The organism is Liquorilactobacillus nagelii DSM 13675 (genome assembly GCF_019444005.1).
Classification (GTDB): domain Bacteria; phylum Bacillota; class Bacilli; order Lactobacillales; family Lactobacillaceae; genus Liquorilactobacillus; species Liquorilactobacillus nagelii.
Window position 1 is genome coordinate 1,211,102 of record NZ_CP049304.1, and the last position, 461,373, is coordinate 1,672,474.

A 461,373-nucleotide genomic window follows, 5' to 3' on the forward strand; every position below is an offset into this window, starting at 1 on the left:
CGATGTTCTCACGTGCTTGGTCAATATTTGTCTTGGGATCGCTGATATCTTTCCCATCAATAATAATTTTCCCAGAAGTTGGATCTTCTAGGCGATTCAAACAACGTAATAAAGTACTTTTTCCTGAACCCGATGGCCCAATCAAAACTACTACTTCGTTATTCGCCACTTCAAAATCAATTCCTTTTAAAACATGGTTATCACCGTAGTTTTTTACTAAATCTTTTACATCTACTTTTAATTCAGTCATTAGTTATTGATCCTCCGTTCTACCCATTTTGATAACAAGGTCAAGATTGTAATCAACAGTAAATAAATCACTGCAACAATCGTCCAAACTTTAAATCCCTGTAAATTTCTGGCAATAATAATTTTACCAGTTTGTGTCAGTTCCAAAATTCCGATAATTGATAAAATTGAAGTATCCTTTAACGTGATAATAAACTGATTAATGAATGAAGGAATCATAATTTTGATTCCTTGTGGCAAAACGATTTTTTGCATCGCCTTGCTAAATGGTAACCCTAAACTGCGGGCTGCTTCCATTTGACCAGCATCAACCGCTTCAATTCCTCCTTTAACAAATGCCGCTGTATAGGCACCTTCGTTCAAGGTCAAGGTAATAATTCCGGCAACAAATGCTGGAATTTTAGAACCGGTTAAGCTTGGAACTCCATTATAAATGAAAAGTGCCAAAACCAGCAATGGCAGTCCACGGAAAATGTAAATGATCGTTGTCGACAAGCCCCGCGAAAATTTATTTGGAATAACGCCTAATAAACCAATCAGAATTCCAAAAATGGTTGCAAAAATAATTGATAAAATCGTTAATTTGAGTGTTTCTAAAATACCAGTCCAAATAGCTTGACGATTCTGTTTAATCAGACCAATAAAAGTATTACTTTCAGCATCCTTTTGTTCGTTAGCCTTCTTGGTTGAAGAAGTAGCTGCTGCACCAGTATACTTCTTGATAATTTGATCATATTTGCCATTTTTCTTTAATTTCGCTAAACCTTGATTAAACATCTTCAATAATTCTTGATTTTGGCCTTTCTTAACAGCAAAGCCATATTGACCAATATCAGCTGGTTTAGTTACTATCTTCAGACCTAAGCCCGTTTTAACACCATAATTTAAAACCGCACTATCATCAAAACAAGCTGCCGAATTACCAGTTTTAACATCATTATAAACATTATCAGAATCGTCAAAGGTCACAACCTTAAAGCCATATTTATCTTTAAGTGAATTGGCATAAGTTGCACCTTGCGTCCCTGTTTTAACAGCAACTCTTTTTCCTTTCAAATCTTGCAAACCTTTGATACCGCTTTTGGGAGCAACAGCCATCACAATGCCAGATTGATAATATGCATTTGAAAAATCAAAAGTCTGCTTGCGTTCATCGGTAATCGTCATTCCAGCAATTACACCATCAATTTGACCAGAACTGACAGATTGAACAGCTGCGTTGAATCCCAAGGGCTTAATTTTAATTTTAAAGCCCTCTTCTTTAGCAATTGAGCGAATCAGTTCCATGTCGATTCCAACATACTTATTATTGGAATTTGCATAAACAAATGGTGGAAATGTTACGTCAGTCCCAATTGTATATGTTTTTTCAGCATGAACTGGTGCCTGACCACTAAAGAAGAATGCCACTGCGGCAATCAATGTCAGACAAAAAAATACAAATCTTTTTTTCATGATATCTTCTCCCATTTCTTAATATAATATTAAAAGTATATCATAAAAATGCCATCAAGATGTCAAATGGCATTTTGATAGCGCTTTATCAAACTTAATTAGTTTTTTTTCAAAGATTTAAAGTTGTTTGACTTTCTTTTCCAAAACAAAAATCTTATTTGCTGACAAATAATTAAATTATAAAGTTGACAAAATAATTGACTTTTTACCATTTTATTCGTATGTTTTGAGAGAAAAGAAAAAAGGAGCAATTAGATATGTCAGAAATTAAATTTAATAATCGTAAAGAAGTCCCCAGCTTAACTTCTAAATTGCGTGGTGATATTGTTTCAGCTCCAGCTGTTATTCGAAATGCCTCAGGAATAAATCTCTATGGTAAACGAATTAAAAGTATTATCTATACAATGGATGTTGCTGTAATTGCCAATTGCAATGCCGATGCTGTTTTAGCAGTCTATCCTTGGACACCTAATACCAAAATACTTGAGGCCATTTCGACGGTTTCTAATGTCCCAATTTTAGCCGGAATTGGTGGGGGGTTAACCAAAGGGCTGCGTTCAGCAACAATTGGCTTTTTTGCTGAAGAAAGTGGGGCTCAAGCGGTTGTTTTAAACGCTCCAACCACAATTGATACAATCATTGGAGTTGGAAAAGTAGTCGACATTCCTATCATCTATACTATTGTCAATCAAAGTGTTGATTTGCATGAACGAATCAACGCTGGAGTCAAGGCATTCAATATTGCGGGTGGTAAAGAAACAGCTAACTTGGTTAAGTGGGTCCGCAACGAAATTCAAGATTATGCACCAAATTTTCCAATCATTGCTTCTGGTGGTAAAACTGCTGAACAAATTCAACAAACAATTGATGCTGGTGCTAATGCAATTACCTTCACTGCTTATGGCGTGACAGAGGCAACTTTCCAGAAGAAGATGGAACTCTATCGCCAACAAAACAGTCACGAAAAATAAATTCAAAAAAAAATCGGTGGTTCAACTAGCTATCAAGCCAGCTTACCAACCGATTTTTTATTAGACACCTTGGAAATAACGATGACCACCCAGTAACAAAAATAACACCAACCAAAGCCACCATAAACCAAAGAATAATTTTAAACCAATTACGATCAAGATTAGCGGAATTATAAAACTAAAAATTCCCTTAAAAATCTTCCAACAAAGCCAGATCATTAAAATGATCATCAAAGTTATCATTTAAAAATTCTCCCAACCATTCAAATTAAATTTTATTCACCGTAATTTGGATAATAAAATTTTAACACGGCTGCTTATTTGAAATCGGACGCAAACTTTTAATCTGACTTGCAGCAACTAGATGCCCATCAACCATCACCGAACCATTAGTGATCATCAACCGATTTATTTGTCGGAAGATTTCCGTAAAACCGGTATTAAATTTCTGGTGCAATCTTTTACCATCAACCAATTCAAATTCAACTACTGTCATGAAACATCCCTCCTGCCTATAACTTAAAACTTTATGATAACTAAATTATATCATCATTTCTGAGCAATTAATTCAAATTAAACCGAACGTAAGAAAAAAATTTATTTTTTTTAATTCTCTTAATATTTCAAAGCAAATCTTAAAGTTGGCTTTCGAGTATTTAGTTGCATCTTCTAACTAGCTTTTCATCTTTTTGGCAAGTTCTCGCAGTTTTGAACGACTAATTTTATGACTCGCTGTTCTTGGCAGATGATCCACCCAGATAAACTGCTGAGGAACTTTATAGTGAGCTAAATGTTGGCGGCCAAAGCTTAACAACAGCTGGTAATTAATTGGCTTCTGAGTGGAGTAAAAAGCCCACGGCACCTGACCCCACTTTTCATCATTAACTCCAATAACCGCTATTTCTTGAATTGACGAGAACTGTTGATAAACGGCTTCAATTTCTTGAGGAAAAATATTCTCTCCACCAGAAATTAGCATCTCATCCTTGCGACCACAAATATACAAAAAACCAGTTTGATCAAAACGACCAATATCGCCGGTTTTAAACCAACCATCTGCTGTCATTTTTTGAGAAAACCCGTTCGAATCATCCAAATAACCAGCAGCTAAATTCGGTCCCTTTAATTGAATCTCACCAATCGGTTTGGCTGCTAATCTTACTTGGATTGGAAACAGCGGTTTGCCAACTGAACCCAAATGTCGTTCAGCCTCCGTAAAATTCAAAGCAACAACTTGCGAACACGTTTCCGTCATTCCATAAGATTGGACAACTGGCAAGTTTTTTTGCTGGCAAGTTTTTAATGTAGCTGCATCAATCGGACCACCACCTAATAAAAAGCCCCGAAAATGCTGTTGATAACCTTTTGCAGGATAAACTTTTAAGAGACGCTGCAGCATTTGTGGCACAACTGACATCAAAGTTACTGGATAATCTTGCAACTGCTGGGTTACTTCCACTGCAGAAAAATGCTGAACTAGAAGAATACCCATTCCATAAATTAAGCTACGCATCATAATTGATAGCCCGCTAATGTGAAAAATTGGCAATGCACACAGCCACAGTTCATTAGTATCTAAACCCAGGTTAAAAGCCGAACCTACCGCCGAATAAAAATGATTTTGAAAAGTTTGCTTGACTCCATGCGGTTGACCGGTTGTTCCGGAGGTAAACATAATTGAGGCTAATTGATCAGGTAAAAATTCTGCCACCGGGACTATCGTTTGAGCCTTTGAGGTGGTCATTTGTTTCAAACTAATCAATTTTACTTTTACATCCACCTTTAACTGAGTTGCTAAATTATCATCAACAATTAAAGCTCTTGGCTGTCCTATTTTAAGCTGACGTTGTAATTCTATCCTACTCAAGCGCCAATTTAATAACAGAGGTACCAAACCTAACTGCTGTAAGGCTAGTATTACCAAGTAACCAGTTGAATCATTTTTTACTAATACAGCAATGCGGGTTTGCCTAGGTAGTTCTCCTAGCAGAGTAGTTATCTGTCCAGCAGTTTGTAAAACCTTTTCAGTTAGTTGAGCAAACGTCCATTGTTCAGCAGCAGTAATTAAGGCTATTTTGTCTGGGTTTATTTGCGATTGTTTTATCAACCAATTTTGCAATTTTTACACCTCATTGCTTTTAACAACTGCCAGATCAAGGAAATTTAGGAAATTGATCAAAATCTGGTTGGCGTTTTTGATTAAACGCATCGCGTCCTTCTTTAGCTTCGTCGCTAGTGTAATATAACATCGTTGCATCGCCGGCAAATTGCTGTAACCCTGCTAAGCCATCAGTATCAGCATTCATCGCCGCTTTGATAAAACGTAAAGCTGTCGGTGACTTTGTCAATATTTCATCGCACCATTTCAAAGTTTCCGTTTCAACATCAGCTAACGGCACCACTTTATTAATCCAATTCATCCGATAAGCTTCATCAGCCGTGTACCAATGATTTAAAAACCAAACTTCTTTAGCTCTTTTATGACCAATAACTCGCGCTAAATATCCAGAACCGTATCCGGCATCAAAACTACCAACTTTAGGACCGGTTTGACCGAATTTGGCATTGTCTGCTGCAATTGTTAAGTCACAGACCAGCTGTAAGACGTTACCCCCACCAACTGACCAGCCCTTAACCATCGCAATTACCGGTTTAGGAATAATTCGAATCAAGTGTTGCAAATCTAATACGTTCAACCGGGGAATTTGATCTTTGCCAACATAACCGCCATTCCCCCGGATACCCTGATCACCACCCGAACTAAAGGCTAAATCGCCCGCACCTGTCAAAATAATCACACCAATTGAGCTATCATCTCGGCACTGATTAAAAGCATCAATCAATTCCATAATCGTCAAAGGAGTAAAGGCATTTCTTTTTTCTGGCCGATTGATTGTGAGCTTAGCGATTTTTCCGGTCCTTTCAAATAATATTTCTTGGTAATCTTTAACTTTTTGCCATTTACGACTCATGTTATCGATCCTTTCTGCTAAAATAGATTTTAAAGTAAACTCGGGAGGCGATATTTATGAATTTGCTGGAAAATCTCGGCATCAAAATTGAACAAAACACAGTTGCAGAAACGGTTATTTCAGTTGAAATCACCCCGAAACTGCTACAGCCTTATGGCCTGGTCCATGGTGGAATTAATGCTGTTTTAGCCGAAACAGCTGCCAGCTTAGCAGCTAATCAATTTGCCCCAACTGGACAAGTAGCAGTAGGTGTTGACTTGACCACACATCATTTGCGTGCGCTTTCAAGTGGAAAAATCATTGCTCACGCTTACCCGCTACATCTGGGTCAGCGATTACAAACTTGGGAAGTTAAAACCTTTGCCGCTAAAACTGAAAAACTTTCAAGTATCAGTACCGTTACTACTTGCTTACAGCCACATCCTATTAAACAGTAAGAAACTTTCAGTTCAAAAATATCGTCCACTATTTAATTTTAACACGTTGTTTTAATAAGCCAAATAATTTAGCCAAATTTTAAAAAATCAACCTCCCTGCCTGAACGATCGTAGTTGGCTGAGAGGTTGATTTTAGGAGTTTTCATCTAGCTAATTAATTGCCGCTTTGAGTTCACGGACATAGTGATCTAACTTGTCTGATACGGTTTCATCTTTTGCTGCAATTAACTGTACAATTGCTGAGCCGACAATTACTCCATCAGCAATAGCTGCTACATCTGCAGCTTGTTTGGCAGTGTGAATTCCAAAACCCACAGCAATTGGCAAATCGGTTGCTTGCCGAATTTGAGCAAGCATTTTAGTCAAATTAGTTTTAATTTCCTCTCTGGTTCCAGTAACACCCATCGAAGAAACTGCATAAACAAATCCGCTCGTTCCAGCAACTACTTGTGGAATTCGTTTGCCCGATGTTGGTGCCACTAATGGAATTAGTGCACAACCATATTTCTGGGCAAAAGGTAAAACTTCGGCTCGTTCTTCAGCCGGTAAGTCAGGAATAATTAAACCGCCAATTTGTAACTCAGCACAGCGTTTAAAAAATCGTTCATAGCCATACTTAAAAACATTATTCAAATAAACTAACAATGCAAGGGGAACCTGACTCTTCTGCCGCACAGCCGTTACCAACTCAAAAACTCTTTCAGTTGTCATTCCAGCAGCAAACGCTCGTAAATCTGCCGCTTGAATCACAGGTCCATCAGCTACTGGATCGCTAAACGGAATTCCAATTTCAATAATATCCGTCCCGGCTTGAGCAAGTGTCAGTATTTCAGCTACCGATTGTTCAAAGCTGGGATCTCCAGCAGTTACAAAACCGATTAAAGCTTTTCGATTTTTTGGAAAAGCGTTGGTTAATGTTGTTTCTGGTTTTAATTTAGTCATAGATTTTCTTCCCCCGATAACGTGCAATTGCTGCCACATCTTTGTCGCCACGCCCAGATAAATTGCAGACAATGATTTGGTCTGGCCGCATGGTTGGTGCTAATTTACGAACATAAGCTACCGCATGACAACTTTCAATTGCTGCGATAATTCCTTCTTCACGGGCAACATATTCAAAAGCCGCTACCGCTTCATCATCAGTGATTCCAACATATTCTGCTCGCTTTGCAGCTGCCAATGCTGCATGTTGTGGGCCAATTCCCGGATAGTCAAGGCCGGCTGAGATTGAATACACCTCATCAATTTGTCCATCATTATTTTGCAGAAAAATAGATTTCATGCCGTGAAAAATTCCGGTGCTGCCGCGTTCAATTGTGGCTGCATGTTGATCAGTATCGACGCCTTTTCCAGCGGCTTCACAGCCGATTAGTCTAACTGTTGGATCAGCAATAAAATGATAAAAAGCTCCCATTGCATTACTCCCTCCACCAACACAAGCAACTACCGCATCAGGTAATTTACCTGTCTCTGCCAGTAATTGTTTTTTAATTTCTTGACTGATTATCGCTTGGAAATCAGCCACCATTGCTGGAAAAGGTGCAGGTCCCATAACCGATCCGATTACATAATGTGTATCAGTTGTTCTCCGACTCCATTCTTGCATTGCCGCAGCAGCTCCAGCGATTTCATCAATTGTTTCACCTTTAGCTGTTAGGGCCGTTAAAAACGCAGCAATCTGAATGTCTGATACTTGCCCCGTCATAATTTCATTAATTGCTGCAGCTGTCTTTTGATAACTTAGGTCTTTTCCGGCTACCACTTGTTGAATTGCATCTTTAATCATTTTATTTACCCTCCTAAATTTTTACCCGTCTTTTACTTTTAAAATATCCGTTACTATTGCCAAAACTTTTCTTGAAACCTGCCATCGAAATGTTGCCATTTTTTATCCTCCCTACAAAAAAAATCCGCCCATAACAGAAACTGTTAAGGACGGATTCTTCCGCGGTACCACCTTATTTTGGAATTCAAAGAAGCTTAAATAAGCTATTTTCAAATACCACACTTTCCAGGATGCCAACACACCCCTGATAACTGACGCGTATCTTGCGTTGCGGTGTACTAACTCATTTGCTTTGGCCGCACCCTCCGTGGTCCATTTAATAATCTGTTTTCAACCAGGCTCGCAGCATCCCCGGCTCTCTTGATGAGCATAATTATCTTGATCTCCACTTCAACGGTTTGTATGGACGAATATTAAGTTAAAAATAGATTAAACTACGATTAAAAGATTGTCAAGCTTTTTTAAGCAAAAGCCGCTGCTAATGCTTGATCCAAATCCGCAATTAGATCGGAAACATCTTCTAAACCAATCGAGAGTCGAATCAATTGCGGATTTAAGCCTGTGCGTTGACGAATTTTTGCTGGAACTTCACGATGAGTTGTTCGCGCTGGATTAACAATCAATGATTTAGCATCACCAATATTAGGCAAGTAGCTGAAAATTTGTGTTTGCTTAATTAGTTTGGCAATGTTTTCCTCATTGCCTTTCAACTCAAATGATAGAATTGAGCCAACACCATTGGGCAAGTATTTTTTGACCAGTTTATTTTCAGGATTTAAACCACTATAAAAGACTCGTTTAACATATGGACTATCCACCAAAAAATGAGCAATCTTTTCTGCACTCGCAACTTGTTTATCAAGTCGTTCAGCAATTGTTTCTAAACCCAGTAAAACAAAATAGGCATCAATTGGCCCAAGAACTGAACCTAGCAAACGAACATATTTCATCCGAATTCGTTTAATAAAAGCTTTTTGACCGAACTTGCTGCTAAAACTGGCAGTCTGCTTTTTCTCCTCATCGCCCAAGATAAATTCTTCAGTAGTAAACTGTGGAAACTTGCCATTTTCCCAATTAAATTTGCCGTGATCAACGACTAAACCGGAGAGGGTATTTCCATGCCCATTAATTCCTTTCGTCGAAGAATAGATGACAATGTCTGCTCCATGTTCAAACGGTCTTAGTAAATAAGGTGTTGGAAAAGTATTATCAACAATCAGCGGGATGCCCGCCTTGTGAGCAATTTGTGCTAAAGCTGCCAGATCAGCAATTTCAGTACTAGGATTTGCCACACTTTCAACATAAATGGCTTTTGTATCTGGTTTAATTAATTGTTCGACTTGCTTTAAATCATTGATATCATCAACTAAATCAAAATTAATACCATAGGTCGGAAAAAAATTACGGAATTCATCCAACGTTGAACCATAAATGTTGATTGGTGCAATAATCCGGCCACCACCATCTGCTACGTTCAAAATTGTAAATGAAATTGCTGACATTCCGGAAGCAACAGCTACTGCTCCCACACCGCCTTCAAGCTCGGCAATCCTTTCTTCCAATACCTGAATTGTCGGGTTTCCATCACGAGAATAATCAAAACGTCCTGGTAGTTGTCCAGTTACGATTTGATTCGCTACATCTGTATTAGTCAGCCCAAAAGCCGCCGTTTGATATATCGGTACAGAAGAAGCATACTGATGCTCTTCAGGGCGATATCCCGCATGAATTCTTTTCGTATTAAATTTACAATCAACCAATTTTTCCACACTCCTATTTTTATTTAATTGATGTTTGCGGCTGCTGACTAACAACCATTAATGCTTGTTGCAAGTCAGCCTTCAAGTCTGTTACATCTTCAATTCCAACAGCTAGCCTGATTAGCTGTGGTGAAATACCAGCTGCCAATCGCTCTTCTGGCGGTAACTCGGCATGGCTCATTTCATATGGCAATTCAGCTAAACTCTCAACTGCACCTAAGCTAACAGCTAATTTGAAAAGCTTTAAGTGATCAACAAATTGACAAGCATCAACTCCTGGAACGAGTTCAAAAGAAAAGACGCCCCCGCAGCCACGACATTCGTCCTGAGCAATATCATAATCGGCTGACCCCGGTAACCCAGGATAATGAATTCCAGCTACTTGCGGACAATGCTGCAAAAATTTAATTAATTGAGCAACATTGTCCTGCTGACGCTCGAGTCTCAAGGCTAGTGTCTGAATCCCACGTCGAACTAAATTAGCATCTTGTGGCGATAAAACACCACCCAAAGCATTTTGGATAAAATAAATTTTTTCCGCCAATTCTGCATTTTTTGCCACTACCAAGCCAGCAATCACATCCGAATGTCCACTTAGATATTTAGTTGCTGAATGGACTACCAAATCAGCACCTAAAGTCAACGGTTGCTGTAAGTAAGGTGTCAAAAAAGTATTATCAACAATTGTTAAAAACCGATACTTGTGCGCTAATTCAGAAATTTTTTTAACACTGGTTACTTGTAATAGAGGATTAGTAAATGGCTCAAAATAAATTGCCTTTGTATTTGGCTGAATTGCTGCCGCTACCGCATTTAGATCTCGTGAATCAACTGCGGTAAAGGTGATTTCCCGCTCTTTAAAATATTGATTCAATAATCGATAAGTTCCACCGTAAATTTGATTACCAACAATCAGATGATCCCCTGGTTTAAAAATAGCTAGCACTGCATGAATTGCTGCCATTCCAGAAGCAAATGCAAAGCCCCGAACTCCATGTTCTAACTGTGCAATTTGTTTTTCTAAAAATTCTCGGGTTGGATTACCAGATCGAGCATAATCCCAATGGGCCGGTTGTTCGATTGAACGATATTGATAAGTTGATGAATTATAGACTGGGGGATTAACCGCACCTGTTTGATTATCACCAATTGTTTCTCCATGAACTAGTTGTGTATTAAAAGCTGTCATTTTCAATTCCCCCTAAATAAAAAAGCAGCCTCTCATCCTCGCTTTCCAGCTAAGGACGAAAAACTGCATTTCGCGTTACCACCTTATTATTTAAATAGTTCTCACAAACTATTCCTCTAAAGGTACATTCAAAACTAGAAGATACCTCGACTCTTTAACGGGAGTACCCGCAATTGTCTAACCATCATAAGTCAGCTCAACAATTGAACTACTCAACAAGACCATCTTCACCAGTTAATTGCTATCGTTTTTCATCAACCAACGACTCGCTTAGAACAATTTCCCAGTTACTCTTCTTGCTGTTTTTTAATTATTTACTAATAGATTATGAAATAATCTTTATTAAAAGTCAACCATTTTTTAATTTAATTTGCCACTATTCTTCTTTTTTTAAAAAGTTCAAGGCTTGTTTTAATTCTGCTCGCTTTCCTTCAGGCATTGCTGGGTAATGCAGTGGTAACTCTTTCATTCGATCAACAATAATATCTGAGACACACATTCTAGAATACCACTTATCATCTGATGGAATTAGATACCACGGATTCTTTTTAGTCGCTGTTTTGCTAATTGCTATTTGATACGCTTGCTGATAATCATCCCAATACTGCCGTTCTTTGATATCAGCCTCTGAAAATTTCCAATTATGACTAGGAAGCTCAATTCGCCGCAAAAAACGCAACCGCTGCTCTTCTTTTGACATATGCAAGAAAAATTTCAAAATTAAAATTCCATTACGTGCTAAATAATTTTCAAAATAGGTAATATCCTCAAATCGTTTATCAAAAAATTGACCATCCACTTGATCTAATTGTGTTATTCCAGCTAAATGCGAATTCAAAATCAACTCAGGATGAACGCGACTGACCAAGACATCCTCGTAGTAAGAACGATTAAAAATCCCAATATTGCCCTTAGCGGGAACATGCTGATGAATTCGCCAGAGATAGTCGTGATCCAATTCAAGTGAACTTGGTTGCTTAAAACTCGTTACTTCACAACCTTGAGGATTGATTCCACTCATAACATGTCGGATCATGCTATCCTTGCCCGCTGCATCTAGAGCTTGAAAAACTAATAAAACACCATAACGATTTTGCGCATAAAGTTTACCTTGTAATTCAGCTAATTTTTTTATATTTTCAACTAATTGCTGTTTAATTACCTCTTTAGCAGGAGTATCCTCTACAGCCGTCAAGTTCTGATTGAGATCTAAAGCTTTCTTACCATCGTAAAAAAATTTCTTTGCAAAAGTCATTTTTATTCCTCCTAGTGTTTTCATAAGCAATAAAAGCAGAATTCTTGTTTTAATTTTGTATGATAGTTATATTAATGATACCACTTAGATAATCGGAGGATAATAATTTGACTGAGAAACCTGAGCTAAAACAAAAAATTGGTTCTCTAGCTTATGAAGTTACTCAACATGCTGCAACTGAAAAACCTTTTACTGGTAAATATGATCAATTTGACCAACCAGGTATTTACGTTGATATTATTAGTGGTGAACCACTATTTTCATCTTTAGATAAATACGACGCCGGTTGCGGCTGGCCAGCTTTTACTCAACCAATAACTAAATTACAAGAAAACCGCGACTATTCTTTGGGAATGCAGCGCATTGAAGTCCGCAGTCAACAAGCAAATTCACACTTGGGTCATGTTTTCAATGATGGACCCGTTGACCAAGGCGGATTGCGGTATTGTATCAACTCAGCTGCTTTAAAATTTATTCCACTGGATCAATTAAAGACCTCTGGATATGGTGCTTACGTCAAACTATTCAAATAAAGAATCTCGCAAATGGCCTAAAAAGCAGTGTGGCCTTGCGAGATTTTTTATTTATTTTCAGTTTTAAAATAGTTTTGAACTATTTCTTGATAAATATTTGTCATTGCCAAAAAACTGCTGATTGTTGTATATTCATCAATTTGATGAGCATTTTTCCAAGCAGCTGGTCCGAGAACAATTGTCTTAATTTGTGGGTTACGTTCAACAAAGACACTTGCATCGGTTGCACCATTAATTGTTGTTAATTTGATTGGCTGACAGGGAAAATGACTGGCTGAAATAGCAGCCGACTGTTGAACAAAGTCAGTTTGCGGATCAGTTTTAACTGGATAAAAATTATGCAGTAAAGAAAATTCTAATTTAAATTTAGTTTGCTGATTAATAATTGCCAGCTGGTCTTTAATAACCGCGATTACTTTTTCATTAGAAAATGCTGGCGTGGGACGAATATTTCCGAAAAGTTCAGCTTGGTCAGGGATAATGTTAATTTGTGAACCACCCTTAACGATTGTAATACTGTGTTTAACCTTTCCTAAATCAGAATCACCGGGATCATCAGCAAACAATTTTGGCTCAGCATTAATATAAGCAACCAACCCGCTAATTGCATTAATTCCAGCTTCTGGTGCTGAACTGTGAACAGCTTTCCCGTAACTTTTAATTTGATAATTAATTGTTCCTGCATGGGCATAGACTATTTGCCCATCTGTTGGTTCACCGACAATCATTGCTTGAACATCATCTATTAATCCTTGTTTTGCCAATCGATAAGCACCTGGTGTTCCAAACTCTTCACCCGCAGTTGCAACCAACCTTAAAACTCCGGGAATTGTCTTTTTTTGTTCAGCTAGTTCAGCTAACACAATCGCTTCGGCAGCAAGTCCACTTTTCATATCAGCACTGCCCCGGCCATACAACCGGTCTCCAGTAATTTTCGCTTGAAACGGATTCGAATGCCATTGACTTTTGTCTGCCACGGCTACGGTATCTTGATGACCTGTTAAACAAAAAACTTGCTGAGTTTTATGCTCACCAAATTCGGCTACCAGATTGGCACGGTTGTCACCAAAACAGTCTACTTTGGCTAAGATACCATATTTAGCCAAAAAAGTTGCTAAATATTTTGCCACAGCCACCTCATTGCCATTAACTGAATTAATGGCAATTAAGTCAGTTAACACTTTAATTTTTTCCTGCTTATCCAAATTATCATCTTCCTTAAACCGCTAACTGTCGTTAAGAATTTTTATGATTGAAAATTTTGGCTAATACGTCACCAATTAATTGAACCAACAAGACAAGAACTAATACCAAAAGCGTGGCTACAAAGGTCGTATCATTAGCAAAACGATTATAACCGTAGGCAATGGCCATATTTCCTAAGCCACCTGCTCCAATTGCTCCAGCCATCGCTGTCAAGCCAATCAAGCTGATTAAAGTTACGGTAGTTACACGTACTAGTTCAGCACGTGCTTCTCTCAAATAAACATCAAAAACCAAATCACTAAAGGTTGCTCCGACTGATTGCGCCGCTTCAATAATTCCTTGGTCAACACTCTTTAAAGCAACTTGAACTTGACGCGCATAAAATGGGAAAACACCTAATGATAGAGGAACCAAAGCCGCTGTTGTTCCAATTTGTGTTCCAACAATTAAATTAGTCACTGGAGCAATAAAGGCTAATAAAATAATAAATGGAATTGCTCGAAATAGTGAAACTACTTTATCAAAAAAGCCAAACAGATTGCGATTAGGTGTAATCCCATCTTCATCTGTCAATACTAAGCCAATTCCAAAAATCAAGCCTAAAATCCCACCAAAAAGTGCCGACCAAAAAGTCATATATAACGTCTGACCAATAGCTGGTAGCCAGCCTCCATCGCCAGTCCAGCCCTGATAAACGACATTTGGAAAATATTTTGCAAAAAGTTCTGTCATTTTACAGTACCCCCTTCAGCTAGACTTTGCTCAGCAATCTGGGTAATAATTACTCCTTGATTTTGCAAATAATCAAGTGCTTTTTGTTGACCTGCAGTTGTTCCTTTGATAATTACAAATAAAGTTCCAACAGGTGTTCCACGCAAAACCTCGATATTACTGTAAATAATGTTTGCTTCAACATCAAAATCTCGATATAACTTAACCAGTAAAGGTTCACTAACGGCGTTGCCAACGTAAGTCAATTGAACAATGCGCTCGTCTGCTTTTAGCTTAGCTAATTTAAAATCACGTAAGGTGGCAATTGCTTTGGCCGATCCACCAATTAATTCTCTCGTCAATCGTTCTTTTGCACCAGTGAAGATTTGTAGCAAGTCTCCTCGCTCAATAATTTCACCATTATCCATCACGGCAACTTTATTAGCAATGCGTTTAACAGCATCCATTTCATGCGTAATTAAAACAACAGTTAGGCCAAACTTTTTATTCAAGTCTTGCAATAAATCTAAAATTTGAGCAGTATTTTTGGGATCAAGTGCTGATGTTCCTTCATCTGAAATTAAAATTTCTGGATCATTAGCCAAAGCTCGAGCAATTGCTACACGTTGTTGTTGCCCACCTGATAACTGAGTAGGAAAGGCATTCTTGCGTTCACCTAAACCCACTAAATCTAATAATCGCTGCGCTTTTTCAGTAATTTCTTTTTCTTTGAGTCCACTATGTTTAAGCGCAAAAGCAATATTTTGAATTATTGTTTGTTCATTGAGCAGATTAAAATGCTGAAAAATCATCCCGATTTTTCGTCGTTTTTCTCTTAATTTTTTAGCAGCAATAATTTGGTGCTGTTTGTCATATAAAACATCGCCACTAACTTCAACTCGTCCTGAACTGGGCTGCTGCAATAAATTGATCACTCGTACTAAAGTGGATTTACCTGCACCTGAATAACCAACCACCCCATAAATATCGCCTTGATTTACATGCAATGTCACATCTTTAACGGCTTTAATTTGTTTTTTCTTTTGCTCAAAAGTCACACTGATGTTATCAAGCTTAATGATTTCTTTTGTCATAGCGCACCTCGTATTTTTAGCCAATTACTGCTTATTTCAATTTAATATTCCAAGCTGGAATTTCAGCCGTACCATATTCCTTTTGAATTGCTTGCTTAGTTTTTGCAGTTTGATATGCTTTGACAACATCTTTATATTCTTGCTTATTCTTATCTTTCTTATTGGCTACAATAATGTTAATCCATTGTTCTGAATCTTTATTAACTGGTTCAACATAAATTGCTGATTTATAATTAATTTTAGCTGCTTGGGCATAGTTGGTGTTAATCACTGCCGCAGTTACATCGGACAATGAACGAGCAGTCTGACTAGCATCTAATTCCTTAATTTGCAAATGCTTAGGATTTTTAGCGATTGATTTAACAGTTGCTAAATCTGTATCTTTTTTCAAAGTAATCAAACCAGCATTTTTCAATAAATAAAGAGCTCGGGATTCGTTAGTCGCATCATTAGGAACAGCAATTACTGAACCGTCAGCAATGTCTTTTACATTCTTAACTTTATTCGAATAAAGGCGAATCGGAGTAATGAAAGTCCGGCCAATCGGAACTAATTTAGTCTTGTTGGCTTTGTTCCATGCCTTTAAGAAAGCATAATGTTGGAAGGAATTCAAATCAACATCTCCCTCAGCCAAGGCTTTATTTGGCTGTGAGTAATCCGTAAACTTCTTAAATTTTAATGTAATATTGTATTTATCTTTAGCGGTTGTTGCAACACTCTTCCAGATAGCATCCTCTTGTTTTTCACCTGACATAATCCCAACAGTTACGGTTTTATTTTGAGCTGATTTATGTCCGCCAAAACTGAAATAGCCTGCCACCAAAATTACTACAATTACAATTGCCCAAATAATCAAATTCTTTTTTTTCATTTATCTCACTCCTAATTTTTAACTAATATTCAAAACCAATCCGCTTTAAAGTTCTAATTGCTGTTGATAATACCATTCAAATAACTACACATTCGTTTTTTTCTCATTGAAACCAACCCCCAAATTAAAATTCACTTTTGATTGGAAATACAAAAAAGCCCGTCCTTATGAAAAGGACGGGCTTACCCGTGGTACCACCTTAATTTGCAGCTACTGACTGCCTCGGTGAACTACTCAAAATAAAAATTATTAAGAATAATTCTGCGATCGTAACGTCCGCAACCACGTCAATAGCTAAAAGTTCACCATTGCCACTCCGAGTCCATCTTCCAAAATTGCTTTTCACTTTCTTGCACCAACCGAAAGCTCTCTAAGAAAATAAATTTTGTACTCTACTCTTCAACATGTTTTCTTCGATCAAAAGTTCTATGTGATTCATTCTAATGTTTTTTTTATTTTTGTCAAGAGAAATCTTACTTTTCTTAATTCATTTGACTCGATATTAATTATTCTAAGTGCTGCAATTTCAAATGCCGCTTGTTCAAGTATAGTTTGGCTAGTTTAATAACTTCAGTCACTGCTAAAACCATCAATCCAGCAATCACTGGTACACCCCAACCCCAAAGTAAGCCAGGATTAGTTGTATAGAAAACATCCTGCATAAAAGGCAGATAAATAATCAGCAACTGTAACAACAATAGTACGCCAATAATCACGAAAGCCATCTTATTTTGAAAGAAATATTTAGAGAAGACTGGTTGACGCGTCCGCAAATTAAACAAGTAGAAGATTTTGCCGAAGATAATAATATTTAACGTCATAGTACTGCCAACAAGTGCCGGAATTCCAAGAGCAACCAATAAATCGTATGCTCCAATTCCTAAACCAGCAATCAGTAATGAAACATAGACAATTTCAGCAATGTCGGCTTTCGTTAGAATTCCTTGACCAATTTGACGCGGTCCCCGAGCCATGATTCCTTTTTCAATCGGCTCAAAAATAAACGCAAACTGAATTGTCAAAGCGGAAACCATATTAATCCACAGCAACTGCGTCGGATACAAAGGTAATTGCTGATCAAGTAAAATACTCAAAACCACAATCAATCCTTCGGCAAAACTGGTTGGCAATAAAAAGCGGATTGATTTGCGAATATTATCAAAAACATGCCGTCCTTCACGCACTGCTGTTTGAATTGTGGCAAAGTTATCATCAGCAAGAACCATATCAGCCGCCTCTTTTGCTACGTCAGTTCCTTTAATCCCCATTGCAACCCCGATATCAGCTTGTTTCAAGGCAGGAGCATCATTAACTCCATCACCAGTCATTGCAACAATATGTCCTTGTTTTTGCTGAGCTTGGACAATTCGATTTTTATCTTGCGGTGTTGTCCGGGCAAAAACCGTATAACGGTCTACTTGCTGGGCTAATTGTTCATCCGACAATTTAGCCATTTCTGGTCCAGTGATCACCTCTAATTGATCTGCTAAACCTAATTTTTTAGCAATTGTAGCTGCCGTATTCGGATCATCACCCGTAATCATTTTAACTTTAACTCCAGCATAATGCAGTTGTTTAACGGCCGCCGCGGCCTCTGTCCTTGGTGGATCAATAATCCCCACCAATCCCTGCAACTTCATCTGCTGGCCAATAACTGTTTGATCGATCATTGCTACTGGCGGAGCTATCGCTTGACTAGCCAAACCAACAACACGTTTGCCTTGTTTAGCTAAGCGAACAACTTCTTTTTCCCATTTTTGACTGTCGAACTTTGGATTGAATTTTTTTATTAACTTGAAGAGTGTCTGCGGTGCACCTTTAACCAACAACATCTGCCCCTGATCAAGCTTAGCCAAACGAGCCGAGTAACGAATTGCTGAATCAAATGGCAGTGAGTCAATCTCTTCAAGTTGTGGTTGCTGACCGGTGAAACTATGATAAAGAGCTGCCAGTGCTCCATCGGTTGGTTCTCCGGTCAATTCCCACCGTCCATTTTTTAAGTTAAAAGCTGCGTCACTGGTTAAACCTGCAATCTGCAAAAGTGGTTTAATAGTTAACTCATCCTGCCAGGCAATTTGTTTTTCTGCTTTAAAAAGTTGGGCCGTTTGAGCATAATTACTCTTTTCAACTGTAAAAGCTCCGGCAGCCGTCACAATATCTGTCACTGCCATCTCATTTTTGGTCAGCGTCCCTGTCTTATCAGTATTGACAATATCAACTGCTCCTAAAGTTTCAACTGCAGGTAAACTTTTAACAATCGCTTTTTTGTGTGCCAATTGCCGAGTTCCCATCGCTAAAACAACTGAAACACTTGCTGGCATTCCTTCAGGCATCGAGCCAACGACCATAGTTACGACTGCAATCAGTAAAACAGGCAGAGAATATATCTCTAGAACTGCTCCAATGATAAACATCACAACTGCTAGTGCGACAATAGCTAAGGACAGTTGCCAACCCAAGCGATTCAAGTTCTGCATCAAAGGAGTCAGCTTAGTTTTAGTTTCTGCAACTGCCTGTTGGATTTTACCTAGTTCCGTTTTTTGGCCGGTTGCAACAACCACTCCTGTTCCAGAACCAGTCGAAATTGCTGTTCCAGCAAAAGCCATATTGGTTCGGTCTGCTAAAGCTGTTGCAACTGGAAGAGTATCTTCTGTCTTGACAACAGCAGCTGCTTCACCAGTCAAAACAGCCTCTTGAATTGTCAAATTATCAGCTGCCAGTAACCGTAAATCCGCTGGAATGCGATCGCCTGCTTCAAGCTGAACTAAATCACCTACAACCACAAATCGCGGGCAGCAATTGTCATCTTTTTCCCTGCTCTAATTACAGAAGTATGTGAAACTAACAAGGCTTTTAATTTATCAAGCGCCCCATCAGCGGACATCTCCTGAAAAAAACCAATTAAAGCATTCGCAATAATCACTGTTCCAATTACAATTGCATCAGGATAATGACGAAGGAAAAGTGAAATCAAGGCTGTTGCCAGTAAAACGTAGCTAATAGTGTTATTAAATTGGCTAAGCAGTCTCTTAACCCAGCTTTCTTTCACAGTCTTTAATTCATTTGGTCCATTTTCTTGCAATCGTTGTCGCGCTACTGGAGAACTTAGACCCAGTGTTTGATTTGTTTCAAAATGTTGTTCTAATTGATGCACATCCATCTGCCATAACGGCCGACTGGGGGCGCCATCATCACCATTATCGTCACTTTCAACGGTCGTTTGTTCTACCTCTTCAAAATCTCTCATGTAATTTCCTCCAAATAAGTAAGTTTATCTTTATTTTACCCTATTTTATTGATGATGAGAAATATTTTAGGCTCAATTAAAAAATTTCTAATTTTATATAGTAAAACTTACTTTTGGGCTGTTTACCTAAAAGTTTCTTAATTTTTGTAGTATATGTTGAAATTTTTTTCCAAATAATATAGTATCGATAAGGGATTAGAAAAGGGGAGAATACTATGTGTGGTTTTGTAGGGTACTTGACTGATGCCAGTCAAAAAGACCTGCGGAATAAAGATTGGATTGCCAGTCAAATGAATCGAATGATCGTTCATCGAGGTCCTGACGATGAAGGTTACTTCAAAGACGACCATATTGCCATGGGGTTTCGTCGATTAAGTATCATTGACTTAGACAGCGGACACCAACCGTTATCATATGCAAATGAACGCTTTTGGCTAACTTTCAACGGGGAAATTTATAATTACCTGGAATTAAGGAAAGATTTAAAAGCTGAAGGCTATGAATTTAAAACCCAATCTGATTCTGAAGTAATTTTAGCGGCCTACGCTAAATATGGTGTAAAGTGTGTCAATTACTTACGTGGAATGTTCAGTTTCGTAATCTGGGATAGTCAAGAAAAGACTTTGTTTGCTGCTCGTGATCCATTTGGCATCAAACCATTTTACTATGCAAGTTTTGATCGCAACTTCTACTACGCTTCTGAAAGTAAAGCTATTTATAAGGTCATTAAAGACCATGACTTTGATCACGATGCTTTACAAGATTATTTTACTTATCAATATGTGCCAGAACCAGAAACACTAACCAAAGAAATTCACGTTTTAGAGGCTGGCCATTACTTGTTTAAGCAACTTGATCATGAACCAGAAATTAAACAATATTATCAAAGAACTTTTGCTCCCGTTCAGCGCTCAACAGCTGATTATATTAAAAGAATTCAAGCCGTTCTGGAAGATTCAGTTGCCAAACATATGCGGGCTGATGTTCCAGTTGGGTCATTTCTGTCGGGAGGAATTGATTCTTCAATTATTGTCGCTCTTGCTAAAAAATTTAATCCACATATCAAGACAATCTCAGTTGGTTTCCAACGCGAGGGATATAGTGAATTGGATGTTGCTCAGGAAACTGCAGAAAAACTAGCGGTTGAAAATTACAGTTCTGTAATTACCCCTGAAGAATTCATGGATGCTTTTCCGCATTTTGTATGGGCAATGGATGATCCTTTAGCTGATCCAGCAGCTGTGCCGCAGTATTTTTTAGCTAAAGAAGCGCGCAAACATGTTAAAGTTGCTTTAACCGGTGAAGGTGCTGATGAGTTATTTGGCGGTTATCGCAAGTATCATGAACCAATTTCCTTGCGTCCATTTGAGCATACCAAGTTAATTAATCCATTATTGCATAAATTAGCTTTGATTTTGCCAGAAGGAATTAAAGGTCGTAGTTATTTACTGCGGGGAACAACTCCTTTGGAAAAACGCTATGTGGGAAATGCTTTTATTTTTAATGAAACTGAAAAACAACGGTTAATTAAAAATTATGATTTAGATCACCCACTATCTGCTTTAACACATGATCTCTATCAATCTGCTAATAACTATGACCCGATTAGTTTGATGCAATTTATAGATATTCATACCTGGCTTTGTGGTGATTTACTGCATAATGCCGATCGAACAACGATGGCCCATAGTTTAGAACTTCGAACTCCATTTTTGGATAAAGAGGTCTTCGCGGTAGCTCGTGAAATTCCGGCAGATTTACGCATTTGTCATAAAACAACCAAATACATTTTGCGTGAAGCCGCTAAGGGTATTGTTCCAGATCACGTTTTGTATCGACAAAAACTGGGTTTTCCAGTTCCAATTAGATTTTGGCTGCGTGAAGAAATGTATGACTGGGCTAAAAACATTATCAATGAATCCGCTACTGATCAGTATTTGAATAAAGATTACTGTCTAAAACTTTTAGAAGATCACCAGACACGAAAATTTGATAATTCACGAAAGCTCTGGACCATTTTGAACTTTATGATGTGGCATAAAATTTATGTTGAACAAACTGAGTTACCGGATTCTGCTGCTAGTTGGCAGTTAACTAAATAGCTGTTAATTCTTGAAAAACTAGTTTCGTAACAACAAAAAAAAGAAGATAGACTAATCTATAGTCCATCTTCTTTTTTGTTGAGCGATTTATTACCCAGTCTTGTCACTTTTTTGTTGATATTTCTTTTGGGGTTAAAATTCGTTGCAATAATCCTAAAACAAAATCAGCAATAATTGCCATGAAAGCTGTCGGCAAAGCCCCCGCTAAAATAATCGCTCCTCCGTTGGTTGCATTGGTTCCCCGAATAATGATGTCACCTAAGCCACCAGCGCCAACAAATGAGCCGATTGCTGTAATTCCAATAGCAATCACTAAAGCATTCCGAATGCCCCCCATGATCACTGATAAAGACAACGGCAATTCAATTAAATACAAAATTTGAAAACGAGTCATTCCCATTCCTTTCCCAGAATCAAGAATTGTCGTATCAATCCCCTGCATACCGGCATAAGTGTTTTTAATGATCGGCAATAAAGAATACAAAAAGACGGTTGCAATGACGGTATTTACTCCTAGACCTAAAACCAACATAATCATTGATAGCAAAGCTAATGATGGAATTGTCTGAATCACATTTGCCAAACTAATTACTAGCCCACTTAATTTTCGATAACGAGCAATCATAATTCCTAATGGAATTCCGATAACTGCCGCAAATAAGACTCCATAAATTGAAATCAAAAAATGGCGACTAAATTGGGCCAAAATATAGCTGCTGTTTTCGCCTAAGTAGTACCAAAACTGCTGCCAAAGATTCATACTTGCCATTAATCATTACCTCCTCGGAAATAATTATGTTTAACTAAAAAATTGTGTGCCACAACGGCTGGTTCCTGCAAATTATTGTCAGCTTGATAATTCAAACTTTGCATCGTTTTCAAATTGATCTTGCCATCTAATCGATGTAAAACAGGAGCAAGTTTGGGATATTTCTTCAATAATGAATCATTGACCACCATTGAACAATTATATGGTGGGAAAAATCGTTTATTATCTTTTAAAAGCTGCAAATTATAACTTTTAATTCGCCCATCAGTTGAATATCCCAGCACAACTTGCATTTTTCCAGCTTCAACTGCATCATAGACTAAACCAATTTGCATTGGGGAAACTCGTTTAAATCTAAAACCGTAGTCCTTGGCAAAATCATCATAGCCATCACCTTTACGGTTCATCCAGGATGAATCAACTCCAGCGTTTAGCTGTCCAGCTACAGTTTGCAAATCAGAAATTGTTTTTAAATGATATTTAGCAGCGAATTTTTTAGTGGTCATGAAAGCATAAGTATCAGCGAATCCATAAGAAGGAAACCAGGTTTGATTAAATCTTTTTTTGAACTGTTTCGTAACAATCGCCGTTGCTTTTTTGGGATCTTTAACATTATCCATCTGCAAGGTCCCTGTCAAATCAGTTCCTGTATATCGTGTAGCTGAAATATCTGCATCACCACGCAAAAGAGCCTGATGAGCAACGGTTGATGAGCCTAGATTGTTAACTAAAGTTGTCTGGTAACCAAGTTCATGTTGAATTAACTCAGCAATAATATTTGCCATAATTTGTGACTCGGTAGTGCTTTGTGAGGCAATACGAATTGTCTGTGAATTAGATGTTCCACTCACTCCCGGCAAACCACAACCACCCAACATTACGAGTCCGAGCAATAAACTTAGATAGACAATTCGGCGTTTTAATAAAATTTTCAGTTTCATTTGCCCGCCTCCTCATTTTGCTGAACTGGTGTTAACCTTTTTTCAAGCAGGCCTAACAAATAATCTGCTAAAACCGCCAAAATTGTAACTGGAATTGTCCCGCCAATAATTAGATCTGGTTGGAACAAATTCAAGCCATTAAATATAAAATCACCTAAGCCGCCACCGCCAATAAAAGCAGCTAAGGTCGCCCATGAAATAACATAAACAGCCGATAAACGAATTCCAGCCATAATTACCGGAATTGCCAAAGGAATTTCGACTTGAACAATTGATTGAAAATTAGTCATTCCCATTCCTTTAACACTGTCTTTAAGTAACGGATCAACACTTTCCATTCCAAGATAAGTGTTCCGCAAAATTGGTAATAGTGAGTAAATAAATAACGCGACAATTGAGGGAATCTTTCCAATTCCTAAAATTGGAATCATCAAAGCTAATAATGCTAATGATGGAATTGTTTGTAACATACTAGCTATGCCAATCACAATTTTTGCTGTTCGTGGTGTCCGCGTTAACACAATGCCTAAGGGGACAGCGACTGCCATCCCTAAAAATAAAGAAAAGGCTGAAATATATAGCTGTTCCCAGGTTTTTTGCAGCAGTTGAATCCCATATTGATTTAGAAAAGCCATCATTTAGACTCACCACCTTCTGCACTGACTGCCAAAGAATCAGCTTCAGTATCGTTTCCTCCCCAAATAATGTCGTAAACCATATCAACCAATGAAGATCTAGTTACAATACCACGGAGCTTGCCTTGGTGATCAATGACAGGTACATAGCGCAACCCTTGCTTCAAAATTCGTTCAGCACTATTGCGAATCAACGTATCGGTGTAAATCTTAAATAACTTAGTAATCATCAAATCAGAAACACTTGTTACCCGATTATATTTATCCAAATCCGCTAAATCCAAGTAGCCTTTCAAATAACCATCATCGTCAGTCACTAACAAGGTATCAACTCGTCGTTGGCGCATTAATCGAACTGCATTTTTTAACGGTTGCCCCAAAGTGATTGAAACAGGATCTTTAAGCATAATCTGCTGAGCAGTTGTAATGTCGGCTCGAGCTTGAATCAAACGTTCCTCACCAATTAATTTTTTGACAAATTCATTAGCTGGATGGCTGAGCAGTTCTCGTGGCGATGACTGCTGGATTATTTGACCATGATCCATTACCACAACTTTAGTGGCCAGTTTCAAAGCTTCATCCATATCGTGTGTCACAAAAACAACTGTTTTTCCTAATTCTTCTTGCAGATCCTTCACCAAATCCTGCAGGCTTTCGCGGGTAATCGGATCAAGTGCACCAAATGGTTCGTCCATCAAAATAATGTCTTGTTCTGCTGCCAGTGCCCGGATTACTCCGATTCGCTGCTGCTGTCCACCTGATAGTTCTCCTGGATAGCGATCAAGATAGTCTAATGGCAGTTCTACCAACTCAAGTAGTTTTTTTGCTTGTTGACGTTTCTTATCTTCTGACCATTTTAATAATTTTGGAACCAAGGTAATATTTTCATAAATTGTCATATGTGGGATCAATCCAATATTTTGAATTACATATCCGATTTTGCGACGAAGTTTAACCGGATCAAACTCTTTAATATTTTTACCGTTTAAAAAAATTTCACCGGATGTCGGTTCGAGCATCCGGTTGATCATCCTCATGGTCGTTGTCTTTCCAGAACCTGAAGTTCCTATCAAACAAACAAAATCACCATGATTAACTTTTAAATTGATTTTTTCGACAGCAATATTACCATGATAAATTTTAGCAATATCCTTAAATTCAACCATTGGCGTCGCAGTTTCCATTATGCATCCTCCTCCATAGATTTTATGTATTGGTTTAATAACAAAAAACCTATAATTAAATTTAACATAAATTTTAATTTTCTGCGAATGATTTGCTCATTTTCAGTTATTGTTATTTTATTGCACTAAAAAAAGGCTTGCAATAAAGAAAACTTATCACAAACCTTAAAAATTGAAATATCAGATTATTGTAAATTGATTTAATTACTAAATCTATTTGTTACTTTTATTGACGAACTGGCCAGTCAATTTTTCAACTGGAACAAACAGGCCTTTGAAAATCTGCTGAATTAAAGTTTCTGTGCGATTGTGCTGATAGAATGCTGCCAAAGCTGCTAAAATTACTGGCAAATAGAAACATGCCCCTACGATACCTACTATTGGTCCACCGTAGATCATAACTGGTTCCCAGAAATAAAAACCATAATAGGTAACAATCCCCCAAACAATAGCCCAAATAATTGCTGGAATTGCTAAGATGATAAACAACTCCCAGATTTCAGCTCGTTTGTGCGCAATGAAACGTCGACTAGCAGTTAGAGCATGTCGTTGTGATTGTCCCAAAAAGGCTGGCTGTTCCTCACGATATAAGAAGAGCGCTTGAGAATACTCTAAATTTTTCCAAATCATTACCAACAGCCAAATAATTAAAATTGCATCTAAAATAATCTGGTTACTACCTAACAGATACTCTAAAATTAATAATGGTAACTGCCAGAAAAAGAGGAAAAGTCCATTATATAAAAACAGCCGCAAAACTTGATTCTTGTTTAAAAACCGAAACTGCTGCCAAATATTTGAAAACCGGATTGAAGTTTGTTTTCCAGTAACTACATCTTGCAATTGAAATTGAATTACTGCCATAAAGAAATACGCTAATACTTCTAAGACAAAAGTTAAACCCAATCCAACCAAGATTTCCAGCAACCCAACCCATAATGTTGCGCTAACCGAACCGTAAATCAATAATGTCAATGCTGAAGCAACCGTTGTTAATCCACTTCTAAACAACATTCCCATTAAAACTGATAAAACCATAAAGACAATTACGAGTCCCGTCACAAATCCACCAGCAGCTAACAGCTGATTTCGATGTTTTTTTACTAAAGTAAGAAGTTCTTTGATTCCTAAAGATTTTTTTTGTTCCAAAATTAGACCTCATTTCTAAATTTTTAGCATGCATTAATCATAACACGAAAAAAACCATTATTTTTTTCTTCACTGAATATTCACAAAAAAATAAAGTTCATCAGCTATGCTATTATTAGCTGCTAAAGTAGCTTTCAAAAGTAATTAGTTAAGTCGAAGCAACAAAAAAGAGTCGTAATCAAAATTCACGACTCTTTAATAAAAACTAACTATTTCAGATTGCTAGATGTAAATGACAGATTGCTCCAGAACTCATTGTTAGCTGGGCTGACATCAAAACCTTTAACCCGTTTATTAACTGGTTCCCAGTTATAACTGAAGTTATCAGGTGCATAAGCAGCTTGTTTATTCATATATTGCTGCCATTGCTTGAAAATCTTAACCCGGTAAGCTGAATTCCAAGACTTGCTGCTGTTCATTTCATTCATCAACTTAGTATTTTCTTTAGAAACGAAGTGACCCATGTTATAAGTTGCTGTTTCTCCATAAATAGCTGTCGGTGTTGGCTCGGATGATAAGCCCCAAGCAGCATCATAAACATCGATCTTGTTTTGTTTAGTCTTTTGCAAAGTATCATAGAAACTATTCATTTCCATTGGCTTACCCGTTGCAAAGACAACATGCAGGCCGATTTTATGCCATTGCTGCAAATAATCCTGGTACTCAGCTTCTTGAGTTGAAGTCCCCTGCATTGCTCCAAAGTAAATCGTTAACTTCTTGCCGTTGGGCTGAACACGCCACTTACCTTTCTTCTTATAACCAGCTTCATCCAATAATTGGTTAGCTTTCTTGATATTCAGCTGATAACCTTTAGCTGATTTGTCGTAATATTTGGAGAAGATTGGTGGAATCAATGTATTCGCCCGCCAAGTAACACCATTGCCGAACTTCTTGTTCAACTGATCAAGATTCAAAGCATACATCATTGCTTGACGTAATTTGACATTGGCCATCTTACTATTCTTATCCATAACATTCTTTTGTGTCTTGGTATCATAATAACCGACATTGAAGCCAAAATACCCATACGACAAAGCTGGTTGGCCAACAATTTGATAGCCCTTGGTATTCTTTAACTCTTTATAATCGGTTCCATGCAATACGCCGCCAGGAATAACAAAGTCATATTTTTTAGATTGGATAGCTTTGTCAATATTACTTTCAGAGACGACGCTGATCACAATGTGTTTGATTTGTGGTTTTTTGCCCCAGTAATATTTATTTGGCGACCAAGAAGTTGACTCGCCTTCAACAACTTTATCAAGTTTGTAAGGACCAGTAAAGATTGGATTCTTACGTACTTGGTCTGAAGAAGCTAACTTCGAAATTGGCACATTTTTGATGTATTCATATGGTTCAACTGTTCCCCAAATAAATGAGTTGCCTGAATACTGCATACTTGGAGCCATTCGACTAAAATGGATTACCGCAACGCGACCGGTTTGTCCATCAGGATAAGAAAAGCCGGAGATTGTTTTAGCCTTGCCATTGTGGTAGGCTGCCAAGCCTTTAATCGCGTTGAAGTCCGATGAGTATTGTTGTGAAGTAGTGTTTGGATTGGCAATCACTTCATAAGCATACTCGACATCTTTAGCCGTTACTGGCATGCCATTGGACCATTTAGCATTTTTGCGGATAGTAATCGTTGCCGTCTTAGCTTTGCGGTCTAATTTTAAGTTAGCCAATCCACCATTGATAATTTTATAATCTTTGTTGGTATTGAATAACCCATCTTGATTGCCTGGTTGGCCCCCACTTGGTGAAAAGACATCTGCATCTTCTTGGTTAGTAGACAAAACAGGATCAGAAATTCCTTCAAATGGCGAGTCATTTGGTTCAGCAACTTTCAAAGTTCCATTTGTAGTTGCACTGCTATCGGTCTTGCCAGTATTATTGTAGGCCGTCTTCAAACTGACCTGCGTTGTCTTGGTACTTGAGCTTGATGAACTTGATGAACAAGCAGCCAAGGTAACAGCTGCTAATACAGCTGCGGCGGTTACCGCAACTTTCCTTACTTTACTACCCTGCATGCAAAATTCCCCCTCGATTTAAGAAAATAATTAGTGCTGCATTCTACTCGCAAAAATTGGGCATCATCTCCTTAACGGTTAAGAATTCTACTTGCCAACAGCCTGGCGCTGCGAAGCATCTGCTGACCGACGAATAACTTGACCAATATAACTAATTGCCAAACATAAAACAATAATTTCTAAAGCTGCTGGCAGCCAAGTCCACCAATATTGAGTAATATTATTTGGATCGTTGGCATTAGCAATCAATGTCCCTAAGGATGGCGTCTTTGGTGGCAAACCAAAACCTAAATATGACAATCCAGTTTCAACCCCGATATTTTCCGCAAAAGACAATGTCGTATCGACAACAATTAGTGAAGAAATATTGGGCATAATCTCGCGAAAAATAATCTTCCACGAATTAGTTCCTGAAGTAATTGAAGCTGCAACATAATCTTTTTTAGCTTCAGCTAGTGTTCGCGAACGAATCAAACGTGATGTTCCTAACCAATAAAAGCAAGAAAAAATCAAGGTTAATGTAATCGCGTTGTAATTATGAATAATCGTAACTAACACAATAATCATCATCGTCATTGGTAGCATCATCATAAAATCGTAAACTCGCTGCATCCACCAATCAACAAAGCCGCCAAAGTAACCAGAAATCAAGCCCCAGGCAATTCCCCAAGTCGATGAGATTAAGGTCAACCCAATTGCAATTCCAATTGAATTTCGCGAACCGACAATTAACTGTTTCATAATTGAGCGACCACCAGTATCCGCACCTAGAAGATAACCATCTTGCAAGGGATGATTGAGATAGGCCATGATATTAGTATTCATCATATTAGAAACATTGATAAAAAATGAGGCAATTGTTACAAAAATAATAAAGCCAACGACAATAATTAAAGCAATTAAAGCTGGGCGATCGGCTTTAAATTCATTCCACAAAATACGGCTAGCTGAAGGTGTGGCTTGACTCTCAGCTTCTTGCGTTAGTCGTTTCAACTCACTAGGTTCAATTGTTTGCTCAGCTAATTTTTTCATCATGCCACCTCCTTATTTAATTCGAATTCTTGGATCAACAATTCCAAGAATGATATCTGACAGTAATGTTCCTAACAAGTTCAAAATGCCAAATAATAGAACCAAGGCTGTGATAACTGTGTAATCCCGATAACTGATTGAATTAACAAATAATAACCCCATTCCAGGATATGAAAAGATACTCTCAGTGAAAATTGAACCATTTAACAATCCAGTTATTGAGTAACCACCAAAGGCGGCAATTGGCAACAATGAATTGCGAAAAATATGGTGCCGATAAATTGCCTTTTGTGGTACACCCTTAGCACGTGCTGTTTTGACATAATCGGAGCGTTTAGCATCAATTACTTCCGAACGCAGATATTGAACAATATTAACGGTACTAAAAAGTGCTCCTAGTAAGCCTGGCAACAACATATGGTAAAAGCGCGATAAAACAGTACCACCAAAGCCGCTCGCCGTTGCAGAAACTGAACCAGTTGTCGGGAACCAATTCAAAACATAACCGAAAATCCATAAACCGACGACTAAGATAACAAAGAACGGAATGCAATAAGTTACATAAGTATAGATCCGAATAACAGTGTCTGGCAGTTGACCTTCATGACGGCCGGCATACATGCCCATTGGTAAGGCAATCAGATAGGTTAAGACCATCGTGAAAAGTGATAACCACAGTGTGTTTTCTGCCCGCTGTCCAATTAAACTAGCAACCGGTTCATGATATTGATAACTTTCACCTAAATTTCCGTGGAATAAATGCACAACCCAATTCCAATATTGCTGATACCAAGGATCATAAAGACCGTTAATTTTCATTAAATGGTGAATTTCAGCTGCACTCGCCCGCGGATTAATCGAGCCAGTAAATGGATCGCCAGGCATCATCTTAGCTAATAAAAAAACCAAAATACTTAAAATAATAATTTCGGGAATCATAATCAAAACTCGGCGTAAAATAATTTTCCACATTTAGTCCACCCCCTGAGTCGTTAGTTTTTTCTGTTGAGCCATTTCAGGAGGCAAAGCAACTGAATGCGTTGGTGAAATCTGCACCAACGGATACGCCATCCCATTTACGTCATAATAATTAGCTTTTTGTGATTGATAGATTTTTTCAATCCGAATTCGTTCAGCTTGATGCTCCTGGCGATGGCGGACATCAACTTGTGGAATAGCTGCTAATAAACGCTTCGTATAGATATGCTGTGGATGATTATAAATATCGGCTCGTGAACCGACCTCTACCAGGTGACCACGATTCATGATTGCTAAGCGATCACACATATGACGAACAACGCCTAAATCATGAGAAATAAATAGAAAAGAAATTCCGAATTCTCGTTGAATCTTCTTCAAAAAATTTAACACCTGAGCTTGAACTGATAAATCCAATGCTGAAACCGGTTCATCGGCAATAATTAATTTAGGGTTAGTCGCGACTGCACGAGCAATTCCGATTCGCTGCCGTTGCCCCCCAGAAAATTGATGAGGATACTTATACAATGCATCTGGTCCCAGACCAACGATATCTAATAATTGCAAAACGCGAATTTTTTCCTTTTCACTATCAAGTTGTTCGAAGTTGCGCAGTGGTTCAGCAATAATGCTTTCAATTCTTTTCCGTGGATTTAAACTTGATAAGGAATCCTGAAAAATCATTTGGACATCTTGATTGTATGTCAAGCGTTCTTTCGCATGATTCAAAGCAATATTTTTGCCTTGGTATAAAATCTGTCCGCCAGTTGAAGGCTCTAAACCAACTACAGCTCGACCAGTAGTGGTCTTGCCTGAGCCAGATTCCCCCACGAGGCCAAATGTTTCTCCCGCCTCAATTTCAAAGGACACACCATCAACTGCTTTGACGTAATCAGTAATTCGATTCCAAAAGCCGCTGCGAATTGGAAAATGGACTTGCAAATTCTTAACTTCGAGTAAACTCATTGCCTGACCTCCTCTTGCTCAGCTGGAAAATAAAAATTTTGATAGCAAGTACACCGAACCTGATGACCATCAGCTAACTGATGCATCGTCGGTTGTTCTTCATGGTCACTAGCGGGAATCCATGGAATTCTAGGAGCAAAGCGATCACCCGACTGCGGCATTTGCTGCAATGAAGGAACATTTCCTTTAATAACGTACAATTCATCCTCTTGGCTATCAGCTTGTGGCATTGATTGTAACAAAGAACGAGTATATGGGTGCAGCGGATTTTCCAAAATTTGCGTAACTGTTCCCTGCTCAACAATTTGTCCCGCATACATTACTGCAACTTCATCAGCCGTTTCAGCCACCACCCCCAAATCATGAGTAATTAAGATTACGCCACTATGATTTTCTCGCTGAATCTTGCGAATTAAGTCCAAAATTTGCGCTTGAATAGTAACGTCCAATGCTGTTGTTGGTTCATCAGCAATCAATAAATCCGGCTTGCAAGCAATTGCAATCGCGATAATTACTCGTTGGCGCATTCCACCTGATAATTCATGTGGAAATTGATTAGCCGTCAGTTCTGGATTATTAATTCCCACTTGATCTAATAATTCCAGCGTCCGTTGGATTTTTTGTTCTTTAGTCAGGTTAGTATGGTAATCCATTACCTCAATAATCTGATCTTTGATTTTTTTTAAAGGATTAAGAGCTGACAACGGATCTTGAAAAATCATGCCAATTTTTGCTCCACGAATCTCGTTATATTGCTCATCAGTGAGTTTCAGTAAATCTTGTCCTTCAAAAAAAGCTTGCCCGTCAATTTTGGTAATTGCTGGATCATGCAGACCCATTATGGTAGTAGCTAAAGTACTTTTGCCACAACCTGATTCACCAACGATCGCTAAAATTTGATCGCGTTTGACTTGCAAGTTAATTTCAGAAATAGCTTGGTAAAATTTACCATCTATTTTAAATGCAGTATTCAATTTTTTTAGATTTAACAATGGTTGATTCGACATCTTTCATTCATCTCCGGACAAAACTCATAATTAAAATTAATTGAGTTTTATTATACTTCTCAAAGACAAAATTGCAAATCAATGATTAACTAATTAGTTTAGTTTAATAAAGTTATCTGCTGTTTTATATCAATATTCACCGGCCTTGCTTTGATTAACAAAGTTATTTCAACTAAAATAAAAATAAAGCAAAGCAAAAACGTTTTTTAAGATTTTTCTAAGAAAAATGGAATATGCAAAATATCGACCTCTTTTTGAATAAACTTAATTGCTAATAAATAACTGCTGATTAAATAATCCCTTTTTGAACTACTTAACCTTCATTTAATAAACTTAATAAAAAATAAAGTATTTGATAACTAACAGCTGATAAACTGTTGATCATCAAATACTTTATTTTAGATGTTGTTTCTTAAGCTTCTTGTTGTTGGCAATCAGCCTGCATTTTGACTGCTCTTTCATAAGCATAGCGATACAGGTTAATCTTCACGTCCAAAGAGGTATCCTTAGTATCTGACATCACAACTGCCAAAGCAAATTTTTCTGGATCAATTTTCATCGGCTCACATCCTTCCGCCACATATTATAAACTATTTTTAATATGTTTAAAATTAAATTTAGGTATTCCAAAAAATATCTTGTTTTTAACAGATTTCCTCTAAAAAAAACTTAAAAAAAGTGCTTGACAAAAACTGCCAAACACTTACAAATCAATCTTTATTTAAAATAATCCAAGAACAGTCTTGATGCTAGCATATGCCATAAAGATAACTACAAACCAACCAGTATAAGTCAGCCATTTAGGATGATGATAATCTCCCATTAATTTAGGCAAGCGACTAGCTAACAATAAAATTGCTAACGAAATCGGTAAAACAAATCCATTGGCAGCTCCAACAAAAACCAATACTTTTGCCGGTGAACCAACAACATAAAAAACAATAGTTGAGATAACAATAAAACCAATAACTAGTAATTTGTGATAATTTTGATAGAAACTTTTATTTTTACCAACTGCGTAATCAAGGAATGAAGTTGATGTAAAAGTCGAGCCTAAGATTGATGTCATCCCGGCAGCAAACAACAATAAGCCAAAGAACTTATAACCAAAGTTTCCAGCAGCATATTTGAAAATTGAAGCCGCTGGGTTAGTTGGATCAAGTTTGGCTCCAGTGACGACAACGGCTAAACCAGCTAAAAACAGCATCACCCTGATCACTGAAGCAATCCCAATTCCCGTTAAAGCCCCAGCATTGATATATTTAATATTCTTTTTGCCAGTCAATCCGCCCTCTAACAAACGGTGACCACCGGAAAATGAAATATACCCGCCAACTGTCCCACCGACAATCGTCACAATTGAATAAAAATCAACTTTTGTCGGTAAAAAAGTATGTTGAACAGCTTGATGATATGGAACCGTCATGACACAAATAATATAGATCAAGATAGCAACTTTAACGACAGCTAAAACTTGAACTGTTCGATCCATCACGGTCAAAGCGTTCTTAACTACAAAAACAATAATTGCTAGCGCCCCGGCAATCACTGCCCCATTTTCTGGCGAAATACCAAATAACACATTTAAACCAAGACCAGCTCCGCCAACATTACCAATGTTAAAAAACAATCCGCCAACGGCCACTAGAAAAGATAAAACATAACCCAGACCAGGGAAAATATCATTAGCCAGCACTTGCGCTTTCTTACCGCTGACAACAATTACTCGCCAAACGTTCATTTGGACAATTACATCGAAAATAATACAAATTAAAATTGCAAAGCCAAAGTTAGCCCCCATTTGGCCAGTAAAAGTAGCTGTTTGCGTTAAGAAACCTGGTCCAACCGCTGCCATCGCCATTAAGAAGGCAGCACCCATGGCAATATTCCATGGAGAACGACTCGTTTGATCAATCTTTGGTAAATCATTTTTTTTCGGTTTATCAGTCATTTGCAAATTCCTCTCTATCTGTCATAATTCTAAGTCATTCTCCCAGTCGCCTTAAAACGGCTGCAAATCAATTCCCGCTTGCGTCAACGTTTGACGTAACTGTTTAACAATTGCCAGTGCCTGCTGATTATCTCCATGAACACAAACCGTGTCAGGATCAATCTTAATTTCTGAACCGTCAATAGTTGTTATTGTCCTTTTTTTAACCATTTGCACTACTCGCTGAGCAATCAGCTTCGGATCTGTAATTACTGCATCAGACTGGCTGCGAGGAACCAAGCGCCCATCAGGCAAATAATTTCGATCTCCAAAAACTTCTTGAGCCACCGGTAAATCAACTTCTGCTGCAGCTTTGATTAACTCACTACCAGCCAAACCATATAATGGTAGTTGTGGATCAACTTGCTGAATTCCACGACAAATTGCTACAGCTAATTGATGATTACTTGCTGCCAAATTATATAGCGCACCATGTGGTTTAACGTGGTGCAACCGGTGCTTGCTGGTAAAAGCTTGCAAAGCTCCAACTTGATAAGTTACCAAATGCTGAACTTCAAGCGGCGACAACTGCATTTTTCGTCGACCAAAGCCTTGCAAGTCTGGAAAGCCCGGGTGTGCCCCGATTCCCACTCCAGCTTTTTGTGCTGTTGCAACAGTTTGTGCCATTACATCTGGATCACCAGCATGAAATCCACAAGCAACATTAACTGAAGTTACCAGTTGAATCACCTGAGAATCATTGCCTAATTGATAGCGGCCAAAACTTTCTCCTAAATCACTATTTAAATCAATTTTCATCAAAAGTCCTCCACCTCACTTATTCATACTTTAAGCTTGTATTTTTGACATCAGTTACCAGCATATGTCCCGGTGCATGAGTAATCACAAAGGCTGGTTTAACTTGCATAATGACATTTTGCGGCGTTACTCCACAAGGCCAAAAAACTGGAACTTCACCAGGTTTGATTGGCACCGGATCACCATAATCTGGATGAGCCAAGTCATGAATTCCAATTTCACTGGGATGACCGATTTGAATTGGTGCCCCGTGAACCCTAGGCATGGCCGCTGTAACCTTAACTGCTGTCACAACTTGTGCTTCCGGGATTGGCCGCATACTAACCACCATCTGCCCGTGAAATTTACCAGCGGGCTGTAATTCAATATTAGTGTTATACATTGGCACATTTACACCTAAAGAAATTTGGCGAACTTCAATTCCAGCTGCCAGCAGTTCAGCTTCAAAAGAAAAACTGCAACCAATAATAAAGCTAACAAAATCATTGCGCCAATATTTTTCAACGCTGGTAACCTCTGCCGTTAATTTTCCGTCACGATAAATGCGATACTTAGGAAAATCATTAGCTAAATCAATATCCTGAGCAAAATGCTGCAATTTTCGACTACCCGAATCGCTAACTTCAAGAATTGGGCAGGGTTTAGGGTTACGCTGAGCAAACAATAAAAAATCATAAGCCAAACTACGGGGTAAAATCACTAAGTTAGCTTGCGTAAAACCAGCAGCTAAGCCACTTGTTTGCCCACTAAAACCGCCATTGCGGATTAAATGCCGCAATTCAACTGGCGATAATTTGCTTAACGATGACTTCTCCATCCATTCAACCTCCTCGGGTTAATTTGTCTGAGTCAACTGATCTAGCCAATTAATGTCGGCTTTTAATTGTAAATAATCCGGTTCTGTTAAAAGTTGCAGCAAAAAATCTAGATTTGTGTTGATTCCACTAATCACAGTTTCATCAAGTGCCATTTTCATGCGTTGAATGACTGTTTGCCGATCAGAACCATAAGCAATAATTTTAGCAATCATTGCATCATAATTTGGTGGAATTAGATAACCTTGATAGATTGCTGTGTCAACTCGAATTCCCCAACCTCCTGGTAAATGCAACCCTGTTATTTGACCAGCAGTCTGGGCATTGATTCGACATTCTAAAGCAAATCCAGCTAATGGATGTGGGAGAGCTGGTGGCAGTTTTTCACCCGCGGCAATTTTTAGTTGCCACTTGACCAAATCAATTCCACTAGTCAGCTCAGTAATTGGATGCTCAACTTGAATCCGCGTATTCATCTCCATGAAATAAAAATGTGTCGGATCTGCTAATAAAAATTCCATTGTTCCGGCTCCCGTATAATGCAGCTTTTTAGCTGCTATCCGCGCCGTATCCAATAGTTTTTCACGAGTTGAAGCAGTTAAACACTCAGCTGGCGCTTCTTCAATTACTTTTTGATGATGCTGCTGAATTGTACAATCACGTTCACCAACAGCCCAGACAGTTCCAGCTTGATCAGCTAAGATTTGGACTTCAATGTGCCGTGGCTTTGCTAAATATTTTTCTAAATACATTTGTTTACTACCGAAAGCTTTGACTGCCTCATTTTGTGCCAAAGAAAATTCATGTTCGAACTGACTAGCTTGGTTGATAACCCGCATCCCCTTGCCACCACCACCTGCACTGGCTTTGAGCATCACTGGGAAACCAATCTTTTGAGCGGCAGCTAAACCAGCTGTGGCAGTGGTAAACTCGCTCGGGCTACCCGGTGTAACTGGCATTCCAGCTGCCGTCATGGTTTGACGAGCAGCGGCTTTTTCACCCATTAGCTCAATAACTGCCGGATCAGGTCCAATGAAATTCAAACCAGCGTCTTGGCATTGACGTGCAAACTCAGCATTTTCAGATAAAAAACCGTATCCTGGATGAATTGCATCTGCTCCAGTCAACTTAGCTGCTGTAATCAATGCTGATTGGTTCAAATAACTTTCTGTTGCCGCAGCTGGGCCAATACAGATTGATTGATCAGCCAATTGAACATGTAACGCAGCTCGATCGGCTGTCGAGTATACCGCGACTGTTGGAAGATTTAGTTCGCGGCAGGCCCGAATTATCCGAACCGCGATTTCACCGCGATTAGCTATCAAAACTTTTTTCATCCAACTCGCCTCACTTTTGAATTAAAAACAATGGTTGATCATATTCAACTGCTGTTCCATTAGCGGCCTGCAATTCAACTATGCGACCAGCTGCTGGGGCTTTAATTTCATTCATCATCTTCATTGCTTCAATAATTCCTAACTGTTGTCCTTTTTTTACTTGATCACCAACTTGAACAAATGGTTGAGCTTGCGGTTGTGGTGCGGCGTAGAAAGTCCCAATAAAAGGAGCCTTAACCACCAGCTGATTTTCGCTGACAGCTTTGCTTGCTGGTTGGACTGCCTTGGTTGATTCAGCAGCCGGTGGCAATTGCTTGGCGATGGTTATTTGCTTTTCCAAAGTAATTTCTTCGGCTTGATTTTTAATTGCCAGTTTGCTTAAACCAGCTTCATTAAATATTTGAATTAGTTCTTTTAACTCACTTGTTTTCATTTTGCAGGCACTCCTTAATGCTTAAATAATTGAGAAATTCTTTGTCCAGCAGCTTGCTGAGGTCCAAGCGGCAATTGATAACGCTGCTGATAAAAGCGCTGTTGTAACTGGTGTAAGAATGCATGTTGCTGGCGCAAAAGCTCAGTTGCTTGACTAATTGAAATTTCAGTAAAACCAAAAGTTTGTTGCGAAGAAAGTTGAACCAACCGTGGTAGATCAACAGCACAAATTGTTGCAATAACCGGGTAGCCGCCTGCTGTTTGTCGATCAGCCAGCAAAACAATCGGCTGACCACTCCGGGTAACCTGAACACTTCCAGTGACAGTCCCTTCTGACAACATACTTTGCGTTGGTACTGGTAACTTTACTCCGGTCAAACGATAACCCATTCGATCGGCTTGATTTGAAACTTGAAAATGCTGTTGACAGAATAATTTTTGAGCTGAAACAGAAAAGCTATCCCACTGCGGTCCTCTGATAAAACGTAAATTTGTTTTAGCCGGCAATGGTGGTAATTGGCAATACCGCTGCTTAAGACTATTTAGCCTGTAAACTGGGGATAAAGGTAGAAAATCACCAGCTGTTAAAGTTGCGCCATTTAGGCCACCTAGTCTGATGCGACTTGTCGTTGACCGACTAGCCAAAACTGCAGTTGTTTTAATTCCACCAGCAAAAGCCACATAACCAAAACGACCATTCTTCATTGGATCAAAGCTTAAAATATCTCCAGGGAAAACCTGATAAGCTCGATTGCTGGCAATCTCTTGTTGATTTAAATAGGCTTGACAATTCCCGCCTGTTAGGGCAATAAAAGTCGGGCAATTAAATTTGAGTTTCGGTCCGAGCAAGATAAATTCAATTGCTGCTTGATCAGACTTGTTTCCAACGAGCACATTAGCTAAGTGCAAGGCAAATTGATCAATTGCTCCCGAAACTGAAACCCCATACCTTTGGTAGCCCCACCGTCCGCTATCTTGAATCGTAGCCGCTAAACCGGGATTTAAAATTTCAACTGCTGCATCCAAATCATTTTGCCCCCCTTGTTGCTGCCGTCGTCATCAAAAAATGCGTCTTAATGCTATATTTCCCGCTATCAGCCGCTTGTTGAATTTGATAGAACTCATCACTCGAAACTGAATTAAATTGCAACCAATCACCTGCATGGTATGGCGGTAGTGGATTTTTAGGGTCATATAATTGCAACGGCGTTTGACCAATGATTCTCCACCCGCCAGGCGAAGCTACCGGGTACATTCCAGTTTGTTTACCCGCAATTCCGACACTGCCAGCCGCCAGTTGCAAACGTGGCTGCTGCAATCTAGGCATTGCAATTTTATCAGGTACAAAACCAGCATAGGCAAATCCAGGTAAAAATCCCAAAAAGTAGACATAATAAGGTTGGGATGTATGCATTTTAACGACCTCTGCTGGTGACATTTGGGCAAACTCTGCGACTGCCATCAAATCAGGACCAAATTTGTCACCATAGCAAACTGGAATCTCAACTACCCGCTGTTTCTGAGATGAATTTTCGTTGAAATTAAGCGAATTAATAAAAGCTTTTAAATCCTGACTAATTTTTTCAAAATCCGTTTTTTCAACATTATAATTAATTGTTAATGTATGGTAGGCCGGAATCAAATCGATAATTGTTGGCCAGTCGGCCGTTTTTAATTGCTCAGCAATCTGATGAATTAAGCGATTTTCCTGCACATCAATTTTTTCTGGGAAAACTAGATTTAGTGCTTGTTCCCCTACCGGAATAATTTGAAAATTCATTTCCAGCTACCATCCCTTCTCGTTTATTATAAAAATGATATTCTTTTCTAATTAAAAGCTTATTTTTAATAATAACTTATTTCTTAGTTTTGTATACTGACTTAGCTCGATTGATTGACAACAAACAAAAAAAGCTGTTTTTACTTACAAAAAACAACTTTTTCTGAGTTTAACTTAATTTTAAAAAGCTATGTGACAAAGCCAACAAATTAATCTTGCCAAACTTGTTGAGCAATTTTTTTCACTAGTTCAATTTTTGACCATTGCTGTTCATCGGTCAGTAAATTACCTTCTTCGGTTGATGCAAAGCCACATTGAGTTGAAAGTGCTAAATTTTCTAACGGAACAAATTGACTTGCTTCAAGCAAACGCTGACGAATCTCTGCTGGATCTTCCAGTTCACCCTCCTTAGAAGTAAGCAAACCCAAAACAATCCGTTTTTCAGTTCGATTGTTGAAAATTGTTTTTAGCGGAGCAAAGTCTCCCGAACGTTCACTATCATATTCTAAGAAGAAGCCATCGTAATTTAACTGTGCTAAGTATGGTGCTACCGCCTGATAACCACCGGCAAACAAGAACGTCGAGCGAAAATTACCACGACAAATATGTGTCGTAACGGTTAAGTCAGCCGGCAAACCTGTTAACATTTCATTAATTACCGCCACTGATTCTTGAGCCAACGTTACATATTTTTGCTGTTCGACGGGTTGATCTTTAGTTTCATTTAACTTACTAATCAGAAAAGCCCAAGTTGTATCATCTATTTGAAGATAACGCGCACCCAAATCGTAGAAATGTTGAATTGTTAAATGATAAGCCTTAGCTAAATCATGCAGATAATCTGTCCGCTGCTGATAATACTTGGGCCAGTTATCTGAGCGATTATCGCGAAATAGCATCGTTGGTGATGGAATCGTCTGTTTAGGTACAATTCCAGCCGGTGTGATTGATTTTAGGTAAGAAAATGCAGCGAAAAAGGGATGTTCTGGATTATAAGCAACTTGACCATCCAGCTCGGCATTATCCGTCCGTGTTTTGGCTCCTTTGAATTTGTAGCTTTTTTGATAATCATAATGAGCAACGCCACCTAAGCCCCATAAAAAGTCTAAGTGCCACCAACTGCGACTAAATTCTCCGTCAGTAACATCTGCTAAACCATGCTTAACCTCAGCAGCTACCAATTTTTTTATTTCCGCGTGCTGGATCTTTAAAAATTCTGTTGCTGATAATTCTCCATTGCGTTTTTGGGCGAGGGCATCTTTTAAACCTGTTGTCCGTAAAAAGCTCCCTACGATATCATAACGAAATGGTCCGACCTTGGTTGAATTTTGTGTTGTCATTTCAATTTCTCCCTTCATTTTGCGCAAAATAAAAGCCCCTGCTCCCATGATTTCCATGAGGACAAGGGCGATATTACTCGCTTTACCACCTATAATTTTGCAATAACTCACATTACTGCACTCTAAAAGTATGATTAATACTCAGCATGATAATGGATGCTGCCATAAGCACTTAATTATTCGGCACTTATCAGCGCTGAAACCATCTTCGAAATAATTGTTGGTTACTTTTCAGCCAACCGTAACTCTCTTAACAACAATTCAAATCTACTCAATTCAGCTTTGCTGATGATATTTCTGTTCATTATAGGGCGGCAACTGAAAGCTGTCAACTAAGAAATTATTTTATCTGCTTTAAAGGTAGTACTTGTTGCAATGTACTTAAACTTGGATGTTGACGAAAAAGATTACGTAAATGATCTAAATCAACAGCTGCATTCCAAGATAAAATTCCTTGGAGCTGCTGATGGTCATCAAAGTAATAAATTAGCTGACCCTTAGTTAATTTTTCTTGATACATTTGTAAACGAGTATCAAGCATTCCCAATGCTTCCCAAGAAATATCAAAAATCCAGCTATAAAAATATGGTGTATAAGTGTAATCTGTTACCTTTCCAGCCATATTTTGACCTGCAACATAACCAGATTGAATTGCATGTTTAACGTGCTCTGATTTAGTTTGACCTAAAATCACGTCAGGATACGAGATAATATCTCCTGCTGCCCAGACATCAGTTGCTGAAGTTTGCAGCTGCTGATTAACGACGACTCCGTTTTGATCCATCAATAACCCTGCTTGTTGAGCTAATTGATAGTTAACTTCGGCGCCCAAACCAAGGACTAAACCATCACCTAATAACTTGGTACCGTCATCAAGCAGTAACTCAACTTGATTAGCTTCTACTTGATACCCAGCGGCTTTTTTTTGGTAATAAAACTTTACTCCGGCAGCACGGTACTTCTGCTCTAATTCTTGACACAAAGCAGTTGGCAACTTTCGTTCAAATAATTGTTGACCAGCAACCACGTAAATTACCTGAGTGTTCGACTGAGCTAAACCGGCAGCAATCTCACTACCAATAAAACCGTCACCAACCACAATTACCGTTTGTTGTTGACCACTGAAGGCCCGAATTTTTAAGTAGTCTGCTTTTGATCGCAGTGCAATCACTCGTTCACTAGTTGCTCCTGTTAATTGACGAGCTTGCGCACCCGTAGCCAGTAAAAGTTTCTCGTAACTAAAAGCTTGTCCATTAGCGGTTTTAACCTGATGAGCTAATGGATCAATTCCAGTAACTATTGTTTTTAAGAACAATTGTGCTTGCTGCTTTTTGGCTGTTTGCAAATCAATATCTTCATCATGAAAATCATCATCAACCCAGAGCTTTTTGCTTAATGCCGGTCGTGCATAGGGAGCATCAACATCCGCTGACAAAATTCCAATTGAGCCTTTAGCGTCTACCGAACGAATTCCAGCCGCTGCTTGGTCAGCTGCCATTCCTCCGCCGATCAATAAATAATTAAAATGCTGAATTGCTGTCATTCACTTTACCTGCCTTTTCTTAACTAGAGTTATTTACTTTAATTATAGATTAGGTAGTGGTAAATTTAAAAAAGTTTGCTTGATTTTAGTCAACAACAATCTGATTACGGATCCAAATTCCACCTAATAACAGTAAAAGCAAGCCACCTAAACTGCCAAAAGCTGCAGCAAAACTCATCTTTTCAATTAACCAGCCGAGCAACGGAAAAATAACAACCATACTGAGCGAAAAGAAAACACTCGCAACACTGAGTAAAGTTGCCCGTTGTTTTGAAGGGATTGTTTCATTGTAATAGCTGCTAAAAATTGGCTCACTGATTGAACTTAAGGCTTGTACCAGTAAAAAGATGCCTAATAAAATCGGCAATTGATTGAACCAACAAGTCACCAAAATTAATAAACTAGCGGCCAACCAAATCATTAAGGTCGAAACGGCAAATTTTGCTTTAATATGCGGTGCAAACTGCATTGCAAAAATATTAATTACCGCTGCTAGCACCAATACTGCTGAAATCAGCCAACCAGTAAAATTCTTATTTTCCATTAATGTTTGAAAATAGAAATAATAACTGGTACAAATTGCATCAAACAAGGCTTGAAAAATCATCAGATTACGTAACTGCGGTTGTTGCTGCAGAACTTTCCAACTGGCTAGCAGAATTTGACTGGTTGAAACGGCTGCTGGCTGTTTTTTAGGCAACTTTGAAAGCAACGTTGGTTCTCTAACAAGTAATACTGAAAAGAGAGCTAAACAGCTAATCAAAATTTCGATAACATAAGTTAAACCAAAATGCCAATGCACTAATAATCCCGTCAAAACTACTCCACTAGTATCAGCAAATTCAAAAATCATGTTCAAATGGGCCGCAATCTGCGGATAAAATTCGTTTTGCTGCCGTTCTAAAAGCGAATCATAAATCAATGCTTCCAGGGTGCCTGACTGCAGATTGTAAGAAAAAGCACTTAGAACAAAGCCACCGGCATACACCCAAAAACTGCCGCCAATTAACATAATAGCAGCTGAAGTAATCGCCATAATCCGCCCAGCTATCAAAACTGATTTATAGGAAAAGCGATCCGCTAAAACACCACTAGGCAACTCAAACAAAAAACTAGCTAGATGAAAAATACTTTCACAAAGTCCAATTTCAACTAACGACAAACCTTGCTGCTGTAAATAAATTACCCAAAGACTCGTAATGCCAAAAAAGGACCAAAAACTATAAGAATAGCTGCAAATAACGTTTTTTTGATATTCAATTTTCATGTCTACACTCCAGTAAAGCCGAGTATTTCAAAATGACCCGGCAAATTTTTGGTATTTTACTGAAGTGCTAAAATTGTGATAATGCTGTGCTGCAGCGTAATCCAAGCCTGCATGCTCCTCACTCCAATCCTTAAAAATTAAAGTTACTCTAAAATTAACATGTTTTTTATCTGTTAACAATCTTTTTTTGTTGCCTGCAATTTGATGAATGGTAAAATTATCACTTGAAAGGAGATTGAATGATGATTACTTTAGGATTGACAACTTGGAGTGAACACCCGGCGCTAATTAATCAGCAACGCCAATCAGTAACTCTCGCTGAATATGCCGAACATTTTCCCACAGTTGAAGTCGACACTTTTTTTTATGGGATTCCACGACCTCAAATAATCACTGGTTGGCAGCAACAAGTTCCCGCCAAATTTCAATTCATAGTTAAAGCTAATCAAGCATTAACTGGACATCCCGGTGAAATTTTAACCGGAAATCAACTAAAAGAACGTTTCAAACTTTTTGCAGCCATATTAGCTCCTTTGCAGCAAGCTGGACAGTTAAAAACCATCTTGTGCCAATTTCCACCATTTTTCGAGGCAACAACCCGAAACGTTGCCTACTTAAAATTTTTCCGCCAAATGCTGCCAGATTTGCCGTTAACTTTAGAATTACGTCATCGCAGCTGGTATCAAGGCCAAAATACCACCTCTTTAATCAAGTTTTGCCGCGAACAGCGGTATACACTAGCAGTTGTCGATGAACCAACTGGATTACCAACTTCGATTCCTCTCTACCCGGCAGTGACCACACCCGAATTGATGTTTTGGCGGCTTCATGGCCGTAATCAATTAGGGTGGCAAGCTAGAGGCAAGGACTGGCGTAAACAAAGAACACTTTATCGTTATAGTGCAATGGAATTAACTGATTTAAAACAGCAAGTCGAACAATTCACCCATCAAGTTCAAGAAATCTGCATTATTTTTAACAATAATTCGGCGCGAGATGCCGCCCCTAATGCTTTACAACTGCAAAAAATGCTTGGGCTGCATTTTAGCGGTTTAAATCCCAAATCTCCTGAACAACTGGGCCTATTTTAAAATACGCAAAAAATGGTTTAAAGTACTAAAAACTTTTGTGCCGCGGTAACATTTGGTGCTAAATAATTTGCTCCTGCTGCTTGCAGTTCTACTTGCGAACCAAAGCCATACAAAACTCCTAAAGAATCAATCCCTAACTGATGAGCAGCAACCATATCATACTGGCGATCACCCACCATAATTACTTGTCGCAACAAGGCGATTTTTTGTTGCTCTAATGCATAACTGATAACAGCTGCTTTATTCGGTCGCTCCCCTTGAAGCCCACTGCCGGCGACAAAATCGAAATACTGGCGCAATTCAAAATGATCTAAAATTTTTTCAGCAAAAACAGTTGGTTTAGAAGTTGCAACCAAGAGATGCTTACCTTGTTGTTTTAAATTAGTTAATAATTCTGGAATTCCGGGATAAACTCGATTTTCAAAAATTCCTGTCTGACTGAACCGCTCACGGTATTTGGAAACTGCTTTTTGAGCCTGTTCTTGATTCATCCCGTAAAATTGCTGAAACGAATCAATTAAAGGCGGTCCAATAAATTTGTCCAGTTCATGTAAATCGGCAACTTTTATACCACAAGACTGCAGTGCATAAGCAACTGATTTAGTAATACCCTCGCTCGAATCTGTCAAGGTGCCATCTAAATCGAATAGAATATATTGATAAGTCATTAATTTCTCCATAATAATTTTCTGATTTATTTATAGTACATTCTATACATATTTAGGCAAGATTGCCAACTTCTGCAAAAATCACTCTTTTTCCAAACAAAAACATCGGTTTAATGACTTGTTTAACCGCCGTTTTTAGACTTTAATTTAACTTTTTTCTGCGACAATTCTTGTTGCAGCCAGCCAATTATTTGTTTTATTGGATAACAATAAAATTCAGGCTGGCCAATTTTCTTTAAATAAATCATCGTTAGTTGCTGCTGTTTAATTTTCTTATCATGTTTTAAAGCTCGATAAAAATCCGTCGTGCCTAATTCATCATCACTTAGCGGCAACCCAACTGCCTGCAACCGCGTTGAAATTTGTTCTGTTACACCAACAGCAGTTAATTTTTTTTGTTCAAATAGTCGACTTAATTGATAAAGGCCGATGGCAACCGCTTCACCATGAAATAGCCTTCCACCCGCAGCTTGTTCCACTGCATGGCCGAGTGTGTGCCCTAGATTAAGCAGCTGTCGCCGCCGCGTTTCAGTTTCATCTGCAGCAACAATTTGGGCTTTAAAACGAACACTAGCTTCAATTAAAGCATTTGCATTACGCATAATTGCTTGAGGACTCTTGATCTGACCAGTTAACTGCCAGAAGTCTCCACCTACTAAGGCTGCACATTTAACAATTTCACCATACCCTTCTACTAAGCAGCGCGATTTGAGGGTTAATAAAACGGTCGGATCAATTAAAACTAAATCTGGTTGATAAAAAGTACCAACTAAATTTTTACCAGCAGCTAAGTCAATTGCTGTTTTGCCACCGACTGAACTGTCAACTTGAGCAAGTAAAGAAGTTGGTAACTGAATTAAAGCAATTCCACGCAAATAAATTGAAGCTGCTAGTCCAGCTAGATCACCAACGACCCCGCCACCCAAAGCCAAAATACCATCCTGCCGACTGAAATGTTTTTCTGCCAACTGCTGGATGATTTTTTCTAAATTCATCCAAGATTTACTGGACTCACCAGCTGGAATCGTTAGTACTTCAACAACAAAACCTCCAGCATTTAATTGTTGCTGAACTTGATCAGCATATAAGGGGCCAACATTTTCATCAGTAATCACAGCAACCTTCCGTGGTGACCAAACTGTTTGCACTTTTTCCCGTAATTTTTTCAGGCCATGATCAATGATCTCGATATTATAAGTTTTTGATTTTGCATTAACAATAATCGTCTTTTCCATTTTTAAAAGCCTGCTTTCATTCAGCCATTAATTGATGAATTGCTTGAGCTTGTCGAGTCATTGCTAAGTAGGTAGCTGGTTTAAGTGCCTGTGGCCCATCAGAAAATGCATGTTCTGGGTCATCATGAATTTCCACAATCAATCCAATTCCAGCGGCTGCCATCGGTGTTACCAAGTCCCAGCGTCCAACTGCATGACTTGGATCAGCAATTATTGGGTAAGGTGTCAATTGCTGTAAGACAGGAATGGCTGCCACATCAAAAGTGTTGCGCGTATATTTGCTATCAAAGGTTCGAATTCCTCGTTCAATCAACATGATTTGCTGATTGCCACCCGCTGCAATGTACTCAGCAGCATTTAACAAATCATCAATCGTTGCTGACATGCCACGTTTCAAAGCTACAGGTATCTTTGTTTTACCAACTTCTTTTAATAATGAAAAATTCTGCATGTTACGCGCCCCAATTTGAAAAATGTCAGTGTATTCAGCCACCAATGGAACATGTTCATCATCCATGACTTCAGTAATCACATCCATTCCATTTTGATCAGCCGCTGCCCGCAAATATTTCAACCCCTCTTCACCTAATCCTTGAAAAGAATATGGTGAAGTACGAGGCTTAAAAGCACCACCACGTAAAACTGTTGCTCCACCTTTTTTAGCGACAGCAGCCATTTTGAAAATATGATCACGATTTTCAACTGAACAAGGACCCGCCATAATTGTTAAACTATCAGAACTGATGTGAGCATGAGGTGTCTTAATTACAATATCTTCTGGATGGAATAAACGACTTGACTGAATGGCTGCTGGTGTTTTTTCAATAATTTGCTCGGCAGCAACTTGAATCTCCCGTGGGAGCTCAGTAGCAGTTGCACCAACAACTGCTACCCGATTTTGATGAACCAGAACTTGCTTTTTATTGGCAAATATTTTTTTAATCCGAGCAATATTTTCAGAAATTTCCTTTTTTAAAATAATAATCATTTTGTTCTCCTCCTAATTTCGGTTGCTAAACTTTTTCTAACCAAATCTATTGGCATTGACTGACCTGTCCAAAACTTAAACGCCAGTGCCCCTTGCCACAATAACATCCCAGTTCCATTGCAAAATTGGCAGCCAACTCGCTGAGCATATAGCAAAAAAGGTGTCATCAATGGTTGATAAATTAAATCATAGACAAATTGTTGGGGGCGTAAATGTTGTAATACCACTAACGGCAATGGCAATTGCTGGTCATCCATTCCTTGATTTGTAGCATTGATTACAATTGAACTAGCTCTTAACGCTGCTGTTAAAGAGGTCATATCCGAATAACTGACCAAACAATATTCTGTCGGACTTAGTGCAGATAATTGCTTAAGCCAAGTAGCTAAATCGGCATAAGTTTGGTTTGGACGTTTGGCGACAAAAACCCGTTTTATATGATAGTCTGCTGCTGCAATAATCGCCCGACCTGCACCACCAGCTCCTAAAATCATAATTGTTTGACCTGCTAGGAGTTGATGCTTTTCTTGTAAATCGGCAAATAATCCTGCACCATCAGTACTATCTCCAACCAAGTGTCCCTGATCATTTCTGAGCGTATTAACCGCCTGAATTCGTTGCGCTCGTGGTGTTAATTCATCAAGATATTTGAGCACAGTCTGTTTGAAAGGCAATGAGAAATTAGCACCTGCAAAATCTATTGCTCTTAAACCGATGATTGCCTGCGAAAAATCAGTCGGCAAAACATCAAATGCTAAATAGCAAGCATTTAACTGCTGCGCTCGAAAGCTCAAATTATACATTAAAGGCGAAAGACTATGATGCGCTGGGTGGGCTAAAAACGCGTAAAGCTGTGTATTTCCATCCAAATTCAATTCCTCCGTTCAGCCAATTACCGACAACGATTCTTCATTTTCAGGCCGTATCTGCTGATAGATTTGAACAATTCGATCAACGCTAAAACCAGCTGCTGGTAATAAGTCCTCCATTGCTCCGCTGACACCAAAATTCGTCACGCCGACAATTTTTCCGTCTAAGCCGACATATTTTTCCCAGCCCTGCGGCGTTCCTAATTCAATTGCTACCCGCCGCCGAATCTGTGGTGGTAAAACTTTTGCTTGATACTTAACTGATTGACGAGAAAACCGTTCCATTGATGGCAGGGAAACTACACTAACATCTTGTCCTAATTCCAATAATCGTTTTTGAACCTGCAATGCTAAAGCAACTTCTGAACCGGTTGCTAAAAGAATTCCAGTTGGCTCTACTCCCTTTTGTGATGCAATTACATAGCCACCATGATCAACTCCACGTTCAGCAGTCAAATTAGTGTTTGGTAAAACGGCTAGTTGTTGCCGACTTAAAATTAGAATCGTTGGATGATCAACTACACTGACAGCTTGATTCCAAGCAGCCATAACTTCATTAGGATCAGCTGGTCGGAATACTTCAACTCCCGGAATTTGGCGCAGGCTCATCAATTGTTCAATTGGTTGATGAGTTGGTCCATCTTCTCCAACTGCCAAAGAATCGTGCGTAAAAATGAAAGTCACCGGCAGTCTCTGTAAGGCTGCCAATCGAATAACTGGACGCAAGTAATCTGAAAAAACTAAGAATGTTGCACCGAAAACTTGCACTCCCCCATGTAGCGCCATGCCGTTTAAAATTGTTCCTTCACCAAATTCACGAACTCCAAAAGCTAAATTGCGTCCAGTTGGTTTTTCCGGTGTCATCAACGAACTATTCTCAATCGTTGTTCGATTAGAAGTGGCCAAATCAGCTGACCCACCCACTAAGTTAGGATTTTGTTGGGCAAGAGCTTGAATTACTTGATGGCTAGTATCACGGCCTGATTCGGCACCACTCTCGTAACGTGGTAAGGTAACTTTGATTTCAGTTTGTCCTGTCAGCAATTGTTTGAAGTCCGCTAATGCCGCTGAATCAACTAGAGCTAATTCGGCAACTTGTTGATGCCACTGTTTGGCTGCATTCTGCCCCCGATTACGTACTAATTGCTGAGCGATTTGGGCAACTTCGGGCAAAACAGTAAAGGCTGGAGCATTCCAAGCTAAATTTTCCCGCAAAACTGCTAACCCGGTTTTTCCCAATGGCTGGCCATGAACTTGATTAGTTCCAGCATTTGGAGCGCCATAGCCAATAGTCGTTCGTACTTCAATCAAAGAAGGAGCTGCTGTTTGTTTTGCTGCCGTCAAAGCCTGATCAATTGCAGCTAAATCATTTCCATCCGCTACCATTTGTGTATTCCAACCATAACTAGCAAAGCGTTGGCAAACATCAGTTTTAAATGAACGAGAAGTTGGACCATCAAGCGATACATCGTTCGAATCATACAAAACAATCAATTTTTGCAACTGCTGCCGGCCAGCAAAGCTTGCAACTTCATGTGAAACACCTTCCATCAAATCACCATCACCCACTAAAGCATAGGTGTAATGATCAATCAGCTTTTTCCCAGATTGGTTGTACTTAGCTGCTAAAAAGCGTTCAGTCAAAGCCATTCCAACGGCCATTCCTAGCCCTTGACCAAGTGGACCAGTTGTCGCTTCAACTCCTGGAACTTCGCCATACTCAGGATGTCCCGGTGTTCGACTACCGAATTGGCGAAAATGTTTCAAATCATCAATGGTTAAATCAAAACCGGCTAAATGCAGCATACTGTACAGCAAAGCCGAACCATGACCCGCGGATAAAACAAAGCGATCGCGGTTAAACCATTGCGGATCGTGACTATTAATTCGTAAATGACGACTCCAAAGACACCACATCATCGGTGCAGCGCCTAATGGTAATCCCGGATGACCAGAACCTGCCTGTTCAATCATCTCAACACTCAGCATTCGTAAATTATTTACAGCTAATTGATCTGCTTTTGTTACCTTCATCAATACCCCTCCATTCTTTGGTTCTTAACAACAAAAAAGACTTTTGCAGTCAACACTGCAAAAGTCTTTTAGCATTTAGACGTACCCTAAAAAAGGGTAACCCCTCCAAATGAGAAAAGCCGCACAGTGCTGTTTGCATCGTGCGACTCCATAATTTCATACAAAAATTACTGGTCACATCCGATGCGGGAATGTAATGCCCGCATCAAATGTGACGCGGACATTACTTGATAAACCAGTAATAATAAAATCGTGCATTATCAGTAATTAATTTTTGTAAGTTCATTATGGCATTCTCCTTAGATTAATAACAATATAATGAGTTAAAGCTGATATTTAATAATGTGATTCTAACTTCAAAATTATCAAATGTCAACTGTTTTTTTAGAAATTTAAGTTTTGTTAATTTAATTATAACTGCAACTGTAATTCTGCTAAAATTGTCCGCAATCGCGCTACCGAAATTTGTCCTGGAGCTGAACTTGTACCTACAGAACCAAAAGTCAGTACCGAACCAAACAATTCACCACTTAATCGAGTGATCTTTCCTAAGCTTCCCATTGCCATAGTAATCACAGGTAATGGCAGTTGATCAGCAGCTTTACGCGTAGCTGTTAAAAGTTCCAAAACATCATACGCTGTATGTGGCATAACTGCAATTTTTGCCAGATCAGCCTGCATTTCATTCATTAATTTCAAATGATTTAGTATTTGGGCTGTCGTTGGCGTCTGTTGGAAATCATGATAACTTAAAATAACTGGCAATTTATGCTGGTGGGCTACTTGAACAAGCGTTTCCACTTGCTGATGATTACGAGCAGCCTCAATATCCAATGCATCAGCCAGCTGTTGATCGATTATTTTCCGTAGCAAACCAAAATACTGTTTTTCACCCAAAGCCTGTACCCCACCCTCTTCTTGTGTCCGAAAAGTTAATAGTAAAGGTACTTTTAAAATCAAACGTAATTTGCCAGCTAATTGCTTAATGCTACTTAAGTCTTGAAGATAATCTAAGCGCCACTCGACAAGATCCGGTTGAGTCTTCATAACAGCTTGAGCTTGCTGTAGTAATTCGGTCGCAGATTTCCCAGTCAATGACACTGCTATTTTTGGACAACCATTACCTAAAGTCAGCTTACCTATTCTAACTGTTTTCATAAATTACCTGCCTATTATCATTGAATTTTGTTATTCATATGATAATCCTTGCTTTCAAAATATGCTACCTTTGAATTTTAGGGAAGGTAATTCCTTTAATCATTGAATTTTTAAAAAATGATTATTTTAATATTCCTTTATTAACAGTTAAACAGCAAAAACAATGCATTCAGCTTTAACTTGCTCTATAATTGAAGTGGTTGTGACAGCCGACTTTTGCTTAAGATAACTACTGTGAATAAATTCGATTGAGTAACTACTTAGGTTTATTAATTACTCTTTCGAACACCACACTAGTTATTTCTACCGTTGCAAAACGGTTTTTTATTTTAAACAAAAATCAGCCCAATCGACATAAGGGAGGAATTTATAAAATATGAAGAGTGAAAGAGCTAATGATCATTTTAATTTTCTAAATTATTGTGTCTATATTATTTCCTTGGGTGGTTTTTTATTTGGTTATGATACGGGAGTTATAAATGGTGCTTTGGCTTTTATGAGTAAAGCTGATCAACTTGATTTAACACCGGCTTCGCAAGGAATTGTTTCAAGTTCTTTAGTTATCGGTGCTTGTTTGGGTGCTTTAGGTTGTGGTCGTGTAGCCGATAAAATCGGCCGTCGGAAAACATTGCGAATTATCGCAATTGTCTTTACTGTAGCGACATTCTTGTGTACTTTTGCAATGGATTTTTGGAGCATGTCGATTTTTCGTTTTATTTTAGGAATTGCTGTCGGGGCTGCTTCAAGCTTGTCTCCAATGTACTTAGCTGAAATTTCGCCAGAAAATTTACGAGCCGCCAATATTAACAAAAATGCTATTTTTATCGTTTTGGGTCAATTATGTGCTTTTATTGTTAACGCCATTTTGGGCAATCTCTGGGGAACTTGGGGGCCAATTTGGCGAGTAATGATTGTGTCAGCAGCCATTCCATCAATTGTTTTATGGATTAATTCATTTCATATCGGTGGCAGTCCTCAATGGTTATTGTTGCAAAAACGCTTCAAAGGTGCCAAAAAGTTATTTCAAGAATTAGGCTTTAAAAATGCTGAAGATCTAGTCTTCAATCAAGATGACCATAAAAGTCAGCAACATGCCACCTTCAATTGGCGCAAAGTTCTGCAAAACCAACACCTAACATATTTATTGGCAACAGGAATTATAGTGGCTTTAATTCAACAAATTTCAGGAATTAATACCGTTATGTATTATGGGACAATTCTGTTAGAAAGAGTTGGTATGGGTCAAGGCGGCTCCTTATACGCAAATATTTTGATTGGTTTTGTCTCAGTTATTGCGAGTATCTTTGGAACTCGAATGATTGAAAATACTGATCATCATCGTATTTTAGTTATCGGTTTGATTGGAAATGCGGTTTTTTTAACTTTGTTGGGACTAACCATGAGAGTTGACGTTTTTTCACAGAGTGTTACTAACATTTTAGTTTTAATTAATCTGACCTTATTTTTGGCTAATCATCAAGGAATTGTCAGCCCGGTTACTTGGTTAATATTAGCAGAAATGTTTCCAACAAAAGTTAAAGCGCAATTTATGTCTGTGGCAACAGCTACAACTTGGATTACTAACTTTATTATCAGTCTGATTTACCCACAATTAATTGCTAGCTTGGGAGTGACCTTAGTTTTCTTTGTTTTCGCTGCAACCAACTGTTTAAGTATTGTTCTAGCAATCATTTTCGTTAAAGGTTCAAAGATAAAATCCGCCTACCAAAAAATAGACGGATCTACGATCAAATAAAGATGCTTTGTCATGTAAAGCAGGAAATCAAGCGCTTGTGATTTCCTGCTTTTTTGTTCAAAATAGTATCATATTATCTACACAATATGCACTTTACTCTGCAACACAACGCAATTATTGTAAAATAAGTTGATAATTGTCATGAATGGATCTGGAGGAGAATCAATGAATACCCACAAACTTAAACTTCAATGTAGTATTTTAACTGGACTAGCATTTTTAATGGGCCTTAGTCAATTTATTATTATTGGAATTATTAATAATTTAGCTAGCAGTGTACAAACATCCATTAGTCAGGTAGGTCTTTTGGTTACTTTATTTGCCATTGTCTATGCCGTTGCAACACCAATTATTAACTTATTAGTTGGACATGTTTATTTGCATAAGGTTTTAATCAGTTTTTTTGGGATTTTTGCCTTTAGTAACTTATTGACAGCCGTAACAATTGATTATAATACCTTGTTAGTTAGCCGGGTGCTGACGGCACTGTCTTCGGGACCCTCAATCTCGGTAGCGATCACCTTTGCCGCTGCCATTGCTCCAAGCGAAAAACGCGCTTGGATCGTTTCCTGGGTTTTTTCTGGTTTTAGTATTGCGTCAGTTTTTGGTGTACCTTTGGGAACTTGGATTAGTGACAATTTTAATTGGCGCCTGACCTTTTGGGGAATTTTTATTCTAGCAGTAATTTTAACGATATTAGCCTATTTTCTTTTACCGCACAGCCTGCGACAAACAGGGAATGCGAGTTTAGATAGTCAATTAAAGGTTCTAACTGATAAGCGAATTTTATGGGGAATTTTATTGCCAATTCTGAACTTTGGGGCAATTTACATGATTTATACTTATTTGAAACCATTATTGATCTATAAATTAGGCTTTTCGCATTCTTGGATGACAATAATTTTGTTTCTTTATGGTTTATGTGGTCTGATTAGCAATCAAATAAGTGGGCGCATTGCTAACCATGATTGGCTGAAAACTTTAGGTAAGTTCATTTTGCTCCAAGCTGTCAGCTTAATCCTACTTTCAGTGCTAATTAAGATCAATTGGCTGGCGCTAACAGCAATCCTATTAATGGCTTTAACCATGGCAATTCAAAACTCACCAGTGCAATTATATTATATGAATATTGCTAAAGAAGATTATCCGCAGTCATTAATCATCGCCTCATCCTTTAATTCAATTTTTTCAAATGTCGGAGTGGCTATAGGATCATTTGCCGGCGGTCTAGTTACTGATAGCTTGGGGTTAGGCTTTTTAGGGATGTTTGCTAGTTTGTTTAGTCTTGCTTCACTGGGCGTTATCCGTGTTATTACCAGAAATAATAATTAGTTTTGCAAAAAAGCTTCCGCTGACTTTTGTTGTCGAAAGCTTTTTGAAGTTATATAGCAGGTCTTATTTAAGTTCTATTAGGCGACGTCAACAAACTGGTTTTTCCTGCAAGTGGTTGGAAAGTAAAAATTATTTTATTGAAAGATATTGTTGGACTAAAAATCACATAAAAACAATTGAAAAAATCCTTTTTTAATTGTTTTTATGACTTAGCTGCTTTTATTTAAAACTAACTAATTTAAGTGAATGTCTTAAATGTTGGATTGAATATGTACTCTATAAAAACAATAATCTCGGCTTCCTAATCGTCTTTCTTGCCATTTCACCCAAAATCGTAAGTTGACTATCATTTATCTCATCAGGTAATAAATATAAGGTAATTGCTCCACTATCAGGAAGTTCACTTTGTAGTATTGGACTTAGGATGAAAGTGTGGACACGATTTGATAGAATTTCTACTAGAGAGGATCGCGTCTTATGAGCAAAAGAAAGAGATATTCTGTCGAATTCAAGAAAATGATCGTTCAGCTGTATGAAAGCGGGACATCAGTCACTGATCTTACCAGCGAATATGGGATTGCCAGTGCCACCATTTATAAATGGAATGATTTGTACAAGAAAGATAATGATACCGGGGTCTCCAAGGCCGACTTGTTAGAAATGCAGGCAAGAATTACCAAGCTGGAAAGTGAAAACGATATCCTAAAAAAAGCATTAACCATATTCGCAAAAAAGTAAGTATCAAAGATTGGCAGTCAGCTATTAAAGTAACGGCATCAGCGCATAGCGTTAAAGAAGTCTGTCAGACGTTGCACTTATGTCGATCAACCTACTATCAGTACCAGCACCAGACTAAGCCTGAACAGTTTAAGCGGCGCCAAGTTTTATACCAGCAAATCCGACGCATCTACTTTGATCATCGGCGGGTTTATGGCGCTCCTAAAGTTCACGAGGAACTTTTACGTGAGGGCTATCATGCCAGTTTGAAACTGGTTCAAAAGCTGATGCGACACCTAGGCCTCCGGTCAATTGTCGTCAAAAAGTGGCGCTATGAGCACAACAACTATATTGACCAAATGACCTACCCTAATTTGTTAAAACAAGACTTTAAAGCTGTCAAACCTAATCAAAAATGGGCTGCTGATATTACCTATATTCCGACCAAAACTGATGGGTGGTGCTATCTGGCAACCATCATGGACTTGTATTCTCGCAAAATTATCGCTCATAAATTAAGCCGACACATGACAACCGAGTTGGTTGTCAACGTACTTAATCAAGCTTGTGAAACTAGAACTGTCAAGGCTGGTTTGATTCTGCATACTGATTTGGGCAGCCAGTATCGAAGTACTGCCCTTGAAACAGCATTGAAGCAACACGCTATCCGGCACTCTTACAGTAAACGTGGCTATCCGTATGACAATTCTGTGGTGGAGTCATTTCATGCCAGCTTCAAGAAGGAGGAGGTTTACCAACGGACTTACAAAGACTATCATGAAGCCAATTTGGCTCAGTTTAGTTACATTGAAGGATTTTATAATTCTCGGCGGATCATTAGTGCCGATGGCTATTTAACTCCAGATGAAAAGGAACAATTAGTCAGTTAGAAATTCTACGTAATCGTGTCTAAAAACTTGACTCAGATCCAAACAGTAGTCATTGTTTTTTAAAAGCATACCCGTATAATGAGTGATATTAAGGCAAAAAAGTTATCATTTTATAGTTTTAAATTCAACAAAAAATCAGTAGTTTTTTCAAAATTCATTATCTTTCATTAAGACAAATTGGATAAACCCAATAAGATAAAAAAATTTGGAAAATATTTTGCTGCTTCAATATTTTCCAAAAAAATAGACTTTACTTTTTAAATTCAGTATTATTGAAGAAAAGAGTTTATCATAGGAGATGTGAAGCATGTCAAAGAAAAAAATGTTGGGAAAATTAACTAAAACTGCCCTAAATGCAGTAGCGCCTGATTTTGTGGACTCAACAGCGAATATAGTAAGTAATGAACTTGAAAAGAGAAAAGATTATATTAAAATACCCGATGTAGTCTCATTACCAGTTGATGAAGCATCATCAATTTTAGAAAGTTATGGTTTCAAATTCAGTAAAGCCCTGATAGACCCAGATAGCAAATACGCTGAAAGAAGGCCTCTAACAGTTTTAAAAATTTCTCCAAATGTCGGTTGGGCTGTTGATCCAAAAACATTTGTTAAAGTGTTTTACGCTGATGAAGCAGTTATTACGAAAAGTAAAGAACTAAAAAATGCTATTGCGTTAAAGAAAGAACAGCAGAAAAAAGAACAACAAGAAAAATTACACAATCTAACTGATAGTACTGTTAACCAGACCAAAAAAATGATTAGTAAATTCGACTTTCACAAACATAAAGAATAATATTTATTTGAATTTCTATATTCAAAACAGTTCATCCTCATGACTAGTTAGTTTTATCAGTTCAAAACCAAAATTATTTTTGAAGAGATGCTTTTTATAGTTCAAAATAAATAAAAATTGGTTCAAATTCGTCAATCATGAGTTAAGTCCAAATTTATTACTATCACTACTTACAAGTGTTTATTCAAAAAATAATTTTTTATCCTAAAACCCGAAGGTATCTCAATAATAAAAGATACCTTCGGGTTTTTGTGTTTAAACTTTTTAGTAATGAAAAAGAAAGTCTAATTTGATATAGTTAATTTGCCACAAACAATTCACTTTAAAAGTGAAATTTTAATTTTTTGATAAGATCAATAACACGTCCTCAATTTTTAAAATTTTCAATCAATAAATCATCTTCATCCGCGTGGAACATCATCATTCATTTAAAAATAACAGGAGAATTACATCATGCATAACAATCAAAATACTAAACACGAACTTTTCCACGAATACTATGCTCGCTGGATTAAGATCTACAAAGAAGGTGCCATACGCCAAGTTACTATGCAAAAATATTTGATGACTCAGCAATGGCTTTCAAGACTTATTCCAGCCCTTGAAGTCTGTCAACTTAACCGCACCGCATATCAACAATTGTTAAACGAATATGCACAATTTCACGAACGCCAAACTACAATGGACTTCCATCATCAACTAAAAGCTGCCATTATTGATGCTGTTGATGAAGGCTGAATTGATCGTGACCCCACCCGTAAAGCCATCATCAAAGGTCGAACTCCACGTACAAAAAAACAGAAGTTCTTAAATCAGTTTGAAGTTCATAAACTTCTAGCTGATTTAAACCTTGGCCCAAAAGTAGACTGGGACTGGATGATTCTTTTAATTGCTAAAACTGGGATGCGTTTTTCAGAAGCACTTGCGTTGACACCGGCAGATTTTGACTTTATGCATCAGTCGCTAAATGTTAATAAAACCTGGGATTATAAAAATAACCAGGGTTTTATGCCCACTAAGAATTTCACATCAAATCGCAAGATTCAACTTGACTGGCAAACCGTTATCCAGTTTACAGAGTTGCTTAAAGGTCTACCGGAAAATGAACCATTCTTTGTCCATGGAAAAGTTTGGAACTCCACTCCTAATAAACGATTAGAGCGACATTGCAAAAATGTCGACATTCCCATTATTACCATTCACGGTTTGCGCCATACGCATGCATCACTTCTACTATTTGCTGGAGTGTCAATTGCAAGTGTAGCACGACGTTTAGGACATGCAAGTATGACCACGACACAAAAAACGTATCTACACATCATTGCTGAGTTAGAAAACAAAGACATTGACTTAGTCATGCGCTCTCTTTCTGGTTTAAGTAGTTAACCATCAGCATTACTCTATAAGAATGACCTACGCTGATGAAGGGTGATGAGGTTGTCGAGTTGCTGGAAGAAAGTGCCGATTTTTTGTTGTTCTTTGTAACTTTTTGGAATTAAGATAGGAGTTTTTTTACCGCTCATAATGGTGAAAGTTCCTACTGTGCCTGACCCTGATGTCTTCTTTATATAGTTTTGAATACTATTTCCTATAAATGAATAGTATAAAAAGCTGCCATCTAAATATCCGTTGTTCTTAAACCAAATAATATTCCCATCTTTGAAATATAAGGGATTAGTTGATTTAACTAGGTAAGGAATACCTATGCTTCCAACACCAGTTACCAGTAAATCATCAACACGAACTTTTCCTGATGATTTAGAATATTCATTATATTTCTGCTCAGATATAAAAAGTGGGTCTTGAATTTTTTCTCTTTTTGATAGAGCAACTATATCTCTAGCTCTAAAAAAGCGAACTCCTTTATTTGTCCAATCAGATTGATGAATTCTTTTTACAGATGTAACATCCATAATCCCCCCCAACTTACGCTGTTCCCAAGCGTCGTTAAAAAGCCGAGGAAAATCGTCTTCCTCGGCTAATTATTTTCAATTTTCGTTAAAATTACTATCTATATCTAATTTTTAGTCTATACACCTAAAATTTTTAACTGTTCTGCAATTTCTGCTTCTAATTTTGCAATTTCTTGATTGTCTTGCGCAAGCATTTTTTTCACTTCTTGAAGATCAACTGGTTCTTCTTCTTCAAAAGTGTCAACATAGCGTGGGATATTTAAATTAAAATCATTTTCTTTGATTTCTGCTAGACTAGCCACATGTGCATATTTATCAACATCTTGGCGGTCTTTGAATGTAGCGATAATTTTGTCTATGTTAGCGTCAGTTAAGGTGTTTTGATTTTTACCTTTTTCATAGTCATTTGATGCATCAATGAACAGAATGTCTTTATTTGTGCGATTCTTTTTGAACACAAGAATTGTTGTCGGAATGCTTGTGCCATAAAATAAATTAGCTGGCAGTCCAATCACTGTATCCAAATAATTTTTTTCAATCAACGTTTGCCGAATTTTACCTTCTGCAGCTCCACGGAATAAGACTCCATGCGGTAAAACAATGGCCATTGTTCCTGAATTATTTAAATGATATAAACTATGTAAAACAAAAGCATAGTCTGCTTTGGAAGCAGGAGCAAGTTTCCCATAATCACTGAACCGTGGATCTTTTAACTTTGACTTTGTATTATCCCACTTGGCAGAATATGGCGGATTGGCTACAACGGCATCAAATGAACGTGGATGATCAATTCCTTTTTCATCTGGACCATCCGGCCAGTCGTTTTCCAAAGTATCTGCGTTGTTTAAATTCATATTATTGAATGTAACATCATGCATCATTAGATTCATCCGTGCTAAGTTATAGGTTGTTGTATTCAACTCTTGACCATAATACTTGATGGCCCCCGTCTTTTTGCCATGAGGTGATTCATTACCAACCGTTAACAGGAGAGAACCTGATCCCATGGTTGGATCATAAACAGTAAATGACTTATTATTTTCTTTAACATCATTGGTTACAATCTTAGCAAGAACTTTACTTACTTGATGCGGAGTATAAAACTCGCCCCCTTTTTTCCCAGCCGATGCAGCAAATTGACCAATTAGATATTCGTATATTTCACCCAGGATATCTTTACCATTTTCAGCTTTATATTCAATATCATCAACTAACTTCACGATGTTGTTAAGTGATTTAGCCCGCGCTGTTGTAGATGCACCCAATCGTGAATCACCAAGATTAATATCATTGAAGACACCGCTAAAGTCTTGCACTGCTTCTTTATTCAACTCAGCATTTTTGTTGAAATTATCGAAAATTGTTTGATAGTCACTTGGAATCACTTGTGCGTTGTCAATTCTTTCGTTCAATGAAACCCATGTATCCTTTGGCGCAATCGCATAACCAAGCATAGATGATATATCATCGAGGTAATCGGCTAAATCATCACCAGCTGCCTCAGCCATATAAACCTCATTTGGCGTTTTCCCTTTTGGTATATCAATTACATTATTAGTTACCAAATATTCTTCTTGATGTTCTGAAAGATAGCGGTAAAACATAAACGCTAAAATGTAGTTTTTAAATTCTCCTGCATCCATATTTCCGCGAAGCTCGTTTGCCATCGCCCATAGTTTACTAGTAATGCTTTGTATATTGTTATCTGCCATTGTGATTAATCTCCTTTTTTCGTTGTATTAAACAAACATTTGTTGTAAAAGGCCTTTTTTCTGTAATTGAAGATGTTCAATCTTACGCTGATGAAGGGTGATGAGGTTGTCGAGGCGTTGGAAAAAAGTGCCGATTTTTTGTTGTTCTTCGACATTTTTCGGTACTAAATAATTAAATTTATTTAGCTCATCTCTATTAATTTTTGGCATACCTGTTCTCATAGATACGGATACAGAATATTTATAAAATTCAGATGTCTGTAATTCTACGTACAGAAAATCTTGAGTAATTCCATTTTTAGAATTTAAAACATAGGTATCTGCACTAGCTAATCCCTCAAAATTTACATGAGTATACTTTGCTAGTTGAGGATTTATTTTCCCATAAATAATATCATTAGAATTAAAATGAAATTTGCCACTGATTAAATTATCATCCTTCACAGTGTTTACATTATCCAATATCCTACCAGTAAATGGCTCAATATTTCCTGGACCTATATGCAATAATTTATCGTACTTTCCAGTCTTAGGATCCACCATATTCGTAGACATATCTACAGTGTCTATCCACTTACGCCGTTTCCAAGTGCCAGTAAATTCAGGAAAGCGAACTTCCGGAACATCTTCACCATTTTTGGGAAACATTTTTTGAAGTAGACCTTTTTTCTGAGTCTTCAAATCATCTAACTTACGCTGATGAAGGGTGATGAGGTTGTCGAGCTGTTGGAAAAAGGTGCCGATTCTCATCTGTTCTTCTATCTTTGGAAGCATGATTGGCATCTTTGACATTTGTTTTCCAGAGACTTCGACAAAAGTTGAACCTGCTCCATTAGTTTCACCGTAACGCTTTAATTCATCGGTCCTTGAGAAAATAAAATAGGAATCTAGCTTATTTTCATGAGGCAAAATCGACTGAAAACCTTGGTTGGTTGTTCCTTTTTTTGCCAAAATAGCAGTTTTTCCGATACCTGCACGAGAGGTAAAAAGAACCGTTCCAATTGGCAAAACTTTCGCTGAACTCTTTTGTAAACCTAACTCGGTAATTTTATTTTTACTACCTGAAACATAAATTTGATTGTTAATTTCAACTGGCGAATACCAATCAATATCACCATTCCAATACTCGTCATTGTTTGTGCTAGGGGTACCGCCACCAACAATGTCAGCCAGTTCCCCCAACTTACGCTGTTCCCAAGGTTCCGTATAACCAGGGAACCTTAACTTAGGTATACCACTTTTATTATTTGTCATTTTTATCCTTCTAACTATATTAATATCATTTAGCAAAATATACGCGCAACTTTTACTATTTTATAAAAAATACACTTCATTTTTTTATAACTACAATGCCAATACATATCAAGTCTAAGCTGTAAATAATACCTAACTTTTACTTAAACAACTTCTGCCATTTCATCAGCCAAATCATAAATTGCACCACGTAAACTATTCCGATATTTGATTTTATGCAGGTTTTGAATTTTTTCATCAATCGCCAGTTCTTGATATCCGACACTTGCTTTAGCAATAATAGTGCGAATTTGACCGGTATCATCTAAGTCTTGTTGACCGTAGCGATGGCGACTAAACATCTCACGCATCTGCGCACTTGTGATAATGTCCGTAATGCCCCGTTTGTTGCGAAAGTCTAGTAAGACGCGATCAAGACTAATATTATTTGCTTGTTGGATGATCGACTCACTATCTTTCAAATTAGCTGGGTAGGTAAAATCAGATCCAACTGGCGGAAAATGCCCTTTGATGATGGCAACGGCCGCATTATTAATCTTCGTGGCATAGTTACGGTCATCAAGTCCGTTAGCAAACTGCTTGATTTTCTCATGCGTGGTCTTAGCCTCTTCGTGTTTGCCTTCGTGTACTTGATTCAACAATTTTTCAACTAACTCAGTCAAGTAGTCATAGTCAATTTTAACATCTTTAACATGCGTCATTCGCAATTCAATTTGGTATACCGGAATTTTCTTTTTTTTGGAAATACGTGTTTTTAACTCGTTAGTCAAAACTGTTGTTAACATTGTTTCTTGTTCAGAAGTCATCCCCAGTTTTTCAACTAATTCATCTGGATTATCGTAGTTAAAACCAAATTTTTCTCCATCAACTTCCTTGGGATCATACTGCTTCAACTTCGCCATCCCAGTATTATACTCATGCAGTAAATCCAACATATGATCTTGTTGCTTTTCTGAAGGTGGTAATTGGACAAAATTCTGTGTCATATTAGAAAGATTAGCTATGGTTTCTTTAACTTTTCTAAACACATCTTCAAATTTCGGAGCAGTAATGCCATCCTTAACATTTTGTTTACTGCGTTCTTCATCAGATAGATTAGCAGAATCTTTATTAGCATAGACGGCTAGTGCTTGATTCATTAGTTTCTCATTTTGAGCTGGCCAGCGATAATTGATAATCCGCCCCCATGATTTCTCTTGCATATCTGCAATTCGGTTAGTGCGTGAATATGCTTGAATAAGCCCAGCACCTTTTAGTGTACGATCAACATAAAGTGTATTTAATTCAGGCGCATCAAACCCTGTCAAAAGTTGGTCGACCACAATCACAATGTCCAAAAAATTACCATCAGTTGCCGACTTATTAAGTCGTGCTGTCACATCTTGCGTATAGCCTGCAACATCATCCATCCCAAATGCCGTTCCAAATTCGCTATTATAGGCCGTAATAGCATCATACAATCCTTGGTTTGTCGCTAACATACTATCATTATTTGATGTGTTCTGACTGAATGTAACAGCAACCTTTAGCGTTTGTCCGCCATTTTTGCGATTAATTGCATTCACTCGCTGAAATTCTTTAAAGTACATCATGGCCATTGGTGTACTTGCTTTGCCACCACCTACATGAGTTGTGAACAAAGCATTGTATTTACCCTCAATTGACCGATTGCGCCAATTTTTAAAAATATCCGCAACCACCAGTTGGACATGTTGGGGATTCTCATCATAAAAACTTGGTTCAACCGCATCATCCATATCATTTTGCGAAAGATTGTCAATCTTATTTTTAATTTGCTCATCATCCCATTGTGGATATCGTTTTCGATAAAAGTTCGGCAAATATTCTGCTTTCATTTGTTGTTCATCAATCGTTGTTTCAAAATCGACTTTAAATCCTAATACATTTCGATCTGCAATTGCTTCTCGAATAGTATACGCGTGCAATAATGGGCCAAAAATATCTGCAGTACGCAAACCTTTAGTCGTTTCATCAAACATTGGTGTTCCAGTATAACCGACCCACGCAGATTTCTTAAATGCTTTTTGGATACCGCTAAATGAATCACCACCAGTCGAACGGTGTGCTTCATCAACAATAAACACAATGTTTTTATCTGGTGACTTGAAATTCTTACGCTTAACCAGTGTGTCCAGCTTTTGAACAGAAGTTATAATAATGTTATTATCTTTACTTTTCAAGCGCCGGCTAAGCTCGGTTGTTTTTTTTGTATCTTGCACACTTCCTAATGAATCATCACTTCCATCTGGATCATAAGCCGCGTAATTTTCATACGTTTGCTTAGTCAAGGCAATCCGGTCTACCACAAAAACTACCTTATCAATTTTAGGCATCCGACTGGCAAGCCAAGCTGTCTTAAAACTTGTGATTGTTTTACCCGAACCAGTTGTATGCCAAATATAACCAACTTTATTGGTTCCAAATTCAAAGTCAACTTTTTTCAAACTCTCAATAACATTTTGGGTTGCATAAACTTGATAGGGACGCATAACTTTAAGCATTTGTTTGTTCTTGGTACCATCTAAAATCATATAGTTAGTTGCCATTTGATGAGCCATTGGAATCGACAGCATTGAGTCGGCGAATTCTCGCCAGTTACGAACTATCGAATTATCACTTTTACGTTGCCAGTTAAAGGCAAAATCCTTATTGAATTTATCTGACGTTGTATTTGCCATATACTTCACGTTATTTGGTGTGATCGCCACTAAAATTTGCAGTGTTGAAAAAATATCACGATATTGATTTTCATCTATATATTGATGCATTTGGTTTAATGCGTCATTTATATCATGCGTATCACGTTTTTCTTCTATTTGAATGATTGGCAAACCATTTATTAATAGTGTGGTGTCAAAACGCCGCTCTTGTTTACCCGTAATAACGGCCGGCCGCTTAATCTGATTGACCACTTGATAAACTGTATCTCCCGCACCAATCTGCTTTTGGTCAAAAACCGTTAAGAATACATGGCGCCCATCATCCAAATCAATTTCAATTTGCGAAACGCCATTCAAACCATAAAGAAATTGGCCAGCCTGGTATGGTGTTTGAATATCAGAAATTAGCTTTTTTACTTGATTAAACTCAACAACCGATAGCGGATGATCAAGTGTACTTTGATTATGCTGTTCCAAAATTGCTTTAAAATTCTCCCAAAGCTGGTCAGTTGTTTTGATTTGTGGTTCATATTTCCATAATTTAGTTTTTATCACATAATCAGTAGCACTCTCTTGGACAGTAAAATCTCCAATCCCCGCCAAATGCTCTGGCTTAGTAATCGTTCCACTAGTAATATATTGAATTAATTCCGTTTCGAACTGATTCTCATTCATGCTGCCTTACCTCCTGTAATTTTGCTAATCTTAATATCGTCTCATTTTTTGCCACACGTTCTTGCAACGCTTGCAAGTGCAACTGCTTTAGGTAGATATTTCCAATTATTTGTTGCTTCTCAATCGTAGGCAATGGAGGAAGTTTTAATTCACGAATCTGTTTCACGGTATATTTAAGCACCATCGATCCCTGTAAGCCCATTCGAAATTGACGAGCAATTATTTTATCTTCATTTAGCAAGTAAACCAAGAAATCACTAACAAGTTCATTAGTTGTTTCAAGTACTACATAGTTCTGTGTAAACAAATATCCTTCGTGCTCACTGGTTACAATTCCCGCATAACCAGATACCAAACTAAAAATTATATTTCCTTCTTTGAGGGTAGCTACATCATCCAAAGTTCTGATTTGTTTATTTTCTGTTTCTTTTGTTACTATGCCCTTTAGATCATCTTCCAAATCCGTTTGACTATAAAATTTATAGATCGGTGCAGCTTGAGACGTGGATTCCTCTATCCGAAATTGTGGTGAACCAACATTTAGTTTTACAAAATTAGTCAATCGCACATTCGTCACCGTGCCTTTTTAAAATTACATAATTTATGATAAACATACTATATCAAATTATAATTCAAAAATCAATGGTCTTCATTGTGTTTTTTTAAAATTACAAATTTACTGTTTTTCGGAGCTTTGAAAATTCACAACAATAAAAGATTCTGAGTTGGTTTTTTTGTCAATGTAAGTAATAATATTAATGCTCATGCTAGATATTTCTTAGATGCGCAAAAAAAGAGTGGATTTCTCCACTCCATAAAAAGCCTTATTTTTTGGGGTCCCATCACTTTCCGAATAGAAAGTGACCCGTTTTTCGTTAAAATTAAACTCGTTTCAAGTAAGGGCTCAACATACTTAACAAACCGATTGTTTGACTTGGAAAAGCAAAAACAGCCTGATTCAATTTGCTCAAGGTTAGCTTTTGGCTGATAATCATTGTCAAAAAGTTAATTAATTCTGGCGCTTCATCCCCGTAAACACTTGCTCCTACCAAATAATGCTCTTGATCAAAAATCAAAGTTGCTTCTGCAGCAGGTTCATTTTTAGTTTGAAAACGCAGTCGCGCTCCATAAGGAATTGTCACTACTTGGTAATCTTCTGCGGCTGCCTGAGCTGAAGTAACTCCAACTTGAGCAATTCGCGGCAAGGTAAAAATTACACTGGCAACCACTGGATACTGAATTGGCGCAGTTGTTTGACCAGCCAGCAAAGCTGCCAAATAATTTGATTCAAAAGTAGCTGTTGGTGTCAATTTAGGAATTCTTTTAGCAATAACATCACCACTGGCATAAATATGTTCAACGTTTGTTTGTAAATGATCATCAACTAAGATCCCGGTTTTATCAAATTTAACACCAACTTTATCTAAAGCCAATTCTTCAACATTGGGGATTCGGCCAGTTCCAGCAACTACATAATCCGTTGTAACTTTCAAACCATTAGCAGTCGTAACTACTAAACGTGAGCCTTGCTTGACAACACTTTGAACAGCTTCATTAAAATGCAGTTCAATTCCGAGATCACGCATTCGCTGCAAAATCTGCTCAACGTATTTTTCTTCAACACCGCGTAAAGCCGTGTCTGCAAATTCAATCACTGTCACCTGCGCTCCGGCAGCTCGCACTAGCATCGCAAATTCTAACGAAACAATTCCAGCACCAATAAAAGTTAAATGTTTAGGCAATTCCGGCAAATCTAAAAAGTCACGACTATCATGCATTAATTCTTTGCCCGGAATTGGTAAAATGCTTGGGCGCTGACCAGTTCCAATAATAATATCTTGGGCACTAATATTTTTTCCAGCCGCCGTAACTGTATGCTGATCAACAAATTCAGCTGTTCCATTGACAATTTCAATTCCAGCAGCTTTGAATTGCTGTTCCAGCAACAAATGAAGTGGATTAATAGTCTTTTGTTTATAAGCCATTAAAGCTGACCAATCAATTTTCAACTCACCAGTAATTCCTTTCCCCTGATAGGCAGCTGCTTGATGCAAAACATCAGCCGCTCCGTCCAATAAGATTTTGGCATTGCAGCCATAATTGGTGCAAGTTCCGGCAATCAAATCTTTTTCAATCAAAACAACTCTTTTGCCAGCTTTTCTTAAGGCTAGTGCAGCATGCCAATTTGCATGGCCACTTCCGATAAACATTACATCATAAGCATACTTAGTCATTATTTTCTCCTTTAATTTTCACTTTTTCCATCAAGCTCGCCCTGTTGCAAGACTTCTTCCAACCGCTGATTCAAAGCATGCGATTGCCTTAAAATATGTTCAAATTCGCTGGTAGAATTACCGATCAAACGAGTTTGTAATTTTTCAACTTGCCCGCGTAACTTACCAAATCTTTCAACAGCCATTGGCGTTAACTTTAAGATCCAGCGACGCCGATCTGCAGTTGAACGTTCTTTAATCAACCACTCTTTTTGAAGCAACTTTTGGGTAACCGGCGTCAGTGTGTTATTGTCCAGCCCTAATGTTTGACAAATATCAGCTAATGAACAATTAGGTTGTCGCTCAACGTTTAGTAAAACCATATATTGTAAATAAGTTAAACCATCAGCTTGCAATATCCAAGCATATAACTGATGAAAATATCGATTAGTTGTATAAACACTCAAACAAAGTTCATCATAAAAGTCGGCTGATTTTTTGATTAATACCCCTCCTTTAATTTTATAGGTCGTATACGATGTTTTAAATTTAGCATGCTTATTAAATAAAAGCAAGTTTTTTATTGTTTCAGCTGATTGCAACTGTATAGTTGCCAAATTAGCAATTTTAGAAACCGTTTACAGATTGACTATATTGTGATACATTGAGCTTGTAGTCAGTACTTATCTTTCGAAAAAGCTGGAGGTGGCTTAATTGAAAAAATATCGGGTAATTGTTTGGGGATTAGGCAATGTTGGACGAGCTGCAATTCGTATGATTCTGAATAGTCAACAATTGGAACTAGTTGGCGCCGTTGATGTTGATCCACAAAAGATTGGCAAAGACGCTGGGGAAATTTTTGGTTTTAAGAAATCCGGCATTACTGTTTCAGACCAGCTTGATGAAACCATTAAAGCCGTTCAAGCTGATGTTGTATTAGATTACACACCCCTGGTACGAGATGAAAAGGGCGGTTTTACTCCGAGTGCTCAAGATATTCTTCACGTTTTGCAACTTAAGCAAAATGTGATAACTACTTTACCAATTTACTTTTCACAAGCTACCGATCCACAAATGTTCCGTCAGATCGATGAAACTGCAAAAAAAAATAACGTCTCTTATTTACCTTCTGGTTTACTTCCAGGAGCATACGCTTCTTATCTTCCAGTAATCTTAGCTGGCATTATGGGTGAAGTCCAACAAATCACCGTTCAATCAGGTGAAGATGATCAAGAAAACACTTCAAGTTGGGTTAAAGTGTTTGGCTACGGAATGGACCCAGAAAAATTTCCGCATGAGCGCTTAACTCAAGGCATCGTTTCTTATTATGTATCTGGTGTCTATGAAATTGGACAACGTTTAGGTTACAAATTTGATGAAGTTAAGACTAAGCATGATTATTTTACTGCGCCAAAAGATTTACACCCAAAATTTGGAATTGTCAAAAAAGGAACTATCTACGGACACCGCTTTACAATGACCGGTCTGGTCGATGGGCAAGCAAAAGTTTCTTTAATCTATGTTCATAAAATTTGCGACAATGTGCTTAAGGAACCTCAGATTGATAACAAAATTCAAATCGACGGTATTCCAACAAAACTTGACATTACCATCAATGGTATGATGCCATTGGATGAAAGTTATGCAACCAGTGCTGCCCCAACCGTCAATGCTATCCCTCAAGTTGTTACTGGGCCAGCTGGTTATTTACAGGCTTTAGATTTACCGGCTATTACTCCAGTTATCTAACTTAATTGAAACAAAATTCACCGCTGAAACCTCAGTTGTTTTTGAATTATTCAAAAACAAACCTAGGTTTCTTTTTATTTTTCATTTTTTTAAATCTTCCACTAGTTTGTTTTACATACTAGCAGGAATATGTTATTCTACTAATATGTTAAGCAAACTAGTGCTGATATCCGTAAATAAAGAAGATGATTAATCATGGCTCAAGATATTTCCAGTCAAATTTTAAAAGGTATTTTACAAGGAGTAATGCTTTTGATTTTGGAACAACAACCTGAATACGGCTATGGGCTTAGCACTAAGCTCAATCACTATGGACTGGACAAAATTCCCAAAGGCACAATTTATCCTTTACTGACAACCATGGAAAAACGTGGATTGATTATAGGAAAAATTCAACCTTCGCCTGCTGGACCTGATCGAAAATATTATTTTATAACACCTGCCGGAACAGCTGCAAAAAATGAATTTGCTAATGAATGGCGACAACTTGAAAATGTTGTTAATCAACTACTAGATGAGGAGCTGAAACAATGAAAACATCCCAGTTAATCGAACAGAACAATCAATTACGCCAACAGCTAACACCCGAAAACGAAAAATTTTACAGTGATCTGCTAATTTATGTTCGCTTTAAAGGAATAACTCGTGATGAACACGCCATCGAATCTGCCTTACTAAATATTTTAAATGATGTAATCGATGCTCAAACAGATGGAATTGCAGCTGCAGATTACTTTGGCAAAAACACCCCAGAATTAGCAAATGATTTAATTAAGTCGATCCCCTTTAAACCATTTGAATTAGTTAAACTGCTATTAATCGTTATTGGAACATACTTTTTTGCCGTCTTTTTACCAGCCTTGGCTAGTCCAAAAAATCCGCTTGATTTGGGGAGTATTCTATTAGCAGGTGTCTATTTAACTTTAGCAATCTGCGGTATTTTTAAATATCTTAGCCGGACGATATATTCTTCAACCAATTTTTCAAAGAACAAAATTGTGAGATTTCTAGTTTTGTGGCTTTTATGTGTCTTGTTGATTGCCCCAATTTTTTTGATTAACATTTTTGTTCAAACCCCACTGCATTTTTATTTATCAGGTTGGATTGGTATCAGTGTGATTGTCAATTTTACAATTCTAGGCTTGATTTTGTTTGCCAAACAAACCAAAAAACAACTTAGTTGGCCATTTGTGATTTTCTTACTGGCAATAGCCTTCTTAGGAATTGCTATGCGATTACCGCTAATTGGCGAATATTTAACCACTACTCAATTAGGTCATTATCTGAGTGCCGGATTTTTAATAATCTTTTTGCTACTTTTTTGGTTAATGAGTTTCATGGCTGCCCGCAAATTAAAATAGCCTGAAAAAAAGCTGCTATCAGTCGAGTTATTTACTGATAAGCAGCTTTTGATTATTCGTTTTTCCATTCACTGGCAAATTTAGCATACACAACTAGATCACTAAACTGCTGTTTCTGATAAAGGTGTTCTTTAAGAACAGCCTCTTGTTTAAAACCCAAACGCTTGGCAACTGCTTGACTTGCTTGATTTTCACTGTCCGCTTGAATAATAACTTTATTCAGATTCCAACCGTTAAAAGCTGTTCGTAATAAACTTTTTACCGTTGCCGTCATAATTCCTTTGCCCTGATATTTACTAAAAAGCCAGTATCCGACTTCGGCTCGCCGATTTTCCCAATCAATATTATGTAAATCGGCCATACCAACGGCCACACCATTAACAACAATCGTCAATTCTAACAACTTATCCTGGGACATTTGTTCACGTGCATAATTAATAAACTTTTTTTCATTTTCAACTGTGGTAGTCGTTTTAGTCCAGGGCATCCAACGAGATAATTCCTGCCGATCGTGCTCAATAGCTTGAAAAAGCTCATCAGCCTGTTTTTGATCTGGCAAAGTCAACTTAACTTGATTATTTTCTAAAGCAAACTCCGTATAAGTAAACAATTTAATTTTCTCCTTTCTTAATTCAATGAAATAATTTAATTATATCAGAATTTGTTTCACTTATTTGTTGGGTTTTTGATAAGGCTTAAGTGAAACTACTGTACCAATTGAACTATATTTAATCCAACTTGCTGTCTTAAGCTCTGCCAAGTTTTTAGTTTGACCACTAATAATAATTCCGGAAAATTTTGCTTGTTTTAAAGTTTTATATTTTTTAGCATACCATTTAGCATACTTCAACATTGAAAAATGCTGAATTTCAAAATTACTGATCGAATTAGCGTGATGGTTAATGTCTTGGCGCAATTGTTGGAAATCGCTATTTGTTAGTTGCTCGTCATGTGCCTGCAACCCTAGATAGTTATTTGAAAAATCAGTTGCATCTCCTTGATTACTTGGCCCAATCCAATACCAATTAGTTTCAACATTTTGTGGAATCATTTTTTTAATTTGTTGATAAGTTAATGGATGATTAAATGTAATTGCAACTTCGGCCACTGAATTTTTGACTTGACCAATTTGTCTGATTTGATAAAATCCTTTAGTACTTTGATAATGGTGCTTAACATTAAAAAATACCGGAATCTTTTGCTGTGTTTTCCGATCATAGACTTGAGCTTGTCCAAAAATCTGTTTGGTTGTCGAATCAGTATCAGTTCCCGATGAATTAAGCGCATCTTCTTGATAATTATTCCAGTTGTAAGTTCCAGAAAGTGTTGACCAAGGCACCCGATAGCCATCAATTTCTTTATAACGATGACTAGTCACTGTTCCACCCCAAAAGGAGGTTGAACTTAAATAATTATCACTATTTTGAATATTAGGTGCCAATATCTCGGATCTTACTTCAAAAGCTTCCATCAGTTTCCAACTTTGTTTTCCTGCTAATGTTTGCGTAGTTTTATACAGCAGTGCCAGTATTAAAGGAACACAAATTATAATTAGGCCGATTGTCACCAGTACTCGTTTTATCTTAAGTTTGCGAATAACTCGCTTCATTTTATCCGTTTGATCATTCACTTTTCCAACCCCTTTTCATTAAGCGGCGCAATTTTCTTTTTACCCGATATAATCGCATTTTAACCGCTGCTTGACTCAAACTATTCTTTTCAGCAATTTTTTGGATACTATCTCGTTGCTGATAACGTTCTAAAATTAATTTTTGCTCGACCAAAGTCAATTTTTCTAAAGCGCCAAATAATCTTTGCTTATTTTTTATTGTTTCCGCGCAAAACACCGAATCATCAACTTCTTTTAACAAGGTTGGTCCAAAACGGTCAATAATTATTTTGGCTCGCTGCTGATGCCGGCGAAGGTCAATATAGTGTGACTTAGCCGCTTTTTTCAAATAAGCCTTCAATTGTAGCGGTGACAGTTCCAAGTCCATTTGCCAAGCTTTAATAAAAATATCTTGTGAAAGATCTTCCGCTTCAGTCTTTGTTGCTCCAAGCTTTTGCAAAAAAATAATTAATTCTGGAACAATATCCAATAAAACCTGTTCATACCTATTGACCTTCAAAACTTCTCCCCCCCTTCCAATTAGTAAACGCTCGACATCAACAAAAGTAACTTTTTTCTGTTATTTTTCTCTCAAGTTTAATTTAACATTTCAAGACAAAAAAAGTCCGGAACTTTTTGTCCCAGACTGGTTATATTTTCTAAAATGTTCGCTAACAGGTAGCTAGTTTAAAATGTTAATCCTTGTTAGCTAACCGTTGTTTTTCACATTTTCAAATAAGTTCTCTAAAAAATTATTTTTTATCTAATTGCATCGGGAGCATACAGTGGGTGAGCATCAGTTAAATCCTTAACTTGCTGAGCTACTTCCTGCAAAACGGCTTGGTCTTCTGCTGCACTCAAAACTTTAACAATCAATTCAGCTACTTGTCGTGCTTCGTTTTCCTTAAATCCTCGACTGGTAATCGCTGGGGTTCCTAAGCGGATGCCACTAGCTTTAAATGGACTAAGAGTTTCAAATGGAATTGTGTTTTTATTGACGGTAATGTGAACCGAATCTAAAACATTTTGTGCTTGTTTGCCATTTAAGCCAAAGCCACGAATATCAACCAACATCAAATGATTATCGGTCCCACCAGAAATAATGCGAGCTTTAGGATTGTCAGCAAAGACTTGTGCCATTGCTTGTGCATTTTTAATGATTTGCTGACTATAGGCTTTAAAGTCTGGTTGCAAAGCTTCATGAAAAGCTGCTGCTTTGCCCGCAATTACATGTTCCAATGGGCCACCTTGCAGGCCAGGGAAAATTGCACTATTAATTTTTTTGGCTAGTTGAGGATCATTAGTCAACAACATCCCGCCCCGTGGTCCACGTAAAGTTTTATGCGTAGTCGTCGTCGTGATATCTGCATATGGCACCGGGCTAGGATGCAGGCCTGCTGCTACTAAGCCAGCAATATGGGCCATATCGACCATTAACTTAGCCCCAACTGTATCAGCAATTTCACGAAACTTAGCAAAATCAATAATTCTTGAATAAGCACTCGCACCAGCTACAATCAATTTTGGTTGATATTTTTTAGCTAGTTCAGCAATTGCTGGATAATCAAGTTTTTCAGTTTGTTGATCAACACCATAAGCTACAAAATGATAAGTTCTCCCACTAAAATTAACTGGGGATCCATGAGTTAAATGACCACCAGCCGTCAAGTCCATCCCCATAACTGTGTCACCAGGTTCAATTAACGCCTGATAGGCTGCAGCATTAGCCTGTGAACCGGAATGAGGTTGAACATTAGCAAATTTAGCACCAAACAACTCCTTAGCCCGTTCAATTGCTAAACTTTCGACAACGTCTATGTACTCACAACCACCATAATAACGTTTGCCGGGATATCCTTCAGCATATTTATTGGTTAAAACACTTCCCTGAGCCGCCAGTACTGCTTTTGAAACAATGTTTTCAGAAGCAATCAGCTCCACATTAGCTTGCTGTCGTTCTTCTTCATGCTTAATTGCATCCCATAACGCTGGATCATCTTTTTTAAAATCCATGATATCTCACCCTCCTGCATTAAACTTACTAGCATTGTAACACAAGAAAGACATTAAAAACGTTGCTTTTAAACTGGATAAATATTTTTTTACTAACTAAACAACTTCTAACACATATTAATAGTCACTTTACGATAAATCAGTTATACTGCGATTGAGGTGATGAAAGTGGAACAAAAATTTATGTTTGATGATCAACTAATTGTTAATCGTTTAGGCTACGGAACTATGCAATTGCCAGGCAAAGGGGTTTGGGGACCAGCTGATGATCCGCAAAATGCGGTTAAAGTTATCGAAACCGTCATTGACCAGGGAGTTGACTTTATTGACACCGCTGATGCTTATGGCCCATTATTTGCCAATCTTTATTTACGGCAAGCTTTAAAAAATCGACCGGATAATCAGGTGATGGTTGCCACTAAAGTTGGCTTTACTCGTCAAGGACCCGGAAAGTGGATTGCTAATGGTCGCCCAGAATATTTACGCCAACAGGTTGAAATGAATTTATTTTCACTTGGACTAGACCATATCGACTTACTCCAATTGCATCGAATTGATCCCACAGTTCCCTTAGCAGAACAACTGGGTGTCTTAGCTGAAATGCAGCAAGAAGGCAAAATTAAACATATCGGGTTAAGTCAGGTTTCGGTTAAAGAATTAGAAAAAGCACAAAAATTCGTTCCAATTGTTTCAGTTCAAAATCGCTATAATTTAATTGATCGTCGCGATGAAGATGTTTTGAACTATGCTGAAAAACATCATCTAGCTTTTATTCCTTGGTTCCCACTGGCAACCGGAAAATTAACCAAGGGTGATTTACTAAGTTCAATCGCTGAAAAATACCAAGCCAGTCCAGCACAAATTGCCTTAGCTTGGTTATTAAAACGCAGTAACGTTATCTTACCGATCCCCGGTACTAAGTCCAGCGAACACGCTCTGCAAAACATCGCCGCAGCCAAAATCAAATTATCACTTGAGGATTTTAAAGCTTTATCAGCATTAAAGTAATCCACCAAAATTAAATATTCGAAATTAATATTTCTAAAAAGGCAAGCCATCTATTTTTAACAGAAGGCTTGCTTTTTATTAACGAAAATTAGACATTTTTTTAATTAAGCGAGCTACATTTTCTGCTGTCAATGAAATATCATGCTTCGCCTCACTCAAAGCCCGGGGCAAACTTTTAGCACCAACTGGCGTTGTAAAAATTGCATCAATACCCGTTTCTTGATAAATTTGCTCAATGCCTGGACCGATATTTCCAACCAAAGCGATTACGGGAGCTTGTGGAACAAGCTTTTTGGCTGCTTGGGCGACACCAAAAGGAGTTTTACCAAATTTCGTTTGCAAATCAATTTTACCTTCTCCGGTTAGCACAACATCAGCTTGTTGCAATTGATGTTTTAAACCCGTATACTCGATTACTAACTCTATTCCATGACACATTTTGGCCGCAGTAAATGCTAACAGCCCCGCTCCCAACCCGCCAGCGGCTCCAGCTCCGGGTAAGTTAGCAACCTCAACTCCTAAATCTTGCTTGATAATGGCTGCATAATGCTTCAACGCCAGATCTAGTTGCTCAGCAATTTCTATTGTCGCTCCTTTTTGCGGGCCAAATATATACGAGGCCCCTTGTGGCCCAACTAACGGGTTTGTCACATCCGAAGCAATCTTGATTTTCACCTGGTTTAAACGCGAATTGAGTGAACTAGCGTCAATTCTAGCTAACTGCTTCAATGCGGCACCGCCGTGAATCAGTTCTTGACCACGTTGATCTAATAAATGGCCGCCTAAAGCTTGAAACATCCCCGCACCGCCATCATTAGTTGCACTACCACCCAGTCCGATAATAATTTCCTTAACATCTTGCTTTAAAGCAGCCAAAATTAGTTCACCAGTGCCAAAAGTTGAGGTTAGTCTGGGGTCTCGCGTTTGATAATTGACATACTGTAAACCACTGGCCGCTGACATTTCAATCACTGCCGTCTGCCGGTTGCCTAAAATACCAAAATGGGCCATGATTGGATGACCCAATGGATCATGAACTTTAGCAGCCAACAGCTGCCCGTTGGTCGCATCTACTAACGATTGAACAGTTCCTTCCCCCCCATCAGCTTGTGGTACAACTTTAATTTCAGGTGTTTGGTTTAAAAAAACTCGCTTAATTCCAATAGCCATCGCATCGCCGGCTTGTTTAGCCGTCAACGATCCCTTGAACGAATCGGGTGCAATTACAAATTTCATATTTTCAATTCTCTCTCTTTTTCTCAATTTTGCTGATTTAGTCAATAATAGCTAGTTATTTGCCCCACAAAAAATTAATCAAATAGCGATTTACTTGTTGATTATTATGCAGCGCACTATGTTGGGCCTTTTTACCTTTAAGCTCAACTTCACGATAAGATTTACCGCGCTTTTTAACCAGATAAGCCAGTGAACGAGCTGAAGCAATCGTTACCCGGCCATCAGAATTGCTACCATCTTCAAGATTACCATACAAATTTAAAATTTCAGCTTGCTGGGGGTAATTTTGCCGTTGGTTAACTAAATAGCGATAATTCTCTGTTAAATATCGCGGTCGTCCATTGGCTGAAAGTGAATTTCGATTAGCTTGATCATCCAAACCGATAACCCCATTAAATGAACCTGCTAAAGCAACCTGCTTTGCTAACTGTGGCATCCCAGTTTGTAATTTACGATTTAAAATAAAATTCATAAAAGTTGTGTTGCCCATCGAATGAGCGACAAAATTATATTTTTTAAAATGATGAATCTTCATTTCTGCTAGAATAACTCGCCGAACCCAACTAGCAGTTGTTTGATAATTCCGATTGCGATTGCCGGCAAAGTTAATTTCAACAATTGGATTACGAGTTTTAGAATTCCAACCGCTACCGGTCAAAGTTACTTTCCCAGCGGTTGAAACATTGGCCCGCACAACAGTCGTCGCTGCCCCAGCCTTAACTGCGCTATCAGTCATTTGCTGTTCTGCTCGGTAACTACTGCCATAACCATGCAAAAAAAATGTTGGTGTTGCAGTTTGACGGTACTTTTCTTCTGCTTTTGAACGATAGCTTTGTAAGATTCCCATCACTACAACAACTAATAGCAGCACACCACCTAGCAACAACAGCCACTTCAGCTTTTTCTTCATTAACTCCACCCCGTCTACTCCATGATTTTCAGCTTGTTTTACCATTATCTTAGAACTTTAACTGACAAATTTCCATTCATCTTAACTTAAGAAAAAGATAAACCGCCAACTTTTTTTAAAGTTGACGGCTTAAGAAATTTTTCCAGCTTAATTTTTTAATTTTCGAGCAATTTCACTACCAGCTATCCGTCCGGAATTAATCGCAAAACCCATTGAATTTCCTGGAAGCGTAAAGTTATAACTATCAGCATAAATCGTATTAGCATCAGTTCCTGCACTGTACAAACCGGCAATTGGCTGCTGCTGATCATTTAGGACCTCACAATTAGAATTAATTCGAACACCACCAACTGTTCCATAAGCTCCTTGGTAATACTTTCCAACCAGAAAACCACCTTTGCCTGTCAACGGATGCAAAAACTTAGCCGATTTATAAAACAAAGTATCCTTACCATGAGCACACATCTGATTATATTCAGTCAAAGTTTGTTGTAACTTTTCTACTGGTATTTTCAGTTTATCTGCTAATTCTGAAACACTGTCAGCCGTAATAATTGCATCATAGTGATTTTCTGCGGCTTTGGTAATTTCTTTTTCTAATACTTGAAAACCATCTGCTGGATGAACAATATCAACAATATCTGGGCCTTGTTGCTGGTATTGCTGCAGAATTTCACGATCCATAATGCAATAGGCATACTTCCCTGGCTGCAAAGCAATTGCATTTCCCGTAAAAGTAGTGTTTCCCATCATTCCTTCATTCATAAACCGATCACCATTTTGATTCAAAAGCAAGTTTGGCTGACGCAATACCCCATCAGCAATCATATAGTTAAAATTATGTGGTAAAACATAAATTGCCTCAATGCTAATTCCAAATTTTTGGGCACCGGCTTTCCACATCATTTTCAGCCCATCGCCTTCAATTCCCGGAACATTGAACGTAAAAAAGTTTTGATTTAGCTTCAAATTAAGTTCAGCTTGCAACATTTGGGGATTTGAACCAAAACCACCGGTACAAACAACCACAGCTGAAGACCGGGCAGTGATTTTTTGCCGTTGTTTAGTTGTTGCCTGAATGCCGACAACCCTTCCTTGTTCAACCACTAAATTATCGACTGCCGTCTGCAAATAAAACTCTACTCCTAATTTTTTAGCTCGTTGGGTCATTTTTTTCATCATAGTTGCTGCTGCGCTTGGACCAATCTTACCATGTTCCGGTTGAACAATATGCCAGGTGGCTGCCGATTCTTTGAAGTAACGGAATGCTCCCGCAAATTTGACTCCCATTTCTTCTAACCAATCAATCGTCTGGCTTGATAAGCTAAAGTATCGCTGCACCAAAGCCTCATCAACCTGATAGTGGGTATACTCCATTTGATTTTTTAAAGCTTCCGCAACCGTAATCTCATTAAATACGCGCCGCTGAATTTTCGTATCAATTCCTAATGGTCCCATTCCCATATTGGCTGTTCCGCCAGTAATTGCTTCTTTTTCAAAAACCGCAACTCGCAACCCTTTTTCAGCAGCTGTTATTGCCGCCGCCAAGCCAGCTGGACCAGCAGCTACAACTATCACATCAGTTGAGAATTCCAGTGGTTCTTGAGAAATAAATTCCGGTTGACCGCCAGCTTGATATAAGGCGTTGTTAACTGCTTCCATAATTGCCTGAGAAGAAACAGTTGCTCCACTGACAACATCCACTTTCGTTGATTGACTAGCTAAAATTTTTGTTGGAATTTCTTTCACCGCCAAATCAGGAAACTGTTCAGTTCCATGTTGATCTAAAACTTCAACTTTAACTATTTTCCCGCGAATAATTTCAACTTCGACTCGATAAACTCCATGCATCCCCTGACCAGTTCCAACATAACGTCCATCTGTTAATTTTTTCATTTAAAACGCCTCCTTGTTAATTATTTCACTTACCCTAAAAAGTATTATACGCGCTTTTTCATCCAGACATAAGCAAAAAATCATTACAAATTAACTAGTTGATTGTTCAGTCTTAAACTTAATCTCTAGTCTAAGCTATATCTGAAAAAAATGTTAAAATAAAGTTAATTAAGCTTAAAAGAGGTGAAATCAAGTGTCAACAGCTGAAAATCCAGGCAAAGAAGTTAATCATAAAAATCAACGGATGCGTTTATTAGAGATTGTCCGAGTAATTCGAGCACACGATTTTATTCGTAACTTTTTAAAACAACAACATCCCGAAGAAATTCGCGCTGCTTTTGAAGAACTGGGGCCCACTTTTATCAAAGCCGGTCAGTTGTTGTCAACTCGACCCGATTTAGTTTCACCAACATTTATTAAAGAATTCAGCAAATTACAAGATAATGTTCCAGTAGACGATTTTGCTAGCGTTGAAAAAACTTTTGAGACTCAGACCGGTCAAAAGATCCGCGACGTCTTTGCCAGTTTCACTAAAAAGCCTTTTGCTTCAGCATCCATTGGGCAAACTCATCAAGCTACTTTAAAAGACGGTACAGCAGTTGTTGTTAAAGTTCAGCATCCACAAGTTGAAGAATTGGTGACCACTGACCTGTCTTTGTTCAATCAAGCTTTACGATTGGTAAAATTTGTCCCTGACATTAGTGTAATCAATCCAACTGAAGTTTTTGATGAGGTCCGCCGTTCACTACTTAGTGAAATTAATACTGAAAATGAAATCAAAAATGGTCAAGAGTTTTATTGGCTGAATAATCACCAAGGAATTTTTCTAGTTCCTAAAATCTATCCAAAATACTCAACCCAAAAAATACTAGTATGTTCCGCAATGCCAGGTAACAGTATCAAAGAATTCGCCGATCATCCACTTAGTAAAGATGCTGCTAAATCAGTCGAACAAAAAAAGCAACGCACCTACCTGGCACGTGCTTTAGTTGAAAATTTTATCAAACAAGTTTTTGTTGATCATTTTTTCCATGCCGACCCTCATCCGGGAAATATTTTGTTTTGGAAAATTCCAGAATTTTCAGCACATATTCCGGAATTTCCTTATCAATTTCCCACTAATTTACCAAATTATCGTTTAATTTATTTGGACTTTGGGATGATGGGCCGCTTGTCTCCAAATCTAGCTGATGGGATCGCTAATGTTGTCTTAGCTTTGAATACCAAGGAGCCTCGTTCAATTGGTCAAGCTTTACTGGCAATCTGTAACCGAACCGGTGAAGTCGACCAAGAAGAATTTTATGATCAATTGTCAATTTTTCTCGCTCCCTACCTTAACAGCGGACTCGGTGAAATTGACTTTTCGACCTTAATTTACAGTGTGATTAAACTTTGCCGCCAAAATAACCTGCAAGCCAAGCCGGAAGTAACTTTATTAGTAAAAGCTTTTGGCCTGCTAGAAGGTTTAGTCGCTCAATTGGATCCCAACTTATCACTAATGGATGTTGCTCGACCTTTTGGTAAAAAATACCTTCGCCAAAAATTTAATTTTAAGCATGAAGCTGAAGATACGCTAGTAAATCTTTTTCAAGCAGCTCAGTCAGCTCCCAAGTTACCAATAAAAGCCGAAAAGGTCTTGGACTTGTTGCTGCAAGGTCAAGGGCGAATGAATATTCGCTATAAAGGTCAAGATTCTTTATTAAATCGGGTTGAGCAGCTTATCAATCGTTTAATGATCACAATTATCTTAGCTGCCATCATCCTCAGTTCTTCCTTATTGGTTCAAGGCAGTGCTGGTCATCCAGCAATCTATAACATTGGTGTCACCGGTTATTTAATTTCATTTGTGATTATTATTCTGTTAATTTTAGACGAATTGCGGCGTCATTTTAAACACAAAAAATAAGTTCCTATTGCTTGCAGTTTTTTTAAAATGATTTAATAAAAAAAGAGCTTTATAGTTAATTATCAAGTTTAATTAACTATAAAGTTCTTTTTATTAATTAGATTAGTCTACAAAATTAGTTGTAATTCGCTTAATTGTTGGCTGGCGAGCAGTTAAAGGTTCCGCAGTTTGTCCAACTGCTAACGAAAAACAAGGCTTGAATCCAGTTGGAATTCCTATTTTTTGACTTAACTTCTGATCTTTAGCCAATCCCAGCGTAATTGCACCTAAGATGTCACAACTTGCCAAACCAAGTTCAGTTGCTATCAGAGCCATATTTTCAACGATTCCACCAACACTCAATAATTCCATTGCTCCCGGATCTTTGGCTGAAACAATAATAACCGTTGGCGCACCATAATATGGCTGTTGCTGGCTAAAAGATTCAAGCTGCTTTATTATGGCCGGCGACTGAACTACCGTCAAATGAAAATTCTCATATTGTCCCATTCCGACTGGAGCAGCATTAGCAGCCTGCAAAAGTTGCTGTACTTGTGCTGAAGTTAATTGAGTGCTAGGATACTGCCGAACTGCCTGTCGTGTTAAAAGTGTTTTCATTGTTTCCATCTTAAAAATCCTCCTTTACAATTAAACGTTTTCAGCTGCATTATACCATAGTTATTTCAACTATTTGCCAAGTATTAAAAATTCTTTAATGGTAAAGAATGGTTGACCAAATATTCAATTAATGGTTGATTTGCTGGTGGCCAATCAAATTCAACTAGTTCTGCTGGTACCAGCCATTTAAATTGGCTGGCGGCGGTTAACTTAATGTCTGCGCTAAGCATTTTTACATAATAAAATTGCAATTTAACCTGGCCATATGAATAATCGTAATTTATTGGTGACATTACCAGCGGACCAATCTTTGTCTTAATCCCCAACTCTTCATCTAATTCCCGGGTTAAAGCAGCTTTAGCTGTTTCACCACGCTTTATTTTACCGCCGGGAAATTCCCAATAATTACCCCAAACACGATTTGGCTTGCGTTTAGTTGCTAAAATTTCACCTTCTTGATTAATTATTATTCCAGCAACAACATTGATTATCTTTATTTTTGCCATTTGACATCCTCAAACCTTCATATTTGCAACTAATTTTTCATACGGTTTAATTAACTTTTGGAGCTGTAGTTTGGGCAAATATTTCCATTGCCATTATAATCATAAGCACAGTTACTTATTTTTTGAACAATTTGCCCGCAAAATTTCTAAACCCAAAAAAGACTAGGTAAATTGAGTTATGTTGCTCAATTTAAAACCTAATCCTTTTTTGTTGCTTATACTTACCTTTAATAATTTTACTGTTTGACAATTATTTTAGTAAAAATTCGCGATCGCCAACCGGATCTTGTGAGGTCAAAATTTTGGGGCCATCCTCGGTAATTGCCAAAGTATGTTCATACTGCGCTGATAAACTGTGATCAGCAGATATATAATATTCCCAACCCGTTTCCGGAACAACCTTAGTCTCTAATCCCCAATCACCGCCAGCATTCACCATGGGTTCAATAGTAATCACCATCCCCGGCCGCAATCGTAATCCATGATGAGCAATTCCATAATGATAAATTTCTGGGTCTTCATGGACTGACGGCCCAATCCCATGACCAATCAATTCACGGACATCACCCATGTGATTTTGATTTTCGACATAATCTTGAATAGCTGCTCCAATATCACCAACCCGATTGCCCGGTTGTGCTTGTTTGATCCCAAGATATAAAGCTGTATGCGTAACCTCCATCAAATGATCAATTTCTGGAGTTGATTCACCAACAACATAAGTCCAAGCCGAATCACTTTGGTAACCATGCCAATTAACACAGAAATCAACTTTAACAACATCATGATTTTTTAATTTTAAACCCTTGCGTGGTGTTGCATGAGCTACTTCTTCATTAATACTGATACATGTCGCATATTTGTAACCGTCAACTCCCTTTTCAGAAGCTGTTGCTCCGTGAGCTTGAATGTAGTTATCAATCAACTGTTCAATTTCCCAAGTATCCATACCTACATGCAACTTAGGTTTCAGCATCTGATGGGCTGCTGCCAGAATAGATCCGGAATGTGCCATACCTTCAATTTCGCGTTTTGATTTTAAAGTAAGCAAAAAAAGTCTCCCTTGTCTAAATTTTAGCTTCAATTCTATTATACTCTTTTAACCAGAAGCTGGTTGAGTGGTTTCACACCAACCAGCTGTCACTAAATTCCAAGCTTTTTTGGATTGCTGTGAAACATATGGATTTCCGGTAACGAAAAAGCGCAGCGGCTTTTCAGTCCACGAGCCCCGATGGCTAACACCTATTCGTGGCCCGCAAGTAATTTTTTGCGGCGAGCGTTCGTCTACTAACGTCAAATGCAAAGCGCCTGTATTTAACATTGTCTGATTTAAGCGACGATCAGTAATCCCTAACGCCTGCGTTAACTTTCCTGGACCATTAGTCAAAGAAACACCGGTTTGATGTCGATGGTATTCCATCAACCGTTGTCCAGCAGCTGGTTCAATTCCCCGCAATAAAATGCCTTGGGGGATTCCAACTGGCTGAGTAATAAAGTTCAGCATCATCCAACCACGCAAGGAAAAAATGTAAATCATTCCTGGTGGTCCATACAAAGCTTCATTAGCAGGACTGCGATGTCCTTGATACGCATGAGCTGTCGAATCTAATTGGCCTAAATAAGCTTCAGTTTCAACAATCCAGCCACTCAAATCACCCTGTGGTGTCTGATAAATTAATTTTTTACCCAAAAGTTGCTGGGCAATTGTTGCCGTTGTTTTACCACTGAAAAATTCACGTAGTTTCATTAACTCACCTAATAAAGCGGATTATTCAGCTGACAAAGCATCAATTGGATTCAGTCGCGAAGCTTTACGAGCCGGCAGCAAGGCAGCTATAAAGGCAATGATCATCGCTGCTGCAAAAGCAAAGATTACATTACTTAGATTCATCTGCACAATGTTATATTTAATTAAGCCATAAAGCGCGTGATTCAGCAATGCCCCCACACTCCAAGCAATTACTAAACCTAAGATTGCCGCAAAGAATCCTAACAACAACGATTCTGATGTAAACAAACGGCGAATATCTTTCCGACGTTCACCTAAAGCCCGCAAAATTCCAATTTCTTTGGTTCTTTCAGCTACCGACATATACATAGTTACGATTATCATCAAAGCTGAAACAAGTAAAGATATTCCTGCAATTGCCGCTAGTACAGTTGATGCCAAGCTAACATAACGATTAACCGTCTTTAATAAACTACCAATCGTAATTACTGCAAAATCGTACTTACCAGCTGTTTTCAAATGACGCATCTTTTTAGCTGCTGCCTCTACCTGATCCAATTGACCGACTTTAACACTCAAAAAATTAGGGCTGGTCATGGCATTAGCTTTTTGCAAGCTAGCTTTAATCGATTGATAATTGGCCAGCATCATTGTTCCAGCTTTCTTGCCATCAATAATGCCAGAAATTTTGAAACTTCCGCTAGCTTGGACTGGCTGCCCATTGCTAGTTAACCAATTATAATTCACTTTCACCGTTTTGCCGATCATTTTCTTAGCGGACAAATTACCAAAAAGCTGTTCACCTAATGAACGATCGAGTACTAGTTCACCTTGTTGCGGCCAACTACCATTTTTCAAAACATTATTTGTATAAGCTGCTGTATAGGTTTGCAGGGTACTGCCTGTCGCTTTTTTATTGGCCGCGCTCAGCGTATAACTACTCAACTGGTACCCCGATTGAACCTTAACTACATGCTTAATTTTTTTCAATTTATTAATTTGTTTTTGTGAAATTGCATATTGTGTTGGATCACTGCCAGCTTGTTGCATACTTGTCTGAGCTTTTTGCTCTGATAAATATTTACCATTAGGGTTACCAGCAATAGTAATCACTTGCGGATTAGCCAGCGAATTTATTTGGTCTTGAATATATGAGTTAACCCCATTACCCAAACCAGAGAATAGTAAAACCGCAAAAATGCCAATCGCCGTTCCTAAGACAATCAATGAATTTTGCTGAAAATGATACAATAGATGTTTAAACGCATTTTGATAACTAGCCATCGCCGTCAATGCGCGCGAAGTGAACTTCGGCTGTTTTTGTGGGACCGAGTAAGCTGCTTTTAAGCGACGATCACTGTCGATTACTCCATCCTCGAGGTGCACAATTCGTGTTCCATGGCTAGCAACCTCTTGCGAATGAGTAACAGCAATCACTAGGCGACCATCAGCCGCAATTTGTTTCAATAATTCTAAAACCTCTTGAGTATTTTGTGAGTCCAACGCTCCAGTCGGTTCATCCGCTAAAATAATCTGCGGATCACTGGCCAATGCTCGGGCAATTGCCACCCGCTGCTTTTGACCACCGGATAATTGGTTAGGATGTTTTTTCAATTGATCAGCTAATCCAACTTGAGTTAATAATTCTTTTGCCCTTTGTATCCGTTGTTGACGGTTTAACGATGTCATTTCCAGCGAAATCAAAACATTTTCCAAAACCGTCAGATGGCTGATTAAATTGTATGATTGATAAATATAGCCAATACGAGCCCGACGATAGTCATCAACCTGTTTTTCTTGCGTATGATCGAGTTTTTGACCATCAATCAGCAAATCACCAGAAAACTCACGATCTAATCCACCAATAATGTTCATTAACGTTGATTTACCACCACCGGACTCGCCAAGAATTGAAACAAACTCGCCCTTTTCAAATCCCAGACTGATACCCTTAAGTACCGGCAACTCTTCTTTACCTAAAAAATAGGATTTATGAATATCGATCAGCTCTAAAAATGCCATTAACTTCTCCTTTTTGTGTGGCTAACTACTCGTTTATGTCTAATAAAGTTAGGCTTATTATATCACAACTCTAATTCACAAATGAAAACAGCGTACTTCGTTAAACGTAAAAAATATTCAAATAATTATTAATTTTTCTCTTCTGAACAAAGATAACGGTTTTCAGTTTGAGTGGTGTATAATGTAAGTATTGACTTTAATTTCTTAAAGGACTGGTGAACAGCGATGCTGCATTTTGGATTTGCTTTACCTCTGCCCCCGCCGTCAGAATTATTTTGATTGAAATTACTTGACAAATAAAGGAGCGTATAAATAATGATTGAAGCAATAAACTTAAAATCCGGAATGATTTTTAAAAAAGACGACAAATTAATTCGTGTCTTAGAAACTAATCATCATAAACCCGGTAAGGGCAATACCGTCATGCAGATGAAATTAAATGATGTTCGTTCGGGTTCAATCGTCCAAACAACGATGCGGCCAACTGAAAAAGTTGAGTTAGCTGTTGTTGACAAGAAAAAAGCCCAGTATCTTTATCGGCAAGATGATATCGTCTTCTTTATGGATCTAGAAACCTATGATCAGTATGAATTAGCAGCTGCTGCGATCACTGAAGAAAGTAAGTACCTGTTGCCTAACATGGATGTTCAATTAAATTTTTGCGACAATGAATTAATTGGTGTCGACTTGCCAACAACTGTTGATTTGAAAGTTGCTGAGACCGAGCCGAATATCAAAGGTGCTACCGCTGCTAATGGTGGTAAACCAGCTACAATGGAAACCGGCTTAGTGGTAACTGTGCCCGATTTTATTGAAAAAGGCGAAGTGCTAACAATCAATACAGCTAATGGTGCATACAAACAAAGAGCTAATTAATCATTTACAAGCCGTAAAATGGACATCAATTAGCTAATATGTTAATGTTATAGATAGCTTAGGCGTTATTTAATTTATAGATGTAGATTTAGATTTGCCGATCTTTCATAACCGTGGCACAGTCTTGGAGCTGTAACAGTGCCTTAGAGGTAGGGATGGCATTTGTGAGAGTTAGAATTTAATGTTGAGTTCTGTAATATAATTCCAAAACGATTTAAGATAATTAGCTTAGTTAGAAAGCACTGTAATTTACAGTGCTTTTGTCAATTTAAGGAGATTAGATAACCTATGAAGAAAATCATTCAACCACTACAATTAACTGTTAATCAAGCTGCTGTCGATGCTGTTTATATCGGAACAACTAATGAAACCAATCCAGAAGTTGAAGCTGAAACAACTGAAGTTGGCCATGGACACTTGATTGTCATTGCTAACTCACCAGAATTTCAGTTGGAATCGCTGCATCATCGCAATGGTAAATCATTCAGTGGTAAAGTATCAAAAATTGACGTTACTAATTCATATCGTGTTGATGGTATTCTTTTTAGTGATATTCAGGCAGACATCAATGAACCGGATAAAAAAATGACGGAATAATTGCTATTTCTTACTAAACTTAATAATTAGCTACAAAAAAAGTCTATGCTTTCTGATATTGGTGGAACATAAAAACCCAATATCAGTTTTTTATTTTATACATTAAAGGACATGGCATCACTTTACGACATCATCGGTAGTGTATTGCCCATCGCTAATATAACCTGTGAACATGACTTTCATATATCTAATAGAAACCGTGGCTTGGTACTACGACGCGCTACCAGCACATGTTTATCGCTGGGTGGGATTCGCGACCAGACCGCGTATCAATGCCTATCATTGACGCTACTAGAAACCCATCCTTGATAATCAAGTTATTCCGGTAAAGCAAACGAGAAATACGATCCACAATCTCATCTAATACCACCTCTTGCATCAAGACTTGGGAATCAATTGTTTTGCGAGGAGTTACGTACTTTGGCCTTGAACTGCTATCCGTTTGAAAAGCCGAGTCTCATAGCAACACCCCCATGTAGTTGTTGATTTTTTCTCTGACTTTGAATAGGTCAGCATAGCGTACCAGACGCCCAGTATCTTTTTGCTTTAACTAAGAATAGCTGATCATCGCTTGACGGATAGTTTCTGAACCTGATGAATCGCGCATTCGCAATTTATCACAGCGGGTTCGTTCTATGTTGTAGACCAACTTGTGTTGTCCTGGCGATAATACCTCCTCAATTCCTAGTTCGTGCCACTCTACTTTTTTGATGATAGACCCGCACAGGAAACTCACCGATTGAACTTGGATAGTAGTCAAGGGAAAAATTTATTTGATAGCAATTCGGCGTTCGGTCGATTATGTGATGCAAAAACAGTGCAGTCTCTTTGTAATAAATTCCTTTGCTAAGGCAATATTGCAGAATGTACATGTCGTCTTCAAATATCGCTGGGCCAATGTATAGCACCACTCGCTCCAACTTTCCACGGTTTGCAAGATCAATAAGTAGATGCGGGTTAATACCAAGTTTTCTTGCGTCCACAGTCGTTACTTGCCCATTATTTTGCTTCTATTAAATTGAGCATCATTTCCACCTCACATTTCAAACGTCATTATGCCACAATATAACATTTGAAACGTGATTGTAAAATTCAAATTGAGACCCAAGAATAATTTCAACAATCGAAGTCAATCCAAAGAAGGCTACGCCAACACAATCACCACTGGGACAAAGAAGAAAGCTTTTGTATTATCTCTTAATTATTAATATAATTTGGTAGTTTTTCTAACTGTTAAAGAAGCACAATTGCTTGAAAGACCAGCAATTGTGCTTCTTATTTTTGGGGACAGTTCAGCCAAATTCACCCGATTTAAGATTGTTTTATCCCGACTAAAACACCACAAAAATCCCTTATTTTAACACATTTTATTGTTCATACTTATATCGGCGGAAATAAACAGCGCTGAAACATTTTTTAGTTAACTGCATTTAATTATTTAGCACTAATGTAGCCTTGAGCTTTCAACAATTCAGCACATAAAATGGCACCACCAGCAGCACCACGAGCAGTATTATGTGATAAGCCAATAAACTTCCAATCAAATATCTTATCTGGACGCAAACGACCGATCGAGATGCCCATGCCGTGTTCAAAGTTAACATCATAACGTACTTGGGGGCGGTCATCTTCAGTTAAATATTGAATGAATTGCTTAGGCGCACTCGGCAAATTTAATTTTTGTGGAACCCCACTATATGCTTCCAATGCAGCAATTAATTCTTCCTTACTTGGCTTTTGTTTAAAATTGACGAACGCTGCCGCGGTATGTCCGTACAATACCGCAACCCGCAAGCATTGGCTAGTAATAACTGGTGCAGTGGCTGGCACTATTTCTTTTTTTTGTGGATCAACGTAACCCCAAATCTTCATTGGTTCTTTTTCTGATTTTTCTTCTTCACCACTAATGAAAGGAATTACGTTATTTAAAATTTCTGGAGCGTCTTTAAAAGTTTTACCAGCACCTGAAATTGCTTGATAGGTAGTCGCGACAACTTGAGTTGGTTCAAACTTCCGCCAAGCAGTCAATGCTGGAGCATAGCTTTGAATCGAGCAGTTCGGCTTAACCGCGATAAAACCACGCTTAGTACCTAGACGTTCGCGCTGATACTTAATCACCTCGCTGTGTTCTGGATTGATTTCCGGAACGATCATTGGAACATCTGGTGTCCAACGATGAGCACTATTATTGGAAACAACCGGTATTTCAGCTTTAGCATATTCTTCCTCAATTTGACGAATTTCAGCTTTTGACATGCTGACAGCTGAAAAAACAAAATCAACTTGAGCGGCGATCTCTGTTACTTGATTAACATCTAACACTTTTAAATCTTTAACTTTAGCTGGAATATCTTCTTCCATTTTCCAACGTCCGGCAACTGCTTGTCCATAAGTCTTACCAGCGCTGCGGGGACTAGCCGCTACTAAAACAACATCGAACCAAGGATGGTCGGCTAACAAGGTAATGTAACGCTGACCTACCATTCCAGTGGCACCTAAAATACCTACTTTTAATTTTTCACTCATTTTGATAACCTCGCTTTATTTTTACATCAACTATCATATAATTAAGTCGCATTAAAAATCAATTAAAAAATGACAATATTTAGTTTTTCTTTGGCGATATAAAAAACCGTGATACTAGCTTAGCTTGCTAATCACGGTTGCTGCTTTGAATTTAACTGATAACTACTTTAGTGCCATAACGAATATTTTCATAAAACCATTTTGAATCAGCTACGGATAAATGAATACACCCGTGTGAAGATGGTTTAACACCTAAATTCTTTGCAACATCCGGTAAATAGTTTCCCTGGGCATCTGTTGGAGATATAACCCATGATAAAGCCACGAAATATAATAATTTGCCCCTTCACCGACGGATGCACTATAAAAATGTTCGCCACGTTCAGATTGAATATAATAGGTTCCTCGCGGTGTCCGATTATTAATTCCCCCAATTAATTTTAGAATATAGTTTTAAAATTAAAATTGCAAACATTTTAAAAAAGGATAAACAAAAAACGCTACAAAATTGTAGCGTTTTTTAGTTGCCCCTTACTTTATTAAAATATGATCACACTTCATATCTAACGTGCCGTAACAGAGACAACTTTTTCGCCAGGTTTTACTGTCTTAACGTCTATTCGATCAACACTGGCATAGTCTGCCGTATTGGTAACTACTATCATTACAGTTGGATCATACCCAGCTTGTTTAATTCCGGCCAAATCAAAACTGCCAATTTTTTGTCCCTCGTTTACCCGTTGTCCTTGGGTCACACTTGTTTCAAAGTATTTACCCTTTAATTCAACTGTGTCAATCCCGATGTGCAGCAAAACTTCTGCCCCATCATCTGATTTAAATCCATATGCATGTTTACTATCATCATAAGTCACAGTAACTTCACCATTTACCGGTGCAAAAAGATCACCACTTTCAGGAACAATAGCTGTTCCATCACCCATTAATTTGGCTGAGAAAACTTTGTCATTAACTTCGCTCAAAGATTTAGTTTGACCGGCTACGGGTGCAGCAATTACTTCATCATGTAGACTTAATTGTTTTTTTGCAACTGCAACAGCTTTTTTTTCAACTTTAGTTTGTTCAGTTGCGCCAACGACTGGCACAGGATCAATTAAATGCGCATTCTTTTTACCATATAAGAAAGTCAATGTGAAAGCCACAGCAAAACTAATCAATTCGCATAAGATGTAGATTGGAATAGATTTTGCATCAATTGATAAGAAGCCAAGAAATGCAGCTGAACCTAATGAAACTGCAATAACATGCATAAATCCAGCAATTGCCGACGCTACGCCTGAACCAATTAACGCACAGAAGAATGGAAAACGATACTTCAAGTTAACCCCAAACAATGCCGGCTCAGTAATTCCTAAGCAAGCTGAAACAGTTGCAGAAGAAGCGAGTCCTTTCATTTTCTTGTTTTTTGTTAACATAAAAATTGCAAAACAAGCAGCACCTTGTGCAATGTTAGCCATTGAAGCTACCACAAAAATAAAATCACCATATCCCGTATGGTTTTGCGTAAATGCCGCAATCAATTGCGTCTCTATCGCTGGAAAAGCCTGATGCAAACCAGTCAGAACAATCGGCGAATAAACTAAACCAAAAATACCAGTTCCCACAAAGCCTAACGTGTCATACAACCAAACAATTCCGGCAGTAATTGCGTCTGACAAACTGCGCATCACTGGTCCGACAATAATAAAGGTTAAAAAGCCGGTTACCATTAATGAAATCAACGGCGTAAAGGTAAAGTCAACCGCAGCCGGCAATTTTTTATGCAACCATTTTTCTAAAACAGACAAAATATAAACTGCTGCTAAAACAGGGATAACTTGATATTGATAATTATTTTGTGAAACATGCATCCCTAAAATATTCCAATACTTGCCTTCAATTAAGCCGGGCGTTGTCATAATCATCCCAACAGCAGCACCTAGGAAACGATTTGCTCCAAAACGGCTGGCAGCTGAAATACCAACTAAAATCGGCATAAAGATAAATGGTGCTGCCGACATAACTTGGATCATATCTGAAATACCCTTAATTGCCGGATAAGTTACCACTAGTGCTTTGGGTCCAAACAAACCTTGTGAAGTCAAAAAGTTGTTCAAAGCCATCAACAAACCACCGGCAACCAAGGCTGGAATAATTGGAACAAAAATATCAGATAATAATTTAATAAATGCCATTACCGGATTAAAGCGTTTACCTTTCGCGGCGACTTGCTTCAAATCCTCGGTGGATGCTTCGCTTAAACCTGTTTGCTTGATCATCTCATCATAAACCTTGTTAACATCACCTGGTCCAATAATAATTTGGTACTGACCATTAGTTTTGAAAGTACCCTTAACTCCAGGATTATCATCCAAGGCTGCTTGATCAATCTTAGCGTCGTCTTTTAAAACTAGCCGCAATCGAGTGGCACAATGAGCTGCAGCAACGATATTATCTTGATGCAATGCCTTAATCACATCAGTCGCTACTTGCTTGTGATCCATAATTAACAACTCCTTTTGAAAACGTTTTATATTACATTCTCAATAATACCTGATTTTTTTCGTATGTCAATCGTTTATCAGAAAAATGTTTTATTTTTTTGAAAAATCTTTGTTTTAATAGAGTTATAGTTGACTTTCGATTGACAGAAAGCCAATATTCCGCTAAAATATGACTATTAAAAAGATAACGGTTTCAAGGAGATTATATAGATGGAATGGACACGCAAGCAACGCTACTTACCTTACAACCAGTGGCCCGCAGATTATTTAGAAAAAATTCGGCAGCAAACTGCTACCTCAGCTTATCGGCCGCGTTATCACACTGCTCCGACTTCGGGATTGTTAAATGATCCGAACGGTTTCAGTTTTTTCAATGGCCAATGGCATTTATTTTATCAATCTTTCCCTTATGGTCCGGTTCATGGATTAAAATCTTGGGTTCATTTAGTTTCAGATGATTTAGTTACTTGGAAAGATCTAGGACCTGCACTCTTGCCGGATACTCCTTACGACGCTCAAGGAGTCTATTCAGGATCAGCTCATGTGATCGGTGACCGCCTATTTTTGATGTACACTGGCAATGTCCGTGACCAGAGCTGGACACGCCACCCCTATCAAAACGGTGCCTGGATGGATCAAGACAATCACATTACTAAGTTAAAGCAACCGCTTTTTGGTCAGCCCAATCATACAACTGATCATTTTCGCGATCCCCAATTATTAGAAAAAGCTGGTCATTACTATGCTCTGCTCGGAGCTCAGAATGCAACGGATCAGCAAGGAAAAATTGCTTTATTTACCTCAGACAATCTAACAGATTGGCAAGATTGTGGATATCTAAATTTCAGTAAGCAAAATTTGGGTTATATGATTGAGTGCCCAAATTTAATTTGGATCAACCAACAGCCAGTATTGATTTTTTGTCCTCAAGGTTTGGACAAAAAATTGCTTGATTACCAAAATATTTATCCAAATACCTATTTGATCGGTCAACAATGCGACTTAAGTCAAGCCGAGTTTAAATCTAACCAATCATTGGCCCTATTAGACCATGGCTTTGATGTTTATGCCAGCCAAGCTTTTAATGCTCCTGATGGTAAAGCTTATTTGGTCAGCTGGTTAGGCTTGCCTGACATTGAGTATCCAACTGACCAAGAAAACTGGGCTCATTGTCTAAGCTTAATTAAACAATTAACTCTGAAAAATGGACGAGTTTACCAACAACCAGTTCCAGCAATCAAGAAATTGCGTCAAAAGCAGTCCTTACTAAGGGATAAAGTAGCGCCAGCTCAAGAAAAAACTCTTGTAGAAAAACCTGGTCAACAATATGAATTGCAGTTGAATCTTCCAGCTGACATCCAAGGCTCACTGCAACTATTCCGCGATCAGTCCCAAAAACAAGGATTTAAAATTAATTTCAACACTAACCAAGCCGCACACTTAGAAGTTGATCGCTCTCAAGCTGGTCAACAATTTGCACTCGACTATGGCACCAAACGCCAAGTTGAACTGACAGCTCATCATCCTTTATTCTTGGATATTTTTGTAGACAATTCAATTTGCGAAATTTTCGTTAATCATGGTGAATTTGTTTTTAGTCAGCGAATTTTCCCACAATTACAAGCAGCTAAACAAATTACCCTAGAAGCCGACCAAGAAATAATTTATAATGGTTGTTGGTGGCAGTTAGCAGAATAAACCCATTAAAGGAGACTTTTAAGTGCGTCCGAAATTGACCGATGTTGCAGCAAGATCCGGAGTTTCTGTCACAACCGTTTCACGCGTAATTAATAATTACGGCTATCTAAGCCAGCAAACCAAAGATAAAGTTTTTCAAGCGATGCGAGATTTGAATTATCAGCCAAATTCTTTAGCTCGGTCCTTGCATGGTAAGAAAACTTTATTGATCGGTGTAATTTTTCCTTCGATTACCAACCCATTTTTTGCAGAACTGGTTGAACGAATTGAGAACAGGCTCTTTAACCAAAACTACAAAATTATTTTGTGTAATAGTGCAGACAATAAGGAAAAAGAGCGCGATTACTTACGGATGTTGATTGCTAATCAGGTTGACGGGATTATAGCGGGAACTCATAATTTAGGAATTGATGAGTATAACAAAGTTGGTTTGCCAATCGTCTCATTTGACCGACGTCTATCTGATAAAATTCCAATTGTCAGCAGTGATAATTTGCGTGGGACAGCACTGGCAACACAAGAACTCTATCAAGCTGGCGCTCGGCATATTTATTTTTTAGGGAATCCACATCAGATTGGTAATCCGACTGATTTACGATTACAAGGCTATCAACAGACAATTACCAAATTAAAGTTAACCCCGCATATTCACGCCGTTGCTTTTGATGAATCACCAACCTTGAAATCTTTATCGATCAAAAAAATGCTGACACAACATCATGCGGATGGCATCGTCTGTACCGATGATTTGACAGCAATCTTAGTTTTGCAAGCTGCACAAAAATTAGGAATTGCGGTTCCGCAATCCTTAAAAGTCGTCGGTTTTGATGGAACCGCCTTTATCCAAGAATATCATCCAGAGCTATCGACAATTGTCCAGCCAATTGATGATCTTGCTTCATTATTGGTAAACTTGCTGGTTGAACGTATTGACCATGCTGATCAACCGTTAGAACAAATGCAATATGTCCTGCCAGTTAAATTACTGCGCAGTCAATCAACATTTAATTTAGATGAATAATCAGGAGGAAATAACATGCTTTTAGGCAGTATCGAAGCTGGTGGCACCAAATTTGTTTGTGCCGTCGGTGACCAAAACTATCAAGTTAAACAATCAGTAACCTTTCCAACTACAGATCCAGCAACAACTATTAAAAATTCAATTGAATTTTTTCAACAGTTTGCCGATCTTAGTGCCATTGGGATCGCTTCTTTTGGCCCGATTGAAATTAGACGAAGTGCCCCCAATTATGGCTTTGTAACCTCAACACCAAAGCCAGGCTGGAAAGACACTGATTTTGTTGGACCAATTCAGAAAGCTTTAAACGTCCCTGTCTATTGGACAACTGATGTTAATGGGTCAGCTTATGGCGAATGGGTTGCTTATCAGCAAGCAAATGAACCGCTCGACTCTTTAGTTTATTATACTGTTGGAACCGGTATTGGTGCCGGAATTGTCAATGATGGACACTTTATTGGTAGTCAAGGTCATCCGGAACTTGGTCACGTTTATGTCAAACGTCATCCAGCCGATTTAGATTTTGACGGAACTTGTCCATTTCATGGTGATTGCTTAGAAGGACTAGCTTCTGGTCCAACATTTAAAGCTCGTTTGGGCATTGCAGGGCAAAATGTTCCTTTGACGGATCCAACCTGGGATATCATTGCCTATTATGTTGCACAGGCTGCTATTCAAACTACCTTGGCTTTCCGCCCTGCTAAAATTATTATTGGCGGCGGTGTATCCAGCGAAACTTTTCTGCAAAAGGTTCGGCAGCAATTTAAAGAACTTATGAATGACTACATTGAAGTTGGAAAATTAGAAGACTACATTGTAATGCCTAAAGTAGCTGACAATGGTTCGGCTACGCTGGGAGATTTTGCTTTAGCAGCTAAAGAGCTCGAAAATAATTATTAAACTTAAGATCAGCAAGAGACAAGTCATCGTCAACCTGTATTAGTGCTGACCAGAGATCCTCTAATTGATGATGAATGAAAAAAATCATTCTTTGAATTTTACAATAAATAACCCTTCAATATCTTGATTATCGATGTTGAAGGGTTATTTATTGTCTTTTCTCTTAGCCAAGGTTCATTAAATTAAAAGCTATTTTTTTTATTGAACATATATACCGAATAAAAAGCAATTTAGTCAAATAGTGCTTTTTATTCTCGATAATTGAGCTAAATAATGACAGCTTGTTAAGTCAAGATACTTTAATTTAACCTTGCGGGCACTCTGACCAGCTTTAATTTCCAGGCTAAAATGCCCAATACCAGTTGAATATAACCAGTAACCTGTATGAATTGAATAGAAGTCTGCTGAATTTTATTTGTCGGTGTAATCAAAGTAACAATGTTGGCAGCTTGCACCGTCCGATAAGTTAAAAGCTTGGAATTAATTTTCCCAGCTTGCTGGTATCCTGCTGCCCACCAAAGATACCCTAAAACTAAAGCTGTCAGTCCGACAGCGCCAATTGCCAAATATATATTAATCCAGGCGCCAATAATTATTAAAGCGCCACAAAAAAGTCCTGGAAAACGTAAAAAATATAATCGATTGGCTGGTTTTAAATCAATTAATCGCGGTGAAACAAGTTTCCATTCTGGCATTAATTGCTGTAGAAGCGGAAACACTCGCTGGTCAGCGATGATTGGCAGTAAATAAAAGGTGTCGTCGTTAATTCCTTCGTCTTCACCTGTATTCTTACCAGCTGCTAAAATCAGTTCAACGCTGGTTAAATGTAGTAATCTTCGCAAAAGGGTTTGCCGAAATTGCAAAGCTTGAATACGATGTAATGGCACGGTCAATGTATCTCGGTTAAAAAATCCACGCCTAACGATCAGATTTTCACCTTCTCGCCAAACTTCAAAATGGTAATAACGTAATAAGTTCTTAAGAAGTGTAACTGTCATTAACAACACCATAAAAATTCCTAACAAACATAAAATTGCAGTTATTCCGTAATTAAGAACATTCTTCCACTCATGATCAAGCAACCCGTTCGGTAGATAGGTCTTTACTTGATCGATTAACGTTAACGCCGCAAATAACATTGCAAAAATACCACCATCAGTGAAGGTGAATTTCCAGATAGCTGCTGCCGTAATTTGATATTGCGGCTCAACTTCAGTAACTAATTTTGCTTTAGCGCCAACTTGCTTAGCTTGCCGATGTTGTTGCAATTGCAGATAAACTCGCTCTTTAACTGCTAACAAGGTTTCATTGCCACCGCCTGCACCTGCTGTTTCAATTATCAAACTAGAAATCTTAAATGGTTTTAGAAAAAACAGTGTTTGACGATGAATCGTTTGGATTCTTTGATAAGGAACTTCAATTTGTTTTTTTGCTAACCAGCCTTTGGTAATAATCAAGCGATCCGTTGCAATCAAATATTTGAAGAAAAACCACTCATAGCCCGCCAACAACCCGCAGACTACGTATAAAACCACTACCCCAGCAGTAATCTAGTCCAATTGTTCCAAAATGTGCCTAGTAAGATAAAAAGGACAAATGAAAAAGACCGCATTAACTGAAAAGATCGCTGGATAATCATCATCGGGTGCAATCTTTCAAAATCAGACATCTTCTTTCACCGCCTGAACTAATTCGATGATTTGTTCGCGAAAACGACTGGCATCATTTAAAGTTAAACCATGTATTTCATGAGTGGTTGCCGCCGTATGAATAATTAAAGAAGCTAAGTGCTGTGTCCTCATTAGTGGTCCTTGATGCATTTCGACGTGTTGAATACGAATAATCGGGACAAAAGTTGTTTTGCGAAAGAAGAACCCTTCTTGTAAAGCTAATTCACTCGAATTAATTTGAAAACGGTCAAATGCATAGCGGTAAGGAATTAAGATTATTTCGCTAACCAGCATTAATAAAAAAATTACCGCTAAAATCATACCGGCTAATGGCACCCAAGACCAGGAAAAAAACTTTTCTGCCACCCAATAAAGTACCAGTAAAATTAAGACGCTTAAAAGAAAGCTAATAATTGCTTGAGCTAACCACACTTTTTTAATTTTCTGTGGCAATTGGCAAGTCAGCAGCGGATAGTCACTAATGTTCAAATAAACAACCTACTTTCCTATTTTAGTTAATTGTATCAATTATTTTCAATAAACTCAAAAAAATTTCTAGTTTTTGAGTCTAAAAAAGCATCTTCACCGTTAATTTCGGAAAAGATGCTTAAATTATTTAAAACTAATCAACTGCTTATTTTACCCCATTAGCTAAGTTGTTTGATTTAAGGTAACTATTCATAGCTTTCTCAGCTTCTTGTAAAGATGTCTTAATGTTGGAACCATTATAAATCTGATCCATTGCTGTCTGAGTTAAAGTTCTCTCTTGAATTAATCCTTGCAAAAAGACTCCCGAATTAGTTTTGTTCGGTTCTGTTTTCCTAAGCTGTTCTCCCGGTACTTTAGCCGCTGGTACCTTTTGATATAGCTTCTGTAAAGTTTTTTCTTGTTGTGAATCTTTGTTTAGAGCTAAATATCCAGTTGCTACCTGCCATTGTGCTTGATTTTTAGCCTTCATCAAAAACTTGATAAATTCCCACGAACCATGCTGAACTGTTGAAGACTTATCGTTAGAAATCCACAACGATGCCCCGCCAATTGCTACCCCGTTGGCTTTTTGACCATCGGGATGAGGATAATAAGTAACTCCCAATTTATCTTTGTCTCCAACTGTTAATTGACTAAGAGAAGCTGAGGACTGGAGAAACATTCCTAGCTTTCCAGATAAAAATGCTGCCATCTCATTGGCCGAAGCACTTGAACCAGAGCCAAAATTCATTAATGCTCCCGACTTTATATTTTCTTGAATCCACTTCATCGTTTTAATAGCTCCCGAAGAGGTAAAATTAACTTTGGTTGGTGTGCCATCATGACCATCAGCTTGATTAGCCATTGATTCGCCAGCATTAGCTAAGAACTGTTCGAAAAACCAGCCATAAATTTCAATGCTCAGCCCTTTAACTTGTTTATGTGAACGCTGATAAAGCTGAGTAGCAACGCGCGTAATATCACTATAACTGGGATCCGTTGGCGGTGGAGTGATGTGATATTTTTTTAACAGCGTCGCATTGTAATACAGTACAGGCTGTGAAGTGTTAAATGGCATTGATAACAGTTTACCATTTTGTGAATAAAAGGCACGTGCTACCGAAGAAATTTTGCTAATATCATAGTGATCCTGGTCAATAAACTTTTGAACTGGAGTCGTATAGCCACTATGATAAATTTGACTAGTCGAAACATCCATTGATTGAAAAACTGCTGGTGAAGCGTCTGTTCCATGGGTGTTCAATATTTTTTGTACAGCTTCATTATAACTTCCTTCAAATTGAGAAACTACTTGATATTTCGTTTGCGATTGATTAAATTCTTTGACAAATTTATTCAACTGTATTTGAGCCGGCCCCGTCATTTCATTCCAAAAAACAACCTTTGTCCTTCCAGTAGTTGTTGCTTTGACTTGAGTTGCTGAAAAACTCCCAATTGTTAAAATTGCAGCAGCAACCCCAAAAGTTTTCAGCAAAACTTGGCGTATTTTCATTATTTGACCGCTCCTTCATTCAAGCCAGATTTAAAATAATGCTGTCCAATAAATAAAACCAATAATGTTGGGATAACTACAATTGCAGCGCTTGCTTGAATCATCCCCCAATTATTAAATGTTTCTTGTGACTGCAACTGCCGCAAACCATCTTGAACTGGTCGAAAATTATCACTAAATGTTGTCAGCATCGGCCAGAGATACTGATTCCAGCTAGCCAAGAAACTATAGGCTGCTAAGGTCAATAAACTAATCCGACTATATGGCAAGACTACTTTGCCATAGAACTGCCAATGGGATAATCCTTCGACATCGGCTGCTTCTTTCACTTCCGCTGGTATCTGCAAAAATGCTTGCCGCAACATAAAAATTCCAAAAGCTGAAGTCAAGAATGGCACAACCATCACCGCATAATGATTTAACAGATTCAAACTCCGAACTGTCGCAAAATTTGGAATAACTTCCGCCTCAAACGGCAACATCATCGTCGCTAAAACCAAGTAAAACAAGCCATCGCGTCCTTTGAACTTTAAAAAGACAAAGGCATAGGCACTCATTGAACAAAAGAGCAGTTGAGCCAGCATTGTTAATAATGAAATAACTAAACTGTTAAATAAATAACGAATAATCGGTGTCTGAGTAATTGCCGCAACATAATTATCAAATGATAAATGGCTGCTCCACAGCGCACCTTTCGAAATATCAGCCGTCGGTAAGAAACTTGTCCAAAAACCTAGCGCAAATGGTATCAAGATAAAGACGGTCAACAACAGTAAAACGGTATATTCTAAAACCTTTTGACGTTTTGAATGTGCTTCAATCATTGATAAGTCACCCGCTTTTCTAAAATTTTGAACTGCAAAAAGGTAAACAGAGCAATAATAATTGCGAGAATGACCGATTCAGTGCTAGCTAAGCCATAATTTCCATTTAAAAATGCGTCCTGATAAATGCGATAAACCAATAAATTAGTTGCATTGTTTGGTCCTCCAGCAGTCATCAAATCAATCAAGCCAAAGCTTTTAAACGACTCAATCAACGTAATAATTGATACGAAGAAGACAGTTGGTGAAATCATTGGTAAGGTAATATGGAAAAATTGATAGGTTTTGCTGACTCCCTCAATTTGAGCAGCTTCATACAAATTAACTGGGACTGTTTGTAAAGCACCAAAAAGAATTAAAAAAGTAAAGCCTAGGTTCATCCAAACAGTACTAATAACAATTGCGGTCATTGCCCAGCCTGGTTGAGTCAACCAATTAATAACTGGTAAGTTAAGTGCACTGGCAATCTGATCCAACAGACCAATTGATGGGTTAAACATGAACAACCAAAAAATTGCGGCAACCGAAACCGAAACTCCCATGGTTCCAGAAAAAACGGTGCGAAAAAAACTGCTGCCTTTAACTTTAAAAGAAGCTGCCTGTGCTAGCAGCAACCCCAAAATTAAGGTTAAAACTGAAACAGCAATCACATAAATAAAGGTTGCTTGTAAGCTAGCTAGATATGAACTTGACGTTAAGAGACTCAAGTAGTTTTGTAAGCCAACGAAAACGGTTGGCTTGCCTAAATTATTTGTTAAAAACAAACTTAAGTATAATGTCCGCAACATTGGATAAAAAACAAAAATTGCGAGGACAAGTAATGAAGGTCCTAAAAACCAAATTGCATGAAATCTATCACGGGCATTAATATCATAACTGGCTGTCTTTAGGCTGCTTAAATCATGTGGTAATTGTTTAAGCTTGTTGGAATTGTTGTTGGTTGCTTGCTCCAAACTGTTCCCCTCCTTCCGCAAATAAAACGGCTTGTTGTTTGTCATTGAAAATAATAAAATTTTGTCTGGCGGTTACTAGCAGCCTTTGATTAAGACCCACATCTAATTTTCCGTCCACCGTAATTCGTACCAATTGATCATTATCTAATTGAGCATGAATTACTGATTGAGTTCCTAGATATTCTAAATTGCGTAAGGCAGCATTGGTCGTTGGACTAGTAAAATCAGCTTGCAAATCATTCGGCCGAATTCCTAAATAATAATTTCCAGCGGGTAAATTATCTTTCAAAGCTACTTTCAAATATTCATCAACTATTAGATCAGCTGCAACCGCATGTTGGACTGATAATAAATTAATCCGCGGAGTACCAAAGAAACCAGCTACAAAAGTATTTTGCGGTCGTTGATAAATTTCAGTTGGTGTCCCAATTTGTTGAACTTGCTGATCATTCAAAACCATAATTCGATCCGCCATCGTCATTGCTTCAATCTGATCATGAGTGACGTAAATTAAAGTTAACCCCAAACGCTGCTGCAATTCACGAATTTCTGAGCGCATCTTGCCTCTTAATTGAGCGTCTAAATTTGATAACGGTTCATCCATTAAACAAATCTTGGCATCACTGGCAATTGCCCGGGCCAAAGCTACTCGCTGCCGTTGCCCACCGGACAGTTCTCGGGGTTTACGTTCAGCAAATTCGCTTAAGTTTACCAACTTCAAAGCCTCAGAAACTCGTCTTTCGATTTTAATTGGGTTTAATTTTCTAGCCTTCAAACCAAAAGCAACATTATCACGAACATTTAAAAAAGGAAAAAGCGCATAATTTTGGAAAACCATTGTTAATTTTCGCTGCTGCGGTGGCAGTTGATTAGCAACTTGTTGATCAATTTTCAAAACCCCTGCTGAGATTGGAATTAAGCCGGCAATCATCCGCAATAACGTACTTTTACCACAACCAGAAGGACCTACAATTGCGAAAAATTCACCAGTTTGAATTTGCACCGAAACATCTCGCAAAATCAAATTATCGGCATAACTCTTAGTAATTTCTTGTAATTCAATCGACATTTGACCACTCCTTTTTTTAAGACAGTTCTAGTATAGAAAAGTAATGTAAGAAACTAATCTTAATTAAGTAAGGTTTGTGTAACGATTCAATATTCTTTAAATTAGCTAAACGAACAATTTTAGGGCACAAAAAAACAGAGATTCCCATCTCTGTCTGAACGTAATTTTATTTAATTATTTTTTTGTAGTTTCTTGCTGTTGAATTTTTTCAAGCTGCTGATATTGACTCATCATCCATTGCTTGTAATTTTTACCTTTTGGCATAGTTTCTGTTACTTGCAAAACCGGAACATTATTTTGCTTCGCTAATTTCACTAAATTACCAACCGTCTTGTCAGTTGCTTGGGTATTTTGCACAAAGAAGGCGATTTTATGCTGTTTAATATCATTTTGCATATTTTTGACATCTTTTGGAGCTGGATCAGTACCATCTTCAACTGATTTTGCAAAGCCAGTATTATTTTCTTTATAACCTAATTCTTGTAAAGAGTAATCAAAAACCGGTTCGCTGACATCAACTAGTTTATTATCACTATTCTTACTCAACTGTTTAACTTTAGCTGAAAGTGGTGCTAAAGTTTTATTGAATTTTTCGGCATTCTTTTTAAAATAAGCACTGTTTTTTGGCTGTAATTTGCTAAATTTGGCAGCAAGATAATTAGCTACAGCTGGCATTGTCTGTGTTCGATACCACAAATGCGGATTGTCACCAGTCTTTTTATGTAACACATCTTCACCAACTCTGATAACCGTAGCTGAACTATTGTTTTTAGCTAATTTTGTCATCCAACTATCATAACCAATTCCATTATACAAAATGACATTTGCTGCACTAACATCCTTGGCTACTTTATTAGTTGGCTGATATTCATGTGGATCGATACTTGGTTCATTAATTACCGAAGTTACAGTTCCTTTGTTACCCAAGACTGCTTTTGCAGCTTCACCATAAAAATCAACCGAAGCCACAACTTTAATTTTTTTACTGCTGCTGCTCTTTTGACTGCTATTGGAACAACCGGCTAACCCCCCAGCAACAAATAGCAATGATAACATTGACAACAATAAAATCCACTTTTTCCTAAACATTTGATCTCTCCTCTACAACAAATAGTAATAATTACTGTTTTCAGTATAACAAACTAAATTGGCTTGTAAAGAGTAATAATTACGTTTTAACAAATTTTAATTTTTTCTTGCTAAATAGTTAGGAATGAAACTTCTTTGTTCGATCAAGTGCTTGAAAAAAAGCAGGTGCCAAAACTAGCATAATCCCCGCAATTTCAGCTGCATTTAACGTAACTCCTAAAAAAGCAACCGCCAAAATCGTCGCAGTCAGTGGTTCAAATGAACTTAGCATCCCTGTAATAGCTGGTTGAAGATATTTCAGGCTATGTAAATAAAACAGATAAGCTAATAAGGTTCCTCCAACTATAACATAGGCAATTGCCGGATAAGCAGTTATACTTAACTTAATTTTTGTCCGCAACAACAATGGTATAAAAGGCAAACTTCCTAACAACATTGCCCACCCAACAATCAAACCAGTATCATTTCTTTGTAGTAATTTTCGTGGCAACAAAGTATAAGCTGCTTGACCAGCGGCAGCTCCAAATCCCCAAAAAATTCCGGCCGGACTTAACGTTAAGCTAGTTAAACTTCCACGAGTAACTAATAAGAAAACTCCAGCAAAAGCTACCATGATACAAAACAAATCACTACGTCGCGGCCAAGTCAGTTGACTAATTGCCAAATAAATAACAATCAGCAATGGACCAATAAATTGAATCACGGTTGCCGTAGCAGCGTTGCCATAATGAATCGCTTCAAAATAGGCGAGCTGTGACGGAACTACTCCAAAAAAGGCAAAGTAAAATAGCTGTTGGCGATTTGTTTTACTTTGCCAAACATGACTAACTTTTTGCCGCCGAAAAAGTTTCAGAAAAAGCAATAATAATCCTCCAGAAAATAAGAGTCGTATACCGGTTAGCCAAACCGGTGTAATTTCGGTTGCACTAAACAAAAATTGTGCCACCGTTCCCGATGCTCCCCACAAAATTCCACTACTAATTGCATAAAACAGACCTTTTTTCTGATAACTTTCCATTTTACTCCCCCTATTCAAAAAAGAGCTGCTGCAAAACTAAATTTTTGCGCAGTTCTTAACATTGACTATTAGTCAGCCGATCAAGTGACAGCAATTACTCAAATTCCAGTTAGTCTCCCGAAACTCCCCACTTTAAAGTTTCAAATTTCTTGCCGTCAAAGGTTTGCACGATTGTTACACTAGCAGTCGGCACAAGTCCATCTTGCCGAAAATCATCCAACGCAACATTTTGCAAAGACTTAATTAGAGCTGTTAATAACAATCCATGACTAACTATCAATAAATTTGTTGTTCGTAGCTGACGTTGATTAGCAAAAAGAATTTTTTTTAGCCCTAATTGTCCGCGACGAACCAACGCAACATAACTTTCAGCCCCAATTTTTTCAGCTGGAAAACGTGCCGGGTGTTGAAAGTAATCATTAAAAGCGGCCTCATGCTGATGCTGACTAATTGGCGTGCCATCCCACTCTCCCAAATTCATTTCTCGCAGTTGCGGCACAATAATCGGAGTTGTTGCAGGAGTAACTTTATTCTGCGACATGACTAACTCAGCAGTCGTTAATGCTCGTTTTTGTGGTGAGCTGTAGCAGTTTGCAAACTTCACTTGTTGCAATTGTTTTCCTAAACTCAGAGCAGCCTTTTTCCCATCCGTTGTCAACGGTGAATCTGATTGTCCACCATTAAAACAGGCTGTTTGATTAATCTTTGTCAAACCATGCCGCACAAAATACAATTTCATTTTTTCAGCCTCTTACTATAACTTTCATAATTTAACTCTAGGGTCGTTTATATTTTATACCTTTTTGTTTTTTGAGGAAAACTTTTTATAACCAGCTGAACTTTGTCTCAAGCGGGTTAATACTAGGTTAACCAACAGTGCCAAAGCCGCAAAGAAAGCTCCTCCAGGACCAATTCCAACTAAACCTGTATGCAAATAAAGCAAACTTCCAACAGCTGAGCCAATGGCAATTCCCAAATTAGCAAAAATCGAGTTAAACGACGATGCTAACACCATAGATTGTGGGAAATTTTTTTCAGCTACTTCTAAGAAAAATAATTGCGTTGGTGAATTAACCAGGTACATCGTTAAACCCAAAAACATAATAACTGGCACGGCGCTCCAACGACTTCCAAGCACCACCGGTAAAGTTACCAATAAAATAGTTTGGAGTAAAAAAACAACGGTTAATTTACTAAGACCATTCTCATCAGCCATTCGGCCGCTATATAAATTACCCAATAAAGACATAAATCCATAGCCAAATAATAAAACTGCAATTGTATTGCTGTGAAATTTCAAAGCTTGCGCAAACAGCGGTTGTAAATATGTGTAGAACACATAAATCCCAGCTAAATTGAACATTGGTAACAGTACGCCCAATCGGATGCGCCGATCACCAAAAATTGCCAACTGACTGAAAAAGTTGCGAGTTTGTTGCTGTCTTAATCCAGCAGGTAAACATTTCATCGCTAAAATTAACGTCACAACTCCTAACAAACTAATCAGCCAAAAAACATTTCGCCAACTAGTATAACTGCTAATCCAAGTACCTACTGGAACACCAAAAACGGCCGCAATACTAAAGCCCGAAAAAATCCAAGCAATCAAACCAGCTCTTTTCTCCATCGGTGCCAAAAATGATCCAAAAGTAATCGCTAAGGACACAATTGCTCCGGAAACCACTGCTGTCAGCATTCGTGAAATAGCTAAAACAATATAATTACCAGCAAGAGCGGTTAATAAATTACCAGCAATAAAAATCGTCACTAACAGTACCAGACTCCAATATAAACGATGCTTGCCAATCAACAAGCTAATTAGTGGTGTGGCAATCGCATAAACTGCAGCAAAAAGAGTCACTAATAGTCCGACCGCGGCAACCGAAACCGAAAATTGTTGTGCAACATCATTAATAATTCCGACAATAATAAATTCACTGAAGCCTAAAATAAATGATAACGAAACTAAAACAAAGCTTTGAAATCTAAGTGTTTTCAACTTAATACCCCTAATTTTCTAAAAATTAACAACATTTTTTATCGTACACAAATTACTTACAAATTACCAGTGGTTTATTCTTGCTGAGCCTTTGAGGTTAAAATTTTAATTAATTTTTGTTGAATTTCGCCTAGATGATAATTTTTACGATAAGCCAGCGAGATTAAGAAATGCGGCTGTTGCGGATCAACCAAGGCCAATGAAACTAATTCTTCATTAGCTGGAACTGCAATTTCAGTTAAAAAAGCGATCCCAATATTTTCTTTAACCATGGCTTTTAAAACATGGACATCACTAGTTTGATAAACCACATTTGGTTGAAAGTCATGTTGGCGACAAAGACGTTTAAACGCCGTGTTATGAATAAAGCCCTCATTTAAAACAATAAATGATTCCTTTTTTAAATCCTTAAAAGCAATTTTTGGCTGTTGGGCTAAATGATGTTTAGGACTGACAATAATTTTAAAATCATAACTTTTAAACACTTGCGCCATAATTTGGTGTTGTTCAATAGGTTGCATCGAAGCTATTAGAGCTAAATCTAAAGAACCTTTTATTAGCAACTGCAACATATCTTTTGACCCGGTTTCAAAGGTTTCAAGGTTTTTCATCAATCCTTGACGTAATAAAGCAGGAGTTACCGCTGGAAAATAATAGGTGCCAATAATTGGTGGTAAACCAAACAAAATCTTCGTGCTATTAATTCTTTGCAATTCTTTTTGAGCAGTCGCCATTTCATTTAACACCTGCTGAATATGTTCATCCAGTTGATAGCCACTAGCAGTTACCTGTAATTCATGATGGGATTGATCGCGGATAAAAAGTCGGCTGCCAAACTTTTTTTCAATTCGTTTAATCGCCAATGTAATTGTTGGTTGGCTAACTGAAAAATGTGCTGCAACTTTTGAAAAATTTTTATCTTTTATAAGCTGATGAAAATATTTTAAGTCTTTAATATTCATGAGTACCTCCGTTATAAGGAATCATTCTATCATATAAATTTTATTAATGGCAAAGTTAATTTTTGACTATAGATTTTTTTCTATGATATACCTACCCCATAGCCAAAAACAACTCTTTGAAAAGTTATAAACCTTAGGAGGAATTTCATGAATAATGCACAAGCAATTTTAAAAAACCCTTTTATTAATAAAGGCACTGCTTTTAGTCTGGCAGAAAGAAAGCAATTAAACCTAACCGGTGCTTTGCCCGCAGTTGTCCAAACTATTGAAGAACAAGCCCAGCAAGCTTACGGTCAATTTCAAAGTAAAGAAAAGCCGCTGGAAAAAAGAATTTTTCTGATGAATCTTTTTAACACCAACCGGACACTTTTCTATTACCTAATGGGACAACATATTGTCGAATTTATGCCCATTGTCTATGATCCAGTCGTCGCAGAGTCAATTGAACAATATAATGAATTGTTCATTCAGCCACAAGAAGCTGCTTTCGTTTCAATTGATGAACCAAACAATGTTGAAGCTGCTTTGAGAAATGCTGCCAGTGGTCATGATATTCGCTTAGTTGTAGTAACCGATGCTGAAGGAATCCTTGGAATGGGCGATTGGGGAGTCAATGGAGTTGACATTGCGATTGGCAAATTGATGGTTTACACCGCGGCTGCTGGAGTTGATCCATCACAGGTTCTACCGGTATCAATCGATGCTGGAACTAATAATCAAGCCTTATTAACTGATCCATTGTATTTGGGAAATCGTCATGAACGAATCTATGGTGAACGTTACTATCAACTAATCGATAAATTTGTCACTGCCGTTGAAAAACTCTTTCCGGAAAGTTTATTGCACTTCGAAGACTTTGGTCGGTCAAATGCCGCTAATATTTTAGAAAAATATCAAGACAAAATTTTGACTTTCAATGATGATATTCAAGGCACTGGGATTGTTGTTTTAGCTGGTGTGTTAGGTGCAATGAATATCTCGAAAGAAAGAATTACCGACCAGCGCTTTTTAACATTTGGTGCGGGAACGGCCGGCGTTGGAATTGCTCAACAGTTAATGGATGAATTAATTCGTCAAGGTTTGAGCGCTAGTGAAGCTCGCAAACATTTTTACTTAGTTGACCAACAAGGTTTGCTTTTTGAAGATACTCCTGATTTGACACCTGGGCAAAAACTTTTTGTCCGTTCACGAAATGAATTTGCTAACAGTGAACAATTAACGAATTTAGCGAATGTCGTTAAAGCTGTGCATCCAACCGTGATGATTGGAACTTCAACCCAGCCAGGGGCATTTACCGAAGAAATTATTAAAGAAATGGCTGCTCATACTGAACGTCCGGTCATTTTCCCACTTTCAAATCCAACTCGTTTAGCTGAAGCTACAGCTGAAGAATTAATCAAATGGACAAAAGGAAAAGCTTTAGTCGCTACCGGAATTCCAGCTGCTGATGTCGAATATAATGGTGTTACTTATCAAATTGGTCAAGCAAACAATGCTTTGATGTATCCCGGAGTTGGTTTTGGTGCAATTGCGGCAACTGGAAAAGTAATCAATGGCGAAACTTTATCAGCTGCTAGTCACGCTTTAGGTGGAATTGTTGATGCTACATTGCCAGGAGCTGCTGTTTTGCCGCCAGTAGCTAAATTACAAGCATTTTCACAAACAATTGCTGAAGTTGTAGCTCAAAGTATTATTGATCAAGGTTTAAGCAAAGAAAAGCTGACTGATGCTAAAACAGCGATTGCTCAAACAAAATGGGAAGCAAAATATTAAAAAATGTTATCTAAGGGAGAAAAAAATGAGAGTCTTTTTAACTTCAGTTTCAAGTGTCACAGTTATTGTTTTAATTATGGCACTCGGTTATGTTTTACGAAAAAAGCAATGGTTCTCTGATGATTTTGGTAAAAATATATCCTCACTGATTACTAAGATTGCTTTACCAGCTTCAATCTTTATGGCTGTCATGAAAAATCTGACACGTGATAAATTACTAAGCTTGTCGACAGGGCTATTATTTCCGGCATTAGCTGTGGTTATCGGTTATCTAATTGCTTGGATAGCTGTTAAAGTTTTAAAAATTCAACCCGGTCGCCGGGGAATTTTTATGAATGCCGTTGTCAATGCTAATACGATATTTATTGGCATGCCCTTAAACAATGCGCTATTTGGTGATAAAGCGACCACTTATTTTTTAATTTATTATATAGTTAATACCGTTTCGACTTGGGCCTTCGGAGTTTTCTTGATTTCAAATGATGATCCAACGATTGATAAGAATACCCAAAAGAAACATGAAATTAATTGGAAAAAGATTTTGCCAATGCCATTAGTCGGGTTTATCGTCGCCATTTTTTGGATGCTCTTGAAACTACCAGTACCTAACTTTGCTGGCGAGACCTTAACTTATGTTGGTTCACTAGTCACGCCGCTTTCACTAATCTATATCGGTATTGTGTTGGCAGATGCTGGTTTAAATAACATGAGGCTCGATCGTGATTCCGTCTTAGCCTTACTGGGTCGGTTTGTCCTTTCACCTGTCATTTTAATTTTCTTGATTAAATTCGGTGCTGGTTTCGGTTTAAATCTTCCGGCCTTAATGCGACAAACCTTAGTTGTTCAATCGGCAACTCCCATGTTAGCTGTTTTACCAATTTTGGCTAATGAAGCTCATGGTGATGTCAAATATGCCACTAACATTGTCACTATCAGTACTGTTGCCTTTATCTTAGTCGTACCAATTTTAATGGGGATTTTACAATTTATTTAAAGTTGCGGAGGGTAACTGCGCCGACCTCTTATTCCTCCATACCAGGCGCATTAACAAAGAAGAAAGTCTGCGACAAAAGTCGCAGACTTTCTTCTTTGTTGTAACATTCAACTTATTTCAAAGCTTGTTTCAAAGCCACACCAGTTCGTGAATTTGGCTCATTCAAAGCCAATTCAGGAGGACCAGCATAGCAAAGCTTCCCACCATATTTACCAGCATCAGGTCCTAAATCAATTAAATAATCAGCTTGACTAATTACCCGCAAATTATGCTCAATCAAAACCAGCGTGTTGCCTTGATCAACCAACTGATTAAATAATTCAATTAATTTCTCAGTATCTTTTAAATGCAATCCGGTAGTTGGTTCATCTAAAAAATAAAACTCACCTCGATGATTTAATTCCAGCGCTAACCGAAGTCGCTGAATTTCTCCCCCTGAAAGAGTAGTCATCGATTGACTCAAAGATAGATAGCTTAACCCCACTTTTTGCAAGAGATGTAATTTTTGTTGAATTTCTGGTTGATCCGTAAAAAATTTGACTGCATCAGCAATCGGCAAGCTCAAAACCTGATGGATATTTTTGCCGTGATACAGGTAGTGTAAAACTTCTGGACTATAACGTTGACCATGACATAACTCACAGGTTTGAACAACTGGATCCATAAAAGCCATATTGGTGATGGTTACCCCCTTACCCTTGCAACGTGGGCAAGCTCCTTTACCATTGTAACTGAATAACTGCAGTGAGACTTGATTAGCTGTCGCAAATAATTTTCTGATTGGATCCATAATTTTTAAATAAGTCGCTGGCGTCGAACGGATGTTGACGCCTGTACTTGTTTGCTTAAGGTCAATATAATTGTCAGTAATCTGCTGTTTAATCGCATCAACTAAAGTACTTTTCCCGGAACCAGCTGGCCCGGAAACAACCGTCAGTACCCCCTGTGGCAGTTTAAGGTTAATTTTTTTCAAGTTATGCTGCTGCATTATTGGCAGTGACAGCCATTTAACAGCCGTCCGTGGTACTTTAAACTTTAATGGTTGGCGCAACATCTGTCCGGTTATTGTTTTTGAGGTTAACAACTGGCGATATGTGCCACTAAAAGTAATCTGACCTCCTTGGGCGCCTGCTTTTGGCCCCATTTCGACTACCCAATCAGCTAATGAAATAATGGCTGGATTGTGGTCAACCAAAATCACAGTATTCCCTTGATTTTTTAATCGCAGTAAAGCACGTTTGATCAACTGAATGTCGTGTGGATGCAAACCAACACTGGGTTCGTCTAGAACATAAACTAAATCTGAAAGTGAACTGGTTAAGTATTTTGCCAGTTTGATCCGTTGAGTTTCACCACCTGAAAGCGTATCAGTGCTGCGATCTAATGATAGATATCCCAAGCCGATTTCAATCAAAGCTTGGATTTTAGTTAAAAGTTCGCGAATAACATCTGTAGCAAGCGGAGCTTTAATCTTTTTCAAAAAAGCTACTGTTTGAAGTAAATCTAATTGCCCAACCTCAGCAATATTTAAACCATTTATTTTGCAAGTCAATGACCTTTCTTGCAATTTTAAGCCATGGCAAAGTGGACAAACTTGGCGCGAAACAACTTGACTAATTGCTGCTTGATGATGCTTACCTTCAGCACTATGGACAATTGAACGCATTATTCGCGGAACTAGGCCCTCATATAATTGCGTTTTTCCCCACCAAGCTGGTGGATCTTTCAATTTTTGCTGCGGTGCATGCAATAAAAGTTCCAACTCTTCTGCTGAAAAGTCTTTGATTTTTTTGTCTGGATCAAACAGACCGGTTTTAGCATACCGCTTCCAGCGCCAAGTTCCAGGGCCAAAACTAACAAAGGTGATGGCTCCTTCGTTTAATGATTTATCCAGATCAATAATCTTTTTTTCGTCTAATTGATCAACATACCCTAAGCCCTGGCATTTTGGGCACATGCCTTGTGGCAGGTTAAATGAAAAATGCTCCGAATACCCTACCCATGGTTGACCGACTCGCGAAAACAATAAACGTAATAATGAGTAAATTCCCGTATAAGTCGCTAAAGTTGACCGAGCATTCTTGCCAACTGGTTTTTGTTCAACCACAATTGCAACTGGTAAATGTTCAATTTTTTCAACTTGCGGTTGACCAAACTTCGGCAAATACTGCTGTGTAAAACTGGGAAAAGTTTCATTCAGTTCACGTCTGGAAGTTGCAGCTAAAGTATCAAAAACCAACGAGGATTTACCAGAACCAGATAAACCAGTAAAAACCGTCAACTGATATTTAGGTATTTTTAAACTTACTTGCTGAAGATTATTTTCAGTAGCATGTTTGATTTCAATAAATCCATGTTCAAAAATTTTATTCACTTGATTTCCTTCTTTGTTTCTAATTCAATCAGTCGGTGACGCAAAGCTGGATCAACTGCATAGATTCCTAGGCCATAGCGACCGCGTTTCAACAAAATATTAACCACATTTTTGATCAATTGACTTCTTGCGGCGGTTAAGTCGGTCAAATCAGCTTGATGACGTTTTTGCAAAGCTGTTTGATCTTCAAACTTATTCGGATCAACCACAATTTGATTAATTGATTCGTCATAACTAATGCTCGGCCCCAAAATTACCCCAGCATAATTCAAGTCAAAACCCTGAATAGTGTAAATTGAGCCAACCTCATGCAACGTTTGTGGTTGACTAGCCCACGGACGATCTTGGTAATTAAATCGATCCCAAGGTAATTTTAGTGTTCCCGCCTCAACATACCAAGGCTCTTTGCTGAATACCCGAAAAGGAAAATCCGTTGTCGCTAATAAACGTGATAGCCCGAATTGCTGATCCTTTTGTTTGATCCAATTAAATAATGGTTGACCATCGGGAAAAATTTTCAATTCATAATCATGAACTGTCGGTAACGGAAGCAACTTTCCCATGATTAGTTGATCAAGCCAAGCTGCCACAGCTGGAGATTTAAGCCGCAACTGCTGTTTTAAGTGAACAAATTTGACGTGATAGCCCGCCAAATGGTGCCGTAACATTTGTTCGGACCAGTAACTTTTTAATTTAACGACCTGCTTAAAATCCAGTACTAGAACTAAGACTTTGCTCCATTTTAATAGTTCATCAAGTTGATTATCAGCTAGAAAGTGATTAAAACGATCCGCTTGACTTAATAACAACTGAGCTTCATCAACAAAAACGATATCTGCTGCTTGCTGTAACTTTTCACAACGATTAATAAATGGTGTTGGCTTTTGAAAATCTTTTTTATGTAAAAAAGATTGCTGCTGTGCAATTTCCCAGTAGATTTTCAACATTTCATTGTGATTGACTAACAAATAATTTTTAGTTCCAGCTAGTGGTGCGTCAGATTGATGTGCTTGCTGTTGCAGTTCGCTGAAAACTGCACTTAAAACTGCGCTCTTACCCGAACCAGCATCCCCACTAAGCACGAAGACTGCAGGTTGTTGATCATGCAAGTGCTGTTTGGCAAATCTTAGAATTTGCTGTTGAATTTTTTGCTGTTGTTCAGTCAATTCAGCTTGGGCTGGTAAAATAAAGGTAGATGCTACTAAAGACAAAATTATTCCTCATTTCTGCAAATTAAATTAGGTTGCTGCTTAATTTTTTTCAAATAAATAGGTTTCAAACTAACTCCTAATCCCAGCTGTGTTGGAACTTTAATTTGCCCATTTTCTAAAATAAAATCTTCATTGATTAAATCTGCTTGATAGTAGCGGTCACTAGCTGAAAGATCACTAGGATAGTTGAAAACTGGTAAACTTGCTAAGGCTAAACTAGCCGCACGTCCAATTCCGCCTTCCAGCATTCCGCCACACCAAATCTTTAATTGCTGTTGCAGACAATAATTAACAATCCGCAATGCTGTTGTAAATCCCCCAACTCTTGATGCTTTTAAATTAATGGCTCGACAACTTCCAAGAGCTACTGCTGTTTTAACATCCGCTAAGCTAAAAATATTTTCATCTAAACAAAGATCAAGCTTTAAGTGCTGTTGCAATTGCGCGTGACTAACTAGATCAGTTGGTTCAAAAGGCTGTTCCAATAGCAACAAATTCGGCAATTCAGCTAAATTTTGCAACTGAGTCAACTGCTGAAAAGATAGACAAGAATTAGCATCCAACATAAAATTGGCTTGTGGAAATTGCCGAATTAATCCTGCAGCTTGACTTAACTCCTGGGAATTGCGTAATTTTAGTTTAATTCGCTGATAACCCTTGGCTAGTGCTCGGGTAATTATTTGCTGTTGAACTTTTAGATCTGCCTGAGCTCCTAGACTAATTCCAACTGCAATTTTATTTTGCGGTTTAAGTGACATAAATTGTCCTAGATATTGGGCTAAACTCATTTGCTGATGTTGCGCAAATAAATCCCAAATTGCCATTTCAACTGCTGCTTTAGCAGTCTGATTACCTTGAAGATCAGCCATCAGCTCAACAAAATCTTGTGGGCATTTTAAATCTGCAGTTTGCAATCGTGGAACTATTTGTGATTGGATGACCCACCGCGCCGTGATTTGCGACTCTGGCAGATATGTTGGTTCGTCAAAAGCTTCAAGTTCACCATATCCTCGATAGCCAGTCTGATCTACGACTTCGATGATCGTCACCCAGCGAGTTGTCGTTGCACCATGGCTAGTAGCAAATGGATGTTTTAATATTAATTTAACTGGCAAAAAAGCTAATCTGACAACTTTCATATTAATCTCTCCTGTTTAAAAATTTGAAACAGACTTGTCCAATTTTCTAAATGGATATTATGACCAGCCGCTGGAACTACGAAACGCTGTGAATGAGGTAAACGCGTTGCCATTTTAGCTGTTATGCGCTGAAATTTCAAATCCTGTTCGCCGGCTAAAAGTAATACGGGTATTTGCAGTTTAGCTAAAGCTGGCCAATAATTCGGCATTTGTCCAGTTCCCATTGCTGCTAAACTTCGGGCTAACCCCTGTTTTTTTTGGTTTAATCGCTGTTGGCGAATAAAATTTCGCTGAAAAGACGGTAATTTTTGTTGCGTTGCAAACAAAGGCAGTTGTTCCCAACGATCAACAAAGGTCGTTAACCCCTGATCTCGCAGTTGACCTGCTAATTGGATGTCATGCTGCTGTCGTGCTTTTCGCTGCTTATCATTAGCAATTCCGGCAGTACTGCTTTCTAAAATTAGATATTTAACTAATTGGGGATGTCTTAATGACAAAGCCAAGGCCACTCGACCGCCCATTGAATATCCCCAAACAATTAATGGCGGCTTTAGATACTGGCAGATCAACAAAGCTAACTGATCTGCCTGTTGCTCAATTGAAAAATCAGGATCTGAACAAGCGCTGATCGTTTGTCCATGTCCCAGTAAATCCGGAGCGGTCACTGTCGCGGGTAGATCAGACATGATTTTTGAAAAATCCGCATGACTTCCCATAAAACCATGCAGGAGCAACCATCCCGGATTAGTACCCGGCTTTTGTTCAAGATAATATTCGGTTTCTTTAATTTTCACTTTCATTAAATCAATTCTTCCTGAATAACTGTTTGAATTTGCCGATTCAACTGCCGATGTTCAAGTAAATTAGCCGTGCGATCTGAACGTATTTCGATCAATTCTAATTTGCGTATTGGCTGACTAATTAATTCTTGAAAGTTAGTCGGCGTATCGGCCAAATGATAATCTGCCTGATAAGCAGCAGCTAAATGCTGCAAATCAAGATTCTGTGGTGTACCAAAGACTTGATTAAATCCAGGTTTGCCCGACTGTGGTAAAAACGAAAAGATTCCACCACCATTATTATTGTTAATAATAACTCGTAATTTTAATTTATAATTCTTAGCCATCTGCAAACCAGTTAAATCATGAAAAAAGGCTAAATCGCCAGTCAACAAAACATTTTGCTGCTTTGAATATTCAGCTGCCATCCCTAAGGCCGTTGAATTGATACCATCAATTCCGTTTGCCCCACGATTGCAAAAAATTTTGGCTTGCGGTTGCAACCAGAAGTTCTCTACATCGCGAATCGGCATCGAATTGCTAATAAAAGCATTGCCTGGCTGAAGACCTTTTCCTAACCAATAAACAGCGGCGATTTCACTTAATTTGGTTTGCTGTAAAAAATAATCATCCAGCTGAGCTGTAACTAATTGTTCTACTTGTTGCCAACGCTGCAACCAATCTAATGGTGCTGGCTGGATTGTTAAATCTTTCAAAAAATCAGTGGCAGACAACGGAAAATAATACTTAGCCTGGAGAGTAGCCTCAACTCCGCTATGATGTTGATCTAAAAAATAAGTTGGAACTGAAATCTGTTTCAGCCAATTACTAATTGCAGCCGAAACTAAGGTTGAGCCAGTTTGAATAATGACCTCTGGTTGGTACTTAGCTATATTAATAGTTGGTAAACGACACAAAAAATCAGCGGTACTAATTAAATTTGAGTTAGCTGCTGACCTTAGATTACTTAAAGGATCAGCAATAATCGGCCAATTATTGGCTTGAGCCCACTCTAATATTTTTTGACTACTAATCAAATCACGTTTAGATTGTGGACCAGCGATTATTAAACCACGTTTACCAGATAATTGTCGACTAAGCTGCTGTTTTTGAGTTGCATCTAATTGAGCAGAAACAGCTTTAAAATTCAGTGGCTGTAGGTTGTCCGGCAACTTAAAAGGTAATTGCGGTACAAGTGGTTTGCGCAGCGGCAAGTTTAATTGAACGGGTCCAGCAGGTTCTTGTTTAGCCACGGCAACACTTCTTTGAACTGTCTGCCACAAATATTGACGTTCCTTAGTTGAGCTGCTCGGCAAAGGCAGCTGCCAGAAATGCTTAACATGATTGCCATATAATTTTTGTTGATCAATCGTTTGTGGAGCTTGAATATCTTGTAATTCGGGTGGGCGGTCAGTTGTCAGAACCAGTAAAGGCAAATGTGAAAGCTGAGCTTCACAAACGGCAGGAAAATAATTTGCGGCGGCCGTCCCAGAAGTGCAAATTATTAAAGCAGGCTCAGCACTTGCTTTAATCAAGCCAAGGGCAAAAAAAGCTGCCGACCGCTCATCTACATCAACATACAGTTCAATCAATTTTTCTTGTGCTAATTGAGCTGCAGCTAAAGCCAGCGGCGTTGAACGCGATCCTGGTGACAAAACAACGCGTTTAATTTTTTGTGCCAGCAAACCTTCCCACAAACAACTAATATATTTTTGCAACATTTCATTTTCGTTCATTTTTCTTTCGGCCTTTCAGTAACTTTAGCATTGGCTGCATTTTATTATGTGTTTCAATTGTTTCCTGTTGATAATCTGAGTCAGCTACAATTCCTGCTCCAGCAAATAAATGTGCCTGCAACCCAGTTAATAAAGCTGAACGAATTGCAACCGTAAATTTGCCTTTGGCTGTAAAATCAAGCCAACCAGTTGGTCCGCCAAATAAGCCACGATCCCAACCTTCAAAATCGCGGATGAATTTTAAAGCTGCTTGCTGTGGTTGACCACCTAACGCGGGAGTTGGATGAAGTTGGGCAAGTACCCGCCAAGGATCAACTTCTCCGTAAGCTGTAATCGGTGTATACAAATGCTGCACACTGCCAGTAGCCAGCAACTGTGGTTCGGTCGGATGTTCAATCTTTAATGCGAGCTCTTGCAGTCGGTGGGTAATTTCTGCAACCACAATTTGATGTTCGATTCGATTTTTTGTACTCTGCAGTAATCGTTCACCTAATTCTTGTTGTTGATTGAGTGTATCTCCTCGAGCGGTAGTTCCTGCTAAAGCATCAACACGTAGTTGATGCGGTTGAAACTCAGCTAATTTTTCGGGTGTCAAACTAATAAATATTTGATCCTGATATTTTAATAAAAACTGGTAATTCTGCTGCTTAATCAATGCTAATCTTTGCCAAAGCTCACCGGCTGTTAAGGACTGATTTAAAGTTACCATAGCTTGACGAGCTAAAACTACCTTGGCTAACCGTTGGGCTTGAATTGCCGCCACCGCTTGTTGAACAGTCTGCTGCCAAGAAGCAACTTGTACTTCAGATACTTGTTGAATTTGAGCCCTGCCAGTTGTTTTCTTAGCAGCAGCTAAACAAGCCTGCAAACGTGATAACTGGCGACTACCATTTTTTACAGTGGACGCACAACTAATTGCAATTGTCTGCGTTGAATTTTGCGAAATCATTAATCGTGGTAAAAAGAAATACCCAGCTGCTAAGCCTGCCCAAGCAGTGGTTTTTTTCAATGGATCAAATAAAAAACTACCAGCAATTAGTGGTGCCGCAGTAGTAATGGTTGTATTCCAGTCAGTTTTTAAGGTTTGATACCAGTTTTTAACCGTTAAAAACTGGTTTTGCTTGGTTTCTTTAGCTGGAAAACACTCAGCAGCGACACCCAGACATAATTTTAAGGTTTGATTTTCCCAATCAAAAAAAACAAAGGCTGTTTCAAACTGGTCAAGTAAATAGCTAATTTGAGCTGTGCTTAACCGTGATAATTTTTTTTCTTGATAATGCAAATTTTTCTTCAAAATATCACCTTACAATTTAAACTTAGTCAATTATGCTGATCACTATCACTTATTTTTTTGCAGCCGATTGTATTTTTCACCCCAAACTGCCATTGCCAAAATAACCGGTTTCAAGGTTTGTCCTTGGAGAGTTAAACGATACTCAGTTTTAAATGGTTGATCTTGATAAGTTATTTTTTCAATAATTTGATCTTGTTCTAATTCCTTCAACTGCAATGCCAACATTCGTCGAGAACAGTTTACTAGCTGACGCTGCAGACTGCCAAAGTGACAAACTTTTTCTTGCAACAGATGGTATAAGATAACACTCTTCCATTTGCCGGAAATAATCTGCAAAGTACTTTCAACCGGACAACCAGGCTGACAATCAAAAACTTGACGCTTCATTAATTTTCACCTCATCCAAACGGAAAATTTTGTTACTAGTTACATTAATTTCACGATTGTATTCACTAGAAATAATTTTATCATTGAAACAGTAGAGAAACAAAAAGGAGCGATTTTCTTGAAAAAAATGCAAGCAATTGGATTTCAAAAATCTTTACCAATTAATGCCACAAATAGTCTATTTTCTTTTGAAAGTTCCATCCCAGTTCCTGCAAAACACGATTTACTGGTTGAAGTTTCCGCAGTTTCGGTCAATCCCGTTGATGTTGGAGTTCGTAAAAGCCATAGTCAAGCTTTAAAAAAGCCAAAAATTCTCGGCTGGGATGCAGTTGGTATTGTTAAAAGCATTGGTTCTGCTGTTAGTTTGTTTCAAACTGGTGACCGGGTTTTTTATGCCGGTTCTTTTAAACGACCGGGATCCAATAGCCAGTATCAACTAGTCGATGAACGAATTGCTGCTCATGCCCCTAAAAAGTTAACTGATGCTCAAGCAGCCGCAATGCCGCTGACTGCTTTAACTGACTGGGAAGCCCTTTTTGAACAGTTAGAAATTCAGCCGCAAAAATCAACCAATCAAGCAGCTGTAATTTTAATTATCAATGGTGCCGGTGGTGTCGGGTCGATCGCTACTCAATTAGCTCATCAAAGTGGATTAACTGTAATTGCGAGTGCTTCAAGGTCAGAAAGTATTGACTGGACATTGCGTCACGGAGCTGATTTAACCGTCAATCACCGTAATAATTTGGTTAAAGAAGTCCAAAAATTAGGATTTGCGACAGTTGACTATATTTTAGAACTCAACGACCTTGATGGCCATTGGAATGAAATGGCTGATTTAATCAAACCCGGTGGAAAAATTGTTTCAATTACTGAGAACCGTCAGCCAGTTGATTTAAAAAAAATAACGCGTAAACGAGTAAAATTTGCGTGGGAATGGATGTTCAGCAAATCCTACTACCAAACAGCTGATTTAATCAGTCAACATCAAATTTTAGAAAAAATAGCAAACTTGCTAGATCAAAAGAAACTGCAAAGCACACTAACCACAGAACTTTCGCCCATTAATGTAACCAATCTTAAAAAAGCTCATCAATTAGTTGAAAGCAATCAAATGATTGGTAAAGTAGTTGTCAGTAATCATCACAGCTAAACTTTTTTAAACGATTAAATAGCAAATCTTATCCTTGAAGGCCTGATAATCCGAGGTTAATATTTTGTCTAGCTTATGGTTATCTTTGACCGTATATTTTAGTATTGGGAGCTAAAAAGAGTACGAGGATTTCACCTCGTACTCTTTTTATTGTTAATATTTTTACCAAATGCCTAAAATTTTGGTCCAAATAGTTCCGATAGATAACCAAAGGACAATATAAACTAAACCTAAAATAAAGTTCATCCGCCACCAATCTGTTTGTTTAACATAACCAGATCCGAAATAAATCGGTGCTGGTCCAGATGAATAATGCGTAGTCGAGGCAAAAAGATTGCCAAAAAATCCTAGCATTAATGCCGCCAAAGTTCCTGGAACACCAGCCGCTAAGGCAACTCCCAGCATTGCTGCATACATTGCACTAACATGCGCAGTTGAACTAGCAAACAAATAATGACTGTAAAAATAAGTGATAATCAAAATTACTAATACGACAAACCAACTAAAGCCTTTCAGCTCACCTGCAATTGTCTTGCTCAGCCATGGAATAAAGCCCAATTTATTTAGCTCGGTTGCCATCATTACCAAAACAGAAAACCAAGTCAGTGTATTCCATGCACCGGTTTCATGTAAAACATCCTGCCACTCCAAGACACCGGTTAATAACAGTAAACCTAAAGCGATAAAAGCGGTTAATGTCGCATCAATTCCAGTAACTGTTCCAGTAACCCATAACAATAAAGCAATCAAAAAAATCAAACTCATAATTTTTTCAGCCGTCGAAACTCTTCCCATTTGTTGTAATTCTTGATCAGCCCACTTTTTTGCATTGGGTGTTTCCTTGATTTCAGGTGGGTACATTTTATAGATTATCAAAGGAATTAAAATCAAAGAAATAATTCCAGGCACCAAAGCAGCTAAAAACCACGTCATCCAACTAAGATCAATCTGTTTAGCCGCCGCAAAAGTTTGCGCTAAAGGGTTAGCTGCCATCGCTGTTAAAAACATTGCTGAAGTAATTGCATCTCCATGAAACTCTGAAAACACTAGAAAAGAACCGATTTTACGTTCAGTTCCTTTTTTAGGATCTGAATCAAAAGTCTGCGCCAATGACTGAATAATCGGATAAATTACTCCACCAGCTCGTGCAGTATTACTAGGAGTTGCTGGAGCCAAAACCAAATCAACCCCAATGATTGAATATGCCAAGGTTAAAGTTCGTTTTCCAAAAAGTTGTACAAACTTCAAGGCTATTCGTCGACCAAGTCCCGTTTTGATAAAGCCACGTGAAATAAAGAAAGCCATCGCGATTAACCAAATACTACTATTTCCAAAACCAGCTACTGCAGTATTGATATCGACTATCCCCGTCAAGGTAGCAGCTACAAAACCAATAATTGCAACGGCTCCAATCGGTAATGGTTGCCACAAAAATTGCAAACATCCGCCAAGCTGCAATTGAAAGTGCAGCTGGTCGCAATGGAGCTAAAAACCAAAGAACCAAACCAATAACAACCGGCCATAAGAATTTCCGATAATTAATTTTTTTAAGCATTTTTTGCTCCCCTCCAAGCTATTCAGTACGCTTGTCAACCACTTCCGACTGAAGTCAAAAATTTGTGTAAATTCAACTGAAAGTGCAGCGACCACAATTTGCTTAAATTGCAGCGTCTGCTCCCAAACATATCTTATGTGCTAATTAACAAACCCTTAGAGTCTGTTGTTTCCAGACGGACTGAATAGTTATACCAAAGCTATACTGCTTTACTTCTCAATTCATCAACTGTACCCAAATCGTAGTTTTTGATCAGGATTGTCGAAAAGAAGTGTAAAAAGTCCTTATCATTTAACTACCTAATTCAAATCAAGAGATTTCTGACTTAATTTTCGTTAAATACTTGCAAGCTTGCAAACCTGCCTGGCGACCAAAAATAACTGTTTCAGCAATTGAGTTACCACCAATTCGATTATTTCCATGCAGTCCACCTGCTACTTCACCACCAGCAAATAACCCTTTCAATGGCGTACCATTTTCTTTTAAAACTTGAGCTTTTGCATTAATTCTTACTCCCCCCATGGTATAGTGAACCGCTGGGGCGATATGAATTGCCAGAAATGGTCCGACCGAAATATCACGATCCATTCCTGTTGAACGCTCAAAGTCGTCATCATGTTGTTGAGCAACTTGTTGATTCCAAGTCGCGATTGTCGCTGCTAATTTTTCAGCCGGGACTTCAATTTCCGATGCTAATTCAGCTAATGTTTCACCATGCTTTACCAAACCAATCTGATCATAAAAATCTACCGCTTTAACATGCTCACGAATTCTTGAATCTAAAATTAAATACGCACTTTTGGTCGGTAATTGATTAATTGCTTCTGTCACATTTTTTCGAGTATCCAATTCATTAACAAACCGCTGCCCGTTAGCTGTAACTAAAATAGCTCCCTCACCACGAACTGCTTCGCCAATTAAGTAAGCATGATCTGTATCCTGCTGAACGGTAGGATGGACTTGAACTTGATCCATATCAACCAGCCCACTTCCCGCTGCTTGTGCTAATAAAATACCATCACCAGTTGCTCCAGGTTGATTAGTTGTTTGATAGTCAGCCAAATCTGGTCGAAATTTTTGCAATAATTTATGACTAGCGCCAAAACCACCAGTTGCTAAAATTACCGCTGAAGCAGTCAACTTCTTTTTGGAACCATCTGGTAACGTAACCAGTGCTCCCTTGACTGTTGTATCAGCTGCTTGTAGTAACTGATCAACATGGACATTAGTGAATAATGGAATCTGCTGTTCAGCAACTTTCTTCAATAAGCCAGTGACCAAGAAACCACCAATTGGTGCCATACTGCTTGGACGATGAGTTCGTTTCAATTTCATTCCACCGGTAATTGTTAAATCATCCAGTACGATCCCTTCTGTTGCCAACCAATTAATTGATAAAGCGGCATGCGAAGTAAAATACTGTAATAATTCCGGATTGCTTAATCTACCACCACCACGGTAAGTATCTTGATAAAATTCCTGATAACTGTCAATAATTCCATGCTGTAATTGTGCATTAGTTTCAGCTGCATTCATTCCTGAAGAAGCTCGAGTTGTGTTGCCGCCGATTTTAGCCATTTTTTCTAAAATTGCAACTTTTGCTCCAAGTTCTTTAGCTTGCAAAGCTGCGGTTAGACCTGTTCCACCAGAACCAATTACTAATAGATCATATTGATCTGCTAATTCTTTCAATGAAGTCGGCTGAAAAATAAATTTTTTAGTCATCGCGTAATTCTCCTTACTATTGAAGTCCATTTAGTCAATATTAGTCATTTTTAAAGGATCAACCCATTCATCGAACTGGTCAGCAGTAACTTTCCCTGATTTGATTGCTGCTTCTTTTAAAGTAGTTCCAGCCTGATCAGCTGACTGAGCAATTTTGGCGCTATCATGATAACCAATATGCGGTGACAAAGCTGTAACTGTCATTAAGGAATTATCAACCAGTTCCTCCATGCGTGTAGCATTGACAGTTAAACCATGAATCATTTTATCTGCAAAACCTGTCATCGTTCCAGCTAACAAATCAGCTGATTCCAAGAAAGCATCAATTAGAACTGGTTTGTAAACATTCATTTCAAAATTTCCTTGGGAAGAGGCCAAGTCAACAACAACATCATTTCCCATTACCCGAACTGCTGCCATAGTAATTGCTTCGGCTTGGGTCGGATTGACTTTTCCGGGCATAATTGATGAGCCTGGTTCATTGGCTGGAATATTTAATTCATCATAACCCGCTCGTGGACCACTCGCTAAGAAACGAACGTCATTGGCAATTTTCATCAAATCAGCTGCTAAGGTTTTAAACGCACCATGAACAACATTCAAACCTGAATGAGCTGCTAAACCAGCAAATTTATTTGTCTTAGCTGTAAATTGCATTCCATAAACCTGACTCATCTTCTCTGCAATATCATCAGCAAAATGCGGGGCAGCATTTAATCCAGTGCCAACCGCAGTGCCACCCATGGCCAATTCGAACAAAGTTCCTTCCAACTGCTCTAAATATTGTAAATCATGTTCCAACATGCTGACCCAACCGCTAACTTCTTGACCAAATGTTAATGGTGTAGCATCCTGCAAATGTGTCCGACCAATTTTGACAGTCCGCCAATACTTATTCTGCTTAACTTTTAATTCTGCAATCAAATGTTCTGCTGCTTTTTTCACAGCAGCTACAGCTTCACTGGCCGTGATATTCATCGCTGTTGGAAAAATGTCATTTGAACTTTGTCCACGATTAACATCATCATTTGGCAAAATTTCAATTTGATTGTTAATTTGAGCAGCCTTGTTAGCAACTACTTCATTAACATTCATATTCGTTTGTGTACCCGAACCAGTTTGATAAACTTTTAACGGAAAGTCTTGCCTTAATTCGTTGTCTGATAAAGCCAATAACTGATCAATTGCTTTAGTAATTAATTCACTTTTAACTTGATCAAAATTGCCTTCAGCCAAGTTCGCCTGGGCAGCAGCTTTTTTTAATTGCAATAAAGCCTTAATTAATGGCAAAGGCATATAATTTCCAGTAGGAAAATTATTGCGGCTACGCTCTGTTTGTGGTCCCCATAAAGCAGTTGCTGGAATCTTAACTTCTCCCAAGGTATCTGATTCAATGCGAAAATCTTTTGCTGTCATTTCATGCCCTCCTAAGTTATCCTTATCCAATAAACTATTGTTAAAAAAATCACAATCAATTACAATCAAATAATATGCTGAAAAGCAGATTATAGTCAAATTCCACCATGATTATTAATTTATTTTATAATATCATTGAAAAAAGCTTTAAATCAATGATTATCGTGCTTGTATCTTTAGAAAACAAGTCTAAAAATTTAGCAGCAGAATAAAATTTATTTTATTTTTTTTCGTTGCATGCTAAAATAAGTTATAAAATTCACATATAATTGAGGTTAAGTACATGCTTAAATTACACGATCTCGCCTACTTTTGCAGTTTATATCGCTTGAAAACTTTTACTGCAGTCGCTAAAGCATTTAACGTTGAACAACCCACGGTTACTTTAGCCATAAAACGTTTAGAGACCAGTTTACAAGCCACTTTAGTTTTCCGAAATCGTTCTAAAGGAATCATTCAGATTACTCCTGCTGGCGAAATTCTCTACCGCCATGCTAATCGAATGCTGCAAGATGCTAACCTAGCACAAATTGAAATTAAACAATATGCTAATCATAAAATTCGTTTTGGTTTGCCACCAATTATTGGCAGTTTATATTTCCCCCAAATTGTCAATGAGGTTATTCAAACTGGCTTGTTGAAAAATCTAGAAATTGATGAAACTGGCTCACAACAGTTATTAAACGATTTACTAGGTGGTAAAATTGATATTGCTTTATTAGCAACTCTGCTACCTGTTAAAAATGACAGAATCAAGATTGATTTTCTTGGTAGCCGAAATTTCTACATTATCTCGGCAGTTGACCATTGGTTAGCAACTAAATCAACTGTTGATTTTCAGCAACTTAAAAATGAATCTTTTATTTCGCTTAATGGTAAATTTATCCACGAAGAATTATTGCGACTCTATTCTCACCAAGCACATTTCAAACCTAAGGTCGTTTTTGAAACTCAAAGCATCTCGACTTTGAAGAAACTAGTTGCTAGAAATGCCGGAATTGGACTGTTAGTAGGTGATGCCGTCAACCAACACGACCAACTTTCATTAACGAAAATTGTCCCGGCTTTACCAGAAAAATTCAACATTTCCGTTGTTACGCGAAAAAATTATTTACCCGATGAATCCGAAAAAAAATTCATCGAAAAATTATTACTCCTCAAACAAAAAATGGCGTAATCTTTAAAAGATTACGTCATTTTTCAACTTGTTAACGTGTTTGCTGTGTTGAACCAGCTAGAAAATAACTTTTAACCCCAACTAAACATAATCCTATTCCAAGCCCAACTAATGCTGGAACCAACCAATCAAGTCCCACATTAGCCAGTGGTAAGTACTGATGTTGTAGATTGGTAATTGCTAAACCAAAATGACTTTGACTGACCACAGCTGGAAAAGCGGCTATCATATCAAAGAAAGCTGGCACAATCGCGAAAATTACCGTCCAAAAATAAACTTTAGGATCTCGTTTAAAAATGGTGAGTAATTGATAAAACAATTAATACCATAGCTAAAGGATAAAGGAACATCAACAAGGGCACCGACCAAGCAATGATTTGATCTAAACCAAAATTAGCCGTTAAAAATGAAGCTCCACAGCTAAGTCCCAACCAGGCATGGTAACTGACTTTTGGAAAATGCTTGTGAAAGTCTTGGGCAAAAGCAGCAACTAATCCAACTGCTGTCGTTAAACAGGTTAAAGTTAGTAAAAAAGCTAGAAAAGCTTGCCCAAAACGACCGGCGTAGAAATTTACAATTTGTGTGAAAACCACTCCACCATCTGCTGATAATTTAAACTTTCCTAGCGACATTGAACCAACTAAAATCAGTAAGACATAAATTAGCCCAATCGCTGTCATTGAAAAAAAACCTGCTCGAGCAGTTGCTAAAGCAATAGAACTAGACTTTTTCTTGCCCATCTCACGAACAGCCGATACGACTGTCACCCCAAACGCCAATCCAGCCAAAGCATCCATCCGTATTGTAGCCCTCCAAAAAGCCGTTCGTAAATGGACTGGTCAGGTACACTTTAGTTACTGGTGCAGTCGCAACTTGTCCTAATGGATTGCTAAAAGCAACTAAAAAAACTAAAAAGAGCAGTCCCCAAAAAAGCGGATTTAAAACCTTGCCAACATTTCTAAGCAAATTATTTTCTTGATAAGAAAGACAAAACGCCAGAGCAAAAAAAACAAATGAAAAAATCAATAAACCAAGATGTTCTGACGACTTGGAGAGAAAAGGTGCCATTCCAACTGTAAACAAAACTGTTGCTGTCCGCGGAGTGCCAAACAATGGTCCAATTGTAGCATGAATTAGAATCATAAATACCAAAGCAAAGACTGCTCCCAACGGCCGACCAATATCATAAACGCCTTCTGATTTTGTGATTGAAATTGCTAAAACCGAGAAAAGTGGCAACAAAACACCGGTGATTAGAAAGCCAAGTGCTGCTGGCAACCAATGTGCACCAGCCAGTTGTCCTAAATGCAACGGAAATATTAAATTTCCAGCTCCAAAAATAATCCGAATAATAGTGAGCTAATAACAAAATAACCTTTTGCGGTTAATCTTTTTTCTCCTAAATTCTGCATATTCTGACTCCTGAAATTATTTTTTAATCAAATATAATTAACCTTTTCAATATTACCCGGGAAATATCATCAAAGTCTTTGCAAAAAGAAAAGCACCCCTATAAGAACTAAAAGTTCCTACAAGGTGCTTAACAGCACTGTACCACCTTGGAATTTACAATCACATCGCTGCAACTGTCTTTCACGTGCAACCTTACTATTGTAAAATTATACGCTAACACTATAATGGGTGTTCCCAGTGTGTCTACCAAGCCTCTTCGACACAGCACTCGAAAGTGATTTTCATTTTTAACTTAGACTGCCTTCTTTCACCGAACAAGGCTCGTTGCTGAATGTTAAAACTACTTTTCTTTCTCATTGCGTTCTTTTATATTTAATCGATAAATTTAGATTAATACACATTACTTTAAATGTCGATCAGTAAATTCAAAAAATATTAGTCAAAAAAGCTAAGAAAATTGTAATAATCAATAAATCAGCTGTTCCTCCCAAGCTCAAATTATTTTGCTTGAAGTATTCTTGAGTTTGCCTATAAGCAGCTCGCCCTTTCCCCGTTTTTTGCGCTCCCAAACTAAAATAATTGCTAATTTGTTGTCGAGTGGTCTCAATAATTTTTTGATTATGATGAGCACGTTTAATTAAATTACTGTCAGCCGTATGCATAGCTAGCTGTAACAATGTATTTAGTAACCGTTGATTTAGTTCCTCAGCAGCCGAATTTGTTCTTTTTAAATACGGCAACCCCCAGTTGATAATTGTTGGAAAACCAGCTTGAACCTCGCCACGGATTCCGGTTAAACCATATTTCAGATATTGCTTTTGTCCGGCGGTTAAATTTTCCGCCGTTTTTTGAGTGAGTTTAGCAAAATCCTTTTCAACCAACTGTGAACACATTGCCTTAACAATTGTCAAGACCTCATCAACAGTAGGAAAATACCGCTGCTGGCTTGCATTAGCTGTTGCAGTCACAATAATCCCTAGAGAAAAAATTGCTCCTTTATGCGTATTAACTCCGCTCGTTGCAGCAAACATCTTTTTCTCTGCTGCCATGCCCAGGGGACGAATTTTAGTCAAAAGTTGTTGATAAGCGTTTGATTCAAAACTCCAACCGGCATCAAAACAAGCATCAAAATAGTTTTTCAAACTCAGTGAGCTATCAATAAACATAAAGGCATTCATATCCGGATGTGAATCGTGATTACTCGGATCAACCAACCCAGGTTTAGGTGTGACGGTTACTTCGTATAATAAACTTTTCACTGCAAAATTGACTATTTTTTCTCGATAATCATGTAAATCTGCTTTAGTTTCTTGAAAATCAAGCCACTTTTTCTCAATTATTTTCTGTAGTTCCGCCACAGAATGATGGCGTGAACGGGCACATTCTTTAGCTGGGCGATTGCAAAGGAGACACTGGCGGACAGGCAAATCGATGTCTTTTCTTGATATTGAACCTTTTTGAGTCAAAACATCCACATCAAATAATCTTCCCAACGAATAATTTTCTTCAAAGTCAACTGCTATTTGTTTCAAATCATATCCTGAATTTTCAATCACTAAAAAAGCTGTTACTCCAACTGGTCGACGCCAAATATACTCATCATAAACAGTGCTATTTATTTTGGATAAGTTCGATCTAAATGCCTTATAGCCAACCGTAAACAACTTATTAATTTCCGAATTATATTTAATTTCTCCAGGAATATTCAATTTAATTACAACTAAAGAAAACTTAGGATACAACTGCAGAAGTTGACGCTGGAAGGCTACTCGTTGGTCTTTATCCCGTAATACATCGTTAATCGTTTGCGACTGTCCACTAGAAAATAACATTTTGCGCCCTCCTGAATTTTATATGTTATATGTATCTAAAAAAATTGGTTATTTCGTTTTAATTCCCAATTTTTTTAGTAAAATGAACCTATCTTACGCTAGCCGCTTAGTTAATCTTTAATTTGTTTAACTTGATCAATAATACTGCCATCACGATATTCAATCAAAGCGACTACTTTATCTTGATATTCAAGTGGTTTAGGCGTTCCAACTTGTTTTTGAGCCAATTGTTGCAATTCTTCAATCGTATAAATTGGCAGCCCGGGAACTTGACTTAAAATTTTAATTAAATCGGTCCGTTTAGGATTAATTGCAATGCCGACTTCTGTGACTAAAACGTCAACTGATTCACCTGGTGTCACAATAGTCGTAACATCTGGTGTGACAGTTGCAATCCTTCCTCTAACTAGAGGAGCACAGATAATTGTTAATTTGGCCGTTGCTGCATCTTGATGCCCACCAACAGCACCGCGAATCACACCATCTGAACCAGTCATGACATTGACGTTGAATTTAGTATCAATTTCCAAAGCACTTAGAATCACAACGTCTAATTGATCAACCATTGCTCCTTTATTGTCAGCATCTGCGTACCATGATGCATCGATTTCTTGCTGATTTGGATTAGAGTGCATCGAATCTGCCGCACCTTTATCAAAATCTTGTACATCCATTACTCGCCGAACTAAACCTTCCTTCAACAAATCAGTGGTTGGTTTTGTAATTCCACCTAAGGCAAAAGAAGCTTTAATTCCATTGTCAATCATTGATTGTCGTAAATAACGAGTTACTGCCAGAGCCGCACCGCCAGAACCTGTTTGAAATGAAAAATCATTTTTAAAATAAGGTGAATTAACAATCACTCGATTCACCATTTCAGCAATTCTTAATTCTTTCGGGTCCTTAGTAAAACGAGTAGCTCCCGAGCCAATCTTATCGGGATCACCAACTTTATCAACTTTAACCACATAATCGACTTGTGTTTGTTTGATTGAAGCTGGTGTATTTGGATAAGGAACGATATTATCGGTAATTAAAACTACCTGGTCAGCATACTGAGCATCCATCAAAGCATAGCCTAATGATCCAAAGACTGCATCACCAAACCGACCATTGGCATTACCTAAACGATCCGCATTGGGCACTCCTAAAAAAGCCACATCAATCTTAATCTCTCCATTTTCAATTGCCCGAGCACGACCACCATGAGACCGGAAAATTACTGGATTTTCTAAATTACCGTGAGAAATGAAGTCCCCTAAGGATCCGCGCATCCCTGAGCTGGTAATATTTGTAATTGCTCCTTTTTTGATTCCTTCAATAACTAACTCATTCATCACTCCGGTTAAAGAAGACGGGGCTAATGTTAGATTTTTTATTCCTAAATCAATAATTATTCGCATTACTTTATTGAAAACAAAATCTCCATTACGAAAATGATGATGAAATGAGATAGTCATCCCGTCTTTAACCGTTTTTTTAACTACATCTTCAAGTGAATCCACTAACTTATCTTCACCAGTTGAAACCCTGACTTTTGGTGCAACCCGTTGTTTCACCGGATGACCGATAGCTGCTCCTTGAAAAGGCTGGTAATTTAACTGATCCATTAATTTTTCATCTAATTGACGATTTACCTTATTTTTCAATGTAGTTTCCCTCCTCATCAAGCAAATGTGAAGCTTCGGCTAGCTTAATAACTCGTTGAGCTCGTAAAGCTACTGGGCGATCAACCATTTGACCATTAAGCGAGATAACACCTGAGCCTTTGACTTTAGCTTCTTTAATTGCATTAATTACTTCTAAAGCTTGTTTAATTTCTTTTTCTGTTGGTTGGTAAACCTGATTAACCATCGCAATTTGTCGTGGATTAACCAAGGATTTCCCATCAAAGCCCAATTGATGAATATGCTTAGTTTCACGGTAAAAGCCCTCAGTGTCATTCATATCAGTGAAGACAGTGTCAAAGGCTGCAATTCCAGCTGCCCGAGCTGCATGCAAAACCATATTTCGAGCAAATTCAAGTTCGGCTCCATCTGGATAACGATGAGTTTTCATGTCGGTCGTATAATCTTCAGCCGATAGGGCAATTCCAATCATCCGTTTAGAAGCAGCCGCAATCTCAGGGGCATTTAACACACCCTTAGCACTTTCAATCGCTGCCATTAAATGAATCGTTCCTACTGGAATTCCAAATTCATTTTCTGCAGCCGTGACTAAACTTTCTAGTTTCTTCATCATTTCAGCTGATTCAACTTTTGGCAAACGAATTACATCAACTTTAGCTTTAACCATTGCTTTAATATCTGCTTGATAAAATGGTGTATCAAGACCATTAATCCGAACTACTTTTTCCGCTTCACCGTAATCAACATGCGTTAAAGCCTCATAAACTAAAATTCTGGCAGCATCTTTTTCTGTTAAAGAAACAGCGTCTTCAAGATCAAACATGATTGAATCTGCACCATAAATTCCAGCATCCTTCAACATTGCTGGATTATTTCCGGGAACAAACATCATTGTTCGCCGTAATCGTTCATTGTCAGTCGTCTGTATCACTTAAATCACCTTCCAATCTAACTCTTGAGAATTGTCAATTGCCCTTTGAGCCGCAGCAATCGTCCGCGCTTTAATTACACAATCCAATGCACCTTTATCGACTGCTTTAATCTTTGCCTGTGAAATTCCAAAATCTGCTAAGGTTTTACTAATAACTTGACATATTTGATCACCAAATTGTTTCTTAACATCAGATTCAAGTTCAATTTCAATCCCCTTAGTCCCCTTAGTAATCAAAATTTGAATATCTGAAGATTCTAATGTCCCAGCTAAAGCTGTTTTTTTAATTTCCACGAATTTTCATTCCTTTCTGAATTCGATTTTTTAAATCAGCTAAATTATCCCTAATGAAGCTGAGCGTGGTTTCTGGTACTAATTCGCTTAAGTTACTTAAATCATTTTCAGCAATCATTTTTCTAACTTTTGAAGCTGAAATAACTTCACCGTTTGATAACTGACGCCGAGAAACAATATTTACCTTAATTTCAGGCACCAATATTTTTTCAAGTGTTTCATTATAAATGTTAGTCGTTCGCGATAAAGGTTCGCTGCCTAAATAACGAGTAGTAATCTTTAAATATGGAGCAATCCATTTTTTAAAAATTAAAGCATCCAAGGTGGTCTGATATTCAATCAAATCATTAGATGAATCTAAAAAGTATGCTGGAAAAGTTGCATAACTCACCATATATGAACCGCCACTAACAACTTTAACATTTTTCAAATGCTGTGTTCCTTGTTTTACCAGTTTTAATCTTTCGGCTGCATTAAATAAACCAGCATTTGTGGCAACTACGAAAACATACACTAAATCATTTTTCTGAGCCGCCTGTTCAACTAAAAATTTATGTCCTAAGGTAAACGGATTGGCATTCATTACAATAGCTGCAGTTTTTTTTACTGGTTTTTCAGGTTGCTTAATATCAGCTAAATAGGTAGCGATGTCTGGAAACCCACGTTCTAAAACTGCCCCATATGCAGAAATAGCTAGTGATTTAAAACCTAAATGCTGAAAACTAGCAACATATTTTGGCTTGGTAAAAACAAAAACATGGAAAATTCCTTGCAGTGCCAAACGACCAATTAATTCAGAAACAATTGAATTAAACTCTGATCCAGTTCCAATTGAGTCTGCCGAAACAGCAATATACTTCAAAACATTACCTGCTAAGGAACCAGTTGCCAGCAACTTTTGATTTTCAAAAATACCAATTGTCAGATCGACCTGGTCAACTTCTGCCGTACTAAAATTTTTTATTCCCGCCTGTTGCAGAAAATTCTTCCATAAATTAAAATCTTCTGGATTAGTTAAGTTAAGTTCTTTAGTTTTTTTTGCCATTCCGTCAACCTCAATCTAAATACTCTGAATTACCATAATAACAGGAACAACTACAATGAACAAAACTGAAGTTGCTACTACCACATTAGTTGCAAATTTAACATCCCCATGATAGTTACTGGCTAAAATTGGCAAAACTGCTAATGATGGTGTAGCTGCTTGAATTATCAAGGTTTTTTGGAATATTCCATTCATTTGCACTCCAAATTTTAAACCTGCAAAAACAATCACGGCCATAATTATCGGTGAAATAATAAATCTTCCAATTAATGTTAAAATCAAGTGGAAATCAAACTTTATACTTGAAATTCCAAATTTTTTCAACATTATCCCAATATATATTAGTGAAAGTGGTGTTACTAAACCACCAACATCAGTTAAAGTCATCGACACAAAATTTACTAATAAATGTGTTTTCAGCCATGGAATATATACAAAAGGCAATGCCACAATAAATCCCCATAAAGGTGCCGGAATAAGGTGGTTTAAATCAAAATTAACCTTTTTTCCATCTTTTTGATTAACTGTTGGATCATCTGCGGCAATAATCCAAATCCCTAATGTCCAGATGATAACCGTATTAACAATATAATATACTAACAAATAAGGGACCGAAATTTCTCCAAACAAAGCAACATTCAATGGCATCCCAATAAAAACTGTATTAGCACCGTTAATTGCAGTCATCATTAGTCCACGGCGACCGCGAGGAACTTTAAATGCTTTTATTTCTAACCATGAAACTAAATAACCAACTAAAATTGAAATAATTGTATAAATTAACCCAGTTGACAATTTAGCTAATTGATCCGGCTTAAAAAACTGCATCATCGCCATGAAAATTGAAGCTGGTAAAGCAACTTTCATGATTAATTTTGAAATTGACCCTGAAAAGTTATCATCAAACCAGTTAAGTCCTTGAGTAAAATAACCAACTGCTATCATAATTAGGATAGCCAGCACACTTTGAATCGAAGTAACAAAAACACCCATTCTCGATACCTCCTAGAGGCACAAGATAAAAATTTATTGTTTTTTTAGAGACAACTATTTTGTCTTAAGCCACTAAACTCTCTTATAATTTGCAACTGCATCTGATACTTTTTTAGCTACATCTAAATCAAAAACACCTGGAATAATATCATCATTAGTTGGCTTAGGTACTAAATCAGCTAAGGTCTGCGCAACCAATTTTTCTAATGCAAAATCAACATTATTTAAATGGCTCTCTAATAAGCCGCGGAACAAACCTGGAAAAACTAAAATATTGTTGATTTGATTAGGATATTGACTTGAGCCAGTTGCGACAATTTTTGCTCCCGCGTTTAAAGCAGTTTCCGGTAAAATTTCTGGGACTGGATTTGCCAAAGCAAAAATAATTGGATCAGCGGCCATTTTTTTTACATCTTCAGCTGTTAAAACATTAGCATCTGATAAGCCAATAAAGACATCTTGATCGGTAATTGCTTCACTCAATTTTAAGCTGCCTTTTTGTTGAACCTTTGCTGCCAAATCACGTTGATAAGTGTTATAGCGAACATCCATTGGATCAATTGAGCCATATTTATCAACCAAAGTTAACTTTTTAACACCACAATCCAGCAATAACTTAGCCGTTGCTACACCAGCAGCCCCAACTCCATTAATCAAAATCTTTAAATCTTTTAACGACTTATTAACAACTTTTGCTGCATTAAACAAACCCGCCAAAACAACGATCGCTGTTCCTTCTTGATCATCGTGATATACAGGAATATTTAATTGTTTTTTTAATTGTTCTTCAATTTCAAAACAGCGCGGAGCCGCGATATCTTCCAAATGAATACCAGAAAAAGACTTGGAAATGTTTTTAATTGTCGTCACCATTTCTGAAGATTTTACCTGATTAAGACAAAGTGGTAGCGCGGTCACTCCAGCCAATTGTTTATAAAGAAGTGCCTTGCCTTCAACGACTGGTAACCCAGCTTCTGGGCCAACATTTCCTAATCCTAACACCGCTGTTCCATCGGTTATGACTGCAACCAATTTACCGCTAACCGTATACTTAACTTTTAAACTAGGATTTTTAGCAATTAACTTAGACAATTTGGCTACGCCAGGAGTATAAGCTTCGCCTAATTCTTCTCGATTATCAACCGGAAGTACTCCTTCTACTTCTAAGACACCAGTATGTTTTTCATGGAGCAATTCGATATTTTCTGCCATTTGCTGACAACCTCTCTTTAAGGAACAATTTGCTGTTAGTCTTGTCAAACGCGTTTTAACTTTCTTAACACATCCACTATATACCTATTTTTAAATTTTGTAAATTATCCGTATTAATTTTATAAAATTAAAAAACGATTTTAATAATTTTTAATTTTATAAATTATATCCACAAATATTGCACATTACAAAAAACTAATAATTCTTCAGATATGCTATACTTTATTCAGTATGAAAGGGGCTTGATTATGCAAAATGACAATTATAAATACCAAGAACAGCTTGCAGCAATTGCTCAAGATTTTTACTTATCTCGTTTAACGATTTCTGAACTCTCAACAAAGTATTCTTTAAGTCGCTATCTAATCAAAAAATCACTTGATGAGGCAATTTCCTCTGGATTGGTAACTGTCAGCATCAACTCTCCCCTGTCAAGAAACTTTGCTCTTGAAATGCAATTTCAAAAAAAATTTGGCCTTAAAAATATTTATATCATTAAAGATTCCAGCAATCCTGAAGAAGATCAGAAAAAAATTATTGAATATGCCGCTGAACAGTTACAGCTTTTGATTAAGAAAAGTAAAGTTGTTGGCCTCGCATGGGGTGGAACTGTTTATAACGTAATCGATCATTTTAAAAATCAAATTCAAGCTGATTTAATTTTTACTCAATTTATGGGAGAAAATATGAAATATCATTCGCAAGCTGGCTCAATGCGAATGGTTGAAAAAGCCGCCAATAAATTCAGTACTGGGTTCACCACCCTTGCTGCGCCATTGTATATTATCAATAAAAGATTAAAAAACGAGCTTCGCCAAGAACCGGCTTTTAAGCAAACTTTCATCTACGCTTCTCGAATGGATTTAATTTTTACCGGCCTTGGGACATTAGCTTCAATTGACTCAATAGCCTGTTGGAAACAAAATAAAAAAGCTATTTTCCCTGGTGTTGATCAGGAAAAAATAGCTGGTATTTTATATGGTCGTCCTTATGACATCCAAGGAAACTTTTTAGTTTCAAATGAAACAGATACTGTTTTCGGAGCTGACATTGATACGATTCTAGCCGTTCCACATCGACTAGCAATTGTTAAAAGTAAGTTTAAAGCTAAGGCTGCCCTAGGTGCCCTGCGAGGACACTTAATTACTGATTTAGTAATCGACGAAGCAATCGCTAACCGAATCTTATTAGAAGCTAGTATTAGTTAAATTAGCTGATTACCGTTGATCACTGATCCAAGTTAATCCTTTTAGCAATGCTTGATTAAAAACTGCCGATTGTTCAGCCATGACGAGGTGTCCTGCGTTTAAGATATTAATATAGTCAGTCATTGGAGCAATCGCAGTAATTGCTGGAGCAAAATTACAATCAAAGTAAGGTGAGTAAGCACCGGTAATAAAATAAATAGGACATTTTGATTCGACAATAACATCTCGCCAATCTTGAAAGGCATTATCAATCAATAATGCTTGATTGGCTGATGAATTAGTCGAATTATTTTTTTTAACTTCTGTTATCTTTTCTTTGATATCTGCTTCAATTCCGTGCCAGGTTGGCGATGGTAAAGGCAATTTTAATAGTTCGGGAAAGCTTTCCCATGTCAAATTCTTTAACCCATAGTGCCAAGTCTGGTCATTAATCATCTTAGGTGATTGATCGACATCAATTATACCTAATAGATTAACCGAACCATATAGTGCCAGATAAGCAAATGAAACTGCCGCTCCCATTGAGTGTCCCACTAAAAATATCTTAGTGATTTTTAAATAATCCAGTAATTCCTGCAAATCAGCCGCCAACTGAAAAACTCTCTGTCCACGATAAGTTCGTTGCGATTCTCCTTGATTACGAAAATCAAGAGTTAAAACTCTGAAGTGGTGTTGTTTCAAAAAAATCAGTTGTTTAAACCAAATTTGGCGATTTTCATTTATTCCTGGTAACAAAACAACTACCAAACCGGTTCCTGAAAAATCATAAGATAATCTAATATGATCCCGCGTTTTAAAAAACATGTAAATCTCCACCTGACTAATAGTATTATTACTTGGTAGAATTCTTAATTTCCTTCAAATAAACTTTTTTTAGTTTGCGCCGCTTCAAAAATAATGGCACCTGTTCAGTCCGAACATCACTAAATTGTAAACCAAACCACTGAATTGGTGTTGTACTATGATTTTGCAAAAAAATTCGTGCTGAAATCAACCAGTGTTTCCAAGCTGGTAAAGCAGTGTCAACTGACAATAGTTCACGAATCATAATAAAACAAAAATCACCAATTTGTCGACCCGCTAAAGTCGTATATTTTTGCGGCTGTTTATCAATTGCTCCTTTATTAATTAAATCGTTAACGACTTGACGCAAATAGCCGCTGATCTGATGACTTGTTTTAAAACCTAAATAAAGTTGTAGATTAACTACATTTCGAGTTCCCATCATATCAACCGTATAATAACTAGTATCTGGTTCGTCTGTCGTATTAACTGTCACAAACCAATAAACTTTCGCTCTTTTTGGCTGTTTATCCAAAATCGAGTACAAAACTTCTCGCTTAACACTATAATCAGGTTTAACCTTTGCCAGCATAACTACATTACTCATAAAAAGCGGAATGCTAGTATCTTGGGATAGCTCAATCAATTGTTTGCGGTATTTAAATAGTGAAACCTTTTCCGATTCATCCATTAAATTATCACGCATATGATTGCCAAAATACCAGATAATCATCACGGTCAAAATCAATAGCGTTAATAACAAAGTAATATAACCACCACGCATAATCTTAGTTAAACTTGCCAACAGAAAAAGAATTTCAATTAATCCAAAAATAACTAAAAATACACTTGACCCAAAAGATTTTATTTTTTGCTGTAAATAATTGTGAAGTAATAACGTTGTCATCAACATTGTTAATGTAATTGCTAAACCGTAGGCAGCCTCCATGCGATCTGAGGATTGAAAATACAACACAATTAATAACGTACAAGCACATAATAACCAATTAATTTTGTTAATATAGACTTGACCACGCTCTAAACTTGGATAAGTAATTTTTAAATGGGGTAATAATTTTAACCCCATTGCTTCTTCAACTAAAGTGAACGAACCAGTTATTAAAGCTTGGGATGCAATAATTGCGGCTAAAGTCGCCAAAATAATTCCTGGTAAGCGAAACTCATTTGGTAGCATTTGATAAAAAGGATTAGTCATTAATTGCTGATTAGCAGCGTGCTTTAAAATCCATGCTCCTTGACCGAAATAATTCAAAATTAAAGCAAGATACACTAATGGCCAAGTTGCATAAATGTTTATCCGACCAACATGTCCCATATCTGAATAAAGTGCTTCCGCTCCCGTAGTAGCCAGAAAAATACTGCCTAAAATAAAAATACCCATTGGATTAGCCGATGAAAACAATAGTTGAATCCCATAAACTGGTGATAAAGCCCGCAACACACCCCAATTCGAGCTCAGATTGACTATTCCAAAAAATGCTAAAAATCCAAACCACAAAACCATAATTGGTCCAAAAGCTTTGCCAATTGATGCTGTACCAAAATTCTGAACAATAAATAAAACAGCTAAAATAATAATTGTACCAATAACAACATCAGTTTGATCATTTACAAAAACCTGTCCATGGATGGCCAATCCTTTCAGTCCTTCCAGTGCACTAGTAACAGTTACAGCTGGAGTTAAGGTTCCGTCTGCTAATAAGGCTGCACCGCCGATCAACGCTGGCAACAAAAGCCATTTGGCATTTTTTCGAACTAAAGCGTAAAGTGCAAAAATTCCTCCTTCACCTTTGTTGGACGCACTCATCGCAATTAAGACATACTTAATCGTGGTAATCAGCATTAATGTCCAAAAAATTAATGACAGACAACCTAAAATATATTCTGTTGTTAAATGCTGCTTTCCTAGATCATTTAATAACGCACTCATTACATATAACGGTGAGGTTCCAATATCACCGTAGACTACCCCTAAAGTTATTAAGCACCCAATTAATGACAGACGCCCTTTTTTCCCCATTTTCATCACTCTCTATTCTCTCGTACTTAAAATTATTCAAAATAACGTAATACAAAACCAATTATCACTAAAAGCAGACAAAGCAACAACCATTCTGGTCCAGAAATGATTGCTTTATACTCCAAAAAAGTTAAAAGCACCAGCACCAGTAAGTATACATAATAACGATTTTTCATGTCTAATCACTTCACTTTGCTGTAATTAATTTTGAATAAAACTATATCCAACACCAATGTGAGTTTTAATAAATTTAAGCGATTCGCGTTCTGGTTCAAGTTCTTTTCGCAAAGCAGCAATTGCCACGCGAAGAGAAGTGGTATCATTCAGCGGTTTATCAGGCCACAGAGTTCGCATTAAAAAACCATGTGTTAATACTTTGGCTGTGTTATCGGCCAGCAGACACAGTAAATTATACGTCGTTTCAGTTAAATTAAGCGGTTGTTGGTCTAAGTAAGCCGTTTGACTGAAAAAGTCAATTTTTAAGGGACCATTTTGATAAATACGCTGCTCATCATGCGTATTTTCCAAATAGGCCTTCCGTCTTAAAGCAACTCTAATCCGTGCCAACATTTCATTAATTGAAAATGGTTTGATCAGATAATCATCTGCTCCCTTATCTAAAGCAGTGATTTTATCTGTTTCATCACTGCGAGCCGAAATTACAATAATTGGTGTTAATTGATTTTGACGAATTTTTTCAATTACTAATACCCCATCTATGTCTGGCAGACCCAGATCGAGTAAAATCACAGCTGGTTGAAACAAGCGTTGACTCGCCAATGCTGTTTGTCCATCCCTAGCCCACTCAAATTGATATTGATTTGCTTTCAATGTCATCGTTATCAAGCGACCAACCTCTTGGTCATCTTCGACTAATAAAATTCGTGTTTTACTCATTTCTTTCCCTCCATAATGGTAACGTAAACCAGAATTTAACCCCTTGCGGCTGAACATTTTCCGCTCCAATTTCACCACCACAGATTGTTATAATTGCTTGACAAAGTGCTAGCCCAATTCCAAGCCCTTTGCGACCAGAATAAGCATTGGACTGACTGTAAAATAACGTAAAAATTTGTTTTAATTGTCGATTTTCAAGATGTGGTCCATTATTATAAACTGTGATTTTTGCAAATTGCTGATTAAGCTGAATTGCATTTAAATAGATTTTAGCTGTTGGGGGAGTGTATTTCATCGCATTATTTAACAAATTAACTAAAACTTGAACGATTAGCTGCCCATCCGTTGCCACTAACAAACTAGGGTCTACCAAATTTGTCTGGATTTTTCGTTCTTCTGTTTTTGAAACACTGTGGCTGAGAGCCGCTTCAAAAATATCAGCTAACAATTCCGGACTCTTTTTAGCTTGAAGTTCGCCACTGTCAACTTTAGTCATCGCTAATAAGTTCTCAACTAAATCAATCAACCAAGCCGCATCATGATTGATTGAACGATAAAGTTCCTGCCGTTGGTCACTTGTCAGAGAATACTCTGCCTGCAGCAAAACATCAGCATTCCCATAAATTGCAGTTAATGGTGTCCGCAAGTCGTGGGAAATCCCCCGCAAAAGATCTGATCGCAATTTTTCTTGCTTAACTTGAGCTTCAATCTTTGTTTGTCTTTGCAAATTCAAGTTGCGTTGAATCGCTTGTTCGGACTCTTCACAAATCGAAACTGCCAGGTTAAAGGCTAGCATATCATTAAAGCTACGTCTTTTTACAGCAATTGCAATCACGGCAATCGTCTGCCGTTGATTTTTTAACGGTAAATAAATGAAATCACTGTGCGCTTCAATCTTAGTTCCCCAACCTGCACGCGCATGATTCTCAAATGCCCATTTTAAAGCTTTTTGTTCCTTTAATTGTTGAATTTGTAAAAAGTCAGCTGCAATATTTCCGCCAAACTTTAATGGTGCTGTTTCTGTTGCCGAGCGAAAAATAAATAGATTACAGTTCAGTAATTGGTTTAACTGTCGACCCGTTACTTGCAATATCTCCATTACCTCTTCGCATTGTTGGAGTAGGCGATTAGTTTGTAACAAGATTTCCGTTCGGTGTGCCCGTCGCGCATCTAACTCTGCTTGAGTTTGAATTTTCGTCGTCCAAGAACTGCTAAGAACAGCGACAATTAACAAGATTAGGAAAGTAAAAATATTGTTTGGGTTGCTGCGAAATGAACCCAAGGGAACCGTAAAGAAAAAATCATAAACAAACGGAATCAATAATGAATATAATAAGGCGTAACTACGCTGATGCGTCACCATTGCAGTAAACATCACGCCTAAAATATAAATCAAAACTACATCTAATGCATCAAAGCCCAAGAATTTTAGGAATAGTCCTAATCCAGTCGTCACAATTAAAATTCCTACTGTTTGTAGTAACTGTTTCCAATTAAAGTTTTGTTTGACAATCTCAGCAATTTTTAAACGGTGCTGCTTATTTGATGAAATCGTTGACTGATTACGATTGAAAACAACTATTTGATCAGCTTCTGGAACTAACTGATTGAGTTGTTTGAGCAAATCGTTTTTGCCAAGTCTAAACCAGATTGACTGATGATTACTGCCTAAAATGATTTTAGTTATTCCTTTTTCCTTAGCATACTCTGCAATCAATCGCGCCCTCGCAGTTCCATAAAGCGTTGTAACTTTTATGCCTAAGCTGGCAGCTAAATTAAAATTTTGAGTTAATTGCTGATCATCTAGTTCTGTCAAAGTTTGACTAATATAAATTCCTACCAAATCTGTTGCTTGGTTTTCGGCTAGTTTGGCGGCTGTTTGAATAACCTTCTGATTGCTTTTTGATCCTGAAATACAAACCAAAAATTGTTTTGTACGCTCAGTTGCTTTCTCAAATTGTTTTGTCACTTTTCCCGCCCTCTTCCACTAGTTCGCAATTGACTATAACAAAATCTTTGTTAAGATGGTGTTAATTTATTTTTTTTAAGCAGAAATTAATAAAAACAGTTGAGACAAAATAAGAATCTTGTTTCAACTGTCTAGAATTTTTTAAGCCACTAAAATTATTTTTTTGAAAAATAGCCACCGTTTACTTTTAAAAATTTAATTTTGCTAACTCTAATTTAATTTTTTCATCTTGATAATTTCCTTGAGCACTTATTCTCCCATGTTGAAGAACAATAATTTGATCCGCTTTTTGAAATGCTTCTAAATTAAAACTATGTGTAATCAACAAAAAGCCCATTTTCATTGAAAAAAGATCATGCAATAAAGATGCCGCAATCCGCGGGTCTAAACCGGTAGTCAATTCATCAAAAATATAAAATTGATAATTACGCAAAAAAAGTCGGGCCAAAGCCAGCCGTTGACGTTCCCCTCCTGACAATAATGAACTCTGATCACTAACCATTGTTTCCAAAGAATGCTGCTGCAACCATTCGGCTAATCCAGCGTGCCCCATAGCTTGCTCAAGCTCGCTATTCGAAAACCGATCTTCAAACAGATTTAAATTTTCGCGAACTGTCCCTGAAAAGACATGTCCACGTTGCAGCAACAAACCAATTTGTTGATAAATATCTTTTCGAGCTAATTTATTTACCGGTTGTCGATTCAAATCTACAGAACCAGAACAAGGAGCAATTTCGCCAAGTAATAATTTTGTCAGTGTTGTTTTGCCACTTCCGCTTGCCCCAACTAACAAATATTTCTTGTTTAATTTCAATTCCAAATTTATCTTTTTTAAAATTGATTGTTGTTTTACTTCATAGCTTGCTGATTGCAACTTAAATACCTTATTTGGTAAAAATTGATCTGTCAGCAGCAATGGTACCGTTCCAATTGAAGCATCGGCTTGAAGAAATTCAACAAGTTTAACGGCCGCTTGATGTCCACTAATAATTAAGGGAATAATTCGTGTAATTTCAAGCAACGGATAACTTAAATAACCACTAAGTGTGCTGAAAACCACCATTTGTCCTAAGTTCATTCTTCCTTGTTGCACCATGATTGCTCCTAAAATCCAAGTTGAAATATAGGTTAGATCACTCAACAGCATTGAAACTCCAAGACTAAAGCTTGACCAGCGAGCATTAACTTGCTGTTTTGCCAATAATTTTTGATTACTAAGCTGGTGTTGTTTAATCGCTGCTCGACCAGCTAAAGCAAATTTTAAAATCGGTAAGCCACTCAATAAATCAGTTACTCGTGAAGTATAACGATCAATTTGTTTAACAACAGCGGAAGAAGAGGTAGTTAACTTTTTCTTTAAAAGAAATGGGAAAACTAGTGCTGGCAAACTCAAAAGAACTATAACTAAAGTAATCACTGGGTTAAGTGATATAGTAGCAATCATCGCTAAACTAATTTGAAAGCTGTAACTCACCAGTAATAATAGTTGTCCATAATAGTTTTCAACCACATTATCGGTTTGTTTAGTGACTTTGGCAACTAGTTCTCCCACCGAAAGCGAATAACTTTTGGACGTTAAATGATATGCTTGTTCCATCAAGGCTGCTCGTAATCTTTGCGCTGTATGCAATTTAAGCATTAACCCAAAATAGTTATCTAAACCGCCAATGTTATCCATTATTATCATAAAAACTAGAATTCCACTGCCTAGCAAAAATAAATCAAAATGTTGTTTGCCCTGAGCAACATTAATAATCAACTGAAAAACAAATGCCCAGCAAACATACATCGTCTGTGTAACTAGCCTCACTAATAGCATTCTGAAAAATTCTTTTTTATCAGATATTAAAAACCGTAACATAACCTGCCTCCTGTTACGGTCCTAAATATTTAACTGTTTAACTTTTTTCTACACAAAAAGACCGGCAGAATCCAGTCTCGTCTTTAGGCGGGAAGAAACAGTGAAAAAATTTAGGACCGCACAAAATAATCCCGTTTTTAACGGGTACTATCTAGTTGCAATTTCCTAAATTCTTATTTTCACTGCTAACTCCCCCTCATTTAAATTAACGTCAGTATACAGCGCTTAATCAACTTTAGCAAGTTTTTCTAAGTAAATTGTTTCGAATGTTTTTATCGAAAGTTACTCCGACTGTTTTTTTTACTTTCTTAATCTTAAAAATAAATTACAATTAGCTTGACTTTTGACCTTTTATCGTGTGATACTATCAATGGTGCCAAACCACGGTAAGGGTAAGCGATCGGCGCATTTGCGTTCCGAAGGTTGCCGCACCTTACCACTAACATCCTTATGCTTTGCGTAGGGATGTTTTTTTATCGGAACATAGCCTTCCAAACCAACAAAGTAAGAATTCATAATTCTTTGTTAAATCTGTTCAACAAATTGACTTGGTTTTAATCAATGGTTTAAAATTAAGTCTTAGTTAATCCAGAAGGGATGGGTCATTTTAATGCAAAAAATCAAGACGTGGCTAAGTACACGTTGGGGCTTTTTCGGATTGCTAGTTTTTCTTTTCTGGTTAAAGACGATTGCAGTTTATTTAATCGATTTCCGCTTAGGTGTTAGCGGTGTCATTGAATATGCAATTTTATTTTTTAATCCGTTAGCCACTACCCTTTTACTGCTAGGTGCTGCGCTTTATATTAAACGTACAGTTCCAGCATATCTAACCATTATGATTATTTACATAGCCAATACAGCATTATTGTTATTTAACGTTATTTATTATCGCGAATTTACCGATTTTATGACCTTTAATGTTATTTTTGGCTATTCCAGTGTTTCTGAGGGACTAAGTACTAGCTCAGTAGCTTTGCTCAAACCCCAAGACTTTGTAATTTTTGTTGATTTCTTAGTAATTTTGCTGGGCTTTTTGACAAAAATCATTAAATTAGATCGTCGACCAATACCATCACGTCAAGCGGTTGCGCTGACATCTTTTGCTATTTTTTTGATTTTTTTCAATATCACTTTAGGCGAAGCCGAACGGCCACAGCTACTAACTCGAACTTTCGATCGCAGTTATTTGGTTAAATACCTAGGCTTAGATGCTTTTACTTTTTACGATGGGATCAAAACTGCTAAAAATAACCAAGTTCGTAGCGAAGCTACTAGCAGTGACTTAAATAAAGTTTTAAACTTCACAAAAAAGCATTACGCTTCACCTAATTCAAGCACTTATGGACTTGCTAAGGGAAAAAATGTGATTGTCATTCATTTGGAAAGCTTCCAACAATTTCTAATTAACTACAAACTGAATGGTCAGGAAGTTACGCCTTTTTTAAATAGTCTATATAATGGCAAATCAACCTACAGTTTTAGTAACTTTTTCAACCAAGTCGGACAAGGAAAAACTTCCGATGCAGAAAACATGTTAGAAACTAGCATCTATGGGTTACCACAAGGATCACTTTTTTCTGCTTTAGGAACCGATAATACTTTTGAAGGAGCGCCAGCTATCTTGAATCAACGTGCTGGCTATTCTAGTGCGGTTTTCCATGGGAATAAGGGTTCTTTTTGGAATCGCGACAATGTATATAAAAACTTGGGTTATCAGTATTTCTTTGACGCCAGCTATTATAATACAAATGCTAACAATTTAACCGAATATGGCCTAAAAGATAAATTACTGTTTCATGACTCTATTAAGTATTTGGAAAGAATGCAGCAACCCTTTTACGTTAAATATATTACTGTTACCAACCATTTTCCTTATTCATTAGACAAGAAAAACACTAGTTTCCCTGCGGCTAATACTGATGATGAATCGGTCAATAATTACTTTGTTACCGCCCATTACTTAGATCAATCTGTTAAGGAATTTTTCGATTATCTGAAAAAATCTGGTTTATATGATAAGTCAATTGTGGTAATTTATGGTGATCATTATGGAATTTCTGACTCACGAAATTTAAAATTAGCCTCATTACTCGGCAAGTCAGCTGATACTTGGAATGATTTCGACAATATGCAACTTCAACGAGTTCCTTTTATGATTCATATTCCGGGCTTAAAAACTGGTGGTGTGCAAACAACTTATGGAGGAGAAATTGATGTTTTGCCAACCTTACTACATTTATTAGGTATTTCTTCCAAACGCTATATTCAATTTGGAACTGATCTTTTTTCAAAAAAACATGATCAGACAGTGGCATTTCGCAATGGTAACTTTATTACTCCAGAGTATTCCTATGTCGATGGTGCAATATACGAGAATCAAACTGGCGAAGAAATCACTCATCCTTCAAGTAAATTAGCCGCGAAGGTAAAACAAGCTGACCAACAGGTTAATACTGAATTATCCCTTTCCGATTCGTTAAATAATAAAAATTTGTTGCGTTACTACGTGCCAAAGGGATTCACACCAGTCAACCCTAAAAATTATAATTATAAAAATGACTTTGGACAACTTTTGCAATTACAAAAGTTGCTTAATAACAAGTCTACTAGCTTATGGGCCGAAAATGGCAATCATACGACTGTTTCCGATTACACTTCTGATGCACCAGAACTAAAAACAACTGATAAAAACAGTGAAAATGTTGCTCAAGCTTATTCAACAGCTAGTGAACAAAACAACAGCAGCTCTAGTAGTGCAAGCTCAAATAGTAAATAAATAATCTACTCCAAAACTAAGTTAAAAAAAGTGCTGCTATTAATCGATGAAAATCAGTTAATAGCAGAACTTTTTTTGTTCTTGCCTAATATTTGAATTAATAACAAGTGTTGATTTTGTCGTTTTTATGCTTAACTTCACTCTTAAAAAGCAAACAAAATTCCAGTAGGAAAAAGGAATAAGCCAATTCTTACTGGAATTAATTTTATTTATTATGCAATTTGGGAATTTAAACTTGGTGTGATAAATAAATGAAAACATAGATCGTTTTTATTTCTTATCTGGAAAGATTAAAGTAAAGGTTGATCCTTGATCAGGGTGACTAATTACTTCGACCTTGCCATGATGCAATTCCATTAGTTGCTGAACTATTGCCAATCCCAAGCCAGACTCACCATATTTAGTATTTTTCCGAGAAACATCAGCTTTATAATATCTTTCCCAGATGTTTTTTAATTGTTCTTCAGACATACCAATACCTGTATCACTGATTCGGAAAATGCTACTTTGAAATCCACGTTCAACTGAGATACGAATGCTGCCATTTTTGGTAAACTGAATTGCATTTTGGGTAATATTGAAAATAACCTGCACAAAACGATCATAATCTGCATAAACTTCAAGTTCTTGAGGGCCTTCAATTTCGAGTTGGTCACCAGCAGCAGCGGCTTTCTTGTTCAATTGTGTTTTAATATTTTTTAAAACATGCATTGCTTCGAAATTGCGACGATTCAAAATGATTTGACCACTGCGAATTTTTTCATAATCAAGATTCTCATTCACTAAGCGAATCAAACGCTTAGTTTCATTGCGCATTAATTCGATACTTTTATCTTTACTATCCTCAGGAATAGCATTATATGCGAGTCCTTCCAGTAAACCATTAATTGTAGTTAAAGGTGTCCGCATCTCATGCGCAGCATCCGCCATAAATTGTCTTCTGCGATCTTCTTGCCGCTTGATTTCAGCTTCTGATTTACTTAATGAAGCAGCCATCTGATTGAAGTCGTTGGCTAAGTCGTCAATTTCATCACGATGATTGTTGGTTAATTGAACATCAAAGTTACCTGCAGCGACTTGTCGGGTCGCTTTTTGCAAGTGGCTAATTCGCTTAGTTATATAATGAGCCAAAAAGTAACTAAAAATTGCTCCAACTACGGCAGCAATTAGCAACATAATAACCAAACTTCGCTGAATTCTGGAAAAGCTGACTTGTAAACTAGAAACTTTGGCACCAACTGAGATTACCGCTACCAAATTTCCTTTACTATCAAAACACGGTGCCATAATATCCGTCATTTTCTGTTGCTGACGACCATTATTTTTCAAGTTTCCTGATTTACGCAACCAGCTAAGATCATTTTTACGACGTAAAATATCACCTTTTTTTAATTTAGCCCATTCCTTTTTGGAAATAGATGATTGAAAACCCAAAGTTTCAGGATAAAGGACCTGCTTACGGCTGGTATAAATTGTAAAATGGACTGCTTGGTTTTGTAATAACATTTCATAATTCTGCAATTTCTGCGTGTCTAAGGCAAAAACAGTTTTGCCATTAGCCATCTGTTCAATACTCATTGCTTCTGTTTTCAAACTATAAGCATAGCCTTCGAGTTGATTCCACGTATTTTGATAAACCAATTCCTTAGTAAGATGAAAGGAAAAAGTTCCAATTAAAATCAGTAATAACAGAATAATTGAAAAAAAAGCCAGCATCTGCTGATAAACTAACTTCATAACTAGGCTCCTATTTCAGAATCATCAAACTTATAGCCAACTCCCCAGACAGTCTGAATTACTTGTGGACCCACTTTTTCAATTTTTTGTCGCAACTTTTTAATATGTGCATCCACTGTCCGTTCGTCACCATAAAATTCATAATGCCATACTAATTGCAACAATTGATCACGCGAAAAAACTTGACGTGGTTTTTGAGCTAATGTCTTTAACAAATCAAATTCCTTGGGTGTCAAATCAGGAATCATTTTAGCTTGCAAATAGGCCTCACGTGTTTTGGTGTTCATTTTAAAATGTTCGGTTACTACATCAAATTGTTGATCTTCATCATCAACAGTTAGTGTTTCAGTTGGTGTCCCAAGAGCTGCTCGACGATGCAATGCTTTAATTCTAGCAATTAAAGTAATTGGACTAAATGGTTTAACTACATAGTCATCTGCACCCATTTCTAATCCTAGAACCTGGTCACTTTCTGAATCTCGGGCTGTTAATATGATAATTGGAACTGTTGATGAAATTGCCCTAATTTCGGCATTCACTTCCATCCCGTCCTTACCTGGTAAATTCAAATCAAGAGTAATCATATCCCAACTTGCAGGATCTTCTTTGAATTTTTCCATTGCTTCAATCCCATCGTATGCATAAACAACATCCCATTTTTCCTTTTGGAAAAACATCGACATCATTTCGGCAACTGATTTATTATCTTCAACCATTAATAACTTCATCTTTCCACATCCCTCGAACTTTCTACGTTTGAATCCCTAATTTATTTCATCATAACCCCAAAATCAGACTTTTTTTTGAAATTTCTGTAAAATAGCTTTAATCATATTGAGATTATTGTACCGCATTTACTTTTAACTTGTAAAAAAGAGTTCTGTAAAATCAGTGATTTCACAGAACTCTTAATTCAGTAATGGAGATGGCGGGGCTCGAACCCGCGTCCAAGCATATTGCCATTCGAATCTCTACGTCCATAGTCATGCCATTTAAAATTCACTACTGACTACGCCGCACAACCAGGCTAGCATCAGCAGCTAACCTACTATCCTCTTTCAGTTACCTCAGGTGGCAATAACTGACGCAAGTCCATTAATTTAAGACCCGGCTCTAATACATGGACAATACTAGACGGATCTACGCTACTGCGCTTAGGCAGCTAAAGCGTAAGAATTGTTATTATTTTTTGCAGTTATATTTAACTGAGCGTCTTTTCGTCACGCAACTACGAGACGCAATTCGAACTCAACCTATACCTGTCGAATCCAAAACATCCCCATAGCTGTATTTTACCATGAATTGTTAAAGATTGTAAATCAAAAGGCTAATAGACAATTACCGGTTCACCTTGTGATAAATTATTATAAATATTTTCCATTTTATCACTGGGTGTGTTAGCGCAGCCGCCAGAGCCATCATTCAAATAAGCTGTGCTTGACCAATTTGTCCGCCAACTGGCATCATGAAAACCACAACCACTATTAGTGAATTGAGCCCAATACTTGACCTTTACAGAATAATTAGAGTTACCAGCTTCACTTCCGCTTAAAACAGAAGGAGATTGCTTATACATGATATACCAAACTCCCTTTGGTGTATCCTCACCAGTACTGTGCTTGCCAGTGACAATGTTGCTGGTAGCAACCTGCTGTCCATTTTTGTAAAGCCAAACTCGCTGCGCTGAAATTGAAACTTCGGCATACGTACTACCGATTCCATCGTTAGTTAAATTGTTATAACCCAATCCGTAAGTTAAATAACCCTTACCATAAATATCAGGCTTAGCCTCCAAGGTGCTTTTGTTCTCCAACCAAGCATTTTCAAGATGTTTGGTCGCACTGCTAGTATCTAACGCCCAACCATAGGTACCACCTGAAACCTGAACAGTGTTGCCGCTATTAGTCTTGAAATTAATTTGTTTGCCTAAAGTTGCTTGTTTTTGATTTATCTCGCTGATTTTATTTGCCAAATCAGTTTCCTGAAAATAATACTTACCGTCTTGGTAAGTAGCTTTTTTTAACAAATCCTTGGTAGCAAGATTATATTTAGTTTCTTGAACCTGATAGCTAACGGTTCGATCTTTTAATGCCAACAATTTTTGCTTTTCAGTTTGCACCTTTGAACTCGAAGCTTTTAAGGGTTGCAAATATTTAACAGTTAACTTAACTTTCGGTAAATATTGCTGCTTTTCATATTGTTTTAACAATCGATCGATATTATATTGATTGCCAGCCTTAGGTGCCGTAATCGTGACTTTACCATAACTAAAAACTGCTTGAGCATCGACTGGAGCCGTCCGCTTACGATTAAGTTGTTGCAATTTGCTTTTTAATTCAGCCTGAACTGATTTGGTTTGTTGGTCACCAGTTGTCTTGGGTTCAACCAAAAACTGTTTTTTCTTTGCAGATGGCAGAAAAGTCCATTGTTTTTTTACTAAAGATTTGATTTTGGCCAAATCTTGGTTAGAAAAACCTGAGCTAGAGCGCTGATGATGTTCAAGAACTTCACCCTTTAAGTAGATAGTCTGCGTAACTTGATAGTTTTTCAATTTACTCAATGCTTGTTTTGCTGTCAAGCCACCAACATTCAAACCATTAATTGATACTTGTTGATTAAAATGTGTTAGCCGAAAATAACTGTAACCACCCAAAAAAGCTGCTACAGCAACTGCTACCACACTAACAATAATTTTCCGTTTAATAAATCTCACCTCATTAAAAAGTCCTGAAACGAATTAGTTTCAGGATAACACACTTTATAAAAAAGTTTAACTGTAATGTTTCAATTTGCTAACAAATATTACTTTTTTATGAATTTCTTTACTCAATAATTGCTAAGACTACAAAATTTAAAATAAATAAACAGGTACAGACTACCAACATTGGATGAATCTCAGTAAATTTCTTTCTGGCAACTTTAACAACAATAAAGAAAATAAAGCCAGCCGCAATTCCATAAGAAATTGAATAACAAAGAGCCATAAAGACCGATGCAAAAAAGGCTGGAATTGCTTCTTCTAAGTCACTCCAATTAATGTTTTTAAAAGCACCCATCATCATAATACCAACAATAATTAATGCTGGCGCTGTTGCTGCGTCAGGAATTACAGCAATTATGGGGGCTAAAAAGCTACTCAGCAAAAACATCACTGCCGCAACAAGACTAGTTAAGCCAGTGCGGCCACCGACTCCGATCCCCGAAGCACTTTCAACAAAGGTCGTAACATTTGAAGTCCCACAAATCGCCGCAATTACTGAACCAATTGCATCAGAAAAAAGTGAACGATCCATTTTTGACTTAAAGCCATGGCCGTTAAAGAATTCCTGCTCATCCTGCTTAGAAAAAATACCAGTTCTTTTCCCAGTTCCAATAAAAGTCCCAATAGTATCAAAAATATCCGTTAAACTAAAAGCAAAAATGGTCATAATAGCTAATAAGAAGCGACTTGGATCATTAAATAGTGAAACCCATCCCTTTACTACCAAAAGCAGCTCCAAAAGTTGCTCCTAGTTGGCTAAAAGCCGTGGCTAGTGAATTACCCGTAGCTGCATCGAGTTTGGTCACTCCTAGTGGAATGCCAAGAATTGTTGTAATAATAATTCCTAATAAAATAGCTCCTTTAAATCCACGAATTACTAAATAGGTCGTAATTGCAAGCCCAGCTAAAGCTAAAATTGGAGCTATCTGATTAAAATTGATCAAAGAAGGTGTCACACTACCATTTGAAACGATTGAACTTATCCCATTTTTAAAATGAGTCATTGACTTTTGGTAGGTTACCCCATTAATTGAACTTATTCCAGATTGATCTGTAATAAATTTTAAAAAGCCAGCATTTTTGATTCCAATGTAGGCCACAAAAATTCCAATTCCACCACCAATTGCATGTTGTAAAACCTCTGGAATCGAACGAATAATTAATCGTCGAATTTTGGTAACTGTAATTGTCACATTGATTAAACCGCATAAAAAAACCAAGGCCAAGGCTTGTTGCCAACTGAACCCCAACTGCAAAACAACTGTGTAAGAAAAAAAAGTTGCTAAACCAAGACCAGGTGCCTGAACATAAGGCACATTAGCAAAAAGTGCCATAATCAGTGTACTGACCGCGGAAGCAATAATTGTCGCCAAAAAAATGGCTTGGGTTGGCATCCCTGTTGTTCCTAAAATACTTGGAGCAACAAAAAGAATGTAGGCCATAGCAAAGAAAGTTGTTAAGCCAGCCAAAACTTCAGTACTAATATTCGTATTATTCTCCTCAAGCTTGAAAAACTTTTTCATAATTGCGAAACTCTCCTTAAAAAAAGAATAAATTCATTATAGCGCAATCAAAATGTTCAACAAACTTAATAAGATAATTCTAATTAAGACCGAATTACCATCACTGAACAAGGAGCATTTTGGGCTAAATAACTGGCCTGCGAACCAATAAAAATTTTTTTAGCATTGCTGACCGGCTTTGTCTTTGAACCGCACAATAGAACATCTGGCTTAAATTCTGGAATAATTTCGCTGATAATGGTCGCCGCTGGTTTGCCTTCTTGAACAAAAGAGCGTACGTCATAAATTCCATTTTCCTGGGCTTTTTTAACATATCGTTCTAAATCAACGGTTAAGTTTTCACGCAATTGATTTCTTTTTTCCGGACTAAACGTTTCAAAAACATTTAAATCCTCTAGCTCTAAAACCGAAACAATTCCTAAAGCAGCTAAATTTGGCTTAGCTAAAGCTAAAGCATATTGAAAAGCAGCTAAGGAAGATTTTGAATCATCTTCATCAACTGCCACTAAAATACGATCAAAAGGTTTGAAATTCGTTTTAAAATCTAAATCAAGCTTTTTTTTCTGCAAAATCATTTCACTCCTATCTATATTAACTTACCAATTAGCCGGTTGCCATAACCTACCGTCAATTTCGCCTTCTGCTTGCTCTAAGCGTTGCTGCTGTTGATCAGCCAAGTCCGCTAAAGCAATATAAAAGGCCCGATCTTGATATCTCACAGAACTTTTTTGTAAAGCTGTTAGTTGATCAAACAACCATTTTTCAGTTTCCATGAATTTGATCATCCTTTCTAATCGGACGTAGAACCGCTTGTAAATCTGCTAATTTCGTCGTTTTCTCCTGCAGTTGTTGCATTATCAATTCTAACTGCTGGCGCTGTCTTCCACTAGCCAAATCAACTTTTGCTTTTAATTTATCCAAGAACCAAGCTTCTTGTGCAGCAAAGGTCACTGGTTGAGGCAATTCTAAAAATTGCTGATAAGCAATCAATAATTGCTGCTGCTGTTTTAAATTTTGATATTCAAAGCGGTCAATTACAAACAATGGCAGCAGCTTCATTTGAAAGTGTTTTGCCCACGCAGCTAATGGGCTCAGCAAACCTGATAGCGAGAACCCAACTGTCCCACCTAAGCGAAATTCTTGCACTGCTTTACCAACATTTACTACAATTCCCAACTCTTTACCAGCTAAACTAACCTGATTAATATCCGTAAAAACTTGATCCTGCCACCTTTTTAAAAGATCAGGCACATTATACCAATATAAAGGAAATTGCAAAACCACTCTGGAAGATTTTTGCAAAAGCTGTCGTTCTTCATTCGCAACAAAATTTCCCTTAACACTTGCCAACTCATGCCATTTTACCCCTGATAAATCTTGAACAGCTGCTTTTAAAAACTGCTGCGTTGCCGAAGAGTCTGGTGTTGGATGCCCAACGATAATCAATGTTTTCAAAGGTTTGCTGCCTCCATTTTATCCATCGTCTGGTTTAACAAGTTATCCACAAAAACATTTCCTTGATCAGTCGCGTGTCCTTTAGTCCATTGCAAATTAAATTTAGAAAATTTGGGTAAAATCTCCGCAACTTGCTGCCATAATTCTTGATTGGCTACCGGTTGATTATTAGCCGTTTTCCAATTACGTTTTTGCCAATTTTTTAACCACCCCAACTGGATTGCATTTAAAACGTACCGTGAATCAAGCACCGCTTGAATTTGCTGCTGATTTAAATTCCGCTGCACTAAATATTGCAAAGCCTGCAAAAAAGCCATGATTTCCATTCGATTATTAGTTGCTCCAAACTCCCCAGCCGATGCTGCATGTTGTTTGCCAGCATATTTAATCAAGAAAGCCCAAGCTGCTGGATCATTTTTTTTAACATGTTGACCAAGTCGATTACCATGATTTCGAGATCCACCATCCGTCCAGATCCAAATTGACTGACTAGTAGCTGAATAAATTGGCTGTACAGCCGTTTTCTTAGTTGCTGGTTTAAATGAATTAACTGGATTATTTAACCAATCTTGAGCAGCAGCGATATCATTAAACCCTTTATAACGAGCTTTGGGATAGCCTTTAACTTGTTGAAGACAATCGTTCCAACTATGATAGATTCCCGTTTTTCTACCGTGAGCAACAACATAATACTGATAAGCGATTGTAAGCTCCCCCTTTTATAAAAATTCAAATTTTAATGTATCTCAATTCTAACCAATTTAATTGCTTTCAGCAAATTAAAGATAAAAGTAAACCGAAAAAAACATAAGAATTGTTCCAGCTAAAACAATCAAATGCCAGTAAACATGAGAATATTTCAAATTACGAAAACTGTAAATCACTGCTCCAAAAGTAAAACATAGTCCCCCTCCCAGTAAAAGCAAAAAGCCATTCATTCCTAAAGAATTCCATAATTGTTTAAAGCCTAGTAGACAAAGCCAGCCTAAAATGACATAGATAGTCGTTTCAATCCATTGCAGACGTGAAGGCAAGAACTGGTGCAAAATAATCCCCAGCAAACACAAACTCCAAATTGCCAGCAAAAGTTTAAACCCAAAGTTTTGACCCATCCCCAATAAGCAAAACGGTGTATATGTCCCAGCAATCAAAATAAAGATATTAGTATGATCAATCAACTGCAGAATCCGGCGCGCTTTTGTAAAATAGAGTGAATGAAAAAGGGTTGAGGCCAAATAAAGTGTTACCAATGAAATGCCATAAATAATCATTGAGATTAATTCAACCTCGTCGTGTGAACGAATTCCTTTAATAATCAGTAACACGAGCGCGGCAACACTCAACATAGTTCCTAAACCATGAGTAATGCTGCTCCAAATCTCGTTTAAAATCTGCTGCCGTTTATTCATCAATTATAACTACCTCTTTTCATATTTATTATTAAATACACTATAACATAGTTTTCAAGTCTAGATGATGCATTTATCAATTTCATAACAAGTTTATTTATTTTTAAAATTCGCTTTTATGCTATACTTCCATATAGAAGCTCTTTTATTTTATCAAGGTGAGGTCTTGCATTTGGAAAATACGAATCTCGAATCACAATTACGCCAACTTAGTAAAAATCGCTTGCCACTATGGCATGAATTCCCAGATTTCGAACTTTATATGGATCAGCTTGTTAGTCTTGGCAATCGTTATTTGAAAAATTTACAAGGAACAGAAATTACTGCCTCAATGGTTAACAGCTATGTAAAAAAGGGCTTGATGCACCGACCAAACAAAAAGAAATATGATACTGCCAATGTTGCTGAATTAGTGGTTATCAGTCTGCTTAAAGCAATTTATTCACTAGAGACAATTAAAAAGGGGCTCCAGTCCGTAGCAAAGAATACACAAACCGACGAATCCTATAACTATTTTGCGCAGCTTTTCAATAAAACCTTAGCTGAGATTGGTGATAATTCATTCTCTTTTAAATTTGATTACCAAGATGATCTAATTCTTTTAACTGAAAAATTCGCTGTTCACGCTGTTATTTATAAAATTATCGGTGAAAAAATGGTCAGTCTCCAAAATTAAAGTTTCCAAATAAAATAAACCCCCAAAGTTAATGATCCAACTTTGGGGGTTCTTTATCGATTCAAATCACGATTGATGTAAATTATTTAAATACTTCTTATTCTTTTCAAAATCAAATTCTTTTTCAGATTTTCCAATAATAACTGCTGCAAGCGAATTGCCAGCGACATTAACTACCGTTCGACCCATGTCAACTAATCGATCAATTCCTGCAATAAAGGTCAGCCCTTGCAATGGAACACCAATTGTCGATATAGTTGCTAACAAAACGACGAACGATGCTCCCGGAACCCCTGCAATACCTTTTGAAGTAATCATCAAAACAATTACTAATGTAATTTGTTTAGTCAACGAAAGATGAATTCCATAAGCTTGTGCAAGAAAAAGTGCTGCTAGCGACTGATAAATAGCTGAACCATCTAAATTGAAAGTATAACCCGTCGGAACAACAAAAGAAACAATTCCCTCACTAACACCAAATTTGCTCATTTTATCAATAATCCGAGGTAATACTGCCTCTGAACTTGCAGTTGAAAAAGCCAACACCATTTCTTCTTTAATTGTCTTCAAAATTTCCCAGTTATTTAATTTAAAAATTCTCGCAGCTCCACCCATAACAGCTAAAATAAAAATTGCCATTGTTGCATAGGCTAAAACAATAAAATAACCCAGTGGCGCAAGTGCCTTAAGCCCCATTTGAGCAACAGTTGAACCAATTAAAGCACAAACTCCAATTGGCGCTGTCCGCATAACCCAATCGGTAACTTTAAACATTACCTGCGAAACAGCTTGCAAAAAATCAACAATGATTCTTCCCTGCTCACCAATGGCTGCTGTCCCTAATCCAAAAAAGACACTGAAAAAAATTATTGGCAACATATTACCATTGCTTAACGAACTAAAAACATTGGTCGGAATAATTCCCATTAATGTTGACCAAATTCCTGCATGTTCAGCTTTATGAGCCGTCTGAACATATTGACTGATATCTTGGCTATGTAGTTGATGGATATCAATAAAAGTTCCCGGATGAAAAATGTTTCCAACAATCAATCCCAAAATAATCGCAATTGTTGTCATTACTTCAAAATAAATTAAGGTTTTTAACCCAACTCTGCCGAGCTTTTTGATATCACCCATATTAGCGATTCCTACCGTTAAGCAGGAAATGACAATTGGCAAGACAATCATCTGAATCAGATCGATAAACATTGTCCCGATATTTTGCATCACTGTTGTTGCTGCTTGATTATTGTAAAAAATTGCCCCAATAATAATTCCACTAATTAATCCGATTAAAATCTGCCAACCTAAATTTAGCCGCCATACCCGATATTTCTTCATGCCCTAACGCTCCAACTCTAATTTAATTTGAAATTAACTTTCAACTACTAAATATTTACTCTTTTGTTAATAATAATAACAAAAATACGGCTTTTGTAAACAAATTAACAAGTTTTATTAACTAATTTTTGTGTTTTCAATAGTTTGAGCCTCATAAATTAAAATTTTATTAAGATAAATAATAATGAGAGAGGTTTTAAACGGCTTTTTCAAAGCATTAAAATATTACTCTGATTATAGTCAATAACTTCACATCTGATTGTCCTCAGCTATTTAGTAACCTACATACTTAGTCCTAAAAATATAGTTCTTCTTCCACTCACAATAAATTTTTTCTAGCTGTATTTTAAATAGTTTAAGCGAAGTTTTGAAAAAATAATTTTCAGGCTAAAATCAATTTTTTTATTGACAAGTGTAGCTGTTTTTAGTATTATTTAATAGTCGGTTGTTTGATTAAAGTAATTCAAACATTGGGCATTCGCCAAATTGGTAAGGCAGCGGACTCTGAATCCGCAATGTACTGGTTCGAGCCCAGTATGCCCAATTATAGGTTCATAAATGCTGTTGTAGGACGTTAAAAACGTTGTTACAACAGTCTTTTTTTATCTTCATTCCATTTAATTCCGTTTTAGGGCTCAATAGGATTGAGACCCAGTATTGAGACCCAGTAAAATAAAATTAAGTTCCCCAATCATACAAATGTTACTGATTCACTTCAAGCTATTAATAATTCCTTCAGCTGATGTCTTTATTGCCGTAGATATATCTGAATCTGATGTAATAGTTTGTTCATTTACTACTAGTTTAGAAATCATATCCGTTTTAACTGAAAAGCTTTCCACATATTTTTCATTGTCCATCCCTTGATATTTAATCGTCCCATTAATTAATCCATTAAAATCATGTTTAAGAAATGTTTCTACTTTTTGTCCTGGGCAAATAGTCCCACCGATGATGAACCCAAGCTTAAACTGATCATTCCCCTTATCTAAATGAGTTTCAAAGGATAATGACAATATTTTAGCAGGTGTTTTACCAAAATTCTTAATAGCCAAATATTTATTTTTGTATGGTAAAGTTGTGTAGTCTAAATAAACCGAAATATAAGGACGATTAGCATTCTTTATTGTTTTATAGTTTTGCCATATAGCAAAAGATGAAATAACTGATGGTATAATTACTCCGATAACCTCAATAATATTAGATAATGACACAAGAACTTACCTCTCTATTCTATTAATTTTTTATATGCAATATTGAATTTTCGTTGTTCAATCTATAGTTTGATAAATTTCTTTTCCATAAGTATTCCCAATTGGATCCATATATACAAGACAAAGCCTATCTTCCTTTTTAAAATTACACTCAATATAGCTCATTGATATTGTTTCCGTTTTAGATACACATTTAGGTTCTATTTTCTCAAACGGCTTTTCCGATTCCATAGCTATTGTCGGAAAATACTTGTTCGTATATCGGCGAAAGCACCTGTACCACAGCTTATTGAATCATACGATCAACAACTGTAGGCACTCCCAGTTTTCTGGTTGAGCCATCGGGTTTTGGTATCTCTACCCGTCTGACTGGTTGTGGCCGATATGTTCCATTACGTAAACTCTCTAGAAGTTCTTCCCAGTTCTTGTAAATATATTCGGCCAGTTGGTCAACGGTCATGCCGTCAATTCCAGCTGCGCCCTTATTCCTCCGAACACGCTTAAACGCTAGGTTCAGATTACTACTTGCAGGGACCCGGTCTACAAATTGAATGCCATCCTGCGCCGTACTTTCACCGTTAGTAGTACTATGCGCCCCAAGATACTCTTTGTCTTCCAGACTATCCATCCCTTGGCGGTCAGCTTGTTCTGTTTTCTGCAATCTTCGCACTACCAACACCTCCAGTATCGGTGAGAATTATTATTGTTCAGTCCTTCATCTGCTATACGGCAGATTACTATGACCTCGGCTGACTCCTGCCGGATTCAGCTAGCCATCACTGACTAGTTTACTCCTGTACACCCATATCGGCGTCCTTGTTGTGAGCTTATCCGACAGGCCTCCCCGGGTAAGAATGCTAGCTTTCATACCATGCAACCGTTGGCTTTACTGACTTCGACTTCGAGTAGTGTAGGACTTCAGTTTGTGAGGCAACTTCAGACTCCGTCTCACGGCGGACGCCCTTGCCCTCAACTCGTGGTTCCGACTACTACGGCCCACAGCGGACTTACACCGCCTGCCGGGCGCACCCCGAAAATAAGCCTACCTCAAACGAGATAGGCTTTTAATATACAAAAAGTCCTGCGATCGGGCGAATCCTTTAAGCAGAGAGATTGATTTAATTTTATTAAAGCATAAAAACTAACCAGCTCAGATTTGAGTTGGTTAGTTTAAATTAATTTTAAATTGAAAGATTCTCAGCAAAAATATATGAGATTTTCTGAGCCGTGTCATTTTTTTTCCAAGCATCTTCCTTGTGCGATTTATTAGATAATTCACTTGCCGTATAATTACCACAAATTTCTACTATCTTACTCATTGTATTAAGCTCTTTTTCATTAAAAAGTTCTTTATTGAAATCCTCCTCAGTAACATAAACACTTCTTTCATGTCCATTAGCATTAATTTGCTTTTCTCTAATGAGTTTAGAATTCTCGATAGACCCATATAAAAGATTATAATTATCTGGAACTGGACCATATTGTAAACGGGCATAAGGTACTCCGCTAATTGATATTACGTTTTCCTTAAAGTATTTAAAATCCGTATAGAACATCATTTTGTTTAGTTTTGTTTTAGTAATTTCTGGAACTTTTTTAACAAAATAGATAACCATATTAGTAAATTTTTTTAAATCAAATGTGTTGAAACCAGAGAACTCCGTATAATTTGTTGAAGTGAATGACTCATTAATCCCTTTTTCAATCAATGATTGAGCTCCATCTTCAATCTCTAAATTAACACATTTTTCAAAAGATTTTCTTCCTCGTTCCGTCATCATATTTTTCCTTGAATTATACAATGATTGAGCTAAAACTTTATCCTTCTCTAATGCCACCAAGATGGTGTTATTTGCATTAGAAGCTAGTGCGCCGGTTTCATACGTTGCAATCGTTGTAGCACTCCATCCAAGAAGTGCAGCAAAATCTCTTTGAGTTAAATTGAACTTATTACGCAATTTTTTTATTCGGGTAGGTGTAATAATATTATGTCTATCACGATATTCATCAAAAGCTTTTCCTATGGCAAGTTCGTCTAATTCCTCATCAAAAATCTTTTGATCAGTTTCAGTGTTAAACTTAGCATTTGACACTATGTTTATTTTTTCTCCTCGAATTTCGTACTCTTCATTTACTGGTTTTATAGCTGTTTTCATTGAAATCACCCCTTCATTAATCATATATTGTTTCATGGAATGAAATTACCTTTGCGTGATCTTCGATTAGTTTTAACTTTATATACAAGTCATTTTCTAAAACACCATCTTTATGAAATTTCCATAAAAATTCTCCTACCCTATCTCTATCATTTTCGGGGCCACTCACATAATCATCAGGGGTTAGTTCCATTAAAATAATTTTTGCTGCTGAAGGGGTCATGCTTAACCTTGCATATTCTTCTCTTCTTTGAACTATTTCCCAATTTCCATTTGCTAAAGATTTCTTAAAGTCTATTAGAAATCTTTTGATGGTACTTTGACTAGCGCAGCTCATTACATAACACCCCTTCACCACATCTCTGCAAAGATAATATATCATTGCTACAAATTTGTAGCAAGGCTTTAGAGTATTTTTTGAATTATTATTATAATATGATTAGAAAAACAATTTTAAGCCTATTAAAAACCTACTCTTAATTAAGAATCTAAGCTCAATATTCTCAACTTAGTTTTTATATTCTCCTACAAACTCTTCAAGTGCTTCATTCTTCATATAGTTAAACTTACTCTTTGAACATTGCCACAACTGGCAATATTTCAAGCATACTTTTTGGTACAAGGTTATAGGCACTTCGAGGTACGGTTGTTTTGCTGGTAAAAATCCAAGTGTAACTTCGGTTACGGTTGTCCAAAGTTGGACAACTACAAGCATAATCACAGTTATAAGTTAGACTTACTCTTTGAGTCTTCTATAAATCTAGAAAACATTAAGCAGAAATAACAGGGGGTGGTGATTCGCCATACCTATAAAAACAAGATTAATAAGAAACGTGTTTACACTTTTAAGTGTAAACACATCTGCAGGTTTTTCCAAATTTTGGGATAAACCTGTAAAATTAGCCTTTTCAAGAACCAGTTTGAAGATTTCAAAGTATCTTGTAGACATAGCAAGAATGTTAAAAGTTTCACGCCCTAACGAACCAAAATTGGACTCGTTAAAAGTTTTAATTCAACCTAGGCTAATCAGAAACTAAAACCAATGTTGTAACATTCAATATCATACCGCAGTAGTCAAACAACATTCATCACCTTAATTGATACTATACATATTATAAGGGTGCGCAAAATGTCGCAGATTCTCTATTTTTGCACACTTTCACGCTCGCGTTTAAAAAACAAAGATATTTTTGCTATTAAATAAAACTAATTGATTATTTTTATACTCATTGTGATATTATTAAGATGCTTAAGAAAACATTAAGACAAAGTCCAATAACTGATGACGCTAAAAGCTGATTACATATTTTGGGGGGAATTTTCATGAGAAAAAATAAATTTTTCATGTTATTTATTGTTGCACTGTTTTCATTTTTAGTACCAATCATGTCTTCTTCTAATACTGCTAAAGCAGTTTCTATGGAGAAAATAAACGCTTTAGTTTCTGCAAAAGAGTACGCTCATGATCAGTATATGAGTAAACAAGCAGTTTATGACCAATTAACTTCATCTGCTGGTGAAGGATTTAAAACAAGCGCTGCTAATTATGCTATGAAACACTTAAAAGCTAATTGGAATAAGAACGCTTTGAAATCTGCTAAATCCTACGTAAAGCAACAGAACCTTAGTCAACAAGGAGTTTACGATCAACTGATTTCAAGCTCTGGAGATCAATTTACTGCATCACAGGCACAATATGCCGTAAACCATTTAAAAGTTAATTGGGATAAAGTAGCTTTAAAATCTGCAAAAGAGTATCAAACCCAGCAAAACATGTCCGCACAAGACATCAAAGAGCAACTTGTTTCAAGCTCCGGAGAGCAGTTTACCGAAGAACAAGCAGACTACGCAATTCAACATTTAAATCAATAGATTTTACTTTTAAAGCCCAGATGTGGGCTTTTTATTGTATGCAAAAAATGGAGGAAATTAATTATGAACAAAGCTTATATCATTGGTACAGTTAGTCTTTCTATATTACTAGCCGGATGTGGCAATCAAACTTCTTCAAAATCTAGCAATTCTTCATCTAAAGCTAGGTCTGAGAGCGTATCTAAAAAGAACTCTATCAAAAAAGCTTCTAGCATTGCTTTAGCTAAACAAAAATCATCCGAGAGTAAAGCTAAAAAGAATAGTGAGTCTAAAGATCAATCAACGAGTATAGCTTCATCCGAATCTGCATCATCAGCGCTAGCCTACTCACAGTCAGTTTCATCTGCTAATGCAGCCTACTCTTCTTCTATCTCGGCCAAAAATACCCAAGGTTCAAGTACAAGTCAAGCTAGTTCTGCTTCAAGTTCTAGTTCAGCTGTTCAGTCAAACTCCAGTTCAATCTCATATGACACAAATACATTAACTGGGTTTCTTAATACTTATGGTGAAACTCCTGCTGCCTATAAAATGCAACACGGAATGTCTGAAAAAGAAGCCCTAGAAACAACACCTGATACAATGAAGACTTCAGGTGAAATTCAATATGGTTATATGACTTATGGAATTAAATAACAGGTTCTTCAAATGAACCTGCTTTTTGCATAATTATGGTAAAAATAAGCCTATCCGAAATTAATCGGGCAGGTTTTTAATTTCGAACGTTGTTTAATTTTAAGGATCCTTAATCTTCGCTTCACCGTTGAGTATTGACTCATACACCTTTTTTGAAAAAAGTAAACACCGTTATTATAGAGCCATCTTACTTTTATCAAGTATTGATAAAAGTAGAACATTAAAAAAGTCCCACTTAAAACAAAAGGTATGTCCTTCGATTGAATAACCGAGAACATACCTTAGTGTTTCTTCATCGTCGTCTTTCCTATGCCTGAGCGTACGATTTCAGATGGCTTTTCAAGTATTGCAATAATTCTGTCTCATTGCGAAACTCATGCGGACTTTTTTGCCCGTGAAGTCTTAAAGAAATCTTATTGATTTTGATTCTTCCCGTCCAAGTATAGGTATGCTCAACAATAAAACGATTATTAAGCTGACCTTTGCCAAACTTCAGCACGTAGACCTTTTCAGGAACGATTAATGGATTGACGTGCTCTTTTTCATAATCAATTTTGTGGGCTTGTAAAAAATTCTTTGTTTTCCGCAGCATGTCAGATCCCTCCTTAATCTTCATCAAACTATCTTTATAAAATCAATATCCATTAATAATATTATAGACATTCAATTACAATCTCGCAATTTTTTTTAAATAAAAAAGCCCATCAGCACGATGGACAATTCATAGTTATCATCACCCGTACGGGAATCGAACCCGTAACTCCGCCTTGAGAGGGCGACGTCTTAACCAATTTGACCAACGGGCAAAATACTCTTATTATTATACAACAAAACAAATTAATGTCAATTACCTTTTTAAAATTTTCAATTGTAACCAACAGCAAAGGCTAAATAAGAATAAGCAGTATCCACAACAACCAACAATTACCAATCGAAATCCAGTCCACTCAATCATTGGGGCTGAAAGAATAAAAATTACGGTTAGTACCACCCACCTCAACAACTTAAAATATAATCGTTCTAGTTCTTTTTTTAAACTATTTAGTTGCATCATTTTATTTTTCACGGAATTTTTTAAAATGCCCTCTTAATTCTGTAACCGGTTGAAAATTTCGCTTATAGTACTGTATTCCAATTGCTTGGGGGTTAACAGTAACAATTGCATAAGTTCCTCCCAAATTGGCATAGTTACCACGTGGAAGACTAATACTGCCCGGATTTAAAAATAAACAGTTATTGTGCATTTCAAAGCCCAGTTGATGAGTATGTCCAAAAAAGCAAAAATCTACCCGTTGTTGGCGCGCAGCTAACGCCAAACGTTCCAAACCAAAGTTAACCTGGTAATGATGTCCATGAGTTATCCAAATTCGTTCATTTTCATACAATATTAATTGATCACTTTTGAAAGCCGAATCATAGTCACAATTTCCTGCAACAACTTGATATGTTTCAAACAATTTATCAGTTTCTGGCAACTCCGAGTCTCCACAATGAATAAATAAATCAATTTTCTTCTGATAATGATTTAATAAATTCTCTAAAATTTTTCGATCTCCATGGCTATCACTAACTACTAACATCTTAAATTCATTCTTTGTCATTTTGCCACCACCCATCAAATTCTTGACTTAATTGTTGAATTGCTTTTCCTCGATGACTAACTTGATTTTTCTCAACCGATGTTAATTCAGCAAAAGTTTTTCCTAATTTGGGTAAATAAAACAAAGGATCGTACCCAAAACCATCAGTGCCACGTGCTTTAGTTAAAATTTCACCCGTAACTTCTCCTACAACTGTTAAAGGCGTTTGCTGCGGCCGAGTAACCACTAATGAGGTATGAAAAACTGCTTGGCGTTCATTTTTTGCAACACCAGAAAGTTCTCGCAGCAGTTTAGCATTGTTAGCTGCATCATCATGGTCACCCGCATACCTAGCCGAATAAATACCTGGTCGCCCGGCTAAAGCAGTTACCATTAATCCAGAATCATCAGCTAATGTAACCGTTCCTAATAACTTTGTCAGTGTCTGTGCCTTAATCATTGCATTTTCGGTAAATGTCGTTCCATTTTCAATAATCTGCGGAATTTGCTCCAAATCATTCAGCGTTAAAACTTTGAAACCTCGTGGATTAAAGAATGCACAAAATTCACGAGCTTTTCCCTGATTTTTAGTGGCAATCAAAATTTTTTTCAATTTTTTCTCCTTGGAAATGACTTTTAATTAAATTATACGCAATCTAAGAATAAAATTTCAAGTAATTAAAAACTTTACCGATTCTTTTAACCGTCAATGGCAACTTCAAGGTATAATATCTTTATAGACCAAATAGAGGAGAGTCGTCATGGACGAAAACAGATATCAAGAACTGGTAGGAAATAAGGGATTAGCTACTTTATTAGGCTACGAAACCTTGCGTGATATGCTGCTGCCAGATTTATTAGGAACCAACTCAAACATTTTATATTGGGCCGGTAAACGTCTGGCCCGCAAATTCAATCTAGCTAAAGATGAAGACCTACCGCTCTTTTTTGCAGCTAGCAATTGGGGTAACCTAGAGCGAATTAAAGCTAAACGGCAACAGCAACTATTTAAACTATCCGGTCCAATTGTTGCTTTACGTTTAAAACAAAAGAATCCTGAATTTCAGTTAGAAACTGGGTTTTTAGCTGAAACTATTCAAAATCAAGCAGGCTTTCTTACCGAAGCAATTATTCAAAATCAAGATCCACGTCACGGCTGGATTAATATCTTAGCTCAACTGGATCTAACTGATCCAATTGATCCAGCACTAATGCCTACAGTTGAACCACTACAATTAAATTCTCAGTCGAACTCTAAAGAGTAAGTTCCTGTATAAAAAGGTAGTGAGCATCATAGATAAGATGCTCACTACCTTTTTGGCAATTTAAAGATATTGTTCTAATTTTGTTTTAATTTGCTCTTTTGGATGATAGCCTACTAATGTATCAACTACTTGACCATCCTTTTTAATTAACAAGGTTGGTATACTCATAATTCCAAATTCACTTGCCACCTGAGTGTTTTGGTCAACATCTACTTTAGCAAAAGATACCTGATCACCCATCTCATCATCCAATTCCTCAACAACTGGACTCTGCATTCTGCACGGTCCACACCAAGTTGCCCAGAAATCAGTTAAAGTTACTCCAGTTTTTGTAGCTTCTTCAAAAGTTGCATCAGTTAATTCTTTTACCATATTTAACATGCCTCCTGCTTATTCTTTGTAAGTAAATCATATCAGATATTTGTTAAAACTCAATTATTCTGCCCGAACTTATTTTAACTCAACAATCGTTGCTCCACTACCCCCTGCGTTTGCAGGTGCCGCTTTAAAACTTTTAACCCGACGATTTTGCTGTAAATACTTAGTAATTCCTGAACGCAGTGCCCCAGTTCCTTTTCCATGTACAATCGTCACTGAACCGTACCCCGCCAATAATGCTGCGTCTAAGTAACGATCAACTCTAGTCAGTGCTGCTTCATATCGTTCACCACGCAAATCCAGCGTCGTGGAGACATGAGCTTGACTAGTTGATTTAAAGGAAGATCGAATTTTACTAGCTTGCGGAGTTACCTTAATTTTCTCTAAATTATCTTCAGCAACACGCATTTTTAAACTTCCTAATTGAACTTCCCATTGGTGATTTCCAGTCTTCTCTAATAATACCCCTGCTTGATCATACGGTTTGACCATAACATCATCCCCAGAGCGTAATTGCTGGTCTCGTTTAACTCTTCGCAAAACACGATTTTGTGGCAGAGCAACCGGTTGATGTAATTGATCTAACTTGGTTTTAGCTGATATCAATTGATCTTCTTTAACTCCCTGACCCGCAGATAAACGTAGTTGACGCAATTGATCAATAATTTGAGCGGCTTTTTGAGTAGCTTCATCAACTAAAAGATTGGCTTTAGTTTTAGCTTGCTGTAATAACTGTTCACGCTGTTGATTAAATTTATCAAAATTCTGACTTAGTTCTTGATGTAAAACAGTAGCCTCATCTAAATGCTCCTGCAATTGTCTTTTTTCTTCCTCAGCTTGTTGACGTTTTTGAACCAAATCCTGAATCATTTGATTCAAATCTTGATCTTGTTGTGAGGTCAAATTTCGAGCCGCTGTTACAATGTCCGCTGGCAAACCAAGTCGCTGGGAAATTTCAAAAGCATTACTTTGTCCTGGAACACCCACTAATAAGCGATAAGTTGGCTGTAATGTTTGGCTATTGAATTCCATGCTAGCATTAATTGTCCCTGGCCTTTCATACGCATAAGCCTTTAGTTCTGGATAATGAGTTGTTGCCACAATTTCTGCTCCAGAAGCTGCCAAGGCATCTAAAATAGCAATTGCCAAGGCTGCTCCTTCTTGTGGATCAGTTCCTGCCCCGAGTTCATCCAATAAAACCAAAGAATGTTGATTACTTTTTTTAAGAAGATTAACAATATTCGTCATATGAGACGAAAAGGTACTTAAGCTCTGTTCAATTGACTGTTCATCACCAATATCTGCAAAAACTTCGTTGAAAATACCTAATCGACTGCCTTCGTAAGCTGGAATAAATAATCCTGACTGGCCCATTAACTGAATCAGCCCTAAAGTTTTCAAGGTAATTGTTTTTCCACCAGTATTCGGCCCGGTAATAACAATTGTCTGATAATCTTTTCCCAATAACAAATCATTGCGCACTGCCTGATGTTGATCCAATAAAGGATGCCAAGCTTGCCGTAAATACAGTTGATTATCAGCAGAAATTTTCGGCTCTGTTGCTTTTATTTGCATCGCATAACGAGCCTTAGCACTTGCAAAATCAAATTCTCCCAATATACGATAATTTTCAGCCAGTTCAGTGATGTACGGTGCCAAAGCTGCTGAAAGTTCTCGTAAAATTCGGCGAGTTTCTTCACGTTCATTAGCTTGATGTTCTTTTAAGCGATTATTTAGCTCAACTGCAACTGCCGGTTCGATAAATAATGTTTGTCCTGAAGCACTTTGATCATGTACCACTCCACCAAAATGCGTGCGATATTCTTGTTTAACCGGGATAACATAACGATCATCTCGAATAGTAATCACCGGCTCACTCAAATACTTAGCATTTTTACCACGAATCAATGAATTTAATTGACTGCGTAAATGTAATTCTGTTTGACGAATTGACCGTCGTACTGCCGCTAATTTAGTTGACGCATCATCTGTTAAGTGCCCATCACTTTCAAGCGATCGCAAAAGAGTTTTCGTCAGTGCTGGCAAAGTTTCTAACTGTTGTGCCAATTGATCCAGCGATTGTAAAGTTATCTCATCTTTGGCTAATTGCTCGAAAAAGCGCTGTATGCGGCCTGCTGCCCGTAAAACCTTGGTAATAGCTGCTAATTCCTTGCCATTTAAAACTGCTCCAATTTTCAGTCGTTTTAATTGTGAACCAATGTCACTCAATTTAGGCAACGGCAAATCAGTTTTCAAACGCCAAACATCAAGAGCATCTTTAGTTCGCGCCAATCCGGTTTGAATGACAGCCATATCTGCCGACGGAGTTAATTGTGCAAGTATTTGCTGGCCACGTGGTGTTACTAAATATCTAGCTATTTGCTGCTTGATCTTGTCATATTCTAATGTTTGCAGCACTTTTTGATTCACTGATCTTTCCTCCTGAACTAATTAAATCCTTACTAATTAAAAAAAATATTGGTTACATTGGGTACCCATTGTAATATTAATTGTGCAATGGGTGAATTACTAATTGCTTGATGCAGCTCAACATTTGACCAAGACTTCAAAAATCTAAGACTAATATAAATTAATAAACAACTAAAAATAATGGCTAATATTCCACCAATAACTGTGTTTAATCCATGAACGACCGGCAATTTAGTTATCCAAGTAAAAATTGAAAACATTCTAAAAAACCAGTTAACAACTGCTCCACCGAGTAAAAAAATCAATAGATATCCTAACCAATATCCTAATTGGTTAGTTAGAACTAGACTACTTTGACTAAAAAGTTTTGTTATTAAAGGCTGCAGTATTTTTCCTGCGATTGGTGCAGCCCAACTGGCTATACCAATCAAAACAAGCCCGGCCACTAAATCCAATAACATTTGAATAAATCCACGTTTTGCCCCTCTTAAATAAGAAATTAACAAAATACCTAGAATTATTATTGAAATCAGCATTTTTTCTCCTACTCTGTCCGGTTAGAATGTTCGTTTATCTGTTCAATTCTTTTTAGTTCTGCCGCTTTATATATTTGATCTGAAACGGCATTAACTGCTAATAAAATTGCTGCTTTTTCATCACTAATCGTCGGCAGCATTTCTTTAATTTCAGCTAGTTGTTGATTAACTACGTCAACAACTGCTTTCATATGCTCTGGAGTACTGTCACCGACAATCACATAATTTTTACCGTTGATGTGGGCCTTAAAGCGTTTTTTCCCTTCCGCCATTAAGATCTCTCTCCTTTCATATTAGTCAATTTTAGCATACCCCGCTACTAATTGATTAGTGGTCTTGTCAGTCTTAATAAAAAAGCCGGGAATTATCCCAGCTTTTACTTAAAACTTCCACTTTACTGTAACTTTTCGTCATTTAAGAAAGTATCAAGCACACCTTCAACCATGTCCCACTCATCATCGTTCTCAATATCATGCAATTGTGCTTCGTTAGCTGTTCCCTCATCTGGATCATAGGAAAAGGCTAGAACATCGACCTGTTCTTCTGGTTGAGAATCCGCTGGGATCAGCAAAATATATGATTTTCCATAATCATCTGATTCAAAGGTAAACAAAATCTCGTAAAGTGTTTCATTTCCCTGATCATCGACCAGCGTTATCAAATCATCTGTTTCTTTCATAAATAATCCTCACTTTTTATTGCAGCAATTTTCCATGACCATCTAAATAACTTTGTAAAATTAGCCCTGCTGCTACTTTATCAATAACTTTTTTGCGCTTTTTGCGTGAAGTATCTGCTTGTTCAACTAACATTCGTTCTGCTTCAACCGTTGTCAGCCGTTCATCTTGATAATCAATTGGCAATTTGAAATGCTGCTCTAATAGTACACCATAGTTTTTAGCAGCTGCTACCCTTGGTCCTGAAGTATTATTCATGTTCTTAGGTAAACCTAAAACAAATCCGCCAATTTGATATTTTTCAACCAATTCAGCAACCCGTTCAATCCCGAATTGACCAGCTTCTTCATCAATCGGAATAATCTCGATTCCTTGGGCTGTCCATCCCAGTAAATCACTTACCGCGATTCCGACTGTCTTAGAACCAACATCTAAGCCCATTAAACGGTTCACTTAGCTTCCTCCTTATGCAGATAATAACGTACTAGTTCTTCAACAATTTCATCACGTTCATGTTTTCGAATCAAATTCCGTGCATCATTTAACCGCGGAATATACGCCGGGTCACCAGAAAGTAAATAACCGACAATCTGATTAATTGGATTATATCCCTTTTCTTCTAATGCACGATAAACTGTCTCCAAAGTATCGCGAATATCTTTTCTGTCACCATCTTCAAAAGAAAAATACATTGTCTTATCTAACGAACTCATCGCAAGCACCTCCGCTTTGCATCACAACTCCTATGGTTATTCTACTAAAGAAAAAAGAACGTCACAATCAAAAAACATGCTTGTAATCTATCCGTAACAGAATTGTTAAAACAATTTCACCAAAATTCTGTTTTTTTACCCTCTAAGATCAAAATACGCACTTTCACTTTTTTCTTACTAACATTATTCGGTTGTTTTGACCCTTAATTTAACAAACGGAAACTAATAAAATACGGATCTATTTAAAAACTATGATCCGTATTTTATAAAAAGTTCTTTTATTCTTAACGTTCCGTTAACCATTTCTTAGCTGCTGCTAATGCTGCTTGAATCCCTGCTGGTTTTTTACCGCCTGCTTGGGCTAAATCTGGACGGCCACCACCACCGCCGCCAACTAACGGAGCAATTTGTTTGATTAAATCACCAGCTTTAATACCAGCTTTAACGCCGGTCGGTGACACTGCAACAATTAAATTAACCTTATTTTCTGCTGGACTAGTTGCCAGTACGAGAATGTCTGAAGAATTCTTAGCTTTCCATTGATCCGCCAGCGCCCGTAGTTGTTGCATTCCAGCAACTTCAACTTGAGCCGCCACTAAAGTTTTCCCATTAACATTTTCTGGATGTTGGAAAATATCGGCCGTTTGTTGTCGAGCCAATTTGCCTTCAAGTGTCGCAACTTGTTGTTTCAAATCACGAATTTCATTGTTCATTTGCTCCAAACGATGAGGTAACTCTTTTAACTGCGTCAATTTTAATTGCTGAACTGTCTGCTGCAAAAGCTGATCATGGTGGTCCAAATATTCGAAAGCTGCTTTTGAAGTTACCGCCTCAATTCGACGAACACCAGCTCCAACACCTGACTCGGAAGTAATTTTGAATAATCCCAATTCACTGGTATTGTCGACGTGATTTCCGCCACAAAATTCAGTTGAATAGTTGCCAACTTTAACTACACGAACTACTTTACCGTATTTTTCAGTAAAGAGAGCAATGGCTCCCATTTTTTTGGCAGCTTCAATATCGGTAACAACCGTTTTAACCGGAAGTGCTTGCCAAATTTTTTCATTGACAACTTCTTCTACTTTTTTAAGATCATTTACCGTAACTGAACCTAGATTTGTAAAATCAAATCGCAGATAATCTGGTTCAACCAACGAACCAGCTTGATGTGTATGGCTACCTAAGACATCTCGTAGTGCTTGATCTAACAAATGGGTAGCCGTATGATTTTTACGAACTTTGTTGTGGAAGATTTGATCAACTTCTAATTGGTAACTATCATCAACTTTTAATGTCGCCAAAACTTTAACCGTATGCAAATTTTGCCCATTTGGAGCATGTTGTACATCTGTCACTTCGGCCACAATCGTTCCTTGATCGTCCTTAATCACACCACGATCAGCTACCTGACCACCCATTTCAGCATAAAATGGTGTTTGATCAAAAATCAATTCTGCATTACCAGTTGTTATTTCTTCAATTTGCTTTTCATCAGCAATAATATTTTTCAAAACTGCCGAAGTAGTTAACTTCTCATAACCAACATATTTACTTGGTGTTTTAATATCCAATAACAGGCTTCGTTGTACCCCCATTGATTTGGCATCACTGCGGGCTAAACGAGCACGTTGCTTTTGCTGTTTCATTTCTGAATCAAAGCCATCCTGATCAACTGTCAAACCTTGATCAGCTGCAATTTCTTTGGTTAGTTCTAGCGGAAAACCATATGTGTCATATAGTTTAAAAACTGATTTACCGGTTAACTGTTTCACACCAGCTTTTTTGGCTTTCTCAATGTTTTCATTTAGTAGCTGTAAACCATCTTTCAGGGTTTCATTAAACCGATCTTCTTCCATCCGGACAACCTTAGCAATGTAATCTGCTTGTTCTAAAACCTCAGGATAATAAGATTGCATAATCTGTCCGACAACTGGAACTAATTGATATAAGAAAGCATGATCAATTCCAAGTTGCTGTCCGTGCATAACAGCCCGGCGAATCAAACGACGAATAACATAACCGCGTCCTTCATTAGATGGCAGCGCCCCGTCGCCAATCGCAAAAGTAACTGCTCGAATATGATCTGCAATCACCTTAAAGCTAACATCTGTATCTTTTGAATCACCATAATGATATCGTCCACTCTCGTCTTCCGTTGCTTTAATCAATGGCAAAAACAAATCTGTTTCAAAGTTTGTTTTGGCATGTTGAAAAACAGAAACAACCCTTTCTAGTCCCATCCCAGTATCAATATTTTTATGGGGTAACGGTTCATAAGTATCATCCGGTTTATGATTGAATTCAGAAAAAACAATATTCCAGATTTCCAAATAACGTTCATTTTCACCACCAGGATAATTTTCCGGATCATCATCAGCTAAATTGTTAAATTCTTGTCCACGATCATAAAAAATTTCTGAATCTGGTCCACTTGGTCCTTGACCAATATCCCAGAAATTATCTTCAACTTCAATAATATGATCTAATGGCAAACCTGCTTCTTCGTGCCAGATTCTTTTTGCATCAGTATCTTTAGGATAAACGGTAACATATAGCAAAGCTGGATCCATTCCAAACCAATCTGGACTAGTTAATAATTCCCAAGCCCAAGTAATTGCTTCTTTTTTAAAATAGTCACCAACTGAGAAATTACCCAACATTTCAAACAGCGTATGATGTCGCGCTGTATGCCCAACATTTTCAATATCATTAGTCCGAATGCTTTTTTGCGAGCTAGTGATTCGTGGATTTTTTGGAACCACGCTACCATCAAAAAATTTTTTCATTGTTGCCACACCAGAGTTAATCCACAATAAAGTTGGATCATCGTGTGGGATTAATGAAGCGCTTGGCATAACCTCATGCCCTTTGCTCTTAAAGAAATCAAGATACATTTGACGAATTTGACTACTGGTAAGTTCCTTCATTACCTTTATCTCTCCTTTTTAAACATAAAAACACCGCTGCCAGCAAGGACGCAATTTGCGCGGTACCACCTTGTTTGCAACGATGTTTATTTCGTTAACCTCTTTAAATTACCCGATAACGCTGGGGAGCGTTCAATCAATTGATTAGGGAGCACTACCTAAACGAATTGAGCCCTTTTCAGCCAACGGGCCTCTCTAAAACAATTCTTCAAATTGACAGTATATCCTAATCACTAAAACCATTATCAATCAACAATTAGTATACCACACTATACTTTTGAGAGCCATTTATCTTTTCGCTTTGAATTAATGACGATTCCTGCGCTCTAATTTTCTTTTTCGCTGTTCCTCTTGCGAAATTGCCCGCCGGATTTTTTTCCGATAACCTGGTTTACGTTTTTTCTGTTCTTTCTTGACCAACCCACGTAATTTGGGATCTAAACTTTCTTGCTGTTTGTGGCGATGAATTCGTCGATCACGCTGATAAGTATCTACTAATTCCCCATCACGAAACACTTTTGGTTGAAAAGCAATTCCGAGTTTTTCCAATTCAGTAATTTGAGCATCATCTGCTGGAGAATACAACGTAATTGCTGTCCCATCTAATCCATTCCGACCGGTTCTGCCAACTCGATGAACGAAAAATTCAAGTTCTCGTGGAATTTCGTCATTTATTACTAAGGAAATTCCTTTAATGTCAATTCCTCGAGCAGCAAGATCAGTAGCAACAACGAATTGATAATCCAAATTTTGAATGGCTCGCATTGTCTGCTTACGCTCTCTTGGGGTTAAGTCACCATGTAATTTAGCGACTCGCAGTCCTTGACTGCGTAAAAAATCAGTCAGTTCATCAACCCGTGTTTTAGTATTGGCAAAAACTAATGCTAAATACGGTTCACCCATGGTTAATAATTTATAAATTAACTCGTTACGGCTTTTGCCTTTAGTTGAAAGTAACCAATTTTTTATTGTTGGACTAATTACGGTTTTATTAGAAATTTTGACGATTTCAGGTGTACTCAGGTATTTACGTAAAAAAGGCTGTAGCTTAGGTGGAATCGTAGCCGAAAAGACCATTATCTGCAATTGTTCAGGCATTACTGAAGCAATTGCATCAACGTCTTTTAGAAAGCCCATATCCAACGTCATGTCAGCTTCATCAACAACAAAGTAATGAACCCGATGTAAATCAAGTGCGTGTTCCTTGATCAAATCATGAACTCGCCCCGGTGTTCCGATCACTAATTGTGGCTGTAAATGACCCAATTTTTCAATTTGCCTTTTTTTATCAGTTCCACCAACATAATTGTGAACTATTAATTTTGCTTGTGATTCCAGTAATTGTTTAGCTGCTTCATAAATTTGGTAGGCCAATTCACGGCTAGGTGTTGTGATTACTGCTTGAACACCTTGAACCTTAGGATCAATTGTATTTACAATTGGTAATAGGAAGGCATGTGTTTTACCACTACCCGTTTCAGCTTGTCCAACAACGTTTTTCCCTTTACTAATCAAAGGAATTAATCGTTGCTGGACTGGTGTCGGTTGTTTAAAACCAATTTTTTTTAAAGCTGTTTGAATAAACGGTTGGAAATTGTATTGTGCAAAACTTTCAGTCATTCTCTTCTCCTGTATAACTTGCTGCAATTGCATCAAGCTTCTTAATATAAGCGGGGATTCCACTTTCATCAGCCATAACTGCTCCGCTAGCTAATGGATGCCCGCCGCCATGGTATTCTTTGGCTAATTCATTAATAATCGGGCCCTTTGAACGAATTCTTAATCGAAAACTATGATCTTTTTGCTGCACAATGATCGTCCAGCACTTAACTCCGATTATTTTACCGGGCAATGGAACAATTGGAGCCGTTCCCTCATCCTTTAAGGCAAACTTTTCCATAATTTCTCGAGTCAAAACAATATAGGCTGCCTGATGTTCAGTAATTTGCATATTTTGATAGACATAAGCAGCTAAGCGTGCCACTGGTAATGAAATATCATCTAATTTGCGATTAACTGCTGATTGATCAAAATCATATTCCATCAGCTGAGCTGCTACCCGCATTGTATGCGGTGTTGTTGCATCATACATAAAACGTCCAGTATCACCAATAATTCCCGCATAAAGCATTTTTGCAGCCGCTGCTGTTAATTGAAGCTTTTCAACGGCATTTACAAAATCCACTATCATCTCCGAACAACTTGAAGCATCCGCTTTGACCCAACATAAATCACCATAGGGATCCTCGTTAGGATGATGGTCAATTTTAATTAAAAACTTTCCTTGTTTATACAGCTGACCATCTACTCGAGGTTGATTAGCTGTATCGGTAACGATCACCAAAGCATTTTGATAAATTTGTGGGTCAATTTCCACGGGTTGATTAATCCATTTGAGTCCATGAATATTTTCACCAACTGCATAAATCTTTTTTTCTGGAAAAGCTGTTTGCAAAACTTCTGCTAATCCGCCTTGAGAACCATAGGCATCAGGATCTGGACGCTGATGTCGATGAATAATAATAGTGGAAAATTCTACAATTTTCTTAAAAATCTCCTGTTCAATAGCCACTTTAATTGCTCCTTAAAATTTAAAAGTTTCGCCAATCTGGACATTTAGTCCAGTATCAGCAGGTAACTGTTGTAAAAAAGCCTGAACATCTTGTTGAATTGGTGGAAAAGTATTGAAATGTGTCGGTAATACCTGTTTCGCCTTAACAAATTCAGCTGCAAGTAAGGCATCTTGGGGGCCCATTGTAAAATGATCCCCAATTGGCAAACATGCTAAATCAACACCATGACCATGATTGATTAATTTCATATCTGAAAATAAGCAGGTATCACCAGCAACATAAATTACGCGGTGATCCAGATGCAATTCAAAGCCAGCAGCTGCACCTAATGGTAAAGAGTTACCATTAGGTTGTGGCAATGCCGATGTATGCCAGGCTGGTACCATTTTAAAACTACCAAATTCAGTTACAACACTACCACCATAATTGATACCAATTGTTTCCAAACCTTGCTGTTGCAAATAATTGGCCAGTTCAGCAATTGCAATTACGACCGCATGACTTTGCTGAGCAATTTTAATCGTATCACCAACATGATCTGCATGAGCGTGAGTTAATAAAATATAATTTGGCTGACAATCCGCTACTTTTAAATCGGTTTGGGGATTACCTGTAATGAACGGATCAATTAAGATTTTCTGTTTGCTTGCAGTAATAAATTCTAAAACTGCATGACCATGCCAAATTCCCTTCATTTTGTTCCACCTGCCCTTTTGTTTACTCATATAGTCTAGTATACTGATATTTTTAATTAATTACAAAAAGAAGTGTATTGATAAAAAAGTAGGCCACAACAAACCAAATGTTCGTTGCAACCTACTTGCAGTAATATGCTAAACAAAACTAGCATAAAAATCAATTTTTAATAACTAATTCATTAATAAATCCAGTGGCGATGATCGATGGCCAACAGTTCATCAGCTTGTTTGGGACCCATCGAACCACAAGGATATTCCACCAATGGTTGTTGACTATTATCCCAAGCTTGACGAATCGCATCGACAAACTTCCATGAATATGCTACTTCTTCCCAGTGAGTGAAATTGGTTGCGTCTCCAGCTAAAGCATCCAACAGCAACTTTTCATAAGCTTCTGCAATCTGCTGACCGTTACGATTTTCCGGTGACAAATCAAGTTGTTGCTCTTGGAGCTGATAGCCTTGACCAATTTTTTTGACATTAACCTGCAAGCTGACTTTACCTTCTGGTTCCACTTTAATCGTCAAAATGTTGTCCGCTAAATTTTGATCCGCAAAAATATTGCCTGGGACAGGTTTAAAAATAACATCAATTCGTGTCGCTTTTTGTCGCAGACGCTTGCCAGTCCGAATATAAATTGGTACTCCAGCAAAGTTCTCACTGGCAACTTTCAACTTTCCAGCCACAAAAGTTTCTGTTTGTGAATCCGATGCAATCTGATCTTCTTGCCGATAGCCCTTCAAGCCATTAGCTGCTTGATATTGAGCCCGCACAAAATTTTCTGCCACTTCCTGTGGTTGATAGACTTTAAGTGCTTTCAGAGCACAGATCTTTTCGCGCCGAATATCAGCTTCACTGTAAGTCGTTGGCATTTTCATTGTCAATAAAGAAACAATTTGCAAAATGTGGTTTTGCACCATATCTCGTAAAGCACCAGCAGTTTCATAGTACCCAGCTCGTTCCTCAACCCCAAGCGATTCACTAAGCGTAATTTGTAAATTATCAATATAACGATTATTCCACAGAGAATTGAATATATTATTGCCAAATCTAATTGCTAAAATATTTTGGACCATTTCTTTGCCCAAATAATGATCAATTCGGAAAACATCGTCTTCGCTGAAGTACTTACTAATTGATTGATTCAGTTCAGCGGCACTTTGATAATCATGTCCAAATGGTTTTTCAATAATTACTCGATTGTATCCATCTGCTGTCACTATCTCCTGTGACTTCAAATGTTGAGCAATTGTACCAAAAAAGCGCGGAGACATCGCTAAATAAAACAAGCGATTGCCACCAATTTGATATTTTTTATCTAATTTTTGAGCCAATTTTTTTAAAGTCACATAATGCTCAGTGTCATTCACATTGTGTGATTGATAATAAAAATGCGCCGCAAATTTTTTGGCCGCTGTCGTATCTTGTTCTGGCAAAGACTCACAAACAACTGCTTGAAAATGCTGATCTGTCCACGGTCGCCGCGCAGTGCCGATTACGGCGAAATGTTCATTAATAATACCTTTTTGATAGAGGGCAAATAAAGCCGGATAAAGCTTGCGCTTAGCCAAATCCCCAGTTCCTCCAAAGATAATAAAGAGTGCTTGTTGTTTTGTACTCATCTTTAGCTGCACCACTTTCATTTATTCTCTTGATTTTCTTGTTGATACTAACTCTAAGTTTACTTGTCTAGACAGTAATTAACAAGTATCACGAATAAAATTATTAGTTAGTCGCTATTAAATTAAATTAAATGAACTCCTTTATCAACATAAATTGTGTCACCAACCACTCCAGTTGCTAAATCACTGACTAAAAATGCTGCTGTGTTGCCAATTTCTTCAGTTGTCACTGATTTTCCATCAACTGTTCTTTCTTCTGACATTTTTAACAATTCCCCGTGATCTTTAACTCCAGTAACTGCCAAAGTTTTGACTGCTCCAGCTGAAATTGCATTTACTCGAACCCCGTATTTAGCCATATCACGAGCTAAATAACGAACATTGGCTTCCAAAGCAGCTTTAGCTACTCCCATTACATTATAATTTGGAATTGCTCTTTCTGAACCAAAGTAAGTTAAAGTAACGATGCTACCAGGATTTTTCAACAGTGGTTGAGCATGCTTGGCTACAGCTAACAAAGAATAAGCCGAAATATCCTGCGCTAAAGCATATCCCTGACGTGAAGTATTCATAATATCACCAGCTAATTCGTCTTTGTTGGCAAATGCAATTGCATGAACTAAACCATCAATCTTGCCAAATTTTTCTTTGATTTCATTAAAAGCTGTCTTTAAACTGTCATCACTAGCAACATCACATTCAACTAAGTGTGATTCATCAGTGACTAATTTTTTAATACTTTTTTTCATTCTCTGGTTCTGATAAGTATAGATCACTTCAGCACCATTAGCGGTCATCGCTTGGGCACACCCCCAAGCAATACTGCGTTTATTGGCAACCCCCATGATTAAAATTTTTTTATTTTTAAGTAAATCGCTCATTTATTGTCAATCCTCCATCAAAAATCAAAACTTACGAAAACGCAAGCGTCGTTGTTCAAGTAATTGCGTCGTTTTCAATTGTTGCAACTGCATCATTTCTGTTGTAATTGTTTTTTTAATCGCACGACAAAGGCGACGTTGTGAGTGGCTTTCTGGAATAATTCCTTCAATTATTTTCTGCTGTAGCAATTTTTCAGGCGTCAATTGCAAAACTTCTGCTGCTTCGTCAGCCCTTGAGCTATCCTTCCATAAAATAGCCGCAAAGCCTTCAGGCGAAAGAACCGAATAAGTGCTATTTTCCAGCATCCAAACACGATCACCACAAGCTAATGCTAATGCTCCACCGCTACCACCTTCACCATAGATAACAGAAATAATTGGTGTCGGTAATGTGCTGAACTCCAATAAGTTGCGAGCGATTGCTTCTCCCTGACCATTTTCTTCAGCAGATTTGCCTGGATAAGCTCCTGCTGTATTAACTAAAAAAATTACTGGCCGCTGAAACTTAGCTGCTTGTTGAGCTAATCTTAAAGCTTTACGATAACCTGCTGGTTCAGGACAACCAAAATGCGTTTGCAGTTTTTCTTCTGGTGTTTGACCCTTATTGGTCGCAATTACTGTTACTGGTTGTTCGTTTAAATAGGCTAAACCGCCAATAATTGCAGGATCATCTGCAAAGCCACGATCGCCATGAAATTCAGTAAATTCTGTAAAAATTCCTTTTAACAATACTTGAGCAGAAATCTTTTCATCGCTACGAGCCAGAGCTACAACTTGGGCTGCGGTTTTTTTTCGATCTAATAAACTAGCCATGAGCATCCTCCCTGACTTGATGAAACTTAAGCAACCATGTCAATTGGTCTTTCAAATTTTCGCGAGCAACAATTTGATCAACGAAGCCATGCGCTTGAACCGATTCTGCATCCTGCAAATCATCAGGAATCCGTTGACAAGTTGTTTGTTCGATTACTCGTTTTCCCGCAAAACCGATTAAAGCACGTGGCTCCGCAAGTGTAATATCAGCCTGCATCGCAAAACTAGCGGTTACCCCACCAGTTGTTGGATCGGTTAAAACGGCTATATACAATAAGCCAGCTGCTGAGTGGCGCTTAACCGCAGCAGAAACTTTTGCCATCTGCATTAGTGAAAAGATTCCTTCTTGCATTCGCGCACCACCAGAAGCTGTACATAGAATAACCGGTAATTTTTCTTGCAACGCTTTTTCAAATAAGCGGGTTAGTTTTTCTCCCGCAATAGTGCCTAATGAACCCATAATAAAATCAGGATCCATAATACCTAACATGACTAGCTGACTATTAATCACTGCTTTGCCGGTTAACACCGAATCATTTAATTTTGTCAGTTGACGAGCTTTCTCAAGCTTTTTACTGTAATTTGGGAAATTTAACGGATCTGTTGTCGCTAAATCACTATCAAATTCTTCGAAATGATCCGTTAGCCAGCCAAGACGCTCGCGAGCTGTAACACGAAAACCATAGTGGCAATTGGGACAAGTTTTATATTGTCCCAAATCTTTATAGTAAAAAGATTGGTGGCATTTGGGACAGGCTTGCCATAGTCCGGATGGAACCTTTTGGCTGGCTTGCTTATCAGCTTTAATATGCTTTTGTCCCAAAGTCTTCAGTTCATCAAATAACTGCACTTTAGTCAGCCTCCCTTTTCCATCGCGGCAAAAATTCTTTTTCGAGATAATCTGTTGTAAAATTACCATCAATAAAAGTTTGATCATTTAATAACGCTAAATGAAAATCCTGATTTGTTTGAATTCCATTGATAATCATTTCATTTAACAGTCGTTTAAGTTTTTGAATTGCAGCTGTCCGATTTTCGCCTAAAGCAATTACTTTGGCAATCATCGAATCATAGAATGGCGAAATTTTCGAGCCTGCATACAGAGCTGAATCTATTCGCATTCCTAAATTACCAACTGGAAAATATAAATAATTGACGGTACCAACAGCTGGTCGGAAATCATGAATTGGATCTTCAGCATTAATTCGACACTCAATTGCATGCCCCTGACAGACAACATCTTTTTGTTGATATTTCAATGACTCACCTGCAGCAATTTTGACTTGCTGCTTGACTATATCGATTCCAGTCACCATTTCTGAAACAGTATGTTCAACCTGAATTCGCGTATTCATTTCCATAAAATAAAACTGATGTTGCTGATCCATTAAGAACTCCAAGGTACCAGTATTAATATAGTCAATCGCATTTGCTGCTTTGACCGCTGCTTCACCCAAAAACTTCCGCTGCTGATCAGTAATCATCTCACAAGGACTCTCTTCGATAACCTTTTGTTTTCCACGTTGCAAAGAACAATCACGTTCTGGAAAATAAATCGTATTTCCCTGATGATCACGTAAAATTTGAACCTCAATATGTTTGACGTTTCCCATTACCTTTTCAACATACATTCGGCCATCACCAAAAGCATTCTGTGCTTCACGTTGCGCTTCTCCAAAAGCTTTTTCCAATTGATCCGCTTGGTCAACTCGACGAATTCCCTTACCACCACCACCAGCTGCCGCTTTCAGTAAAATTGGAAAACCAATTTTTTCAGCAATCTGTTTGGCGATTGTCACATCAGCCACAAAACCATTGCTTCCTGGAATAACGGGTACTCCACTAGCTCGCATTTGCGAACGAGCATGAGCCTTATTCCCCATTAAATCGATAGTTTCCGAGCGTGGTCCAATAAAGGTTATCCCGCAATCCTCACACATTTCCACAAACCGGCTGTTTTCTGATAAAAAGCCAAATCCCGGGTGTATCGCTTGAGCACCGGTACCAACTGCAGCACTCAAAATATTGCGCATATTTAAATACGAATCTTGCGGTTTAGCCGGTCCAACACAAACAGCCTCATCAGCCAACTGAACATGAAGACTTTCTCGATCCTCTTGTGAATAAATAGCTACTGTTTTGATCCCCAGTTCTTTTAAAGAACGGATAATCCGAACCGCAATTTCACCTCGATTAGCTACGAGGACTTTGTTAAACAATTAAACCACCTTACCTTAATCGATCATAAAAGTTAGCTCTGCGCTACAAGCTTTTTTACCGTCAACAGTTGCAACGGCTTTCCCTAATCCAACATGATTCCGGATTTTTTCAAGTTCTACTGTTAATACTAATGTATCACCTGGTCGAACAACTTTGCGGAATTTTGCATTCTTAATTCCACCGAAATATGCTGTTTTCCCCTTAAACTCTGGTAACGATAATAATGCTACTGCACCAGTTTGAGCTAGTGCTTCAACAATTAAAACACCGGGCAAAACTGGATTCCCCGGAAAATGTCCATTAAAAACTTCTTCATGCGCTGTTACATTTCTTAAACCAACAGCACGTTTTCCTGGTTCAAGTTCAGTAATTCGGTCAATTAAGAGCATCGGATAACGATGTGGGATAATTTTTTGAATTTGAGTAATATCCAATTCCATGATTAATCCTCCAATTCAAACAAGGGCTGACCGTATTCAATCAGTTCTTCATTCTTAACTAAGACACGACTAATTACAGCCGACCGCTCGCTTTTGATTTCAGTCATTACTTTCATCGCTTCAATAACACAAACAACATCTCCAACTGCTACGCGGCTACCTACTTTAACATAAGGTTCTTTACCTGGAGCTGGCTGTAAAAAAACACTACCAACCATAGGCGCTTTGATAACATCTTTTTTTGCCGTTTGTTCAGAATTTACATTTTGATTTTCAGCACTCGCATTTGACGGATTATCTGTTGTTGAGACTTGTTTAGTCGTTTGAATCGGTTGCTGCAGCTGCTGCAGCAATTTACCTGATAATTCGTTTTTGCTTAAATGCAACTGAAAATCAGCCATTTTGATTTCAAGTTCACGACTTGGCGATTCGTTAAAATCAGCAATCAGTTTCTCAATATCTTTTAAATCCAAATTATTCACTCCATTTTTTAAATGCCAGCACAGCATTATGTCCACCAAAGCCTAGTGAATTGCTAAGGGCATATTCAACTTCGGCAGATTCACCATGATCAGCGCGAACTAATTGTACTTGACAATCCGGGTCTTGTTGCGTTAAGCCGACATTTGGCGGCAATTCTTGTTTTTGTAAAGCTGCAACGGTAATTACTGCCTCAATTGCTCCAGCGGCCCCCAACAAATGACCAGTCATACTTTTCGTGCTGCTGACCTTGACTGGACTTTCACTGCCAAAAACTAAGTTAATTGCTTTGGATTCACCAACATCATTGGCATGTGTGGCTGTTCCATGAGCATTGATATAGTCAACCTGAGCTGGTTTAATTTCAGCTTCAGCAATCGCCTGTTCCATTGCTCTCGCAGCTCCCTCACCACTTGGATCAGGAGCCGTAATATGGTATGCATCACAAGTACTGCCATATCCAACAATTTCGCCGAGGATTTCAGCTCCACGACTTTGGGCATGTTCAAAACTTTCTAACACTAAAGTAGCAGCACCTTCACCCATGACAAATCCAGAACGATCTTCATCAAACGGTAATGAAGCTCGTTTAGGGTCGCTTTCTTTCGAAAGAGCAGTTAAAGCTGCAAAGCCAGCAATTCCGATTTCATTAACAGAAGCTTCTGCTCCACCAGTCAGCATAACCTTAGCTCGGCCTTCTTTAATTTGCCGATAAGCTTCACCAATCGCATTGGTGCCCGATGAACAAGCGGTCACAATTGCAGTACAAATATTTTTTGCTTGAAAACGCATTGCAATGTTACCAGCTGCCATATTAACAATCGACGTTGGAACAAACATTGGCGAAACCCGTTCAGGCCCTTTAGTATGCATTTTAATTACTTGATTTTGAATGGTAGTTAACCCACCAATCCCTGATCCATAAATCACTCCTAAATCATAAGCATCAGTATTCTTTTCATTAATGCCAGCTTGTTCAACCGCTGCTACTGCTGAATCAACCGCATACTGCGAAAAAAGATCCATTCGTCGAGCGGCTTTTTTACCCACTCTTTTTTGAGCATCAAAGTCTTTAACTTCAGCTGCAACAGTAATACCTGTTTCAGTTGCATCAAATTTTGTAATTGGAGCAATCCCAATTTTGCCAGCAAAAATATTATTCAAAAAACTTTCTGTATCATTGCCAACCGGAGTAACTGCACCCATTCCGGTAATTACTACTCTACTCATGAAAAGCCTCCTAAATCGTCATTCCACCATCAATTGTCAAAACTTCGCCAGTAATGTAATCATTTTGGGCTAAGAAAACGGCTGCTTGAGCAACTTCTTCAGGCAAACCAAAACGTCCTAAGGGAATTTGTTGTTTTATCTGTTCTTTAACCTTATCGCTCAAAACATCAGTCATTGAGCTTTTAATCATCCCTGGAGCAATAGCATTGCAACGCACATGCCGCATAGCTCCTTCTTGGGCAATTGTTTTGGTCAAACCAATCACACCAGCCTTACTGGCAGCATAATTAGCTTGACCAATATTCCCATGAACACCAACTATACTGGCTAAATTAATAACTACTCCCGCTCGTTGGCGATACATTCGCTTTAAAATTCCGCGAGTTAAACTAAAAGTACCAATTAAATTAGTATCAATTACCTGACGAAAATCTTCATCTTTCATGCCAATCATTAGTTTATCTTTGGTAATCCCAGCATTGTTAATTAAAACATCAATGTTGGTTGCTTTTTCTTTAAGCTCGCTCAACATCTTTTTAATTGCCGCACTGTCTGAAATATCACCTAGAATAACTTGACATTCTACTTGATAAGATTTGATCTGCTCAATTAGTTCTGCTGGAATTTCATGACGGGCATTTAAAATCAGATTACTACCTGCCTTAGCAAAGGCCAAGGCAGTTTGGGCCCCAATTCCGCGCGAACTACCAGTCACAAAAACTGTCTTGCCTGTTAAATCCATAATTACTTCCTCATTTCATTTGTGCAATAAGCTGTTGGTATTGCTGCCAATTTTCAACAGAAACTGCTGGAATTTCTGTCACCGTTTGTTTTGCAAAGCGTGTCAAAGTCTTACCTGGGCCTAATTCAACCAGCAAATCTGGTTGATAGTTAGCGCAAAAATAATTTAAACCTTCCGCAAAATGAGTTGGTTTAATAACTTGCTGCGCCAATGTGTTCTTTAAGTCAACCCTTGTAAATGGTTTTCCCGTCGTATTGCTGATCACCGGTATTGTCCACGCTAAAACAGCGGTGTTGTGTAGATTCCCTGTCAATTTGCGGCTAGTTTCTTTAAACAATGGCGTATGGAAAGCTCCATTAACCTTTAAAGGAATTACTCGCTTAATTCCTGCCGCCTTCAAAAGTTCTACGGCACGGCCGACAGCTGCTTTTTCTCCACCAATCACTAATTGCTTAGGTGAGTTATAGTTAGCAATCCCCACAAATTGTTCTTTAGTTGTAGCTTGTCGACAAATTTCGGCTACCTTTTGTGGATCAGCCTTCATAACTGCAGCCATTGCTCCTAGAACTCGATCGGCATCTTCTTGCATATAGTCAGCTCGTGCTTGCAAAAGCTGCATTCCAGTTCCTGTCTCAAACGCTCCCGCTGCTAATAGAGCTGAATACTCCCCCAAGCTCAAACCGATCATCCCAGCAACTTCAAGTTGTTGAATATCTTGCTGTAATAAGCGAAACAACGCTAGACTCATTGCAACAATTGCGGGTTGAACATTTCTTGTCTGCTCTAATTCATGATGTTGATTTTGAAAAAGTTCTGGCAAATTACGCTCCGAGTATGAGTTAAATTTTTCAATTTGAGAACGGAAGAACTCGCTTTCTTTGTAAAAATCCATTCCCATGCCAGTGAATTGAGCACCTTGTCCACTAAATAAAATTCCGATTTTCATCTTATTTTACCTGCACAATTCTTATTTAGCATCTAATTCCTTTTTAACGTAGTTAACGACATCTTCAATTGTCTGAACATTTTCGTCAGCTTCTAATTTAATATCTAAGTCATCTTCTAGTTCATTCATAATTTCAAAAACATCTAAACTATCAGCTTCTAAATCGTCTTTAATATTAGCTTTCATTGTTACTTTTTCTTGGTCAACATCCAACTGTTCTGCTACGATTTCTTGTACTTTTGTTAAAATTTCTTCTTTTGTCATAATAATTTTTCTCCTAAATTGTAATTTTATTTTTAATATTTTATAATTTGTGTTCCAACTGTCAAGCCACCACCGAATCCGCTTAAGACAATAATTTGGCCAGTTTTAATTTTTCCGGCTTCGATCATCTCGTCGAATAACAATGGAACGCTAGCTCCCGAGGTGTTACCATATTCCGCAATATTCATGGGAAATTTTTCAAGCGGTTGTTTCATTCTTTTAGCAATTTGAGTAATAATTCTTGAATTTGCTTGATGTAAAATAAACCAGTCAACTTGTTCAAGTTTTAAACCACTTTCTGTTACTGCTGTTTCAATCGATAACGGTACTTTGTGGGTTGCAAATGTGTAAACATCCCGACCATTCATTTTGAAAGCCGCAAAATGATGTGAAGAGTTAGCTGGAAATTTTGATAAGGGTTCTGTCAACCCAGCTTGCAAACGATCAGCCAAATTACCATAAGTTTTAAGATCTTCGCTTAAAAAACTGCTATCAGATGTTGTTGTTTCCAGTAATACTCCAGCAGCTCCATCCCCAAACAATACTGCTGTTGTTCGATCTGTCCAATCAAGTACCTTAGAAAGAACTTCTCCCCCAATTACCAATACATGTTGATAATGTGGCAACTTCATCATTGCTTTTGCAGTTGTTAAGGCATAAATAAATCCGGAACAAGCAGCACTAACATCGAATGCAGCTGCATTTACTGCCTGTATTTTTCCCTGAACGATTGCAGCAGTAGCTGGTGTATAACAATCTGGTGACATAGTAGCAACAATAATTAAATCAATTTTTTCTGCCGTTGTACCACTTTTTTGTAGCAGCTTTTTGGCAACCTTAGCACATAAATCAGCTGTGTTCTCTCCACAACTAACATGTCGTTGCTGAATCCCTGTTCGACTAGAAATCCATTCGTCAGAAGTATCCATTAATTGACTTAAATCATCATTAGTAACTTTTTTAGACGGCACATAATGAGCACTTGCTGCAATTTTTATAGCTGCCAAAACAATTCCCCTTCAATCACGAATGTTCACGCAAAAAGCTTTCCAAGTTTTGTAATGCTTTTTCGATTGTTTTAATTTCCGCTGGATCTAAATCCCTCAAAAAACTGCGAACCATCATCCGGTGAAATGCATCATGTGCGCGATACATTAACCGTCCTTTTTGGGTCAATCCCAACCGGATTACCCGTCGATCATGATTACTCCGAATGCGTTTAACGTAGTTCTTTTTGACCAAACGATCAATCGTGGCAGTTAAAGTTCCCGGTGTTAAATGTAATTCTTTAGCAACCTGTGAAGCCGTCTTTTGATCATACATGGTAATTACATTAATTGCATGCATTTCTTTGATTGATACATCACTGAATTGACTTTTGCGTAATTCATTTTCTTCGATCCATAAAATATCGGTATAAATTCTAACTAACGAATCATTAATTGTTTTTACTTGGTTTTCCATTGCGTAACGTCCATCCTTTTTTTCCTTATAATCCAATTATCAAAGTATTTACGCAAAAAAACAAACTTTTCTTAGATTTTTTCTTTACGTTCCGCAACAACAAACATTAATTCAGCTGCACAAGCAACCTTGCCTGCAACCATCGCTTTAGTTGCAACAATCCCCATATTTTCTCTTTTCTTGATCAATTTGATATTCAGCTTAAGAACATCGCCTGGACGGACAACGCGACGAAACTTAGCTTGATGAATTGCCCCTAAGTAAGCTGTTTTTCCCAAAAACTCAGGTGATTTCAAAATCAATATTGAAGCAGCCTGAGCTAAAGTCTCAATAATCAATACTCCAGGCATAACCGGATTTCCCGGAAAATGCCCGCGAAAAAATGATTCATTGATTGTGACATTTTTAGTTGCTGTAATTTCTTCACCGGCAATTAATTCATCAACATAATCAATATAGCAAATCGGATATCGATTAGGTATCAAATCCATAATCTCCTGTGCATCCATAACTGCCACTTTTGTCACCTCACTTAAATTTATTTCGAACATCAAAATATTCGATGATTGAATAATATTACAATCAAACTAAATTGTCAAATATTGCCCGTAAAAGATAATAAAATTCACATTTGATCTGATTTTTATTTTTTATTTTTTATCTTATTTTTAATCAGCACTCTTTTAATATCTCGATAAATAAACAAAAAATCAGAGCCATTAAGAATTAACTTAACAACTCTGATTTAATAATTAGCTTGTACTTTTTTATTCTTTATGTTCTTCTTCAGCCTCAGCTGATTTTTCTGGTGATTTAACAACTGTACTTTCATCACTGACGGCAGTGGTCGTTTTCGAACTTTGGCTAACAACTTGGGCTATTGCAGATTGTTCAAAAGTTAAAAAAATTCCATCACAATCTAAAGTAATTGTGTGAGCCTGCGTATTAATTGTGTCGATTACACCATGCAAACGGCCTAATGTAATAACTTCGTCACCCTTTTTTAAATTACCAAGCATTTCTTGACGTTTCTGCTGTTGTTTTTTTTGCGGTCTGATCATCATAAAATACATTAAACCAATTAAAACAGCAAACATTAAAATTGTTGAAATAGTACTACTGTTCATTTTATTCACTCCTATTTTATATTCTGTTAATTATAACTCTATCAAAGATTTATCACTAGTACCAGTTTTTAACTGAATTAATTAAAAGTTTCGGGGATTTTTTTGATTCAAGCCATAATTTTCAAAGAATTCAGCCCGAAAATCTAATAAATTATCATTTTCGATTGCTTGGCGAATTTGCTTCATTAAATTTAATAAAAAGTATAGATTGTGATAGCTAGCCAAACGCGGTCCCAAAATTTCATCTGCTTTAAACAAATGTCGCAAATAAGCCCGAGTGTAATTCTGACAAACATAACAATTACAATTTTCATCCAATGGCGTAAAATCGTGCGCATATTTAGCATTTTTAACTACTAAACGTCCATGTGAAGTCATACAGGTTCCATTACGTGCGATTCTAGTTGGTAAAACACAGTCAAACATATCAACACCGCGAATTACTCCGTCAATTAAGGCATCCGGTGAACCGACCCCCATTAAATAGCGGGGTTTATTTTCAGGCAATAATGGTGTCGTATTTTCTAAGACATGATTCATCTCCACCTTACTTTCCCCGACAGATAAACCACCAATTGAGTATCCAGGAAAGTCCAAGGAGACTAAATCACGAGCACTTTGGCGCCGCAAATCAAGATGTCCCCCACCTTGAACAATCCCAAAAAGCCCTTGTTTTTCGGGATTCTGATGGGCCCTCAATCCACGTTCAGCCCAGCGAGTAGTCCTTTCAATTGAGCTTTTGATATAATCATAACTTTCAAAAAATGGCGGACATTCATCAAAACTCATCATAATATCCGAACCTAAGGCATTTTGAATTTGAATTGCTTTTTCTGGTGACAAAAATAATTTTTCACCACTCAAATGGCTGCGAAAATGAACGCCCTCTTCAGTAATGTCCCTAATCTTAGCCAAAGAGAAGACTTGAAACCCACCCGAATCAGTTAAAATTCCCTTGGGCCAGTTCATAAAATGATGCAATCCACCGGCTTCTTCAACAATCTTTTCTCCAGGTCGCAACCATAGATGATAAGTATTTGATAGAATCACTCCAGCACCCATTGATTCAAGTTCTTCCGGTGTCAGAGTTTTCACCGTTGCTTGTGTTCCAACAGGCATAAACATCGGCGTTGGGAATGTTCCATGCGGTGTTTGCAATTTACCCAAACGAGCTGCCGTATGAGATTCTTTTTTGAGCAAATGGTATTTGATTGCTGGTTCAGTCATCCAAATTCTCCTATCTAATTATTTAATAAACATGGCATCGCCAAAGCTGAAGAAACGGTAGTGTTCTTTAACCGCATGACGATATGCATTCAAAATGTTATCACGACCAGTAAACGATGCAACTAGCATTACCAAAGTTGATTTGGGTAAATGGAAATTAGTAATGAATGCTTGAACCACTTTCCACTCGTAACCAGGATAAATAAAAATATCTGTCCAACCACTATCAGCCCGGATTTCACCATTGAATTTTGTCCCAATTGTTTCCAGTGTTCGAATTGAGGTTGTCCCAGTTGCCACAATTTTGCCACCGTTTTTACGGACATCATTCAAAGTCTGAGCAGCATCTTCGCTTAAGCGGTAGAACTCGCTGTGCATATGATGCTCTTTAATATTTGAAACACTAACTGGTCGAAAAGTTCCTAAACCAACATGTAATGTCAAATAGACTAAATGAACGCCCTTAGCAGCGATTTTTTGGAGTAATTCTTTGGTAAAATGCAAACCAGCAGTCGGAGCGGCAGCTGAACCAATTTCTCGAGAATAAACTGTCTGATACATTTCAGGATCGTCAAGTTTTTGCTTAATGTATGGTGGTAATGGCATTTCACCTAATTGGTCTAAAATTTCCATAAAAATACCTTGATATTCAAATCGAATCATTCGCCCACCATGTTCAAGTTCTTCAGTAACAACCGCACTTAATTTGCCATCACCAAAAATAATTCTAGTTCCTACCTTAGCACGACGAGCCGGCTTAATTAGAGTTTCCCAATTATCACCTTCAGTATTATTCAACAATAACACTTCCAAATGACCGCCAGTATCAGGCTTAACACCGTAAAGACGTGCTGGCATAACTCGTGAATCATTCATTACCAGTGCATCCCCGGGATTAAGTTGATCAATCACATGATAAAAAACATCATCTTGGTATTCACCAGTCTTACTATTCAAAATCAACATTCGTGAATGATCACGTTCCTTTAATGGTGTTTGAGCAATTAGTTCTTGTGGTAAATCATAATCAAAATCCTCAGTCGTTAAATGTTCTTCACTCAAAATCTTCAACCTCTTTATTTATTTATTTTCTCTATCAAGATATGGTAAGCCTAAATGTTGATAAGCTGCTGGTGTTGCCACTCGTCCACGTGGTGTTCGTTTCACTAATCCTAGCTGCAGTAAAAAGGGTTCAACCATATCAGTTAATGTCTCAACTTCTTCACCGATATTAGCAGCTAAAGTGTTCACACCGACTGGCCCACCATTATAATACTTAATCATTGTTTTCAACAAGTTCCGGTCGGTTTCATCCAAACCAGCATCATCAATTTGTAACATTTTAAGTGATTGGATTGCTAAATTATCATCAATTTCTGTTTGCTGACCAACCTCAGCAAAGTCGCGAACCCGCTTTAGCAAACGATTAGCAATCCTTGGCGTTCCTCGTGAGCGGCGAGCAATTTCAAAAGCACCTTGATCAGTAATCTTAGTCTGCAGTAGATCAGCAGTCCGTTTAACAATAGTTTCTAATTCAGCAACTGTGTAAAATCGCATATGAGCCACAATTCCAAAACGATCCCGCAAAGGACCCGATAGAAGTCCTGCTCTCGTAGTAGCACCAATCAACGTAAAAGGTGGTAACGTAAAGTGAACTGGATGAGCTGTTGGTCCCTGACCGATCACAATATCAACGAAAAAGTCCTCCATTGCTGAATACAAAACTTCTTCAACAACTTTCGGCAGGCGGTGAATTTCATCAATAAACAAAACATCTCCTGCTTCAAGTTCATTTAATAAAGCAACAAGATCACCAGGGCGTTCAATTGCTGGGCCACTAGTTGTTCTAATGTTAACTTGTAACTCATTAGCAATCACTAAGGCTAAAGTTGTTTTTCCCAAGCCGGGGGGGCCATATAGTAGAACATGATCAAGCGCCTCTTGACGCTGTTGAGCAGCTTGAATGTAAACCGACAATTCCTGTTTAATTGCTGTTTGTCCGATATATTGTTCGAGGTTTTGGGGGCGTAAAGAAAAGTCCACCCCATTTTTTTCATCATCCATTGGATCGCTGGAAACAATCCGTTCTTTTTCTGACATTAATTCACCTCCTACATAAAAATTAATTCTTCATCAAAAGCTTCAAACCTAATCTTAAATACTCATCAGTGGTGTTAGCAGTTGCTTTTTCAAGCTGCGGTTTAATTTTTTTAATCTCATTTCTAGTATAACCTAAGGCACTCAAGGCAGCTAAGGCTTCTTCTAAAAGTCCGTTTTCAGTTGAATTGGTATTGTTTGAAATTGTTTCGGTTACCAACAAATTATCGGTTCCAACTTGGGCTAACTTATCTTTTAAATCAAGCACAATCTGTTGAGCTGTCTTTTTCCCCACCCCAGGGAACTTGGTTAAATAAGTAATGCTGTTATTTTGGATTGCCTTAACCAACCCCTGAAGATCATTAGTTGCTAGAATTGCTAAAGCACTCTTAGGTCCAATACCAGAAACATTTAATAATTTGACAAATAGATTTTTTTCTGTCTGGGTTGTGAAACCATATAAAGAAATATCATTATCACGAACCGCTTGATAAACAAAAACTTTTGCCTGCTGGCCATTACTAAATCGAAAAGGATTAGCTGCATAGACTAAATAACCAACACCGCCAACATCCACTACGATATATGACGGGGTCACAGCAGCAATCATCCCTGTTAAATACTCATACATTTTTTGCTCCTCCACCTCAATTATTACTGATCTTTTAAACTCTGATGTGAATCTTGAATTCGCTTGAACATTTTTTCCAAGTCTTTATTAGAAAAATGCACCAAAGTTGGTCTTCCATGTGGACAGTTAAAGGGATTCTCACATTTAGCCAGTTGTTCTAATAAGGCCTTTGCTTGCTGATCATCCAAGTGATGATTAGCTTTAATTGACAATTTACAACTCATCATGATCGCGGTTTGTTCTCGAAAAGCTGTGATTGAAATTTTACCGTCACGTAAAAGTGCATCAATTAATTCTCGAATAATCGATTCCTCTTTGCCGGCTTCAAACCAAGTAGGATGCCGGTGAACAATAAAACTATTCTGGCCGAAATCCTCTAGGTGAATATCTACCGCAGCTAATTTATCCAAATTTGCCCTAATTAAAAGCGCGTCACTTGTTGGATAATCCAAAACTAATGGTACCAATAACTCTTGCTGAGCAGCTGCCACATTACCAATTGTCACACGAAATTTTTCATATTTACATCGTTCCTGTGCGGCATGCTGATCAATTAAATAAAAACCGTTATCGGCTTCAGCCAATAAGTAAGTGCCATGAAGTTGGCCCAAATAATTCAATGTCGGAAAACGCATCTGGGGAGCCGATAATTTTTCTGAAATATTACTTAAACTTTCATTTTTGGATAGTGATTCAGATTTCGGTTTGGTAATTCTAACATATTTTTGATCCCAAGTATTAAGTTTTTGTGCTAGCTCATTACGTTGTTTAATAATATAAACTTCTGGCTGAACATTACTTGCTACTTTTTTTTCGTCAGGTTCAGGAACTGCTTGGGCAAAATTTTCCGTTTTCTTAACCGTTGCTTCAGTATTGGGCAAAACATGCTGATAAGGTTGAGAACTTTCATTCAAACGATTATTCAACTGCTTAAAGTCCAAAGACTGACGCTTATTGCTACTGAGGTTGTCAAGTGCCTCAGGAATTAAATTTTCTTGATAAATTCTGTCATAAATTGTTTGAGTTATCAACTGAGATAACTGATCTTCTTTGCTAATTCGAACCTCTTGTTTGGTTGGATGAACATTCACATCAACTAAGACTGGATCCAACTCAAGGTCAATGACTGCAATCGGGTAACGTCCAACCATTAATTTAGAACCATAACCTTTAATCACCGCGTTAGTTAATTGATAATTGCGAATATAGCGTCCATTTAACAAAAGACTAATATAATTTTTTGTTGCTCGAGTTAATTTGGGAAGAGAAACAAAACCGCTAACTTTAAAATCCAAACTCTCATTTTTAATTTCTAGCATTTGGCGGGCATTTTTTATTCCATAAATTGCACTAATTGTTTGTCGTAAATTTCGATTTCCGGCTGTTTCTAACAAAACTCGTTCATTATTTTTGAAAGTAAAAGCAATCTCTGGATGGCTTAGTGACAAACGATTAACAATATCACTAATAACTGCTAATTCAGTTTGTGGACTTTTTAAATACTTTAGCCGAGCCGGGGTATTGAAAAAAAGTGCTTTAACTTGAACTTGGGTTCCTTGTGGACGGGCAATCATCTTTTGCTCTAAGACTTTCCCACCACGAATGCTAACTTGAGTTCCTTGACCATCAACTGCCGCTGTAGCTAAAACTACTTCGGCAACAGAAGCAATACTTGGCAAAGCTTCACCACGAAAACCAAGTGTTTTAATTCGAAAAAGATCATGTCGATCAGTTAACTTGCTTGTCGAGTGCCTTCTAAAAGCCAATTTAACCTCATCGGCTACAATTCCTTGACCATTATCGGTTACTTGGATTAAGGCAAGTCCCGCCTCTTTAACGGTGATTGAGATTTGGGTGCTACCTGCATCAATTGCATTTTCAACTAATTCTTTAACTACCGAAGCCGGCCGTTCAACTACCTCGCCAGCTGCAATCTGATCGGCCAAAATTGCTGGCAATTCTTTAATTTTAGTCATCCAAGTTTAACCTCCAAGTCTATTTTTTTCGTAATTCTTGTTGCCATTTTGACAATAAATTTAAAGCCGCTAAAGGTGTTAATGAAATTAATTCTGTCTGACTTAACTCTTCAACTACTCGTTGCTGCTGACTGCTCGGGGTAACCGTTTCTGGAACAAACAAGGATAATTGCTGGTCTATTTTAGTTGAAGATTTCTCTTTTATTTGAGGTGAACTCTTTTTAATTTTTTCAGTCTTTTTAGCTGTTAATTCGAGCTTTTTCAACAATACATCAGCACGTTGCAAAAGGCTTTCAGGCATGCCAGCTAAACGAGCCACATGGATCCCATAAGATTTATCTGCTGGCCCTGATTCAACACGATGTAAAAAGGTTAACTTACCATTTTTTTCAACTGCGCCTACATGGACATTAGCTAATTCTGGTAACTCTTGTTCCAAAGAGGTTAGTTCATGATAATGGGTCGAAAATAAAGTTTTGGCATGCAGTTCATTATGCACATATTCAATAATAGCTTGAGCTAAAGCCATGCCATCATAAGTAGCCGTCCCACGGCCAATTTCATCAAACAAAATCAAACTATTGCGAGTAGCATGCATCAGTGCCTCATTAGCTTCTTTCATTTCGACCATAAAAGTTGATTGGCCAGCAATCAAATCATCCGCCGCACCAATTCGTGTAAAGATCTGGTCAAAAACTGGTAAAGTTGCCTTTTTGGCTGGCACAAAGCAGCCAATCTGAGCTAAAACAACAGTCTGAGCTAATTGACGCATATAGGTACTCTTCCCCGACATATTAGGACCAGTAATTAAAAAAATATTTAATTTTTCTGGCATTTTAATATCATTAGGAATATAGCTTTGTTCACCCATAACCTCTTGGACAACCGGATGCCAACCAGCAGTGAGATCAATCTGGTGTTTCTTAGTCAGTTTAGGCAAAACAAAATGTTGCTGTTCACTAACAGCAGCAAAACTTTGTAAGACATCCAGAGCCGAAACAGCTGCAGCCAGCTCCTGCAAACGTTTGATGTAATCTTTAATCTGATCACGTAAATTAACAAATAATTGGTATTCCAACGCAACAGCTTTAGTCTCGGCACCCAAAATCAAAGTTTCTTTTTCTTTTAGTTCTGGCGTAATAAAGCGTTCAGCATTGGTTAGAGTTTGCTTACGTTGATAGCGTTTAACTGGAAGCTTAGCTAAATTTGCCTTAGAAACTTCAATATAATAACCAAATACTCGATTAAATCCAATTTTTAGATTATTGATTCCGGTTGCTTGGCGTTCATCAGCCTCCAACTTAGCTAACCAATGTTTACCATTCTTCATTGCATCCTTATATCCATCAAGTTCTTGGTCAAAGCCCAGTTTAATCAAATTTCCATCCGTAATCGAGATAGGGGGATCGTCAACAATCGCCTGCTCAATCAAATCAACAACTTCCGCCACTGGGTCAAGCTGTTGAAGCAAATCTTTAAAACTACCATCATCAATTTGCTGCAACAAATAACGAATTTTAGGAACTTGTTGTAGAGATTGTTTTAACTGCAATAAGTCACGACCGTTGACCGTCCCTAAGGCTACTCTCCCCGCTAAGCGTTCTAAATCATAAACACTAGTCAACTCATCAGCTAGTTCACTGCGCTCAAAAAAATGATCTAATAAAAGTTTTACTTGTTGCTGTCTTAATTCAATCTTTTTAATTGAAAGTAATGGACGTTCTAACCACTGCTTTAACAGTCTACCACCCATAGCAGTTTTGGTTTGATCCAAGAGCCATAATAAAGTACCACTTTTTTTACCAGTTCGACTATTTTGCAACAATTCTAAATTTCTTTTTGAATAATGATCAATTTTCAAATAATCTGATGGCTCATAATGAACTGCTTTTTGTAAATGACCTAAACTTCTTTTTTGCGTTCGAAGTAAATAAGCTAATAAGTGTTTTAAAACTGCCTGCTCTAAAGATGAGGTAACATCTTGTAGAGCATAGCTAACTTCAGCACTAGCTGCCGTTTCAATTTGTTTTGAAAACATAATTTTTAAAGGAGCTAAATAATCCAATATTTTTTGCGAAAGCGAATCATCAATTACAATTTCTTTCGTTCGCAAACTCAATAACTCATTCAAGAGAATCTCCGGGCCCTCCAAAATTGCTGTTTTAAGCTCACCGGTTGATAAATCAACATACGCAAAACCAAAATGATCATCTGCTTGATGAATCGCTGTTAAATAATTGTTATCCTTAGCTTCTTTAGCCCCATTATCAGTCATCGTACCAGGGGTAACCACTTGAATTACTTCACGCTTAACCATTCCCTTGGCTAGTTTTGGATCTTCCATTTGTTCACAAATGGCAACTTTATATCCTTGATCAACTAATGTATCAATATAATTTTGCGCTGCATGATGTGGTACACCACACATTGGAATTTTCTCAGCAGCATTTTTATTGCGATTAGTTAATGTTAGCTCTAAAATTTGTGCACCCTTAATGGCATCATCAAAAAACATTTCATAAAAATCACCTAACCGGTAAAATAAAAAGGCATCTGGGTATTGGGCTTTTATTTTTAAATATTGATCCATCATGGGTGTTTTTTTAGTTTTTTGCGGCATAAAAATTCTCCTTTAAGAAATAAACGGATGATCTGGATTAATTTGAACTGCTTGAATTTTTGTTGCCTTACCTGTAGTATCATTTAACTCAATAACACACGCACCCAATGTCTTACGTCCATCTTCTGCAACTTCAAAACGAGTTGGCATCTGATTTATAAAACGTTTAATAACATTTTCACGTTGCATTCCTAAAATACCATCATATGGGCCAGTCATTCCAACATCACTCAAAAAAGCAGTCCCGTCAGGCAAAATACGAGCGTCATTTGTTTGAACATGGGTATGAGTCCCGAGTACCGCCGATACCTGACCATCAAAACACCATGCAAAAGCTTCTTTTTCACTAGTAGTTTCCGCATGAAAATCGACAATTATTACTTTAGTCCTTTTCTTTATCCTCGTTAGCAAATCCTCAGCAACTGCAAACGGATCATCTGATGGATTCATAAAAACTCTTCCTTGAAGATTAATTACAGCTACTTCAATGGTATTGACCTTCACCAAGGTAAAACCTTGCCCCGGAACTTGTCCAGCAGAAAAATTAGCTGGACGAATCAGACGAGGAGCATCCTGAATAAAATTTTCGATTGCCGGATTATCCCAGGTATGGTTCCCCATTGAAACAACGTCAGCACCCTGCTGTAACAAATGTTTGTAAACCATCTGGTCAATTCCGCGCCCTCGTGTAGCATTTTCTCCATTGACAATCGTTACTTGTGGATGATACTTTTGCTTGAGCTGTGGAAGGTACGTTGCAATCATTTCTTGACCAGCATTTCCAACAACGTCCCCAACAAACAAAATTCGCATATTTTTCTCCTTTTCTAACTACCTAAACTTTATTCTAGCATTTTTATTTAATCGATGCGAAATTTCCCTGACATCAATTAATCCATTTGCAAAACTTGTTTTATTGATGATTTTAATAAAATTAACAACATAATTAAAAGACTGACGGCAAACATTTTGCCACCAGTCCTTCAACTTAAAAAATATAAAAACTGCTAATTGTTAAATTTATTACTTAGCATACTCAATTGCACGCGTTTCTCGAATAACTGTCACTTTAATATGCCCAGGGTACTCAAGTTCATCTTCAATTTTATTTTTAATATCACGAGCCAAAACAACTGATTCTAAATCATTAACTTCATTTGGTTTAACAATCACGCGAATTTCACGTCCAGCTTGAATCGCATAGCTCTTTTTAACACCATCAAATCCATTAGTAATTTTTTCCAATTTTTCCAAACGATGAATATAATTTTCCAGCGACTCACTGCGGGCACCTGGTCTAGCAGCTGAAATTGCATCTGAAGCTGCAACCAAAACAGCAATCGTATATTTAGCTTCAACGTCACCATGATGAGAAGCAATTGTATTAATTACGACATCACTTTCATGATATTTCTTTGTTAATTCAACACCAATTTGGACATGTGACCCATCAACTTCATGATCGATTGCTTTGCCGATATCATGCAATAAACCTGCCCGTTTTGCCAAATTAGAATCTTCACCTAATTCACTGGCCAAAACACCAGCAATTTTAGCAACTTCAATTGAATGATCTAAGACATTTTGACCATAACTTGTTCGATACTTAAGTCGACCAATCGTTTTAATCAAATCGGGATGCATTGAATGCAATCCTAATTCAAAAATAGCTTCTTCACCAGTTTGTCGAATTTTAGCATCCATCGCCTTAGTTGATTTTTCAACCATTTCTTCAATTCTGGCTGGGTGAATTCGACCATCTTGAATTAATTTTTCCAAAGCTGATTTAGCAATTTCTCGCCTAATTGGATCAAACCCACTTAAAACAACAGCTTCTGGAGTATCATCAATAATCAAATCAATTCCTGTTAAAGTCTCCAGAGTACGAATATTGCGTCCTTCACGACCAATTATTCGACCTTTCATTTCATCATTAGGCAATGAAACAACCGAAACTGTTGTTTCTGAAACCGTATCAGCTGCACTACGTTCAATCGCTTGAGCGATTAAACTTTTAGCAACTTGATCCGCTTGTTCCTTCGCTGTTTCTTCTTTTTCTTTGATCATCAGAGCCATTTCATGATTAACAGCTTCTTTGGCTTCTGACATGATTCTTTCTTGTGCTTGTTCCTTCGTCAAGGCTGCAATTCGTTCCAATTCAGTTTGTTGCTGATTGACTAACGAATCAACTTCAAGTTGGTGCTTCTCAAGCTCTTTTTGAACGTGCTCAATTTGGTTTTCTTTTTTAACAAGTCCTTGTTCACGTTGCTCGAGTGAAGTATCCTTCCGATCCAGATTTTCCTCACGCTGCAATAAACGATTTTCTTGTCTTTGAATTTCTGCGCGTCTTTCTTTCAGCTCGCTTTCGATTTCGCTGCGATAACGATGACTTTCATCCTTAGCTTCTAAAATAGCTTCTCTTTTTTGCGCTGCAGCATCCTTTTTAGCACCAGCTAAAATTCCTGCCGCTGTCTGCGTTGCCGCATCGAGTGTTTTTTCGTAGTTTTTTTTACGAAAAACTATACCAAAAGCAAATCCAATCCCCAAAGTTACTAGAGCGATGACGAGGTCAAGCAATATTGTTGAACTCAAATTCTCACCTCCACACCGTCAATAAATGATTAAAGCAAACATAATCATTACTTATGATGTTTAATTATGCATACAATGTTATTTTACGTTTTTTATCGCTAAGATGTCAATATAAACAAATTTAACCTGGTCAACTAAAAATCTTTTAACTTTGCTCAAAAAAAGGAACAATTTAAAAAATTGTTCCTTTTTATCAACTACTCCCAGTTAACGTCGGAAACTTGTAAGATCTGCAGTTAACATGAACTTAATTGTCATCTTCTATTCACTTTTATTTTCTAAATCAAGATCTACTTGTTCATTATCGACAGCCTCAGTATCTGACTCTGTTGGATCAATGCCATACGCCTGACGAACTTTCTTAGTCAATTCAACCATTGCATCTGGATGGCTCTTTAAATACTCTTTAGCATTTTCACGTCCCTGACCAATTCGTTCATCACCATACGAATACCATGAACCACTTTTATTGACCAAGTCCTTTTCAACTGCCATGTCTAGTAATTCACCAGTTTTAGAAATACCCTCACCGTACATAATATCGACTTCCGCGCGTTTAAAGGGTGGAGCAACTTTATTTTTAACAACTTTGATCCGTACTCGATTGCCAATGATATCTGTGCCATTTTTTATCTGTTCTGCTCGTCTAACTTCTAATCGAATAGTCGCATAAAATTTTAGCGCTCGCCCACCAGGTGTTGTTTCTGGATTACCAAACATTACTCCAACTTTTTCACGAATTTGGTTAATAAAAATTGCAATTGTTTTGGTTTTATTAATTGTACCTGATAGTTTCCGTAGAGCTTGTGACATTAAACGAGCTTGTAACCCAACATGAGCATCACCCATTTCTCCTTCGATTTCAGCTCGCGGCACTAAAGCTGCAACTGAGTCAACTACCACAATATCGATTGCTCCCGAAGAAACTAACGCATCGGCAATTTCCAATCCTTGTTCACCAGTATCCGGCTGAGATAATAAAAGCTCATCAATATTTACTCCAAGCTTGGTGGCATAAGCTGGATCTAAAGCATTTTCAGCATCAATATAGGCTGCTACACCACCCATTTTTTGAATTTCCGCTACTGCATGCAAAGCAACTGTTGTTTTTCCAGAACTTTCAGGTCCATAAACTTCAACAATTCGGCCACGCGGATAACCTCCCACTCCCAGCGCTTCATCAAGTGCTAATGAACCACTTGAAACAGTTGAAATTTTAGTGTCTGCTTTATCACCCATGCGCATGATTGAACCTTTACCAAAATTTTTCTCGATTTTTTTTAAAGCTGCATCCAGCGCTGCTTTTCTTTCATCTGCCAAATTAATTCCTCCTCAGCTAAATTAATAGCTCCTTTTGTTTCTAAAACTTCTTCTAATTAATTCAAAATAAAACGAACTTTTGTTCGCTTTATTTTAACAGTTCACGACGAATCCAGTCAAGTCCGGATAAAACCGTCCTTTCTCTAATATACGGCCTAGTCTTTGAAAAATGAAATAATTTAGTCTGTGTTGGACGATCTTTTAGGGCTAGCCCAATCCAAACAGTTCCAGCTGGTTGACCTTCAAGTTCGTCGGGCCCCGCAACGCCAGTAAATGAAATTCCGATATCTGTATTCAAAATCTGTTGGGCTTGTTTTGCCATTGCAGCAGCTGTCAGACTGCTAACTGCACCAGCTTTTTGAATCTTTTCAGCAGGAATTTTTAATAATTGACTTTTTGCATGATTAGAGTAAGTAACAAATCCGCCTGGAAAAACTTCAGAAACGCCTGGAACATCAGCTAAAGTTGCTTGAAATTTACCAGCCGTCAAACTTTCAGCAGCTGTTACAGTTAAATTCTTTTCTTTGAGCAAATTAACCACTACTTGCGGTAAACTATTGTCATCTCCATACCCATAACAAAATTCACCTACTCGTTGTTGGATAATTTTTTCTAATTGGTCAAGTTTTGCTTGAGCCGCTGACTCGGAGGCTGCATTAGCCGTTAATCGTAAGGTTACCTCATTTTCTTTCGCATATGTTGCCAAGGTTGGATTTGTTTGCTGTTCAATCAGATCAGTTAGCTTAGCGGCCAACAACGACTCACCAATTCCAAAAAAGCGCATAACTCTTGAGGCAAGCTTTTGTTGTGAAAAATATGTTTGTTCTAATAAGGGTTGTGCTTGGTGGACAAACATTGGTTTTAATTCACTCGGTGGTCCTGGCAATAATAAAAAGTCACTTCCATTCGAATTTCGATAAAAATCTCCAACCGCAAACCCGGTTTCATTTGGTAAAGCTACTGATCCCGCAATGTATAATGCCTGCAAACGATTATTCTCGGTCATCTTTCGTTGTGTTTCGGCAAAGGACTGTTCAATTTTGGTCAATGCAGCTTGATCAATAATTAATTTTTCATTCAAAAACTTTGCAGCTGTTTGTTTTGTCAAGTCATCAACTGTTGGTCCTAACCCACCTAATAAGATTACTAAATCACTGCGTTCAGCTGCTTCTTTAATTGCAATTGTTAGTCGTTGGGGATTATCACCAACGACTGATTGATGATACAGATTAATTCCCATATTTGCTAGTCTTTTAGCAACAAATTGCGCATTTGTATTAACAATTTGTCCCAGAAGAATTTCGCTACCTACTGCTATAATTTCTGCATTCATTTTTTTCCTCCAAATTTAAATACGTTTTAATTCTTAAAAGCATTTTTTCAACTAAGAATAATTCAAAAAATTATTTTCAGCTCATTTTCTCAGTTCATAAAAAAAAACTGTACAAAATTTCTCTTTGTAACAGTCCTTTTAAAAGTACTAATTCTATTTTTCAAATGAGTCTGCAAAAACAGAGCGACTATTAACAAAATAATCAATTCCTGAGTAGACCGTAAAAAACAAACAAATGTATAATAATATCTCACCAATCGGAATATTGACTGCTGCAAAGAAAACGTCATTCAAAAAAAGAAAAATAATTGATAGCATTTGTGTCATCGTTTTAATTTTACCGGGCATAGCCGCCGCGATTACTTCACCATCATTTTCAACAACAATTAGTCTCAAGCCTGTAACTGCAAGCTCACGACAAACAATAATTGCTGCTACCCAAGCTGGAACCTTACCTAAAGATACTAAAATAATAAACGCGGTCATTACTAACATTTTATCTGCCAAAGGATCTGCAAACTTGCCAAAATTAGTAACCAAATGCTGACGTCGTGCAATTTGACCATCAGCAAAATCAGTAATTGAAGCAACAGCAAAAATAATTGCTCCGACAATCTGTGTCCATGGTACAACTGTTCCCCCCGTTGTGATACTACCCCAATTTAAAGGTGCTAATAACACTACCATGAAAACGGGAATCAGAAAAATCCGCAACACAGTTAACTTATTGGGTAAATTCATGAAAATCTCCTTTCGAACTATTCAGCTGAAGTAATCGTGATTGTTCGAACCGTCAAGCTATCATTATCCTTCAGAAAATCAAATTTTTTACCATTAATAGTCAGGGATGTAGCTTTTGAATTACCCAGTTGAATTACTAACTGTGAGGTGCCACTAGGCAAGGTCACGGTATGCCCTTCACCAGTACTCAATGTTCCTTGCCATTGTTGCGTTCCACCGGCAGATATCTCACTCCAGGCTTTCGAACCATCAATACTTAACTTGACTTGTTTAAACTCACTAACACCTTTCATTTGATAGACAAAAGATGAACCAGAATTGCTAGTTAAATTGAATTTAGTTTTTGTTGATTTACTTTTAGCAGTACTTTTCTTAGAACTGCTTTTCGCTTTAGCTGAACTCGACTTAGTTGTTGAGCTAGTTTTACTGCTAGTGGTTTTTGAGGCTGCTTTTTTGGTTGAACTAGAAGAAACTGAAACCTTCGAACTGCTTTGAATTTGTTGTGTACTTGAATTTTTACGATGATTATTCCAAGCAACAGCATATATCGACCCTAATATAATCACTACAACTGCAACAATGATAATTGTTGGCAATAAATTGAAAAAGCGATTAAAACGATCAGTTTTTTGAATACTTTGGCGAGTAGCTTCAACTCTTGAATGTGGTTCTTCACTACTTGCAGTTTCCGGGTCTGACGACGGTGTACTTGTAACCGAGAATAACTGAGCTGTTAATGAAGAAGAATCTAAACCAACCGTTTCAGCATACTGTTTAATAAAAGCTTTAACGTAAAATTCTCCTGGCAAATCCGCAAATTTTTCTTCTTCAATTGCAATTAAGTATCTCTTTTGAATTTTAGTAATCTGCTGCAAATCATCTAAGGTATAACCTTTTTCAATTCGTGCAGCTTTTAATGTTTTTCCTATTTCACTCATTTTAAAATAACTCTCCAATAATTTATCAAGATATTTACTAGCTATCAAATCTAATTTAAGTATAGCATAGGCACACATAAATATTAATTAAGAATTACTTATTTCAACCAACCACCTGTAACATAGATTGTTTGCCCGGTTAAATATCCGGCAGCTTGGGCCAACAACGCTTTAATCCAATAAGCAATTTCCGTACTTTGAGCAAACCTACCTAACGGGATATCTGCTGCAACTGCCGCCTTTTCCTCAGTTGAAAAAAACTGATTCATTCTAGTAGCAACTGCACCGGGCGCAATCACATTGACCGTAACTCCTAGTGAGGCGACCTCTTTACTGTAAGCTGCTGAAAAAGCGGTCAAGGCACCCTTAACGGTACTATACCCCACTTCCATTGCGCTACCGCTGCCACCATAAACTGAACCAACAAACACTATTCTACCAAAATGATTCGCAGCTAACTTTGTTTCCAACAACTGTAACAAACGAGTCGGGACAATAACTTGCATCTGTAGCATTTTTTTTAGAGCGTCTGGATCTTGTTGTTGAAACAAACCATAACTGGTTGTTCCTTGAGCAAAAATTACTGCATCAACTGCAAACAAATTAGCACTTAATTGCTCTGCTGCACGTTCGTTCGTGAAATCTGCTTGTAGTGTTAAAAAGTCTTGCTTAGGATACAGTTCAGTCAAGCGATTTCTTGTGTTCGAAATTTTTTTTTGTGAATTAAAGTAGTGTAGATAAAGCGACCAGCCAGCAGAAGCCAGTTGTTCAGCCACTGCTTGACCAATATCCCCTGATGCTCCAACAATCAGTGCCCATTTCATTTATATGTCCCCCTTAGGAAGAATTTGAAATCTGCTCATCTGGCAATTCTGCCAAAAAGTTTGGAAGGTTTGCCAAACATCAGCTAATGATAGTTGTTCAAGTAAATCAATTTGATCTAAAACGGTTGCTTGCTGAAATAATCTACCTTGATCTTCAGAAATAATATTTTCTAAAGAGTCTAATGATTGAATTTGTGAACCTAACAAATCACGTTTAGCAATCGCGAATTCTTTAACAGCGTCTTCTAAGTTTTGGCTGCCATGCTGTAAAATATTTGAAATTTCCGTGAAAAAGGCCGCTGGATCATCACATTCACTGCTTAAAACAACAAAATGAAAGCCACGATCAACTTGAATTTCAAAATTAAAACTATCATCAATTATTTCTTTTTCATATAATTGTTGGTAATTATCCGATATTTCTCCAAATAAAATAAAAAATGCAAGTTCAAGTGCCAAGGAATATTTTAAACCGCTCCGTTCATTAACTAAAACTTGATCTAAACCTTTCAAACCTAATGCCGCCTTAGTCCGTTGAGTTGGCATCGAGGTCTGATTAAATTGCTTAGCGGGAATTCCTTCCGCGGCTGAAAAATCTTGACTAATCCCGACTGGACCAGGCAAACAATTAATTGAATGTTGATCAGTCTCTAATAAATTAATAATTTCAACCGGATCAATTGCTCCAGTTAGCAGAAGTGACATTTTCTCTGGGCGATAAAAAGCTTGATAACAGTTCAACAAATTTGTTGCTGTAATTTTTTGAATTGAGGCTAAACTACCAGCGATATCGTCACTCAAAGGATGACCAGGATACATACCAGCTAAAACCCCCGCATACAATTGCCAATTAACATCATCTTGGTACATTTTAATTTCTTGACCAATGATTTTTTTTTCATTTTCAACAGCTGTTGGTTGAAAATATGGCTGCTGAACGAAATGTAATAGTGCTAACAAATTTTCTTTGATTTGAGACGTGCTTGAAAAAAGATAATTAGTATTCGTATACGTTGTAAATGCATTAGCATCAGCGCCTAAATGGCTAAACTGTTCAAAAGCATCACCAGTTGGCTGATCAAACATTTTATGTTCTAAAAAATGAGCAATTCCCGCTGGAAATTTTTTTGGCTTTTTATCAGAAAGCCAAAAATTATTATCTAATGAACCATATTCCACACGTAAATTACTGTATACCTTATGATACGCTGGCCGAGGTAAGATTTTGACCAGCATGCCATTTTTTAACTGATGAAGATATAATTTTTCATTAACTAATGGATACTCAACTACTTTCATTTATCAGCCATCCCCTGTAAATATGCACTTGCTTGCAATTTAGCTTGTTGAGCAATCTCGGCAACTTGTTCAACATTCACTGAACTGATTGATTCTTCCCAATCAGCGGAATTTAACCTTCGACCAGTTAAATTGGTTAAAAGCGCGTGACTTAATTGACTACTTTGACTGTCGAGTTGACTTTGATAATCATTGATCAGCATTTTTTTTGCATCAATTAATTCTTGCCGACTAATTTTCGCCTGCTGTAACTCTATTAACTGCTGCATGATCAATGCTTGCGCTTTTTCCTGATTAACCGCATCAATTCCTGTTTGAACAGTTAAGACTCCTCGAAAACTGTCAAATGAACTGCTGGCGTAATAAGCTAATCCCTGTTTCTCACGTACATTAACGAACAGCCGTGAAAGTGGCAATCCGCCGAAAATGGCATTGAAAACCAAAGCTGACATAAATTCAGGCTGATTATAATAAACCGGCAGAAAAAATGCTAAATCTAACTTACTTTGAGTAACAGTTTGTTTAAAATTATTAGTTCGAATCTTTGGCTGCCAATTTTGCTGATAGAAAGGGGAAATTGGCAACTCTACCCGCGCTGGAAAATTTAATTTTTCAACCAATTGTCGAGCACGTTGTAAAGTAATATCACCTAAAAAGATAATTTCTACTTGATCTTCCCTTAAACAGCATTGATAATATTGCCATAGTTCGCTAGCTGTTATAGTTGCCAGTTGCGCCAAAGTGCCAAACGATGGTTCTTGTTGGATGGGATTAGTGAAATAAGCTTTTTGTAACGCTAAATATGCTGTTAATTGTTTATTATCAGCGGCAGAAACAATTGTTTGCCGCAAATTTTGTTGTTCGCGGATGAAGTTTTCATTTTCAAATTCATTTTTGTCAGCTAGGGGATGAAAAATAATTTGTTTTAAAAAATTCATCCCCTTGTCTAACAATGACTGCTCACTAAAAGTGTCATTTAAACAATTCAAAATAAAACTTAAACTATGACTATTTCCTCGCCGACTAACAGTCACCCCAAAACCAGCACCATACATTGTTGCTAATTGCCGGGCAATTTCAGCTTGATTGGGAAAATCAGCAGCACTGTTTTCTAAAATATTTGCCAATAGCAAACGTTTAGACTGAGTTTCTGGCTTTAATTGAGCAATTAAATTAATCGCTACACGAACTGTTTTGAATTGTTTAGCCGGAATAACAGTCAAATAAACTCCAGATTTTAATTTTAGCCGCACAACTTTTTCCTCCACTTAAAATTATTGTTGATCAGATGGGGGAGCTTCTAAGTAAACCTTGCGTGGCTTACTACCTTCAGCAGGGCCTACCATCCCTTTAGCTTCAAGTTCATCAACCAAACGAGCCGCTCGATTATAACCAATTCTAAATCGTCGCTGCAGCATCGAAATACTGCAAGCTTGCTCATGTGTAATCAATTTAACAACATCAGCAAACAATTCGTCTTCGGGTTGCTCGTCCTCAGAATTCTCAGTTTCTTCATCAGTGACTAACAACTGATCATCATAATCTGCCGTCTGCTGTTCTTTAATGAAATCAACGACTTTAGCTACATCCTGATCTGAAATAAAAGCTCCTTGCACTCGAACCGGTTTATTCATTCCCATTGGTAAAAAGAGCATATCTCCACGCCCAAGTAACTTTTCAGCTCCATTAGTATCAATAATTGTTCTTGAATCTGTTCCACTAGAAACAGCAAACGCCATTCTTGATGGCACATTGGCCTTAATCAATCCAGTGATAACGTCTACTGATGGCCGTTGCGTTGCTAAAATCATATGAATTCCAGCTGCACGAGCCATTTGAGCTAAGCGGATAATAGCTGACTCCACTTCATTTGAAGCCGCCATCATCAAATCTGATAACTCATCAACCACAATTACGACATACGGCATTAGTGGTTCTTGACTACCTGTTTCCTGATTTTGCCGTTCAACCATTTCATTGTAGCCTTTAAGATTACGTTGACCAGTATTAGCAAATAATTCATACCGACGTTCCATTTCGGCAACTAGCTTATTTAAAGCCTTGGCTGCTTTACGAGCATCAGTCACAACGGGCGTTAAAAGATGCGGTACTCCATTATAAACTCCAAGCTCAACCTTTTTAGGATCAATTAACATCAACTTGACTAAATCTGGCCGACAATTCATCAACAAGCTGGTAATAATACAATTAATAGCAACCGATTTCCCACTACCTGTTGAACCAGCAATTAAAAGATGTGGCATTTTTTGCAGATCAGCAGTTACCACTTTTCCAGAAATATCACGTCCCAGAGGAACTTGTAATGGATGATTAGCATCAATTACTTGTTCTTCAATAATACTCCGAAAAGAAATTGTGGAAACTTGCTGATTTGGCACTTCAATTCCAACTAGTGATTTCCCTGGAATTGGAGCTTCTATTCGTAAATCTTTTGCTGCCAGCGCCAATGCCAAATCATCTGTCAAATTAACAATTTTACTTACCTTGACCCCGACTGCCGGATGTAATTCATATTTAGTTACAGCCGGTCCTAAGATTGCTTTTTTGATCTCAACATCAACACCAAAGCTTTTGAAAGTTTGTTGTAATATTTGATTATTATGTTCAATTTTTTTATACTCTGCACTTTGATCTGTTGGTTTAACCTGTTGCAACAATGTTTTTGGTGGCAATTGATAATCATCAGCTACGACATTAGTTTGCAATTTTGGTGTCGGTTGCTCCGTGGTAACAGCCACTTTCTGATTTAAATCTTGCTGCCAATCACCAGTCTGAATCGACGTTTTAAGTACTTCTTCATCATTTTTAGTAGCTACCTCGTCTATCGGTTTAACTGGTAATTTCTGAGATTCTTTGCTGATGGCTGAAGATTCTTGAACTGGAAGATCGCGATCATTTTTTGACTGTTTATTTTGCCTTCTTTTACGTCGCCAAGTACGCCATAGCTGACCAATCTTTTGTCCTAGTTGGTTAACAAGCGGTTTTAAATGTAAGCCCAACCAACCAATGGCTCTGGTTAAATTATATAAAACAAAATGTAAGGTTTTTGTTAAAGATATACCCGTTAGATAACAAATCCCCCCTAATAAGAGTAGGATTGCTAAAACATAAGAACCAAATTGTCCCGTTAAAAAATAGCTAGCAGTATACCATAAGCTTCCCAACACTCCTCCGCCAACACTGCTGCCAGCACTGGCACTAGATAGATCTGCCCAGAGATACTGCCAAGTGATTCCTAGAAAACGTGTATGTAAATTTAGTCGGGCAAACAAAAATGCGGTCAACCACAGAGTCCCTCCACTGTATAACAGTAAAAGACTACCAATCACTTTAGTAGAAACCGGTGGCTCCTTTCCCCGTGCTAATAAATAAAAACCAACTAGCAACAGTAAAATTAAACCGGTAATCGCCAAATCTCCAATTAAAAGTCGAAAAACGTTCAAACAAGCTATCCCTAAATAACCAGCTTGGAAAAGTCCGAGCAAACTCCAGCCGATAAAAATAATGCCAATTAATTGCGGAGAAAAAGCAAAATTTTTTTGACGTTTTTTTGTTGATGAACGTCGCTTTCTCGAGCGTGCCACAATGAACTCCCCCTTCTATATTCTTATCGGTAGCCTTTTACTATTCTAACATAATTAATAGTTAGTCTTTCAATTTATCATGCGAATAATGATGGCTTAGTTCTAAGTTAGGAAAACTTTGCTGGCGCAAAACTTCATAAATAATAATTGCTGCTGAATTTGATAAATTAAGTGCTCGAATATGTTGATCATTTTGTGGAATTCTCAGACAATGTTCATAAAACTTGCGCATAAAAGGCTCTGGCAGACCAGTTGTCTCTTTACCAAAGATAAAATAATAATTATGGTCTTGAGCACAATAGTTTGCTTGTGAATAAGCCCGCGTAGCAAATTTTGAGATCAAAAAGAACTCGTCTTTTTCTTTCAGTGTTTTCATGAAAGCTGGTAAATTCTCATGATAATGAATTGTAACTTTATCCCAGTAATCTAGCCCGGCCCGTTTTAAATGTTTGTCATCAGTCGAAAAGCCTAATGGTTCAATTAAATCCAAAACTGTATTGGTTCCGGCACAAGTCCGAGCAATATTTCCAGTATTAGCTGGCATTAAGGGCTCAAAAAGTACAATATGGTTTGTCATGTAAAAATCTCCTTTAATTTATTAAATTATGCACAAAAAAAGCGTAGCCATTCGGTGTGGGCACGGCGAACGGCTACGTTAAATGAAGTACAATCATTCAGCAACTAACGACTGTTCCGTTAATTACTAACAACCGATTTCTTGAGAAAATTTTAACACCTATTTTTTTGCTTTTCAAGGTTTTTTCACAAAAAAGTTTTGTTTTAATCAATTTTAGCAGTTAAAACTACTACATCCACTGTTATTTCTGGCAAAGTTAGCTGTTGAACTTCCGTTAATCGTGCTTCAGAAGCCCCCCATTGCAAAGGAGTCATTTTTAATAATTGTTGAAAAGTTGTTGAGTTCAACGAAAATTTATAATTTAAAGCTAGTTCTTTAGCTGTTGGATAATGCTCAAAAAACAAATTTTTAACTTTTTGATTGCTATAATTGTAGTTTCCCGAGTTTTCAGCATATAACAGATGTCGCAGTTCTGCCAAGTAAGCTTGACCTGGAATCACTTTCACTAAACGTCCTCCTGGTACTAAAACTCGCTCAAATTCTTGGTAAGCTGACGGAGTGAAAATATCACAAATAGCATCGAAACTAGCGGTTTGAAAAGGTAAATTTGCTAAATCAGCTTCACAAAAAAAAGCAGCCGAATCTAATTGCGTTGCTAAATTCAAGGCTGATTTTGCTAAATCAAAACCTACTAAAGTGTCATTTTTCTTTCTCTCTGCTGCAAAATATGCTAATGCTGAACCTTCACCACAACCAGCATCTAAAATTCGGCTTGAACTTGTGGGAAGCAAGTCTTTAATTTTAGCAAAAATTGGTGTAAATAAACCTGCCTGTAACAGTTTTCGTCGGGATTGCCAAAGAGCTGGATCATCATAGTTTGTTTGATAACTTTTTTTCAAGAGATAGAGCGTTCCCTTTTTAGATAAATCAAAACTGTGGCCTTGCTGACAAATTAAACTTTTAGTTTCTGGTTGCCTAAAAGCTGACGCACAATATGGGCAACGAAACAATTGATAGTTTTTCTTTAACCAAGCCGCTGCTTGCTCAATTTTTTTCATATATTTTCCTTTTCTATTCAACTTTCAAATATTTTCCATTAACCAATTCAACTAAAGCTTTTTGGCTCATTCTAACAGAACGACCAACCTTCCCTGCTGAAACCGAAATTTCTGGAAAATCTTTAATTCGTTCATCGAAATAAATTGGAAATCCCTGTTTAAAATTGATCCCAATCGGTGTATTTGCTCCATGAACATAACCGGTAATTTGAATTAATTTTTTATTATCAGCTAAATGAACTTGTTTTTTCCCCAATTCTGCAGCAACAACTTTTAAATCAATTTCATGTTCAAGTGGTAAACAGATAACCAAGTAATCTCGACTTGAACCATTTGCCTGCAGAACAATGGTTTTTAAAATACTTTTAGCTGGCATTCCGGCCGTCTCTGCCTCAGTTAGCGCAGTTTGCCCAAGATTGAGCCAATCAAAAGACATTTCTTGGTACTCAATCCCGTGTTGATCCAGAATGCGTTCCTCATTTGTTTTTTTGATTTTCTTCTTCTTTGCCATAAAAAAATCCCTTCATTTGAAATACTCCATTCTATTATAACGTCAAAATGTTTATTCGTCATATCTACTTTTTGTTTCAAAACAAAAAACGAATATTAATAGATATTTGCAGTTAATTCATTTGACTTTTATTACATAATGAAGTAAATTGTATGGTGTTTGTGGATAAAAAAGCTTAATCAACGAAAATGTATTTCATTCAGGAATGTGAGGTAACGCTATGCAAGCTTTTGATTATGAAGACATTCAATTAGTACCTAACAAATGTATCGTAAGAAGTCGTTCAGAAATCGATACTAAAATCAAATTTGGACCAATGACGTTTAAAATACCAGTAGTTCCAGCAAATATGCAAACAATTATCGATGAACCGCTTGCCATTTGGCTGGCTGAAAATGATTATTTTTATATCATGCATCGTTTTAATGAAGATGAACGCTTACCGTTTGTAAGACGTATGCACCAACGTGGATTATTTGCCTCAATCTCTGTTGGCGTTAAGCCTAAAGAATATGAGCTAATTAACGATTTGGCTGCTGCCCATTTAGTCCCCGAATATATTACAATTGATATTGCTCACGGTCACGCTGATACAGTCATCGAGATGATTCATCATATTAAACAAAAATTGCCCGGAGTTTTTGTAATAGCGGGTAACGTTGGCACCCCTGAAGGTGTTCGCGAATTAGAAAATGCTGGAGCTGATGCAACTAAGGTCGGAATTGGACCAGGCAAAGCTTGCATTACTAAACTAAAAACTGGTTTTGGTACAGGTGGTTGGCAATTAGCTGCCGTCCGACTTTGCAGTAAAGCTGCCAGCAAACCAATTATTGCTGATGGTGGCATTCGTTATAATGGTGATATCGCAAAATCAGTTCGTTTTGGCGCTTCAATGTGCATGATTGGTTCTTTATTTGCCGGTCATGAAGAGAGCCCTGGAGAAGTCATTGTTAAGGATGGAAAAAAATTTAAAACTTATTATGGTTCAGCTTCACAATATCAAAAAGGGCAATACAAAAATGTTGAAGGTAAAAAATTGCTAGTTCCTTATCGAGGAAAAATTGCCGAGACTCTTCGTGAAATGCAAGAAGATTTACAATCGTCAATCTCATATGCTGGTGGACGTGAATTAATTTCATTGCGAAAAGTAGATTACGTAATTGTTAAAAATTCTATTTTCAATGGTGATTAATTTAACTTCAAAGTGATACTTTAAAAAGGCACCATGACTGATATTTAAGTCATGATGCCTTTTTATTTTAGATCTAAAAGTTAACCCATGATTGCATAGTAAATTAAACTAGTAACCGCCGCTACCGTAATACATAGTGGTAACCCGACATAAAATTCACGCTTATACATTTCATCACGAAAATCTTCTTTAACAAAACCTAAGACCATTGCGCCACCACTACTAAATGGAGAAATTCCAGTTGCTAATCCACCAATTGCTACACAGGTATATAATAAAATCGGATTGATTCCTGTTGAATGTGCAATTGAAGCAACCACTGGGAATAAGGCTGGTGCAACAACTCCGATAAAACTTCCACCAAAACTATTAAATAACGACGCTAGCAGACACAGTGCCAACGGAATTAAAATACTTGGTACATGATTCATCCAACCAGATAAAATTTTAATAGTTCCAGCATTAATTGCCACATTGACCAACATCCCCATCCCGGAGATCATTAAGAGCGTCCCCCACGGGATTTTACTCAAAACTTCTTTTTCTGTACTCAAATTCAGTAAAAATGAAATTAAGGCAAATAAAATAGCTACTAAACCAACATTAATACTGCTGTTCAGAAATGAAATCACACTGGATTTAGGAAATGCCATATGTGCAAATGGCGGTAATAAAAGAACAACTACGAAAATTGCAATCAAAACTAAATTTGTTTTTTGAGCTTTTGTATATTTTTTTGGTAAGGCAAACTCAATTTCTTCTTGGTCATCAATTCCAGCAGCTCTTTTTTGATGAATTGAAAAGAACATTAATCCAAGAATAATTAGAAATGTCATAATAAAATAAACAACAAAAATACTTATCGAAGAAGAAAATGCCAAATCAGCTGAATAACCTTCACTGGTAATTAAATTTCTAAAAACAACTCCGTTTAAACCAATCATAAAGTTAGAACCCACTTGGCCACCACAATCAGCAGCCAGCGCCCCAATTAAAGGATTAATCTTCAATTTATCACAAATAATAATTGCCATCGGTGCCATTAGAACCATAACTGCATAATACCCTGCTCCCAAAGCAGCAATTAGGACAGCAATTAAGAAAATGATTATCGGTAAAACTAATGGGAAGGATCTGAATCTATATAAAATATTATTAGCTAAAACCTCTAATGTTCCATTAGCTGTTGCAAAACCAAAAAAGATTGAAATTCCTAAAATAACAAAGAAAGTTGCAAGTGGCCAACCTTCAATTACTTTTTCTGGCAACATTTTAACAAAGAATGTCCCTACTACATAAGCAAATGGAATTGCTGCAATCCCAATATTAATTTTCTTTTTTCTTCCCAGAATAATTGCAGCAAGCAAGCTTAACCCAATCAATATACTATTCATAATTAATAACCTCTTTTATCAAAATTTGTTTCGTGTAATAGCCGATATTGTTGTCTTTGCTCCTCTTTCCTTCACAAATAAATCTCGTTCCATTAAAAATAGTTTTCTTTTCACAAATAAATGATGTTACAAAAATAAAAATCAAATTGCAAAGCTCTTGTTAGCGATTACACAAGATGCTCATGAATTCACTTTTATAGATCTATCTAAGAGTTAAAACGCGTTTTCCCAATACAGTTAATATATACCTCTTTTTAAATTTTGTAAATACTCAGGCATAATTTTAAAAAATAAAAAAACATAATTCTAAGATATTTTAAAAATAGTCAAAAAAAACTGATTAATATCATTTTAAAACTGCAACTTAATTCTCACCGACTTGCTCGGCTTCTTATAATTCTGCAAAATAAAGAAGCCTAACAAATTTTAGATTGCTTGGCTTCTTAAGGTTTTTTGATTTTGTTGTTTACTCGTAACTAATAATACTGCCAACATGCAGTTTGGGAATCTGATAAGGTTTTAAATAAATACCATTATGTTGTGGTTGTTCGGGAACCTCTTCGAAAAAAAGCGTTGCATGACCAATCATTTCCATATTATCAGCAACTAAAAAACCAACATATGCAACCTCATAGACTTGCTCATCAATTTTAATCTGCCCACCAGTTTTAAGAGAGAAATGTTGTTCATTGGGCGAAATAAAACGTTGCACGACTGAAACATGTCTTAATTGAGATGAAGCCGTTTCATCAAACAAAATCAAAAGCGGATCATCCGCCGAAATTGCTTCCGGACCGATTTCAACAATTTTTGCTTTTAACATCGCAGCAAACTCCTTTTTTGGTTTTAACAATTACTATTGTAACATATGGTCAGTTGAATCTAAATCGGTTACAATTAAGTAAGATAAAACTGGAGGGATTTTATGACAGAAAAAATTTTTTTTGGTACTTACACTAAGAAAACTTCACAAGGCATTTATCAAGCTAACTTAAATGAAACAAATAATACTTGTTCAAAACCTGCACTTATCTGCACTTTAAGTAATCCAACTTATTTAAATATTAACCGATACCAGCAAATATTTGCTGTCGTCAAAGATAATAATCTAGGGGGAGTTGCTCAACTAAACCTTAATAGTCATTCAGCTGAAATCACTGAACAAATTGTTGCCAGTGGGGCTGCTCCTTGTTACATTGGCATTGATAATCAACGTGACTTAGTTTTTTCAGCTAATTATCATACCGGAGTTGTCAGAGTCTATCGTTCAACTGCAAATCAACCGTTCAAATTGTTATCAGAAAAAAAATTTAGCGGTAAAGGTCCACGGCCAGAACAAGAAGCTTCTCACATTCATTATGCCGATCTAACACCTGATCAACGACTAACTGTTTGTGACTTAGGTGCAGATCGCGTTTATACTTTCGAAATTACAGCAGCTGGTACTTTAACCCATGAACAGGTTTTTGAAACAGAAGCTGGATTTGCACCACGACATTTAGTTTTTCATCCAAATGGTAATTTTGCATTCTTAGTCGGTGAGCTCAGTAGCCAAATTGCCGTTTTAAAATACAATGCCCTCAATGGAACATTCAGCCAAATTCAGCAATTAACAACAATCCCAGCAACTTGGGATAAACATAATGGCGCAGCAGCTATTAAAATTTCGGCCGATGGCAAATTTATTTATGTTTCAAACCGTGGACATGATTCAATTGCAGTTTTTGCTTGGGATCAAGAAAAGTTACACTTAATTCAAACCATCAGTGTTGCTGGTAGTTTCCCTCGCGATTTTGCAATTGATCCAACTGGAAAATTTCTCCTAGTTGCTAACCAAGAAAGTGATAATGCTACTCTGTTTAGTCGCTCCATTCAAAGCGGTCAACTAGCTTATCTTCAAAAAGATATTCCTATTCCTGAAGGTGTCTGTGTTAAATTTATCCAAGACTAACTTTTTTAAAAGCCCTAAAACCGGCAGCTTAAACAGCTGATCGGTTTTATTTTTTTAGACTACTAACTTGGGTAAAATTTCAGCAATGATCTCTTGCGGTGTCCGTTGATCAGTTTTAACAACCCAATCAGCACATTTATAATATAAAGTATCCCTACTTTGTTTGAGGTTCGCCAACTCACTGGAGGTTAATCTGTTAACTAATGGTCGTCCCCCCTCATCTTTTACTCGTCGAGTAATTGTCTGGGTTGAAGCTTCTAATAAAATGATTGGGGCAGAAGAATTTTGCAGTAATTTTAGATTAGCATCCAGCATTGGTGTACCACCCCCAGTCGATAAAATACCATCCTTAGCCAATTGTTGTTGCAATAATTCATGTTCTAATCTTCGAAAAGTCTGCTCACCAGCTTGAGCAAAAATATCATTGATTGATTTACCAGCAAATTCAACAATTATCTGATCAAGATCAACATGGGAAACTTGCAATTCTTTTGCAAGTAGTTGACCAATTGTCGTTTTACCGCTTCCCATAAACCCAACTAACACTGCTCTCATTTTTACTCACTTCCTTGTAATTACTTGATAATGCTGCTCATTTAAGATCTTTTTGGCAGCAGCTCGACTTTTTTCATTCATAAATGTCAATTGTAAAATGCCATCAATTTCTTCGCGAATTTCCAAAATATGCAAGTTAACTAAATTAATCTTTTTAACAGCCAAAATTCGAGTAACATCAGCTATCGAGCCAACTCGATCTGGAATATTAATAAACAAATCATAAAACCCTGGTAGACCACCAATCTTCTCCGGTCCCAACTGATCACGACTAACTTTGGCCGATACAAAAAAATTATAAATAGTTTTCTGATCAGCAACTAAAATAGCTTGTCGAATCTTAGTCAATTCAGCTTGATAAGCTCTCAACTGGTCGGCAATAATCGTTGCATTAGTTTGAAGAATTGCGCTCCACATTGTTGGATCAGCGGCCGCTATTCTAGTGATTGACTTAAATCCTCCCGCCGCCATCCGCATTCCTAATGGCGAATTGATAAATGCTTGTTGGGTTTGATTGACTAAAGCAGCAGCAATAATATGCGGTAAATGACTAATCTGCCCAACCAAGCGATCATGTTGCTCTGGAGTTAACTCCAACCATTTGACATGCAATTGCTGTAACAAGTTCTGCAGTTTAACAATTGCTACTTGTGAAGCATTGGGAGCAACAATAAAATAAAAAGCATTTTCAAACAAATTAGCTCTCCCAGCAGTTACTCCTGTTTTATGTGAACCAGCCATTGGATGTCCACTGATAAAAGTAACTTGCGTGGGCAAAGTTTTTGCAGCTACCACAATTTGTTGTTTGGTACTACCAACATCTGTGATAATTGTGCCTGATTTCAGAGATAGCTTACTTAGTTGATGAAGTGATTTGATAATCTGATCAACTGGAGTTGCTAAAATTATAAAATCGGCTGTTGCAGCATTTCTAAGTGATCCAACTGCTTCATCAATAATTTTTTGCTTTTTAGCATATTCCAAAGCATGCTGATTTAGATCAGCTGCAACAATTTTAATTTGGGAATCTTTTTGTTTAATTGCTCGCGCTAGTGAGCTGCCAATTAAACCTAAACCATTAATAAAAACTTTTGTCATCTTTTCACCTGCTTTAACTAAACTATTAATTGCTGCAAATCTGCAAAGAATCCTGGATAAGAGATTTTAACAGCATCAGCTTGCTGTAATTTTAATGATCCTTGAATGCACAATGCAGCCACTGCCAGCATCATTCCAATTCGATGATCACCATGGCTGTCTAATTGATTAGTTACTGGCTGCCATTTAGTTGAACCACTAATAACCAAGCCATCTGGCAATTCCTGAATGTTAACGCCTAATTTGCTTAACTCTTCAGTTACAGTAGCAATTCGATCTGTTTCCTTAACCCTTAATTCCTCAGCTCCTGTAATCTTACTTTTTCCTGTAGCTCTTGCTGCTAAAAGTGCCACTAAAGGAAGTTCATCAATCACCGCTGGAATATCTGCAGCGGTTAATTGAATTGCATGCAGTTTTGCCGATTCAACTTTGAGATCACCTGAATTTTCAGACAGTTTTGTTTGATTTAAAATGCTGACTTTTCCACTCATTTTTTGTAAAATTCGCAAAAATCCAGTTCGGGTTGGATTTAAGGAAACATTTTTTAAAATTATGCTTGACTCTGGCACTAAAGTTGCAGCAGCCATAAAAAAAGCTGCTGAAGATGGATCGCCCGGAACTTGAATTTGTTGTCCGAGCAATTTAGGCTTGGGAATGACAGTAATTGTTCGTTGATCAGCTGCTGTTATAATCTCGGCCCCAAATTGACGCAGCATTAATTCAGTATGATTGCGTGTTGGTAATTTTTCAATTATCTTTGTCGGATTATCTGCTTGTAATCCGGCAAAAATTACTGCACTTTTTACTTGGGCACTGGCAACCTGAAGTGCGATTTTTTCCCCATGCAATTTATGTCCCTTGACCTTGGCAGGTAAAGTTCCAGCAGCCGTTAAAGCTATCTCTGCGCCCATTTTAGCTAATGGCTCACTGACTCGTTTCATCGGCCGCTGACTAAGAGAAGCATCTCCTTGGAAATAGCTCTCAAATGGCCTTCCGGCTAGTAATCCCAGCATCAGCCTAGTTGTTGTTCCAGAATTTCCCATCTCCAGAGGTGCAGCAGAGGGACTTAAATGTTCAATGCCTTGACCCCAAACCTGGACTTGTGAATTTTGCTCAGTGATAGTTACTCCTAACTGCTGCAAAGCTCCTAGTGTATGCAGACAATCCTGGGATTTTAGAAAATGATCAATCACTGTTTTACCTTGGCTGATTGCGCCAATCAATAGCGCACGGTGCGAGATACTTTTATCTCCTGGAACTGCAAGTTCTCCTTTTAAACCATTTTTTAGACCGGTAATTAATCTGGTTTCTTTCATTTTGAAAACTCCTTAATTTGATAAACTGTCCAGACCATCTGTGGAGTAAATCGTTGTAAAACTTTTTCAGTTGAACGTAATTTAACATTTTTTTCATTGGTCAGCACATACTGCCCATCAACTAGATACTCTTGGTAAGCAGCGTACTTACTTGCTGAACAGCGTAGCTTTTGTGGCTGAATGAACTGCAAAATTAAATCCGACAGAGCTGCATGTGTATAAGCTATTTGAGAAGTACTAGCCATATTTTCCAGTAAAACCATTGGTGCTAGTGGATAAATAAAACTATCTTGCAATTCTAGCTTACTCAAGTTACGATAATGCCACTCTCCCCAAGTTAAATTTAACTTTCGTGAACAAAACGCGGCTGGAATCACTAGCAAATCATTTGCCAACAATGAAAATTGCTCAAACAATTTTTCAAAACTTGGGTGTAGTACTACTCGAACTGATTGTTGTGTCTGTTTTTTTAAGTAATGTTTGATATAATACTGCGCTGCTTGGCAGCTATCGGTGGCTGCTGGTCCCAAGGTATGGATTTGCAAATGATCTCCTCCCAACTTAATATTCTTTGATTTCTTTTCGATAGTCAGCAAGCTGTTGTTGCAGTCTTTGTAAATTGCTGCCATCAAAAGTTCCAGTTATTTCTTCAACTAAAGTAATTGCTACCACGCTTTCAATTACAATTGAGGCCGGTACAATTGCCGTAGTATCAGAACGCTCAACATTAGCTTTTTGAACTTCTCGGGTTTTTAAATTAACACTCGGTAAAGCTTTATATAGGGTTGGGATTGGCTTCATTGCCGCATTAATAATCACGGGCATTCCATTAGTCATCCCACCTTCGAACCCCCCCAAATGATCTGATGAACGTTTCCAACCCAACTCAGGCTGCCAAACAATCGGGTCCATTACTTGACTTCCCAGATGCGATGCAGCGGCAAAACCATCACCGAAGGAAACTCCCTTCATGGCATTAACGCCAACTACTGCCGCCGCCAATTTAGCATCCAACTTAGTATTCCAGCTAGTGTAACTTCCAAGCCCAGCCGGTAAATTTTCGACCACCACTCGAATCACTCCACCTAAAGTGTCTCCAGCACGTTTAGTTTGATCAATTAAATCATGAATTTTGGCTACCTGAGTCTGATCAATAATCCGCAAATCATTTTGCTGTAATTGCTGGTCAATTTCAGTAACTGATGTTGGCTGCTTTGAATCAACGGAAAGTGGACCAATTTGAGCAACATAGCCAGTTAATTTAATGTCCAATTGCTCCAATAATTGTTTACATACCGCCCCAATTGCTACGCGCATCGCTGTCTCACGTGCCGAGGAGCGCTCCAAAACATTCCGCAAATCTTGATGCCGATATTTCATTCCGCCAACTAAATCAGCGTGTCCCGGACGAGGACGTTCAACTTGCCGTAAGGTGTTTTCTGGGGTTGCGGGACTAATAGGATCCATTATTTTAGACCAATGTGAATGATCAATATTTTTAATAACCATCGCTAACGGCGAGCCTAAAGTAACTTGATGACGTAGCCCCCCTACAAAAGTAACTTGATCATGTTCAATTTTTTGTCGATTGCCACGACCATATCCTCCTTGTCTAGCTGCTAATTGTTGATTGATTTGTGCCAAATCCAATTTGACTCCAGCTGGGAAGCCTTCCAAAATTCCTGTTAACTGTGGTCCATGTGATTCTCCTGCTGTAAGGTAATGCATAGTATTTCCTCCCTATTTTTGCTAAGTTTAGTCTTTATGCTGTGCCTCATAATCACGCGAGTTTTGCATAATTTGCTGGTAAACATTCAACAGATAAGGTGTTATCTGCTGATCAGCGCTTTGACGAGCCACTTGTTCTAACACTTGCTCCTCACGTTTAGTATCCAGTATTGGGTGCTGCTGAGCAGTTTTAATTTCACCAGCTAATTTAACTGCTTGGAAACGCCGGTTTAGTAAAACAATAATCCAGTGATCTAACTTTGAAATTCGTTTTCTGACTTGTTTTAAATCAGGCGTCTGGACAACAGCCAATAATATTTTAATTACAATTACTAACAATAAACCCAAAACTGCAATTAAAATATCAAAATGCAAGGCCGTTGCAATACTAAATTTTGATAACCATCCCGTAATCAATGGAATTGAAAATGAAGCCAAACTCCCTCCAGTAAAGAAAACACCGGTAATTAACCCTTTGCGTTGCGGAAAAAGCTTCAAAAATAAATTTAATCCAGTTTGCATAACACCTCCTGCTGCCGTCATTCCAAATAGTAATGATGCTGCAGCGACAATCACCAGTTGAGTTGACCATCCAATCAGCACTAAACTAATAAGACTTAGACTATTCAAAATCAGTAATAGCTTAGTTTCACTAACTTCTCGACTTAATAAGGCAAATAAAATAATTACTCCGCTGATTGAACCAATACTATACAGTGATAATAGAAAATGTGCTTGCCAATTCGAAAAATGCAAAATTTTTGCGGCAAACAAACTAATCCATTGGGTATATAAAATCATCAAAGCCATCGAAGTATAGCCATATCCCGTCAAGCATCCAGCAATTAACCAACGACGCCAACCAATCAGTCGAGTAAAATGTTGTTGTTTTTTGGTAATAATTTTATTTTGAGGTGGAAACTTGAGTGGACGTAAAATCACAAAATTCACTAATAAAACCGCAATGGCTAAAATAAAGCTCCAACCAAACCACCACTGATGATTCTCCAGCAATGCTACCAACAGTGGTAAAATAAATTCTCCCAGTGACATGAAGGCCTTAATTAAAATATTGGAAGCTCCGTTACTGCCACCAAGCTCAATGAATGTTGGATACGTTCCTGCATCAAGAGCAGAATTTGCTACACCAGCTAAAATTGCTAGTCCATAAGCGACTTGAATATTCGGTGCAATCAAAATTCCACCGAAAAATACTAAGTAACACAGCATTCCGACATACACAAAATTTTTACGACCATATCGGTCAGCCAAGCTTCCTAGAATTAAGTAAGCTAATAAGCGACCTATTCCAACACCAGAAATTACATAAGAGACTGTTGCTAATGGTGTTTGCCAGAGATTTCCAAGAGCTTGCATATTTTGTGCCAAAATAATTAAGCCAATCCCATGGACAAAATAATTTAAATATAAGCTGATTTTTAATTTTGTTTGTTGCGAAGATTGAATTTCCATTTAATTTCCTCCTCAAAAATTTTACTAAACAAAAAACCAACTAGATGAAAATCTAGTTGGTTTAGCTGACATCGTAATTGAAATTCTGTCATATTGATCCAACTGGATTTTCATTTCCCAGTTGGCGGTATGACTTTGCACAACTGAGACACAGGGATGCGCCCGTGTCATCAGTTGCACAGACGCTACCCAAAGTAAGCAAAGCCATAATAATAACTATAAACTTTTGAATTTGTATGCGTCATTTTTAGAATTCCCCTCTTTATATTTTTAATTATTAAAACATGTTAATAAAAATAAGTCAACTGTTAATTTTAATTTAATTTAAAAAGTTACTAATCATTCATAATGAATTTTAAAAAAATTTGAGCAATATTAAAATAAATCAAAACCGAGGTCAAATCACTTAAAGTAGAAATAAATGGCCCAGAAGCAACTGCCGGGTCTACTCCAATTTTTGACATTAGCAAAGGAATTAAGCTCCCAGCTAGGTTCGCAACAATAATTGCCGCAAACATGGCTAATCCGATTACCAAACCCAAAATGATATTTTTTTGCCACCAACCGACAATCAGCATAATCGCTACACCTGTAATCACTCCGATCAAGATGCCAGTTAAAATTTCAGTCAAAATGATTTTCCAAATTGAACGCCGATCAGCTTTAGGATCTGCCAATCGTCGTACCGCAACAGCTAAGCTTTGCGTTCCGGCATTACCAGCCGTTCCAGTAATTGATGAAATAAAAACAGCTAAAATACTTGCCTCACTAACTAATCGTTCATAGTGTGAAACTAAAGTAGCAGTCGACATTCCTAAAAGTAATAAGGTTATTAACCACGGAAGTCGTTTCAAAGCTGCTTGCCATGGATTATCTTGCTGCTCATCAATATCAACCCCAGCTAATCCTGAATAATCTTCCGCCGACTCCTCATCAATAACATCGATTGCATCATCTACAGTAATCACCCCAACTAATTTTTCAGCAGCATCAGTGACCGGTAAAGCAACAAAGTTATAATCACTAATCATTCGTGCAACATCTTCTTGATCGTCATCAACCTTAACTGCCACCACAGGTGAGGTCATCAATTGAGCGATTGAACGTTCTGCCGGTGCAACTAACAAATCACGCAGTGTTAAAATACCAGTTAAATGATCAAAGTGATCAACCACATACAGATAATAAATAATTTCTGCTTGTCGCGCTTGGTTTTTCACTAACAACATTGCATCAGCAACCGTTTGATTGCCTGTCACTTTGACAAACTCAGTTGCCATAATTGCGCCCGCCGTTTTTGCTTGGTAATGTAATAACTTCTTGATTATTACCGCTTTTTGCGGAGCAATAAATTTTAAATAGGTTTTCAAATCTGCATCCGTTGCAGTTCCCAGCATATCAACCGCATTATCGGTGTACATTGTTGCAATAACCGCAGCAGCATATCTAGGTGACATTTCCTTTAAATAATCTGCTGTCAAATCTTCTAAATCCAACTCGTTAAAAAATTCAGCAACTTTAGTTGATGTTAGATAACGGTATAATCTTTTTCGTTGCAACGAATTAAGTTTAACAAAAATTTGGGCTTGTTCATGCTGATGAAGTTTTAAAAAATGCAAACGAAACTTGCTTGCCTGCTGTTGTTTCAATAAAAGGCCGATTAGTTGGCTTTCTTTTTCAATATTATCTCTAATCTTAGCCATGCTTTTTCTCCAATTTAATTTAACTTAACAAATTTTGCCATATCTACCGGTAATGGGCTGTAAACTTGAATTAGTTTTCCACTAAAGGGTTGATGAAACTCTAAATAACAGCAGTGTAATCCTTGGCGATCCAATTGCTTAGTTAATTTTCCACCATACACTGTATCACCAACCAAAGGATGACCGCAAAAAGCACAATGCACCCGAATTTGATGAGTTCGTCCAGTGTAAAGTCGCAGGCGACAAAGACAAGCATTCTTTAATAACTGTTGCCGCCATAATTTTGTTGCGGCAAACTTTCCTCCACTAACAGCTACCTGCCGTCGAATTAAAGAATTTGGATCACGTTTTAATGGCAAGGCAATTATTGCCACCGTCGTTTTTACTTGTCCACTTAAAATTGCTAAATATTCTTTTTTGATTTGTTTTACCGCTAAATCATTTAACAATGCATGTGCAAATCGATGCTTAGCAATCAATACCAAGCCAGAAGTATCGCGATCAAGTCGCGTAACAATATGCGGCGTAATTTTTTGATAGCCACGAACCAAATAATAACCCCACACACGATTCATCAGTGAGTCCGTGGGATGTAATGGTGATGGAATTGATGCAACCCGTGGTGGTTTTTCAATAATCAAAAGATCACGATCCTCATATCTAATACTAATTGGCACAAAGGAAGGAACCAGAGTAGTAGTTTCTGGTGGCAATCTCATCACCAAATGATCAGCCGGAAAAATCTGATTAATTCGGCGACAATCTTTTCCGTTTAGTAACAACTGACCACCATGATGGCGAATCGCTGTTGCCAAACGTCTTGAAACCCCCTGGTTCTTTAAAAATGTTCGAATTTTAATTTGTTTTTCGCCTTGGTAAGTCCATTCAATTTTCATATTCAGCCCCGATAAAGGCATCTTGAACTCGGCGCCAAAATTGCATATGACGATATTTAGCAAAACGAATGCTTTTCTTAGAAATTTTAAAACGTAATTGTTCAATTTGTTTTCCATGATAATTTTGCTGATCGACAGTTAATGAATAATCTCGCCCTTCACTAGGAACAAGCGTTACCCAATCACTGGGAGCGATGATCATTGGCGAACTAAGTGTCCGAAAGACCCGGTTATTAATTGAACTAATTTCGGTTACTTGAAGTACTTTCAAATTAGGATGGATAACAGCTCCGCCCAAAGATTTATTGTAGGCGGTTGACCCAGTTGGTGTTGAAATACATAGACCATCACCCCGAAATTTTTCAAAAAATTCACCGCCAATATAGACATCGGTTACCATGGTTGCATTACTGCGTTTTAAGGTTGCCTCATTTAAAGCTAGGTAATTAGCAGCTTTAGGGGTCCCTTTATATTTAACTCGGATATCTAACAAAGGATAGCTTACCGATTGACCGTTGTCCGACTGCAAACTAATAACTAAATCATCAATTTCATCATCCCGCCAATCAGTGTAGAATCCTAAATGTCCAGTATGGACACTGACAAAGCGAACTGAATCAATAATTGCAGCGTATTTATGAAAAGCTGACAATAATGTTCCGTCCCCGCCAACAGTTACCACAATATCAGGATGATCGTTATCAAAAATAAAATGCGTATCAGCAAATTTCTGATATAGTTTACGACTAACAGCCATCGATTGCCGTCCGTCATTTGCATATATGGCAATTTTCATAGCTAACCTCTTCTATTCAGAATAATTTTAGTTTCTTTCAATTGCAATTATTATGCCACTTTGAAAGATTAAAATAAATTGATAATGTTTCTAGCTAGCAAAATAGCGTTGAAACAACCATAGTGTAACATAACCAACTTATCTGTGTCTGTAATCTTAAACCTTAAACAGAAACATTGAAAAAATATTTTTTTTTGTTAAAGTAGAGTTAGCTTAGAAACTAATCTACGAGCATAACTAATTCGAGTGGGGGAAAATTCGTTGCTGGAGTTATACCTGTTTATCAATCCGATTGGTAGTACTTGTTACCATTCAGAACAAATTATTATGAAATTAGCTACTGAACTACAAAATAAAATCCGGTTTCGCTTTATTCCATTTTTAAATCTGGCGACCACTGCATCAATGATGGAGGAAAATTCAATTCCATTAAATGATCTATCTTTAAGAAACCAAGTCTATCACCAAGCCTATCAAGCTTCTTTAGACTACAAAGCAGCACTTTTTCAAGGAAAAAAACGTGGTCGTAAATTCTTGTTAGACTTGCAACATGAAATTGTTGATAAAAATTCAATATATTCTGAAGAATTAGTTCATCAAATTGCAGTTAACTGCAATTTGGACCATGAAATGTTTAATCACGATCGTCACTCTGAATTTACCATTAACTCCTTTCATCAAGACATGCAAATGGCTGCCGAAATGAATGTGGAGACCTTTCCAACAATTGTTGTTTACAATTTGAATGGTGTTGATTGTGGTGTTTCATTAACCGAATGTACTTCCTATCAACTCTTGTCTGATCTTTGCACTGGTAAAATGAATGACCTACTGGGCGAACCTAGTAGGACTAAACAAAGTCGAAATCATTCAAACCCTAACCTGCATATTTTATAAGTGATTTCATAGCCGGTCGGCGAATCACCCACCGACCTCTCACACTATCGTCTGTATGATTCAAGATACGACGGCAACAGCTTAAGCACTTCTGGTTTTTTGGAGGGCTTTGGACGAATAAACTTGTCCAAAGTTCTCCATTTTTTTCTTAAGGTAGATTTAAAGCCTACAACACAGCTTATTGAATCAACTCAGGCCACAGCGAGCCTAGTATTGGGCGCGTAAAGAAAGAGACACTTCAACAATGAAGCGTCCCTTTCTTTTTTCAAATATTCAAGATTGAAACCCAAATTCACTTAAAGCTTAGTTTTCATTCAACAAACTTTCCAATTCACGTAGTCTTTGATCAAACAATTTGAAAGCTCGCTGCAAATAAGTTGGTTGTTTCATGTCGACCCCAGCTTGATCAATAATCGTTAATGGATCAGCTGAACTACCAGCTTTTAAAAATTTTAAATATTTTTGTGGACCATTTGTTGAAATTTGCTGACTGAATGCGGTTGCTGCGGCAAATCCTGTCGCATACTGATAAACATAAAAATCATAGTAAAAATGTGGAATACGAGCCCATTCAAAAGCGATTTCCGCATCTGCGGCTACCTCTTGACCATAATATTTTTGATTTAAATCAAAATAATAATTACTGATTCGATCTGCTGTTAAGGGTACTCCAGCTGCGTCTTGCGTGTGAAGCCACTGCTCAAATTCTGCAAATTGAGCTTGTCGAAAAATCGTCCCCTTAAATCCATCAAGAAAATGGTTCAATAAATATGCTCGCACTGCCGGTTTTTTCTGTTCTTGTAATAAGTGAGTTGTTAGTAAATTTTCATTTGTAGTTGAAGCGATTTCCGCCAAAAAAATTGAATAATTACTTGTTTGATATGGTTGATAATGTGCGCTAAAAGTCGAATGCATGCTATGACCCATTTCGTGTATCAGGGTATATACACTCTCGAGATTACTTTGCCAGTTAAGTAGAATATAAGCTGGTGTATCATACATACCTGAAGAATATGCACCACTACGCTTGCCACGATTTTCTGGTACATCAATCCATCGCTGAGCAAAAGCTTGCTTAACCTCAGAGAGATATTCTTCTCCAAAAATTTGCAAAGTTTGCTCAATAATTTTTTGTCCTTGTTGATAAGAGTAATTTTTTTCTGGCTGCTCAATAAGTGGGGTATAAAGGTCGTACATATGCACTTGCTCAAGCTGCAATATTTTCTTTCTAAGTGCCACATAGCGCTGCAATAATGGTAAATTAGCATGCACTTGTTCTATCAATTGTTGATAAACTGTAACTGGTATTTGATTTGCTGTCAAAGCCGCGGTTTGTGCATTAGAATAATGATGAACATGTGCCGAAAAATTTTGTAATCGCACTTGTGCAGCCAAAGTCTTGGCAAAAGTGTTTTTAAATTGTTGATACGGTTGATATAATGCACGAAAAGCAGCTTTTCGCACCTGACGATTGCTCGATTGAATCAAACGATCATAAGTTCCTTGTGAAAGTTCAACGTTTTGTCCTTGAGCATCTTTTACAATTGGAAATTTCAAATCTGTATCATTCAATGTTTCAAAAATGTTTTCCGGTGCGGCAAAAACATCTGATGCTTGGGCCAGCAACTCTTCTTCGCTATCTGCTAACACATGTGAACGTAATCGAGTAATTTCCTTAATAAATTGCTGATAATTTTTTAATTCTGGTTCATTCTGTAAATACGTTTCTAATTTTTGTTCTGAAAGCTGTAGCAGTTCAGGTGCTATCCATGAACTAGCCGCTGCTACCCTAGCTTGCAATTGCTGAACTTGCGAAAAAAAGCCTTGATAAGTCTGATTGCTGGTATCTTGATCATTCTTTAAGTTTGCATAAACGAATACTTTGTCAAATTTTCGTTCAAGTGAAAATAATAGTTTAATCGCTTTTAAAAAAGCTGATGCTCCCCCAGCTAGACTTCCCTTCAATTTAATCAAATTTTCAGTCATAAATTTAACCTGTTTGAAATCAACCATAAAGGCTTGATCATCGTCATATATTTTGCTCAAATCCCAGGTCATTTCTACTGAAAGTTGCTCCCGTTGTGGAAGTTTAATAAAATCACTCACCACTATCACTTCTTTTCTGTATATTAATCATATCACCAAATTTATTGTCAACCACTCCTGACTAAAAGTCAAAAGCTTGTGGAAACTGCACCGACAGTACAACGAGCACAATTTGCTTAGATATACAAACAGATCTTACGTGCTAATTACTAAAGTCCTTAGTGTCTGAAGGTTGCCCGAACTGAATATTTACATTTCTAGCTGCTTTATGGTTACGAATACAGTAAGTACTACCTTGGAGAGATGTCCAATTACGCTCAGTTAGTGTAAGTTTGTTAGTAGCTCCAGTTTCTGTGACAAAACCACAATTCCAGCATGTCTGGGTCACGTTTCTAGGATTGACTGTAACAATTTTTTCGTACAGCTTAGCTTATAGGCAAGCATTCCTATAAAAATGCACCAACCAACATCAGAAATGCTCATAGCTAGGACGCGATTTTGCAGCAAATTTTTGCTTCTTAATTCTTCAGTGACAATTAATCGTAGTTCTTGATAAGTGTTGCCGAAACGGAGAAAAAGAATTTTTTACAACGATTGGCGACTTTAGTTGTTTCTGATAATTATTGTCATTGCGCAATGGAGGATAAAATTCGCAATTTTAACACCATAATGAATACGAAACAGTACCATAAATCTTGCCCAATTATTTTTCTGCTGGTGATAAAATTATTATAACATCTAAACAAATATAAAGCCTTTACAAACTAAGATTAAGCGCTCTTACGAATAATTAAATATCGTAATACTGTATTTTCAACACCACAACGGGTAAAAGACCTCAAAGTTAGCTTGCGTGAAATAGCTATTTGAACATCTGAAAATTATGCCAGACTATGTTCACCTGCCAAAATAGACAACCACCAATGTAATTAAAACTTTCAAAAGTGGATCTGACCAGTTGCTTTGTAAAAAACACTCCGAAATAAAGCAACAGAAATTTTGGGATAGTTCATGAATAAAGACGCCGTAAAACGGTACATCGATAAGTAATTAGGTATTCATCCACTTAATAAAAATTAGGAGCTTTCTGACTGATTTTTAATTAAGTCAATGACAACTATTTTCTAAAAAATTAGTTTGCAAAATTTGATTTCTAAATTGATCAAAAGTTTGTTTAATAAAAAACTGATTTTTAATTAAAGGTAGCTGCCAAACAGCAATTTTATCAACTGGAAATGAAATTTCTGAAAAAAGCCTACGATCTTGCATACGTAATATTCTACTTTGCCAAATTAATTGCTTTTCAGCAAAAATTGGTAAATTTGAGGCAATTTCAAATAATTTAATTCCCAAAAGTCGAAAATTAATTCCCTTTTCATACCAAGCAATCTGTTCCTCAAATAAGGAGCCCTGATAAAAACAGCAAGCCCGTTCAAAATTTCTTTGTTGGATAATCCTCAAACTGGAAGAAATATTATTTGGCACTGTTGATTTACGCATAAAACACTGGAGAACTGACAAACGTTCTGTAATGAATTGTTGATAACTAATCTTTAAGAAGTCAGCTTGCTGAATTTGATAAACTAACCGGAAATGACGATACTTAGGAAAATAGTACACTAAATAAAATCCAAGATTAGGATGCCAACGCATAAATTGAGCAATTTTTTGTGTTATTTTTCGTTTTAACCAATAGTTTTCGCCTAAAATCCACCAACATTGAATTCCATGAGTTAGATATCCCTGGGTCCGTTGACACAAGGCTTCGACTGTTAGGGGCGCACATTGATATTCAATCGCCAGTTTTTTACCAGAGGTTAGATCTAACAATAAATCTGGTCGTTGTCTAAGTAATGGCAGATATTGTTCTAAATTTCCGTTATAGCCAGCTAACTTAAATTTTTGTTGCAAATGTATTTTTCCTGCCAAATGTTCAACAGTTTCTGCTTCATGATCTTTTAAACTACAATTATTCAAGTGGGCAAAATGCTTTATTCGCAGATCACCACTTTTCAAAATTAAAAGTTGTTTACAAATTGGACAATAATACTTCATGGATACATCAGCATTTTTTGCCTGGACAATTTCACCCGTTTTAAGCTGAGCTGTCAGCATTTAAATCACCTCATAATTTAAATACGACAAACTGCACTATTTTTTTTAATTACAAAAATAATCAAAAAAATCAACCCATTTAAATACTAGGTTGATTTTCTTAAATATTCAGTTATGAAAAAACTATTTAAAATAGTATCTTGCTAATTCTAATGCCGAAGAAGCCATTAAACATTTGCCTCGTTCATGTAGAATTGCGTAAGATAAGCTAATCTTTTCCCCGAATTCAGCCAACAAGGATAGAGTATCTTCAATTTGCTGACCATTTGTTTGATCAACAAAAAAGACAACATCAAGATAATAACGACCATCCAATAAATATAGGTTTGAAGCTAGTTCCTCGTTTTTCAAAACTTTAGCTGCTTGAATAAAATCTTCGAAATCAGCAAAAGCAATTACATAATGCTTTTGTTTAACATCATGATTTTTTAAATAGCCTGAAACGCCATCGCCATCGTCACTGATCGCTTTTTTCTTAGGTGTTAATTTAGAAAGTGAAGAGGTAATTTTTTTTCGAACATCTTCAGGAATCTTCTTATTTGGATCAAGGAATGTTAAATCAACAACATCTGATCCATCTGTTTCTTCACCTTTTTCAATTTCTTCATTGTCATCAAAATTCATTTTTTCATCATCTTTAGCATCAACTTTACTAATGAACAGTTCTAATCCATTGCGATTTGGCAATAGCTGAAATGTGACCGCATCATTTTCACGAAATTCATGATCCACATCAACTTCTTCTAAAATGCTATAAAAAAAGTTTTCAATTTCTTTATGATTTCCTAGCAAGTCGAGGACAGTAATGCCGCGTTCGGTCAAATCATCAGTTTCAAGTAAAACACGAATCGTGTTATCATTGATTTTTTCCATTTCCATAATAATGGTCAACCACCTTTCCGAAGCACCCTCTCGCTTTATGATAACTAAATTTCAAAAATTGTAAAGTACTTTAGCCCAAATACTTTGATAAATTGACAATAATTCAAAAAAATTCATTTTTTCAATTATTTTCGAGCAAGTATAGCTGCTCGAAATTAACAAAAAGCTGTGAACATTAGCTTAGGTTCACAGCTTTAACTTCTAAAAGCGCTTAAATTTTATTATCCTTGTTAAAAGTTCCTTTTAATACCCTGCCATTGCTTGGATTCTTTTCAATTCTAATGCACGCACTTCACGTGGTAAAAAGCGACGAATTTCATCTTCATTGTAACCAACCTGTAATCGTTTCTCATCGAGAATAATAGGCCTTCTTAACAATCCCGGATCATGTTGAATCAATTCGAATAAATTCTGCAATGGTAATTCGTCCAAATCAATATGCAATTTTTGATAAGCTTTTGAACGTTTTGAGATAATCTCTTCCGTACCATTTTCAGTCATCTGTAAAATTTGTTTAATTTCATTAATGCTTAACGGTTCGGAAAAAATATTACGCTCTTTAAAAGGAATATCATGTTCCTTTAACCACGCCCGTGCTTTACGACAAGAGGTGCAACTTGGTGATGTATATAGAGTAACCATATTTTTTCGCTCCTTTACCCTTGAACCAGCAACAATTAATATCGTCTACAAGTATATTATACCGCTTGATTCAAAAAATTGATACCTTTTTTTGAAAAAAAAGTAAATAAATTAGCGAATTTTCTTTTCTTTGAAATGAAAATGCTTAGTATTACTTAGATATCGCAGCAAAAAATCGTTAAAACGAAAATGTTTAAGATGATACACATTAAATAAATCTTATTAATACATTAATTTAGTAGTTATATTAGATTTCAACAAAATAATATATCTACTAAAAAAGCTTGATAACACTAGCAAGTTAAACGATTAACTCCTCAGAATATATTTATTATATTTTAACTTTTACAATTTAAAATCAAAAGTAAAGTTTTGAGAAATTAAGGCTTATAAATTTTCTGTTTATGTTTTGTTTTTGTGCTTATTATTTTAACAGCTGTCTTTCAAAACTTAAAATTCTTCTTGATTAACCTCCAGATTATGAAAAAAAATAAATAACAAAGATTTTCATACCTAGCGTTTCTTATTCAAAAATCTTAACTGTAAAAGAGAAATATTTTTCAACGGTAACCCTTTTGATATTTCCTTTAAGAATTTACAAGTTTCGGCAGTAATTAACTACCAATAATATTGTAAAACACCGCAATCAGCGATATGATCAAATTAATAGTAATTTATATATTTAGTAATTAGTGAATTAAACATTCAAAAATAATTTATTGTCTTTTCTCTTTGATCTTCATCATACAGTCTCTTTATTTTTACTAAATTCTAAATATTGTCACTTACTATTAGTTACCGAAATTATAACACAAGTAAATCTATTTTTAGGAGGTTGATTTTATTGAAGCAATTTCATTTAACGTTGGGTTCAAAAGAAATCTTAACTAAGGTCGTTGCACAACATAACGACCGAAATTTTCTGATGCTTAAACCGTTTGAAAATGAGACAGATTTTTTATTACTCGATTTTTCTGATCTGCCAACAGTCTTCAAATCTGGTTTAAGTTTTAATTTACTTGAAGGCAAGTTTGAACTATTACCTAATCAGATCTATTGTCTAGATTATTTTAGTTTGGATACCAATCAACAAAAAGAATTTCAGCAGAGTAAAAAACAACTTCTGGAGAAATTGTCAACCTTTGTCCTCGGACAAAAGCCTAAACGTGACTTTGAATTTCTATTAATTACTAATTGGTCTCAAATTGAAGATTATCAATATTGGAAATCTCAACAAGATATCTGGCAAAATAAAGATTTACTCAATAGTAACTATGTTCGTTACTTTAACAGTTAATAATCATTTAAGGAGGAGTTATTCATGCAAGCAAGTGATTTAGGTTTTAGCAATATTCAAAAGTTAGCCCCTACTATTATTGTTGATCTACGCTACGCTACAAAAAATAATTTTACTCAGCAAATTGTTTATGACTTTTCAACTGCTATTGCTCGAACCGGAACAGCTAAAAAGCTTGCTAATGCAAGCAATATATTGGCTCATAAAGGCTATCGAATTAAAGTTTGGGATGCTTTTCGACCGGTTACTGCACAGAAGAAACTGTTTGAAGTTTACCCTGATCCAACCTTTGTTGCCCAGCCAGATCCAAATTTCAGTCATCAAAAAGGGGTTACCTTTGATTTAACCCTAACTGATGAAACTGGCAATGAAATCGAAATGCAAAGTGGTTTCGATGACTTTTCTATCAAAGCTCATCGTAATTACCAGCGCACTGCAATCCAAGAAAAAAATTATCAAATCTTAAATCAGGCGATGGAAGCTGCTGGTTTTATCGGTTATCCCGAAGAATGGTGGGACTATCGTGACCGTGAAATGGACAACTATCCACCAGCCCAAGCAGATCCGAATGATTATTAAACTTTTATTGAGCCAAAGAAGGTCATGAACCGTTGTTCGATTCATGACCTTCTTTTATTTTAATAAACGATCCCATAAAACAACACGACCAGCTTTTAATGATGCTGGAACATTAATAATTCTTTGATTAGAACTGCCTCGAAACTGTAGTGTCAAATCTTTTTTTGCTAACATAAAGCGATCATCAACCAAAACATCAATCAAAGACAGTAACTCTAATTTATCATTTGAATCACGTAGTAACTCATTCCATCGATAACCTGTCCAAGACCAAATATCTTTAGTATGACCAAATTCTTGTCGAATTCGTTTTACTAATTTAATGCAAACTTGAGTATTCAAAAACGGTTCTCCGCCTAGCAAAGTTAATCCTTGACAATATGATTCACTTACATCCTTGATGATTGCATCTTCTAAATCTTGAGTGTAAGGAACTCCATAGTGGAAACTTTGAGCAGCTTTATTATAACAACCAGGACAGGCAAATTTGCATCCACTAACATATAAACTGCAGCGAACGCCTTCACCATCAACAAAATTAAATGGCTTATAATCAGCAATATACTGTTGACTTAACTCACTGGCCAACCATTCATTTGGCTGTGGATTTTTAGGTTGTCGTTCTTTGGATAAAGGCATCTTACTCATCATCCCCACTAAATAAATTTTTAGCCCGTGAAGCAATCTCTACATGACGTCCATGAACCATTGGGCGAACCAACGGATTTCCCAAGTAACCACAAGTTCTCTTAACACAATCACAAGTTTTAGGATCATGATTTCCACATGTGGGACACTCGAATCCTCGAGCAGTCGCTTTAAATTCACCTTCGAATCCACATTTAAAACAATGATCAATCGGGGTATTGGTGCCCAAATATCCAATTTTGTCATAGGCCCAATCCCAAACAGACTCAAGCGCCTTAGGATTCTGTTTTAAATTTGGATATTCACAATAATGGATAAAGCCACCAGAGGCATATTTAGGATAATCCATCTCAAAGGTCAACTTTTCAAATGGACTAGGATGCTTGCGAACATCATAATGAAAACTATTTGTATAGTAGTCTTTAGCTGTAATGTCAGCAACTTCACCAAATTTTTCCTTATCTAATTCGCAAAAACGATCAGTCAAAGATTCACTTGGTGTTGAATAAACACTAAAATGATAATCATATTCATCTGACCAACGAACACAATTGTCTTTTAATGCTTTGACAATTGCCAGCGTAAAATCATGCGCTACTGGATTTTTTTCCCAATTAGGGCCGTAAAAGACCGTTCCCACTTCGTAAAGGCCAATATAACCTAATGAAACTGTTGCTCGACGATGCTTAAAAAGCTGATCAACATCATCTCCTGGTTTCAATCGCTTGCCAAATGCTCCATACTGATACAAAATTGGAGCATTTTCTGGTTGTGCTTGTTTAACTCGATTTACTTTGAAAACTAATGCCTCTTTACAAATCCGCATTTTCTCATTGAAAATCTCCCAAAACAAATGCTGATCTCCCTTAGCTTCCAGTGCAATTCGCGGCAAGTTTACCGTAACAACTCCCAAATTCATCCGACCAGAATTTACTTCGCGACCTTGTTCGTCTTTCCAACCTTGTAAAAAACTGCGACAACCCATTGGTGTTTTGAAACTACCGGTCAATTCTTTAATCTTGTCATACATTAAAATATCGGGATACATTCTTTTAGTAGCACACTCAACAGCTAATTCTTTAATATCATAATTTGGATCAGTTGGCGCTAAATTTAAACCTTTCTTCAAAGTAAAAATCAACTTGGGGAAAATTGCTGTTCTTTTCTCTCTACCTAACCCAATAATTCTCACTTTCAAAATCGACTTTTGAATCTCACGTTCAATCCAAGTTTTGCCTAAACCAAAGCCCAATGTGGTAAAAGGTGTTTGGCCTTGAGAAGAAAACAAGGTATTAATTTCATATTCAAGCCCTTGCATCGCATCATAAATATCCTTTTTAGTTCTTTTAATTGCAAATTGTTTTTGTTTAGCAGGATCATCAATGTAATCAGCTGATTCACTTAAATGTTTAAAATAATTTTTCTTGGCAAATGGGGCCAATAACTCATCGACACGGTCAGCTGAACATCCACCGTATTGACTAGATGCAACATTAGCAATAATTTGTGCCATCTGTGCTGTCGCCGTTTGGATTGAATGTGGGCTCTCGACTTCTGCATTGCCAATTTTAAATCCATTCGTCAACATTTCCTTAAAATCGATTAAACAACAATTTGTCATCGGACTCCATGGTGTATAATCTAAATCATGGTAATGAATATCCCCGCGCAAATGAGCTTTAGCAATATGCTCTGGCATCAACTTCAAGCCTAAAGTTTTGCCGACTGCTCCGGCGGTTAAATCCCGTTGAGTATTAAAAACTCGACAATCCTTGTTAGCATTCTCATGGATTAAAGTAGGATCATTTTCTTGTAGTCGTTCCAAGCGCTGTGTTGGATCAATTGCTTGCTGCCACTTTTTTTGAAGTTCTTTATGCCCTTGGACATATTTAATTGCCTGTTGATTAAGCCCGAGCTCGTTTAATGAAACCACAACTTCGCGGTAAACATTTTCAGCCGTCACAACGGATTGATTAAGTTTACCCAAGAGTGTGTTGATTACCTTAGCTTGAATAACATCATCTAACTGCAGCTGATCAAATACCAGACGCAGTTTATAAACGGCAAATGGCATTTGCGTTCCATCACGTTTAATTAAAATTGTCGGTACTTGAATTGCGTTTTTCTTCACGATCATTGTTTCTTCTTCAGCCATTTCTGTTGCCTCCATTAATTCTTTCTGTGATTCATTTTAACCCGATTACTGTTTTAATACAATAGATAGTATTTTAGGAAACGGCTTCACACAATATATGGTGTAAAAGCTAACCTTGAAAATTTCAAAACTACCAAGGCTTTGCGCCGTTCGAAAAACCAGCAAATTTTTTTTTGAGCAAAATTGCATCGAATCGATTTAGCAGTATAATGAATTACTAAAAACAAAGGAGAGATTTTTTTGGAAATTAACTTAAAAACCTTGGCTACCCAAGTGAAACAAGGAGCTAGCGAGCTTTTACAAACAGCACAACTTGAAGCTGGGGATTTATTTGTATTAGGTTGTAGCACTAGTGAAATTCAAGGTGACCACATTGGTAAAAATTCCAATTTAACCATTGGACGTACAATTATTAAAACTTTGTTGCCACTGTTAAAGGAAAGACAACTAAACTTAGCTGTCCAAGGTTGTGAGCACCTCAACCGAGCTTTGATAGTTGAAAAAGAAGTTGCCAAAGTTCAAGGCTTTGAAATTGTTACTGTCTTTCCTTCACTTCATGCTGGTGGAGCAACTCAGATGGCTGCATTCGAAAGTTTCAATCATCCGGTTGAAGTTGAACACATTGTTGCTCAAGCTGGAATGGATATTGGTGATACTTCAATTGGGATGCATGTTAAATTTGTCCAAATTCCAGTACGAACATCAGTTAAAGAAATTGGTGCTGCACACGTTACCTACTTAAGAAGCAGACCTAAACTTATCGGTGGCCAACGAGCAAAATACGAATGGCACACCCCACAAAAATAAAAATTGCTTATATGATTACCAAAAAGCCACTTGAGCCGAATAAGAATTTCAACTCAAGTGACTTTTATTTATAAAATCTACAGAAACTTTATTTTTTCAATTGCAGCTTCAAATCCAACAATAATTGTTGATAACGTACACCGTTAGCAGTAAAAACTAACTTCCGCTGATCATCATCATGGATTGTGACACCTCTTTGCAGCTTAATTTGCAAAAACTCCGGTGGTAACTCCTGGCTGATGAACTTAGGCCACTCAACAACACTGACTCCGCCGCCATCAAAATATTCCTCAAGGCCAAGATCCGCTCCACCAGTTTTTTCAAGTCGATAAACATCTAGATGAAATAATGGTAATCGTCCCTGATGATATTCATTGACAATGTTAAAAGTTGGACTTTTAACATGATGATCAATTTTCAAACCGGCAGCTAATCCCTGAGTAAAAGTTGTTTTACCACTTCCTAAATCACCGATTAACAAAATTAAATCATTAGGTTGAAGCAACGCGGCTAATTTTTCCGCCACCATTTGAGTTTCATTTGGACCATTCGACTTAATTTCTAACAAAAAAGTTCCTCCCCATTTCACAAAATTCTATTACATCGTTGCCTGCAAAGCTGTAATTACCGCCACCTTATAAACATCATCTTCACTTGCACCACGTGAAAGATCAGAAACAGGTTGATTAAGTCCTTGCAAAATCGGCCCAACTGCAGAAAATCCACCTAAACGTTGAGCAATTTTATAGCCAATATTTCCCGACTGCAATTCAGGAAATACAAAAACATTTGCGTGACCTGCAACCGTTGATCCAGGTGCTTTTTGTTTAGCAACGCTCGGCACAAAAGCTGCATCAAATTGCAGTTCTCCATCAATAGCTTCCTCGGGAGCTAATTTTTTAGCAATTTTTGCAGCTTCTGCTACCTTTGTTACTTCATCTGCTTTAGCTGAACCTTTAGTCGAAAAACTAAGTAGCGCAATCTTGGGATCGATTTTAAATAAACGTGCAGTCTTCGCGCTCTCAACCGCAATTTCGGCTAACTGCTGCGCATCTGGCGAAATATTGATGGCACAATCTGCAAACAAATACCTTTCTTGGTCATCATTGCGTGTCATAATAAAAGCGCCACTGGTTCGAGAAATACCCGGTTTAGTTTTAATAATCTGCAAAGCCGGTCGGACAGTATCACCGGTTGGATGTACTGCACCTGAAACTAAGCCTGCTACTTTTCCTAAGTAAACTAACATTGTTCCAAAGTAATTAACGTCTTGTAACATTTGACGAGCCTGTTCTTCAGTATTTTTGCCTTTTCGACGCTCAACAAAAGCCGCCACCATTTGATCAAAATCTGCTGCTGGATAATTTTTAGGATCAATCACTTCAAGCTGGTCAGGTAATCTTTTGCCAGCTAATTGAGTTACTTCAGTTTTTTCACCCAAAACAACGGGGAAAATCACCTGGTCTTCTGCCAAACGAACGGCAGCCTTAACTACCCGAGCATCATTTCCTTCAGGAAAAACAATTTTCTGTGGTTGTTGCTTGACCTGCTCAATCAATTCACTAAATAAACTCATTACAAGAACCTCCTCGAATGTTTTCTCTAATCAATTTTCCCCGGTTCGACTGGCAACTGCCAATCAATCGGTTTTTCTCCCATAGCTTCCAATGCTGCATTAGTTTTAGAAAATGGCCGTGATCCGAAAAAGCCCCGATGAGCCGACAAAGGACTTGGGTGGGCCGATTGTAAAACTATGTTGCGCTTAGTGTCGATTAATGAAATCTTATTCTGAGCTGCTTTCCCCCACAAAATAAAAACAACTGGTTGAGTTCGTTGCGACAAAGCTATAATTGCTTGATCAGTTAATTGTTCCCATCCCTTGCCTCGATGTGAGAAAGCCATCCCGTCTCTAACTGTCAAAACAGTGTTGAGCAATAATACTCCCTGATCCGCCCACTTTTTTAAATAACCATGATTTACCGGTTCAATCCCTAAATCATTTTTTAATTCTTTGTAAATGTTGATTAAAGATGGCGGTAACTTAACACCAGGTAAAACGGAAAAACTACAGCCGTGAGCCTGATGAGGACCATGATAAGGATCTTGACCTAAGATACAAACTTTGACTTGGTCAAATGGAGTCCATTCAAACGCTTCAAAAATATGAAACATATCTGGATGGATTTCTTTGGTTGCATATTCCTGTTTTAAAAATTTATGCAACTTAAGATAGTATTCTTTTTCAAATTCAGGACCAAGAACATCCTGCCATTCATTGTGAATAAGCGTTTTCATTTACGACACCTCTCGTTTATTTTACCATAAATTTAATTCAATTCACGTTGATATAAAAATATTCTCCTAAGAAAGACAGTCAGACTAAAAAAAAAAACACTTTCATGGTAAGATGGAAGAAAAGCTGTTGATATAAAGTGAGGTAAATTAAATGATTCAAATTATTGCTTCTGATATGGATGGTACTCTTTTAAATGACAAAATGGTAATTTCACCGACAAATGCGGCGGCAGTAAAAAAAGCACAAGCTGCTGGGGTTCATTTTATTGTTTCTTCTGGACGTGGGTATACTGAAATCAAACCATTAATTGATAACGCTGGTTTTAACTGCCCTTTAATTACTTTAAACGGAGCTCAAGTTTTCGATGAAACTGGTAAAATGCTAAGCTCAGCGCCAATTTCTGATCATTTAGCAAGTAAAATCATGCACTTTCTAAAAAATCAGAAACTATACTTTGAAGTAATAACCTCCAAAGGTATTTACTCAGATAATCAACCAAAAAGAATTGAAAATTTTGCTGAATTATTAACTAACATCAATCCAGAAACTCCATTCAAATTAGCAGTTTCATTAGCGGCCGCACGAATGGAATTAATGAATGTTAATTATACAGATAATTACTTCGAATTAGCTGCAGATCCACATATCAGCATTTATAAAATTGTAGCTTTCAGTAATAAAGGTCACGCGGTTTTAGATCCAATAAAACAAAAAATCCAAAAAATTGATTCACTAATTGTAACCTCATCATCAGAGTCAAATATTGAAATCAACCACATTAATGCTCAAAAAGGAACTGCTCTGCAAACTTATGCTGATCGATTAAATGTTCCAATGGATAATGTCATGGCAATCGGCGATAATAATAATGATCTCTCAATGCTTAGGGTTGCTGGAGTTAGTTACGCCATGGAAAATGCAATCAATTCGGTTAAACAAACAGCTAAAAGACTGACAACTAGCAATGTTGAAAACGGAGTTGCCCAAGCAATTAATGAAGTTCTAGCTGAGAAATAAAGCCAAAGTCAACCTTGAGTAAAGGAGGCGTCATCAATTGCGAACATTATATGCGCGTAAGTTTCGATTAGCTCATCAAGGAGCTTCAACTGTGACTGACAGAAATTCACAAGCTGTTTATTTAGTCGTTGGTAAATGGGGACGCCGTAATGATGTTTTATCGGTTTATGCAATCTCAGGTAAATTGTTAGCCGAGATCAAGCAAACCGGTTTTGGCATCTTTCCTTGCTTTAAACTTTACTCCCATCAACAATTAGTTGGCAATCTTAGAAGATACCACTTCGGAAAAAAAGATTTGTTGTTGGTTAATAAGTTAAACTGGATGATTGTTGGCGACATTTATTCATTTAATTACCGTATTTATCATGGTCGCGATTTAATTATGCAATTATCTGAAGTTTCTATGTTGACGGGAAACTATCTCGAATTAAAAATTTCAGCTGTTGAAAATGAATCTCTCTGTCTTTGTATTGTAGCAATTCTTGATTATTTCGCTCAAAAACCCGTTCAACATTTGAAAAAAAATTATAATTTAAATATCAGATTTGATTAAGGAGGTTATTAATTTGTATATCCGAGCTGCAGTGAAAAATGATGCTGCACAAATTGTTCCATTATTTAAAATAATTCTAGCTGAAATGGAGTTACCATCTCTTAAAGTAATTCCTACTAAAAAATTAGATCAAGTGATCCAATATTCATTTAGTGATTCCAATTATCTTAAGGATGCCGCACAAACCATTGTAGCTGAAGATCAGGGGAAAATTGCCGGCTTCGCTTGGGGGTATCCTAATGAAAAAGAAAATTTAATTAATCAAACCCTAGTTAATAATTTTCCAAAAGTAGGCTTGCCTGCTGACACTGAGTTATTTGAAGATGACGAGGCTTTTGATAATGAATGGTATCTCGACTCAATTGCTGTTTCTCCAAATTATCAGGGTCAAGGAATTGGAACTGCCTTATTGAAAAAGCTGCCATCCCTAGCAAAAAGCCATGAAAAAAAGCAAATTGGTTTAAATGTAGATTGGGCTAACCCACAAGCAGAAAAACTTTATCGCCGATTAGGCTTTAAAAAAGTCGGAACAACAAAACTGAGTCAACATTTTTACAACCATTTAATTTATCAAATTTAATGGTTTAACGTCTAAAATTAATTAGTTTGACTAACTTAACTGGTTACTTTTGATAAAGCCTGAGTTGAAAATCAAACAATATCATCCAAACCAAAATAAAGAAGGTAGGTATAACTAATTATCCTGCCTTCTTTATTGATCTATTAATCTTGTTGTAATTATATTACCAACTTGAAATCAAGTTTCGCATTTTACAATAAACTTCAATTCAAGACTTTAACTGTAACATTTTTTCTCCCCCAAGCGGTTGCTTGCGCAACGCTTGAAAAATGCAAATCAATAATATTTCCTTTAATTGCCCCACCAGTATCTCCAGCAATTGAAACTCCATAGCCAGAAACCCAAATAACACTTCCTAATGGAATAACACTTGGATCAACAGCAACGCAACTCGGGTGTTGTTGAAGATTTATTCCAAGTGCGCTATAACTACTTGCTCCAGCTTCAGCAGTTGAGTAGCCGGTAGCTTGCATAGTTAAAGTTTTGCCATTATTTGATTCTGAGGAACTATCAGAGGAACTATCAAGTGTACTCTGACTATTATTAGAATTTGAAACCTTAGTCGAGGAAGAACTACTTGAAGTTGTTGAGCTGCTTTCACTTGAGCTGCTTACCGCTGCACTAGTTGTTTCAGCTGCTGCTTGCTGTTCTTTTTCAGAATTCTTAGCCCATGAAACTTGATTAGCCAACAACTTTATTTTTTGTTGGTTGCTATTAACCAAGTTCTGTAACTTTTGAATTGAATCATTTAATTCAGCCTTTTTGGTAGCAATTTGTCCCGCTTGCTGCTTTAAGGAGGCTTGCGCCAAGGTTAATTTTTTTTGACTATTATGCAAATCTTTAATACTTTCAGATACTGCAGTCAAGCTTTGATTATACGCACTTTGCAAACGACTAAGTGCAACTAGATTTCCTAACCATTGACTAAAACTTCTTGATTGTTGCAAAAATTGCAAGCCAGATTGTGTTCCTTCTGTTTGCTGTAAATCACGCAATCTGATTTTTTCTTGACTAACTCGCTGCTTTTTTTGTTTCTTAGCAACTGCTAGTTGTATTTTCGCTTGTTTTAAATTATTGCTGGTCTTTGATTGTTGTTGTTGAATACTTTTTAGCTGTTGATAGGTCTGGTTCACAGTTGCTACCTTTGCTGCCAACTGATCATTGTTTTGATCTAATTCTTGTTGCACATTTTTTTGCTGTTGTTGTAAGTTAGACACATCACTAGCCACTACCTTATCCGGCAAATTGAAGAAAAAGCCGCTCGCAAACAATATTCCTATTAACATTAATCTACTAAAATTTACTTTTTTTATTTCATCCATATCTATTCACCCTCAAGGTAACATTATACTCATCGAGTGTGTTAACACGATTGCATTCTGATTACAAGATGTTACTAGATAATGTCAAATTACTAAATAATATGTAAAAAAAAGAATCTCTCCTTTGTACAAAACTAAGAAGTGATTCATAATCAAAAACTACTATTAACCATAATTTTTCAATGCACGTTGAATTTGACGATCTTGATCCCTTTTTTTTATTGTCTCACGTTTATCGTAAGCATGTTTTCCCTTAGCAACACCCAATAAAACTTTGGCATATCCGTGTTTCAAATATACTTTCAAAGGAACTAATGTCAAGCCCTTATCGCTTAATTGTGCAGTTAAATGACGTAATTCTTTTCGATGAAGCAACAATTTACGATTTCGCAGGGGATCATGATTGAATTGATTTCCCTGATCATATGGTGAAATGTGCACATTTAACAACCAAGCCTCACCATTTCTAATCTGAGCAAAACCATCTTTCAAATTAATCCGCCTGGCCCGAACAGATTTTATCTCTGTTCCTGTCAAAACCATTCCAGCTTCAACCGTATCGATAATTGAATAATCATGACCAGCCTTTTTATTTTGAGCTAATGGTCGTTCAAATTTTTTGCCTTGCGCCATTAAATCACTCCCTTATCGTAGTCACTGCTAATACTTAATGTGTTTTTTTAAATTTTTCCTTAAAAGGTCGAAAACCACCGCGCTGTTGTTTTATATTACGATGCTGATTTTTATTTTGAAAATTATGTTGGTGTGAACGCTTTTGTGGCTGGTTAATTGAACCATATTTCTTTAATAAATCTGTTTTTGGTGCTGCCTGAGGATTCATAATTTTGAAATTAACTTCTTTTTGATCAACATCAACCGACAAAAGTTTAACTTTGATTGGTTGACCAATTCGATAAGTTCTCTTGGTCTTTCGACCCACCAATGCCATTTGCTTTTCTAAGAACTCATAAAAATCATCATGCATTTCATTAATATGCACAAGTCCTTCAACAGTATTCGGTAGTGCTACAAACATTCCAAATTTAGTAACCGAGCTCACAACAGCTTCAAACTCATCACCAACATGATCCGCCATATATTCTGCTTTCTTCATCGCATCGGTATCTCGTTCAGTATCAACTGCTCGACGTTCCATTTGTGAACTATGCAAAGCAATTTCAGGAATCTTCTCGGACAAATGATCCTTTTCTTCCGTTTCCAGTCCCTTTTCTCGATAAAATCTGATTAATCGATGAACTAACAAATCTGGATAACGTCTAATTGGAGAAGTAAAATGTGTATAGTCTTCTGCTCCTAAACCAAAATGTCCTAATGGATCAGCAGCATATTTAGCCTGTTGCATTGAACGCAACAACATTGTTGATACCATCGTTTCCTCCGGTTTGCCAGCAACTTCTTTCAAAATATCTTGCAACATTTTCGGTTTAACATTATGAACATTTCCCTTAACCTGTAAGCCAATACTCGATAGAATTTCCATAAAGTTTAACATTTTTTCTGGTTTTGGTGTTTCATGAATTCGATAGATAAAAGGTACTTTCAACTCATGAAAATGTGCTGCGACAGTTTCGTTTGCTGCTAGCATAAATGATTCAACTAACTTCTCACCTAGACCCCGTTGACGTAAAACAATGTCAATCGGATGTCCTTGAGAATCAAGAATAATTTTTGCCTCATCATCCTCAAATTCAATTGCTCCACGACGATGTCGCATTTTCTGTAAAATTTTGTGTAACTCTGCCATCGCTTGAAACATTGGAACCAATTTTTGATAACGTTCAATTGTCTTCTGATCATGTGACTCTAAAATATTATTAACTGCTTTGTAAGTCATTCTTTCAGTTGTTTTAATAACACTTGGAAAGATTCGATGAGCAATTACTTGACCTTGATTATCAATTTCCATTTCACAACTCATTGCTAATCGCTCGACCTGCGGGTTCAATGAACAAATTCCATTTGAAAGTTTCGGTGGTAACATCGGAATTACTCGATCAGCTAAATAAACTGAAGTTCCACGCTGATAAGCTTCACGATCTAGCGGAGTTCCTGGAACAACGTAATGAGAAACATCTGCAATATGGACCCCCAAATGATAGTGACCATTTGGCAACTTCCACGCAGTAACAGCATCATCCAAATCCTTAGATTCAATACTATCAATTGTTACTAGGTCTTGATCTGTTAAGTCAACCCTGCCAACCTTTTCAGCTGGAGTTACTTCATCAGGAATTTTAGCAACCTGTTCCATTACATCATCTGGAAAAGCTGTTGGCAAATCATGTTGATAAACTACTTGAAGAATATCAATTCCAGGATCATTTACATTACCAATAACTTTAGTTGCAATTCCTTCTAGAATTCCTGGTAAATGAGAATTAGGATAAGCCGTAATTTCTGCTAAAATAATTTCACCGGGAACTGGATGTAATCCATCTTTACCGATTAAAAAGCGATAACGACTTAACTTTTTATCCTTTAGCTTGACTTCTCCCAAAACATGTTTTGGATATTCAGAAGTTTCATCAATAAAAAATTCTCCCACCACTTGTGTCAAGGCATGTTGAATTATTGCGACGATCTTGCCTTCCGGTCCCCGTCCCATCTTTTTGTCAGCCGAACGTAATTCAGCAACTTCAACCTGATCACCATTCAAAGCAGACATTGTTTGAGTTGGATTGATAAAGTAATCTGGTAACTCTGGGTCAACTGTTACAAAGCCAAAACCACGCTCAGTTGCATGGAATTCGCCGACTACAGTTGGCATCGATTCGTCGCGAGCAAGTGTAAAAGCTCCATTTTGATTGAGTGTTATTTTTTTTTCTTGTTCAAGTTGTGCTAAAGCTTGAACAACTTGTTTAAATTGTTCTGAGCGCTTCATCATCAAATCATCGGCCAATTCTTGTACCGTAAATTCCTGATCAGGCGAATTCTTTAAAATATTCAATAAACTTGCTTTAATTTTTTCTCTGTCCATTTAATTCCTCATTTGAATTTCTAAGTGTATTTTCGATATTATCAAACAAAGATTGCCAAAAATAAAACCCCCGGCAATCTCTAAGCAGGAGGTTTTTGATCAATGCGACGAAATAAAAACCAATGTTAGCGAAAGTGCAAAGAATAATATACCCAAAACTACGGTTACTTTTTGCATAAACGCTTCAAAGCCACGAGGCTTTTGCTTACTAAACAAATCTGCCGCTCCTCCCGAAAGTGCTGTCGAAGCATTATCATTCTTGGCTGGTTGCATCATAACGGCAATAATAATCAGTACTGAAACGATCATTAACAGTACTAATAATAGATTATACAAAATCTTGCCCTCCTAGAAAAATTCTATATTTACTCTAATGTAGCATAAAAAAGTTTTCTTTTCCAGTTTGATTTACCGAAAAGTGTTTGGCAAAAGAACTGATCTAGCAACCACTTTCGCCTAGAGCGAAAAGCTTGTAAAAAATATTTTTAAAATTAAATTATAAAATTTAAAAAGCAGCTTAATAAAAGCCAACCAGGAGTACAAAAAGCAGCTAAAAACGAGCGTTACTTAATAAACTATCAAGATAGATCATTTGCTTTAAATCAAGTGAAATTAGCTATTTTTTCGCTTACACTTCGACATCAGATATTCGAAAAACACAAAAAAGACTGGGAAAAATTCCCAGTCTCTTTGTTAAATAATGTTGTAATTATTTATTTTCGATTGCTTCACGTGCAGCTGCACTCAAGTTGTAGAATGATTGAACACCCTTATACTGAGCAACTGTCTTGCCTAATTGATCTTCAATTCTCATCAATTGGTTGTACTTAGCAATACGATCTGTTCGGCTCATTGAGCCAGTCTTGATCTGACCTGCATTAGTAGCAACAACCAAGTCAGCAATTGTTGTATCTTCAGTTTCACCTGAACGATGAGAAACAATTGCTGTGTAACCAGCTTCTTTAGCCATTTCGATTGCTTCAACCGTTTCTGTTAAAGTACCAATCTGGTTAAGTTTGATTAAGATGGCGTTGGCAGCCCCCATATCGATACCTTTTTTCAGATATTGAGTATTGGTTACAAAGAAATCATCACCAACTAATTGAACTTTCTTACCAAGTTCTTTGGTAATCTCAGCCCAATCATCCCAGTTGTTTTCATCAATTGGATCTTCAACAGAAATAATTGGATATTTGTTAACCAAACCTTCGATATATTTGATAAATTCTGGTGTGGTGAATTCTTCACCTGTTGACCAATGAAGTTTATATTTCTTAGTTTCATTATCCCATAATTCAGAAGCAGCAACATCGACTGCAATAGCAACGTCTTTGCCTGGTTTGTAACCAGCTGCTTCGATTGCTTTAATCAAGTATTCTAATGGTTCTTCATTATTAGCAAAGTCAGGTGCAAATCCACCTTCATCACCAACAGAAGTTGCTTTACCATCAGCAGCCAATAAATTCTTAAGATTATGGAAGGTTTCTGAACCCATCCGGATTGCTTCTTTAACAGTCTTTGCTCCAACAGGCATGATCATAAATTCTTGGAAATCTACCTTGTTATCAGAATGAGCACCACCATTAATAACATTCATCATTGGTGTTGGCAAAACATGCGCATTGAAACCACCTAAATAGTTGTAAAGCGGAATCTGCAATTCATCAGCAGCAGCACGTGCAGCTGCAATTGAAACTGACAAAATAGCATTAGCACCCAACTTACCTTTGTTTGGTGTGCCATCAAGAGCAATCATTGCTTTATCAATTGCAACTTGGTCAGTTACTTCATAACCAACAATTTCTTTAGCAATGATGTTGTTTACATTGTCAACAGCCTTAGTAACACCTTTGCCCATAAAACGTGATTTGTCGCCATCACGTAATTCTACAGCTTCATGTTCACCAGTTGAAGCACCTGAAGGAACGATTCCACGACCAAAGCCACCTGCTTCAGTATAAACCTCTGCTTCAACTGTTGGATTGCCACGTGAATCTAAAACCTCGCGAGCATAAATTTCTGTAATACTAGACATAATCCACTCTCCTTTGAGTTTGCTTGACTTGAGTTTAACCTCAAATACATTTTAAGTGTTTTTAGAAAAACTTGCAATTGCTAATCTATTAACAAAGTTTTATTTGTTAAAGTTTACCAGCTTTAAAAATGAATCGGGAACTAATGATGCACCACCAACTAAGCCACCATCGATGTTTTCTTTCGCCATTAATTCTTTAACATTTGCTGGCTTTACAGAACCACCATACTGAATTCGAACTTTATCAGCAACTGTTTGATCATATAATTTAGCAACTGTTTGACGAACTACACCACAGATTTCTTCAGCCTGATCAGCAGTTGCCGTTTTACCAGTTCCAATTGCCCAAATCGGTTCATAAGCAATCACTAAACTAGCAACTTGGTCAGCTGAAAGGCCCTTCAATGCAGCAGTTACTTGCTTAGCAACCCATTCTTCAGCTTTGCCAGCTTCCCGAGTCTCTAAAGTTTCACCACAACAAATAATTGGCAACAAGCCATTATTAAAAATTGCATGAGCTTTTTTATTGATCTCTTCATCAGTTTCATGGAAGTAATCACGACGTTCTGAATGACCAATAATTACATAGTCAACGCCCATTTCCTTTAAAACTTTTGGAGAAGTTTCACCTGTAAAAGCTCCGTTATCTTCAAAATAGCAATTTTCTGCTGCTACTTTTAAAGCTGAGCCCTTAGCATTTTCAAGCAGAGCCGGCAAATCAACTGCTGGAGCTGCAATAACTGATTCAACTGAAGTTGTTTCAGGTAAATCGTTCTTAACTGCTTTAACAAATTCTGCTGTTTCACTAGGATTCATGTTCATTTTCCAGTTACCAGCAATAATTGGTGTACGCAAAGAAATCATCCTTTCAAATTGCATTAAAAAATCAACAAGTACTTATTATTATTTATCAGAAACAGCTGCAATACCAGGAAGTGTTTTACCTTCAAGGTATTCCAATGAAGCACCACCACCAGTTGAAATATGTGTCAACTGATCAGCTACACCTAACTGTTGAACTGCAGCTGTTGAATCGCCACCACCAACAATAGTTGTTGCATCTGTTAAACTACCTAAGAATTTACCAACTTCCAAAGTACCTTTAGCGTAGTTGCTCATTTCAAAGACACCCATTGGTCCATTCCAAACGACCGTTTTTGCATCTTTCAAAACATTTTCAAATAGTTCAACAGATTTAGGTCCAATATCCAAAGCCATATAGCCATCAGGAATTTCACCATCAACTACTTTATTAGGAACATCATTCGAGAATTTTTCAGCAATAACTGAATCAACTGGCAACACCAACTTGTCCCCGGCTTTTTCAATGATTGTCTTAGCCAAATCAATTTTATCAGCTTCAACTAATGAATTACCAATCTTCATTCCCTTAGCAGCATAGAATGTATAAGTCATGCCACCACCAATGATAACTTTGTCAGCTTTGCCCAATAAATGGTCAATCACACCGATTTTATCAGAAACTTTTGCACCACCAAGAATAGCAACAAAAGGATGAACTGGATTGTCAACTGCATTACCCAAGAACTTGATCTCTTTTTCTAATAAGAAACCAGCTGCTGCTTGCTTCATATTGCTGGCAATTCCAACATTAGATGCATGTGAACGATGAGCTGTTCCAAAAGCATCATTTACATACAAATCGCCAAGTGATGCCCAATATTTACCCAATTCAGGATCATTGCCAGATTCTTTTTTACCATCTAAATCTTCAAAACGTGTATTCTCAACTAAAAGAATATCACCGTCATTCATTTTGTCGATTGCTTCTTCCAATTGAGGCCCACGTGTTGCTGGAACAAAAGTAACTGGTTTTTTAACAAGATCAGCCAAGCGTTCTGCAACTGGACGCAAAGAAAGTTCTTTTTTATCTTCCTCTTTTTTTACCCGGCCAAGATGTGAGAATAAGATGGCTTTGCCACCATTTTCAGTCACATATTTAATTGTTGGCAATGCTGCTACAATGCGGTTATCATTGCCAATCACTCCTGCTTTAATCGGAACATTAAAGTCAACGCGAATTAGGACTTTTTTACCCTTAACATCTAAATCTGAAACAGTTAATTTAGCCATAAATTTTTCAGCCTCCATTTTTATTAAAAAACAAAAGGCGAAGAGAGTTTTGCCTCCCCCCGCCTCGATGACTTGCAATTAGTTAATCAACTTAGCGTTAGCTAAATCTTAAAGCATGCTAGCAAATTTCTCTAATGTACGGATCATCTGTGCTGTAAAACCAGATTCATTGTCATACCATGCAACAGTCTTAACAACTTGGCCTTCGCCTTCGCCAACAACCTGTGTCTGTGTTGGGTCAAATACTGAACCAAATGTTGTTCCGATAATGTCAGATGATACAATACCATCATCATTGTAACCAAATGATGGGTTGTTGTCTGTAACTTTCTTAACAGCTGCATTAACTTCGTCAGCAGTAACAACTTTATCAAGTGTTGCAACTAATTCAGTCAATGAACCAGTAATAACAGGTACACGCTGTGCATGGCCATCAAGTTTACCATTCAATGCAGGAACAACTAAACCAAGAGCTTTAGCAGCACCAGTTGAATGAGGAATTGTATTCTCAGCAGCAGCACGTGCATTACGGACGTTACCACCACGATCAGGACCATCCTGAAGTTTCTGAGTAGCTGTGTAAGCATGGATTGTTGTCATTGTACCAGCTTTGATACCAAATGCATCATTAACAGCTTTTGCTAAAGGAGCTAAGCAGTTTGTAGTACATGAAGCTGCTGAAACGATCTTGTCATCTGCTGTTAATGTATCATCGTTAACACCATAAACAATTGTCTTCATCTTGCCAGCTGGAGCAGAAATCAAAACTTTCTTAGCACCGGCATCAATATGAGCCTGAGCTTTTTCTGCTGAAGTGTAGAAACCAGTTGATTCAAGAACTAACTGAACACCGTCATTTTTTACCCAAGGAATGTTACGAGCATCTGCTTCGGCATAAACAGGAATTTCTTTACCATTAACAACCAATGCGTTGTCAGTAGCAGAGATTTCAGCATCAAACTGACCATGAGCTGTATCATATTTCAGAAGATGTGCCAACATAGCTGGAGAAGTTAAATCGTTAATAGCAACAACTTCAAGCCCTTCTGAAGTTTCAGCAATACGACGAAATGCTAAACGACCGATACGGCCAAAACCATTAATACCTACTTTAGTAGTCATACTAAAATTTCCTCCTTTAGGAAATAAAAATTTATTTTAAAAAGTGTGTATTTACACTACTTTTTTAAAATCATCTTGGCAGCACCCTCATCAGTAATCAACCATGTTTGTGAGGGTGCGTGTTTCATGTAAGCTACAATTGCTTTAGCTTTTGAACTGCCTCCAGCAACTGCAATTACACATTTCATTCTAGTGAGATCCTCTAATTGAACACCTATTCGCGGGATCTTATACACTATTTGACCAGATTCATCAAAAAAATATCCAAACGCTTCTCCAACAGCCCGCTTTTGCTGTAACATAGCAACTACTTGTGTATCCATATCGCGCCGACGGGCCATCTTAATTGCTTGTCCAACACTATGAATCACAGCATCACTATTACGAATTAATTGGACAACTTGTTGAATACTTGGTTCATTAAGCAAAGGAGCATAAGCTTGCTCACTCAATTGCTCAGGAACATACAGTGCTCGATGATTGCCACCAGCTCGGCGAGCCATCATTGAACTAACACTGTTGGCTTGAATTGCAACTGTCTCACCAATTCCTCCCCGAGCCGGAACAAAAGTCAATGACCTTTTTTCACTCAATTTTGCAGTTAAACAATGAGCAATCTCAGCCATCGTTGTTCCACCCATAACAGCAATTACACTAGGGCCTAATGGTAACAGTAAATTTAAAGCTTCATTGACGGACTTTCCCATTTCTTCGACAACTTTTTCTTGCTGATCAATATCACCCGCCACAATCAGACATCTAGCAATTCCCAACGATCGGGCTAATTCTTCTTCTTGTTGATGAATATTAGCTAAATCATCAATTAATGGATTTAATCCATCCAGAACTGAGCGTCCCTTAACAGTAATAATCATCCCAGAACGAGTAGTTTCAATCAAACCTTGTTGTTTAAGAAAATCAGTTTCTGTCCTTAAAACTCTCTCCGTCAATCCAATTTCTTGAGCTAGAGTTCGTCGTCCAACTGGTTGTGTCCAATAAATATGCCGAATAATCATAAAACGCTGGACCATAGTTTCAATCATGTCAGGAGCAAGTTGCTCAATCCAATCCAACTCTTGGTTCATGTCATAACCCTTCCTATGGGACACTTTTAGTCCAGTGGTGTCATCTAGCGACCCAGCGAACTAAAAAAAATATAGTTCATTCGACCGTTGTCCCGACTCACCTTAACTACAAATGCATTATACCAATAAAAATGAATTGATGCAAGCAATCCAACACTGTCTTTCTAAGTAAATTCAAGGATTTGGTTTTAAAAAAATTCTTTCTAAAATGCGAACTTTTTTTCTATACAATTTAATTTATTAGGCTAATCACTAACAATAATAGCAATTTTAAATTTATTTACACTAAAAAATAATTTTATATTTTTTTTCGCTTAATTGATGATTTAATTCCAAGCTCTTCCCGATATTTTGCAACTGTCCTTCGTGATAACAAAATTCCATTTTGTTTCAATAAATTAGCCAACTGACTATCAGATAATGGTTTATCAAGTTTTTCTGCATCAATCAATGCTTTAATTTGCGACTGGGCCTCATCAACCGATAGATCATCATGCTGGGAGGTCGTTACAGCACGTTTAAAAAAGGTTTTCAATTCAAATACACCAAAATTGCATTTTAAGTACTTGCCATGAACCGCTCGACTGATTGTTGACTCATGCAAACCAAGCTTTTGAGCTACATCTCTCAATAATAAAGGTTTGAGCGGATGAGTTTTATCTAGAAAGAAGTCTTGTTGATGATCAACAATCACTTTTCCAACACGTAAAATAGTTTGACCACGCTGTGCTAAATTATTTTCCAAGGAAATATACTCGGCACGCTTTTCATTTAGATATGCTTTAACATCCACATCAGCTGATTTAGAAAATTTTTCATAATATTTTTGGTTAAAAATAATCTGGGGTTGATTTTCAGAGCTTAACTTCACTTCAATTTTTCGATGATCTGTTGAAACATCTACAAGTAAATCTGGGTAAATATAACTTAAGCTATCTGTTTGAAAAGCAGCTCCAGGAGCAGGCGATAAAGTCTTAATATATTCAAATGACTGTTGAACTTCAGATGTTGAAGTTCCAATTGCCATTGCAATTTCCTTCCATCTATGATCTGCGAACTCCTCAAAATGATCCTGTACAATTTCTAAAGCCAGCAGCGGTGAACGGTCATCATTTTCAATTTGAAGTAATAAGCACTCTTGAAGATTTCGTGCACCAACACCTGGTGGATCTAATTGTTGTAAAAGCGTTAGTGCATCAATTAAAGTAGTTTGATCCACTTGAGTTTGTTGACAAATTGTATCAATATCTAATGTTAAATAACCATTTTGGTCCAAATGATCTATCAAAAATACTACCCAACCTCGCAAAATAGTTTTGCGCATCGTCAAATGAACCTGACTTAAAAGATATTCTGGTAAAGATTGTGTTTGTCGAGAAACAAGCTCGTCTTCAAGTGAAAAAGATTTTCCCGAATCAACTGTTCTTTTTATGCTTGAGGTTTTAATTTTTACAAATGGATTATCCAATTGTTTTTGTTGCATAAAATCATGCAAATCTTCGATATTATAACGTAAAATCCGAATAGATTGCTGCATTTGCTGTGTTAGAACTAATTTTTGAATTTGACGCTGTTCTTGGCCTAATCGTTGTTCAAAAGGCATTATCTACACTCCCTTTATTTCATTTTAGGGGTTGCAATTTCAACCAACTTCAACTAAAATAATATAGTATTGCGCCGCTAGTGTAATGGATCGCACGCAAGATTCCGGTTCTTGTAATGTGGGTTCGACTCCCACGTGGCGCATGGATAGTTTATACCGGTTATCATATATCGTCAAAAGTCTTGAGAATCAAGGCTTTTTTATTTTGCTTTATTCAGTGATTTTCGCCTATCTTCAAATAAAGTGAGTCAATAATGAGTCGCAAAAATTACTTAAGCCTCTAAATAATAGCGCTACCACTATAGTTATTATACACCAGCTGGGGTGAAATTATTTTTTTGTCTATCTCAGCAGTCAACCACTCCCGGTTAAAGCCACAAATTTTCCAAAATAAATTCCAAGCAGTACAACAATTCTTAATTGTATTAGCTTTTATTTAGGTATTACGTGTAAGGGTATCACAGAACTGAACGCAACTAAAATTTCCTTGCGGTATTAATTTTGGGGATCCATCTACCTAATTAAAATTAGATAGTTTCTGACTTTATTTTAATTAAAGAAGCCCATTAAAACTAGTGGTATTACCCCTAATTAAATTAATTTTGCGGTTTAATCAAACAATGAAAAAATCTCACCAAAAAAGTGATGGTTCAAAGCCAAGGTTAATATGGTAAAATTATCTAGAAAAATAATTTTCAGAGTGTCTGAATCTAATTTAGATTTAGAGTAAGGAGTTTTTTCATGAACTATTTTTTTAATTCCACTAAAAAAAAGACCAATTGCAATATTCTTAATTCTTATAATTACCAAAAACAATTATCAAAGGACAGAAAGTCAATAGTTCTTTTAGCTTTAGGGTGGGGAGCGGCCATAATTTCTATCTTTTCACCTGCTATTGGGTGTATTTCAATAATTTCAGGATTATCGCTCATCAAAAAGCACCGAAAATTTGCTGGTTGCACTTTAGTTCTAATTACACTAATTCTTGTTTACATTGGTTTATCAGGCTTTTCTGATGGCTTTATTGCGGGAATTCAAAAGAAATAAAATTTTGTTTAAATAGCAACTCTATTTATAACCATCTTAAACCAAATAAAAAGTCCGCAGCTATGTGCAGACTATACAGGGTATTAACGTCATTCAAAAAATAGTTACTACTTGAAACATTCTCATTCTAGCACTTTTATATAGCGCTTACAATGACACTGAACTCAAAGATTAATTTTTTCACATTTTGTTAACTAAAACTACACTTTATCTCCTTAAAAAGGAAAACAACTTCCTTTAAAATCATTTTTAACATTAAGGAGGTAGTTTCCATTGAAACAAAATCATTCAATTAGAAAAAATATGTCAATTCTCTTCATAGCTGTTATGTTATTAGCGATTGGGGGTTCAATTGGATATTCGCTTGGATTAAAAAGCTCTCAAACACGTTTAACTAAAAATATAAATCGTCCCAAAATGACTAATAGCAAATCCCCCCAAAAACAACCATTTAAAAATAAGTCAAAATAAGACACAACTAGTTGATCTTCACAATTATAAAGTTACTCATAAAAAAGCCTTCAATCTTAAATCATACAGTAACTATTATTATAATTGTAACGCAAAATGCTAAGCTATTTTTGATAAACAAATGAGGTAGGCTAATCGAAATTAACCTACCTCATTTACTCTTATTCAATTAATGAGTTACTTAATTAAACCAAAACCACCAGTCCAAGAAATTTTCTCTTTAGCTGCCAAAGTCATCTGCAAAAATCCTACTGCTTCCATCTCCCGTGCTCGCTTTAAACTACCAGCATCCACTAGCTGCAAACCACTGCCACTTAAGTTTGCTTTGACTGTTGATCATTACCAGCTACTAACACGGTTGTTGGTAATTTTGTACCAACTTTTTTACTGTTTAAGGTAGCTGCAAAATTAGTATTAAAAGCTTTGATTACTTTCGAGTTTGGTAGTTTAGCTGAAATTTGAGCGGCAGCTGAACTGTCAGCTGGAACAACCAATTCATCCCAGTTGTCAAAATTAAGCGGGTTAGTAATATCTACAATCACCTTTCCTGCAAATTCAGTTGCGTTTTTTTCAACAATATCAATCGCTGCTGGATAAGGAACTGCTAAAACAATTACATCCCCTAAATCTTTCACAATGTCATCATGACCAATATAATCAACTTGATTTTTACCTGCTAGAAAATTTTCTCCAATTGCTTTTCCCATATTGCCTTTACCGAAAATTGTAATTTTTGTCATTCACTTTTTCCTCCTAAATGTTTTCTATGAATTTTATTGCAACTTAAAATATAACAAATATCAATAGCAATCATTAAAAAATAGGCAAAAAAAGTTATTTGAGATTTTAAAAATAACATTTAGCAAAAAAACAGTTGAATTACTGTAGTCAGCAATTCAACTGTTAAATGTTTTTATTTCAGATTCTTTTTATTAGTCATAATTCCGTCAATCAAACCATAATCAACTGCCTGTTGCGCAGTCATGAAATTATCACGTTCAGTATCACGATTAATAACTTCAATATCTTGACCCGACCCATCTGCTAAAATTTTATTAATCAGCTTTCGAGTCTTCAAGATATGTTCTGCAGCAATATTGATATCTGTAGCTTGACCCTGTGCTCCACCAAGAGGTTGATGAATCATAATTTCAGAGTTTGGCAAAGCAAAGCGTTTCCCCTTTGTTCCAGCTGTTGATAGCACACTAGCCATCGAAGCCGCCATTCCCATGACAATTGTCTGAACATCTGAATTTACAAAGTTCATCGTGTCATAAATTGCTAAACCCGCGGAAACACTTCCACCTGGGGAATTAATATAAATGTAAATATCTTTTTCTGAATCTTGTGCATCCAAGAAAAGCAGTTGAGCAATAATCGCATTTGCCATATCATCATTAACTTCTCCTGAAAGCATAATAATTCGATCCTTAAGCAATCTTGAATAAATATCATAGGCACGTTCGCCGCCTGAAGATTGCTCAATAACTGTAGGAACTAGGTTCATGTTGATAACCTCCTCAATAATAACTGACACCACTATTTTAGCATCCCGGTATCAATAATACTAGTTTACTCTAATGGTCAATAAAGGTCAAAGAAATTGTTTTACTGCTATCATAAACAAATTACTTAATAATATCAAAACCAGCGCGAATTTTTTCAGCATATTCATTAAGTTTACGCAAACGATGATTAACTCCGGATTTGGAGATTGGTCCATTGGGAACAACATCACCCAATTCCTTTAATGAAATTTCTGGATGGCTTAAACGTGCATACGCAATTTCCTGCAATTTAAGCGGAAGATGTTCAAGACCAATTTGCTGATCCAAATATTTGATATTCTCTAATTGATGATTAGAAGCATCAGCAATTTTATTTAAATTAGCATTTTCGCAGTTCACGATTCGATTGACGGAATTCCGCATATCACGAACGATTCGAATATCTTCAAATTTTAACATTGCACTTGTTGCGCCAATTAAAGATAAAAAATCAGCAATTTTTTCTGCTTCTTTCAAATAAGTAATATACCCACTTCGACGCTGTGTTTTACGCGCATTCAATTGATAGCGATTCATCAATTGACAAATCATCGTATTTTGGTCTTCGTATAGGGAATAAATTTCCAAATGATAGCGGCTAGTTTCTGGATTATTAACCGATCCAGCAGCCAGAAAAGCTCCTCGTAAATATGAGCGGACTTGACTATCAGATTTAAGCAATTTAATTGCACTTGTTCGTTGCAAACTTGTACCATCAAAAATCCCCAAATCAGTTAAGACATTTTCTGTTCCTTTTTTCAAACGAACAATGTACAAATTATTCTTTTTCAACTTCATCTTACGTCGAACCAATAATTCGCCATCGATCGCATAAAACTTTTTCAGCAGTTGATAAATTCGGCGAGCGATTGCTGGGTTTTCTGATTGAATATTCAAAATGAAGCGATGATTTGCCAAATTTAGCGAACCGTTTAAACGAATTAACGCCATCAATTCTGCCTTAGCATTTGCTTGATGAACTTCTAAAGTTGTCAATTCTTTTTTTACATCACTTGCATAAGACACAATCACCACCTCCATACTTAGTTAAATTCATTGTCAATCCATGATAAAGGTCGACTAGTTAATCGCATTAATTCATCAACAACTTGTCCTCCATTATGAAAAACACCATGATTACGTAGTTCGAGAAAATTATCAGAAATCACCCGACAGCCTTGTGACCGTAATCCATTAAAATCATGTTTGACTTGATAAAGATATTCGTCATACTTTTGATGATCTAAATAATCATGTGGAACTGGTTCAGTATTAACTAAAACAGTATCGATGAATTTTTTTTGCAAATGATGGTGTAAAACTGCTACATGGTCAGCATCCGAAAAATGTTCGGTTTCACCTTTTTGCGTCATAATATTGCAAATATAGACAACCTCGGCTTGGGTTTGACAAACTGCCTGACCAACATTTGAAATCATTAAATTTGGTAAAATACTGGTAAATAGGCTTCCCGGGCCCAAAACAATTTGATCAGCATGCATGATTGCATCAATTACCTCTGGAACTGCCGCTGGTTGTTTGTTTTCAGTTGAACTAACCCAAACATGGTCAATCGTCTTAGCAGCAGCTGTAATTTCAGCCTCTCCAGCAATTTTAGTACCATCATTAAAAGCTGCATGCAAGATTAATGACTCATTAGCAACCGGGTAAACATGCCCATCAACTTTCATCATTTTTGCTAGCTCTTGGACCGCGTTAAAAATCCCATCACCATTCATTTCTGACAAAGCTGCAATAATCAAATTGCCAATTGCATGACCCGAAAAGAACTGATCCTTAGATTTAAAGCGATATTGAAAAATATTCTGATAAATTTCTGGTAGATTTGATAAAGCCACTAAAACATTTCGAATATCTCCTGGCGGCACAACGTTAATATAATTTCGAATAATTCCCGAAGATCCACCGTCATCAGCCACAGTTACTACAGCCGTGATGTCAGCATTTTGACGCCGAAAGGCTTTCAAAATCACCGGTAACCCTGTGCCTCCTCCAATCACTACGATTTGAGGACGTGGTCGTTTATTTGAATAACGTATCATGAGCGATTAACTGTCTCCTTTCTCCGGCTGACATCCCGATGAGCTACACTAACTGGATAATTCTGCTTTAACTCTTGAGCGATTCTTTCCGCTATAGCAACCGACCGATGCTGTCCGCCAGTACAACCAATTGCAATTGTCACACTTGATTTGCCTTCAGCCTGATAACCAGGAATAATTTCCTGCAACATCTGCATAAAAAGTTGATAAAACTTGGCTGTTTTTTGAGAATTCATTACATAATCATAAACTGGTTGATCTAAACCAGTCTTTTTTTTCAATTCGGGTACATAATACGGGTTTGGCAAAAAGCGGACATCCATTACAATATCGGCATCAATCGGCAATCCATATTTAAATCCGAATGACAAAACTTCAATGTGAAATGGAGCTGATTCACTAGTTTCAAAATTATGAAAAATTTCTTCACGCAATTGTCGTGGAGTTAATTTGCTCGTATCAACAACCAGTTGAGCTCGTGCTTTAATTTCACTTAGCAGATCACGCTCTAATATAATTCCGTCCATTAAACGACCATCCATCGCCAGTGGATGAGAACGGCGAGTTTCTTTGTAGCGAGCTACTAATTCTTCATTTGAAGCATCTAAAAATAAAATTTTGCCATTAATTGTATTTTCGTTTCCTAAGTTGCGCAGCATCTCAATAATTTCATCGTAAAATGCTCGTGAGCGCAAATCAATTACTAAAGCTACTTTATTAACTTTACCAGATTCACGAACTAATTCCCAAAATTTAGGCAGCAATGTTGGTGGCATATTATCAATACAAAAGTATCCCAAATCTTCAAAGCTTTGGACTGCAACCGTTTTTCCCGCTCCACTCATTCCGGTAATTACAACTAATTGAATTGTTTTATCCATCTATTCTATCCTTCTTTCAAACTTGAATGTATTATAGCATGGGCCGTTTTATGCTTACCAGTTAGTTTATAAACTAACTAAGAATCGCAAAATAAAAGCTGGCAACCAAATATATGCCAGCTCCCAACTAATTACTTAACTTAATCGCTCATTCAACCACATGACGTTCAAATGGATCCGAAGAAATTCCCTCAGCCAAAATTTTTTTGGCCCATTCCTTAGCTGAAAATAAAGAATGATCACGATAATTACCACAGCTCTTAATATCTGTTCCTTGAACATCTTCCCATGAAGCTTGCGTAATTTGTTCCAATGACCATTTTAATGCTTTTGCAACTGTCGCTGTATCATGTTCACCCCAAGTGATTAAATGAAACCCTGTTCGGCATCCAAATGGAGAACAGTCAATTACTTCAGGAATCTGATCCCGTAAATAACCAGCCAACATATGTTCAATCGTATGCAATCCACCAGTAGGGATTGCATTTTCATTCGGCTGAACTAGTCGCAAATCGTAATTAGAAATTTTATCTCCTTTAGGACCTTCTTCAACTGTAATTAACCGGACATAGGGTGCTTTAACAGCTGTATGATCTAAAGTAAAACTTTCGACTTTTGCCATTTAAAATTCCTCCTTAATGATTTTAATATTCTCTTTTACTCTAGCATGAATAGCTTGAAATGCAAGCTGCTACAATTTATTTTACTGCTAAATTTGGTGTTTTTTGCAACATCTTTGCTAAATATTGGCCGGTATAACTAGCTGGGTTCTCAGCAATCTTTTCTGGAGTCCCAGTTGCAACTACTTTTCCACCACCATCGCCGCCTTCTGGACCAAGATCAATTAAGTAATCAGCCGTCTTTATAACATCCAAATTATGCTCGATTACTAAAACTGTGTTCCCCTTGTCGACTAACCGTTCTAAAACTTCTAATAAACGACGAATATCCTCGCTGTGTAATCCAGTTGTCGGTTCGTCCAGAATATAAAAACTCTTACCATTTGATTTGCGATGTAATTCAGCTGCTAGTTTCATTCGCTGAGCTTCACCACCTGAAAGAGTGGTTGCTGGCTGTCCTAACTTAACATAACCCAGACCAACATCAACAATTGTCTGTAATTTTCGTTTAATTTTTGGAATTGGTGCAAAAAAGTCCAATGCTTCAGTAACCGTCATATCCAGCACTTGTGCAATGTTTTTTCCCTTATATTCAATTTCCAATGTTTCAGAATTATAGCGAGTTCCATGACAAACCTCACAGGGAACATAAACATCTGGCAAAAAGTTCATCTCAATTTTGATAATTCCATCGCCACGACATGCCTCACAACGTCCACCCTTAACATTAAAACTGAATCTTCCCTTATTATATCCTCGCAACTTGGCTGTATTAGTTTGCGCAAACAAACCACGAATATCATCAAAAACACTCGTATAAGTTGCTGGATTGCTGCGCGGAGTTCGGCCAATCGGTGTCTGATCAATGTCGATTACTTTTTCAAGTTTTTCAATGCCCGTGATTTTCCGGTACTTTCCCGGTTTGACCGAGTTGCCATTCAATTTTTGTGCTAGGGCACGTTTTAAAATCAAGTTAACTAAAGTCGATTTTCCGGAACCTGAAACACCAGTAACTGCAATTAACGTTCCTAAGGGAAACTGAACATCAATTTGCTTTAAGTTGTTTGCTGCAGCGCCCATTAATTTAATAAAATCACCATTTCCAGATCTTCGCTTGGCTGGCAGCGGGATAAAACGTTTGCCAGCTAAATACTGTCCAGTCAGTGATTTAGTTGAACGAGCGACTTGTTTTGGAGTTCCCGCAGCCATCACTTGACCACCATTATTACCTGCTCCAGGACCAATATCAATCAAATAATCAGCTGCACGCATTGTATCTTCATCATGTTCAACCACGATTAAAGTGTTCCCCAGATCACGCATTTGTTTCAGTGAAGCAATTAAACGATCGTTATCTCTTTGGTGTAAACCAATTGAAGGCTCATCTAAAATATAAAGAACACCAGATAAATTTGAGCCAATTTGGGTTGCCAGACGAATCCGCTGGGCTTCACCACCTGAAAGGGTTCTAGCGGAACGACTTAAAGTCAAGTAAGCTAAACCAACATTTACAAGAAAAGTTAATCGATCAATTATTTCTTTTAAGATTGGACGAGCAATTTTACTTTGTTGTTGATTAAACTTCAATGATTTAAAGAAAGTCAACGCATGTTCAATATTAAAGTCAGAAACCTCACCGATATGCTTGGCAGCAATCTTTACTGCTAAAGCTTTTTTGTTTAAACGATATCCATGACAAGTCTGGCAAGTTAAGCTGGTCATGTACTTACGCATCACATCTCGGGTAAAATCACTGTTGGTTTCATGGTAACGCCGATCAATATTGGGAATTACCCCTTCAAAAGGTGTTTCAACATCACGGACACCACCAAAATCACTCTCATAATGAAAATGAAAAGTTCGGGTGGCATCACCAAATAAAATTAAGTTTTGTTGTTGGATCGATAATTTAGCAAATGGCACATCTAGTGGAATTTTGAAAGCGTGACACATTTGTTCTAGTAGCGTTGGGTAATACTTTGAACTAATTGGGTTCCAAGGCTCGATTGCACCCTCAGCCAACGTTTTTTGCGGATCAGGAATTACTAAATCACGGTCAACTTCAAGTTTAATTCCAATTCCGTCACAATCAGGACAAGCGCCAAATGGTGCATTAAAAGAAAACAATCGTGGCTCTAACTCACCAATCGTAAAACCACAGTAAGGGCAAGCGAACTTCTCAGAAAATTGCAACATGTCAGCATCAATAACATCAACACTGACATAACCATCTGCCAAATTTAAAGCTGCTTCCAATGAATCAAACAAGCGCGATCTGATTTGCGGCTTAATAATCAGACGATCCACCACTACTGCTAGTGAATGTTTTTTATTCTTATCCAGCTCTGGAACTTGGTCCAAATCATACGTTGTGCCATCAACTCTTACCCTGACAAAACCAGTCTGTTTAATTTTGGCTAAAATTTTCTTTTGCTGGCCCTTCTTTTCACGAACAAGTGGAGCTAAAATCTGAATCTTACTACGTTCTGGTAGTTGTAAAATTCGTTCCGCTATCTGTTGTGGTGACTGACTAGTAATCAAATGACCATCGTTGGGACAAATTGGCGTTCCAACACGAGCCCAAAGCAACCTTAAATAATCATTAATTTCGGTAACCGTTCCAACTGTTGAACGTGGATTTTTAGAAGTCGTTTTCTGATCAATTGAGATTGCTGGAGAAAGGCCATCAATTGAATCAACATCTGGTTTATCCATTTGACCTAGAAATTGTCGTGCATAGGCTGATAGACTTTCGACATAACGTCGTTGGCCTTCAGCATATAGTGTATCAAAAGCCAGCGAACTTTTACCTGAACCGGATAACCCAGTAATCACAACTAATTTGTTTTTTGGAATGGTGACATCAATATTCTTTAAATTATGTGCTCGCGCACCATGAATAATAATTTTATCTTGCGCCACTTTTTTTCTCTCCTTTTAGCTAACTATCCGATTGACTTTTTAAGTCTAAAATAGTATCACGTAAAGCCGCTGCAGCTTCAAAATCAAGTTTTTTAGCTGCCGCACGCATCTGCTCAGTCAAATCGGCTAACATTTGCTTTTGCTCTGCTTTGGTCATATCTGCGAACTCTGTTTCAGTAAAGCTGGCCTTTTCGTGCTGCTTAATTGGTTTAGTAATGGAAATTAAATCACGAATTTTCTTTTTAATCGTATGTGGAATAATTTGATGTTTCTCATTATAGGCTTTTTGAATTGTCCGACGCCTTTTTGTTTCATCAATCGCTGCTTGCATTGAATCAGTGATCGCGTCCGCATACATAATTACTTTACCATTCTCATTTCGAGCAGCCCGTCCAATTGTCTGAACTAATGAACGTTCACTTCGTAAAAATCCTTCTTTATCTGCATCCAAAATTGCTACTAATGAGACTTCTGGGACATCTATTCCTTCACGCAACAAATTGATTCCGACTAAAACATCGTACTTGCCAAGTCGCAAATCACGTACAATTTTAGTTCTTTCCAACGTTTTAACATCTGAATGTAAGTAAGCAACTTTAATTTGCAACTCTTTTAAGTAATCAGTAAGATCTTCAGCCATCTTTTTAGTTAAAGTAGTTACAAAGACTCGCTCATTTCGTTCGATGCGCAAATTAATCTCACCGACCAAATCATCCATTTGTCCCATAATTGGTCGAATTTCAATTAATGGATCTAACAAACCTGTCGGTCGAATAATCTGTTGCACAACATGTTTTGTTTGGGCCAACTCATACGGACCAGGAGTAGCTGACATATAAACAATTTGATTAATATGTTGTTCAAATTCTTCAAGTGTTAGCGGTCGGTTATCTAAGGCACTCGGTAGCCGAAAGCCATAATCAATCAACATCTGTTTGCGTGCCCGATCACCATTATACATTCCACGTACCTGCGGCATTGTAACATGAGACTCATCAACTACTAATAAAAAATCCTTTGGGAAAAAATCCAGCAACGTATAAGGCGGTTCCCCTGGTTTCCGACCATCCATATGCCGGGAATAATTCTCAATTCCTGAACAATATCCCATTTCCCGCAACATTTCAATGTCATAGGTTGTTCGTTGTTCTAACCGTTGAGCTTCCAGAAGTTTGCCCTTTTCATGCAATGTTTTTAAACGAGCTTTTAACTCACTTTGAATACCAGTAATTGCCTGATCCATAATCTGATCATTAGTCATAAAATGAGTTGCCGGAAAAATAGAAACATGATCTCGTTCGGCTAGAATCTCACCCGTTAAAGCATCAAATTCACAAATTCGATCAATCTCATCGCCGAAAAATTCAATACGCAAAGCCCGTTCATCACGCGAAGCTGGAAAAATATCAACCACATCTCCGTGAACTCGAAAACGACCACGTTGAAAGTCAATGTCATTACGTTCAAATTGAATATCTACCAATTGACGTAATAGCTGATCACGCTCTAATGTTTCCGCTGTCCGTAAAGACAATGTATGGGCCTGATATTCGTTTGGATCACCTAAGCCAAAAATTGACGAAACCGAAGCAACAACAATCACGTCATTACGCTCTAATAAAGAACTAGTTGCAGAATGACGCAATTTATCAATTTCATCATTGATGCTTGAATCTTTTTCAATATAGGTATCACTTGATGGCACATAGGCTTCTGGCTGATAATAATCGTAATAACTAACAAAATATTCAACCGCATTATGCGGAAAAAATTCTTTGAACTCGCCATAAAGCTGGCCGGCTAAGGTTTTATTATGCGCCAAAACCAACGTTGGCTTATTAACTTGCGCAATTACATTTGAAATCGTAAAAGTCTTGCCGGTCCCCGTTGCCCCTAATAAAACTTGTGCTTGTTCACCTGTACGGATTCCAGCTGTCAATTGTTGAATTGCTTCCGGCTGATCACCAGTTGGCTGATACTGGGAAACTAATTCAAATTTTCGATTCGTTTGTCTTTCGATCATTTAACCGCTCCCTGTTCAATTCGCTCTAAAATAAATAGACCCCGACAACTGCCTGTCAAGGTCCATTATCATGCTTATTTATTTTAACACAGCGAACATACTTTCGCACGTCGATTACTTACTTGGTAAATTCATTAATCATTTTAGTTCTTAGTTGGCGCACTTGCTTTGACCAAAAAACATCATAAGTATCGGGATTTTTCAGGCGTAAACAAGCTTCGGGAAGTTCATTGATTTTTTCTTTTGAATAATGTTTTACGGCTAAAGTTGCCGGTTGTTGATAAATCAATTTTCCTTCCGCGTAAATTTGTTGATGGAGTGGCTTTAGCTGCCATTTTTTTAAACGTCGGGTTTGAATCGTTTTATTTGGATCGGAATTATAAATTGTACTATTTTGACGAATTTTTTCCGAAGCCAGTAACAAAAGATCCCCCCGCGCTTTGCCATGTTCGTCATACATTCGATATGGATGTTTAAAACCGGGAATCGTAGTTTTCTCAACCGTATTACTCAATTTAATTTTAGGAATTAACTGGTCAGCTTCTTGAATTGCAACCAGCTTATATACCCCACTTAAAACTGGATCAGAGGCAGCTGTAATTAATTTTTCACCTACTCCGAAACTATCAACTTGGGCTCCTTCTTCTAAAACATTTTGAATAACATCTTCATCTAGAGCATTTGAAATTGTGATTTTTGCCTCAGAGAAGCCAGCCTGATCCAACATTTTCCGAGCTTGTTTAGTCAGATAAGTAATATCACCAGAATCAATGCGGATCCCAAATGGGCCTGTAATTCCTTGTGATTTTAATTGTTTAAAAATTTCAATTGCATGTGGTACTCCAGATTTTAAAACATCATAGGTGTCAACCAACAACAAACAATTGTGTGGGTAAACTCGCATCCAAGCTGCAAAAGCTGCTTCTTCACTTTCAAATGATTGAACCCAGCTATGAGCCATCGTTCCTAGCGGTTTTAATCCAAATTGTTTAGCGCTTAAGACATTGGCAGTTCCTGAACATCCCCCAATTACTGCCGCTCTGGCACCATAAGTTGCCGCATCAGCACCTTGAGCCCGACGTGAACCAAATTCCATTACCGGTCTTCCATGAGCAACCATACAAACACGACGCGCTTTAGTTGCAATTAATGATTCATGGTTAACAATATTCAACAACATTGTCTCAAGCAATTGAACTTGCAAAATTGGCCCCCTAACTGTAAGCAAAGGCTCGTTTGGGAAAGCGGGCGTCCCTTCTTTCATTGACCATACATCACACTTGAATTCAAAATTTTTCAAATAACTTAAAAATTCATCATCAAAAGTTTCCAAGTCGCGTAAGTATTCAATATCTGAATCACTAAAATTCAAATTACTTAAATACTTAATAACTTGAGCTAGCCCGGTATATATGACTACACCGCCTTGATCCGGAACCTTCCTAAAATATAAATCAAAGTAACCAATTTTTTCCGGATTTTCTTGCAAAAATCCGTTTGCCATTGTTAATTCATAAAAATCCAACAATAGCGTTAAATTTCGCGTTTCCATTTTTTTCCTCCAAACCAACTTATAAAAGTATGGTTATTTGTGTCAAGACATCTTAAAAAATAAGGTACCCCATCGACGCTTGACTGTCAAGTTTCATCACCGGAATATAATATTCCTGCTTGTTGTAATTGTTGTTTAATTTGAATAAATGTCAGTTCATCTGGACATGCTAAGTGATGTAAATGAATTCCATTAGTTAGACTAGATAAGAGCTTAGCTTGATCATTAGTTAATTGCTCCATGAAATGTTCGATATCCGAAGTAGTCATTACCCCCAGTGTTCCAATCAACTGGCCGTAAAGTGGATGGTCCACTACCACATCTAAAACCTGACCTTGAGCAGCAACTATGATTTCTAACTCTCTTCTTGTTTGCTGGCGACTATGCTGACAGACAATTATACCTTGATAAAGATTATTGCTTTTTTGATAATGATATCCATTGACCGTCGCAATAATCGGTTCACCTTGGGCACGCAGTAAAGCAATATCACCAACAATTGTTTGGCGACTAACATGATATTTTTTTGCTAAAGCACTCGCACTGAGTTGTTGATTATAAAGGTCATTTTTAACCTTATTACGTCGGTTTTCGCTATCTTTTTTCACTTTCACCACCATCTTTGACATTTCTTTAAAAAGGCAACCTCCCACTAATTAAAAATAAGCTACTAAAAAGGGACTGGACAAACATATCGTTTTGTCCTTGCCCCTTTATTCCAGCATTAATACTAAAAAGTCACCATCCATCATCCATTATCTGAAATTATTCAGCTGCAAATTGCTGCAAAGCTTTTTCAAATGCAGTCCGTTTGGCTACTGCTTCTGCTTGCTTGTCAGCTTGTGTTCCAATATAAAATTTAATTTTTGGTTCAGTACCTGAAGGTCGAACTGCAATCCAAGAACCATCTGCTAGATAATACTTCAAGACATTTGATTTTGGCAAATCAATTTTGCTGATTTCACCAGCAGCGGTTTTCTTAATAGCTGTTTGAAAATCAGCAGTTGCTGTAATTTTAATCGCAGCAAATTCAGTTGGCGCCGCCTCACGAAATTTTGTCATTAAACGTGAAATTTTCTCTGGACCATCAATTCCATCAAAAGTTAAGGGAATTGTTTTTTCAGCATAATAGCCGTATTTTTCAAACAATTCTTGTAGTCCATCGTATAAGTTCATCTGACGTCGCTTATAATCTGCTGCAACTTCTGCTAACATTACCAATGACTGGATTGCATCTTTATCACGCACAAATGGACGAATTAAATAACCATAACTTTCTTCAAAGCCAAACATAAATGTCTGCGATCCGGTTTCTTCAAAATGCTTGATTTGTTCAGCAATAAACTTGAAACCAGTCAAAACATTGATCATTTTAACATGATACTGTCTAGCAATTGCTGTCGCAAACTCACTAGAAACGATCGATTTAACCGCGGCAGCATTTTCTGGCAAAGAACCTGCTGCTTTACGTGCCTTTAAAATATAGTTTAGCATTAAGGCTGCAATTTGATTACCAGTCAACAACTGATACTCACCAGATGGTTGACGAACAGCAACTCCAAGTCGATCAGCATCGGGGTCAACCGCAATCAGTAAATCAGCATCTTCTTCTTTGCCATGTTTGATCGCTAAATCAAACGCTTCCGGAAACTCTGGATTAGGTTTAACTACTGTCGAAAATTCTGGATCAGCAGTTGCCTGTTCTTTAACCATTGTAAAATTAGTAAATCCCGCTTGCTTTAAAGCTTTTTCACCTAACATTGCTCCAGTCCCATGTAATGGTGTGAAAATTAATTTTAAAGTTTTGCCTTCTTCTTTAACTAATGAACGATTAATGGTAATCTGATCAACCTCTGCCAAATAAGCTTGGTCGACATCATCACCAATAATTTTTAAAAGCCCTTGTGATTTTAGTTGCTGCTCATTGGCAACTTTAATTGCAAACAAATCAACTGCCTGTCGAACGTAACCTGTAATCAAATCTGATTCCTTTGGTGGCATTTGACCACCATCTTCACCATAAATTTTATAACCATTATATTGTTTAGGATTATGACTAGCAGTAATCATAATTCCAGCATAAGTATTCAAGTGACGAACAGTGAACGATAATTCAGGAGTTGGTCTGAGACTTTCAAAAACAAAACTTGGAATCCCATGAGCCCCTAAAACACCAGCAGCTTGATGAGCAAAATCTTCTGAATGATGGCGAGAATCAAAACTAATCGCTACTCCACGCTTCTTAACCGCCGGATCTAATGTATCCATAAAGCGGGCCAACCCTTCAGTAGCCTGACGAACAGTGTAAATATTCATCCGATTAATTCCAGCACCAATTATGCCACGCATTCCAGCCGTACCAAATTCCATTGGTGCATAAAATGCTTCTTCCTTTTTTTCTGAATCATCTTTAATTGCTTCCAATTCTTTTTTTAATTCTGCATCCAATTTTGGATAATCTTTCCAAGAATTATATGTTTCTTCCCAACTCACAATTATCACTCTCCTTAACTACTACTAGTATACTATAAAACGCTTTTAAATTTGTTAGAAAACAATTTTTTTCTAATCTCTATTAAAAAAAGATCTGCCCATTCCTGAGTGATAATTATTTTTCAGCAATAATTATCAACTAAAAGGAATAAACAAATCTATCGCAATTTATTTAGTCTTTAAGTGATTCTAAATAATTGTAAGCATTTTGACCAGCAATTCCACCATCCCCGACTGCCGTGGTAATTTGTCGTAATTCTTTCTTTCGAACATCCCCTAGAGCAAAAATTCCAGGAACTGCCGTAGCCATTTTATCATCGGCAATAATCCACCCAGCTTTATCGGTTATTCCTAAATCCTGGAAAGGTTCACTAACTGGCAATAATCCCACATAAATGAAAACACCATGGGTCGCAATTTCGCTATCTTCACCAGTTTTTTTATTGTGCGTCTTGACTTTAGTAACCTTTTTCCCATCACCGATAATTTCCGTAACGATTGTATCCCAGGTAAATTTCATTTTATCATTAGCAAACGCCCGATCTTGTAAAATTTTCTGTGCCCGCAGCTGATCTCGGCGATGAATAACATTAACTTCACTAGCTAACTGAGTTAGGTATGCTCCTTCTTCAATTGCTGAATCTCCACCACCAACAACCACAACTTTTTGATTGCGGAAAAAGGCACCATCACAGACTGCACAGTAAGAAACTCCACGTCCACTATATTCTTTTTCACCAGGAACTTGCAATTTTTTATATTGTGAACCCGTTGCAATAATCAAAGCCTGTGTGCTAAAATCCCCATTATCAGTTTTGATGATTTTAGTTCCATCCGCTGCAACTGTTACGTTTTCAACATTCCCATAGGCAAATTCAGCTGAAAACTGTGTTGCACTAGCATACATTTCTTTTGCTAAATCTGGCCCTAAAATCGATTTAAAACCAGGATAATTCTCTACTTCAGCAGTGTTATTCATTTGCCCACCGTAAATTCCGCGATCTAACATTAAAACCGATAAATTTGCACGTGAAGCATAAAGTGCCGCCGTCATTCCTCCTGGCCCTGCTCCGATTACAATCACATCATATTTTTTCTCTGCCAATCATCTTGCCCTCTTTCACTTACTAATTATTAGTCAAAATAGATTATACACTGCCATCTTCAGTAAATAAAATTTATTGCCTAACCTATTCCGAACGTCCCTCACGCTGCATTAATTCAGTTATTGCCTTTTTAATATCACATCCCTGATACAGAACCTGATAAATTGCTTGAGTAATTGGCATATCAATTTGCTGCTGTTGAGCTAATTCATAGGCAGCCTTATTGGTAGTAATTCCTTCAATAACCATTCCCATATTTTCGATAACATCCGCTAAAGGTATTCCTTGACCCAATTGATTGCCTGCTCGCCAATTGCGAGAGTGGACACTTGTACAAGTAACAATAAGATCACCAACTCCTGAAAGCCCAATAAAGGTTTGCGATTTAGCTCCCATTGCGACTCCCAGGCGTGAGATTTCAGCTAGTCCACGTGTCATTAAAGCTGCTTTAGCATCATCACCATAACCCAAACCGTGTAAAGCCCCAGCTCCTAGAGCAATAATATTCTTAAAAGCGGCCCCTAACTCAACACCGACAATATCTTCATTGGTGTAAATACGGAAAAAGTCATTCATAAACATTTTTTGAACTGCTTTGGCAGCAGTTAAATCTGTTGATGCAGCTGTAATTAAAGTTATGTCTTGACGTGCAACTTCTTCTGCATGACTTGGGCCAGAAAAAGCAACAATTCCTGACCGGTTTTCAGCAGGAATCTCCTCCGTTATAATTTCAGAAATTCGCTTATGAGTCCCTAATTCAAGTCCTTTGCTAGCGTGGACAATTAGTGGTTGCTCATTGTTTTCTTGCAAAATTTTACCAATTTTTTGAGAAACAGTTCGAATCGCGACCGTTGGTATCACTAATAAAATAACTTGACGATCTTTAATTGCCGCAGCTAAATCATTTGTTGCTATCAATCGTTCGTCATACTTTAGTTCCGGTAAGTAGTGACGATTAGTGTGTTGTTGATTTAATTCAGCTACTTGCTTTTCTTCACGGGTCCAAATTTTAACATCTAAACCGTTTTTCACTAAAACATTAGCTAACACACTACCCCAAGAACCTGCACCAATAACGGCCACTTTACTAATCTTCAAAAAAGTCACTCCTCAATTTTTTCATCATATTCTGTTACGCCATCAAGATACCAAGGTGCCAACGGATGCCAATAGCGTCGATGTAACAACCAAGCAATTGCTCCAATAAACAAAACAACTGATAGCCACTGAGATACCCGTAAAGATCCCAACATCAAACTATCCGTTCTCATTCCTTCGACAAAGAAACGTCCAAAAGAATACCAGATTACGTAACCAAAGAAAACCTCACCGCGTTTAAATAATTTTGGACGGTGACGTAAGCTCATTAAAACAACAAAACCAGCTATATCCCAAAGCGATTCATATAAGAATGTCGGTTGATAATAAACACCTCTAATTCGCATTTGTTGAATAATGAAATCTGGTAAATGTAATTTTTGTAAAAAAGCTAAGGTTGTCGGCCGACCATGCGCCTCTTGGTTCATAAAATTGCCCCAACGACCGATTCCTTGGGCCATAATTACTGTTGGGGCCACCACATCCAGTAAAAGCCACTCTGGAATCTGCCGATAATGACAAAAAACCGAAATTACAATAATCGCTCCAATTAAACAACCATAGATTGCTATCCCACCATCCCAAATTTGATAAATCTGATCTAAATGCTGGGCATAGTATGACCATTGAAACACCACATAATAGATTCGAGCTGAAATAATTGAAAATGGCAAAGCCCATAAAATTAAATCATAAAAATCGTCTTCTTTAAGACCGCGCCTTTTTCCTTCACGAACTGACAAATAAACTGCCAGAACCACTCCAGTAGCAATGATAATTCCGTACCAATGGACTTTAATTCCACCTAAATGAAAAGCAATTGGATTTAGTGCTGCTAAAAATGAGTTCAAAGCAAAATCTCCCTTACTGATTAGTTGAATTTTCTTGAATTAGATTATTCAAATTATTTTCAAATGCTTTGGTAGCATCGTATCCCATTGTTTTAGCGCGATAATTCATTGCTGCTGCTTCGATAATGATTGCCAAATTACGACCAATTTTAACTGGAACTGAAATTTTCGGAATATCTACATCGAAAATCTTCACTTTCTGTTCTCCACTGCCTAATCGATCAAACTGCTTGTCTTTGTTCCAATTTTCCAAATGAACAATCAATGAAATCTGTGTATCAGCTCGAACTGCCCCCGCACCAAACAAATTCATCACATCAATAATTCCAATTCCACGAATTTCTAGCAAATGCCGTAAAATTTGCGGAGCTTCTCCAACAATAGTCTGTTCATCTTTTTGATAAACTTCAACTCGATCATCAGCGATTAGCCGATGACCGCGCTTAATTAAATCAAGTGCTGTTTCAGATTTTCCAACCCCAGAATCACCAGTGATTAAAACACCCAACCCATAAATATCAACTAAAACACCATGTAAAGACTGGCGTTCAGCCAAACGTGATTCAAGAAAATCTGTCATTTTAGAAGATAGTCTAGTCGTTGGCAATTTTGAACGTAAAACTGGAATTTTGGCCGATTTTGCTGCCATATCAAGTTCTTCAGGTACTGGCAACAATCTTGAAATCACAAAACAAGGTGTCTGCTCGGGTTGACATAGCTGCTGCATAACTTGTTGCCTTTTAGCTGTTCCCATTTTCCTTGCATATGAAATTTCCGTCATTCCTAACAATTGAATTCTCTCTGCCGGATAATACGCAAAATAGCCTGTTAACTCCAACCCCGGTCGTGAAATATCACTCGTTGAAATTAAACGTTCATTTAAATATTTACCACCAGAAAAAACTATCATTCCTGTTGCTGCAACTAAATCAGCCACACTAACCGGACTGCTCACAAAAACCCCTCCCTTTCCAACCACGAATTTTAACTATTTAAAGCCCAAATGGTTGGTAATAACTAGATTAACAACACTCAAAATCAATGCCACAAAAAAAGCTGCCCCAAAACTTGAAAACTGGAAATTAGTTCCAATCAGCTTTGAAGTTAACTCTAGCATTAAGCCATTGATCACAAAATAAAAGAACCCTAAACTCATAATCGTAATTGGCAGTGACAACACGACCAAAATTGGCTTAACGATCATATTCAATAATCCTAAAACAGCCGCAGCAATTAACGAAACCCAGATACTTGAAACATGAAAATACTGCGGTAAAAAACCAGCTGTTGCAATAAAAACTAAGGCATTAATAATGACTCTTTGCCAAAAGTACATAAAAAACCTCCAAATTAATTAATTTTTTAAATCTTTTTCACGAACATCGTGAATAACTTTCCGCTTTTTATCTGAATAATTTGTTTTTTGAGGAGACTCTTTTTTAAACAAACTTCGAATTAGTTCAAAGAAAAAACTGCTGAAAAATTTTTCACCTAATTTAGGCGGCATTGAAATTGCTAAAATCAAATAACAACTCACTACCAACCATGCTATGTGCGGAATTACTAATAACACTAAAAAAATTCCGCGGACAATCCATGGATTAAAATTCAAAAATTCTGCTAATCCACCACATACCCCAGCTATTAGGCGGCTATCTGAACGACGCAATTTTTTTCCTTTTAATTTCATATTTCATCCTCCTACTTTCAGCATTGTTCATCTAAAATTGTACATTTTGCCATTAAAATTAGCAAATTACCACTTTGAGATTTCAATTATCTATCTAATCTTCATTTCCAGGATTTAATTCAACAATTTCGCCTTTTTTTAAAAAGACCACCCACTCACAAACATTGGTTACATAATCACCGATGCGTTCTAAATAAGTTGCAACTAGTGTATAGTATGAGCCACTAACCACTGCTTTTTGGTCAGCCTGCATTTTAGTTAAACAAAGTTGCTTAATTTTAGCTAATTCTTGATCCAGAAAAAGATCCCGTTGTGCTATTTGGTAAGCGTGTTTCAAATTGCGTTTTATATACGCATCTAAAACATCTGCTACCATCTGTGAGGCATACTCTCCCATTTTAGCAATTTCAATTTCAATTGCAGGGATTCGATGAGTTCCTTTCATTTTAATTGTTGCATGGGCTAGGCTAACTGCATGGTCAGCAATCCTTTCGATGTCTGAGCTAGCTTTTAAAACAGTGATTACATCACGCAAATCCGAGGTAACTGGTTGGTACAAAGCTATGATTTCCAAAGTCATTTTTTCTAATTGGTTTTCACATTGATTAATAGCTTGATCATTTTGAATAACCATTTTAGCCAATTCTTGATCATGATCAACAAAGGCTTTTACTGTTCGAAAAATAGCTTCATTAACGAGCATTCCCATTTCAGCAAAACGAACATGTAATTGGACTAATTCTTTATCAAATGTTTCTCGCAATCAGTTCACCCCCCTGGCTTTGACAATCGTTTAAGTTAGTCTTGATTTTATACTTTAATTAAATTGGACGCAATTAAATTTCGTTTAAGAATTAAGTTTTTTAGTCAAATAGTGATCAGTCGCAGCTTGTTGCGGACGAGTAAATAATCTGCGTGTCGGGCCAAACTCAACTAATTTTCCATGTTGTAAAAAAACTGTTTCATCAGCAATCCGCGCGGCTTGTTGTAAATTATGTGTAACGATGACAATTGTTAAATGATCCCTCAACTCTAGAAGAATTTTTTCAAACTGCAGTGTTGCTGCGGAATCTAACAAAGCTGTCGGTTCATCAAGCAGCAAGATCCGCGGTTTAACTAATAATGCTCTTGCCAAACAAAATTCCTGCTGTTCTTTGAGGTTCAGTTCGAACTTTTTTTGGACCAATTTGTCCTTTAACTTTTCCCATAGATGAACTTGACGCAAGCTTTGTTCAATTGCTATAGTCAATTCATCCCGACTAAGCCGTGAGGTAAATCGGGGGGCAATCGTTAAATTTTCTTTTAAGGTCATTGGAAAAATCAGAGGCTGAGTCAATAGCATGCCAATGTTCATGCGCAACTGGTAGCAGTCAATTTGTGATTCATAAATATTAATTCCGTCAAACAAAACTTGTCCACTAGTTGTTAATTGACGGGGGTTCAATCGATTGAAAGCTTGTAATAATGTCGTTTTTCCTGAACCTGACGGGCCAATCACAGCCGTTATAGCCTTCGACTGAAGCTCAAGATTAATATTACTTAAAATTGGTTGCTTGGCTCGAACACTTAAATGCTCAGTTTTTAAAATTGCCTCATTCATTAAATGGTCCCCGAAATTTTCTTTCTTCTATTGTTTTTTGTTGTAACCATAACCAACCGTAAACAGCTGTGTCAAATAAAATAATTATTAAAATTAATAATGCTGCTGAACCAGTCGAAATTTGCAATGTCTGAGGAATTGTTCCTTCAGCATTGATTTTCCAAATATGTACAGCTAAAGTTTCAGCTGAGCGAAAAGGGCTTAAAGGACTCCCTGTACTTAAAATATTCCAATTAGACCAGTCAAGTGCTATTGCACTCTGACCAGCTGTGTAAATTAGTGCTGCTGTTTCACCTATAATTCGTCCTGCACTCAAAACAATTCCCGTCAACAGCGCTGGGCGAACTTGCGGAATAATAATTTTTCGCAAACAATCCCAATTTGACAATCCCAAAGCCAATCCTGCCGTTTGTAAACGTTGATCAGCAGAACGTAGTGCATTTTCACTTGTACTAGTTAGCAATGGTAAATTTAAAATTGTCAGCGTTAGACTACCTGATAGAATTGAAAAGCCCAATTGCAGTTTAACTACAAAAACTAAAAAACCAACCAATCCAATCACAATTGTTGGCAATGAACTTAAAATTTCCAACATTGTCCGAATCATTTTAGTAAACCAATTTTGCTGTGCATATTGAAATAACCAGATTGCAGTTCCAAATGCTAACGGCCACGAAATTAATAAAGTTAGAACTAGTATGTATAAAGTATTGAATAATTGAACTCCAACGCCGCCACCGGTTAAATAGTTACTACTGGCTGTAAAAAAATGCCAGTTCAACTGCGGCAGACCTAGGCCAAAGATTAACAATAATAGACCACAAATAATGGCTAAGACACTCACTGTCATCAAATAAACCCAAATCTTTATTATTTTTTCCCACCACGAAGTTAGCTTTATAACTGGTTTATTCAAAATCTTTTTTACCTCTAATCAAATAGTGTGTTAACAAATTAAATACCAGTGACATTAATAACAAAACCAGCGCTAACGACCAAAGGGCATTATTTTGACTGCTATTCAATGAAGTGTCGCCTAAATTAATTGTAATCACACTTGTTAATGTAGCAGCAGGTGAATTAAGTTTTATCGGCAATAAAGCAGCATTACCCACAACCATTTGAACTGCAACTGCCTCACCAAAGGCTTGTGCAAAACTAAAAACCAACGCTGTTTTCAAACGAGCGGTCGCTAACGGAAAAATTAATGTTCGCCAAATCTGAAACTTGGTTGCTCCTAAGGCTGTAGCACTAACTTGATATTTCCGTGGTACGGCAGCAAAAGCATCTGCTGTTAAAGTAATTAAAACTGGTAAAATCATCACTGCTAAAATTATTGCCGCCGCTAACCAACCATATCCTGTCCCGCCCAACAACTCACGTAGTAATGGAATCACTACAACAATTCCGACTAAACCATATACAACTGCTGGTATCCCAGCTAAAATTGACAAGCCACTGCGAAATAATTGCTGCCAATGCTTATGAGACAACTCTGTTATAAAAATTGCTGTTCCTAAAGCTAAAGGTCCGGCTAATAAAAGACTAACCGCTGACACAAGCAATGAACCATAAATCAATGGTAATGCGCCAAAACTGCCCCGTGCAGGTAGCCAGTGTACTCCAGTCAAAAAAGCCGTTAAACTAAATTGTTGTTTGCGAAACAGTGCAGTTCCTTGAAAAACTGTAAAGCCCAAAACGATTATCACCAGCAAAATAATCAGCATTGCTGCTAGTGACACAATAAAATGACCAACTTTTTCTCGCCTAGCTGCTATAGCTGGTTGAAATAAATCTGGCTGAGATTTCTTCATTAAAATCACCACCTCCTAATATAAGTTTTTGTAGACCTTTTTAAAAATTTTGCTATTATTTAACTGTTTCAATCGTTCCATATCGATTGCGAGCTACATTCATAGCAGAAACTGGAATAAAACCTAATTTAAGAATTATTTTTTTTACTTGGCTTGAGCCCAAATAATTGATGAAATCCCGAACCTTTTGACTTGGGTTTTGTCGCGTGTATAAATGCTCATATGACCAAAGTTTCCAGTGATTATCTTCCACATTAGCAACAGTCGGCTTAACTTCATCAATTTTCGGTGCGATAACTCCCGCTTGAACATAGGGAAAAGCAACATATGAGACTGCTCCTGCTGTTTCTTTGACAATTTGATAGGCCGTTCCAGATGAAGCTTGTTCTTGTGCTACCATGCTTGAATGATGTGCAAGAGCTAAAGTCTCAAAGTTCAATCGCGTACCGCTTCCTTCAGCTCGATTAATTACTGTAATCGGCAGTTTTTTACCGCCAACTTGCTGCCAATTAGTTATTTTCCCAGTAAAAATTTTTTGAACCTGCCTCATACTTAAATTATGAACTCCCGTTTTAGCATTGACAATCACTGCAATTCCACTGACTGCCAATTTGTGATCTTGCAATTTATGAACCTGTAGGCTGGCCTTTTTGGAAGCAAAAACATCTGAAGTTCCAATATCGATTGCTCTTTCAGCAACTTGGCTCAAACCGGTTTCTGAACCACCACCTTGTACATTGACATAACTATTTGGTCGTTGTTGCCGGTACTTTGCTGCCGCCATTTCGATAATCGGCTGAATCGCTGTTGAACCGGCAACCGTCAACGACTCCTGGTTTAATTGCTGACAACCGCTTAAAAAGAATATTAGCAAAACACTGGGCACAAGAAACACCACTCGTTTAAACTTTTTCACGACTATCCTCTCGCTTTCCGAACCCAACTAAGGGAAGAATAATTGTGAATTCAGAGCCAACTCCAACTTGACTAGTAACTTTAATTTTTCCCTTCATCGCTGCCACATATTCCTTAACAACTGCCAAGCCTAACCCTGTTCCCCCAGTTTGACGTGAACGAGAATTTTCAATTCGGAAAAAACGTTCGAAAACTCGTTCTTGTTGGTCCTGCGGAATGCCCCAACCATTGTCACGGACAATCAACTGCCAGTTTTGTGACGTTTGCTGGCAAGATATCCATACTTCACCACCAACATCATTGTATTTAATCGCATTTTGTAATAAATTGTTAATCACATGCCGAAGTTTGTGGTCATCACTATCAACAATAAAATCAGCCGGAACTTTATTATGAACTTGAATTTCTTTCTTTTTGATTTCTGGTTGAAAACTTTGTAAAACTTCAGCTAGATAAGTCTGCAATCTAATTTTTTTTAATTTTAAAGTTGTATTGGTTGAAATTCTTGCTAGGGATAAAATATCTTCTACCAAAGCCGTTAATTTCAAACTCTCCTGTTGAATAATTTTTAAAAATTGCGGTAATGCTACTTGGTCATTCATAGCTCCATTTAGTAAGGTTTCACTAAAACCTGTAATGGCAGTGATTGGTGTTTTTAATTCATGACTAACATTGCTAACAAAATCCAACTGCATTTGTTCAATTTCTTTTAATTCAGTTAAATCATACAATAAAACCATAACCAGAAAATGGTGTTGACTAACTGGTACAAAAACACTATGTGCATCAACTATTTTAGCATTAAATTCTAATTTCAATTCAGTATGTTGATCTTTTTTTGTCTGAAAAGTTGTTTCAATCAAATGACTCAAATCATAGTTTCGTAATTCATCGGCATATAAGTGTCCTTTCAAATTCATCTCGCGACCCATTAAATCACTCATTGCATGATTACTGAGATAAATCTTTTGATCCTGATCTAGCACCATTACACCAATCGTTAAATACTCAATTAATGAAAAATACCCCCGCTGCTGGGTTAAATAATGTTTAAAAATATCTCGTTGCAAGCTTTGCACTTGATTAATTGACTGCGCTAATTCAAAGTATGGATCACTTGGAGCTAACAACAAATGTTGTGGTTTTTCACCTGCAATGATTGCTCGCAATTTTTCGCTCAACAACAATATTTTTTCTTGTCGTTTTTTTTGTTGCCAATAACGATAACTAGTATCTAACAAACTAAAAAAAAGGCTGCTAAAAACTAACAATAGCCATTTTTTTGATCCGAACAATTCACTGGCTGGCAAATTATTCAAGCTAATAAATAGACCAAAAGTAATTAACAAAACTGTAAAAATTATTGCAAAATCAACCACAACATTTTTTATAATTTTATTCAGCTTTACCTTCAAAACGATAACCAAACCCCCTGACTGTTTCAATATATTGCGGTTGATGAGGATCGTTTTCAATTTTTTCACGTAAATGACTGACATGCATGTCAACCATCCGGGTTTGCCCAACGTAATCAAAACCCCAAACTCCATTCAAAAGTTTATCTCGACTCAAAACTCGCTGAGGACGTTTAACAAAATAAGCTAATAGCTCAAACTCTTTTGGAGTAAGTTTAACTTTTTTCCCAGCACGTATTACCGAATAGTTAGTTAAATCAATTGTAAAGTCAGGAAAATGGTAAATCTCTTGTGGTTCTTTTGCTGAATTTATTGCTAATTCTTCATCTACTGTATCGGTAGTTCGCCGAGCGATTGCTTTAATTCTAGCCAAAACTTCTCGTGGTGAAAAAGGTTTTGTTAAATAATCATCCGCGCCCAACTCTAGACCAATAACCTTATCATATTCTTCACCCTTGGCAGTTAAAATCATAATTGGAGTTTTAATTTTTTCTTGTCGTAAACGTTTAGTAACTTCTAAGCCATCCAACTTGGGCAACATCAAATCCAACAAAATAAAATCATATTGATCAGTTATGGCTTCATCAAAAGCTTTTTGTCCATCCATTGCCACTGTTACTTGATAGCCCGCCGTTTCCAAATTATATTTCAATAAAGTAACAATTGCCATTTCATCATCGACTACTAGAATTTTTTTCAAAAGAGTACCTCCATTTTTAATGAAAGATTACTAGACCAATTTCATGAGGCGAATCTGCATAAATGGCTCCTTGAGCTAATTTTAATTCACCAGCATAGTTGCGAATTTTAAAGCGACAAAAAGTGGCATCTGTTTTTAAAGCCGCATAAAATTCTGTTTCATTATGGACCTCTCGACCATTACAGATTAAGATCTCATCTCCTGGCTGAATTTTCATTTTAGCTGCCGGAGTATTTGGCTGAACAGCAATTACTCGAACGCCATCGTGAGTCTCCACATACCAATTACTTTCCCGCTGTTCAAACTTTCGCTTAAACCATAAAATAACCAACGTCAGTAACAATAACAACATAACAATTAATTCAAATTTAGTTGGAAAAAGCCAGCACAGAATTGAGCCCGCAAAAAAAATCAGCACTAAGCTCAACAAACTGATCTTTTCAAACCGACAAGCTGCTTGAGCTGATTGGCGCCAAAACTTAAAACCACTACTAATAATAAGTGGTAACACAAATACTTGAAAAGGCTGATTAGCGATTGTTATCAAAAACCACCCCGGAAAAAAATTTGTCAAGTTATTACTTGGTACTAAACAAACTAATGGTACTAAAGCTAAATCTTGCCATGAATAGTAAACTAATCGACGACCCCGTTTTCCCCTTTTAATTGCTGGTGTAACCTCTAAGGGTTGGTATCGCTGTAACATTATCAGTTTTCCTAACAGTAATAAACCGGCAATAAACAGCAATGCAGCCCCACTAGTTATCAATTCCAGATGATTAATTGTTAGCGATTGACTAATTACTTTTGGTAGCCGTTCAGCTGTTCTAAGTGAAATCCAACTAGCACCCATTAAGCTCAACAAACTAATCCACCAAAAAAAGAAACTATCAATTTTGAAAAAAGGATAGACCAATAATCCAATCCCCATCAAGATTTGATAAAGAATGATCCACTGCCATGGTAGCATGACTCCGACAAGACTGGTAAGTAAACTTCCACCAATTCCTAAGATTAAAAAATTCTTAATAAAATGTCTGCCCTCAAAAAAGTCACGATTAATTGCTACACGAAATTGTTTCCGTTCAAAAGAAATTCTTCTTGCATATGTAACACCAGTAATTAGAATTGCTAACCAGACTAATGGTTGCAACAAAAATTTTTCTATTGTTTCAAATACCATTATTTGGACACCTTTCTTAATAATGATTCAATACTTTCAGTATAGCAATTCTGATTTAAGAGTACAAAAAAATTAGAATAAACCTATAACCAAGCAAGCATTCCCAACAGTCTCACAAAAAGCCAAATTAGATCATTATATGCTGAGTTAACAGAAAAAATTTCCAGACAAAAACTCTGATCATCAATAATATACAAAAAGGAGTGGATTTCTCCACTCCATAAAAATCTAAGCTTTTGGGGTCACAATAATTTAACCCGTCTTTTTCATTTATTTTAAATTCTTTAGCAGCTAAATTTTTAAAAACCGACGCATTGAAATAGCTGAACCCAACGCTCCAATTACAATTCCAATCACAATCAATAGTAAATCAATCTGAAATAAAAATGCTGCTGGTGTCAATAATTGATACCCTGTGCTGGCCAGTGACGCCGTTAAAACTCGATAGAGCCAAACATAGCCAAAATCAACAATCACAATTGGCACCAAGGCACCAAACATTCCCGTCCAAGCACCTTCCAAAATAAATGGCCAACGAATAAAACCATTCGTAGCTCCAACCAATCGCATAATTGCAATTTCATTTTTGCGTGATAAAATTGTAATTCGAATTGTATTTGAAATTAGGAAAACCGCTACAAACAAAAGCAATAAACTAATTCCAACACCCCAAGTTCGAATACTATCAACTACATGAAATAGCTTTTTGGCTGAAGCTCCGCCATATTTCGCTGTATAGACAAATTTCATTTGCTCAGCTTTTTTGGCAACTTTTACTGTTTGTTCAGGTCGTTTGGTTTTAACCACATAAACATCATTTAATGGATTATCATCCCCACTGAAAAGTTTAAATTCCTTACCATAGCTGCCAATAACGTTTTTCAGTTCTTGTTTTTTGCTTGAATAACGAATACTTTTAACTTCACTTAAATCAGCTAATTTTTGGTGCAACTGTTCTTGCTGCTTTTTAGTTGTTCCTCGATTAATTAAAACCCTAACTTGAACATCATTTTCAATATCTGAGGCCACTTTATCAATATTCAATAAAATCGACAAAAGTACTCCTACCAGCAAAAGAGTCACCGCAACTGCGCTAATAGCAGCTGCGGTCATCCAACCATTTCGTTTAAGACTTTTAAAACTCTCTTTTAAATGTCGTTTGAGTGTCAGACTATTCATCTTTTGAAAAGCCCCCCTTACGCTGATCACGAATAATGTGACCAGCTTCAATTTCAATTACTCGATGTTTCCGCTGATTAACAATCCCACTATTATGAGTAGCCATTACAATAGTCGTTCCTTGCTGATTAATTTCTTCTAAAATATCCATAATACCGCCAGCTGTATCAGGATCAAGGTTTCCAGTCGGTTCATCAGCAATTACAATTCCAGGTTGATTAGCAATAGCTCGAGCAATCGCTATTCGCTGCTGCTCCCCACCAGATAGTTCATCTGGAAATGCTGCTGCTTTATCAGCCAATCCAACCAGATCAAGCACCCGCTTTACGCGCTGTTTAATTTCTTCTGGCTTTTTTTCAATAACCTGCAGAGCATAAGCCACATTCTCAAAAACTGTCATTTTCGGTAACAATTTAAAATCCTGAAATACAATTCCTAATTCACGTCGCAAATAAGGAATTTCATGGCCTTTAATTTTATCCAGTTCAAATTCATTGATTTTAATTTGACCCGAAGTTGGTTGCTCCTCACGATACATCATTTTAATAAAAGTTGACTTGCCTGCACCGCTAGGGCCAACCACATAAACAAACTCTCCTTGATCGATCTTAACGCTTAGATCACTCGCAGCTTCAATATCATTGGTATAATTTTTAAATACGTGCTTAAATTCAATCACCGGAATTCCTCCTTAAATCAACTACACACACCAGATAATTATAACATTCTATATTGTTTAATTATTTCAACTAAATTACAAATTAATGTCATTTAGTTTCAGTCTGGGTTTTGTGCACTTAGTTTCGATTGTAAATAAGCGTTGATGAACCCATCCAAATCACCATCCATCACTGACTGGATATTTCCAGTTTCGTATCCTGTACGATGATCCTTAACCATTGAATAAGGATGAAAAACATAAGAACGAATTTGTGAACCCCATCCAATTTCGAGCTGTTGCCCCTGGATTGCTGCCTTTTTTTTCGCTTGTTCTTCTAATTTTAATTGATAAAGACGTGCTCGCAACATACTCTCGGCTGTTGCCCGATTTTGAAACTGGGAACGCTGTGCTTGACTGGAAACAACAATTCCAGTAGGAATATGAATCAAACGAACTGCAGAAGACGTTTTATTGATATGCTGCCCACCCGCACCACTAGAACGAAAAACTTCCATTTTAATGTCTTCAGGTCGCAATTCAATTTCAACACTGTCGTCTAACTCAGGCATCACGTTCACCGAAGCAAAGGAGGTATGGCGTCGTCCAGCTGCATCAAACGGTGAAATTCGAACTAAACGATGCACGCCTTTTTCACTACGTAGATAGCCATAAGCGTTTTTCCCACTAAATTGTAGAGTTACGCTCTTAAGACCAGCTTCTTCTCCCGCTAAATAATCCAAAACCTCCACTTTAAAGTGGTGTTGTTGTCCCCAACGGTCATACATTCTCAATAACATTGAACCCCAATCTTGCGATTCGGTTCCACCAGCACCTGGATGAATTTCTAATAAAGCATTATGTGAATCATATTTCCCATTCAACAATAATTCTAGTTGATATGCTTGCAATTTTTGCTGAACAATTGTCAACTTGTTATTTAATTCTGTTTGCGTTTCTTGATCTGTTGGGTCTTCTTTTAATAATTCAGTCAGAATTTCTAATTCGTCAACCGCATCACTCAAAACTTTAAAATTATCAAATTTAGTCTTTAATATATTAGTTTCATCAATAACTTTTTGAGCAGCACTCTGATCATTCCAAAAATCTGGGTCAGCCATTTGAGCTTCATTCTCAGAAATCTTTTCATTCAAGGCCTCTAAGTCAAAGAGACCCCCTAAAGTCTTGGACTTTTCGTTTCATATTCTCAATCATTTTTTTTGCTTCACTAATTTCCATTTTTAAATCCCTCACTTACTTATCATTAGCTAATCAACAGAATAAATGCCGTTCGATTCAATATACAAATCAAGCGGCATTTTACTTTATTAACGATGAATATCTTGCCGAATTTCAGCCTTTAAAAACAGACGTGTTACATCGTATTCAATATCACCAATCATTTGTTCAAACATTCTAAAACCATCAGTTTGATATTCAACTAATGGATTTAACTGACCATAGCCCCGTAAACCAATCGATTGACGCAATTGATCCATTTCATCGATATGATCCATCCACCGTGAGTCAACTACTCGTAAAATGACAACTTTTTCAAATTCCAGCATTTGAGCAGCATCGTAAAGCTGTTTTTCTTTCAAACGATAATTTGATTCAGCACGGTCCATCAAATAATTAATGATTTCCTCAGATTTTTTACCAGTTAAATCATTCACTGCTATACTATCCTCATTAACCATCGCAGCAATTGCAAAATCAATAATCGCTTGTAAATTCCAATCTTTTTGCTCACCTTGGGTGTGCATTTGAACAATATGTTCAACGGTTCGTTTAACCATCGGCATAATTACCGATTTTAATGATTCATCTTCCATAATTACTTGCTGTCTTTGCGAGTAAATTACTTCACGTTGTTCACGCATAACATCATCGTATTGCAGAACCTGCTTACGTGTATCATAATTATTACCTTCAACTCGCTTCTGAGCTGATTCAACTTGCCTGCTAATCATTTTACTTTGAATGACCGCATCTTCATCTGCTACTTTGAATCGTTCCAATAAAGCTTTAACTCGCTCTGAACCAAAACGCAACATTAGATCGTCTTCTAAAGAAAGATAGAACTGTGTAACTCCTGGATCGCCCTGACGACCAGAACGGCCACGTAACTGATTGTCAATTCGGCGTGATTCATGTCGTTCAGTACCAATAACTGCCAAACCACCAACCTCGCGCACTCCTGGTCCTAATTTAATGTCCGTTCCTCGGCCCGCCATATTAGTCGCAATTGTAACCGCACCACGTTGGCCAGCATTCATAATAATTTCTGCTTCTTTTGCATGATTCTTAGCATTTAAAACTGAATGTGCAATACCAGCTTGATCCAATAACTTGGCTAATAATTCTGAAGTTTCAACTGCCACTGTTCCCACCAGAATCGGTTGACCTTTTTCATGACGTTGTTGAATATCTTCTACAACAGCCTTAAATTTACTTTTAAGCGTTGGATACAATAAATCAGGCCGATCATCACGAATCACTGGTTTATTCGTTGGAATTGTGGTGACTTCCATATTATAAATTTCGCGGAATTCTTCATCTTCTGTTTTAGCTGTTCCGGTCATTCCAGCGATTTTCTTATACATCCGAAAATAGTTCTGATAGGTGATATTCGCCATGGTTTTGGTTTCTTGTTGAATCTCAACTCGTTCCTTAGCTTCAATAGCTTGGTGTAGTCCATCAGAATAACGACGACCTTCCATAATCCGACCAGTAAACTGATCAACAATCATTACTTCTCCATCTGAGACCACATAATCTTTATCACGCAACATAATAAAGTTTGCTCGCAAAGCATTGTCCAAATGATGGGTCAAAGCAGTATTATCAGGATCGTATAGATTAGCTAAGCCAAAATATTTTTCAGCTTTGCGGATTCCTTGCTCAGTTAAAGCAACCGATTTTGACTCTAAGTCAATTTTATAATCCTTCTTTTCGGTCAAAGTTTTAGCAAAACGATCAGTTCGAATATACAAAGCAGTTGTCGGTTCAGCTTGACCCGAAATAATCAAAGGAGTCCTTGCTTCATCAATCAAAATTGAATCAACCTCATCAACAACCACAAAATTCAATGGTCGTTGAACCATATCTTCACGATAAACAACCATGTTATCACGTAAATAATCAAATCCTAACTCACTGTTAGTCGAATATGTTATATCGCAGTTATAGGCCTCTCGTTTTTCATCGGACGATTTACTAGCAATGTTTAACCCAACAGTCAAACCTAACCAAGTATATAATTCGCCCATCTCGGTTGCATCACGCTGAGCTAAATATTCATTAACCGTAACTACATGAACTCCTTTACCAGCCAGCGCATTTAAATAAACCGGCATTGTAGCTGTTAAAGTTTTTCCTTCACCAGTTTTCATTTCAGCAATATTACCTTCATGCAAAACTACTCCACCGTAAATCTGGACTCTAAACGGATATAAGCCTAAAACCCGTTTGGCACCTTCACGTACAACCGCAAACGCTTCAGGTAATAAATCATCTAGTGTTTCTCCGGCTTGGTAACGTTTTTTTAACGCTGGTGTTTGTGCTTTTAATTCTTCATCACTCAAAGCTGCCATTTTTTCAGCATGAGTTTCAACTTTGTCAGCAATTTTTGCTAACCTTTTAATTTCTCTTTTGTCGCTTTCAACCCATTTTCTAAGGACATTTACCATGTCTGTTTTCCTTTCTTAAATCACAATTCCAAATTAAATTTAAAACTATTATACAATAGAGAGTACACCATTGTCATTTTATCATTGATTACTAGTTTTTCAAATTCAGCGATAAAAAAACAAGCGATCTTAACCGCTTGTTAAAAAACAAATTTAAGTTAATGGAAAGCTACTAATCCTCACTAGCTTCAATCAAGCCATACCGGCCATCTTTACGTCGATAAACAATATTAATTCCATTAGTTTCAGCATCTTCGTAAATAAAGAAATTATGTCCAAGCATATCCATCTGTAAAACGGCTTCTTCACTATCCATCGGTTTCAACGAGAAACGTTTTGTTCTTACAATATCAAATTTATTATCTGTTTTTGGAGTTGCTGTTTTATCAGCTGCTGACTCAACAGCACTTAAACCCTTAAAACCCTTTTCGCGAGATTTGCGATTAATTTTTGTCTTATATTTGCGAATTTGGCGTTCAAGTTTATCAGTCACCAAATCGGCACTCGCATACATATCGGGTGAGGTTTCTTCAGCACGCAGTACCAAATATGGAAGTGGAATCGTTACTTCTACTTTGGAAGTTTTATCTGAGTACACTTTTAAATTAACGTGTGCCGTCGAATTCGAAGTATCTTCAAAATATTTTTCCAACTTATTTAACTTCTTTTGAATATAATCTCGAATTGCAGCCGTAACTTCGATATTTTCACCACGAATACTGTATTTTAACATAACAAACCTCTCCTTTCACAACTAGCATTGATAAATTGACTTAACCTTTTTATCTTGCCATCTTTATTATATAAGAAAAACTGATATTTAACAATCAATATCCCCAAATTCATCTGGCTAAAGTAAGCGATTTAACTTTTATTGCTCCAGCTGTCAACAAAACTTCACGAGCATGATAAAGAGTTCTTCCGGTTGTATAAACATCATCGATTAATAAAATCTTTTCTCCGTTTAATTGGACAGTTGCTTTCAGTTCAAATGGCTGTGGCATGCTTAAACGCTCTTGCCGATTTTTACTTGATTGTGTTTCTTTTTCATATAAAGGTTTAACGCGTAAGATTGGCTGATATAAGAGCCTCTTTATTAAGCCTTCAACCTGATTAAATCCTCGACGTTGCCAGGTTATATCTGAAACGGGAATTGGCACTAGCCACCACCCTTGTTTAAAATAGTCTTTAGCAGTAGCTGTTAATTCTGATTGAAAATAGGAACGATATTGATAATTTCCTTGGAATTTGTAATTGAAAAAGTAATCTTTCATTGATTGATTATAACTATACAGTGCGCGATTATTTAACAATTTACCATCAATTTGTTGTTGCCATTTTTGGCAATCAAGACATAAGCTTTCATTTTTTTGTAGCCGGCCGCATCCTTGGCAAATAATCTGTCCGGCCAGGCTAATAAATTCAGCCAAACATCTCTCACAAAGTTTGACAGTTGGTATTGGTGACTGCCAGCTAAAGAACCACTGAAGTATTGATTTATTTGCCAGTTTACGTTGACACTTAGGACAGTTTATTGCCATGCAATTTTGCTCCTTCTCGGTTTAAAAATTTAATTTGTTTGATTGCTCTTTTCAAACTACGATTCATCATTGAACAGACAAAAATAACTTCACCTGTTGGATGTTGCTGACTTCGACCAGCTCGACCAGCTATTTGAACTAAAGCTTCTTGAGTAAACACTTGCTCATCTGCTCCAATTACCAAGACATTTACTTTTGGAAAAGTTACCCCTCGTTCTAAAATTGTTGTTGTGACCAACAATTGAAAAAAATCAGTTCGCATTTTTTGTACTTTTTCAATTCGCTGTGGATCAGCGGCAAAAACTGTAGCTAAATTTTTGACTGCTGTTAATTGTTGTAAACTAGTTTTTAATTGATCTAGCAAAGAAATTTCAGGTGCAAAAACCAAGATTGGCAAATCTAAAATTAACCATTTTTCTATTGATTTAATTACTTTGCTAGCTATCCTCTTTTGCTGCAGTTGCTTTTTCCAATTAGGCAAAAGCATAATTTGCGGCACTGGTAACAAGTGTCCATGAAAACGGAGCGGCAAATAACCTAATATTAATTTCCTTTGCTTAACTTGTTGCAGCATCTCAGCAGTCGGTGTCGCCGTCAACAGCAACAAACTACTATTTTCTTTTCGACAATTTTTTGTTGCCAATTGCAGCAATGGATTATCTTTAAAGGGAAAAGCATCAGCTTCGTCAATAATCAATAGATCAAAAGCAGCCCGGAACTTAAGGAGTTGATGCGTTGTACAAACTACTAATTGACTATAAAAATAATCTGTCTTTTTAGCTCCATGAAGTAAAATAATTGAAGTTCTTTGAAAAGCTCTCTGTAGCCGAGGATAAATTTCGTTACAAACATCAATTCGGGGAGCTGCCCAACAAACTCTTTCACGTCTTTCAATTGCAGCAGCAATCGCTGGAAACATGATCTCAGTTTTTCCAGCCCCAGTAACTGCCCAAAGCAAAAAATCCTTTTTTTGTTGTGCATAAAGTTTTAATTTCATTGCACATTTTTGTTGCAAAAATGATAGCTTACCAATCCAAGTCAAAGCGTTATTTTGAACTGGAAATAAATTCGGTTCGGCTATGGTGTATAATAAATCGCGAGATGTTACACGACCAAACTGAATACATTGAGGGCAGTATAAATCACCATTAGGCAAATGTGCTACAACTTTATTTGTCGTCTGATGGCAACGACAGCAAAAAATTTGTCGTTTATACAATTTAAGCGCTGGGTATTTAACTGCCTCGCTTGGTATGTCAGAAATATCATCGAGTGCACCTTTTACTATTCGGCCATAAAAGTTTTCTGGCTGCATTTAATCACTCCTTCACTTATAAAATACGCAAAGGCGGTGTTTTTTTGAAAAAAAAATTTTTAACGATCGCTACAAGTGCTCAAGCAAACTTATTCATCAAAAAATCTAATTTTATTAGTTACGTCAAAAAAACAAGTACTGAAGCTGATACTCAAGCTTTCATTGAAGAATTAAAAGCGGTACATCCTAAAGCAAAGCACTATTGTTTTGCCGCAATTATCGGGCCAACAGATCAAATCCAACGTGCCAGTGACAATGGAGAACCTTCTGGGACAGCTGGTGTTCCAATTCTCAATGTTTTAAAAAAAAATCAACTGCATAATGTTACGGCAGTTGTGATTCGTTATTTTGGTGGAATTAAATTAGGTACTGGTGGTTTAATTAGAGCCTATAGTAATGCAACTAGTGCTGCCATTGAACAAGCTGGTATTGTCTACCGAATTAAAGCAACTGTGGTCACCGTTGAAATAGCTTATCATCAATTTGATTTATTAAAAAATTATTTTGATCAGAGAAAAATCGAGCTCTTTAATCTGACTTATTTGGAAAAAATCACATTAAGTTTTTCAGTTCCGAGTGTTAAACTCCAGCAAACCATTACCGAAATAAAAAATTTATTAAACGGTCAGCTCTTAGTTAAAGCAACTACTCTAAAATATATTGAAGTTCCCTATCTTCCAGCTAAACAAAAAAATGACGACAATTACTTTTCATAATCGCCGTCATTATCCAAACAAATTTAATCACTTATTTTTTTTGTTTTTAGTTTTAAATAGTCTTCCAATCCAGTTAATTAAAGGTCGACGCTGTGATCCCACCAAACCAATTGACTCAACAAAAAGTTCTAAACCAAATAAAGTCGCAATGGTTAACAAAATTGATCCTAATAAATTTGAAAACGGGTAAAGTAAAGCAATACAGGAAAAAATTAAAGCAATGCCATAAATTACCAATACCGTTTGAGTATGGCTCAAACCAATTTCCATTAACCGATGATGTAAGTGATGTTTATCGGCCTGTGAAATTGGCTTTTTATTTAAAACTCGTCGCAAAATGGCATAAACCGTATCTGTGATTGGTACACCCAAAATTATTACTGGGATTACAATCGTAATAAAGGTCGCATTTTTTAAGCCATAAAGTGAAAAAATTGAAATCATAAAGCCAATAAATAAAGCTCCTGTATCGCCCAAATAAATTTTTGCTGGATGAAAATTATAAGGTAAAAATCCAACTAACGATCCAACTAAAGTAAACATCATAATCGATACATAGGTGCCTGTAACATTTAAAAACAAGTAACCGGTGATGCCGCTCGTGATCAAAGCAATTATTGCTACTCCGACTGCCAAACCATCAAGTCCATCAATCAAATTAACTGCATTAGTAATCGCTAAAATCCAAATCAGCGTTACTGGCAAACTAAACCATCCTAAATCGATTGTCCCCAGAAAAGGTAACGTTAAGGTAGTCATCCTAATTCCACTGAAGAAATAAACGATTAGTGCCGCAACAGTAATTCCAAATAATTTTTGTTTTGGAGTTAATTCATAGATATCATCAATAATCCCCGTAGCAATGATTGTCAATTCAGCCGCAAATAATGTCCACAGTTGTTGTGGTGGATATTGCTGGCGCAGAATAAAAAAATTTACGAGATTGAAAGCGATAAAAATCGCTAATCCCCCCATTGTCGGCATTGTTACTTTGTTGACCCGCCGAGCATTAGGCTTGTCCACTGCACCTAGCTTAAATGCTAAACTGCGCACGAGCGGGGTTAAGATAAACGCTAACACCCCAGCCGCAAGTAAAGACGCAATAATAATAGACATACGCCGTCCTCTTTCTTTAATAATCATTCAAAGAAGAACTCTGCCGGCTTTTACTAAAAACCCGCTCCTAAGCTCATTACGCTTCATTATAACATAGTTTTAGCATCCAGCCTTCAGATACCGCAAACAAAAAAGCTGAATTACTTTTTCAAGTGATAACTGTAAGTTGAAACAATAATATTTTCACGTGAATTTAAAACCGCACGTAATCGCAGACTAGTCTGATTATGCAAAATATTCTGCCAAGGTTTGCGTGGAACAAATTGTGGAACTAAGACAGTTGTCGAATAATTTTTTTTGGCTGAATCTTTAGCAATTACATCACAAAAGCGCAATACTGGACCGGCAACTGAACGATATGAAGAATGTAAGTCAACAAAACGTACGTCAGGAAATGAATCCTTGAATTCCTTAGCTGTTTCGTGTTCTTTTTTGGGATTAGTATCAAATGAAACATGCATAGCTATTACATAATCACCAATTGAACGTGCATAATTGATTGCACCAGTTGTAACATGAGTTACTGAACTAACTAAAACAATAACTGTAGCACCGGAGTAATCATGTAATTGTGCCTGTTCATTATTTAATCGTAACTGGGACGCTACCATTGTATAATGAGCATGAATTTTGTAAAATCCAGCTAATAAAACCAACATAATAATTAAGTACGGCCAAACATTGGAAAAATGCAACCAAAATAAGAAGACAACTAAAGCTAACGAAATAGCTGCTCCCAAAAGATTAACTAATGAATTGAGCACCCAATTGTGCCCGCGTTCACGTAACCAATGAATAATCATCCCAGATTGTGACAAAGTAAATGGAACAAAAACCCCAACTGCATACAATGGTATCAATAAACTTGTTTGCCCATGGAAAATAAGGATCAATACAATTGCACCGACAGCTAACGAAATAACCCCATTAGAGTAAGCTAAACGGTCTCCTTTATCCATATACATATGCGGCATAAATTTATCCTTGGCAAGATTATACGCTAAAATTGGAAAAGCAGAAAAACCGGTATTCGCTGCAACCGCTAAAATTAACGCCGTTGAAAATTGCAATAAGTAGTAGAAAATCCCCTTACCAAAAACTGCTGAACCAATTTGAGACAAAACCGTTTCATCCGGATTCGGCATTACACCCAAATAATAACTCAGAAAAGTAACTCCAATTAAAAACATTCCTAATAAAGCTGCCATAATCGCCAAGGTATTTGCTGCATTCTTTCGACGTGGTTTTCTAAAATTTGGTACCGCATTACTAATGGCCTCAACACCTGTTAAGGAAGATGAACCTGCAGAAAAAGCCCTTAAAAATAAAATCAACGTCATCCCCGGGACAGCACTACCAACCGGTGCTGCTGCATGATAAGTTAATTTACCCGTAGCAATGTTGAATAGTCCCCAGCCTAACATTCCCAGTAAAACGATAACAAAAGTGTAAACTGGCAAGGTTAGAAACGAAGCAGAATCTTTCATGCCCCGTAAATTCAAAGTCATAATAAACAAAACGATAAAAATGGCAATTCCGATACTGTATGGACGCAACAATGGAATTGCCGAAGTAATTGCCTCTGTTCCAGATGTCACTGAAACAGCTACAGTCAGCATGTAATCAACTAGTAAAGATCCTCCGGCAATTAAACCAATTGAAGTACCCCAGTTCTTAGTTGCAACAACATAGGCGCCCCCACCAGAAGGATAAGCATTAATAATTTGCCGGTACGACATTGTAATTGCAAACAATAAAATCAACACAATGCCCACAGCTGGCAAAGCATACCAAGTTGCTGCTGCAGATAGAACAAATAAAACCGTTGTAATCTGTTCAGTCCCATATGCTACTGAAGACAGCGCATCCGAAGATAATAAAGCCAATGCTTTAAATTTTGTCAGCGATTGGCCACCCGCATCAGTTGTTTTAAGAGGTCTTCCAATTAGTAACCGTTTTAAATAACGCCACATTTCTATTTCTCCTTTGACGCAATTAATCAAGACTACAAATTTACAAACCAATAACTTGTAAATAGTTGTTTTTACGTCTTTATCAATCTATCATATTTTTAGAAAGCCTGCAGCTTTCGCTGTTTCGTATTTTACTTTACTCAACATTATAACTCTTTTTAAATCTGACAATGATTTCAATATCATGACATAAAAAAACCGATTAAGCAAGTCAAAAAAGATAAGAGCTGTAGTAAAACTTAAAAGTTTTACTACAGCTCTATCATATATTAATGTCTAATTAACAGACATTCATTCCCAAAGATTCGGAAATTGTGAAAATTGCACCTAAAACAATTTGCTTAGATACAGTGACTGCATAATTACTAAGCCCCTAGAGTCCATATGTTGCCTGACAGACTAAATATTTACAACAAGGCTATAACATATAATTACTTTACTTCTTAATTCATCAGCAACAAACAAATTATGGTTTTTGATAAGGATTGTCGAAACGGAGTATTAAGAAGTTTTGGTATCCAATTACCTAATTAAAATCAGAAAACTTATATCCTAACTTTCCTTAAAAATAATTGTTTTCTAAACCAGTTGGTTTACATCATACCGCCCATGTTTGGTCCTGGAGCCGGAGCAGCTGGAGCAGCTTTTGGTTCTGGCTTTTCAGCAACAACAGCTTCGGTAGTTAACAATAAGGCAGAAACACTAGCAGCATTTTGCAAAGCTGAACGAGTTACCTTAGTCGGGTCAACGATTCCAGCATCTACCATATCTTCCCACTTATCTTCAGCAGCATTATAACCAACACCTGGTTTTTCAGACTTCAATTTTTCAACAATAACTGAACCTTCAAGCCCAGCATTTTCGGCAATCTGACGAACTGGTTCTTCTAATGCACGTTTAACGATATTAATTCCAGTTTGAACGTCACCACTTTCTTTCAAACTAGCAACATCTTTAATAACATTGATCAAAGCTGTACCACCACCGGCTACAAAGCCTTCTTGAACAGCAGCACGAGTAGCGTTCAAAGCATCTTCAATGCGATATTTACGTTCTTTCAGTTCTGTTTCAGTTGCAGCACCAACTTTAACAACTGCAACACCACCAGCTAATTTAGCTAAGCGTTCTTGTAATTTTTCGCGATCAAAGTCAGATGTAGTTTCAGCAATCTGTTTTTTAATTGTCTGAACACGTTCTGCAATCTGAGCTTTATCTCCAGCACCTTCAACAATTGTGGTCTTTTCTTTAGTAATTGTAATTTTACCAGCTGAACCAAGTTGGTCAATTTTAGTATCTTTTAATTGAAGACCTAAATCATCTGTAATCACAGTAGCACCTGTCAATGTAGCAATATCTTGCAACATTTCTTTACGACGATCGCCAAATCCAGGAGCTTTAACAGCTACAACATTGAAAGTCCCACGAATTTTGTTTAAAACAAGTGTTGGCAAAGCTTCACCATCAACATCGTCCGCAATAATTAACAGTGGACGACCTTGTTCAACAATTGATTGTAATAAATTCAGAACTTCTTGGATGTTAGAAATCTTTTTGTCAGTAATCAAAACATAAGGATTGTCAAGATCAGCTTCCATTTTATCATTATCAGTTACCATGTACTGTGATAAATAGCCACGATCAAACTGCATTCCTTCAACAACATCTAATGAAGTATCAATACCTTTTGATTCTTCAATTGTAATAACTCCATCATTACCAACTTTTTCCATTGCATCAGCAATTAACTTGCCAACTTCCTCATTCGCAGAAGAAATTGATGCAATTTGTGCAATATCACTTTTTGATTCAACTTTATGTGACATTTCGCGTAATGCATCAACCGCTTTTTTAGTAGCCAATTCAATTCCCCGACGAATGCCAACTGGATTAGCACCAGCTGTAACATTTTTCATTCCTTCTGTCACAATTGCCTGTGCCAAAACTGTAGCGGTTGTAGTTCCATCACCTGCAACGTCATTAGTCTTTGATGCTACTTCAGAAACTAATTTTGCGCCCATATTTTCAAAATGATCTGCTAATTCAACTGCTTTAGCAATTGTGACACCATCGTTAGTAATTGTTGGAGAACCATATGATTGCTCTAAAACAACATTTCTTCCTTTTGGTCCTAAAGTTGATTTAACGGTATTAGCTAGTTTATCAACCCCAGCAAGTAATTTTGTCCGTGCATCTTCAGAAAATTTAACTTCTTTTGCCATTAAAAATTCACCTCATCATCAAAATTTAAATAAAAACAATTTTTTGAATCATATTAAAATTAAACTATTCAACGATAGCAACAATATCCTTTTCGTGCACAACCAAATATTGCTTACTTTCATATTTAACTTCAGTGCCTGCATATTTGTCAAAGATAACCAAATCATTTGGCTTAACCGACAAAGCTACCTTTTCTCCGTTATCCAGTACACGACCATCGCCTACTGCAACAATTTTGCCAGTTTGTGGTTTTTCCTGAGCATTACTTGCTAGGACAATTCCACCGACTGTCTTTTCCTCATCTTTTTGAACTTCTAAAATAACGCGATCTCCTAAAGGTTTAAGCACTCTGTATCCCTCCAATATTAGTTATGTTTTAGCACTCAGTATCTCTAAGTGCTAACCACAGTTATTACTATAATCAATTTGTGCTTTAATTGCAAGTGATTTATCACTCGAACATTGCAACTGCTAAATTATGGTATAATGACCAAAGTAATTCAGCTAAGGAGGGCCGTTTAATGGCGTTGAAAAAAAATTCCATGTGGCTATTAATTAGCTACCTAATCGTTTCAATCTGCTCAACAATTATCGATCATTACTTTAGAACTAGTTCCAGCCTTTACTATTTATTAACTATTATCGGTGTAACGGGAAGCATTGCAATGTATTTTATCAATCGGCAATTTGCAACTTATCAAAATTGGTTAGAAAAAAAATCAGTTTCGCAGCAGCAAAACTTAATCTTAGGTTTTGGTGGAGCCGTTCTTCTTTTAGCCACTCAACAACTTTGTTTTTGGTTAGAAAACTTAATTCTGCACCAAACTGATGCTTCACAAAACACAGCTGCTATGCTAGCTATTATCAAACATTACCCGATTTATTTATTATATGTGCTCATTGCTGCTCCAATTATGGAAGAATTAGTATTTCGTAAAGTGCTTTTTGGTAATTTAGTGACCCTCACCAGTCCTTTTATAGCTGGTATTATCTCATGCCTGCTTTTTAGTATTGTCCATGCTGATGGTCATTTTCTTACTTATGCAGCTATTGGTGGAATGTTATGCTGGATTTATGCCAAAAGTGGTCGAGTACAAACTTCGATGATTGCTCACATGGTGATGAACTTAATAATTGTCATGCTTAGTTTCAAATAAAAAAGCAGTCCGCTCACTTGCGGCTGCTTTGACTAATTAGGCATCATTTTCCTTATGTGAGCCAAATTTATCTAAGAAATAAATTAAGGTCTGCAATTCATTGGTTAGATCAACATTTTGAACACGAACAGTACTTGGAACTGTAATTCTTAATGGCGTAAAATTCAAAATTCCCTTAACACCAACTTCTACCAACTCATTAGTAGCTTCTTGAGCAACTGGTGCTGGTACTGTCAAAATAACAATTTCAATTTGCTGAACCGTAAGCTGTTCTTTCATATCATCCATATGATAAACTGGAACGCCGCTTTGAATTGTACCAGTGATATCTTCATTGATGTCGAAAGCTGCACTGATACGCACATTGTTGCTCTGGTGAAAATTATAATTTAACAATGCATGACCCAAATTGCCAACGCCAATTAGAGCTACATTGGTTAACTTATCTTGCTTTAAAGTTTTCCGAAAAAAGGCCAACAGACTTTCAACATCGTACCCATAGCCCCGCTTTCCAAGAGCACCAAAATACGAAAAGTCGCGCCGAATTGTTGCAGAATCAACCTTAACTGCATCAGCTAATTCGGTTGAAGATACACGCTGTTTACCCGCATCTGACAAAAAATGCAGGTAACGATAATAAATCGGCAATCGTTTAGCCGTTGCATGTGGAATTTTATTACTTGCCATAATTTTTCTCCTTTCAAGAGATTAATGATTTTTTTGATAAATTTAACAACTGTCTTGTTAAATAAAAAAGCTCAACCACCATTTTTCACAATTTACAAAACAAAGTATTGTTTATTTTTTCCTTAACTATGCTACACTAATTTTGTTTCGTATGCAATCAGAAGACTAGCTTTTTTTAATAATTCACAAGCTTTTAGAAACCAGCTTCACAAATTACTCTGAGGAAGTGATTTAATTGATTTTACTACAAGTCCAACACGTTGCTCGACTGTTTGGAGCAGATGTCCTTTTTAAAAATATTGATTTAGACATCCAAGAAAATTCACGAATTGCCTTGGTTGGCCGAAATGGTGTTGGCAAATCAACTTTATTAAAAATAATAATGGACCAACAACCAGCGGATCAAGGCCAAATAACGCGCGCAAAAAATTTGACAATTGGTTATCTTGCTCAAGATACCGGTTTAGTCTCAGCTAACACAATTTATGAAGAAATGTTAACTGTTTTTGAGCCCTTACGAAAAATGGAAGAAAAGATTCACCAACTTGAAAACAAAATCGCTAGTGATTCACAGAAAGTTAATTCAAAAGAATATCAACGTTTGTTGGCACAATACGATCAAATGCAACACGATTTTAAGGAAAATAACGGCTATGGCTATCAAGCAGAAATTCGTTCAGTCTTACATGGATTTAAATTTGATGAAAAAGATTATCAGCAAAAAATTAATAGCCTTTCTGGCGGGCAAAAAACTCGATTGGCTTTAGCAAAGCTTTTATTGGAAAAAAGAGACTTGCTAATTCTCGATGAACCAACCAACCATCTGGATATTGAGACACTCAATTGGTTGGAAAATTATCTTCAAGGATATACTGGCGCTTTATTGCTAGTTTCTCATGATCGCTATTTTCTTGATAAAATTGCGCAAGATGTCTATGAATTAACTCCAACGGCTGCTATCCATTATAGCGGAAACTATTCGGCTTATATCAAAAAAAAGCAATTGCGCTTACAGCTGCAGCAAAAAGCCTATGAAAAGCAACAAGAGAAAATTGACAAATTAGAAGATTTCGTCAAAAAAAATATCGTCCGAGCTTCAACCACTAAACGCGCCCAAAGTCGTCGTAAACAATTAGAAAAAATTGAGCGTCTAGATAAGCCTCAAGGTCAACAACAAGGGCCACACTTTGCTTTTACTGCTGAACACCCAAGTGGCAATATCGTCTTGAATGTCAATGAGGCTTATATTGGTTACCAAAATCACGCAATTGCTGGCCCGATTAATATTGAGCTTCGACGAAACCAAATTATGGCAATTGTCGGTCCTAATGGGATCGGAAAATCGACTTTTCTAAAAAGTATTCTAGGGAAAATTCCATTTATTTCTGGGAGCAGTCAATTTGGAGCACAAGTTGATGTTGGTTATTATGATCAAGAATTACATAACCTAACTCCTAACAAAAGTGTTTTAAATGAGGTCTGGGATGATCATCCGACCATGCCAGAAAAAGACATTCGCTCGATTTTGGGAAGCTTTTTATTTCGCGGTTCCGATGTTGCTAAGATTGTTAGCCAGCTGTCTGGCGGTGAAAAAGCTCGTTTGTTGTTAACTAAGCTTGCTCTGAACCACCATAATTTTATTTTGTTTGACGAGCCAACAAACCACTTAGACATTGAAAGCAAAGAAGTCCTTGAACAAGCATTACTTAAATTTGATGGTACAGTTCTATTTGTTTCTCATGATCGATACTTTATCAACAAAGTTGCCTCTCAGGTTATTGAACTTAGTGAACAAGGAAGTCAACTATTCTTAGGCGATTATGATTATTACCTAACCAAAAAAGCCGAGCAGCATTTACTAGCTGAAGAAATAAAAGCAGATGAGTCTCAAAACCTAGCGAAGAAAAGCTCTCAAACTTCAACATCTGCAACTAATTATCAGCAAAACAAAAAACTGCAGCGAGAAAAGAGAAAATTAGAACGTGACGTTGCGAAGCTTGAAAAGCAACTAGAAGACTTAGATGTTATCGCTAACTCGATTCAACAGGCAATGTCAGCACCTGAAAACTATACTGATCCAACCAAAATCAAACAACTGCAAGAACAATTAACTGAGAATCAACAACAACAACAACAAACTGAAACAGAGTGGGAAACCACGGCTGCTAAACTCGAAAAGTTTGAATAATAAAGAAAAGATGCTGAAAAAAACTATTAACCAGTCAATTAGCAGAAGGCGAGTCATCCGACCTCTCATACCATCGCCGTATATGGCGGTTCAATAACCTAAGCACTCTGAATTTGCTGGAGAGTTTTGGACATATTTGTCAGTCCAAGGCTCTCCAGCTTTTCATTCGTAGTTGTATTTCAATACACTTGTGTGGGCTGTATACCAAGAACATTTATGACCCCACTAACTAGCTTCAATAACCATGGATCCTGAACATACTGACTAATAAATTTCATCCTTAGATCATGATTGACTGTATCGAAGTAAGCCTTTAAATCAAGGTAAATCACTTGCCGAATGGCATCATGAGCACTTCGATGTGGTCGAAAACTGAAGCTACTATCTGAAAATACTTGCTCGAAAATGAGGGTTAGAACTTGGAACACACCATCGAGATCCTTATGCATTAGCCTGATTGAGATTATTACGGTCAACCCACTACTATTACTTCAGCTGACTTCTGATCAATTTCCAAGAGCGCTAATTTAACAGTATCTGAACGGTCCGTTTTCTGTCTTCTCAACCCTGCCATGCGAATTGATGACTCCAAAAGATTTATTTCAAGGTAATTCATTCCTTCATCAATGAAAAAGCGAGTCAGAACTCTAGAATAAATACCAGTTGTTTCAAATACTGCCATGGCTGGCACATCGCTCGTAATTATCGGCCTGAGCTTCGCCAATCCAGACTCAATCTAAAATTTCTTAACAACCGTATGATCGTGTAAAAGAGCACAACTACTTTTTCCACGACTTACGTCAATAGCCAAAACGTGTACTTTATCACCTTCCATATATTTTGAGGCAGCAACTTCGTAGATTCGTTCATTTTCTATATTTGATCTCAAGGATCCATATCCTAAATCTAACTGTTCACTACGTGTTGTTGGGCCAATTTGAAACTCGTAATTGATATTCCACTAGTATTGACGACCTCAACCTTAATTTAAGTGGGTCTATACTTTCTGATATTGGTGGAACATAAAAGCCAGTATCAGTTTTTTTATTTTATACGTTAAAGGACATGGCATCCTATGATACGATTTAAGTGACTAAACCCAATCGAAAGAAGGAAAAACCATGTCCCAATTAAATTTTATCGCACGCTTACTCGAAATAAAAGACTCAAATATCAATTTTTTTAAAGTTGAGGACCTTAGAACGGTTAGATCTGGCGTTATTTATCATTTCAAGGCGATCTATGCTCGCCTTAGCTATCAACTTTCTCATTGCCTTCACTGTGGTTTTGCATCGCTGATTAAAAATGGTACTACTTTGACAAAACTCCGTTTGCCGACACTCAATGGCCCAATGATTTTATTGTATCTGCGAAAACAACGTTATTTTTGTAAATCTTGTCAGACTACTTGTGGTGCCAACACTCCAATCGTTGAAAAGAATCATTCTCTTACCAGAGGTCTCAAATCTGCTGTTGTTAAATTAGCCAAACAATCACTCCCTGTTACGACGATTGCCAAACTAGTCGGGATCTCTCCTAGTTCAGTTACACGGATTTTATATCATGATTTTCAAAGACCTCAGCGCCTAGCCAAACTTCCTGAACATCTTTGTTTTGACGAATTCAAATCAGTTGCCAGATCGTATTCATTTATTGCCATCGATGCCAAAAAACACAATTTGATCTCAATTCTTGATGACCGCTTGTCTAAAAATATTTGTGCTTACTTTGAAAATCGCTATTCTCTAGAGGAACGTTCAGCTGTCAAATCGGTTGTCATTGATTTAAATGCCAATTACCAGCTTTTCATCAGACGACTTTTCCCGCATGCTAAAATCATTATTGATCGCTTTCACATTGTTCAATTGGTAAATCGGGCTTTCGATCAGCTTAGGGTTACAATTTTAAAGCAACAAAGCGATAAGCATAGTCGGATTTACAAAGCTTTAAAAATCAATTGGCGTTTGTTTCATCAAGATACTGAAAAAATCAATCGTTCAAAAACACAATACTTCAGAGGGCTTAACGAATATATGACGCAACAGAACCTGATTGATTTAGGGCTTAGTACTAATTCAAAGCTTAAATACACCTATGAAACAGCTCATCAAATCCAAGAAGCAATTAAAAAACAAGATTCAAAAAAGCTCAGACAAGTTTTAACTAATTACCAAAAACAACAATCTCCAATGGATACTTCAATTACAACCCTAAAGAAAAATCTAAAATATATTTCAAATAGCTGTGAATCATCACTTTCCAATGGACCTATCGAAGGAATCAATCGTAAAATCAAAGCACTTAAACGGATCTGTTACGGATTCAAAAACATGGATCATTTTTATGCCAGAACTCTTTTAATTGTAAAATAAAGAAGCCCCCTATTCAGAGGACTTCATGGCTTCACCAATACGATTTCTAATATGATGTCAAGTATCAACTCATTTAAAAAAGAGTACGCTAAACAGTGATAGCTTTTTGACAGAAAAAAGCTGTCATAAATATCAACTGTACTAGTATTTAAATAGTCAGCTTAATGGGAGGTTCTCGCGTAATTATAAATTTGGTTTGTGCGGACCAAATTCATAATCGTCCTATCAAGCCTATTCACACAAGCAATCATGGCAACCATGTCCGGTTTAGGATGTGGTCCTTTCTTTAGCTTATAGTAGTAATCCACAATGTGATTATCAATACGTGCTTGATTTCTAAGCATGGATCTGATCACTTCAAACATAATGTAACGGGCACTACTTTGACCTCTCCGATTAATCCGGTCAGCTTCTTTGAATCCTCCGGATTGGATTCGTCGTAAATCTATTCCAATGTAAGCATTTAGTTACTTATAGCTTGGGAATCTCGCTATTTTTCCTGTAAAGCCTAGTAACAGGGCCGTTGATATTTCTCCCGCCCCAGGAATACTCGCAATGATTTTAAACTCCGGAAAAGTTTTCGCGTAAGTGATCAATTGGCGCTTTAATAAGTCATGGTCCTGATTATATCGCTGAATCTCTCCACAATAACCACGGATTTGGCTAATTAAAAATGAGTCTGCAGGTTGTGCCGGATATGATAATTGGCCGGCCTGCCAGACTTCTTTACATCTACGTACAATTAAATCCGAATGGATTTTAGGACTTACCAAGCCAATGATTTGTTTCACCATCGTTCCTGGAATACAACCTGTTAAAAAATCAGGATGTGGAAAGAGGTTAACAAAAGTTAACCCGAGCACTGATCGAATTGGGTTAAATATATCGTTTAACTCGGGAAATGTTTGATCAAGTGCAGCATGCAAATGATTGATAATCCGGGATCTCTCTTTAGTTATTTCCAGATAGCGGTGCGCCATTAAATGAAGTTGTTCATATGGCTTTGGATATGGTCTACGACCATGAATAAGTAACTTCTGATCAATCCCCAAGAGCGCTAATTTAACTGCATCTGAACGGTCCGTTTTCTGTCTTCTTAGCCCTGCCATGCGAATTGATGACTCCAAAGGATTTATTTCAAGGTAATTCATTCTTTCATCGATGAAAAAACGGGTCAGAACTCTAGAATAAATACCAGTTGTTTCAAATACCGCCATGACTGGCGAATCGCTCGTAATTATTGACTTGAGCTTCGCCAATCCAGACTTATTATGAACAATCCGAAATTCCTTAACAACTGTATGATCGTGCAAAAGGGCACAACTACTGTTTCCACGACTTACGTCAATACCTAAAACGTGCACTTTATCACCTTCCATATATTTTGAGGCAACAACTTCGCAGATTCGTTCATTTTCTATATTCGATCTCAAGGACCCACATCCTAAATCTAACTGTTCACTACGCGTTGTTGGGCCAGTTTGACACTCGGAATTGATGTAAGCGATAGCTGAGTAAGCGATAGCTGAGATGGCGGTCTATGCACAAATAGCCTAAAATCGTATAATGATCTTAGGTTATTGGTACGTAGGCCTTTTTTTCAGTTTAATATAGTAATTCCTGATTAGAAAAGTCGGATTTTAGATTCCAAGGCATTAGGTCTTCAAGTGCATCTTTACTTAAGCTGTCAACTTCTGTCAATTTTTTCAAAATCCGATAGAGATATGCTTCTGGATTCAAACGATTTAATTTTGCTGTCATAATCAACGTTAATGCGATCGCATTGGCTTTTGCACCTGCAAAAGTTGTTGAAAACTCCCAGTTTTTTCTCCCCATTACGCTTTCTTTAACAACGCGCTCTGCACGATTGTTAGTCAGTTCATAATATCCTTCTTTCAAAGTATTTATGATTCGGTTTTCCTGACTAAGGGCATATTGTTGAGCTCGATGCAATGCAGATTTTGGTGAAATAATCAGTTTGCTGATCTCATCAAAAACAGCTTTCATTTTGGGGAAAATTATTTCTTGTCGTCGCTGTTTTCTTTCTTCTTCGAGCTCAACTCCTTGATTATCCAGGAAAGTTATCTCATCAAATTTTTTTACGAGTTTAGCACTAATTGATCTAGAATTCTTCGTTAAGCCCACTTGAGATGCAGTTACAAATTTACGACGTACATGCGCCAAACATCCAAGATGTTTGGTACTATCAATAAAATTGTATGCTGCATAGCCATCCGTTTGAACAGCTCCCTTAAAACCAGTTAAAAGTTTTATCGCAGTTGCTTGATCTCGACCATCGTGATGATGATAAATAGCTATCTGTTTCCCTTCATATTTTCCGGATGCTAAAACCCAATAATAGGTTTTGGCCTTTTTTGATTCAATTGTATTATATGGAGTTTCATCAATATGGATATAACGTAGCTCCATTAATTGTTTTCGCAAATACTCATATAAAGGCTCACATTGTTCTGCAAAAACTTTAATCATCCAATGCGATGTTTGTGATCTAGGCAAATCAATCCCATGGAATCTTCCCCAAAATTCTTGTCGGTACAAGGGTAATTTATAAAAAAACTTCATCGCGGCAATATGTGCGATGACCGAAGGTGAAGCTAACGGACTATGTGCTAAAAGAGAACGTGGCATATTAGCTTTTTTAAGCTTCATTGGAAAATTATTCTTACAGTGCTGACATTTATAGACATCCTGATAATGATCGATAACTTTAATTTGTTCAGGAATAACTACAACTTCATGCCTAACAAAATTACTTGCAATTTTTTGTAACTTCGCATGACATTCATCACATACGCAATCTATTCCTTCTAATGAATGATGAACTTCTTCATGAGGGTATTTAGAAAGGTCAAGCTTACGCTTTCCTGATTTTGAAGCTTTTTTCTTATGTTCTTTAACTGTTACTTCTTTAACTTCGTTTTGAGTTTCTTCAAACTTGTCATTAAAAAGGTTCATTTGAAGTGGGTCAATATATTCAGATTTTTCTGTTTTTTTTACAAAGATCATCCGTTTATACTGATCAAGGATTTCTTTATATTCGCCAAGTTGTTTTTCTAATAAAGAAATCTGTTCCTTTAACTTTTTAATTTCTTGATCTTTTTTGTCCATTAGGTTCACCTCCTTTAGTTTTCAAATACCACATCCTTTATTATACAGAAATAAGCCTGTCATTCCTAGAGTGACAGGCTAAAATAATATTCCCTTTGTCCCAGGTTTGATTGTTTTCTTTTCCTCAATAGCTAAACCTGATAAAAGCCGACGAAGTTGGCTTGGGCGCAAGTTACAAACTTCATTTTGTTTGCGTGGCCATTGAAAATGTCCATTATCAATTCTTTTGTAATAAAGTACAAATCCAGTCTTGTCCCAATATAAAGCTTTAAAACGATCTGCCCGTGTACCACAAAAAAGGAAAATGGCATTATCATAAACATCCAAGTCAAAATTTTCCAAAACTAAAGCCGCGAGGCCATCTATCCCTTTGCGTAAATCTGTTTTACCGCAAACAAGATAGATTTTCATTTCATTTATGTTCGGAAACATGATTGTCTCGATTCCAAAGATAAATATTCAAGCTTTTCAATATTTCACGTGAAGCACCGTTATAGACTCGGATTTCAATATCATTGGTAATAATTCTAGCTGCCATCTCACGTAATGGGCGAACTGGTCCTTGAGGATGATGATCAACCAAATTAACTGCAACAACGTCTTCTAATTTCATAAAAATACCTCCTACAATATTTGATGGGACAAGTATAACAAGAGGTTTTCGATTAAAACAGACCGCCATCTCTGGACTTAGGATGAAAGTATAGACACGATTTGGTAGAATTTCTACTAGAGAGGATCGTGTCTTATGAGCAAAAGAAAGAGATATTCTGTCGAATTCAAGAAAATGATCGTTCAGCTGTATGAAAGCGGGACATCAGTCACTGATCTTACCAGCGAATATGGGATTGCCAGTGCCACCATTTATAAATGGAATGATTTGTACAAGAAAGATAATGACACCGGGGTCTCCAAGGCCGACTTGTTAGAAATGCAGGCAAGAATTGCCAGGCTGGAAAGTGAAAACGATATCCTAAAAAAAGCATTAACCATATTCGCAAAAAAGTAAGTATCAAAGATTGGCAGTCAGCTATTAAAGTAACGGCATCAGCGCATAGCGTTAAAGAAGTCTGTCAGATGTTGCACTTATGTCGATCAACCTACTATCAGTACCAGCACCAGACTAAGCCCGAACAGTTTAAGCGGCGCCAAGTTTTATACCAGCAAATCCGACGCATCTACTTTGATCATCGGCGGGTTTATGGCGCTCCTAAAGTTCACGAGGAACTTTTACGTGAGGGCTATCATGCCAGTTTGAAACTGGTTCAAAAGCTGATGCGACACCTAGGCCTCCGGTCAATTGTCGTCAAAAAGTGGCGCTATGAGCACAACAACTATATTGACCAAATGACCTACCCTAATTTGTTAAAACAAGACTTTAAAGCTGTCAAACCTAATCAAAAATGGGCTGCTGATATTACCTATATTCCGACCAAAACTGATGGGTGGTGCTATCTGGCAACCATCATGGACTTGTATTCTCGCAAAATTATCGCTCATAAATTAAGCCGACACATGACAACCGAGTTGGTTGTCAACGTACTTAATCAAGCTTGTGAAACTAGAACTGTCAAGGCTGGTTTGATTCTGCATACTGATTTGGGCAGCCAGTATCGAAGTACTGCCCTTGAAACAGCATTGAAGCAACACGCTATCCGGCACTCTTACAGTAAACGTGGCTATCCGTATGACAATTCTGTGGTGGAGTCATTTCATGCCAGCTTCAAGAAGGAGGAGGTTTACCAACGGACTTACAAAGACTATCATGAAGCCAATTTGGCTCAGTTTAGTTACATTGAAGGATTTTATAATTCTCGGCGGATCATTAGTGCCGATGGCTATTTAACTCCAGATGAAAAAGAACAATTAGTCAGTTAGAAATTCTACGTAATCGTGTCTAAAAACTTGACTCAGATCCACTCAGCTATCGCTTACTGACGACCTCAACCTCAATTTAAGTATAGTAAAAGAGGTATCAAGATTGTCGTCACAATCTTGATACCTCTTACTTTAGGATGTTTGACGGAGACCCAAAAATTCTGGCAAAGCTGATCTCACTAAGAGACAGATTGCCAGAATGTTGGGGATTGCCCCTGTTACTTTATATCGGATTGAAAAATTTCATACAGAAGAAAATTTAAAATAATTTTTTGAACATCAAATTCACAAGAATACTTATATGTTTTATATCTTAAAAATTATTAATGTCAACAACTGTAATTGCTCTAGTGTTAAATACATTTCTACTTTTAGAATATTCCACATACTTACCATTTGCTAACCAAACAACTTGTTCAACCTCTAACATCGGAACTTTTAAATTGGTTTCTAAATATTTGACATCATCTTGATTAGACCAATCAGAATGTATTTTTCTAAACGCACCACCAAACTTAAGATTCAGCTCATCATGAATGTAGCTATATATTGAAGATTTTATCGATTCTAAAGGTAATTTGGGAACAATTGAGACAGGCATATAGGTATGCTCAAGGATAAAGGGCATGCCATCAATAATTCTTAATCTTTTAATATTATAAACTAATTCAGTAGTTGTAATGTTTAATTTTTGGGCTACGTGAGCACTAGGAAATTCTGGTTCAAATAATATTACTTTACTTTTTATATGTTCTTTTCCTTGTTGGTGGTACAATCCGTCGAAAGCATTCGCGGGGGAGTCGAGTTTCCCCATTTTTAAAGTTTGCCCTAAAACATAAGTACCTAAACCTGATTTTTTATAAATCAGGCCTGCTCGCGCAAGACCATCCAAGGCTTTTTTAATGGTTATTTTACTAACTCCAAACTCTTTTGCTAGTTTCCCTTGTTCAGGCATTAGTTCATTAGCTTTGTAAGTTTCATTTAGTATTCTTTTTTTAATTTCGTTTGCTATTAGTTGATATTTTTTTTCTTTCAATTCACATTTACACTCCAACTTAGTCTTCAATGTGAATTATATCATATAATCATTGATTCCTAAGGGGTGCTAAATCATGGTTCTTGAAAAAAGTCTACAACTGCACCACGCAGGTTGGCTTCTTCCAAATATTTACATGCAGAAACTTGAATATTCAAAGAGGCTATTTTAGTGGTTGAACTAATGCGACAAACTTCTTTTTTTATAAGTTCAATAAAAAAACTATCGTTGGAAATTGCACCACCTATTAACACTTTTTCTGGATCTAATGTATATTGAATATTAAAAATCGCTTGAGCAAGTGCACTGACAGCATTTTTAACTTCTGCTTTTGCTTTGAGTTCACCTTTTTTTGCTAGTCTTAAAACCTCTTGACCAGAATAGTCTTGATTCATCATGTTCGAATATCGTTTTCCTATCTCTACTGGTGATGCGATTGTACTTAGAGTCTTCATTTCTTTGCTGTTATTTATTGTATAACCCAATTCTCCACCTAAAAGATGATATCCATGCCAAATTTTGCGATTAATTACTACAGAACCTCCAATACCAGAACCAATTACAATTACAACTATACTATTATTGTTTTTACCAGCACCATCCGTTATCTCTGCCAGAGCCGCACAATTTGCATCATTTTCTATGGTGATGGGTAACTTAAAAATTTTTTTTAATTCCTCTCGTATATTAAAATTATGAATATAGGATACAGCTGAAACGCCTTCTATAATTCCTGTTGTCTTATTCACTGCACCGGGTGAACTGATTGCAACCCCGTCGATACTTTTATCGTTTGCAACCTTTTTAAGACCTGATTTTAAAGCTTTGTAAAAGTCAGATAAATTATCAGGGGTTTTAGTTTTTGTAAAGTTATTTAATTTTTCATTCTCCCAAAGTGCAAATTTAATAGTTGTACCACCAATATCTATAGCAACTAATCTCTTCAAGTTTTCCTCCCAATATACTGAATAAAGAGCTCATTATATAGTTAAGTGAAATTCCCGTTAATTTTTAATTCATAACATCCTTAATAATCTTACATGATTGTGGATCAAATTCTAGCTCTGTTACCAAGTCGTTCCCAAGTTGAATTCCCTTGGGGAAACGCATAACATCATTAAAAAAATAACCTTTCGCTGCTGGACCTCCATCAACTGTAATTTTTAATTGGGGTCCTCCATCGTTGCACACCATAAAAGTGTGTTCATTCATTTTGAAACTTTTGACTTTATTCATAACGAATAATCCTCTCAAATTTAGATACTTACTAAACCAGACTTGAAAAAAACAAAAGCTTCATTCTGGATTAGAAGCTATGATTGACAGATCACCGGTTAACTTATATTTTGAAACATTATTAGGCAAAATAAAGTTTGTACCCTTTTTTATATCATAAATTTTATCAGCAACTTCTAGCTTACCTTTTCCATTAATTACTGATGCCAAAATGTATGGTTTAGTTCCTCGATCCATCTCTAACTCACTTTGAATATCCCACTTATAAACTGAAAAGTATGGTGAAATTGGTGGTTCAACCAAAGCTGTGATTGTTGTTGAACCTATTTTTTTTGATTCAATATTTAAAGTTGGGGTTTTAAACGGAACGGTTGTTACTTCAATTGACTGTTGTAAATGCAACTCACGTTTTCTCCCAGTTTTTTTCTCCACTCGGTCATAATCATACAAACGATAAGTCGTATCAGAACTTTGCTGTATTTCAATAACTTCAATTCCCTTATTCAATGCATGAATTGTTCCACTTGGAACATAAACAAAGTCTCCAGTTTTAACATATTTCTTTTTTAGCAAAGTATCCCAATTACCAGTTTCAATCATTACTTTCAGTTCTTCACGTGTTTTTGCCGTATGACCATAAATTAGATATGCACCTTCATCAGCATGTAAAACATACCAACACTCAGTCTTTCCAAGTTCATTCTCATGTTTCTTAGCGTATGCATTATCAGGATGAACTTGTACAGATAGACTCGCCTCCGCATCAAGAAATTTAATTAGTAAAGGAAATACCTTGTTGTTGGGTTTCCCAAATAATTCAGGATGATCAATGTATATATTAGATAACAACTGTCCCTTGTATTTTCCATTACTAATAGTATTAGTTCCATGTGGATGACCCGATATTGCCCAACATTCACCTATTTTACCTTGTGGTAATTTATAGCCAAAGTCTTTTTCCAATGCACGTCCACCCCAAATTTTTTCATGGAATACTGGGGATAAAAAAATTGCTTCACTCATTTTATATTCTCCTTATTTAATATATTTTTAATCGAATCCCAAGTCTATTAGTTCAACTGTTATTGTTTGCAGCCAGACATATTCCTCCAATAATGCCCGCATCATCACCCAACTCTGCTGGAACTATATAATTATCGTAATCCTTGATTTCATAATATCCATTTAAGTATTTCCTTAGTATTCTTTTAATTTTGGGAAAAAGTTGTTCGTTATGCATAACACCTCCACCAAAAATAATGCGCTGTGGTGCGTATGATAAAGTCACGTTATGACATAATTGGGCCAAATATTCTGCTTCAAGATCCCATATTTTTGATTTTTTTTCTAGTTGAGTGGCTTCCCCATTAACTCTTTGCTGTAAGGCTGGCCCTGCTGCCAGTCCTTCAGCACATTTGTCATAGTGATAAGGACAGGTTCCCTTAAAATCGGAATCATCTGGTAACTTTGTTAGTAAAGTATGACCAACTTCTGTATGTGAAGCACCATAATAAAACTTACCATGATTAACTACCCCAGCGCCAATTCCAGTTCCAACCGTTAAATATACAAGATTTTTAAATTCTTGACCTGCTCCATGTTTCATTTCACCGTATAACGCTATATTGACATCTGTTGTCCATAATATGGGAACTTGTAAATTTTTTTTGAGTTCATATAAAAAATTGAATTCTTTCCATCCTTTTTTGGGTGTATTTAATATATATCCATAATTGTCTTGCTCAATGTTAACACCAATTGGTCCAAACGATCCTACTCCAATTTTTTGAAGATTATAATCTTTAAAAAAGGATCCAATCTTTGGGATAACTTCTTTAGGAGTCTTAGTTGGAAATTTAACCTTTTTGATGATATTTCCATTCTGATCGCCTATAGCACAAACAAATTTTGTACCTCCTGCTTCTATTGCGCCAAACATGAAAAAATTCCTTTCTTATTCAAAGAAGAGCTGAATATGTTCAACCCTTCCATTTAAATTATTTATTTTTTTGATTTAAATTTTCATACAATTCAACAATTTCTTTTGCTAAATCTTTAAACGTAATCCCCGTCATTAACCAATCTTGAGCATGAACCATATATAAATTAACCTCTGTATGCTCTCCTTGGGCCTCTTTAGTTAGCATATTTGTTTGAATATTATGTGCATTCCCTAAAGCTTTTTCTGATTTTTTTATTTGTTTATCAGCTTCAACAAAATCATTTTCCTTGGCTGCATTAATAGCTTTTATAGCGAAAGATTTAGCATTCCCGCCTTCCATAATTAACCCCATTATTACTTTCATTACATCATCATTCAACTTGCTATCCCCCTAGTTAATATGATTATTTAACAATTTTTCTGCCGTATTTAATACATTCGCTCCATTCATCATGCCATAATCCTGCATATTGATGACATCCATAGGAATGCCAGCTTTATCAGTTTTTTTCTTAATATCATCTTTCATATAAGAAACCTGTGGACCTAATAATAAAACATCTGGATGTGGCGTTTTGCTTAATTGATTGTCGACATCAGCTGTCGAAGTTGCAAATATTTTATATTTTTTACCTTGTGCTTTGGCTACTGCTTGCATTTTTGAAACAAGTAGTGAAGTAGACATTCCGGCTGAACAAGCTAACATTATTATTTTCTCTGACATTTTAAATATTCCTCCCAAACAATTTGTATTATAAATTTATTCTGCAACTTCTTGTTTTTCAGCTTTCTCAGAAGCGAGTTTATCCATTTCTTTCTTATAAAGAATTGCATCGTATTTTTTTGCAAACGGAAAATAAATTGCAGTTGATATAACTAAAGTAACAAATTGCCAAATAGCCATTTTCCAGCCTCCAATTAAAAACCCTGATAATACTGCTGGGGTCGTCCAAGGCGCTGCAACTCCATTTAAAGGTGGAACAATTCCAAAATAGATAATCAAATATGTTGACAATGCAACAACAACAGGGGTTAAAAAGAAAGGTATTGCTAAAAACGGATTCATAACTAACGGTAATCCAAATAAAAATGGTTCATTAATATTGAATATAGCTGGAACTAACTCAATCTTCCCTAAAGTTTTCATCTGTGTGGACTTAGCTGCAAATAGAGTGAAAATAACTAGTCCAATAGTAATACCAGATCCAGTCAAATTAATAAAATTATTATAAAATTCATTAGTAACAATATGAGCACCATTAGCAAGGGTCAGCTTTCCTGCATGATACAGTGCTGCATTTGCCGCTGTATTAGGCAATAAAAAAACACCCGCAATTGTTCCAACAATTAAGCCACCATGAACTCCAAAGAACCAGAAAAATGAAACAGCAAATCCGATTACCAATGCACCAACCAGTGAGTCTGAAAGCCCCTGCATAGGCATTTCTAATAGTTTATAAACATATTGTGTTAAATCTGTATTTAAAAATGCTTTAAATACCGCATAAATTAGCATAGATGTTGTTAAAATAACTCCAGCAGGAATCATTGCTGTAAATTGTTTTGCAACGCTAGCAGGTACTTGTTCAGGTAAAGTAATTTTCCACCCCTTCTTCAACATACCTGAATATGACCAACCAGTTAATAACCCTACGATAATAGCAGCAATCATACCTTGTCCACCAAGCCAAGTAATATTTAACACACCAGTAACTGGTGAAGATAGAAAAGTTTGAAGAACATGGGGTAACTTATCAATATTCTCTGCAACTGCTTTTCCGCTCATTATGACGGTTCCAGCACTGTTAGTAATACCGCTTCCGCTTTTACCCATTGTTGCAACTAATGGATTATCAATTGACATTAATTGAATAAGCAAGAATGCTGATAAGGAAGTCAAACCAGCGGGCAAAGCCTCATAACCTTCATTTCTAACATAAACATAAGCAATACCAACAACTGCCCAAATTGAAAGTACACCAAAACTTGCTGTGTAAGCTTGTGTAAAAAAGCTTGACCATCCTGAATTTCTTAACGCATCAGAAACTGCAGGAATTGGAAAATTTGAAAGAATTAAGAAAACTGATCCAATAATGATAAAGGGCAATGAGTAAATCATACCGTCCTGTAAAGCTTTTACTGCTTTTGTGTTAACAAATTTCATTACTGATGGCATTATTCTTTTATTAACAAAAGTATTAAATGTTCCTTTTTCCATTAAAGTTCATCTCCATTTTTTTCAAGTATAGATTTAAACCAATAATACGATTTTTTAGGGACTCTCTTTAAATCTTTTAAATCATGGTTTGATCGATTAACATATACTGTTCCGTAACGTTTCTCCATATCCCCATGAGAACTCGGAATATCAATCAATCCCCAGCCTAAATAACCAAGGACCTTGGCTCCATCCAAAAAAATTGCATCTTTCATGGCTTTAATGTGTTCACGATGATAACTAATCCTTTGATCATCATGAATCATATCTTTTCCATTCCAATTTTCGCGAATACCAATACCATTTTCAATCGGAAAAACCGGTATATGATATTGATTATATAAACTTGTAATTATGTTTCTAAAACCTAACGGATCAATGTTCCAACCCCATTCTGTTTTTTTTAAAAATCGATTATCCTCAAAGCCATAGTTTAAATACCGATTAGGTGCAACATTATTAGGTATTTTATCAGCATTCAAAACAGCAGACCTATAATAACTAAATGATAAAAAATCTGCTTTCATTTTATTAAGAATATCAAAATCTCCTTTTTGAAAATCAAAGTTAATCTTTTTATTTTTGATAAATTGCAGTACCTCACTAGAATACATCCCATTAATGTATGCTTCAGTGAGATTATTATTTAAAAATTCATCTATTTTTCTTGCACAATAAACATCAATTGGCTTAGATGTTTCAGGATAAATGGGGGTATATGCCAACATACCACCAATTTTTAACGTGTCAAAATTTTTGTGTATAAACTTATCTATTTTTGCATGAGCTAACATTGTATGATGAAAGATCCTATACATGTCATTCAAACTCTTTGAACCTTTAAGGTATCCAGAGATGTTAAAAACTTCATCAGTAAAATATAAGTTATGTTCATTAAAAGTAATCCAATACTTGACTCTATCAGCAAAATGCTCAATAACTTTTTTACTAAAGCGAACAAAAGCATCAACCGTATGACGCGACATGAAACCATTTTCTTTCTCAGCCAAGGCTAACGGCATATCAAAATGATATAAACAAATCATTGGTGTAATATTACGAGAAATCATAGCATTGATTAAATTATCATAAAACGAAATACCTTCCTCATTAAATTCTCCATCACCATCAGGAACAATCCTTGACCATGAAATTTGAATTCGACACATGTTCATATTCATGCCTTTCAATAAATCTAAATCCTCTTCATATCGGTGATACTCATCAATAGCCACTCTCCAATTGGAGGAATCTGCGGTGGCATCTCGAACGTCATAAACTGATTTTCCTTTTCCTCCTTCATTCCATGCTCCTTCGGTTTGCATACTAGAAACTGAATTTCCCCAAAAAAAATCTTGTGGTAATCTTCTAACTTTCGGCATAAACAACCTCCTCGTATTATATGTTTATAAGCTACAAATCTTTTCCTAAATATACTTGTTTTTTGGACACCACATGTTAGTCTCTAATTGTCATTGGCTTTGATCAACTGGTATAGGTTTTTTTCTCCTTGTAGGACAATTACTTGTTTAGACCGCCGCCCAGACGATCACTTAAAGTTCGAACCACACGCTGTATTGATCAACTGATTTTATTGATTCGAGCAGAACCAAATGCAGTTTTTAATCTTTGACCTATGAATACTTAGACCTATGAATACTTATATTTTGCGAGGTTGAACTTAATGGTCGTAATTAGAGATTATCATGCGGTGTCCAAAAGGAAACCTGACAAATCTGAAGAAAGGACATGGCAAATTTGCCCAGCCTGAGAAATTAGCCAAAGCGCTACAAAAAGCAATCCGATCACCGCGCAAGCGCGCCCTCGCATTAATAGCACGAAAATTAGTTAGGGTGATTTACACACTGCTCAGTAGACACCAAATTTATCAGAAAGAAGAATTGGTCTAGCTAAACAAATCTCTTTTTGAAGATGCTTTAACTTCTTTGAAAAAAATTAATTTTTCAAAGGCTTAGTTAATATATGCTCATCAAGCTTCCAACAAGTATATTCAATTTTCAAAGAACTGATATTCAGCTTGACTTATACCCACATGTCTAAAATCTCTATTTCGGAAAACGTTTTCCAAAATAGATTATACACCGCTTTCAAATAAAAACAACTCTTTTATTTTAAAAAGTATGTTTTTTGAATTATATTTATCGTCGTTTGTAAAATTAAGTTAGAAATAAAAAAGCCATTTGTGGTAGAATTTTGAATATCCCTAATCAAAAGAGAGGTAACCACAAATGACCTATAAACATCTTACCACACGTGAATTAACCTTCATATATAATTTTTGGAAACAAGATATTAAAAGCCTATCAAGCCGCTAAAGCTCTTAAACGTTCCAGCGAAACCGTTTATCGTGTTTACCGGTTTCTAGATGCTGGTAATTTAATTAGTCAATTTCAAGAAAATCATCGAATTAATAAAACTCATTGCGGTCGAAAAGCAATTGAATTACCAGAAGATGAAACCAAATACATTAAGCAGAAACTTGCATTAGGTTGGACCCCTGATACGATTATTGGTCGAGCTGAGATACAGATCAGTTGTAGTATGAGAACCTTATACCGACTCTTTCAAAGAGGTGTTTTCAATGTGAAATTGTTGCCAATGAAAGGTAAAAGGCATCCAAATGGTTACGTTGAACGGCGTGGTAAAGCTGGCCGACTCGGCAGAAGTATTTATCAACGCTATCAGGATTATCCTCATTTTCAACATGAATTTGGTCATTTAGAAGCAGACACCGTCCAAGGCAAAGCACATCAAGGTGCAGTTATGACCTTAGTTGAGCATCTCTCCAAAGTTGAAATCATTTTAAACATCCAACAAAAATCAGCTGAATGCGTTAATAAACATCTTAGTCAACGGCTGTCCCAACAGCCAAAACACTTTTTCAAGTCAATTACTTTTGATAAATTCACTGGTTGGAAAGAAATCGCAAATAAACATGATATTAGTACTTATTTTGCCGAAGTTGGGGCTCCTAATCAGCGTGGCTTAAACGAAAATAACAATGGACTAATTAGACGAGATGGTCTCAACAAAAGCATGGATTTTCGCAATTTACCAAACGCTTTAGTTCAACAAGTCAGTAGCCGGCGTAATCATATTCCAAGAAAATCATTAAATTATAAAACACCAATTGAGGTATTCATGGAAAACATCACAGATAAACAGCTATGTTATTTCTAACTTAATTTGACATTTCAAGGCTGTTTAAAGCCAACCTAATTATAAGGATAATCGAACTCATCTAAAAAGTGTTTATTTCGCTGCCAGACAACATAACTATGATTTTTTGAAACATCTAATGCAATAATATCTATCAAAATATCGCTTTCTAAATACTGGTTCATGGATTCTAAATCTTAAATCATATTTGCGCGTCGAAAGTGCTGAAAGCCATTTTTTATATGGGCTCGAGGTTCCAGAGGTCTTGATCGGCTTTAATTCACTTTCAATGTAAACAAAAAGTTCTGATAAGAAACGATTTTTATCATTCCTTATCAGAACCACTTTTAGATTGTTTTTCTTTACTATTTAATTCACTATTGCGTAATCTTAATTCACTATTGCGTAATCCAATCAAATTCTAAACTCGGATCAGCATTCAAAGATAAATCAGCCCGTTTCCCAGCTCGAAAGGCTACGTGACCAGCAGCCCCAATCATCGCGGCATTATCACCACATAGACTTAATGGTGCTTTCAACAAACTGACATCCGAATGCTTTTTTTTCATTACTGCACTCAACGCATCACGTAACCCAGTATTAGCAGCAACACCACCTGCTAAAATTAATTGTTTTACCGGATACTGCTGTAAAGCATGCATTGTTTTAGCAACTAGAACATCTATCACACTTTGTTGAAAACTGGCAGCCAAATCAGCTTGATTCAATTGCTGATTAACTTGTTCAGCATGGTGGACAGTATTAATAAAGGCACTTTTCAAACCACTAAAACTAAAGTCAAAATTATCATCTTTCAACATTGCTCGTGGAAAATCAAAGGTATCTTTTCCTTGATGAGCTAATTCATCAATTTTCTTTCCTGCTGGATAATCAATTCCTAAAACACGCCCAATTTTATCGTAGGCTTCACCCGCAGCATCATCCCGTGTTTCTCCGATAATTTGATAACTATTGGGTTTTTTTAAGTAGACCAACTCGGTATGCCCACCAGAAACTAATAACGCCAATGCTGGAAATTCAATTTCCCCTCTAAAACGGGCAGCATAAATATGTCCAGCCATATGATTAACCGGAATTAATGGTAAATTGTGTGCAAATGCCACCGCCTTAGCTGCAGTGACACCGACTAGTAAAGCTCCTACTAGACCTGGTCCATAAGTAACGGCAACAGCATCCAAGTCTTGATAATCTACTTGTGCACGCTGAAGTGCATCGGCTAAACATATAGTTACCTGTTCAATATGATGACGACTAGCAACCTCCGGAACCACTCCACCAAATCGCCGCTGACTATTAATTTGCGTAGCAATCACGTTTGATAAAATTTTATTGCCATTTTCAATAACTGCCACACTGGTTTCATCGCAACTTGATTCAAATGCTAGAATCAATTCTCGTTTTTCTTCATTCATTTTTTTTCGATTCCTTTTTAATCTTATATTGCATGTTAATTGCATCCTCGTGATTTGACTGATAGTATTCTTTGGTCAACCCCAAACAAATAAAACCAAAATCTGTATATAATTGCTGAGCTGATTTATTACTCAAACGGACTTCCAAAGAGATAGTTTGGTAATCTCTTTGCTGGGCAATTTCCTTAACCACCTTTAACAAGAAAGTGGCTAATCCTTGATGTTGAAAGTTTTCAGCCACAGCTAAACTTGTAATATGAACATCATGTTGCTTAGGATTAAAATCAGTTCCAATAAACGCCACTAATTGGTCATTAAAGCGCAATAATAAGTATAACTTTTCCTGTGTATTTTTTAATTCACTAGTAAACACTTTACGATCCCATGCCGTTTCTTGAGGAAAAACCTGTTGCCGTAATTTGACTAACTCAGGAATATCAGTAATTAATGCTCGGCATAATAAATAAGAGCGGTTTTTTAAGTTTACGGGATGATTATTAAAAGTTGGAACAAATGTCTGAGTATCCGGTCCATGCAATAAATTGAATAGTAATTTAAAATTTTTCAACAAGCGGTTCATTTAATTTCTCCTGATGATGGTCTAACCAGTATTTTTCTGCTTGAGTTAGCCTTAAATAATGTGGTACAAAATCATGAATTCCAACCGGGTTAGTTATTCGACCTAGCAGCCCTAATTGATAAGCTTGTGGATAATCAAAAACTTTGTTTGCTAAAACAACTTCAGCATGCACATTTTCCTGAATCTGCTGATTAAAAAGAATAGCATCTTGACCAACCAATATAATTTTTGAATATTTTTTCAAAACAGCTATTAATTTTGTTAATGCTAAATGTTGATCTGCCAATAAACTAACTAATCCCTCATTTTTTTGCTGATAAATGCCTGCAAAAACACATTCCCTACGCGCATCAAACATTGGAACAATTACTGTCTCATCGTTTTCAGGCTGTACAGGCGCAGCTAAAACCGCCAAACTTGAGACTCCGACTAATTCTTTTTTTAAGACAAATGCTAAAGTTTTAGCTGCAGTTACCCCAATTCGCAAACCGGTATATGAACCCGGTCCTTGAGCAACCACGATCCGATCAATTTGACTGGGTTGCAGATCAACTTGTTTGAGCAAATCAGCTATCAATGGCAATAAAGTTGTACTATGATCTTTTTGGCGATAATTAAACGTCACTGTTGCCAATAGTTGCGTATCTTGGAGCACCGCGACACTCAACGGCCGATTAGATGTATCAATTGCTAGAATAATCATTAATTTTTACCTCTTAACCTCACTTCTGTGAATTATCTTATCACATTTTCTTAAGTTATAAGCCTAAATTTTAATGTTTTAATTATGAAAAAATTCAACCATAGAAATTGTTAAATACAGCAGGTTGAAATATAGACAGGTATTTTCACCAAAATAAAAAGCTGTGACAAAAATTTCTACTTGCCTCAGCTTGTTTTATCATTAAATTCGTTGCTTTAAACTTTCCAATGTTTGATTGCTGCTGATAAATTTCAATATTAAAAACTGAATTGGTAACATTAGTATTTCTTTAAATGCCCTTAGCCAAAAGATTGAATTGAATGAAGTATGATACAGTAAACAAATCCACCAAGTGTTTAATAATGAATCAACCAACAATAGATTAAGTACTACTGCCGCTAAAATTCGCCAATTGGTTGCTTTTTTCTGGTAAAAAAACAAGCCATAAATGAAAGCACCAAGAAATGCTGAAATTGTAAAGCCAAAGAAATAACTTCCCTGTCCACCACTTAGTAAAAGTGTTCCAACAACATCGGCTAATCCTGCAGCCAGTCCAGCTAAAACTGGTCCAAACCAAGCAGCCATTAAGAATACAATCACAAATGTGAAACTGATTCTAACCGACCAGACGCCAAACGACAAGAACTTAGCTACCACCAGATTTAACGCAATCAACAAACCTAACAACGCAATTTTGCGTGTTGTCAAATGTGAAACAAAAATATTCATTTAAGACATCTCCCTGTTGGAGCTGCCACAATTAAATTGCGGCGAATGCGAAAATAAAACCGCGGGAATCTGAACCCTTCGTCTAAAAGACACATTCCGTCCTTTCAGCACTTAACGCTTTATTTTCTACCCCGAAATTTGTATTTAAAAATACTTTGTCATTATAACACACTCTGAGCGTAATTCATTTTGAAATGCAAATGTTTTTCAATGGTTCCATTGATATTTTCATTGATTTTCATTTTTTTCCCACAAACATTGCGCGCGACAGCTTTCCTGCTGGTCAACAACAATTTGATGGTGTGTAATACTCATTTTTGAATCTTTAACCGTCAGTGGCTGATCGACCCGACTAGTGACCAGTTCGCCATAATGAACCTCTCTTTTGTAACGAACATTCACCTGTTTAATTTGATGATTAATCAAAAATTCCTCTGACAAAGCATCAACAATCCAATCGAAATAATGCACATTGTTAACATGTTGGTTAGCATCAATATCCATAAAACGCACTCGGTAATCCTTGCTGGCAGCCATTTTTTCCAAATTAAATTTTTCCGGTTCAGCTACCCGTTCGACTTTTGGAGTATATTCAGAACCATAAGGCGCTATTAATTCAGTTGGAACTTTAGTAATTTTTCGCTTTTCTTGATCCATTAATATGAATGTACTGTGCATTTTAGCTAGTACTTCTCCAGTTTGATCTTCTAGCCAAAAATCACGGTAACAAAAATAATGATTGTAAGCCGTTGCTTGGGTCTTGACAATAACCTTTTCTTTTAACTGCGGCAAACGTTCAATGGTCAATAAGTGCTGCGTAACAACCCAGCCTAAATCTTGCGCATGAATTTTTTGTGATGTTAATCCCAACTCATCACTTTGATCTTGAGATGCCAGCATTAAAATATTAACCAGCATTCCAGGTGTTACACGACGAGTTCGATCAGTTTCATAAAATAAAATCTGATGTTTTTCTGAAAAAATATTTGCAGCCACGTACTCACTCCTTAACCTTTTCTCAAATGATGAAAAGCATTATAAACAACCTGTTTTTTTAGCTGATGCTGTTTAGCGATTTGTTTAATCGCATCATTAGCGCGATATTCGCCACTAGCAATTAAATCAGCAACCTCATTTTCCAAATCTTCAGAACTGACAATTTGTTGTGGTGCAGATGTTACTGGTTTGCCCGCAACAATCAAACAAAACTCGCCGCGAATCTGTTCTTCTTGACTCCAAGCCAAAGCATCGGCTAATGTCCCTCTTAAAAATTCCTCAAATTTTTTTGTCAATTCCCGTCCTAAAACAATTTGGCGTTGTGCTCCTAGAACATTATTTAATTCTTGTAAAGTTTTCTTTAAGTGATGTGGTGATTCATAAAGAATAAAAGTAACTTCTTGTTGGGCTAAAAAGGTGGTCTGTTGCTGCCGTTGCTTCTTCTGCCGGGCTAAAAAGCCAAAAAATAGAAATGGTTGCGGAACTAGCCCGGAAGCAATCAGAGCCGTCAGACCAGCATTAGGTCCGGGAAGCGGAATCACCGGAATCTGCTGAGCAATCGCTGCCACTACCAGCTCATGACCGGGATCACTAATTGAGGGCATCCCCGCATCACTAACTTGAGCAATTTTTTTGCCGGCCATCAATTTATCCAGAAGTTGTGGAATTCTTTCTTGGGTGTTATGTTCATGAAAACTTATTTGTGGTGTTTTGATATCAAAATAATTCAACAATTTTTGGGTGTTACGAGTGTCTTCCGCTGCAATCAAGTCAACTTTTTTTAAAATCTCCACCGCTCGAAAAGTCATATCACCAAGATTGCCTAGTGGTGTCGGTACTAAATAAAGTGCCCCAGCTATTTTTGGTTGTTGATAACTGCTGATGGCTGTTAACCCCATTACTTTCGCTCCCCATAAATAATATTCTGACAAAAGACACAAGGTTCATCATTTAACCGCCGGGTACCGTACATATTATCGACGTTACAAACATGAAATCCTTGTTCATACAGTTTTTCTAAATTTTTTCTTGATTTCGACAAACCGCCATTTTCATTTTCTTTATGTTGCTCTAATTCCTGCAAATGATCACGCAAATGTTGATTTTCAATTTCTAATTCAGCATTTCGTTCAATCACTTCCATTAAAGACTTTTGAATCTCATTAAGTTCAGTTACCGATTTTTGAGCATGCAGTTCAAGTTCTGCAAATTTGTCGTACAGAGTCCGATTATCCAAGTGCTTCACCTCGATTGCTTACTATCATCTATCATAACATTTAAGCAATTGTAAAGTTAACGCCTCAAGTGCATTTTGAAAATTAATATTAGCTTGTCTTAATTTGGGCTGTTTTAATAACAATTCAATTGCCGCTAACTGCTGGTTAACAGTTAATTGTTTTAACTTGGGGGTCAATTGCGTCTGGTACTTGGCAAAATACTTTACTTGATTATTTACCATCCAATTAATTAAGTCTTTGACTAATAATTCCAATAATTCTAATAATAACTGCTGGTCTTTTTTTTCAACCACAATTGGCATAATTTGTGATTGGACATCCACCACACTCAGCCAATCCTTGCTTAGAATTTTTAAATACCATTCAATCAATTTATCACTTAACTGATAAACCGCTCCAGTTTGATCAAGCTGTTTTGCTACTTGCAAATCTACCGTTAATCCCGCCAACAAATCGGATTTACTTGCAGAAATTCCGGCTTGGGCAAATAATTGACTGCGCTGTGTTTCACTGGGAATTACCATTTTCAACAACTGGCAACGAGAAACAATTGTCGGCAGTAGTTGATTAACGTTTTGAGCAAGTAAAAAGAAAGTCATTTGTCCGCTTGGTTCTTCAATAAATTTTAAAAGACTGTTAGCAGCGCTGATTGTTAGTTTTTCAGCTGATTCTAAAATGATTACCTTCCGACGCCCTTCAACTCCACTTTTAGAAAATTCAGCTTTTAAAAATCTAGTCTGTTCAACTTTAACACTACTCCCATCGGGAACAACATCAATCACATCAGGATGATTGCCTGTTAAAATCCGTTGACACTCAGCACATTTTCCACAAGGTGAACCAGTCGTTTCTGGATGTAAACAAAATAGACCAGCAGCTACCCACAGAGCTAAACTGCGCTTGCCACTGCCAGCTGGACCCGTTAGTAAATAAGCATGGACTAATTGGTTTTGTTTTAATAAGCTGGCAAAATAATTAGCAAGAAATTTTTGTTGCTTTGGTGTTTCAAACATTTTTTCTGTCATAATTATTTAATTAAAATTGGTGAAATGCATCAATCGGTAAAACAAAAACCGTTGCTCCGCCAACTTGGACCTCAATTGGATAGGCAGCTGACGAATCCATCGAAGCATCTAAATTGACCGGTGGTGTCATAAATTGTTTCCGCGTCCTTGAAGAATCTTTAATTAGTTCCAAAATTTCTTCTACCCGTTGATCTTCGACTCCAATCATAAATGTTGTATTACCTGATTTTAAGAACCCACCTGTAGTTGACAATTTAGTTGCTCTGACATTAGCTTGAATAAACAAATTACTTAAACGATTACTGTCTTTATCCTGAACAATTGCAATGATCATTTTCATTTTATTTTCCTCCAGTTCACTGCTAACTTTTAAAAATTAAAGGTAGCCTATTTTGTAATACCCTAAGCGTTTCGTTGCTGACCTCAGATAATTCTGCAGTAGCATCAATTTTTATAAATCTTTCTGGAAAAGTCGTATTCAATTTTAAATATGAACGGCGTACACGTTGATAAAAAATCTCTGACTCTTGGTCGAGTCGATTAATCTCATTAACTCGATGGGCATTGATCCGAGCTAACCCAACAGCCGGTGGAACATCAAAATAAATTGTTAATTCAGGTTGTAAACCATCCGTTGCAAAGTTATTTAACTGAGCAATTTCTGCTTCACCTAGCTGGCGACCAGCTCCCTGATAAGCAATCGAACTGTCAACATAACGATCACACAAAACTAACTTTCCTGCGGTTAACGCTGGTAAAACTGTTTCAACCAAGTGTTGGCGCCGTGAAGCAGCATACAGCAGTGCTTCCGTACGGCTGTCCATTCCCAATGAGTTTGCATCTAACAATAATTGTCGAATCCGTTCTGCGATTTGGTTACCACCTGGTTCACGGGTCAATAAATAGTTTATGGTTGTTTTTTGCTGCAAATACTTTTCAATTCGTTTTAAAACACTTGTTTTTCCTGAACCATCTAGTCCTTCAAATGTGACAAACTTTCCCTTCAAACTTTCAACCTCTTTTATAATCTAGTTATCTTTATTTTACTTTACTCTTTTAACCCTGTCTAATTTCAAGAGTAACTAATTATTAAAAAAACTTCTAAAATACAATTAAAAAATCGTGTTTTAGAAGTTTCTTTTAAATTTATTAATCATGTTCAACCATTGAAGGACGAAAATGGGCCTTTACCTTGCGGCGACGGGCTTCTAAGTACAGAAAAGTATATTTTGCTCCCGCCAAATCAACTTCTGAGCTCAACTCATCATCTTCTTCACGCATCGCTTGTCGCGTTTGCTTGGCCTTTTCCCAACTATCAGCTGCTGCTTCAATTGCAGTCAGCAAGTACTCATCGTATTCGTGCCGCAAATTATGTTTTGATCTTCCAAACATTTAACTCGCCTCCAAATTAGATTTCCTGTCGTCCTTCAATCGCCTTGAATAATGTCATTTCATCAGCATACTCAATATCACTGCCAACCGCTAATCCATGTGCTAAACGAGTAACTTTAATTCCAGCCGGTTTCAATAAGCGTGCTAAGTACATGGCGGTTGCCTCACCTTCAGGGGTTGCATTTGTGGCCACAATAATCTCTTTAATCTGATCATGGTTTTGCAGTCGTTCAATCAAAGAAGTAATGTTCAAATCATCCGGTCCCTTGCCTTCCATTGGCGAAAGAACTCCCTGTAAAACATGATAAAGGCCATGATATTCACGCATCTTTTCTAATGACATCACATCTTTAGCTTGCTCAACTACAATAATTTTACTCTGATCGCGACTGTGATCACGACAGATCTGACAAGGATCAGTCTCAGTAATGTTTCCGCAAATACTGCAGTAATGCAACTCGCGCTTCGCATTCCTTAAAGCAGCTGCAAATTGATCAACATCTTCTTGCTGCATATCAATTGTAAAAAATGCTAAACGCGTTGCCGTTTTTTCGCCAATTCCCGGCAATCGAAGATAACTGTCAATCAATTTAGCAATCGGTTCTGGATACTGCATCTAGATTTTCCTTTCTAAAATTAAAATTTAGGCAGATTATTAGTATATTTTCCCATCGTTTGCTGTGTAGCTTGATCTATTGTTTCCATCGCGTTATTAACAGCCATGATAATTAAATCTTGCAACATCTCAATATCATCTGGATCAACTGCTTCTGGTTTGATTTGAATATCCTGCAACTCTTTTTTTCCATTAAATTTAACAGTTACCATCTCGTCACTTGCTTGGCCTGTAAATTCACGTTCTTCCAATGCTGTCTGATCTTTTTTCATTTGTTTTTGCATTTTCTGCATTTGTTTCATCATGCCCTGCATATTTCCCATACCACGCATCATTTATAAAACACCCTTTCAAATTTTTAATCGTCTTTTAACTCAATTAAGTTTTTAGCTGCCGTGCCCCAAATTTTCTCAGCGGTAGTCAAATTATTATCTGGTGTTGCTGGGGATTCATCTCCATTCTTAGGCTCACCATCATTTTGATGATCCACGAGATACTTTTTTCTAACCTGTGGCCATTGAGCTTGCGGTAAGAAAACCAATCTTAAATCTTTTCCCAGTAGCTTTGCCAAATCTGCTGTTAACGCATTTTGTAGCTGCTGGTCTTGCGCCGCTTTTTCAAACAAAAAATCATATTGAAAGCTGACAACTGCAGCATCTGCACTAGCAGCAACTGGTTGGCTAACATTCATCACCGCGCGTTGCGTTACAGCTAACATGCTTAATAAATCCTGCCAAACGTCTTTAACCTCGACCAAACTTGCCCTCGATGCCGTAGCTAAAACTGCATAAATTTTATTTAAATCGGGTTTCACTTTCAACTTAGGCTGACTCGAAGTCCTCGCTCGTTTTGTTTGTGGCGTTAACTGTTGTACATCTTCACCTTGCTGGCTTTGCGCCTGTAAGCGGCTCAATTGTTGTTGCATTTGGGTCAGTTTTGTTTGCAATTCAGTTATTTTTTCTGTTGCAGCAGCCGAAGCAGCTACATCATCTTTGTGAGCAATACGGCACAATTTAATGGTTGCCACATCTAAATAAACATCTTGATGAGTTGCAAAGCGCATCGCTTGTTGCTGCTGGCTTAAAATATCTAAGGCCTGGTAAAGTGTCTCAGCTGAAACCTGATCTGCTAATTCAGTTAGCTTTTCAGATGTTGAGTTTTTCTCAACTTGGGTCAATAATAATTGCCGACAATAATCAATCAATCCTTCAAATAACTGATTAGGGTCTTTCCCAGCACTTAATAATTGCTGCAGCTGCTGAAAAGCAATTGCTGCTTTTTGAGAAAAAACAGCTTCTAAGTAGACAGCTAATTGCTCTTGAGAAACACTCCCAGTTACCAAAAGAGCATTTTCAAGATTAACCTGATTATGACCAAAAGACAAAACCTGATCAAGCATACTCAAAGCATCACGCATTCCACCAGCCGCTGCTTTGGCTATTATTTGTAAGGCTGCTGGATCAAATTCTAATTTTTCCTGACTTAAAATATATTCCATTCGCTCAATCAAATCTTGATCTTCAATTCGTCGAAAATCAAAGCGCTGCGTACGTGAAATAATTGTTGCCGGAATTTTATGCGGTTCAGTCGTAGCCAAAATAAAAACTACATTGGCAGGCGGTTCTTCCAGGGTCTTTAATAACGCATTAAACGCACCTGCAGAAAGCATATGCACTTCATCGATAATATAAACTTTGAATTGTGCTTGAGTTGGTGCATACTTAACTTTTTCACGAATGTCGCGGACCTCATCAACACTATTATTAGAAGCTGCATCAATTTCGATAACATCGTTCAATCTTCCTTGCGTAATTGCTTGACAAATTTCACATTTATTGCAAGGCTCACCAGCCTGCTGATGTTGACAATTAATGGCCTTAGCAAAAATTTTGGCCGCTGATGTTTTCCCCGTGCCACGTGGTCCTGTAAATAAATATGCATGACTTGTTTGACCAGCTGCAATCGCATTTTTTAACGTTTGCGTAATCAACTGCTGTCCAACCAAATCTGCAAATTGCTGTGGCCGCCAAACGCGGTAAAGTGCCCGGTACCCCATCTTTAAAAGCACTCCTTTTCACTTAAAAAAAACTCCCGATCGCAATTTAGATCGAGAGGTTACTTTCCAATTAACTTGGGGCACATGCTGTAATCTGCTTAGTGCTGCTTCCTTCCGGATCTGACACGCTTCACAGACACCTCATTGTCCCAAGGCCTTAACGGCACTCTCTATTTTACATGATAATTCGAAAAAATTCCAGCCTTCTAGCATTTTTTTCTTCGCCGTCGTCTAATATCTCGAAAAAAGGTTTTTAAACGGTCGGCACATTCTGCTTGTAAGACTCCCGCAGTAACCTTTGCTTGATGATTAAAACGTGAATCCTGCAATAAATTCATTAAAGATCCAACAGTTCCAGCCTTCGGATCTGCTGCTCCATAATAAACTTCAGCAATTCGGGAATTAATGATTGCCCCACTGCACATTGGACAAGGCTCTAAAGTTACAAACAATTGCGCTGCTTCTAAGCGCCAACTCTTCAGGAAAGCATTAGCTTCTTGAATTGCCAAAATTTCAGCATGTAAAGTTGCATCTTGACTATGTTCACGCAAATTGTGGCCCCGGCCAATAATTTGACCTTTCCACACAATTACACAGCCAATTGGAACCTCCCCGATTATCCGGGCCCGATCAGCCTCAAATAGGGCTTCGCGCATATAATATTCCTGCTCTTGTCTAATCATAAGGTTGCATCATTTCCTTGTTTACAACTTTGTAAAACAAAATATCCTTTATCTCGCATAATTACTTGGCAATTACCAAAAACGGTCTGCAACTTTTTTTGCGCTGAAGGTGCACCTTGCTTTTTTTGGATGACCGCTAGCAACTGCCCACCTATTTGTAAATGTTCAAATGCCTGTGTTAGGATTGCATGAACAACTTTTTTCCCTGCACGAATTGGTGGGTTTGTAATAATTAACTGGTAATCTTGTTCTGGAACCTGCGTATAAATATCAGAGCTCCAAATTTTGACATTAGAAATCTGATTCACTTCAGCATTTTTTTTAGCCAATTCAAGTGCTAATTGATTAACATCAATTAAATCGATCCTAGCTGATGGATATTTTTTAGCCAAAGTTAAGCCGATTGCCCCATAGCCACAGCCAACATCTAATATCTTGGCTTGAAGCGGAAGCGAAATTTTTTCAGTTGCCTGTAATAAAACTTTCGATCCATAATCAATTCGATTTTTGGAAAAAACGCCATTATCAGTGATAAAATTTAGTTGTGTCCCTAAAAGTTGAACTGTTCTTTCTTTTTCATGATGAATAACTTCGGATTTTGTGAAAAATAATAATTTGTCATTGAATACCTCATTTTATTATTTTGGAAGTCATTTGACTCTCAAATCGCTTGAACACTATATATTGGCGGCTATGCTACTGCTACACAAGATATAGTGTCGTGTGCTTGATATTTTTTAAAAATGTTGTATACTAAGCATACAATATCTTGATAAGAGGTGCCAATTATGAGTTTAGCAATTTATACAAAAAATAACTGCATTCAGTGCAAAATGACTAAGAAATTTTTAGCCGAACATCAAATTTCATTTGAAGAACATAATGTTAGCCAAGAGCCTAAATACATTGATTACTTAAAAGAAAAGGGCTTTCGGAGCGTTCCGGTAATTGAGAAAAACAGTAATCCAATTATTAATGGTTTCCGACCAGACTTATTGAAAAGTTTATTGGCACAGTAGTATCTTAATTTTAGCACATTTTATTTTAAAGAGTTTCGCCGATTGCTTTGGCGAAACTCTTGCTAGTTTTAATCCCCCTAATTTAAGAAAGTGGTGCAACAAATGGGTCTTAAACAAATTGATGTTGATCAAGTTAGTTATTATGATTTGAATAATGAAATTAACATCCCCGTCGACGGACAAATTCCTTTGAAAAAGGATCAAGCAGCTTTAACCGCCTTTTTAGCGGAAAATGTTAAACCAAATTTATTAACCTTTTCTTCGTTAAAAGAAAAGCTCAATTACTTAATTGAAAACAATTATTATGAAAATGGTTTTATTGAAAAATACGATTTTTCATTCATTGAAAAACTATATGATTTTTTAATCAAAGCTGATTTTCATTTTAAAACTTTTATGGCTGCCTATAAATTTTATGCTCAGTACGCGTTAAAAACCAACGATAATAATCAGTATTTAGAAAACTTTACTGATCGAGTAGCAGCTAACGCGCTTTATTTTGGTGACGGCGACGAAAAATTAGCTTTAAAATTAGCAGATGAAATGATTCATCAACGTTACCAACCTGCCACTCCCAGCTTTTTAAATGCTGGTCGCAAGCGCCGTGGTGAATTAGTTTCATGTTTCTTAATTCAAATCACCGATGATATGAATTCAATTGGACGTGGAATTAATTCTGCTCTACAACTATCACGAATTGGTGGTGGTGTCGGTATCACACTCAGTAATTTGCGAGCAGCTGGAGCCCCCATTAAAGACATTCAAAATGCTGCATCAGGAGTCGTTCCCGTAATGAAATTATTAGAAGATAGTTTTTCTTACTCTAATCAGTTGGGGCAACGCCAGGGAGCCGGAGTAGTTTATTTAAACGTTTTTCATCCAGATATTATTGCCTTTCTAGCTGCTAAAAGAGAAAATGCAGATGAAAAGGTTCGGATTAAAACTTTATCACTCGGCGTAATTGTTCCAGATAAATTTTATGAACTTGCTCAGCAAGATGCTGAGATGTATTTATTTGATCCTTGGGGTGTTGAACGTGAATATGGCAAGCCCTTTTCTTACATTGATATTACTAAAGAATACGATAGAATGGTAGCTAATCCTAATATCCCTAAGAAAAAAATTAAAGCTCGTGATTTAGAAACAGAGATCAGTAAGCTTCAGCAAGAATCTGGCTATCCATATATAATTAATATTGATACTGCTAACCGTGCAAATCCAGTTGCTGGGAAAATTATTATGAGTAATCTTTGTTCTGAAATATTACAAGTACAACGACCTTCTACAATTAACAACCAACAAAACTATGATGAAATGGGGACCGATATTAGCTGTAACTTAGGTTCAACTAATATTGTTAACTTAATGGCTTCACCTAATTTTGGTTCTTCAGTCGAAACAATGGTTCGAGCATTAACTTTTGTTACTGACCACTCTGATATCGATGTTGTGCCCTCAATTCAAAAAGGTAATCATTTAGCACATACGATTGGTCTTGGAGCAATGGGATTACATGCTTTCTTAGCTAAAAATCAAATTCATTATGGTTCACCGGAAGCAATCGATTTTACTAGTGTTTACTTCATGCTGTTGAATTATTGGACTTTAAAAGCTTCTAATCAAATTGCTCGTGAGCGACAAGAAACTTTTGCAGATTTTGCACAAAGTAGTTACGCAGATGGTAGTTATTTTGACAAATATTTACAACATAATTATGGTCCCCAGACTCAACGAATAAGCGAACTTTTTGCTGGAATTTTTATTCCGACAACTGCTGATTGGGCAGAATTAAAGAAAAATGTCATGCAAGATGGACTTTATCATCAGAATCGAATGGCTGTTGCACCAAATGGTTCAATTTCCTATATTAACGATACTACTGCCAGCTTACACCCGATTATCAATCGAATTGAAGAACGCCAAGAAAGAAAAATTGGGAAAATCTATTATCCTGCTCCCTATCTATCAAATAAAACATTACCGTATTATCAATCGGCTTATGACACCGATATGCGTAAAGTTATTGATACCTATGCTGCGGCACAACAACACGTGGATCAAGGAATGAGTTTAACCTTATTCATGCGTTCTACTATTCCAACTGGCCTTTATGAATGGAAAAAAGGTCGAACTGATAAAATGACAACACGAGATCTAAGTATTTTACGAAATTATGCTCACAATAAAGGAATAAAATCAGTTTATTATGTCCGCACCTTCACTGATGATCAAACAGAAGTTGGCGCCAATGAATGTGAAAGCTGCGTTATTTAAGTAAGGAGTAAAATCATGACGGAAGATTTTTATCGTGCAATTAACTGGAACGAATTAGAAGATCAAATAGATAAAGCAACTTGGGAAAAACTAACTGAACAATTTTGGCTAGATACTCGCATCCCGCTCTCTAATGATTTAGCAGATTGGCGGAAAATGTCAGCAGAAAATAAATTAGTTGTCGAGCATGTTTTTGGCGGGCTAACCCTGCTAGATACCTTGCAGTCACAAGACGGAATGGCTTCATTAATGCATGATATCCGTACCCAACATGAACGTGCTGTTTTAAATAACATTCAATTTATGGAATCGGTTCATGCCAAAAGTTACTCGTCTATTTTCTCAACACTGAATACTCCAAAAGAAATTGAAGAAATTTTTGTGTGGACTCATAGTAATCAATTTTTACAATACAAGGCCAAAAAAATTGATCAGATTTATCTTGAGGGTTCTGTCTTACAAAAAAAAGTTGCTTCTGTTTTGTTAGAAACCTTTTTATTCTACTCAGGATTTTATACTCCGCTTTATTGGTTAGGACATAATAAATTAGCTAACGTCGGTGAAATTATTAAACTAATTTTGCGTGATGAATCAGTTCATGGAACCTATATAGGTTATAAATTTCAATTAGGCTTTAATGAACTAAGCTCTGATGAACAAACAGAATTGAAATCTTGGATTTATGATACTCTTTATGATTTGTACAATAATGAGGAACAATATACGCATGAATTATACGACCAAGTAGGTTGGAGTGAAAAAGTATTAGTCTTTTTACGCTATAATGCCAATAAAGCCTTGATGAACTTAGGGCTAGACCCACTATTTCCTGACACTGCAGATGATGTTGATCCAGTTGTAATGAACGGTATCTCAACTTCAACAGCTAACCACGACTTTTTCTCACAAGTTGGAAATGGTTATTTATTAGGAGATGTTGAACCAATGGGCGATAATGATTACTTAATTGGTACTCAAGAAAAAAATAAATTTTAAAAAATGCTCATAAAAGAGGCAATTTTCAGATTTTAAGATCTGAAAATTGCCTCTTTTACTGTAAACCGATTTTTCATAATAATTACTAAATCAGTTTTAGCGTTTACTTGGTGGGTTAAGTTTTAAAAAACGATTCAAAAAAGCTGCTGGCAAAGGTACTGTTGGTAACTTAATAATTTGCTGGCGTCGATTAACCACACTGGTTAACTGCAACATTGTAACTAAAATTGAACTACGTCTCCGATATGCAGTATACTTAGGACGCCAATCAGTTACATACTTATTTTTATAAGAGCGCAGTCCCTGAAACCCGTAAAAATGTGAACCATATTCATATAGTAAATGAGCAGCTTTTTCTTCCAGAAAACTATATTTAGAGTAACCGACATTTGCCAAAGGAGCCATTCCTAAATTAAAGTAATGGTATCCTTGAGCCTGTCCATACTCAAATAATTTGATAAAAATCATATCCATTACTCCATCAGCAACTTTTCTTCCATAGCGCATTAAATCTACTGATAAAATATTTTCATTGACTGGCATCAAATTGGCAAAAGCAACAATAGTATTATCACCATCACGAACAATTGCAATTGGTGCTTGCTGCAAATAATCTCGGTCAAAAAAGCCCATCGAGAAACCTTTTTCCAGTTGACCCGCCAACCATTCATCTGAAATTCCTTTGAGCTGATTTAATTGTTCTGTTGAAAAAGGTGGTTCCAGAATTTCAAAATTATAGCCATTACGGACCAGCTTGTTCATTAAAGCTCGCTGTGCCCGTTGCTTTTTGCCACTTAGGGTAAAATTAGTGATGTCCACCAGACCTTCTTCACCCATTTTAATAAAATCAAAACCAAATTCATGCAATAATAAGGTTAGCTCTGAATTAACCTCATAGAAGACTAATTGACAATTTTCTAGATCTGCTAATTGTAACAATTGACTAACTGCTTCATTTAAATATTTTCGATTACCAACTGGTTCCCCCATAATAATTAATTTATTAGCTTTATGTCGATACATCAAAAATAATTGATCTTCTCCATTATCTTGGTAAAAAAACAAACATTTATCCTTAAGATAAACCAAATGGCTCGTTTCATTACCACCATATTTTTCAATTAATTTTCGAGCTCGCCCTAAATCTGGTAGTTCATCAATTGAACTCATTCCAAAATTTGCTAGATAACTAAAAGTCAGCCATAAAACTCCCGCTGCCAATAACAAACCAATAAACCCGGAAAACCAAGTTTGCTCGGAAGGGAAAATCAAAACTGATGGTATATGATGGTGTAAAATATAATGTGGTGAATTAATTGCTCCAATAATTGCATAGAGAATTGAAACTGAAGCAAATAAAACTCCATCTAAAAACATTTTTTCGCTGGAGTAAACAAAGCGCTGCCGATACAGTTCTCTTCGTGAAAAAATCACTAGGATCAAGACAATACTTAAGAAGCTTAATACGCCCCAAGAAAAGCCATAGCGAACTGTGTCAATCATTCCTATAATTAAGAAAATAATCGTTGGCCAGTATGCTCTTTTAATTTTAGCCTCAATTCCACGAGCTAGACCCAAAAGCATAAAAGCACATAATACACTTGTTAACTGACCAACAAAAAATAAAGTATAGGGATAAAATTTAATTAAAAAATCGTTATTGAATGCTAAATTTGGAACCATTGCATCTAATAAAATTAAAATGCCCGAACTGTATAATAACAAAGTCAATATTCCATGAGCTGCTTTATGCATAATCGAGCTTGGTAACCCATCTAAATATTCATTTATTCGACTGCCTAAAGTATGAATAAAAAAGATTACCCCAACAATGAACGGTAAAATATAATAAAAAATTCGATAAAATAGTAACCAAACAGCTGCTGTTGCACTTGGCACCCCTAATGTCCCCAAACCAATTAACATGAAAACATCAAACGAACCTAGTCCTCCTGGTACTAGAGAAATAATACCAAGAATTGAAGAAACGATATAGAGCATAAATACTTCGGGAAGTTTTTGATCTACTCCCAACAGCCAACCAATTAAAACAAAAAACAAACTAACCGATAACCATTCAGTAGCTGAACCAATAATCAACAATGTTTCTTGTTTTGAGTTCAAATCTCGGAAAACACCGTGATTCTTTCTCAAGGTAAAGAACAAAACTAAAGGGAAGTATAATCCACCACCCACGAGCCAAATCAAATACTGTGAAAACCCAGTTCTAATTACCCCCAATGTAATTGCAAGCAAAACTAGCCAGCAGCATAAAGATAATCCTGACAATAAAAAAATTGCAATTTTAGAAAGCGCAGCAATAATTTGCCCTTTTGTTGCTTTTTTACTATAAAAGTTTGCTCGTAAAGTTGCACCAATCAAACCGCCAAAACCTAGCAGATTAGTAAAAGTATTAGTAATCCAGCCACTTTTTAAAAGATATTTTTTTGAAAACTCTCCTGGAACAAAACTAACCATAACTATGTCATACATCAGCATCGGTGTAACTGCTAAAAAACCAACAATTAACATAATTCCTATAGCTATTGGATTGGTTGTCATTAAATCATGCGAAATCTCACTCCATGACATCTGCTTAGCAATTCTACCAAATTCAAAAAATACAAAAATTAAAACTGATAAAACGAAAATCAATTTAAAAATTAACATTCGCTTTTCGACCCAACTAACTATTTTTTTCATTTCATTCACTTTTCAAAACCGCCTTGTTTAGTCCTTGTCATTTATTATCCACAATCTTAAGCAAATCAGCAATCTTTTGAGCTAAATTTAAGAGAAGTTTTGAAAAAAAAAGAACCAACAATTATTGTTGGTTCTTTGACCTAATACTTTGAAAAGGCAGTTAACTATTTAAGAGTAACAACTCCGCCAACTGCTTCAAGTTTAGCTTTCATATCTTCTGCTTCGTCTTTAGCAACGCCTTCCTTAACAACTGAAGGTACGTTATCAACTAAAGCTTTTGAATCCTTCAAGCCAAGACCAGTAATTTCACGAATTACTTTGATAGCTTTAATCTTCTGGTCGCCTGATTCAGTTAATTCAACATCAAATGAATCTTTTTCAGCTTCTGCGGCACCTGCGCCAGCACCAGCTGCTGCAACAGGAGCTGCTGCAGATACACCGAATTCATCTTCGATAGCTTTTACTAAGTCGTTTAATTCAAGAATGCTGGCTTCTTTTAAATCAGCAATGATTTGATCTTTATCTAATGCCATTTTTGTTTCCTCCATTTTGGTTTTATCTTTATTATAATATTTAACTAAGCAGCGTCTTCGCCGTCTTTACTTTCAGCGACAGCTTTAACTGCATAAGCAAAGTTGCGAACTGGTGCTTGCAATACTGAAAGCAACATTGATAACATACCTTCGCGGTTTGGCAACTTGGAAATTGCTTCGACTTGTTCCAAAGAAGCAACCTTGCCTTCGATAATCCCACCCTTAATCTCAAGAGCATCGATATCTTTAGCAAATTTCGCCAAAATTCTAGCAGGTGCAACAACATCATCCTTTGAAAATGCAACTGCAGTTGGACCTGAAAATGTATCATCAAGACCTTCATAACCTGCCTTATCAGCAGCCCGCTTTAAATAAGTGTTTTTAATAACGCGGAATTCAACACCTGCTTCACGTAACTCTTTACGTAATTCAGTTACTTCTTCCACGGTAACACCACGGTAATTAACGACTACGCAAGAAACAGCACTATTAAACTTTTCAGTAACTTCGTCAACAACTGCTGCTTTCTTAGCAATAATTTCTTTACTCATTAGTCTTCACCTCCTATATATGAATGTTCGGTCTGACTTTCCTATATAAAAATCCCTATGTCCACCTAGACACAGAGACTATTTTTCCAAGTAAATAATTAATCATTACTCCTCGGCAGGCAATAACATTAAGGCATACGCCACCTGAGTCTTAGGTAGAGTCATAAAAAATTGACCTCAATTAGAATACCATAGATCCTAATTGAAGTCAACTATCATTTTAAATTAGCATTTTAAAGAGCGTTGCTATCAAGGGTAACACTTGGTCCGAAAGTCGAAGCAAGTGAAACATGCTTAATATATTGTCCCTTAACTGAAGCCGGACGAGCTTTAGCAATAATACTTTGGATAGCATTAAAGTTAGCAGTCAAATCCTCAACACTAAATGAAACCTTGCCTAATGGAACATGCACATTACCAGCTTTGTCTGTCCGGTAAGTAACCTTACCAGCTTTAGATTCACTAACTGCTTTAGCAACATCCATTGTAACTGTTCCAGTCTTAGGGTTTGGCATTAAGCCTTTAGGTCCTAAAACACGTCCTAAACGACCTACCTTAGCCATCATATCAGGTGTTGCAATTGCAACATCAAAATCAAGCCAGCCATCTTGGATACGTTGTACTAAATCATCATCGCCCACCACATCAGCACCTGCTTCCGTAGCTTCTTTAGCTTTAGCACCTTTAGCAAATACAACAACTTTCTGTTCTTTACCAGTACCACTTGGCATTACAACTGCGCCACGTAGCTGCTGATCTGCTTGTTTGGTATCCAAATTCAGATTGTATGCAACTTCGACGGTTGCATCAAAATTTGCAAAGTCAATTTTCTTTACTAATTCAAGTGCATCTGTAACATTATATGATTTATCTTCCTCGACTTGCTTAGCAGCTTCGAGATATTTTTTACCTTTTTTAGCCATTGGTTTATTTCCTCCTTGCAATTGTGGTGTAACGGATATACCTCCCACTTGACGCAGCTGTTTTCACAGCGCATCCGACTGAGAAGCAGGACCGTAGAAAACTAATCTTCTACAACAAAGCCCATGCTTCGTGCAGTACCTTCAACCATGCGCATTGCAGCTTCAACATCTGCAGCGTTTAGATCTTGCATTTTTGTTTCTGCGATTTCCTTAACCTGATCTTTGGTTACTGTTGCAACCTTCTTGGTATTCGGTTCGCCAGAACCATGTTCAACGCCAGCAGCTTTTTTCAATAAAACAGCAGCTGGGGGAGTTTTGGTTACAAAATCAAATGACCGATCTTCATAAACACTAATCACAACAGGAATAATCATGCCAGCCTGATCAGCAGTCCGAGCATTAAATTCCTTAGTGAATCCCATAATATTGATTCCAGCTTGTCCTAAAGCTGGTCCAACTGGGGGAGCTGGTGTTGCTTTACCAGCAGGAATCTGTAACTTAACAACGTTAACAACTTTTTTAGCCACGGTACATACCTCCTTAAAGTCCGTGCGTGGTACGGATGGCTAGCTTTATTTAGCCTCCCACATGCATGCAAAACATACTTTTACAGTATATCATTGATTCAAAATTAATACAATAGCTTAAACTAATTTATCAACTTGATCATAATTTAATTCAGTTGCTGTTTCGCGACCAAACATGTCAATATTAACACGTAATTTCATTTTCTCACGATCAATTTCAATCACTTTGCCAACAAGTCCAGCAAAAGCGCCTTCGATAATTGTAACCGATTCGCCAACCTCTACCTCAAAATCAACATGTCGTGAACTCATTCCCAAACGACGTAAAATCAGCTCAACCTCTTCATCTAGCAATGGTGCCGGCTTACTACCAGCCCCATGTGAACCAACAAATCCGGTTACGCCGGGAGTGTTTCGTGCAACATACCATGATTGATCACTCATAACCATTTCAACTAAAACATATCCTGGAAAAGTTTTTTTACTTTCAACCTTATCTTTACCAGTCTTAGTAGTTTCATGTTCTTCTTCTTCAGGAACAACTACCCGAAAAATATAGTCTTTCATTCCCATTGATTGTGCTCGGGACTCTAAGTTTGTCTTAACTTTATTTTCATATCCAGAATAGGTATGTAAAACATACCATCTTTTTTCTAACGTCTCCGCCATCTTCTGTCCTCCTTAAGGGTAAAATAAAAAAACTTCGTATAGACCGAAGTTTTCTCGTTGAAAACATTATACCATAAAATGAAACTGATTTTTAATTTTAAATTTGCTAAACCAAAAATTTAAGTGCCCATTGAACTGCAAAATCAACAATTGCAAAAAAGATTGCAAATAAAACTGACGTTAAAATAACAGTCGAAGTATCATTAAACGCTTCTTTTCTAGTTGGCCAAGTTGTTTCTTTCATGGCTTTAATTACGCTTCTGTAAAATTTCACTTCTGTTCCTCCTAACGTGTCTCTTGATGGAGTGTATGCCGATTGCAGTGTTTACAGAATTTTTTTACCTGCAGTCGTTCAACACGATTCGGGTTAGCAGTAATTGTATAATTACGTGAACCACATTCCGAACATGCTAATGCCATTTTCTTTTGTGCCATAATAGTTCTCCTCACATTTAATCAGTGTAACTTTAGCATGACAATAAAGTAATTGTCAATTCTTAGAATCTTTTTTCTCTTCTAATTTTTTTCGCAAAGTATTCAATTTTTGTAATTGCTGTTTATCCCATGGAACCCGTCTGACACTAGCTTCATCCTGATATTTTTGTGATTGATTCTTTATCTCTTGATCAGCTCGTTTAATATCACGTTCCAACTCCCAAGCTGGGATTCGCATTGCACCTTGGGAAAAAATCGTCCATTGTTCGGCCTGATCACTCGTCGCAACTGTAACTAAAGTTAGCGGGGACTGTAATTGCTTAGTCAAAGCTTCAATATAAGAATCAGCGGTTTGCTCCTCAGCTGTCCAAACAACTTCCAGACCAGTCTGCTGATAATTTTGAGCCAGTCCGGGAACATACATAGCATCAAATACCACAATAATTTGATAATTTCGCTGTCGCCTGAAATTAGCTAAGATATGCAACAATGAATCACGGGCATCTTCCAAGCGACCAGCTTGTTTTAATTTATTCAATTTTGGCCAATTACCAATCATATTATAAGCATCAACAATCAAAATGTTACGTTTCATACTAATTACCTCTTGAAGTAAATCCTTGATAAATCAATAATCCAGCCGCAACACTAGCATTAAGGCTTTGCACATGTCCAATCATCGGTATTGTTAACAATTGATCACATTGTGCTTTTAATAACGGTGAGATCCCTTTACCTTCGTTACCAATAATCAAAGCCACTGGCCCTTGAGCATTCCATTGTCGATAATCCTGTCCCGCCATATCTGTACCAAAAATCCAAAAGTTTTCCTTTTTTAATTGTTTGACAGTCTGAACCAAATTGCTAACTCGGGCAACTGGCACATGCTCAATTGCGCCAGTTGAAGTTTTAGCAACGGTTGCAGTCAGTTGGACTGCTCGCCGTTGCGGAATAATGATTCCGGTAACCCCAGCTGCATCGGCAGTTCGCATGATTGATCCCAAGTTATGGGGATCTTCGATATTATCTAGAATCAATAAAAAAGGATCCTGATGGTGTTGGGTTGTTTGTTGTAAGATTTCATTTAAATCAGCATACTGATAAGCTGCTAGAGTTAGCAAAACACCTTGATGATTTTGCTGTTTAGTTAACTCATCCAACTTCGTTTTAGGAACACGTGAAATAATTATCTTTCTTTGTTTGGCTAGTTTTTCAATTTTTGCAGCAAAACTCGGTTGAATTCCTTTCTGTAAAAAAATTTTATTAACTGGCCTTTCACTTTCAAGTGCTGCTAAAACAGGATGACGCCCACTAATAAATTCTGTTTGCTTGTCTTGCTCATCATTTGGTTTTTGTTTCATTTTGCTTCCTTTCAACTTGTTCGATACACCACTCAGCTAATTCTTGTAATCGTTGAGTTTGACCGCTTAAATACAAATAGCCAAAAACAGCCTCAAAACCAGTTGAAATTCGGTAAGTCATTACGTCAGTATTTTTAGCTGTTGTATGGCTTTTGGCATTTCTCCCTCTTTTAAAAAACTCTAATTCTTCAGTCGTTAACTGCTTAGTTTCTTGCATTTGTTCAATTAGCCATGCCTGAGCTTTAGCTGATACAAAGTGTGTCGCTCGATGATGTAATTTATTTGGTTTAGTTAATCCATTACGCAACAAATGAGCTCGGACAAAAACCTCATAGGCAGCATCCCCCATATAGGCTAGTGCAATGCCATTTAAATCAGCTACATTTTCATTCATTTGCAAATTTCCACCTTGTTCCCTGTGGGGTATCTTCTAGCAAAATACCCTTGGCTTTTAACTGATCACGAATTGCATCACTTTGAGCAAAGTCTTGCTGCTGTCGAGCTTGATTTCGCTGTGCAATTAATTTTTCGACTTGTTCAGTCAAATCATGATCTTTAGTCTGGTCTGATAGTTTAATTCCTAAAACTGCAGTTAATTTGACTAAGGTCTGCTGGAGGCTAAGCAAGTCTTGGTGGCTAACTTTAGGTAACGTAACATAAATATTCAACTGCTTGGCCAATTCATAAATCGCCATCACAGCATTTTGAACATTAAAATCATCGTCCATTGCAGCTGTAAATTTCTGTTGTTGCTGAGTTATTAGTTCTTGACAAGCTGTTGATTGTGGTTCATCAATCGCCGTTTTTAATCGATAAGTTGCATTATGATAAGCTGTTTTTAGCTTCAATAAGTTAGCCGCAGCTTCTCTTAAATTAGTTTGACTATACCGAATCGGTCGTCGATATTGAGTTGTTGCCATAAAGAAACGTAAAACTTGGGGATCAATTTTCTTTAATAAATCATGAACCGTCACAAAGTTCCCCAGTGATTTGCTCATTTTGGCATCATCTTCACCAATCGTTACAAAGCCATTGTGTAACCAGTAATTAGCAAATTTTTTGCCAGTTTCCGCTTCACTTTGGGCAATCTCATTTTCATGATGTGGAAACTCCAAGTCTTGACCACCAGCATGAATATCAATTGTCTCACCTAAATATTTAGTTGCCATGACGGAACACTCAATATGCCACCCAGGACGTCCTTTACCCCAAGGTGACTGCCAGAAAATTTCATCCGGCTTAGCAGCTTTCCATAAAGCAAAGTCCAATGGATCTTCTTTTTTTTCTTCATCAATTGCGTTCAGTCGTTCGCTCGCGCCAAGTTCCAACTCATCAACTGATTGACCTGAAAGCTGGCCATAGTTTTTAAAATGCCGTGCTCGATAATAAACATCTCCAGCTGATTGATAAGCGTAGCCCTTATCGATCAACACTTGAATAAATTCGATGATTTCTGGCATTGTTTTTGTTACCCGTGGGTTTAAAGTAGCTCGCTTAATATTCAAAGCAGCGGTATCTTCATAAAAAGCTGCGATATATTTATCGGCTAATTGTTGTGGTGTAATCTGTTGCTCATGACTAGCCCGAATAATTTTATCATCAACATCCGTAAAATTAGAAACATATTCAACTTGGAAACCGCGAAATTCTAAATAACGCCGAATCGTATCAAAAGCAACCGCACTACGCGCATTACCAATATGAATATAATTATATACTGTCGGACCACAAACATACATTTTAATAGTCCCGGGAACTAATGGCTTAAATTTTTCTTTTTGTTTAGTTAATGTATTATACATTTGAAGCAATCAAATCGCCTCCTCATTTGAATTTTACCATATAATTAAAGGGCCGGGACAAGTTACTTGCTCCGAACCCTTCTGCTATCTTCCAAAATAATTTTTATTATTTGAGATTTTTCATTTCAGTTAAGGTTTGCTCTAAATGAGCTAACGCCTTTTTGCGCCCTAATAATTCAACCGAAGCTGCCAACTCTGGGCCGTGAGATTTACGAGTTGTCCCAATTCTAATTGGCATATATAATTTCCGACCACGAACTCCGGTTTCTGCTTGAATATCAAAAATTGCATTTTGAATTTCACCTGCATCAAATAACGGCATGCTTTTAACTTTTTCAATGAATTTTTCTAAGACTAAAACAGCATTTTCATCCCGTAATTCCGTCTTAGCTGCCTCATCTAAAACTGGTGGATCAAGGAAGAAAATTCCTGATAAATCAATAATTTCTCCCATATATGACATTTGCTGTTTAAACAAATCAGTTAAAGAACGCGCCCAAGCAACTGTTTTTGCATCGGGGTTTTCGGGTAATCGTTTTGCTCTAATCAATTGTTTGATTGATTCGTTAGCAATCCGATCCATCCGGGCATTCTTAACATATTGATTATTAACCCATTCCAATTTTTTGCCGTCAAATGAAGCCGGGGATCGGCTCAGACGCTTGGGATCAAACATTTTAATTAACTGCTTGCGAGTAAAAATTTCTTTTTCCCCAACCGGTGACCACCCCAGTAAAGTAATGAAATTAAACATTGCATCTGGCAAATACCCAAGTTCACGATACTGTTCAATAAACTGCAAGACACTTTCATCACGTTTAGATAGCTTTTTACCTGTTTCTGTATTAATAATCAAAGTCATATGTCCAAAGACTGGTGGTTCCCAACCAAATGCTTCGTAAACAACTAATTGTTTAGGAGTATTAGCAATATGATCATCGCCACGCAATACATGAGTAATCTGCATCATATGATCGTCAACTACTACTGCGAAATTATAAGTTGGCATACCATCACGTTTTTGAATAACAAAGTCACCACCAATTGTATCCGAATCAAAGCTGATTGGTCCTTTAACGATGTCATCAAACTCATAAGTTTTATTCTCAGGAACTCGAATTCGAACAACTGGCTTCAGACCAGCAGCTCTATCTGCCGCCTGTTTTTCTTTAATTTCTTCCGCAGTCATTCCCTGATATTCATAAACATAATGAGGGGCAACTCCTTGTGCACGCTGTTCTTCACGTTGCTTAGTTAGCTCCTCTTCAGTCACGAATGATTCATAAGCTTGTCCATTATCTAATAACTTTTGGATTAAAGGCTTATAAATTGAAAGCCTTTCAGATTGACGATAAGGCCCAAAATCACCTGGCTTGTCTGGACCTTCATCCCAATCCATTCCTAACCACTTTAGGTTATCTAACTGACTTCTTTCACCGTCCGCGATGTTTCTTTTTAAGTCAGTATCCTCAATCCTGATTACAAATGTGCCGCCATTGTGACGAGCAAATAAATAATTAAACAATGCAGTCCGGGCATTGCCGATATGCAAATGACCGGTCGGACTCGGAGCATAACGTACACGAATCTTTTTATCTGCCAATGTTAGCGCCTCTTCCTATTTTGATTTTAACTATTCAATAAAAATAGTCGATACAACCGATATTTTACACTGAAAAATTGAAAAAATAAACCTACTATCGCCGCACAAACTAATTTTTTTCTTTGATTCCACGAGTTGAGTGGGATGGTTTGGCGAAAATCATGCGACCAGCATCTGTTTGCAAAGCGCTAGTAACCTCAACTTCAACTTGCTTGTTCAAATAATATCGTCCATCTTCAACAACAATCATTGTTCCGTCATCAAGATACGCAACCCCTTGCTGCCGTTCGGTTCCATTTTTAATAACCGTAACTGTCATTTTTTCACCAGGAACCACCCGTGGCCGTAACGCCTTAGCTAAGGCATTAACATTTAAAACTTCAACATTTTGAAATTCACTAACTTTATTCAAATTATAGTCATTGGTAATGATGACTGCATCGATCATTTTAGCTAACTTAATTAATTTGCTATCGACTTCAGCAATATCTTCAAAGTCGCCTTCATACATTTCAACCGGTGTTTTCTTTTCTTTGCGTAATTTGTTCAAAATATCTAATCCACGACGGCCACGTACTCTTTTCACACTATCAGCCGAATCAGCAATATATTGCAATTCATACAAAACAAAATTTGGAACTACTAGTTTTCCTTCAATAAATCCGGTTTGAACTAAATCATAAATCCGACCATCAATCAAAATGTTGGTATCTAATAACTTCAACCGATGAAAATTATCATCGACTTTTCGTTCTAAAACTGGTGACTGTTCATCCTTTCTTATTTTCTGTTCATTCTTTTTTCTAATTACCAATAATTTCTTCAAATCATCTAGATGGTTCTTGCCGACAATAAAACCTAAGTATCCTAAAATCAACATTAAAATTATTGGCAAAATCGTATTTAAGAAAAATAATTGCGAATGCGAAAACAAGGTTGAAATCAAAACTGCAATCAATAAGCCAATTACAGTTGACACACTTGTTGAGATAATGATTAAGGGACTTTGCCGAGCTAAACTAGCCTCAATTTTTTTTATAGCATTTTCCAATGGTGTGGTTGCAAAAACTGAAACCACAAGCATTACTAGCAAACCAACCACCATATTAACAAAAGCATTGTTTAAATAAAAATTAGTGCGCATCCCGGCAATCAGCCATAAATATGGCATAAATGAATAACCTGCGCCAATTCCCAGTGCGATAAAGATAATTTTAATGATTTTTCTACGCATTCTATTACTCCTTTCAACTTATTTTGCAAAAACTACTTTTAAGGCTTGAGCTAAAGTCGTTACCGGCAAAACTTCAATTGCCGCTGGCACCTGCCAGCCCGTCAAATTATTTTTCGGAATGATTGCTCGTTTAAAGCCTAATTTTGCAGCTTCAACGACCCGTGTCTCAATTCGATTAACTCGGCGAACCTCACCAGTCAAGCCCAATTCACCGATAAAACAATCCGTTGGACGCGTGCCAAGGTCGCGATAACTTGAAGCAATGCTAATTGCTAAAGCCAAATCAATTGCTGGCTCATCCAGTTTAACACCACCTGCCGCCTTTAGATAAGCATCTTGATTTTGTAATAACAAACCAGCCCTTTTTTCTAAAACTGCCATAATTAAAGATACCCGATTGTGATCCAATCCAGTAGTTGTGCGTTTAGCATTGCCGAAAGCAGTTGGCGTTACTAGTGCTTGAACCTCTGCCAGAATTGGCCGAGTTCCTTCAAGAGACGCTACCACAGCCGATCCAGTTGCCCCTTGCAGTCGTTCTTCTAAAAAAATTTCCGATGGATTGGCCACTTCTGCCAAACCACTTTCTCGCATTTCAAAAATTCCAATTTCATTAGTTGAACCAAAGCGATTTTTTACAGCTCTTAAAATTCGATAGGCGTGATGTAAGTCACCTTCAAAATATAAAACTGTATCTACCATATGTTCCAAAATTTTGGGGCCAGCAATTGCTCCCCCCTTAGTTACATGTCCCACAATAAAAATTGTAATATCATTTGTCTTAGCAATTTTCAATAATTCCGCAGTAACTTCTCGAATTTGAGCAACACTGCCAATTGCCGAAGTCAGCTCTGGCTCTTGCATCGTCTGAACCGAATCAATTACCATAAAATCTGGTTTTAATTGACTAGCTGCTTGCCGAATTACTTGCATATCTGTTTCTGGATAAAGATAGAAACAGTCTCCACTAACCCCCAAACGTTGCGAACGCAGTTTAATCTGCAAGGCACTCTCTTCTCCTGAAACATATAAAACTTTCTTTTTAGCCGCTGCTAATTGACCTGAAACTTGCATTAATAATGTTGATTTACCAATTCCGGGATCTCCACCAATTAAAACTAACGATCCTGGAACAATTCCGCCACCCAAGACTCGATTAAGTTCAGCCATTTTGGTTACATAACGTGGACTCTCATGAACATCAACTTGACTTAGTAACTGTGGTTTGCTTGATCGATGGTCGCCAACTGTAGCCCAATTATTGTTTTTTTTGTTAGAAGACTCTTCAATTTCTTCAACTAAACTATTCCAGTTGCCACAATTGGGGCAACGACCTAGGTAACGCGGTGAACTATATCCGCAATTCTGACATACATACTGTGTCTTAACTTTAGCCATATACCCTCCTTATTTCACATATCCTACCATAACCGATTTAAATCAACCTAAATATTTGATAGTTCTTTAAAGATTCTTATTTTCCGGATGAACCAAACCCACCTTGACGCTTTTGCTGTGGTTTAACTTCAGCATCAACTGCCAAAAACGGCAGAAAAATTCCTTGACCTATCCGCTCGCCTTTTTTGATTAGTCGATCTTTCAATCCAAAATTTAACAATTGAAAAAAAATTTCCCCTTCATTTGTTTGATTATTATAGTAATCTGCATCAACAATCCCAACTCCATTAGGTAAAATTAAGCGTCGCTTCAACGGATTACTGGAACGGTTCGCTAAAAGTAAAAATTCATCTGGCTGCATGTAAGCTTTAATTCCAGTCGGCACCAATAATGGTTGCAAACTCTTTTCAGCTACCTGGGTTTCAGTCTCTGAAATCTCTGTCGCCGATTTAATAATCAGTTGCCATAAAACTTTAATAAATTTAGGCTGCCAAATACTTGGTAAAATAAAATCTTTAGCAGCAAAAAAATCATAACCAGCTGCTTGTTGAGTTGCTCTAACTGGCAACTTAATCTTTTTATCAGCATAACTGCTAACAATTTTAAAACCACGCTTCATATGTATCAACTCTCTTTTTCATTTTGTTTGTATTATTCATTCTACCATAAAATACCTAGATAACAGCCGCAGTAATTCAGAACTTCATATGCTATAATTCAATCGAGGTGATTTTATGGAACAGATCTTGTCGAATAGTTCTTTCGACCTTTTTACTGAAACAAATACATTTAAACCAGTTGCTCATTTAGGAATTTGCAAACTTTCAGAACAAAAAATAATTTTACTTGAACATACTTGGGTCGATCCGCAAAAACGTCATCAAGGCTGGGCTGAAAAATTGCTAACTGCTTTTATGCAAGTAAACGAGTTTCAGGAATTCAAGATCTTGCCACTTTGTCCTTATGCTAAATTCTTTTTTTCACAGCATCCTGAATTTAAACATCATTTAATCAATCAATAAATATTTTCAAGGGAGTTAAAAATTTATGAATCAGAATCAATTAAAACAACAAGTTGGTCAAAAAGCTGCCGAATTAGTTGAAGATCAGACAATCGTCGGTTTAGGAACCGGAAGTACTGTTCGTTATTTAGTTGAAGCCTTAGGCAAAAGAGTTGCCGAAGAAAAACTAAACATTACTGGTGTCGTTACTTCAAACGCAACTGCTGATTTAGCCCAAAAATGTGGAATTAAATTGAAATCAGTTGATGAAGTTGAACAAATTGATATGACAATTGATGGTGCCGATGAAATCAGTGCTGATTTTCAAGGAATCAAAGGCGGTGGTGCAGCTTTACTTTTCGAAAAGATTGTCGCTACTAACTCAAAGAAAAACGTTTGGATTGTTGATCAAAGCAAGCTAAAAAAGCAGTTAGGTGCTTTTCCTCTTCCCGTTGAAGTTATTCCTTACGGTAGCCAAAAAATTTTTGAACGTTTCCAGCAAGCTGGTTATCAGCCCACTTTTCGTTTAACCGCCGATCAACAAAAGAAAAAAACTGATTCAGGTAACTTTATAATTGATTTACATCTACAGCAAATTGAAAATCCTCAAGCTTTAGCAACTAAACTCATTCAACAAGTTGGGGTAGTTGAACATGGACTATTTTTAAATCTCGTTAATACCGTGATCGTCGGTACACCTACTGGGCCGCAAGTAATTACTGCTCGCTAAGTTTAAAGAGCTAATATTTACCTGCCTACTAATTTAGCATATAATAAACTTATTCTTAATAAGGGAGTTGACTTACTTTGACGAAAGCAATTAATGCAACCACATTAGCCGATTTCCAAAAAAATCTAGCTAATCGTCCTGAGCACACAATATTAGAAAGAGCCGTCACTAAAAATGGAATTTTGGCAACTGCTGCTGATTACCACTCTGCCGTTGCAATGAATCCAGTCTTTTCAATTGATCTTGATACCGGTGACGTGGCTAACCAAAAGCAATCTGGCCGCTGCTGGATGTTTGCCGCCCTAAATACCATGCGCCATGATATTAAAAATAAATTTGGTGTCCCTAAAGACTTTGAGCTTTCACAAAACTATACATTTTTCTGGGATAAGCTAGAAAAAGCAAATTACTTTTATGAAAATGTTCTAAAAACCGCTCAATTGCCAACATCTGATCGCAAAGTTGCTTGGTTAATGACCACACCGCAACAGGATGGTGGCCAATGGGATATGATTGTTGCCATTATTGAAAAATATGGTATTGTTCCCCAATCAGTGATGCCTGAGACTTACAACTCCTCTAAATCGGTTGAAGTTAATAGCTCACTTAATTTAAAATTACGTAAAGATGCTGTTAAACTTAGAAAATTAGTTGCAGATCAAGCAACCGATAACGAAATTGCTACTGCAAAAAAAGCAATGTTAACTGAAGTTTATCGCTTATTGGCTTATAGTTTTGGCGAACCACCAATTAAATTTGATTTTGAATATCGTGATGCTGATAAAAAATACCATATTGATCGTGACTTGACACCGCAAAGCTTCTTTAAAAAATATGTTGGTTGGGATCTTGATCAGTACGTTTCAGTAATCAATGGACCAACTGCCGATAAACCTTATAACAAGATGTATACTGTAGAAATGTTGGGAAATGTCGTCGATGGCCGACCAGTTCGTCATTTAAACGTCACTATGGATACTTTCCGCACCATCGCTCTAAAACAGCTCGAAGCTGGTGAAAGCGTTTGGTTTGGCTGTGACGTTGGCAAATCATCGGATCGTCAAAAAGGTATCATGGACACTGATTTGTATAAGCAGGATGAATTATTCGATATTGATTTTAATATGACTAAAGCTGAACGCTTAGATTACGGTCAAAGTTTAATGACCCATGCGATGGTATTAACAGGGGTTGATGTAGTTGATGGTCAACCAACCAAGTGGAAAGTCGAAAACTCTTGGGGTAAAAAAGTCGGAACTGATGGATTCTTTGTTATGAGTAATGACTGGATGAATGAATATTGTTATCAAGTCGTCGTCAATAAAAAATTCTTACCAGAAAAATTGCAAGAAGTTCTAAAAAAAGAAGCAAAAGTTTTAGCTCCTTGGGATCCAATGGGATCTTTGGCTTAGTTTCAAAATTTTTAAAATTTCTATTAACTAATGAAAAAGGCAGGCCAACTTTGACCTGCCTTTTTCATATTGGAACAAATGAACACAAATTTTTTACATGTGTAGCAACTTCAAATGACCAAAATTTCAATTTTTTATTTTAATTCTCTTTTTTGCATGATCTTCAATTTATCGTCTAGCGTATAAAGAATTGGCACAGCATTAGCAACTTCTACTCCATCAATTGAACGGTCGTCAATCTCTTCCAAATATTTGATAAGCGCTCTAAGGGTACTACCATGTGCTACAATTAATTGATTTTTGCCATGTAACAAGGCAGGGGCAATTTGGTCAAGCCAATATGGAATAATTCGATTAGAGGCCATCTCTAAACTTTCTGCTCGTGGTAAAATTGATTCTGGCCAAACCTGATAACGTCGCTCATGATCAGTTTGAGATAATAAAGGTGGTACGGTAGCAAAGCTCCGGCGCCATAATGCAACCTGTTTTTTTCCATAAATTTCACGTGTTTTATCTTTATTTAACCCTCTTAAAGCCCCATAATGTCTTTCATTTAAACGCCAAGTTTTTTTGATTGGAACCCAGTTTTCATGAATTTGATCAAGGACAATGTTTGAAGTTTCAATTGCTCGTGAAAGCAGTGAAGTATGTAATGTACTAAATTGAATTTCCACTCTAGCTAATAATTTACCAGCATCCAGTGCTTCATATCTACCCTGCTCAGTCAATGGAGAATCTGTCCAACCAGTATACTCATTTTCTTGATTTGCTAAACTTTGTCCATGACGTAATAGCACTAATTTAACCATCTCATAAATCTCCCTTACACCGAATAACTTCTTCTTTATCATAGCAAATATATTTATTAATGAGAAGAATTCATTCGAAATAAAAAGTCTTTGATAAGAATTTATCAAAGACTTTACTAAATAGTCGTGGTTTCGAAAAAAGGCAATTATTTAATTCGACCAGCAAAACTCGGTGGGAAGCCTGAGATGCTGCTAATCTTAACGTTTTCTCCTTCTGTTGGTGCATGAACAAATTGACCCCCGCCAATATAAATTGCAACATGGTATGAGGCACCTTTAGAACCCCAGAATAACAAATCTCCTGGTTGGGCTTGCGAAACTGATTCATAATTCACATAGCCTTCTTGTGCTACAGTGTTATGTGGCAAACTAACACCAAACATACTGTAAACATACATTGTTAAGCCTGAACAATCCATACCAGATAATGATGAGCCACCATATACATATGGAATATTCATCTTTGTCAAAGAAATTGCTGCTGCCACAACTGAACTCGTATTAACACTACTAGAACTAGTAGTGTTAGTGTTATCACTACTACTATCATCATTACTGCTATTGCTTGTTTTATATGCAGTTTGAACGGTAGTCTTGTTTGAATTATTATCGGTAACACTTGCAGCTGCCTTGCTAGCTGTCGCAACCGCTTGAACTGCTGTTACCTGATTTTTAGTTGTCTTAACAGTTTGTGCAGCCTTTTTCGCTGCTGCTAAAGCATCTTCAGCTTTTTTACGATCTGCATCTTCTTTTGACTTCTGTACTTTCAATTCAACTTTTTGAACCGCTAAATCTGCCAGTTGTTGATTTAAGCTGTTAGTTAATGATTTTTCTTTTGCTGCTGCCGCATCAACACTAGCCTTATCAGCAACTACTTTTTGCTTATCACTTTTTTGTTCACTCAATGTCTGGTTATTAGCATTAACCATTGTAGCAACAGTTGCTACTCGATCAATTGCATCACTCAAACTTTTAGCATCTGTCAAAAAAGCAATTAAAGAGCCAGTATCATTTGTTTGAGCTGAACGTGCTTGTTGAGCTAAATGACTCTTTCGAGCATTAATATTCTTACTCAAAGAATGAATTTCAGCTTGATCCTTAGTTTGTTGTGACTGTAATTTAGAAATTGTCTTCTGTGCTTGGTCTACTGATGCTTGAGTTTGTTCAATTTTAGAATTAACTGTCGAAATTTGTTCATCGGTCTTCGAAGCTGAAACATTATACGTTAAACCAATACTTGTTAAAAAAACTACTGCTGCCAACAGCAATTGTGGTCTTCTTTTCTTCACCACATTACACACCCCACGTCTATTTAGTTGCTATGTATTTTAAGTATTAATAACTTACCTTATCTATCTTAGCATTCAAATTAAAAAAAAATGGTTACATTCTATTTACAAAAGCTGCCATTGTTGCCGATAGTATGCGTTTTCATTACAATTAGATTTCAATTATTACATTTGTCAGTTTTCAGAATCTGTTTACGCTTAATTTATAATAAAAAAAGGAGCAATTTATGCCCCCGTCTTTAAATAATACTTTGATTACTCACTAAAATTTTTTTATTAACCAATGCTTTGCGTTATAACCATCAATACTGGTACAATGACTAATGATAATAACGTTGTTTCCGTTACCATAACCGCTGCATAATCGGCATCTGCATCGTATAAACTTGCAACAACCGGGGCATTCGTCATAACTGGCATAGCTGATTGTAAAATGAAAACCTGTTTCATCAACATTGGCATCTGCGATGGAGTAACTAATAATGTCATTAATACTGGAGCCAGCAAGAATCGTCCTAATAAAATTAAAATATTATCCTTGCCAAATGACAGTTTTCCTAAACCAGCATGAGAAATTGAAAATCCAATAAAAATCATCGATAAAGGTATTGTTAATCCACCAATATAGTCCAAATCATTGTCTACAAATTCTGGTAAATGCACTCGCAATAGTACTAAAATAACTCCAATAATAAATCCCAGTAAAGGTGGTGAAAAAATTTTTCCCAAGGTCTTTTTTAAATCAAAGTGGATAGCTTTGGTGCCATCACGTTGAATTAAATAAGTCCCAATAGTCCAAAAAATTGTTGTGTTAGCCATGTAATAAATCAATACATATGGGATACTAGCTTTGCCAAACAAAGCTTCATTGATTGGTAAACCAACAAAAACTGTATTTGAGTTAAAAAACATCGAAGAAAATAAACCCGCATGGCTGTCGCGGATGTGTAATAATTGAACAATAGCAAAAGCAATCATCATCAAAATCATCATCGACATGACCGGATAACGCAAATCCGGAATCATTACTGCTAGTTCACGAGCTGTAAACCGATGCGTAATTGTAGTAACCATGTAGCACGGCAAAGCTATTTGAGTAACAAGCTTGGCAATTAAACGACCAGAGTGTTCATCAAACCAGTTGCGTTCTGTCAAGATATATCCCAGCACAATCATTACTAGGATTACTAAGACCCCACCTATACTGTGTTCAAAAACTTGCATAACATTTTCCTACTTTCTAACCTGATTTTCATAAACATTTTCAAGTATAGCACAATCAAACATAACGTTTTTGTTTACAAGTCTTTTGCAAAAAAATTAATTTAGTCTTAAAAGTTTTTTTGAACAAGTCTTAAGTAATATTAAGTAGTATAATTTTTTCATAATATCTGTTTAAGGAGCTAACTATGAATAAACGTGATCAACAAGACCAAGACTATTTAGAAACACCCTTACGTCGAAATCCAAATCATAATTCTCATCAAAAAACGGCCAACCATGCTCGTCTTCGAAAAGCATGTGCCTTCTTGCTACTAATCTCCTTGGTTGCGTTTTATGGTGTTGGATTATATGCATACCACATGCTTGGCGCTGCAAAAACAACTATTAATGAAACATATAAAAAAACCAATGTTAAAAAGCTAAGGAACGTCTCGGATGTTCTACAGAAAAAGAAACCGTTCTCGATTTTATTGCTCGGTACCGATACTGGAGCATTAGGACGTACTGACAAAGGGCGGACCGATACAATTATTATTGCAACAGTCAATCCCCAAACCAAGCGAACAACTTTAACAAGTATTCCCCGTGATACTCAGGTAAAAGTTCCTGGCTCTGAAAACTCTTACGATAAAATCAATTCTGCTTACACTATCGGTGGAGTTTCAACAGCGATCAAAACCGTTCAAAATAGCCTGCACATTCCAATCGATTTTTATTTACTGATCAATATGGGAGGATTACGTAAATTAGTTGATGCAGTTGGTGGTATTACCATTAAACCTTTGCTAACTTTTAACTATAGCTACGCTCATGTGACTAAGGGAAAAACTGTGACCTTAAACGGGAAACAAGCACTTGCTTACTCCAGAATGCGTTATTCCGATCCAGAAGGCGATTATGGCCGGCAAAAGCGACAAAAACAGGTAATTAAAGCGATTGTCAGTAAAGCAATGTCTTCATCAACGATTAGTAATTACAAACAAATTTTAAATACGCTCCAAAATAATATGCAAACCGATCTAAGTTACAATGATATGTTAACAATCGAAACTAACTATAAATCGGCTGCTAGCTCAATCAAATCAGATGTACTTCAAGGCGAAGATGCGACCATTAATGGACTATCTTATCAAGTAGCAACTGCTAAAGAAAAGCAAAAGATTTCAGACAACATTCGCAGTGAATTAGGATTGGATCCTTCTACTGAAACATTTATTGGTCGTATTGATCAGACTTTTTCTGATGATGATGATAGCTACAGTTCTAGTACAACAAACTATAATTCCTATTCTAATAACAATAACGGATATAATAATTATCGCGGTAATTAGAAATTAATTAATTAATTCATCCTAAAAAAACAGTGGAAGCTAAGTTTCAGCTTTCACCGTTTTTTATTTTATCTTAGAATTAAAATCAATTATTTTCTCCAAAGAGATTTACCAAACATGCTCCAAATGCCAGCCCAGCTCCAAAGCCAGTTAACAATGCATACTTGGGCCGTTTACCTGCTTTCAATGCCTGATCAAGCCCAATTGCCACTCCAGCAGAAGATGTATTACCAATTTTAGTCACATTAATTGCAAAACGTTCAAGCGGAATTTCCAACTGCTGCGATAATTGTTCAATTAATCTTAAATTAGCTTGGTGTGGCACCACTAAACCAATTTGCTTAGCTGTAACATGTTGCTCAGTTAAAAAATTCTTTAAATATCGCGGAACATTGTTAGTGACAAAGTCATAGACCGCATGACCATCTTGATAAAAAGCATCTAGTTGTGGATACTGTCCCGCAGCAATTTGCTTAATAACTGGAATTCGTCCGCTATGAATCACTTCCGGTGCTGGTTTTGTTAATAATTTTTCCCCATAAAATAATTCTGCATTTGAATCCGTCGTCGTTGAAAGTAGCACTCCTCCTGCCCCGTCACCAAAGAAAACTGCTGATTTTCGATCCTGAAAATCAAGCATCTTAGAATTAACTTCACTCGCAATGACCATTGCGTGTTGAAACTGACCGCTACGCAAAAATTTTTCAGCAGTACTAAGTGCAAAAATGAATCCCGCACAGGCTGCGCTAACATCAAAAGCTACTGCTTTGGTTGCCCCAATTTTTTGTTGCACCAAAACAGCCGTTGCCGGCGTCAAAGAATCAGGGGTAATTGTCGCGACAATAATCAGATCAATTTCAGCTGCTGCTAATCCACTCGTCTTTAATAATTGTTGAGCAACTTCTGATCCTAAATCTGAAGTGTTTTGTTTGGTTGCATAATAACGTGTCTGAATGCCTGTGTGCTGCTGAATCCAACGATCATTGGTATCCATGATTTGACTCAGTTCTTGATTTGTCACAAGTTTCTTTGGTATATAGTGTGCACTTGCTGTCAATTTTATTGTTTTATTCACAAAAATTCGATCCTTCCATGTTAATGCAAAAAGGAGACTAGCTAAAAAAACTAAGGACCGACGCAAAACAAAATGTTTTACACCGGTCCCTATTATTATGCGGGTAAATGGATTCGAACCATCACGAGTTTTAACACTCACCAGATCCTTAGTCTGACGCGTCTGCCAATTCCGCCATACCCGCAACAACAGATGTAATTATACCAGAAACATCTGTCAAAAACAAGCTCAACTTGCAAAATGCGATCCTAATTTCAACTTTCCATGGCATCGTCCACAAACAAATTTTTGAAGGTTAATTTTCCGTTGACGATAATAACGTTGGCCACAATCACTGCAAACATATAAATAACGAAGTTTAAGCGGTTGTAATTGAGGAACATAACGAATACCTTGAGTAGACATTAATAAATTCTTAAATTCGCCTGCTTGGTGTGTATGTGGTTTTCCCATCAAATGCAGGTGATAATGACACAGTTCGTGTTTAATTACTCCAATCAGTAATTCCGTTTTGCCATGAATAACGACTAATGGATTAATTTCAATATTGTGTGTTACTAACAAATATCGGCCACCCGTAGTTCGTAACCTTGAATTGAAACTAGCCTGATGTTTAAATGGTCGCTGAAAAAACTGTCGCGAAATTTTTTCTGTTAAACGTTGTAGTTTTTGATCATTCCATTCAGACAATTTATTTCCAGAACTCATCATAAACATTAATCGGCAAATGACGCTTATGTTGAGTCTTCAAATACCAGTTTTCAATTTTTTTAGCTGCCGCTTCAGGAATCTCTTTGCCCTCTAAATAATCATCAATGTTCTGATAGGTTACTCCAAGCGCCACCTCATCAGCCAAAGCAGGACGATCCTCTTCTAGATCAGCAGTTGGTGTTTTCAAATACAAATGTTCTGGAGCTTGTAAAACTTTCAATAGTTGTTTCCCTTGACGTTTATCTAACCGCCAAATTGGAGTGATATCAGCACCACCATCCCCATACTTAGTATAAAAACCCGTAATAGCTTCTGCGGCATGATCAGTTCCTACAACTGCACCGTGAAGCGCGCCAGCGACACCATACTGAGCAATCATCCGCTGACGGGCTTTGATGTTTCCCTTATTGAAATCACTAACCTCTAACTTGTTCTCCAATAAGCTTGCAACCATCTGATCAGTAGCCGGTTTAATATTAACCCGAACCGTTTTGTCAGCTTGCATATATTCAATCGCATCCAATGCATCTTGCTCATCAGCTTGATTGCCATAAGGTAATCGAACAGCTATAAATTGATAAGTATCATCCTTTGTTTCCTGTCGCATTTCCGTAATTGCCAGCTGAGATAATTTACCCGTCAAAGTAGAATCTTGTCCCCCAGAAATTCCGAGAACCAAGGTTTTTAGAAAAGGATGCTTCTTCAAATATGCTTTCATGAAATCAATACTCCGTCGAATTTCGGCTTGCGGATCAATTTGTGGTTTAACCCGTAACTCTTTAATAATCTGTTGTTGTAATTTTTTCATTGAATTTCCTCCAGTGGTTAACAATATGTTATATCTTCTATCATCATTTTACGCTTTTTGATTTTCAAATTCATTATTTATTTTGAGCAATCCCAATCATAATTTAGTTTTTATCATTAGCTCCGTTTCTGTTATACTATAAACCAGTTCAGGAAGAAAGTAGGCTATCTATTTTGAAGCAATACGAAAAAATTAATATTTTAGGAATTAAATTTTCTAAATTAACTAATCAGCAACTCTTGCAGCAATTAACACTTGATCTACAACAAAAACAACGCCGCTTTATTGTAACAGCTAATCCAGAAATCGTTTTGTACGCCCGCAAGCATCCTGAATATGCGTCTGTCCTTAGAAAAGCTGACTTAATAACCGCCGATGGCATTGGGATTGTTATTGGATCAAATTTGCTAAAAAAACCATTGCCAGAACGAGTTACCGGTTTTGATACATTAAAAAAATTATTAAAAATTGCCGAAAATCAGCAGAAATCAGTTTATTTTCTAGGTGCCAAAACAGACGTTTTAAAAGCCGCTTTAAAAAATATCCAACAAGAATATCCTAATTTGCCAATCGCTGGTTACCATGACGGCTACTTTAAATCAGCTGATTCCATTGCTCAAACTATCCAGCAGCAAAAACCAGACATTGTTTTAGTAGCCCTCGGGTTTCCAAAACAAGAAAACTTTATTGACCAATATTCAATCGGTTCACATGGCATTTGGATGGGAGTTGGTGGCAGTTTTGATGTAATTGCTGGAAAAGTTAAGCGCGCTCCAGTTTTTTGGCAGCAGCATCATTTAGAATGGTGCTATCGCCTAATTCAAGAACCAAGCCGCTTACCCCGAATGCTGGCTCTGCCAAAATATCTTTTATTGATCCTCGGTCAAAAGTTTAAGCTACTTAAATAAATAATTTAAAATCACAGTACGTAAGTCAGAGATTTCAAAACAACTCCACGAAATTATCAAAAAAGGGATGGGTTAATTTAAATTAGCCCACCCTTTCTTTATACATCGGCAAAATTTTTTATTTTCAAACAATATAACGCACGTTCAATTATCAAACATATTATTATTTTATTTTTCTAAATAAAACTCAAACCGATTGCCAACATATTGCGTACGTACATATTCAAACGGCTGTCCATTAGTCAATTGGGTTACTTGATGCAACCGTAAAATTGCAGCTCCCCGTTTAATTTGTAAATACTCAGCAATTCTTTCTGATGCCAGCATCGCTGAAACCTTCTGCTGCGCATGACCAATCGCCAAGCCGTTTTTTTCTAAGACTCGATATAGGGAACTGGTTACATCTTCTTTGCTGAATTCTTTTACTAATTCATATGGGACCGTAGCAACATCAAAACAAATTGGGGTTTGATCAGCAAATCGAATTCGTTCCATACGCAAAACTAATTGGTTTTCGGTTAAATGGAGCTTCTCCATTTCACTCAAAGAAGGCGCTGCAACATGATAAGAAACAGTTTGACTAGAGGGAACCTTCCCTTGAGCTTTAGTCAGTTCAGAAAAACTAGTGATTCCGGACATCTTTTCTTGAACTTTTTGACTAGCTACAAAAGTTCCTGAACCAACACGTCGTTCCAAAATTCCTTCGTCAACCAACGTTTGTACCGCTTGTCGTAAGGTCATTCGGCTAACACCATAATCAGTAGCCAACTTTCTTTCCGCTGGTATTCGCTGACCAATTTTCCACTTTCCAGATTCAATTTTGCGTTTTATATCATTATGAATTTGGATATAAATTGGTGATGATGTCATGTTGTCAGCCCCCTAAATTAGTCAAGATAACGTCGTCCTAAACTATAAGTCTCTTTTAAGTTTAAACCTTGGTCAAAAATATTCAAGTCCGCATCTTTACCAACTTCTAATATTCCTTTATTACTCAATCCAAATTCTTTAGCTTGATTAACAGCTGCCATTTGAACTGCATCTTGTAATGAGCAGCCGGTAAAACGCATAATATTGCGAAAAGCATCTTGAAACTGCAAAACTGATCCTGCCAAATTGCCAGTTTCTAAGCGGGCTTGCTTGTCTTTAACAATAACTTTTTGTCCGCCTAACTCTGAAACTCCTTCCGGCATTCCCTTAGCCCGCATTGAATCTGTAACCAATTCCATCTTGTGCGGCCCTTTCAATTTATAAGCTAAACGAATCATATCCGGACAAACATGGAAACCATCAGCAATCATTTCACAGTAAATATTATCCTCTAAAAGTGCATGACCAGTAACTCCTGGTTGACGGTGTTTAAACTCACGCTGAGCATTGTAAAGATGAGTTACATGAGTAGCCTTAGAACGCAACAAATCTTCACGTTTGGCATTACTGTGACCAACAGAGGGAATAATTCCATGAGTTAAACAATAGTCTTCAAATTCCGCTGTATGCTCACTTTCGGGTGCAAAGGTTACTAATTTGACTAAATGACCTGATAATTCGTTCCAGTGATTAAAAAGCTCAATATCCGGAGCTTGAATATATTTTTCTGGTTGTGCTCCCTTAAAAACAGTAGAAATAAACGGTCCCTCAAGATGAATTCCCTGAATAACAGGATTCTTAGCCGCTGCTGCTTTAATTCCAAGCATCGCTTTAGCAATATTTTCATGAGATTGAGTCATTGTGGTTGCAAAATAGCTAGTAATTCCCTCATGAATCATCTGCTCAACCATTTGATCAATTTGATCTGGATCTCCATCCATTGCATCAAAACCATATCCACCATGGCTATGAACATCAATAAAGCCAGGAACAACAGTTGCTCCTGCTAAATCAAAAAACTGCTGATCTGTCTGTTTTGGATAGTACTCTGACATTGGACCAACTGCCAAGATTTTATCTGTGAAACGCAGATAGCCATCTTTTATTTCTTCATTTCCAGTAAAAATATCAGCATGTTTTAAAACAGTTTGCATTAAAATCACCTAATTCCTTCCTTGATCCTTAGCAATCGTTGCATCAATTCCCTTAATAACTGAAGTCATAAAACCAGCTTCCTCCATTGCCAATAATCCAGCAACCGTTGTTCCGCCTGGAGAGGAAACATCATCGACTAAGTCCCAAGGGCTTTTCGAACTAGCTAAGACTTTTTGCGCACTCCCTAAAACTGCTTGAGCAGCTATTTCAGTTGCTTGACTTTTTGAAAAACCATACTTTACTCCTGCACGCGACATGGCATCGATGAAGAAATAGACAAAAGCCGGTGAACTACCTGCTAAAGCCACAAATACACTAAAATCATTCTCAGGTATTTCAAGCGTTTTTCCCAATGAGTTTAATAAGTCTTTACATATTTTTAAATGCTCCATAGCCAATTGCTTGTTAGGAGCCAGCGCTGTCATTCCAGCTGCTATTTCAACATTAACGTTTGGCATGATTCGCAGAATTTCTAAATCGGCTATATTTAATGAACTTTGAATTTGTTTAATTGAAAAACCTGTAACCATTGAAACAATTATTGGCTTTACTCGCTGAAAAGTTTCTCTAAGTTCTGCTAAAACACTCTCAACTACTTGTGGCTTTACAGCTAAAAAAACGATATCTGTCTGTTCAACAACAGCTTGATTACTCTCAACTGCTTGCAAATGATTTTCTACAGCATATTTCTGATAGTTAGCAGGATGCTTGCTATGAATGATAATTTCTTCCGGATTAACAGCTTTTGTCTTCAACCATCCTTGAATGATTGCCTTAGCCATATTACCGACACCAATAAACCCAACTTTCATGTTTGCCACCTCTGTTTAAATTGATATATACCAATAAACTGAATTTACTCCCTTTTTAGGTTACATGTCAATAAAAAAAACCGTCCAAAGATGAACGGTTTTCCTACTTTATGGAAGGGAGTGGATTCGAACCACCGAACCCGAAGGAGCGGATTTACAGTCCGCCGCGTTTAGCCAGACTTCGCTACCCTTCCGCTAAGGTACTTTAAAAATACCTGACTCAATTATGATACTCTCTGTCACTTTAAATTGCAAGAAAAATTAATTAACTCCCAGCATTAATTTTTCAATTTTGGGAGAAATTATTAATAAAATTACCCCAAAAACAATTGTAATCAAACCAATGATCCCATAATAATAAACTTCCGTTGCTTTGGTGTAAAATCTAACTAACTGTGAATTGAAGGCCTGAGCTGCAGCATCACTCAAAAACCACATGCTCATCATTTGCGACTGGAAAGCTTTTGGAGCGAGTTTAGTAGTAGCTGACAAGCCAATCGGAGAGATTAACATTTCACCAATAATTACTAATGCCCAACTCATAATTAACCAGAAAGGTGATACAGCTGCATTAGTTCCCATTAATATTCCTGGCAACATCATCCACAAAAAAGATATCCCAGCAAAAAATAAACCATAAGAAAATTTCTTTGAAGATGATGGCTGTTTTGAACCTAATTTTGTCCATAAACGGGCAAAAATCGGTACATAAATCATAATAAACATCGGATTCATGCTCTGAAAAACACTGGCTGGAAAATGAATTGCCCCGCCAAACAGCGATAACCTTGTTTGATCATTAGCAAAAAGAGCTAAAACAACAGATCCCTGTTCTTCAATTGACCAAAACAAAATACTAGCAATAAATAATGGAATGTAAGCAAAAACGCGTGAACGCTCAACTTTCGTAATTTTTGAGCTAGTTAACATCATAATGAAATAGAAGACTGGAATCACAACTGCCACAATTGTAATCAACAAAATTAAATTAGTTAGATTTAGCAAATTAAACAACTGCATGATTGTTAAAACCAATACTAATGCAATTACTCCTAAAACGGATTGACGGATAACCCGTTTCAGATCTGAAGGTTCCAACGGATCAGTTGGGTAAAGACTTTCTTTTGAAAGATACTTTTTACCACCAAAATAGTATTGTAATAAGCCAAAAAACATTCCAATTGCAGCTAAAGAAAAACCTAAGTGAAAGTTAACATATTGGCCTAAATATCCAACTGCATAAGGTGCTATAAACGCGCCCATATTAATTCCAAAAACAAAAATTGTAAAACCCGAGTCTCGTCGAGGATCATCATCAGTATATAAAGAACCAACCATTTCTGAAACATTAGGTTTTAATAGACCAGTTCCAATAACAATTAATGCGATTGAAATAAAAAGTGCTTTTTCACCGAAAGGGGTTGAAAGAGCAATGTGCCCAAACATAATTAAAACCCCACCGATAAACACAGTTTTGCGACTGCCTAAAATTCGATCACTGATAAAGCCCCCGATAACACTGGAAAGATACACTAAGGCTCCATAAATCGACATAATTGACGCCGCTAAGGGTTTATCTAGACCTAGACCTCCTTGAGACACGGCATAATACATATAATAGAGTAGAATAGCACGCATTCCATAATAACTAAAGCGCTCCCACATTTCAGTAAAGAACAGCGTTGAAAGTCCCCGCGGATGACCTAGAAATGCACGATCATTATCTTGATTATTCACTTAAAATCCTCCAAACATATTAAAATCATCAATCTAAAAATCGAAAAAATAAGAACTGTAAATTCAATCAACAAAAATAAACTTCACCGACTAATCAACATATGAACTATTAATTATTTTTTAAAAATATTGTTAATTGAAATTCGTTCAATTCAAAGTGCAACTATTAAATTATAGCATAGTTGAGAAAAATTTGTATAACCTTTCTTAAAATGAATATTACTTCATCTTAAACAATATCAACTATTCCCAACAAATGACAGAATTTTTTGAAAACCGCACCTCACCACAATTTGTTTATAGATATAATGCTTGTCTACAAACAAATTCTATTTGCTAATCACTAACAGCAACCATCACCGAGAAATATTTCAATTACTACTCCGAATAAAAATTTGCCCATAGACTAATCGTAAAAATCAAATTCCTTAAATATATCCGTTAAAGCTACAAAAACAAAGATCATTTTTATACTAGAAACACTTTAATTGTAAAATAAAAAGCCCTCTATTCAAAGGACTTCATGGTTCCACCAATACAGTTTTAAATTACAAATTAAAAATTTTATTTACCAGTACTACTTGAAAAGAACCCAAAAGTTAAACTTCAAAATCTAATATTGCACAATTAACTCACAAATCTGTAGAAAAATGCCAGCTGCAGGATTCGAACCTGTGACCCTCGGTTTACGATACCGATGCTCTACCAACTGAGCTAAGCTGGCTTAGAATGACCCGTACGGGATTTGAACCCATGTTACCGCCGTGAAAGGGCGGTGTCTTAACCACTTGACCAACGGGTCAAAATACAAAATAATCCTTGTATTTTGAAAAAACTACTCTATCCTAACAAAAAACTCGGAGGGTTAGCGACAATAATCAGTATTTAACTAGTTATTCTCTTTGTCTCCGAGCAATTCTATGGGCACGGCAACTTCCTACCCTCACAGGGGGCGATCCCCCAACTACTATCGGCGTTAAGAAGCTTAACTTCTGTGTTCGGCATGGGAACAGGTGTATCCTTCTTGCTATCGCCACCGCACTCTTCTTTTGAGAAAATCTTGTTCTCTCAAAACCAGCTAATATCTTTCTCTTTTTCCCTCGAACTCCGTTCTTCTTCTTTGGTTAAGTCTTCGGTTTATTAGTACTGGTCCGCTCCATTCATCACTGAACTTCCACTTCCAGCCTATCTACCTGATCTTCTCTCAGGAACCTTATTTCTCTAAAGAATGGGAAATCTTATCTTGAGGTGAGTTTCGCACTTAGATGCTTTCAGCGTTTATCTCATCCACACTTAGCTACCCAGCTATGCTCTTGGCAGAACAACTGGTACACCAGCGGTGTGTCCATCCCGGTCCTCTCGTACTAAGGACAGCTCCTCTCAAATTTCCTACGCCCGCGACGGATAGGGACCGAACTGTCTCACGACGTTCTGAACCCAGCTCGCGTACCGCTTTAATGGGCGAACAGCCCAACCCTTGGGACCGACTACAGCCCCAGGATGCGATGAGCCGACATCGAGGTGCCAAACCTCCCCGTCGATGTGGACTCTTGGGGGAGATAAGCCTGTTATCCCCAGGGTAGCTTTTATCCGTTGAGCGATGGCCCTTCCATTCGGAACCACCGGATCACTAAGCCCGACTTTCGTCCCTGCTCGACTTGTCTGTCTCGCAGTCAAGCTCCCTTGTGCCTTTACACTCTGCGAATGATTTCCAACCATTCTGAGGGAACCTTTGGGCGCCTCCGTTACCTTTTAGGAGGCGACCGCCCCAGTCAAACTGCCCACCTGACACTGTCTCCCGCCAAGTTTATTGGCGAGGGTTAGAGTGTTCATACAACGAGGGTAGTATCCCACCAATGCCTCTGCCGAAACTAGCGTTCCGGCTTCTATGGCTCCTACCTATCCTGTACAAGTTGTACAAACACCCAATATCAAGCTACAGTAAAGCTCCATGGGGTCTTTCCGTCCTGTCGCGGGTAACCCGCATCTTCACGGGTATTATAATTTCACCGAGTCTCTCGTCGAGACAGTGCCCAGATCGTTACGCCTTTCGTGCGGGTCGGAACTTACCCGACAAGGAATTTCGCTACCTTAGGACCGTTATAGTTACGGCCGCCGTTTACTGGGGCTTCAATTCTGAGCTTCGCCGAAGCTAACCCATCCTCTTAACCTTCCAGCACCGGGCAGGCGTCAGCCCCTATACGTCATCTTACGATTTTGCAGAAACCTGTGTTTTTGATAAACAGTCGCCTGGGCCTTTTCACTGCGGCTGAGCTTACGCTCAGCACCCCTTCTCCCGAAGTTACGGGGTCATTTTGCCGAGTTCCTTAACGAGAGTTCTCTCGCTCACCTGAGGATTCTCTCCTCGACTACCTGTGTCGGTTTGCGGTACGGGCAGCTTTGATCTCACTAGAAGCTTTTCTCGGCAGTGTGACATCAGCACCTTCACTACTTAAATTTCGCTATTCATCACAACTTGTCCTTATGTCAGCAAGCATTTTACTCACTAACAGACTTGTTGCTTGAACACACCTCCAACAGTGTGCGTGCTTAGCCTCCTGCGTCCCTCCATTGCTCAAACAATCATTGCTGGTACAGGAATCTCAACCTGTTATCCATCGCCTACGCCTTGCGGCCTCAGCTTAGGTCCCGACTAACCCTGGGTGGACGAGCCTTCCCCAGGAAACCTTAGTCATTCGGTGGACAGGATTCTCACCTGTCTTGCGCTACTCATACCGGCATTCTCACTTCTAAGCGCTCCACTGGTCCTTACGATCCAGCTTCTCCGCCCTTAGAACGCTCTCCTACCACGCAACCTTACGGTTGCATCCACAATTTCGGTAATATGTTTAGCCCCGGTACATTTTCGGCGCAGGATCACTCGACTAGTGAGCTATTACGCACTCTTTAAATGGTGGCTGCTTCTGAGCCAACATCCTAGTTGTCTGTGCAATTCCACATCCTTTTCCACTTAACATATATTTAGGGACCTTAATTGGTGGTCTGGGCTGTTTCCCTTTCGACTACGGATCTTATCACTCGCAGTCTGACTCCCGAAGATAAATATATGGCATTCGGAGTTTATCTGAATTCAGTAACCCAAGACGGGCCCCTAGTTCAAACAGTGCTCTACCTCCATTATCCTAACTTCGAGGCTAGCCCTAAAGCTATTTCGGAGAGAACCAGCTATCTCCAAGTTCGTTTGGAATTTCTCCGCTACCCACATCTCATCTCAGCATTTTTCAACATACACGAGTTCGGTCCTCCAGTGCGTTTTACCACACCTTCAACCTGGACATGGGTAGGTCACCTGGTTTCGGGTCTACGTCTGCATACTAATTCGCCCTCTTCAGACTCGCTTTCGCTACGGCTCCGTCATTTACGACTTAACCTTGCATACAAACGTAACTCGCCGGTTCATTCTACAAAAGGCACGCTATCACCCGTTAACGGGCTCTAACTACTTGTAGGCACATGGTTTCAGGAACTATTTCACTCCCCTTCCGGGGTGCTTTTCACCTTTCCCTCACGGTACTGGTTCACTATCGGTCACTAGGTAGTATTTAGCCTTGGGAGATGGTCCTCCCGGATTCCGACGGAATTTCACGTGTTCCGCCGTACTCAGGATCCTGAACTGAGGGAAAACGATTTTGTCTACGGGGCTCTCACCTTATTTTGCTGACCTTCCCAGATCATTCGACTATCGTTTTCTTTGTTAACTCAAATGTTCAGTCCTACAACCCTAGAAAGCAAGCTTTCTAGTTTGGGCTCTTCCCGCTTCGCTCGCCGCTACTGGGGGAATCGAGTTTTCTTTATCTTCCTGCAGGTACTTAGATGTTTCAGTTCCCTGCGTTTGCTTCTAACTAGTCTATGTATTCAACTAGCAGTAATAGCTCATTACAGCTATTGGGTTGCCCCATTCGGAAATCTCCGGATCACAGCTTACTTACAACTCCCCGGAGCATATCGGTGTTAGTCCCGTCCTTCATCAGCTCCTAGTGCCAAGGCATCCACCATGCGCCCTTATTAACTTAACCTTGTTTTACCTGCGGTAAAACGGTTATGAGTTTGCGTCAAGAACTTCTTGTTCAAAACTCTTTTAATACGCGGTGTTCTCGGTTTAATAAAAAAGATATTATCTGGTTTTCAAAGAACAAGTTTGAGAGTAAACCTCTCAAAACTAAACAAAGTTTCGTGCTTGTGCAGGTTCCGTTTCTATCCTTAGAAAGGAGGTGATCCAGCCGCAGGTTCTCCTACGGCTACCTTGTTACGACTTCACCCCAATCATCTGTCCCACCTTAGACGGCTGGCTCCTATTGGTTACCCCACCGGCTTTGGGTGTTACAAACTCTCATGGTGTGACGGGCGGTGTGTACAAGGCCCGGGAACGTATTCACCGCGGCATGCTGATCCGCGATTACTAGCGATTCCGACTTCATGCAGGCGAGTTGCAGCCTGCAATCCGAACTGAGAACGACTTTCAGAGATTAGCTTAACCTCGCGGTCTAGCGACTCGTTGTATCGTCCATTGTAGCACGTGTGTAGCCCAGGTCATAAGGGGCATGATGATTTGACGTCATCCCCACCTTCCTCCGGTTTGTCACCGGCAGTCTTGCCAGAGTGCCCAACTTAATGCTGGCAACTGACAATAAGGGTTGCGCTCGTTGCGGGACTTAACCCAACATCTCACGACACGAGCTGACGACAACCATGCACCACCTGTCATTCTGTCCCCGAAGGGAACACCTAATCTCTTAGGCTATCAGAAGATGTCAAGACCTGGTAAGGTTCTTCGCGTTGCTTCGAATTAAACCACATGCTCCACCGCTTGTGCGGGCCCCCGTCAATTCCTTTGAGTTTCAACCTTGCGGTCGTACTCCCCAGGCGGAATGCTTAATGCGTTTGCTGCGGCACTGAAGGGCGGAAACCCTCCAACACTTAGCATTCATCGTTTACAGCGTGGACTACCAGGGTATCTAATCCTGTTTGCTACCCACGCTTTCGAACCTCAGCGTCAGTTACAGACCAGAGAGCCGCTTTCGCCACTGGTGTTCTTCCATATATCTACGCATTTCACCGCTACACATGGAGTTCCACTCTCCTCTTCTGCACTCAAGTCTCCCAGTTTCCAATGCACGACTTCGGTTAAGCCGAAGGCTTTCACATCAGACTTAAAAGACCGCCTGCGTTCCCTTTACGCCCAATAAATCCGGACAACGCTTGCCACCTACGTATTACCGCGGCTGCTGGCACGTAGTTAGCCGTGGCTTTCTGGCCAGATACCGTCACTGCACGAACAGTTACTCTCGCACACGTTCTTCTCTGACAACAGAGTTTTACGATCCGAAAACCTTCTTCACTCACGCGGCGTTGCTCCATCAGACTTTCGTCCATTGTGGAAGATTCCCTACTGCTGCCTCCCGTAGGAGTTTGGGCCGTGTCTCAGTCCCAATGTGGCCGATCAACCTCTCAGTTCGGCTACGTATCATTGCCTTGGTAAGCCATTACCTTACCAACTAGCTAATACGCCGCGGGTCCATCCCAAAGTGATAGCCGAAACCATCTTTGACACAGAAACCATGTGGTTTCTGTGGTTATGCGGTATTAGCATCTGTTTCCAAATGTTATCCCCCGCTTTGGGGCAGGTTACCCACGTGTTACTCACCCGTTCGCCACTCAGTTGTTTAAGTCGGTGCAAGCACCAGTTAAAACAGCTTCGTTCGACTTGCATGTATTAGGCACGCCGCCAGCGTTCGTCCTGAGCCAGGATCAAACTCTCATTTTAAAGTTTGTGACTCATTTTTATTACTAGCGAATTGACTTCGCAAATTTTGTCCTTGCTTTCACAAGACCCTGCACATTTGCTTTATCGAAACTTTGTTCAGTTTTCAAAGGTCTACTGTTTTCAACGGCTATTGTGTTGCATCAACAACAGTCAACTTTTATATTGTACCATGTGCTCCAAAAATAGCAAGTGTTTTTATAAAATTTCGAAAAAAAAGACCGCAAAGTTTTTGCAGTCTCTTCAAATTCCTCTTAATTATAACTAATTTAGTCTTCCGGTCGAAGTGTTGGAAACAATAAAACATCCCTAATTGAGGGAGCATTTGTCATCAGCATCACTAAGCGATCTATTCCTACACCCAATCCACCTGTAGGAGGCATACCATATTCTAAAGCTTCAACGTAATCTTCATCAATACCTTCAGCTTCATCATTACCCTCTTCACGCTCTTTAACTTGTGCTTCAAACCGTTGACGTTGATCAATTGGATCATTCAACTCAGTAAAAGCATTGGCATATTCATTACCTAAAATAAACAACTCGAAGCGATCAGTAAAGCGTGGGTCTTCAGCATTTTTTTTAGCCAACGGTGAAACTTCTACTGGATGACCATAAATAAAAGTTGGGTCAACAATTTCATTTTCGCAAAAAGTTTCAAAAAATTCATTAATAATATGACCAACTTGCCAATACGATTCATAGTGAACGTGATGTTCGTCCGCCAATTTTCGAGCTGCTTCAACTGTCATTTTAGGCCAAAAATCAACACCCGTTTTTTCCTTAATTGCATCAACCATGTGCAATTTTCTGAATGGTTTATTAAAATCAACTTGTTTTCCTTGATATTCAACTAATCCATCATCCGAAACAACCTCAGAAGCAGCTTTAAAAATTCCCTCTGTCTCCTTCATGACATCTGTAAAATCAAAATAAGCCACATATGATTCTAACATCGTAAATTCAGGATTATGTTTAGTATCAATTCCTTCGTTTCGAAAAACACGACCAATTTCATAAACTTTTTCCATCCCGCCAACAATTAATCGTTTTAAATGCAATTCTAAGGCAATTCGCAAATATAACTGAATATCAAGTGCGTTATGATGGGTAGTAAATGGACGTGCAGCTGCACCACCAGCTTGGTTATGCAATACTGGTGTTTCTACTTCAATAAATTGTTGATTGTCTAAATAACGTCGAACAGCTGAAATAATCTTGGTTCGATTTAAAAATCTTTCAAAACTTTCACGATTTGAGATTAAATCCAAATAACGTTGACGATAAATCTGCTCCACATTTTGCAGGCCATGAAACTTATCTGGCAGTGGACGTAAAGCCTTTGAAAGAAAAGTTAAATCAGTTACTTTCAGTGTTAACTCACCAGTATCAGTTTTAATAACATGTCCAGTTAAGCCTAAATGATCACCTAAATCAGAGCGCTTGAAAATATGATATTTTTCTTCGCCAATAATATCTTTCCGAACATAGATCTGCATTCTTCCCTGGCGATCTTGAATATCAGCAAAGCCTACTTTTCCTTTGCCTCGCTTAGCAACCATACGGCCGGCTATTTTGACTTCTGGTTCTGCTTTTTCAAGATCTCCTTTTGACATTTCACCATATTGCTGATGCAATTCTTCAGACAGTGCTGTCCGTTCGAAACGCTGACCAAATGGATCAATTCCTTCTTGGCGTAGTTCATTCATTTTTTCACGTCTGATTTTGAGCTGATCATTCAGATTCTCTATCTTTGCCACTTTAAGTCCTCCATCACTTTTATTTATTAAAAACTGTCCTTCTAACTTATTCTAGCACGATGAGCAGCTCTTTTAGTCAAAAAATCATTAACTTCTTCAAGAAAGTTATCAAAAACAGCTCTCATTTCAGCTTCCGAATCAACTTCGTTTAAAGCTGCTTTAGCTCTAGCTGAACGTGGAATCCCTTTTAAATAATAGGCTGCTTGTCCCCGAAACTCATGAGATCCGACATAATCTCCTTTTAATTCAACTAATCGGTGCAAATGCTCTTTAGCTACCTGAATTTTTTCAGCTGGGGTTGGTTCAGCGACAACTTTTTTCCCTGCTAAATACTCTGTTGTTTGTTTGATAATCCATGGATTTCCTAAAGCTGCACGACCAATCATAACTGCATCTGCTCCAACATCGGTTAACATTTTCTTAGCATCTTCTGGTGTCCGAACATCACCATTGCCAATAAATGGAATTTCCGTCAAATGATCAGCAACTTCTTTTAAAACTCCCCAATCAGCATGACCGGTATACCTTTGTTCCCGAGTTCGGCCATGCATTGCTAAGGCAGCGGCACCACCTTCTTGAGCTGCTAAGGCATTCTCAACAGCATATAAATGATCTGTATCCCAACCAGTCCGCATTTTAACCGTTACTGGTAAACTACAAGCTGATGAGACAGCATGAACCATCTCATAAACTTTATCTGGATCCAGTAACCAACGTGCACCAGCTTCAGCTTTAGTTACCTTTGGAACTGGGCACCCCATATTAATATCAATAATATCAACATTAGTATGTTCTTCAATGTATTCAGCTGCTTCAAGCAAAGTTTCTTTATTTCCACCAAAAATTTGAACACTCACTGGATGTTCACTTGGATCGAATTTCAGCATACCCAAAGTTTTAGTATTTCGATATTGAATACCACGATCTGAAATCATTTCACAAACAACCAAGCCCGCTCCAAACTCTTTGCAAATCATTCGAAATGCTACATTAGTTACTCCTGCCATTGGAGCAACTACTACTTGATTAGGAATCAAAATATCCCCGATCTTCCATTGCATTTAGCTACACCTCTCCTTTGATCTTTAATTACACTGTTGCATCATATCATATAACTTTCTTCTCAACAAAGCTATTTCTATGAATTTTTTGCCTGCAATTTTTGCAGTTCTGTTTTGTTAAAATGATATTTTTTTCCACAAAATTGACAAACCGCTTCTGCCTGGCGATCATCTTCAATTAATTTTTGCAGATCAGCTGATGCAATGCTGGCAAGTGCTTTTGCAAATCTTTCTTTTGAACAATCACAAAAATATTTTAATTGAACTTTTTCAAGTTCTTTAACTTTAGTTTCAGCGCTTAAATATTTAATCAAAGTTTCTGGATGCTGATCTCGAGCCATAATTTCAGAAATGCTGGGCATTTTTTTTAATGTATTTTCTATTTCTACTAAATTTTTCTCTGTTGCTCCTGGTAAAACTTGGACTAAAAAGCCACCGGCAGTTATTACCGATTGGTCAGGCTCAACAAAAACAGAGACTCCAACTGCTGAAGGAATTTGCTCAGACTTAGCAAGATAATAGGTGAAGTCTTCACCCAGTTCTCCGGAAACTAATGGTACTTGTCCAGTAAAAGGGGTCTTGAGTCCTAAATCTTTAGTAATTGTCAAAAAGCCTTTTTTCCCAACAGCTCCTTTAACATCAATTTTATGTTGAGAATTCAATGCTAATTCTACATGTGGGTGATGCAAATAGCCTTTAACTTGCCCATTTGCATCACCATCAGCAATAATTGCACCTACTGGTCCATCGCCCTGCACTCTAACCGTCAATTTACCACTACCTTTTAATAAAGCAGCGCTTAACAAAGCCGTTCCAGTCAATGTTCTACCAAATGCCGCTGTTGCTGTGCTCCAAGTATCATGTAATCTTTGAGCTTCTTGAACCAAATTAGTTGTTTTAACAGCATAAATTCTTAATTGACCATCATAGGCTAATGTTTTTAATAAATAGTCTTCCATAACTTTACCTCAATATTTTTGTCATTAAAAATAAAGAGCCGCAAACAAAACTGCTGTCTTGTTGCAAGCCCTTAAATATACCTTTATTTGTTAATCTTTTGGATAGTAAGTCGTTGTTTGATTATTATCGTCACTTGAATCAGTATCCGACTCATCCGCTTTTTGTTTAGCCTCTTCTTTGCGTTTCAAAGCTTCTTTTGATTCTTCAAAAGTAGCTGCTTTTTCACTCGGAAACTCCTCTTCTTTAACAGGCATCTTCCCGGTCTTGAATAAACTCAAAATCTGTTTTTCATCCAAAGTCTCATATTCCAACAAAGCTTTAGCAATTGTCTGATGCTGTTCGCGGTGATCTTCAATAATCTTCTTAGCTGAGGTCATACCTTCATTCAGCAAATCTTTAACTTCCTCATCGATTAAGTTTGCCGTTTGAGCTGAATAGTTAGGTTGTCCTGGATAGCCATCTCCAGCAAACATACTGCTTTGACCTTCATACTGAACCGGTCCGAGTTTACTACTCATTCCATATTCAGTAACCATCGCCCGTGCTAATTGTGTTGCTTGCTGGAAGTCATTTGATGCCCCAGATGATTGTTGATGGAAAATAATTTCTTCAGCAGCACGGCCACCCATTAATCCTGCAATTTGTTCCTTTAAGTCCTTTTTACTTAGTAACATTTGATCTTCTTTAGGCAACATAATAGCATAGCCACCAGCACGCCCACGTGGAACAATCGTTACTTTATGAACAACCCGAGCATCATTTAAAACTAACCCGACAAGTGTATGACCAGCTTCATGATAAGCAACTGTTTCACGTTCTTTTTTATTGATGACCCGATCACGTTTAGCTGGGCCAGCAATGACACGATCTTCAGCCTCATCTAAATCAGAAGCATCAATTTGTTTTTTATCGCGACGCGCGGCCAACAATGCAGCTTCATTCAATAAGTTTTCTAAGTCCGCACCTACAAACCCCGGTGTTTGTTTAGCAATCATCTTTAAATCAACATCTTTGGAAAGCGGCTTATTATGAGCATGCACTTTCAGAATCGCTTCCCGTCCCTTAACATCAGGACGACCTACCAAAATCTTTCGATCAAAACGACCTGGACGAAGCAATGCGGGATCTAGCACATCTGAACGGTTAGTAGCAGCCATAACAATGACGCCTTCATCACCTTCAAAACCATCCATTTCAACTAATAACTGGTTTAAGGTCTGTTCACGTTCATCATGTCCGCCGCCCATTCCGGCTCCACGACGACGACCCACAGCATCAATTTCGTCAATAAAAATGATTGAAGGTGCATTTTTCTTAGCAGTCTCAAATAAATCACGAACTCGACTGGCACCTACACCAACAAACATTTCAACAAAGTCAGAACCAGAAATGGAGAAAAATGGAACTCCTGCTTCTCCAGCAACCGCTTTTGCCAATAATGTTTTACCAGTTCCAGGAGGTCCTTCCAATAAAACACCAGATGGAATTCGAGCTCCTAAAGCTAAGAACTTGTGAGGATCACGTAGAAATTCAACGACTTCAACCAACTCTTGTTTTTCTTCCTCAGCCCCAGCTACGTCAGAAAAGCGAACTTTATTCGACTTTTTATCTACTGGCTTGGCCTTAGACTTGCCAAAGTTCATTACTCGGCCGTTGCCACCACCCTGACCGGCTTGGCCCATCATCATGTAGAAGAAGAAAATAAAGAAAATGACTGGTAATAAATATATCAGCAGTTGAATCCATAAACTGCTTGATTCTTCTTCCTTAGTATTATTTTTGACATTATTCTTATTAGCATATTGTTGAATCTGCTTAATTGCAACGTCATTAGTCAGAACATTCGTTGAGAAAGATTTAGTCTCACTGCTGCTAGCCCCTAAACCACCAAAACCTGAAGAACTCGATGTCTTCTTAGCATGACGATATGTACCTGTCACTTTATAGGTACTTCCGGCTGGCTGCAAAGTGTAACTTTTAACATTATCTTTTTTTAGTTCTGTAATGAATTGACTTGATTGGATTTGTTGAGATTGTGAATTTGTTTTGCCACCAAAAAAGTAGTACAACATTCCCATAACCCCAAGGAAAACCACAATATAAAACAGACTATTCTTAAAAAGTCCATTCTTTTTATTGTTCATTTGCTTCCTCCTTGAACTAACGACTAATTGCCGTTACATAAAGACGGCTATCAAATAGATAATAGCACAATTGACCTTTATTGACTATTAATTTTTCTCATAAACAGCTGGTTTTAAAATTCCGACATATGGTAAATTTCGATAAAAGCCCTGATAATCCAAACCATAGCCAACAACAAATTCGTTTGGAACTTGAAAACCGACATAGTCCGGTGAAATTGTCTTTTCACGTCGGTCCGGTTTATCTAACAACGTGCAAATCTTAACAGATTTTGCTTGTCGATGCTTTAATAAACTAGCTAAGCAAGCTAAAGTTCGACCCGTATCAATAATATCTTCAACAATTAAAACATCACGCCCCTTAACTGAAACATCAAGGTCCTTAATAATTTTAACTGAACCAGATGACTCCATCTCATTGCCATAGCTAGAAACGTCCATAAAATCCAATTCAATATACGTATCGATTTTCCGAACAATGTCAGCCATAAACATGACGGCACCCTTAAGTACACAAATAACCAAAGGCTTTTTATCTTGATAATCATTGGTTAATTTTGCGCCTAATTCCTGGCAAACTCTTTGAATCTGTTCTTGACTATATAAAATTTCTTTGATATCGCTATTCATAAAGCAACCTCGTTCCTAAAAATTATCATGTATTGAATTCTACCATTTACAGCTGCTTCTGACAAATGTCCGTGTTTTACGCCAATTAACCAAATCGGTTGATCTTGATTATTTGTTAGCAACCATAAGTTATTACGCTGCGATTGTGCTATCTTATGGTCAATTAATATTTTTTTTACTTTCTGGCTTCCATTAGTCATTAATAGACGATCACCTTTTTTTCGATGTCTAACTGATAATGGAAAAAATAGATTTGTTGTTAATTTAAAAACTTGATCATGAGGCTGTAGTAATTGAGGGTTCCATTTAAATAAACCAATTTGATTACCGTCATCTAAACGATGCCATTTTCCAAATTCTAAAGAACAATGAAAATTGGTTGGCTGGGTAGTTGAATTAGCTTGTCGATAGATGATTCCAAAGCGATTATATTCTTTGAAGAAAAAATAATTTTTTCCTAAACTAATTCTTCCTTGTGGCTTATTTGGATTACTTAAAAGTTGGAGAGCCTCTGCTTGCTGTTGCTGGACTACTTTTGCTCTAGGAATACTTAAAATTTTCTTCAGTAGCAACTGTTGCCATGGCTTTGCCTGTCGCTGCCAACTTGCTAAAGAATAAACTTTTTGATCAATTGTAATTAACTGCAATTTTTGTTGTAACAACGGTTGGATGGCCGCTTGCAGACATCCAAGTTGTTGCTGATAATCAATAATATGCTCTTTAAACTGAGGATTTTCAGTTACTAATTCAGGAATCAGCCGATTGCGCAGTCGATTGCGCTGAACTGTCAATTCAGCATTGGTTTCGTCTTCAAAATACTCAATTTTTTCCTGTCTAGCGAAAGTTCGTAACTGATCTTTAGTAAAAGGCAATAGCGGCCGCAAAATCCAGCTGTTAGGTAATAAAGAAAAGTTTCTCTTTGCAGCAATACCCTTCAATTGCTGCAACTGACCTCCACGAATTAGTTTCAACAAAAAAGTTTCAACCTGATCATCACGATGGTGGGCTGTTAATAATTGATTAATCTGTTGTTTGCGCATTACTTCTGCAAAAAAGTGATAACGAAAATCTCTTGCAGCAGCCTCAATACCATGTTTAGGATGCTGCGACCGTGGCCAAGAAGTCATAAAGAGTGGTAAATGATGCTGCTGGCAAAAACTTTTAATAAAATCTGTTTCTTGTTCACTGGCAGCTCGTAATTGATGGTTCACATAAGCAACTGAAATCTGTGGTCTATCTTGAAAAGGCAGTGATAAAAGTAATTGAAGCATTACCATTGAATCTACGCCTGTTGAAACTGCAGCCAACACGCGATCAGATTGGTTTAATTCACTAAGACTTAATTGAAACTCTCTTATCATTTTCATGTAATTAACCCCGTCAAAAAAAAATTGTCCTCCAGAGGACAATTTTTCGTTTTAACTCCGCCGGCCGCCTCGGCCTCCACGTTTTCCCTCAGTATTTCTCTTTAATGAAGTCAAACGTGCCTCGCTGTCTTTTAAAAATCCAGCCAATAATGAGTCGAAATCTTGCGACTTATTTTCGTTTTTACGATAATTTTGATTTCTTGAGTTGCCAGTATAGTTATGAGAATGAGTCTTAACACCTACTCCACCATGATTGGCTGAGCTGTGGTGATTTTCAGAATGATTATTGTGTTTTACATAATTGCTATGTGTTTCTTCGTTATGTTTTTCATTGGCTTTGCGAATTGACAAACCAATTTTACCATCCGGAGCAATTGAAAGGACCTTAACAGTTACCTCGTCACCAACACTCAAAACATCATGAATATCTTTAACGTACTTATCAGAGATTTCACTAATATGAACCAAACCGTTCTTTTTCTCACCTAATTCAACAAAAGCACCAAAATTAGTAATTCCTGAAACTTTGCCAGTGACTTTCGCCCCTACTTCAATTGACATAAAAAAGCTGTTCCTCCTTAAGTTGTATACACTTCAGTATAACACGGCTGAAGCGGTATGCAACAAATTTAACAACTATTGATTCATTTTTATAGCTTACTTATTTTTGGCCAGCAGTTTTACTATTATTCGGTAAATTATAAATAGTTTCACCATTTTTACTATAGTAATATTTTTCGCGAATTAATTTTTGTAAATAGTCATCATCTTTTAATTGTCGTGTTTGCTGCTTTAATTCACGATGTTGCTGCAAAACTTGGTCTAATTTACTAGTAGCTACTTTTTTCTGTTGAACTAGGTTACTTGTCAAATGTTGCGTTCGAAATACTTGGCTACCTAGAAGTAAAAAACTAATTGCGAAAAACGCAATAATAACTATCATGCGACGGCGGTGAACTCGTTTGTTATGCAGTTTTTGCGTCTGCAGCTGCGCTTGGTAACTTTTTTTTTCAAAATAAGAATTATTTAGAATTTCAACTTTATTAACACGTTGCCTACTCAAACAAGCCCACCTCCATTTATTTTCAATTTGATTATAACAAAACCTAGTTTAGTTCGTCTAATTAAGTGACCAACTTAATTTTTGGCATTTTCGCTGATAATCTGATACAACCCTTCAGCATCTGCCTTTTTGGCATTTGGTACTAACGCTGTTACCTCAATAACTAAAGTCTTATTTCCAAAATTAATTGTTAGTTGATCTCCAATTGCAACATTGGTCGCTGATTTAGCTGGTCTTTGATTTATTAAAATTCTTCCTTGATCAGCAATCTGCTTGGCAACAGTTCGCCGTTTAATAATTCGTGATATCTTTAAGAACTTATCTACTCGCATTAAAATTCCCCCTTAACTTCGGTAACAATCCTATTTTCAATTTAAAAATTTCTGGTCTAAAAGCTGAAATCTGAGTGTACAAGCAAAAAAAGCTATTATTCCAATTGGAATGGCTGCTAATAATACCCAGAAACTTCCTAATCTGGAAAAACTAACTTGATTTTGAATTAGTAGCGCTGTTATTTTTACGCTGATTCCCATTACAGACAACGTAATCAATAATTTTCTAAGCCAACCAGCTGTTCGTAAATAAGAAAAACCAACATTTTTTTCAAGTCTTCCTGCGACTATCATTCCAGCCAAAAGACTGAGAACTGAACCCCACGCAGCACCATTAATTCCATACGGTGTAATCAATAGCCAATTGAAAAACATTTTGCCAATTGTTATTAGTAAGATAACTTTAAAAGCTGCCACTTGCTGCTCCTCAATTTGCAGTAAGACATTATCTAAAATGATGATCGTCGCTAGAGGAATTGTCAAACTATTAACTGCCAGGGCGAAGGACCCTTGAGCGCTTCCGAATAAAACCCAATTAATCTGCGGCATCAAGACAGTCAAACCAATTGCAGCAGCGAATGCAAATAACAGCGCTAGTTGAAAAAGCTGCTGAACTTTCAATCTAACAATTTGGTTACTTTGTTTTTTTTGTTGGTTAATCAGTGCTGGTAGTGAACTAACCGCAATTGCATTAGTAATTACCAATCCTAATTGTAATAAGGGCTGGCCTCGATCAAAAACTCCTTTCAAAGCCGCTGCAGTTGTTGGCAGCAAACCACTTGCTTGGAGATATTTTTTCAATGTAAATGAATCAATTAATTGTAGTAATATTAATAAAGCTGCATTTAAACAAAAAATTAGTCCTTCAGTAAATAAGGGGCGTGCTAATTTTTTTAATTCTGCCACCGTAACTGCTACTTTTGTAAAACGTAATTCGTGAAAAAATACTGGCCAGAAAAAAAGCATCGCCGCGGCTGCTCCAAAAGTCCCACCTAGAATTGCCCAGCTCCCAATTGTGTACAGCGATAAATGTTGACGAATGCCGATTGCAGCTGCCGCTAAAATAATTCCTACTCGAAGTACCTGTTCAACTAATTGTGAATGAGCGGTTGTCGTCATATCTAAATTTCCTTGACAGTATCCACGACCAACCGCTAAAAAAGGCATCAACAAATACATCCAACTAACATTTTGAATAACAATTGCTAAATGTGAGTCATCCATTGCAACTGCTATTTTAGTTGAAAATAATTGCAAAAGGATAAATAGGCTACCTCCAAAAAGTAGTAATAAATACCAATAATTTCTAGCGATTACCTTTTTTTGCAATTGATTGTTTTCTTGAGCTACTTTTTTGGAAATAAAAGCTGGAAAGCCAGTTAAAGCAAAGGTCATTCCAATTCCGTAAAACGGATAAACTTGTTGGTAAATATAAAAGCCAATATTACCAACCATATTTTGAAAGGGTATTCGATAAACAGCACTTAGTATTTTAACAATCAATGAAGTAATCGCTAACCAAACTGTTCCATGAAGGAGCAGGCTATTGCTTCGTTTTTGTTTCATTTTTCTTCCCTTTCAGCCTTTGATTCTCACTGTCTGCTAAAAAAGCAAACAACTTTTCAAATTGTGTAATAACCTCAAGCAACTCTGATTTTGGCTGTTGATTCAATATCAAATTAAAGCATCCACTCTCATTTTTGATTGTTGCTTTCAGGTTTGTTTGTGCTAAAGCTGCTAGGAGATCACGAGCTGTCAAATAATCAGCAAATTGCTTGGCAAAAATTATTATAAATTTACGATCCACTTGCTGAATTGATTTAACCTGAATTTGATCGGCCAACATTTTTAGCCGACCAATTTCCAACAAATTGGCAACGGGACTGGGATAGTCGCCAAAACGATCTAGTAAATCAGCTTGAATTTCATCAAACTGCGCTTGATTTTGCAATTGGCGTATTCGTTTATAGATTTCAATTTTCTGACGTGGATCAGCAATATATTCACTTGGTAAATATGCTTCTAAATCCAAATCAATTTCTGCATCACTGACTAAACGAACCTGTTTTCCTTGCTTCTTAGCAACTGCATCTTTTAACATTTGCACATATAAATCATAACCGACAGAATCGATAAAGCCATGTTGTTGTCTTCCCAATAAATTACCGGCACCGCGAATTGCCAAATCACGCATCGCAATTTTAAACCCAGAACCCAGTTCGGTAAAGTCTTTAATTGCCTCTAGTCGTTTTTCACTGATCTCAGTTAAAACCTTATCTGGACGATACATAAAGTAGGCATATGCCATCCGATTACTCCGACCTACTCGACCACGCAGCTGATATAATTGCGCTAACCCCATTTTATCAGCATCCTCCACAATCAAGGTATTAACATTGGGAATATCGATTCCAGTTTCAATAATTGTTGTAGTAACCAAGACATCGAATTCTCCATTAATGAAATCCAATAGAATTCGTTCAAGTTGCGCTTCTGACATTTGACCATGAATATACCCAATTCGCGCTTCAGGTATCATTGCTTTCAATTCCGTAACTGTTCGTTCAATATCGGCCACGCGATTGTGCAAATAAAAAGTCTGACCACCACGATTGATTTCTCGGTGAACCGCATCAGCTATTAAACTATAATCTTGTTCAATTACATAAGTTTGGATTGGAAATCGATTTAATGGTGCAGTTTCAATTACCGATAAATCCCTAACTCCCAACATTGACATATTCAATGTTCTTGGAATTGGAGTAGCCGTCAAAGTTAATACGTCAATCGAAGAACGCAACTCTTTAATTTTTTCCTTATGTTTAACTCCGAAGCGCTGTTCTTCATCAACAATTAACAAACCTAAATCTTTAAATTTAACATCTTTTGATAATAGTCGATGAGTTCCAACCACGATATCCAGCTGACCAGCTGCTAATTTTTTTAAAGTCTGTTTAACTTGCTGTTGCGTTCTAAAACGTGACAAAATTCCAATTTCTACTGGAAATCCCTCAAAACGACTAAGCATTGTTTCATAATGCTGCTGTGCCAAAACCGTCGTTGGTACTAAAAAAGCTACTTGTTTTCCATCTTGAATCGCCTTAAAAGCTGCGCGTAATGCAACCTCAGTCTTGCCGTAGCCCACATCACCAATTAGCAACCGGTCCATCGGCTTACTCTGCTGCATATCATGCTTGATTTCACGTGTACTACGCAACTGGTCAGGAGTCTCCGTATATGCAAATGCCGCTTCAAACTCATGTTGAAATTCATCATCTAGTGAGTAGGCAAAGCCCTTTTCAGTTTCACGTTTAGCATACAGTTCAACTAACTCATCTGCAATATCCTCAACTTTAGCTGCTACCCGACGTTTGGTTTTCTCCCAATCACTACCACCCAGTTTATTTAAATGTGGGGATTTTCCTTCAGCTGAAACATATTTTTGAATCCGATCAATTTGTTTAACCGGTACAAATAACTTACCAGCATCTTGATATTCAATCGTCAGATAATCTTGATGTTTTCCACGATCACTAATAGTCTTAATACCCAAAAAGCGTCCGATTCCGTGATTAACATGGACAACGTAATCGCCCTTTTTTAAGTCAGTATAGCTTTTTAGACGCTCAGTATTTTCCATTGTCAACCGGCGTGGCTGCTTAGCTTTAACTTTCTGAAAAAGTTCACTTTCAGTTACTATTACTAGTTTAAGCTGGGGCAATTCAAAACCGTGATTAAAACCAATTTGGACTAATTGAGGTTGACCTAAATTTAATTCTTTCGTCGTATTAATTTCAACTGGCATTGCAAAATCAATCAGTGTTTGTTGAATTTTTCTAATTCTAGCTGGATTATTAATTGCAAAAATTACTGTTTGCTGTTGCTTTTTCCAACGCTGCATTTCTGTCTTCAAGAGCGGCATTTGTCCAAAAAATTGTTGAATCATTCGAACCTGAATATCAGCAATTGAACTAAATGTCAGCTTTCCCATTCCTTTACGGAAAAGAGCCAAAAAAATTGAGTTATGCTGATCTTTTTTTTGCCATTCCTTAATTGTAGTTGTTGGTTGACTAGCTTCGAATAACTTTCCACTAGCCAATTGATTTGTCTCCCAAGCCATTTGTTCTTGTTGCTGCAAGCGCTGGCTTTCAACTATTCGTGGCAAATCATCCCAAAAAACAACTCCCTTATCCAGCAAATAATCAAGTAAAGAATTCTTTTCAGCTAGCAGCCCGCGTTTAAAAGCGGCTGCCCAAGCTGGAAATTGTCTCGCCGTCAAGGCCGCTGTCAACTTATAGTTAATATTATTTAAATTTTCTCGAAACTCTTTTTGAACAGCTGATGTGCTAACTTTTTGATACTGTTTTTTTAACACCGCTAAAGCATGGGCTTGCTGAGCAGCATCAAGCGGATATTCACTGGCTGGTAAAACTGTAATACAATCCAAGTTTTGCAAGCTACGTTGGTTGCTCGCTGAAAATTCACGAATTGAATCAATCTCTGTATCGAATAAATCAATTCTGATCGGATTCAATTGATCAAAAGGATAGATATCCACGATAGAACCACGAACAGCAAACTCGCCTTTTTTAGCCACTAATTGCTGCCGCTGATAGCCAACGCTATTCAAAAAAGTTATGAATTTATTTAAATCAAGATTCATTCCTGGTTTTAGTTGCCTGATTTGTTCTCGCCACTGAACAGGAGGCAACAATGGATACCCAATTCCGCTAGCAGCCGTAACTGTTATTTTAGGAACTTGCATTCCAGCCAAAGTCTGGATTCGTGCTGCTCGAAACTCCGGTGAAGCAATAGCAGTTTCTGCAGCCATGGTCTCTTCAACTGGAAAAAAATTAACTTGATTGGGACCTAATAACGCAATCAATTCATCAACTAATCCTTGGGCGTGATTTAGAGTATCTTCAACTATCAGTATTGGCTTTTTTAATTGCTGCAAATAAGTCTGCAGCAATAACGGCTTTATTGCTGGTTGAACTCCCGTTAATAAAAAATTTTCTCCAGTACTCTGCTTTACTCTTTTAATTAAATCATTAACTTCAGGTAATTTTAAAAAAATATCTTCAATTTTCATTATTGAAAAGTACTATTTCTCCTTATGATTAAACTCATTCATCGCTTTAGCAAAATCGTCTGTCTGTAACCAAAACTTGACAGCTGCAATTGCTTGGTCAAGTCCAACAGCAATTTCCGGCTGTTGTTTCTTAGAGAAACTTGACAATACCCAGTCTACCACTGTTTGATGTTCCGGGTGATCAATTCCGATTCTCAAACGTTTAAACTTTTGACCACCGACAGCAGCAATAATACTTTTAATGCCATTGTGGCCTCCAGCTGAGCCCTTTTGCCGTAATCGCAACTGGCCGGTGGGTAAGTCCATATCATCATGGATAATCAACAAATCTGCTGGTTCTAATTTATAGTAATTCAGCAAAGCTGCCACACTGCGACCAGACTCATTCATATAAGTTGTCGGTTTGGCTAAAATAATTTTTTCTTGTCGATAAAACCATTTAGTTAGCATTGCTTCTTGCCGTGGACCAGAGAAATTTAAGCCTTCTTGTTGGGCTATATGATCTAAAACCATAAATCCAGTGTTATGTCGCGTATTTTCATATTCTTTTCCGATATTTCCAAGTCCAACTACAAGTTTCATTATTTATTACTCCATTTCTTCACTATTTCCAAAATCATTTGTAAAAGTTTTCGCTATACATTGCAAATATTATTTTTCTCAAGCAAATACTAACTGTACAACTTTGCACATAAAAGAATTATCAGCATACATTATCAGCGAATAGTATACCACAGCCGGGTTTTTATCTGAAAAAAATGTTTGAAAACCACTTCACATTTTTCAGAAAAAAGTGGTATACTAACGATGTGTTACTAAGTTCACTTATGAAAGGATGAAGAACTGTGTCAAAAACACAAAATCATCAAAAAGTTATTTTAGTCGGCGACGGCGCTGTAGGTTCTAGTTTTGCATATGCAATGGCTCTCCAAGGAGTTGCTGAAGAATTCGGTATCGTGGATGTTGTTAAGGAACGCACCGAAGGCGATGCACTTGATTTAGCTGATGCGACTGCACTCTCATACCCAAAGAAGATTTATTCAGCAGAATATTCTGACTGCAAAGATGCAGATTTAGTTGTTATCACTGCTGGCGCACCTCAAAAACCAGGTGAAACTCGTCTTGACTTGGTTAACAAAAATTTGAAGATTCTTTCAAGTATTGTTAAACCAGTTGTTGAATCAGGTTTCAACGGTATTTTCTTGGTTGCCGCTAACCCAGTTGATATTTTAACATATGCAACTTGGAAATTCTCTGGTTTTCCAAAGAATCGGGTTATTGGTTCTGGTACTTCTCTGGATACTTCTCGTTTGCGCGTTGCTTTAGGTGAATTGATGGGTGTCCACGATCCTCGTTCGGTCCATGCATATATTATGGGTGAACATGGTGATTCTGAGTTTGCTGCTTATTCAGCTGCAACTGTTGGTGGTCTTCCAATTCTTGACTGGGCTAAAGCAAATGGCGTTACCAAAGAACAATTAGCTAAAGTTGAAGACGATGTTCGTAACAAAGCTTATGTTATCATCAGTAAAAAAGGTGCTACCTTCTATGGTGTTGCAACAGCTTTAGCTCGTATTTCAAAAGCTATTTTACGTGATGAAGATGCTGTTCTTCCTGTTTCAGCATACATGGATGGTCAGTATGGTTTGAACGATATTTATATTGGAACACCAGCTGTTGTTAATGGTAACGGTCTTGATCGAATTCTTGAAGTTCCATTAAGTGCTGAAGAAGAAAAGAAAATGACTGATTCTGCCAAAACCTTGAAACAGGTTTTAAACGACGGTTTGAATAATCTGAAAAAATAATTAATTTTTAATTGTTTTTCTGAAGAACCAAACAATTATTTTGTTTGGTTCTTTTTGTTGTGGTAAAAAATTGTTTTAATCAAAAACTCAATCAGTTTTATTTGTTTTCAATAATTTTCTTGAGATAATTTTATTAAATCCTCTCTCCTTTTTAAAGCCAAAATATGCTAAGATTAATTAGAATGTTTTAATCATGGAGGAGATAAACAAATGCTATTTAAGTCATTAATCAAACCTAAAGACGAACTAACAACTGTTCGAGAAGATATTACTCTCGAAAAAGCATTAGAAACCCTGGAAAAATCTGGCTTTCGCTGTGTGCCGATTCTTGATAAAACTGGTCAGATTTTCCGCGGTAACATTTACAAAATGCATATTTACCGACATAAGTCACGTGGTGGAGATATGCAACTGCCAGTAACTTATTTATTAAAGAATGCTACCAAGTTTGTTTCTTTAGACTCAGCCTTTTTTAAAGTTTTTTTCACAATTAAGGATCTACCTTATATTACTGTCCTAGATGAACATAACTTTTTTTACGGCATTTTGACTCATTCGAGCCTGTTAAACATGTTATCACAATCTTGGAATGTCAATGTAGGTAGTTATGTTTTAACTGTTCTATCATTGGGTGAACGTGGTGACTTAGTTGATATGGCTAAAATTATCACGAAGTACACTTCAATTGCTAGTTGTATCACCTTAGATGTCCAAGCACAAAGTTTAGTCCATCGAGTATTATTTACTTTGCCATCAGGTGTCGACCCAGAACGATTAAAGCGAATTGTAGCGAGTCTTGAACGCAAAAGTTTTAAAGTTGTTGAAATTGAAGATCTTAATTCTTAAAGTTTTTGTTTTTTATACAAATATCCCACTGCTTTTTGAGATTTATTTCTCAAAACAGTGGGATATTTATTTTTATGTGGCATTGTGCAACTAATTTTTATGTATATCAGTCAGCCCTAAGCTGACACATACAGCTTGATCAATCTGCTGCATTTTTTGATTGGTAATATGAGTTATTTTGTCTTGGAGACGTTGTTTATCAATCGTGCGAATTTGCTCCAAAAGTACAACTGAATCTCGTTCAATACCAACTTTTTCTGCCTTTAAACCAACGTGTGTTGGCATCTTTGGCTTTTGAATCTGAGCAGTTATTGCTGCGATAACAACTGTCGGACTATAACGATTACCGATATTATTCTGAATAATCAAAACCGGACGTTTTCCACCCTGTTCAGATCCAACCACCGGGGATAAATCAGCAAAGAAAATATCCCCGCGTTTGACTTCTTTAACTGTCATATGTTCCTCCTAACTTTTTTGATTTTCATCATCGCATTCACAACCAACAAATTCATCACAAATTTGTTGATTAATCGGTCCCATCTCTGTATACCCTGAAATCAGCTCATCAAGTATTTGCTGGTGGCTAACAACATAATTTAATAATGTCGGATTGTGTTGTATTTCAGCCTGATCAATCGCATAATAATCACAATAAATTGCTAACCGATCCTGTTTATTTAAAAATTTTCTATCAAATTGGTCTGCCTGATTCTGACTAGCCATCAGCTATCCCCACTTTCACTAATTTCTTTTACTCAGCTGAATTAATCAATATATTCACGTGGCACTCTTGCAGAAATTCCACAAAGAACTTCATAATGGATGGTCTGGGCATAATTAGCAACTTCTTGTGCCGTGATTTGCAAACTGCCCTCACTGCCAATCAACGTAACTTTAGTTCCAACAGGTACCTGTTCAGGCAGCCTGACCATAATTTGATCCATGCAGACTCGACCAACTATTTCACATTTTTTTCCATTTACCAAAACTTTCGAACCTTGCATTCGTCGCAACCAACCATCTGCATAACCTAACGGAACTGTTCCAATCCATTCCTTCTTTTGTGCTGTATAAGTTTTACCATAACCCACTGATTCTCCAGCATTTACAACTCTGACAGCTGCTAATTGACTAATCAAACTTAAAGCTGGTTTAAAAGGTGCTGGCATAGCTAATACATTGCCAGATGGATTTAACCCATACATTGAGATTCCAAAACGGATCATATTACCACCGCAAGCTTGATGCCATAACGATGCGGCCGAATTAGCTACATGTACGTAAGGCGGTAAAGGGTTGACAACCGCTAACAATTGCTGAAATTTTTTTAGTTGCTGTTGGTAATAGCCATCAGTTGCGGCATCTGCAGTCGCAAAATGTGTGAAGATCCCTTGGAATTCAAATTCTGCTGGATGGGTTCGTAAAAAGTTAACTGCGTTTTGCAAATCTACGGTCGTCTTAAAACCAATTCGGCTCATTCCCGTATCAAGTGCCAAATGAACAGCTAGTTTCAAATGCTCTGAATGCAATAGCCGTTCGGATTGTTTTAAAAATTCCAAACTATCTACCGCGACAGACAAATGATTAGCCGCCATTAATGGAGCTAGCTCTGCTGGATTAACACCTAAAATCAAAATTGGCTTTGTTAAGCCCGCTCGTCGCAAAGCCAATCCTTCGTCAATTACTGCGACACAAAAGCCCTCAACTCCCGCTGTTTGGGCTGCCATTGCCACAGGTATTAAGCCATGCCCATACGCATTTGCCTTGACCACAGCAAATAATTGTTGTCCTTTTTTTAGCAATTTTTTCTCTAATTTAATGTTTTCCTTAATTGCATTCAAATCAATGATTGCTTTAGTCGGTCGATGCCATGCTTCAACCATTAGCTATCTTCTCCCTTTTTTCGAGAATTACTTCTGTCATCACTAATGTTGCTGTATGTGAAATCGAAATTTGTGCTTCTAACCTTTCAGCTTGTGGATAAAGCGTGAAAATCGGTTTACCAGTAACTGTGTCAGGAATTATTTCCAAGTCTTGAAAAGTAACTGCTGAACCGATTCCAGTTCCAAAAGCCTTAGAAAAAGATTCCTTAGCCGAAAAGCGACCAGCGATAAATTCTGCTTTACGCTGTCCTTTATAATTTTCAAAAACTTTTAATTCTGCTGGAGTCAAAACTCGCTTAACAAAATTGTAATTTTTTTTCCAAGCTTGTTCAACTCGTTGAATTTCAGTTAAATCAATTCCAATTCCATAAATCATTCTACTTTTTCACCATCCACTAGCCACTAGATCCATTCTCATACTCATCTGCAATCTTACCACAAGTTGGCCGAGCAAAAAACTCTAAAATAAAAAGAGCAGCTCTCAAGTTCACCACCAGCTGCCCTTCAATTGGTTATTATTAAGTTTAGTCAGCCCGTTTGATGGTAAACTGGCGTTTTTTCGAATGTTGCCGATTAAATTTTTCACGGCTCTTATCTTTTTTCGAATGATACTGGCGATGGTTATCTTTTTGATAGCGACTACGACCACCACGTGATTTATTATATCCACCTTTGAAATTCTTATTATTATGTTTACGACGTGGTAAAGGACGTTCCGGAGTAATTTTTACCGGAACTTCAGCAGCTGAATCATGAGTCAACTCGTTTAGCAACAAAGCAACTAAATCAGTTGCTGAATGTTCTTCAAGTAATTTTTCCGCTTGAACATTGAATTTAGCAGTATCAGTGTTTTTTAACAATTCTTCAACTTGTTCAACCGCCGAAGAAATTTGTCCAATGAATGCTTCCTGTTCTGTCGGTGGTTTCAGAGGATCCATTCTCTTTTTTGTTAAATGTTCAATAACTCTTAAATAATCCATTTCATTTGGGGTCACAAAAGTAACTGAAACACCATGATGTCCGGCACGACCTGTCCGACCAATACGATGAACATAACTTTCTGGGTCTTGCGGAATATCATAATTGTAGACGTGAGTAACTCCTGAAATATCCAACCCACGAGCTGCGACATCAGTTGCAACCAAAATATCAAGTTTGCCAGCTTTAAATTGTTTTAGAATGCTCATTCGGCGTTGTTGTGATAGATCACCATGAATTCCCTTAGCATTATATCCTCGAGCTTCAAGCCCCTTAGAAAGCTCGTCAACACGTCGTTTTGTCCGACCAAAAATAATTGTCAGTTCAGGTGATTGAACGTCAAAGATGCGCGTCATAACATCAAATTTTTCAAAGTCACGTGCTCGTACATAAAACTGATCAACCAAATCCGTTGTTAGTTCTTTGGCTTTAATTTTGACAATTTTCGGTTCTTGCATAAACTTTTCACCGATTTTCAAAATTGCTGGCGGCATTGTAGCAGAAAATAATAAGGTTTGCCGTTTTGCCGGAACTTCCTTAATGATACTTTCGATATCCTCAACAAAACCCATATCCAACATCTCATCAGCTTCATCTAAAACAACTGTTTTGACTTGTGACAAATCAACTGTATGGCGACGAATATGATCAAGTAAACGTCCTGGAGTTCCTACTAAAATTTGTGGTGCTCGTTTCAGCGAATGAATTTGTCGACGAATGTCAGCTCCACCATAAACAACTTGAACTTTAGCTTTTTCATCCTTACCCAAACGAAAAAGTTCTTCTTGTGTTTGAATCGCTAATTCACGTGTCGGTGAAACGATTAAAGCTTGGGCTTGGTTAAGCTTGGTATCCACATGTTCCAAAATCGGTAGTCCAAAAGCAGCTGTTTTACCAGTTCCTGTCTGAGCTTGTCCGATTACATCATCGCCTTTCAGTACCAGTGGAATTGTTTGCTCCTGAATTGGGGTAGCTTCCTCAAATCCACTGCGTTTAATTGCTTTTAACAAGTAATCTGAAAGACCAAGTTCTGTAAATTTCAAAAAATATTTCCTCCTAAAATTATTAAAAATTAAACATAATTAACACAAAGCAGTCAAAACTTCTTCTAAATGTATACCATGACTGCCCTTTAATAAAACTAAATCTGTTGGTTCGATTAGATCATTTAAATCAGCCAGCAATTGTGTCTTTTGATTGCTGGCATATAAATGAAGACGTTCTGGAGTAAACTTAGCTGCCAACGCCTGTTGTAAAGCAGCCATATGACTGCCGCACAAAAAAACTTCTGCAATCTGCTTAGGATCAATATCAGCGGCTAACCCAGCATGTAATTTAGCCGCTGCTGTTCCTAATTCAAGCATGTCTCCCAAAACAATGAAACGTTGCCCCCTGGTTGGAACTTGTGAAAAGGCTCTGAGAACTAGATGAGCGGCTGTCGGATTGGAATTGTATACATCACTCAAAATCCGTTCTTGCTTTTTCCCAATCAGCCATTCAGTTCGGTTAGCGGTAGCCTGAAAAGTCGTCAAAGCTGAAATCATCTTTTTAATCGGTAAATGAAAATAATCGCCAACGGCCAAAGCAGCTAAAGCATTGTTAACATTATAACTGCCAATCATCGGCACTGTAACATTGTCCTCTGGCCAGCATGCTACCCGGAAACTTGTCCGTTTTTCATCGCTAACAATATTCAAAGCTTGGAAATCATTATTGCCTGATTCTCCAAATGTTCTAGTGTCTTGCAGCAATTTTTTGGTCCGTTCACGTAAGAGTGGCTCATCTCCGTTATAAACTAAAACACCATCTTCTTTTAAACCATGTACAATTTCCATTTTAGCATCAGCAATCTTGTCACGGCTGCCGAAGAATTCGATATGCGCTTCACCAATCATCGTAATGACAGCAACATCTGGTTCAACTAAACGGCTCAGATGATCTAATTCACCAAAATGATCCATTCCCATTTCAACAACCAATATTTCAGTATTAGGTTCCATTTCCAAAATAGTCATGGGAACCCCAATTTGATTATTAAAGTTCGCATGAGTTTTTTGAACATTGAAACTTGTTTCTAAAATTGCTGCAACCATATCTTTGGTTGTTGTCTTTCCATTGCTGCCTGTTACAGCGACTACTTGCGGGTTAATTTTTGCTAGGTAATATTTAGCCAATTGCTGAAAAGCAGCCAAAGTATCGGTTACAGATAAGATTGGAAAATTATTTTCCGGAGCTTGATGATCACTTTGCCACAAAGTTGCTGCAGCCTTTCCTTCGATTGCTCGATTAAGATAATCATGACCATCATGAATTCCAACTAATGGGATAAACAGAGCACCCGGTTGCAAACTGCGAGTATCAAAAGAAACACTTGTAATTATAATATCTTCCCAATTCTCCCCAGGTGTTATTTTCAGTGCTTTCGCAATTTCTGCTAATCGCATCTTCATTGATAAAACTTCCTTTCACTGCAAGCAGTCTTCAACCATTTAGTTTAATCTCTTACTTAGACTTTGCTTGCAGAAATAACGATCGACCAGTTAAATGACCCTTGTTATTGTATCATAAATCACCTAGCCATAAAAAAGAACAAAACCCTCCAGTTGGTAAGAACTGCTGAAGGGTAAATTATAAGTAATTTAGATTCAAGTAATTGTATTTACCATCCTAAAAATTTAAATTATCCTCAAACGCTTCTGGTGTTAACACAAGCAAGTCCCACTTACCAGTATTCAACTGATATTTGAGTCGACCAACTAGATTTGATTTTTCAATCATCATTGTCGGTTCATGCCATTTTAATTGATAAACCGAATCTGGTGCAGCTAAAATTGGTATCGTAATTTCAGGGCCACGAAGTTTTAACCCCCCAAAATCAAAAACTGCCCCGCTAATCATTAGTGGCAGTAACTGTTTGGCAACAGCTACCGGGAAAGCCTGAATTCGATATCTCAAGCGCAGAAAAGCTCTTTTTTCACGATAAGCTTTTGCCAAATGATTTGTCACAGCTTGAACCATTACGCGATAAAAATTCGGCAAAAAGCGATAATAAACCTTATTTGCACCATTTGGTAACGTTAAATAAACAAAATTATTTTGTAGTTTATAATAAAATGGTGACTTTAAGTGTGTAAAAGCATGACCTAAGTATAACATCTCTGAAACTTCTTGGGGAGTCAACGATTCCAAATCAAATGAATTATCAAAATCAATCCAACACAGATTTTCATTAGATCGATCATGTAGAAATGATTTAACATTTTCTATCCCGATATACATATTGAAACCCGAGTAAATATCAATTTCTTGGTTAGGATCAACCGGAGCCAGCGAAAGAACATTTTCCGGTAGATGTGAGCAACCATCGATAAAATCCTTAACTCCAATACCATAAGTCAACGTCAGATGCGATACTTTATCAAGATGCACATATACAATGTCATTGCGCATTTCTTTTCCCCTGTTTCATTTCTCTGTTGATTACATTCTTTCCAAACGAGCAATCCGCTCTTCAGTGGGCGGATGAGTATCAAACAAATGAGTCCAAGACTTATCCTTGAACGGGTTGGAAATATAGAGCGAGGAACTACTTGGATCAGCGTTTTTCATGGGCTCACTATTAGAAATTTTCTGCAGTGCACTTATTAAGCCTTGTGGGTTACGAGTCAATTCCACTCCGGAAGCATCTGCCAAAAATTCGCGATTACGTGACAAAGCCATTTGTGCCAGTGAAGCTGCCAATGGCCCTAAAATCAATACGAAAATTGATAACACTAACACTAAAACATTTGCTCCATTGTTGTCGTCATCACGCCGGCGACTACCACCACCCCACCAAAAGAAGTTACCGCCTAGATTGACTAAGGCTGAAATAACTGCAACAAGTGCCAAAGCGGTTGTTTGCAATCGGATATCATAATTTCTGATATGGGAGATTTCATGAGCAATTACTCCCTCCAGCTCTTCACGATTCAAGCGATTTAACAACCCACGAGTAACAGCAACAGCCGAATGTTCAGGATCTCTTCCTGTAGCAAAAGCATTCGGACTGGGATCTTCAATAATAAAAACTCGTGGCATTGGTACTTTTCCAACTAGGGACATATCTTCAATAATATGCCATAATTCTGGGAACTCTGATTCATGCTTAATTTCAACTGCTTGATTCATATTCATCACAATTTCGGTTGAACGGGATAACATTGAAAGCATGTAAAAAGTTCCTAAAACAACCGCTAACAAAACCCCTGCCGTCGCACTATTCCAAAAGACATACCCTAATGAGGCACCAATCAAAGCAACCAATAATAAAAACCCAAACATTACATAAAATGTTCGACGCTTGTTTTGAGCAATTTGGTTAAATAACATTTTTATTTGCTCCTTTAATTAAAGCTAAAAAGAAACCTTAGGCGCATTTTTTTCTTCAGTCGGTACTTCTAAATAAGCAACTTTAGTCATTCCATGGATTTTAGCAATCATATTCGACGGGAAAGTTAACAATTTCTGATTGTAGGCTGCCGCACTTGAATTAAATAACTGGCGTGAATAAGCAATTTTATTTTCTGTATTTGCTAATTCTTCCATTAACTTGGTGAACTCTTGATTAGCCTTAAGATCAGGGTAACTTTCAGCCAAAGCAAAAATTGATTTTAGCGATTCACTCAATTGATTGGACAGTTCCATTTTCTTTTGTTGCTGATCAGTTGGAACACTAATTAACTGGTTACGTAATTCAACAACTTGAGCAAAAGTTTCACGTTCATGCTTAGCATAGCCTTTAGTTGTTTCAACCAAATTTGGAATCAGATCATTCCGTCGTTTCAATTGAACATCGATTTGGCTCCAAGATTCATCTGTGTAAACTTTAGCTTTTTGCAGACCATTGTAAATAGCAATGTAAGCAACAACTATAACAGCTATTATTAAAATTATAATCCAGATCATTTTTTCCCTCCAATTAATTACCGTACAACGAAAAACACTATCATTTTAAATAATCATAACAGACCAGCTAACTAGAATAAAGTAATTTAATAGTTTGCTACGCAAATTCAAGTTCTATAAACTACCAAACTAAAAGCCGGGTGCAAAACAAGCGTTTTGCCCCGGCTAAATAACGGTACCAATTATGGTAAGCTACATTCACTCCACAATGTCTGCAGCAGGCACACCAGAAAATCCGCTGGTATCTGTGTCCCGTTTCGATTTGAACCATCAATTGCCGCAGCAAAATAATGAAAATCATTACCTGGTTCTTCTCGACTCATCGCATAACTCAAATCATAACACATTTTTTTTTTTTAACAAGTCCAAAATTAATATTTTCAATTAATTAAATTGCCTTTTGCATTTGATGATGCGGAATTCCCGCATCAAAAAAGCCCGCACCCACAACATGAAATCCCAATTTTTGATAAAAAGATTGTGCTTGGTCTTGAGCACCTAAAGTCAGATAAGGTATTTGCTGATTGCGCGCGTCTTGTTCAATCTTTTGTAATAGTTTGCTAGCTAATCCCTGACTTCGATAGGCCTTACGAGTAGCTACTCTTTGAATATGCCAAGCTCCATCTCTTTCAACAATTACCCGAGCTGTCGCCCCTGCCACATCAGCAACATATGCAACATAGTATACTGCTTGATCTTCATGATCCAATTCCAATTCTGGTGCTACGCCTTGTTCAAGAATAAAAACTTCTTTCCGAATTTCTACTGCTGCTTGATAGATTTCTCCATAATTTCCCTTGACAATTTTAATAATTGGTTGCATTCAATTTTCCTCCTTAGAGCTCAAAAAACTAGCATTAAGAATTTTTAAGTTAGCCTTGCTCCAAATTTTTGTTAAAAAAATACCCAATGATTGTAGTCGCTTGAAATTTCAAACTATAAGACTAAAATAGAACTGTAGGATAATTTCTGCACAGTGTGGATTTCAAAGGAAAGAGGCGATTGCAATGTCGAACAAATTAAGTAAGGAAGAACGCAAAGCATTAGCTCGAAAAGCCTTAGAAGACCGCGCAAAACATCCTCAAAAAAAGAGTGGTTCTGGTTTTGCACATCTTGATGCCGACGCCAAAAAATTAACCAAATAGCTTTTAAGTTTGGTTATCATTTAAGCAACTAGAGGACTGTGACAATATTTTGCCCAGCCCTTTTTTGTACCCCTTCAAAACTTTTGGCCAGATATATTACCCTTGCTTTACAAGTGGATGTGACTGATCTGCTAAAGCTGTAGCAAAAACCTCAGTTTGCTTCAAATCAGTAATTGAAAAATAAATATTTTTAAAAGCTGTAGCAAATTCAGTTGATTGTAAAACATCTTTGAACACCCCAGCAACTAATTGTGGATCGTTTTGAAAACTGCCACAGCCGAATGCCCCTAAAATCAAATCATTATCTCCCAAAATTGAAAATTGACGCAGAAATTGCGTAATTCTCAATTTAAACTCGGATTGGATCTGCTCAGTAGTTGGCTGATATTTTTCTCTCCTCATTAAAGAAATATCTGGGGCTGCCATGCTAATTACATCTACCGACCTAGCTGGCTTTAAATACTGTTTCTCAGTCTCATCTCTTAAAAATTTAACTTGGTATGAAACAATCATTCGTCGCGTATAAAAACCATGGTTCTCATGTTGTTGATTATAATAATAATACTCTCGTCGAAAAGTGCGCAGCTCCGGATATAGATATGAATTACGGCAAATTGTTTGTTCTTGAGCATTGATTCCTTGTTTAAAATTACCCCCAATGTCAATTGGACTTGCAAAATTTAATATACCAACAGTCTTTGCAACCGAAATTTTTTTTAATCGTTGTAAGAGATTTTCATTTTCCACAAAAATCCGTGTTTTCTGCTGAAAACGGGGTTTTATTGGCGCTAGCAGATTACTAACTAATTTAGAATGTTGTGGCAAATCATTCATCTCAATTTGATACAAATTCATCGTATGATGTGCAATATTACGGTAATCTTCTGAAGTTAAATTTGTCACTTATCTTGCCTACCTTAAATTTTCTTTCTTTTATTATCATAACACATCGTTCTCTTCTAATCTATTTTTAATTTAAGTCTTCGCTTATTTTTAACAAAAAAAATAAGCTAAACAATTTTGTTCAGCTTATTCCAAGCTACTTTTTCATTTTATTTAATGACTAAGAATCCAGAAGAACAAGATAAAGACAAAGAATAAAATATACATAATCGGATGAACTTCTTTACCTCTTTTTGCAGCAATCATTGTAATTGGATAAGCGATAAACCCTAAAGCTAATCCATCAGAAATACTATAAGTTAGAGGCATTCCTAATAAAATTAAAAATGAAGGGATTGCAATTTCTAATTTTTCCCACTTAACATTCTTCATGCTTTGGGCCATCAAAACGCCAACAATAATCAAAGCTGGAGCTGTTACTTGACTTGTAACTACCGATAACAGTGGTGAAAAGAACAGTCCAAAAATAAATAAAACACCAGTTGTAACAGCCGTTAACCCTGAGCGACCGCCAACCGCGATTCCAGCAGAGGATTCAATATAAGCACTCACTGGTGAGGTTCCTAACAATGAGCCAGCTAACATAGCGGTTGAATCCGACATTAAAGCTTCACCGATTCGTGGCATCTTATTATCTTTCATAAAACCAGCTTGTTGAGCCAATCCCACCAAAGTACCAGCCGTATCAAAGAATGTTACTAACAAGAAAGTTAAAACGACAACTACTAATTGTAAAGAATTAATGTCACCAATATGTTTAACTGCAACTAAAAAAGTTGGTTTCAAACTTGGTGCCATTGAGAAAACTTCAGTTGGGAGTTTAATCATTCCTAAAACAATTCCTAAGATTGATGTTGCCACCATTCCAATAAAGATTCCACCAGGTACTCTTTTAACCATTAAAATGGCAGTTAAAATCAGTCCAAAGATTGTCAACCAAGTTGTGCCTGAAAATCCGCCTAAACTAACAATTGTTGACTTATCAGCTACAATTAATCCCCCATCGGCTAAACCAATAAAGGCAATAAACAAGCCTATTCCACCTGAAATTGCATATTTTAGATCTGCTGGAATAGCATTAATGATTAATTCTCGCAGTTTGAATACTGTAATTATCAAGAAAATAATTGAAGCTATAAAAACACCAGCTAAGGCTGTTTGCCAAGGAATCTTCATCCCAATACATACCGAATATGCAAAAAAGGCATTGACTCCTAATCCAGGAGCTGTCGCGATCGGATATTTTGACAGAATTCCCATCATCAAACACCCAAGCGCACTCGCCAAGGCGGTCGCCGTAAAGACAGCTCCTTTATTCATCCCTGAAGCACCTAAAACACTTGGATTTACAAAAAGAATGTACGCCATCGAAATAAAGGTCGTAAAGCCTGCTAACAATTCTCTTTTAAAAGTTGTTCCTAATTCGGCCAAACCAAAATAATTATCAATCTTTTCTTTCACAAATTTTACCCCTTTTCCGAACATTGTCGGTGTATAAATGCAATAAAGAACGTTATTTACTATACTATAACTTTAATTAAATGTAAACCAACATTCATCATAAGCTAAAAAATATTGTGAGAAGAAAGTCTCCGGAAATTGATTGTATGTAAAACATACTAAATTGATTTTAATCAGGCTTAACTAAGAGATACTTTTTCCAAGTTTTTGGACAAAAAAAAATCCCTAAACTGGGATTTTTTATTTATTTGCTGGTTAAACCATATTTCTTGTTGAAACGATCAACACGGCCATCAGCCTGTGTGAATTTCTGACGTCCAGTGTAGAATGGATGTGAATCGCAAGAAATTTCAACACGAATCAACGGGTAAGTTTTACCATCTTCCCATTCAACTGTTTCTTTTGAATTCTTAGTTGAACCAGACAAAAATTTATAGCCAGTAGCTGAATCTTGAAAAACTACTGCATGATAATCTGGATGAATACCTTTTTTCATTTGAGACTCTCCTTTGCCCTAATTCATTTGCTGAACTAGAGTTGATCTTAATATAAAATACAACAAACCAAATAGTATCATAAAACCGTCAACCATGCAACTTTGTTAATGATTTTTTTTAATTGGCCGCTTTTTTGACCAAACATTTGTCAGTTTTTCAATCAGTTCTTGATTAGATGCTGTTTCTTTCATCATCCTAATCATTTGTTCACTATCGCGGAGCCAGTCATTCGAACCATTTCGACGTAAGTTTATCAAAAACTTCAACGTCGTTTCATCTAATAAAAGTTCCTCTTTGCGCGTCCCTGACTTTTTCAAATCAACCGCTGGAAAAATTCTCCGTTCTGCCATTTCACGAGCCAACTGCAATTCTTGATTACCAGTTCCCTTAAACTCCTCGTAAATAACATCATCCATCCGACTACCAGTATCAACTAAGGCTGTCGCTAATATTGTTAGGCTACCGCCTTCTTCAATATTACGAGCAGCACCAAAAAATTTTTTCGGTTTAAACAAAGCTGCCGGATCAATCCCGCCAGATAGCGTCCTGCCACTTGGGGGAACGACTAAATTATAGGCTCGCGCTAATCGAGTTAATGAATCAAGTAAAATAATAACATCTTGTTTATCCTCAGCTAGTCGCATCGCCCGCTCTAAAACCAACTCTGCCACTCGAATATGATTTTCCGGTCGTTGATCAAAGGTTGAGTAAATAACTTCTCCGTTGACGGTCCGTTCTAAATCAGTTACTTCTTCTGGCCGCTCATCAATTAACAAAACCATCAATTTAGCATTAGGATAGTTTTGAGCTACACCATTAGCCATCGCTTTGAGTAGACTCGTTTTTCCAGCCTTGGGCGGAGCTACAATGAGCCCACGTTGTCCGAAACCAATTGGTGCAAATAAGTCAATCATTCTCGTTGATAACTGCTGTCTATCAGTTGCTAGACAAATCTGTTGCTGGGGATATACTGCCGTCAAAGCCGGAAAGTGTGATCGTTCTTTAGCCTCTTCAGGATGCTTACCATTAACACTATCAACATGCATTAACCCATAATAACGTTCTTTTGGCTTTGGAGGGCGTACCTTACCAGCAACCAAATCCCCGTTACGCAATCCAAAACGGCGAATCTGAGAAGCAGAAATATAAATGTCCTCTTGCGAAGGACCATAGTTAATTGGCCGTAAAAATCCGTAACCATCATCCACTTTAGCCAGTTCTAAAACACCTGACATGTAATAATAACCCTGCTTTTCCGCCTGTGCTCGAATTACTGCTAAAGTTAATTCCTTTTTATTCATTTGACTATAGTACGGAATTTTATACTCTTTAGCATAGCGATAAATCTCTTTTAAATTTTTTTCTCGTAAATCAATTAATGTTAGATTATCCGTAAATTTTCGCTCCTAAATTATTCCTGAACAGCTGTTTCATCAACAATCTTAATTTTGATTGAAAGACCAGCCATTTTCTCAACAATTCTTTCATACCCACGTAAAATATTATCAGCTTTATTAATAACTGTTGTTCCTTTAGCCATCAATGCCAAACCGACCAGTGCCACTCCTGCACGAATTTCACTAGCTTCAACAGTTGTTCCAATAAGTTCAGATGAATGTTTAATCGAAATAATTCCATCTTTACTAACAATTTTTCCACCCATTCGTTGCATCTCCGGGATGTGCTTAACTCTTTCAGGGTATAAAGTATCAATTATTTTACTGCAACCTTTAGCCTGCATCAGCAAAGGAGTAATCGGCTGCTGTAAATCTGTTGCAAACCCCGGGAAAGGGGCAGTCTTAATCGTAACCGGTGCCAGATTCCTACCACCCTCTACATAAATGCTATCTTCATTGACCTCAAGATAAACACCCATTTCAACCAATTTAGCAATAAAAGGTTCCAAATGTTCTGTAATCACATTTTTCACCAAGACACCCTGACCAGCTGCAGCTGCAAAAGCCAAATACGTTCCAGCCTCAATTCGATCTGGAATGATAGTATGGGTATTGGTTGCCTTTAAACTTGGAACTCCTTTAATTCGAATTACATCTGTTCCAGCACCTCGAATTTGTGCTCCCATGTTATTCAAAAAAGTTGCCAAATCAACAATTTCTGGTTCTTTAGCAGCATTTTCAATGATCGTTGTTCCTTTAGCTCTGACAGCTGCTAATAAAACATTAATAGTTGCTCCGACTGAAACAATATCAAAAAAAATTCGTGCTCCATGTAATCCTTCTGGAGTTGTTTTAATACAAACTGCATCATTACGTTCTTCTACAATTGCACCTAAAGCACGAAATCCCTTAATATGTTGATCGATTGGTCGAGGTCCAATATTGTCCCCACCAGGAAAACCAACTAAAGCCTTACCAAACTTACCTAATAAGGCTCCCATGAAATAATAAGACGCTCGCAAACTACGAATCGCACCACCAGGAAGTGGTACATTTTTAATTTGGGTTGGATCAATTTCTAATTCCCCATGGGAAAAATTTGATGGAACATTCATTTTGCTTAAAATCAACATTAAATTGTGTACATCTAAAATATCTGGAACTGAATCAAATTTCACCGGGGTATCTGCTAAAATAGCGGCCGGAATCAAAGCAACTGTACTATTCTTGGCTCCGCCAATCGTTACTTCCCCTGACAATTTCTGACCACCGTTAATTATCATTTTTTTCATTTTTAAAAATTCTCCACTCACATTCAAATCACAATCAGTGTAGCAGCATTCAGTAAAGTCGAATATAATAATCGCTTCGACTACCAAGAGGCCTTAATTCATCATACAAGATTGCTTGCCAGGTTTCAATTATTAGAGGCAAAACATTTGAAATACTCATTAAAAATTAAAAAAGTTTTTTCTACTGACCTGGCATAAAAATAATTAAGCTACTTTTAGACAAGGACAAAGGGATGCAACAATTGCCGCATCCCTTTTAAAATAATGACCCTAACCAATCAGTCGTAGCTAATTAATTTGATTGATAGTTAGTAATAAAGTTCAATAATCCCTGTTTTTCATCGGTTTGCGGCTGGTAGATCTGCTGCTTAATTCCGTGGATTTTTTCTACCGGCAAATGGCTTTTCAAAGACATCTCAGCATCTGTCAAATGATACTTTTCTTGAAAAGTTACAATTTTTTCCGCCAATGAATCTCCAGACCCCTTATCCATCAAAATTCACCTCGCAGCTTAATTGAATTAACTACTTAAGAATAACATATTTTTTTCATCTGCGGTTAGAATCTTTAAGAGCACCGAAAATTATTTGGAATAAAAATTTTTAATCAGCACTGGCAGCGATAAATGCCCGGAACAGTCCTTCAGGGCGTTGCGGTCTTGACAAAAATTCAGGATGATACTGTGAAGCTACGAAAAATTTATGCTCTGATAATTCAACAACTTCAACCAAATGATTGTCTGGCGAAATCCCTGAGAAAGTTAACCCATGTTCAGTGAAACTCTTACGATATTCGTTATTAAATTCGTAACGATGGCGATGACGTTCTTGAATTACATCTTGATTATTATAAGCAGCCGCTGCAACTGTAGCTGGCTTTAATTTGCAAGGATATAAGCCTAACCTTTGCGTGCCACCCATTTCTTCTAAATCTTCTTGGTCTGCCATTAAATCAATAATCTTATTTTCACAATTTGGCGCAACTTCGGTTGTGTTTGCATCCTTTAAGCCAACAACATCACGGGCAAATTCAATGCAAGCCATCTGCATTCCTAGACAGATTCCTAAATAAGGAACATTTTGTTCACGAGCATAACGGATTGATTGAATCATTCCTTCTAAACCACGATTTCCAAATCCACCTGGTACAATAATTCCGTCAAACCCTTGTAAAACTTCAGCAACATTCTCAGCAGAAATTTTTTCTGAATCTAGGTGCTTGACTTCGACTTTAGCATTAATTGCATAACCTGCATGTTTTAGCGCCTCGTTAACCGAAATATATGCATCTGGCAGCTTAACATATTTACCAACCAAAGCAATTCTAACCGTTTTGTCTAAATTATTTACTCGTTCAGTTAATTGTTTCCACTTAGTCATATCGGCTGGTGGCGTCTGTAAATGCAGTTTTTGACAAACAATTTTGTCCATCTGTTGTTCTTGTAAATTTAGCGGGATTTCATAAAGCGTATTAACATCAACTGACTCAATAACCGCTTCTGGCTCAACGTCACAAAAGTTAGAAATTTTATTGCGAACACTCTCAGAAATATGTTTTTCTGTGCGAACTACTAAAATGTTTGGTTGAATTCCTAATCCACGTAATTCTTTGACACTATGTTGGGTCGGTTTAGTTTTCATTTCTCCGGCAGCATGCAAAAATGGAATCAATGTTGTATGAATATATAAAACATTTTCACTACCAACGTCTGTCTTCATTTGCCGTAAAGCTTCTAAAAATGGTAACGACTCAATATCCCCAACCGTTCCACCAACTTCAGTAATTACTACATCAGCATCAGTTGTCGTTCCAGCACGGGTAATTTTTTCTTTAATCATATTGGTAATATGTGGAATTACTTGAACAGTCGCGCCGAGGTAATCACCATGGCGTTCTTTGCGGATAACCTCTGAATATATTTTCCCGGTAGTTACATTTGAATATTTGTTCAAATTAATATCAATAAATCGTTCATAATGTCCCAAATCAAGGTCAGTTTCTGTTCCATCATCAGTTACAAAAACCTCACCGTGTTGGTAAGGACTCATTGTCCCGGGATCCACATTAACATACGGATCAAACTTTTGAATCATGACTTTTAACCCACGATTCTTCAATAAACGGCCGAGTGAAGCCGCTACAATTCCCTTTCCTAAAGATGAAACGACTCCACCGGTAACAAAAATATATTTGGTCATCACTAATCTCCTTTGGTTAGTTTTTCTAGAGACAGGCTGTCAATAACAAAATACAAGCTCCCTATTCACTTTCGAATAGGGAGCTTGCGGTTTACGTACAACTAACCCCAACAATTAAATGCGAGGTGCCCAATAAGAATTCTACAAAAATCAACTGCGCTCGTCAAGGGAAAATTATTCATCATCCTCAAGATCATCATCAGTTAACTCTGAAAGTTGGCCTTCAATTCCATCTGGTAATTCATCATCAGCTGCATCATCACCATTATCAATATCACTTAAGTCTTTGCTATATTCTTTTAATTCAGAATCCTCATCGGCAAAATCATCATCGTCAGTTGATTCTTCAGTATCATCGTAGTCAATTACATCGTCATTTTCTTCATCACTTTCATCATCCATGAAAGCATTAACTTTTTGTCGACGTTTATCATGGCTATCATCGTCTTCTTCATCTTCAACATGAATTACTGCTTCATCGATCGAATCGTATGGATACCAAGAACGCAATCCCCAAAGATTATCTCCGAGAGAAATAAAACTGCCATCAATGTTCAAATCCGTATAAAATTGTGATAGACGTTCGCGAATCTCTTCATCACTTTTTCCTAAAAAAGTTTGAACCTGGTTTGTCAAATCAGCAAAGGTCATTACATCGCCATGCTGTTCTAAAATTTCGTGAGCTACCTCGATCATTGACAATTCATTCTGCGCGGCATCTTTGAATTTTTCTAATTCCACCTTGGTACACGTCCTTTCAACAGTCTAGTCTCTATCATACAATTTCACGTCGTAAATTGCAATCTTATTTTATATTTCCCCAGTAATTCCAATCCATTATATAATAAATAGTCAATCTTAATTGCACCAGCCAAGGGGCTTTGCTGTAATAAAATTTGTAAGTGCGGCGTTACGGTTTCAATTGGAATAACACCATATGAAGTCTGATATGCCGCCGCTACTCGATGATTATCTTCAAAAAATAATCGTAATTTCAAATCGGATCGTTTACGGGTTAATTGAATACTATTCTGGTCGATAATTTTAAAAGTTACAATTACCTTTTCAGGTGCTTGCGTTTCAACATATCTTAAATACAGAGAATTGCCAATTTGAAAAATTTGGCCAGAAAACTTTTTTTCATATTCGCTAACTTCTCCATCCTGTTCTCGCGTAGTTACTAAATGGATCAGAATTGGTGTGCCTTTTTCCAAAGTCTTCACCTCCAAGTTGTTGTCGTTTTTATTATAGCATTTATCTTAATATCTGTGATTATGAACTATTGTAATTAAATATATAGCAGAAACTTTTTTTGATTTTAACTTAGGTAGATAAAAGCCGATGTATCTATATTCTGTCTGACAAAGTTTTTAAGGTATAATGAAAAAAAAGGAGTGATTATTATTACCGCTTATCGTGATCGATTATTACCGCGGGAAAAAGTCCTGCGCGACCCAATCCACAGCTATATCTATATTCAATCTCCAGTTATTTTGGACTTAATCAATACAAAAGAATTTCAACGTTTACGGCGAATTAGGCAACTGGGAACTGCTAATAGTACTTTCCATGGTGCCGAACATTCTCGCTTCACTCATTCAGTTGGAGTTTATGAAATTACACGTCAAATTTGTGATACATTTCAAAGAAATTATCCTTCTAAAGGTAATGACGGCCTTTGGGATAACCGGGAAAGATTAGTCGCTTTGTGTGCTGGATTGCTACATGATATTGGACACGGACCTTATTCGCATACTTTTGAACACATTTTTGGTACTAATCATGAAGAACTAACAGCTGCCATATTAACCTCACCGGAAACCGAAGTTAATCAAGTCCTACGAAAAGTCAGCCCCGACTTCCCACAGCAGGTTGCTAGCGTCATTCAAAAAACTTATCCTAATCAACAAGTAGTACAAATGATTTCTAGTCAAATTGATGCTGATCGAATGGATTATCTTTTACGTGATTCTTATTATACTGGTACCAATTATGGAACCTTTGACTTACAACGAATTTTACGAATGATGCGTCCATATCAAGACGGAATCACTTTTCACATTAGTGCCATGCACGCCGTTGAGGACTATATTATTAGTCGATTCCAGATGTATCAGCAAGTTTATTTTCATCCCGTTTCTCGCTCAATGGAAGTTATTTTAAATCACTTGTTATTACGCGCTAAATGGCTCTTTAAGCATCGTCAGTTTAAAGCAAATAACACGCCAAATTTACTGTTACCTTTTTTTGAAAACAATTTTTCGTTGAAGGATTATCTAAAACTTGATGACGGTGTTTTAAACACTTACTTTATTGATTGGTGTGACAATCAAGACAAAATTTTATGTGACTTAGCCCAACGCTTTTTAAATCGTAAGCCTTTTAAATCGATTAAATTTGAAAAAGCAACTCAACAATTGATTCCGCAATTACAACTTTTGGTCGCTCAAGCTGGTTTTGATCCGCAATACTATACTGCAACCAATAATTGTTATGATTTACCATATGATATCTATGAACCCGGGAAAAACCATCAAGTCACGCAAATTAAATTAATGCGTGATGATGGCAGTTTTATTGAGTTATCGGCTGTTAGTAAGCTCGTAAAAGCTATCACCGGACGCTTCTTAGGTGACGAACGATTCTTTTTTCCAAAACAAATGCTCAAAACTAATCCACTTTTTTGCCGAAAATTTCAAAAATATCTAAAAAATGACTGGCTAATTGATCCAGCCAGTCAAGTTTAATTAAAGTTAAGTGGATAAACGCCCAAAATTATTAGAAACAACCTGATCTTGTCGAACTTTGTAGGTATACTGACCTACAAAGTTATGATAATCGCCAATATTATATAAGTCAGTCCTAAGATTAATCCGCTAGATCCTATTCGGTGAATCTGAACTGGCTTATTTTTTAATTCAGCAACTTTTTTTAAATCTAATTTATTTTTACGATATTCCGCATCCGTTTCGCCCTTTTTCTTATGCCGAAACCAGCCAGCCATTAGATGGGCCCCTAATAAAATATCAATACCCGATATACAAATCAAAACTAATCCACTTAAAAACAAAAAATTAGAAACCAACGTTCTTTGTTGAACTAAGCAGGCACCAATTGCAGCAACAATTCCCAACAACTGCAATAACGTTGTTACTTTAACATAGTAAATCGTCTTTAAATTATTCATCATGATTCTACTTAATTAATCCTCGTATATTCACCGGTAATTTCGTTAAGCTTACTAATTGCATTTGTCTTGATGTTAAACTGATACATCCCCTTTAAATTTGAAACAGCTGAATTTGAAGGACTTGTATGCCGAATTTCAATTTGATAGTTTTGACTATCTATTTGTTTAACATAATACTGATCGCCAGCCTCTTGTGGAATCTGGGAAACCTGTTGAAACTTAGTTAGGATTTGAGCGTCAGTTAACGATTCAACCACTGAAGACACTTGACTATTTGTCGCTTTTGCAAGCGAACTACCAGTTTTTTGTTGATATTCAGAATTAGCAATTTTCGAATTGCGCGCATTAGTATAACCACTGTTAGTTGCTGAGCTACTAGATGCTGTCGTAACTGATTGCTTTTGTGAAATCAACTGGCCATACTTTGCTCCTTGATCTTGTATAGTGGCTACCGCCTGATACTTACGTGAAAGTGCTTGGAGTGCCTGATAGCTGCCACCAGCAGCATCATACTTACCAGCATTATAATAAGCTACTACCTCCTGATAGTAAACTTGTGCTAATTTGGCTGCGCTCAATTCCTTATTAAGCGACTTGATCTGACTAACAACAACAGCTGGCTCCTTAACCTTGTTCAGCTGTGACAAATTTTTTTCAGCCACCGTCAATTGAGCAGCCGCCAAAGCTTTTTTCGATCGCAATAACAATCCAATTTGTTTTTTCAATTGTCGCTGCTGCGTAGTTGCTTGCCCCGTTTTGATCACCTGGGTCATTTTTTGGTAAGCTTGACGGTCAGCGCCATGTTTTAGGTCCTGTAATGCTTGGCGATAACGTTGGTGATTAGCTTTTTTAATTGACACTGTCTTAGTAGTTTGCTGATTATTTTGCGATTGATTTTTGATATTCGAACAGCCGCTCAAACCTAAGCTTAAAGAAATCAGTCCGACAACTACTATTAAATGACCTTTGCTGAAATTCACTCAAGTCGCCTCCTTTCAATCAGCTTAATTATACCATGGAGCTAACTAATTCTGATATTACTCCTGCAGAAATGTTTGACTTCTTTTGACTACCAGCTCAATTGTGACCCCAATCACTGCCACCACAGCAATCGACGAATATAATACTAAGCAAGTTTCCCCAACAAAGATTTTTGAATTCAAATAATAGCCAAAGCTCACCTGCAACTTATCCAAAAGAATAAACAAAGCTAAATTTCCACCAAACATTCCAAAAAATAATGTATTGAAAGTCATTCCCATAATTTGGAAACCAATTATCCGCCCACTGTGCCGCAAATCATGAGTCGTAATTTTAGGTGACTGTTCAATTAGTTCATGCATCCCGCTAGCAACTGCAATTGCTGCTTCTGCAATTGCTCCGAGCGTGCTTAAAACCGTTGTAGCCAATAAAATACTTTCAAAACTGACACCAATTGCCAAATTAAATGCTTCTACCTCTTCTGAGTCCTCAGTACTGAAGCCTTGAATTTGTATTAAGTGATCTAAAGGAGCAATCAATAAAATCATTAACAATAAAACAATTAGTGTTGCTATAAAAGCTATGTTGGCTTCTTTTTCACCACAATCACTCATAAAAATTGTAATTGCTAAAATGCAAATACCGCTAAATGCTGCAACTGCAATGGGAGAAAAACCACCTGCAATTAAAATAATACTCAAAAAAAGCAAACAAAAGTTAATACCAAAACTACTCAAAGCCATGAAACCTTTTTTTCCACCAACTACCATCACCAAAACAGCTAAAACAATAATCAACATATTAAGTGTTGTCATGCTGTTTCCACTCCAATCTCCAAGCCGCCAAAAAACTGGCAACTGGTATTACTAACGTTATTCCAATTCCACTTATAATCGCTTGAACTAAACCCAAGGACATCGTCCACTGAAATGTATAACTAATGTTATTGCCTGTTCTGAAATATAAAATTGCTAAGGTAAATGTCTCAGTGAAAAAAATTAATAACAAAACATTAATCAACGGTCCCATAATTGACCGTCCCACCTGTCTACCTGAAGTAAACAATTGCTTAAATCCGATTTCTGGTTGACTACGTTTTAATTCAAAAACCGTTGAAACAATATCAGTTGCCGCATCCATAACCGTTCCTAACAATCCAATCAAAGTAGATGCTAAAAATAATTGTTTCGGTTGTTGAGTAGCAAAATCTAACGCTTCATAGTGCATGCCACTATCATGTGTTAGCCACATAATTAAAACGGCTAACCCTAAAGCTGTAGCTGTTCCAGTTGTAACTGCCGCAAAGGTTACCCGGCTTTGCTCATTCCAGCCAATAACAATCAATAGCGATAATGCCGTAAAGAGTACCGCCCCGGCTGCATAAATCCAAAAGAAGTTAGTAATATTCCAAACTATATCTAACTTTACTAATGCTAAAAATAAAATAAAGTTAATCAGCACACTACTAATTGCTTTTAAACCTCGCAAGCGCATTACTAATAACAACGAACATAACATTAACCAAATCAATAAAAATAGATAAACATCCCGTTTATAATTAGCAAATGCTGCAGTTGGTTTTTGGCCTTGTTTATTATGATATAAGTTTAAAAAAATATCTTGGCCACTTTGAAACTGCTGATCTTCCCCGTGCGATTCAGTAAAAGTGTTTTTCAAAGTAAAGGTTTCTCCACGGTATTTACCATTCAAAACTTTACCAGTTAATCGCTGTTCCGTTTGTTGATCATGGTTGCCATACTCATCAGTTGTTCTTACTGATTGACTGTTTTTCACTTGACTGATTCGCATGATTGGTTGTCGATACAAAAAAGCATCATTTCTAGCTAAAAAAGCAATTAATCCACTGCCAACCAAGACCAAAATAAAATAATTGAGCCATTTCTTTTCATGCCACAAAATCTTCACACCCTGACTTTTTGCTTACTGTTTTAAAATACCACTGCCATTTAACCAGTTAAAGATAGTCAAGTAATTCTTAAGTAAAAATGAAAGCTGTAATCTGTTATACTGAATTCAATTGCTTAAGTTTTTAATTAAGGAGTGTGTTTATTTTGGATCATACACAAGCAGTTTTAAAATTAATTTCTTTGGCTCAAGAACCGATTTCTGGTGAAAAGATTGCCGCTCAATTAACAATCACGCGAGCGGCTGTTTGGAAAATTATTCAGGTTTTGCAAAAAAAAGGCTACCCAATCATTAGTCATCGCCGACGCGGTTATGAATATCAAGACAATGGATTTCTTAATAAGTATTTACTTCAAGCTGGATTAACTTCTAATCTACAACCGCAACTTGACTTTGAAATTCATCAATCAATTGATTCAACCAATTTACGCGCCAAGCAACTAAGTGTTGTGCAATCAATCAAAAAGCCTTTAATTATTCTTAGCGATCGTCAGACTGCCGGCTATGGTCGTTACGGTAGAAACTATAGTTGTCCCAGCAATAGTGGAATTTATCTCAGTATTCTACTGCCAAACCAGACAAATATTCTAAATCCCGGATTATTGACAACTGCTACGGCTTTAGCTGTTAGTTATACTATTGAACAACAACTGCAGGTAACACCCCAAATAAAATGGGTTAATGATTTAATGCTCCAACAAAAAAAGATCGTCGGTATCTTAACTGAAGCGGTTAGCGATATTGAAAGCCGTTCAATTGGTCAAGTCATAGTTGGAATTGGTATTAACTTTTTGACTGAAACGGATAAATTACCAGAACAGATTAGAAACTCTGCCGGTTCATTAAGAGAAGCAGTCATCAAAGCTAAAATAAGCCGTAATCAATTCATTGCAGCTTTATTAAATCAATTTTTTGCATTATATAAAAATTATCAAACTGGAGATTTTTTGCCAGCCTATCGGCAACGGTGTTATCTACTGCAACACCAAGTTATGATTACTCAGGGAACACAAAAATTCACGGGCCAAGCAATTGATATTGACAATCAAGGGCGTCTAGTTTTAGCGGACGGTCAGCACATAGCATCCGGCGAGGTTACCCGAATTCGCTTGCAATAAAAATATGGGCTAAGAGGCAGTATACTTATGCTACGAACTTCACAACAAAGGAGAATGTGTTGTTTCCGTAGTTGTTCGAACACAAGTTACTGGCTTTTAGCCCATATTTTCTATTACCCTAAAATAATTCTAACGACTTAGCTTAGAAGCAGCCGCTTGATCAAGGATAACTGTTACATCTGGATGTTGCTGCAAAATACTTGCAGGGCAATCTGGTGTAACCGGTCCTTCAACCATAGCTGCCACTGCATCGGCCTTAGTTACGCCAAACGCTTCCAGTAAAATACTTTTTGCGCGCATAATTGAACCGATACCCATCGAATAAGCATATTGAGGTACGTCCTCTTTAGAGGCAAAAAAGCGCGCATTAGCAGCCACAGTCGATGGCGTTAGTTTAACTTTGCGTGTCTGTTCCGTAAATGATGAACCTGGTTCATTAAAACCAATATGACCATTTTTTCCAATGCCTAATAATTGCAGGTCGACTGGATACTGAGCCAATAAATCATTATAACGCTGAATCTCAGCTTGAGAATCTGCAGCATCACCTTGAGGCAGGTATGACCGTTTGAACTGTTTAAAGTTAAACAAGTGTTGTTGCATATAAGCACGATAACTCTGAGGGTTATCAGCTTTTAAGCCAACATATTCATCTAGGTTAAGCGAAATTTTTTGTGAAAAATCTAAATCACTTTTGACTATTTCAGTATAAGTTGTCTCTGGTGTGCTACCAGTAGCTAACCCAAACACTTCGGCACCCTGATTTAAAGCTGCTTGAAAAACTTCAAGTGCTTTTTTTCCACCCTGTTGCTGATCCTTAACAATTATGATTTTCATGATAAATAAGCCTCCTATATTGGTATATACCTATTATAAATGGACTATACCAAAAAAGCAACTTACTCAAATTATCATTTAGCTGAACACAAGTTAATTTTACCAAATTTGTAAGCGTTTGTAAATAAAATCCCGCATTTTTTAAGTGTTTTGCACGAAAAATAATTACTTTCACTTATATTCGCAAATTTTGATGTTTTAATCTTGAAAAAATTCGCTGATCTGCCCAACCAACTAAATATCCTTGAAAAGCCAAAGAAAACAACGTTCCAATATTAATTGCATACACGCGGCGCATTACCAACAACGTTAGCAAAATAGCTGTAATCGGTAAAGCAAAAGACAGGAGTTGAGCTTTAGTTGAATTTCCACCACACAATTTAAATCGCATAATTTGCATCAAATCATCGCACGGATGCAGCATCAAATTGACTCGCTGATAAATTGAAATTGCTGTCGCAATTAACACAATTCCAAAACAATCTAAGATTATTCTTGCAAAAACATTTAAACTAGCAAAAGGCAAAAATGACAACATTTTAACCATTAAACCCACTAAATAAGAAAAACAAGACATAAAAATCACATTACCTAAAATTCGTCGCAAATCAATTCGTTTCAGTAACATGACATTTAAAGCAATTGCAAAAAAGCCCTCCGCAAACAACAGCCAACTTAATGGCCAACTGGTCGCATGGGATAAATTAACGGCTGCAGCTGTCCAAAGTGCGCTTCCTAAATTTAAAGAGACAGTAATTGCATTACCTAAACTATTCAAAATAATAGAAAAAATAAAATAAAGCAATGTTAAAGTTGACCGATTATGTGTCGGAACTGAAGTTGATTTGATCATTTTTATCTCCTAAGATTTAATAATATCTGTATCTTAATATACAGCTTTTTTTATTAATCGGAATAATTTTGCAGTTATTTATTCCGTGATACAATTAAGTTACAAGTAAGTAAGGGGGCTTTATTATGAGTGAGAATGTTTTTTTTAATCCTGGTCAGGCAGTGGCCAGCAGCTTTGATTACCATGAAGCTTATGTAGCTGCCAAAATTTATCGGCAAAAAAATAACCACGAATTGTTGTTAGTCCAAGAAGAAGGTACTGGCAAACCCTACTATGTCTTTGATGCTGCCGCTACTAAAGATAACAATCAGCCAACTAAAAATTACCACTTAGTTAATCGTTTGAAATAAAATTTGGAGGCCTACTAATGAACGAAATTTCAGCTACAGTAATATTAAATGACGGTAACCAGATCCCATCAGTTGGTTTTGGAACTTATTTATTAAATGGTGCCTCAGGCAGTAATATAATTTCACAAGCTATTCAGCGTGGTTATCGACTATTGGACGCTGCTGTTAATTACGAAAATGAGGGCACCGTCGGCGAAGCTGTTCGACGAAGCCACTGTTCACGTAGTAAACTATTCATTACTTCTAAGCTTCCAGGACGTCACCAGCAACACCAAGCTGCTATTTCTTCCATCCAAGAATCACTTTTTCGGACTGGATTAGATTATTTTGATCTGTATCTAATTCATTGGCCTAATCCTCAAGCAGACCATTATCTTGAAGCTTGGCAAGCCTTAATTGATGCTCAAAGATTTGGTCTTGTTCGATCAATTGGTGTTTCGAACTTTCTCCCAGAACATATTGAACGCCTAGAAAAAGAAACAGGTGTCTTGCCAGTGGTCAATCAAATCGAATTGCATCCTTATTGGTCACAAAGAAAGCAGCGAGAATATGATACCAGTAAAAAAATTTTTACACAAGCTTGGAGTCCTTTGGGACGAGCAAGTAACGTTTTACAAGAAAACGTTATCAAAGATATTGCGCAAAAGCACCAAAAATCAGTTGGTCAAATTATTTTACGTTGGGAATTACAACTTGGTGTCGGAGTAATTCCTAAATCCAGTTCGGCTCAACGACAACTTGATAATCTATCTTTATTTGATTTTTCATTATCGGCCGCTGAAATGAACCAAATTAGCGAACTTGATCGACCTGATGGCCGCAACAAAAATCAAGATCCGGCTACTTACCAAGAGTTTTAATAGCCAAAACTAAAATAAAACGGGCTGGTGCAGTTAAACTAACACCAACCCGTTTTTGTTCATTAAAAATTATTCTAACTTTCACAAACCCATTAATTATTCTTTATGAAAACGATTCTTAAATAAAGGACTAACTGATTTATTCTCATAAATTCGTTTAATTGCATCCCCGATTAAATCTCCGACTGAAACCTGCAATAATTTGTCAATCTTCTTTTCTTCTGGCAATTTGATTGAATCGGTTACGATTACTCTTTTAATTGGCGAATTCTCCAATCGTTCAATTGCTGGACCAGAAAGAACGGGATGGGTTGCACAAGCATAAACTTCACTTGCACCAGCATCTTTTAATGCCTGAGCTGCTAAGGTAATCGTCCCTGCTGTATCAATCATGTCGTCAATTAAGATACAACGTTTTTGATCAACTGAACCAATAATATTCATAACTTCTGCTACATTTGCTTTAGGTCGACGTTTATCGATAATGGCAATCGGTGACTTCAAAAATTCAGCTAACTTTCGTGCTCGAGTTACACCACCATGGTCAGGTGAAACTACTACCGCATCTTTTTCCAAACCATTATTCAAAAAATAATCCGCTAGTAATGGAGCACCCATCAAATGATCAACCGGAATATCAAAAAATCCTTGAATTTGAGCAGCATGTAAATCTAAAGCAACTACTCGATCAGCGCCAGCCTTAACTATCATGTCAGCAACCAATTTGGCGGTAATTGGTTCACGCGGTCTAACCTTTCGATCTTGGCGTGCATAACCATAATAAGGAATCACCACATTGATATTTGCTGCACTTGCTCGCCGCAAAGCATCAACCATAATTAATAATTCCATCAAATTATCATTTACCGGTGCCGAAGTTGACTGAATAATAAAAACATCATCACCACGAATACTTTCATCAATATTGATCCGGATTTCCCCATCACTAAAACGATCCACCGATGTTTTTCCTAAAGTTACTCCAACTGCCGCTGCAATTTTTTCTGCCAATGGCTTGTTAGAATTTAAAGCAAATATTTTAAGCTTAGGCTCAGCATTTTTTCCAGACATGATAGCCTCCATAATTATTTATTCTCTAATAATCTTATGCAAAAAAAGTCTTAAAAGCAAGCGCATTTAGCAAATGTTTTCCAATCACTTAGAATTTTTTTCAGCCTGTTCAGTTTGTTGTGCAGCTTTAGCTACCGGATAACGATCATAATAACCTGCTTTATTAACTTGGCGACCCCGAGCAATTGCCATATCATGAGCAGCTACATCATTGGTAATCGTTGAACCTGCAGCCACATAAGCATGATCAGCAATGCGCAATGGTGCAACCATATTAGAGGCACTGCCAATAAATGAATAATCACCAACTGTTGTATGGTGCTTATTGATACCATCATAGTTAACAAAGACACAGCCGCAACCAACATTAATTTGACGTCCCAAGGTTGCATCGCCAACATAAGTTAAATGACCAACTTTGGTATCTGCCCCAATTTCAGCTTTTTTAACTTCAACAAAATTACCAATGTGAACTCTTTCGCCGATTTTTGCCTGTGGCCGCAAATGACTATATGGTCCTATATTGCTACCAGTTGCCATTTGAGCATTTTCCAATACTGAAGCAGTAATAGTTACATTATCAGAAATCAAGCTATCTGACAGTTGTGAATGGGCGCCGATTAAACAGTTCTCCCCAATAATTGTCGTTCCCTTTAACACAACTCCCGGTTCAACCACTGTATCAGCGCCAATCTTGACTTCACTATCAATGTAGGTATTTTGGGGATCGATTAAAGTCACTCCATTACGCATATGCTTTTCATTAATTCGCTGGCGCATCAAAGCGGTTGCCTTAGAAAGTGCAACTCGATCGTTAACACCCATTGATTCATTAAAATCCTTCATTGTAAAAGCAGCAACTTTTTGAGCAGCTTTTTGACAAATTTCAATCACATCTGTCAAGTAGTACTCATGCTGGGCATTATCGTTTGTTACTTGATGCAGCGCTTGAAACAGTGCCTGATTGTCGAAGCAGTAGACACCCGTATTTATTTCTGCAACCGCAGCTTCAGCCGGAGTCGTATCCTTTTGCTCAACTATTTTAGCTACATTTCCTTGACGATCACGAATAATTCTTCCGTAGCCAGTCGGATCTGGTGCTATAGCTGTCAAAATTGTTGCAACTGCCCGTTGCTGTTGATGATAGTCAAATAACTCAGTTAGCGTTTCTGCTGTAAATAAAGGTGTATCGCCACAAATAATCAATGTCGTTCCTTGTTTTTCTCCCAAAAGCGGCTCTGCCTGTAGAACAGCATGGCCGGTTCCTAGTTGTTCTTCTTGTACCGCAAATTCAGTTCGCTGTCTTAAAACTTCTTTAACTTGTTTTCCACCGTAACCAATAACTGTCACAATTTGTTGTAAATTTAATTTTTCAATTTGACCAACTACATGTTCTACCATTGACTTGCCACACACTGGATGTAGCACCTTATAAAGTTTGGATTTCATTCGAGTTCCCTGACCGGCTGCCAAAACAACCGCATAGTTTGCAGACATTTTAAAATCTCCTCTAAATTTATAATTACTCAATCATGATACCTTAGACCGATTCGGACTGCAAGGCAGCTTGATTATTCTCACCTGTTTAATTAATACCCAAAAAATAGAACTATGCAAAAAAAGCCTTGCATAGTTCTATTCGTCATACAAGTCAACCACTCCCGACTAAAGTCAAAAGCTGTTGAGATATCTGCACCTAGTAATCAACGGCCACAACAATTGCTTAGATCCAGTGATTACCCCCAAAACAGGTCTGACTTTCTAATTATCCCAGCCTTTAGCGATCACAGATTACCAGACGGATGAATGCGAGTCTATCATCTCTAGCCATAATATTCCTAGCTGCATTATGGTAAGCAGCACATTGGGAACATGTCCAGTGATCATAATATGAGTTTGTTAGTTGCTCCAGTCTTCATGACAAAGCCATGTCTGGTTGGTGTTTCTAGGGTTAACTGTAACAAATCTTTTTCCGTACCGTTCAACTTTATAGACAAGCTCACCTATAAAAAATCCACCAACATCAGAAATACTCATAGCTAAGGCGCAATTTCGCAGTAGATGCCTATTTTTCTCTTCAGTGACAACCAAATATCGTAGTTCTTAATAGAAATTTTTACGACAATTGGCTACTTTGCGTTGGATAATTACATAAAACTCACATTGTTTCTAATAATTTTGGCATTCCTCTACCTAATTAAGACTAGGCGGTTTCTGCCTTAGCTTTAATTAAATCCATTTCAAATTTTAAAAAATTACTGACAGCACCCATAATTACTTGTTTTCTTTGCCAAAAACCTTTTCTAAATAATTACCTGCACTGACATGAATCGTCTTGTCTAGCGTATTTACCTGATCGACTTTTAATAATGATGTATAATCATCAACCATGCGATGACCTTCAAAAGCAGCTTCAGCAAAAACAGTAATTCCAACCATTTCTGACTCAAACTCCTCAATCATGCTTTTCATTCCATTGACGGTGCCGCCGCCCTTCATGAAATCATCCACCACTAAGACGTGTGAACCACGTTTTAAGCTCCGTTTCGATAATTCCATTTTTTCAATCCGTTCACTTGAGCCTGAAACATAATTAACTGAAACAGTTGAACCTTCAGTAATTTTGCTATCACGCCGTAAAATTACAAACGGAACATTTAAATAACTAGAAACGCTTTGAGCGATTGGAACACCCTTTGTCGCCACTGTCATAACTGCATCAATTTGTTTATCAAGATATTGTCGTGCAATTACCCGGCCAACTTGACGCAAAACGTCTGGTCGGCCAAGCAAATCTGACAGATAAACATATCCACCTGGTAACAGTCGATCCTTTTCAGATAAACGTTCGGTCATAACCTGGATGAAATCACGAGCTTCCTGTTCATCCATTGACGGAATAAATCTAGCACCACCAGCTGCTCCTGGAATTGTCTCTAGTATTCCAATGCCTCGAAATTTAAAAGTTCTTTTAATAATTGCTAAATCTTCACTAATTGATGACTTAGCTGATTCATACCGTTTTGCAAAAAAAGTTAATGATATTAAAGTATGCGGCCTTTCTAACAAATATCTTGTCATATCGATCAACCGATCACTTCTTCTTATTTTCAACCTAACTCCTCCACTTAAAAAATCTCAAATAGTTGCTAAATTAATCTAGCAATCATTATACGCTTTTTTTCCGGTCTTTGCACAGTAAATCACTTTTAACGTTCGCCTTTAATTATTAATTATTACTAATATTTTAATTTCAATGTTATTTCCATGTTAACGATTAACATTCGGTTAGAATACTTAAAAAAATCATTAAAGTTCAGAAATTTCTTAAACTACTAAACAACCGGTAATATCAAAAATAAAATAACTAACAAAAGTAAATCCTCTAATCCTTGATTTAAGTAATTCCAAGCTGTTATTGTATAATTTTTCAATTTATTACCAATCAGCCTCGCTAAAACAACCGCTAAAGCTATTGTCAGCCCGCTATTAATGATATCGCCTGTCCCTTGCAAATTAAAACCACTTTTTTCGAAATGAAGGACCCCGGAACCAATCATTGACGCTAAAGCAACTGCTGATGTTTGAATTGGATTTAATTTAAATTGCATTCCAACACAAAGACCCATTATTGCTGGCAACATACTCATCGCAAAACTGGTAATCAAGCGGATTGTTGTTGCAGCTGGGAAAATTGGTTGTAGAGCTTGCATTAATTGACCAACTAATGCCGATGGAATTAAAGCAACCACGACTCCAAGACTGACCCCATTTAAAATATTCATTATGAACTGTCGACCTGTTATTTTTTCTGTCATCTTCTTTCCGCCTTTCGGTCTATGATCAATCGCTAAGCTGTAATTTCATGAGGACTCTTTTGACCTTCTAAAATTTTCAAAGTATCATCTAAACTGATGTCAACCATGTTTTGAACAGCAATGTTAGTGTAAAAACCAATATGTGGTGTAATGATTACATTTGGCATCGAGCGAAGTTCAATTAATGCTTGACTTGGCAATTTTTGGGCTGTTAAATCAACATTAAAAAATTTTTCTTCCCCAGTTAATGTGTCTAGTGCTGCTCCTGCTATCCGTTGCTCTTTAAGAGCTTTAATCAAAGCTGAGGTGTCAACCACTGGCCCACGACATTCATTAACTAAATAGGCAGTTGGCTTCATCAATTTAAAAGCAGCTTCATCAATTAGGTTCTCACTAGTTGGATTTAAATCAACATGTAGACAAATCACATCTGCTTGCTGTAATAATTTTTCTTTACTAGTATACGTTAAAGTATCTCGCAATTCAGCGCGTTCTTTTAAATCATAAGCAATTACTTTTGCTCCCAAAGCTTTAAAAAGTTGCGCAGTTGTTCCGCCAATTCGTCCAGCACCAATGATTCCAACTGTCAGTGAATGAATTTCTTTTGCTTGCAAGCCTGCCCAGCGAAAATCCTGCTGAGCTGAGCGCTGATCAAATAGCTCTAAGTTGCGAAGCAAACGCAAAGTATGTGTTAATGCTAATTCGGCAACTGAGCGTGGCGAATATGCCGGAACATTTGTAATTTTCAATCCATTCTCTTTGGCTAAAGCCAAATCAATCACATCATAGCCAGCTGTCCGTGATGCAATTTGTTTAATTCCAGCTTGACACAAAATTGGATAAACTGCTGCTTCAACTTTAGCTCGTTGCTGGATAACAATTCCATCATAGCCGTTTACTTGTGGAGCTGTTGCTAGATGTAATGGTTGTGAAATTGTATCAACTTGAATTTGGTGCTTTTCAGCCCAATTTTTAATTGCTGGCTGCTCATCATCACGGACACTGTACATCAAAATTTTCATTGTTTTTCTCCTTTTTATTTTCCTAATCTTTCACTAACATACTGTTTAACCCGATGCATTGCTTCTTGAATATCCTCCATGCTAGCCGCATAACTAATCCGAATATATCCAGCACCACCAGGGCCAAAACTGCTGCCACTAATAACTGCTACTTTAGCCTTTTCAGCTAAATCATAAATAAACTTTTTATCATCTTGAATTAATCCAGCAGGAATCTTTGCAAATAAATAAAATGCTCCTTGCGGTTTAGCACAAGTAAAACCACATTCACTCATTTTTTCTATCAAATAGTCCCGCCGCTTTTGATACTCCTCTTTCATCGGTTGACAATCATCTTGACCATTTGCCAATGCCTCAGTTGCTGCTGCTTGAGTCATAGTTGAAGTTGTTGTAATCGTGAATTGATGAACTTTGCTCAATTCGGCCGTAATTTCTCTTGGAGCACACAAAATTCCAATTCGCCAGCCAGTCATTGCATGTGATTTAGAAACTCCATTTAACAAAATTGCTTGCTCTCTTAAAACCGTCGCTAGTGAAGCGTGTGGTTGATCAAAGTTTAATTCACTATAAATCTCATCACAAATTGCAAAAATCGGTTTGTTACGCAACACTGCTGCTAACTCATCAAGTTCAGCTTGATCGTATGTTACCCCTGTTGGATTAGAAGGATAGTTTAAAACAATTGCTTTAACTCTTTCTCCTTGTTCACTTAGCGTTTTTTGCAACTGTGCAGCAGTTAATTTAAAACCAGTTGAACTCGTATCAACCAAAATCGGCTCAGCTTGATTCAAAATTGTAATCGCAATATATAGTGGAAAAGTTGGTGTCGGAATAATCACCTTGTCACCAGGATTAAGAACTGAGGTTAGTGCGGTATAGATTGCCTCAGTTGCTCCATTGGTAATAATAATCTCATCAGCTGGATCATAATTTTGTTGGTACTTAGTAGCTAAAAAATTAGCTGCTGCTTGACGTAATTGCAAAGTTCCATTGGAAGGAGCGTAGTGGGTTTGGTTAGCTGCAATACTGGCGATTGCAGCTTGTTTAATATGCTCTGGAGTATTGAAATCCGGTTCACCCATGGTAAATTTAATAATTCCAGGTATTTTTGAAGCAAACTCATCAAAACTGCGAATATCTGATGGTTGCAGCAATGATAATTCCTTTTTCATACTTTTAGCTAATGATGTCATTAAAACCAACTTCCTTTCTAAAATAAAAAGCCTGAAGAATCCTCTTCAGGCTTAAGCGAATTTACTTTAATTACCCAAGCCTGTCAGATTATTTTAACATCTGTGCAGGTTTGGCTTTGATTCCATCACCAAATAGCTTTCAGCTTCTCCACAGGTGCAAACCACTTGTTACGTGTTTGCACCCCAACTAGACTGGACTACAAACACTTGCGAAAAAACCAAAAGTAAAAATAAGTATTCAATTCTGCAGGCAAACTGACCTTTTTCATAATTAGAAGCTCCTTAAAATTGAATAAATCTAATTTAACTGATTAACCATTTTTTGTCAACCTGAATCACGACAGCAAATTAGTAATCCAGCCATGAATATCCACTATATTTTGAATAAAAATTCTAAAAACAAGTTTTTTTGCATGATTTTTATAATATTATTGCATTTTTTGTATACAAGTGTTATTGTTTTACCAAGCAAAACTTTCAGGAGGTTCTCATTTATGGAAAAAGAAAAAGTTGTTTTAGCATATTCAGGTGGACTTGATACTTCGGTTTCGATTGCTTGGTTAAAAGACAAAGGCTATGACGTAATCGCTTGCTGTATCGATGTTGGTGAAGGAAAAGATCTTGAGGAAGTTGAAGAAAAAGGGCTTGCAGTCGGTGCTAGTGTTTCTTTAACAATTGATGCTAAAGAAGAATTTGCCAAAGATTATGCTTTAGTTGCTTTACAAGGGCATACTTATTATGAAAATAAATATCCATTAGTTTCGGCTTTGTCACGGCCATTGATTGTTACAAAATTAGTTGAGGTTGCTAAAAAGTATGGTGCGACAGCCATTGCTCATGGATGTACTGGTAAGGGCAATGATCAAGTTCGTTTTGAAGTTGGCATCCATGCATTAGCTCCTGAAATGAAAATTGAAGATCCAATTCGGGAATGGCATTGGTCACGGGAAGAAGAAATTGAGTATGCTCAAGAACATAATATTCCGGTTCCTATCAATTTAGACAGCCCTTATTCAATTGATGAAAATCTTTGGGGCAGAGCTAATGAATGTGGGATCCTAGAAGATCCTTGGGCAAGTGCACCCGAGGATGCTTATGATCGGACCAATCCGCTAGAAGATACCCCAGATACTCCAGCGATAGTTGAAATAGAATTTAAGGAAGGAGTTCCAACTGCCATTAATGGCACTTCATATCCTTTAGCTGAACTAATTATGCAGTTAGATAAGTTAGCTGGTTTACATGGGATTGGTCGGATTGATCATGTTGAAAATCGGTTGGTCGGAATCAAATCTCGGGAAATTTACGAATGCCCAGCGGCAACTGTCTTAATTAAAGCTCATAAAGATTTAGAAGATTTGACTAGTGAACATGATTTAGCACATTTCAAACCAGTTATTGAACAAAAATTAAGTGAATTAATTTATAATGGTCTCTGGTTTTCACCACTGATGCTGGCTCTAAAAGCATTTTTGAAAGAATCACAAAAAAATGTTACTGGTGTTGTTCGGATCAAGTTATTTAAAGGCAATGTCATTTGTGAAGGACGGAAGTCACCATACTCTCTTTATGACAAAAACTTAGCGACTTATACTTCAGCTGATGAATTTGATCAAGAGTCTGCTGCCGGGTTTATCAAACTCTGGGGATTGCCAACTCAGGTTTATGCTCAAGTGCAAGCTAAAAACCAAACTGGTAAGGTTGAAAATACAGGTGTGGAATTATGAGCGTTGATAAACCATGGGGAGGCCGTTTTACAGCCGAAAATGATCAATTAGCTGAACAATTTGGTGCTTCAATTAATTTTGATCAGCAGATGGCTTATGAAGATTTGCAAGGTTCTTTGGCGCATGTACAAATGCTGGCACATACAAAAATCTTATCCACTGAGGATGCTGCAAAAATCAGCCAAGGTTTAAAGAACTTAATGCAACAGCTTAAAGACAATAAATTGACTTTTGATGTTGAGTATGAAGATATTCATATGAATCTTGAAATGTTATTAACTAAGCAAATAGGTCCTGTAGCGGGAAAATTGCATACTGCTCGAAGCCGCAATGATCAAGTGGCTACTGATTTGCATTTGTACTTAAAAAATCGATTACCGCTTATTCAAAAAGCTCTTCATCAATTACAACAAACAATTGTCGCTAAAGCTGCTGATAATGTGACAACATTAATGCCCGGATACACTCACTTACAGCATGCTCAACCAATTTCTTACGCCCACTATTTATTGGCGTACTATCAAATGTTCAAACGAGACGCTGAACGTTTTGACTTTAGTCAACAGCATATTAATTTATCACCGTTAGGCGCAGCAGCTTTGGCTGGAACTACCTTTCCAATTGATCGAGACTATTCAGCTAAATTATTAGGGTTCTCTGAAATCTATGCCAACTCCTTAGATGCTGTTTCCGATCGAGATTTCGTTTTAGAATTTTTAAGCAATGCTGCAATTTTGATGATGCATCTCTCCCGTTTCTGTGAAGAAATTGTTCTTTGGTGCTCTTATGAATTTAATTATATTAGCTTAAGTGATGCTTACTCAACTGGCAGTTCAATTATGCCTCAGAAAAAAAATCCTGATATGGCAGAACTAATTCGCGGAAAAAGTGGTCGGGTTTATGGCCATTTGCTTGGCTTATTAACAACTTTAAAAGGCTTGCCGCTGGCTTATAATAAAGATCTACAAGAAGACAAAGAAGGAGCTTTTGACACCGTTAAAACCATCCTACCAAGTCTTAATGTCTTCAATGGTATGCTAGCTACCTTAACTTTGAACAAAGCTAACATGGCTCATGCAACTGAACATGATTTTTCAAATGCAACCGAATTAGCTGATTATTTAGCTGCTAAGGGGCTACCATTTCGAGAGGCTCATCGTTTAGTTGGTGAATTAGTATTACAAGGCATCAAAGAAAATCGCAGTTTACAAGATTTTTCCTTAGATGAACTGCAACAACAAAGTCCATTAATTCAAAACGATGTTTATCAAGCGCTCAAGCCTAAAATTGCTGTTGAGCGGCGGAACTCCGCTGGCGGAACCGGTTTTGAACAAATAAAAAAGCAGCTGGCTGTCGCTAAAACTGAACTCGAACAAACAACTAATTTCTAAAGTTAACCAAATTTTTTGCAAACTATTAAAAAGAGGCAAAAGTAATTATCTAAATTACTTTTGCCTCTTTTTAATTTTTATCGTCGACATTCACAATGTAAGTGACACGGCCGAACTAGTTGAACCGTCTCACAAAACCCTTTCAGACTGTTATAAACATGCTGAGCACGTGAATAATGTTCACAGATTCCAAAAACCGTTGGTCCACTACCCGTCATTTGAGCGGTCTGCGCGCCAAACTCAATCATTTTATGTTTTAATCGTAAAATTTCTGGAACATTAGTCTGAGTCACTGTTTCCAAAACATTCGTCATAACTGGTAAAATTTGTTTCAGATCCTGACTAGCTGTCGCCAAAAGCATTTTATTATAATCACCATGTCCTAATTTACTATAAGGAATCTTCTTCAAAACTCCAGCCGTTGACACACTTGCGCGCGGTTTAGCTAATACAATCCAAAACGGTGGTAAATCTGGCAGCGGCTCAATAATTTCACCTTTTCCGCTAACAGCTGCTGTTTGGCTGTAAACACAAAATGGTACGTCAGAATCAATCAGCAACCCAATTCTTGCTAACTCAACACGACTTAATTCTAAGTTCCATAGTTTGTTAAGTGCTCGTAACACCGCCGCTGCATCTGCAGATCCGCCGCCCATTCCAGCTGCTACTGGAATTTTTTTACGGATTTTAATTTGAACGCCTTGATTGATTGCAAACCTTTTTTGCAATATTTTAGCCGCCTGAAAAGCTAAATTACGTTGATCTTGCGGTAAAAATCCCAAATCAGTTTCTACTGTAATCAGCTGATTCTTGAAATACGGAGTTACTTTAACATAATCCGCTAAATCAATTGCTGTCATTACCATTTGCCATTCAGGTGCCCCATCAGGGTGACGAAAAGGCGTATCTAAAAATAAGTTCAGCTTAGCGGGGGCTTTTTCAATTATCTCCATTCAGTCACCTACTTGAAGTTGTTTCTTTCATTATACTAAAAACCACTTAACTAAAACAAAGAATTGTTGCAAAAAAAAAGCTCCGCTCCCCTAGCGTAAGCTCTCAGCTATCTACCAACCAAACAGTTTAATTAATCTTCGAAATCCAACCGAATATTCTTAGTCAAAATATCGGTATAACTATATGAAACACGCTCAAAGGCATTTTCTTCTTGATTTAATTCGATCACAAAAACCGCTGGATAAGTTTCACGCAAAATTCCATGGCGACTAACAGTTTTCTTTCGACCTGCTTGAACAACAACGGTCAGTGGCTTCCCTAAGTAATCATCTAATTTGTTTTTGATCGTAGCGATCGATACCGGCATTTTTTTCACCTCTCTGTGAAACAATCTTATCATAGTTTCACAGAGTTTGCAATTATACCACAACTACCAATCATAATTCAAATGAAAATTTTTAAAGAACCCCTTTTATTTGCAACTGATTAGTCAACTCAACAAATTGCCCTACTGTTAACTCTTCTGCTCGCATTCTGGCTGATAATTTCATTTCAGCTAAAAATTCAGCAGCTTGTTCTTTATTCATTTTCTGTTTTCCTACAATGCTCAATAAATTATTACCTAAATTTTTTCGACGATGAGCAAAACATCCTTGAACAACCTTAACAAATAAGGGCCAAGAATTTACCGGAGATATAACTTCTTCACGTTTTACCAATTTGACAATCGCCGAATCAACTTGAGGTTGCGGTATAAAAAATGATTTTGGCACAGTTATTGCCAATTCAGCTTGACATTGGTATTGAACAAGAACTGACAACGCCCCATAGGCTTTAGTTTTAGGTACTGCACTTAACCGCTCAGCAACTTCTTTTTGCATCATTACAACCATTGTTTTTAATGGAATTGGTTGTTGCAATAGAAACTTAATAATCGGACTAGTAATGTAATATGGTAAATTAGCCACAACTTTTAATTGGTGTTGGCCATCAAAACTATCTGCAATTAAAGCTGGTAGGTCGGCTTTCAACACATCTTGTTCAATTACTTTGATGTTTGAATAGTCAGCTAAAGTTTCCGCCAAAACGGGCAGTAAACGTTGATCAACTTCTAGTGCAGTCACTTGATGTGCCTTTTGTGCTAACTGTTCAGTTAAAGCTCCAATGCCAGGGCCAATCTCAATCACATCATCAGCCAACGAAATTTCAGCTACAGCTACCATTTGTTGCAATAATGTTTCATTGGTCAAAAAGTTCTGCCCTAAACTTTTTTTAAAGTTCAACCCATAGGCCGTCATAATTGCTTTAGTTCTAGTAGGTGAAGCAATCGCTGGGTGTCTACTTTCCATCAGTTTTATCCTCCAATTGTTTAATTTGTTCTAACGCTTGCTGCAGTTGCTGCTGATTAATTTGAAAAAGGCTTAGCCGCTCGTACAAGCGCTTGCCATTGGTATAACCAATTTTCAGAACTTCACCTAATTTGGCTCTTTTTTCCTTAGCACCAGGACCCGATAATAGTCCGGCCTGCCATAAGGTCTCACGCGAAACAAGTGCTTTGGCTGCTGGAGCTTCAGTATACAAATGAGCTAGTGCTGCTTGAATTGCTTCTGGTGCTGCATGTTCAACCCCCAAACTTCCTTTAGCTTTCGGCACAGCTTGAGCTTTGGTTAAAAAAGCATGTTTTACCCCTGGTACTTGTTGTGAAATCATCTGACGGATTTTTTCTCCGGAAAAATCTGGATCAGTAAAAACAATCACACCGCGTTTTTCTTGCAAAATTTTAATTTGTTCAATTACTCCCGGGCTAATCGCTGAACCGTTAGTTTCAATTGTGTCAGCATTAACCGCTTGTTTGATTCTCTTAGTGTCATCTTTACCTTCAACGACAATTACTTCTTTTAGTTTTTTCACAGTTTAAATCCTTAATATTTTTAATGTATTTTGATAAGTCTGCTTTGCAAATTTTTCAACTGACAATTGACGTAAGTCTGCCAAATATTCAACCGTTAGGCGGGTAAATCCGGGTTCATTCTGCTGTCCGCGATAAGGCACTGGTGCTAGATAAGGCGCATCCGTTTCAACCAAAATTCGGTCTAGTGGTGTTGCTAAAAATGCTTCTCTTACCTCAACAGCATTTTTAAAAGTCACCACGCCGCTAAATGACAAATTCATTCCCAAGTCTAAAAATTTTTTAGACCATGAAGTGTCACCATTGAAGCTATGCATAATTGCACCGAAATCGCCAACATGGGCAGCCTTGAGAATTCGATAAGTATCTTCAAAGGCATCTCGATTATGAATACTGACTGGCACATTTAACTCGCGGGCTAACTCTAATTGTTGTTGGAAAACTTCTTGCTGGATTTTCGGTTCAACTGAGCAATGATAGTCTAACCCGATTTCCCCTAAAGCTTTCATCTGCGGAAATTTAAATTTCTGGGCCAATTCATCCAACTCTGTCGTATTAAACCGAACGGCGTCTTCCGGATGACAACCAGCCGCTCCATAAATGTTATTATCTAACTGCCAAAGTTGCTGCAATCGTCCAAAACTAGCTCCATCCCCAGCTAAGACCAGCATTTTTTTTACACCCCATGCGTGAGCGCGCTTAATTACGTCCGGCAGATCAGTGGTAAACGCTGGATCATTAATATGCGTATGTGAATCAAAAATTGTCAGCTCTGACATCCTTTTTCTCCTAACTCATAATAAAAGATCTTTTTCTGAGCTTTCTCAGAGAAAAGATCTTTTAGCTTCGATTAGCTGAGCAGTGAACCATTTGGAATTGCTTGATTTACCGTAATTAATTCGACCTGATCACCATACTCAGCTGATAACAACATTCCTTGGCTAACTTCACCACGCATTTTCCGCGGTTGCAAATTAGCCACAACAATAACTTTTTTTCCAACTAATTCAGCTGGTTGTGGATACCAGTGAGCAATTCCAGATAAGATTTGCCGTGAAACCGGATCACCAGCATCTAACGTAAATTTTAACAATTTATCAGCGCCAGTAACATGCTCAACCTTTAAGATTTCCGCCACACGCATTTCAACTTTATCAAACTTATCAAACCGAATTTCTTTTTTGTTGATCTTTAGTGTCTGTTCAACCGCTTTTTCTTTTGCTTCAGCCATCGCTTTTCGGCCCTTAACTTTTTCATTTTTCGTCATTTTCGATTTTATATAGTCAACTTCTTGCTCGACATCTAATCGTGGGAAAATCGGTGTTGGCTTAGCAGCAACTTTTGCATTAAGTGGTAAGTCTGCATAATTTAATTTGGCAATACTACTCTCAGTTCCGCTGATGCCTAACTGAGCAAAGATTTCTTTAGGAGCATGAGTCATCACTGGTTGCAATAAAACTGCAATTACTCGCAAACTGGCTGTCAAATGAGCTAAAACACTATCAAGCAATGATTTTTTCGCCGGATCTTTGGCCAAACGCCAAGGCTCTGTTTCGTCAATGTATTTATTAGTTCGACTAACAAGTTGCCAAACTGCTTCTAGTGCATTTGAAAAATGAACCTGATCCATTTCCTGTTGATATTTTTCAATTACATTTACAGCAGATTGCTCTAAAGCTTGGTCAAAGTCTGTTTTTTGGCTTAAGGTTGGCACTACGCCATTTGTGTACTTATTAATCATTGCTACTGTCCGATTAAGTAAGTTGCCTAAATCATTGGCTAAATCATAGTTAACTCGGCCAACAAAATCTTCCGGTGTAAAGACACCATCATTACCAAAAGGCACAGCCCGCATTAAATAATAGCGTAATGCATCTAAGCCATAACGTTCAACCAACATTTCTGGATAAACAACATTTCCCTTTGATTTTGACATCTTGCCATCTTTCATTAATAACCAGCCATGACCGATTACATGTTTTGGTAATGGTAAATCTAGTGCCATTAAAATAATTGGCCAATAAATCGTATGGAAACGAACAATCTCTTTGCCGACCATATGGATATCAGCGGGCCAATACTTCTTAAACAGACTGTCATTATCGGTACCGTAGCCTAGCGCTGTAATATAGTTGCATAAAGCATCAATCCAAACATAAACGACATGTTTGGGATTGCTAGGAACTTTAACACCCCAATTAAAAGTTGTTCGAGTAATTGCCAGATCTTCCAAACCTGGTTTGATAAAATTATTCAACATTTCATTTTTCCGGGTTGCCGGAATAATAAAATCAGGATGTGCTTGATAATATTTAACTAAGCGATCAGCGTATTTGCTCATTTTGAAAAAGTAGCATTCTTCTCGCACAAGCTCAACTTCATGGCCAGAAGGTGCTTTACCACCGACAACCTTGCCTTGTTCATCACGATAGACTTCTGCCAATTGTGATTCAGTAAAATATTCTTCATCAGAAACTGAGTACCAGCCTTGATATTCACCTAAATAAATATCACCTTTTTTTAGCAAATGTTCAAAAATCTTTTGGATTGCCTTTTCATGATAATCATCAGTTGTTCGGATAAATTTATCATTAGAAATCTCCAGTAATTTCCATAATTGCTTGATGCCGTCAGCCATCTGATCAACATATGCTTGGGGAGACATCCCTAATTCTTCAGCTTTTTTTTCAATTTTCAAACCGTGTTCATCGGTCCCTGTTAAGAAAAAAACATCATATCCTTGTAAGCGTTTATAACGTGCCATTACATCACAAGCAATTGTTGTATATGAGTTGCCAATATGCAATTTACCTGAAGGATAATAAATCGGAGTAGTAATATAAAATGTTTCCTGTGAAGCCATCGACGTCAAGTCCTTTCACTCGGTGAATCTTTATTATTTTCAATTTTGATAGTTACCGTTAGTATAGCATATTTTAACGATCAATCGAACAAAAACTCAAATCTGCAATTGGGCAAATGCCGTGCTGGCATCCATATTCAGTTGCTCGGCCCCAACTGGTAAATCCAGTTTTTCACGATTAACTGCAATTAATTTTGCCTGCGGCTGGCGATAAGCTAATAAGCCTGCAAACGGATAAACCCGTAAAGAGGTTCCGCAAACCAGCAATAAATCTGCAGTCGCAATTGCTGCAATAGCTTTTTCTAATACTTCTGATGCGATTGATTCTCCATATAACACAATGTCTGGACGCAAAATTCCACTGCAACTTTGATGATACATGTTTTGCAAATACGTTTGGTAGTCAACCAATTGCTGACAATGCTGACAATAAATTCGATATAGACTGCCATGAAATTCAATTACATTCTTCGCTCCAGCTTTAGTATGCAAGCCATCAACATTTTGCGTAATAATTGAGGCTGCTTTTTTCTGTGTTATGTCTGCCATTTTTTGATGGATAATATTGGGTTGAGCCTGCGGGTAATACATCTGAGTAGTTACAAAATGATAAAACTTTTCCGGTTCATGCTCTAGACAAGTTCTACTTAACAGATACTCTGGCTGTTCTTGCCCATTATCATAGATTCCGCCTTTAGAACGATAATCTGGAATTCCTGACGGTGTCGAAACCCCTGCTCCTGTTAGGAAAACAATTTTTGTTGCATTTTTGATAACTGTAGTTAATGACATACTTTGGCCTCCTGTCAAAAACCTTATGATTTCTTCATCTTTCCTGATAGACAAAACCATATTTTTCCATGAATTCACCCACTGATAGGCGATAAATTTCTTTGAAAAATTCATCTGGTTTTTGAGTGGATGGCGTCGGCAAAACAAATGAGTTTTGATCATCTTGACGATAAACTCCAAGATACGCTTTAGTGTCATGCAAACTTTCTTTGAATTCAACATGGTAAAGTGCAAATAGCTGACGCAACTGTAATTTAAGTTGTCGTTTGCTTAAAACTGGTGTGACTGTTAAGAATTGATTCAGCTTCATTGACGGCAAATGCCAATTAGTCAAATTTTGATCAAACTGTTGAAACAATTTAACAATACCGTGCCGAATTGCTAACGGCGCTAGTAACTCCTTAGCGGTTAATTTTTGATACATTTCTTTAGCTGCTTGGGTTGAAACTGGATACAGTTGCTGGAGCTTTGCAGTAACTTGTTGATCCCCTTGGAAGAAAACCAATCCATCTAAAATACTGATCGTTCGTAAAACCATCCATTGATCAATTTGATTTTTTTCTGGCTCTAAAATCGCTAGTAATCCTTTAAAAAACATTTCAGCGACTGTTTGATTTAAAAAGCCCAATTTTCGTTGCTGATCATAAACTTGTAAATGCATCACTGTATCGTACAATTCTAGCCCTGTTGCCATAAACTTATCATCTAGGTTCAAATCACCACTTGTTAAATTAAATTGAATCTGTGGTAAATTTTCAGTGAATTGCTGAATATGTAGTAATTCATGAGAAACCAGAAAATTAACTGCTTGATTATTTTTTAATGCAATCACCATTTTCCCATCACGGAAAAAATGTTCAGCTTGATCATGCCGCAAAAAATTAACTTTCGTAGTTGTTGGTTCAATCACAATTGGCTGATGAATTTTCTTGGCAGTAGCGTCTAACAAAGATTGAACTTCTGGTTGTAGTTTTATTTCTGTCATTTTAATGCTCACTTTCATGTTTTTTGGCTAACAAAGACTGGGCAGTTGTTAAATCCGTTTTTTTCATTTGCTGCATTTGCTTTAAGATAGTTGCAACCTCGTTTGGTTGCGCACCGGCAGCTAAAATCGTTGCCCGTAATTGCAATCGCATATGACCTTGTTGAATTCCCTCACTAACAAGTGCCTGAAGAGCCGCTAAGTTTTGAGCTAAGCCTACACTTGCAATGATTTCCGCTAATTGTGTAGCCGAATTTATTTTGGCTAACTGCTGATTTAATTGTACTAGTGGTACAATTTTAATTGAACCACCAACAACCGCTACTGGTAGTGGTAAAGTTATTTTCCCTTCTAAAATAGAATTATCTGAATTAAGTTGCCACTGACTTAAGCCACGGTAGCTACCGCTTTTAACTGCAAAAGCATGAGCTGCACTTTCAATCGCTCGCCAATCATTACCCATGGCAATTGCAACTGCATCGACCCCATTCATAATTCCTTTGTTGTGAGTAGCTGCTCGATAAGGATCTAACTGAGCCAATCTTGAAGCAACCGCAATTTTCTCAGCAACCTGCTGTCCAGCTAACTGCGGTCTAGTTAAAAATTCTACTGGAATCCGACAACTAGCTTGGGCTAATGATTCATCTGCTAAGTTGCTAAGAACACTCAATAAAACTGGTGCTGAGATCTGAGTTCCTAAGTAATTTGCGACCGCCTCCAGCATTGAGTTGACCATGTTGGCTCCCATTGCCTCTTGGGTATCAATTGCTAAGTCTAATGAAACTAAATCTGCTGCTAAAATTCTAACTCGCAAGTGACGGGCACCACCACCGCGCTTTTGCAAGGATGGGTGAGCCTGATTAGCAATTAAAATTAATTTTTCTTGTTGTTCTTCCAAATTTTTCTTCAACTTTTCAGGTTGAGATACTTTCTCAAAAACAATTTGCCCCCATAATAAATGGCCTGAAACTTTTGTTGTGAAGCCGCCACTCTTCTCAATAATAGCCGCTCCATGGCTACTAGCAGCTATAACTGATGGTTCTTCTGTTACCATTGGAATTAAATAACGTTTGCCATTAATTAAATAATGAAGCGCCAGACCCTCGGGTAAATTATAATGTGTCAGATAATTTTCAATTTGTTGATCTCCAAGTTCTGGGTCACTTGCTGAACATTGCAATATTTTTCGTTGCTGATCAGAAATTATTTTCTGATCAATCAAGGCTTGTAGGCGTTGTTGCCATGTTTTTTGATAAAACTTGCTTAAATTTGTCATTTTTATACATCCTTAATCAATTATTGCTATACTTAAAAAAGAATTAACAGCTGCTTTCGGAGGAATTTACAGTTATGCACAATCACAAAAAAATGCTTACAATTTCAATTATAATTTTAGCACTGCTTAGCAGCAGCTGGCTATTGTTATTCAATTTTTCAAGAATCAACCAGCAAAAGCAATTACCTTTTAGGGTCGGTATTGTTCATGAACAGCAAAACTATACGCAAAAGCAACAATTTTCATTTAACTATCAACTGGCAAAAAAATTAAAAATTCCCCAAAAAAAGACTGTAATTATAACCGGTTCTGCCTCTACTTTAAAGAAGCAATTTAAACAACATCAATTGCAACTAATACTTGGACTGGCTAGTAAACAACCCACAACCAATAAAATTAATTATCTTTTTTTGCCGAATACTTTAGTAGTTAATCGGAATCATCCAATTAAAGACTTGACTACATATCACCACAAACTTGGAATAGCAAATTCTGTTTTACCAACCAATCTAACCATTTTGAATCTTAAGCAAAAAAAATATTCCAGCGATCTTAAATTGTTGAATGCCATTAACAAATCTCAAATTCATGCTGGAATTATGAGCAATTTAGAATATAACTATTTAACCAAGCAGCAGCCAGAATTTTTGAATACTACTGAAACAAGAACCGCTTTCCCACCTATGACAGCTAGCGTTACCGGCGCTTTAGTTGAAAAAAAATACCATTCAACAATTAAACGCATGTTTAAAAAAATGCAGTTAGATGGTCAATTAGCAAATTTATCAGTGAAATATTTTTTTCAAGATTATACTCAAGAATGAAGCATAAAAAATGTTTCACTACATTTTTTAATTTTGAAATCAACTTTCTCATCTAACGCCTATAATTACATTCATCAGATATTGGTAGTCACTAATTGTCTTTTAGTTTTTTTATGTAAAGATTGTATCAGACCTATCCTAGTTTTACTAGAAAATCACTAGTCTTTCATTTGTATACCATTTTTTTCTTAGGTGCAATTAAGTAGGAGGCAACTGATTAAGTAAGTTACAAATTCTCAATACCACTATATATTCCAACTGCTATGACCCACAGCGGACTTACACCGCCTAGTTATCACCCATGCCGTGCTCATAGAAAAAAGCAGCTGATGCTTTTACACATCAACTGCTTTTTCTATGAGCACGGCAACTTCCTACCCTCACAGGGGGCGATCCCCCAACTACTATCGGCGTTAAGAAGCTTAACTTCTGTGTTCGGCATGGGAACAGGTGTATCCTTCTTGCTATCGCCACCGCACTCTTCTTTTGAGAAAATCTTGTTCTCTCAAAACCAGCTAATATCTTTCTCTTTTTCCCTCGAACTCCGTTCTTCTTCTTTGGTTAAGTCTTCGGTTTATTAGTACTGGTCCGCTCCATTCATCACTGAACTTCCACTTCCAGCCTATCTACCTGATCTTCTCTCAGGAACCTTATTTCTCTAAAGAATGGGAAATCTTATCTTGAGGTGAGTTTCGCACTTAGATGCTTTCAGCGTTTATCTCATCCACACTTAGCTACCCAGCTATGCTCTTGGCAGAACAACTGGTACACCAGCGGTGTGTCCATCCCGGTCCTCTCGTACTAAGGACAGCTCCTCTCAAATTTCCTACGCCCGCGACGGATAGGGACCGAACTGTCTCACGACGTTCTGAACCCAGCTCGCGTACCGCTTTAATGGGCGAACAGCCCAACCCTTGGGACCGACTACAGCCCCAGGATGCGATGAGCCGACATCGAGGTGCCAAACCTCCCCGTCGATGTGGACTCTTGGGGGAGATAAGCCTGTTATCCCCAGGGTAGCTTTTATCCGTTGAGCGATGGCCCTTCCATTCGGAACCACCGGATCACTAAGCCCGACTTTCGTCCCTGCTCGACTTGTCTGTCTCGCAGTCAAGCTCCCTTGTGCCTTTACACTCTGCGAATGATTTCCAACCATTCTGAGGGAACCTTTGGGCGCCTCCGTTACCTTTTAGGAGGCGACCGCCCCAGTCAAACTGCCCACCTGACACTGTCTCCCGCCAAGTTTATTGGCGAGGGTTAGAGTGTTCATACAACGAGGGTAGTATCCCACCAATGCCTCTGCCGAAACTAGCGTTCCGGCTTCTATGGCTCCTACCTATCCTGTACAAGTTGTACAAACACCCAATATCAAGCTACAGTAAAGCTCCATGGGGTCTTTCCGTCCTGTCGCGGGTAACCCGCATCTTCACGGGTATTATAATTTCACCGAGTCTCTCGTCGAGACAGTGCCCAGATCGTTACGCCTTTCGTGCGGGTCGGAACTTACCCGACAAGGAATTTCGCTACCTTAGGACCGTTATAGTTACGGCCGCCGTTTACTGGGGCTTCAATTCTGAGCTTCGCCGAAGCTAACCCATCCTCTTAACCTTCCAGCACCGGGCAGGCGTCAGCCCCTATACGTCATCTTACGATTTTGCAGAAACCTGTGTTTTTGATAAACAGTCGCCTGGGCCTTTTCACTGCGGCTGAGCTTACGCTCAGCACCCCTTCTCCCGAAGTTACGGGGTCATTTTGCCGAGTTCCTTAACGAGAGTTCTCTCGCTCACCTGAGGATTCTCTCCTCGACTACCTGTGTCGGTTTGCGGTACGGGCAGCTTTGATCTCACTAGAAGCTTTTCTCGGCAGTGTGACATCAGCACCTTCACTACTTAAATTTCGCTACTCATCACAACTTGTCCTTATGTCAGCAAGCATTTTACTCACTAACAGACTTGTTGCTTGAACACACCTCCAACAGTGTGCGTGCTTAGCCTCCTGCGTCCCTCCATTGCTCAAACAATCATTGCTGGTACAGGAATCTCAACCTGTTATCCATCGCCTACGCCTTGCGGCCTCAGCTTAGGTCCCGACTAACCCTGGGTGGACGAGCCTTCCCCAGGAAACCTTAGTCATTCGGTGGACAGGATTCTCACCTGTCTTGCGCTACTCATACCGGCATTCTCACTTCTAAGCGCTCCACTGGTCCTTACGATCCAGCTTCTCCGCCCTTAGAACGCTCTCCTACCACGCAACCTTACGGTTGCATCCACAATTTCGGTAATATGTTTAGCCCCGGTACATTTTCGGCGCAGGATCACTCGACTAGTGAGCTATTACGCACTCTTTAAATGGTGGCTGCTTCTGAGCCAACATCCTAGTTGTCTGTGCAATTCCACATCCTTTTCCACTTAACATATATTTAGGGACCTTAATTGGTGGTCTGGGCTGTTTCCCTTTCGACTACGGATCTTATCACTCGCAGTCTGACTCCCGAAGATAAATATATGGCATTCGGAGTTTATCTGAATTCAGTAACCCAAGACGGGCCCCTAGTTCAAACAGTGCTCTACCTCCATTATCCTAACTTCGAGGCTAGCCCTAAAGCTATTTCGGAGAGAACCAGCTATCTCCAAGTTCGTTTGGAATTTCTCCGCTACCCACATCTCATCTCAGCATTTTTCAACATACACGAGTTCGGTCCTCCAGTGCGTTTTACCACACCTTCAACCTGGACATGGGTAGGTCACCTGGTTTCGGGTCTACGTCTGCATACTAATTCGCCCTCTTCAGACTCGCTTTCGCTACGGCTCCGTCATTTACGACTTAACCTTGCATACAAACGTAACTCGCCGGTTCATTCTACAAAAGGCACGCTATCACCCGTTAACGGGCTCTAACTACTTGTAGGCACATGGTTTCAGGAACTATTTCACTCCCCTTCCGGGGTGCTTTTCACCTTTCCCTCACGGTACTGGTTCACTATCGGTCACTAGGTAGTATTTAGCCTTGGGAGATGGTCCTCCCGGATTCCGACGGAATTTCACGTGTTCCGCCGTACTCAGGATCCTGAACTGAGGGAAAACGATTTTGTCTACGGGGCTCTCACCTTATTTTGCTGACCTTCCCAGATCATTCGACTATCGTTTTCTTTGTTAACTCAAATGTTCAGTCCTACAACCCTAGAAAGCAAGCTTTCTAGTTTGGGCTCTTCCCGCTTCGCTCGCCGCTACTGGGGGAATCGAGTTTTCTTTATCTTCCTGCAGGTACTTAGATGTTTCAGTTCCCTGCGTTTGCTTCTAACTAGTCTATGTATTCAACTAGCAGTAATAGCTCATTACAGCTATTGGGTTGCCCCATTCGGAAATCTCCGGATCACAGCTTACTTACAACTCCCCGGAGCATATCGGTGTTAGTCCCGTCCTTCATCAGCTCCTAGTGCCAAGGCATCCACCATGCGCCCTTATTAACTTAACCTTGTTTTACCTGCGGTAAAACGGTTATGAGTTTGCGTCAAGAACTTCTTGTTCAAAACTCTTTTAATACGCGGTGTTCTCGGTTTAATAAAAAAGATATTATCTGGTTTTCAAAGAACAAGTTTGAGAGTAAACCTCTCAAAACTAAACAAAGTTTCGTGCTTGTGCAGGTTCCGTTTCTATCCTTAGAAAGGAGGTGATCCAGCCGCAGGTTCTCCTACGGCTACCTTGTTACGACTTCACCCCAATCATCTGTCCCACCTTAGACGGCTGGCTCCTATTGGTTACCCCACCGGCTTTGGGTGTTACAAACTCTCATGGTGTGACGGGCGGTGTGTACAAGGCCCGGGAACGTATTCACCGCGGCATGCTGATCCGCGATTACTAGCGATTCCGACTTCATGCAGGCGAGTTGCAGCCTGCAATCCGAACTGAGAACGACTTTCAGAGATTAGCTTAACCTCGCGGTCTAGCGACTCGTTGTATCGTCCATTGTAGCACGTGTGTAGCCCAGGTCATAAGGGGCATGATGATTTGACGTCATCCCCACCTTCCTCCGGTTTGTCACCGGCAGTCTTGCCAGAGTGCCCAACTTAATGCTGGCAACTGACAATAAGGGTTGCGCTCGTTGCGGGACTTAACCCAACATCTCACGACACGAGCTGACGACAACCATGCACCACCTGTCATTCTGTCCCCGAAGGGAACACCTAATCTCTTAGGCTATCAGAAGATGTCAAGACCTGGTAAGGTTCTTCGCGTTGCTTCGAATTAAACCACATGCTCCACCGCTTGTGCGGGCCCCCGTCAATTCCTTTGAGTTTCAACCTTGCGGTCGTACTCCCCAGGCGGAATGCTTAATGCGTTTGCTGCGGCACTGAAGGGCGGAAACCCTCCAACACTTAGCATTCATCGTTTACAGCGTGGACTACCAGGGTATCTAATCCTGTTTGCTACCCACGCTTTCGAACCTCAGCGTCAGTTACAGACCAGAGAGCCGCTTTCGCCACTGGTGTTCTTCCATATATCTACGCATTTCACCGCTACACATGGAGTTCCACTCTCCTCTTCTGCACTCAAGTCTCCCAGTTTCCAATGCACGACTTCGGTTAAGCCGAAGGCTTTCACATCAGACTTAAAAGACCGCCTGCGTTCCCTTTACGCCCAATAAATCCGGACAACGCTTGCCACCTACGTATTACCGCGGCTGCTGGCACGTAGTTAGCCGTGGCTTTCTGGCCAGATACCGTCACTGCACGAGCAGTTACTCTCGCACACGTTCTTCTCTGACAACAGAGTTTTACGATCCGAAAACCTTCTTCACTCACGCGGCGTTGCTCCATCAGACTTTCGTCCATTGTGGAAGATTCCCTACTGCTGCCTCCCGTAGGAGTTTGGGCCGTGTCTCAGTCCCAATGTGGCCGATCAACCTCTCAGTTCGGCTACGTATCATTGCCTTGGTAAGCCATTACCTTACCAACTAGCTAATACGCCGCGGGTCCATCCCAAAGTGATAGCCGAAACCATCTTTGACACAGAAACCATGTGGTTTCTGTGGTTATGCGGTATTAGCATCTGTTTCCAAATGTTATCCCCCGCTTTGGGGCAGGTTACCCACGTGTTACTCACCCGTTCGCCACTCAGTTGTTTAAGTCGGTGCAAGCACCAGTTAAAACAACTTCGTTCGACTTGCATGTATTAGGCACGCCGCCAGCGTTCGTCCTGAGCCAGGATCAAACTCTCATTTTAAAGTTTGTGACTCATTTTTATTACTAGCGAATTGACTTCGCAAATTTTGTCCTTGCTTTCGCAAGGCCCTGCACATTTGCTTTATCGAAACTTTGTTCAGTTTTCAAAGGTCTACTGTTTTAATAACGCAACTTTTAAAGTGTATAACATAATTCATAATCAGTCAAGAACTAATTTGAAGTTTTTATTTTTTAAAAGCTCGATTGCTCAGCGGCAACATATTTAATAATACAATGCTGGTTACTTTTCGTCAAGCTCTTTTTTTGTTTTTTTCAATTGGATTTCCATTAACTATTCAAAAAAATAAATAGCATCATTTTTAAGTTTGAATCTTTTGCTAAGCTTTTAATAAAAAAACAGCATAGCTGTCGTATCTTTGACAACAAGCTTGCTGTTTTTAAGTTCTATTTAACTTCTGCTAAGAAGTATTTCTTTTTGCCACGTCTTACAATCACAAATTTGCCATCAAAACTAGCAGTTGGATCAATTTCAAATTCCAGATCTTGAGTCCGTTCACCATTTATATAAATCGCTCCATTAGTGATATCCTCGCGAGCTTGTCGCTTTGATTTTTCAATCTCAGTTTCAACCAACCAATCAACAATATTTTTTTTCGCAGCTGTAACAACCACTGTCGGCATTTTCTTAAATCCTTGTTCTATCTCTACCGCCGTTAACTGCTTTACATCTCCGGAAAATAACGCTTTAGAAATCCTTTCCGCCTGCTTGACAGCTTCTTTACCATGAACAAATTCTGTAACTTCTTCAGCCAATCTTCGTTGAGCTTCGCGTTTTTCTGGCTGAGTCTTAACTTTTTCAGCTAATTCTGCAATTTCCGTCTGATCTAAGAAAGTGAAGAATTTAAGATATTTAATGACATCTCGATCATCTTGGTTTAACCAGAATTGATAAAATTCATATGGTGTCGTCTTTTTTGCATCAAGCCAAACTGCCCCACCAGCAGTTTTACCAAATTTGGTTCCATCAGCTTTAAGCATTAACGGAACTGTTAATGCAAAAACTTGTGCCTTATTTCCTTCTAATTTATGAATCATATCAATTCCTGCAGTAATATTTCCCCATTGATCGGCACCGCCAATTTGCAATTGAACATCATTATGCTTATAAAGATGATAAAAATCTAATGACTGCAAAATTTGGTAAGTGAACTCTGTAAAGGAAATTCCGACCTCTAAACGACTGGAAATTACTTCTTTGTTTAGCATAGTATTAATATTGAATAATTTTCCATAATCACGCAAAAAACCTAGCAAATCTAATTTTGACAACCAATCGTAGTTATTGACAACAGTAATGTTATCTTTGCCAAATAATTTTTGCATTTGTTCTGTTTGGCAGCGTTCATTGTGATGGACTTGCTCCATTGTCTGTAGAACCCGTTCTGCCTTTTTCCCAGATGGATCACCAATTGAACCAGTACCGCCACCAATTAAAATATGTGCTCGATGTCCAGCCATTTGGAACCTCTTAAGCATCATAAAGGGGATTAGATGTCCAATATGCAGGCTGTCTCCTGTCGGGTCAACTCCACAATAAAGCCCTACTGATTTGTCAGATAAAGCTCGTCGCAATCCTTCCTCATCAGACATCTGATTAATTGCTCCACGCCATTTTAATTCTTTAATAATATCCAATAGTTTTCCTCCTAAAATAAAAAATCCCTAAAATCCTCATTAATGAAGATTCTAGGGACGAAATATTCCGCGTTACCACCCAAGTTATCAGTTAACCTGATCAGCTCTTATCATCAATATAGCGATGAACCACTCAGCTCCATAGTGTAATTCAAAATTAAATTTGGCTTGATTTTCAGCGACCATCAAGTTCCTTTTTTCCAAAAATTAATTCTACTGCGCTATTTCATTGCTGTTACTTTAGATTCTAGGATTTTTTTCTCATCCTGTCAATCTAATTTGATTTTTCCTTCACTCAATTTGGCTTGGCACTCTGGGCACAGACCATAAACTTCGTACTGACTATTAAAAACTTGATAGCCTGTTTTTTCAGTTGCTTCTGACTCAAGATGTTTGTAACTTTCATCGAAAACATCAACAATTTTATTGCAATTAACACAAATCACATGGTAGTGAGGTTCTTCAAAATAATCATAACGCATATGACCGCCACTATCCGAAGCAATTTCAATAATTAAATTATGGTCTATCAATAGCTGCAGCGTATTGTAAACAGTTGCTAAGCTAACACTAAAACCATTTCCTCGAACATAGTTAAAAATCATCTCAATTGAAGGATGCTCATGAGATGTCATCAAATATGATAAAATGACTTGCCTTTGAGGTGTGTTTTTAATTTTATATTCTTTTAACTTATTTGCAGCAGTCAGCAATGGCTTCTGTTCTTCTGCCATCATTCAGCAGCCCTCCTTGATGAAAATCATAATTGATAATTATTCTCACTACATTATACGACTATCGGCTGTTAAAAGTCCATTAAAAAAAATCAGTCAGCAACTGATTTCATTTTTTTTTGGTTTCTTCTTGCTGCTTTATTTGCTGGACCATGGATAATTCCTCATCGGTTGGAACAATCAAAACTTTGGCGACTGAAGCGGGGTTTGAAATAATCCCCTCATTGCCAACCCGATTCAACTTTTCATCCAATTTCAAACCTAGTACAGCTAGTCTTTTAATAATTTCCTGCCGCAAAAAGGCGTTGTTTTCGCCAATTCCTCCGGCAAAAATCAGTGCATCTACACCACCAAGTTCAGTATAATAAGCACCCACATATTTAACAATTCGATTAATAAAAATTTCCACTGCAAGTTTGGCTTGTGGCTGATCCTTAGCAGCAATTAAATCACGCATATCAGGTGATAGTTCAGATATTCCTAATAATCCAGATTTTTGGTTTAAAATCTGCATGATCTCTTCAACTGAGCAACCTAATTTTTTCATGAGATATGGAATAATCGATGGATCCGTATCGCCAGCGCGTGTCCCCATCGTTAGACCTGTTAATGGTGCAAAGCCCATAGATGTATCAAAAGCCCGTCCTGACTTTTCAGCAGCAATTGATGCTCCACTGCCTAAATGCAAAGTTATTAGTTTTAAATTCTCATAAGGCTTTTTCAACAACAGGGCTGCTCGCCGTGAAATATAGTCGTGACTAATTCCATGTTCACCATAGCGGCGAATCCCGAATTTCTGAGTATATTGATAAGGTAAACTATAGATAGCATTTACTTCAGGAAGATTTGTAAAAAATTGGCTATCGAAAACAGCATATTGTGGAATTCCCGGTAATTGACGTTGCACTAATTCAACATACTTGACTTCTGTAGGATTATGTAATGGTGCAAAATCATCCAACTGCTTCAATTCAGCAATCTTTTCTTGAGTCATTAAAGTAGCTTGCCGAAAAAGTGTACTTCCAGCAACTATTCGATGTCCAACCGCTGAAATTTCACTTAAATCTTTAACAAAATTAAATGACTTTAATTGTGAAAATATCAGTTCGGCAGCAGCTGGATAGGATAAACATTCATGGCTTTCAGTCGCTTTTTTCCCTTCATATTTAACTGTTGAAATTGAGTTTGCCATATTAATTCGTTCAATTAGTCCTGCAGCAATTACTTTTTCCGTTAAATCTTCAAAAAGTTTCCATTTAACTGACGAACTTCCAGCATTCATAATTAAAATTTTTTTCATCTTAGCACCTCCGCTTAAGTCTTCATTATATAACATTCAAAAAATTCTTTCAGCCTGTATAGCATTGACCATGCCCCGATAATTAAAAAATGCTAAACTTTAAGTAATTTAATACTAAGGAGCTAACCACATGATTAATCGTTATTCAACTCAACAATTTGAATGGTTAGATGTAACAAATCTAACACCTGATGAGCAACAGTTATTGTTAGAGAAACATCAAATTAAACAAGCTACTTTAACTTATGCAACCGACGCTCACGAGCGTGCCCGTTACAGTTTTGATCTGCTAGATAACTCAGAAATGATTATATTTAATATTCCCCAAGAAGATCAGCAGCATCCTAACCGTTTTACTATTAGTCCAATTACTTTCTTAATTAAAAATAAAACTTTATTTTCCTTTCATACCGAAGAAACCGCTGATTTAATTGAAAAACTAAAACAGACTTTATCTGTTGCCAACGATCTACCTGCAGATACTTTTGTTTTAAGAATTTTATTTAACGGTGTCCAGTTCTACCACGAAATAATTGAACATCTTTCACAGCAAAGAAACCAGTTTATCACCAAATTAGATCAACGAATTCAAAATCAGCAATTAATTAGCCTTTCAGAAATCGAAAAAAGTTTAGTTTACATTTTAAGCGGAACACAGACTAATTTACTACTATTAAAAAGTCTAAATAAAAAACATAACGATCTACAAGATAATGCCACTAATCAAAAATTACTGGCCAAAATCTCTGTTGAGGCCAAGCAAGCTGAACAAATGGCTAAAATCTCATTAGACGTCACCGAACGTTTAAGCGCCACTTCAAATAATCTGCTAAATAACAATTTAAATGATACGATGAAATTCTTAACTGTTTGGTCTCTAGTTCTAACAATTCCAACTATTATCACTGGATTTTATGGCATGAACGTTGCTTTGCCACTGACAAAGTACCCAATAGCATGGGTAATAATCTGTTTAATTACCTTATTATTGATGGGTATACTGCTCTACTACCTCAAAAAGCATCGATTTATTTAGTTTTTTCAACAAATAATCAAATAACAAATATTACAAGTTAGTTGTATTTTGTAATATTCGGCTAATGCCCGTCTGATTTATCGTTGAAAAACAAATTGCAAGAATAAATTTGGCCTTTTTTATTTTTTTTCAAGATTATTTCGTAATATTAGCAGTAAAAAAAATAAAAAATTTTCCCTGATCAAGTTTTCCATTTAAAAGCCGGTCTTATCAACTTAACTTTGTCCAAAAAAAATATAATTTAACGAAATCTTCAAATTATATTACAAGTCAACTAGTTTTATTACAAATTCAACTAGAAAAGTAACTTCACTGCTAATCGTTTGTTATATTCACCAGATATACTAGTCAATGTTGAATCGATTGGTTGATCACAAGTAATTGAATAACTTGTTGATCTTGTCAAATAAACAGGAGTGAATATAAACAGATGGACATAAAGAAAATTTTGTTATCGGCTGCAACAGTAACCGGAATGATGACAGTTGGAACAGTAGCTGCCAATGCGGATACAGTGACCGTCAAGGCCGGAGATACAGTTTCCGCACTTGCCCATGAATATGGCACAACGGTGGATGCTATCAAGCAGTCAAACCAGTTACAAAACGAGAACCTGATCTTTGTTGGTGAACAGTTGCAAGTTAATGGTACTTCAACAAATAGTCAAGCTACCACAACACAAAGCAATACAGCTACAACTCAGAGTACACAAAATGCTGCTCAAACAACTCAGAGTACACAAAATGCTGCTCAAACAACTCAGAGTACACAAAATGCTGCTCAAACAACTCAGACTCAGTCAACACCGGCTGTTCAGCAGACCACTACTACAACAGAAAATACTGCAACAACAACTACAAGCTCAGCTACAAGCTCAACTTCTTCAAGTGAAGATAGTGCCCGTGCTTGGATTGCAAATCGTGAATCTGGTGGTTCATATACTGCAAGTAACGGTAATTACTATGGTAAATACCAATTATCAACTTCGTACTTGAACGGAGATTACTCTGCAGCTAATCAGGAACGTGTTGCTAACCAGTATGTTACAAGCCGATATGGTTCATGGCAAGGTGCCCTTAACCATTGGAAAGCTTACGGTTGGTACTAAAAATATCAAATTAATTCAATTTAAAGAGGTTTGAAATCGGATGATTTCAAACCTCTTTTATTTTGTTAACATTATCTTTTTCTTAATTTAAACATAAAATACAAATACATCAACATCCCAAACGAAAGCCCTTCCACCAAAGAAATCTGAAGGTTATTAAATGAAGTAATTTCTGACCAAAAATCTCCCTCTCCCTCAAAAACACCGTCTAATGCGTTAAGAATATACATGCTTACTCCAAAGTAACCTGCCAAAAAAATCCCTTTAACTAAGTATTTTCTTTTTAATTTTAAATAATCTTTCTTTTCAACTTCAACAAGATCCAACTTTTTTCGGCGCAAAAACACCGTCACGATAATAATTGAAAGCAACACCACAATCAGATTCCCAATTGTCAAAAAAAGGATTGCTCCATCTCGGTTAATTGAAACTAACAAAGTTGCCACAAAGGTTGAAATAATTAAATACCACCACATAAAAATAAAAATGAGATTGCCAATTTTATTAATTTGTTCTTTTCTATACTCATCTAAAATCCCGTCTATCCCATAAAACTTTTTCAATACTTTATCAATTAAACTTTTACTTTTCATTTTTTTCCTCCCAAAAAAGTGTATTCAGATCGCTATTCAAAGCTCTAGCGATTTTAGTGCACAATGCCAATGAAGGGTTATATTTGTTATTTTCAATCAGTGTAATTGTTTGTCTTGCTACATTAGTCTCTTGCGCCAATTCTAATTGTGATAAATTTATTTTTTTTCGATATTCTTTAACTCTATTCATTAAGGCCCTTCTTTTTATGCAATATATATATTCCCTTAATTATATATCATTTTTTTGATAAAGTCTATTAACGAAAAAAATGATACAAAAAAAGCTGCGGATCCGCAGCTTTTTACTAAAATTACAAAGATATTGTCTTCCTAATTCAGTGATTCTTTTCCTAATTTAAGCGTGGTGGTCCATTCATAGGCATCACGCGCTGTTTCCATCGTTATTCCATGACCAACATCGTACTCATGATAAGTGACACTTTGGGCATATACCCTGAAAAAGTCAAATAGTTGATGCCCAACTTCAGGTGGAATAACAATATCCTTTTTACCCTGCGAAATAAAAACAGCCGTTTCTATTTCCTGTGATTTCAAATGCTGTCTAGCCCATTCTGAAATAAAATCAGGTAGCCTGCCACTTAGTAACAAAGCAGCTTGTAACCACTCTGGATGAAAAGTCATCAATGTTGTTGCTAAAATTGCACCTTGACTAAAACCTATTACTGCTAACGGATGTCCTTCTAAATGATTAGCTTTTAAAATCCTTTGAGTCTGTTCATAAATCTTCTCGGCAGCATTACCGATCACATCGGGCTCTGAAGCTTCAAAAAAACGCGGGATGTAGTAAGCATAACCATTAGCATATTCAATTGAACCTTGAAAATGCAGTTCAATTACCTTTTGATTAAAAAACGAAATTGATGGACGCAAATCTAAATAATTTGACCCCATCCCATGAAGAGTGATAACAACTGGAGCATCTTGTTGATTGCCTAATCTTGAGGCACCAACCAACTCATATTTTAAATCAATCACATTAAATCCCTCACAAAATTGTATTACTAGTCACTAACAATAAGTTTATTCAAAATGCATTATAAACTTTTGTAATGTAACTGTAAAATAATTCAGCTCTTATTTAAAAAATTGACAAAATATATATTTTTTTGCCCACTTTTCAGGATTAAATGGCCTTTTAATTTAAATTAACATAGTTTCATCAATTTAATAAGTAACATAAATGAAATAATCGAAATTATAATTACAGACCAATTTTATTAAAAAAATCACAAAATATCGCTAATGAATATCCCGAAAATGATTCAAATTAAGAATTTTTTCTTGAGCAGATAAAACTTTCTGTACTTTTTCGGGATCATGCGCAATTATATACTTAATATGTTCCAAACTATCAATTATTTCCCGTAATTCACTAACCTCTCGCCGAATTTTCTCTATTTTTTCTGGAATCTGGCTGACAGCTTGCAAGTTAACCAATTCCTCCACCATTTCTTGGTATCTCAATATCGCAAATACGACATTGATGTTAGATGAAATGGTCCGAGGATTTTCTTGGTCAGGATTCCTCTCAATTAAGTTAAATAATTCCGGACAATAGCGCAACGATACTGTGTAACGTGGAAAATATCGATGAAAAACATGCTCTTCGTTTCTAAAACCAAAACGATCTACATCTGCCATTGTTTTTTCCCCCTTGGCAACACTTTTTAACCAATCCAATCAACTGGTTTTTGTTGTCTTTGTTTAAAATAATATTCAATTGCTGCAATAATTCTTTCTGCTGCATGACCATCACCATATGGGTTAACGGCTTTAGCCATTGCTTGATAAATTGTTGAGTTTTCCGTCAGTAATTCCTGCATTGCAGCAATTACGCTACTCTTTTTTGTACCGACTAATTTTAGCGTACCTGCGCTAACGCCTTCTGGACGTTCCGTAGTATCGCGCAAAACCAATACCGGTTTGCCCAGCGCTGGAGCCTCCTCTTGAACACCACCGGAATCAGTCATAATAAAGTAACTTCTCGCACATAAATTATGAAAATCAACTACATCTAATGGATCAACTAAATGCACCCTTGAGTTATTTGAAAAAGCTTCTCTAGCTACTGACTGAACTTTGGGATTCAAATGTACTGGATAAATAACTTCAACTTGCGAATCTTGCTGCATTACTTGGTTGATTGCAGCGAAAACATCTTTCATTGGTTTCCCCAGATTTTCACGACGGTGCATGGTTAACAAGATTAATTTCTGACCTGGAGTAATCTGGGTCAAGGTTTGATGATGATATTCTTGACTAACCGTTTGTTTTAAAGCATCGATTGCTGTATTACCAGTTATAAAAATTTTTTCAGCTGCTACATTTTGAGATAATAAATTTTCGCGGCTTTTTTTAGTTGGAGCGAAGTAAAGATCGCTCAAAACATCAGTTAGCTGCCGATTCATTTCCTCGGGAAAAGGTGAATACTTATTCCATGTACGCAGACCCGCCTCAACATGAGCTAATGGTATTTTTTCATAGTAAGTCGCTAAGCTGGCTGCAAAAGTTGTTGTTGTATCTCCATGAACCAAGACAATATCTGGTTTCACCTGTTGCAAAAGTTTTTCTAATTTTTGCAATACACTTGCAGTGATATCACTTAAAGTCTGATTTTGCTGCATTACTTGTAAATTATAATCTGCTGACAAATTAAATGCCGCCATTACTTGGGCTAACATTTCTTTATGCTGTCCAGTTACTGTGACGATTGTTTCAAACTTATCAGGTCGCTGCTGTAAAGAATAAATGATTGGCGCCATCTTAATTGCCTCTGGACGTGTTCCAAAAACTGTCATTACTTTAATTTTTTTCAAAATTGCACCTCAACTTACTTCCGACAGACACTATCCGTCATTATTTTTATTGTACTACAAAATTCAATGAATAACTTTTGAATCGTATATTTTAAAAATACTATTCAAAAAAATAATTTAGGTCGCGAAAAAAACGTAGAGAAAATACGAAATTCATCATCGTCAGGTATTAACTCCACGTTCTATTCTAAAAGATTAACTTAAACTCGTAAACCTGTAACTTTATTATTGATGCGCTTGATCGGAATCGAACCGATGACCTACCGCTTAGGAGGCGGTTGCTCTATCCTGCTGAGCTACAAGCGCAAAACACCAGCTACAACCATTTAATTATAAAAATTAAAAAAACTGATGTCAACTACATCTAGCCAATTAAGATGTTTTTTTTGTATGAAGGCCCTTATTTTTCTGATTACGCAAACGTTTCTTTGAATGCTTTTTCGGTGACTTTTTCTCAGAAACAACCTTTTGCTTAAATCTTTTTGTGTGTTTAGATAACGACTGGGCTGGAGAACGCTTTTCAGTATTTTCTTGTTCAAAATTTTTGCGTTCAACAACTTCACCGTAACTCAAAATCGCTTCTTTTATATTATATCCAGCAGGTTTTACTAATTGCTTCAGGCTTCTAAATGACCGCTCATTACCCAAGTTAATTACTTGTCCTGATTGCCCCATTCGGCCAGTTCGCCCTACTCGGTGAATGTAAGCCGTTAAAGTTGTCGGTAAATCATAGTTAATAACAGTCGGTAATTGTGGCAAATCTAAGCCGCGAGCTGCAACCTCGGTTGTTATTAATAATGGATACTTGCCGGCAGCAAATTGTTTAACGGCTTGCTGTCGCTGTGTTTGCCTTTGTTGACTGTCCAAAATAGCAAAATCAATTTGGTCATGTCGCAACCTTTCTGCCACTTCTTGGATTTCCGCCAATTGATTAATAAAAACTAAGCCCTGAAATTGTGTTTGTCGGCCAAACTTTCGCAAAAGATCATATCTTTTACGAGTTGGTGAAATTAAAAACCAATGAGTGACTTTTCCTTGTGTCTGGTCCTCTTGGCGAACATCAAACCGCTCAACTGCTTGTCCAAACCAATGGGGCAATTCATGTAATACCGATCCATCCGTCGCTGAAAAGAAAGCCAATTGCAACTGACTTGGAGCATGTCCCAACAATTCACGACAATCATTCATCGTTTGCTCGGTTAATAGAGCATCCGCTTCGTCAAAAACAACTGTCCGCAATTGATGCAGCTTTAATTTCTTGTTTTTGGCTAATTCCAATAACCGGCCTGGTGTTCCGACTACAATTTCTGGATGTTTTTTTAATTTTTCTTGCTGTCGTTTAACATTGGCCCCTCCCCCTAAAGGAGTAACTATTAAGGTCAACTTCAACTGCTGCAAACATTCTCTGATCACCTGAGTTACTTGTGCTGTCAATTCTTGCGAAGGCGTCACCACCAGCAACTGAGTTCCAGCTTTGCTTTGAGTGATTTGAAGCAAAGGCAAAACATAAGCTAAAGTTTTACCTGAACCTGTTGGAGCTAAGCCTAAAACATTTTTCCCCGCTTTTAAAAATTGATAAACTTTTTTTTGAATCAAGGTTGGTTCACTAAAACCAAGCTGTGTTGTTACTGCTACTAATTCTTCCATAACTACCTCTTTATTTTATACTTCAGCTATCTCATCTGCTGGGAAAGTTATTCCTGCACTATGCCGCAATTGCGCCAATAACTGATTAACTTGAACTGAAACCGCCAACCAATCCTCCATTTGCTGTTTACTCGATAATTTATCAGGTGCTAATAATATCTCATTAAAATCTCGAACTTCTGCTAACATTGGATTTTCTGGCAGAGCAGCTGCAATCTGCTGGGATTGATGCAATTCATCCATCAATGTCAACTTATTCAACTCTGCAGGATTATCAAGGAGTAACGTCTCTTTTAACCCATAAATTTCACTTGGCAAATATGAGTTGGCCGTTTTTCCTAAATTCAAAACTACTTTAAACTCTGGGTAAGTTAAAATAGCTGTGCCGCTACCATCAATTCCATTCCGGAGTTTTTGAGGGTAATAAATTGCTTGATGGGGGTAACCAAACCAACTAATTGCATTGTAAACAAGGTAAACCCCTAAATCCTGTAATGCACCACCCGAAAAATCTAATGAAAAAACGTTCGGTTCCGCACCAGCTAAAAATTCATCATAGCGTGATGAATATTTCATATAAGTTAGATTTGCTCCTTGAATAATTGCAAACTTCCGAATTTGCTGAGCAACTTTTTTGAAAAGTGGCTCATGAAAATGCCGAGCTGCTTCAAAATAATACAAGCTTGGATTTTGACGTAACAGCTTGACAATTGCCTTCATTTCAGTGGGATTAGAACAGGAAGGCTTTTCGACAATCACATTCTTTCCAGCCTGTAATGCCTGTTGAGACTGAGAAAAATGCAGACTATTTGGAGATGCAATATATACAACCGAAAAATCGCCTTGGTCAAAAAATGCTGGCAAATCTGTAAAGGTATTAACAGTCGTCCCAAATTGACCTGCAAATCGTTGAGCCGTCGCTATTTTCCGTGAATAAACACTAGTTAACCGCCAGCCTATACTCTGTGCCGCTTCAATAAATTGTTTTGTAATCCAGTTCGTACCGATTATTCCAAATTTAATCATACCTTTTCCTCCTCACATTATTTCAAGCTGTTGTTTTCATTATACCAAAAATCTAATACTATTAGGTTGAATAACAGTTATATCACAAACTTTTAACAAATTGATGGCAAGATTGCAGACTTGTCAATTTAGAATTAAATTTAGTCATCAAACTACTTAAACTGTCAAAAAAATGGTATATTATACCTGAAATAGTTAATGATTTAAAAATCTATCTTGGAGGGGCAATTCAATGATTCACAGCAATTCACGAAACGCAAATTTTTCTTTGCGGCAGTTGATCCATCATGCACACGCCGGCAAACGTTTTTTTCATATTAGTTCTGCAGCAGTTGCCCCGGATTTTTACACTGGCCACTGGTACTTTAGCGATAAAGAAACCAAACGTGCCCATCAATTAGAAATTACTGAACAATTAGGAATTTTAATTGACGGTCACCAGCTTCCTGGCAAAATTGTCCAGATTGATAATCAAGAATTACTTTTTTTAGACAAATACGGTTATCATTTAAGAATTGATGCCAGCAACCAGCAACCTGTCAGCCTTTATGATGAGGCTGATAACCGGGTGTATCCAGTTAGCAAAGCCGCCGACTGGGATCAGGGCCAAAATTAATTAATATTTTTTCTTAAGCTTCAGCACTTATTTGCCGGGTTCTAGAAACCGGGCTTTTTTTGTTATTTATAGTGTACTGAACAAAAAAGAGCTGCTCCATTATGGACGCAGCCCAATCAAAATTATTTAATTTTCACCAATCATAATCCTCTAGATCTTTTTTCCCTTTCCCCGTTGCTTGATCAAGCAAGATGCGCTGTTCGAAATGAGCAACATTATGTTTGGTAGCTTTGACCATATCAGGATTTACTGATACATAGTCAATTCCACTTTGAATTAAGAAATCTGTAAAGTCTGGGAACTCTGACGGAGTTTGTCCGCAAATTGAAACCGTCTTACCAGCTTGATGAGCAGTTTTAATCAGATGCCGAATAGCTCGTTTAACAGCGAGATTACGTTCATCGAATAGGGCTGAAACTGTATCATTATTACGATCACAGCCTAAAAGCAGCATCGTTAAATCATTAGAACCGATTGAATAACCATCAATAAACTGATTAAACTTATCAGCCAAAATGATATTACTTGGAATCTCTGCCATCATATAAACTTTGAAATCAGCATTCCGCTCCAATCCAGCATTAGCCATGATTTCCGTTACTCTTTTTGCCTCAGTAACCGTCCTGACAAATGGAATCATCACATTTAAATTTTTTAAACCAAATTCATTGCGAACTTTCTTAACGGCCGCTAGTTCAAGTTTAAATGCTTCTATATACTTAGGATCATAATATCGCGAAGCGCCTCTCCATCCTAGTAAGTCTGCTGGTTCATGCGGCTCATATTTTTCACCACCCTTTAAATTGCGATACTCACTAGATTTAAAATCTGAGAAGCGGAGAATAACTGGTCTTGGAGCCATTGCTCGTGCAACTTTACTAATTCCTTCAGCTAATTTGTCGACGACTCTCTCCGGATGTCCTTGTTCAATCAGATATAGCGGATGTTCATGAATGTAAGTTGTCCACAAAAATTCTTCACGCATTAAACCAATTCCATCAGCTGGCAAACTAGCATATTTTTCAGCTAAATCAGGATTTCCAAGATTCATCATTACTCCAGTAGCTGTTGGGGCAAAATATTCCGCAGCAACCGTGGCAGTTTCGCTTGTCGCTGATTTTGGAGCCGTTAATCCTTGAACATTGCCCTGGTAAACAACACCATTTTTGGCATCAACCGTAATTATGTCTCCTGTCTGCAAAACATCTGTTGCTGCAGCACCACGGCTCTTAGTTCCAACAATACATGGAATTTGCATTTCTCGTGAAACGATCGCGGCATGACAAGTCATGCCACCATTATTCGTCACAATTGCAGCAGCTTTTTTCATCGCCGGAACCCAATCAGGAGATGTCATCAGTGTAACTAAAATTTCTCCTTGTTTAAACTCTCCAATGTCTGCTGGGTCATCAATTACATGAACTTTTCCAGCCGCAACTCCCGGACTAGCTGGCAGCCCACGTGTAATTACCTTAGCATTCGCAGGATCAGCTATTTGTTCTTTAGCTTGCTGCTTCTTTTTTTGTGACCATACTGTTTCTGGTCTTGCTTGAACCATCCAAAGCTTATTGGTGTTTTTGTCCAAAGCAAATTCCATATCCATGTAACAACCATAATGTTCTTCAATTTTTTTAGCATAGCCCGCCAACTCTAGGACTTGTTCATCTGTTAAAACCGGTTTTTCAGCTATTTCCGCTGGAACTTTTTGTTCTTCAACACCTCCATCTGGCAATCTAACTAACTCGATATCTTTATTATTAATTGTTTTTGAAACTATTTTCATTGTCTCTTTATCTACCAAAAAATCATCCGGCGTAACCGTTCCTTGAACAATATATTCACCTAATCCCCAAATACCATCAATAATAACCTTGGTATCATCTCCAGTAGCAACATTTACACTAAACATAATTCCTGAAGATTTCGAGAAAACCATCATTTGAACTGCTGCTGACAAGGCAACTTTTTCATATGGGAAATTCTGCTTATGCCGATAATAAGTAGCCCGATCAGTAAATAGTGAAGCATAACATTGCTGAACTCGTTTGATTACGTCCGCCTGACCGCGAACATTTAAATAAGAATCTTGCTGACCAGCAAACGAAGCATCTGGCAAATCTTCTGCAGTCGCACTCGAACGGATTGCAACAAATGGATTAGTTTGCTCCATTTTTTCAGCTAATTGTTGATATGCCTGAGCAATATTTTGAGCTAAATCAGAAGGCATTTCAGCATTGGTTATTAACTCGCGAATTTTTACGCAGGCTGCGTGAAGCTCGTCTGAATCTTCATAATCAGTAATGCTAGCCAATAATGCATTAACCTGATCATTTAATCCAGTTGCATCCATAAAGTAACGGTAGGCATGAGCAGTCGTAGCAAAACCATAAGGAACTGGTATGCCAGCTAAGGAAGTCAACTCACCTAATGATGAAGACTTACCACCGACCAAATTGACATCAGCGCGATGAAGCTCATCAAACCATAAGACATTTGTTTTTTCCTTTTCTTCCATCATAATTGCCTCCTTGTAAAACGATCCCTTGAAAACGCTTTCAAATTACAACTTTATTTTACTACTTTATCAAAAATAGTCAATCTGTGCTTAGAAAGCTCTAATTTTTAAAAAAGCACTTAATTTAAGGAATTATTTTAATTATCAATGACTAATGCTTTACAACCAAAATACTTTTTACGTTAATTAACTAATTGAAAATTTATTTAATCTGTTCCAAACTACTTTTCAGAAAGGAGGAAAAGTTTGAGCGCTAATCAAAGTCATTTGATATTTATAAAATCTTTAGTTTCTTTTTTAGGGATGTTATTCGGTTGGTATATTGGAAAGATTGATTCATTAGTTTATATCCTGCTGGTATTTATAACTTTAGATTACTTGACCGGCTTGTTATGTGCTATTTCACAGCAAAAATTATCTAGTGAGATCGGGTTTCGAGGAATTTTTCGCAAAATGTTAATTCTTATCTTAGTCGGCGTAGCTCATTTGTTAGATAGTGTTTTATTACCCGCTGGAGCTAGTTTACGAACTGCTGTTATTTTCTTTTACCTCTCTAATGAAGGAATCTCACTACTAGAAAATGCTGGACAACTTGGCATCCCAATTCCCAACAAGTTAAAAGCCATTTTATCCCAACTCAGCGAAAAAAATAAAAACCATTAGTTTATAAATTTAATTCACTGAAATAACTTTTTTAGTTTGTTAATTCTGGTTCATTAACACTAAGCAAACTTAAATGATCATCACCAAGAATTCTTTGTTGCTATGAATTTTAAAAAACAGGTCTGAAAATTCCAGACCTGTTTTTTGCTGATTCAACTATTTTATTTTATTCATCTATTTTCTTTTGGCGATTAAAATTTATTTTTTTTACTAAAGAAGTCGCTTTTTTCTTTGCTGGATCAGCTATTTGGTGCCAAGTAGCTGATCGTTGTTGTTGCTTCAAAACTTTTTTTTCAGCTGCAGCAGCAGCCAACTGCTGACTATCTGCAATCACTTGTTGGTCAGCAAAGTAAATCTTAATAAACGTGTCCGGTGGTACAGCTGATCCAATTCGTGGCTTGACCTTGAAGACTACATTTGGCAATAAATTAGCATATTTTGCTTGTGGTGTCACTTTAAATTTGCCATAATTAAAACCATATTTTTCTAAAGCCTCACCCGCCTCAGTGATTGGCAATGAAACAACATCTGGAACGTGCAAATAACCTTTCCGTTTTTCAAGTTGATTATTTACCAATTTAGTTGCTTCGGCTAAAAGTTTCTGATCAATTGTTCCAACGGCAATTTTAGTTAATCCACCAATTATTCTCTTCTTCGTCATAGATGCTCCATCCCCTAAAATCATCTTTTCTCATCATACTCAGTCTAGGTAATTTTGTCTAATATAATGCGCACTTTTGACGAGTCATAGCAATTAAAAAATCAAAACTATTTAATTTTCACAAACTTAGTTTTACTAAGATTACACCCCAATTTAAATTTCAATTCCCTTGGCGTGCAAATTAGCCAGGCATTCATCCAAATAGGCAGCATTATGCTCCGGATAAACGGGAATTGTTAATGCACAAGGACGTAACTTGGTGTATCGCGGACAATGTTCTCCACGATAATGCGGATCAAACCATTTCTGGTTTGGATTGTATCCCCGGCGCTTCATCTCATCCAACACCAATAAGTGAAACTGATATAGCTTATAGGGAGAATATTGAAAAATATAGTTAACTGTTGCGTGTTTTTTCCCCCACCCGTTGCCTCGCAAGGCAGCTAATTCACGATGTTGCCCTAATAGCTGCTGGCGTGGCAATCTAGTTAATAAACTTTCATGCCATAATCTCATAATCTCTCCTATAGTTCACGTATAATTCGTGAATTCACTAAATATTCAATCTGATACTTCACCGCCAATTGCTTCAAAAAAGGACCTAACAAATCATTCATGGGATCTAGTTGTTGCAGCAATTTTAAATACTTTGCTTTTTCAATCGGTGTGCAAATTTTTTTAAAATATCCCCATACATGCTGGTAAGCCGTTGTTAATGTCTTAACGGTCGGTGTTTGCTGAGCAGCAACTCGCAATAAAACTTCAAATTTAGAATTTTTTTCTGCCGACCAGTCATTATCCTTAGCTAGTTGGCGCATTTCATTATAAATCTGTTGTGAATGAGCCATGACCCAGTATTTATTTTCAGCCCAGCGTCGCTGCCATTGTTCCATTATCCACCTCGCTAATAAAACATCATTTTAACTTGATTTCAAAATATTTGGTCCCAGGAATAGGATTATAAACATAGGGACTAATTTCGTAAAACCCCAATTGACGATATAATTTTTGGGCTGAGCTCATCGTAGCCAACGTATCTAAGCGAACAAAACTTATAGCCCATTTTTTGAGCCCGGGTTAACATTTGCTGCAGTAACTGCTTGCCTAAACCATGACCCCGAAACTCCGGCTTAAGGTATAAACGTTTTAATTCACCAATATTGGTTTGAAAACGATGAAAAGCCAAAATTCCTGCTGGTTGTCCAGCAACAAAAACCAACAAAACTGAACCTTGTGATCGGCCATATTTTTCCTTTAAATTTGCAATCTCTTCACTAAAATTTTGAAAACTCAAATCTAGACCTAAAGAGGCAGTGTATTCCAAAATTAATTTTTGGGTAATTTCCCATAATTCTAGTTCATCGTTTACCCATTTAAATTCAATTTTAGGTGAACTCATTAATCTTCTCCTACAATTAAAAGTAATATGTTCTATAGTATACTCAACTTAACATTAATGGCAACTGAAAGAATTGCACAAATGTTCAAAAATAAGTTAGCTAAACTGTGACAACTACGAGACCTTAAAATAGTGATATGCACGATACTAAATTATTCAAATAAATTTATTCCTGCAATAGGCAGTATTTCGAACATTCTTATATCTAAATCTATATGTTATAGATCACACTTAATTTAAAATATATTAAGCTTGTAAATTCCAGATTAGATTTCATCCTCAACAGCTGTGACTACTTGTTTTAATTTACCATTTCCTAATTGAATTAGTAGTAAATTTATTCATTTTAATCATACCAAACCTTAACTCTAAATAACAAATCCCAAAACTCCAACGTTCATAAAACTGCTTAATTAGTTTTGCATCGAAATAATTTATCAATATTTGCTATTATTACATATACTGAACCGATCAAAGACATGCGTGCTCCACTTGAAAATAGAACTTTATTAGCTGTTTCAATTAGAACTCTGTATTCATTTTTTAGAATAAATAGAAAATATATGTCTGTGAGAGATAGTATTATATAAAATAAAGGATTTGTCTTGTTTAGAAAAACGCTCACTATTAGCATTGTTATTGGAATATATAATAAAAAAGGACCAAATAAGTTGCCACCAGTCCAAATTAGCTGGCAACCTGTTAAAAAATTCCCCCCCGAATGTACCTGATAACTTTCACTAGTTTCATAAAAATTCCCAATAAATAGTGAAAGTAACATAATCAGAGACCCAACTGCATCTTTTTTATCTATTACTTCCATTCATTTCACCCACAAAAACTATTTTTTTATTTGCATCAGGTATATTTTTTCAACATCTACAATTGTTTTTGTATTTCTTTTTTTTATTATTTTCTTTGATATTTCTCCTTTTCTGTCATGATGATGAAGCTTAATTACTTCTAGTAGTCTGTCGTTACTTAATCTATTAAGTTTCCAAAATAATACTTTATTAATTAATTTTTTTAATAAGCAGAATGACCAGCCAATGCTTGCAGCAATAACTATAATAAGTAAATAAAATAAGCTTTCTTTCAACATCTATCTCCTCATTAATTTTCAATTATTTCTGGTTCTCCCCAAAAAAAGCCTTGCTGCAACTCTATTCCAATTTCTCGAAATACTTGTGCTTTATCCTTTGTATCAATTCCCTCCACCACAAACTCTAAATTGTTTTCTTTAGCTATTGAATTCCAGAACTGAACAAGCAATAGCTGTGAGTTTAAACTAATCAACGAAAATGGTAAAAGAGATAATTTTAATCTGTTTATTTTATTTATATTTTTCAATGTAAACAAAAGTGTATTTTGCCCGACCTCTACGTCGTCAAGTCCTGTCATATAGTTTAATTTTTTCATTTCATTTAAAAAAGCTTCTACTTGAGAAGTATCATAAATAACTTCTTCGTGTTCAGTGATCTCAATTCGTATATGTTGATTAATATCGTGTAACGATTTTAAAACATCCATTGTTGACCTGTATGTGCATTGCTTCGGAGACAAATTCACACAAAAAATTATATCAGGGTTATATTGTATGCGCTTTCTTAAATTTTCGAATAACCATTCTAAATATAATTTATTTATTTCATCGCTCTCCGACAATAAAGCAAATTCTTCTTTAGGGAACTTTTTCCCCCCTTCTATTCGCAGAAGAACTTCATAATTATAAATTTCATTTTTTTTATAATTTCTTAATCTCATAATAGGTTGATATACTAAAAAACATTTTCTTAATATTTCTTGCACACTATTTTTTTTCAAAGCATTCTCCTGTAAAATTATTTTCGTTTAGGGTAAACTCTAAATGATACACAGTAAATACTATAACTATAACAACCATCTGTCAATTATTATATATTTTTGAATTAAAATTCACTTTTTAAAAATAAATTGCATATACTTCAAATCTTAAAATACATCTAACTAGTATATGTATATTAGTTAGATATATTTCTAGTGCAATTGTTTTATTTGGGTTTACCCTAAATAAAATATTATAATATAACATAAATATTCATTTTTATGGAGGATAATTTATATGAAAATTGGTTATATTAGGGTATCTTCAAAAGACCAAAATTTAGCTAGACAACTAGAAAGATTAAAACAAGTTCATGTTGATAAAATATACTCCGAAAAGATCTCAGGTAAAAATATAAAAGAAAGGACAGAACTTTTAAAATTAATAGAAAGTATAAGTGAAAAAGATATATTATACGTTACCAGCTTAGATCGTTTAGGCAGAAATGCAGATGATTTGACTAAAATAATTCAAGCCATTCGTCAAAAAGGGGCTTCAATACAAAGTTTAGACTTACCAGATTTTTCTAGTGTCCCCGATACAAATCTGCGAAATATGTTAACAGATATTTTAATAACCGTTTTTAAGTTTCAAGCACAAAATGAGCGTGAAAGAATAAGAGAAAGGCAAAAAGAAGGAATAGCTTTAGCAAAAAAAAGAGGTGTCTACAAGGGACGTCCACTTCTATATAGTGCTACCTCTCCAAATAAAAAAAGACGTAGTATTTATTTCTCTATAAAAAACGAATTAAAAAAGGGACTATCAATTCGTTTTTTGGCAAACAAATACAACATCAGTACTGGAACAGTTTGCAGAATAAAGAAGGAATCTGATTGAAAGCAGCTATTCTTAACGAATTATTTATCACTCTAAAAAAACCGCCAGTTTCGTGATTCTCGAAAGCTAACGGTTTTGGTTTTGATGATTTGAATCTAACACTGGGTTACTTTTATTTTGGTTATTTTCCTGGCTGCTATTTATTAATATATTGACAAATTTCTTCATTTGTTTCAAAAACAGTTAGCTACTTACAATTAAGCATTCTCTTTATCATCGCTTATTTTGTAAGTATCCTGTGAATTTGGAATTGTGTTTTTGACCACTATCTTAAAGACTAACTTAAGTATGTCTTTCACTGCTGAGTGCTTGTTTGCAATCTTCTTTCTCATTTGTATCTGATTGATTGGGCACACGCTGCTTATGCAGGGTTACTCTATGGCATCTTAAGCAGAATCATAGCATATGCTTTGTTTACGGTTTTAGCTTTGATTGCTTAAAAAATTAACCATAAATAAAAATAGTCTAAAAAGACTGAAAGACAAAGTTCTTTAGTATACTTTTTACACAAAACTTGCTGCTTGCAGCAAACTGAATTTATATATCAACTTGTTTTATTGCCACTATCGGCTTTTAAACAAACTGAATTTTAACACTGATTATTCTGTTCGACTTTTCCAGCGACTATTTTCTTGGTAAAGAAACTGCTCACTTAAATTTGACTGCAAAAATATTTTCACTAACTCATCCATACTATCAGCTAGCTTCAATAACTTTAACTTGCTTAGTTCAGTCCAAAATACTGGACTTAGGATGAAAGTATAGACACGATTTGGTAGAATTTCTACTAGAGAGGATCGTG

General features: G+C 37.2%; 417 protein-coding genes, 8 tRNA genes, 6 rRNA genes, 2 other RNA genes, 13 pseudogenes, 1 riboswitch and 5 other annotated features (1 of these 452 running past the window's edge). Of the genes and pseudogenes, 75 read left to right on the forward strand and 371 right to left on the reverse strand.

Annotated elements, in window-relative coordinates; genetic code table 11:
- On the reverse strand, positions 1 to 250 hold the start of the coding sequence (locus G6O73_RS06275; RefSeq protein WP_057885464.1) for an amino acid ABC transporter ATP-binding protein. The gene continues 491 nt to the left of window position 1, outside the view; the window shows 250 of its 741 coding nt (coding positions 1–250); the start codon lies at positions 248 to 250; its stop codon lies off the left edge, out of view.
- Complete coding sequence (locus G6O73_RS06280) at positions 250 to 1,704, reverse strand: amino acid ABC transporter substrate-binding protein/permease (RefSeq protein ID WP_057885463.1); 1,455 nt, start codon at positions 1,702 to 1,704, stop codon at positions 250 to 252. The genes G6O73_RS06275 and G6O73_RS06280 overlap by 1 nt, the downstream gene beginning before the upstream one ends.
- Positions 1,705 to 1,961: 257 nt before the next feature.
- Here G6O73_RS06280 and G6O73_RS06285 point away from each other — a divergent pair, with 257 nt between their 5' ends.
- Positions 1,962 to 2,675: a beta/alpha barrel domain-containing protein gene (locus G6O73_RS06285; protein ID WP_057885462.1), complete on the forward strand. Its 714-nt coding sequence runs from the start codon at positions 1,962 to 1,964 to the stop codon at positions 2,673 to 2,675.
- A 60-nt stretch (positions 2,676 to 2,735) separates the two neighbouring features.
- Here G6O73_RS06285 and G6O73_RS06290 read toward each other — a convergent pair whose 3' ends face one another.
- From G6O73_RS06290 to menB, 4 genes are all read right to left on the reverse strand, one after another.
- On the reverse strand, positions 2,736 to 2,918 hold the full coding sequence (locus tag G6O73_RS06290; RefSeq protein ID WP_057885461.1) for a hypothetical protein: 183 nt from the start codon (positions 2,916 to 2,918) through the stop codon (positions 2,736 to 2,738).
- A gap of 61 nt (positions 2,919 to 2,979) precedes the next feature.
- Entirely contained in the window at positions 2,980 to 3,171 is a 192-nt protein-coding gene (locus G6O73_RS06295) for a hypothetical protein (RefSeq protein WP_057885460.1), read from the reverse strand.
- Positions 3,172 to 3,348: 177 nt separating this feature from the next.
- Positions 3,349 to 4,794 (reverse strand): o-succinylbenzoate--CoA ligase, encoded by a 1,446-nt coding sequence (locus G6O73_RS06300; protein ID WP_057885459.1) that lies wholly within the window; start codon positions 4,792 to 4,794, stop codon positions 3,349 to 3,351.
- Between the two features lie 34 nt (positions 4,795 to 4,828).
- The gene (gene menB / locus G6O73_RS06305; protein ID WP_057885458.1) at positions 4,829 to 5,647 is read right to left on the reverse strand and encodes a 1,4-dihydroxy-2-naphthoyl-CoA synthase; all 819 of its coding nucleotides are present in this window, start codon (positions 5,645 to 5,647) and stop codon (positions 4,829 to 4,831) included.
- A 56-nt stretch (positions 5,648 to 5,703) separates the two neighbouring features.
- Here menB and G6O73_RS06310 point away from each other — a divergent pair, with 56 nt between their 5' ends.
- The gene (locus tag G6O73_RS06310) at positions 5,704 to 6,084 is read left to right on the forward strand and encodes a PaaI family thioesterase (RefSeq protein ID WP_057885457.1); all 381 of its coding nucleotides are present in this window, start codon (positions 5,704 to 5,706) and stop codon (positions 6,082 to 6,084) included.
- Positions 6,085 to 6,234: 150 nt separating this feature from the next.
- Here G6O73_RS06310 and trpA read toward each other — a convergent pair whose 3' ends face one another.
- From trpA to G6O73_RS06335, 5 genes and pseudogenes are all read right to left on the reverse strand, one after another.
- Positions 6,235 to 7,026: a tryptophan synthase subunit alpha gene (gene trpA / locus G6O73_RS06315; RefSeq protein ID WP_057885456.1), complete on the reverse strand. Its 792-nt coding sequence runs from the start codon at positions 7,024 to 7,026 to the stop codon at positions 6,235 to 6,237.
- A pseudogene (locus tag G6O73_RS06320) lies at positions 7,019 to 7,855 on the reverse strand (pyridoxal-phosphate dependent enzyme); the annotation flags it as partial. The pseudogene G6O73_RS06320 and the gene trpA, both read right to left, overlap by 8 nt.
- Positions 7,856 to 8,012: 157 nt before the next feature.
- Positions 8,013 to 8,273 (reverse strand) — a binding site (T-box leader).
- A 58-nt stretch (positions 8,274 to 8,331) separates the two neighbouring features.
- Positions 8,332 to 9,630, reverse strand: coding sequence for an O-acetylhomoserine aminocarboxypropyltransferase/cysteine synthase family protein (locus G6O73_RS06325; protein ID WP_057885455.1), 1,299 nt, complete (start codon positions 9,628 to 9,630; stop codon positions 8,332 to 8,334).
- Positions 9,631 to 9,649: 19 nt separating this feature from the next.
- Entirely contained in the window at positions 9,650 to 10,819 is a 1,170-nt protein-coding gene (locus G6O73_RS06330; RefSeq protein WP_057885454.1) for a trans-sulfuration enzyme family protein, read from the reverse strand.
- A 48-nt stretch (positions 10,820 to 10,867) separates the two neighbouring features.
- Positions 10,868 to 11,125: a binding site (T-box leader), on the reverse strand.
- Between the two features lie 70 nt (positions 11,126 to 11,195).
- Positions 11,196 to 12,074 carry a polyphosphate kinase 2 family protein gene (locus G6O73_RS06335; RefSeq protein WP_057885453.1) on the reverse strand — a complete coding sequence of 293 codons (879 nt, stop codon included), beginning with the start codon at positions 12,072 to 12,074 and terminating at the stop codon, positions 11,196 to 11,198.
- A 107-nt stretch (positions 12,075 to 12,181) separates the two neighbouring features.
- Between G6O73_RS06335 and msrB the strand changes: the two genes are divergently transcribed.
- A complete protein-coding gene (gene msrB, locus G6O73_RS06340; protein WP_057885452.1) occupies positions 12,182 to 12,607 on the forward strand; it encodes a peptide-methionine (R)-S-oxide reductase MsrB in 426 nt (141 codons plus the stop codon).
- Positions 12,608 to 12,654: 47 nt separating this feature from the next.
- Here the strand turns inward: msrB and G6O73_RS06345 are convergent, their stop codons facing one another.
- The 5 genes and pseudogenes from G6O73_RS06345 to G6O73_RS06365 form a co-directional block, all read right to left on the reverse strand.
- A complete protein-coding gene (locus G6O73_RS06345) occupies positions 12,655 to 13,812 on the reverse strand; it encodes an ArgE/DapE family deacylase (protein WP_057885451.1) in 1,158 nt (385 codons plus the stop codon).
- Between the two features lie 31 nt (positions 13,813 to 13,843).
- The gene (locus G6O73_RS06350) at positions 13,844 to 14,545 is read right to left on the reverse strand and encodes a methionine ABC transporter permease (protein ID WP_057885450.1); all 702 of its coding nucleotides are present in this window, start codon (positions 14,543 to 14,545) and stop codon (positions 13,844 to 13,846) included.
- On the reverse strand, positions 14,542 to 15,618 hold the full coding sequence (locus tag G6O73_RS06355) for a methionine ABC transporter ATP-binding protein (protein ID WP_057885449.1): 1,077 nt from the start codon (positions 15,616 to 15,618) through the stop codon (positions 14,542 to 14,544). The genes G6O73_RS06350 and G6O73_RS06355 overlap by 4 nt, the downstream gene beginning before the upstream one ends.
- A 31-nt stretch (positions 15,619 to 15,649) precedes the next feature.
- Positions 15,650 to 16,489: a MetQ/NlpA family ABC transporter substrate-binding protein gene (locus G6O73_RS06360; protein ID WP_057885448.1), complete on the reverse strand. Its 840-nt coding sequence runs from the start codon at positions 16,487 to 16,489 to the stop codon at positions 15,650 to 15,652.
- 169 nt (positions 16,490 to 16,658) lie between these two features.
- Positions 16,659 to 16,901: a binding site (T-box leader), on the reverse strand.
- 94 nt (positions 16,902 to 16,995) lie between these two features.
- A pseudogene (locus tag G6O73_RS06365) lies at positions 16,996 to 19,736 on the reverse strand (HAD-IC family P-type ATPase).
- Between the two features lie 215 nt (positions 19,737 to 19,951).
- Between G6O73_RS06365 and asnB the strand changes: the two are divergent.
- Positions 19,952 to 21,838 carry an asparagine synthase (glutamine-hydrolyzing) gene (asnB, locus tag G6O73_RS06370; protein ID WP_057885447.1) on the forward strand — a complete coding sequence of 629 codons (1,887 nt, stop codon included), beginning with the start codon at positions 19,952 to 19,954 and terminating at the stop codon, positions 21,836 to 21,838.
- Between the two features lie 103 nt (positions 21,839 to 21,941).
- Here the strand turns inward: asnB and G6O73_RS06375 are convergent, their stop codons facing one another.
- From G6O73_RS06375 to G6O73_RS06475, 21 genes are all read right to left on the reverse strand, one after another.
- On the reverse strand, positions 21,942 to 22,607 hold the full coding sequence (locus G6O73_RS06375; protein WP_057885446.1) for an ABC transporter permease: 666 nt from the start codon (positions 22,605 to 22,607) through the stop codon (positions 21,942 to 21,944).
- Complete coding sequence (locus G6O73_RS06380) at positions 22,607 to 23,485, reverse strand: osmoprotectant ABC transporter substrate-binding protein (protein ID WP_390624789.1); 879 nt, start codon at positions 23,483 to 23,485, stop codon at positions 22,607 to 22,609. Before G6O73_RS06380 ends, G6O73_RS06375 begins: the two co-directional genes overlap by 1 nt.
- Before the next feature lie 59 nt (positions 23,486 to 23,544).
- A complete protein-coding gene (locus G6O73_RS06385; RefSeq protein WP_057885444.1) occupies positions 23,545 to 24,186 on the reverse strand; it encodes an ABC transporter permease in 642 nt (213 codons plus the stop codon).
- On the reverse strand, positions 24,183 to 25,367 hold the full coding sequence (locus tag G6O73_RS06390; protein WP_057885443.1) for a betaine/proline/choline family ABC transporter ATP-binding protein: 1,185 nt from the start codon (positions 25,365 to 25,367) through the stop codon (positions 24,183 to 24,185). The genes G6O73_RS06385 and G6O73_RS06390 overlap by 4 nt, the downstream gene beginning before the upstream one ends.
- A gap of 213 nt (positions 25,368 to 25,580) precedes the next feature.
- Positions 25,581 to 26,516, reverse strand: a complete 936-nt coding sequence (locus G6O73_RS06395) for a hypothetical protein (protein WP_057885442.1) — start codon at positions 26,514 to 26,516, stop codon at positions 25,581 to 25,583.
- A gap of 209 nt (positions 26,517 to 26,725) precedes the next feature.
- On the reverse strand, positions 26,726 to 28,546 hold the full coding sequence (locus tag G6O73_RS06400) for an oligopeptide ABC transporter substrate-binding protein (protein ID WP_057885441.1): 1,821 nt from the start codon (positions 28,544 to 28,546) through the stop codon (positions 26,726 to 26,728).
- A gap of 87 nt (positions 28,547 to 28,633) precedes the next feature.
- Entirely contained in the window at positions 28,634 to 29,578 is a 945-nt protein-coding gene (locus G6O73_RS06405) for an ABC transporter permease (RefSeq protein ID WP_057885440.1), read from the reverse strand.
- A 12-nt stretch (positions 29,579 to 29,590) separates the two neighbouring features.
- Positions 29,591 to 30,550, reverse strand: coding sequence for an ABC transporter permease (locus tag G6O73_RS06410; RefSeq protein ID WP_057885439.1), 960 nt, complete (start codon positions 30,548 to 30,550; stop codon positions 29,591 to 29,593).
- On the reverse strand, positions 30,551 to 31,522 hold the full coding sequence (locus tag G6O73_RS06415; protein WP_057885438.1) for an ABC transporter ATP-binding protein: 972 nt from the start codon (positions 31,520 to 31,522) through the stop codon (positions 30,551 to 30,553).
- The gene (locus G6O73_RS06420; RefSeq protein ID WP_057885437.1) at positions 31,519 to 32,529 is read right to left on the reverse strand and encodes an ABC transporter ATP-binding protein; all 1,011 of its coding nucleotides are present in this window, start codon (positions 32,527 to 32,529) and stop codon (positions 31,519 to 31,521) included. The genes G6O73_RS06415 and G6O73_RS06420 overlap by 4 nt, the downstream gene beginning before the upstream one ends.
- Before the next feature lie 412 nt (positions 32,530 to 32,941).
- Positions 32,942 to 33,088 (reverse strand): hypothetical protein, encoded by a 147-nt coding sequence (locus G6O73_RS06425; protein ID WP_157056662.1) that lies wholly within the window; start codon positions 33,086 to 33,088, stop codon positions 32,942 to 32,944.
- A 162-nt stretch (positions 33,089 to 33,250) separates the two neighbouring features.
- The gene (locus G6O73_RS06430; RefSeq protein WP_057885436.1) at positions 33,251 to 34,480 is read right to left on the reverse strand and encodes an NRAMP family divalent metal transporter; all 1,230 of its coding nucleotides are present in this window, start codon (positions 34,478 to 34,480) and stop codon (positions 33,251 to 33,253) included.
- 51 nt (positions 34,481 to 34,531) lie between these two features.
- The gene (locus tag G6O73_RS06435; RefSeq protein ID WP_187327501.1) at positions 34,532 to 35,281 is read right to left on the reverse strand and encodes a LamB/YcsF family protein; all 750 of its coding nucleotides are present in this window, start codon (positions 35,279 to 35,281) and stop codon (positions 34,532 to 34,534) included.
- Between the two features lie 16 nt (positions 35,282 to 35,297).
- Positions 35,298 to 36,095 (reverse strand): putative hydro-lyase, encoded by a 798-nt coding sequence (locus G6O73_RS06440; RefSeq protein ID WP_057885434.1) that lies wholly within the window; start codon positions 36,093 to 36,095, stop codon positions 35,298 to 35,300.
- 18 nt (positions 36,096 to 36,113) lie between these two features.
- A complete protein-coding gene (locus G6O73_RS06445) occupies positions 36,114 to 37,430 on the reverse strand; it encodes an acetyl-CoA carboxylase biotin carboxylase subunit (RefSeq protein WP_057885433.1) in 1,317 nt (438 codons plus the stop codon).
- Between the two features lie 10 nt (positions 37,431 to 37,440).
- Positions 37,441 to 37,863 carry an acetyl-CoA carboxylase biotin carboxyl carrier protein gene (accB, locus tag G6O73_RS06450; RefSeq protein ID WP_057885432.1) on the reverse strand — a complete coding sequence of 141 codons (423 nt, stop codon included), beginning with the start codon at positions 37,861 to 37,863 and terminating at the stop codon, positions 37,441 to 37,443.
- Between the two features lie 14 nt (positions 37,864 to 37,877).
- Positions 37,878 to 38,888 (reverse strand): 5-oxoprolinase subunit C family protein, encoded by a 1,011-nt coding sequence (locus G6O73_RS06455; protein ID WP_057885431.1) that lies wholly within the window; start codon positions 38,886 to 38,888, stop codon positions 37,878 to 37,880.
- A 1-nt stretch (position 38,889) separates the two neighbouring features.
- Positions 38,890 to 39,642 carry a 5-oxoprolinase subunit PxpB gene (gene pxpB / locus G6O73_RS06460; RefSeq protein WP_057885430.1) on the reverse strand — a complete coding sequence of 251 codons (753 nt, stop codon included), beginning with the start codon at positions 39,640 to 39,642 and terminating at the stop codon, positions 38,890 to 38,892.
- Positions 39,643 to 39,851: 209 nt separating this feature from the next.
- A complete protein-coding gene (locus G6O73_RS06465) occupies positions 39,852 to 40,982 on the reverse strand; it encodes a vitamin B12 independent methionine synthase (RefSeq protein WP_057885639.1) in 1,131 nt (376 codons plus the stop codon).
- Between the two features lie 340 nt (positions 40,983 to 41,322).
- The gene (locus tag G6O73_RS06470; RefSeq protein WP_057885429.1) at positions 41,323 to 42,525 is read right to left on the reverse strand and encodes an NAD(P)/FAD-dependent oxidoreductase; all 1,203 of its coding nucleotides are present in this window, start codon (positions 42,523 to 42,525) and stop codon (positions 41,323 to 41,325) included.
- Positions 42,526 to 42,610: 85 nt separating this feature from the next.
- The gene (locus G6O73_RS06475) at positions 42,611 to 43,792 is read right to left on the reverse strand and encodes an MFS transporter (RefSeq protein WP_057885428.1); all 1,182 of its coding nucleotides are present in this window, start codon (positions 43,790 to 43,792) and stop codon (positions 42,611 to 42,613) included.
- Between the two features lie 239 nt (positions 43,793 to 44,031).
- Between G6O73_RS06475 and G6O73_RS06480 the strand changes: the two genes are divergently transcribed.
- Positions 44,032 to 44,883, forward strand: a complete 852-nt coding sequence (locus tag G6O73_RS06480; protein ID WP_057885427.1) for a DUF72 domain-containing protein — start codon at positions 44,032 to 44,034, stop codon at positions 44,881 to 44,883.
- Between the two features lie 17 nt (positions 44,884 to 44,900).
- Here the strand turns inward: G6O73_RS06480 and G6O73_RS06485 are convergent, their stop codons facing one another.
- The 6 genes from G6O73_RS06485 to aroD all read right to left on the reverse strand — a co-directional run bounded on the left by G6O73_RS06485 (position 44,901) and on the right by aroD (position 51,835).
- Positions 44,901 to 45,551, reverse strand: a complete 651-nt coding sequence (locus G6O73_RS06485; protein ID WP_057885426.1) for an HAD family hydrolase — start codon at positions 45,549 to 45,551, stop codon at positions 44,901 to 44,903.
- Positions 45,552 to 45,673: 122 nt separating this feature from the next.
- On the reverse strand, positions 45,674 to 46,786 hold the full coding sequence (aroB, locus tag G6O73_RS06490) for a 3-dehydroquinate synthase (RefSeq protein ID WP_057885425.1): 1,113 nt from the start codon (positions 46,784 to 46,786) through the stop codon (positions 45,674 to 45,676).
- Between the two features lie 16 nt (positions 46,787 to 46,802).
- A complete protein-coding gene (gene aroF, locus G6O73_RS06495) occupies positions 46,803 to 47,774 on the reverse strand; it encodes a 3-deoxy-7-phosphoheptulonate synthase (protein WP_057885424.1) in 972 nt (323 codons plus the stop codon).
- A complete protein-coding gene (gene aroE / locus G6O73_RS06500; protein WP_235805061.1) occupies positions 47,771 to 48,643 on the reverse strand; it encodes a shikimate dehydrogenase in 873 nt (290 codons plus the stop codon). The genes aroF and aroE overlap by 4 nt, the downstream gene beginning before the upstream one ends.
- A gap of 15 nt (positions 48,644 to 48,658) precedes the next feature.
- The gene (tkt, locus tag G6O73_RS06505; RefSeq protein ID WP_057885422.1) at positions 48,659 to 50,677 is read right to left on the reverse strand and encodes a transketolase; all 2,019 of its coding nucleotides are present in this window, start codon (positions 50,675 to 50,677) and stop codon (positions 48,659 to 48,661) included.
- A 411-nt stretch (positions 50,678 to 51,088) separates the two neighbouring features.
- Positions 51,089 to 51,835 carry a type I 3-dehydroquinate dehydratase gene (aroD, locus tag G6O73_RS06510; protein WP_057885421.1) on the reverse strand — a complete coding sequence of 249 codons (747 nt, stop codon included), beginning with the start codon at positions 51,833 to 51,835 and terminating at the stop codon, positions 51,089 to 51,091.
- 376 nt (positions 51,836 to 52,211) lie between these two features.
- On the opposite strand from aroD, the gene G6O73_RS06515 reads away from it, so the two are divergent.
- The 6 genes and pseudogenes from G6O73_RS06515 (at position 52,212) to G6O73_RS06540 (ending at position 58,709) form a co-directional block, all read left to right on the forward strand.
- Positions 52,212 to 53,591: a sugar porter family MFS transporter gene (locus tag G6O73_RS06515; protein ID WP_057885420.1), complete on the forward strand. Its 1,380-nt coding sequence runs from the start codon at positions 52,212 to 52,214 to the stop codon at positions 53,589 to 53,591.
- Positions 53,592 to 53,756: 165 nt separating this feature from the next.
- Complete coding sequence (locus G6O73_RS06520; RefSeq protein ID WP_057885419.1) at positions 53,757 to 54,923, forward strand: MFS transporter; 1,167 nt, start codon at positions 53,757 to 53,759, stop codon at positions 54,921 to 54,923.
- Between the two features lie 477 nt (positions 54,924 to 55,400).
- A complete protein-coding gene (locus G6O73_RS06525) occupies positions 55,401 to 55,661 on the forward strand; it encodes a transposase (RefSeq protein WP_034529615.1) in 261 nt (86 codons plus the stop codon).
- Between the two features lie 2 nt (positions 55,662 to 55,663).
- Positions 55,664 to 56,530 (forward strand): IS3 family transposase, encoded by an 867-nt coding sequence (locus G6O73_RS06530; RefSeq protein ID WP_225353034.1) that lies wholly within the window; start codon positions 55,664 to 55,666, stop codon positions 56,528 to 56,530.
- A gap of 307 nt (positions 56,531 to 56,837) precedes the next feature.
- Positions 56,838 to 57,323 (forward strand): PASTA domain-containing protein, encoded by a 486-nt coding sequence (locus tag G6O73_RS06535; protein WP_057886243.1) that lies wholly within the window; start codon positions 56,838 to 56,840, stop codon positions 57,321 to 57,323.
- 453 nt (positions 57,324 to 57,776) lie between these two features.
- Positions 57,777 to 58,709 (forward strand): annotated as a pseudogene (locus G6O73_RS06540) (site-specific integrase).
- A 14-nt stretch (positions 58,710 to 58,723) separates the two neighbouring features.
- On the opposite strand, the pseudogene G6O73_RS06545 reads toward G6O73_RS06540, so the two are convergent.
- From G6O73_RS06545 to G6O73_RS06575, 7 genes and pseudogenes are all read right to left on the reverse strand, one after another.
- Positions 58,724 to 59,257, reverse strand: a pseudogene (locus G6O73_RS06545) (restriction endonuclease subunit S); the annotation flags it as partial.
- Between the two features lie 95 nt (positions 59,258 to 59,352).
- Positions 59,353 to 60,948, reverse strand: coding sequence for a type I restriction-modification system subunit M (locus G6O73_RS06550; RefSeq protein WP_057886245.1), 1,596 nt, complete (start codon positions 60,946 to 60,948; stop codon positions 59,353 to 59,355).
- Between the two features lie 27 nt (positions 60,949 to 60,975).
- Complete coding sequence (locus G6O73_RS06555) at positions 60,976 to 62,202, reverse strand: restriction endonuclease subunit S (protein ID WP_057886246.1); 1,227 nt, start codon at positions 62,200 to 62,202, stop codon at positions 60,976 to 60,978.
- 143 nt (positions 62,203 to 62,345) lie between these two features.
- A complete protein-coding gene (locus tag G6O73_RS06560) occupies positions 62,346 to 65,558 on the reverse strand; it encodes a type I restriction endonuclease subunit R (RefSeq protein ID WP_057886247.1) in 3,213 nt (1,070 codons plus the stop codon).
- A complete protein-coding gene (locus G6O73_RS06565; RefSeq protein WP_057886443.1) occupies positions 65,551 to 66,126 on the reverse strand; it encodes a restriction endonuclease subunit S in 576 nt (191 codons plus the stop codon). The genes G6O73_RS06560 and G6O73_RS06565 overlap by 8 nt, the downstream gene beginning before the upstream one ends.
- Before the next feature lie 313 nt (positions 66,127 to 66,439).
- Positions 66,440 to 67,792 (reverse strand): dihydrolipoyl dehydrogenase family protein, encoded by a 1,353-nt coding sequence (locus tag G6O73_RS06570; protein ID WP_057886248.1) that lies wholly within the window; start codon positions 67,790 to 67,792, stop codon positions 66,440 to 66,442.
- A gap of 11 nt (positions 67,793 to 67,803) precedes the next feature.
- Positions 67,804 to 68,388 (reverse strand): MarR family winged helix-turn-helix transcriptional regulator, encoded by a 585-nt coding sequence (locus G6O73_RS06575; protein WP_157056702.1) that lies wholly within the window; start codon positions 68,386 to 68,388, stop codon positions 67,804 to 67,806.
- A gap of 97 nt (positions 68,389 to 68,485) precedes the next feature.
- Here G6O73_RS06575 and G6O73_RS06580 point away from each other — a divergent pair, with 97 nt between their 5' ends.
- The 3 genes from G6O73_RS06580 to G6O73_RS06590 all read left to right on the forward strand — a co-directional run bounded on the left by G6O73_RS06580 (position 68,486) and on the right by G6O73_RS06590 (position 70,881).
- A complete protein-coding gene (locus tag G6O73_RS06580; RefSeq protein ID WP_057886250.1) occupies positions 68,486 to 69,520 on the forward strand; it encodes a hypothetical protein in 1,035 nt (344 codons plus the stop codon).
- 195 nt (positions 69,521 to 69,715) lie between these two features.
- Entirely contained in the window at positions 69,716 to 70,054 is a 339-nt protein-coding gene (locus G6O73_RS06585; protein ID WP_057886251.1) for a PadR family transcriptional regulator, read from the forward strand.
- Positions 70,051 to 70,881: a DUF1129 domain-containing protein gene (locus tag G6O73_RS06590; protein WP_057886252.1), complete on the forward strand. Its 831-nt coding sequence runs from the start codon at positions 70,051 to 70,053 to the stop codon at positions 70,879 to 70,881. The genes G6O73_RS06585 and G6O73_RS06590 overlap by 4 nt, the downstream gene beginning before the upstream one ends.
- 52 nt (positions 70,882 to 70,933) lie before the next feature.
- Here G6O73_RS06590 and G6O73_RS06595 read toward each other — a convergent pair whose 3' ends face one another.
- From G6O73_RS06595 to glyA, 4 genes are all read right to left on the reverse strand, one after another.
- Positions 70,934 to 71,491 carry a GNAT family N-acetyltransferase gene (locus tag G6O73_RS06595; protein ID WP_057886253.1) on the reverse strand — a complete coding sequence of 186 codons (558 nt, stop codon included), beginning with the start codon at positions 71,489 to 71,491 and terminating at the stop codon, positions 70,934 to 70,936.
- 60 nt (positions 71,492 to 71,551) lie between these two features.
- Entirely contained in the window at positions 71,552 to 72,511 is a 960-nt protein-coding gene (locus G6O73_RS06600; protein ID WP_057886254.1) for an anti sigma factor C-terminal domain-containing protein, read from the reverse strand.
- A complete protein-coding gene (locus tag G6O73_RS06605) occupies positions 72,504 to 73,010 on the reverse strand; it encodes an RNA polymerase sigma factor (RefSeq protein WP_057886255.1) in 507 nt (168 codons plus the stop codon). The genes G6O73_RS06600 and G6O73_RS06605 overlap by 8 nt, the downstream gene beginning before the upstream one ends.
- A gap of 239 nt (positions 73,011 to 73,249) precedes the next feature.
- Positions 73,250 to 74,503: a serine hydroxymethyltransferase gene (gene glyA / locus G6O73_RS06610; RefSeq protein WP_057886256.1), complete on the reverse strand. Its 1,254-nt coding sequence runs from the start codon at positions 74,501 to 74,503 to the stop codon at positions 73,250 to 73,252.
- Positions 74,504 to 74,665: 162 nt separating this feature from the next.
- Here glyA and G6O73_RS06615 point away from each other — a divergent pair, with 162 nt between their 5' ends.
- On the forward strand, positions 74,666 to 75,511 hold the full coding sequence (locus G6O73_RS06615) for an aldo/keto reductase (protein WP_187327511.1): 846 nt from the start codon (positions 74,666 to 74,668) through the stop codon (positions 75,509 to 75,511).
- Between the two features lie 78 nt (positions 75,512 to 75,589).
- On the opposite strand, the gene G6O73_RS06620 is transcribed toward G6O73_RS06615, so the two are convergent.
- From G6O73_RS06620 to G6O73_RS06630, 3 genes are all read right to left on the reverse strand, one after another.
- Positions 75,590 to 76,747, reverse strand: a complete 1,158-nt coding sequence (locus G6O73_RS06620) for a glycerate kinase family protein (protein ID WP_057886258.1) — start codon at positions 76,745 to 76,747, stop codon at positions 75,590 to 75,592.
- 55 nt (positions 76,748 to 76,802) lie between these two features.
- Positions 76,803 to 77,702 carry an alpha/beta hydrolase gene (locus tag G6O73_RS06625; protein ID WP_057886259.1) on the reverse strand — a complete coding sequence of 300 codons (900 nt, stop codon included), beginning with the start codon at positions 77,700 to 77,702 and terminating at the stop codon, positions 76,803 to 76,805.
- Positions 77,703 to 77,804: 102 nt separating this feature from the next.
- Positions 77,805 to 79,553: an FAD-dependent oxidoreductase gene (locus G6O73_RS06630; protein ID WP_057886260.1), complete on the reverse strand. Its 1,749-nt coding sequence runs from the start codon at positions 79,551 to 79,553 to the stop codon at positions 77,805 to 77,807.
- A 244-nt stretch (positions 79,554 to 79,797) separates the two neighbouring features.
- Between G6O73_RS06630 and G6O73_RS06635 the strand changes: the two genes are divergently transcribed.
- Positions 79,798 to 81,459 (forward strand): ABC1 kinase family protein, encoded by a 1,662-nt coding sequence (locus tag G6O73_RS06635; protein WP_057886444.1) that lies wholly within the window; start codon positions 79,798 to 79,800, stop codon positions 81,457 to 81,459.
- A 102-nt stretch (positions 81,460 to 81,561) separates the two neighbouring features.
- On the opposite strand, the gene G6O73_RS06640 is transcribed toward G6O73_RS06635, so the two are convergent.
- The 5 genes from G6O73_RS06640 to G6O73_RS06660 form a co-directional block, all read right to left on the reverse strand.
- Complete coding sequence (locus G6O73_RS06640; RefSeq protein ID WP_057886261.1) at positions 81,562 to 82,065, reverse strand: nitroreductase family protein; 504 nt, start codon at positions 82,063 to 82,065, stop codon at positions 81,562 to 81,564.
- A 74-nt stretch (positions 82,066 to 82,139) separates the two neighbouring features.
- Positions 82,140 to 82,562 (reverse strand): 8-oxo-dGTP diphosphatase MutT, encoded by a 423-nt coding sequence (gene mutT / locus G6O73_RS06645; protein ID WP_057886262.1) that lies wholly within the window; start codon positions 82,560 to 82,562, stop codon positions 82,140 to 82,142.
- Between the two features lie 250 nt (positions 82,563 to 82,812).
- Positions 82,813 to 83,613: a type I methionyl aminopeptidase gene (map, locus tag G6O73_RS06650; protein WP_057886263.1), complete on the reverse strand. Its 801-nt coding sequence runs from the start codon at positions 83,611 to 83,613 to the stop codon at positions 82,813 to 82,815.
- 48 nt (positions 83,614 to 83,661) lie between these two features.
- Complete coding sequence (locus G6O73_RS06655; RefSeq protein WP_057886264.1) at positions 83,662 to 84,309, reverse strand: DNA-3-methyladenine glycosylase; 648 nt, start codon at positions 84,307 to 84,309, stop codon at positions 83,662 to 83,664.
- Positions 84,310 to 84,330: 21 nt separating this feature from the next.
- Complete coding sequence (locus G6O73_RS06660) at positions 84,331 to 86,313, reverse strand: ABC transporter ATP-binding protein/permease (protein WP_057886265.1); 1,983 nt, start codon at positions 86,311 to 86,313, stop codon at positions 84,331 to 84,333.
- 315 nt (positions 86,314 to 86,628) lie between these two features.
- On the opposite strand from G6O73_RS06660, the gene efp reads away from it, so the two are divergent.
- Positions 86,629 to 87,189 (forward strand): elongation factor P, encoded by a 561-nt coding sequence (gene efp / locus G6O73_RS06665; RefSeq protein ID WP_057886266.1) that lies wholly within the window; start codon positions 86,629 to 86,631, stop codon positions 87,187 to 87,189.
- Between the two features lie 288 nt (positions 87,190 to 87,477).
- The gene (locus tag G6O73_RS06670; RefSeq protein WP_057886267.1) at positions 87,478 to 87,786 is read left to right on the forward strand and encodes a hypothetical protein; all 309 of its coding nucleotides are present in this window, start codon (positions 87,478 to 87,480) and stop codon (positions 87,784 to 87,786) included.
- A 1,434-nt stretch (positions 87,787 to 89,220) separates the two neighbouring features.
- Here the strand turns inward: G6O73_RS06670 and asd are convergent.
- The 3 genes and pseudogenes from asd to G6O73_RS06685 form a co-directional block, all read right to left on the reverse strand.
- Positions 89,221 to 90,312 carry an aspartate-semialdehyde dehydrogenase gene (gene asd / locus G6O73_RS06675; protein WP_057886268.1) on the reverse strand — a complete coding sequence of 364 codons (1,092 nt, stop codon included), beginning with the start codon at positions 90,310 to 90,312 and terminating at the stop codon, positions 89,221 to 89,223.
- A 151-nt stretch (positions 90,313 to 90,463) separates the two neighbouring features.
- Positions 90,464 to 90,735, reverse strand: a pseudogene (locus G6O73_RS06680) (L,D-transpeptidase); the annotation flags it as partial.
- Between the two features lie 140 nt (positions 90,736 to 90,875).
- The gene (locus G6O73_RS06685; RefSeq protein ID WP_057886269.1) at positions 90,876 to 92,813 is read right to left on the reverse strand and encodes a sucrose-specific PTS transporter subunit IIBC; all 1,938 of its coding nucleotides are present in this window, start codon (positions 92,811 to 92,813) and stop codon (positions 90,876 to 90,878) included.
- 210 nt (positions 92,814 to 93,023) lie between these two features.
- Between G6O73_RS06685 and G6O73_RS06690 the strand changes: the two genes are divergently transcribed.
- From G6O73_RS06690 to scrK, 3 genes are read left to right on the forward strand one after another with little or no spacing between them, the layout of a single operon-like run.
- A complete protein-coding gene (locus G6O73_RS06690; RefSeq protein WP_057886270.1) occupies positions 93,024 to 94,511 on the forward strand; it encodes a sucrose-6-phosphate hydrolase in 1,488 nt (495 codons plus the stop codon).
- Between the two features lie 22 nt (positions 94,512 to 94,533).
- A complete protein-coding gene (locus G6O73_RS06695) occupies positions 94,534 to 95,532 on the forward strand; it encodes a LacI family DNA-binding transcriptional regulator (RefSeq protein ID WP_057886271.1) in 999 nt (332 codons plus the stop codon).
- Between the two features lie 15 nt (positions 95,533 to 95,547).
- Complete coding sequence (scrK, locus tag G6O73_RS06700) at positions 95,548 to 96,429, forward strand: fructokinase ScrK (protein WP_057886272.1); 882 nt, start codon at positions 95,548 to 95,550, stop codon at positions 96,427 to 96,429.
- Between the two features lie 299 nt (positions 96,430 to 96,728).
- On the opposite strand, the gene G6O73_RS06705 is transcribed toward scrK, so the two are convergent.
- The 11 genes from G6O73_RS06705 to G6O73_RS06755 form a co-directional block, all read right to left on the reverse strand.
- Positions 96,729 to 97,940, reverse strand: coding sequence for a PH domain-containing protein (locus tag G6O73_RS06705; protein WP_219935161.1), 1,212 nt, complete (start codon positions 97,938 to 97,940; stop codon positions 96,729 to 96,731).
- Positions 97,941 to 98,090: 150 nt separating this feature from the next.
- Positions 98,091 to 98,588 carry a PH domain-containing protein gene (locus G6O73_RS06710; RefSeq protein WP_057886274.1) on the reverse strand — a complete coding sequence of 166 codons (498 nt, stop codon included), beginning with the start codon at positions 98,586 to 98,588 and terminating at the stop codon, positions 98,091 to 98,093.
- A gap of 145 nt (positions 98,589 to 98,733) precedes the next feature.
- On the reverse strand, positions 98,734 to 100,080 hold the full coding sequence (locus G6O73_RS06715) for an ABC transporter substrate-binding protein (RefSeq protein WP_057886275.1): 1,347 nt from the start codon (positions 100,078 to 100,080) through the stop codon (positions 98,734 to 98,736).
- On the reverse strand, positions 100,080 to 100,904 hold the full coding sequence (locus tag G6O73_RS06720) for a carbohydrate ABC transporter permease (RefSeq protein ID WP_057886276.1): 825 nt from the start codon (positions 100,902 to 100,904) through the stop codon (positions 100,080 to 100,082). The genes G6O73_RS06715 and G6O73_RS06720 overlap by 1 nt, the downstream gene beginning before the upstream one ends.
- Positions 100,901 to 101,773 (reverse strand): carbohydrate ABC transporter permease, encoded by an 873-nt coding sequence (locus tag G6O73_RS06725; RefSeq protein ID WP_224288292.1) that lies wholly within the window; start codon positions 101,771 to 101,773, stop codon positions 100,901 to 100,903. Before G6O73_RS06725 ends, G6O73_RS06720 begins: the two co-directional genes overlap by 4 nt.
- Before the next feature lie 46 nt (positions 101,774 to 101,819).
- On the reverse strand, positions 101,820 to 102,926 hold the full coding sequence (locus G6O73_RS06730) for an ABC transporter ATP-binding protein (protein ID WP_057886278.1): 1,107 nt from the start codon (positions 102,924 to 102,926) through the stop codon (positions 101,820 to 101,822).
- A 174-nt stretch (positions 102,927 to 103,100) separates the two neighbouring features.
- Complete coding sequence (locus tag G6O73_RS06735) at positions 103,101 to 104,015, reverse strand: metal ABC transporter solute-binding protein (protein ID WP_057886279.1); 915 nt, start codon at positions 104,013 to 104,015, stop codon at positions 103,101 to 103,103.
- Between the two features lie 118 nt (positions 104,016 to 104,133).
- The gene (locus tag G6O73_RS06740) at positions 104,134 to 105,033 is read right to left on the reverse strand and encodes an EamA family transporter (protein ID WP_057886280.1); all 900 of its coding nucleotides are present in this window, start codon (positions 105,031 to 105,033) and stop codon (positions 104,134 to 104,136) included.
- A 109-nt stretch (positions 105,034 to 105,142) separates the two neighbouring features.
- Positions 105,143 to 105,772, reverse strand: a complete 630-nt coding sequence (locus G6O73_RS06745) for a histidine phosphatase family protein (protein WP_057886281.1) — start codon at positions 105,770 to 105,772, stop codon at positions 105,143 to 105,145.
- 54 nt (positions 105,773 to 105,826) lie between these two features.
- Entirely contained in the window at positions 105,827 to 107,032 is a 1,206-nt protein-coding gene (locus G6O73_RS06750; RefSeq protein WP_083478533.1) for an MFS transporter, read from the reverse strand.
- Positions 107,033 to 107,106: 74 nt separating this feature from the next.
- Positions 107,107 to 107,994, reverse strand: coding sequence for a LysR family transcriptional regulator (locus G6O73_RS06755; RefSeq protein ID WP_057886283.1), 888 nt, complete (start codon positions 107,992 to 107,994; stop codon positions 107,107 to 107,109).
- 147 nt (positions 107,995 to 108,141) lie between these two features.
- On the opposite strand from G6O73_RS06755, the gene G6O73_RS06760 reads away from it, so the two are divergent.
- Entirely contained in the window at positions 108,142 to 109,767 is a 1,626-nt protein-coding gene (locus G6O73_RS06760) for a malolactic enzyme (RefSeq protein WP_057886284.1), read from the forward strand.
- 25 nt (positions 109,768 to 109,792) lie between these two features.
- Positions 109,793 to 110,761, forward strand: a complete 969-nt coding sequence (locus tag G6O73_RS06765; RefSeq protein ID WP_057886285.1) for an AEC family transporter — start codon at positions 109,793 to 109,795, stop codon at positions 110,759 to 110,761.
- A gap of 112 nt (positions 110,762 to 110,873) precedes the next feature.
- Here the strand turns inward: G6O73_RS06765 and G6O73_RS06770 are convergent, their stop codons facing one another.
- The 7 genes from G6O73_RS06770 to G6O73_RS06800 are packed head-to-tail and all read right to left on the reverse strand — an operon-like array spanning position 110,874 to position 119,681.
- Positions 110,874 to 113,135, reverse strand: coding sequence for an ATP-binding cassette domain-containing protein (locus tag G6O73_RS06770; protein ID WP_057886286.1), 2,262 nt, complete (start codon positions 113,133 to 113,135; stop codon positions 110,874 to 110,876).
- The gene (locus G6O73_RS06775; protein ID WP_162254610.1) at positions 113,132 to 114,352 is read right to left on the reverse strand and encodes a DUF2075 domain-containing protein; all 1,221 of its coding nucleotides are present in this window, start codon (positions 114,350 to 114,352) and stop codon (positions 113,132 to 113,134) included. The genes G6O73_RS06770 and G6O73_RS06775 overlap by 4 nt, the downstream gene beginning before the upstream one ends.
- Complete coding sequence (gene menC / locus G6O73_RS06780) at positions 114,349 to 115,485, reverse strand: o-succinylbenzoate synthase (protein ID WP_057886288.1); 1,137 nt, start codon at positions 115,483 to 115,485, stop codon at positions 114,349 to 114,351. The genes G6O73_RS06775 and menC overlap by 4 nt, the downstream gene beginning before the upstream one ends.
- A complete protein-coding gene (gene menH, locus G6O73_RS06785; RefSeq protein ID WP_057886289.1) occupies positions 115,482 to 116,285 on the reverse strand; it encodes a 2-succinyl-6-hydroxy-2,4-cyclohexadiene-1-carboxylate synthase in 804 nt (267 codons plus the stop codon). Before menH ends, menC begins: the two co-directional genes overlap by 4 nt.
- Complete coding sequence (gene menD, locus G6O73_RS06790) at positions 116,285 to 118,000, reverse strand: 2-succinyl-5-enolpyruvyl-6-hydroxy-3-cyclohexene-1-carboxylic-acid synthase (protein WP_057886290.1); 1,716 nt, start codon at positions 117,998 to 118,000, stop codon at positions 116,285 to 116,287. The genes menH and menD overlap by 1 nt, the downstream gene beginning before the upstream one ends.
- On the reverse strand, positions 117,987 to 119,294 hold the full coding sequence (locus tag G6O73_RS06795; RefSeq protein ID WP_057886291.1) for an isochorismate synthase: 1,308 nt from the start codon (positions 119,292 to 119,294) through the stop codon (positions 117,987 to 117,989). Before G6O73_RS06795 ends, menD begins: the two co-directional genes overlap by 14 nt.
- A 45-nt stretch (positions 119,295 to 119,339) precedes the next feature.
- Positions 119,340 to 119,681 (reverse strand): winged helix-turn-helix transcriptional regulator, encoded by a 342-nt coding sequence (locus G6O73_RS06800; RefSeq protein WP_057886292.1) that lies wholly within the window; start codon positions 119,679 to 119,681, stop codon positions 119,340 to 119,342.
- 127 nt (positions 119,682 to 119,808) lie between these two features.
- Between G6O73_RS06800 and G6O73_RS06805 the strand changes: the two genes are divergently transcribed.
- Positions 119,809 to 120,831, forward strand: a complete 1,023-nt coding sequence (locus G6O73_RS06805) for a zinc-binding alcohol dehydrogenase family protein (protein WP_057886445.1) — start codon at positions 119,809 to 119,811, stop codon at positions 120,829 to 120,831.
- A gap of 162 nt (positions 120,832 to 120,993) precedes the next feature.
- On the opposite strand, the pseudogene G6O73_RS06810 reads toward G6O73_RS06805, so the two are convergent.
- The 3 genes and pseudogenes from G6O73_RS06810 to G6O73_RS06820 all read right to left on the reverse strand — a co-directional run bounded on the left by G6O73_RS06810 (position 120,994) and on the right by G6O73_RS06820 (position 125,527).
- A pseudogene (locus G6O73_RS06810) lies at positions 120,994 to 122,386 on the reverse strand (anion permease).
- Between the two features lie 309 nt (positions 122,387 to 122,695).
- Complete coding sequence (locus G6O73_RS06815) at positions 122,696 to 124,111, reverse strand: flavocytochrome c (RefSeq protein ID WP_057886293.1); 1,416 nt, start codon at positions 124,109 to 124,111, stop codon at positions 122,696 to 122,698.
- A gap of 30 nt (positions 124,112 to 124,141) precedes the next feature.
- Positions 124,142 to 125,527, reverse strand: a complete 1,386-nt coding sequence (locus G6O73_RS06820) for a class II fumarate hydratase (RefSeq protein WP_057886294.1) — start codon at positions 125,525 to 125,527, stop codon at positions 124,142 to 124,144.
- 283 nt (positions 125,528 to 125,810) lie between these two features.
- On the opposite strand from G6O73_RS06820, the gene G6O73_RS06825 reads away from it, so the two are divergent.
- Positions 125,811 to 126,704 carry a LysR substrate-binding domain-containing protein gene (locus G6O73_RS06825; protein WP_057886295.1) on the forward strand — a complete coding sequence of 298 codons (894 nt, stop codon included), beginning with the start codon at positions 125,811 to 125,813 and terminating at the stop codon, positions 126,702 to 126,704.
- Positions 126,705 to 126,735: 31 nt separating this feature from the next.
- Here the strand turns inward: G6O73_RS06825 and brnQ are convergent.
- From brnQ to G6O73_RS06865, 8 genes and pseudogenes are all read right to left on the reverse strand, one after another.
- A pseudogene (brnQ, locus tag G6O73_RS06830) lies at positions 126,736 to 128,116 on the reverse strand (branched-chain amino acid transport system II carrier protein).
- A 426-nt stretch (positions 128,117 to 128,542) separates the two neighbouring features.
- Entirely contained in the window at positions 128,543 to 129,949 is a 1,407-nt protein-coding gene (gene citG, locus G6O73_RS06835; RefSeq protein WP_057886296.1) for a triphosphoribosyl-dephospho-CoA synthase CitG, read from the reverse strand.
- A gap of 110 nt (positions 129,950 to 130,059) precedes the next feature.
- Positions 130,060 to 131,598 carry a citrate lyase subunit alpha gene (gene citF, locus G6O73_RS06840; protein ID WP_057886297.1) on the reverse strand — a complete coding sequence of 513 codons (1,539 nt, stop codon included), beginning with the start codon at positions 131,596 to 131,598 and terminating at the stop codon, positions 130,060 to 130,062.
- Complete coding sequence (gene citE, locus G6O73_RS06845) at positions 131,588 to 132,505, reverse strand: citrate (pro-3S)-lyase subunit beta (RefSeq protein ID WP_261905924.1); 918 nt, start codon at positions 132,503 to 132,505, stop codon at positions 131,588 to 131,590. The genes citF and citE overlap by 11 nt, the downstream gene beginning before the upstream one ends.
- A 3-nt stretch (positions 132,506 to 132,508) precedes the next feature.
- Positions 132,509 to 132,802 (reverse strand): citrate lyase acyl carrier protein, encoded by a 294-nt coding sequence (citD, locus tag G6O73_RS06850; protein ID WP_057886298.1) that lies wholly within the window; start codon positions 132,800 to 132,802, stop codon positions 132,509 to 132,511.
- The gene (gene citC, locus G6O73_RS06855; RefSeq protein ID WP_057886299.1) at positions 132,792 to 133,847 is read right to left on the reverse strand and encodes a [citrate (pro-3S)-lyase] ligase; all 1,056 of its coding nucleotides are present in this window, start codon (positions 133,845 to 133,847) and stop codon (positions 132,792 to 132,794) included. Before citC ends, citD begins: the two co-directional genes overlap by 11 nt.
- Positions 133,848 to 133,862: 15 nt before the next feature.
- Positions 133,863 to 134,840: an AEC family transporter gene (locus G6O73_RS06860; RefSeq protein WP_057886300.1), complete on the reverse strand. Its 978-nt coding sequence runs from the start codon at positions 134,838 to 134,840 to the stop codon at positions 133,863 to 133,865.
- Between the two features lie 72 nt (positions 134,841 to 134,912).
- A complete protein-coding gene (locus G6O73_RS06865) occupies positions 134,913 to 136,052 on the reverse strand; it encodes an NAD(P)-dependent malic enzyme (RefSeq protein ID WP_057886301.1) in 1,140 nt (379 codons plus the stop codon).
- 248 nt (positions 136,053 to 136,300) lie between these two features.
- Here G6O73_RS06865 and G6O73_RS06870 point away from each other — a divergent pair, with 248 nt between their 5' ends.
- Positions 136,301 to 137,260 carry a sugar-binding transcriptional regulator gene (locus tag G6O73_RS06870; RefSeq protein WP_057886302.1) on the forward strand — a complete coding sequence of 320 codons (960 nt, stop codon included), beginning with the start codon at positions 136,301 to 136,303 and terminating at the stop codon, positions 137,258 to 137,260.
- Between the two features lie 9 nt (positions 137,261 to 137,269).
- Here the strand turns inward: G6O73_RS06870 and G6O73_RS06875 are convergent, their stop codons facing one another.
- The 5 genes from G6O73_RS06875 to G6O73_RS06895 all read right to left on the reverse strand — a co-directional run bounded on the left by G6O73_RS06875 (position 137,270) and on the right by G6O73_RS06895 (position 144,811).
- Positions 137,270 to 138,064 (reverse strand): alpha/beta fold hydrolase, encoded by a 795-nt coding sequence (locus tag G6O73_RS06875; protein WP_057886303.1) that lies wholly within the window; start codon positions 138,062 to 138,064, stop codon positions 137,270 to 137,272.
- Between the two features lie 28 nt (positions 138,065 to 138,092).
- Positions 138,093 to 140,090, reverse strand: coding sequence for a KUP/HAK/KT family potassium transporter (locus tag G6O73_RS06880; protein WP_057886304.1), 1,998 nt, complete (start codon positions 140,088 to 140,090; stop codon positions 138,093 to 138,095).
- Positions 140,091 to 140,285: 195 nt separating this feature from the next.
- Positions 140,286 to 140,981 carry a response regulator transcription factor gene (locus G6O73_RS06885; protein ID WP_057886305.1) on the reverse strand — a complete coding sequence of 232 codons (696 nt, stop codon included), beginning with the start codon at positions 140,979 to 140,981 and terminating at the stop codon, positions 140,286 to 140,288.
- Entirely contained in the window at positions 140,974 to 142,950 is a 1,977-nt protein-coding gene (locus tag G6O73_RS06890) for an ATP-binding protein (RefSeq protein WP_057886306.1), read from the reverse strand. The genes G6O73_RS06885 and G6O73_RS06890 overlap by 8 nt, the downstream gene beginning before the upstream one ends.
- 187 nt (positions 142,951 to 143,137) lie before the next feature.
- On the reverse strand, positions 143,138 to 144,811 hold the full coding sequence (locus tag G6O73_RS06895; protein WP_057886307.1) for an ATP-binding cassette domain-containing protein: 1,674 nt from the start codon (positions 144,809 to 144,811) through the stop codon (positions 143,138 to 143,140).
- Positions 144,812 to 145,421: 610 nt separating this feature from the next.
- On the opposite strand from G6O73_RS06895, the gene G6O73_RS06900 reads away from it, so the two are divergent.
- Positions 145,422 to 147,587, forward strand: coding sequence for an LTA synthase family protein (locus tag G6O73_RS06900; RefSeq protein ID WP_057886308.1), 2,166 nt, complete (start codon positions 145,422 to 145,424; stop codon positions 147,585 to 147,587).
- A 270-nt stretch (positions 147,588 to 147,857) separates the two neighbouring features.
- Here the strand turns inward: G6O73_RS06900 and G6O73_RS06905 are convergent, their stop codons facing one another.
- From G6O73_RS06905 to trhA, 10 genes and pseudogenes are all read right to left on the reverse strand, one after another.
- The gene (locus G6O73_RS06905; RefSeq protein WP_057886309.1) at positions 147,858 to 149,324 is read right to left on the reverse strand and encodes a sensor histidine kinase; all 1,467 of its coding nucleotides are present in this window, start codon (positions 149,322 to 149,324) and stop codon (positions 147,858 to 147,860) included.
- Between the two features lie 2 nt (positions 149,325 to 149,326).
- The gene (locus G6O73_RS06910) at positions 149,327 to 150,052 is read right to left on the reverse strand and encodes a response regulator transcription factor (protein ID WP_057886310.1); all 726 of its coding nucleotides are present in this window, start codon (positions 150,050 to 150,052) and stop codon (positions 149,327 to 149,329) included.
- Positions 150,053 to 150,241: 189 nt separating this feature from the next.
- Positions 150,242 to 150,605: a transfer-messenger RNA gene (gene ssrA, locus G6O73_RS06915) on the reverse strand.
- Between the two features lie 46 nt (positions 150,606 to 150,651).
- Positions 150,652 to 152,037 (reverse strand): L,D-transpeptidase family protein, encoded by a 1,386-nt coding sequence (locus G6O73_RS06920; RefSeq protein WP_157056704.1) that lies wholly within the window; start codon positions 152,035 to 152,037, stop codon positions 150,652 to 150,654.
- A 109-nt stretch (positions 152,038 to 152,146) separates the two neighbouring features.
- Positions 152,147 to 153,608: pseudogene (locus G6O73_RS06925) on the reverse strand (NCS2 family permease).
- An 83-nt stretch (positions 153,609 to 153,691) separates the two neighbouring features.
- Positions 153,692 to 154,177 (reverse strand): universal stress protein, encoded by a 486-nt coding sequence (locus tag G6O73_RS06930; RefSeq protein WP_415583950.1) that lies wholly within the window; start codon positions 154,175 to 154,177, stop codon positions 153,692 to 153,694.
- A 27-nt stretch (positions 154,178 to 154,204) separates the two neighbouring features.
- Positions 154,205 to 154,381, reverse strand: coding sequence for a hypothetical protein (locus tag G6O73_RS06935; protein WP_169787469.1), 177 nt, complete (start codon positions 154,379 to 154,381; stop codon positions 154,205 to 154,207).
- Complete coding sequence (locus G6O73_RS06940; RefSeq protein WP_057886312.1) at positions 154,371 to 155,063, reverse strand: NAD(P)H-dependent oxidoreductase; 693 nt, start codon at positions 155,061 to 155,063, stop codon at positions 154,371 to 154,373. The genes G6O73_RS06935 and G6O73_RS06940 overlap by 11 nt, the downstream gene beginning before the upstream one ends.
- Entirely contained in the window at positions 155,060 to 155,767 is a 708-nt protein-coding gene (locus G6O73_RS06945) for a ribonuclease H family protein (protein WP_057886313.1), read from the reverse strand. The genes G6O73_RS06940 and G6O73_RS06945 overlap by 4 nt, the downstream gene beginning before the upstream one ends.
- Before the next feature lie 75 nt (positions 155,768 to 155,842).
- Positions 155,843 to 156,472 (reverse strand): PAQR family membrane homeostasis protein TrhA, encoded by a 630-nt coding sequence (trhA, locus tag G6O73_RS06950; protein WP_057886314.1) that lies wholly within the window; start codon positions 156,470 to 156,472, stop codon positions 155,843 to 155,845.
- A gap of 172 nt (positions 156,473 to 156,644) precedes the next feature.
- Here trhA and G6O73_RS06955 point away from each other — a divergent pair, with 172 nt between their 5' ends.
- A complete protein-coding gene (locus G6O73_RS06955) occupies positions 156,645 to 157,148 on the forward strand; it encodes a DUF1836 domain-containing protein (RefSeq protein ID WP_057886315.1) in 504 nt (167 codons plus the stop codon).
- A 66-nt stretch (positions 157,149 to 157,214) separates the two neighbouring features.
- Here the strand turns inward: G6O73_RS06955 and G6O73_RS06960 are convergent, their stop codons facing one another.
- Positions 157,215 to 158,492, reverse strand: a complete 1,278-nt coding sequence (locus G6O73_RS06960; RefSeq protein ID WP_057886316.1) for a dicarboxylate/amino acid:cation symporter — start codon at positions 158,490 to 158,492, stop codon at positions 157,215 to 157,217.
- 471 nt (positions 158,493 to 158,963) lie between these two features.
- Between G6O73_RS06960 and G6O73_RS06965 the strand changes: the two genes are divergently transcribed.
- A tRNA-Gln gene (locus G6O73_RS06965) sits at positions 158,964 to 159,036 on the forward strand.
- Between the two features lie 166 nt (positions 159,037 to 159,202).
- Here the strand turns inward: G6O73_RS06965 and G6O73_RS06970 are convergent.
- The 4 genes from G6O73_RS06970 to G6O73_RS06985 all read right to left on the reverse strand — a co-directional run bounded on the left by G6O73_RS06970 (position 159,203) and on the right by G6O73_RS06985 (position 162,199).
- Entirely contained in the window at positions 159,203 to 159,706 is a 504-nt protein-coding gene (locus G6O73_RS06970) for a hypothetical protein (RefSeq protein WP_057886317.1), read from the reverse strand.
- A 286-nt stretch (positions 159,707 to 159,992) separates the two neighbouring features.
- Positions 159,993 to 160,376, reverse strand: coding sequence for an RNA-dependent RNA polymerase family protein (locus tag G6O73_RS06975; protein WP_057886318.1), 384 nt, complete (start codon positions 160,374 to 160,376; stop codon positions 159,993 to 159,995).
- A 511-nt stretch (positions 160,377 to 160,887) separates the two neighbouring features.
- Positions 160,888 to 161,862 carry a type II toxin-antitoxin system antitoxin SocA domain-containing protein gene (locus G6O73_RS06980; RefSeq protein WP_148126356.1) on the reverse strand — a complete coding sequence of 325 codons (975 nt, stop codon included), beginning with the start codon at positions 161,860 to 161,862 and terminating at the stop codon, positions 160,888 to 160,890.
- A gap of 16 nt (positions 161,863 to 161,878) precedes the next feature.
- Positions 161,879 to 162,199, reverse strand: a complete 321-nt coding sequence (locus G6O73_RS06985) for a type II toxin-antitoxin system MqsR family toxin (RefSeq protein ID WP_057886320.1) — start codon at positions 162,197 to 162,199, stop codon at positions 161,879 to 161,881.
- Between the two features lie 986 nt (positions 162,200 to 163,185).
- On the opposite strand from G6O73_RS06985, the gene G6O73_RS06990 reads away from it, so the two are divergent.
- Both G6O73_RS06990 and G6O73_RS06995 read left to right on the forward strand, forming a co-directional pair.
- Complete coding sequence (locus G6O73_RS06990) at positions 163,186 to 163,734, forward strand: Ltp family lipoprotein (RefSeq protein ID WP_057886322.1); 549 nt, start codon at positions 163,186 to 163,188, stop codon at positions 163,732 to 163,734.
- Between the two features lie 63 nt (positions 163,735 to 163,797).
- Entirely contained in the window at positions 163,798 to 164,367 is a 570-nt protein-coding gene (locus tag G6O73_RS06995; protein ID WP_057886323.1) for a hypothetical protein, read from the forward strand.
- A 307-nt stretch (positions 164,368 to 164,674) separates the two neighbouring features.
- Here the strand turns inward: G6O73_RS06995 and G6O73_RS07000 are convergent, their stop codons facing one another.
- From G6O73_RS07000 to G6O73_RS07015, 4 genes are all read right to left on the reverse strand, one after another.
- The gene (locus tag G6O73_RS07000) at positions 164,675 to 164,959 is read right to left on the reverse strand and encodes a hypothetical protein (RefSeq protein ID WP_057886324.1); all 285 of its coding nucleotides are present in this window, start codon (positions 164,957 to 164,959) and stop codon (positions 164,675 to 164,677) included.
- Between the two features lie 141 nt (positions 164,960 to 165,100).
- Positions 165,101 to 165,173 (reverse strand) — tRNA-Glu (locus G6O73_RS07005).
- A 249-nt stretch (positions 165,174 to 165,422) separates the two neighbouring features.
- Entirely contained in the window at positions 165,423 to 165,968 is a 546-nt protein-coding gene (locus G6O73_RS07010) for a metallophosphoesterase (RefSeq protein WP_057886325.1), read from the reverse strand.
- Positions 165,955 to 166,560, reverse strand: coding sequence for an XTP/dITP diphosphatase (locus G6O73_RS07015; RefSeq protein ID WP_057886326.1), 606 nt, complete (start codon positions 166,558 to 166,560; stop codon positions 165,955 to 165,957). The genes G6O73_RS07010 and G6O73_RS07015 overlap by 14 nt, the downstream gene beginning before the upstream one ends.
- A gap of 148 nt (positions 166,561 to 166,708) precedes the next feature.
- On the opposite strand from G6O73_RS07015, the gene G6O73_RS07020 reads away from it, so the two are divergent.
- Positions 166,709 to 167,212, forward strand: coding sequence for a YslB family protein (locus G6O73_RS07020; RefSeq protein WP_057886327.1), 504 nt, complete (start codon positions 166,709 to 166,711; stop codon positions 167,210 to 167,212).
- Positions 167,213 to 167,272: 60 nt separating this feature from the next.
- On the opposite strand, the gene trxA is transcribed toward G6O73_RS07020, so the two are convergent.
- The 45 genes from trxA to G6O73_RS07245 all read right to left on the reverse strand — a co-directional run bounded on the left by trxA (position 167,273) and on the right by G6O73_RS07245 (position 213,725).
- Positions 167,273 to 167,584 carry a thioredoxin gene (trxA, locus tag G6O73_RS07025; protein ID WP_057886328.1) on the reverse strand — a complete coding sequence of 104 codons (312 nt, stop codon included), beginning with the start codon at positions 167,582 to 167,584 and terminating at the stop codon, positions 167,273 to 167,275.
- A gap of 78 nt (positions 167,585 to 167,662) precedes the next feature.
- Positions 167,663 to 170,020 (reverse strand): endonuclease MutS2, encoded by a 2,358-nt coding sequence (locus G6O73_RS07030; RefSeq protein ID WP_057886329.1) that lies wholly within the window; start codon positions 170,018 to 170,020, stop codon positions 167,663 to 167,665.
- A 32-nt stretch (positions 170,021 to 170,052) separates the two neighbouring features.
- Entirely contained in the window at positions 170,053 to 170,556 is a 504-nt protein-coding gene (locus G6O73_RS07035; protein WP_057886330.1) for a CvpA family protein, read from the reverse strand.
- A gap of 8 nt (positions 170,557 to 170,564) precedes the next feature.
- On the reverse strand, positions 170,565 to 170,828 hold the full coding sequence (gene zapA, locus G6O73_RS07040; protein ID WP_057886331.1) for a cell division protein ZapA: 264 nt from the start codon (positions 170,826 to 170,828) through the stop codon (positions 170,565 to 170,567).
- 122 nt (positions 170,829 to 170,950) lie between these two features.
- Positions 170,951 to 171,235 (reverse strand): DUF1292 domain-containing protein, encoded by a 285-nt coding sequence (locus tag G6O73_RS07045; RefSeq protein WP_057886332.1) that lies wholly within the window; start codon positions 171,233 to 171,235, stop codon positions 170,951 to 170,953.
- Between the two features lie 16 nt (positions 171,236 to 171,251).
- Positions 171,252 to 171,686, reverse strand: a complete 435-nt coding sequence (gene ruvX / locus G6O73_RS07050; RefSeq protein WP_057886333.1) for a Holliday junction resolvase RuvX — start codon at positions 171,684 to 171,686, stop codon at positions 171,252 to 171,254.
- Positions 171,683 to 171,946, reverse strand: coding sequence for an IreB family regulatory phosphoprotein (locus tag G6O73_RS07055; protein WP_057886334.1), 264 nt, complete (start codon positions 171,944 to 171,946; stop codon positions 171,683 to 171,685). The genes ruvX and G6O73_RS07055 overlap by 4 nt, the downstream gene beginning before the upstream one ends.
- A 284-nt stretch (positions 171,947 to 172,230) precedes the next feature.
- Positions 172,231 to 174,876: an alanine--tRNA ligase gene (alaS, locus tag G6O73_RS07060; protein WP_057886335.1), complete on the reverse strand. Its 2,646-nt coding sequence runs from the start codon at positions 174,874 to 174,876 to the stop codon at positions 172,231 to 172,233.
- 306 nt (positions 174,877 to 175,182) lie between these two features.
- Positions 175,183 to 176,496, reverse strand: coding sequence for a DEAD/DEAH box helicase (locus G6O73_RS07065; protein ID WP_057886336.1), 1,314 nt, complete (start codon positions 176,494 to 176,496; stop codon positions 175,183 to 175,185).
- Positions 176,489 to 177,448: a DHH family phosphoesterase gene (locus G6O73_RS07070; RefSeq protein ID WP_057886337.1), complete on the reverse strand. Its 960-nt coding sequence runs from the start codon at positions 177,446 to 177,448 to the stop codon at positions 176,489 to 176,491. The genes G6O73_RS07065 and G6O73_RS07070 overlap by 8 nt, the downstream gene beginning before the upstream one ends.
- A 12-nt stretch (positions 177,449 to 177,460) precedes the next feature.
- Complete coding sequence (locus G6O73_RS07075) at positions 177,461 to 178,144, reverse strand: metal-dependent hydrolase (RefSeq protein WP_057886338.1); 684 nt, start codon at positions 178,142 to 178,144, stop codon at positions 177,461 to 177,463.
- 182 nt (positions 178,145 to 178,326) lie between these two features.
- A complete protein-coding gene (gene zwf, locus G6O73_RS07080; RefSeq protein WP_057886448.1) occupies positions 178,327 to 179,769 on the reverse strand; it encodes a glucose-6-phosphate dehydrogenase in 1,443 nt (480 codons plus the stop codon).
- 122 nt (positions 179,770 to 179,891) lie between these two features.
- Complete coding sequence (gene fabI / locus G6O73_RS07085) at positions 179,892 to 180,650, reverse strand: enoyl-ACP reductase FabI (protein WP_057886339.1); 759 nt, start codon at positions 180,648 to 180,650, stop codon at positions 179,892 to 179,894.
- Between the two features lie 24 nt (positions 180,651 to 180,674).
- Positions 180,675 to 181,463, reverse strand: coding sequence for a carboxyltransferase subunit alpha (gene accA, locus G6O73_RS07090; RefSeq protein WP_057886340.1), 789 nt, complete (start codon positions 181,461 to 181,463; stop codon positions 180,675 to 180,677).
- Positions 181,456 to 182,313, reverse strand: coding sequence for an acetyl-CoA carboxylase, carboxyltransferase subunit beta (gene accD / locus G6O73_RS07095; RefSeq protein WP_057886341.1), 858 nt, complete (start codon positions 182,311 to 182,313; stop codon positions 181,456 to 181,458). Before accD ends, accA begins: the two co-directional genes overlap by 8 nt.
- Position 182,314: 1 nt before the next feature.
- A complete protein-coding gene (gene accC / locus G6O73_RS07100; protein WP_057886342.1) occupies positions 182,315 to 183,682 on the reverse strand; it encodes an acetyl-CoA carboxylase biotin carboxylase subunit in 1,368 nt (455 codons plus the stop codon).
- 15 nt (positions 183,683 to 183,697) lie between these two features.
- Positions 183,698 to 184,123: a 3-hydroxyacyl-ACP dehydratase FabZ gene (gene fabZ, locus G6O73_RS07105; RefSeq protein ID WP_057886343.1), complete on the reverse strand. Its 426-nt coding sequence runs from the start codon at positions 184,121 to 184,123 to the stop codon at positions 183,698 to 183,700.
- Between the two features lie 2 nt (positions 184,124 to 184,125).
- On the reverse strand, positions 184,126 to 184,596 hold the full coding sequence (gene accB, locus G6O73_RS07110; protein ID WP_057886344.1) for an acetyl-CoA carboxylase biotin carboxyl carrier protein: 471 nt from the start codon (positions 184,594 to 184,596) through the stop codon (positions 184,126 to 184,128).
- A 1-nt stretch (position 184,597) separates the two neighbouring features.
- Complete coding sequence (gene fabF / locus G6O73_RS07115; protein WP_057886345.1) at positions 184,598 to 185,833, reverse strand: beta-ketoacyl-ACP synthase II; 1,236 nt, start codon at positions 185,831 to 185,833, stop codon at positions 184,598 to 184,600.
- 10 nt (positions 185,834 to 185,843) lie between these two features.
- Positions 185,844 to 186,575: a 3-oxoacyl-[acyl-carrier-protein] reductase gene (fabG, locus tag G6O73_RS07120; protein ID WP_057886346.1), complete on the reverse strand. Its 732-nt coding sequence runs from the start codon at positions 186,573 to 186,575 to the stop codon at positions 185,844 to 185,846.
- 10 nt (positions 186,576 to 186,585) lie between these two features.
- Positions 186,586 to 187,521 carry an ACP S-malonyltransferase gene (locus G6O73_RS07125; protein ID WP_057886347.1) on the reverse strand — a complete coding sequence of 312 codons (936 nt, stop codon included), beginning with the start codon at positions 187,519 to 187,521 and terminating at the stop codon, positions 186,586 to 186,588.
- A gap of 21 nt (positions 187,522 to 187,542) precedes the next feature.
- Entirely contained in the window at positions 187,543 to 187,785 is a 243-nt protein-coding gene (locus G6O73_RS07130) for an acyl carrier protein (protein WP_057886348.1), read from the reverse strand.
- Between the two features lie 32 nt (positions 187,786 to 187,817).
- Positions 187,818 to 188,792 carry a beta-ketoacyl-ACP synthase III gene (locus tag G6O73_RS07135; protein ID WP_057886349.1) on the reverse strand — a complete coding sequence of 325 codons (975 nt, stop codon included), beginning with the start codon at positions 188,790 to 188,792 and terminating at the stop codon, positions 187,818 to 187,820.
- Positions 188,793 to 188,808: 16 nt separating this feature from the next.
- Positions 188,809 to 189,249: a MarR family winged helix-turn-helix transcriptional regulator gene (locus G6O73_RS07140; protein WP_057886350.1), complete on the reverse strand. Its 441-nt coding sequence runs from the start codon at positions 189,247 to 189,249 to the stop codon at positions 188,809 to 188,811.
- 71 nt (positions 189,250 to 189,320) lie between these two features.
- Positions 189,321 to 189,767 carry a 3-hydroxyacyl-ACP dehydratase FabZ gene (fabZ, locus tag G6O73_RS07145; protein WP_057886351.1) on the reverse strand — a complete coding sequence of 149 codons (447 nt, stop codon included), beginning with the start codon at positions 189,765 to 189,767 and terminating at the stop codon, positions 189,321 to 189,323.
- Positions 189,768 to 190,016: 249 nt separating this feature from the next.
- A complete protein-coding gene (yajC, locus tag G6O73_RS07150; protein WP_057886352.1) occupies positions 190,017 to 190,376 on the reverse strand; it encodes a preprotein translocase subunit YajC in 360 nt (119 codons plus the stop codon).
- Positions 190,377 to 190,457: 81 nt separating this feature from the next.
- Positions 190,458 to 191,603: a tRNA guanosine(34) transglycosylase Tgt gene (gene tgt / locus G6O73_RS07155; RefSeq protein WP_057886353.1), complete on the reverse strand. Its 1,146-nt coding sequence runs from the start codon at positions 191,601 to 191,603 to the stop codon at positions 190,458 to 190,460.
- Positions 191,604 to 191,621: 18 nt separating this feature from the next.
- On the reverse strand, positions 191,622 to 192,665 hold the full coding sequence (gene queA, locus G6O73_RS07160) for a tRNA preQ1(34) S-adenosylmethionine ribosyltransferase-isomerase QueA (protein ID WP_057886354.1): 1,044 nt from the start codon (positions 192,663 to 192,665) through the stop codon (positions 191,622 to 191,624).
- Positions 192,666 to 192,683: 18 nt separating this feature from the next.
- The gene (gene ruvB / locus G6O73_RS07165; RefSeq protein WP_057886355.1) at positions 192,684 to 193,703 is read right to left on the reverse strand and encodes a Holliday junction branch migration DNA helicase RuvB; all 1,020 of its coding nucleotides are present in this window, start codon (positions 193,701 to 193,703) and stop codon (positions 192,684 to 192,686) included.
- 22 nt (positions 193,704 to 193,725) lie between these two features.
- The gene (gene ruvA, locus G6O73_RS07170) at positions 193,726 to 194,331 is read right to left on the reverse strand and encodes a Holliday junction branch migration protein RuvA (protein WP_057886356.1); all 606 of its coding nucleotides are present in this window, start codon (positions 194,329 to 194,331) and stop codon (positions 193,726 to 193,728) included.
- Between the two features lie 23 nt (positions 194,332 to 194,354).
- On the reverse strand, positions 194,355 to 196,307 hold the full coding sequence (gene mutL / locus G6O73_RS07175; RefSeq protein ID WP_057886357.1) for a DNA mismatch repair endonuclease MutL: 1,953 nt from the start codon (positions 196,305 to 196,307) through the stop codon (positions 194,355 to 194,357).
- A gap of 19 nt (positions 196,308 to 196,326) precedes the next feature.
- Entirely contained in the window at positions 196,327 to 198,927 is a 2,601-nt protein-coding gene (gene mutS / locus G6O73_RS07180; RefSeq protein ID WP_057886358.1) for a DNA mismatch repair protein MutS, read from the reverse strand.
- 12 nt (positions 198,928 to 198,939) lie between these two features.
- Entirely contained in the window at positions 198,940 to 199,740 is an 801-nt protein-coding gene (locus G6O73_RS07185; RefSeq protein ID WP_057886359.1) for a TIGR00282 family metallophosphoesterase, read from the reverse strand.
- 210 nt (positions 199,741 to 199,950) lie between these two features.
- Positions 199,951 to 201,519: a ribonuclease Y gene (gene rny, locus G6O73_RS07190; protein ID WP_057886360.1), complete on the reverse strand. Its 1,569-nt coding sequence runs from the start codon at positions 201,517 to 201,519 to the stop codon at positions 199,951 to 199,953.
- Between the two features lie 261 nt (positions 201,520 to 201,780).
- Complete coding sequence (gene recA, locus G6O73_RS07195; protein WP_057886361.1) at positions 201,781 to 202,839, reverse strand: recombinase RecA; 1,059 nt, start codon at positions 202,837 to 202,839, stop codon at positions 201,781 to 201,783.
- A gap of 88 nt (positions 202,840 to 202,927) precedes the next feature.
- Positions 202,928 to 204,172: a competence/damage-inducible protein A gene (locus G6O73_RS07200; RefSeq protein ID WP_057886362.1), complete on the reverse strand. Its 1,245-nt coding sequence runs from the start codon at positions 204,170 to 204,172 to the stop codon at positions 202,928 to 202,930.
- Between the two features lie 153 nt (positions 204,173 to 204,325).
- A complete protein-coding gene (pgsA, locus tag G6O73_RS07205) occupies positions 204,326 to 204,913 on the reverse strand; it encodes a CDP-diacylglycerol--glycerol-3-phosphate 3-phosphatidyltransferase (protein ID WP_057886363.1) in 588 nt (195 codons plus the stop codon).
- Positions 204,914 to 204,930: 17 nt separating this feature from the next.
- Positions 204,931 to 205,851: a helix-turn-helix domain-containing protein gene (locus G6O73_RS07210; RefSeq protein ID WP_057886449.1), complete on the reverse strand. Its 921-nt coding sequence runs from the start codon at positions 205,849 to 205,851 to the stop codon at positions 204,931 to 204,933.
- Between the two features lie 98 nt (positions 205,852 to 205,949).
- Positions 205,950 to 206,675: an elongation factor P 5-aminopentanone reductase gene (gene ymfI / locus G6O73_RS07215; protein WP_057886364.1), complete on the reverse strand. Its 726-nt coding sequence runs from the start codon at positions 206,673 to 206,675 to the stop codon at positions 205,950 to 205,952.
- On the reverse strand, positions 206,676 to 207,974 hold the full coding sequence (yfmH, locus tag G6O73_RS07220) for an EF-P 5-aminopentanol modification-associated protein YfmH (protein WP_057886365.1): 1,299 nt from the start codon (positions 207,972 to 207,974) through the stop codon (positions 206,676 to 206,678). It lies immediately after the preceding gene.
- Positions 207,971 to 209,227: an EF-P 5-aminopentanol modification-associated protein YfmF gene (yfmF, locus tag G6O73_RS07225; protein WP_057886366.1), complete on the reverse strand. Its 1,257-nt coding sequence runs from the start codon at positions 209,225 to 209,227 to the stop codon at positions 207,971 to 207,973. Before yfmF ends, yfmH begins: the two co-directional genes overlap by 4 nt.
- A gap of 21 nt (positions 209,228 to 209,248) precedes the next feature.
- A complete protein-coding gene (locus tag G6O73_RS07230) occupies positions 209,249 to 211,579 on the reverse strand; it encodes a DNA translocase FtsK (protein WP_057886367.1) in 2,331 nt (776 codons plus the stop codon).
- Between the two features lie 61 nt (positions 211,580 to 211,640).
- Entirely contained in the window at positions 211,641 to 212,156 is a 516-nt protein-coding gene (locus G6O73_RS07235; protein WP_057886368.1) for a tRNA (cytidine(34)-2'-O)-methyltransferase, read from the reverse strand.
- Positions 212,157 to 212,359: 203 nt separating this feature from the next.
- Positions 212,360 to 213,214: a methyltransferase domain-containing protein gene (locus G6O73_RS07240; RefSeq protein WP_057886369.1), complete on the reverse strand. Its 855-nt coding sequence runs from the start codon at positions 213,212 to 213,214 to the stop codon at positions 212,360 to 212,362.
- Between the two features lie 13 nt (positions 213,215 to 213,227).
- Positions 213,228 to 213,725 carry an aminoacyl-tRNA deacylase gene (locus tag G6O73_RS07245; RefSeq protein ID WP_057886370.1) on the reverse strand — a complete coding sequence of 166 codons (498 nt, stop codon included), beginning with the start codon at positions 213,723 to 213,725 and terminating at the stop codon, positions 213,228 to 213,230.
- A gap of 220 nt (positions 213,726 to 213,945) precedes the next feature.
- Between G6O73_RS07245 and G6O73_RS07250 the strand changes: the two genes are divergently transcribed.
- Positions 213,946 to 214,917: a GMP reductase gene (locus G6O73_RS07250; RefSeq protein WP_057886371.1), complete on the forward strand. Its 972-nt coding sequence runs from the start codon at positions 213,946 to 213,948 to the stop codon at positions 214,915 to 214,917.
- A gap of 80 nt (positions 214,918 to 214,997) precedes the next feature.
- On the opposite strand, the gene G6O73_RS07255 is transcribed toward G6O73_RS07250, so the two are convergent.
- Both G6O73_RS07255 and G6O73_RS07260 read right to left on the reverse strand, forming a co-directional pair.
- Positions 214,998 to 216,311, reverse strand: a complete 1,314-nt coding sequence (locus tag G6O73_RS07255) for an SLC13 family permease (protein ID WP_057886372.1) — start codon at positions 216,309 to 216,311, stop codon at positions 214,998 to 215,000.
- A gap of 466 nt (positions 216,312 to 216,777) precedes the next feature.
- Complete coding sequence (locus G6O73_RS07260) at positions 216,778 to 217,134, reverse strand: PTS glucitol/sorbitol transporter subunit IIA (RefSeq protein WP_057886373.1); 357 nt, start codon at positions 217,132 to 217,134, stop codon at positions 216,778 to 216,780.
- A 102-nt stretch (positions 217,135 to 217,236) separates the two neighbouring features.
- Between G6O73_RS07260 and G6O73_RS07265 the strand changes: the two genes are divergently transcribed.
- Positions 217,237 to 218,262 carry a lactonase family protein gene (locus tag G6O73_RS07265; RefSeq protein ID WP_057886374.1) on the forward strand — a complete coding sequence of 342 codons (1,026 nt, stop codon included), beginning with the start codon at positions 217,237 to 217,239 and terminating at the stop codon, positions 218,260 to 218,262.
- 54 nt (positions 218,263 to 218,316) lie between these two features.
- Here the strand turns inward: G6O73_RS07265 and G6O73_RS07270 are convergent, their stop codons facing one another.
- The 9 genes from G6O73_RS07270 to G6O73_RS07310 all read right to left on the reverse strand — a co-directional run bounded on the left by G6O73_RS07270 (position 218,317) and on the right by G6O73_RS07310 (position 227,827).
- Positions 218,317 to 218,817, reverse strand: a complete 501-nt coding sequence (locus G6O73_RS07270) for a shikimate kinase (RefSeq protein ID WP_057886375.1) — start codon at positions 218,815 to 218,817, stop codon at positions 218,317 to 218,319.
- Between the two features lie 6 nt (positions 218,818 to 218,823).
- The gene (locus tag G6O73_RS07275) at positions 218,824 to 219,915 is read right to left on the reverse strand and encodes a prephenate dehydrogenase (protein ID WP_057886376.1); all 1,092 of its coding nucleotides are present in this window, start codon (positions 219,913 to 219,915) and stop codon (positions 218,824 to 218,826) included.
- Positions 219,916 to 219,932: 17 nt separating this feature from the next.
- Positions 219,933 to 221,231, reverse strand: coding sequence for a 3-phosphoshikimate 1-carboxyvinyltransferase (aroA, locus tag G6O73_RS07280; protein WP_057886377.1), 1,299 nt, complete (start codon positions 221,229 to 221,231; stop codon positions 219,933 to 219,935).
- Entirely contained in the window at positions 221,228 to 221,776 is a 549-nt protein-coding gene (locus G6O73_RS07285; RefSeq protein ID WP_057886378.1) for a hypothetical protein, read from the reverse strand. The genes aroA and G6O73_RS07285 overlap by 4 nt, the downstream gene beginning before the upstream one ends.
- Before the next feature lie 16 nt (positions 221,777 to 221,792).
- Positions 221,793 to 222,959 (reverse strand): chorismate synthase, encoded by a 1,167-nt coding sequence (gene aroC / locus G6O73_RS07290; RefSeq protein ID WP_057886379.1) that lies wholly within the window; start codon positions 222,957 to 222,959, stop codon positions 221,793 to 221,795.
- A gap of 27 nt (positions 222,960 to 222,986) precedes the next feature.
- Positions 222,987 to 224,432 carry an MFS transporter gene (locus G6O73_RS07295; protein ID WP_057886380.1) on the reverse strand — a complete coding sequence of 482 codons (1,446 nt, stop codon included), beginning with the start codon at positions 224,430 to 224,432 and terminating at the stop codon, positions 222,987 to 222,989.
- A gap of 335 nt (positions 224,433 to 224,767) precedes the next feature.
- Positions 224,768 to 226,126 carry a magnesium transporter gene (mgtE, locus tag G6O73_RS07300; protein ID WP_415584016.1) on the reverse strand — a complete coding sequence of 453 codons (1,359 nt, stop codon included), beginning with the start codon at positions 226,124 to 226,126 and terminating at the stop codon, positions 224,768 to 224,770.
- Positions 226,127 to 226,149: 23 nt separating this feature from the next.
- The gene (locus G6O73_RS07305) at positions 226,150 to 227,031 is read right to left on the reverse strand and encodes an RluA family pseudouridine synthase (RefSeq protein ID WP_057886382.1); all 882 of its coding nucleotides are present in this window, start codon (positions 227,029 to 227,031) and stop codon (positions 226,150 to 226,152) included.
- Positions 227,021 to 227,827, reverse strand: coding sequence for an NAD kinase (locus G6O73_RS07310; RefSeq protein WP_057886383.1), 807 nt, complete (start codon positions 227,825 to 227,827; stop codon positions 227,021 to 227,023). The genes G6O73_RS07305 and G6O73_RS07310 overlap by 11 nt, the downstream gene beginning before the upstream one ends.
- A 261-nt stretch (positions 227,828 to 228,088) precedes the next feature.
- Between G6O73_RS07310 and G6O73_RS07315 the strand changes: the two genes are divergently transcribed.
- Positions 228,089 to 228,724 carry a DsbA family protein gene (locus G6O73_RS07315; RefSeq protein ID WP_057886384.1) on the forward strand — a complete coding sequence of 212 codons (636 nt, stop codon included), beginning with the start codon at positions 228,089 to 228,091 and terminating at the stop codon, positions 228,722 to 228,724.
- Positions 228,725 to 229,027: 303 nt separating this feature from the next.
- Here G6O73_RS07315 and pepF read toward each other — a convergent pair whose 3' ends face one another.
- The 4 genes from pepF to spxA form a co-directional block, all read right to left on the reverse strand.
- The gene (pepF, locus tag G6O73_RS07320) at positions 229,028 to 230,830 is read right to left on the reverse strand and encodes an oligoendopeptidase F (RefSeq protein WP_083478538.1); all 1,803 of its coding nucleotides are present in this window, start codon (positions 230,828 to 230,830) and stop codon (positions 229,028 to 229,030) included.
- A 1,047-nt stretch (positions 230,831 to 231,877) separates the two neighbouring features.
- Positions 231,878 to 232,885 (reverse strand): competence protein CoiA, encoded by a 1,008-nt coding sequence (locus G6O73_RS07325; RefSeq protein WP_057886385.1) that lies wholly within the window; start codon positions 232,883 to 232,885, stop codon positions 231,878 to 231,880.
- Between the two features lie 123 nt (positions 232,886 to 233,008).
- Positions 233,009 to 233,764: an adaptor protein MecA gene (locus tag G6O73_RS07330; protein WP_057886386.1), complete on the reverse strand. Its 756-nt coding sequence runs from the start codon at positions 233,762 to 233,764 to the stop codon at positions 233,009 to 233,011.
- A 246-nt stretch (positions 233,765 to 234,010) separates the two neighbouring features.
- Complete coding sequence (gene spxA / locus G6O73_RS07335; protein WP_057886387.1) at positions 234,011 to 234,409, reverse strand: transcriptional regulator SpxA; 399 nt, start codon at positions 234,407 to 234,409, stop codon at positions 234,011 to 234,013.
- An 844-nt stretch (positions 234,410 to 235,253) separates the two neighbouring features.
- Between spxA and G6O73_RS07340 the strand changes: the two genes are divergently transcribed.
- Together G6O73_RS07340 and G6O73_RS07345 are read left to right on the forward strand one after the other, a co-directional pair.
- A complete protein-coding gene (locus G6O73_RS07340) occupies positions 235,254 to 235,706 on the forward strand; it encodes a hypothetical protein (protein WP_057886388.1) in 453 nt (150 codons plus the stop codon).
- 24 nt (positions 235,707 to 235,730) lie between these two features.
- Positions 235,731 to 236,285, forward strand: a complete 555-nt coding sequence (locus G6O73_RS07345; protein ID WP_057886389.1) for a M15 family metallopeptidase — start codon at positions 235,731 to 235,733, stop codon at positions 236,283 to 236,285.
- A gap of 54 nt (positions 236,286 to 236,339) precedes the next feature.
- On the opposite strand, the gene nrdG is transcribed toward G6O73_RS07345, so the two are convergent.
- Both nrdG and nrdD read right to left on the reverse strand, forming a co-directional pair.
- On the reverse strand, positions 236,340 to 236,924 hold the full coding sequence (gene nrdG / locus G6O73_RS07350; RefSeq protein ID WP_157056705.1) for an anaerobic ribonucleoside-triphosphate reductase activating protein: 585 nt from the start codon (positions 236,922 to 236,924) through the stop codon (positions 236,340 to 236,342).
- Position 236,925: 1 nt separating this feature from the next.
- Positions 236,926 to 239,088, reverse strand: a complete 2,163-nt coding sequence (nrdD, locus tag G6O73_RS07355; RefSeq protein WP_057886391.1) for an anaerobic ribonucleoside-triphosphate reductase — start codon at positions 239,086 to 239,088, stop codon at positions 236,926 to 236,928.
- Positions 239,089 to 239,328: 240 nt separating this feature from the next.
- On the opposite strand from nrdD, the gene G6O73_RS07360 reads away from it, so the two are divergent.
- Positions 239,329 to 239,895: a TIGR01440 family protein gene (locus tag G6O73_RS07360; RefSeq protein ID WP_057886392.1), complete on the forward strand. Its 567-nt coding sequence runs from the start codon at positions 239,329 to 239,331 to the stop codon at positions 239,893 to 239,895.
- A gap of 88 nt (positions 239,896 to 239,983) precedes the next feature.
- Here the strand turns inward: G6O73_RS07360 and tsaE are convergent, their stop codons facing one another.
- Genes tsaE through G6O73_RS07375 form a run of 3 tightly spaced genes read right to left on the reverse strand, consistent with a single transcriptional unit; the run spans position 239,984 to position 242,190 of the window.
- Positions 239,984 to 240,463, reverse strand: a complete 480-nt coding sequence (gene tsaE, locus G6O73_RS07365; RefSeq protein WP_268871656.1) for a tRNA (adenosine(37)-N6)-threonylcarbamoyltransferase complex ATPase subunit type 1 TsaE — start codon at positions 240,461 to 240,463, stop codon at positions 239,984 to 239,986.
- Positions 240,464 to 240,493: 30 nt separating this feature from the next.
- Positions 240,494 to 241,471 carry a phosphate acetyltransferase gene (gene pta / locus G6O73_RS07370; RefSeq protein ID WP_057886393.1) on the reverse strand — a complete coding sequence of 326 codons (978 nt, stop codon included), beginning with the start codon at positions 241,469 to 241,471 and terminating at the stop codon, positions 240,494 to 240,496.
- 26 nt (positions 241,472 to 241,497) lie between these two features.
- Positions 241,498 to 242,190 carry a uracil-DNA glycosylase gene (locus G6O73_RS07375; protein WP_057886394.1) on the reverse strand — a complete coding sequence of 231 codons (693 nt, stop codon included), beginning with the start codon at positions 242,188 to 242,190 and terminating at the stop codon, positions 241,498 to 241,500.
- Positions 242,191 to 242,341: 151 nt separating this feature from the next.
- On the opposite strand from G6O73_RS07375, the gene G6O73_RS07380 reads away from it, so the two are divergent.
- Genes G6O73_RS07380 through G6O73_RS07390 form a run of 3 tightly spaced genes read left to right on the forward strand, consistent with a single transcriptional unit; the run spans position 242,342 to position 244,341 of the window.
- Positions 242,342 to 243,208, forward strand: coding sequence for a Cof-type HAD-IIB family hydrolase (locus G6O73_RS07380; RefSeq protein WP_057886395.1), 867 nt, complete (start codon positions 242,342 to 242,344; stop codon positions 243,206 to 243,208).
- A 37-nt stretch (positions 243,209 to 243,245) separates the two neighbouring features.
- Positions 243,246 to 243,761, forward strand: coding sequence for an LURP-one-related/scramblase family protein (locus G6O73_RS07385; RefSeq protein WP_057886396.1), 516 nt, complete (start codon positions 243,246 to 243,248; stop codon positions 243,759 to 243,761).
- A gap of 13 nt (positions 243,762 to 243,774) precedes the next feature.
- A complete protein-coding gene (locus G6O73_RS07390) occupies positions 243,775 to 244,341 on the forward strand; it encodes a GNAT family N-acetyltransferase (RefSeq protein ID WP_057886397.1) in 567 nt (188 codons plus the stop codon).
- 203 nt (positions 244,342 to 244,544) lie between these two features.
- On the opposite strand, the gene G6O73_RS07395 is transcribed toward G6O73_RS07390, so the two are convergent.
- The 10 genes from G6O73_RS07395 to rpoN all read right to left on the reverse strand — a co-directional run bounded on the left by G6O73_RS07395 (position 244,545) and on the right by rpoN (position 256,600).
- Complete coding sequence (locus tag G6O73_RS07395; protein ID WP_057886398.1) at positions 244,545 to 245,663, reverse strand: 3D domain-containing protein; 1,119 nt, start codon at positions 245,661 to 245,663, stop codon at positions 244,545 to 244,547.
- 165 nt (positions 245,664 to 245,828) lie between these two features.
- Positions 245,829 to 246,296 (reverse strand): SsrA-binding protein SmpB, encoded by a 468-nt coding sequence (gene smpB / locus G6O73_RS07400; protein WP_057886399.1) that lies wholly within the window; start codon positions 246,294 to 246,296, stop codon positions 245,829 to 245,831.
- A gap of 34 nt (positions 246,297 to 246,330) precedes the next feature.
- Complete coding sequence (gene rnr / locus G6O73_RS07405; RefSeq protein WP_057886400.1) at positions 246,331 to 248,661, reverse strand: ribonuclease R; 2,331 nt, start codon at positions 248,659 to 248,661, stop codon at positions 246,331 to 246,333.
- A gap of 99 nt (positions 248,662 to 248,760) precedes the next feature.
- Positions 248,761 to 248,997: a preprotein translocase subunit SecG gene (gene secG / locus G6O73_RS07410; protein ID WP_057886401.1), complete on the reverse strand. Its 237-nt coding sequence runs from the start codon at positions 248,995 to 248,997 to the stop codon at positions 248,761 to 248,763.
- A gap of 373 nt (positions 248,998 to 249,370) precedes the next feature.
- Positions 249,371 to 250,696, reverse strand: coding sequence for a phosphopyruvate hydratase (gene eno, locus G6O73_RS07415; RefSeq protein ID WP_057886402.1), 1,326 nt, complete (start codon positions 250,694 to 250,696; stop codon positions 249,371 to 249,373).
- Between the two features lie 99 nt (positions 250,697 to 250,795).
- A complete protein-coding gene (gene tpiA / locus G6O73_RS07420; protein ID WP_057886403.1) occupies positions 250,796 to 251,551 on the reverse strand; it encodes a triose-phosphate isomerase in 756 nt (251 codons plus the stop codon).
- Between the two features lie 48 nt (positions 251,552 to 251,599).
- Complete coding sequence (locus G6O73_RS07425; RefSeq protein WP_057886452.1) at positions 251,600 to 252,790, reverse strand: phosphoglycerate kinase; 1,191 nt, start codon at positions 252,788 to 252,790, stop codon at positions 251,600 to 251,602.
- Positions 252,791 to 252,898: 108 nt separating this feature from the next.
- Positions 252,899 to 253,912, reverse strand: a complete 1,014-nt coding sequence (gap, locus tag G6O73_RS07430; RefSeq protein ID WP_057886404.1) for a type I glyceraldehyde-3-phosphate dehydrogenase — start codon at positions 253,910 to 253,912, stop codon at positions 252,899 to 252,901.
- Between the two features lie 56 nt (positions 253,913 to 253,968).
- The gene (locus G6O73_RS07435) at positions 253,969 to 254,997 is read right to left on the reverse strand and encodes a sugar-binding transcriptional regulator (protein ID WP_057886405.1); all 1,029 of its coding nucleotides are present in this window, start codon (positions 254,995 to 254,997) and stop codon (positions 253,969 to 253,971) included.
- A gap of 298 nt (positions 254,998 to 255,295) precedes the next feature.
- Positions 255,296 to 256,600, reverse strand: coding sequence for an RNA polymerase factor sigma-54 (gene rpoN, locus G6O73_RS07440; RefSeq protein WP_057886406.1), 1,305 nt, complete (start codon positions 256,598 to 256,600; stop codon positions 255,296 to 255,298).
- A gap of 71 nt (positions 256,601 to 256,671) precedes the next feature.
- Here rpoN and G6O73_RS07445 point away from each other — a divergent pair.
- From G6O73_RS07445 to G6O73_RS07455, 3 genes are all read left to right on the forward strand, one after another.
- Positions 256,672 to 256,743 (forward strand) — tRNA-Arg (locus G6O73_RS07445).
- Positions 256,744 to 257,341: 598 nt separating this feature from the next.
- Positions 257,342 to 257,647: a hypothetical protein gene (locus G6O73_RS07450; protein WP_057886407.1), complete on the forward strand. Its 306-nt coding sequence runs from the start codon at positions 257,342 to 257,344 to the stop codon at positions 257,645 to 257,647.
- Positions 257,648 to 257,920: 273 nt separating this feature from the next.
- Entirely contained in the window at positions 257,921 to 258,118 is a 198-nt protein-coding gene (locus G6O73_RS07455) for a hypothetical protein (RefSeq protein WP_057886408.1), read from the forward strand.
- A gap of 177 nt (positions 258,119 to 258,295) precedes the next feature.
- Here G6O73_RS07455 and G6O73_RS07460 read toward each other — a convergent pair.
- The 32 genes and pseudogenes from G6O73_RS07460 to G6O73_RS07615 form a co-directional block, all read right to left on the reverse strand.
- Positions 258,296 to 258,858 (reverse strand): annotated as a pseudogene (locus G6O73_RS07460) (NADPH-dependent F420 reductase).
- A 173-nt stretch (positions 258,859 to 259,031) separates the two neighbouring features.
- Positions 259,032 to 259,625 (reverse strand): ATP-dependent Clp endopeptidase proteolytic subunit ClpP, encoded by a 594-nt coding sequence (clpP, locus tag G6O73_RS07465; protein WP_057886409.1) that lies wholly within the window; start codon positions 259,623 to 259,625, stop codon positions 259,032 to 259,034.
- A 121-nt stretch (positions 259,626 to 259,746) separates the two neighbouring features.
- Positions 259,747 to 260,691 carry a DNA-binding protein WhiA gene (whiA, locus tag G6O73_RS07470; RefSeq protein WP_057886410.1) on the reverse strand — a complete coding sequence of 315 codons (945 nt, stop codon included), beginning with the start codon at positions 260,689 to 260,691 and terminating at the stop codon, positions 259,747 to 259,749.
- Positions 260,692 to 260,708: 17 nt separating this feature from the next.
- Entirely contained in the window at positions 260,709 to 261,728 is a 1,020-nt protein-coding gene (locus G6O73_RS07475; RefSeq protein ID WP_057886411.1) for a gluconeogenesis factor YvcK family protein, read from the reverse strand.
- The gene (rapZ, locus tag G6O73_RS07480) at positions 261,725 to 262,609 is read right to left on the reverse strand and encodes an RNase adapter RapZ (RefSeq protein WP_057886412.1); all 885 of its coding nucleotides are present in this window, start codon (positions 262,607 to 262,609) and stop codon (positions 261,725 to 261,727) included. Before rapZ ends, G6O73_RS07475 begins: the two co-directional genes overlap by 4 nt.
- Before the next feature lie 148 nt (positions 262,610 to 262,757).
- Complete coding sequence (locus G6O73_RS07485) at positions 262,758 to 263,231, reverse strand: S-ribosylhomocysteine lyase (protein WP_057886413.1); 474 nt, start codon at positions 263,229 to 263,231, stop codon at positions 262,758 to 262,760.
- 76 nt (positions 263,232 to 263,307) lie between these two features.
- Positions 263,308 to 266,151, reverse strand: a complete 2,844-nt coding sequence (uvrA, locus tag G6O73_RS07490; protein WP_057886414.1) for an excinuclease ABC subunit UvrA — start codon at positions 266,149 to 266,151, stop codon at positions 263,308 to 263,310.
- A 19-nt stretch (positions 266,152 to 266,170) separates the two neighbouring features.
- Positions 266,171 to 268,174 carry an excinuclease ABC subunit UvrB gene (uvrB, locus tag G6O73_RS07495; RefSeq protein WP_057886415.1) on the reverse strand — a complete coding sequence of 668 codons (2,004 nt, stop codon included), beginning with the start codon at positions 268,172 to 268,174 and terminating at the stop codon, positions 266,171 to 266,173.
- A gap of 118 nt (positions 268,175 to 268,292) precedes the next feature.
- Positions 268,293 to 269,726: a nicotinate phosphoribosyltransferase gene (locus G6O73_RS07500; protein WP_057886416.1), complete on the reverse strand. Its 1,434-nt coding sequence runs from the start codon at positions 269,724 to 269,726 to the stop codon at positions 268,293 to 268,295.
- 86 nt (positions 269,727 to 269,812) lie between these two features.
- Positions 269,813 to 270,334: a transcription repressor NadR gene (locus G6O73_RS07505; RefSeq protein WP_224288557.1), complete on the reverse strand. Its 522-nt coding sequence runs from the start codon at positions 270,332 to 270,334 to the stop codon at positions 269,813 to 269,815.
- Between the two features lie 157 nt (positions 270,335 to 270,491).
- Complete coding sequence (locus G6O73_RS07510; RefSeq protein WP_057886417.1) at positions 270,492 to 272,219, reverse strand: phospho-sugar mutase; 1,728 nt, start codon at positions 272,217 to 272,219, stop codon at positions 270,492 to 270,494.
- Positions 272,220 to 272,391: 172 nt separating this feature from the next.
- The gene (gene trxB, locus G6O73_RS07515; protein WP_083478539.1) at positions 272,392 to 273,324 is read right to left on the reverse strand and encodes a thioredoxin-disulfide reductase; all 933 of its coding nucleotides are present in this window, start codon (positions 273,322 to 273,324) and stop codon (positions 272,392 to 272,394) included.
- 85 nt (positions 273,325 to 273,409) lie between these two features.
- The gene (locus G6O73_RS07520) at positions 273,410 to 274,417 is read right to left on the reverse strand and encodes an NAD(P)H-dependent glycerol-3-phosphate dehydrogenase (protein WP_057886455.1); all 1,008 of its coding nucleotides are present in this window, start codon (positions 274,415 to 274,417) and stop codon (positions 273,410 to 273,412) included.
- Between the two features lie 11 nt (positions 274,418 to 274,428).
- The gene (gene lgt, locus G6O73_RS07525; RefSeq protein WP_057886418.1) at positions 274,429 to 275,274 is read right to left on the reverse strand and encodes a prolipoprotein diacylglyceryl transferase; all 846 of its coding nucleotides are present in this window, start codon (positions 275,272 to 275,274) and stop codon (positions 274,429 to 274,431) included.
- A gap of 13 nt (positions 275,275 to 275,287) precedes the next feature.
- On the reverse strand, positions 275,288 to 276,229 hold the full coding sequence (gene hprK, locus G6O73_RS07530) for an HPr(Ser) kinase/phosphatase (RefSeq protein WP_057886419.1): 942 nt from the start codon (positions 276,227 to 276,229) through the stop codon (positions 275,288 to 275,290).
- Positions 276,230 to 276,262: 33 nt separating this feature from the next.
- Positions 276,263 to 276,610 (reverse strand): phage holin family protein, encoded by a 348-nt coding sequence (locus tag G6O73_RS07535; protein ID WP_057886420.1) that lies wholly within the window; start codon positions 276,608 to 276,610, stop codon positions 276,263 to 276,265.
- Between the two features lie 18 nt (positions 276,611 to 276,628).
- A complete protein-coding gene (locus G6O73_RS07540; RefSeq protein WP_057886421.1) occupies positions 276,629 to 276,964 on the reverse strand; it encodes a PspC domain-containing protein in 336 nt (111 codons plus the stop codon).
- A 94-nt stretch (positions 276,965 to 277,058) separates the two neighbouring features.
- Positions 277,059 to 277,727, reverse strand: coding sequence for a phosphate signaling complex protein PhoU (gene phoU, locus G6O73_RS07545; RefSeq protein ID WP_057886422.1), 669 nt, complete (start codon positions 277,725 to 277,727; stop codon positions 277,059 to 277,061).
- Between the two features lie 84 nt (positions 277,728 to 277,811).
- Positions 277,812 to 278,564, reverse strand: a complete 753-nt coding sequence (locus G6O73_RS07550; RefSeq protein ID WP_057886423.1) for a phosphate ABC transporter ATP-binding protein — start codon at positions 278,562 to 278,564, stop codon at positions 277,812 to 277,814.
- A complete protein-coding gene (gene pstA / locus G6O73_RS07555; protein ID WP_267473774.1) occupies positions 278,557 to 279,480 on the reverse strand; it encodes a phosphate ABC transporter permease PstA in 924 nt (307 codons plus the stop codon). The genes G6O73_RS07550 and pstA overlap by 8 nt, the downstream gene beginning before the upstream one ends.
- On the reverse strand, positions 279,473 to 280,378 hold the full coding sequence (gene pstC, locus G6O73_RS07560; RefSeq protein ID WP_057886424.1) for a phosphate ABC transporter permease subunit PstC: 906 nt from the start codon (positions 280,376 to 280,378) through the stop codon (positions 279,473 to 279,475). The genes pstA and pstC overlap by 8 nt, the downstream gene beginning before the upstream one ends.
- A gap of 55 nt (positions 280,379 to 280,433) precedes the next feature.
- Positions 280,434 to 281,294, reverse strand: coding sequence for a phosphate ABC transporter substrate-binding protein (locus G6O73_RS07565; protein WP_228956595.1), 861 nt, complete (start codon positions 281,292 to 281,294; stop codon positions 280,434 to 280,436).
- Entirely contained in the window at positions 281,281 to 282,738 is a 1,458-nt protein-coding gene (pnpS, locus tag G6O73_RS07570; RefSeq protein WP_245002948.1) for a two-component system histidine kinase PnpS, read from the reverse strand. Before pnpS ends, G6O73_RS07565 begins: the two co-directional genes overlap by 14 nt.
- On the reverse strand, positions 282,689 to 283,408 hold the full coding sequence (locus G6O73_RS07575; protein WP_057886426.1) for a response regulator transcription factor: 720 nt from the start codon (positions 283,406 to 283,408) through the stop codon (positions 282,689 to 282,691). The genes pnpS and G6O73_RS07575 overlap by 50 nt, the downstream gene beginning before the upstream one ends.
- Positions 283,409 to 283,424: 16 nt before the next feature.
- Positions 283,425 to 284,591 (reverse strand): PDZ domain-containing protein, encoded by a 1,167-nt coding sequence (locus tag G6O73_RS07580; protein ID WP_057886427.1) that lies wholly within the window; start codon positions 284,589 to 284,591, stop codon positions 283,425 to 283,427.
- Positions 284,592 to 284,882: 291 nt separating this feature from the next.
- Entirely contained in the window at positions 284,883 to 285,770 is an 888-nt protein-coding gene (ftsX, locus tag G6O73_RS07585; RefSeq protein WP_057886428.1) for a permease-like cell division protein FtsX, read from the reverse strand.
- Positions 285,763 to 286,449, reverse strand: a complete 687-nt coding sequence (gene ftsE / locus G6O73_RS07590) for a cell division ATP-binding protein FtsE (protein ID WP_057886429.1) — start codon at positions 286,447 to 286,449, stop codon at positions 285,763 to 285,765. The genes ftsX and ftsE overlap by 8 nt, the downstream gene beginning before the upstream one ends.
- A 98-nt stretch (positions 286,450 to 286,547) precedes the next feature.
- Positions 286,548 to 287,667, reverse strand: a protein-coding gene (gene prfB / locus G6O73_RS07595; RefSeq protein ID WP_187327512.1) for a peptide chain release factor 2 whose coding sequence is annotated in 2 segments (ribosomal slippage) — positions 286,548 to 287,594 and positions 287,596 to 287,667 — 1,119 coding nt in all. Because the reading frame shifts where the segments join, the coding sequence is not laid out codon by codon here.
- Between the two features lie 89 nt (positions 287,668 to 287,756).
- Positions 287,757 to 290,120: a preprotein translocase subunit SecA gene (gene secA, locus G6O73_RS07600; RefSeq protein WP_057886430.1), complete on the reverse strand. Its 2,364-nt coding sequence runs from the start codon at positions 290,118 to 290,120 to the stop codon at positions 287,757 to 287,759.
- A 172-nt stretch (positions 290,121 to 290,292) separates the two neighbouring features.
- Positions 290,293 to 290,853: a ribosome hibernation-promoting factor, HPF/YfiA family gene (gene hpf / locus G6O73_RS07605; protein ID WP_057886431.1), complete on the reverse strand. Its 561-nt coding sequence runs from the start codon at positions 290,851 to 290,853 to the stop codon at positions 290,293 to 290,295.
- A gap of 109 nt (positions 290,854 to 290,962) precedes the next feature.
- Positions 290,963 to 291,661, reverse strand: coding sequence for a ComF family protein (locus tag G6O73_RS07610; protein WP_057886432.1), 699 nt, complete (start codon positions 291,659 to 291,661; stop codon positions 290,963 to 290,965).
- Positions 291,642 to 292,976 (reverse strand): ATP-dependent helicase ComFA, encoded by a 1,335-nt coding sequence (locus G6O73_RS07615; protein ID WP_057886433.1) that lies wholly within the window; start codon positions 292,974 to 292,976, stop codon positions 291,642 to 291,644. Before G6O73_RS07615 ends, G6O73_RS07610 begins: the two co-directional genes overlap by 20 nt.
- 44 nt (positions 292,977 to 293,020) lie before the next feature.
- On the opposite strand from G6O73_RS07615, the gene G6O73_RS07620 reads away from it, so the two are divergent.
- Positions 293,021 to 293,692 (forward strand): YigZ family protein, encoded by a 672-nt coding sequence (locus tag G6O73_RS07620; protein WP_057886434.1) that lies wholly within the window; start codon positions 293,021 to 293,023, stop codon positions 293,690 to 293,692.
- 27 nt (positions 293,693 to 293,719) lie between these two features.
- Here the strand turns inward: G6O73_RS07620 and G6O73_RS07625 are convergent, their stop codons facing one another.
- The 4 genes from G6O73_RS07625 to groES form a co-directional block, all read right to left on the reverse strand.
- On the reverse strand, positions 293,720 to 294,808 hold the full coding sequence (locus G6O73_RS07625; RefSeq protein ID WP_057886435.1) for a glycosyltransferase family 4 protein: 1,089 nt from the start codon (positions 294,806 to 294,808) through the stop codon (positions 293,720 to 293,722).
- A 140-nt stretch (positions 294,809 to 294,948) separates the two neighbouring features.
- A complete protein-coding gene (locus tag G6O73_RS07630) occupies positions 294,949 to 296,781 on the reverse strand; it encodes an APC family permease (protein WP_057886436.1) in 1,833 nt (610 codons plus the stop codon).
- A gap of 593 nt (positions 296,782 to 297,374) precedes the next feature.
- A complete protein-coding gene (gene groL / locus G6O73_RS07635; protein ID WP_057886437.1) occupies positions 297,375 to 299,000 on the reverse strand; it encodes a chaperonin GroEL in 1,626 nt (541 codons plus the stop codon).
- Positions 299,001 to 299,064: 64 nt separating this feature from the next.
- Positions 299,065 to 299,349 carry a co-chaperone GroES gene (gene groES / locus G6O73_RS07640; RefSeq protein ID WP_057886438.1) on the reverse strand — a complete coding sequence of 95 codons (285 nt, stop codon included), beginning with the start codon at positions 299,347 to 299,349 and terminating at the stop codon, positions 299,065 to 299,067.
- Positions 299,350 to 299,522: 173 nt separating this feature from the next.
- On the opposite strand from groES, the gene G6O73_RS07645 reads away from it, so the two are divergent.
- Positions 299,523 to 300,158, forward strand: coding sequence for a CPBP family intramembrane glutamic endopeptidase (locus G6O73_RS07645; protein ID WP_057886439.1), 636 nt, complete (start codon positions 299,523 to 299,525; stop codon positions 300,156 to 300,158).
- Positions 300,159 to 300,194: 36 nt separating this feature from the next.
- Here the strand turns inward: G6O73_RS07645 and G6O73_RS07650 are convergent, their stop codons facing one another.
- Positions 300,195 to 300,845: a redox-sensing transcriptional repressor Rex gene (locus G6O73_RS07650; protein WP_057886440.1), complete on the reverse strand. Its 651-nt coding sequence runs from the start codon at positions 300,843 to 300,845 to the stop codon at positions 300,195 to 300,197.
- Positions 300,846 to 301,080: 235 nt separating this feature from the next.
- On the opposite strand from G6O73_RS07650, the gene G6O73_RS07655 reads away from it, so the two are divergent.
- A complete protein-coding gene (locus tag G6O73_RS07655; protein WP_057886441.1) occupies positions 301,081 to 303,033 on the forward strand; it encodes an ABC-F family ATP-binding cassette domain-containing protein in 1,953 nt (650 codons plus the stop codon).
- A 212-nt stretch (positions 303,034 to 303,245) separates the two neighbouring features.
- On the opposite strand, the pseudogene G6O73_RS07660 reads toward G6O73_RS07655, so the two are convergent.
- The 3 genes and pseudogenes from G6O73_RS07660 to G6O73_RS12805 form a co-directional block, all read right to left on the reverse strand.
- Positions 303,246 to 303,461: pseudogene (locus tag G6O73_RS07660) on the reverse strand (group II intron reverse transcriptase/maturase); the annotation flags it as partial.
- Between the two features lie 44 nt (positions 303,462 to 303,505).
- Positions 303,506 to 303,715, reverse strand: coding sequence for a hypothetical protein (locus G6O73_RS12800; RefSeq protein ID WP_245002949.1), 210 nt, complete (start codon positions 303,713 to 303,715; stop codon positions 303,506 to 303,508).
- Positions 303,716 to 303,769: 54 nt separating this feature from the next.
- Positions 303,770 to 303,922, reverse strand: coding sequence for a hypothetical protein (locus G6O73_RS12805; protein WP_235805090.1), 153 nt, complete (start codon positions 303,920 to 303,922; stop codon positions 303,770 to 303,772).
- A 232-nt stretch (positions 303,923 to 304,154) separates the two neighbouring features.
- Between G6O73_RS12805 and G6O73_RS07670 the strand changes: the two genes are divergently transcribed.
- On the forward strand, positions 304,155 to 305,405 hold the full coding sequence (locus G6O73_RS07670) for an ISL3 family transposase (RefSeq protein ID WP_148126304.1): 1,251 nt from the start codon (positions 304,155 to 304,157) through the stop codon (positions 305,403 to 305,405).
- A gap of 161 nt (positions 305,406 to 305,566) precedes the next feature.
- On the opposite strand, the gene G6O73_RS12810 is transcribed toward G6O73_RS07670, so the two are convergent.
- The 5 genes from G6O73_RS12810 to G6O73_RS07690 form a co-directional block, all read right to left on the reverse strand.
- The gene (locus G6O73_RS12810) at positions 305,567 to 305,860 is read right to left on the reverse strand and encodes a transposase (RefSeq protein WP_315972226.1); all 294 of its coding nucleotides are present in this window, start codon (positions 305,858 to 305,860) and stop codon (positions 305,567 to 305,569) included.
- 12 nt (positions 305,861 to 305,872) lie between these two features.
- Positions 305,873 to 306,784 carry an IS110 family transposase gene (locus G6O73_RS07675; RefSeq protein ID WP_245002950.1) on the reverse strand — a complete coding sequence of 304 codons (912 nt, stop codon included), beginning with the start codon at positions 306,782 to 306,784 and terminating at the stop codon, positions 305,873 to 305,875.
- Between the two features lie 226 nt (positions 306,785 to 307,010).
- Positions 307,011 to 308,534, reverse strand: a complete 1,524-nt coding sequence (gene tnpC, locus G6O73_RS07680; RefSeq protein WP_057885730.1) for an IS66 family transposase — start codon at positions 308,532 to 308,534, stop codon at positions 307,011 to 307,013.
- 78 nt (positions 308,535 to 308,612) lie between these two features.
- Positions 308,613 to 308,945 (reverse strand): IS66 family insertion sequence element accessory protein TnpB, encoded by a 333-nt coding sequence (gene tnpB / locus G6O73_RS07685; protein ID WP_202813146.1) that lies wholly within the window; start codon positions 308,943 to 308,945, stop codon positions 308,613 to 308,615.
- 1 nt (position 308,946) lies between these two features.
- Positions 308,947 to 309,147, reverse strand: a complete 201-nt coding sequence (locus G6O73_RS07690) for a hypothetical protein (protein WP_057885728.1) — start codon at positions 309,145 to 309,147, stop codon at positions 308,947 to 308,949.
- A 135-nt stretch (positions 309,148 to 309,282) separates the two neighbouring features.
- On the opposite strand from G6O73_RS07690, the gene G6O73_RS07695 reads away from it, so the two are divergent.
- From G6O73_RS07695 to G6O73_RS07705, 3 genes and pseudogenes are all read left to right on the forward strand, one after another.
- Positions 309,283 to 309,543 carry a transposase gene (locus tag G6O73_RS07695; protein WP_057885727.1) on the forward strand — a complete coding sequence of 87 codons (261 nt, stop codon included), beginning with the start codon at positions 309,283 to 309,285 and terminating at the stop codon, positions 309,541 to 309,543.
- 2 nt (positions 309,544 to 309,545) lie between these two features.
- Positions 309,546 to 310,412: an IS3 family transposase gene (locus G6O73_RS07700; protein WP_336512544.1), complete on the forward strand. Its 867-nt coding sequence runs from the start codon at positions 309,546 to 309,548 to the stop codon at positions 310,410 to 310,412.
- 169 nt (positions 310,413 to 310,581) lie between these two features.
- Positions 310,582 to 310,680 (forward strand): annotated as a pseudogene (locus G6O73_RS07705) (recombinase family protein); the annotation flags it as partial.
- 45 nt (positions 310,681 to 310,725) lie between these two features.
- Here G6O73_RS07705 and G6O73_RS07710 read toward each other — a convergent pair.
- From G6O73_RS07710 to G6O73_RS07750, 9 genes are all read right to left on the reverse strand, one after another.
- The gene (locus tag G6O73_RS07710) at positions 310,726 to 311,448 is read right to left on the reverse strand and encodes a GntR family transcriptional regulator (protein ID WP_057885065.1); all 723 of its coding nucleotides are present in this window, start codon (positions 311,446 to 311,448) and stop codon (positions 310,726 to 310,728) included.
- Positions 311,449 to 311,522: 74 nt separating this feature from the next.
- Positions 311,523 to 312,395 carry an ROK family protein gene (locus G6O73_RS07715; RefSeq protein WP_057885066.1) on the reverse strand — a complete coding sequence of 291 codons (873 nt, stop codon included), beginning with the start codon at positions 312,393 to 312,395 and terminating at the stop codon, positions 311,523 to 311,525.
- Positions 312,396 to 312,459: 64 nt separating this feature from the next.
- The gene (locus tag G6O73_RS07720) at positions 312,460 to 312,684 is read right to left on the reverse strand and encodes a hypothetical protein (RefSeq protein WP_057885067.1); all 225 of its coding nucleotides are present in this window, start codon (positions 312,682 to 312,684) and stop codon (positions 312,460 to 312,462) included.
- 60 nt (positions 312,685 to 312,744) lie between these two features.
- Positions 312,745 to 313,707, reverse strand: coding sequence for a mannose-6-phosphate isomerase, class I (gene manA, locus G6O73_RS07725; RefSeq protein WP_057885068.1), 963 nt, complete (start codon positions 313,705 to 313,707; stop codon positions 312,745 to 312,747).
- Between the two features lie 52 nt (positions 313,708 to 313,759).
- Positions 313,760 to 314,623: an ROK family protein gene (locus tag G6O73_RS07730; protein ID WP_057885069.1), complete on the reverse strand. Its 864-nt coding sequence runs from the start codon at positions 314,621 to 314,623 to the stop codon at positions 313,760 to 313,762.
- 58 nt (positions 314,624 to 314,681) lie between these two features.
- On the reverse strand, positions 314,682 to 314,990 hold the full coding sequence (locus G6O73_RS07735) for a PTS lactose/cellobiose transporter subunit IIA (protein ID WP_390624801.1): 309 nt from the start codon (positions 314,988 to 314,990) through the stop codon (positions 314,682 to 314,684).
- A 27-nt stretch (positions 314,991 to 315,017) separates the two neighbouring features.
- Complete coding sequence (locus G6O73_RS07740; protein ID WP_057885071.1) at positions 315,018 to 315,350, reverse strand: PTS sugar transporter subunit IIB; 333 nt, start codon at positions 315,348 to 315,350, stop codon at positions 315,018 to 315,020.
- Between the two features lie 36 nt (positions 315,351 to 315,386).
- Entirely contained in the window at positions 315,387 to 316,844 is a 1,458-nt protein-coding gene (locus G6O73_RS07745; RefSeq protein WP_057885072.1) for a PTS sugar transporter subunit IIC, read from the reverse strand.
- On the reverse strand, positions 316,844 to 318,226 hold the full coding sequence (locus tag G6O73_RS07750) for a glycoside hydrolase family 1 protein (RefSeq protein WP_057885073.1): 1,383 nt from the start codon (positions 318,224 to 318,226) through the stop codon (positions 316,844 to 316,846). The genes G6O73_RS07745 and G6O73_RS07750 overlap by 1 nt, the downstream gene beginning before the upstream one ends.
- A gap of 867 nt (positions 318,227 to 319,093) precedes the next feature.
- Between G6O73_RS07750 and G6O73_RS07755 the strand changes: the two are divergent.
- Positions 319,094 to 320,045: pseudogene (locus tag G6O73_RS07755) on the forward strand (IS30 family transposase).
- A 377-nt stretch (positions 320,046 to 320,422) separates the two neighbouring features.
- Here G6O73_RS07755 and tsaD read toward each other — a convergent pair.
- From tsaD to G6O73_RS07840, 17 genes and pseudogenes are all read right to left on the reverse strand, one after another.
- Positions 320,423 to 321,457: a tRNA (adenosine(37)-N6)-threonylcarbamoyltransferase complex transferase subunit TsaD gene (gene tsaD / locus G6O73_RS07760; protein ID WP_057885075.1), complete on the reverse strand. Its 1,035-nt coding sequence runs from the start codon at positions 321,455 to 321,457 to the stop codon at positions 320,423 to 320,425.
- Complete coding sequence (gene rimI / locus G6O73_RS07765) at positions 321,450 to 322,037, reverse strand: ribosomal protein S18-alanine N-acetyltransferase (RefSeq protein ID WP_057885076.1); 588 nt, start codon at positions 322,035 to 322,037, stop codon at positions 321,450 to 321,452. Before rimI ends, tsaD begins: the two co-directional genes overlap by 8 nt.
- On the reverse strand, positions 322,012 to 322,740 hold the full coding sequence (gene tsaB, locus G6O73_RS07770; RefSeq protein WP_057885077.1) for a tRNA (adenosine(37)-N6)-threonylcarbamoyltransferase complex dimerization subunit type 1 TsaB: 729 nt from the start codon (positions 322,738 to 322,740) through the stop codon (positions 322,012 to 322,014). Before tsaB ends, rimI begins: the two co-directional genes overlap by 26 nt.
- Positions 322,741 to 322,941: 201 nt before the next feature.
- Positions 322,942 to 323,469 (reverse strand): folate family ECF transporter S component, encoded by a 528-nt coding sequence (locus G6O73_RS07775; protein ID WP_057885078.1) that lies wholly within the window; start codon positions 323,467 to 323,469, stop codon positions 322,942 to 322,944.
- Between the two features lie 37 nt (positions 323,470 to 323,506).
- A riboswitch (THF riboswitch) is annotated at positions 323,507 to 323,605 on the reverse strand.
- Between the two features lie 92 nt (positions 323,606 to 323,697).
- Positions 323,698 to 324,465 (reverse strand): acyl-[acyl-carrier-protein] thioesterase, encoded by a 768-nt coding sequence (locus tag G6O73_RS07780; RefSeq protein WP_057885079.1) that lies wholly within the window; start codon positions 324,463 to 324,465, stop codon positions 323,698 to 323,700.
- Positions 324,466 to 324,476: 11 nt separating this feature from the next.
- Positions 324,477 to 325,364, reverse strand: coding sequence for a 16S rRNA (cytidine(1402)-2'-O)-methyltransferase (rsmI, locus tag G6O73_RS07785; protein WP_057885080.1), 888 nt, complete (start codon positions 325,362 to 325,364; stop codon positions 324,477 to 324,479).
- A complete protein-coding gene (locus G6O73_RS07790) occupies positions 325,364 to 325,702 on the reverse strand; it encodes a DNA replication initiation control protein YabA (RefSeq protein ID WP_057885081.1) in 339 nt (112 codons plus the stop codon). Before G6O73_RS07790 ends, rsmI begins: the two co-directional genes overlap by 1 nt.
- Before the next feature lie 24 nt (positions 325,703 to 325,726).
- Positions 325,727 to 326,728 carry a DNA polymerase III subunit delta' gene (holB, locus tag G6O73_RS07795; protein WP_057885082.1) on the reverse strand — a complete coding sequence of 334 codons (1,002 nt, stop codon included), beginning with the start codon at positions 326,726 to 326,728 and terminating at the stop codon, positions 325,727 to 325,729.
- 10 nt (positions 326,729 to 326,738) lie between these two features.
- The gene (locus G6O73_RS07800; RefSeq protein WP_057885083.1) at positions 326,739 to 327,068 is read right to left on the reverse strand and encodes a cyclic-di-AMP receptor; all 330 of its coding nucleotides are present in this window, start codon (positions 327,066 to 327,068) and stop codon (positions 326,739 to 326,741) included.
- A 22-nt stretch (positions 327,069 to 327,090) separates the two neighbouring features.
- Positions 327,091 to 327,735 (reverse strand): dTMP kinase, encoded by a 645-nt coding sequence (gene tmk, locus G6O73_RS07805; protein WP_057885084.1) that lies wholly within the window; start codon positions 327,733 to 327,735, stop codon positions 327,091 to 327,093.
- 142 nt (positions 327,736 to 327,877) lie between these two features.
- Positions 327,878 to 328,120 (reverse strand): YaaL family protein, encoded by a 243-nt coding sequence (locus tag G6O73_RS07810; RefSeq protein WP_057885085.1) that lies wholly within the window; start codon positions 328,118 to 328,120, stop codon positions 327,878 to 327,880.
- 16 nt (positions 328,121 to 328,136) lie between these two features.
- Positions 328,137 to 328,736 carry a recombination mediator RecR gene (gene recR, locus G6O73_RS07815; RefSeq protein ID WP_057885086.1) on the reverse strand — a complete coding sequence of 200 codons (600 nt, stop codon included), beginning with the start codon at positions 328,734 to 328,736 and terminating at the stop codon, positions 328,137 to 328,139.
- Positions 328,737 to 328,756: 20 nt separating this feature from the next.
- On the reverse strand, positions 328,757 to 329,068 hold the full coding sequence (locus G6O73_RS07820; protein ID WP_057885119.1) for a YbaB/EbfC family nucleoid-associated protein: 312 nt from the start codon (positions 329,066 to 329,068) through the stop codon (positions 328,757 to 328,759).
- Positions 329,069 to 329,094: 26 nt separating this feature from the next.
- Positions 329,095 to 330,792: a DNA polymerase III subunit gamma/tau gene (gene dnaX / locus G6O73_RS07825; RefSeq protein ID WP_057885087.1), complete on the reverse strand. Its 1,698-nt coding sequence runs from the start codon at positions 330,790 to 330,792 to the stop codon at positions 329,095 to 329,097.
- 69 nt (positions 330,793 to 330,861) lie between these two features.
- An RNA gene (ffs, locus tag G6O73_RS07830) (signal recognition particle sRNA small type) lies at positions 330,862 to 330,948 on the reverse strand.
- 50 nt (positions 330,949 to 330,998) lie between these two features.
- Positions 330,999 to 331,475 carry a tRNA adenosine(34) deaminase TadA gene (gene tadA / locus G6O73_RS07835; RefSeq protein WP_057885088.1) on the reverse strand — a complete coding sequence of 159 codons (477 nt, stop codon included), beginning with the start codon at positions 331,473 to 331,475 and terminating at the stop codon, positions 330,999 to 331,001.
- A pseudogene (locus G6O73_RS07840) lies at positions 331,472 to 332,097 on the reverse strand (class I SAM-dependent methyltransferase). The gene tadA and the pseudogene G6O73_RS07840 overlap by 4 nt, the downstream one beginning before the upstream one ends.
- A 166-nt stretch (positions 332,098 to 332,263) precedes the next feature.
- On the opposite strand from G6O73_RS07840, the gene nrdH reads away from it, so the two are divergent.
- The 3 genes from nrdH (at position 332,264) to nrdF (ending at position 335,764) form a co-directional block, all read left to right on the forward strand.
- On the forward strand, positions 332,264 to 332,494 hold the full coding sequence (gene nrdH, locus G6O73_RS07845; protein WP_057885089.1) for a glutaredoxin-like protein NrdH: 231 nt from the start codon (positions 332,264 to 332,266) through the stop codon (positions 332,492 to 332,494).
- A gap of 102 nt (positions 332,495 to 332,596) precedes the next feature.
- The gene (nrdE, locus tag G6O73_RS07850; protein WP_057885090.1) at positions 332,597 to 334,768 is read left to right on the forward strand and encodes a class 1b ribonucleoside-diphosphate reductase subunit alpha; all 2,172 of its coding nucleotides are present in this window, start codon (positions 332,597 to 332,599) and stop codon (positions 334,766 to 334,768) included.
- 15 nt (positions 334,769 to 334,783) lie between these two features.
- Positions 334,784 to 335,764: a class 1b ribonucleoside-diphosphate reductase subunit beta gene (nrdF, locus tag G6O73_RS07855; protein ID WP_057885091.1), complete on the forward strand. Its 981-nt coding sequence runs from the start codon at positions 334,784 to 334,786 to the stop codon at positions 335,762 to 335,764.
- A 96-nt stretch (positions 335,765 to 335,860) separates the two neighbouring features.
- Here the strand turns inward: nrdF and mprF are convergent, their stop codons facing one another.
- From mprF to G6O73_RS07935, 16 genes are all read right to left on the reverse strand, one after another.
- Positions 335,861 to 338,467 (reverse strand): bifunctional lysylphosphatidylglycerol flippase/synthetase MprF, encoded by a 2,607-nt coding sequence (gene mprF, locus G6O73_RS07860; protein WP_057885120.1) that lies wholly within the window; start codon positions 338,465 to 338,467, stop codon positions 335,861 to 335,863.
- Positions 338,468 to 338,631: 164 nt separating this feature from the next.
- Entirely contained in the window at positions 338,632 to 339,000 is a 369-nt protein-coding gene (gene rplL, locus G6O73_RS07865) for a 50S ribosomal protein L7/L12 (protein WP_057885092.1), read from the reverse strand.
- Positions 339,001 to 339,044: 44 nt separating this feature from the next.
- Positions 339,045 to 339,551, reverse strand: coding sequence for a 50S ribosomal protein L10 (gene rplJ, locus G6O73_RS07870; protein ID WP_057885093.1), 507 nt, complete (start codon positions 339,549 to 339,551; stop codon positions 339,045 to 339,047).
- Between the two features lie 37 nt (positions 339,552 to 339,588).
- Positions 339,589 to 339,725: a sequence feature (ribosomal protein L10 leader region), on the reverse strand.
- A gap of 59 nt (positions 339,726 to 339,784) precedes the next feature.
- Positions 339,785 to 340,474, reverse strand: a complete 690-nt coding sequence (gene rplA, locus G6O73_RS07875; RefSeq protein WP_057885094.1) for a 50S ribosomal protein L1 — start codon at positions 340,472 to 340,474, stop codon at positions 339,785 to 339,787.
- A 101-nt stretch (positions 340,475 to 340,575) separates the two neighbouring features.
- Entirely contained in the window at positions 340,576 to 341,001 is a 426-nt protein-coding gene (gene rplK, locus G6O73_RS07880; protein ID WP_057885095.1) for a 50S ribosomal protein L11, read from the reverse strand.
- A 117-nt stretch (positions 341,002 to 341,118) separates the two neighbouring features.
- Positions 341,119 to 341,670, reverse strand: a complete 552-nt coding sequence (gene nusG / locus G6O73_RS07885) for a transcription termination/antitermination protein NusG (protein ID WP_057885096.1) — start codon at positions 341,668 to 341,670, stop codon at positions 341,119 to 341,121.
- Positions 341,671 to 341,776: 106 nt separating this feature from the next.
- Positions 341,777 to 341,944: a preprotein translocase subunit SecE gene (secE, locus tag G6O73_RS07890; protein ID WP_057885097.1), complete on the reverse strand. Its 168-nt coding sequence runs from the start codon at positions 341,942 to 341,944 to the stop codon at positions 341,777 to 341,779.
- A gap of 11 nt (positions 341,945 to 341,955) precedes the next feature.
- Positions 341,956 to 342,105 (reverse strand): 50S ribosomal protein L33, encoded by a 150-nt coding sequence (gene rpmG / locus G6O73_RS07895; protein ID WP_057885098.1) that lies wholly within the window; start codon positions 342,103 to 342,105, stop codon positions 341,956 to 341,958.
- A 55-nt stretch (positions 342,106 to 342,160) separates the two neighbouring features.
- Positions 342,161 to 342,700 carry an NYN domain-containing protein gene (locus G6O73_RS07900; protein ID WP_057885099.1) on the reverse strand — a complete coding sequence of 180 codons (540 nt, stop codon included), beginning with the start codon at positions 342,698 to 342,700 and terminating at the stop codon, positions 342,161 to 342,163.
- A gap of 1 nt (position 342,701) precedes the next feature.
- Positions 342,702 to 343,466, reverse strand: a complete 765-nt coding sequence (gene rlmB / locus G6O73_RS07905) for a 23S rRNA (guanosine(2251)-2'-O)-methyltransferase RlmB (protein WP_057885100.1) — start codon at positions 343,464 to 343,466, stop codon at positions 342,702 to 342,704.
- A complete protein-coding gene (locus tag G6O73_RS07910) occupies positions 343,447 to 343,860 on the reverse strand; it encodes a Mini-ribonuclease 3 (protein ID WP_057885101.1) in 414 nt (137 codons plus the stop codon). Before G6O73_RS07910 ends, rlmB begins: the two co-directional genes overlap by 20 nt.
- Positions 343,853 to 345,277, reverse strand: coding sequence for a cysteine--tRNA ligase (gene cysS / locus G6O73_RS07915; RefSeq protein WP_148126296.1), 1,425 nt, complete (start codon positions 345,275 to 345,277; stop codon positions 343,853 to 343,855). Before cysS ends, G6O73_RS07910 begins: the two co-directional genes overlap by 8 nt.
- A 97-nt stretch (positions 345,278 to 345,374) precedes the next feature.
- Complete coding sequence (gene gltX, locus G6O73_RS07920) at positions 345,375 to 346,871, reverse strand: glutamate--tRNA ligase (protein ID WP_057885103.1); 1,497 nt, start codon at positions 346,869 to 346,871, stop codon at positions 345,375 to 345,377.
- A 109-nt stretch (positions 346,872 to 346,980) separates the two neighbouring features.
- Positions 346,981 to 348,105: a PIN/TRAM domain-containing protein gene (locus tag G6O73_RS07925; RefSeq protein ID WP_057885104.1), complete on the reverse strand. Its 1,125-nt coding sequence runs from the start codon at positions 348,103 to 348,105 to the stop codon at positions 346,981 to 346,983.
- 18 nt (positions 348,106 to 348,123) lie between these two features.
- Positions 348,124 to 349,500: a DNA repair protein RadA gene (radA, locus tag G6O73_RS07930; protein ID WP_057885105.1), complete on the reverse strand. Its 1,377-nt coding sequence runs from the start codon at positions 349,498 to 349,500 to the stop codon at positions 348,124 to 348,126.
- Positions 349,501 to 349,576: 76 nt separating this feature from the next.
- Complete coding sequence (locus G6O73_RS07935; protein ID WP_057885106.1) at positions 349,577 to 350,119, reverse strand: dCTP deaminase/dUTPase family protein; 543 nt, start codon at positions 350,117 to 350,119, stop codon at positions 349,577 to 349,579.
- Between the two features lie 115 nt (positions 350,120 to 350,234).
- Between G6O73_RS07935 and G6O73_RS07940 the strand changes: the two genes are divergently transcribed.
- From G6O73_RS07940 to G6O73_RS07950, 3 genes are all read left to right on the forward strand, one after another.
- Positions 350,235 to 350,522, forward strand: a complete 288-nt coding sequence (locus tag G6O73_RS07940; RefSeq protein ID WP_057885107.1) for an N-acetyltransferase — start codon at positions 350,235 to 350,237, stop codon at positions 350,520 to 350,522.
- A 25-nt stretch (positions 350,523 to 350,547) separates the two neighbouring features.
- On the forward strand, positions 350,548 to 351,231 hold the full coding sequence (gene rpiA, locus G6O73_RS07945) for a ribose-5-phosphate isomerase RpiA (RefSeq protein ID WP_057885108.1): 684 nt from the start codon (positions 350,548 to 350,550) through the stop codon (positions 351,229 to 351,231).
- A 77-nt stretch (positions 351,232 to 351,308) separates the two neighbouring features.
- Positions 351,309 to 352,643: a C1 family peptidase gene (locus G6O73_RS07950; RefSeq protein ID WP_057885109.1), complete on the forward strand. Its 1,335-nt coding sequence runs from the start codon at positions 351,309 to 351,311 to the stop codon at positions 352,641 to 352,643.
- Between the two features lie 134 nt (positions 352,644 to 352,777).
- Here the strand turns inward: G6O73_RS07950 and G6O73_RS07955 are convergent, their stop codons facing one another.
- From G6O73_RS07955 to G6O73_RS07965, 3 genes are all read right to left on the reverse strand, one after another.
- Positions 352,778 to 353,452 (reverse strand): 2,3-bisphosphoglycerate-dependent phosphoglycerate mutase, encoded by a 675-nt coding sequence (locus G6O73_RS07955; RefSeq protein ID WP_057885110.1) that lies wholly within the window; start codon positions 353,450 to 353,452, stop codon positions 352,778 to 352,780.
- 146 nt (positions 353,453 to 353,598) lie between these two features.
- Entirely contained in the window at positions 353,599 to 354,741 is a 1,143-nt protein-coding gene (locus G6O73_RS07960; protein WP_228956654.1) for a C40 family peptidase, read from the reverse strand.
- Between the two features lie 276 nt (positions 354,742 to 355,017).
- The gene (locus G6O73_RS07965; RefSeq protein ID WP_057885112.1) at positions 355,018 to 355,965 is read right to left on the reverse strand and encodes an AEC family transporter; all 948 of its coding nucleotides are present in this window, start codon (positions 355,963 to 355,965) and stop codon (positions 355,018 to 355,020) included.
- A 185-nt stretch (positions 355,966 to 356,150) separates the two neighbouring features.
- Here G6O73_RS07965 and G6O73_RS07970 point away from each other — a divergent pair, with 185 nt between their 5' ends.
- Entirely contained in the window at positions 356,151 to 357,296 is a 1,146-nt protein-coding gene (locus G6O73_RS07970) for an LCP family glycopolymer transferase (protein WP_057885113.1), read from the forward strand.
- 85 nt (positions 357,297 to 357,381) lie between these two features.
- Here G6O73_RS07970 and G6O73_RS07975 read toward each other — a convergent pair whose 3' ends face one another.
- The 4 genes from G6O73_RS07975 to nadE all read right to left on the reverse strand — a co-directional run bounded on the left by G6O73_RS07975 (position 357,382) and on the right by nadE (position 359,890).
- The gene (locus G6O73_RS07975) at positions 357,382 to 358,371 is read right to left on the reverse strand and encodes a beta-ketoacyl-ACP synthase III (protein ID WP_057885121.1); all 990 of its coding nucleotides are present in this window, start codon (positions 358,369 to 358,371) and stop codon (positions 357,382 to 357,384) included.
- Positions 358,372 to 358,469: 98 nt separating this feature from the next.
- Positions 358,470 to 358,555: transfer RNA gene (locus G6O73_RS07980), tRNA-Leu, on the reverse strand.
- A gap of 44 nt (positions 358,556 to 358,599) precedes the next feature.
- Complete coding sequence (locus G6O73_RS07985) at positions 358,600 to 359,079, reverse strand: SprT family protein (protein ID WP_057885122.1); 480 nt, start codon at positions 359,077 to 359,079, stop codon at positions 358,600 to 358,602.
- Complete coding sequence (gene nadE, locus G6O73_RS07990; protein WP_057885114.1) at positions 359,063 to 359,890, reverse strand: ammonia-dependent NAD(+) synthetase; 828 nt, start codon at positions 359,888 to 359,890, stop codon at positions 359,063 to 359,065. Before nadE ends, G6O73_RS07985 begins: the two co-directional genes overlap by 17 nt.
- A 170-nt stretch (positions 359,891 to 360,060) precedes the next feature.
- Between nadE and G6O73_RS07995 the strand changes: the two genes are divergently transcribed.
- Positions 360,061 to 360,798, forward strand: coding sequence for a WecB/TagA/CpsF family glycosyltransferase (locus tag G6O73_RS07995; RefSeq protein WP_057885115.1), 738 nt, complete (start codon positions 360,061 to 360,063; stop codon positions 360,796 to 360,798).
- Between the two features lie 168 nt (positions 360,799 to 360,966).
- Here the strand turns inward: G6O73_RS07995 and G6O73_RS08000 are convergent, their stop codons facing one another.
- From G6O73_RS08000 to pth, 22 genes are all read right to left on the reverse strand, one after another.
- Positions 360,967 to 361,668, reverse strand: coding sequence for a GntR family transcriptional regulator (locus G6O73_RS08000; RefSeq protein WP_057885116.1), 702 nt, complete (start codon positions 361,666 to 361,668; stop codon positions 360,967 to 360,969).
- Positions 361,669 to 361,685: 17 nt separating this feature from the next.
- A complete protein-coding gene (gene nagA, locus G6O73_RS08005) occupies positions 361,686 to 362,822 on the reverse strand; it encodes an N-acetylglucosamine-6-phosphate deacetylase (RefSeq protein WP_057885123.1) in 1,137 nt (378 codons plus the stop codon).
- A gap of 9 nt (positions 362,823 to 362,831) precedes the next feature.
- Positions 362,832 to 363,635, reverse strand: coding sequence for a pyrroline-5-carboxylate reductase (gene proC / locus G6O73_RS08010; RefSeq protein WP_057885117.1), 804 nt, complete (start codon positions 363,633 to 363,635; stop codon positions 362,832 to 362,834).
- 111 nt (positions 363,636 to 363,746) lie between these two features.
- Positions 363,747 to 363,829, reverse strand: a tRNA-Tyr gene (locus G6O73_RS08015).
- A 67-nt stretch (positions 363,830 to 363,896) separates the two neighbouring features.
- Positions 363,897 to 365,300, reverse strand: coding sequence for a peptide MFS transporter (locus G6O73_RS08020; RefSeq protein ID WP_235805046.1), 1,404 nt, complete (start codon positions 365,298 to 365,300; stop codon positions 363,897 to 363,899).
- A 723-nt stretch (positions 365,301 to 366,023) separates the two neighbouring features.
- A tRNA-Thr gene (locus G6O73_RS08025) sits at positions 366,024 to 366,096 on the reverse strand.
- A gap of 6 nt (positions 366,097 to 366,102) precedes the next feature.
- Positions 366,103 to 366,174: transfer RNA gene (locus G6O73_RS08030), tRNA-Glu, on the reverse strand.
- Between the two features lie 122 nt (positions 366,175 to 366,296).
- Positions 366,297 to 366,413 (reverse strand): 5S ribosomal RNA (gene rrf, locus G6O73_RS08035).
- A 79-nt stretch (positions 366,414 to 366,492) separates the two neighbouring features.
- Positions 366,493 to 369,409: ribosomal RNA gene (locus G6O73_RS08040) — 23S ribosomal RNA — on the reverse strand.
- 188 nt (positions 369,410 to 369,597) lie between these two features.
- A 16S ribosomal RNA gene (locus tag G6O73_RS08045) occupies positions 369,598 to 371,157 on the reverse strand.
- The 16S, 23S and 5S rRNA genes sit together here with 2 tRNA genes alongside, the layout of an rRNA operon.
- A gap of 266 nt (positions 371,158 to 371,423) precedes the next feature.
- The gene (gene lysS, locus G6O73_RS08050) at positions 371,424 to 372,914 is read right to left on the reverse strand and encodes a lysine--tRNA ligase (RefSeq protein ID WP_057885709.1); all 1,491 of its coding nucleotides are present in this window, start codon (positions 372,912 to 372,914) and stop codon (positions 371,424 to 371,426) included.
- Positions 372,915 to 372,955: 41 nt separating this feature from the next.
- The gene (gene dusB, locus G6O73_RS08055) at positions 372,956 to 373,975 is read right to left on the reverse strand and encodes a tRNA dihydrouridine synthase DusB (protein ID WP_057885708.1); all 1,020 of its coding nucleotides are present in this window, start codon (positions 373,973 to 373,975) and stop codon (positions 372,956 to 372,958) included.
- 77 nt (positions 373,976 to 374,052) lie between these two features.
- Positions 374,053 to 374,934, reverse strand: coding sequence for an Hsp33 family molecular chaperone HslO (hslO, locus tag G6O73_RS08060; RefSeq protein WP_057885707.1), 882 nt, complete (start codon positions 374,932 to 374,934; stop codon positions 374,053 to 374,055).
- Between the two features lie 90 nt (positions 374,935 to 375,024).
- Positions 375,025 to 377,079: an ATP-dependent zinc metalloprotease FtsH gene (ftsH, locus tag G6O73_RS08065; protein WP_057885706.1), complete on the reverse strand. Its 2,055-nt coding sequence runs from the start codon at positions 377,077 to 377,079 to the stop codon at positions 375,025 to 375,027.
- An 87-nt stretch (positions 377,080 to 377,166) separates the two neighbouring features.
- Positions 377,167 to 377,709, reverse strand: coding sequence for a hypoxanthine phosphoribosyltransferase (gene hpt, locus G6O73_RS08070; protein WP_057885705.1), 543 nt, complete (start codon positions 377,707 to 377,709; stop codon positions 377,167 to 377,169).
- A complete protein-coding gene (gene tilS, locus G6O73_RS08075; protein WP_057885704.1) occupies positions 377,706 to 379,076 on the reverse strand; it encodes a tRNA lysidine(34) synthetase TilS in 1,371 nt (456 codons plus the stop codon). Before tilS ends, hpt begins: the two co-directional genes overlap by 4 nt.
- 51 nt (positions 379,077 to 379,127) lie before the next feature.
- Positions 379,128 to 379,637, reverse strand: a complete 510-nt coding sequence (locus G6O73_RS08080; protein WP_057885703.1) for a S1 domain-containing RNA-binding protein — start codon at positions 379,635 to 379,637, stop codon at positions 379,128 to 379,130.
- Between the two features lie 100 nt (positions 379,638 to 379,737).
- Positions 379,738 to 380,139 (reverse strand): FtsB family cell division protein, encoded by a 402-nt coding sequence (locus tag G6O73_RS08085; protein ID WP_057885702.1) that lies wholly within the window; start codon positions 380,137 to 380,139, stop codon positions 379,738 to 379,740.
- Between the two features lie 74 nt (positions 380,140 to 380,213).
- Positions 380,214 to 380,471, reverse strand: coding sequence for an RNA-binding S4 domain-containing protein (locus G6O73_RS08090; protein ID WP_057885701.1), 258 nt, complete (start codon positions 380,469 to 380,471; stop codon positions 380,214 to 380,216).
- Between the two features lie 36 nt (positions 380,472 to 380,507).
- Positions 380,508 to 382,037 (reverse strand): polysaccharide biosynthesis protein, encoded by a 1,530-nt coding sequence (locus G6O73_RS08095; RefSeq protein WP_057885700.1) that lies wholly within the window; start codon positions 382,035 to 382,037, stop codon positions 380,508 to 380,510.
- The gene (gene mfd / locus G6O73_RS08100; protein ID WP_057885699.1) at positions 382,015 to 385,563 is read right to left on the reverse strand and encodes a transcription-repair coupling factor; all 3,549 of its coding nucleotides are present in this window, start codon (positions 385,561 to 385,563) and stop codon (positions 382,015 to 382,017) included. Before mfd ends, G6O73_RS08095 begins: the two co-directional genes overlap by 23 nt.
- Positions 385,564 to 385,575: 12 nt before the next feature.
- A complete protein-coding gene (gene pth / locus G6O73_RS08105; protein ID WP_057885698.1) occupies positions 385,576 to 386,145 on the reverse strand; it encodes an aminoacyl-tRNA hydrolase in 570 nt (189 codons plus the stop codon).
- 263 nt (positions 386,146 to 386,408) lie between these two features.
- Between pth and G6O73_RS08110 the strand changes: the two genes are divergently transcribed.
- Positions 386,409 to 387,371 carry an L-lactate dehydrogenase gene (locus tag G6O73_RS08110; RefSeq protein ID WP_057885697.1) on the forward strand — a complete coding sequence of 321 codons (963 nt, stop codon included), beginning with the start codon at positions 386,409 to 386,411 and terminating at the stop codon, positions 387,369 to 387,371.
- A 210-nt stretch (positions 387,372 to 387,581) separates the two neighbouring features.
- Positions 387,582 to 388,217, forward strand: coding sequence for a cyclic di-AMP binding protein CbpA (gene cbpA / locus G6O73_RS08115; protein ID WP_057885696.1), 636 nt, complete (start codon positions 387,582 to 387,584; stop codon positions 388,215 to 388,217).
- Between the two features lie 90 nt (positions 388,218 to 388,307).
- On the opposite strand, the gene G6O73_RS08120 is transcribed toward cbpA, so the two are convergent.
- The 10 genes from G6O73_RS08120 to G6O73_RS08165 form a co-directional block, all read right to left on the reverse strand.
- The gene (locus tag G6O73_RS08120; protein ID WP_057885695.1) at positions 388,308 to 388,676 is read right to left on the reverse strand and encodes a type II toxin-antitoxin system PemK/MazF family toxin; all 369 of its coding nucleotides are present in this window, start codon (positions 388,674 to 388,676) and stop codon (positions 388,308 to 388,310) included.
- Positions 388,677 to 388,685: 9 nt separating this feature from the next.
- On the reverse strand, positions 388,686 to 388,943 hold the full coding sequence (locus G6O73_RS08125) for a hypothetical protein (RefSeq protein WP_057885694.1): 258 nt from the start codon (positions 388,941 to 388,943) through the stop codon (positions 388,686 to 388,688).
- Between the two features lie 41 nt (positions 388,944 to 388,984).
- Complete coding sequence (gene alr / locus G6O73_RS08130; protein WP_057885693.1) at positions 388,985 to 390,103, reverse strand: alanine racemase; 1,119 nt, start codon at positions 390,101 to 390,103, stop codon at positions 388,985 to 388,987.
- The gene (gene acpS, locus G6O73_RS08135) at positions 390,096 to 390,479 is read right to left on the reverse strand and encodes a holo-ACP synthase (RefSeq protein WP_057885692.1); all 384 of its coding nucleotides are present in this window, start codon (positions 390,477 to 390,479) and stop codon (positions 390,096 to 390,098) included. The genes alr and acpS overlap by 8 nt, the downstream gene beginning before the upstream one ends.
- Before the next feature lie 148 nt (positions 390,480 to 390,627).
- Entirely contained in the window at positions 390,628 to 392,124 is a 1,497-nt protein-coding gene (gene cshA, locus G6O73_RS08140; RefSeq protein WP_057885691.1) for a degradosome RNA helicase CshA, read from the reverse strand.
- Between the two features lie 39 nt (positions 392,125 to 392,163).
- Entirely contained in the window at positions 392,164 to 393,531 is a 1,368-nt protein-coding gene (locus G6O73_RS08145; RefSeq protein WP_057885690.1) for a UDP-N-acetylmuramoyl-tripeptide--D-alanyl-D-alanine ligase, read from the reverse strand.
- A 217-nt stretch (positions 393,532 to 393,748) separates the two neighbouring features.
- Complete coding sequence (locus G6O73_RS08150; protein WP_057885689.1) at positions 393,749 to 394,531, reverse strand: hypothetical protein; 783 nt, start codon at positions 394,529 to 394,531, stop codon at positions 393,749 to 393,751.
- Between the two features lie 30 nt (positions 394,532 to 394,561).
- Positions 394,562 to 395,452: a zinc metalloprotease HtpX gene (gene htpX, locus G6O73_RS08155; RefSeq protein ID WP_057885688.1), complete on the reverse strand. Its 891-nt coding sequence runs from the start codon at positions 395,450 to 395,452 to the stop codon at positions 394,562 to 394,564.
- A gap of 24 nt (positions 395,453 to 395,476) precedes the next feature.
- On the reverse strand, positions 395,477 to 396,028 hold the full coding sequence (locus G6O73_RS08160) for a LemA family protein (protein WP_057885687.1): 552 nt from the start codon (positions 396,026 to 396,028) through the stop codon (positions 395,477 to 395,479).
- A gap of 388 nt (positions 396,029 to 396,416) precedes the next feature.
- Complete coding sequence (locus G6O73_RS08165; RefSeq protein ID WP_057885686.1) at positions 396,417 to 396,851, reverse strand: GNAT family N-acetyltransferase; 435 nt, start codon at positions 396,849 to 396,851, stop codon at positions 396,417 to 396,419.
- A gap of 184 nt (positions 396,852 to 397,035) precedes the next feature.
- Here G6O73_RS08165 and G6O73_RS08170 point away from each other — a divergent pair, with 184 nt between their 5' ends.
- On the forward strand, positions 397,036 to 397,173 hold the full coding sequence (locus G6O73_RS08170) for a hypothetical protein (RefSeq protein WP_169787468.1): 138 nt from the start codon (positions 397,036 to 397,038) through the stop codon (positions 397,171 to 397,173).
- Positions 397,174 to 397,269: 96 nt separating this feature from the next.
- Here the strand turns inward: G6O73_RS08170 and G6O73_RS08175 are convergent, their stop codons facing one another.
- From G6O73_RS08175 to G6O73_RS08215, 9 genes are all read right to left on the reverse strand, one after another.
- Complete coding sequence (locus G6O73_RS08175) at positions 397,270 to 398,076, reverse strand: TIGR02452 family protein (RefSeq protein ID WP_057885685.1); 807 nt, start codon at positions 398,074 to 398,076, stop codon at positions 397,270 to 397,272.
- Positions 398,077 to 398,229: 153 nt separating this feature from the next.
- A complete protein-coding gene (locus G6O73_RS08180; protein WP_057885684.1) occupies positions 398,230 to 399,537 on the reverse strand; it encodes an NCS2 family permease in 1,308 nt (435 codons plus the stop codon).
- A gap of 244 nt (positions 399,538 to 399,781) precedes the next feature.
- A complete protein-coding gene (locus G6O73_RS08185; RefSeq protein WP_057885683.1) occupies positions 399,782 to 400,033 on the reverse strand; it encodes a type B 50S ribosomal protein L31 in 252 nt (83 codons plus the stop codon).
- Positions 400,034 to 400,138: 105 nt separating this feature from the next.
- Entirely contained in the window at positions 400,139 to 401,410 is a 1,272-nt protein-coding gene (rho, locus tag G6O73_RS08190) for a transcription termination factor Rho (RefSeq protein WP_057885682.1), read from the reverse strand.
- 35 nt (positions 401,411 to 401,445) lie between these two features.
- Positions 401,446 to 402,723, reverse strand: a complete 1,278-nt coding sequence (locus tag G6O73_RS08195; protein WP_057885681.1) for a UDP-N-acetylglucosamine 1-carboxyvinyltransferase — start codon at positions 402,721 to 402,723, stop codon at positions 401,446 to 401,448.
- A 292-nt stretch (positions 402,724 to 403,015) separates the two neighbouring features.
- On the reverse strand, positions 403,016 to 403,216 hold the full coding sequence (locus G6O73_RS08200) for an LBP_cg2779 family protein (RefSeq protein ID WP_057885680.1): 201 nt from the start codon (positions 403,214 to 403,216) through the stop codon (positions 403,016 to 403,018).
- A gap of 109 nt (positions 403,217 to 403,325) precedes the next feature.
- A complete protein-coding gene (locus G6O73_RS08205; protein WP_057885679.1) occupies positions 403,326 to 404,921 on the reverse strand; it encodes a CTP synthase in 1,596 nt (531 codons plus the stop codon).
- Between the two features lie 174 nt (positions 404,922 to 405,095).
- Positions 405,096 to 405,662, reverse strand: coding sequence for a DNA-directed RNA polymerase subunit delta (gene rpoE / locus G6O73_RS08210; protein ID WP_057885678.1), 567 nt, complete (start codon positions 405,660 to 405,662; stop codon positions 405,096 to 405,098).
- A 44-nt stretch (positions 405,663 to 405,706) separates the two neighbouring features.
- The gene (locus G6O73_RS08215; RefSeq protein WP_228956649.1) at positions 405,707 to 406,144 is read right to left on the reverse strand and encodes a YwiB family protein; all 438 of its coding nucleotides are present in this window, start codon (positions 406,142 to 406,144) and stop codon (positions 405,707 to 405,709) included.
- 177 nt (positions 406,145 to 406,321) lie between these two features.
- Here G6O73_RS08215 and G6O73_RS08220 point away from each other — a divergent pair, with 177 nt between their 5' ends.
- Complete coding sequence (locus G6O73_RS08220; protein WP_187327505.1) at positions 406,322 to 407,668, forward strand: HD domain-containing protein; 1,347 nt, start codon at positions 406,322 to 406,324, stop codon at positions 407,666 to 407,668.
- A 74-nt stretch (positions 407,669 to 407,742) separates the two neighbouring features.
- On the opposite strand, the gene G6O73_RS08225 is transcribed toward G6O73_RS08220, so the two are convergent.
- The 4 genes from G6O73_RS08225 to G6O73_RS08240 are packed head-to-tail and all read right to left on the reverse strand — an operon-like array spanning position 407,743 to position 411,018.
- Positions 407,743 to 408,108 (reverse strand): DUF3899 domain-containing protein, encoded by a 366-nt coding sequence (locus G6O73_RS08225; RefSeq protein WP_057885676.1) that lies wholly within the window; start codon positions 408,106 to 408,108, stop codon positions 407,743 to 407,745.
- An 11-nt stretch (positions 408,109 to 408,119) separates the two neighbouring features.
- Positions 408,120 to 409,091 carry a hypothetical protein gene (locus G6O73_RS08230; RefSeq protein ID WP_057885675.1) on the reverse strand — a complete coding sequence of 324 codons (972 nt, stop codon included), beginning with the start codon at positions 409,089 to 409,091 and terminating at the stop codon, positions 408,120 to 408,122.
- Between the two features lie 57 nt (positions 409,092 to 409,148).
- Positions 409,149 to 409,907, reverse strand: a complete 759-nt coding sequence (locus G6O73_RS08235) for a YibE/F family protein (RefSeq protein WP_057885674.1) — start codon at positions 409,905 to 409,907, stop codon at positions 409,149 to 409,151.
- Positions 409,894 to 411,018 carry a YibE/F family protein gene (locus G6O73_RS08240; protein ID WP_057885673.1) on the reverse strand — a complete coding sequence of 375 codons (1,125 nt, stop codon included), beginning with the start codon at positions 411,016 to 411,018 and terminating at the stop codon, positions 409,894 to 409,896. The genes G6O73_RS08235 and G6O73_RS08240 overlap by 14 nt, the downstream gene beginning before the upstream one ends.
- Positions 411,019 to 411,155: 137 nt before the next feature.
- On the opposite strand from G6O73_RS08240, the gene G6O73_RS08245 reads away from it, so the two are divergent.
- A complete protein-coding gene (locus G6O73_RS08245; RefSeq protein ID WP_245002952.1) occupies positions 411,156 to 412,136 on the forward strand; it encodes a biotin--[acetyl-CoA-carboxylase] ligase in 981 nt (326 codons plus the stop codon).
- A 129-nt stretch (positions 412,137 to 412,265) separates the two neighbouring features.
- Here the strand turns inward: G6O73_RS08245 and G6O73_RS08250 are convergent, their stop codons facing one another.
- Positions 412,266 to 412,973 carry a glucosamine-6-phosphate deaminase gene (locus G6O73_RS08250; RefSeq protein WP_057885671.1) on the reverse strand — a complete coding sequence of 236 codons (708 nt, stop codon included), beginning with the start codon at positions 412,971 to 412,973 and terminating at the stop codon, positions 412,266 to 412,268.
- 175 nt (positions 412,974 to 413,148) lie between these two features.
- Positions 413,149 to 413,826: a DUF6198 family protein gene (locus G6O73_RS08255; protein ID WP_057885670.1), complete on the reverse strand. Its 678-nt coding sequence runs from the start codon at positions 413,824 to 413,826 to the stop codon at positions 413,149 to 413,151.
- Positions 413,827 to 413,951: 125 nt separating this feature from the next.
- Here G6O73_RS08255 and G6O73_RS08260 point away from each other — a divergent pair, with 125 nt between their 5' ends.
- Both G6O73_RS08260 and G6O73_RS08265 read left to right on the forward strand, forming a co-directional pair.
- Entirely contained in the window at positions 413,952 to 414,176 is a 225-nt protein-coding gene (locus G6O73_RS08260) for a hypothetical protein (protein ID WP_057885669.1), read from the forward strand.
- 17 nt (positions 414,177 to 414,193) lie between these two features.
- Entirely contained in the window at positions 414,194 to 415,036 is an 843-nt protein-coding gene (locus tag G6O73_RS08265) for an aldo/keto reductase (RefSeq protein ID WP_057885668.1), read from the forward strand.
- A 96-nt stretch (positions 415,037 to 415,132) separates the two neighbouring features.
- On the opposite strand, the gene G6O73_RS08270 is transcribed toward G6O73_RS08265, so the two are convergent.
- The 6 genes from G6O73_RS08270 to G6O73_RS08295 all read right to left on the reverse strand — a co-directional run bounded on the left by G6O73_RS08270 (position 415,133) and on the right by G6O73_RS08295 (position 422,140).
- Positions 415,133 to 416,107 carry a ribose-phosphate diphosphokinase gene (locus G6O73_RS08270; protein ID WP_057885667.1) on the reverse strand — a complete coding sequence of 325 codons (975 nt, stop codon included), beginning with the start codon at positions 416,105 to 416,107 and terminating at the stop codon, positions 415,133 to 415,135.
- A gap of 84 nt (positions 416,108 to 416,191) precedes the next feature.
- Positions 416,192 to 417,604, reverse strand: coding sequence for a bifunctional UDP-N-acetylglucosamine diphosphorylase/glucosamine-1-phosphate N-acetyltransferase GlmU (gene glmU, locus G6O73_RS08275; protein WP_057885666.1), 1,413 nt, complete (start codon positions 417,602 to 417,604; stop codon positions 416,192 to 416,194).
- A gap of 777 nt (positions 417,605 to 418,381) precedes the next feature.
- On the reverse strand, positions 418,382 to 419,221 hold the full coding sequence (purR, locus tag G6O73_RS08280; RefSeq protein ID WP_057885665.1) for a pur operon repressor: 840 nt from the start codon (positions 419,219 to 419,221) through the stop codon (positions 418,382 to 418,384).
- Between the two features lie 221 nt (positions 419,222 to 419,442).
- Entirely contained in the window at positions 419,443 to 419,925 is a 483-nt protein-coding gene (locus G6O73_RS08285) for a PTS sugar transporter subunit IIC (protein WP_057885664.1), read from the reverse strand.
- A gap of 32 nt (positions 419,926 to 419,957) precedes the next feature.
- Entirely contained in the window at positions 419,958 to 420,947 is a 990-nt protein-coding gene (locus tag G6O73_RS08290) for a D-2-hydroxyacid dehydrogenase (RefSeq protein WP_057885663.1), read from the reverse strand.
- A gap of 14 nt (positions 420,948 to 420,961) precedes the next feature.
- Complete coding sequence (locus G6O73_RS08295) at positions 420,962 to 422,140, reverse strand: aminotransferase class I/II-fold pyridoxal phosphate-dependent enzyme (RefSeq protein ID WP_057885662.1); 1,179 nt, start codon at positions 422,138 to 422,140, stop codon at positions 420,962 to 420,964.
- Positions 422,141 to 422,634: 494 nt separating this feature from the next.
- Here G6O73_RS08295 and G6O73_RS08300 point away from each other — a divergent pair, with 494 nt between their 5' ends.
- On the forward strand, positions 422,635 to 423,867 hold the full coding sequence (locus tag G6O73_RS08300) for an argininosuccinate synthase (protein WP_057885661.1): 1,233 nt from the start codon (positions 422,635 to 422,637) through the stop codon (positions 423,865 to 423,867).
- Positions 423,864 to 425,258: an argininosuccinate lyase gene (gene argH, locus G6O73_RS08305; protein ID WP_057885660.1), complete on the forward strand. Its 1,395-nt coding sequence runs from the start codon at positions 423,864 to 423,866 to the stop codon at positions 425,256 to 425,258. Before G6O73_RS08300 ends, argH begins: the two co-directional genes overlap by 4 nt.
- A gap of 77 nt (positions 425,259 to 425,335) precedes the next feature.
- Here argH and ispE read toward each other — a convergent pair whose 3' ends face one another.
- The 9 genes from ispE to G6O73_RS08350 all read right to left on the reverse strand — a co-directional run bounded on the left by ispE (position 425,336) and on the right by G6O73_RS08350 (position 434,034).
- Positions 425,336 to 426,211, reverse strand: a complete 876-nt coding sequence (gene ispE, locus G6O73_RS08310) for a 4-(cytidine 5'-diphospho)-2-C-methyl-D-erythritol kinase (protein ID WP_057885659.1) — start codon at positions 426,209 to 426,211, stop codon at positions 425,336 to 425,338.
- Between the two features lie 131 nt (positions 426,212 to 426,342).
- Positions 426,343 to 426,579, reverse strand: a complete 237-nt coding sequence (locus tag G6O73_RS08315) for a Veg family protein (RefSeq protein ID WP_057885658.1) — start codon at positions 426,577 to 426,579, stop codon at positions 426,343 to 426,345.
- Positions 426,580 to 426,670: 91 nt separating this feature from the next.
- A complete protein-coding gene (gene rsmA / locus G6O73_RS08320; RefSeq protein WP_057885657.1) occupies positions 426,671 to 427,561 on the reverse strand; it encodes a 16S rRNA (adenine(1518)-N(6)/adenine(1519)-N(6))-dimethyltransferase RsmA in 891 nt (296 codons plus the stop codon).
- Complete coding sequence (gene rnmV, locus G6O73_RS08325) at positions 427,551 to 428,123, reverse strand: ribonuclease M5 (protein WP_057885656.1); 573 nt, start codon at positions 428,121 to 428,123, stop codon at positions 427,551 to 427,553. Before rnmV ends, rsmA begins: the two co-directional genes overlap by 11 nt.
- A 3-nt stretch (positions 428,124 to 428,126) precedes the next feature.
- Positions 428,127 to 428,891, reverse strand: a complete 765-nt coding sequence (locus G6O73_RS08330) for a TatD family hydrolase (RefSeq protein ID WP_057885710.1) — start codon at positions 428,889 to 428,891, stop codon at positions 428,127 to 428,129.
- An 80-nt stretch (positions 428,892 to 428,971) separates the two neighbouring features.
- Entirely contained in the window at positions 428,972 to 430,984 is a 2,013-nt protein-coding gene (gene metG / locus G6O73_RS08335; protein ID WP_057885655.1) for a methionine--tRNA ligase, read from the reverse strand.
- Between the two features lie 96 nt (positions 430,985 to 431,080).
- Positions 431,081 to 431,776, reverse strand: coding sequence for an NAD-dependent protein deacylase (locus tag G6O73_RS08340; RefSeq protein ID WP_057885654.1), 696 nt, complete (start codon positions 431,774 to 431,776; stop codon positions 431,081 to 431,083).
- 34 nt (positions 431,777 to 431,810) lie between these two features.
- Complete coding sequence (locus G6O73_RS08345; RefSeq protein WP_057885653.1) at positions 431,811 to 432,761, reverse strand: hypothetical protein; 951 nt, start codon at positions 432,759 to 432,761, stop codon at positions 431,811 to 431,813.
- 1 nt (position 432,762) lies between these two features.
- On the reverse strand, positions 432,763 to 434,034 hold the full coding sequence (locus G6O73_RS08350; RefSeq protein ID WP_057885652.1) for a hydroxymethylglutaryl-CoA reductase, degradative: 1,272 nt from the start codon (positions 434,032 to 434,034) through the stop codon (positions 432,763 to 432,765).
- A gap of 74 nt (positions 434,035 to 434,108) precedes the next feature.
- Between G6O73_RS08350 and G6O73_RS08355 the strand changes: the two genes are divergently transcribed.
- Complete coding sequence (locus tag G6O73_RS08355) at positions 434,109 to 434,858, forward strand: type 2 periplasmic-binding domain-containing protein (RefSeq protein WP_057885651.1); 750 nt, start codon at positions 434,109 to 434,111, stop codon at positions 434,856 to 434,858.
- A gap of 361 nt (positions 434,859 to 435,219) precedes the next feature.
- Here G6O73_RS08355 and rrf (G6O73_RS08360) read toward each other — a convergent pair.
- From rrf (G6O73_RS08360) to G6O73_RS08385, 6 genes are all read right to left on the reverse strand, one after another.
- Positions 435,220 to 435,336: ribosomal RNA gene (rrf, locus tag G6O73_RS08360) — 5S ribosomal RNA — on the reverse strand.
- Between the two features lie 79 nt (positions 435,337 to 435,415).
- Positions 435,416 to 438,332: ribosomal RNA gene (locus tag G6O73_RS08365) — 23S ribosomal RNA — on the reverse strand.
- A 188-nt stretch (positions 438,333 to 438,520) separates the two neighbouring features.
- Positions 438,521 to 440,080 (reverse strand): 16S ribosomal RNA (locus G6O73_RS08370).
- A 404-nt stretch (positions 440,081 to 440,484) separates the two neighbouring features.
- Complete coding sequence (gene tyrS / locus G6O73_RS08375; RefSeq protein ID WP_083478478.1) at positions 440,485 to 441,735, reverse strand: tyrosine--tRNA ligase; 1,251 nt, start codon at positions 441,733 to 441,735, stop codon at positions 440,485 to 440,487.
- Positions 441,736 to 441,785: 50 nt separating this feature from the next.
- Positions 441,786 to 441,974, reverse strand: a binding site (T-box leader).
- Positions 441,975 to 442,004: 30 nt separating this feature from the next.
- Complete coding sequence (locus tag G6O73_RS08380; protein WP_057885416.1) at positions 442,005 to 442,472, reverse strand: Fur family transcriptional regulator; 468 nt, start codon at positions 442,470 to 442,472, stop codon at positions 442,005 to 442,007.
- 106 nt (positions 442,473 to 442,578) lie between these two features.
- Positions 442,579 to 443,769 carry an acetate/propionate family kinase gene (locus G6O73_RS08385; RefSeq protein WP_057885415.1) on the reverse strand — a complete coding sequence of 397 codons (1,191 nt, stop codon included), beginning with the start codon at positions 443,767 to 443,769 and terminating at the stop codon, positions 442,579 to 442,581.
- A 130-nt stretch (positions 443,770 to 443,899) separates the two neighbouring features.
- Between G6O73_RS08385 and G6O73_RS08390 the strand changes: the two genes are divergently transcribed.
- Both G6O73_RS08390 and apf read left to right on the forward strand, forming a co-directional pair.
- Complete coding sequence (locus G6O73_RS08390; RefSeq protein WP_057885414.1) at positions 443,900 to 444,805, forward strand: magnesium transporter CorA family protein; 906 nt, start codon at positions 443,900 to 443,902, stop codon at positions 444,803 to 444,805.
- 430 nt (positions 444,806 to 445,235) lie between these two features.
- A complete protein-coding gene (gene apf / locus G6O73_RS08395; protein ID WP_219935167.1) occupies positions 445,236 to 445,913 on the forward strand; it encodes an aggregation-promoting factor in 678 nt (225 codons plus the stop codon).
- A gap of 71 nt (positions 445,914 to 445,984) precedes the next feature.
- Here the strand turns inward: apf and G6O73_RS08400 are convergent, their stop codons facing one another.
- From G6O73_RS08400 to G6O73_RS08435, 8 genes are all read right to left on the reverse strand, one after another.
- Positions 445,985 to 446,506 carry a DUF3278 domain-containing protein gene (locus G6O73_RS08400; protein WP_057885412.1) on the reverse strand — a complete coding sequence of 174 codons (522 nt, stop codon included), beginning with the start codon at positions 446,504 to 446,506 and terminating at the stop codon, positions 445,985 to 445,987.
- On the reverse strand, positions 446,496 to 446,696 hold the full coding sequence (locus G6O73_RS08405) for a helix-turn-helix transcriptional regulator (RefSeq protein ID WP_057885411.1): 201 nt from the start codon (positions 446,694 to 446,696) through the stop codon (positions 446,496 to 446,498). The genes G6O73_RS08400 and G6O73_RS08405 overlap by 11 nt, the downstream gene beginning before the upstream one ends.
- A 140-nt stretch (positions 446,697 to 446,836) precedes the next feature.
- Entirely contained in the window at positions 446,837 to 447,502 is a 666-nt protein-coding gene (locus tag G6O73_RS08410) for an alpha/beta hydrolase (RefSeq protein WP_057885410.1), read from the reverse strand.
- A gap of 264 nt (positions 447,503 to 447,766) precedes the next feature.
- Positions 447,767 to 448,168 carry a hypothetical protein gene (locus tag G6O73_RS08415; RefSeq protein ID WP_057885409.1) on the reverse strand — a complete coding sequence of 134 codons (402 nt, stop codon included), beginning with the start codon at positions 448,166 to 448,168 and terminating at the stop codon, positions 447,767 to 447,769.
- Between the two features lie 26 nt (positions 448,169 to 448,194).
- The gene (wecB, locus tag G6O73_RS08420) at positions 448,195 to 449,343 is read right to left on the reverse strand and encodes a non-hydrolyzing UDP-N-acetylglucosamine 2-epimerase (protein WP_057885408.1); all 1,149 of its coding nucleotides are present in this window, start codon (positions 449,341 to 449,343) and stop codon (positions 448,195 to 448,197) included.
- A 232-nt stretch (positions 449,344 to 449,575) separates the two neighbouring features.
- Positions 449,576 to 449,649: transfer RNA gene (locus G6O73_RS08425), tRNA-Arg, on the reverse strand.
- Positions 449,650 to 449,715: 66 nt separating this feature from the next.
- Positions 449,716 to 450,990 (reverse strand): DEAD/DEAH box helicase, encoded by a 1,275-nt coding sequence (locus G6O73_RS08430; RefSeq protein WP_057885407.1) that lies wholly within the window; start codon positions 450,988 to 450,990, stop codon positions 449,716 to 449,718.
- A gap of 15 nt (positions 450,991 to 451,005) precedes the next feature.
- Positions 451,006 to 452,016: a Gfo/Idh/MocA family protein gene (locus G6O73_RS08435; protein WP_057885406.1), complete on the reverse strand. Its 1,011-nt coding sequence runs from the start codon at positions 452,014 to 452,016 to the stop codon at positions 451,006 to 451,008.
- Positions 452,017 to 452,248: 232 nt separating this feature from the next.
- Between G6O73_RS08435 and G6O73_RS08440 the strand changes: the two genes are divergently transcribed.
- Positions 452,249 to 452,632 carry a DUF4828 domain-containing protein gene (locus tag G6O73_RS08440; protein WP_057885405.1) on the forward strand — a complete coding sequence of 128 codons (384 nt, stop codon included), beginning with the start codon at positions 452,249 to 452,251 and terminating at the stop codon, positions 452,630 to 452,632.
- 133 nt (positions 452,633 to 452,765) lie between these two features.
- Here G6O73_RS08440 and ppsA read toward each other — a convergent pair whose 3' ends face one another.
- On the reverse strand, positions 452,766 to 455,147 hold the full coding sequence (ppsA, locus tag G6O73_RS08445; RefSeq protein ID WP_057885404.1) for a phosphoenolpyruvate synthase: 2,382 nt from the start codon (positions 455,145 to 455,147) through the stop codon (positions 452,766 to 452,768).
- Between the two features lie 246 nt (positions 455,148 to 455,393).
- Between ppsA and G6O73_RS08450 the strand changes: the two genes are divergently transcribed.
- Positions 455,394 to 455,810, forward strand: a complete 417-nt coding sequence (locus G6O73_RS08450; RefSeq protein WP_434737642.1) for a phage holin family protein — start codon at positions 455,394 to 455,396, stop codon at positions 455,808 to 455,810.
- 166 nt (positions 455,811 to 455,976) lie between these two features.
- Here the strand turns inward: G6O73_RS08450 and G6O73_RS08455 are convergent, their stop codons facing one another.
- The 7 genes from G6O73_RS08455 to G6O73_RS08485 form a co-directional block, all read right to left on the reverse strand.
- The gene (locus tag G6O73_RS08455) at positions 455,977 to 456,471 is read right to left on the reverse strand and encodes a PASTA domain-containing protein (protein WP_057885403.1); all 495 of its coding nucleotides are present in this window, start codon (positions 456,469 to 456,471) and stop codon (positions 455,977 to 455,979) included.
- A gap of 153 nt (positions 456,472 to 456,624) precedes the next feature.
- Complete coding sequence (locus G6O73_RS08460; RefSeq protein ID WP_057885402.1) at positions 456,625 to 456,987, reverse strand: TIGR02328 family protein; 363 nt, start codon at positions 456,985 to 456,987, stop codon at positions 456,625 to 456,627.
- A gap of 8 nt (positions 456,988 to 456,995) precedes the next feature.
- Positions 456,996 to 457,364, reverse strand: a complete 369-nt coding sequence (locus G6O73_RS08465) for a YbgA family protein (RefSeq protein WP_057885401.1) — start codon at positions 457,362 to 457,364, stop codon at positions 456,996 to 456,998.
- Between the two features lie 80 nt (positions 457,365 to 457,444).
- The gene (locus tag G6O73_RS08470) at positions 457,445 to 457,870 is read right to left on the reverse strand and encodes a GNAT family N-acetyltransferase (RefSeq protein WP_057885400.1); all 426 of its coding nucleotides are present in this window, start codon (positions 457,868 to 457,870) and stop codon (positions 457,445 to 457,447) included.
- 409 nt (positions 457,871 to 458,279) lie between these two features.
- The gene (locus G6O73_RS08475) at positions 458,280 to 458,693 is read right to left on the reverse strand and encodes a hypothetical protein (protein WP_057885399.1); all 414 of its coding nucleotides are present in this window, start codon (positions 458,691 to 458,693) and stop codon (positions 458,280 to 458,282) included.
- 18 nt (positions 458,694 to 458,711) lie between these two features.
- On the reverse strand, positions 458,712 to 458,972 hold the full coding sequence (locus G6O73_RS08480) for a hypothetical protein (RefSeq protein WP_057885398.1): 261 nt from the start codon (positions 458,970 to 458,972) through the stop codon (positions 458,712 to 458,714).
- 11 nt (positions 458,973 to 458,983) lie between these two features.
- The gene (locus tag G6O73_RS08485; RefSeq protein ID WP_057885397.1) at positions 458,984 to 459,694 is read right to left on the reverse strand and encodes an EAL domain-containing protein; all 711 of its coding nucleotides are present in this window, start codon (positions 459,692 to 459,694) and stop codon (positions 458,984 to 458,986) included.
- Positions 459,695 to 459,971: 277 nt separating this feature from the next.
- On the opposite strand from G6O73_RS08485, the gene G6O73_RS08490 reads away from it, so the two are divergent.
- The gene (locus G6O73_RS08490; RefSeq protein WP_057885396.1) at positions 459,972 to 460,571 is read left to right on the forward strand and encodes a recombinase family protein; all 600 of its coding nucleotides are present in this window, start codon (positions 459,972 to 459,974) and stop codon (positions 460,569 to 460,571) included.
- Positions 460,572 to 461,373: the final 802 nt, after the last annotated feature.

Coding starts and splice junctions, on each gene's coding strand:
- G6O73_RS06280 (WP_057885463.1), bottom strand. CDS start 1,704: ATGAAAAAAAGATTTGTATTTTTTTGTCTGACATTGATTGCCGCAGTG.
- G6O73_RS06285 (WP_057885462.1), top strand. CDS start 1,962: ATGTCAGAAATTAAATTTAATAATCGTAAAGAAGTCCCCAGCTTAACT.
- G6O73_RS06290 (WP_057885461.1), bottom strand. CDS start 2,918: ATGATAACTTTGATGATCATTTTAATGATCTGGCTTTGTTGGAAGATT.
- G6O73_RS06295 (WP_057885460.1), bottom strand. CDS start 3,171: ATGACAGTAGTTGAATTTGAATTGGTTGATGGTAAAAGATTGCACCAG.
- menB (WP_057885458.1), bottom strand. CDS start 5,647: ATGAGTCGTAAATGGCAAAAAGTTAAAGATTACCAAGAAATATTATTT.
- G6O73_RS06310 (WP_057885457.1), top strand. CDS start 5,704: ATGAATTTGCTGGAAAATCTCGGCATCAAAATTGAACAAAACACAGTT.
- trpA (WP_057885456.1), bottom strand. CDS start 7,026: ATGACTAAATTAAAACCAGAAACAACATTAACCAACGCTTTTCCAAAA.
- G6O73_RS06330 (WP_057885454.1), bottom strand. CDS start 10,819: ATGACAGCTTTTAATACACAACTAGTTCATGGAGAAACAATTGGTGAT.
- G6O73_RS06335 (WP_057885453.1), bottom strand. CDS start 12,074: ATGACTTTTGCAAAGAAATTTTTTTACGATGGTAAGAAAGCTTTAGAT.
- G6O73_RS06350 (WP_057885450.1), bottom strand. CDS start 14,545: ATGACAGAACTTTTTGCAAAATATTTTCCAAATGTCGTTTATCAGGGC.
- G6O73_RS06355 (WP_057885449.1), bottom strand. CDS start 15,618: ATGACAAAAGAAATCATTAAGCTTGATAACATCAGTGTGACTTTTGAG.
- G6O73_RS06360 (WP_057885448.1), bottom strand. CDS start 16,489: ATGAAAAAAAAGAATTTGATTATTTGGGCAATTGTAATTGTAGTAATT.
- asnB (WP_057885447.1), top strand. CDS start 19,952: ATGTGTGGTTTTGTAGGGTACTTGACTGATGCCAGTCAAAAAGACCTG.
- G6O73_RS06375 (WP_057885446.1), bottom strand. CDS start 22,607: ATGGCAAGTATGAATCTTTGGCAGCAGTTTTGGTACTACTTAGGCGAA.
- G6O73_RS06380 (WP_390624789.1), bottom strand. CDS start 23,485: ATGTTGGGTGGTTGTGGTTTGCCGGGAGTGAGTGGAACATCTAATTCA.
- G6O73_RS06385 (WP_057885444.1), bottom strand. CDS start 24,186: ATGATGGCTTTTCTAAATCAATATGGGATTCAACTGCTGCAAAAAACC.
- G6O73_RS06390 (WP_057885443.1), bottom strand. CDS start 25,367: ATGGAAACTGCGACGCCAATGGTTGAATTTAAGGATATTGCTAAAATT.
- G6O73_RS06400 (WP_057885441.1), bottom strand. CDS start 28,546: ATGCAGGGTAGTAAAGTAAGGAAAGTTGCGGTAACCGCCGCAGCTGTA.
- G6O73_RS06405 (WP_057885440.1), bottom strand. CDS start 29,578: ATGAAAAAATTAGCTGAGCAAACAATTGAACCTAGTGAGTTGAAACGA.
- G6O73_RS06410 (WP_057885439.1), bottom strand. CDS start 30,550: ATGTGGAAAATTATTTTACGCCGAGTTTTGATTATGATTCCCGAAATT.
- G6O73_RS06415 (WP_057885438.1), bottom strand. CDS start 31,522: ATGAGTTTACTCGAAGTTAAGAATTTGCAAGTCCATTTTCCAATTCGC.
- G6O73_RS06420 (WP_057885437.1), bottom strand. CDS start 32,529: ATGTCGAATCAACCATTGTTAAATCTAAAAAAATTGAATACTGCATTT.
- G6O73_RS06425 (WP_157056662.1), bottom strand. CDS start 33,088: ATGAAAATTGATCCAGAAAAATTTGCTTTGGCAGTTGTGATGTCAGAT.
- G6O73_RS06430 (WP_057885436.1), bottom strand. CDS start 34,480: ATGACTGATAAACCGAAAAAAAATGATTTACCAAAGATTGATCAAACG.
- G6O73_RS06440 (WP_057885434.1), bottom strand. CDS start 36,095: ATGGAGAAGTCATCGTTAAGCAAATTATCGCCAGTTGAATTGCGGCAT.
- G6O73_RS06445 (WP_057885433.1), bottom strand. CDS start 37,430: ATGAAAAAAGTTTTGATAGCTAATCGCGGTGAAATCGCGGTTCGGATA.
- accB (WP_057885432.1), bottom strand. CDS start 37,863: ATGAAAACAAGTGAGTTAAAAGAACTAATTCAAATATTTAATGAAGCT.
- pxpB (WP_057885430.1), bottom strand. CDS start 39,642: ATGAATTTTCAAATTATTCCGGTAGGGGAACAAGCACTAAATCTAGTT.
- G6O73_RS06465 (WP_057885639.1), bottom strand. CDS start 40,982: ATGACAACACAAAATTCAACCAAGGTCGGACCATTTCGTTATGATATC.
- G6O73_RS06470 (WP_057885429.1), bottom strand. CDS start 42,525: ATGACAGCAATTCAGCATTTTAATTATTTATTGATCGGCGGAGGAATG.
- G6O73_RS06475 (WP_057885428.1), bottom strand. CDS start 43,792: ATGAAAATTGAATATCAAAAAAACGTTATTTGCAGCTATTCTTATAGT.
- G6O73_RS06480 (WP_057885427.1), top strand. CDS start 44,032: ATGATGATTACTTTAGGATTGACAACTTGGAGTGAACACCCGGCGCTA.
- G6O73_RS06485 (WP_057885426.1), bottom strand. CDS start 45,551: ATGACTTATCAATATATTCTATTCGATTTAGATGGCACCTTGACAGAT.
- aroB (WP_057885425.1), bottom strand. CDS start 46,786: ATGGAAAAGACGATTATTGTTAATGCAAAATCAAAAACTTATAATATC.
- aroF (WP_057885424.1), bottom strand. CDS start 47,774: ATGATTATTATTTTAAAAAAGGAAATTTCTGAAAATATTGCTCGGATT.
- tkt (WP_057885422.1), bottom strand. CDS start 50,677: ATGAAGGTAACAAAAGCAGATCAATTAGCTGTAAATAATTTACGAATG.
- aroD (WP_057885421.1), bottom strand. CDS start 51,835: ATGAAAACAGTTAGAATAGGTAAGCTGACTTTAGGTAATGGTTGTCCA.
- G6O73_RS06515 (WP_057885420.1), top strand. CDS start 52,212: ATGAAGAGTGAAAGAGCTAATGATCATTTTAATTTTCTAAATTATTGT.
- G6O73_RS06520 (WP_057885419.1), top strand. CDS start 53,757: ATGAATACCCACAAACTTAAACTTCAATGTAGTATTTTAACTGGACTA.
- G6O73_RS06525 (WP_034529615.1), top strand. CDS start 55,401: ATGAGCAAAAGAAAGAGATATTCTGTCGAATTCAAGAAAATGATCGTT.
- G6O73_RS06535 (WP_057886243.1), top strand. CDS start 56,838: ATGTCAAAGAAAAAAATGTTGGGAAAATTAACTAAAACTGCCCTAAAT.
- G6O73_RS06550 (WP_057886245.1), bottom strand. CDS start 60,948: ATGGCAGATAACAATATACAAAGCATTACTAGTAAACTATGGGCGATG.
- G6O73_RS06555 (WP_057886246.1), bottom strand. CDS start 62,202: ATGACAAATAATAAAAGTGGTATACCTAAGTTAAGGTTCCCTGGTTAT.
- G6O73_RS06560 (WP_057886247.1), bottom strand. CDS start 65,558: ATGAATGAGAATCAGTTCGAAACGGAATTAATTCAATATATTACTAGT.
- G6O73_RS06570 (WP_057886248.1), bottom strand. CDS start 67,792: ATGACTAAGTATGCTTATGATGTAATGTTTATCGGAAGTGGCCATGCA.
- G6O73_RS06585 (WP_057886251.1), top strand. CDS start 69,716: ATGGCTCAAGATATTTCCAGTCAAATTTTAAAAGGTATTTTACAAGGA.
- G6O73_RS06590 (WP_057886252.1), top strand. CDS start 70,051: ATGAAAACATCCCAGTTAATCGAACAGAACAATCAATTACGCCAACAG.
- glyA (WP_057886256.1), bottom strand. CDS start 74,503: ATGGATTTTAAAAAAGATGATCCAGCGTTATGGGATGCAATTAAGCAT.
- G6O73_RS06615 (WP_187327511.1), top strand. CDS start 74,666: ATGAAAGTGGAACAAAAATTTATGTTTGATGATCAACTAATTGTTAAT.
- G6O73_RS06620 (WP_057886258.1), bottom strand. CDS start 76,747: ATGAAATTTGTAATTGCACCCGATTCGTTCAAGGGATCGTTGACGGCT.
- G6O73_RS06625 (WP_057886259.1), bottom strand. CDS start 77,702: ATGGTAAAACAAGCTGAAAATCATGGAGTAGACGGGGTGGAGTTAATG.
- G6O73_RS06630 (WP_057886260.1), bottom strand. CDS start 79,553: ATGAAAAAATTAACAGATGGACGTTATGTTGGAACTGGTCAGGGGATG.
- G6O73_RS06635 (WP_057886444.1), top strand. CDS start 79,798: ATGCGTTTATTAGAGATTGTCCGAGTAATTCGAGCACACGATTTTATT.
- G6O73_RS06640 (WP_057886261.1), bottom strand. CDS start 82,065: ATGGAAACAATGAAAACACTTTTAACACGACAGGCAGTTCGGCAGTAT.
- mutT (WP_057886262.1), bottom strand. CDS start 82,562: ATGGCAAAAATAAAGATAATCAATGTTGTTGCTGGAATAATAATTAAT.
- G6O73_RS06655 (WP_057886264.1), bottom strand. CDS start 84,309: ATGAAACTACGTGAATTTTTCAGTGGTAAAACAACGGCAACAATTGCC.
- G6O73_RS06660 (WP_057886265.1), bottom strand. CDS start 86,313: ATGGCATTTTTAGAGCTGATCGATATTCATAAATCCTATTTTTTAGGT.
- efp (WP_057886266.1), top strand. CDS start 86,629: ATGATTGAAGCAATAAACTTAAAATCCGGAATGATTTTTAAAAAAGAC.
- G6O73_RS06670 (WP_057886267.1), top strand. CDS start 87,478: ATGAAGAAAATCATTCAACCACTACAATTAACTGTTAATCAAGCTGCT.
- asd (WP_057886268.1), bottom strand. CDS start 90,312: ATGAGTGAAAAATTAAAAGTAGGTATTTTAGGTGCCACTGGAATGGTA.
- G6O73_RS06685 (WP_057886269.1), bottom strand. CDS start 92,813: ATGGATCACAAGCAAGTAGCGACTGATGTGATTAAGGCATTGCATCAA.
- G6O73_RS06690 (WP_057886270.1), top strand. CDS start 93,024: ATGGAATGGACACGCAAGCAACGCTACTTACCTTACAACCAGTGGCCC.
- scrK (WP_057886272.1), top strand. CDS start 95,548: ATGCTTTTAGGCAGTATCGAAGCTGGTGGCACCAAATTTGTTTGTGCC.
- G6O73_RS06715 (WP_057886275.1), bottom strand. CDS start 100,080: ATGAAAATACGCCAAGTTTTGCTGAAAACTTTTGGGGTTGCTGCTGCA.
- G6O73_RS06720 (WP_057886276.1), bottom strand. CDS start 100,904: ATGATTGAAGCACATTCAAAACGTCAAAAGGTTTTAGAATATACCGTT.
- G6O73_RS06730 (WP_057886278.1), bottom strand. CDS start 102,926: ATGTCGATTGAATTACAAGAAATTACTAAGAGTTATGCCGATAATTTG.
- G6O73_RS06735 (WP_057886279.1), bottom strand. CDS start 104,015: ATGTTTAGGAAAAAGTGGATTTTATTGTTGTCAATGTTATCATTGCTA.
- G6O73_RS06740 (WP_057886280.1), bottom strand. CDS start 105,033: ATGGAAAGTTATCAGAAAAAAGGTCTGTTTTATGCAATTAGTAGTGGA.
- G6O73_RS06745 (WP_057886281.1), bottom strand. CDS start 105,772: ATGAAATTGTATTTTGTGCGGCATGGTTTGACAAAGATTAATCAAACA.
- G6O73_RS06755 (WP_057886283.1), bottom strand. CDS start 107,994: ATGAATATTAAAGACTTAAAATATTTTCATCAGCTTATAAAAGATAAA.
- G6O73_RS06760 (WP_057886284.1), top strand. CDS start 108,142: ATGAATAATGCACAAGCAATTTTAAAAAACCCTTTTATTAATAAAGGC.
- G6O73_RS06765 (WP_057886285.1), top strand. CDS start 109,793: ATGAGAGTCTTTTTAACTTCAGTTTCAAGTGTCACAGTTATTGTTTTA.
- menC (WP_057886288.1), bottom strand. CDS start 115,485: ATGAAAGTTGTCAGATTAGCTTTTTTGCCAGTTAAATTAATATTAAAA.
- menH (WP_057886289.1), bottom strand. CDS start 116,285: ATGAAAGTGAAAATTAAAGAAACCGAATATTATCTTGAACAAAAGCCG.
- menD (WP_057886290.1), bottom strand. CDS start 118,000: ATGAACGAAAATGAAATGTTGCAAAAATATATTAGTTGTTTGTGGGAA.
- G6O73_RS06800 (WP_057886292.1), bottom strand. CDS start 119,681: ATGAAGCGTCAAGTTTTTGATTGTCAGCCTGGTTGTCCGGTTGAAAGT.
- G6O73_RS06805 (WP_057886445.1), top strand. CDS start 119,809: ATGCAAGCAATTGGATTTCAAAAATCTTTACCAATTAATGCCACAAAT.
- G6O73_RS06815 (WP_057886293.1), bottom strand. CDS start 124,111: ATGACTAAAAAATTTATTTTTCAGCCGACTTCATTGAAAGAATTAGCA.
- G6O73_RS06820 (WP_057886294.1), bottom strand. CDS start 125,527: ATGACAGCAAAAGATTTTCGCATTGAATCAGATACCTTGGGAGAAGTT.
- G6O73_RS06825 (WP_057886295.1), top strand. CDS start 125,811: ATGCTTAAATTACACGATCTCGCCTACTTTTGCAGTTTATATCGCTTG.
- citG (WP_057886296.1), bottom strand. CDS start 129,949: ATGTTATTTTCTAGTGGACAGTCGCAAACGATTAACGATGTATTACGG.
- citC (WP_057886299.1), bottom strand. CDS start 133,847: ATGGCAAAAAAAACTAAAGAACTTAACTTAACTAATCCAGAAGATTTT.
- G6O73_RS06860 (WP_057886300.1), bottom strand. CDS start 134,840: ATGGGTGTTTTTGTTACTTCGATTCAAAGTGTGCTGGCTATCCTAATT.
- G6O73_RS06865 (WP_057886301.1), bottom strand. CDS start 136,052: ATGGCAGAAAATATCGAATTGCTCCATGAAAAACATACTGGTGTCTTA.
- G6O73_RS06870 (WP_057886302.1), top strand. CDS start 136,301: ATGCAAAATGACAATTATAAATACCAAGAACAGCTTGCAGCAATTGCT.
- G6O73_RS06875 (WP_057886303.1), bottom strand. CDS start 138,064: ATGTTTTTTAAAACGCGGGATCATATTAGATTATCTTATGATTTTTCA.
- G6O73_RS06880 (WP_057886304.1), bottom strand. CDS start 140,090: ATGAAAATGGGGAAAAAAGGGCGTCTGTCATTAATTGGGTGCTTAATA.
- G6O73_RS06885 (WP_057886305.1), bottom strand. CDS start 140,981: ATGAGTAAAACACGAATTTTATTAGTCGAAGATGACCAAGAGGTTGGT.
- G6O73_RS06895 (WP_057886307.1), bottom strand. CDS start 144,811: ATGTTACGGTTTTTAATATCTGATAAAAAAGAATTTTTCAGAATGCTA.
- G6O73_RS06900 (WP_057886308.1), top strand. CDS start 145,422: ATGCAAAAAATCAAGACGTGGCTAAGTACACGTTGGGGCTTTTTCGGA.
- G6O73_RS06905 (WP_057886309.1), bottom strand. CDS start 149,324: ATGAAGTTAGTTTATCAGCAGATGCTGGCTTTTTTTTCAATTATTCTG.
- G6O73_RS06910 (WP_057886310.1), bottom strand. CDS start 150,052: ATGAAGTTATTAATGGTTGAAGATAATAAATCAGTTGCCGAAATGATG.
- G6O73_RS06935 (WP_169787469.1), bottom strand. CDS start 154,381: ATGGAAACTGAAAAATGGTTGTTTGATCAACTAACAGCTTTACAAAAA.
- trhA (WP_057886314.1), bottom strand. CDS start 156,472: ATGAATAAACGGCAGCAGATTTTAAACGAGATTTGGAGCAGCATTACT.
- G6O73_RS06960 (WP_057886316.1), bottom strand. CDS start 158,492: ATGAAGAAATATCGGGTATGGCGGCTAAATTTAGGTTGGCAGATTTTA.
- G6O73_RS06980 (WP_148126356.1), bottom strand. CDS start 161,862: ATGAAAACAGCTATAAAACCAGTAAATGAAGAGTACGAAATTCGAGGA.
- G6O73_RS06985 (WP_057886320.1), bottom strand. CDS start 162,199: ATGAGCTGCGCTAGTCAAAGTACCATCAAAAGATTTCTAATAGACTTT.
- G6O73_RS06990 (WP_057886322.1), top strand. CDS start 163,186: ATGAGAAAAAATAAATTTTTCATGTTATTTATTGTTGCACTGTTTTCA.
- G6O73_RS06995 (WP_057886323.1), top strand. CDS start 163,798: ATGAACAAAGCTTATATCATTGGTACAGTTAGTCTTTCTATATTACTA.
- G6O73_RS07000 (WP_057886324.1), bottom strand. CDS start 164,959: ATGCTGCGGAAAACAAAGAATTTTTTACAAGCCCACAAAATTGATTAT.
- G6O73_RS07010 (WP_057886325.1), bottom strand. CDS start 165,968: ATGACAAAGAATGAATTTAAGATGTTAGTAGTTAGTGATAGCCATGGA.
- G6O73_RS07020 (WP_057886327.1), top strand. CDS start 166,709: ATGGACGAAAACAGATATCAAGAACTGGTAGGAAATAAGGGATTAGCT.
- trxA (WP_057886328.1), bottom strand. CDS start 167,584: ATGGTAAAAGAATTAACTGATGCAACTTTTGAAGAAGCTACAAAAACT.
- G6O73_RS07035 (WP_057886330.1), bottom strand. CDS start 170,556: ATGCTGATTTCAATAATAATTCTAGGTATTTTGTTAATTTCTTATTTA.
- zapA (WP_057886331.1), bottom strand. CDS start 170,828: ATGGCGGAAGGGAAAAAACGCTTTAAGGCCCACATCAACGGTAAAAAT.
- G6O73_RS07045 (WP_057886332.1), bottom strand. CDS start 171,235: ATGAAAGAAACAGATGATTTGATAACGCTGGTCGATGATCAGGGAAAT.
- G6O73_RS07055 (WP_057886334.1), bottom strand. CDS start 171,946: ATGAGTTCGTTAGATAAGACAATGTATTTTTCTTTTGAAGATGGTGAC.
- alaS (WP_057886335.1), bottom strand. CDS start 174,876: ATGAAGGAACTTACCAGTAGTCAAATTCGTCAAATGTATCTTGATTTC.
- G6O73_RS07065 (WP_057886336.1), bottom strand. CDS start 176,496: ATGACTGAAAGTTTTGCACAATACAATTTCCAACCGTTTATTCAAACA.
- G6O73_RS07075 (WP_057886338.1), bottom strand. CDS start 178,144: ATGAAGGGAATTTGGCATGGTCATGCAGTTTTAGAATTTATTACTGCA.
- zwf (WP_057886448.1), bottom strand. CDS start 179,769: ATGAGTACAAAACAACAAGCACTCTTTATTATCTTTGGAGGAACTGGG.
- fabI (WP_057886339.1), bottom strand. CDS start 180,650: ATGAGCGATTTACTTAAAAATAAAAAAATTTTAATCATGGGGGTTGCC.
- accA (WP_057886340.1), bottom strand. CDS start 181,463: ATGGCTAGTTTATTAGATCGAAAAAAAACCGCAGCCCAAGTTGTAGCT.
- fabZ (WP_057886343.1), bottom strand. CDS start 184,123: ATGGAATTGGATATTACTCAAATTCAAAAAATTATCCCACATCGTTAT.
- fabF (WP_057886345.1), bottom strand. CDS start 185,833: ATGAGTAGAGTAGTAATTACCGGAATGGGTGCAGTTACTCCGGTTGGC.
- fabG (WP_057886346.1), bottom strand. CDS start 186,575: ATGGATTTAACAGGCAAGACAGTTTTTGTGACTGGTAGTTCGCGCGGA.
- G6O73_RS07125 (WP_057886347.1), bottom strand. CDS start 187,521: ATGAAAATCGGAATTTTATTTAGTGGACAAGGTGCTCAATTCACTGGC.
- G6O73_RS07130 (WP_057886348.1), bottom strand. CDS start 187,785: ATGACAAAAGAAGAAATTTTAACAAAAGTACAAGAAATCGTAGCAGAA.
- G6O73_RS07140 (WP_057886350.1), bottom strand. CDS start 189,249: ATGGAAAACCAAGTAAAAACAATTAATGATTCGTTAGTTAGAATTTAT.
- yajC (WP_057886352.1), bottom strand. CDS start 190,376: ATGAACAGTAGTACTATTTCAACAATTTTAATGTTTGCTGTTTTAATT.
- tgt (WP_057886353.1), bottom strand. CDS start 191,603: ATGACTGAACCAGCAATCAAATACCATTTGCTCAAAAAAGAATCTCAT.
- ruvB (WP_057886355.1), bottom strand. CDS start 193,703: ATGTCAGAAAAAGAACGGATTGTTTCCAGCGATCCAATGGATGATGAA.
- ruvA (WP_057886356.1), bottom strand. CDS start 194,331: ATGTATGAGTATTTAACAGGGATGATTGCTGCTGTGACCCCGTCATAT.
- mutL (WP_057886357.1), bottom strand. CDS start 196,307: ATGACTAAAATTAAAGAATTGCCAGCAATTTTGGCCGATCAGATTGCA.
- mutS (WP_057886358.1), bottom strand. CDS start 198,927: ATGCCGCAAAAAACTAAAAAAACACCCATGATGGATCAATATTTAAAA.
- G6O73_RS07185 (WP_057886359.1), bottom strand. CDS start 199,740: ATGCGAATTTTGTTTGTTGGGGACGTTGTTGGAAATGCTGGTCAAGAA.
- G6O73_RS07200 (WP_057886362.1), bottom strand. CDS start 204,172: ATGAATGCAGAAATTATAGCAGTAGGTAGCGAAATTCTTCTGGGACAA.
- pgsA (WP_057886363.1), bottom strand. CDS start 204,913: ATGAATTTACCCAATAAGTTAACTGTGTTGCGGATTTTTCTGATTCCC.
- G6O73_RS07210 (WP_057886449.1), bottom strand. CDS start 205,851: ATGAGTGAAATAGGAAAAACATTAAAAGCTGCACGAATTGAAAAAGGT.
- ymfI (WP_057886364.1), bottom strand. CDS start 206,675: ATGAAATGGGCACTGATTGTTGGAGCATCAGGGGATATTGGTCAAGCA.
- yfmH (WP_057886365.1), bottom strand. CDS start 207,974: ATGAAAGTAGTTGAGTATCCATTAGTTAATGAAAAATTATATCTTCAT.
- G6O73_RS07235 (WP_057886368.1), bottom strand. CDS start 212,156: ATGACAAACCATATTGTACTTTTTGAGCCCTTAATGCCAGCTAATACT.
- G6O73_RS07240 (WP_057886369.1), bottom strand. CDS start 213,214: ATGAAAAAAATTGAGCAAGCAGCGGCTTGGTTAAAGAAAAACTATCAA.
- G6O73_RS07245 (WP_057886370.1), bottom strand. CDS start 213,725: ATGGCAAAGAAGAAGAAAATCAAAAAAACAAATGAGGAACGCATTCTG.
- G6O73_RS07250 (WP_057886371.1), top strand. CDS start 213,946: ATGCAAGCTTTTGATTATGAAGACATTCAATTAGTACCTAACAAATGT.
- G6O73_RS07255 (WP_057886372.1), bottom strand. CDS start 216,311: ATGAATAGTATATTGATTGGGTTAAGCTTGCTTGCTGCAATTATTCTG.
- G6O73_RS07260 (WP_057886373.1), bottom strand. CDS start 217,134: ATGTTAAAAGCAAAAATTGTTGAAATCGGTCCGGAAGCAATTTCGGCG.
- G6O73_RS07265 (WP_057886374.1), top strand. CDS start 217,237: ATGACAGAAAAAATTTTTTTTGGTACTTACACTAAGAAAACTTCACAA.
- G6O73_RS07270 (WP_057886375.1), bottom strand. CDS start 218,817: ATGAGAGCAGTGTTAGTTGGGTTTATGGGAAGCGGTAAAACGACAATT.
- G6O73_RS07275 (WP_057886376.1), bottom strand. CDS start 219,915: ATGACAAAAGTTTTTATTAATGGTTTAGGTTTAATTGGCAGCTCACTA.
- aroA (WP_057886377.1), bottom strand. CDS start 221,231: ATGAAAGAAACCAGATTAATTACCGGTCTAAAAAATGGTTTAAAAGGA.
- aroC (WP_057886379.1), bottom strand. CDS start 222,959: ATGCATTACCTTACAGCAGGAGAATCACATGGACCACAGTTAACAGGA.
- G6O73_RS07295 (WP_057886380.1), bottom strand. CDS start 224,432: ATGGAAATTCAATCTTCGCAACAAACAAAATTAAAAATCAGCTTATAT.
- G6O73_RS07305 (WP_057886382.1), bottom strand. CDS start 227,031: ATGAAAATTGAATGGACTTACCAAGGCGAAAAACAAATTAAAATTCGA.
- G6O73_RS07310 (WP_057886383.1), bottom strand. CDS start 227,827: ATGAAAATTGCCATATATGCAAATGACGGACGGCAATCGATGGCTGTT.
- G6O73_RS07325 (WP_057886385.1), bottom strand. CDS start 232,885: ATGCTGACAGCTCAGCTTAAAACGGGTGAAATTGTCCAGGCAAAAAAT.
- G6O73_RS07330 (WP_057886386.1), bottom strand. CDS start 233,764: ATGGAAATGGAAAAAATCAATGATAACACGATTCGTGTTTTACTTGAA.
- spxA (WP_057886387.1), bottom strand. CDS start 234,409: ATGGTTACTCTATATACATCACCAAGTTGCACCTCTTGTCGTAAAGCA.
- G6O73_RS07345 (WP_057886389.1), top strand. CDS start 235,731: ATGCAAGCAAGTGATTTAGGTTTTAGCAATATTCAAAAGTTAGCCCCT.
- nrdG (WP_157056705.1), bottom strand. CDS start 236,924: ATGCCTTTATCCAAAGAACGACAACCTAAAAATCCACAGCCAAATGAA.
- nrdD (WP_057886391.1), bottom strand. CDS start 239,088: ATGGCTGAAGAAGAAACAATGATCGTGAAGAAAAACGCAATTCAAGTA.
- pta (WP_057886393.1), bottom strand. CDS start 241,471: ATGAGTTTATTTAGTGAATTGATTGAGCAGGTCAAGCAACAACCACAG.
- G6O73_RS07375 (WP_057886394.1), bottom strand. CDS start 242,190: ATGAAAACGCTTATTCACAATGAATGGCAGGATGTTCTTGGTCCTGAA.
- G6O73_RS07380 (WP_057886395.1), top strand. CDS start 242,342: ATGATTCAAATTATTGCTTCTGATATGGATGGTACTCTTTTAAATGAC.
- G6O73_RS07395 (WP_057886398.1), bottom strand. CDS start 245,663: ATGGATGAAATAAAAAAAGTAAATTTTAGTAGATTAATGTTAATAGGA.
- smpB (WP_057886399.1), bottom strand. CDS start 246,296: ATGGCGCAAGGCAAAAAATTTGAACGACCATTAGCTCAAAATAAAAAG.
- rnr (WP_057886400.1), bottom strand. CDS start 248,661: ATGGACAGAGAAAAAATTAAAGCAAGTTTATTGAATATTTTAAAGAAT.
- eno (WP_057886402.1), bottom strand. CDS start 250,696: ATGTCTAGTATTACAGAAATTTATGCTCGCGAGGTTTTAGATTCACGT.
- G6O73_RS07425 (WP_057886452.1), bottom strand. CDS start 252,790: ATGGCTAAATTAACTGTTTCAGATTTAGATGTTAAGGGTAAAAAAGTC.
- gap (WP_057886404.1), bottom strand. CDS start 253,912: ATGACTACTAAAGTAGGTATTAATGGTTTTGGCCGTATCGGTCGTTTA.
- G6O73_RS07435 (WP_057886405.1), bottom strand. CDS start 254,997: ATGAACCAAGAGTTGGATTGGATTGAGCAACTTGCTCCTGACATGATT.
- rpoN (WP_057886406.1), bottom strand. CDS start 256,600: ATGCCTTTTGAACAACGATTAGGCCAAGAACAGCGTCAAATTCAAAAA.
- G6O73_RS07450 (WP_057886407.1), top strand. CDS start 257,342: ATGAACTATTTTTTTAATTCCACTAAAAAAAAGACCAATTGCAATATT.
- clpP (WP_057886409.1), bottom strand. CDS start 259,625: ATGAACCTAGTTCCTACAGTTATTGAGCAATCTTCAGGCGGCGAACGT.
- G6O73_RS07475 (WP_057886411.1), bottom strand. CDS start 261,728: ATGATACGTTATTCAAATAAACGACCACGTCCTCAAATCGTAGTGATT.
- rapZ (WP_057886412.1), bottom strand. CDS start 262,609: ATGGATAAAACAATTCAATTAGTTGTAATTACCGGAATGAGTGGAGCG.
- G6O73_RS07485 (WP_057886413.1), bottom strand. CDS start 263,231: ATGGCAAAAGTCGAAAGTTTTACTTTAGATCATACAGCTGTTAAAGCA.
- uvrB (WP_057886415.1), bottom strand. CDS start 268,174: ATGATCGAAAGACAAACGAATCGAAAATTTGAATTAGTTTCCCAGTAT.
- G6O73_RS07500 (WP_057886416.1), bottom strand. CDS start 269,726: ATGGAAACGCGAAATTTAACGCTATTGTTGGATTTTTATGAATTAACA.
- G6O73_RS07535 (WP_057886420.1), bottom strand. CDS start 276,610: ATGTACTTTTGGCAAAGAGTCATTATTAATGCCTTAGTTTTTATTGCA.
- G6O73_RS07540 (WP_057886421.1), bottom strand. CDS start 276,964: ATGAAATTAAAAGGAAAAAAATTGCGTCGTTCAGATAGCCGCCTAATA.
- G6O73_RS07550 (WP_057886423.1), bottom strand. CDS start 278,564: ATGAATGAGGCAATTTTAAAAACTGAGCATTTAAGTGTTCGAGCCAAG.
- pstC (WP_057886424.1), bottom strand. CDS start 280,378: ATGAAGAAATCTCAGCCAGATTTATTTCAACCAGCTATAGCAGCTAGG.
- G6O73_RS07580 (WP_057886427.1), bottom strand. CDS start 284,591: ATGGTATTTGAAACAATAGAAAAATTTTTGTTGCAACCATTAGTCTGG.
- ftsX (WP_057886428.1), bottom strand. CDS start 285,770: ATGAATAGTCTGACACTCAAACGACATTTAAAAGAGAGTTTTAAAAGT.
- secA (WP_057886430.1), bottom strand. CDS start 290,120: ATGGTAAATGTCCTTAGAAAATGGGTTGAAAGCGACAAAAGAGAAATT.
- hpf (WP_057886431.1), bottom strand. CDS start 290,853: ATGTTAAAATACAGTATTCGTGGTGAAAATATCGAAGTTACGGCTGCA.
- G6O73_RS07610 (WP_057886432.1), bottom strand. CDS start 291,661: ATGGCAATAAACTGTCCTAAGTGTCAACGTAAACTGGCAAATAAATCA.
- G6O73_RS07615 (WP_057886433.1), bottom strand. CDS start 292,976: ATGCAGCCAGAAAACTTTTATGGCCGAATAGTAAAAGGTGCACTCGAT.
- G6O73_RS07625 (WP_057886435.1), bottom strand. CDS start 294,808: ATGTCTATTATTATTGCGTCTTTACTTGCGGCTGGGGTGTTAGCGTTT.
- G6O73_RS07630 (WP_057886436.1), bottom strand. CDS start 296,781: ATGTGGCGTTATTTAAAACGGTTACTAATTGGAAGACCTCTTAAAACA.
- groL (WP_057886437.1), bottom strand. CDS start 299,000: ATGGCAAAAGAAGTTAAATTTTCTGAAGATGCACGGACAAAATTACTT.
- G6O73_RS07645 (WP_057886439.1), top strand. CDS start 299,523: ATGGCGTTGAAAAAAAATTCCATGTGGCTATTAATTAGCTACCTAATC.
- G6O73_RS07650 (WP_057886440.1), bottom strand. CDS start 300,845: ATGGCAAGTAATAAAATTCCACATGCAACGGCTAAACGATTGCCGATT.
- G6O73_RS12800 (WP_245002949.1), bottom strand. CDS start 303,715: ATGGCAGTATTTGAAACAACTGGTATTTATTCTAGAGTTCTGACTCGC.
- G6O73_RS07670 (WP_148126304.1), top strand. CDS start 304,155: ATGTCCCAATTAAATTTTATCGCACGCTTACTCGAAATAAAAGACTCA.
- G6O73_RS07675 (WP_245002950.1), bottom strand. CDS start 306,784: ATGGAAGGTGATAAAGTGCACGTTTTAGGTATTGACGTAAGTCGTGGA.
- tnpC (WP_057885730.1), bottom strand. CDS start 308,534: ATGGACAAAAAAGATCAAGAAATTAAAAAGTTAAAGGAACAGATTTCT.
- tnpB (WP_202813146.1), bottom strand. CDS start 308,945: ATGAAAATCTATCTTGTTTGCGGTAAAACAGATTTACGCAAAGGGATA.
- G6O73_RS07690 (WP_057885728.1), bottom strand. CDS start 309,147: ATGAAATTAGAAGACGTTGTTGCAGTTAATTTGGTTGATCATCATCCT.
- G6O73_RS07695 (WP_057885727.1), top strand. CDS start 309,283: ATGAGCAAAAGAAAGAGATATTCTGTCGAATTCAAGAAAATGATCGTT.
- G6O73_RS07720 (WP_057885067.1), bottom strand. CDS start 312,684: ATGAATAAAGTCAAAAGTTTCAAAATGAATGAACACACTTTTATGGTG.
- manA (WP_057885068.1), bottom strand. CDS start 313,707: ATGAGTGAAGCAATTTTTTTATCCCCAGTATTCCATGAAAAAATTTGG.
- G6O73_RS07730 (WP_057885069.1), bottom strand. CDS start 314,623: ATGTTTGGCGCAATAGAAGCAGGAGGTACAAAATTTGTTTGTGCTATA.
- G6O73_RS07735 (WP_390624801.1), bottom strand. CDS start 314,990: ATGAAAGTAATAATGGGGTTAATTATGGAAGGCGGGAATGCTAAATCT.
- G6O73_RS07740 (WP_057885071.1), bottom strand. CDS start 315,350: ATGTCAGAGAAAATAATAATGTTAGCTTGTTCAGCCGGAATGTCTACT.
- G6O73_RS07745 (WP_057885072.1), bottom strand. CDS start 316,844: ATGGAAAAAGGAACATTTAATACTTTTGTTAATAAAAGAATAATGCCA.
- G6O73_RS07750 (WP_057885073.1), bottom strand. CDS start 318,226: ATGCCGAAAGTTAGAAGATTACCACAAGATTTTTTTTGGGGAAATTCA.
- tsaD (WP_057885075.1), bottom strand. CDS start 321,457: ATGAATGAAGAAAAACGAGAATTGATTCTAGCATTTGAATCAAGTTGC.
- rimI (WP_057885076.1), bottom strand. CDS start 322,037: ATGAACCGCTTGTTGAAAAATTTTAAATTACTATTCAATTTATTGCAT.
- tsaB (WP_057885077.1), bottom strand. CDS start 322,740: ATGATTATTCTAGCAATTGATACATCTAATCGGCCGTTGAGTGTCGCG.
- G6O73_RS07775 (WP_057885078.1), bottom strand. CDS start 323,469: ATGAATATTTTTGTTTCACATTTGACAACACGCAAAATTGCGTTGTTA.
- rsmI (WP_057885080.1), bottom strand. CDS start 325,364: ATGGGGTTAACAGCCATCAGCAGTTATCAACAACCAAAAATAGCTGGG.
- holB (WP_057885082.1), bottom strand. CDS start 326,728: ATGACAGAAAAAATGTTTGAAACACCAAAGCAACAAAAATTTCTTGCT.
- G6O73_RS07800 (WP_057885083.1), bottom strand. CDS start 327,068: ATGAAAATGATCATTGCAATTGTTCAGGATAAAGACAGTAATCGTTTA.
- G6O73_RS07810 (WP_057885085.1), bottom strand. CDS start 328,120: ATGTTTGGAAGATCAAAACATAATTTGCGGCACGAATACGATGAGTAC.
- recR (WP_057885086.1), bottom strand. CDS start 328,736: ATGCAGTATCCAGAACCGATTGCTAAATTGATTGACAGTTATCTTCGA.
- G6O73_RS07820 (WP_057885119.1), bottom strand. CDS start 329,068: ATGCGTGGTATGGGAAATATGCAGGGCATGATGAAACAAATGCAGAAA.
- dnaX (WP_057885087.1), bottom strand. CDS start 330,792: ATGGGGTACCGGGCACTTTACCGCGTTTGGCGGCCACAGCAATTTGCA.
- tadA (WP_057885088.1), bottom strand. CDS start 331,475: ATGATTAGACAAGAGCAGGAATATTATATGCGCGAAGCCCTATTTGAG.
- nrdH (WP_057885089.1), top strand. CDS start 332,264: ATGAGTTTAGCAATTTATACAAAAAATAACTGCATTCAGTGCAAAATG.
- nrdE (WP_057885090.1), top strand. CDS start 332,597: ATGGGTCTTAAACAAATTGATGTTGATCAAGTTAGTTATTATGATTTG.
- nrdF (WP_057885091.1), top strand. CDS start 334,784: ATGACGGAAGATTTTTATCGTGCAATTAACTGGAACGAATTAGAAGAT.
- mprF (WP_057885120.1), bottom strand. CDS start 338,467: ATGAAAAAAATAGTTAGTTGGGTCGAAAAGCGAATGTTAATTTTTAAA.
- rplL (WP_057885092.1), bottom strand. CDS start 339,000: ATGGCATTAGATAAAGATCAAATCATTGCTGATTTAAAAGAAGCCAGC.
- rplJ (WP_057885093.1), bottom strand. CDS start 339,551: ATGAGTAAAGAAATTATTGCTAAGAAAGCAGCAGTTGTTGACGAAGTT.
- rplA (WP_057885094.1), bottom strand. CDS start 340,474: ATGGCTAAAAAAGGTAAAAAATATCTCGAAGCTGCTAAGCAAGTCGAG.
- nusG (WP_057885096.1), bottom strand. CDS start 341,670: ATGGCGGAGACGTTAGAAAAAAGATGGTATGTTTTACATACCTATTCT.
- rpmG (WP_057885098.1), bottom strand. CDS start 342,105: ATGGCACAAAAGAAAATGGCATTAGCATGTTCGGAATGTGGTTCACGT.
- G6O73_RS07900 (WP_057885099.1), bottom strand. CDS start 342,700: ATGAAACGTAACATTTTGATTGTTGATGCTTATAATATGATTGGTAAT.
- rlmB (WP_057885100.1), bottom strand. CDS start 343,466: ATGAAACAAAAACCAAATGATGAGCAAGACAAGCAAACAGAATTTATT.
- G6O73_RS07910 (WP_057885101.1), bottom strand. CDS start 343,860: ATGAATGAAAATGTAGCTGATTTAAATGGCATTGCACTAGCCTATATG.
- G6O73_RS07925 (WP_057885104.1), bottom strand. CDS start 348,105: ATGCGTAGAAAAATCATTAAAATTATCTTTATCGCACTGGGAATTGGC.
- radA (WP_057885105.1), bottom strand. CDS start 349,500: ATGGCTAAAGTTAAGACACAGTATGTATGTCAGAATTGCGGATATAGT.
- G6O73_RS07935 (WP_057885106.1), bottom strand. CDS start 350,119: ATGAAGCGTGGTTTTAAAATTGTTAGCAGTTATGCTGATAAAAAGATT.
- G6O73_RS07940 (WP_057885107.1), top strand. CDS start 350,235: ATGGAACAGATCTTGTCGAATAGTTCTTTCGACCTTTTTACTGAAACA.
- rpiA (WP_057885108.1), top strand. CDS start 350,548: ATGAATCAGAATCAATTAAAACAACAAGTTGGTCAAAAAGCTGCCGAA.
- G6O73_RS07955 (WP_057885110.1), bottom strand. CDS start 353,452: ATGGTTAAATTAGTGCTATTACGTCATGGACAAAGTTTAGCAAATCAA.
- G6O73_RS07965 (WP_057885112.1), bottom strand. CDS start 355,965: ATGCAAGTTTTTGAACACAGTATAGGTGGGGTCTTAGTAATCCTAGTA.
- G6O73_RS07970 (WP_057885113.1), top strand. CDS start 356,151: ATGAATAAACGTGATCAACAAGACCAAGACTATTTAGAAACACCCTTA.
- G6O73_RS07985 (WP_057885122.1), bottom strand. CDS start 359,079: ATGAGTTCTGGAAATAAATTGTCTGAATGGAATGATCAAAAACTACAA.
- nadE (WP_057885114.1), bottom strand. CDS start 359,890: ATGAAAAAATTACAACAACAGATTATTAAAGAGTTACGGGTTAAACCA.
- G6O73_RS08000 (WP_057885116.1), bottom strand. CDS start 361,668: ATGACATCATCACCAATTTATATCCAAATTCATAATGATATAAAACGC.
- nagA (WP_057885123.1), bottom strand. CDS start 362,822: ATGCAAACTGTTTTAAAACATGCTGATATTTTTACTGGAAATGAAGAA.
- proC (WP_057885117.1), bottom strand. CDS start 363,635: ATGAAAGTTGGGTTTATTGGTGTCGGTAATATGGCTAAGGCAATCATT.
- G6O73_RS08020 (WP_235805046.1), bottom strand. CDS start 365,300: ATGTGGGAGCGCTTTAGTTATTATGGAATGCGTGCTATTCTACTCTAT.
- dusB (WP_057885708.1), bottom strand. CDS start 373,975: ATGCAATGGAAGATCGGGGATATTTTGATTCCTAATCAAGTAGTAGTT.
- hslO (WP_057885707.1), bottom strand. CDS start 374,934: ATGGAAGACTATTTATTAAAAACATTAGCCTATGATGGTCAATTAAGA.
- ftsH (WP_057885706.1), bottom strand. CDS start 377,079: ATGAACAATAAAAAGAATGGACTTTTTAAGAATAGTCTGTTTTATATT.
- hpt (WP_057885705.1), bottom strand. CDS start 377,709: ATGAATAGCGATATCAAAGAAATTTTATATAGTCAAGAACAGATTCAA.
- tilS (WP_057885704.1), bottom strand. CDS start 379,076: ATGAAAATGATAAGAGAGTTTCAATTAAGTCTTAGTGAATTAAACCAA.
- G6O73_RS08080 (WP_057885703.1), bottom strand. CDS start 379,637: ATGTCAATTGAAGTAGGGGCGAAAGTCACTGGCAAAGTTTCAGGAATT.
- G6O73_RS08090 (WP_057885701.1), bottom strand. CDS start 380,471: ATGCGAGTAGATAAGTTCTTAAAGATATCACGAATTATTAAACGGCGA.
- G6O73_RS08095 (WP_057885700.1), bottom strand. CDS start 382,037: ATGAAACAAAAACGAAGCAATAGCCTGCTCCTTCATGGAACAGTTTGG.
- mfd (WP_057885699.1), bottom strand. CDS start 385,563: ATGAAAATTGAAGATATTTTTTTAAAATTACCTGAAGTTAATGATTTA.
- pth (WP_057885698.1), bottom strand. CDS start 386,145: ATGAAACTTGTAGTTGGACTTGGAAATATCGGAAAAGAATATGAAAAT.
- cbpA (WP_057885696.1), top strand. CDS start 387,582: ATGCTATTTAAGTCATTAATCAAACCTAAAGACGAACTAACAACTGTT.
- G6O73_RS08120 (WP_057885695.1), bottom strand. CDS start 388,676: ATGACAGTTAAAGAAGTCAAACGCGGGGATATTTTCTTTGCTGATTTA.
- G6O73_RS08125 (WP_057885694.1), bottom strand. CDS start 388,943: ATGGCTAGTCAGAATCAGGCAGACCAATTTGATAGAAAATTTTTAAAT.
- alr (WP_057885693.1), bottom strand. CDS start 390,103: ATGGTTGAAGCATGGCATCGACCGACTAAAGCAATCATTGATTTGAAT.
- acpS (WP_057885692.1), bottom strand. CDS start 390,479: ATGATTTATGGAATTGGAATTGATTTAACTGAAATTCAACGAGTTGAA.
- G6O73_RS08145 (WP_057885690.1), bottom strand. CDS start 393,531: ATGAAGATGCGATTAGCAGAAATTGCGAAAGCACTGAAAATAACACCT.
- G6O73_RS08150 (WP_057885689.1), bottom strand. CDS start 394,531: ATGCGCAATGACATTGTATATGTGCATCTTGATAAAGTATCGCATCTG.
- htpX (WP_057885688.1), bottom strand. CDS start 395,452: ATGTTATTTAACCAAATTGCTCAAAACAAGCGTCGAACATTTTATGTA.
- G6O73_RS08160 (WP_057885687.1), bottom strand. CDS start 396,028: ATGATCTGGATTATAATTTTAATAATAGCTGTTATAGTTGTTGCTTAC.
- G6O73_RS08165 (WP_057885686.1), bottom strand. CDS start 396,851: ATGCAACCAATTATTAAAATTGTCAAGGGAAATTATGGAGAAATCTAT.
- G6O73_RS08170 (WP_169787468.1), top strand. CDS start 397,036: ATGTCGAACAAATTAAGTAAGGAAGAACGCAAAGCATTAGCTCGAAAA.
- G6O73_RS08185 (WP_057885683.1), bottom strand. CDS start 400,033: ATGAAAAAAGGTATTCATCCAGATTATCATGCAGTAGTTTTTCAAGAT.
- G6O73_RS08195 (WP_057885681.1), bottom strand. CDS start 402,723: ATGAAAAAAATGATAATTAACGGTGGTCAGAAATTGTCAGGGGAAGTA.
- G6O73_RS08200 (WP_057885680.1), bottom strand. CDS start 403,216: ATGGATAAGGGGTCTGGAGATTCATTGGCGGAAAAAATTGTAACTTTT.
- G6O73_RS08205 (WP_057885679.1), bottom strand. CDS start 404,921: ATGACCAAATATATTTTTGTTACCGGTGGAGTCGTTTCATCTTTAGGA.
- G6O73_RS08225 (WP_057885676.1), bottom strand. CDS start 408,108: ATGAATAATTTAAAGACGATTTACTATGTTAAAGTAACAACGTTATTG.
- G6O73_RS08235 (WP_057885674.1), bottom strand. CDS start 409,907: ATGACAACACTTAATATGTTGATTATTGTTTTAGCTGTTTTGGTGATG.
- G6O73_RS08250 (WP_057885671.1), bottom strand. CDS start 412,973: ATGAAAATCATAATTGTTAAGGATCAGCAACAGGGTGGAAAAAAAGCA.
- G6O73_RS08255 (WP_057885670.1), bottom strand. CDS start 413,826: ATGATCAAATCAACTTCAGTTCCGACACATAATCGGTCAACTTTAACA.
- G6O73_RS08260 (WP_057885669.1), top strand. CDS start 413,952: ATGAGTGAGAATGTTTTTTTTAATCCTGGTCAGGCAGTGGCCAGCAGC.
- G6O73_RS08265 (WP_057885668.1), top strand. CDS start 414,194: ATGAACGAAATTTCAGCTACAGTAATATTAAATGACGGTAACCAGATC.
- G6O73_RS08270 (WP_057885667.1), bottom strand. CDS start 416,107: ATGTCTGGAAAAAATGCTGAGCCTAAGCTTAAAATATTTGCTTTAAAT.
- glmU (WP_057885666.1), bottom strand. CDS start 417,604: ATGTCTGCAAACTATGCGGTTGTTTTGGCAGCCGGTCAGGGAACTCGA.
- G6O73_RS08285 (WP_057885664.1), bottom strand. CDS start 419,925: ATGACAGAAAAAATAACAGGTCGACAGTTCATAATGAATATTTTAAAT.
- G6O73_RS08290 (WP_057885663.1), bottom strand. CDS start 420,947: ATGAAAATTTTGATGTACAGTGTCCGTGATGATGAGCAGCCAGCAATT.
- G6O73_RS08295 (WP_057885662.1), bottom strand. CDS start 422,140: ATGACATCATTAGCTAAAAGTATGAAAAAGGAATTATCATTGCTGCAA.
- G6O73_RS08300 (WP_057885661.1), top strand. CDS start 422,635: ATGGAAAAAGAAAAAGTTGTTTTAGCATATTCAGGTGGACTTGATACT.
- argH (WP_057885660.1), top strand. CDS start 423,864: ATGAGCGTTGATAAACCATGGGGAGGCCGTTTTACAGCCGAAAATGAT.
- ispE (WP_057885659.1), bottom strand. CDS start 426,211: ATGGAGATAATTGAAAAAGCCCCCGCTAAGCTGAACTTATTTTTAGAT.
- G6O73_RS08315 (WP_057885658.1), bottom strand. CDS start 426,579: ATGCCGGTATCGATCGCTACGATCAAAAACAAATTAGATGATTACTTA.
- rsmA (WP_057885657.1), bottom strand. CDS start 427,561: ATGGAAAGTAGACACCCAGCGATTGCTTCACCTACTAGAACTAAAGCA.
- metG (WP_057885655.1), bottom strand. CDS start 430,984: ATGGCTTCACAGGAAACATTTTATATTACTACTCCGATTTATTATCCT.
- G6O73_RS08340 (WP_057885654.1), bottom strand. CDS start 431,776: ATGTCATTAACTACAGTTATCAAAAATGCAACAAAAATTGTTTTCCTA.
- G6O73_RS08345 (WP_057885653.1), bottom strand. CDS start 432,761: ATGACAGAAATAAAACTACAACCAGAAGTTCAATCTTTGTTAGACGCT.
- G6O73_RS08350 (WP_057885652.1), bottom strand. CDS start 434,034: ATGACAAATTTAAGCAAGTTTTATCAAAAAACATGGCAACAACGCCTA.
- G6O73_RS08355 (WP_057885651.1), top strand. CDS start 434,109: ATGCACAATCACAAAAAAATGCTTACAATTTCAATTATAATTTTAGCA.
- G6O73_RS08380 (WP_057885416.1), bottom strand. CDS start 442,472: ATGATGGCAGAAGAACAGAAGCCATTGCTGACTGCTGCAAATAAGTTA.
- G6O73_RS08385 (WP_057885415.1), bottom strand. CDS start 443,769: ATGAAAAAAATTTTAATTATGAATGCTGGAAGTTCGTCAGTTAAATGG.
- G6O73_RS08390 (WP_057885414.1), top strand. CDS start 443,900: ATGATTAATCGTTATTCAACTCAACAATTTGAATGGTTAGATGTAACA.
- apf (WP_219935167.1), top strand. CDS start 445,236: ATGGACATAAAGAAAATTTTGTTATCGGCTGCAACAGTAACCGGAATG.
- G6O73_RS08400 (WP_057885412.1), bottom strand. CDS start 446,506: ATGAAAAGTAAAAGTTTAATTGATAAAGTATTGAAAAAGTTTTATGGG.
- G6O73_RS08405 (WP_057885411.1), bottom strand. CDS start 446,696: ATGAATAGAGTTAAAGAATATCGAAAAAAAATAAATTTATCACAATTA.
- G6O73_RS08415 (WP_057885409.1), bottom strand. CDS start 448,168: ATGGCAGATGTAGATCGTTTTGGTTTTAGAAACGAAGAGCATGTTTTT.
- G6O73_RS08430 (WP_057885407.1), bottom strand. CDS start 450,990: ATGGAAGAATTAGTAGCAGTAACAACACAGCTTGGTTTTAGTGAACCA.
- G6O73_RS08435 (WP_057885406.1), bottom strand. CDS start 452,016: ATGATTAAATTTGGAATAATCGGTACGAACTGGATTACAAAACAATTT.
- G6O73_RS08440 (WP_057885405.1), top strand. CDS start 452,249: ATGATTCACAGCAATTCACGAAACGCAAATTTTTCTTTGCGGCAGTTG.
- ppsA (WP_057885404.1), bottom strand. CDS start 455,147: ATGGAAGAAAAGGAAAAAACAAATGTCTTATGGTTTGATGAGCTTCAT.
- G6O73_RS08455 (WP_057885403.1), bottom strand. CDS start 456,471: ATGACGAAGAAGAGAATAATTGGTGGATTAACTAAAATTGCCGTTGGA.
- G6O73_RS08460 (WP_057885402.1), bottom strand. CDS start 456,987: ATGAGATTATGGCATGAAAGTTTATTAACTAGATTGCCACGCCAGCAG.
- G6O73_RS08465 (WP_057885401.1), bottom strand. CDS start 457,364: ATGGAACAATGGCAGCGACGCTGGGCTGAAAATAAATACTGGGTCATG.
- G6O73_RS08470 (WP_057885400.1), bottom strand. CDS start 457,870: ATGAGTTCACCTAAAATTGAATTTAAATGGGTAAACGATGAACTAGAA.
- G6O73_RS08475 (WP_057885399.1), bottom strand. CDS start 458,693: ATGGAAGTAATAGATAAAAAAGATGCAGTTGGGTCTCTGATTATGTTA.
- G6O73_RS08480 (WP_057885398.1), bottom strand. CDS start 458,972: ATGTTGAAAGAAAGCTTATTTTATTTACTTATTATAGTTATTGCTGCA.
- G6O73_RS08490 (WP_057885396.1), top strand. CDS start 459,972: ATGAAAATTGGTTATATTAGGGTATCTTCAAAAGACCAAAATTTAGCT.